The sequence below is a fragment of the Nocardioides humi genome, assembly GCF_006494775.1.
GTDB lineage: Bacteria > Actinomycetota > Actinomycetes > Propionibacteriales > Nocardioidaceae > Nocardioides > Nocardioides humi.
This window is the reverse complement of record NZ_CP041146.1, coordinates 2,750,622-3,195,226: the sequence shown is the minus strand read 5'-3', so window position 1 is coordinate 3,195,226 and position 444,605 is coordinate 2,750,622. Positions and strand designations below refer to the sequence as shown.

At 72.0% G+C, this 444,605-nt stretch carries 454 protein-coding genes, 3 tRNA genes and 19 pseudogenes (2 of these 476 cut by a window edge); 255 read left to right on the top strand and 221 right to left on the bottom strand.

The window, feature by feature from the left end; all coding sequences use genetic code 11:
- Positions 1-44, bottom strand: partial view of an MFS transporter gene (locus FIV44_RS33230; protein ID WP_181410606.1) — the 5' end (the start) only. The gene continues 643 nt to the left of window position 1, outside the view; the window shows 44 of its 687 coding nt (coding positions 1-44); its start codon is at positions 42-44; its stop codon lies beyond the left edge, outside the window.
- Entirely contained in the window at positions 20-670 is a 651-nt protein-coding gene (locus tag FIV44_RS15740; protein ID WP_141005253.1) for a UbiX family flavin prenyltransferase, read from the bottom strand. Before FIV44_RS15740 ends, FIV44_RS33230 begins: the two co-directional genes overlap by 25 nt.
- A 382-nt stretch (positions 671-1,052) precedes the next feature.
- On the opposite strand from FIV44_RS15740, the gene FIV44_RS15735 reads away from it, so the two are divergent.
- Positions 1,053-1,811: a hypothetical protein gene (locus FIV44_RS15735; protein WP_141005252.1), complete on the top strand. Its 759-nt coding sequence runs from the start codon at positions 1,053-1,055 to the stop codon at positions 1,809-1,811.
- Between the two features lie 113 nt (positions 1,812-1,924).
- Here FIV44_RS15735 and FIV44_RS15730 read toward each other — a convergent pair.
- A tRNA-Leu gene (locus FIV44_RS15730) sits at positions 1,925-2,008 on the bottom strand.
- Between the two features lie 194 nt (positions 2,009-2,202).
- Here FIV44_RS15730 and FIV44_RS30565 point away from each other — a divergent pair.
- The 8 genes from FIV44_RS30565 to pknB all read left to right on the top strand — a co-directional run bounded on the left by FIV44_RS30565 (position 2,203) and on the right by pknB (position 11,369).
- On the top strand, positions 2,203-2,967 hold the full coding sequence (locus FIV44_RS30565) for an FHA domain-containing protein (protein ID WP_181410605.1): 765 nt from the start codon (positions 2,203-2,205) through the stop codon (positions 2,965-2,967).
- Positions 2,960-3,424 carry an FHA domain-containing protein FhaB/FipA gene (locus FIV44_RS15720; RefSeq protein WP_141005251.1) on the top strand — a complete coding sequence of 155 codons (465 nt, stop codon included), beginning with the start codon at positions 2,960-2,962 and terminating at the stop codon, positions 3,422-3,424. The genes FIV44_RS30565 and FIV44_RS15720 overlap by 8 nt, the downstream gene beginning before the upstream one ends.
- 10 nt (positions 3,425-3,434) lie before the next feature.
- A complete protein-coding gene (locus tag FIV44_RS15715) occupies positions 3,435-4,940 on the top strand; it encodes a PP2C family protein-serine/threonine phosphatase (protein ID WP_141005250.1) in 1,506 nt (501 codons plus the stop codon).
- Positions 4,941-4,951: 11 nt separating this feature from the next.
- The gene (locus FIV44_RS33595) at positions 4,952-5,098 is read left to right on the top strand and encodes a hypothetical protein (protein WP_342778829.1); all 147 of its coding nucleotides are present in this window, start codon (positions 4,952-4,954) and stop codon (positions 5,096-5,098) included.
- Entirely contained in the window at positions 5,083-6,342 is a 1,260-nt protein-coding gene (locus FIV44_RS15710) for an FtsW/RodA/SpoVE family cell cycle protein (protein ID WP_342778828.1), read from the top strand. The genes FIV44_RS33595 and FIV44_RS15710 overlap by 16 nt, the downstream gene beginning before the upstream one ends.
- A 55-nt stretch (positions 6,343-6,397) precedes the next feature.
- On the top strand, positions 6,398-7,930 hold the full coding sequence (locus FIV44_RS15705; protein WP_141005249.1) for a peptidoglycan D,D-transpeptidase FtsI family protein: 1,533 nt from the start codon (positions 6,398-6,400) through the stop codon (positions 7,928-7,930).
- Positions 7,927-9,465 (top strand): serine/threonine-protein kinase, encoded by a 1,539-nt coding sequence (locus tag FIV44_RS15700; protein WP_141005248.1) that lies wholly within the window; start codon positions 7,927-7,929, stop codon positions 9,463-9,465. Before FIV44_RS15705 ends, FIV44_RS15700 begins: the two co-directional genes overlap by 4 nt.
- 83 nt (positions 9,466-9,548) lie before the next feature.
- A complete protein-coding gene (gene pknB / locus FIV44_RS15695) occupies positions 9,549-11,369 on the top strand; it encodes a Stk1 family PASTA domain-containing Ser/Thr kinase (protein ID WP_425465176.1) in 1,821 nt (606 codons plus the stop codon).
- A gap of 17 nt (positions 11,370-11,386) precedes the next feature.
- On the opposite strand, the gene FIV44_RS15690 is transcribed toward pknB, so the two are convergent.
- Positions 11,387-12,193, bottom strand: coding sequence for a DUF881 domain-containing protein (locus FIV44_RS15690; RefSeq protein ID WP_141005246.1), 807 nt, complete (start codon positions 12,191-12,193; stop codon positions 11,387-11,389).
- 44 nt (positions 12,194-12,237) lie between these two features.
- Between FIV44_RS15690 and FIV44_RS15685 the strand changes: the two genes are divergently transcribed.
- On the top strand, positions 12,238-12,744 hold the full coding sequence (locus FIV44_RS15685; RefSeq protein ID WP_246086461.1) for a cell division protein CrgA: 507 nt from the start codon (positions 12,238-12,240) through the stop codon (positions 12,742-12,744).
- 251 nt (positions 12,745-12,995) lie between these two features.
- Here FIV44_RS15685 and FIV44_RS15680 read toward each other — a convergent pair whose 3' ends face one another.
- Together FIV44_RS15680 and FIV44_RS15675 are read right to left on the bottom strand one after the other, a co-directional pair.
- Entirely contained in the window at positions 12,996-13,916 is a 921-nt protein-coding gene (locus FIV44_RS15680) for a rhomboid family intramembrane serine protease (protein ID WP_141005244.1), read from the bottom strand.
- Positions 13,917-13,926: 10 nt separating this feature from the next.
- Entirely contained in the window at positions 13,927-14,436 is a 510-nt protein-coding gene (locus FIV44_RS15675) for a peptidylprolyl isomerase (RefSeq protein WP_141005243.1), read from the bottom strand.
- A gap of 165 nt (positions 14,437-14,601) precedes the next feature.
- Here FIV44_RS15675 and FIV44_RS30560 point away from each other — a divergent pair, with 165 nt between their 5' ends.
- Positions 14,602-14,952: a hypothetical protein gene (locus tag FIV44_RS30560; protein ID WP_181410604.1), complete on the top strand. Its 351-nt coding sequence runs from the start codon at positions 14,602-14,604 to the stop codon at positions 14,950-14,952.
- Here FIV44_RS30560 and FIV44_RS15665 read toward each other — a convergent pair.
- Entirely contained in the window at positions 14,949-15,296 is a 348-nt protein-coding gene (locus FIV44_RS15665) for a DUF3817 domain-containing protein (protein WP_141005241.1), read from the bottom strand. The two genes, FIV44_RS30560 and FIV44_RS15665, sit on opposite strands and share 4 nt — an antisense overlap.
- On the bottom strand, positions 15,293-16,087 hold the full coding sequence (locus FIV44_RS15660) for an SURF1 family protein (RefSeq protein WP_141005240.1): 795 nt from the start codon (positions 16,085-16,087) through the stop codon (positions 15,293-15,295). Before FIV44_RS15660 ends, FIV44_RS15665 begins: the two co-directional genes overlap by 4 nt.
- 144 nt (positions 16,088-16,231) lie before the next feature.
- Between FIV44_RS15660 and FIV44_RS15655 the strand changes: the two genes are divergently transcribed.
- The 3 genes from FIV44_RS15655 to FIV44_RS15645 all read left to right on the top strand — a co-directional run bounded on the left by FIV44_RS15655 (position 16,232) and on the right by FIV44_RS15645 (position 18,527).
- Positions 16,232-16,954, top strand: coding sequence for a FadR/GntR family transcriptional regulator (locus FIV44_RS15655; protein WP_141005239.1), 723 nt, complete (start codon positions 16,232-16,234; stop codon positions 16,952-16,954).
- On the top strand, positions 16,951-17,649 hold the full coding sequence (locus FIV44_RS15650; protein WP_246086460.1) for a sterol desaturase family protein: 699 nt from the start codon (positions 16,951-16,953) through the stop codon (positions 17,647-17,649). Before FIV44_RS15655 ends, FIV44_RS15650 begins: the two co-directional genes overlap by 4 nt.
- Before the next feature lie 95 nt (positions 17,650-17,744).
- Entirely contained in the window at positions 17,745-18,527 is a 783-nt protein-coding gene (locus FIV44_RS15645) for an MBL fold metallo-hydrolase (protein ID WP_181410603.1), read from the top strand.
- 3 nt (positions 18,528-18,530) lie between these two features.
- Here FIV44_RS15645 and FIV44_RS15640 read toward each other — a convergent pair whose 3' ends face one another.
- From FIV44_RS15640 to FIV44_RS15595, 10 genes are read right to left on the bottom strand one after another with little or no spacing between them, the layout of a single operon-like run.
- Entirely contained in the window at positions 18,531-19,496 is a 966-nt protein-coding gene (locus FIV44_RS15640; RefSeq protein WP_141005238.1) for a hypothetical protein, read from the bottom strand.
- A gap of 27 nt (positions 19,497-19,523) precedes the next feature.
- Positions 19,524-20,261, bottom strand: coding sequence for an SDR family NAD(P)-dependent oxidoreductase (locus tag FIV44_RS15635; protein ID WP_219996028.1), 738 nt, complete (start codon positions 20,259-20,261; stop codon positions 19,524-19,526).
- Complete coding sequence (locus tag FIV44_RS15630; RefSeq protein WP_141005236.1) at positions 20,258-20,920, bottom strand: nitroreductase family protein; 663 nt, start codon at positions 20,918-20,920, stop codon at positions 20,258-20,260. The genes FIV44_RS15635 and FIV44_RS15630 overlap by 4 nt, the downstream gene beginning before the upstream one ends.
- Positions 20,917-21,333, bottom strand: a complete 417-nt coding sequence (locus FIV44_RS15625) for a nuclear transport factor 2 family protein (RefSeq protein WP_141005235.1) — start codon at positions 21,331-21,333, stop codon at positions 20,917-20,919. Before FIV44_RS15625 ends, FIV44_RS15630 begins: the two co-directional genes overlap by 4 nt.
- The gene (locus FIV44_RS15620) at positions 21,314-22,003 is read right to left on the bottom strand and encodes an ABC transporter ATP-binding protein (protein ID WP_141005234.1); all 690 of its coding nucleotides are present in this window, start codon (positions 22,001-22,003) and stop codon (positions 21,314-21,316) included. Before FIV44_RS15620 ends, FIV44_RS15625 begins: the two co-directional genes overlap by 20 nt.
- Entirely contained in the window at positions 22,000-23,868 is a 1,869-nt protein-coding gene (locus tag FIV44_RS15615) for a branched-chain amino acid ABC transporter ATP-binding protein/permease (protein WP_141005233.1), read from the bottom strand. Before FIV44_RS15615 ends, FIV44_RS15620 begins: the two co-directional genes overlap by 4 nt.
- Positions 23,861-24,745, bottom strand: a complete 885-nt coding sequence (locus FIV44_RS15610) for a branched-chain amino acid ABC transporter permease (RefSeq protein ID WP_141005232.1) — start codon at positions 24,743-24,745, stop codon at positions 23,861-23,863. The genes FIV44_RS15615 and FIV44_RS15610 overlap by 8 nt, the downstream gene beginning before the upstream one ends.
- Before the next feature lies 1 nt (position 24,746).
- Positions 24,747-25,979, bottom strand: a complete 1,233-nt coding sequence (locus FIV44_RS15605) for an ABC transporter substrate-binding protein (protein ID WP_181410602.1) — start codon at positions 25,977-25,979, stop codon at positions 24,747-24,749.
- Between the two features lie 47 nt (positions 25,980-26,026).
- Positions 26,027-26,656 (bottom strand): hypothetical protein, encoded by a 630-nt coding sequence (locus FIV44_RS15600; RefSeq protein WP_141005230.1) that lies wholly within the window; start codon positions 26,654-26,656, stop codon positions 26,027-26,029.
- Positions 26,653-26,862: a hypothetical protein gene (locus tag FIV44_RS15595; RefSeq protein ID WP_141005229.1), complete on the bottom strand. Its 210-nt coding sequence runs from the start codon at positions 26,860-26,862 to the stop codon at positions 26,653-26,655. Before FIV44_RS15595 ends, FIV44_RS15600 begins: the two co-directional genes overlap by 4 nt.
- A gap of 149 nt (positions 26,863-27,011) precedes the next feature.
- Between FIV44_RS15595 and FIV44_RS15590 the strand changes: the two genes are divergently transcribed.
- The 3 genes from FIV44_RS15590 to FIV44_RS15580 are packed head-to-tail and all read left to right on the top strand — an operon-like array spanning position 27,012 to position 30,003.
- Positions 27,012-28,511: a class I adenylate-forming enzyme family protein gene (locus tag FIV44_RS15590; RefSeq protein WP_141005228.1), complete on the top strand. Its 1,500-nt coding sequence runs from the start codon at positions 27,012-27,014 to the stop codon at positions 28,509-28,511.
- Positions 28,508-28,876 carry a Zn-ribbon domain-containing OB-fold protein gene (locus FIV44_RS15585; protein WP_141005227.1) on the top strand — a complete coding sequence of 123 codons (369 nt, stop codon included), beginning with the start codon at positions 28,508-28,510 and terminating at the stop codon, positions 28,874-28,876. Before FIV44_RS15590 ends, FIV44_RS15585 begins: the two co-directional genes overlap by 4 nt.
- Positions 28,873-30,003 (top strand): thiolase family protein, encoded by a 1,131-nt coding sequence (locus FIV44_RS15580; RefSeq protein WP_141005226.1) that lies wholly within the window; start codon positions 28,873-28,875, stop codon positions 30,001-30,003. The genes FIV44_RS15585 and FIV44_RS15580 overlap by 4 nt, the downstream gene beginning before the upstream one ends.
- 29 nt (positions 30,004-30,032) lie before the next feature.
- On the opposite strand, the pseudogene FIV44_RS15575 reads toward FIV44_RS15580, so the two are convergent.
- Both FIV44_RS15575 and FIV44_RS15570 read right to left on the bottom strand, forming a co-directional pair.
- Positions 30,033-30,392, bottom strand: a pseudogene (locus tag FIV44_RS15575) (substrate-binding domain-containing protein); the annotation flags it as partial.
- Positions 30,323-31,018: a LacI family DNA-binding transcriptional regulator gene (locus FIV44_RS15570; protein ID WP_246087036.1), complete on the bottom strand. Its 696-nt coding sequence runs from the start codon at positions 31,016-31,018 to the stop codon at positions 30,323-30,325. The gene FIV44_RS15570 and the pseudogene FIV44_RS15575, both read right to left, overlap by 70 nt.
- A 77-nt stretch (positions 31,019-31,095) precedes the next feature.
- Here FIV44_RS15570 and FIV44_RS15565 point away from each other — a divergent pair, with 77 nt between their 5' ends.
- Positions 31,096-31,860, top strand: coding sequence for an SDR family NAD(P)-dependent oxidoreductase (locus FIV44_RS15565; protein WP_141005223.1), 765 nt, complete (start codon positions 31,096-31,098; stop codon positions 31,858-31,860).
- Between the two features lie 26 nt (positions 31,861-31,886).
- Here FIV44_RS15565 and FIV44_RS15560 read toward each other — a convergent pair whose 3' ends face one another.
- Positions 31,887-32,666 (bottom strand): SDR family NAD(P)-dependent oxidoreductase, encoded by a 780-nt coding sequence (locus FIV44_RS15560; RefSeq protein WP_141005222.1) that lies wholly within the window; start codon positions 32,664-32,666, stop codon positions 31,887-31,889.
- Positions 32,663-34,195, bottom strand: a complete 1,533-nt coding sequence (locus FIV44_RS15555) for a class I adenylate-forming enzyme family protein (protein ID WP_141005221.1) — start codon at positions 34,193-34,195, stop codon at positions 32,663-32,665. The genes FIV44_RS15560 and FIV44_RS15555 overlap by 4 nt, the downstream gene beginning before the upstream one ends.
- 83 nt (positions 34,196-34,278) lie before the next feature.
- Between FIV44_RS15555 and FIV44_RS15550 the strand changes: the two genes are divergently transcribed.
- The gene (locus FIV44_RS15550; protein ID WP_141005220.1) at positions 34,279-34,683 is read left to right on the top strand and encodes a nuclear transport factor 2 family protein; all 405 of its coding nucleotides are present in this window, start codon (positions 34,279-34,281) and stop codon (positions 34,681-34,683) included.
- Between the two features lie 20 nt (positions 34,684-34,703).
- Here FIV44_RS15550 and FIV44_RS15545 read toward each other — a convergent pair whose 3' ends face one another.
- The 5 genes from FIV44_RS15545 to FIV44_RS15525 form a co-directional block, all read right to left on the bottom strand.
- Positions 34,704-35,843: an acyl-CoA dehydrogenase family protein gene (locus FIV44_RS15545; RefSeq protein WP_181410601.1), complete on the bottom strand. Its 1,140-nt coding sequence runs from the start codon at positions 35,841-35,843 to the stop codon at positions 34,704-34,706.
- Positions 35,840-36,676: an SDR family oxidoreductase gene (locus FIV44_RS15540; RefSeq protein ID WP_219996027.1), complete on the bottom strand. Its 837-nt coding sequence runs from the start codon at positions 36,674-36,676 to the stop codon at positions 35,840-35,842. The genes FIV44_RS15545 and FIV44_RS15540 overlap by 4 nt, the downstream gene beginning before the upstream one ends.
- On the bottom strand, positions 36,673-37,872 hold the full coding sequence (locus tag FIV44_RS15535; protein WP_181410600.1) for an acyl-CoA dehydrogenase family protein: 1,200 nt from the start codon (positions 37,870-37,872) through the stop codon (positions 36,673-36,675). The genes FIV44_RS15540 and FIV44_RS15535 overlap by 4 nt, the downstream gene beginning before the upstream one ends.
- A gap of 68 nt (positions 37,873-37,940) precedes the next feature.
- Positions 37,941-38,930, bottom strand: coding sequence for a phosphotransferase family protein (locus FIV44_RS15530; protein WP_141005218.1), 990 nt, complete (start codon positions 38,928-38,930; stop codon positions 37,941-37,943).
- Positions 38,927-40,162, bottom strand: a complete 1,236-nt coding sequence (locus FIV44_RS15525) for an acyl-CoA dehydrogenase family protein (RefSeq protein WP_246086459.1) — start codon at positions 40,160-40,162, stop codon at positions 38,927-38,929. The genes FIV44_RS15530 and FIV44_RS15525 overlap by 4 nt, the downstream gene beginning before the upstream one ends.
- A gap of 275 nt (positions 40,163-40,437) precedes the next feature.
- Here FIV44_RS15525 and FIV44_RS15515 point away from each other — a divergent pair, with 275 nt between their 5' ends.
- Positions 40,438-41,793, top strand: a complete 1,356-nt coding sequence (locus FIV44_RS15515) for an IS110 family RNA-guided transposase (RefSeq protein ID WP_219996026.1) — start codon at positions 40,438-40,440, stop codon at positions 41,791-41,793.
- 17 nt (positions 41,794-41,810) lie between these two features.
- Here the strand turns inward: FIV44_RS15515 and FIV44_RS15510 are convergent, their stop codons facing one another.
- The 6 genes and pseudogenes from FIV44_RS15510 to FIV44_RS34080 all read right to left on the bottom strand — a co-directional run bounded on the left by FIV44_RS15510 (position 41,811) and on the right by FIV44_RS34080 (position 45,735).
- Positions 41,811-42,965 carry a thiolase family protein gene (locus FIV44_RS15510; protein ID WP_141005217.1) on the bottom strand — a complete coding sequence of 385 codons (1,155 nt, stop codon included), beginning with the start codon at positions 42,963-42,965 and terminating at the stop codon, positions 41,811-41,813.
- Positions 42,962-43,357 carry a Zn-ribbon domain-containing OB-fold protein gene (locus FIV44_RS15505; protein ID WP_141005216.1) on the bottom strand — a complete coding sequence of 132 codons (396 nt, stop codon included), beginning with the start codon at positions 43,355-43,357 and terminating at the stop codon, positions 42,962-42,964. Before FIV44_RS15505 ends, FIV44_RS15510 begins: the two co-directional genes overlap by 4 nt.
- Complete coding sequence (locus FIV44_RS15500; protein WP_141005215.1) at positions 43,344-43,985, bottom strand: TetR/AcrR family transcriptional regulator; 642 nt, start codon at positions 43,983-43,985, stop codon at positions 43,344-43,346. The genes FIV44_RS15505 and FIV44_RS15500 overlap by 14 nt, the downstream gene beginning before the upstream one ends.
- A complete protein-coding gene (locus FIV44_RS15495) occupies positions 43,975-44,877 on the bottom strand; it encodes an LLM class flavin-dependent oxidoreductase (protein ID WP_141005214.1) in 903 nt (300 codons plus the stop codon). The genes FIV44_RS15500 and FIV44_RS15495 overlap by 11 nt, the downstream gene beginning before the upstream one ends.
- Positions 44,877-45,293 carry a Zn-ribbon domain-containing OB-fold protein gene (locus FIV44_RS15490; RefSeq protein ID WP_141005213.1) on the bottom strand — a complete coding sequence of 139 codons (417 nt, stop codon included), beginning with the start codon at positions 45,291-45,293 and terminating at the stop codon, positions 44,877-44,879. Before FIV44_RS15490 ends, FIV44_RS15495 begins: the two co-directional genes overlap by 1 nt.
- Positions 45,293-45,735 (bottom strand): annotated as a pseudogene (locus FIV44_RS34080) (thiolase C-terminal domain-containing protein). The gene FIV44_RS15490 and the pseudogene FIV44_RS34080 overlap by 1 nt, the downstream one beginning before the upstream one ends.
- On the opposite strand from FIV44_RS34080, the gene FIV44_RS15480 reads away from it, so the two are divergent.
- Positions 45,692-45,991 carry a hypothetical protein gene (locus FIV44_RS15480; RefSeq protein ID WP_141005211.1) on the top strand — a complete coding sequence of 100 codons (300 nt, stop codon included), beginning with the start codon at positions 45,692-45,694 and terminating at the stop codon, positions 45,989-45,991. The pseudogene FIV44_RS34080 and the gene FIV44_RS15480 sit on opposite strands and share 44 nt — an antisense overlap.
- A 480-nt stretch (positions 45,992-46,471) precedes the next feature.
- Here FIV44_RS15480 and FIV44_RS15475 read toward each other — a convergent pair whose 3' ends face one another.
- From FIV44_RS15475 to FIV44_RS15440, 8 genes are all read right to left on the bottom strand, one after another.
- Entirely contained in the window at positions 46,472-47,506 is a 1,035-nt protein-coding gene (locus FIV44_RS15475; protein WP_141005210.1) for an ABC transporter substrate-binding protein, read from the bottom strand.
- Positions 47,507-47,596: 90 nt separating this feature from the next.
- Positions 47,597-48,481, bottom strand: a complete 885-nt coding sequence (locus tag FIV44_RS15470; RefSeq protein ID WP_141005209.1) for an ABC transporter permease — start codon at positions 48,479-48,481, stop codon at positions 47,597-47,599.
- Positions 48,478-49,122 (bottom strand): ABC transporter ATP-binding protein, encoded by a 645-nt coding sequence (locus FIV44_RS15465; RefSeq protein WP_141005208.1) that lies wholly within the window; start codon positions 49,120-49,122, stop codon positions 48,478-48,480. Before FIV44_RS15465 ends, FIV44_RS15470 begins: the two co-directional genes overlap by 4 nt.
- Complete coding sequence (locus tag FIV44_RS15460) at positions 49,104-49,349, bottom strand: hypothetical protein (RefSeq protein WP_141005207.1); 246 nt, start codon at positions 49,347-49,349, stop codon at positions 49,104-49,106. Before FIV44_RS15460 ends, FIV44_RS15465 begins: the two co-directional genes overlap by 19 nt.
- A gap of 185 nt (positions 49,350-49,534) precedes the next feature.
- A complete protein-coding gene (locus FIV44_RS15455) occupies positions 49,535-51,160 on the bottom strand; it encodes an alpha/beta hydrolase (protein ID WP_219996025.1) in 1,626 nt (541 codons plus the stop codon).
- Positions 51,161-51,336: 176 nt separating this feature from the next.
- The gene (locus FIV44_RS15450) at positions 51,337-52,008 is read right to left on the bottom strand and encodes a response regulator (protein WP_141005206.1); all 672 of its coding nucleotides are present in this window, start codon (positions 52,006-52,008) and stop codon (positions 51,337-51,339) included.
- Positions 52,005-53,132, bottom strand: a complete 1,128-nt coding sequence (locus tag FIV44_RS15445) for a sensor histidine kinase (protein ID WP_141005205.1) — start codon at positions 53,130-53,132, stop codon at positions 52,005-52,007. The genes FIV44_RS15450 and FIV44_RS15445 overlap by 4 nt, the downstream gene beginning before the upstream one ends.
- A 7-nt stretch (positions 53,133-53,139) precedes the next feature.
- Complete coding sequence (locus tag FIV44_RS15440; protein ID WP_141007906.1) at positions 53,140-53,856, bottom strand: DUF2306 domain-containing protein; 717 nt, start codon at positions 53,854-53,856, stop codon at positions 53,140-53,142.
- 176 nt (positions 53,857-54,032) lie between these two features.
- Between FIV44_RS15440 and FIV44_RS15435 the strand changes: the two genes are divergently transcribed.
- Positions 54,033-54,695, top strand: coding sequence for an SRPBCC family protein (locus FIV44_RS15435; RefSeq protein WP_141005204.1), 663 nt, complete (start codon positions 54,033-54,035; stop codon positions 54,693-54,695).
- Here FIV44_RS15435 and FIV44_RS15430 read toward each other — a convergent pair.
- The 7 genes from FIV44_RS15430 to FIV44_RS15400 form a co-directional block, all read right to left on the bottom strand.
- Positions 54,649-54,870 carry a hypothetical protein gene (locus FIV44_RS15430; protein ID WP_141005203.1) on the bottom strand — a complete coding sequence of 74 codons (222 nt, stop codon included), beginning with the start codon at positions 54,868-54,870 and terminating at the stop codon, positions 54,649-54,651. The two genes, FIV44_RS15435 and FIV44_RS15430, sit on opposite strands and share 47 nt — an antisense overlap.
- A gap of 129 nt (positions 54,871-54,999) precedes the next feature.
- Positions 55,000-55,488 (bottom strand): hypothetical protein, encoded by a 489-nt coding sequence (locus tag FIV44_RS15425; protein WP_141005202.1) that lies wholly within the window; start codon positions 55,486-55,488, stop codon positions 55,000-55,002.
- A 46-nt stretch (positions 55,489-55,534) separates the two neighbouring features.
- Complete coding sequence (locus FIV44_RS15420) at positions 55,535-56,149, bottom strand: hypothetical protein (RefSeq protein WP_141005201.1); 615 nt, start codon at positions 56,147-56,149, stop codon at positions 55,535-55,537.
- A gap of 2 nt (positions 56,150-56,151) precedes the next feature.
- A complete protein-coding gene (locus FIV44_RS15415) occupies positions 56,152-57,051 on the bottom strand; it encodes a hypothetical protein (protein WP_141005200.1) in 900 nt (299 codons plus the stop codon).
- Positions 57,048-57,911 (bottom strand): ATP-binding cassette domain-containing protein, encoded by an 864-nt coding sequence (locus tag FIV44_RS15410; protein WP_141005199.1) that lies wholly within the window; start codon positions 57,909-57,911, stop codon positions 57,048-57,050. Before FIV44_RS15410 ends, FIV44_RS15415 begins: the two co-directional genes overlap by 4 nt.
- Positions 57,908-58,717, bottom strand: a complete 810-nt coding sequence (locus FIV44_RS15405) for a zf-HC2 domain-containing protein (protein ID WP_246087035.1) — start codon at positions 58,715-58,717, stop codon at positions 57,908-57,910. Before FIV44_RS15405 ends, FIV44_RS15410 begins: the two co-directional genes overlap by 4 nt.
- A gap of 2 nt (positions 58,718-58,719) precedes the next feature.
- Positions 58,720-59,271, bottom strand: a complete 552-nt coding sequence (locus FIV44_RS15400; protein ID WP_141005197.1) for an RNA polymerase sigma factor — start codon at positions 59,269-59,271, stop codon at positions 58,720-58,722.
- Between the two features lie 256 nt (positions 59,272-59,527).
- Here FIV44_RS15400 and FIV44_RS15395 point away from each other — a divergent pair, with 256 nt between their 5' ends.
- From FIV44_RS15395 to FIV44_RS32250, 4 genes are all read left to right on the top strand, one after another.
- Positions 59,528-60,445 (top strand): HNH endonuclease, encoded by a 918-nt coding sequence (locus tag FIV44_RS15395; protein WP_219996023.1) that lies wholly within the window; start codon positions 59,528-59,530, stop codon positions 60,443-60,445.
- A gap of 255 nt (positions 60,446-60,700) precedes the next feature.
- Positions 60,701-61,879, top strand: coding sequence for a tyrosine-type recombinase/integrase (locus FIV44_RS15390; RefSeq protein ID WP_181410599.1), 1,179 nt, complete (start codon positions 60,701-60,703; stop codon positions 61,877-61,879).
- A 168-nt stretch (positions 61,880-62,047) separates the two neighbouring features.
- Positions 62,048-62,800 carry a PDDEXK nuclease domain-containing protein gene (locus tag FIV44_RS15385; RefSeq protein WP_246086458.1) on the top strand — a complete coding sequence of 251 codons (753 nt, stop codon included), beginning with the start codon at positions 62,048-62,050 and terminating at the stop codon, positions 62,798-62,800.
- Between the two features lie 44 nt (positions 62,801-62,844).
- Entirely contained in the window at positions 62,845-63,000 is a 156-nt protein-coding gene (locus FIV44_RS32250) for a hypothetical protein (RefSeq protein WP_246086457.1), read from the top strand.
- Positions 63,001-63,116: 116 nt separating this feature from the next.
- Here the strand turns inward: FIV44_RS32250 and FIV44_RS15380 are convergent.
- Positions 63,117-64,309, bottom strand: a protein-coding gene (locus FIV44_RS15380; protein WP_141005195.1) for an IS3 family transposase whose coding sequence is annotated in 2 segments (ribosomal slippage) — positions 63,117-64,022 and positions 64,025-64,309 — 1,191 coding nt in all. Because the reading frame shifts where the segments join, the coding sequence is not laid out codon by codon here.
- Positions 64,310-64,790: 481 nt separating this feature from the next.
- Here FIV44_RS15380 and FIV44_RS15375 point away from each other — a divergent pair.
- From FIV44_RS15375 to FIV44_RS15360, 4 genes are read left to right on the top strand one after another with little or no spacing between them, the layout of a single operon-like run.
- Entirely contained in the window at positions 64,791-65,261 is a 471-nt protein-coding gene (locus tag FIV44_RS15375; protein ID WP_141005194.1) for a VOC family protein, read from the top strand.
- On the top strand, positions 65,258-67,258 hold the full coding sequence (locus tag FIV44_RS15370) for a 2-oxoacid:acceptor oxidoreductase subunit alpha (RefSeq protein ID WP_141005193.1): 2,001 nt from the start codon (positions 65,258-65,260) through the stop codon (positions 67,256-67,258). Before FIV44_RS15375 ends, FIV44_RS15370 begins: the two co-directional genes overlap by 4 nt.
- Positions 67,255-67,590 (top strand): ferredoxin, encoded by a 336-nt coding sequence (gene fdxA, locus FIV44_RS15365; RefSeq protein WP_141005192.1) that lies wholly within the window; start codon positions 67,255-67,257, stop codon positions 67,588-67,590. Before FIV44_RS15370 ends, fdxA begins: the two co-directional genes overlap by 4 nt.
- Entirely contained in the window at positions 67,587-68,663 is a 1,077-nt protein-coding gene (locus tag FIV44_RS15360; RefSeq protein ID WP_219996022.1) for a 2-oxoacid:ferredoxin oxidoreductase subunit beta, read from the top strand. The genes fdxA and FIV44_RS15360 overlap by 4 nt, the downstream gene beginning before the upstream one ends.
- Before the next feature lie 446 nt (positions 68,664-69,109).
- On the opposite strand, the gene FIV44_RS15355 is transcribed toward FIV44_RS15360, so the two are convergent.
- Entirely contained in the window at positions 69,110-69,454 is a 345-nt protein-coding gene (locus FIV44_RS15355) for a DoxX family protein (RefSeq protein ID WP_141005191.1), read from the bottom strand.
- An 89-nt stretch (positions 69,455-69,543) separates the two neighbouring features.
- Between FIV44_RS15355 and FIV44_RS15350 the strand changes: the two genes are divergently transcribed.
- Both FIV44_RS15350 and FIV44_RS30555 read left to right on the top strand, forming a co-directional pair.
- Entirely contained in the window at positions 69,544-70,242 is a 699-nt protein-coding gene (locus FIV44_RS15350; RefSeq protein WP_141005190.1) for a TetR/AcrR family transcriptional regulator, read from the top strand.
- 301 nt (positions 70,243-70,543) lie between these two features.
- Positions 70,544-70,720: a hypothetical protein gene (locus FIV44_RS30555; protein ID WP_181410598.1), complete on the top strand. Its 177-nt coding sequence runs from the start codon at positions 70,544-70,546 to the stop codon at positions 70,718-70,720.
- A 121-nt stretch (positions 70,721-70,841) separates the two neighbouring features.
- On the opposite strand, the gene FIV44_RS15345 is transcribed toward FIV44_RS30555, so the two are convergent.
- From FIV44_RS15345 to FIV44_RS15300, 10 genes are all read right to left on the bottom strand, one after another.
- Positions 70,842-71,870 (bottom strand): MBL fold metallo-hydrolase, encoded by a 1,029-nt coding sequence (locus tag FIV44_RS15345; RefSeq protein ID WP_141005189.1) that lies wholly within the window; start codon positions 71,868-71,870, stop codon positions 70,842-70,844.
- Position 71,871: 1 nt separating this feature from the next.
- Positions 71,872-72,228: a metal-sulfur cluster assembly factor gene (locus FIV44_RS15340; protein ID WP_181410597.1), complete on the bottom strand. Its 357-nt coding sequence runs from the start codon at positions 72,226-72,228 to the stop codon at positions 71,872-71,874.
- Complete coding sequence (locus FIV44_RS15335; protein WP_141005187.1) at positions 72,221-73,339, bottom strand: amidohydrolase family protein; 1,119 nt, start codon at positions 73,337-73,339, stop codon at positions 72,221-72,223. The genes FIV44_RS15340 and FIV44_RS15335 overlap by 8 nt, the downstream gene beginning before the upstream one ends.
- Before the next feature lie 41 nt (positions 73,340-73,380).
- A complete protein-coding gene (locus FIV44_RS15330) occupies positions 73,381-74,013 on the bottom strand; it encodes a cysteine hydrolase family protein (RefSeq protein WP_141005186.1) in 633 nt (210 codons plus the stop codon).
- Between the two features lie 7 nt (positions 74,014-74,020).
- Complete coding sequence (locus FIV44_RS15325) at positions 74,021-75,328, bottom strand: acetyl-CoA hydrolase/transferase C-terminal domain-containing protein (protein ID WP_141005185.1); 1,308 nt, start codon at positions 75,326-75,328, stop codon at positions 74,021-74,023.
- On the bottom strand, positions 75,325-76,851 hold the full coding sequence (locus tag FIV44_RS15320; RefSeq protein ID WP_141005184.1) for an aldehyde dehydrogenase family protein: 1,527 nt from the start codon (positions 76,849-76,851) through the stop codon (positions 75,325-75,327). The genes FIV44_RS15325 and FIV44_RS15320 overlap by 4 nt, the downstream gene beginning before the upstream one ends.
- The gene (locus FIV44_RS15315; protein WP_141005183.1) at positions 76,848-77,969 is read right to left on the bottom strand and encodes an FAS1-like dehydratase domain-containing protein; all 1,122 of its coding nucleotides are present in this window, start codon (positions 77,967-77,969) and stop codon (positions 76,848-76,850) included. Before FIV44_RS15315 ends, FIV44_RS15320 begins: the two co-directional genes overlap by 4 nt.
- On the bottom strand, positions 77,966-78,574 hold the full coding sequence (locus tag FIV44_RS33225; RefSeq protein ID WP_281285869.1) for a CoA transferase: 609 nt from the start codon (positions 78,572-78,574) through the stop codon (positions 77,966-77,968). Before FIV44_RS33225 ends, FIV44_RS15315 begins: the two co-directional genes overlap by 4 nt.
- A complete protein-coding gene (locus FIV44_RS33220) occupies positions 78,562-79,236 on the bottom strand; it encodes a CaiB/BaiF CoA transferase family protein (RefSeq protein WP_141005181.1) in 675 nt (224 codons plus the stop codon). The genes FIV44_RS33225 and FIV44_RS33220 overlap by 13 nt, the downstream gene beginning before the upstream one ends.
- A 79-nt stretch (positions 79,237-79,315) precedes the next feature.
- The gene (locus tag FIV44_RS15300; protein WP_141005180.1) at positions 79,316-80,953 is read right to left on the bottom strand and encodes a thiamine pyrophosphate-binding protein; all 1,638 of its coding nucleotides are present in this window, start codon (positions 80,951-80,953) and stop codon (positions 79,316-79,318) included.
- Positions 80,954-81,143: 190 nt separating this feature from the next.
- On the opposite strand from FIV44_RS15300, the gene FIV44_RS15295 reads away from it, so the two are divergent.
- The 6 genes and pseudogenes from FIV44_RS15295 to FIV44_RS15265 all read left to right on the top strand — a co-directional run bounded on the left by FIV44_RS15295 (position 81,144) and on the right by FIV44_RS15265 (position 87,391).
- Complete coding sequence (locus tag FIV44_RS15295) at positions 81,144-82,730, top strand: class I adenylate-forming enzyme family protein (RefSeq protein ID WP_141005179.1); 1,587 nt, start codon at positions 81,144-81,146, stop codon at positions 82,728-82,730.
- A gap of 75 nt (positions 82,731-82,805) precedes the next feature.
- A complete protein-coding gene (locus FIV44_RS15290) occupies positions 82,806-83,693 on the top strand; it encodes a branched-chain amino acid ABC transporter permease (protein WP_141005178.1) in 888 nt (295 codons plus the stop codon).
- Positions 83,694-83,799: 106 nt separating this feature from the next.
- Positions 83,800-84,732 (top strand): branched-chain amino acid ABC transporter permease, encoded by a 933-nt coding sequence (locus FIV44_RS15285; RefSeq protein WP_141005177.1) that lies wholly within the window; start codon positions 83,800-83,802, stop codon positions 84,730-84,732.
- On the top strand, positions 84,729-85,535 hold the full coding sequence (locus FIV44_RS15280) for an ABC transporter ATP-binding protein (RefSeq protein WP_141005176.1): 807 nt from the start codon (positions 84,729-84,731) through the stop codon (positions 85,533-85,535). The genes FIV44_RS15285 and FIV44_RS15280 overlap by 4 nt, the downstream gene beginning before the upstream one ends.
- Positions 85,519-86,241 (top strand): ABC transporter ATP-binding protein, encoded by a 723-nt coding sequence (locus tag FIV44_RS15275; RefSeq protein ID WP_141005175.1) that lies wholly within the window; start codon positions 85,519-85,521, stop codon positions 86,239-86,241. The genes FIV44_RS15280 and FIV44_RS15275 overlap by 17 nt, the downstream gene beginning before the upstream one ends.
- A gap of 2 nt (positions 86,242-86,243) precedes the next feature.
- Positions 86,244-87,391: pseudogene (locus tag FIV44_RS15265) on the top strand (NAD(P)/FAD-dependent oxidoreductase).
- An 85-nt stretch (positions 87,392-87,476) separates the two neighbouring features.
- Here the strand turns inward: FIV44_RS15265 and FIV44_RS15260 are convergent.
- Entirely contained in the window at positions 87,477-88,703 is a 1,227-nt protein-coding gene (locus FIV44_RS15260; protein ID WP_141005173.1) for a cytochrome P450, read from the bottom strand.
- Positions 88,704-88,886: 183 nt separating this feature from the next.
- Between FIV44_RS15260 and FIV44_RS15255 the strand changes: the two genes are divergently transcribed.
- The 3 genes from FIV44_RS15255 (at position 88,887) to fabG (ending at position 91,199) form a co-directional block, all read left to right on the top strand.
- Positions 88,887-90,137, top strand: coding sequence for a TetR-type transcription factor C-terminal domain-containing protein (locus tag FIV44_RS15255; RefSeq protein WP_141005172.1), 1,251 nt, complete (start codon positions 88,887-88,889; stop codon positions 90,135-90,137).
- An 83-nt stretch (positions 90,138-90,220) separates the two neighbouring features.
- Complete coding sequence (locus FIV44_RS15250; RefSeq protein ID WP_141005171.1) at positions 90,221-90,412, top strand: ferredoxin; 192 nt, start codon at positions 90,221-90,223, stop codon at positions 90,410-90,412.
- Position 90,413: 1 nt separating this feature from the next.
- Complete coding sequence (gene fabG / locus FIV44_RS15245; RefSeq protein ID WP_141005170.1) at positions 90,414-91,199, top strand: 3-oxoacyl-ACP reductase FabG; 786 nt, start codon at positions 90,414-90,416, stop codon at positions 91,197-91,199.
- Positions 91,200-91,208: 9 nt separating this feature from the next.
- Here the strand turns inward: fabG and FIV44_RS15240 are convergent, their stop codons facing one another.
- Positions 91,209-92,222 (bottom strand): LLM class flavin-dependent oxidoreductase, encoded by a 1,014-nt coding sequence (locus FIV44_RS15240; protein ID WP_141005169.1) that lies wholly within the window; start codon positions 92,220-92,222, stop codon positions 91,209-91,211.
- 285 nt (positions 92,223-92,507) lie between these two features.
- Here FIV44_RS15240 and FIV44_RS15235 point away from each other — a divergent pair, with 285 nt between their 5' ends.
- From FIV44_RS15235 to FIV44_RS15225, 3 genes are all read left to right on the top strand, one after another.
- Positions 92,508-93,551, top strand: a complete 1,044-nt coding sequence (locus tag FIV44_RS15235; RefSeq protein WP_181411195.1) for an ABC transporter substrate-binding protein — start codon at positions 92,508-92,510, stop codon at positions 93,549-93,551.
- A gap of 128 nt (positions 93,552-93,679) precedes the next feature.
- On the top strand, positions 93,680-94,192 hold the full coding sequence (locus FIV44_RS15230; RefSeq protein WP_141005167.1) for a MaoC family dehydratase: 513 nt from the start codon (positions 93,680-93,682) through the stop codon (positions 94,190-94,192).
- Entirely contained in the window at positions 94,189-94,980 is a 792-nt protein-coding gene (locus tag FIV44_RS15225; protein ID WP_141005166.1) for an HpcH/HpaI aldolase/citrate lyase family protein, read from the top strand. Before FIV44_RS15230 ends, FIV44_RS15225 begins: the two co-directional genes overlap by 4 nt.
- A 15-nt stretch (positions 94,981-94,995) precedes the next feature.
- On the opposite strand, the gene FIV44_RS30550 is transcribed toward FIV44_RS15225, so the two are convergent.
- The 3 genes from FIV44_RS30550 to FIV44_RS15210 form a co-directional block, all read right to left on the bottom strand.
- Complete coding sequence (locus tag FIV44_RS30550; protein WP_181411194.1) at positions 94,996-95,301, bottom strand: hypothetical protein; 306 nt, start codon at positions 95,299-95,301, stop codon at positions 94,996-94,998.
- A gap of 96 nt (positions 95,302-95,397) precedes the next feature.
- Positions 95,398-95,841 carry a hypothetical protein gene (locus FIV44_RS15215; protein ID WP_141005165.1) on the bottom strand — a complete coding sequence of 148 codons (444 nt, stop codon included), beginning with the start codon at positions 95,839-95,841 and terminating at the stop codon, positions 95,398-95,400.
- A 279-nt stretch (positions 95,842-96,120) separates the two neighbouring features.
- Entirely contained in the window at positions 96,121-96,876 is a 756-nt protein-coding gene (locus FIV44_RS15210) for a helix-turn-helix domain-containing protein (protein WP_141005164.1), read from the bottom strand.
- 502 nt (positions 96,877-97,378) lie between these two features.
- Between FIV44_RS15210 and FIV44_RS15205 the strand changes: the two genes are divergently transcribed.
- Entirely contained in the window at positions 97,379-97,813 is a 435-nt protein-coding gene (locus FIV44_RS15205) for a nuclease-related domain-containing protein (RefSeq protein WP_219996464.1), read from the top strand.
- A 169-nt stretch (positions 97,814-97,982) separates the two neighbouring features.
- On the opposite strand, the gene FIV44_RS15200 is transcribed toward FIV44_RS15205, so the two are convergent.
- The 7 genes and pseudogenes from FIV44_RS15200 to mobF form a co-directional block, all read right to left on the bottom strand.
- Positions 97,983-98,345: a hypothetical protein gene (locus FIV44_RS15200; RefSeq protein ID WP_181411280.1), complete on the bottom strand. Its 363-nt coding sequence runs from the start codon at positions 98,343-98,345 to the stop codon at positions 97,983-97,985.
- Positions 98,227-98,757, bottom strand: coding sequence for a metallophosphoesterase (locus FIV44_RS34075; protein ID WP_141005162.1), 531 nt, complete (start codon positions 98,755-98,757; stop codon positions 98,227-98,229). Before FIV44_RS34075 ends, FIV44_RS15200 begins: the two co-directional genes overlap by 119 nt.
- Before the next feature lie 79 nt (positions 98,758-98,836).
- Positions 98,837-99,046 carry a helix-turn-helix domain-containing protein gene (locus tag FIV44_RS15190; RefSeq protein WP_141005161.1) on the bottom strand — a complete coding sequence of 70 codons (210 nt, stop codon included), beginning with the start codon at positions 99,044-99,046 and terminating at the stop codon, positions 98,837-98,839.
- A gap of 1 nt (position 99,047) precedes the next feature.
- Positions 99,048-99,260, bottom strand: coding sequence for a DNA-binding protein (locus tag FIV44_RS15185; protein ID WP_141005160.1), 213 nt, complete (start codon positions 99,258-99,260; stop codon positions 99,048-99,050).
- A 145-nt stretch (positions 99,261-99,405) separates the two neighbouring features.
- The gene (locus FIV44_RS32240; protein WP_246087091.1) at positions 99,406-99,819 is read right to left on the bottom strand and encodes a hypothetical protein; all 414 of its coding nucleotides are present in this window, start codon (positions 99,817-99,819) and stop codon (positions 99,406-99,408) included.
- Between the two features lie 366 nt (positions 99,820-100,185).
- Positions 100,186-100,722: pseudogene (locus FIV44_RS32235) on the bottom strand (AAA family ATPase); the annotation flags it as partial.
- Positions 100,723-101,191: 469 nt separating this feature from the next.
- Positions 101,192-102,058 (bottom strand): annotated as a pseudogene (mobF, locus tag FIV44_RS32230) (MobF family relaxase); the annotation flags it as partial.
- 318 nt (positions 102,059-102,376) lie between these two features.
- Here mobF and FIV44_RS15170 point away from each other — a divergent pair.
- Positions 102,377-103,093: a uracil-DNA glycosylase gene (locus tag FIV44_RS15170; protein ID WP_141005158.1), complete on the top strand. Its 717-nt coding sequence runs from the start codon at positions 102,377-102,379 to the stop codon at positions 103,091-103,093.
- A gap of 141 nt (positions 103,094-103,234) precedes the next feature.
- Complete coding sequence (locus FIV44_RS15165; RefSeq protein ID WP_141005157.1) at positions 103,235-104,095, top strand: HNH endonuclease; 861 nt, start codon at positions 103,235-103,237, stop codon at positions 104,093-104,095.
- Positions 104,096-104,113: 18 nt separating this feature from the next.
- Here the strand turns inward: FIV44_RS15165 and FIV44_RS15160 are convergent, their stop codons facing one another.
- The 15 genes and pseudogenes from FIV44_RS15160 to recF form a co-directional block, all read right to left on the bottom strand.
- Positions 104,114-104,533, bottom strand: coding sequence for a very short patch repair endonuclease (locus FIV44_RS15160; protein WP_219996463.1), 420 nt, complete (start codon positions 104,531-104,533; stop codon positions 104,114-104,116).
- Positions 104,533-105,663 carry a DNA cytosine methyltransferase gene (locus tag FIV44_RS15155; RefSeq protein ID WP_181411193.1) on the bottom strand — a complete coding sequence of 377 codons (1,131 nt, stop codon included), beginning with the start codon at positions 105,661-105,663 and terminating at the stop codon, positions 104,533-104,535. Before FIV44_RS15155 ends, FIV44_RS15160 begins: the two co-directional genes overlap by 1 nt.
- Before the next feature lie 45 nt (positions 105,664-105,708).
- A complete protein-coding gene (gene drmC / locus FIV44_RS15150) occupies positions 105,709-106,413 on the bottom strand; it encodes a DISARM system phospholipase D-like protein DrmC (RefSeq protein ID WP_219996462.1) in 705 nt (234 codons plus the stop codon).
- 3 nt (positions 106,414-106,416) lie between these two features.
- On the bottom strand, positions 106,417-108,498 hold the full coding sequence (drmB, locus tag FIV44_RS15145; RefSeq protein WP_141005155.1) for a DUF1998 domain-containing protein: 2,082 nt from the start codon (positions 108,496-108,498) through the stop codon (positions 106,417-106,419).
- On the bottom strand, positions 108,495-112,148 hold the full coding sequence (gene drmA / locus FIV44_RS15140) for a DISARM system helicase DrmA (RefSeq protein WP_141005154.1): 3,654 nt from the start codon (positions 112,146-112,148) through the stop codon (positions 108,495-108,497). The genes drmB and drmA overlap by 4 nt, the downstream gene beginning before the upstream one ends.
- Positions 112,145-116,188: an Eco57I restriction-modification methylase domain-containing protein gene (locus tag FIV44_RS15135; protein ID WP_141005153.1), complete on the bottom strand. Its 4,044-nt coding sequence runs from the start codon at positions 116,186-116,188 to the stop codon at positions 112,145-112,147. Before FIV44_RS15135 ends, drmA begins: the two co-directional genes overlap by 4 nt.
- Positions 116,185-119,340 carry a DISARM system SNF2-like helicase DrmD gene (gene drmD, locus FIV44_RS30545; RefSeq protein WP_181411192.1) on the bottom strand — a complete coding sequence of 1,052 codons (3,156 nt, stop codon included), beginning with the start codon at positions 119,338-119,340 and terminating at the stop codon, positions 116,185-116,187. The genes FIV44_RS15135 and drmD overlap by 4 nt, the downstream gene beginning before the upstream one ends.
- A 344-nt stretch (positions 119,341-119,684) precedes the next feature.
- Positions 119,685-119,760 (bottom strand) — tRNA-Ala (locus FIV44_RS15115).
- A 27-nt stretch (positions 119,761-119,787) separates the two neighbouring features.
- Positions 119,788-119,913: a DLW-39 family protein gene (locus tag FIV44_RS31370; protein ID WP_219996461.1), complete on the bottom strand. Its 126-nt coding sequence runs from the start codon at positions 119,911-119,913 to the stop codon at positions 119,788-119,790.
- A 58-nt stretch (positions 119,914-119,971) separates the two neighbouring features.
- A tRNA-Ile gene (locus FIV44_RS15110) sits at positions 119,972-120,045 on the bottom strand.
- Between the two features lie 90 nt (positions 120,046-120,135).
- Complete coding sequence (locus tag FIV44_RS15105; protein WP_246086970.1) at positions 120,136-120,663, bottom strand: DUF3566 domain-containing protein; 528 nt, start codon at positions 120,661-120,663, stop codon at positions 120,136-120,138.
- Complete coding sequence (gene gyrA / locus FIV44_RS15100) at positions 120,653-123,364, bottom strand: DNA gyrase subunit A (protein WP_141005149.1); 2,712 nt, start codon at positions 123,362-123,364, stop codon at positions 120,653-120,655. Before gyrA ends, FIV44_RS15105 begins: the two co-directional genes overlap by 11 nt.
- Positions 123,365-123,415: 51 nt before the next feature.
- Positions 123,416-125,520, bottom strand: a pseudogene (gyrB, locus tag FIV44_RS15095) (DNA topoisomerase (ATP-hydrolyzing) subunit B).
- Between the two features lie 213 nt (positions 125,521-125,733).
- Positions 125,734-126,312: a DciA family protein gene (locus FIV44_RS15090; protein ID WP_246086969.1), complete on the bottom strand. Its 579-nt coding sequence runs from the start codon at positions 126,310-126,312 to the stop codon at positions 125,734-125,736.
- The gene (recF, locus tag FIV44_RS15085; RefSeq protein WP_141005148.1) at positions 126,305-127,426 is read right to left on the bottom strand and encodes a DNA replication/repair protein RecF; all 1,122 of its coding nucleotides are present in this window, start codon (positions 127,424-127,426) and stop codon (positions 126,305-126,307) included. The genes FIV44_RS15090 and recF overlap by 8 nt, the downstream gene beginning before the upstream one ends.
- A gap of 99 nt (positions 127,427-127,525) precedes the next feature.
- Between recF and FIV44_RS15080 the strand changes: the two genes are divergently transcribed.
- Positions 127,526-128,053, top strand: coding sequence for an NINE protein (locus tag FIV44_RS15080; protein ID WP_141005147.1), 528 nt, complete (start codon positions 127,526-127,528; stop codon positions 128,051-128,053).
- 16 nt (positions 128,054-128,069) lie between these two features.
- Positions 128,070-128,480, top strand: coding sequence for a DUF2752 domain-containing protein (locus tag FIV44_RS34070; protein WP_141007900.1), 411 nt, complete (start codon positions 128,070-128,072; stop codon positions 128,478-128,480).
- A 171-nt stretch (positions 128,481-128,651) separates the two neighbouring features.
- Here the strand turns inward: FIV44_RS34070 and FIV44_RS15070 are convergent.
- From FIV44_RS15070 to dnaA, 3 genes and pseudogenes are all read right to left on the bottom strand, one after another.
- A pseudogene (locus FIV44_RS15070) lies at positions 128,652-129,419 on the bottom strand (NADP(+)-dependent, decarboxylating phosphogluconate dehydrogenase); the annotation flags it as partial.
- Between the two features lie 88 nt (positions 129,420-129,507).
- A complete protein-coding gene (dnaN, locus tag FIV44_RS15065) occupies positions 129,508-130,656 on the bottom strand; it encodes a DNA polymerase III subunit beta (RefSeq protein WP_141005146.1) in 1,149 nt (382 codons plus the stop codon).
- Positions 130,657-131,065: 409 nt separating this feature from the next.
- Entirely contained in the window at positions 131,066-132,553 is a 1,488-nt protein-coding gene (dnaA, locus tag FIV44_RS15060; RefSeq protein ID WP_181411237.1) for a chromosomal replication initiator protein DnaA, read from the bottom strand.
- A gap of 638 nt (positions 132,554-133,191) precedes the next feature.
- On the opposite strand from dnaA, the gene rpmH reads away from it, so the two are divergent.
- The 8 genes from rpmH to FIV44_RS15020 all read left to right on the top strand — a co-directional run bounded on the left by rpmH (position 133,192) and on the right by FIV44_RS15020 (position 138,754).
- Entirely contained in the window at positions 133,192-133,329 is a 138-nt protein-coding gene (gene rpmH, locus FIV44_RS15055) for a 50S ribosomal protein L34 (RefSeq protein WP_141005144.1), read from the top strand.
- 44 nt (positions 133,330-133,373) lie between these two features.
- Positions 133,374-133,751, top strand: coding sequence for a ribonuclease P protein component (rnpA, locus tag FIV44_RS15050; protein ID WP_141005143.1), 378 nt, complete (start codon positions 133,374-133,376; stop codon positions 133,749-133,751).
- A complete protein-coding gene (gene yidD, locus FIV44_RS15045; RefSeq protein ID WP_141005142.1) occupies positions 133,748-134,062 on the top strand; it encodes a membrane protein insertion efficiency factor YidD in 315 nt (104 codons plus the stop codon). The genes rnpA and yidD overlap by 4 nt, the downstream gene beginning before the upstream one ends.
- 36 nt (positions 134,063-134,098) lie before the next feature.
- Positions 134,099-135,118: a membrane protein insertase YidC gene (gene yidC, locus FIV44_RS15040; RefSeq protein ID WP_246087033.1), complete on the top strand. Its 1,020-nt coding sequence runs from the start codon at positions 134,099-134,101 to the stop codon at positions 135,116-135,118.
- Positions 135,119-135,153: 35 nt separating this feature from the next.
- The gene (locus FIV44_RS15035) at positions 135,154-135,768 is read left to right on the top strand and encodes a Jag family protein (protein WP_141007899.1); all 615 of its coding nucleotides are present in this window, start codon (positions 135,154-135,156) and stop codon (positions 135,766-135,768) included.
- An 84-nt stretch (positions 135,769-135,852) separates the two neighbouring features.
- A complete protein-coding gene (gene rsmG / locus FIV44_RS15030) occupies positions 135,853-136,581 on the top strand; it encodes a 16S rRNA (guanine(527)-N(7))-methyltransferase RsmG (protein WP_141005140.1) in 729 nt (242 codons plus the stop codon).
- A gap of 125 nt (positions 136,582-136,706) precedes the next feature.
- Positions 136,707-137,717, top strand: a complete 1,011-nt coding sequence (locus tag FIV44_RS15025; RefSeq protein ID WP_342778898.1) for a ParA family protein — start codon at positions 136,707-136,709, stop codon at positions 137,715-137,717.
- Positions 137,714-138,754: a ParB/RepB/Spo0J family partition protein gene (locus tag FIV44_RS15020; protein ID WP_141005139.1), complete on the top strand. Its 1,041-nt coding sequence runs from the start codon at positions 137,714-137,716 to the stop codon at positions 138,752-138,754. Before FIV44_RS15025 ends, FIV44_RS15020 begins: the two co-directional genes overlap by 4 nt.
- A gap of 233 nt (positions 138,755-138,987) precedes the next feature.
- Here the strand turns inward: FIV44_RS15020 and FIV44_RS15015 are convergent, their stop codons facing one another.
- A complete protein-coding gene (locus tag FIV44_RS15015) occupies positions 138,988-139,770 on the bottom strand; it encodes a lysophospholipid acyltransferase family protein (RefSeq protein WP_141005138.1) in 783 nt (260 codons plus the stop codon).
- A gap of 86 nt (positions 139,771-139,856) precedes the next feature.
- Positions 139,857-141,071, bottom strand: a complete 1,215-nt coding sequence (locus tag FIV44_RS15010; protein WP_141005137.1) for a pyridoxal phosphate-dependent aminotransferase — start codon at positions 141,069-141,071, stop codon at positions 139,857-139,859.
- A gap of 67 nt (positions 141,072-141,138) precedes the next feature.
- Between FIV44_RS15010 and FIV44_RS15005 the strand changes: the two genes are divergently transcribed.
- Entirely contained in the window at positions 141,139-141,807 is a 669-nt protein-coding gene (locus tag FIV44_RS15005) for a GNAT family N-acetyltransferase (protein WP_141005136.1), read from the top strand.
- 34 nt (positions 141,808-141,841) lie between these two features.
- Here the strand turns inward: FIV44_RS15005 and trxA (FIV44_RS15000) are convergent, their stop codons facing one another.
- The 8 genes from trxA (FIV44_RS15000) to FIV44_RS14965 all read right to left on the bottom strand — a co-directional run bounded on the left by trxA (FIV44_RS15000) (position 141,842) and on the right by FIV44_RS14965 (position 150,774).
- On the bottom strand, positions 141,842-142,171 hold the full coding sequence (gene trxA / locus FIV44_RS15000; protein ID WP_141005135.1) for a thioredoxin: 330 nt from the start codon (positions 142,169-142,171) through the stop codon (positions 141,842-141,844).
- Positions 142,172-142,218: 47 nt separating this feature from the next.
- Entirely contained in the window at positions 142,219-143,202 is a 984-nt protein-coding gene (trxB, locus tag FIV44_RS14995) for a thioredoxin-disulfide reductase (RefSeq protein WP_141005134.1), read from the bottom strand.
- A gap of 76 nt (positions 143,203-143,278) precedes the next feature.
- Positions 143,279-144,082 (bottom strand): hypothetical protein, encoded by an 804-nt coding sequence (locus FIV44_RS14990; RefSeq protein ID WP_141005133.1) that lies wholly within the window; start codon positions 144,080-144,082, stop codon positions 143,279-143,281.
- The gene (sigM, locus tag FIV44_RS14985; protein WP_246086968.1) at positions 144,079-144,834 is read right to left on the bottom strand and encodes an RNA polymerase sigma factor SigM; all 756 of its coding nucleotides are present in this window, start codon (positions 144,832-144,834) and stop codon (positions 144,079-144,081) included. The genes FIV44_RS14990 and sigM overlap by 4 nt, the downstream gene beginning before the upstream one ends.
- Positions 144,827-145,393, bottom strand: coding sequence for a hypothetical protein (locus FIV44_RS14980; protein ID WP_141005131.1), 567 nt, complete (start codon positions 145,391-145,393; stop codon positions 144,827-144,829). The genes sigM and FIV44_RS14980 overlap by 8 nt, the downstream gene beginning before the upstream one ends.
- Positions 145,288-146,748 carry a protein kinase family protein gene (locus tag FIV44_RS14975; RefSeq protein ID WP_141005130.1) on the bottom strand — a complete coding sequence of 487 codons (1,461 nt, stop codon included), beginning with the start codon at positions 146,746-146,748 and terminating at the stop codon, positions 145,288-145,290. The genes FIV44_RS14980 and FIV44_RS14975 overlap by 106 nt, the downstream gene beginning before the upstream one ends.
- An 88-nt stretch (positions 146,749-146,836) precedes the next feature.
- Positions 146,837-148,534 (bottom strand): murein biosynthesis integral membrane protein MurJ, encoded by a 1,698-nt coding sequence (murJ, locus tag FIV44_RS14970; RefSeq protein WP_246086967.1) that lies wholly within the window; start codon positions 148,532-148,534, stop codon positions 146,837-146,839.
- Positions 148,531-150,774: a DUF6049 family protein gene (locus FIV44_RS14965; RefSeq protein ID WP_141005129.1), complete on the bottom strand. Its 2,244-nt coding sequence runs from the start codon at positions 150,772-150,774 to the stop codon at positions 148,531-148,533. The genes murJ and FIV44_RS14965 overlap by 4 nt, the downstream gene beginning before the upstream one ends.
- A gap of 91 nt (positions 150,775-150,865) precedes the next feature.
- Between FIV44_RS14965 and FIV44_RS14960 the strand changes: the two genes are divergently transcribed.
- Positions 150,866-152,299, top strand: coding sequence for a CCA tRNA nucleotidyltransferase (locus FIV44_RS14960; protein WP_425465175.1), 1,434 nt, complete (start codon positions 150,866-150,868; stop codon positions 152,297-152,299).
- 26 nt (positions 152,300-152,325) lie between these two features.
- On the opposite strand, the gene FIV44_RS14955 is transcribed toward FIV44_RS14960, so the two are convergent.
- Positions 152,326-153,081, bottom strand: a complete 756-nt coding sequence (locus tag FIV44_RS14955; RefSeq protein WP_141005128.1) for an SDR family oxidoreductase — start codon at positions 153,079-153,081, stop codon at positions 152,326-152,328.
- 165 nt (positions 153,082-153,246) lie between these two features.
- Here FIV44_RS14955 and FIV44_RS14950 point away from each other — a divergent pair, with 165 nt between their 5' ends.
- Together FIV44_RS14950 and FIV44_RS14945 are read left to right on the top strand one after the other, a co-directional pair.
- Positions 153,247-153,729, top strand: coding sequence for an SRPBCC family protein (locus FIV44_RS14950; RefSeq protein ID WP_141005127.1), 483 nt, complete (start codon positions 153,247-153,249; stop codon positions 153,727-153,729).
- Positions 153,730-153,805: 76 nt separating this feature from the next.
- Entirely contained in the window at positions 153,806-154,786 is a 981-nt protein-coding gene (locus tag FIV44_RS14945; RefSeq protein WP_141005126.1) for an endonuclease/exonuclease/phosphatase family protein, read from the top strand.
- Positions 154,787-154,878: 92 nt separating this feature from the next.
- Here the strand turns inward: FIV44_RS14945 and FIV44_RS14940 are convergent, their stop codons facing one another.
- Entirely contained in the window at positions 154,879-155,961 is a 1,083-nt protein-coding gene (locus FIV44_RS14940; protein ID WP_141005125.1) for an inositol-3-phosphate synthase, read from the bottom strand.
- Between the two features lie 75 nt (positions 155,962-156,036).
- Positions 156,037-156,630: a PadR family transcriptional regulator gene (locus FIV44_RS14935; protein WP_141005124.1), complete on the bottom strand. Its 594-nt coding sequence runs from the start codon at positions 156,628-156,630 to the stop codon at positions 156,037-156,039.
- A 237-nt stretch (positions 156,631-156,867) separates the two neighbouring features.
- Here FIV44_RS14935 and FIV44_RS14930 point away from each other — a divergent pair, with 237 nt between their 5' ends.
- Both FIV44_RS14930 and FIV44_RS14925 read left to right on the top strand, forming a co-directional pair.
- Positions 156,868-159,108, top strand: coding sequence for a transglycosylase domain-containing protein (locus tag FIV44_RS14930; RefSeq protein ID WP_246086966.1), 2,241 nt, complete (start codon positions 156,868-156,870; stop codon positions 159,106-159,108).
- 3 nt (positions 159,109-159,111) lie between these two features.
- Positions 159,112-160,647 (top strand): glycosyltransferase family 87 protein, encoded by a 1,536-nt coding sequence (locus FIV44_RS14925; RefSeq protein ID WP_246086965.1) that lies wholly within the window; start codon positions 159,112-159,114, stop codon positions 160,645-160,647.
- On the opposite strand, the gene FIV44_RS14920 is transcribed toward FIV44_RS14925, so the two are convergent.
- The 3 genes from FIV44_RS14920 to FIV44_RS14910 form a co-directional block, all read right to left on the bottom strand.
- On the bottom strand, positions 160,605-161,681 hold the full coding sequence (locus FIV44_RS14920; protein WP_141005123.1) for an alanine racemase: 1,077 nt from the start codon (positions 161,679-161,681) through the stop codon (positions 160,605-160,607). The genes FIV44_RS14925 and FIV44_RS14920 overlap by 43 nt on opposite strands.
- A complete protein-coding gene (locus tag FIV44_RS14915; protein ID WP_141005122.1) occupies positions 161,678-162,811 on the bottom strand; it encodes a lipid II:glycine glycyltransferase FemX in 1,134 nt (377 codons plus the stop codon). Before FIV44_RS14915 ends, FIV44_RS14920 begins: the two co-directional genes overlap by 4 nt.
- A 117-nt stretch (positions 162,812-162,928) precedes the next feature.
- Positions 162,929-163,780 (bottom strand): AraC family transcriptional regulator, encoded by an 852-nt coding sequence (locus tag FIV44_RS14910; protein ID WP_141005121.1) that lies wholly within the window; start codon positions 163,778-163,780, stop codon positions 162,929-162,931.
- Positions 163,781-163,911: 131 nt separating this feature from the next.
- Here FIV44_RS14910 and FIV44_RS14905 point away from each other — a divergent pair, with 131 nt between their 5' ends.
- Positions 163,912-164,448 (top strand): carboxymuconolactone decarboxylase family protein, encoded by a 537-nt coding sequence (locus FIV44_RS14905; RefSeq protein ID WP_141005120.1) that lies wholly within the window; start codon positions 163,912-163,914, stop codon positions 164,446-164,448.
- Position 164,449: 1 nt separating this feature from the next.
- Here the strand turns inward: FIV44_RS14905 and FIV44_RS14900 are convergent, their stop codons facing one another.
- Complete coding sequence (locus tag FIV44_RS14900; protein ID WP_141005119.1) at positions 164,450-165,265, bottom strand: deoxyribonuclease IV; 816 nt, start codon at positions 165,263-165,265, stop codon at positions 164,450-164,452.
- A 97-nt stretch (positions 165,266-165,362) separates the two neighbouring features.
- Between FIV44_RS14900 and FIV44_RS14895 the strand changes: the two genes are divergently transcribed.
- Positions 165,363-165,995, top strand: a complete 633-nt coding sequence (locus FIV44_RS14895) for an FHA domain-containing protein (RefSeq protein WP_181411191.1) — start codon at positions 165,363-165,365, stop codon at positions 165,993-165,995.
- Complete coding sequence (locus FIV44_RS14890) at positions 165,995-167,359, top strand: S1C family serine protease (RefSeq protein ID WP_141005117.1); 1,365 nt, start codon at positions 165,995-165,997, stop codon at positions 167,357-167,359. Before FIV44_RS14895 ends, FIV44_RS14890 begins: the two co-directional genes overlap by 1 nt.
- A 30-nt stretch (positions 167,360-167,389) precedes the next feature.
- Here the strand turns inward: FIV44_RS14890 and FIV44_RS14885 are convergent, their stop codons facing one another.
- Positions 167,390-168,016 (bottom strand): TetR/AcrR family transcriptional regulator, encoded by a 627-nt coding sequence (locus FIV44_RS14885; protein ID WP_141005116.1) that lies wholly within the window; start codon positions 168,014-168,016, stop codon positions 167,390-167,392.
- A 3-nt stretch (positions 168,017-168,019) separates the two neighbouring features.
- Between FIV44_RS14885 and FIV44_RS14880 the strand changes: the two genes are divergently transcribed.
- From FIV44_RS14880 to FIV44_RS14855, 6 genes are all read left to right on the top strand, one after another.
- A complete protein-coding gene (locus FIV44_RS14880; RefSeq protein ID WP_141005115.1) occupies positions 168,020-168,499 on the top strand; it encodes a hypothetical protein in 480 nt (159 codons plus the stop codon).
- Between the two features lie 120 nt (positions 168,500-168,619).
- Positions 168,620-168,907, top strand: coding sequence for a 30S ribosomal protein S6 (rpsF, locus tag FIV44_RS14875; protein WP_141005114.1), 288 nt, complete (start codon positions 168,620-168,622; stop codon positions 168,905-168,907).
- Between the two features lie 118 nt (positions 168,908-169,025).
- Positions 169,026-169,592, top strand: a complete 567-nt coding sequence (locus tag FIV44_RS14870) for a single-stranded DNA-binding protein (protein WP_141005113.1) — start codon at positions 169,026-169,028, stop codon at positions 169,590-169,592.
- Between the two features lie 79 nt (positions 169,593-169,671).
- A complete protein-coding gene (gene rpsR / locus FIV44_RS14865) occupies positions 169,672-169,908 on the top strand; it encodes a 30S ribosomal protein S18 (RefSeq protein ID WP_028656466.1) in 237 nt (78 codons plus the stop codon).
- A 27-nt stretch (positions 169,909-169,935) separates the two neighbouring features.
- A complete protein-coding gene (gene rplI, locus FIV44_RS14860; RefSeq protein WP_141005112.1) occupies positions 169,936-170,382 on the top strand; it encodes a 50S ribosomal protein L9 in 447 nt (148 codons plus the stop codon).
- A gap of 101 nt (positions 170,383-170,483) precedes the next feature.
- Positions 170,484-171,110, top strand: coding sequence for a hypothetical protein (locus FIV44_RS14855; RefSeq protein WP_141005111.1), 627 nt, complete (start codon positions 170,484-170,486; stop codon positions 171,108-171,110).
- Here FIV44_RS14855 and FIV44_RS14850 read toward each other — a convergent pair.
- Together FIV44_RS14850 and FIV44_RS14845 are read right to left on the bottom strand one after the other, a co-directional pair.
- Positions 171,100-171,648 carry a hypothetical protein gene (locus FIV44_RS14850; protein ID WP_141005110.1) on the bottom strand — a complete coding sequence of 183 codons (549 nt, stop codon included), beginning with the start codon at positions 171,646-171,648 and terminating at the stop codon, positions 171,100-171,102. The two genes, FIV44_RS14855 and FIV44_RS14850, sit on opposite strands and share 11 nt — an antisense overlap.
- Entirely contained in the window at positions 171,645-173,003 is a 1,359-nt protein-coding gene (locus tag FIV44_RS14845) for an MATE family efflux transporter (RefSeq protein ID WP_141005109.1), read from the bottom strand. The genes FIV44_RS14850 and FIV44_RS14845 overlap by 4 nt, the downstream gene beginning before the upstream one ends.
- Before the next feature lie 563 nt (positions 173,004-173,566).
- Here FIV44_RS14845 and FIV44_RS14840 point away from each other — a divergent pair.
- Positions 173,567-176,128 carry a replicative DNA helicase gene (locus tag FIV44_RS14840; RefSeq protein ID WP_219996512.1) on the top strand — a complete coding sequence of 854 codons (2,562 nt, stop codon included), beginning with the start codon at positions 173,567-173,569 and terminating at the stop codon, positions 176,126-176,128.
- A 36-nt stretch (positions 176,129-176,164) separates the two neighbouring features.
- Here the strand turns inward: FIV44_RS14840 and FIV44_RS14835 are convergent, their stop codons facing one another.
- Together FIV44_RS14835 and FIV44_RS14830 are read right to left on the bottom strand one after the other, a co-directional pair.
- The gene (locus tag FIV44_RS14835; protein ID WP_141005107.1) at positions 176,165-176,728 is read right to left on the bottom strand and encodes a dihydrofolate reductase family protein; all 564 of its coding nucleotides are present in this window, start codon (positions 176,726-176,728) and stop codon (positions 176,165-176,167) included.
- A 76-nt stretch (positions 176,729-176,804) separates the two neighbouring features.
- A complete protein-coding gene (locus tag FIV44_RS14830; RefSeq protein ID WP_141005106.1) occupies positions 176,805-177,449 on the bottom strand; it encodes a response regulator transcription factor in 645 nt (214 codons plus the stop codon).
- 96 nt (positions 177,450-177,545) lie between these two features.
- Here FIV44_RS14830 and FIV44_RS14825 point away from each other — a divergent pair, with 96 nt between their 5' ends.
- A complete protein-coding gene (locus tag FIV44_RS14825) occupies positions 177,546-178,505 on the top strand; it encodes an oxidoreductase (RefSeq protein WP_246086964.1) in 960 nt (319 codons plus the stop codon).
- Between the two features lie 140 nt (positions 178,506-178,645).
- Here FIV44_RS14825 and FIV44_RS14820 read toward each other — a convergent pair whose 3' ends face one another.
- Positions 178,646-179,362, bottom strand: coding sequence for a TetR/AcrR family transcriptional regulator (locus FIV44_RS14820; protein WP_141005105.1), 717 nt, complete (start codon positions 179,360-179,362; stop codon positions 178,646-178,648).
- A gap of 63 nt (positions 179,363-179,425) precedes the next feature.
- Here FIV44_RS14820 and FIV44_RS34065 point away from each other — a divergent pair.
- Positions 179,426-179,947, top strand: a pseudogene (locus tag FIV44_RS34065) (MFS transporter); the annotation flags it as partial.
- Positions 179,948-180,015: 68 nt separating this feature from the next.
- Positions 180,016-180,858, top strand: a complete 843-nt coding sequence (locus FIV44_RS32220; protein ID WP_246086962.1) for an MFS transporter — start codon at positions 180,016-180,018, stop codon at positions 180,856-180,858.
- 29 nt (positions 180,859-180,887) lie between these two features.
- Here FIV44_RS32220 and FIV44_RS14805 read toward each other — a convergent pair whose 3' ends face one another.
- On the bottom strand, positions 180,888-182,129 hold the full coding sequence (locus FIV44_RS14805) for an alpha/beta fold hydrolase (protein WP_219996458.1): 1,242 nt from the start codon (positions 182,127-182,129) through the stop codon (positions 180,888-180,890).
- Positions 182,130-182,211: 82 nt separating this feature from the next.
- The gene (locus tag FIV44_RS14800; protein ID WP_141005104.1) at positions 182,212-183,168 is read right to left on the bottom strand and encodes a helix-turn-helix transcriptional regulator; all 957 of its coding nucleotides are present in this window, start codon (positions 183,166-183,168) and stop codon (positions 182,212-182,214) included.
- Positions 183,169-183,227: 59 nt separating this feature from the next.
- Here FIV44_RS14800 and FIV44_RS14795 point away from each other — a divergent pair, with 59 nt between their 5' ends.
- From FIV44_RS14795 to FIV44_RS14785, 3 genes and pseudogenes are all read left to right on the top strand, one after another.
- Positions 183,228-183,839, top strand: coding sequence for a dienelactone hydrolase family protein (locus FIV44_RS14795; RefSeq protein ID WP_281285849.1), 612 nt, complete (start codon positions 183,228-183,230; stop codon positions 183,837-183,839).
- 51 nt (positions 183,840-183,890) lie between these two features.
- Positions 183,891-184,067, top strand: a pseudogene (locus tag FIV44_RS32215) (winged helix-turn-helix domain-containing protein); the annotation flags it as partial.
- Between the two features lie 397 nt (positions 184,068-184,464).
- Positions 184,465-185,271 carry an SRPBCC family protein gene (locus FIV44_RS14785; protein ID WP_141005102.1) on the top strand — a complete coding sequence of 269 codons (807 nt, stop codon included), beginning with the start codon at positions 184,465-184,467 and terminating at the stop codon, positions 185,269-185,271.
- Between the two features lie 3 nt (positions 185,272-185,274).
- Here FIV44_RS14785 and FIV44_RS31365 read toward each other — a convergent pair whose 3' ends face one another.
- Together FIV44_RS31365 and FIV44_RS31360 are read right to left on the bottom strand one after the other, a co-directional pair.
- Positions 185,275-185,553, bottom strand: a complete 279-nt coding sequence (locus FIV44_RS31365) for a hypothetical protein (RefSeq protein ID WP_219996457.1) — start codon at positions 185,551-185,553, stop codon at positions 185,275-185,277.
- Complete coding sequence (locus tag FIV44_RS31360; protein ID WP_219996456.1) at positions 185,553-185,861, bottom strand: TetR/AcrR family transcriptional regulator; 309 nt, start codon at positions 185,859-185,861, stop codon at positions 185,553-185,555. The genes FIV44_RS31365 and FIV44_RS31360 overlap by 1 nt, the downstream gene beginning before the upstream one ends.
- 136 nt (positions 185,862-185,997) lie before the next feature.
- Between FIV44_RS31360 and FIV44_RS14775 the strand changes: the two genes are divergently transcribed.
- Entirely contained in the window at positions 185,998-187,326 is a 1,329-nt protein-coding gene (locus FIV44_RS14775) for a flavin monoamine oxidase family protein (RefSeq protein WP_141005101.1), read from the top strand.
- Here the strand turns inward: FIV44_RS14775 and FIV44_RS14770 are convergent.
- Together FIV44_RS14770 and FIV44_RS14765 are read right to left on the bottom strand one after the other, a co-directional pair.
- Positions 187,301-187,660 (bottom strand): MmcQ/YjbR family DNA-binding protein, encoded by a 360-nt coding sequence (locus tag FIV44_RS14770; protein WP_141005100.1) that lies wholly within the window; start codon positions 187,658-187,660, stop codon positions 187,301-187,303. The genes FIV44_RS14775 and FIV44_RS14770 overlap by 26 nt on opposite strands.
- Before the next feature lie 2 nt (positions 187,661-187,662).
- Entirely contained in the window at positions 187,663-188,004 is a 342-nt protein-coding gene (locus FIV44_RS14765) for a YciI family protein (protein ID WP_141005099.1), read from the bottom strand.
- A gap of 119 nt (positions 188,005-188,123) precedes the next feature.
- Here FIV44_RS14765 and FIV44_RS14760 point away from each other — a divergent pair, with 119 nt between their 5' ends.
- Positions 188,124-189,164 carry a hypothetical protein gene (locus FIV44_RS14760; RefSeq protein WP_141005098.1) on the top strand — a complete coding sequence of 347 codons (1,041 nt, stop codon included), beginning with the start codon at positions 188,124-188,126 and terminating at the stop codon, positions 189,162-189,164.
- The gene (locus FIV44_RS14755; protein WP_141005097.1) at positions 189,164-189,838 is read left to right on the top strand and encodes a hypothetical protein; all 675 of its coding nucleotides are present in this window, start codon (positions 189,164-189,166) and stop codon (positions 189,836-189,838) included. Before FIV44_RS14760 ends, FIV44_RS14755 begins: the two co-directional genes overlap by 1 nt.
- Positions 189,839-189,848: 10 nt before the next feature.
- Here the strand turns inward: FIV44_RS14755 and FIV44_RS14750 are convergent, their stop codons facing one another.
- Positions 189,849-190,424, bottom strand: coding sequence for a TetR/AcrR family transcriptional regulator (locus tag FIV44_RS14750; protein WP_141005096.1), 576 nt, complete (start codon positions 190,422-190,424; stop codon positions 189,849-189,851).
- Positions 190,425-190,502: 78 nt separating this feature from the next.
- Here FIV44_RS14750 and FIV44_RS14745 point away from each other — a divergent pair, with 78 nt between their 5' ends.
- The 5 genes from FIV44_RS14745 to FIV44_RS14725 all read left to right on the top strand — a co-directional run bounded on the left by FIV44_RS14745 (position 190,503) and on the right by FIV44_RS14725 (position 193,193).
- The gene (locus FIV44_RS14745) at positions 190,503-191,396 is read left to right on the top strand and encodes an SDR family oxidoreductase (protein WP_141005095.1); all 894 of its coding nucleotides are present in this window, start codon (positions 190,503-190,505) and stop codon (positions 191,394-191,396) included.
- Between the two features lie 250 nt (positions 191,397-191,646).
- Entirely contained in the window at positions 191,647-191,982 is a 336-nt protein-coding gene (locus FIV44_RS14740) for a hypothetical protein (protein ID WP_141005094.1), read from the top strand.
- Positions 191,979-192,467 (top strand): MerR family transcriptional regulator, encoded by a 489-nt coding sequence (locus tag FIV44_RS14735; protein WP_141005093.1) that lies wholly within the window; start codon positions 191,979-191,981, stop codon positions 192,465-192,467. Before FIV44_RS14740 ends, FIV44_RS14735 begins: the two co-directional genes overlap by 4 nt.
- Before the next feature lie 4 nt (positions 192,468-192,471).
- The gene (locus FIV44_RS14730; RefSeq protein WP_141005092.1) at positions 192,472-192,747 is read left to right on the top strand and encodes a hypothetical protein; all 276 of its coding nucleotides are present in this window, start codon (positions 192,472-192,474) and stop codon (positions 192,745-192,747) included.
- 110 nt (positions 192,748-192,857) lie between these two features.
- Positions 192,858-193,193 carry a YnfA family protein gene (locus FIV44_RS14725; protein WP_141005091.1) on the top strand — a complete coding sequence of 112 codons (336 nt, stop codon included), beginning with the start codon at positions 192,858-192,860 and terminating at the stop codon, positions 193,191-193,193.
- A gap of 200 nt (positions 193,194-193,393) precedes the next feature.
- On the opposite strand, the gene FIV44_RS14720 is transcribed toward FIV44_RS14725, so the two are convergent.
- Complete coding sequence (locus tag FIV44_RS14720; protein WP_141005090.1) at positions 193,394-194,014, bottom strand: hypothetical protein; 621 nt, start codon at positions 194,012-194,014, stop codon at positions 193,394-193,396.
- A gap of 94 nt (positions 194,015-194,108) precedes the next feature.
- Between FIV44_RS14720 and FIV44_RS14715 the strand changes: the two genes are divergently transcribed.
- Positions 194,109-195,122, top strand: a complete 1,014-nt coding sequence (locus tag FIV44_RS14715) for an enoyl-CoA hydratase/isomerase family protein (protein WP_141005089.1) — start codon at positions 194,109-194,111, stop codon at positions 195,120-195,122.
- Between the two features lie 149 nt (positions 195,123-195,271).
- On the opposite strand, the gene FIV44_RS14710 is transcribed toward FIV44_RS14715, so the two are convergent.
- From FIV44_RS14710 to FIV44_RS14700, 3 genes are read right to left on the bottom strand one after another with little or no spacing between them, the layout of a single operon-like run.
- Positions 195,272-195,667 (bottom strand): arsenate reductase ArsC, encoded by a 396-nt coding sequence (locus FIV44_RS14710; RefSeq protein WP_141005088.1) that lies wholly within the window; start codon positions 195,665-195,667, stop codon positions 195,272-195,274.
- Complete coding sequence (locus FIV44_RS14705) at positions 195,664-196,353, bottom strand: aquaporin (protein ID WP_141005087.1); 690 nt, start codon at positions 196,351-196,353, stop codon at positions 195,664-195,666. Before FIV44_RS14705 ends, FIV44_RS14710 begins: the two co-directional genes overlap by 4 nt.
- Positions 196,354-196,360: 7 nt before the next feature.
- Positions 196,361-196,720: an ArsR/SmtB family transcription factor gene (locus tag FIV44_RS14700; protein ID WP_141005086.1), complete on the bottom strand. Its 360-nt coding sequence runs from the start codon at positions 196,718-196,720 to the stop codon at positions 196,361-196,363.
- A gap of 80 nt (positions 196,721-196,800) precedes the next feature.
- Here FIV44_RS14700 and FIV44_RS14695 point away from each other — a divergent pair, with 80 nt between their 5' ends.
- The 3 genes from FIV44_RS14695 to FIV44_RS14685 all read left to right on the top strand — a co-directional run bounded on the left by FIV44_RS14695 (position 196,801) and on the right by FIV44_RS14685 (position 198,546).
- Positions 196,801-197,199: an ArsI/CadI family heavy metal resistance metalloenzyme gene (locus FIV44_RS14695; RefSeq protein WP_141005085.1), complete on the top strand. Its 399-nt coding sequence runs from the start codon at positions 196,801-196,803 to the stop codon at positions 197,197-197,199.
- A gap of 251 nt (positions 197,200-197,450) precedes the next feature.
- Complete coding sequence (locus FIV44_RS14690; RefSeq protein WP_141005084.1) at positions 197,451-198,029, top strand: TMEM165/GDT1 family protein; 579 nt, start codon at positions 197,451-197,453, stop codon at positions 198,027-198,029.
- Between the two features lie 25 nt (positions 198,030-198,054).
- The gene (locus FIV44_RS14685; RefSeq protein WP_141005083.1) at positions 198,055-198,546 is read left to right on the top strand and encodes a GNAT family N-acetyltransferase; all 492 of its coding nucleotides are present in this window, start codon (positions 198,055-198,057) and stop codon (positions 198,544-198,546) included.
- A gap of 258 nt (positions 198,547-198,804) precedes the next feature.
- On the opposite strand, the gene FIV44_RS14680 is transcribed toward FIV44_RS14685, so the two are convergent.
- Entirely contained in the window at positions 198,805-199,182 is a 378-nt protein-coding gene (locus FIV44_RS14680) for a DoxX family protein (protein ID WP_141005082.1), read from the bottom strand.
- A gap of 83 nt (positions 199,183-199,265) precedes the next feature.
- On the opposite strand from FIV44_RS14680, the gene FIV44_RS14675 reads away from it, so the two are divergent.
- Both FIV44_RS14675 and FIV44_RS14670 read left to right on the top strand, forming a co-directional pair.
- Entirely contained in the window at positions 199,266-199,715 is a 450-nt protein-coding gene (locus FIV44_RS14675) for a MarR family winged helix-turn-helix transcriptional regulator (RefSeq protein WP_141005081.1), read from the top strand.
- Positions 199,712-200,398 carry a hypothetical protein gene (locus FIV44_RS14670; protein ID WP_141005080.1) on the top strand — a complete coding sequence of 229 codons (687 nt, stop codon included), beginning with the start codon at positions 199,712-199,714 and terminating at the stop codon, positions 200,396-200,398. Before FIV44_RS14675 ends, FIV44_RS14670 begins: the two co-directional genes overlap by 4 nt.
- Here the strand turns inward: FIV44_RS14670 and FIV44_RS14665 are convergent.
- On the bottom strand, positions 200,343-200,822 hold the full coding sequence (locus FIV44_RS14665) for a carboxymuconolactone decarboxylase family protein (protein WP_246086961.1): 480 nt from the start codon (positions 200,820-200,822) through the stop codon (positions 200,343-200,345). The two genes, FIV44_RS14670 and FIV44_RS14665, sit on opposite strands and share 56 nt — an antisense overlap.
- 154 nt (positions 200,823-200,976) lie before the next feature.
- Here FIV44_RS14665 and FIV44_RS14660 point away from each other — a divergent pair, with 154 nt between their 5' ends.
- The 3 genes from FIV44_RS14660 (at position 200,977) to FIV44_RS14650 (ending at position 204,412) form a co-directional block, all read left to right on the top strand.
- Positions 200,977-201,861 (top strand): sigma-70 family RNA polymerase sigma factor, encoded by an 885-nt coding sequence (locus tag FIV44_RS14660; RefSeq protein WP_141005079.1) that lies wholly within the window; start codon positions 200,977-200,979, stop codon positions 201,859-201,861.
- A 99-nt stretch (positions 201,862-201,960) separates the two neighbouring features.
- Positions 201,961-203,127, top strand: a complete 1,167-nt coding sequence (locus FIV44_RS14655; protein WP_246086960.1) for a DUF418 domain-containing protein — start codon at positions 201,961-201,963, stop codon at positions 203,125-203,127.
- A 49-nt stretch (positions 203,128-203,176) separates the two neighbouring features.
- On the top strand, positions 203,177-204,412 hold the full coding sequence (locus tag FIV44_RS14650; RefSeq protein ID WP_141005078.1) for a CynX/NimT family MFS transporter: 1,236 nt from the start codon (positions 203,177-203,179) through the stop codon (positions 204,410-204,412).
- Here FIV44_RS14650 and FIV44_RS14645 read toward each other — a convergent pair.
- Positions 204,397-204,843, bottom strand: a complete 447-nt coding sequence (locus FIV44_RS14645) for an SRPBCC family protein (RefSeq protein WP_181411190.1) — start codon at positions 204,841-204,843, stop codon at positions 204,397-204,399. The two genes, FIV44_RS14650 and FIV44_RS14645, sit on opposite strands and share 16 nt — an antisense overlap.
- Before the next feature lie 115 nt (positions 204,844-204,958).
- Here FIV44_RS14645 and FIV44_RS14640 point away from each other — a divergent pair, with 115 nt between their 5' ends.
- From FIV44_RS14640 to FIV44_RS14585, 12 genes are all read left to right on the top strand, one after another.
- Positions 204,959-205,681 carry a response regulator transcription factor gene (locus FIV44_RS14640; protein ID WP_141005076.1) on the top strand — a complete coding sequence of 241 codons (723 nt, stop codon included), beginning with the start codon at positions 204,959-204,961 and terminating at the stop codon, positions 205,679-205,681.
- A 4-nt stretch (positions 205,682-205,685) separates the two neighbouring features.
- Complete coding sequence (locus FIV44_RS14635; RefSeq protein WP_141005075.1) at positions 205,686-208,283, top strand: DUF4153 domain-containing protein; 2,598 nt, start codon at positions 205,686-205,688, stop codon at positions 208,281-208,283.
- A 10-nt stretch (positions 208,284-208,293) separates the two neighbouring features.
- Positions 208,294-208,857 carry an SWIM zinc finger family protein gene (locus FIV44_RS14630; RefSeq protein ID WP_181411189.1) on the top strand — a complete coding sequence of 188 codons (564 nt, stop codon included), beginning with the start codon at positions 208,294-208,296 and terminating at the stop codon, positions 208,855-208,857.
- 63 nt (positions 208,858-208,920) lie between these two features.
- Positions 208,921-209,706 (top strand): M15 family metallopeptidase, encoded by a 786-nt coding sequence (locus FIV44_RS14625; protein ID WP_246086959.1) that lies wholly within the window; start codon positions 208,921-208,923, stop codon positions 209,704-209,706.
- 80 nt (positions 209,707-209,786) lie between these two features.
- Positions 209,787-210,941, top strand: a complete 1,155-nt coding sequence (gene alr, locus FIV44_RS14620; RefSeq protein ID WP_141005073.1) for an alanine racemase — start codon at positions 209,787-209,789, stop codon at positions 210,939-210,941.
- Positions 210,938-211,876 (top strand): D-alanine--D-alanine ligase family protein, encoded by a 939-nt coding sequence (locus tag FIV44_RS14615; protein WP_141005072.1) that lies wholly within the window; start codon positions 210,938-210,940, stop codon positions 211,874-211,876. Before alr ends, FIV44_RS14615 begins: the two co-directional genes overlap by 4 nt.
- 20 nt (positions 211,877-211,896) lie before the next feature.
- Positions 211,897-212,868, top strand: coding sequence for an acyltransferase family protein (locus tag FIV44_RS14610; protein WP_219996455.1), 972 nt, complete (start codon positions 211,897-211,899; stop codon positions 212,866-212,868).
- Positions 212,865-214,115 (top strand): sensor histidine kinase, encoded by a 1,251-nt coding sequence (locus tag FIV44_RS14605; RefSeq protein WP_141005070.1) that lies wholly within the window; start codon positions 212,865-212,867, stop codon positions 214,113-214,115. The genes FIV44_RS14610 and FIV44_RS14605 overlap by 4 nt, the downstream gene beginning before the upstream one ends.
- An 8-nt stretch (positions 214,116-214,123) precedes the next feature.
- Positions 214,124-214,792, top strand: coding sequence for a response regulator (locus FIV44_RS14600; protein WP_141005069.1), 669 nt, complete (start codon positions 214,124-214,126; stop codon positions 214,790-214,792).
- Between the two features lie 9 nt (positions 214,793-214,801).
- A complete protein-coding gene (locus FIV44_RS14595; protein ID WP_219996454.1) occupies positions 214,802-215,413 on the top strand; it encodes a GrpB family protein in 612 nt (203 codons plus the stop codon).
- 49 nt (positions 215,414-215,462) lie between these two features.
- Entirely contained in the window at positions 215,463-215,678 is a 216-nt protein-coding gene (locus tag FIV44_RS34060; protein ID WP_141005068.1) for a DUF2784 family protein, read from the top strand.
- Entirely contained in the window at positions 215,600-215,803 is a 204-nt protein-coding gene (locus FIV44_RS14585; protein WP_141005067.1) for a DUF2784 family protein, read from the top strand. The genes FIV44_RS34060 and FIV44_RS14585 overlap by 79 nt, the downstream gene beginning before the upstream one ends.
- Here FIV44_RS14585 and FIV44_RS14580 read toward each other — a convergent pair.
- The 5 genes from FIV44_RS14580 to FIV44_RS14560 form a co-directional block, all read right to left on the bottom strand.
- On the bottom strand, positions 215,769-216,413 hold the full coding sequence (locus tag FIV44_RS14580) for a VOC family protein (RefSeq protein ID WP_141005066.1): 645 nt from the start codon (positions 216,411-216,413) through the stop codon (positions 215,769-215,771). The two genes, FIV44_RS14585 and FIV44_RS14580, sit on opposite strands and share 35 nt — an antisense overlap.
- Positions 216,414-216,546: 133 nt before the next feature.
- A complete protein-coding gene (locus FIV44_RS14575) occupies positions 216,547-218,754 on the bottom strand; it encodes a heavy metal translocating P-type ATPase (RefSeq protein WP_141007888.1) in 2,208 nt (735 codons plus the stop codon).
- Between the two features lie 43 nt (positions 218,755-218,797).
- Positions 218,798-219,721, bottom strand: coding sequence for a hypothetical protein (locus FIV44_RS14570; protein ID WP_141005065.1), 924 nt, complete (start codon positions 219,719-219,721; stop codon positions 218,798-218,800).
- Complete coding sequence (locus FIV44_RS14565) at positions 219,718-219,924, bottom strand: heavy-metal-associated domain-containing protein (protein ID WP_141005064.1); 207 nt, start codon at positions 219,922-219,924, stop codon at positions 219,718-219,720. Before FIV44_RS14565 ends, FIV44_RS14570 begins: the two co-directional genes overlap by 4 nt.
- A gap of 39 nt (positions 219,925-219,963) precedes the next feature.
- Positions 219,964-220,260 carry a metal-sensitive transcriptional regulator gene (locus FIV44_RS14560; protein ID WP_181411187.1) on the bottom strand — a complete coding sequence of 99 codons (297 nt, stop codon included), beginning with the start codon at positions 220,258-220,260 and terminating at the stop codon, positions 219,964-219,966.
- 97 nt (positions 220,261-220,357) lie between these two features.
- On the opposite strand from FIV44_RS14560, the gene FIV44_RS14555 reads away from it, so the two are divergent.
- Together FIV44_RS14555 and FIV44_RS14550 are read left to right on the top strand one after the other, a co-directional pair.
- Positions 220,358-220,900, top strand: coding sequence for a GNAT family N-acetyltransferase (locus FIV44_RS14555; RefSeq protein ID WP_181411186.1), 543 nt, complete (start codon positions 220,358-220,360; stop codon positions 220,898-220,900).
- Between the two features lie 278 nt (positions 220,901-221,178).
- On the top strand, positions 221,179-222,486 hold the full coding sequence (locus FIV44_RS14550) for a hemolysin family protein (RefSeq protein WP_141005061.1): 1,308 nt from the start codon (positions 221,179-221,181) through the stop codon (positions 222,484-222,486).
- On the opposite strand, the gene FIV44_RS14545 is transcribed toward FIV44_RS14550, so the two are convergent.
- A complete protein-coding gene (locus FIV44_RS14545; RefSeq protein WP_141005060.1) occupies positions 222,487-223,236 on the bottom strand; it encodes an IclR family transcriptional regulator in 750 nt (249 codons plus the stop codon).
- 102 nt (positions 223,237-223,338) lie between these two features.
- Here FIV44_RS14545 and FIV44_RS14540 point away from each other — a divergent pair, with 102 nt between their 5' ends.
- From FIV44_RS14540 to FIV44_RS14530, 3 genes are read left to right on the top strand one after another with little or no spacing between them, the layout of a single operon-like run.
- Positions 223,339-224,064 (top strand): CoA transferase subunit A, encoded by a 726-nt coding sequence (locus FIV44_RS14540; protein ID WP_141005059.1) that lies wholly within the window; start codon positions 223,339-223,341, stop codon positions 224,062-224,064.
- A gap of 1 nt (position 224,065) precedes the next feature.
- The gene (locus FIV44_RS14535) at positions 224,066-224,704 is read left to right on the top strand and encodes a CoA transferase subunit B (RefSeq protein ID WP_141005058.1); all 639 of its coding nucleotides are present in this window, start codon (positions 224,066-224,068) and stop codon (positions 224,702-224,704) included.
- The gene (locus tag FIV44_RS14530; RefSeq protein WP_141005057.1) at positions 224,701-225,447 is read left to right on the top strand and encodes an enoyl-CoA hydratase-related protein; all 747 of its coding nucleotides are present in this window, start codon (positions 224,701-224,703) and stop codon (positions 225,445-225,447) included. Before FIV44_RS14535 ends, FIV44_RS14530 begins: the two co-directional genes overlap by 4 nt.
- 15 nt (positions 225,448-225,462) lie before the next feature.
- On the opposite strand, the gene FIV44_RS14525 is transcribed toward FIV44_RS14530, so the two are convergent.
- Genes FIV44_RS14525 through FIV44_RS14515 form a run of 3 tightly spaced genes read right to left on the bottom strand, consistent with a single transcriptional unit; the run spans position 225,463 to position 228,951 of the window.
- Positions 225,463-226,998: an acyl-CoA synthetase gene (locus FIV44_RS14525; protein WP_141005056.1), complete on the bottom strand. Its 1,536-nt coding sequence runs from the start codon at positions 226,996-226,998 to the stop codon at positions 225,463-225,465.
- 13 nt (positions 226,999-227,011) lie between these two features.
- Positions 227,012-228,142, bottom strand: a complete 1,131-nt coding sequence (locus FIV44_RS14520; protein ID WP_141005055.1) for a DUF5938 domain-containing protein — start codon at positions 228,140-228,142, stop codon at positions 227,012-227,014.
- 5 nt (positions 228,143-228,147) lie between these two features.
- Complete coding sequence (locus FIV44_RS14515; RefSeq protein WP_141005054.1) at positions 228,148-228,951, bottom strand: SDR family NAD(P)-dependent oxidoreductase; 804 nt, start codon at positions 228,949-228,951, stop codon at positions 228,148-228,150.
- Between the two features lie 141 nt (positions 228,952-229,092).
- Here FIV44_RS14515 and FIV44_RS14510 point away from each other — a divergent pair, with 141 nt between their 5' ends.
- Entirely contained in the window at positions 229,093-229,710 is a 618-nt protein-coding gene (locus tag FIV44_RS14510) for a TetR/AcrR family transcriptional regulator (RefSeq protein ID WP_141005053.1), read from the top strand.
- Here FIV44_RS14510 and FIV44_RS30540 read toward each other — a convergent pair whose 3' ends face one another.
- The 4 genes from FIV44_RS30540 to FIV44_RS14495 are packed head-to-tail and all read right to left on the bottom strand — an operon-like array spanning position 229,711 to position 232,145.
- Positions 229,711-230,259: a DUF4241 domain-containing protein gene (locus tag FIV44_RS30540; RefSeq protein ID WP_181411185.1), complete on the bottom strand. Its 549-nt coding sequence runs from the start codon at positions 230,257-230,259 to the stop codon at positions 229,711-229,713.
- Positions 230,184-230,630, bottom strand: a complete 447-nt coding sequence (locus FIV44_RS30535) for a hypothetical protein (RefSeq protein ID WP_181411184.1) — start codon at positions 230,628-230,630, stop codon at positions 230,184-230,186. Before FIV44_RS30535 ends, FIV44_RS30540 begins: the two co-directional genes overlap by 76 nt.
- 22 nt (positions 230,631-230,652) lie before the next feature.
- Complete coding sequence (locus FIV44_RS14500) at positions 230,653-231,537, bottom strand: RNA polymerase sigma-70 factor (protein WP_141005051.1); 885 nt, start codon at positions 231,535-231,537, stop codon at positions 230,653-230,655.
- Positions 231,534-232,145, bottom strand: a complete 612-nt coding sequence (locus tag FIV44_RS14495; protein ID WP_141005050.1) for a carboxymuconolactone decarboxylase family protein — start codon at positions 232,143-232,145, stop codon at positions 231,534-231,536. Before FIV44_RS14495 ends, FIV44_RS14500 begins: the two co-directional genes overlap by 4 nt.
- Between FIV44_RS14495 and FIV44_RS14490 the strand changes: the two genes are divergently transcribed.
- Positions 232,123-233,574, top strand: a complete 1,452-nt coding sequence (locus FIV44_RS14490; RefSeq protein WP_181411183.1) for an HNH endonuclease signature motif containing protein — start codon at positions 232,123-232,125, stop codon at positions 233,572-233,574. The genes FIV44_RS14495 and FIV44_RS14490 overlap by 23 nt on opposite strands.
- A gap of 61 nt (positions 233,575-233,635) precedes the next feature.
- Here FIV44_RS14490 and FIV44_RS14485 read toward each other — a convergent pair whose 3' ends face one another.
- On the bottom strand, positions 233,636-234,433 hold the full coding sequence (locus FIV44_RS14485; protein ID WP_141005048.1) for a helix-hairpin-helix domain-containing protein: 798 nt from the start codon (positions 234,431-234,433) through the stop codon (positions 233,636-233,638).
- Between the two features lie 55 nt (positions 234,434-234,488).
- Between FIV44_RS14485 and FIV44_RS14480 the strand changes: the two genes are divergently transcribed.
- Genes FIV44_RS14480 through FIV44_RS14470 form a run of 3 tightly spaced genes read left to right on the top strand, consistent with a single transcriptional unit; the run spans position 234,489 to position 236,462 of the window.
- Complete coding sequence (locus FIV44_RS14480) at positions 234,489-234,872, top strand: ArsR/SmtB family transcription factor (RefSeq protein WP_425465164.1); 384 nt, start codon at positions 234,489-234,491, stop codon at positions 234,870-234,872.
- Entirely contained in the window at positions 234,872-235,498 is a 627-nt protein-coding gene (locus FIV44_RS14475; RefSeq protein ID WP_141005047.1) for a cation efflux transmembrane domain-containing protein, read from the top strand. The genes FIV44_RS14480 and FIV44_RS14475 overlap by 1 nt, the downstream gene beginning before the upstream one ends.
- Positions 235,499-235,520: 22 nt before the next feature.
- On the top strand, positions 235,521-236,462 hold the full coding sequence (locus FIV44_RS14470; RefSeq protein WP_141005046.1) for a cation diffusion facilitator family transporter: 942 nt from the start codon (positions 235,521-235,523) through the stop codon (positions 236,460-236,462).
- Here the strand turns inward: FIV44_RS14470 and leuE are convergent.
- On the bottom strand, positions 236,452-237,123 hold the full coding sequence (leuE, locus tag FIV44_RS14465) for a leucine efflux protein LeuE (protein ID WP_141005045.1): 672 nt from the start codon (positions 237,121-237,123) through the stop codon (positions 236,452-236,454). The genes FIV44_RS14470 and leuE overlap by 11 nt on opposite strands.
- 66 nt (positions 237,124-237,189) lie before the next feature.
- On the opposite strand from leuE, the gene FIV44_RS14460 reads away from it, so the two are divergent.
- Positions 237,190-237,789, top strand: coding sequence for a dihydrofolate reductase family protein (locus FIV44_RS14460; RefSeq protein WP_141005044.1), 600 nt, complete (start codon positions 237,190-237,192; stop codon positions 237,787-237,789).
- Between the two features lie 101 nt (positions 237,790-237,890).
- Here FIV44_RS14460 and FIV44_RS14455 read toward each other — a convergent pair whose 3' ends face one another.
- Complete coding sequence (locus tag FIV44_RS14455; protein WP_141005043.1) at positions 237,891-238,613, bottom strand: cache domain-containing protein; 723 nt, start codon at positions 238,611-238,613, stop codon at positions 237,891-237,893.
- Positions 238,610-239,356, bottom strand: coding sequence for a FadR/GntR family transcriptional regulator (locus FIV44_RS14450; RefSeq protein WP_219996453.1), 747 nt, complete (start codon positions 239,354-239,356; stop codon positions 238,610-238,612). Before FIV44_RS14450 ends, FIV44_RS14455 begins: the two co-directional genes overlap by 4 nt.
- Before the next feature lie 119 nt (positions 239,357-239,475).
- Between FIV44_RS14450 and FIV44_RS14445 the strand changes: the two genes are divergently transcribed.
- From FIV44_RS14445 to FIV44_RS14425, 5 genes are all read left to right on the top strand, one after another.
- A complete protein-coding gene (locus tag FIV44_RS14445) occupies positions 239,476-240,552 on the top strand; it encodes an ABC transporter ATP-binding protein (protein ID WP_141005042.1) in 1,077 nt (358 codons plus the stop codon).
- A 64-nt stretch (positions 240,553-240,616) separates the two neighbouring features.
- Entirely contained in the window at positions 240,617-241,798 is a 1,182-nt protein-coding gene (locus FIV44_RS14440) for an extracellular solute-binding protein (protein ID WP_141005041.1), read from the top strand.
- A gap of 2 nt (positions 241,799-241,800) precedes the next feature.
- The gene (locus FIV44_RS14435; protein ID WP_181411182.1) at positions 241,801-242,715 is read left to right on the top strand and encodes an ABC transporter permease; all 915 of its coding nucleotides are present in this window, start codon (positions 241,801-241,803) and stop codon (positions 242,713-242,715) included.
- A 13-nt stretch (positions 242,716-242,728) separates the two neighbouring features.
- A complete protein-coding gene (locus FIV44_RS14430) occupies positions 242,729-243,529 on the top strand; it encodes an ABC transporter permease (RefSeq protein WP_141005040.1) in 801 nt (266 codons plus the stop codon).
- 29 nt (positions 243,530-243,558) lie between these two features.
- Positions 243,559-244,902, top strand: a complete 1,344-nt coding sequence (locus FIV44_RS14425) for an NAD-dependent succinate-semialdehyde dehydrogenase (protein ID WP_141005039.1) — start codon at positions 243,559-243,561, stop codon at positions 244,900-244,902.
- Here the strand turns inward: FIV44_RS14425 and FIV44_RS14420 are convergent.
- Both FIV44_RS14420 and FIV44_RS14415 read right to left on the bottom strand, forming a co-directional pair.
- Complete coding sequence (locus FIV44_RS14420) at positions 244,883-245,134, bottom strand: hypothetical protein (RefSeq protein ID WP_141005038.1); 252 nt, start codon at positions 245,132-245,134, stop codon at positions 244,883-244,885. The genes FIV44_RS14425 and FIV44_RS14420 overlap by 20 nt on opposite strands.
- A 52-nt stretch (positions 245,135-245,186) precedes the next feature.
- A complete protein-coding gene (locus tag FIV44_RS14415) occupies positions 245,187-245,576 on the bottom strand; it encodes a VOC family protein (RefSeq protein WP_141005037.1) in 390 nt (129 codons plus the stop codon).
- A 50-nt stretch (positions 245,577-245,626) separates the two neighbouring features.
- Here FIV44_RS14415 and FIV44_RS14410 point away from each other — a divergent pair, with 50 nt between their 5' ends.
- Entirely contained in the window at positions 245,627-246,469 is an 843-nt protein-coding gene (locus tag FIV44_RS14410) for an AraC family transcriptional regulator (protein ID WP_141005036.1), read from the top strand.
- Here FIV44_RS14410 and FIV44_RS14405 read toward each other — a convergent pair.
- From FIV44_RS14405 to FIV44_RS14395, 3 genes are read right to left on the bottom strand one after another with little or no spacing between them, the layout of a single operon-like run.
- On the bottom strand, positions 246,441-246,917 hold the full coding sequence (locus tag FIV44_RS14405; RefSeq protein WP_141005035.1) for a GNAT family N-acetyltransferase: 477 nt from the start codon (positions 246,915-246,917) through the stop codon (positions 246,441-246,443). The two genes, FIV44_RS14410 and FIV44_RS14405, sit on opposite strands and share 29 nt — an antisense overlap.
- On the bottom strand, positions 246,914-247,396 hold the full coding sequence (locus FIV44_RS14400) for a GNAT family N-acetyltransferase (protein WP_141007884.1): 483 nt from the start codon (positions 247,394-247,396) through the stop codon (positions 246,914-246,916). The genes FIV44_RS14405 and FIV44_RS14400 overlap by 4 nt, the downstream gene beginning before the upstream one ends.
- Positions 247,393-248,004 carry a TetR/AcrR family transcriptional regulator gene (locus FIV44_RS14395; protein WP_181411181.1) on the bottom strand — a complete coding sequence of 204 codons (612 nt, stop codon included), beginning with the start codon at positions 248,002-248,004 and terminating at the stop codon, positions 247,393-247,395. The genes FIV44_RS14400 and FIV44_RS14395 overlap by 4 nt, the downstream gene beginning before the upstream one ends.
- Before the next feature lie 51 nt (positions 248,005-248,055).
- Here FIV44_RS14395 and FIV44_RS14390 point away from each other — a divergent pair, with 51 nt between their 5' ends.
- A complete protein-coding gene (locus FIV44_RS14390; protein WP_141005033.1) occupies positions 248,056-249,111 on the top strand; it encodes an oxygenase MpaB family protein in 1,056 nt (351 codons plus the stop codon).
- A gap of 75 nt (positions 249,112-249,186) precedes the next feature.
- Entirely contained in the window at positions 249,187-249,456 is a 270-nt protein-coding gene (locus FIV44_RS14385) for a hypothetical protein (RefSeq protein WP_141005032.1), read from the top strand.
- 54 nt (positions 249,457-249,510) lie between these two features.
- Here FIV44_RS14385 and FIV44_RS14380 read toward each other — a convergent pair whose 3' ends face one another.
- Positions 249,511-250,146, bottom strand: a complete 636-nt coding sequence (locus tag FIV44_RS14380; protein WP_141005031.1) for a pentapeptide repeat-containing protein — start codon at positions 250,144-250,146, stop codon at positions 249,511-249,513.
- Between the two features lie 101 nt (positions 250,147-250,247).
- Between FIV44_RS14380 and folE the strand changes: the two genes are divergently transcribed.
- From folE to FIV44_RS33210, 3 genes and pseudogenes are all read left to right on the top strand, one after another.
- Positions 250,248-250,817, top strand: coding sequence for a GTP cyclohydrolase I FolE (folE, locus tag FIV44_RS14375; RefSeq protein WP_246086958.1), 570 nt, complete (start codon positions 250,248-250,250; stop codon positions 250,815-250,817).
- Positions 250,814-250,927: pseudogene (locus tag FIV44_RS33215) on the top strand (NAD(P)/FAD-dependent oxidoreductase); the annotation flags it as partial. The gene folE and the pseudogene FIV44_RS33215, both read left to right, overlap by 4 nt.
- A 149-nt stretch (positions 250,928-251,076) precedes the next feature.
- Positions 251,077-252,006, top strand: a complete 930-nt coding sequence (locus FIV44_RS33210; protein WP_342778897.1) for an NAD(P)/FAD-dependent oxidoreductase — start codon at positions 251,077-251,079, stop codon at positions 252,004-252,006.
- A 101-nt stretch (positions 252,007-252,107) separates the two neighbouring features.
- Here the strand turns inward: FIV44_RS33210 and FIV44_RS14365 are convergent, their stop codons facing one another.
- Together FIV44_RS14365 and FIV44_RS14360 are read right to left on the bottom strand one after the other, a co-directional pair.
- Positions 252,108-252,734 (bottom strand): response regulator, encoded by a 627-nt coding sequence (locus FIV44_RS14365; RefSeq protein ID WP_141005029.1) that lies wholly within the window; start codon positions 252,732-252,734, stop codon positions 252,108-252,110.
- Complete coding sequence (locus tag FIV44_RS14360) at positions 252,731-253,900, bottom strand: sensor histidine kinase (RefSeq protein ID WP_141005028.1); 1,170 nt, start codon at positions 253,898-253,900, stop codon at positions 252,731-252,733. Before FIV44_RS14360 ends, FIV44_RS14365 begins: the two co-directional genes overlap by 4 nt.
- A gap of 111 nt (positions 253,901-254,011) precedes the next feature.
- Between FIV44_RS14360 and FIV44_RS14355 the strand changes: the two genes are divergently transcribed.
- From FIV44_RS14355 to FIV44_RS14330, 6 genes are all read left to right on the top strand, one after another.
- On the top strand, positions 254,012-255,049 hold the full coding sequence (locus FIV44_RS14355; protein WP_141005027.1) for an SMP-30/gluconolactonase/LRE family protein: 1,038 nt from the start codon (positions 254,012-254,014) through the stop codon (positions 255,047-255,049).
- Complete coding sequence (locus FIV44_RS14350; protein WP_141005026.1) at positions 255,046-256,299, top strand: ankyrin repeat domain-containing protein; 1,254 nt, start codon at positions 255,046-255,048, stop codon at positions 256,297-256,299. The genes FIV44_RS14355 and FIV44_RS14350 overlap by 4 nt, the downstream gene beginning before the upstream one ends.
- 56 nt (positions 256,300-256,355) lie before the next feature.
- Complete coding sequence (locus FIV44_RS14345) at positions 256,356-256,730, top strand: hypothetical protein (RefSeq protein ID WP_141005025.1); 375 nt, start codon at positions 256,356-256,358, stop codon at positions 256,728-256,730.
- Between the two features lie 67 nt (positions 256,731-256,797).
- Positions 256,798-257,604 carry an ArsR/SmtB family transcription factor gene (locus tag FIV44_RS14340; protein ID WP_141005024.1) on the top strand — a complete coding sequence of 269 codons (807 nt, stop codon included), beginning with the start codon at positions 256,798-256,800 and terminating at the stop codon, positions 257,602-257,604.
- A 28-nt stretch (positions 257,605-257,632) separates the two neighbouring features.
- Positions 257,633-257,932 carry a DUF1905 domain-containing protein gene (locus FIV44_RS14335; RefSeq protein WP_141005023.1) on the top strand — a complete coding sequence of 100 codons (300 nt, stop codon included), beginning with the start codon at positions 257,633-257,635 and terminating at the stop codon, positions 257,930-257,932.
- Position 257,933: 1 nt separating this feature from the next.
- Positions 257,934-258,713: a DUF4184 family protein gene (locus FIV44_RS14330; protein ID WP_141005022.1), complete on the top strand. Its 780-nt coding sequence runs from the start codon at positions 257,934-257,936 to the stop codon at positions 258,711-258,713.
- Here the strand turns inward: FIV44_RS14330 and FIV44_RS14325 are convergent.
- On the bottom strand, positions 258,691-259,161 hold the full coding sequence (locus tag FIV44_RS14325) for an acyl-CoA thioesterase (protein ID WP_181411180.1): 471 nt from the start codon (positions 259,159-259,161) through the stop codon (positions 258,691-258,693). The genes FIV44_RS14330 and FIV44_RS14325 overlap by 23 nt on opposite strands.
- Before the next feature lie 38 nt (positions 259,162-259,199).
- Between FIV44_RS14325 and FIV44_RS14320 the strand changes: the two genes are divergently transcribed.
- The gene (locus tag FIV44_RS14320; RefSeq protein WP_141005020.1) at positions 259,200-259,529 is read left to right on the top strand and encodes a 4a-hydroxytetrahydrobiopterin dehydratase; all 330 of its coding nucleotides are present in this window, start codon (positions 259,200-259,202) and stop codon (positions 259,527-259,529) included.
- Between the two features lie 3 nt (positions 259,530-259,532).
- Here the strand turns inward: FIV44_RS14320 and FIV44_RS14315 are convergent, their stop codons facing one another.
- Positions 259,533-261,899 carry an ATP-binding cassette domain-containing protein gene (locus FIV44_RS14315; protein WP_425465174.1) on the bottom strand — a complete coding sequence of 789 codons (2,367 nt, stop codon included), beginning with the start codon at positions 261,897-261,899 and terminating at the stop codon, positions 259,533-259,535.
- A gap of 106 nt (positions 261,900-262,005) precedes the next feature.
- Here FIV44_RS14315 and FIV44_RS14310 point away from each other — a divergent pair, with 106 nt between their 5' ends.
- Both FIV44_RS14310 and FIV44_RS14305 read left to right on the top strand, forming a co-directional pair.
- Complete coding sequence (locus FIV44_RS14310; protein WP_141005018.1) at positions 262,006-262,278, top strand: hypothetical protein; 273 nt, start codon at positions 262,006-262,008, stop codon at positions 262,276-262,278.
- A gap of 29 nt (positions 262,279-262,307) precedes the next feature.
- Positions 262,308-262,667: a hypothetical protein gene (locus FIV44_RS14305; protein WP_141005017.1), complete on the top strand. Its 360-nt coding sequence runs from the start codon at positions 262,308-262,310 to the stop codon at positions 262,665-262,667.
- On the opposite strand, the gene FIV44_RS14295 is transcribed toward FIV44_RS14305, so the two are convergent.
- Complete coding sequence (locus FIV44_RS14295; protein ID WP_219996451.1) at positions 262,577-263,872, bottom strand: oxygenase MpaB family protein; 1,296 nt, start codon at positions 263,870-263,872, stop codon at positions 262,577-262,579. The two genes, FIV44_RS14305 and FIV44_RS14295, sit on opposite strands and share 91 nt — an antisense overlap.
- A gap of 81 nt (positions 263,873-263,953) precedes the next feature.
- On the opposite strand from FIV44_RS14295, the gene FIV44_RS14290 reads away from it, so the two are divergent.
- On the top strand, positions 263,954-264,592 hold the full coding sequence (locus FIV44_RS14290) for a TetR/AcrR family transcriptional regulator (RefSeq protein WP_219996450.1): 639 nt from the start codon (positions 263,954-263,956) through the stop codon (positions 264,590-264,592).
- On the opposite strand, the gene FIV44_RS14285 is transcribed toward FIV44_RS14290, so the two are convergent.
- From FIV44_RS14285 to FIV44_RS14275, 3 genes are read right to left on the bottom strand one after another with little or no spacing between them, the layout of a single operon-like run.
- Positions 264,582-265,634: an LLM class flavin-dependent oxidoreductase gene (locus tag FIV44_RS14285; RefSeq protein ID WP_141005015.1), complete on the bottom strand. Its 1,053-nt coding sequence runs from the start codon at positions 265,632-265,634 to the stop codon at positions 264,582-264,584. The two genes, FIV44_RS14290 and FIV44_RS14285, sit on opposite strands and share 11 nt — an antisense overlap.
- Positions 265,631-265,981 (bottom strand): thioredoxin, encoded by a 351-nt coding sequence (trxA, locus tag FIV44_RS14280; RefSeq protein ID WP_141005014.1) that lies wholly within the window; start codon positions 265,979-265,981, stop codon positions 265,631-265,633. The genes FIV44_RS14285 and trxA (FIV44_RS14280) overlap by 4 nt, the downstream gene beginning before the upstream one ends.
- A gap of 6 nt (positions 265,982-265,987) precedes the next feature.
- Complete coding sequence (locus tag FIV44_RS14275; RefSeq protein WP_181411179.1) at positions 265,988-266,800, bottom strand: glycoside hydrolase family 25 protein; 813 nt, start codon at positions 266,798-266,800, stop codon at positions 265,988-265,990.
- A gap of 42 nt (positions 266,801-266,842) precedes the next feature.
- Here FIV44_RS14275 and FIV44_RS30530 point away from each other — a divergent pair, with 42 nt between their 5' ends.
- The 6 genes and pseudogenes from FIV44_RS30530 to FIV44_RS14255 all read left to right on the top strand — a co-directional run bounded on the left by FIV44_RS30530 (position 266,843) and on the right by FIV44_RS14255 (position 270,525).
- Positions 266,843-267,361 (top strand): hypothetical protein, encoded by a 519-nt coding sequence (locus FIV44_RS30530; RefSeq protein ID WP_181411178.1) that lies wholly within the window; start codon positions 266,843-266,845, stop codon positions 267,359-267,361.
- A 24-nt stretch (positions 267,362-267,385) separates the two neighbouring features.
- Positions 267,386-267,943 (top strand): NYN domain-containing protein, encoded by a 558-nt coding sequence (locus FIV44_RS14270; RefSeq protein WP_141005012.1) that lies wholly within the window; start codon positions 267,386-267,388, stop codon positions 267,941-267,943.
- 124 nt (positions 267,944-268,067) lie between these two features.
- A pseudogene (locus FIV44_RS33590) lies at positions 268,068-268,628 on the top strand (NAD-dependent epimerase/dehydratase family protein); the annotation flags it as partial.
- A gap of 236 nt (positions 268,629-268,864) precedes the next feature.
- Positions 268,865-269,038, top strand: coding sequence for a hypothetical protein (locus FIV44_RS32205; protein WP_246086957.1), 174 nt, complete (start codon positions 268,865-268,867; stop codon positions 269,036-269,038).
- Positions 269,020-269,634 (top strand): carboxymuconolactone decarboxylase family protein, encoded by a 615-nt coding sequence (locus FIV44_RS14260; protein WP_219996449.1) that lies wholly within the window; start codon positions 269,020-269,022, stop codon positions 269,632-269,634. The genes FIV44_RS32205 and FIV44_RS14260 overlap by 19 nt, the downstream gene beginning before the upstream one ends.
- Positions 269,635-269,646: 12 nt before the next feature.
- Entirely contained in the window at positions 269,647-270,525 is an 879-nt protein-coding gene (locus FIV44_RS14255; protein WP_219996510.1) for an exodeoxyribonuclease III, read from the top strand.
- On the opposite strand, the gene FIV44_RS14250 is transcribed toward FIV44_RS14255, so the two are convergent.
- Entirely contained in the window at positions 270,518-271,651 is a 1,134-nt protein-coding gene (locus tag FIV44_RS14250) for an MFS transporter (protein WP_246086956.1), read from the bottom strand. The genes FIV44_RS14255 and FIV44_RS14250 overlap by 8 nt on opposite strands.
- A gap of 159 nt (positions 271,652-271,810) precedes the next feature.
- Positions 271,811-272,635 (bottom strand): LPXTG cell wall anchor domain-containing protein, encoded by an 825-nt coding sequence (locus tag FIV44_RS14245; protein WP_181411177.1) that lies wholly within the window; start codon positions 272,633-272,635, stop codon positions 271,811-271,813.
- Between the two features lie 99 nt (positions 272,636-272,734).
- Between FIV44_RS14245 and FIV44_RS30525 the strand changes: the two genes are divergently transcribed.
- From FIV44_RS30525 to FIV44_RS14230, 4 genes are all read left to right on the top strand, one after another.
- Positions 272,735-273,007: a hypothetical protein gene (locus FIV44_RS30525; RefSeq protein ID WP_181411176.1), complete on the top strand. Its 273-nt coding sequence runs from the start codon at positions 272,735-272,737 to the stop codon at positions 273,005-273,007.
- Between the two features lie 573 nt (positions 273,008-273,580).
- Complete coding sequence (locus FIV44_RS14240) at positions 273,581-274,528, top strand: hypothetical protein (RefSeq protein ID WP_141005009.1); 948 nt, start codon at positions 273,581-273,583, stop codon at positions 274,526-274,528.
- Positions 274,529-274,606: 78 nt separating this feature from the next.
- On the top strand, positions 274,607-275,851 hold the full coding sequence (locus FIV44_RS14235; RefSeq protein WP_141005008.1) for a sensor histidine kinase: 1,245 nt from the start codon (positions 274,607-274,609) through the stop codon (positions 275,849-275,851).
- 81 nt (positions 275,852-275,932) lie between these two features.
- On the top strand, positions 275,933-276,580 hold the full coding sequence (locus tag FIV44_RS14230; RefSeq protein ID WP_246086955.1) for a helix-turn-helix transcriptional regulator: 648 nt from the start codon (positions 275,933-275,935) through the stop codon (positions 276,578-276,580).
- A gap of 102 nt (positions 276,581-276,682) precedes the next feature.
- Here FIV44_RS14230 and FIV44_RS14225 read toward each other — a convergent pair.
- A pseudogene (locus FIV44_RS14225) lies at positions 276,683-279,204 on the bottom strand (glycoside hydrolase family 65 protein).
- On the bottom strand, positions 279,201-279,971 hold the full coding sequence (locus tag FIV44_RS14220) for an HAD family hydrolase (protein WP_425465163.1): 771 nt from the start codon (positions 279,969-279,971) through the stop codon (positions 279,201-279,203). Before FIV44_RS14220 ends, FIV44_RS14225 begins: the two are co-directional and overlap by 4 nt.
- Positions 279,972-280,113: 142 nt before the next feature.
- On the opposite strand from FIV44_RS14220, the gene FIV44_RS14215 reads away from it, so the two are divergent.
- Entirely contained in the window at positions 280,114-281,451 is a 1,338-nt protein-coding gene (locus FIV44_RS14215) for a cytochrome P450 (RefSeq protein WP_246086954.1), read from the top strand.
- Positions 281,452-281,491: 40 nt separating this feature from the next.
- Here FIV44_RS14215 and FIV44_RS14210 read toward each other — a convergent pair whose 3' ends face one another.
- Together FIV44_RS14210 and FIV44_RS14205 are read right to left on the bottom strand one after the other, a co-directional pair.
- The gene (locus tag FIV44_RS14210) at positions 281,492-282,565 is read right to left on the bottom strand and encodes a mandelate racemase/muconate lactonizing enzyme family protein (RefSeq protein WP_181411175.1); all 1,074 of its coding nucleotides are present in this window, start codon (positions 282,563-282,565) and stop codon (positions 281,492-281,494) included.
- The gene (locus FIV44_RS14205; RefSeq protein ID WP_141005005.1) at positions 282,562-283,698 is read right to left on the bottom strand and encodes an alpha/beta fold hydrolase; all 1,137 of its coding nucleotides are present in this window, start codon (positions 283,696-283,698) and stop codon (positions 282,562-282,564) included. The genes FIV44_RS14210 and FIV44_RS14205 overlap by 4 nt, the downstream gene beginning before the upstream one ends.
- Before the next feature lie 220 nt (positions 283,699-283,918).
- Here FIV44_RS14205 and FIV44_RS14200 point away from each other — a divergent pair, with 220 nt between their 5' ends.
- The 6 genes from FIV44_RS14200 (at position 283,919) to purU (ending at position 290,555) form a co-directional block, all read left to right on the top strand.
- A complete protein-coding gene (locus tag FIV44_RS14200) occupies positions 283,919-285,019 on the top strand; it encodes a homogentisate 1,2-dioxygenase (protein WP_219996448.1) in 1,101 nt (366 codons plus the stop codon).
- 1 nt (position 285,020) lies between these two features.
- Positions 285,021-285,989: a thioredoxin-disulfide reductase gene (gene trxB, locus FIV44_RS14195; RefSeq protein WP_141005004.1), complete on the top strand. Its 969-nt coding sequence runs from the start codon at positions 285,021-285,023 to the stop codon at positions 285,987-285,989.
- 500 nt (positions 285,990-286,489) lie between these two features.
- Positions 286,490-287,329, top strand: coding sequence for a methylenetetrahydrofolate reductase (locus tag FIV44_RS14190; RefSeq protein WP_181411174.1), 840 nt, complete (start codon positions 286,490-286,492; stop codon positions 287,327-287,329).
- Positions 287,330-287,368: 39 nt separating this feature from the next.
- On the top strand, positions 287,369-288,766 hold the full coding sequence (locus tag FIV44_RS14185; protein ID WP_219996447.1) for a hypothetical protein: 1,398 nt from the start codon (positions 287,369-287,371) through the stop codon (positions 288,764-288,766).
- Positions 288,763-289,692 carry a bifunctional 5,10-methylenetetrahydrofolate dehydrogenase/5,10-methenyltetrahydrofolate cyclohydrolase gene (locus tag FIV44_RS14180; protein WP_141005002.1) on the top strand — a complete coding sequence of 310 codons (930 nt, stop codon included), beginning with the start codon at positions 288,763-288,765 and terminating at the stop codon, positions 289,690-289,692. Before FIV44_RS14185 ends, FIV44_RS14180 begins: the two co-directional genes overlap by 4 nt.
- Complete coding sequence (purU, locus tag FIV44_RS14175) at positions 289,689-290,555, top strand: formyltetrahydrofolate deformylase (RefSeq protein WP_141005001.1); 867 nt, start codon at positions 289,689-289,691, stop codon at positions 290,553-290,555. The genes FIV44_RS14180 and purU overlap by 4 nt, the downstream gene beginning before the upstream one ends.
- Positions 290,556-290,563: 8 nt before the next feature.
- Here purU and pabB read toward each other — a convergent pair whose 3' ends face one another.
- From pabB to FIV44_RS14155, 4 genes are read right to left on the bottom strand one after another with little or no spacing between them, the layout of a single operon-like run.
- Positions 290,564-291,844 carry an aminodeoxychorismate synthase component I gene (gene pabB / locus FIV44_RS14170; protein ID WP_141005000.1) on the bottom strand — a complete coding sequence of 427 codons (1,281 nt, stop codon included), beginning with the start codon at positions 291,842-291,844 and terminating at the stop codon, positions 290,564-290,566.
- 3 nt (positions 291,845-291,847) lie between these two features.
- Positions 291,848-292,672 carry a dihydropteroate synthase gene (folP, locus tag FIV44_RS14165; protein WP_141004999.1) on the bottom strand — a complete coding sequence of 275 codons (825 nt, stop codon included), beginning with the start codon at positions 292,670-292,672 and terminating at the stop codon, positions 291,848-291,850.
- Positions 292,672-293,286: a cyclodeaminase/cyclohydrolase family protein gene (locus tag FIV44_RS14160; RefSeq protein ID WP_181411173.1), complete on the bottom strand. Its 615-nt coding sequence runs from the start codon at positions 293,284-293,286 to the stop codon at positions 292,672-292,674. Before FIV44_RS14160 ends, folP begins: the two co-directional genes overlap by 1 nt.
- Positions 293,283-293,759 (bottom strand): OsmC family protein, encoded by a 477-nt coding sequence (locus tag FIV44_RS14155; protein WP_141004997.1) that lies wholly within the window; start codon positions 293,757-293,759, stop codon positions 293,283-293,285. Before FIV44_RS14155 ends, FIV44_RS14160 begins: the two co-directional genes overlap by 4 nt.
- A 151-nt stretch (positions 293,760-293,910) precedes the next feature.
- Here FIV44_RS14155 and FIV44_RS14150 point away from each other — a divergent pair, with 151 nt between their 5' ends.
- From FIV44_RS14150 to FIV44_RS14115, 9 genes and pseudogenes are all read left to right on the top strand, one after another.
- A complete protein-coding gene (locus FIV44_RS14150) occupies positions 293,911-294,603 on the top strand; it encodes an IclR family transcriptional regulator (RefSeq protein ID WP_141004996.1) in 693 nt (230 codons plus the stop codon).
- A gap of 251 nt (positions 294,604-294,854) precedes the next feature.
- Positions 294,855-295,520 carry a peroxiredoxin-like family protein gene (locus FIV44_RS14145; protein WP_181411172.1) on the top strand — a complete coding sequence of 222 codons (666 nt, stop codon included), beginning with the start codon at positions 294,855-294,857 and terminating at the stop codon, positions 295,518-295,520.
- 110 nt (positions 295,521-295,630) lie between these two features.
- Entirely contained in the window at positions 295,631-296,842 is a 1,212-nt protein-coding gene (locus tag FIV44_RS14140; RefSeq protein WP_141004994.1) for an ABC transporter substrate-binding protein, read from the top strand.
- Positions 296,839-297,624, top strand: a complete 786-nt coding sequence (locus FIV44_RS14135; protein ID WP_141004993.1) for an ABC transporter ATP-binding protein — start codon at positions 296,839-296,841, stop codon at positions 297,622-297,624. Before FIV44_RS14140 ends, FIV44_RS14135 begins: the two co-directional genes overlap by 4 nt.
- A pseudogene (locus tag FIV44_RS14130) lies at positions 297,605-298,162 on the top strand (ABC transporter ATP-binding protein); the annotation flags it as partial. The gene FIV44_RS14135 and the pseudogene FIV44_RS14130, both read left to right, overlap by 20 nt.
- Positions 298,139-298,411 (top strand): ABC transporter ATP-binding protein C-terminal domain-containing protein, encoded by a 273-nt coding sequence (locus FIV44_RS34055; RefSeq protein ID WP_425465173.1) that lies wholly within the window; start codon positions 298,139-298,141, stop codon positions 298,409-298,411. The pseudogene FIV44_RS14130 and the gene FIV44_RS34055, both read left to right, overlap by 24 nt.
- A complete protein-coding gene (locus tag FIV44_RS14125) occupies positions 298,408-299,307 on the top strand; it encodes a branched-chain amino acid ABC transporter permease (protein WP_141004991.1) in 900 nt (299 codons plus the stop codon). The genes FIV44_RS34055 and FIV44_RS14125 overlap by 4 nt, the downstream gene beginning before the upstream one ends.
- Complete coding sequence (locus FIV44_RS14120; RefSeq protein ID WP_141004990.1) at positions 299,300-300,481, top strand: branched-chain amino acid ABC transporter permease; 1,182 nt, start codon at positions 299,300-299,302, stop codon at positions 300,479-300,481. The genes FIV44_RS14125 and FIV44_RS14120 overlap by 8 nt, the downstream gene beginning before the upstream one ends.
- A 39-nt stretch (positions 300,482-300,520) precedes the next feature.
- The gene (locus FIV44_RS14115) at positions 300,521-301,954 is read left to right on the top strand and encodes an FAD-dependent oxidoreductase (protein ID WP_219996446.1); all 1,434 of its coding nucleotides are present in this window, start codon (positions 300,521-300,523) and stop codon (positions 301,952-301,954) included.
- A gap of 9 nt (positions 301,955-301,963) precedes the next feature.
- Here the strand turns inward: FIV44_RS14115 and FIV44_RS14110 are convergent, their stop codons facing one another.
- The 3 genes and pseudogenes from FIV44_RS14110 to FIV44_RS33580 all read right to left on the bottom strand — a co-directional run.
- Positions 301,964-302,764 (bottom strand): ABC transporter permease, encoded by an 801-nt coding sequence (locus FIV44_RS14110; RefSeq protein WP_141004989.1) that lies wholly within the window; start codon positions 302,762-302,764, stop codon positions 301,964-301,966.
- Positions 302,761-303,198: an ATP-binding protein DrrA1-3 family domain-containing protein gene (locus FIV44_RS33585; protein WP_246087030.1), complete on the bottom strand. Its 438-nt coding sequence runs from the start codon at positions 303,196-303,198 to the stop codon at positions 302,761-302,763. The genes FIV44_RS14110 and FIV44_RS33585 overlap by 4 nt, the downstream gene beginning before the upstream one ends.
- An 87-nt stretch (positions 303,199-303,285) precedes the next feature.
- A pseudogene (locus FIV44_RS33580) lies at positions 303,286-303,707 on the bottom strand (ABC transporter ATP-binding protein); the annotation flags it as partial.
- A 226-nt stretch (positions 303,708-303,933) separates the two neighbouring features.
- On the opposite strand from FIV44_RS33580, the gene FIV44_RS14100 reads away from it, so the two are divergent.
- The 5 genes from FIV44_RS14100 (at position 303,934) to FIV44_RS14080 (ending at position 308,833) form a co-directional block, all read left to right on the top strand.
- Positions 303,934-304,467, top strand: a complete 534-nt coding sequence (locus FIV44_RS14100; RefSeq protein WP_141004988.1) for a Dps family protein — start codon at positions 303,934-303,936, stop codon at positions 304,465-304,467.
- 40 nt (positions 304,468-304,507) lie between these two features.
- Positions 304,508-305,713, top strand: coding sequence for a cytochrome P450 (locus FIV44_RS14095; RefSeq protein WP_141004987.1), 1,206 nt, complete (start codon positions 304,508-304,510; stop codon positions 305,711-305,713).
- Complete coding sequence (locus tag FIV44_RS14090; protein ID WP_141004986.1) at positions 305,710-306,240, top strand: TetR/AcrR family transcriptional regulator; 531 nt, start codon at positions 305,710-305,712, stop codon at positions 306,238-306,240. Before FIV44_RS14095 ends, FIV44_RS14090 begins: the two co-directional genes overlap by 4 nt.
- A gap of 63 nt (positions 306,241-306,303) precedes the next feature.
- On the top strand, positions 306,304-308,265 hold the full coding sequence (locus tag FIV44_RS14085; protein ID WP_141004985.1) for an ABC1 kinase family protein: 1,962 nt from the start codon (positions 306,304-306,306) through the stop codon (positions 308,263-308,265).
- Between the two features lie 64 nt (positions 308,266-308,329).
- Positions 308,330-308,833 carry a mycothiol transferase gene (locus tag FIV44_RS14080; protein WP_141004984.1) on the top strand — a complete coding sequence of 168 codons (504 nt, stop codon included), beginning with the start codon at positions 308,330-308,332 and terminating at the stop codon, positions 308,831-308,833.
- Here FIV44_RS14080 and FIV44_RS14075 read toward each other — a convergent pair.
- Positions 308,826-309,245 carry a MarR family winged helix-turn-helix transcriptional regulator gene (locus tag FIV44_RS14075; RefSeq protein WP_141004983.1) on the bottom strand — a complete coding sequence of 140 codons (420 nt, stop codon included), beginning with the start codon at positions 309,243-309,245 and terminating at the stop codon, positions 308,826-308,828. The two genes, FIV44_RS14080 and FIV44_RS14075, sit on opposite strands and share 8 nt — an antisense overlap.
- A 76-nt stretch (positions 309,246-309,321) precedes the next feature.
- On the opposite strand from FIV44_RS14075, the gene FIV44_RS30520 reads away from it, so the two are divergent.
- The 12 genes from FIV44_RS30520 to FIV44_RS14015 all read left to right on the top strand — a co-directional run bounded on the left by FIV44_RS30520 (position 309,322) and on the right by FIV44_RS14015 (position 322,239).
- Complete coding sequence (locus FIV44_RS30520; protein WP_181411171.1) at positions 309,322-309,768, top strand: MarR family transcriptional regulator; 447 nt, start codon at positions 309,322-309,324, stop codon at positions 309,766-309,768.
- A 252-nt stretch (positions 309,769-310,020) separates the two neighbouring features.
- Positions 310,021-310,773, top strand: coding sequence for a GntR family transcriptional regulator (locus tag FIV44_RS14065; protein WP_141004982.1), 753 nt, complete (start codon positions 310,021-310,023; stop codon positions 310,771-310,773).
- A 2-nt stretch (positions 310,774-310,775) separates the two neighbouring features.
- Complete coding sequence (locus tag FIV44_RS14060) at positions 310,776-311,720, top strand: ABC transporter permease (RefSeq protein ID WP_141004981.1); 945 nt, start codon at positions 310,776-310,778, stop codon at positions 311,718-311,720.
- Positions 311,721-311,882: 162 nt separating this feature from the next.
- Positions 311,883-312,641 (top strand): ABC transporter permease, encoded by a 759-nt coding sequence (locus FIV44_RS14055; RefSeq protein ID WP_219996445.1) that lies wholly within the window; start codon positions 311,883-311,885, stop codon positions 312,639-312,641.
- A complete protein-coding gene (locus tag FIV44_RS14050) occupies positions 312,638-313,546 on the top strand; it encodes an ABC transporter ATP-binding protein (RefSeq protein WP_141004979.1) in 909 nt (302 codons plus the stop codon). The genes FIV44_RS14055 and FIV44_RS14050 overlap by 4 nt, the downstream gene beginning before the upstream one ends.
- Positions 313,543-314,358, top strand: a complete 816-nt coding sequence (locus FIV44_RS14045) for an ATP-binding cassette domain-containing protein (RefSeq protein ID WP_219996444.1) — start codon at positions 313,543-313,545, stop codon at positions 314,356-314,358. The genes FIV44_RS14050 and FIV44_RS14045 overlap by 4 nt, the downstream gene beginning before the upstream one ends.
- A 143-nt stretch (positions 314,359-314,501) precedes the next feature.
- A complete protein-coding gene (locus FIV44_RS14040; RefSeq protein WP_141004978.1) occupies positions 314,502-316,076 on the top strand; it encodes an ABC transporter substrate-binding protein in 1,575 nt (524 codons plus the stop codon).
- Between the two features lie 80 nt (positions 316,077-316,156).
- The gene (locus FIV44_RS14035) at positions 316,157-317,746 is read left to right on the top strand and encodes an amidase family protein (protein WP_141004977.1); all 1,590 of its coding nucleotides are present in this window, start codon (positions 316,157-316,159) and stop codon (positions 317,744-317,746) included.
- Complete coding sequence (locus tag FIV44_RS14030; protein WP_141004976.1) at positions 317,743-319,008, top strand: MFS transporter; 1,266 nt, start codon at positions 317,743-317,745, stop codon at positions 319,006-319,008. The genes FIV44_RS14035 and FIV44_RS14030 overlap by 4 nt, the downstream gene beginning before the upstream one ends.
- A 182-nt stretch (positions 319,009-319,190) precedes the next feature.
- On the top strand, positions 319,191-320,594 hold the full coding sequence (locus FIV44_RS14025; RefSeq protein ID WP_141004975.1) for an amidase: 1,404 nt from the start codon (positions 319,191-319,193) through the stop codon (positions 320,592-320,594).
- Between the two features lie 32 nt (positions 320,595-320,626).
- Positions 320,627-322,018, top strand: a complete 1,392-nt coding sequence (locus FIV44_RS14020; RefSeq protein WP_141004974.1) for an amidase — start codon at positions 320,627-320,629, stop codon at positions 322,016-322,018.
- Between the two features lie 29 nt (positions 322,019-322,047).
- Positions 322,048-322,239: a hypothetical protein gene (locus tag FIV44_RS14015; protein WP_141004973.1), complete on the top strand. Its 192-nt coding sequence runs from the start codon at positions 322,048-322,050 to the stop codon at positions 322,237-322,239.
- Between the two features lie 86 nt (positions 322,240-322,325).
- On the opposite strand, the gene FIV44_RS14010 is transcribed toward FIV44_RS14015, so the two are convergent.
- The gene (locus tag FIV44_RS14010) at positions 322,326-323,612 is read right to left on the bottom strand and encodes an MFS transporter (protein ID WP_246086953.1); all 1,287 of its coding nucleotides are present in this window, start codon (positions 323,610-323,612) and stop codon (positions 322,326-322,328) included.
- Between the two features lie 202 nt (positions 323,613-323,814).
- Here FIV44_RS14010 and FIV44_RS32190 point away from each other — a divergent pair, with 202 nt between their 5' ends.
- From FIV44_RS32190 to FIV44_RS13975, 8 genes and pseudogenes are all read left to right on the top strand, one after another.
- Positions 323,815-323,976: a DUF1905 domain-containing protein gene (locus FIV44_RS32190; protein WP_246086952.1), complete on the top strand. Its 162-nt coding sequence runs from the start codon at positions 323,815-323,817 to the stop codon at positions 323,974-323,976.
- A 119-nt stretch (positions 323,977-324,095) separates the two neighbouring features.
- Complete coding sequence (locus FIV44_RS14000; protein ID WP_141004972.1) at positions 324,096-324,470, top strand: YciI family protein; 375 nt, start codon at positions 324,096-324,098, stop codon at positions 324,468-324,470.
- Positions 324,467-325,685, top strand: a pseudogene (locus tag FIV44_RS13995) (RNA polymerase sigma factor). The gene FIV44_RS14000 and the pseudogene FIV44_RS13995 overlap by 4 nt, the downstream one beginning before the upstream one ends.
- Positions 325,686-325,708: 23 nt before the next feature.
- The gene (locus FIV44_RS13990) at positions 325,709-327,091 is read left to right on the top strand and encodes a phospholipase D family protein (RefSeq protein ID WP_219996443.1); all 1,383 of its coding nucleotides are present in this window, start codon (positions 325,709-325,711) and stop codon (positions 327,089-327,091) included.
- Positions 327,091-327,324, top strand: a complete 234-nt coding sequence (locus tag FIV44_RS31355) for a hypothetical protein (protein WP_219996442.1) — start codon at positions 327,091-327,093, stop codon at positions 327,322-327,324. Before FIV44_RS13990 ends, FIV44_RS31355 begins: the two co-directional genes overlap by 1 nt.
- A 42-nt stretch (positions 327,325-327,366) precedes the next feature.
- On the top strand, positions 327,367-328,527 hold the full coding sequence (locus FIV44_RS13985; RefSeq protein WP_141004971.1) for a hypothetical protein: 1,161 nt from the start codon (positions 327,367-327,369) through the stop codon (positions 328,525-328,527).
- A gap of 18 nt (positions 328,528-328,545) precedes the next feature.
- On the top strand, positions 328,546-330,504 hold the full coding sequence (locus FIV44_RS13980) for a M3 family metallopeptidase (protein ID WP_141004970.1): 1,959 nt from the start codon (positions 328,546-328,548) through the stop codon (positions 330,502-330,504).
- A gap of 135 nt (positions 330,505-330,639) precedes the next feature.
- A complete protein-coding gene (locus tag FIV44_RS13975) occupies positions 330,640-331,479 on the top strand; it encodes a PadR family transcriptional regulator (RefSeq protein WP_141004969.1) in 840 nt (279 codons plus the stop codon).
- Between the two features lie 214 nt (positions 331,480-331,693).
- On the opposite strand, the gene FIV44_RS33200 is transcribed toward FIV44_RS13975, so the two are convergent.
- From FIV44_RS33200 to FIV44_RS13965, 3 genes and pseudogenes are all read right to left on the bottom strand, one after another.
- Positions 331,694-332,578, bottom strand: a complete 885-nt coding sequence (locus tag FIV44_RS33200; protein WP_281285847.1) for an aminotransferase class III-fold pyridoxal phosphate-dependent enzyme — start codon at positions 332,576-332,578, stop codon at positions 331,694-331,696.
- Between the two features lie 38 nt (positions 332,579-332,616).
- Positions 332,617-333,063: pseudogene (locus FIV44_RS33195) on the bottom strand (aminotransferase class III-fold pyridoxal phosphate-dependent enzyme); the annotation flags it as partial.
- Between the two features lie 5 nt (positions 333,064-333,068).
- Positions 333,069-334,562 carry a CoA-acylating methylmalonate-semialdehyde dehydrogenase gene (locus FIV44_RS13965; protein ID WP_141004968.1) on the bottom strand — a complete coding sequence of 498 codons (1,494 nt, stop codon included), beginning with the start codon at positions 334,560-334,562 and terminating at the stop codon, positions 333,069-333,071.
- 93 nt (positions 334,563-334,655) lie between these two features.
- Here FIV44_RS13965 and FIV44_RS13960 point away from each other — a divergent pair, with 93 nt between their 5' ends.
- Entirely contained in the window at positions 334,656-336,275 is a 1,620-nt protein-coding gene (locus tag FIV44_RS13960) for a PucR family transcriptional regulator (protein ID WP_141004967.1), read from the top strand.
- Here FIV44_RS13960 and FIV44_RS30515 read toward each other — a convergent pair.
- The gene (locus FIV44_RS30515; RefSeq protein ID WP_181411170.1) at positions 336,257-337,834 is read right to left on the bottom strand and encodes a SigE family RNA polymerase sigma factor; all 1,578 of its coding nucleotides are present in this window, start codon (positions 337,832-337,834) and stop codon (positions 336,257-336,259) included. The genes FIV44_RS13960 and FIV44_RS30515 overlap by 19 nt on opposite strands.
- A 116-nt stretch (positions 337,835-337,950) precedes the next feature.
- Here FIV44_RS30515 and FIV44_RS30510 point away from each other — a divergent pair, with 116 nt between their 5' ends.
- The gene (locus tag FIV44_RS30510) at positions 337,951-339,276 is read left to right on the top strand and encodes a hypothetical protein (RefSeq protein ID WP_181411169.1); all 1,326 of its coding nucleotides are present in this window, start codon (positions 337,951-337,953) and stop codon (positions 339,274-339,276) included.
- Here FIV44_RS30510 and FIV44_RS13945 read toward each other — a convergent pair.
- The 5 genes and pseudogenes from FIV44_RS13945 to FIV44_RS30505 form a co-directional block, all read right to left on the bottom strand.
- Positions 339,185-340,357: a serine/threonine-protein kinase gene (locus tag FIV44_RS13945; RefSeq protein WP_141004966.1), complete on the bottom strand. Its 1,173-nt coding sequence runs from the start codon at positions 340,355-340,357 to the stop codon at positions 339,185-339,187. The two genes, FIV44_RS30510 and FIV44_RS13945, sit on opposite strands and share 92 nt — an antisense overlap.
- Positions 340,358-340,367: 10 nt before the next feature.
- The gene (locus FIV44_RS32185) at positions 340,368-340,646 is read right to left on the bottom strand and encodes a GNAT family N-acetyltransferase (RefSeq protein ID WP_246086951.1); all 279 of its coding nucleotides are present in this window, start codon (positions 340,644-340,646) and stop codon (positions 340,368-340,370) included.
- A gap of 374 nt (positions 340,647-341,020) precedes the next feature.
- Positions 341,021-341,299: pseudogene (locus FIV44_RS33575) on the bottom strand (GNAT family N-acetyltransferase); the annotation flags it as partial.
- A gap of 62 nt (positions 341,300-341,361) precedes the next feature.
- A complete protein-coding gene (locus FIV44_RS13935; protein WP_141004965.1) occupies positions 341,362-341,916 on the bottom strand; it encodes a YceI family protein in 555 nt (184 codons plus the stop codon).
- 175 nt (positions 341,917-342,091) lie between these two features.
- Entirely contained in the window at positions 342,092-342,229 is a 138-nt protein-coding gene (locus tag FIV44_RS30505; RefSeq protein ID WP_181411168.1) for a hypothetical protein, read from the bottom strand.
- Between the two features lie 232 nt (positions 342,230-342,461).
- On the opposite strand from FIV44_RS30505, the gene FIV44_RS13930 reads away from it, so the two are divergent.
- The gene (locus FIV44_RS13930; RefSeq protein WP_141004964.1) at positions 342,462-342,725 is read left to right on the top strand and encodes a hypothetical protein; all 264 of its coding nucleotides are present in this window, start codon (positions 342,462-342,464) and stop codon (positions 342,723-342,725) included.
- A gap of 66 nt (positions 342,726-342,791) precedes the next feature.
- Positions 342,792-344,630, top strand: coding sequence for a glutamine--fructose-6-phosphate transaminase (isomerizing) (gene glmS, locus FIV44_RS13925; protein ID WP_141004963.1), 1,839 nt, complete (start codon positions 342,792-342,794; stop codon positions 344,628-344,630).
- 66 nt (positions 344,631-344,696) lie between these two features.
- Here glmS and FIV44_RS13920 read toward each other — a convergent pair whose 3' ends face one another.
- The gene (locus tag FIV44_RS13920) at positions 344,697-346,094 is read right to left on the bottom strand and encodes a fibronectin type III domain-containing protein (protein ID WP_141004962.1); all 1,398 of its coding nucleotides are present in this window, start codon (positions 346,092-346,094) and stop codon (positions 344,697-344,699) included.
- Between the two features lie 328 nt (positions 346,095-346,422).
- Between FIV44_RS13920 and FIV44_RS13915 the strand changes: the two genes are divergently transcribed.
- The 3 genes from FIV44_RS13915 to FIV44_RS13910 are packed head-to-tail and all read left to right on the top strand — an operon-like array spanning position 346,423 to position 348,706.
- On the top strand, positions 346,423-347,595 hold the full coding sequence (locus tag FIV44_RS13915; RefSeq protein WP_246086950.1) for a DEAD/DEAH box helicase: 1,173 nt from the start codon (positions 346,423-346,425) through the stop codon (positions 347,593-347,595).
- The gene (locus FIV44_RS32175; protein WP_246086949.1) at positions 347,553-348,140 is read left to right on the top strand and encodes a DbpA RNA binding domain-containing protein; all 588 of its coding nucleotides are present in this window, start codon (positions 347,553-347,555) and stop codon (positions 348,138-348,140) included. The genes FIV44_RS13915 and FIV44_RS32175 overlap by 43 nt, the downstream gene beginning before the upstream one ends.
- On the top strand, positions 348,137-348,706 hold the full coding sequence (locus FIV44_RS13910) for an aggregation-promoting factor C-terminal-like domain-containing protein (RefSeq protein ID WP_141004961.1): 570 nt from the start codon (positions 348,137-348,139) through the stop codon (positions 348,704-348,706). Before FIV44_RS32175 ends, FIV44_RS13910 begins: the two co-directional genes overlap by 4 nt.
- Positions 348,707-348,877: 171 nt before the next feature.
- On the opposite strand, the gene FIV44_RS33190 is transcribed toward FIV44_RS13910, so the two are convergent.
- Positions 348,878-349,162: an FAD-dependent oxidoreductase gene (locus FIV44_RS33190; protein WP_281285865.1), complete on the bottom strand. Its 285-nt coding sequence runs from the start codon at positions 349,160-349,162 to the stop codon at positions 348,878-348,880.
- Positions 349,163-349,170: 8 nt separating this feature from the next.
- Complete coding sequence (locus tag FIV44_RS13900; RefSeq protein WP_181411167.1) at positions 349,171-349,812, bottom strand: NAD(P)/FAD-dependent oxidoreductase; 642 nt, start codon at positions 349,810-349,812, stop codon at positions 349,171-349,173.
- A gap of 27 nt (positions 349,813-349,839) precedes the next feature.
- On the opposite strand from FIV44_RS13900, the gene FIV44_RS13895 reads away from it, so the two are divergent.
- The 5 genes from FIV44_RS13895 to FIV44_RS13875 all read left to right on the top strand — a co-directional run bounded on the left by FIV44_RS13895 (position 349,840) and on the right by FIV44_RS13875 (position 356,309).
- Entirely contained in the window at positions 349,840-350,280 is a 441-nt protein-coding gene (locus tag FIV44_RS13895) for a helix-turn-helix domain-containing protein (RefSeq protein WP_141004958.1), read from the top strand.
- Between the two features lie 26 nt (positions 350,281-350,306).
- Positions 350,307-352,274, top strand: a complete 1,968-nt coding sequence (locus FIV44_RS13890; RefSeq protein ID WP_141004957.1) for a penicillin-binding transpeptidase domain-containing protein — start codon at positions 350,307-350,309, stop codon at positions 352,272-352,274.
- Positions 352,264-352,818, top strand: a complete 555-nt coding sequence (locus tag FIV44_RS13885) for a TIGR03086 family metal-binding protein (protein WP_141004956.1) — start codon at positions 352,264-352,266, stop codon at positions 352,816-352,818. The genes FIV44_RS13890 and FIV44_RS13885 overlap by 11 nt, the downstream gene beginning before the upstream one ends.
- 543 nt (positions 352,819-353,361) lie before the next feature.
- The gene (locus FIV44_RS13880) at positions 353,362-354,831 is read left to right on the top strand and encodes an NAD-dependent succinate-semialdehyde dehydrogenase (RefSeq protein WP_141004955.1); all 1,470 of its coding nucleotides are present in this window, start codon (positions 353,362-353,364) and stop codon (positions 354,829-354,831) included.
- A gap of 122 nt (positions 354,832-354,953) precedes the next feature.
- The gene (locus FIV44_RS13875; RefSeq protein ID WP_141004954.1) at positions 354,954-356,309 is read left to right on the top strand and encodes an MFS transporter; all 1,356 of its coding nucleotides are present in this window, start codon (positions 354,954-354,956) and stop codon (positions 356,307-356,309) included.
- On the opposite strand, the gene FIV44_RS13870 is transcribed toward FIV44_RS13875, so the two are convergent.
- Positions 356,310-356,981 (bottom strand): TetR/AcrR family transcriptional regulator, encoded by a 672-nt coding sequence (locus tag FIV44_RS13870; protein WP_141004953.1) that lies wholly within the window; start codon positions 356,979-356,981, stop codon positions 356,310-356,312.
- Positions 356,982-357,061: 80 nt separating this feature from the next.
- Here FIV44_RS13870 and FIV44_RS13865 point away from each other — a divergent pair, with 80 nt between their 5' ends.
- Positions 357,062-358,480 (top strand): MFS transporter, encoded by a 1,419-nt coding sequence (locus FIV44_RS13865; protein ID WP_141004952.1) that lies wholly within the window; start codon positions 357,062-357,064, stop codon positions 358,478-358,480.
- Here the strand turns inward: FIV44_RS13865 and FIV44_RS13860 are convergent.
- A complete protein-coding gene (locus tag FIV44_RS13860; RefSeq protein ID WP_219996440.1) occupies positions 358,384-359,673 on the bottom strand; it encodes a low temperature requirement protein A in 1,290 nt (429 codons plus the stop codon). The two genes, FIV44_RS13865 and FIV44_RS13860, sit on opposite strands and share 97 nt — an antisense overlap.
- Before the next feature lie 134 nt (positions 359,674-359,807).
- Between FIV44_RS13860 and FIV44_RS13855 the strand changes: the two genes are divergently transcribed.
- Positions 359,808-360,515 (top strand): hypothetical protein, encoded by a 708-nt coding sequence (locus FIV44_RS13855; RefSeq protein ID WP_141004951.1) that lies wholly within the window; start codon positions 359,808-359,810, stop codon positions 360,513-360,515.
- An 18-nt stretch (positions 360,516-360,533) separates the two neighbouring features.
- On the opposite strand, the gene FIV44_RS13850 is transcribed toward FIV44_RS13855, so the two are convergent.
- Both FIV44_RS13850 and FIV44_RS13845 read right to left on the bottom strand, forming a co-directional pair.
- Entirely contained in the window at positions 360,534-361,112 is a 579-nt protein-coding gene (locus FIV44_RS13850) for a TIGR03086 family metal-binding protein (protein WP_141004950.1), read from the bottom strand.
- Positions 361,109-362,137, bottom strand: coding sequence for an RNA polymerase subunit sigma-70 (locus FIV44_RS13845; RefSeq protein WP_246086948.1), 1,029 nt, complete (start codon positions 362,135-362,137; stop codon positions 361,109-361,111). Before FIV44_RS13845 ends, FIV44_RS13850 begins: the two co-directional genes overlap by 4 nt.
- 130 nt (positions 362,138-362,267) lie before the next feature.
- Between FIV44_RS13845 and FIV44_RS13840 the strand changes: the two genes are divergently transcribed.
- Positions 362,268-363,497, top strand: coding sequence for an NHL repeat-containing protein (locus FIV44_RS13840; RefSeq protein WP_181411166.1), 1,230 nt, complete (start codon positions 362,268-362,270; stop codon positions 363,495-363,497).
- Positions 363,498-363,517: 20 nt separating this feature from the next.
- Here the strand turns inward: FIV44_RS13840 and FIV44_RS30500 are convergent, their stop codons facing one another.
- The 4 genes from FIV44_RS30500 to FIV44_RS13825 form a co-directional block, all read right to left on the bottom strand.
- A complete protein-coding gene (locus FIV44_RS30500) occupies positions 363,518-364,360 on the bottom strand; it encodes a hypothetical protein (RefSeq protein WP_181411165.1) in 843 nt (280 codons plus the stop codon).
- Between the two features lie 255 nt (positions 364,361-364,615).
- Entirely contained in the window at positions 364,616-364,777 is a 162-nt protein-coding gene (locus FIV44_RS30495) for a hypothetical protein (protein WP_181411164.1), read from the bottom strand.
- Between the two features lie 198 nt (positions 364,778-364,975).
- The gene (locus FIV44_RS13830) at positions 364,976-366,541 is read right to left on the bottom strand and encodes a glycerol-3-phosphate dehydrogenase/oxidase (RefSeq protein ID WP_141004948.1); all 1,566 of its coding nucleotides are present in this window, start codon (positions 366,539-366,541) and stop codon (positions 364,976-364,978) included.
- Positions 366,538-367,134: a TetR/AcrR family transcriptional regulator gene (locus FIV44_RS13825; RefSeq protein ID WP_141004947.1), complete on the bottom strand. Its 597-nt coding sequence runs from the start codon at positions 367,132-367,134 to the stop codon at positions 366,538-366,540. Before FIV44_RS13825 ends, FIV44_RS13830 begins: the two co-directional genes overlap by 4 nt.
- Before the next feature lie 17 nt (positions 367,135-367,151).
- Between FIV44_RS13825 and FIV44_RS13820 the strand changes: the two genes are divergently transcribed.
- Positions 367,152-368,759, top strand: a complete 1,608-nt coding sequence (locus FIV44_RS13820) for an FAD-binding oxidoreductase (protein WP_246086947.1) — start codon at positions 367,152-367,154, stop codon at positions 368,757-368,759.
- Positions 368,756-369,679 (top strand): diacylglycerol/lipid kinase family protein, encoded by a 924-nt coding sequence (locus FIV44_RS13815; protein WP_141004946.1) that lies wholly within the window; start codon positions 368,756-368,758, stop codon positions 369,677-369,679. The genes FIV44_RS13820 and FIV44_RS13815 overlap by 4 nt, the downstream gene beginning before the upstream one ends.
- A 123-nt stretch (positions 369,680-369,802) precedes the next feature.
- Here the strand turns inward: FIV44_RS13815 and FIV44_RS13810 are convergent, their stop codons facing one another.
- Positions 369,803-370,957: an acyl-CoA dehydrogenase family protein gene (locus tag FIV44_RS13810; RefSeq protein ID WP_141004945.1), complete on the bottom strand. Its 1,155-nt coding sequence runs from the start codon at positions 370,955-370,957 to the stop codon at positions 369,803-369,805.
- 86 nt (positions 370,958-371,043) lie between these two features.
- Between FIV44_RS13810 and FIV44_RS13805 the strand changes: the two genes are divergently transcribed.
- Positions 371,044-371,727: a TetR/AcrR family transcriptional regulator gene (locus FIV44_RS13805; RefSeq protein WP_141004944.1), complete on the top strand. Its 684-nt coding sequence runs from the start codon at positions 371,044-371,046 to the stop codon at positions 371,725-371,727.
- Between the two features lie 248 nt (positions 371,728-371,975).
- Positions 371,976-372,518, top strand: a complete 543-nt coding sequence (locus tag FIV44_RS13800; RefSeq protein ID WP_219996439.1) for a dihydrofolate reductase family protein — start codon at positions 371,976-371,978, stop codon at positions 372,516-372,518.
- 49 nt (positions 372,519-372,567) lie between these two features.
- Here the strand turns inward: FIV44_RS13800 and FIV44_RS13795 are convergent, their stop codons facing one another.
- Positions 372,568-373,278 (bottom strand): pirin family protein, encoded by a 711-nt coding sequence (locus FIV44_RS13795; protein WP_181411163.1) that lies wholly within the window; start codon positions 373,276-373,278, stop codon positions 372,568-372,570.
- 126 nt (positions 373,279-373,404) lie between these two features.
- Between FIV44_RS13795 and FIV44_RS13790 the strand changes: the two genes are divergently transcribed.
- Together FIV44_RS13790 and FIV44_RS13785 are read left to right on the top strand one after the other, a co-directional pair.
- Positions 373,405-374,658 carry a glycoside hydrolase family 1 protein gene (locus FIV44_RS13790; protein WP_246087028.1) on the top strand — a complete coding sequence of 418 codons (1,254 nt, stop codon included), beginning with the start codon at positions 373,405-373,407 and terminating at the stop codon, positions 374,656-374,658.
- 40 nt (positions 374,659-374,698) lie between these two features.
- Positions 374,699-376,084 carry a GH1 family beta-glucosidase gene (locus tag FIV44_RS13785; RefSeq protein ID WP_246086946.1) on the top strand — a complete coding sequence of 462 codons (1,386 nt, stop codon included), beginning with the start codon at positions 374,699-374,701 and terminating at the stop codon, positions 376,082-376,084.
- Positions 376,085-376,144: 60 nt separating this feature from the next.
- On the opposite strand, the gene FIV44_RS13780 is transcribed toward FIV44_RS13785, so the two are convergent.
- Both FIV44_RS13780 and FIV44_RS13775 read right to left on the bottom strand, forming a co-directional pair.
- Positions 376,145-377,716, bottom strand: a complete 1,572-nt coding sequence (locus FIV44_RS13780; protein WP_141004941.1) for a hypothetical protein — start codon at positions 377,714-377,716, stop codon at positions 376,145-376,147.
- Between the two features lie 38 nt (positions 377,717-377,754).
- On the bottom strand, positions 377,755-378,234 hold the full coding sequence (locus FIV44_RS13775; protein WP_141004940.1) for a hypothetical protein: 480 nt from the start codon (positions 378,232-378,234) through the stop codon (positions 377,755-377,757).
- 55 nt (positions 378,235-378,289) lie between these two features.
- Here FIV44_RS13775 and FIV44_RS13770 point away from each other — a divergent pair, with 55 nt between their 5' ends.
- Positions 378,290-379,252 carry an NADPH:quinone oxidoreductase family protein gene (locus FIV44_RS13770; RefSeq protein WP_141004939.1) on the top strand — a complete coding sequence of 321 codons (963 nt, stop codon included), beginning with the start codon at positions 378,290-378,292 and terminating at the stop codon, positions 379,250-379,252.
- A gap of 76 nt (positions 379,253-379,328) precedes the next feature.
- Here the strand turns inward: FIV44_RS13770 and FIV44_RS13765 are convergent, their stop codons facing one another.
- Positions 379,329-379,850 (bottom strand): CAP domain-containing protein, encoded by a 522-nt coding sequence (locus tag FIV44_RS13765; RefSeq protein WP_181411162.1) that lies wholly within the window; start codon positions 379,848-379,850, stop codon positions 379,329-379,331.
- 27 nt (positions 379,851-379,877) lie between these two features.
- On the bottom strand, positions 379,878-380,408 hold the full coding sequence (locus FIV44_RS13760; protein WP_141004937.1) for a CAP domain-containing protein: 531 nt from the start codon (positions 380,406-380,408) through the stop codon (positions 379,878-379,880).
- A 105-nt stretch (positions 380,409-380,513) separates the two neighbouring features.
- Between FIV44_RS13760 and FIV44_RS13755 the strand changes: the two genes are divergently transcribed.
- From FIV44_RS13755 to FIV44_RS13745, 3 genes are read left to right on the top strand one after another with little or no spacing between them, the layout of a single operon-like run.
- Positions 380,514-382,466, top strand: a complete 1,953-nt coding sequence (locus FIV44_RS13755; protein WP_141004936.1) for a M13 family metallopeptidase — start codon at positions 380,514-380,516, stop codon at positions 382,464-382,466.
- Positions 382,463-383,155 (top strand): hypothetical protein, encoded by a 693-nt coding sequence (locus tag FIV44_RS13750; RefSeq protein WP_141004935.1) that lies wholly within the window; start codon positions 382,463-382,465, stop codon positions 383,153-383,155. The genes FIV44_RS13755 and FIV44_RS13750 overlap by 4 nt, the downstream gene beginning before the upstream one ends.
- Positions 383,148-383,483 (top strand): DUF2470 domain-containing protein, encoded by a 336-nt coding sequence (locus FIV44_RS13745; protein WP_246086945.1) that lies wholly within the window; start codon positions 383,148-383,150, stop codon positions 383,481-383,483. The genes FIV44_RS13750 and FIV44_RS13745 overlap by 8 nt, the downstream gene beginning before the upstream one ends.
- A gap of 228 nt (positions 383,484-383,711) precedes the next feature.
- On the opposite strand, the gene FIV44_RS13740 is transcribed toward FIV44_RS13745, so the two are convergent.
- Positions 383,712-384,317: a DUF3558 domain-containing protein gene (locus FIV44_RS13740; RefSeq protein ID WP_141004934.1), complete on the bottom strand. Its 606-nt coding sequence runs from the start codon at positions 384,315-384,317 to the stop codon at positions 383,712-383,714.
- Between the two features lie 120 nt (positions 384,318-384,437).
- Between FIV44_RS13740 and FIV44_RS13735 the strand changes: the two genes are divergently transcribed.
- Positions 384,438-386,090 (top strand): helix-turn-helix transcriptional regulator, encoded by a 1,653-nt coding sequence (locus FIV44_RS13735; RefSeq protein ID WP_141004933.1) that lies wholly within the window; start codon positions 384,438-384,440, stop codon positions 386,088-386,090.
- A gap of 24 nt (positions 386,091-386,114) precedes the next feature.
- On the opposite strand, the gene vapC is transcribed toward FIV44_RS13735, so the two are convergent.
- Together vapC and FIV44_RS13725 are read right to left on the bottom strand one after the other, a co-directional pair.
- The gene (gene vapC, locus FIV44_RS13730; protein WP_141004932.1) at positions 386,115-386,522 is read right to left on the bottom strand and encodes a type II toxin-antitoxin system VapC family toxin; all 408 of its coding nucleotides are present in this window, start codon (positions 386,520-386,522) and stop codon (positions 386,115-386,117) included.
- The gene (locus FIV44_RS13725) at positions 386,510-386,722 is read right to left on the bottom strand and encodes a type II toxin-antitoxin system VapB family antitoxin (protein ID WP_141004931.1); all 213 of its coding nucleotides are present in this window, start codon (positions 386,720-386,722) and stop codon (positions 386,510-386,512) included. Before FIV44_RS13725 ends, vapC begins: the two co-directional genes overlap by 13 nt.
- A 217-nt stretch (positions 386,723-386,939) precedes the next feature.
- Between FIV44_RS13725 and FIV44_RS13720 the strand changes: the two genes are divergently transcribed.
- The 6 genes and pseudogenes from FIV44_RS13720 (at position 386,940) to FIV44_RS13695 (ending at position 398,910) form a co-directional block, all read left to right on the top strand.
- Positions 386,940-389,552 (top strand): hypothetical protein, encoded by a 2,613-nt coding sequence (locus tag FIV44_RS13720; RefSeq protein ID WP_141004930.1) that lies wholly within the window; start codon positions 386,940-386,942, stop codon positions 389,550-389,552.
- 66 nt (positions 389,553-389,618) lie between these two features.
- Positions 389,619-391,220: a helix-turn-helix transcriptional regulator gene (locus tag FIV44_RS13715; RefSeq protein ID WP_141004929.1), complete on the top strand. Its 1,602-nt coding sequence runs from the start codon at positions 389,619-389,621 to the stop codon at positions 391,218-391,220.
- Between the two features lie 79 nt (positions 391,221-391,299).
- Positions 391,300-393,518, top strand: a pseudogene (locus tag FIV44_RS13710) (DEAD/DEAH box helicase).
- A 51-nt stretch (positions 393,519-393,569) separates the two neighbouring features.
- On the top strand, positions 393,570-394,628 hold the full coding sequence (locus FIV44_RS13705) for an NAD(P)H-dependent amine dehydrogenase family protein (RefSeq protein WP_141004928.1): 1,059 nt from the start codon (positions 393,570-393,572) through the stop codon (positions 394,626-394,628).
- A gap of 64 nt (positions 394,629-394,692) precedes the next feature.
- Positions 394,693-395,964, top strand: coding sequence for a hypothetical protein (locus FIV44_RS30490; protein ID WP_181411161.1), 1,272 nt, complete (start codon positions 394,693-394,695; stop codon positions 395,962-395,964).
- Positions 395,965-395,973: 9 nt separating this feature from the next.
- On the top strand, positions 395,974-398,910 hold the full coding sequence (locus FIV44_RS13695) for a DEAD/DEAH box helicase (protein ID WP_141004927.1): 2,937 nt from the start codon (positions 395,974-395,976) through the stop codon (positions 398,908-398,910).
- Here FIV44_RS13695 and FIV44_RS30485 read toward each other — a convergent pair.
- Positions 398,901-399,968 (bottom strand): class I SAM-dependent methyltransferase, encoded by a 1,068-nt coding sequence (locus FIV44_RS30485; RefSeq protein ID WP_181411160.1) that lies wholly within the window; start codon positions 399,966-399,968, stop codon positions 398,901-398,903. The genes FIV44_RS13695 and FIV44_RS30485 overlap by 10 nt on opposite strands.
- 44 nt (positions 399,969-400,012) lie before the next feature.
- On the opposite strand from FIV44_RS30485, the gene FIV44_RS13685 reads away from it, so the two are divergent.
- Positions 400,013-400,720, top strand: a complete 708-nt coding sequence (locus FIV44_RS13685; RefSeq protein ID WP_246086944.1) for an SWIM zinc finger family protein — start codon at positions 400,013-400,015, stop codon at positions 400,718-400,720.
- 175 nt (positions 400,721-400,895) lie between these two features.
- Here FIV44_RS13685 and FIV44_RS13680 read toward each other — a convergent pair whose 3' ends face one another.
- Positions 400,896-401,462, bottom strand: a complete 567-nt coding sequence (locus tag FIV44_RS13680) for a Uma2 family endonuclease (RefSeq protein WP_181411159.1) — start codon at positions 401,460-401,462, stop codon at positions 400,896-400,898.
- Positions 401,463-401,575: 113 nt separating this feature from the next.
- Positions 401,576-402,169, bottom strand: coding sequence for a TetR/AcrR family transcriptional regulator (locus FIV44_RS13675; RefSeq protein ID WP_141004924.1), 594 nt, complete (start codon positions 402,167-402,169; stop codon positions 401,576-401,578).
- A 70-nt stretch (positions 402,170-402,239) separates the two neighbouring features.
- Here FIV44_RS13675 and FIV44_RS13670 point away from each other — a divergent pair, with 70 nt between their 5' ends.
- Positions 402,240-402,818 carry a hypothetical protein gene (locus tag FIV44_RS13670; protein WP_141004923.1) on the top strand — a complete coding sequence of 193 codons (579 nt, stop codon included), beginning with the start codon at positions 402,240-402,242 and terminating at the stop codon, positions 402,816-402,818.
- Here the strand turns inward: FIV44_RS13670 and FIV44_RS13665 are convergent.
- Positions 402,776-403,498 (bottom strand): PaaX family transcriptional regulator C-terminal domain-containing protein, encoded by a 723-nt coding sequence (locus FIV44_RS13665; RefSeq protein ID WP_141004922.1) that lies wholly within the window; start codon positions 403,496-403,498, stop codon positions 402,776-402,778. The two genes, FIV44_RS13670 and FIV44_RS13665, sit on opposite strands and share 43 nt — an antisense overlap.
- 65 nt (positions 403,499-403,563) lie before the next feature.
- Between FIV44_RS13665 and FIV44_RS13660 the strand changes: the two genes are divergently transcribed.
- Together FIV44_RS13660 and FIV44_RS13655 are read left to right on the top strand one after the other, a co-directional pair.
- Entirely contained in the window at positions 403,564-404,580 is a 1,017-nt protein-coding gene (locus FIV44_RS13660) for a crotonase/enoyl-CoA hydratase family protein (protein ID WP_141004921.1), read from the top strand.
- 5 nt (positions 404,581-404,585) lie between these two features.
- Positions 404,586-406,223 carry an acyl-CoA dehydrogenase family protein gene (locus tag FIV44_RS13655; RefSeq protein WP_141004920.1) on the top strand — a complete coding sequence of 546 codons (1,638 nt, stop codon included), beginning with the start codon at positions 404,586-404,588 and terminating at the stop codon, positions 406,221-406,223.
- Between the two features lie 41 nt (positions 406,224-406,264).
- Here FIV44_RS13655 and FIV44_RS13650 read toward each other — a convergent pair whose 3' ends face one another.
- Positions 406,265-406,846: an SACE_7040 family transcriptional regulator gene (locus FIV44_RS13650; protein ID WP_141004919.1), complete on the bottom strand. Its 582-nt coding sequence runs from the start codon at positions 406,844-406,846 to the stop codon at positions 406,265-406,267.
- A 92-nt stretch (positions 406,847-406,938) separates the two neighbouring features.
- Here FIV44_RS13650 and FIV44_RS33185 point away from each other — a divergent pair, with 92 nt between their 5' ends.
- From FIV44_RS33185 to FIV44_RS13585, 13 genes are all read left to right on the top strand, one after another.
- Complete coding sequence (locus tag FIV44_RS33185; RefSeq protein ID WP_141004918.1) at positions 406,939-408,147, top strand: ScyD/ScyE family protein; 1,209 nt, start codon at positions 406,939-406,941, stop codon at positions 408,145-408,147.
- A gap of 55 nt (positions 408,148-408,202) precedes the next feature.
- Positions 408,203-409,795, top strand: a complete 1,593-nt coding sequence (locus tag FIV44_RS13640; RefSeq protein WP_141004917.1) for a carboxyl transferase domain-containing protein — start codon at positions 408,203-408,205, stop codon at positions 409,793-409,795.
- A 5-nt stretch (positions 409,796-409,800) separates the two neighbouring features.
- A complete protein-coding gene (locus tag FIV44_RS13635; RefSeq protein ID WP_141004916.1) occupies positions 409,801-411,594 on the top strand; it encodes an ATP-binding protein in 1,794 nt (597 codons plus the stop codon).
- Entirely contained in the window at positions 411,591-412,538 is a 948-nt protein-coding gene (locus FIV44_RS13630) for a hydroxymethylglutaryl-CoA lyase (RefSeq protein ID WP_141004915.1), read from the top strand. The genes FIV44_RS13635 and FIV44_RS13630 overlap by 4 nt, the downstream gene beginning before the upstream one ends.
- 20 nt (positions 412,539-412,558) lie before the next feature.
- Positions 412,559-413,722 carry a hypothetical protein gene (locus FIV44_RS13625; protein ID WP_141004914.1) on the top strand — a complete coding sequence of 388 codons (1,164 nt, stop codon included), beginning with the start codon at positions 412,559-412,561 and terminating at the stop codon, positions 413,720-413,722.
- Positions 413,719-414,951: a hypothetical protein gene (locus FIV44_RS13620; RefSeq protein ID WP_141004913.1), complete on the top strand. Its 1,233-nt coding sequence runs from the start codon at positions 413,719-413,721 to the stop codon at positions 414,949-414,951. The genes FIV44_RS13625 and FIV44_RS13620 overlap by 4 nt, the downstream gene beginning before the upstream one ends.
- A gap of 276 nt (positions 414,952-415,227) precedes the next feature.
- Positions 415,228-415,782, top strand: a complete 555-nt coding sequence (locus FIV44_RS13615) for an HD domain-containing protein (RefSeq protein ID WP_141004912.1) — start codon at positions 415,228-415,230, stop codon at positions 415,780-415,782.
- A gap of 20 nt (positions 415,783-415,802) precedes the next feature.
- A complete protein-coding gene (locus FIV44_RS13610) occupies positions 415,803-416,783 on the top strand; it encodes an ABC transporter substrate-binding protein (RefSeq protein ID WP_141004911.1) in 981 nt (326 codons plus the stop codon).
- Positions 416,780-417,724, top strand: coding sequence for an ABC transporter permease (locus FIV44_RS13605; protein WP_141004910.1), 945 nt, complete (start codon positions 416,780-416,782; stop codon positions 417,722-417,724). The genes FIV44_RS13610 and FIV44_RS13605 overlap by 4 nt, the downstream gene beginning before the upstream one ends.
- Positions 417,705-418,547 (top strand): ATP-binding cassette domain-containing protein, encoded by an 843-nt coding sequence (locus FIV44_RS13600; RefSeq protein ID WP_219996438.1) that lies wholly within the window; start codon positions 417,705-417,707, stop codon positions 418,545-418,547. Before FIV44_RS13605 ends, FIV44_RS13600 begins: the two co-directional genes overlap by 20 nt.
- Positions 418,547-420,172, top strand: coding sequence for a PucR family transcriptional regulator (locus tag FIV44_RS13595; RefSeq protein WP_141004909.1), 1,626 nt, complete (start codon positions 418,547-418,549; stop codon positions 420,170-420,172). The genes FIV44_RS13600 and FIV44_RS13595 overlap by 1 nt, the downstream gene beginning before the upstream one ends.
- Positions 420,162-421,403: an NAD(P)/FAD-dependent oxidoreductase gene (locus FIV44_RS13590; protein ID WP_246086942.1), complete on the top strand. Its 1,242-nt coding sequence runs from the start codon at positions 420,162-420,164 to the stop codon at positions 421,401-421,403. The genes FIV44_RS13595 and FIV44_RS13590 overlap by 11 nt, the downstream gene beginning before the upstream one ends.
- A 16-nt stretch (positions 421,404-421,419) precedes the next feature.
- Positions 421,420-421,791, top strand: coding sequence for a RidA family protein (locus tag FIV44_RS13585; protein WP_141004907.1), 372 nt, complete (start codon positions 421,420-421,422; stop codon positions 421,789-421,791).
- A gap of 25 nt (positions 421,792-421,816) precedes the next feature.
- Here FIV44_RS13585 and FIV44_RS13580 read toward each other — a convergent pair whose 3' ends face one another.
- Complete coding sequence (locus tag FIV44_RS13580) at positions 421,817-422,515, bottom strand: EcsC family protein (RefSeq protein ID WP_141004906.1); 699 nt, start codon at positions 422,513-422,515, stop codon at positions 421,817-421,819.
- A gap of 298 nt (positions 422,516-422,813) precedes the next feature.
- On the opposite strand from FIV44_RS13580, the gene aat reads away from it, so the two are divergent.
- The 3 genes from aat to FIV44_RS13565 all read left to right on the top strand — a co-directional run bounded on the left by aat (position 422,814) and on the right by FIV44_RS13565 (position 424,606).
- Positions 422,814-423,353 carry a leucyl/phenylalanyl-tRNA--protein transferase gene (aat, locus tag FIV44_RS13575; protein WP_219996437.1) on the top strand — a complete coding sequence of 180 codons (540 nt, stop codon included), beginning with the start codon at positions 422,814-422,816 and terminating at the stop codon, positions 423,351-423,353.
- 188 nt (positions 423,354-423,541) lie between these two features.
- Positions 423,542-423,976, top strand: coding sequence for a hypothetical protein (locus tag FIV44_RS13570; RefSeq protein ID WP_141004904.1), 435 nt, complete (start codon positions 423,542-423,544; stop codon positions 423,974-423,976).
- Positions 423,977-424,009: 33 nt separating this feature from the next.
- Positions 424,010-424,606: a hypothetical protein gene (locus FIV44_RS13565; RefSeq protein WP_141004903.1), complete on the top strand. Its 597-nt coding sequence runs from the start codon at positions 424,010-424,012 to the stop codon at positions 424,604-424,606.
- A 129-nt stretch (positions 424,607-424,735) separates the two neighbouring features.
- Here FIV44_RS13565 and FIV44_RS13560 read toward each other — a convergent pair whose 3' ends face one another.
- Entirely contained in the window at positions 424,736-425,074 is a 339-nt protein-coding gene (locus FIV44_RS13560; RefSeq protein ID WP_141004902.1) for a rhodanese-like domain-containing protein, read from the bottom strand.
- On the bottom strand, positions 425,071-425,979 hold the full coding sequence (locus FIV44_RS13555; protein WP_141004901.1) for a LysR family transcriptional regulator: 909 nt from the start codon (positions 425,977-425,979) through the stop codon (positions 425,071-425,073). Before FIV44_RS13555 ends, FIV44_RS13560 begins: the two co-directional genes overlap by 4 nt.
- Positions 425,980-426,056: 77 nt before the next feature.
- Here FIV44_RS13555 and FIV44_RS13550 point away from each other — a divergent pair.
- A pseudogene (locus FIV44_RS13550) lies at positions 426,057-426,881 on the top strand (DMT family transporter); the annotation flags it as partial.
- A 45-nt stretch (positions 426,882-426,926) separates the two neighbouring features.
- Here FIV44_RS13550 and FIV44_RS13545 read toward each other — a convergent pair.
- Together FIV44_RS13545 and FIV44_RS13540 are read right to left on the bottom strand one after the other, a co-directional pair.
- Positions 426,927-427,805, bottom strand: a complete 879-nt coding sequence (locus tag FIV44_RS13545) for an Fpg/Nei family DNA glycosylase (protein WP_141004900.1) — start codon at positions 427,803-427,805, stop codon at positions 426,927-426,929.
- Between the two features lie 32 nt (positions 427,806-427,837).
- Positions 427,838-428,044 carry a hypothetical protein gene (locus tag FIV44_RS13540; RefSeq protein WP_141004899.1) on the bottom strand — a complete coding sequence of 69 codons (207 nt, stop codon included), beginning with the start codon at positions 428,042-428,044 and terminating at the stop codon, positions 427,838-427,840.
- Positions 428,045-428,141: 97 nt separating this feature from the next.
- Between FIV44_RS13540 and FIV44_RS13535 the strand changes: the two genes are divergently transcribed.
- The 4 genes from FIV44_RS13535 to bfr all read left to right on the top strand — a co-directional run bounded on the left by FIV44_RS13535 (position 428,142) and on the right by bfr (position 431,015).
- Entirely contained in the window at positions 428,142-429,356 is a 1,215-nt protein-coding gene (locus tag FIV44_RS13535) for an ATP-binding protein (protein ID WP_141004898.1), read from the top strand.
- 38 nt (positions 429,357-429,394) lie between these two features.
- On the top strand, positions 429,395-430,201 hold the full coding sequence (locus tag FIV44_RS13530; RefSeq protein ID WP_141004897.1) for a siderophore-interacting protein: 807 nt from the start codon (positions 429,395-429,397) through the stop codon (positions 430,199-430,201).
- Positions 430,202-430,245: 44 nt separating this feature from the next.
- Complete coding sequence (locus FIV44_RS13525; protein ID WP_141004896.1) at positions 430,246-430,449, top strand: (2Fe-2S)-binding protein; 204 nt, start codon at positions 430,246-430,248, stop codon at positions 430,447-430,449.
- A 77-nt stretch (positions 430,450-430,526) separates the two neighbouring features.
- Complete coding sequence (gene bfr / locus FIV44_RS13520) at positions 430,527-431,015, top strand: bacterioferritin (protein ID WP_141004895.1); 489 nt, start codon at positions 430,527-430,529, stop codon at positions 431,013-431,015.
- A 21-nt stretch (positions 431,016-431,036) separates the two neighbouring features.
- On the opposite strand, the gene FIV44_RS13515 is transcribed toward bfr, so the two are convergent.
- On the bottom strand, positions 431,037-431,396 hold the full coding sequence (locus FIV44_RS13515; protein WP_141004894.1) for an ArsR/SmtB family transcription factor: 360 nt from the start codon (positions 431,394-431,396) through the stop codon (positions 431,037-431,039).
- 71 nt (positions 431,397-431,467) lie between these two features.
- Here FIV44_RS13515 and FIV44_RS13510 point away from each other — a divergent pair, with 71 nt between their 5' ends.
- The 5 genes from FIV44_RS13510 (at position 431,468) to FIV44_RS13490 (ending at position 436,250) form a co-directional block, all read left to right on the top strand.
- A complete protein-coding gene (locus FIV44_RS13510; RefSeq protein WP_141004893.1) occupies positions 431,468-432,565 on the top strand; it encodes a cation diffusion facilitator family transporter in 1,098 nt (365 codons plus the stop codon).
- 16 nt (positions 432,566-432,581) lie between these two features.
- A complete protein-coding gene (locus FIV44_RS13505) occupies positions 432,582-433,220 on the top strand; it encodes an SHOCT domain-containing protein (RefSeq protein ID WP_141004892.1) in 639 nt (212 codons plus the stop codon).
- Positions 433,221-433,362: 142 nt separating this feature from the next.
- The gene (locus FIV44_RS13500; RefSeq protein ID WP_141004891.1) at positions 433,363-434,985 is read left to right on the top strand and encodes an ATP-binding cassette domain-containing protein; all 1,623 of its coding nucleotides are present in this window, start codon (positions 433,363-433,365) and stop codon (positions 434,983-434,985) included.
- 33 nt (positions 434,986-435,018) lie between these two features.
- Positions 435,019-435,474 carry a MarR family winged helix-turn-helix transcriptional regulator gene (locus tag FIV44_RS13495; protein WP_141004890.1) on the top strand — a complete coding sequence of 152 codons (456 nt, stop codon included), beginning with the start codon at positions 435,019-435,021 and terminating at the stop codon, positions 435,472-435,474.
- Positions 435,471-436,250, top strand: a complete 780-nt coding sequence (locus tag FIV44_RS13490) for a phosphatase PAP2 family protein (protein WP_141004889.1) — start codon at positions 435,471-435,473, stop codon at positions 436,248-436,250. Before FIV44_RS13495 ends, FIV44_RS13490 begins: the two co-directional genes overlap by 4 nt.
- Here the strand turns inward: FIV44_RS13490 and FIV44_RS13485 are convergent.
- Together FIV44_RS13485 and FIV44_RS13480 are read right to left on the bottom strand one after the other, a co-directional pair.
- The gene (locus tag FIV44_RS13485; protein ID WP_141004888.1) at positions 436,175-436,969 is read right to left on the bottom strand and encodes a putative protein N(5)-glutamine methyltransferase; all 795 of its coding nucleotides are present in this window, start codon (positions 436,967-436,969) and stop codon (positions 436,175-436,177) included. The genes FIV44_RS13490 and FIV44_RS13485 overlap by 76 nt on opposite strands.
- 12 nt (positions 436,970-436,981) lie before the next feature.
- Positions 436,982-437,218, bottom strand: coding sequence for a PspC domain-containing protein (locus tag FIV44_RS13480; protein WP_141004887.1), 237 nt, complete (start codon positions 437,216-437,218; stop codon positions 436,982-436,984).
- Positions 437,219-437,338: 120 nt separating this feature from the next.
- Here FIV44_RS13480 and FIV44_RS13475 point away from each other — a divergent pair, with 120 nt between their 5' ends.
- Both FIV44_RS13475 and FIV44_RS13470 read left to right on the top strand, forming a co-directional pair.
- Positions 437,339-438,145, top strand: coding sequence for a glycerophosphodiester phosphodiesterase family protein (locus tag FIV44_RS13475; protein ID WP_141004886.1), 807 nt, complete (start codon positions 437,339-437,341; stop codon positions 438,143-438,145).
- Positions 438,146-438,155: 10 nt separating this feature from the next.
- Complete coding sequence (locus FIV44_RS13470; protein ID WP_141004885.1) at positions 438,156-439,094, top strand: DUF5926 family protein; 939 nt, start codon at positions 438,156-438,158, stop codon at positions 439,092-439,094.
- Between the two features lie 125 nt (positions 439,095-439,219).
- Here the strand turns inward: FIV44_RS13470 and tdh are convergent, their stop codons facing one another.
- The 6 genes from tdh to FIV44_RS13440 form a co-directional block, all read right to left on the bottom strand.
- Positions 439,220-440,275 carry an L-threonine 3-dehydrogenase gene (tdh, locus tag FIV44_RS13465; RefSeq protein WP_141004884.1) on the bottom strand — a complete coding sequence of 352 codons (1,056 nt, stop codon included), beginning with the start codon at positions 440,273-440,275 and terminating at the stop codon, positions 439,220-439,222.
- A 7-nt stretch (positions 440,276-440,282) separates the two neighbouring features.
- Positions 440,283-441,416, bottom strand: a complete 1,134-nt coding sequence (locus FIV44_RS13460) for an aminotransferase class I/II-fold pyridoxal phosphate-dependent enzyme (RefSeq protein ID WP_141004883.1) — start codon at positions 441,414-441,416, stop codon at positions 440,283-440,285.
- Between the two features lie 13 nt (positions 441,417-441,429).
- On the bottom strand, positions 441,430-442,737 hold the full coding sequence (locus FIV44_RS13455; RefSeq protein ID WP_141004882.1) for an NAD(P)/FAD-dependent oxidoreductase: 1,308 nt from the start codon (positions 442,735-442,737) through the stop codon (positions 441,430-441,432).
- Between the two features lie 75 nt (positions 442,738-442,812).
- The gene (locus FIV44_RS13450; RefSeq protein ID WP_141004881.1) at positions 442,813-443,661 is read right to left on the bottom strand and encodes a substrate-binding periplasmic protein; all 849 of its coding nucleotides are present in this window, start codon (positions 443,659-443,661) and stop codon (positions 442,813-442,815) included.
- 64 nt (positions 443,662-443,725) lie between these two features.
- A complete protein-coding gene (locus tag FIV44_RS13445) occupies positions 443,726-444,397 on the bottom strand; it encodes an amino acid ABC transporter permease (protein ID WP_141004880.1) in 672 nt (223 codons plus the stop codon).
- A 2-nt stretch (positions 444,398-444,399) separates the two neighbouring features.
- Positions 444,400-444,605, bottom strand: the 3' portion of a protein-coding gene (locus tag FIV44_RS13440) for an amino acid ABC transporter permease (RefSeq protein ID WP_141004879.1). It continues 442 nt past the right edge of the window; only the last 206 of its 648 coding nucleotides appear in the window; its start codon lies beyond the right edge, outside the window; it ends in the stop codon at positions 444,400-444,402.

Here is a 444,605-nt window from a genome sequence, read left to right as displayed (position 1 = left end):
AGGAGGAGCTGCCGTCGGCTCAGCCGACGGTCTTCGGTGGCCACAGCGACGCTGCCGGTTCGTCCACCCGGGCCGGCCGGTCCAGTCGGCCGTCCCATCGGTGCGCCTGATCGTCCTCGACCCCCAGCTGGTCGAGCGCACGGGACACCGTGTGGTCGACGATGTCCCGGATCGAGCCCGGCTGGCCGTAGAAGGCCGGCACCGGCGGGAAGATCGTGACGCCGGCGCGCGCGAGGAGCGTCAGGTTCTCGAGGTGGATGACGCTGAGCGGCGTCTCGCGCACCATCAGGACCAGCGGCTTGCGCTCCTTGATGGTCACATCGGCCGCCCGGAGCAGCAGGTTGTCGGCGACGCCGTGCGCGATCGAGGCCACCGACCGGACACTGCAGGGCGCCACGATCATCCCGTCGGTGCGGAACGAGCCGCTCGACAGGACCGAGGCCTGGTCCCCCGGCCGGTGGACCACGCTCGCCAGGCGTTCCACGCTCGCGACGGTGGCCCCGGTCTCGTGCTCGATCGTGCGGCGGGCCCACGTGCTGATGATCAGGTGGGACTCGACGCCCGCCTCGGCGAGCTTCTCGAGCACCCGGACCCCGTAGACCGCACCGGTCGCCGCCGAGATGCCCACGACGATGCGGCGCGGTCGGCGGTGCTCTTCGTAGGAGGCCATGGCCGCACCCTACTCTGATACATTACCGATCACCTAGCATTCTGGGTCGCCGGGATCAGCGGCCTCCCGGTGATCCTCGGTCGCTATCCCTCGCGGATGGTCATCGAGGCGACCAGGTCGCGGCGACGGTGACGGACTGGATGTCGAGGGTCCCCCGGCTGGGTGATGGGCCACCGTCTCGGCCGGGGTCCCCTCCTGGCGTGTGGGACCAGCGAAGCCAGGGCGGTGTGGTCTGTCAGCGTCAAGATCGACAGTGGTCCCGGCGTCTCGTGGTCGTCGGGACCTGTCGCGTGACGGACCTACCCGGTACCAACCCGGGGTCGCGTGCCGGAGCCATCATCGGCGTTGTGACGGATTGGCGACGGCTCGTAGGCTCCGGGCTGTGCGATCCGCGTTCGATATCTCCCGAGCACTGATCAACGGCGCCGCCGTCGCGTCATGGATCGCAGTTCCCGATGTCGCCTCAGGGAAGACGGCGCGCATCGCGTTGAAGACCGGCATCCTCGGCGTCGCTGTCGCGGGCTTCATCCCCACCGAGCGTGATCAGGACGCGCAGTCGCTCCCGCGGGCGGCGTCGGAAGACCTACGCGAGATCGCCGAGGACCCGAACGGACAGGTGGGTATGGAGCCGCGGGGCATCCGACGGCAGTGGTTGATCGTGGGCGGGGCCACGGCGCTCAGCGTCGTCAGCCACGTTGTCGTCGCTCGCGGCATCGACATAAGCGCGAACCGCCTACGACGACGCGGCATCCGATATCCCAGGGCGCTGATCGGCGCCGGTGCTCGGGACCGTGATGGCGATCGGCGACCTCTCCTCCGCCTCCCACTAGGTTCCTCGGCTCCGTCTCAGTACCCACTGCGCGGGCGGAGCGGGTTGCTTGCAGCGGAGGTGGACGGTCAGTCGGACAACGGGTGTGACGCAGCCCACGGCGCCCGCCCGGTCGTTTGCAGTGCAGGCGGGCGGCCGGTGCGGCCCCTTGGCGCGGCTGGAGAGCGCCGGCTGCTGAGGTTCAGTGCGGGCCGTCCGTTCGGGGTGGTCAGCGCGTCGCCTGTACCTGAACCGGACCCGGAAGCTGGGCCGGCCGGCGGCGTTCTTGACCTTCTCGGGGTGCGCATCGGTGCTCCTTCGCTGCTGCGTTGAGGGTGCAGCGCGGGTCCGGCACATCCCCGATGGGCACAAGTGCGTATATCCGGGGGAAATGGCCAGGGGCCCTGACCGGCGTCTTGGCTGGTCAGGGCCCCTGTTGCTCGACGTGCGCGAGGGGGGAGTTGAACCCCCACGTCCTTTCGGACACACGGACCTGAACCGTGCGCGTCTGCCTATTCCGCCACTCGCGCGTGAAGCCCGGCAAGGCTATCCCAGTCACGACCCGTCACCCAAAACGGGGCGCCGACCATTGCGCCGCCTCGCCGGGTGGCAGGCGGGGAGGCGGCGAAGGTCCCGGGGCGGGCGGGGGGCCACCGATACGATCGGGGGACCCGTCAGGTCGGGCGGGCGAACGAGCGAGCCGTGCGGAGAGGAGGGCAGCGACGTGGGAGGACTGCAGCGGTTCGAGCAGCGCCTGGAGCAGGCGATCTCCGGCGTCTTCGCGCGCACCTTCCGCAGTGCCGTCCAGCCGGTGGAGGTGGCGGCCGCGCTGCAGCGGGAGCTCGACAACAAGGCGCAGGTGCTGTCGCGGCAGCGGCGGCTGGTGCCGAACAGCTTCGTGGTGGAGCTGTCGGACGGGGACCTGGAGCGGCTCTCGCCGTACGACTCGGCGCTGGAGCGGGAGCTGACGACGCAGCTGACCGAGCACGCGGAGCTGCAGTCGTACGTCTTCCCGGGGCCGATCCGGATCGTGTTCGAGTCGGCGGAGGACCTGGGGACCGGGCGGTTCCGGGTGCGCAGCCAGGCCGAGGCGGCGGTGACCGACCAGAGCCGGCGGAGCAGCAGCCAGCGGACCCGCGCGGTGCTGGAGGTCAACGGCACCCAGCACCCGCTGCAGGCGCCCGGGCTGGTGGTCGGGCGGGGCAGCGAGGCCGACCTGCGGATCGACGACCCCGGCGTGAGCCGGCGGCACGCCGAGTTCCTGATCACCGCCGACCCGCCCACCTCCGGTACGACGCCCGGCGACCGCCCCGTCCAGGTCGAGGTGCACGACATGGGATCCACCAACGGCATCCGGGTCGACGGGCAGAAGGTCGCGCGGGCCCACCTGCGCGACGGCTCCCGCGTCCAGATCGGCCACACCTCGCTCGTCCTCCGACTGCTCCAGGAGACGAGCCACGAGACAGGTCAGGTGGTGGACGGTGTCTGAGCTGACCCTGTTCCTGGTCCGGATCGCCTACCTCGCGATCCTGTGGATCTTCGTGCTGTCGGCGATCTCGGTGATCCGCTCCGACATGTTCGGGGCCCGGGTGCCCGCGCCCGCGGCCCCCGGCAAGCAGCCGCGCGCGCCGAAGCCGGCGAGCCCCCGCCGCGGCCAGCCGACCAAGGTCGAGGTGGTCCAGGGCGTCAACACCGGCATCGTCGCCGACCTCTCCCAGGCCCCGGTCCTCATCGGCCGCGGCAACGACGCCGCCATCCGCCTCGACGACGACTATGTGTCCACCCGCCACGCCCGGATCGTGGAGTCCGGCGGCCAGTGGTACGTCGAGGACCTCGGCTCCACCAACGGCACCTATCTCGGCAGCCAGCGGCTCACCCAGCCCGTCCCGGTGGGGCTCGGCTCGCAGATCCGGATCGGAAAGACCATCGTGGAGCTGAGGAAGTAGGCATGGCCGCATGACCGACCCCGGCAACGACGCCTCGGCCGCCCCGGAGACGGAAGAGGTGCCCGTCCCCGACGCCCAGCCGGAGCTGCCGCACGACCCGCAGCCCGACACGATCGACGTACCCCTGCCGTCGACGCGGCCGCTGCTCCAGCTCGACGGGTACGCCGTCTCCGACGTCGGCCGGGTGCGCAAGGACAACCAGGACTCGGGGTACTCCGGGCCGTGGCTGCTGGCCGTCTGCGACGGCGTGGGCGGCGCGGCGCGCGGCGACATCGCCTCCGGTACGGCGATCGGCGAGCTGCGCCAGCTCGACGAGCCGCCCGGCTCGGTCGACGTGATCGACCGGGTCAACGACGGCCTCCACGAGGCGCACGTCTCGATCGGCGCGCAGGTCGACCAGGACCCCGCTCTCAACGGCACGAGCACGACGGCCACGGTCGCCCTCTTCGACGGGCAGCGGCTGGCGGTGGGCCACGTGGGCGACTCGCGGGCCTACCTGCTGCGCGACGGCGAGCTGTCGCAGCTGACCAACGACCACACCTTCGTGCAGAGCCTGATCGACGAGGGCCGGATCACCGAGGCCGAGGCGCGGGTCCACCCCCACCGCAACCTGATCCTCAAGGCGCTCGACGGCCTGCACGACGTGGAGCCCGACCTGTTCGCGCTCGAGCTGCTGCCCGGCGACCGGCTGTTCCTGTGCAGCGACGGCGCGTGCGGGGTGCTCGAGGACGACCGGATCACCACGCTGCTGACCGACGGCACCCCGGAGTTCACCTCGATCGAGCTGGTCCGCGCGAGCCTCGACGCCGGCAGCTCCGACAACGTGACCTGCGTGGTGGCCGACGTGGTCGACCCCTCCGAGCACGCGCCGGCCGATCCGATGGTGGTCGGCGCGGCGGCGGACCTCCGGCAGCGCCGCGGTCCCCGCGGCCTGTTCCGCGGCCACCGCTCGGGCGACACCGGCGAGCTCGAGCCGATCACCGCGGAGATCCCGGAGGGCGTCGAGTACGCCATCCCCGAGGACCCGCTGGTCGACCCCGAGGCGCTGCGCTACGCCCCGCAGGCTCCGCCGCGGTTCGCCTGGGCGCGCCGGCTGCTGGCGGCCGCGATCGTGCTCGGCATCGCCTGGATCGCCCTCGGCACGGCGTACTGGTGGAGCCAGCAGAAGTACTACGTGGGCGTGGACGACGGCTATGTCGTGATCTACCGCGGCGTCGACGTCCCCGGGCTCTCCCACGTCTACGAGGTCTCCGACCTGGAGGTCGCGGACCTCCAGGAGTCCACGCAGGAGGAGGTCCGCAACGGCGCGATGATCTACAGCAGCGTCGAGCGGGCCCGGGAGGCGATCACCCGGATCGGCGCCAACGGCCGGCAGTCCGGCAGCGGCACGACCACCCCGAGCCCGACGACGCCGGCCGCGCCCACCACGACCAACCCGGACGACGCGTCCCCGTTCTCGCCGCCGGCGGAGGGCGGCGCGGCCGACCTGACGACCCTCACCCCCGACGGTCGGTGAGGCGCGCAGCCATGGCCACCAACTCCGCGCTGATGGGATTCGTGCACCGCCGCCGGCGGGGCGCGGAGCTCTTCCTGCTCGTCCTCGCCCTGATCGTCGGCATCGGCGCCTACGCCGCCGTCGGCCTCGGCGTCGACGGGAGGTGCCCACCAACCTGATCGGGTACGGCGGCTGGCTGACCATCCTCGTCGTCGCGGCCCACGTGGTGGTGCGGATCGTCGCGCCGTACGCCGACCCGGTGCTGCTGCCCGTCGTGGCGGCCCTCAACGGCCTCGGCCTGGCGGTGATCCACCGGATCGACCTGGCCAAGGACACCGGCCTTGCCAGCCAGCAGCTGACCTGGATGACCCTCGGCGTCGCGCTCTTCGTCGGCACGCTCATCGCACTGCCGGACCACCGGCTGCTCGCCCGGTTCACCTACACCTCGGGCCTGGCGGCGATCGTGCTGCTGATCCTGCCCATGCTCCCGGGCCTCGGCACCCAGATCAACGGCGCCCGGATCTGGATCTCGCTCGGCCCGTTCAGCTTCCAGCCCGGCGAGATCGCGAAGATGCTGCTCGTCATCACCTTCGCGGGCTACCTCGTGGTCCACCGCGACGCGCTCGCCCTGGCCGGCCGCCGCGTGGTGTTCGTCGACCTGCCGCGCGGCCGCGACCTCGGCCCGGTCCTGATGATGTGGGTGGTCAGCCTCGGGATCCTCGTGCTGCAGCGCGACCTCGGCTCCAGCCTGCTGTTCTTCGGCCTGTTCCTCGTCATGCTCTACGTCGCCACCGAGCGGCCGGGCTGGCTGATCGTCGGCGGCCTGCTGTTCTTCGGCGGCGCGACCGCCGCGTTCCGGATCTTCGGGCACGTGCAGAGCCGCGTCGACATCTGGCTCGACCCGTTCGCCGACCCCGACGGCAGCGGCTACCAGCTGGTCCAGGCGCTCTACGGCTTCGCCTGGGGCGGCCTGGTCGGGCGCGGCCTCGGCGAGGGCATGCCCCAGCGGGTGCCGTACGTCGAGTCCGACTTCATCCTCGCCGCCATCGGCGAGGAGCTCGGCCTGACCGCCGTGATGGCCGTCCTGCTGCTCTACGGACTCGTCGTCGAGCGCGCCCTGCGCGCGGCGCTGATCTCCCGCGACGGCTTCGGCAAGCTGGTCGCCACCGGCCTGGCCGCGGTCTTCGCGCTCCAGGTCTTCGTCGTCATCGGCGGCGTCACCCGGCTGATCCCGCTGACCGGTCTCACCACGCCCTTCCTGTCGTACGGCGGCTCGTCCCTCGTCGCGAACTGGGTGATCATCGCGATCCTGCTGCGCATCTCCGACCAGGCCCGGCGGCCGCTGCCCGATCTCGCCGCCGAGGCCGAGACGGACCCCGACGAGCAGGCCACCCAGGTCGTCAAGGTCGTGTCAGAGCGATGACCTCCTCCCGCACGTCCTGCTACGCGACGCCCCGCGGAAGGAGGGCATCGCTGCGATGAACAAGCCGATCCGCGCCGTCTCCATCTTCTGCATGTTCCTGTTCCTCGCCCTGATGGCGAACGTGACCTACGTGCAGTTCTGGAAGTCCGACGACTACAACACCGACCCCCGCAACGCCCGCGTGGCCGAGGCGTCGTACAGCCGCGAGCGCGGCCAGATCCTGGTCGGCGACCAGCCGGTGGCGACGAGCAAGCCGTCCGACGACCGCTACAAGTACCTGCGGGTCTACCCCGAGGCGGGCGCCCGGATGTTCGCGCCGGTCACCGGCTATCTCCAGCTCGGCAGCCAGACCGGGATCGAGCGCAGCCAGAACGCCGTGCTCACCGGCGAGGACCCCCAGCTGTTCGTGACCCGGCTGGTCGACCTGCTCAAGGGCGAGACCGCCCAGGGCGGCAATGTCGTGCTCACGCTCGACGCCGACGCGCAGAAGGCCGCGTTCGAGGGGCTCCGCGACACCCTCGGCCCCAAGGGCGAGGGCTCGGTCGTGGCGATCCAGCCGAAGACCGGTCGCGTCCTCGCGATGGCCAGCTACCCGTCGTACGACCCCAACGAGCTGGCGACCCACGACTCCGCGAAGGCGTCGGAGACCTATCAGGCGCTCGACGGCGACGACCGCGAGCCGCTGCTGAACCGGGCGATCCGGACCCGGCTGTTCCCGGGCTCCACGTTCAAGCTGGTGACCGCGGCGGCGGCGATCGAGTCGGGGAAGTACCACGTCGGCGACGACGTCCCCGCGGGCGCGACCTACCAGCCGCCCGGCACGACCCACCGGATCGGCAACGACGGCCGCGGCCAGTGCAGCCCCGCCAAGATCGGCTTCGCGACGGCGATGGAGTTCTCCTGCAACACGACCTTCGCGCAGCTCGCGGTCGAGGTCGGCCCGGAGAAGATGCGGGAGCAGGCCGAGGCGTTCGGCTTCAACAACTCCTCCCTGCTCGACCTCCAGGGACAGGTGCAGTCGGTGTACCCCACCGGCGTCGACGTGCCGGAGTCCGAGGGCGGCGGGACCCGCGAGCTGAGCCTCGCCGAGACCGCGCAGACCGGCATCGGCCAGAACACCGTCCAGGCGACGCCGCTGCAGATGGCCATGGTCACCGCCGCGATCGCCAACCAGGGCACGCTGATGCGGCCCTACCTGGTCGAGCAGGTGCAGACCGCCGGGTTCGACGTGCTGCGCACGACCGAGCCCGAGGTCCTCAACGACCACGCCGTGTCGGCGCGGACCGCCGGCGAGCTCACCGACCTGCTCGTCGCCACCGTGGAGAGCGGCACCGCCTCCCCCGCGCGGATCGACGACGTGAAGGTCGCCGGCAAGACCGGCACCGCCCAGCGCGGCGACTCCCTGTGCAGTGCGGGCGGCAAGCCGCCGTACGCGTGGTTCGTCTCCTTCGCCCCCGCCGACAACGCGGAGGTGGCGGTGGCAGTCATGATCGAAGAGGCGCCCGACCGGGCGTGCGGTGAGATCGCGGGCGGCCAGCTCGGTGGTCCGATCGCGAAGGCAGTGATGGAAGCGGTGTTGAACAAGTGACCGACGCTGGGCAGAGCAGGTACGCCGACCGGGCCGGTCGCTATCGCCTGGACTCCATGATCGCCACGGGCGGGATGGGCGTGGTGTGGCGTGGGACCGACACCCGGCTGAGCCGGCCGGTGGCGGTCAAGGTGCTCAAGCCGGAGTACGCCGACGACGCGACCTTCCGCAGTCGCTTCGAGGGCGAGGCGCGCAGCGCCGCGGCGCTCCACCACCCGGGCATCGCGGGGGTCTACGACTACGGCGCCGGCGAGGACGGCGACGACCTGCCGCCGTACCTCGTCATGGAGCTGGTCGACGGGCAGCCGCTGTCCACGCTGCTCTCCAACGCCCGCGCGAGCGGCCGCACCCTCGACACCGGGGTCGTGCAGGATCTGATGGCGCAGGCCGCCGACGCGCTCGGCGTCGCCCACCGGGCCGGGATCGTGCACCGCGACGTGAAGCCCGCCAACCTGCTGGTCACCTCCGACCGTACGGTCAAGATCACCGACTTCGGCATCGCCCGCGCCCTCGACTCGGTCGCGCTGACCCGCACCGGCTCGGTGATGGGCACGCCGCAGTACCTCAGCCCCGAGCAGGCCCGCGGCAACCCCTCGACGCCCGCCTCCGACGTCTACTCCCTCGGCGTGGTCGCCTTCGAGTGCCTGGCCGGGCGCCGTCCGTTCGAGGCCGAGACGCCGGTCGCGACCGCGCTCGCGCACCTCCAGCAGCCCGTGCCGCAGCTGCCGCCCAGCGTGCCCGGTCCGCTGGCCGCGGTGGTCCGGCGGGCGCTGGCCAAGGACCCCGCCGAGCGGTACGCCGACGGCGCGGCCTTCGCCGCCGCCCTCCGCGCCCCCGAGGTGGCCGCCGCTGCCGCCACGGACGAGCCCGACGACGGCCACACCCGGGTGCTGACCGGCGTGGTGCCGCCGGTGCCCGCCCCCGTGCCGACGCCGACCTCGGCGACCTCGGCCGCGCACGGCTCCGAGCCGATGCAGCGCCTGGACAGCCCGTCGGCGTACGCCGGCGACGAGTCCGGCGACGACGAGCGGAAGTCCCCCTGGCCGATCGCGATCGCGGTGATCGTGGTGGTCGTCATCGCGGTGATCGCGGCGATCCTGCTGCTCGGCAACAAGGACGACGACACCCCGGTCGTCGACGACACGACCAGCTCCGCGCCCACGTCCGAGGCCACCACCGAGTCCTCCGAGCCCACCACCGAGCCGACGACGGAGCCGACCTCCGAGGCGCCCCGCACGGTCGACGTCGACGAGGACCAGTACACCTGCTTCAGCAACTACCGCGACGCCGTCAGCGACCTGCGGGGCAAGGGCCTCAAGGTCACCTGGGAGCAGGACTCGCAGGCCAACGACGGGGACTGCGACGAGGGCACCGTGTCCCGGTTCTCCCGCAACGGCACGCTCGAGGAGGGCGACGCGGTCGTCGTCTACTACTGGGGGCCGAAGCCGTCGACGCCGACCACGCAGCCGACCCAGCCCACCGAGCCGACCACCCCGACCACCGCTCCCACGACCCCGACGGGCGGTGCCCAGTGACCACACCTCCGCACGAGCCCGGGGCCGACCGGCCCGTCGTGGGCGGGCGGTACGAGCTCGGCGAGCTGCTCGGGCGCGGCGGCATGGCCGAGGTCCGCAAGGGCACCGACACCCGGCTCGGCCGCGTCGTCGCGGTCAAGCGGCTGCGCACCGACCTGGCCAGCGACGCGACCTTCCAGGCCCGGTTCCGGCGGGAGGCCCAGTCGTCCGCCTCGCTCAACCACCCGGCGATCGTCGCGGTCTACGACACCGGCGAGGAGCGGACCGGCCACGCCGACGGCAGCACCGAGGTCGTCCCCTACATCGTGATGGAGTACGTCGCCGGGCGGACCCTGCGCGACATCCTCCGCGAGGGCCGCAAGATCCTGCCCGAGCGCGCGCTGGAGATCACCAGCGGCGTGCTCTCGGCCCTCGACTACAGCCACCGCGCCGGCATCATCCACCGCGACATCAAGCCCGGCAACGTGATGCTCACCCCGTCCGGCGACGTCAAGGTGATGGACTTCGGCATCGCCCGCGCGATGAGCGACGCCCAGTCCTCGATGACCCAGACCGCGGCCGTGGTCGGCACCGCGCAGTATCTCTCGCCCGAGCAGGCCCGCGGCGAGACCGTCGACTCCCGCTCCGACGTCTACTCCGCCGGCTGCCTGCTCTACGAGCTGCTGACCGGACGGCCTCCGTTCGTCGGCGACTCCCCCGTGGCGGTCGCCTACCAGCACGTCCGGGAGCCCGCCGTACCCCCCTCACGGCACGAGGACGACCTCCCACCCGAGGTCGACGCCATCGTGATGAAGGCGCTCGCCAAGCGGGTCGAAGACCGCTACCAGTCGGCGGCGCAGATGCGGGCCGACATCGAGCGCTATCTCGCCGGCCGGCCGGTGCAGGCCGTGCTGCCGCCGGTGACCAACGAGACCTCGGTGGTCGCGCCGCGCGCCGAGGCGCCGGCGAGCCACACCGAGACCGCGATCCGGGCCCCGCTGCCCCCGAACCGCGACGACGAGCGCCGCAGCCGGGTCGGCCTGTGGGTCGTGCTCGGGCTGCTGATCGCGGCGATCATCGCCACGGCGTACCTCGTCTGGCCGCGGCTCTTCGACAACACGCCGCCGCCGGTGCGGGTGCCCAATGTGGTGCGGATGACCGAGGACGACGCCCGCAACGCCATCGGCGACGCCGGCTTCGAGGTCGGCACCGTCACCGTCCGCAACGACGACGTCATCGAGGCCGGCCTGGTGATCGAGCAGGATCCCGAGGGCGACGACTACGTGCCGGCGGACTCGAAGATCAACCTCGTCGTCTCGCTCGGTCCCGGGCAGTTCGCGCTGCCGTCGGTCATCGAGATGAAGCGCAAGGACGCCATCCAGACCCTCACCGGCGCCGGGATCACCCGTCGCAATATCACCGAGAAGGAGTGCGACACCGACGACGAGAAGGGCACCGTCGTCGAGCAGACCCCCGCGCCCAACACCATGGTCGACCGGGACGCGACCGTCGAGCTGTGCGTGTCCGACGGCCCGGAGACGGTGCCGAGCGTGGTCGGGATGAAGCAGGCCGCCGCGGAGAAGGCGATCAAGGACGCCGGGTTCGTCCCCGTCGTCCGCAACGCCTCGGCGGACGACTCCAGCCAGAAGAAGGGCCGGGTCACCGAGCAGATCCCCGCCAACGGCACCCGGCCCCAGGGCACGGAGATCATCATCTTCATCTCCACCTACGAGCCGCCGCCGGCCCCGCCCACCGACACCGACGGCGACGGCCTGCCCGACGACGACGAGGTCACCCGGGGCACCGACCCGACCAACCCGGACACCGACGGCGACGGCGTCAGCGACGGCGACGAGGTCGCCGCCGGGACGGACCCGCTCAACCCGCTGGGCCGGTCGTGGCCCGGCCGGCGGGGACGCGGCTGAGCGCCGGCCCGCACAGCTCAGCGCAGCGGCCGGGCGTACTGCAGGTCGACCACGCCGTCGTACGCCGGCGCCTCGACCCGGTCCTCGAAGTCCAGGTCCCAGCCGATCCTGATCAGCGGGTTGTCGGCGTCCTTGCGGTAGCCGCTGACGATGGGGTCGCCGGCGACCGAGGCGTACAGCTCGCTCGGGTCGCCGACCGCCTCGATGACGTAGGGCTGCGGGAACGGACGGCCCTGCAGCTGGACCACCGGGCCCTTGCAGCGGATGCCGGTGGTCGAGATGACCCGCTGCCCGGCGATGGTGACGGCGCTGGCGCCGCCCACCCACAGGGCGTTGACGACGGCCTGGATGTCCTGCTGGTGCACCACGAACCGGTTGAGGTTGAGGCGCTCCTCCGGGTCGAGGTGCTTGTTGCGCTCGACCGCCTCCTCGAGCTGGTCCTCCGGGGCGTCGGACAGGGTGATCCGCAGGCCCTCCCCGGTCCGGGGGGTCATCCCGGCCGGGTCGCGCAGGCTGGCGATCTCGCGCCGCGCCTGCTTGACGCCCTTGTCGCCGACCGCGGCGGTGAGCCGGTCGACCTGGTCGGACAGGTCCTGGTAGCGGTCCTCGACCTTGCGGTAGTCCGCCGCCTCGCCCTCGACCAGGCTCGCGAGGTCGGCGTAGCGTCCCGGCCGCAGGTCGGAGCCCTCGCTGTTGGTGGCGGACACGGCGAGCAGCGCACCACTCAGGAGGACGACGACCGGCGTGCCCACCCGCCACGCGCGTGAGCGCCGGCTCGCCTCGGGGCGGCGGCCCGTCGTACCTCCGGCGTGGGCACCCGTCATACTGACAGTGTCCACCACCCATGAACCTGATCGAGGAGCCACCCGTGGCGAAGTCGTCCCGCCTGTCGAAGCGCAAGGAGCGCGAGGTCTTCGGCGACCCGGATCGCGGCCCGCTGATCAGCGTGAGGTTCGCCATCGCGCTGCTGCTGATCCTCGGCGGCATCGCCCTGATCCTCTACTACTACTTCGGCATCCGCCCCACCGACGGCTTCGGCAGCATCGACGCCAAGGGCAAGGTGCGCCAGCCGGGCGGTCCCTCCTTCCTCGCCGACCTCGAGGGCAAGAACTACCTGATCGGGTTCATCGCGTTCTTCCTCGGCCTGATGGTCGCCGCGCACCCCAAGACCCCGCTCGGCCGCGGCCGCGGCGTCGTGGTCAGCATGCTCGCCTGCTTCGTCATCGGGCTGCTGTGGATCTGCGTCTTCTACATCTTCCTGACGGGCAACGACCCCAAGGACATCCCGATCTTCAACGACCTCGGGCAGAAGAACCTCTTCGTCGGCATCGCCTTCATGGCCGTCGGCTTCGCCTTCGCCACCCGCTGGGAATAGCCGGCCCCTGGCGTGCGCCGCGCCGGCGGACCCTCGCGGTCCGGCCGGCGCGGTCTGTTTTTCCACAGAGTTGTCCACCGATGTGGAGGAATCACATGCGTGTAGTTCTCCCCAGGTGTGGACAATCCTGGGGAGAACCGCTGACCCGGCTCATCCTTACCTCGGAATGACGCTGACCCGGCTCATCCTTACCTCGCACGGAGGTAAGGATGAGCCGGGTCAGCGCGTTTGGCGGGTCAGTTCGCGCCGGGTCAGGCGAGGGCGAGGGTGCGGAGGACCGCGGCGACGACGAGCGCGACGCCGATGGCGCCGAGACCGACCGCCTGGACCGTCGTACGCCGCTCCTTGGGGGCGAACACCAGGACCGCGGCGATCGCGGCGCCGCCGACCAGCCCGCCGAAGTGGCCCTGCCAGGACACATTGGCGAGGGTGAAGGTGAGCACGACGTTGATGCCGATCCACACCAGCAGGGTCTGCACGTTGCCGCCGACCTTGAGGCCGACGACCACCAGCGCGCCCATCAGGCCGAAGATCGCGCCCGAGGCGCCGACGGTGGTGGTCTGCTCGGCGGAGAGCCAGTACACGGTGACCGAGCCGACCAGGCCGGAGACGAGGTACAGCGCGAGATAGCGGCCGCGGCCGAGCAGGGACTCCAGCTGCGGGCCGAGCACCCACAGGGCGACCATGTTGAAGCCGAGGTGCCAGGGCTCGACGTGGGTGAACATCGAGGTGAGCAGCTGCCAGAAGGCGCCGTCGCTGACCCCGTCGACCCAGTGCGCGGTCGCGCCGGCCTGGCAGCTCGCCTGGTCGACGAACGGGTAGTAGCCGCCGTCGCTCTCCCGGCACGAGCCCGCGGGGGCGAGCGCGAACAGCTCGTAGAGCCGGCCGCCGTAGCGCCCGGTGGCCATCACGGCCACCCAGACGACGACGTTGATGCCGATCAGCACCATCGAGACGACGCCGGGGTTGGCGGAGATCTGGCCGCCGTACGCCGTCCGCGCCTGGCGCACCGAGCGCCGGCCCTCGGCGACGCAGTCGGGGCACTGGAAGCCGACGGCGGCCTCGCGCATGCAGTCCGGACAGATCGGACGATCACAGCGCTGGCAGCGGATCCAGGTCTCGCGATCGGAGTGCCGGTAGCAGGTCGGCACTCCGACCGGAGGGGTGCTCATGGGAGGTGGGTCAGCCGACGAGCTCGACGGACTCGATGACGACCGGCTCGACCGGGGCGTCGTTGCGACCGGTCTGGACGGCCGCGATGGCGTCCACGACGTCGCGCCCGGCCTGGTCGGCGACCTCACCGAAGATGGTGTGCTTGAAGTTCAGCCACGTGGTCGGGCCGACGGTGATGAAGAACTGCGAGCCGTTCGTGCCCGGGCCGGCGTTGGCCATCGCGAGCAGGTACGGCTTGTCGAAGACCAGCTCGGGGTGCGGCTCGTCCTTGAAGGTGTAGCCCGGGCCGCCGGTGCCGGTGCCGAGCGGGCAGCCGCCCTGGATCATGAAGCCCGGGATGACCCGGTGGAAGGTGAGCCCGTCGTAGAACTTGCCGCTGCGGCCGTTGCCGGCGTCGTACGCCTTCTCCCCCGAGGCGAGGCCGGTGAAGTTGGCCACCGTCTCCGGCGCGTGGTTCGGGAACAGGTTGAGCGTGATGTCGCCCTTGTTGGTCTTCAGGACGGCCTGCTGCTCTGCCATGAAAGTGCCTCGTCTCCGGCTGGTCGGGGATGTGATGCGGAACGACCTCGATCCTACTGACGGCCCACAGGCAGGTCGGGTGTACCTGCCGCGGGGGACGTGGTGGGATGGAGCCGTCGGCCCGACCCGGGGCTGAGATCACGGCACGGCGAAGGAGAGCTCGGGATGAAGACGCTGAAGAAGCTGGTGGTCCTCGGAGCGCTGGGGGCGCTCGTGGCGGCGGTGGCGAAGAGGCTGCAGGGCGGCGGCGCCGACGAGGCGTCGCTGTGGCAGTCGGCGCCGGACCCGGTCCCGCCCACGCCGCCGCTGCCCCCCGAGCCGCCGACCCCGCCCGCACCGCCCGCGCCGCCCGTCCCGGAGACCTCGGCGCCCGACGAGCTGCTCGTCGACAACGCCCCCGAGGCGGTCGACCCGGCGATCGACGCACCCGACGACGTACCGCAGGACCTGCCCGACCAGGTCCCGCCGCCGCCGGACCCGCTGACCGACCCGCTCCCGGAGGAGCCGCAGAGCTAGCGCGCGTCCTGGTCCTGGGCGAGCTCCGGGTGGTCCGCCCGCAACTGGTGGGCGACCCGGCGCTCGACCCAGAAGATCAGGCCCGGCACCAGCCCGGCCACCAGCATCAGCAGCAGCTGGGGGATCGTCCAGCGCGCCTTCTGCGTGAGCAGGAAGGCGACGACGACGTAGACGATGTAGATCCAGCCGTGGACCAGCCAGATCGGGGTGAGGTCGTCACCGAGCCGCTGCAGCGTGGTGCCGTCCTCGAGCAGGTACTTCAGCAGCGAGCCGACGGTGCCGACGAGCAGGAGCACGCCGACCACGAGCGCGAGCACGCGGTAGACGTTGAAGAGCTTGGTCACGGGTCCGAGGGTACGACGGCGCCCTCGGCCGCCGCCGCGTCGGCCTCCTCGGCGTCCCCGCCGGACGTGGCGTCGCGCACGTAGCGGAACCACAGAAACGCCGCGAAGGCCGCGAAGACCCACCACTCGACGGCGTACAGGATGTTGCGCAGCCCGGTGAACCGGCTGGCCTGCGGCAGCTGGTCGAGCGTCGCGCCGGCCACCCCGGCGGCCGCGTCGTCGGCCAGCGGCTCCTCGGCGACCACGTAGGCGCCGTACAGGTCCTGGTCGACGCGCTGTACGAGTTCCGCGATCCGCAGCTCCGGCAGGACGTCGTCGCTCCGGTCGTCGTCGACCTGGCCGCTGCCCTCCGGCGGTTGGAGCCAGCCGCGCAGCTCGACCTCGTCGGCCGGAGGGGCGGGCAGGGCGGTGAGGTCGGTGCCGGTGGGGACCCAGCCGCGGACGACGGGTACGGCGGGAGCGGCCGGGTCGCCGACGGTGAGCGGGGTGACCAGCCAGTCGCCGTCCGCGCCGGCCGCGTCGGCGCGGCCGGACACCAGGACGGTGCCCTCGGGCAGGAAGGTGCCGCGCACCTCGACGGGGCGGCCGAGCCCGGCGGTCGGGAACGGGTCGTCGGGCCCGATCACGTCGCCGATCGGGACCGGGGCGGCGTGGGTCAGGTCGACCCGCTCGGCGGCCCGGCGGGCCTGCCAGGCGTCGTACTGCCACCCGCCCATGCCGATCGCGATCCCGACGCAGAGGAGCCCGAGTAGGTGGGCGACCCACAACCGCATGCTCCACCAGCGCACCACGCCAGCAGCCTACGTGGCTGGTCTGACCATGTGCGGTTGGGGACCAAACCGCGCAATTCAGGGCCGCGGACCTGCAGTCTCCGCCCATTCGTGCACTGGTCAGACCACTTGACCACCGGACCACGACGGCCTACGGTGGCCGGCATGGCCCTCCGACCCGTGACCCGACGCTCGGTCTCCGACCAGGTCTTCGACCAGCTCCTCGACGATGTCGTCGACGGCGAGCTCGCGGCCGGCGAGCCGCTGCCCAGCGAGCGCCGGCTGGCCGAGGTGCTCGGCATCTCCCGGCCCGCCGTGCGCGAGGCGCTGCAGCGGATCGCGCAGACCGGGCTGGTGGAGGTACGCCACGGTGGCACCACCCTGGTCCGCGACTTCCGCCGCGCCGCCGGCCTCGACCTGCTGCCGTGGCTGCTGGTCCGCGGCGGCACGCTCGACACCTCGATCGGGCGCAGCATCATCGAGGCCCGGGCGGAGGTCGGTCCCGGGATCGCGGCGCTCGCTGCCGAGCGCGGCGGACCGGCGCTGGCGACGAGCCTGGACGCCGTCACCGAGGAGATGGCGAGCACGACCGACGCGGTCCGCTGGCAGGTGCTCGCGCTCGACTACTGGGACCTGCTCGTCGACGGGGCCGACTCGATGGTGTTCCGGATGATGTTCAACAGCCTGCGCGCCGCCTACGAGCCCGCGCTGCCCGCGCTCGCGACGATCCTCGCCGGCGAGGTCGGCCAGGCCGAGCCCTACCGGCTGCTCGCCGCGGCCGTCCGCGCGGGCGACGCCCCCACGGCCCGCGCCGCGGCGTCCCGGGTGCTCACGCCGACGGCCGACACGCTGCTCGGCGCGTTCGCCGCGATGGGGGACGACCGGTGAGCCCCCGCGAGGTCGAGGCGTACGCCGCCCGACAGGTCGAGACCGACGCCCGTCGTACCAGCCTCTCGATGGGCCGGGTGCTCCGCGAGTTCTGGCACCACCCGAGCCCGTACCTCCTCGGCACGTGCCTGGCCGCCGCCGTCACCGGCCGCGTGCTCGCCGGCCCCGGGTCGTGGTGGGAGCTGGCGATCCCGCTCGGGCTGGTGGCGATCCTGCCGGTCGTGGAGTGGGTGGTCCACGTCTTCATCCTGCACTGGAGGCCGCGCCGCCTCGGCCCGCTCACCCTCGACCCCCTGCTCGCGCGCAAGCACCGCGCGCACCACGCCGACCCGCGCGCGATCCCGCTCGTCTTCATCCCCTGGCAGGCTCAGCTCTGGCTCGCCCCGACCTGGACCCTGCTCGCCTGGCTGGTCACCCCCACGACCACCGCCATGCTCACCCTGCTCACCGCCGTCTACGCGATCAAGTCCGGCTACGAGTGGACCCACTACCTGCTGCACAGCGACTACCGCCCGAAGTCCGCGTGGTACCGCACGATCTGGCGCAACCACCGGCTCCACCACTACAAGAGCGAGCACTACTGGTTCACCGTCACCAGCGCGGGTACGGCGGACCGGCTGTTCGGCACCGCGCCCGACCCGAGCACGGTGCCCACCTCGCCGACGGTCCAGCGCCTCCACGACCTCCAGCTGTGACACGCGCCGGCAGCGCGGCGGGAGACGATCGCCAGAAGCTTGCTTCCTGCGCTGCGTCGCAGACGCGCTCGGCCAAACCATGACACGCTGACGCCGTGCGGATCTCCCACCTCAACTGCGCGACCATGAGGCCCGCCCTCGCTCCCACGATGGTCGCCCACGTGCTGCTCCTCGAGCGCCCCGACGGGCTCGCCCTGGTCGACACCGGCTTCGGCACCGGCGACCTCGCCGACCGCAGGCGGCTCGGCCGGCCGTTCCTCACCACCGTGCGGCCCGCCCTCGACCCGGGCGAGACCGCCCTGGCGCAGGTGCGGGCCCGCGGCCACGACCCGGCCGACGTCACCGACATCGTGCTCACCCACCTCGACCTCGACCACGCCGGCGGCATCGGCGACTTCCCGAACGCCCGGGTGCACGTCCACGCCACCGAGCACGCGGCCGCCACCCGGCCCTCGCTGCGCGAGAGGGCCCGCTACGTCGCCGGCCAGTGGGCGCACTCCCCGCAGTGGACGCTGCACGAGGAGGGCGGCGACGACTGGTACGGCTTCGCGTCGGTCACGGCGCTCGGCGACGACGTCGTCGTCATCCCGCTGCACGGTCACACGCGCGGCCACGCCGGCGTCGCCGTACGCCGCGACGACGGGCACTGGCTGCTCCACGCCGGGGACGCGCTCTTCCACGGCGGCCAGCTGCAGGACCCGCCGACCTGCCCGGTGTCGCTGGCCGCCTTCCAGCGGCTGATGGCCGTCGACAACCGGCAGCGCGTGGCCAACCTCGAGCGGCTCCAGGACCTGGCCCGCGGCACGGACGAGGTCACCGTGATCTGCGCCCACGACAAGGCGCAGTACGACGAGCTGGCGGCCCACGCCGCGGGCTGACGCTCAGCTCGGGCAGACGGTGAAGGGCAGGTGCCGTTCGCGGGTCAGGCGCGCCGCGGCGGGCGGATCGGCGAGCACGTAGCCCAGCCGCCCGGTCGACGGATCCGCGACGCCGCGGCTCATCACCAGCCCGAACTCCGGGTCCGTCGGCGGCATCACGTCGGCCAGCCGGACCCGGTCGAAGGCGTCGCTGCGGCCCTCGCCCAGCTGGACGGTCACCAGCTCGGTCCCGAGCGCCACCGACCAGGCGTCGAGCTCGTCGAGCCCGTGCAGCGCCGCGGCCGGCGCGGCGGCGAGCTGCTCCTCCATGCCGGCGCCGAAGACGGTGTCGAAGGGCGTGCACCCGCGCTCGACGTACGTCGACACGGCCTCGGCGCCGGTGAGCGCGACCAGCGCTGGGTCGGCGCCCCACGAGTCGGCCGCCGCCGGTGGCGCGGCCGAGGTCACCAGGTGCCGGTCGTCGTCGACGACCGCGCCCGCGAGCGGCCCGACCCCCGCCTCGACGGCGCGCCGGATCGCGGCCATCGGCACGTCGTCGTGGAAGGCGAGCACCCAGCCCCGGTCGGCGCCGTCGGCGGACCAGGCGGCCTCCCAGGCGACATCGTCCTGGCTGATCCCGAACTGGTTGCGCAGCCGCTGGTCGACCGGGCGCAGCAGCCCCTCGGAGAGGGCGGCCGTCCGCGGGACCCGCTGCCAGAACCGCTCACGCTCCGGCGGCGGCGTGGCCTCGCCGAGCGTCGAGAACCCCAGCACCAGGCGGAGCTGGTCGAAGTCGGTGACCTCGAGCGTCGTCGCGGCCGCGGGCACGAGCGCGAGCACCGCCGCGGAGGGCTCCTTCGAGGCGTCGTACTCGGTGACGGCGACCTCCGGCTTCGGCACCGCCTGGTGCACCGGCTCGGGGTCGCCGCTGCACGCCGTCAGGAGGAGGGCACCGGCCAGCGCTGCACCGAGACTCCCCACACGACTCACGCGCCGAATCTTGCCATGACGCCGACCTCAACGGGCTGTGAAGCCGCCGTCCACCGGCAGGAACGCGCCCGTGACGAACGAGGCGTCGTCCGAGCACAGGAACGCGACCGCGCCGGCGATCTCCTCGGGAGCGGCGAACCGGTCCAGGGCGTGGCGCTCGGCGATCTGCTCGCGGTGCGCGACGGAGTCGGCGGACAGGAGCGGGGTGTCGGTGAACCCGGGCCCGACCGCGTTGACGCGTACGCCGTGGTCGGCGTACTCCCACGCCACGGCCTTCGTCAGCCCCACGACGGCATGCTTCGAGGCCGTGTAGGCGGCCGATCCCGGATTGCCGACGACGCCCATGACCGAGGCGATGTTGACGATGCTGCCTCCGGGAGGCATGAGCGACAGCTCTGCCCGCAGGCACAGGAAGACCCCGTCGAGGTTGAGGGAGAGCACTCCACGCCACTCGTCGAGGCCGGTGTCGGCGAGCGCTCGGCGTGGACCACCGCGACCGGCACAGTTGACGGCGACGTGCAGCGTGCCCTCCGTCTCGGCGAGGTTCGCCGCCAGCGCGCTCACCTCCGCCTCGGAGGTGACGTCGACGCGGACGGCACGGTGCTCCTCGCCCGCCAGCATGCCGGCGGTACGGCGCGCGCCGTCCTCGTCGACGTCGGCGACCACGACCCGCGCGCCCTCCCCGGCCAGTCGGGTCGCGCAGGCGCGCCCGATCCCGGAAGCGCCGCCGGTGACCAGGGCGACGCGACCCGCCAGACGACTCACGTCCAGCTGTTCCATCGCAGGAAGTGCTCGGCCGGCTCCCGCTGCGCCGGGCGGAATCCGCCTCCGGTCGTGAAGGCGAGCGGCAGCAGGCAGACCTGGGTGTACTCGTCATGGGGGATCGCGAGCACGTCGGCGACCTCGCGCTCGAACTCCAGGTGCATGGTCGTCAGGGCCGTGCCGAGGCCGCGTTGGCGCGCGGCCAGCTGGAAGCTCCAGACGGCCGGGAACACCGACCCCCAGAAGCCGGCCTGCGCCCGTACGGTCTGCTTGTCCTGGGCGCGCCCGGCCATGCAGGGAATGACGAGGGCAGGGACCCGGTGCAGGTTGCGCGCGAGATGCTCGACGGAGTCGAAGACCCGCTCCTGCACGGCCGTGCGCTCCGCGTCGCCCTCGAACGCCTTCGTGGCGACGGTGGGTCCGGCCCGGTAGATCTCGAACGCCTTGCGGTAGACCGCGGCGACCCGCTCACGCTGCTCGGGATCGTCGACGACCACGAAGCGGTACGCGCGGCGGTTGCCGCCCGAGGGGGCCTGCAGCGCGATCTGCACGCACTCCTCGACCAGCTCACGCGGTACGGCGCGCTCCAGGTCCAGGCGCCGGCGAACGGCTCGGGTGGTGGTGAGCAGCTCGTGGGCGTCCAGGGATGCCGGCTCGGTCATGGTGTCGCTTCCTTCCACGCATAGGTCACCGAGCGGCGGGTGAGCACCACGGCCTGGTCGGTGGAGGTCATCTCGTCCTCGTAGGTCCCCAGCGCCGTGATCCGCCCGGTGCGGGTGTCGACGAGCTGGAAGTAGGAGCGGGTCCGCAGCCGGGAGCCCTCGACGCCGCACACGGCCGGCGGGAACGGGATGTGCAGGACGGCGGGGTCGGAGCGGGACGTCAGACGCTCCGCGATCGTCCTCCCGCCCTCGGCGGCCACCTGCTCACCGACGACCAGGACGGCGTCCGGCGCGAAGCAGGCCGCCAGTCCGGCGACGTCCTTGCGGTCGAGCGTGTCGGCGTAGCGGGCGTGCAGCTCCACGACGGCGTCGTAGGCGGGCACGGTCCGGCTCTCAGACGGGTTGGGCGACATGGGACTCCTCGTCGACGATCCGGCCACGGTCCATGTGCAGCGTGCGGTGGGCCAGACCCGTGACGACCTCGGCCCGGTGCTCGGTGAGCAGCACCGCGGTGCCCGCACCCGCGGCCTGCTCGAGGACGGCGCACACCTGGCTCGCCGCGTGCAGGTCGAGGCCCTGGAAGGGCTCGTCCAGCAGGATCACGGCGGGCTCGGCGAGCAGTCCGCGCACCACCGCCACCAGCTGCTGCTGTCCGCCGGAGAGCTCGCCCGCCTTGCGCTCGCCGTGCGAGCGGAGCAGCTCGTGACTCTCCCGAGCCTCCTCGAACCGCCGGCGCCAGGCGGCGCGTCGGACACGGGCGACGGTCGCCTCGCTGAGCCGCAGGTTGTCGAGCACCGTCATGAACGGCGCGAGACGCCGTCGCTCGAGGACGTGGACCAGGCCCTGCCGCGCGATGAGGTGGGCCGGCACCCGGCTCAGGTCACGGCCGCGGAACTCGACGCGCCCTCCGGTGACCGGCCGCAGCACACCGGACATCGCGGCCAGCAGGGTGCTCTTGCCGGCGCCGTTGCCCGCCGCGAGGGCGACGACCTCGCCCGCTTCGAGGCTGAAGCTGACGTCGAAGAGCACGGGCAGCCGGCCGTACCCGGCGGCCAGGTGCTCGACCCTGAGCAGCTCGCTCATGATGCTCCTCCCGAGGACTGCAGGACCAGCTCGGGCCAGTCGTCCGGTCCGAGGTCCTTCGTCGCCTCGTGGTTGACGACCCGCCCGCCGGCCAGGGTCAGCACGTGGGTGCTGAGAGCGAGCAGGAACTCCCGGTCGTGGTCGACGACGACCATCGTCGCCCCGGTCCCGTCCCTCAGCGCTCGCAGGGTCTCCGCCATCTGCGGCACGCCCGCGCGGTCGACGCCCGCCGTCGGCTCGTCCAGCAGGATCACCCGCGGCCGGTGTCCGACGAGGACCCGCGCCAGCTCGAGCTTCTTGCGCTGTCCGGTGCTGAGCTCGCCGGCCTTCTTGGTGATGGCCTGCGCCGGCAGGCCGACGGCCGCCACCGCCCGCTCGACCAGGCCGACGGCGCGCCGGTGGTCGGCCTGCACCAGCGGCCGGAGCCTCTTGGTCGTGTAGAGGGTGGTGAGCAGGTTGTCGAGGACCGTCTGCTCGTCGTAGTGGCGGGCCTGCTGCGAGGCGCGGACGATGCCGAGCCGCGCACGGCGGTGGGGCGGGAGCGTGGTGATGTCGTCCGTGCCGACCAGGATCTGGCCGGCGCTGGGGCGCAGCTGGCCTCCGAGCTGGTTCACCAGCGTCGACTTGCCGCTCCCGTTGTGGCCCCACACCGCCAGACAGCTGCCTTGCGGGATCTCGACGTCGATGTCGGCGTTGACCGTCTGTGCGCCGAACCGCTTGGTCAGGCCGCGCACCGTGAGGTGGCTGGACCGGTCGTCCCCCTGCGGGCGCCGCTCCAGCTCGCTCAGGTCGTCGAGCAGGTCCCGCACCGCCGACGCCGACAGGTCCGGATGACCTCCCGTGCTCGGCGGCTCCTCCTCTCGCAGCCGACGCAGGACCCGCTCGGGGACGCGGATGCTCGCCAGGCCTCGTGGCAGGAAGTACAGCACCAGGGCGAAGAGCACGGCGTAGGTGATCCGGTAGAGCTGCGGCTCCTCGGCGCCCACGCCGACCCGCAGCAGCTCCTCGAGGTTGACGAGGGCGAAGGCTCCGATCACCGGCCCGAACACCGAGCGCATGCCGCCGACGCCGGCGAAGATCAGGATGGAGATCGAGATCGCCGGACCGAGCAGGGCGTCGGAGGCGATGATCCGCGAGCTGTAGGCGAGGATCCCTCCGGCCAGTCCGGTCAGGAACGCCGAGATGACGTACGCGACGAGCTTGACCCGCGTGGTGTCGACGCCCGTGGTCGACGCGACGTCCGGGTCGTCGCGCAGCGCCTGCAGCTCGCGCCCGGTCCTGGTCCGCAGGAAGACCCAGCAGCCCGTGACGCTCAGCGTGAGGAGAACCGAGCCCCACACCAGGTACGACTGCTCGCTGGGCGCTGCCAGATGAAGCAGGCCGTCACCGGTGTCGGCGATCAGTCGACCGTCCTCGCCGCCGGTGTGGGCCCGCTCCAGGTTGACCAGGCGTCGGGTGAGCTCGGCCAGCGCCAAGGTGACCAGTGCGAAGTACGGGCCCCGCAGGCGGAGCGCGGGGAACACGACGAGGGCGGTCACGAGAGCCGTGAGAGCGGCCGCGCCGACCAGGGCCACGAGGGGCGGGATCCCGAGGTCCTCGCCGATGACGACAGCCAGGTAGCTCGGCAGCCCGAAGAGGGCCGCGTGGCCGAAGGAGAACTGGCCGCCGAAGCCCGCGAACAGGCCCCAGGCGGTCGCGGCGGTCCCGAACACCACCGTCAGGAGCAGGGTGTGCTGGAACGCGTAGACGAACCTCACGTTGGCGAGCACCAGGACGCACACGACGGCGACCGCCAGCCCGAAGGCCACGCCGTGGGAGGTGCGCACCCGACGGGCGAGCCGGGGTCGGCTGACGCGCTCAGGCATGGATCTCACCCGCGTCCGCCTTGTCTCCGAACAGTCCCTGTGGTCTCAGGGCCAGGACGAGGACCAGGATCACCAGGTAGCTGGGCACCTGGAGCGCCGGGTCCCAGTAGAAGCCGACCAGGCTCGTGGTCACGCCGATGACCAGTCCGGCGACCAGGGCGCCGGCGAAGCTGCTCAGACCGCCGAGGACGACGATCACGAAGGACACCAGGGACAGGGTGAGGCCGCCCTCGGCGGTCGCGGGCAGGAAGGTGACCAGCGCGGCTCCGGCCACCGCGGCCATCGCCGTGCCGACGCCGAAGACGACGGCCGCGACCCGGGTGGGGTCGATCCCCTGGGTGCGGGCCGACTCGGCGTCCTGGGCGACGGCGCGGGCGAACCTGCCCCAGCGCGTACGGCCCAGGACGAGGCCCAGCACGACCAGGGCGGCCAGGGCGACGACGGCCGCCACGAGGCGGGGTCCGCTGACGTCGATGCCGAGGAGCGAGAAGCCGGCCGTCGAGACCGCGACGCTGCGCGGCGCCGAGCCGAGCAGGGCGACGACGCCCTGCTCGACCACCACGGACAGCGCCAGCGTCACCAGGGCGATGACCAGTCCGGTCGAGCCCCGGCGCACGAACGGGTGGATGACCAGGCCGTGCACCAGCACGCCCAGGACGAACCCCGCCGGGACCAAGACGACGAGCGCCTCGTACGGGGTGATGCCCCACTGCCGCCACAGGACCGCGGCCACGAACATCGCGAGCATCACGAAGTAGCCGTGGGCGAAGTTGATGATCCGCATGACCCCGAACTCCAGGGCCAGCCCGACCGAGACGAGGGCGTAGACCGCGCCCATCAGCAGGCCCGCGATCACCGTGGACAGCAGCAGGGTCACCTCAGCCGACCTCGAGCTCGCAGGCCGCCGCCTCGGCGGGAAGGACCGTGCACACCTGGCCACCCTGCCACTGCACGGTGTCCGGTGCGGCGTTCTGGTTCTGCCCGCGCTCGTCGAACTTCGCGCCCCACCCGTTGGCGAAGCTGCCCGTCGGCTCGTCGATCTGCGCGATCGCCTCGCGGAAGCTCTCGGCGTCGGTGGCGCCGTCGGCCAGCTCGAGCACCGCGAACAGGATCCGGGCGCTCGAGTAGTAGGTGAGCGCGTACGACGAGTCCGGGTCCTCGCCGAACTCCTCCCGGTAGGCGGAGAGGAACTCGTCGATGCCCTGAGCGCCCTCCTCGTTGACGTCGAGCGAGGGGAAGGTCACGTGGACGACGCCCTCGAGGTAGTCCGCGCCGAGGGCCTCGGCCTGCTCGGTGGGCGAGGGCGCCCCGACGATCACGTGCACCTCGGGGTCGAGCTTGACCCGGGAGAGCTCGGTGTTGAGCGCGATCATGTCGGCGACGTAGCTGGTCTCCAGCACGATGTCGGCGTCGGCCTGCTTGACCCGCGCCGCCAGCGGCGCGAAGTCGGTGGAGTCGACCTCGTACTCGAACTGGTCGAGCACCTCGACCCCCATCTCGTCGAGGATCGACTTCTGCAGCTCGGCGGCGTTGTGGTTGGCCGCGCTGCTCTCGTTGACGACGACCGCGGTCTTGCCGGCGACGTCCTCCCCGAGCGCGTCGTACCAGGCCTCGAGCGCGGGCCGGACGCCGGCGTTGAGCTGCGTCTCGTCCATCGCGCCGCGGAAGATGTACTCGGCCTCGCCGTCGGGCAGCAGCGTGTTGACGAGCGAGGCGGTCTCGAAGTACGGCACCTCGGCGCGGGCGGCGGCCTCGGCGATCGCGAGCGCGAGCGCGCTGCCGGGCGTGCCCATCACGATGTCGACGCCCTTCTCGTTGATCACTCGCGTGGTGTCGGCGCCGCAGTTCGCCGGCGTGTCGCACTGGACCTCGACGTACTCCACCTTGTGGCCGGCGATCTCGGCGTCGATCGCCTCGAGTGCCAGGTCCCAGCCCTGCTGGGCGCGCTCGCCGAAGAAGGCGAGGCCGCCGGTGCGGTCGGCCACGACGGCGATGGTGATGACGTCGTCGTCTCCGCCGGCTTCGTCGGAGCTGTCGGCGCAGGCGGTGAGGCCGGAGGCCAGGGAGAGGGCGCAGGCGCCGATGGCGGCCCTGCGGACGATGTGCTTCACGGTGACTCCTCTTTGGTGGGCTGCTGCCCCCGGACGGCAGCGGTGGTTCAGTCCTCGAACTGAGGCAGGGTGATGACGACGAGCTCCGAGGCGCCGGCCACGCCGGCGCAGGTCAGGGATCCGTCGTCGGCGAGCAGCGCGCCGTACTTGCCGGCGGTTGCGCCGTCGGCCGAGATCTCGCCGTCGACCACGAGGGCGACGGTGGTGCGCCCGGTGGTGCCGAGGTCGAAGGTCGCGCCGCCGGGGACCAGGAGGCTCTCGATGCGCAAGCCGCGCTCACCGAAGGAGCCGAGGTGCTTCGACCGGACGCCCTCGGGTGCTCCCACCCAGGCGAAGGCGTCGAGGTGCATGTAGACGGCCTCGTCGTAGCGCGGCTCGGGGTACACCATGCTCCGCCCGGTGGCCAGCTCCCAGGACGCCTGGTAGCCGTCCACCGCCTTGCCTCCGTCGGAGGGATGGAAGTAGCCCTTGCGGAACTCGCCCCGCTCCTTGAGCTGCTCGGTCGCCTTGTCGAGGTGCACGTAGTTGACATAGCCGCCGCGGCCGGCGCCGTCGAACTGGAGGATCGCCTGGACCGACGGTCCGCCGTCCACGCTGAGCGGCCCGTAGTAGGTGCCCTCCGGGTAGTAGCCGACGGTCCGGGCGGGCAGCTTCTTGTGGGGGCCGTAGTGGGTCACGCCCTCGAGGCCGATCCGGATCTGGTCGAAGTTGTGGCGGTGGCGCGGGCTCCAGAAGTCCTCCCCCCGAAGCGCACGACGTTGAACTCGAAGCTGCGACCCTCGCCGTCGCGCTGGAGGAGCTGCTTGATGTCGATCCCGGGCGTGCGGTGGGTCGATGCCTCCTCCCAGGCACTGGTCTGCGGGTCTACTACGCGGGTGTTCACGGGCGCCTCCGAGGCGTGTCGGGTACCAGACGAATCCAGGCTGTGACGCAGGACACTAGGCCCTTCCGCGCCTTTAGTCAATCGATTGACTAAAGGCGACACGCGGTCCGACAATCGGGGGGTTCAGCCACGGCGCGAGGAGACGAACGATGAATCTGCCTGTCACGCTCTGGGAGGCCTTCCACCGCTCCCTCACCACCAACGCGGAGCGGCCGGCACTGGCGTACGGAGCCGAGGAGCTGACCTATGCGGAGCTGGCGTCGGCCGTCGCCGACGCCCGCGCACGCCTCGTCGCGACGGGCGTCCGCGGTGGCTCCCGAGTCGTCCTGCTGCAGTCCAGCGGCCTGGCGTTCCCGGTCTACGACCTCGCGGTGATGAGCATCGGAGCGGTCAAGGTGCCGCTCAACCCGATGTCCTCGGCCGGCGACGTGCGCCAGGTGCTCGACCGCACCGAGCCGGCTGCCGTGGTAGTCACCGACGACCTCGTCGACCTGCTCGCCGGCCAGGGGCGGACGCCCGTACTGCGCGCGGAGTACGACGTCCGCCCCGGCCGAGCCTCGGAGCTGCCCGACGGTGCGGTGGCCGAGCCCGGCGACGCCGCCGTCATCTACTTCACCGGCGGCACGACCGGCGCGCCGAAGGGCGTCGTGCACTCGCAGGAGGGCACCCTCTCCAACCTGCTCGCGCACCTGCTCGAAGGCGACATCCGTCGCGACGAACGACTCCTCCTCACCACACCGCTCGCCCACGCCGCCGGCCTGTTCACGCTGGCGGCCCTGCTCCGCGGCGCCCACGCGCGCATCGAGCCCGGCTTCGACGCGCGGCGGGCGCTGCGGCTGATGCGGGAGGACGCGACGACGTGGACCTTCGCCGTCCCCACGATGATCTACCGCCTGCTCGACGCCAGCGACGAGAGCGGCGTGGCGCCCACGTCGCTGCGCACCCTCCAGTACGGCGCCGCGCCGATCGCGCCGGAGCAGCTGGCTCGCGCCCTGGACACCTTCGGTCCAGTGCTGCAGCAGCTCTACGCCCAGACCGAGAACCCGAACTACGCGACGGTGCTGCGCAAGGAGGACCACGTGCGGGCACTGCGGGAGCCACACCTCCTCACGTCCTGCGGCCGGGCGTCGATCCTGTGCGACGTGGCCGTGCTCGACGGCGACGGGTCCGTCGTCCCTCCCGGCACGGAGGGCGAGATCGCCCTCCGCTCGCCGTACGTCATGACCGGCTACTGGCGCGACCTGGAGGGCCACCGCTCGCGGTTCGCCGGATCGTGGCTGCTGACCGGCGACATCGGCCGCATGGACGAGGAGCACTTCCTCTACGTCGTCGACCGTCGCAACGACATGATCATCAGCGGAGGGATGAACGTCTACTCGGTCGAGGTCGAGCAGGCGCTGACCCGGCACCCGGCGGTGCTCCAGGCGGCGGTCGTGGGCGTGCCGCATCCCGACTGGGGCGAGTCCGTCCATGCCGTCGTCGTCGCCGGCGAGGTGAGCATCGAGGAGCTCCTCGCCCACTGCCGGGAGCAGCTCGCGGCGTACAAGGTGCCCAAGAGCGTCGAGCTGCGCGCGGAGCTCCCCCTCACGGCGTACGGGAAGCTGGACAAGAAGGCGCTGCGCGCGGCGCTCGCGGAGGCCCGCGGATGACGCGCCGGGAGATCGATCCGACCGAGTACCAGCCGTCCCTCACGGCCACCGGCGTGGCCGGAGGCCGGTGCCTGTCCTGCGGCCGGGCGACGGCGCCCGCGACCCACCGCTGCCCCTGGTGCGGTGCTGTCGTCGAGTTCGCCGACTTCGCGCCCCGAGGCGTCGTCTGGGCCTCGACGGTCGTTCACCTCGACTCCGCGGGCCGCGCCGTACCCCGGGCGCTGGCCTACGTCGACCTGGACGACGGGCCCAGGGTGCTGGTGTCGCAGGCGGAGGCCGTCGTCTGGCCCGTCGGCACGCCGGTGACGCTCGGCGCGGCCACGGTCGCGGCGGACTGGGCCCTCGCCCACCGGGGCCGGCGATGAGGGCGGCGGTGCTGGGCGCGGCCACCAGCCCGTTCGTACGACAGGCGTCCGGCGGGCTCTACGCCCTGACGTCCCGGGCGATCCTGGACGCGATCACCGCGGCCGGTGTCGAGCCCGGCGAGATCGAGGCGGTGTACGTCGGCAACGTGTTCGGCCCCTCGGGCGTCGTGCCCCGCGTGCTGCGCGACGCGGGGATCACCGGTGTCCCCAGCCTGCGCCTGGAGGCGGCATGCGCGAGCGGGACGCTGGCGGCGCACCAGGCGGTCCGCGACGTGGTCGCCGGCCGGCACCGCACCGTGCTCGCCCTGGGCGTGGAGATGATGTCGGAGCTGTTCGACGGCCCGATCGTGCCGGAGCGCACCGACCCCGAGGGCTCGCTGGGGCTGCCCCTGCCGGGCCTGTACGCGCTGCAGGCACACCGCTATCTCTCGGTCCACGGGCTCGACGTCGCCGACATCGCCCGGGTCGCGGTCAAGAACCGCGCGCAGGGTGCGCTGAACCCCGCCGCCCAGAAGCGCACCCCCGTCACGCTCGAGCAGGTGCTCGGCAGCCGTCCGATCGCCGAGCCGCTGACCCTCGACCAGTGCTGCCCGGTCGGCGACGGTGCCGCGGCCGCCGTGATCGGCCTGTCACGCCGAGCCGACGACGTCCTCGTCACCGGCACGGGCTGGTCCAGCGGCTTGGCATGGCCCGGGGTCGACGACCTGCCCTGGGGCATGGCGTCGGTGACCCGAGCCGCCGAGGAGGCGTTCGCCGCGAGCCGACGATCGGCGCCGGAGGTGGATGTGCTCGAGGTCCACGACGCGTTCACGATCGGCGAGGTGCTGACGGTGGAGGCCCTCGGACTGTGCGCGCCCGGAACCGCGCCGCGGCTGCTGGCCGACGGCGAGCTCGGCCCCGGCGGACGCTGGCCCGTGAACACGTCCGGGGGTCTGCTCTCCCGTGGGCACGCCCTCGGCGCGACGGGCGTCGCCCAGATCGCGGAGGTCTATGAGCAGCTGACCGGGCGGTCCGGGGAGCGACAGGTCGCCGCGCCGCGGATCGGGCTGGTGGAGACGATGGGTGGCGGAGCGAGCGGCCTGGACGGCAATACCGCCGTCGTGATGGTGCTCGAGGCCCAGCAGTGACCGCGGTGAGTGCTGGCGTGGAACGGGCCTCAGGTGCGCGGCGGCGCCGTCGAGCCGCGGACCTCGAGCCGGGGCGCGACGTCGACCACCGTCGGCCCCGGGTGCCGCTGGTCGACCAGGGCCCGCAGGTGGTCGATCGCGAGCGCGCCGAGCTCCGCCATCGGCAGGGCGACGGTCGTCAGCGCCGGAGTGGTGAAGCTCGCGATCTCGGCATCGTGCATCGCGATCACCGAGAGCTCGTCGGGAACCCGCACCCCCGTGGCGTGCGCCGCCGCCAGGAAGCCGACCGCGAGCATCAGCGTCGGGCAGAAGACCGCGGTCACCTCGCCGAGCCCGTCGCCTCCCAGGATCCGGCGGCCGGTGTCGTAGCCGGCCTGCGCCGAGATCCCCCGGCGGTGGCGGTGCTGGTCGTCACGCGTCGCGACCGGGCACGAGACCGGAAGGCCTTGAGCCGCTCGGTGAAGTCGGCGTTGCGCGGGCTGGACAACACCATGACGTCACGGTGCCCGAGGTCGGCGAGGTGGTCGATCGCGAGTCGCGAGGCCGCGGCGTAGTCGACGCACGCGGTGCGGGTGAGGCCCGGCACGCGACGGTTCAGCAGCACCATCGGGATGCTGAGGTCCTCCAGGGAGACCACGTCGCGATCCGGCAGCGTGGCACCCGCGAGCAGGGCGCCGTCGATGCCGCGCGCGCGGTAGCGCCGGGCCGTTCGCGCGAGATCGGGGTCGAGCGCGTCCACCACGACGGCGTACCCGATCTCCTGCGCGCGCTGGTGCGCGCCGCTGATCACGTGGGCGTAGACGGAGCTCGTGAAGTCCGGGACGACGAAGGCGATCATCCCCCCGTGGTTGGTGCGCAGCGCACGTGCCGCGAGGTTCGGGCGGTAGTCGAGGTCCGTGATCGCCTGCAGCACGCGGTCCCTCGTGGCCGGCGAGATGCTCAGCCGCGGATCCTCGTTGAGGAGCCGGGACACGACGCTGACGTCGACGCCCGCCTGCTGGGCCACCTGGCGCATCGTCACCGGCTTCACGGATCCTCCTCGATCGTTGCCGGGGATTATGCAGCACCACCACACGACCCACAGGAGTGGAGATGACCGATCTGACCGGCCGAACGGCACTGGTGACCGGGGGCTCGAGCGGCAACGGACGGGCCATCGCGCTGGCTCTCGGCAGGGCCGGCGCGAGCGTCGTCGTCGCCGATCTGCGCCCGGAGCCCCGCGAGTCCGGGGTCCCGACCGCCGAGCAGCTCCAGGCCGAGGGACACCAGGCGCTGTTCGTACGCTGCGACGTCGCCGACGAGGCCGCGATGGTGAGCGCCGTCGAGGCGACCCGGTCCTTCGGCGACCTGGACGTCATGGTCAACAACGCCGGCGTGCTCCACCTGGCGCCGATCACCGAGCTGAGCTGCGAGGACTTCGACCGGATCCACGCCGTCAACGCCCGCGGCACGTTCCTCGGCTGCCGGGAGGCGGCCCGGGTCATGGTCGCCCGAGGCCACGGCACCATCGTCAACGTGGCCAGCGTGGCCGCACTGCGCGGCGCGCGCGGCTACGCGGCGTACGCCGCCTCCAAGGGGGCCGTCACGGCCATGACCCGCGCCCTCGCCGCCGAGCTGGGTCCCGCGGGCGTCCGGGTCAACTGCCTGGTTCCCGGCTACGTGGACACCGCCATGACCCGCGCCGACATCGCCACCGAGGACAAGGTCGCCTCCTCGGCCGAGCGGATCCCGATCCGCCGGGTGGGCCGGCCCGACGACATGGCCGCGGCCGTGCTGTTCCTGGCCGACCACCGCGCGAGCGGCTTCCTGCACGGATCATCGGTCGTGGTCGACGGCGGCATCTCCGCCGTCCTGTGAGCGATCACCCCGCTCGCTGCTCCCGCTCAGTCGCCGTGCAGCAGCTCGCCGCCGTCGACGGCCAGCTCCTGGCCGGTGATGAACCGGGCCGCGTCGCTGGCGAGGAAGGCCACGGCGCGTCCCATGTCCGCCGGGGTGGCGGCCCCCTCGAGCGGGACCTGCTTGATCGCCTCGGCGAAGGCCTCGGGGTTGCGGCGGGTCAGCGGCGTGTCGGTGATGCCGGGCAGCAGCGCGTTGACCCGGATCCCGAACGGCGCGAGCTCGCGGGCCATCACCCGCATCAGCTGGTTCATCGCCGCCTTGGTGGAGGCGTAGACCGCCCGGCCGGGCTTGGCGGTGTGGGCGCGGATGGACGAGACGAGCGTGATGCTGGCGTGCTCGCTGCCGCACTCACGCATCAGTCGCGCGCCCCGCTGGGAGACCAGGAACGGACCGAGGAGGTTCAGGTCGAACACCGAGGTCCAGTCCTCGCGGGTCAGGTCGAAGAACGGCTTGACCTGACCGCCGCCGATATTGGCGACCAGGATGTCGAGGCGCCCCACCTCGGCGCGCACCCGATCGAAGAAGTCGTCGATCTGCTCCTCCTGCGACAGGTCGGCGTTCAGGCCGAGGACCTGCTGGCCCGGACCGGCGAGGGCACGGAGCTCCTCGACGGCGGCGGCCAGGGTCTCGGGGGTCCGTCCGGAGAGGACGACGTCGGCGCCGGAGCGCACCAGGCTCTCCGCGATCCCGCGCCCGATCCCCGCGCTGCTGCCGGTCACCACCGCGCAGCGCCCGTCGAGCCGGTCGACCCGCTCCGCGCTCATCGCGCCGCCTCCGTCTCCCGCTCCGCCTGCACCTCGCGCCGGATGACCTCCTTGAGGACCTTGCCGTCGGGCGAGAGCGGGAAGGCGTCCCGGGTGGCGTAGACCTGCGGGAGCTTCTGCGTCGACAGGCCGCGGGCGCGCAGGTCGTCGACGATCTCGTCGAGGCCGGGCGCCGCTCCCGGCTGGGGGACGACGCACAGGCACACGATCTCGCCCAGGCGCTCGTCGGGCAGGCCGAACACCGACGCCTCGAGGACGTCGGCCCGCGCTCGCACCAGGTTCTCGATCTCGCTCGGGTCGATGTTGTAGCCGCCGCGGATGATCAGGTCCTTCTTGCGGCCCACCACCTTGACGTGCCCGTCGTCGGTCATCCGGATCCAGTCGCCGGTCAGGAAGTACCCGCCCGGCGCCATCCGGCTGTCGGGGTCGGTGTCGCCGAGGTAGCCCTGCATGAGGGAGGGCCCGCGAACGCCGGCCTCCCCGACCTCGCCGGGCGGCAGCATCCTGCGCTCGTCGTCGAAGGCGTGCACCTCGGTGCCGGCGTACGGGTAGCCGTCGAGCTCGGCGCGCAGCTCGAGCGGGTCGGCCGGGCTCATCGTCGCGAAGCCGAGGCACTCCGAGAGGCCGAACATCCGGATCGCATCGACCCCGAGCACGTCCTTCGCCTCGTGCACGAGGCTGGAGGCGATCGCCGACCCGCCGACGCACATGGCCCGCATCGCCGACAGGTCGGGGGGCTCGGGCCGCTTGCGTGCCGCGTCGACGAACATCCGCACCATCGAGACCACCGTCATCGACCACACCACACGGTGCCTCGCCATCAGGTCCAGCACGGCGTCGGCGTTCCAGCGCGAGGCCCGGACGATGGTCGCGCCGTGCGCGAGGCCCAGATAGGTGAAGAACGCGTAGCCCGGCGCCCCCGCGCTGGCACCGGGCGTGCAGATCGCCTCCCCGTCGCGGACCCGCACGACGGCGGCGGCGTGCGACGCGGCGTAGTGGAGGCTGGACCAGGTGTGCATCACCCCCTTGGGCAGTCCGGTGCTGCCGGAGGTCACGCCGATCACGGCGGTGTGGTCGGTCGGCACCGGCAGGCAGGGGACCTCGATCCCCCGCCCCTCGGTGACGTCGGTGACATCGGCGACGTCGACGACGGCCACGCCGGCGGGGACGGTCGTCCCGTGCGGCAGCTCCGCGCCGTGCGCGATCGCCACGACGGGCTCGGCGAGGCGCAGGATGTGCGAGAGCTCCAGGCCGCCGAGGCTGGTCGGCACCGGGATGAGCGTCGCGCCCAGCCCGGAGGCGGCGACGGCGACGGCGAGATCGCGGGCGTCGGTCGTGTACTGCGCGAGCACCCGGTCGCCGGGGCCCACGCCGCGCTCACGCAGGAAGGCCGCGGCGGACTCGGCCATCCGTCGTACGTCGGCGCGGGTCCACGACCGGTCGTCGACGACGAGGGCGACGGCATCCGGTCGCTGGGCCGCCTTCTCCAGGAAGACCCGGTCGATGCGCAGCGAGTCGACGGCGTTCATGAGATTCCTTTCGGGCACGGGTGCGTGGGGGATGGGAGGATGGCGGCCCGGGAGACCGGACCGACGACGAGGGAGAGATGCCGATGACGCGCCCGTCCGCCCGTGATGCGTACGCCGGCCTGCTGGCCGCCTACGGCAAGGGGACCGCCCCGGCGCTCGAGGCCGTCGTGGCTCCCGACGTGCACTACGTCATCCACGGCGAGGCCACGCTGAGCGGCAGCTACCGCGGCGTGGCGGGCATGCTGGAGTGGATCGACCTGGCCGGCCGGATCTCGGGGGGCACGGCGCGCTTCGCGCCCGAGGTGATCACCACCGACGAGAGCGGAGAGCGCAGTGACGTGGTCGCGATCGGCGTCGCGAGCGTCGAGCGCGAGGGCGGCGTCCTGCGCACCGGGCACATCTACCACCTGCGCTGGCAGGACGGCCTGCTCGTCGAGGGGCACACCTATCCGGCCGACCCGGCCACCTTCCGCCAGGTGTGGTCGTGACCGGCCCCCGGCCGACCCACTCACGCCGGCACCACGGCTCGCGTCGCTGAGACCACGCGCGCGCGGCAGCGGCGTACCCCGCCCTGCAGGGCCTCGTCGTCGAGCGCGCGGCGGTACCACAGGTGCGCGTCGTGCTCCCAGGTGAACCCGATGCCGCCGTGCAGCTGGACGGCCTCCTCCGTGGCGAGCAGAGCCGCCTCGGTCGCGGTCAGGCCCGCCACCGCCGCGGCGAGGTCCGCCTCCGGCGCGTCGGACCCGGCGTCCCAGGCGACCGCCGCCGCCCGCACCGCGGCCCGGGCCCGCTCGACCGCGACCAGGAGATCAGCGACCCGGTGCTTGATCGCCTGGAAGGAGCCGATCGGTCGGCCGAACTGCTCGCGGACGCCGACGTACTCCCGCACGGCGTCCAGCGCGCGGTCCGCGACACCGAGCTGGTCGGCCGCGACCGCGGCCACCGCCGCCGTCCGGAGCCGGGTGACCGCGCGGCGGGCCGGCTCGCCCCTCAGCAGGACCCGCGCCGGGACGGCGTCGAGGTGCAGGGTCCGGTAGTCGCGGGTCAGGTCCAGCGACCGGTGGCGCTGGTCCCGCAGACCGGCGGCGTCGAGCGCGACCAGGGCCAGCACCGGTACGTCCGGGGTCCCGGCGCGCACGACCAGACGGTCGACGCCGGCGAGGTCGAAGACGTGGTGCAGCGTCCCGGACACCCGCGCACCGGCGTCCTCGATCGCGAGCGACTGGTCGAGGCAGGTCGCCGGCAGCGTCCACCGCGACTCGGCCCACTGCTCGTCGCTCCCGGCGCCCAGCCGCTCGCTCTCCGCCAGCAGCAGGCCGGCGAGGAGGACACCGAGCGCGGGCGTCCCGGACAGCGCCCGGCCGGTCTCGACCAGGCAGGTGGTCGCACCGGCCAGGCCCAGGCCGAGCCCGTCGGCATCGGGGGGCGCGGCCACGCCGGCCAGGCCCAGCTCGTCGGCCAGCATCCGCCACGCCCGCTCGTCGAAGGCCGGCTCGTCGATCGCCGGGTCGTCGGCGCGCTCTCGGACCCGCTCGCCACCGGGGTACGCGGCGAGCGCGGCGCGCAGGGTCGCGCCCAGCGCGGCCAGGTCGTCGTCCTCGACGAGGGCGGCCGGGTCGACGTGCGGTGCCCACGCCCGGCCACTCACGAGGTCGCTCCGTCCTCCACCGCGATCGGCAGAGCCAGCGCCCCACCGTCGAGCACGATGGCCTGACCCGTCATCCAGCCGGACAGCTCGGTCGCCAGGAACAGCGCCGCGTGCCCGATGTCCTCCGGCGTGCCCAGCCGGCGCAGCGGCAGCTGGGCCTCGAGGACCTCGCGGCGCGCCCGGACCACCTCCGCGGCGAGCTCGGTGGCGACGACGCCGGGGGCGATCGCGTTGACCCTGATCCGCGGGCCGAGCTCCCACGCCAGCTGCCGGGTGAGCAGCAGCATGGCGGCCTTGGTGGCGTTGTACCAGCCGATCCCGGGGTCGACGATCCTGCCCCCGATCGAGGCGATGTTGACGACCGCGCCGACCGGCGCGTCCGGTGCGCCCAGCCCGCCGACCTCCACCGCACTGCGGGTCCAGGTGACCAGGCCGTACTGGTTGACCTGCACGGTCTTCAGCGCGCGCGCCTCGTCGAGGCCCAGCAACGGCCCGAAGTAGGGGTTGGTGGCTGCGTTGTTGACCAGCGTCGTGACCGCTCCCAGCTCGGCGCGGACCTCGGCGAAGCACGCGTCGGCCGCCGCCGAGTCGCCGGCGTGGGCCACCAACGGCAGCACCCGCCCCGGCCCCGCGACCTCGGCCGTCAGGCGCTCGGCCGCGTCGCGCAGCGCGTTCTCCTTGCGTGCTGTGATGACCACGTCCGCGCCGGCGGCGCGGAACCGGGCCGCGATGCCGTAGCCGATGCCGCGCGAGCCGCCGGTGACGACCGCCACCTGGCCCTCCATCGAACCGTACGACGGCGACGTGCCCGCCGCGCTCGTCTGCTCGCTCACGCCCGCTCCTCCTTCGTACCACGGCCCGCTCCGACCAGCGCCGCGTCGGCCTCACGCCGCCGGCTCAGCTCCAGGCGCCCGATCGTGCGCAGGTGGACCTCGTTGGGTCCGTCGGCGATCTGCAGCGCCCGGGTGATGGCGTAGAGCCGCGAGAGCACGGTGTCGTCGCTGATCCCGGCGGCGCCGTGCACCTGGATGGCCCGGTCCACGACGCGGTGCGCGGTCTCCATCGCGTCGACCTTGATCGCCGCGACCTCGCTGCGCGCGGCCGCGTTGCCCGCGGTGTCCATGAGCCAGGCCGCCTTGAGCACCAGCAGCCGCGACCGCTCGATCTCGATCCGGCTGCGGGCGATCCACTCCCGCACGACGCCGCGATCGGCCAGCGGCCCGCCGAACGCGACCCGGCTCTCCGCGCGGGCGCACATCAAGGAGAGCGCCCGCTCCGCGAAGCCGATGGCGCGCATGCCGTAGTGCATCCGCCCCGGACCGAGGCGGCCCTGGGCCAGCGCGAATCCCGACCCCTGCTCGCTGAGCATGTTGGCGACCGGGACCCGGACGTCCTCGAAGAGGACGTCGCCGTGGCCCAGCCGGTCGGTGTAGCCGAGCATCGGCAGGTCGCGCAGGACGGTGATGCCGGGGGTGTCGCGCGGCACCAGGATCATGCTCTGCTGGCGGTAGGTCTCCGCGTCGGGATCGCTCACGCCCATGAAGATGATCAGCCGGCAGTCGGGGTCGAGGACGCCGGAGGTGTACCACTTGCGTCCGTTGAGCACGTAGTGCTCGCCGTCGCGCGTGATGGTCGAGGCGATGTTGCGGGCGTCGGAGCTGGCGACGGCGGGCTCGGTCATCGCGAACGCCGACCGGATCCGCCCCGCGAGCAACGGCTCGAGCCACTGCGCCTTCTGCTCCTCGCTGCCGTACATGGCGAGGAGCTCCATGTTGCCGGTGTCGGGCGCCGAGCAGTTGGCCGTCTCCGGCCCGATGATCGAGGTGCCCAGCACCTCCATCATCGGGGCGTACTCGAGGTTGGTGAGTCCGGCCCCGTGCTCACCGTGGGTCATGAAGAGGTTCCACAGGCCGCGACGCCGGGCCTCGGCCTGGAGCTCGCGCATGACGGCGGGCTGCTCGTGCGGGTTCTCGTTGGCGGCCTGCTGGGCGTCGTACACCTGCTCTGCGGGGTAGACGCACTCGGCCATGAAGGTGCGCAGGTCGGCGATGATCCGCTGCGCTCGGGGGAGTAGGCGAAGTCCACGGGCTGCTCCGATCAGGGGCGTGACTCGAGATGGTGGCGCCCGACCTGGATCAGGTGGGCGATGGTGTCCGGCAGGAGCTCCTGGTCGGGGTCGTCGTGGCGTCCCTCGCGGTGCCGGACCAGATTGTGGGCCATGATCGTGGCCATCTTGAAGGCGCCCAGCGCCTCGAACCAGGACAGGTCCGCGCCGCGGCCGGTGCGCTCGGCGTAGTCGGCGACCAGCGCCGCCGGCGACGGCAGACCGGGGACGACGGTGCCGACGCCGGGGAAGTTCGCTCCGTCCCCGAAGAGGGCGAACCAGCCGATCTCGACGCGCGGGTCGCCGATGCTCCAGATCTCCCAGTCGATGAGGCCGGTCGGCTCCGGGCCCTGGCACAGCAGGTTGCCGAGGCGGAAGTCTCCGTGCACCAGCGTGGGGGCGATCCCGTCCGGGACCCGCCGCTCGAGCGACCTCAGCAGCACCGGACCGGACGGGACCAGCTCGGGCGGCACGACGGCGAAGGTGCGCGACCAGCGCTCCAGCTCCGCGCCGGGGCCCAGCGGCGCCTCGTCGAGGCCGAGGGCGCGCGGATCCAGGGCGTGCAGCCCGACGGCCAGGTCGAGGGCGCGGTGCATCCGCTCCACCGCGAGCGGCGCGGGCGGGGTCGGCCTGTCGAGGACCGGCTCGATCGCCTCGCCCGGGAGCAGCTCCATCGCGAACCACGGATCGGCGTCCGTGCCGAGCAGGACGACCTCGGGCACCGGGACTCCCGTGCCTGCCAGGGCGCGCAGGATCGTGGCCTGGCGCAGCATGTCGTGGCGCCCGACGGCGCGCCGGCCCGGCTGGGCCGCCTTCACCACCAGGTCGCGCTCCCCCACGGCGACGCGGAAGGTACGTCCGGAGTGGCCTCCGACCATCGTCTCCAGGTCGCCGACGGGGGCGTCGGGGAACGCCTCCGCGGCCGCCGACGTCAGGTGGGCGTGCAGCCGGGCGTCGGCCTCGGCGCGGGCGGTGACGCTCATCCGCGCACCTCCCTGGGCAGGCCCAGGACGCGCTCGGCGATGATGTTGTGCTGGATCTCGTCGGTGCCGCCGGCGATCCGGTAGCCCGGGGCGCCGAGCAGGTGCTCGTGCCAGCGCCAGGCCTCGGCATCGGCGTCCGAGCGCAGGCGCGAGCCGGCGGCGGCCCGCACCAGCCGGGTGGTACGGCGCATCGTGTCGGTCGCCAGCAGCTTGCCCAGCGACGCCTCCGGGCCGGGTGTCGCGCCGGACACCAGCGCGGCGGCGACCTGCATGCCCACCAGCCGCTGCACGTAGGCCTGCGCGATCAGGTCCGCCGCCTCGTCCTCGAAGCCGTCGGCGCCGTCGGCGCCGTCGGCCCCGTCGGCCCCGTCGGCCCCGTCGGCCCCGTCGGCGAGGAGGCGCAGGGCCAGGGCGATCGCGTGGTCCGCGTTGTCGAGGCCCAGGCTCCCGCTGTCGAGCCGCTCGGACGCCAGGACCGTCAACGCGACCTTCCATCCCGCGCCCACCGGGCCGAGCCGGGCGTCGTCGCCGAGACGGACGTCGTCGAGGAAGACCTCGTTGAAGGAGTGCCCGCCGGTCATCTGCCGGATCGGGCGGACCTCCAGGCCGGGCGCGTCCATCGGCACCACGAACATGGTCAGCCCCGCGTGCTTCGGCGCCTCGGGATCGGTGCGGCACAGCGCGACGCCGAGGTCGGCGACGCGGGCACCGGAGGTCCACACCTTCTGGCCGCGCAGCACCCATCCCGCGCCGTCGCGGACCGCGGCCGTGCGCACCGACGCCAGGTCCGACCCCGCTCCTGGCTCCGAGAAGAGCTGACAGGCCAGCAGGTCGGTGCGCAGCAGCGCCACGACCAGGTCGCGGCGCTGCTCGGGAGTGCCCCACTGCTCGACGGTAGGAGCGATGAGCTGCTGGGTGACCGCGAACAGCTCGGTACGTCGCGGCAGGTCGAACTCGGCCTCGAGCCCGCGGAACAGCAGCTCGTACGCGTAGGGCAGGGCGCTGCCGCCGTACTCCGACGGCCAGGTCAGCGCCCCCCATCCGGCGTCGTGCTTGCGAGCCTCGTAGGCGCGTCCGCGGGCCGTGATCTCGCGCTCCTCCGCCTCGGTCCACGACTCGAAGATCGCCTCGGGCCGGGACAGCATCGGGTCCAGCCCCGGTCGCGGTGGCGCGACGTCGGCCAGCCAGGCCCGGGCCCGGGCCAGGAACTCCTCGTGTCCGGGCTCGCTCACTGGACTACCTTCCTCGCGTCGGTGGTCCTGGATGGGCCGCTGATGCACCCCAGGTGCCGTCGGGTCACTGCCCTGCTCGCTCGACCCAGTGAGGTCCACGATGAGTTCTGCAGGGCCCGGCGGTCACTCGGGACGCCGTGATCGTCGACAGGGCTGAGCGCCAAGGCCGACCCCGTGGCTGGCTGGGAGCGCCGATCAGTGAGCTGACTGACAGATGCGTCCCGGCACCGAAAAGAGGGTGCCTCCCCACTGGGTCTAGCAGCGAGGAGGCTGACGTGAAGTCTGCCAGCACCACCCCGAACAACACCACAGGTAGGAAACTGCCCGACCAGCTGCCTGAGGAGCTGCCTGGGGAGCTGCCTGGGGAGCTGCCTGGGGAGCTGCCTGAGGAGCTGCCTGAGGAGCTGCCTGAGGAGCTGCCTGAGGAGCCCGTCAACAGTGTCACCGCCGGTGTGGACTGGGCCAGCGAGGACCACGCGGTCAGCATCGTCAACGACCGTGGCCTCGAGATCGCCCGCAAGAGCGTCGATCACACCAGCCCCGGACTCCGCGCCCTGGTGAAGTTCCTGGGCCAGCACGGCGTGGGCGAGGTCGCCATCGAGCGCGGCGACGGACCGGTCGTCGACGCCCTGCTCGAGGCGGACATGACCGTGGTCGTGATCAGCCCGAACCGGCTCAAGAACCTGCGCAGCCGCTACGGCTCGGCCGGGAACAAGGACGACCGGTTCGACGCCTACGTCCTGGCCGACACCCTGCGCACCGACCGGACCCGGCTCCGCCCGCTCACCCACAACAGCGAGGCCACCAAGACCCTGCGCGCCACCGTCCGCGCCCGCCGCGAACTGGTCAAGCACCGCGTCGCGCTGTGCAACCAGCTCCGCGCGCACCTGCAGGCCGCGTTCCCCGGCGCGGTCGGGCTCTTCAGTGACTTGGACTCCCAGATCAGCCTGAAGTTCCTGGCCCGCTTCGACTGCCAGGAGCGAGCCGACTGGCTCAGCGTGAAGCGACTGGCTGCCTGGCTTGGCAGTGTCGGCTACTGCGGCCGCAAGGACCCCGCCGACCTGTTCGCGCACCTGCAGAATGCGCCCCGCGGACCGGTCGGTCCCGACGGCGCGGCCCGCGCCCACGTCACCCGCGCCATGCTGAGCGTCCTGACCGAGATCGTCGAGCAGATCGCGACCCTCGAAGCCCAGATCGCCGAACAACTCGCCCTGCACGCCGACGCCCACATCTTCTGCTCCCTGCCCCGCAGCGGCACCGTTCGCGCCGCCCGACTGCTCGCCGAAATCGGCGACGTCCGCAGCCGATTCCCCGACGCCGCGTCCCTGGCCTGCCTGGCCGGCGTCGCGCCCTCGACCCGCCAGTCCGGCAAGCACAAGGCCGTCACCTACCGGTGGGCGGTCAACAAGGAACTCCGCGACGCGGTCTGCGACTTCGCCGGCGACTCCCGCAGAGCCAACCCCTGGGCCGCGAAGATCTACAACGACGCCATCGCACGCGGCAAGGACCATCCCCACGCCACCCGCATCCTGGCCCGCGCCTGGCTCGGCGTCATCTGGCGCTGCTGGCAAGACGGCACCACCTACCAGCCCGACCAACACAACGCGCTCCAAGCCGTTCTCGCGGCCTGACGTTGACACAGGGCTACTCATCGGACCGCCTCCAGCACGGTGCACGCGCTGACGCCCGGAGCGCCGTAGACGTGGGTGAAGCCCAGTCGCGGCTCGCCCGGCACCTGCCGGTCGCCGCACCGGCCGCGCAGCTGCTCGACCACCTCGATCACCTGGCGCAGACCCGATGCGCCGATCGGCTCGCCGTTCGCGAGGCAGCCACCGTCGGTGTTCACCGGCAGCCGGCCGGAGATCTCGGTGTCGCCGTCGGCCAACAGGCGCTCCTGCTCGCCGTCGTCGCAGAAGCCGCACTCCGCGAGGTGCATGATCTCGGCGCCGCTCTCGGTGTCCTGGACCTGGACGACGTCGATGTCGGCAGCCCCGACGCCGGCGGCCTCGAACGCCGCCCGCGACGCGTCGCGGGTCACCGACGTCAGCTCCCCACCGGGGACCCACGGCGCGAACACCTCGAAGGAGCCGAACGGGCGGGTGCGGACGGCGACCGAGCGGATCCGGACCGACGGGCCGCCCAGCCGAGCGGCGGTCGCCCGGTCGGCGACCACGACGGCCGCCCCGCCCTGGCCGGGCGTGCAGAACATCAGCTTGGTCAGCGGGTCGTTGACCATCGGCGCCGCGAGGATCTCCGCGGCCGTGCGCGGCTCCCGGCGCCACGCGCGCGGGTTGAGCGCACCGTTGCGGTACGCCTTCTCGGCCACCGCCGCGAGCGCGTCGCGGGAGATGTCGAAGTCGTGCAGGTAGCGCGCGATCTTCGCGCCGAAGAACTGGGTGGTCACCATCAGGCCCGCGGCGCCGTACGCCTCCGGCAGGCCCCACTCCTGGGGCTCCGGTGCGAACGCGCCCGGCGGGTGCTCGTCGAAGCCGACGGCCAGCGCGACGGAGGCGGCGCCCGAGCGCACGGCGAGCATCGCCGACGTCAGCGCGCTGCCGCCGGTCGCGCACCCGTTGCGCACGTTGGTGAAGGCCACGCCCGTCAGGCCCAGATCCGAGACGAGCGTGTCGGCGAGGCCGGCGGCGTCGCTGCCGCCGTAGGCCATGCCCACCTCGGCCCAGCCGACGCCGGCGTCGCCGAGGGCGTCGCCGATGGCGCTCAGCGCCCGCGCCCTGGCGCTGAACGCGGCGTTCCGGCTGAAGTCCGACAGGCCGACGCCGACGATGTAGACGTCCTCGCTCATCGCGATCGCTCCTCGGGCTCGAAGGTGGGCACCGGCCCGGTCGCGACCAGGCGCACCCGGTCGCCGATCGCGACCCGGCGCTCCCCGCCCGCCGACGGCGGGACGACGCCCTCGACGCGGAGGCCCTCGGGCAGCTCGACGTACACGACCGCGAAGGGCCGGAACCCGTCGGCCGGGGGGACGTAGGGCGGCGACTTCGGGGCGAAGCGCTGGACCGTGGTCGTCCAGACCACCCCCGCGAGGGACAGCTCCAGCACCTCGGCGTCGTCGGCCAGGCAGCGCGGGCAGGTCCCGGCGGCGCCGTAGGCGACGGTCGCGCACCGGCGACACCGGCGCCCGCGCCACGCGTCCGGGTCGATGCCCGGCTCGAGGTCGAGGTCAGGGGAGGTCATCGGGCTCCTTCTCGATGCCGAGGGAGCAGGCCCACAGCGTGGTCAGCGTCTCGACCGCGCGGTCCCGCTCGTAGGCGACGCCCTCGACGAACCAGGTGTAGGCGAAGTTGCTGACCATGCCGGTCAGCGCGTGGGCGGCGTACGTCGCGTCGAGCGCGCTCGATGCGAGCCCCTGCTCCTGGAGCCGCCGGATGCTGCGCTCGGTGCGGGCGAGGAACGGCCCGCGCATGTCGCGCAGCAGGCCGGCCATCTCGTCGTTGCGGGCGGCGGCCTCGCTCCACACGTGCATCAGCGTGGCGTGCTGCTCGTAGGCACGCAGGTAGGCGTCGGTGCTGGACCTGACCCGCTGCCAGGGCGTCTCGTCGGTGGTCTCCCGGGTGGCGAGCAGGGCGGGGAACGCCTCGAGGACCAGGTAGCGCAGCAGCTCCTCCTTGGACGCGAAGTAGTTGTAGAAGGTCGCGCGGGACACGCCCGCCCGCTCGGCGATGTCGCCCACCTGGGCGAGATGGAAGCCGGACTCCTCGAACACCTCCACGGCCGCCTCCGCGAGCTGCCGGACCGTGCGGAACGCGCGGGTCCCCGAGCCCAGGCGCGAGGTGACCGGGTTGCTGGGCAGTTCAGTGCTCATCGTTGTTCCCCTCCTGGTCCGGCGCGCGGCCGGGCTGGCGGATGGTGTCGAGGATCGAGGCGAGCAGCTCGATCTGCTCGGTCTTGCGGTCCGCGGGTGCGGTGACGTGCAGGATGAGATGCTCGGCGCCGACCTCGACGAACCGGCGCAGACCCGCCGCGACGTCGTCGAGGGTGCCGAGGACGGTGTGCCGGCGCAGCTGGTCGTCGTCCAGGCCGTAGGCCCGGTACGCCTCGGCGTCCCGCCAGGCCTGCTCGCCCGTCGTGCCGACGGACACCATGACGTCGAGGCCGCGGGTCCAGGGACGCTCGGCCCGGGGCCCCGCCGCGCGGGCGCTGCCGACCTGCTCGAGCAGGTCGGCGTAGTGCGCCGGCGTGACGAGATAGGGGATGAAGCCGTCCCCGATCGTGGCGGCGCGGGCCGCCGCGCGGGGTGTGCGGCCGCCGAACCAGAACGGCGGGCAGGTGGTCCCGGCCGCGTCGAACTCCTCGCCGAGGATGGTGCCGGCGAACGCCTCGCGGACATTCGCCAGCGTCTCCTCCATCCGGCGCCCACGGCCGGCGAGCGACCTGCCGGTGACCTCGAACTCGGCCGGTACGTCGCCGCCCGCGCCGGCGCCGAGGACGTAGCGGCCGGGCATCTCGGACTGGATCGAGACCAGCGCGCGAGCCAGCAGGGCAGGGTCGCGCAACGGCACCAGCAGGATCGCGTTGCCCACCGTGATCCGCTCGGTCCCCGAGCCCAGCGCCATCGCGGTCGTCAGGCCGTCCACGTAGAACAGCACGTGGTCGCCGACCCAGACCGAGTCGTAGCCGAGCTCCTCGACCCAGCGTCCGGCGGCGCTCGGCCGCATTCCAGCGATGCCCTGGTAGAGCACTCCGACCTGGACCATCAGCGGCTCCTCTCGCTCTCGAAGACAGGCAGCGTGTGGGGGTCGCGGCGCACCGGCCGCAGGACCAGCCGCATCCCGATCCGCGGGACGGTGACCGCCAGCGGGGCGACCAGGCGTACGCCGGGGGCGCCGTCGCACTCGACCAGGCCCACGACGACCGGGCCGTCGGCCGGCACGAAGGGACGGGGCAGCCGGGTCCAGGAGTACAGCGCGCCGGTCCCCGGCAGGTCGCGCCAGAGGGCCGACGCCTCGCTGCCGCACTGCTGGCACGTCGGCAGGAGGTACCACCGGGCCCGGCCGCAGTCGCGGCAGAACGGCAGCGTCAGTCGGCCGTCCGACAGCGACCTCCAGAACGGGTCGTGCTCGGCGTCGGGCGGAGCGCAGTCCGGCAGGCCGAAGGTCGGCTCGGCCGTCATCAGGCACCTCCCGTGAGGACCAGGGTCGCGTGGTACGGGACGCCGAGGCCGCCGACGACGGCGGTACGCGCGCCGGGCACCTGTCCGGCGCCGCGCTCGCCGCGCAGCTGGGCCACCGCCTCGGTGACGTGCCCGATGCCGAGGCAGAACCCGTAGGCCAGCAGGCCTCCGTGCGTGTTGAGCGGCTGACCTCCGTCGCGCCCGAAGCGGCCGTCGGCCACGGCCGCGGGCGCCTCGCCCGAGCGCAGAAGCCCATCTCCTCCAGCTGCAGCAGCGGCGTGATCGAGAAGCAGTCGTAGAGCTCGACGACGTCGGCGTCGGCCGCCGTGATGCCGGCCTGCCGGAAGGCCGCGCGACTGCTCGCCGCGGCCCCGGTCGACAGCAGGTCGGCTCGCTGCGTGAACCAGGTGCTCTGCGTCGCGGTCGCCGGCGAGACGCCCACGCCCGCGACCGCGACCGGCGGCTGGCGCAGGTCGCGGGCCCGCTCGAGGGTCGTGAGGACGTACGCCGTCGCTCCCTCCGAGATCAACGCGCAGTCCGGCACCCGCAGCGGCTCGGCCACCGTCCGCGCCGCGTCGTACCCGGCCCGGTCGAGGGCGTCGGGCCGCTGCGCGCCGGGCGTCAGCGCCGCGTGGGCCCGGGCCTGCAGCGCGATCGCGGCCAGACCGTCCTCGACCGGCCCGAGCTCGTGGGCGTAGCGCTGAGCCATCGCGGCGAAGTAGGCCGCCTGGCCGTACCACCCCATCGGCATCTCGTACGCCGCCTTCACCGGGTCCTCGGCGTGGTAGCGGTACGGGTCGTCGCTCGCCGTCGCGCTGGCCCGGCCCATCGCCTGCACGACCACCACGGTGCTCGCCTCCCCGGCGGCGATCGCCTGCGCGGCCAGTGCGGGGGCGGCGACCGTGCCGGCCGCCGCCACCAGCCACTGGACGCTCCACCGCGGCTCGATCCCGCAGGCGGCAGCCAGCAGGTCGGCCGGCAGGTGCCGCGGCATGACCGCGCCCTCGGTGACGAGGCCGTCGACGTCGCCCGGCCCCAGCCCGGCGTCGGCCAGCGCAGCACGGACGGCCCGGGCCGCGAGAGCGCCCTGGACGCCGTCCTGCTCGCGGCGGTACCCGGTCGTCCCGATGCCGGCGACGGCGAGCTGCGGTGGGGAGGTCATGGTGGAGTCAGCTCGCTCAGCGCTCGACCAGCATGTCGTCGGCGCTCAACGTGCCGTCGGCGACGACCCCGCCCTTGACCTGGGTGTCGATCTGCTGCTGCAGGATCTCCTCGTCGACCGGGAGTCCGTCGGGCGTCGCGGAGTACGCCGTGTCGACCAGGTAGTCGAGGAGCTGGCCGGCGAGGTCGCGGTCGTCGCTGGTGGTGTTCGACGCGATCACGTCGATGACCGCCTCACGGTTGGCCGGGTCCCGCATCCAGTCGATCGCGTCCTGCTGGGACTGCACCCACGCCTCGACGGAGTCGGGGTTCTCCTCGGCCCACTTCTGGTTGGCCAGCATCGCGATCAGCGCGCTCTGGAACTCCTCGGGTCCGTCGTTGGCGATGTCGAGGTAGAGACCGCCGGCGCCGGCGTTCTCGATCACGTTCGCCGCCGGAGGGATGTAGATGAAGGCGTCGATCGTGCCCTGCTCGAGCTGGGACACCGCCGCCGGGATGGTGGTGACCGAGACGATGGTGACGTCCTTCTCGGGGTCCAGGCCGGCTGACTCGAGCAGTCCGGTCATCGTCAGGCTGGCGCTGCCACCGATGCCGGGCACGGCGATCGTGCGGCCCTTGAGCGCGGTCATCTTCGCCTTCCAGTCGCCCTCGACCGAGAGGAGCTCCTTCGAGGCCGAGATCTGGAAGAGGTTCTTGTTGATGACGCTGCCGACGGCGACGATCGGCTGGCCCTTGCTGTGCGCGGCCAGGCCGCCGCTGATGTCGCCGATGACGCCGCTGGTGTCGCCGTTGGCGAGCAGCTGCATCGAGGTCGCGCCGTCGCCGGGGTTGACGAAGCTGACCTCCAGGCCGTTGTCCTCGTAGAAGCCCTGCTCCTGGGCGATGATGTCGCTGGTGTAGAGCAGCGCGCCCTCGTACTTCTGCAGCGTCAGCTTGGTCAGGCCGTCCTCGGTCTTCTGGCCGTCGGTCGACTCGGAACCGCACGCAGCGAGCCCGAGCGCCAAGGTGGCGGCCGCGAGGGCGGCAGCGACCTTGCGGATGGTGGTGGACATGACAGTTCCTCCTGTTCTCTGCCAGGTGGCAGACGTGCCAGCGGTCCCGAGTTCTGGCGTCGGGCTGGTGACCGGATGGTCGGGATGGGGTCAGTCGGCGGCGCGGACCTGCCACGAGAGGCGGCGCTCCACCTGCCCGATCACCCAGTCGAGGGCGTAGGCGAGCAGGGCCAGGACGAAGAGGATGGCGAAGGAGCCGGCGATGTCGAAGGAGTTCGCGGCCCGGACGAGGCGCAGGCCCAGGCCGTCGGTCGAGGCGACCATCTCGGCGACCACGGCGCCGAGCACCGAGTAGACGGCGCCGAGGCGCAGGCCGGCGATGATCGACGGGCCGGCCGTCGGCAGCTGCAGCAGGCGGAACCGCTGCAGGCGCGACATCCGCAGGGTCCGCGACAGCATCGCCCGGTCGCTGTCCACGCCGTCGACGCCGGCCAGCGTGTTGATGAGCAGCAGGAAGAACACGATGCTGACGGCCACGGCGACCTTGGAGCCGATGCCGAGGCCGAACCAGACCAGGAAGATCGGCGCCAGGGCCGGGCGGGGCAGCGCGTTGGCGAGCGTGACGATGGGCCGGACCGCCTCGCGGAAGGTCGGGAACTCGGCGAGCACCAGGCCGCCGATGATGCCGCCGCTGCCACCGATCAGCAGGCCGAGCATCGCGGCCTTGAGGGTCGCCCAGCCGTCGGCCCAGAGGTCGCCGGACCGGATCATGTCGACCAGGCTCTCGGCGACGCTGCGGGGATCGCTGATGAAGACGGGGTTCATCCACTCGAAGGCGTGGGCCGCCTCCCAGACGCCGAGCAGGAGCACCACGACCCCAACCCGCATCGCCCACATGGTGCCGATGGTCCGGATCCGACGGGCCCGGCGGGCTCGGATCAGCCGTTGGTGAACGGCCGAGCGGTCCTCGGTGCCGCCGGTGCGGGCGGGGCCGGGCACCGTCGGCGGCTCGGCGGTCGTGCGGGTGTCGCTCATGCCGTTGCCTCCTCGCGTTCGGCGCGCATCGCCGCGGTCTCCTCCTTGAGGGCGTCCTGCAGCTCCAGGTAGACGCGTTGCCACTCGGGGTCGGCCTGGATCTCGGTCATGTTCCGCGGGCGCGGCAGGTCGATGTCGACCTCCTTGGCGATCCGGCCGGGCCGGCTGCCCATGAGCACCACGCGATCGCTCAGCGCGACGGCCTCCTGGAGGTCGTGGGTGACGAAGACGACCGTGGCACCCGAGCGGGCCCACAGGCCGAGGAACTCCTGCTGGATCAGGAGCCGGGTCTGGGCGTCGAGGGCGGCGAACGGCTCGTCCATCAGGATGCAGCGCGGCGACCCGGCCAGCGTGCGCGCGATGGCGACGCGCTGTCGCATCCCCTGGGAGAGCTCGGTGACCCGGGCACGCTCGAAGCCACCGAGGTGCACCCGCTGCATCCACTCCTGGGCGACGGCCCGGCGCTCCGCGCGCGGCACGCCGCGGACCTCGAGGCCGAGCATGACGTTCTCGAGCGCGCTGCGCCACGGGAACAGCGCGTCTCGCGCCAGCATGTAGGCGGTGTCGCGGCTGGGCTCGGTGACGACCTTGCCACCGATCCTGACCTGTCCCTCGGTCGGCGTCACGAGGCCCGCCACCATGTTGAGCAGCGTGGTCTTGCCGCAGCCCGAGGGCCGACCAGCGAGACGAACTCCCCGGCGCCGATGGCGAGATCGATGTCGACCAACGCATCGACGACCCGGTCATCACTCACGAACGAGTGCGCCACAGCGGAGATTTCGACGCCGACACCGCCCGAAACCGTCTCATGGCTCGACGCCGACGTGTCGCGGGCCGCGCTGGCCCGAACGCCGCTGATGTGACTCATGGCACAGGATCTTGGCCCGAGTTAGACACGGTGTCAAGCATTACTGGCCAGGACGTCCAAATTGCGTGACGGGCATCACCCGTCACCCCCCGATGACCCACCAGCCCGCAACGACGGAGCGGGCGCCGGCGAGAACGCCGACGCCCGCTCCGGGGTGGGATCACCCCCGTGATCTCGCCACCGGGTCAGCGCCCCGTCGACTGCGCCTCGATCAGCGCCTTCCTCAGGTACGCCGGCATCCGGTCGTCGACCGTGAGCGGACCGGTGCCGCGCGCGGGGGCCGCCGCCGCGGGCTGCGGGACCGGGTCGCACTTGAGGTCGCTGCGCTTGTTCTTCTTGCGCTTCGGCAGCACACCGGTGTCGAGGTAGCTCGCGATCAGGTTGTCGGTGCACTCGACACCGGACAGCGAGCCGGAGTGCGTCGTACCGCCCTTGCCCTCGATGAGGAACGAGGTCGGGAACGCCTTGCGGGTGGCCACCGCGCCGGAGAACACCGTGGCGGCGTCCCTGGTCTCGGCGACCATCAGGATCCGCGACTTCACCTTCTTGCCGCTGACCTCGAACGCGTCGCGCGACGTGGCCGGCCAGTTCAGGCAGGGCGCGTTGTACCAGGTGTTGTTCCACGCCAGGAACGGGTGCTTCTTGTGCACGCGCCGGGTGTCGGCCTCGGTCTGCTTCCAGCCGGGCCACTTCGCGTCGGTGCACTGCACGCCGTTGTAGACGGCGAAGCCGTTGTCGTCGCCCGGCTCGTCGTACATGGCGATCAGGTCGGCGCCGTCACCGGTCGTGACCAGCTTGGCGTACGCCGCGCCGATCTCCGCCCAGTCGTAGACGTAGTAGGCGGCGCTGAGCAGGACGTCGTTGAGCTCGTCCGGCCCGAGCTTCCCCTCGGCGGCGGGCTGCTTGTCGAGCTGCTTGAGCAGCTTGTAGTAGCCCTTGCGGATCTTCTTGCCCTTGGTGCCGAGCCCGAAGGTCGCGTCGTTCTTGGCCAGCCACTTGAAGTAGACCTTGCTGTTCTTGTCGAACTGGATGTTCTGGTCGATATTGGCCTGGTAGAAGGCGTTCTTCGCGTTGAGGACGCCGTCCCAGACGAACCGGCCGACCTTCTTCGGGAACATCGTGGCGTAGACCTGACCGAGGTAGGTGCCGTAGGAGAAGCCGTAGTAGTTCAGCTTCGGCTGCCCCACGGCCTTGCGCAGGCTGTCGAGGTCCTGGGCGACGTCCGTGGTGTGCATGTGCTTGAGCAGCCGCTTGGCGTCGGACTTCGAGCACGCCTTGGCGTACTTCTTGGTGGTCCGCTGCCACCACTTGAGGTCCTTCTTCTTCTTGGGCACGTAGTTGGGCCGGTCGTAGCCCGCCCCCGGGTAGTTGGGGTTGCAGCTCAGCGACGGGGTGCTGCTGCCGACACCGCGCGGGTCGAAGCCGTACCAGTCGTACTTCGCGCCCACGCCGTTGGGGATGGCCGGGCCCAGGATGGAGTAGATCAGGCCGGAGCCGCCGGGGCCGCCCGGGTTGACCGCGATCATGCCCTTGTAGTCGGGGTCCGTGTGGAGCACCCGGCTGACCGCGATCTGGATCTTCTTGCCCTTGGGCTTGTCGTAGTCGAGCGGGACCTCGAGCATGGCGCACTCCGCCCCCGCGTCGACCAACCGCTGGTTGGTGCAGGCGCCCCAGACGGGCGCCGGCGGGGTGTACGAAGGGGCCTTCTCGCTGGCCTGCGGGGCCGATGGCGCCGCGCTTCCGCTCCCACTGGGCACCAGCAGCGCCGTTGCCGTCGCTACCGACGCCACGATCGTCAGTGCTCTCTTCACTTCACAACCTTCCGAGATGGGTACGTCCGGTGTTCTCCGGCGTACCCACGACCCTGCCTCCTCAGACGGTCGCACGTCCACCCCGACGCGCAGGAGGATCTCCCGTGGGCTCCGGGCGTCGCCGCAAGATTCGGTACGACGGCGCCCGCGCGCCCGAGGGAGCCGATCGGCTCAGCTCACCTCGGCGACCGGGGATCGACCAGCCCGCTGCGGAACGCGATCGCGACGGCCTGGGCGCGATCGCGGGCGCCGAGCTTGGCGAGGATCCGCTTGACGTGGGTCTGGACCGTCGACTCGGCGAGGGTCAGGGCGACCGCGATCTCCCGGTTCGACCGGCCCTCGCCGACCAGCGCGAAGACCTCGAGCTCGCGCTCGGTCAGCGCGGCCAGCGGGCCCCGCGCGGACGCGTCGGCGTGCGCCGGCTCGGCATGGATCGACCGCTCCACCACGGCGCGGGTGACCGCGGGGTCGAGCAGCGCCTCCCCCCGGGCGACGGTGTGGACGGCCTCGAGCAGCCGCTCGGGGGCCACCCGCTTGAGCAGGAACCCGGACGCGCCGGCCCGCAGCGCCGCGGCGACGTACTCGTCGTCGGGGAAGGTCGTCAGCACCAGGACCCGCGTCCCGCCGCCCAGCGCCAGGATCCGGCGGGTCGCCTCGATCCCGTCGACGCCGGGCATCCGCACATCCATCAGGACGACGTCGGGCGCCACCTCGCCCGCCGTCCGTACGGCGTCGAGGCCGTCGGCCGCCTCCCCGACGAGCTCGAGCCCCGGGTCGGTCCCCACCACCACCGCGAGCCCGGCCCGCAGCAGGGCGTCGTCGTCGGCCACCAGCACCCGGACCGTCATGCCGGCTGCCGATCGAGCGGCAGCCGGGCCTCCACCCGGAAGCCGGGAGCGCCGGCGCCGACCGGGCCGAGCCGCGCCGTACCGCCGACGCGGGTGGCGCGCTCCCGGATGCCCCCGAGCCCGCGGCCGGGGAGCCAGTGCTCCGGCGGCCCGGCGCCGTCGTCACGCACCGTGACCACGACGTGGTCGCCGCTCGTGCTGACCTCGACCTGCGCCCGGCAGGGCGCGGCGTGCTTGAGCGCGTTGGTCAGCGACTCCTGGACGATCCGGTAGGCCTCGCGGGCGACGGCGTACGACGGCGCGCCGTCCGGCGTGAGCAGCGCGGGGTCGACGACGAGCGAGGCCCGGACGCCCGAGGCGGCGAAGCGCTCCACCAGCGCGGGCAGGTCCGCGAGGCCCGCCGTCGTCGGCCGCAGCGGCCGGTCGGTGCCGGCCGCGGGATCGCGCAGCGTGGCGACCGCGTCGTCGAGGTCGGCCATCGCCTCGCGGCCGACGTGCTCGATCTGCAGCAGCAGGTCCCGGCTGACCGCGGGGGCGCCGTCGAGCGAGAGCCGGGCGGCCCCGGCGTGCACGACGACCACGTTGAGGGTGTGCCCGATGATGTCGTGCAGGTCGCGCGCCATCTGGGTCCGCAGCTCGGCCAGCAGCAGCGCGCGGTCGGCCCGGCGGGCCCGCTCGGCTTCCTCGTCGCGCCGGGCCCAGGCGTAGGCCAGCGCCCAGAACGCGGTGTAGGCGACGAGGGTCGACACCAGCTCGGCGGGCGAGCTCGGCGGGCTGAAGGCGTAGTAGGCCAGCACGCTGGCGATCGCCACCAGCAGGCCGGCCGCGGCTCGCCGCCGGTCGGCCAGCCGGCCGACCACGACGATGCTGACCAGGGTCGCGGCCGGCGAGATGGCGACGTCGGCATGGACCGCCGACTCGACCACCACCGCGCCGCCGGCGACCAGCAGCGCGGCGAGCGGAGCCCGCGGCGCGAGCACCATGCTGGCGCTCAGCACCAGCGTGCCCACCACCCCGACCGTCACCTCGGCGGCGGGACGACCCGTGCCGCCGAGCAGGTCGGTCAGCGCGATCGCCGCGTAGCCGGCCGCGAGCAGCGGCAGCAGGCGTCCTAGCACGCGCACGAGTGAATCACCTGCCGCGGCCGCGGCGCAGGTACCACTCGGCGACGAGCAGGTTCGGCACCCAGCTCGACAGCGTCACGACGTAGTACGCCCGGTCGAAGGCGAGGTCCGCGTCCCCGCCCAGCGCCACCTGGAGGGTGACGAGGAGGATGGTCTGCAGCCGCAGCGTCACGCCGGCGTAGGTCAGCGCGAACGTCCGGATCGCCCAGCGCCGATGGGCGGCGAGGTCGCGGCGCCGGGCGGTGCGGTACGCCGCGCCCGCGCACGCGAGCCAGGCGAGCGCCAGTCCCCCGAAGCCGACGACGCCGATCGGCCCGGCCTCGTTGACGAACGACAGCACCAGCCCCGCCAGCCCGGAGACCAGGATCGCCGCCAGCACCATCCGCCCGACCGCGCGGTGGATCCGGGGGCGCCGACGCCGCAACCGGGTCGCGAACTGCAGCGGCGAGAGCAGCAGCGCCACGCCGGCGAAGGACGCGTGGAGGTAGAGCGCGACCCGGAACGGCGCCGGCCGGTCGACGTAGTTGCTCGCGACGCCGTGGTCGTCGACGGAGAGCTCGGCCAGCGACGCCGTGAGGTACGGGCCGACGGCGAGCACCGTGATCGCGACCGAGGTCAGGGCGAACCACCACCACCAGCGCCGGCCGTGGGCCGGGCGGGTGGCAGCGCCGGAGGAGTCGGGACTGTCGGGGGAGGTCGGCGAGACGGGCTCGGTCGTCGGCATCACCGCACGACCATCGCGCGGGTCCGGGGTCCGGGTCGTCCCCGCGGTGGGGCTCTCGTCGTACCCCGGGGCGGGTACGGACCGCCGCAGTGCCCGTGCGCCGCGGGACCTTCGCCCCTCCACCCGGGCGCCGCGACTCGCGAGGATCGAGGCACCGACGAGAGGGAGGTGGCCCGATGTCCGCACGACGCACCGCCGTCGTACTCCTCGCCGCCGCGGCCACGGGAGCCGGCGCGGCCGCCCGGGCACGGCGGCGCCTGGGCGCCTCCGCCGCCGAGGCGCAGGCGACGCTGCCCGGCGACGAGCTGCTGCCGCAGGCGCAGGTCCAGAACGACCGTGCCTGCACGCTCCCCGCGCCCCCGGAGGCGGTGTGGCCGTGGATCGCCCAGCTGGGGCAGGACCGGGCCGGCTTCTACTCCTTCGAGACCCTCGAGAACCTCGCCGGCTGCCGGATCGTGGGCGCCACCCGAGTCCATCTCGAGTGGCAGGACGTCGCGGTCGGCGACCCCTTCCGGCTGCACCCCGACATCGCCCTGCGCGTCGCCGAGGTCGATCCCGGCCGCTGCCTGGTCGTGACCTCGCAGGGCGGTGACGCGCCCGGGGAGATGGACTTCGCCACCACCTGGACCTTCCACCTCGCGCCGGTCCACCAGGGGCGGGCCCGGGCGACCCGGCTGCACCTGCGTGAGCGCTACGAGACCCGCAGCCGCCCGACCCGGCTGATGATCGAGGCGACGAGCGTCGTCAGCGCGGTCATGACCTGGCGGATGATGTCGCGGCTGCGGACCCTGGTCACGCGGACGGCCGACGACGGGACCGACGACCGGACGGCGGGCTGAGCGTCCCGCGGGCGGCCGCGATGCCGGCCGCCCAGCCCGGCGCGGCACCGTCGCCGGGCGGCGCCAGGGCCGCCGCGTCGATCCCGGTGGTCTGCAGGAGCCAGGCGACCAGGGAGTTGGAGTTCCACATGTCGCCCACCCCCAGCGCGTCGCGGCCCCAGGTGTGGCGGGGCACCTCGGCGACGCGGTCCAGGAGCGCCCGCGCGTCGGCGGGTGCGAGCGGCAGCAGCGTCGGCGGCTCGGGAGCCGCGGCGCGGTCCGGGACGTCGCCGTCGGGCCAGCACCGGACCTCGTAGGCGAGGGCCTAACCCTCGTCGGCGATGCAGGCCGGGATGCCCAGCTCCTCGAGCAGCGGCTCGAGCTCGGCGTACGCCTCGCCCTCGTCGGCGAAGAACGCCTCGACTCCGGCGGCCTCGACCGCCGCGGTGATCCGGTCGTTGGCCTCGATGACCCGGGCCAGGACGTCCTGGCGCTCCGCGGGGGCACCGAGCTTCGCGAAGTCGTCGGAGATCTGGTACGACTCGGCGACCAGGTTGTCGAAGGCGGCCGCCATCTCGTCCTCGGTCGGCGGCTGGCTCAGGGCCATGAACCTCGAGGCGATGGCCTCGGCGTTGGCCTCGCAGAGCGCGCCGCCCCGGGTCTGGAACTCGTCCTCGGAGATGACCGGGAAGGCGGCGGACGGGGTCGCCTTCGCCGCGGCGTCGGCGGCGGGCTCGTCGCTGCCGCAGGCGGCGAGGACGGGGGTGAGGCCGGCGAGGGCGATCGCGAGGGCGGCGATGGTGGGACGGTTCATGACGGGCTCCTTGTGCAGGGTGGGATCTGTGCCCTCCCTGTCGTGTTCAGCGCGTCCTGCGGATCATCCACCAGCGGGCCTCGGCGAGGCTCAGCACGAGGAGTACGACGGCGACGAGACCCGCCGCCTGCCAGCCCGCGTGGCTGAGGTCCCAGTCGCCGAAGGCGTCGCTCGGGGAGTGCGGGAAGACGGGCACCCGCCGCTGCAGCCAGCCGGCGACCGGCCAGCACACGGCCAGGGGTACGACGGCGGGTGCGATGCGGGCGCCCGGGCTGGGTGTGCCGAGTCCGCGCAGCACGACCGACCAGGTGGCGCCGAGGAGGAGGGCGACGTACCCCTGGGTCGCGACCTCCCAGGGGCGGCCGAAGAGGCTGTCCCAGCCGCGCACGACGGCCCAGGTCCAGGCGGCGGCCAGGGGGACCAGGCCGCTGGTGCGGGCGAGGGTGCGCCAGGCGAGCGAGCGGGGCGCCGGGTCGACGACGGCGCCGGCGCGCTCGTCGAAGCAGCAGGCCGCCGCGGCGGCGAGCAGGCCGACCGAGGCGGGCTCGAGGATCCACATCGTGACCGGGTGCCGGGCCACCAGCTCCATCAGGCCCACGACGACCGCGGCCACCAGCGCGACCGTGCCCCACGGGACCGCGCTGCCGGCGTACCGCCGCATGGTCAGCCGGTGGCTTCGGGCGAGGGCAGCGGGTTGTAGACGATGTCGGGCTCGCCGCCGGTGACGGCCAGCACGCAGAGCAGGACCGCCGCCCCGAGCACGCCGAGGCCGGCGCGGGTGAGCCGGGTCCGATCCTGCTCGCGGTCGTGGAACACCGCGAACAGGACGCCGAGCGCGCAGAGCGCGAGCAGGTAGCCGACGTACCAGAAGACGGATCCGGTGAGCACACCCCAGCGCATCGGGTCGTCGCCCGGGGCGGATCCGACGGCGGTGCCGATCGGGCCGTGGAAGTGCGTCCACAGCCAGACCTCGCGCCACGAGGTGGTCCACGCCTGGTCGCCGTTCATGAACAGGCTCACGACGACGACCGCGACCGCCGCGATCGGCGGCGTCCAGCGCTGGGGCAGCCAGCGCGCCAGCACGAGGCCCAACAGCGGGCCGCCGACCGCCGCGACGACACCCTGGGCGAACAGCACGCCCAGCACCAGCGCGTCCGGGGTCGCCTCGAACGTGGAGTCCGCCGAGCGGTCGTAGGCGAGATAGCCGTAGGCCGCCGCCGCCCACCACCCGAGCGCGACGGTCAACGGCACCACCGTCGCGGCCGCCAGCGCCAGGGTGCGCGTCCGCTCGGGTACGGCGACCGCGCCCGCCGCCTCCGCGGCACGGTCGGAGCGGCGGACGAGCCCCGCCATCACGACGATGCCCAGCACGCCGAGGGTGAGCCCGGGAGCGAGCCCGTCGAGCGCCGTCCGGCCCCGCACGTCGGACCTCCCGAGGACGCCCAGCACGGCCACGACCGCGGTCAGCAGGGTCCCGAACCAGAACAGCTTGCTCCTGGCGTAGTTGGCGATCTCCTGCCGGGCGAGCTGGCCGAGGGCGGAGCGGGTGAGGGTGCCGGTCATGGGATGACTCCTTGCTCGCGGGGCCGCTCCGCGCGGAGCAGCAGGTAGGCGTCCTCGACCGAGGGGTCGGTGACGGAGGAGTCGGGAGCGGGGTGTCCCCCGACGGAGCGGATCAGCCCGGTCCCCGTCTTCCAGGTCTGGACCGCACCGGCGCTGCCGGTGGGGCCGAGGTGCACCCGGCCGGCCGCGGTGGCGAGCAGGTCCGGCACGGAGCCGTCGAAGCGGATCAGGCCGTCGTCGATGACCAGGACCCGGTCGCACAGGGCCGAGACGTCCTCGGTCTGGTGGGTCGACAGCAGCACGGTGCCGGGGAGGCCGCCGAGCAGGCCGCGCAGGGAGGCGCGCTGCTCCGGGTCGAGCCCGGTCGTGGGCTCGTCGAGGATGAGCAGCTCGGGGGAGCCGATGAGGGCCTGGGCGATCGCGAGCCGGCGGCGCTGGCCGCCCGAGAGCCGGGCCACCTTCCGCGTGCCGGAGTCGCCGAGGTGCACGAGCTCGAGGACCCGCCGGATCTCGGTGTGCCGGGCGGCGGCGTCCTTCCACTCCTTGAGCACGGCGATGTAGTCGAGGAAGCCGAGCGCCGTCATGCCGCGCGGGAACACGACCTCCTGGGGGAGGTAGCCGATCCGCCGTCGGGCCTCGATCCGCTCGGCGTGGCCGGCGGTCACCTCGTGCCCCGCCACGACGATCCGCCCGCTGCTCGGCGGGAGCGCGCTCGACAGCAGCCGCAGCATGGTGGTCTTGCCGGCGCCGTTGGGCCCGAGCAGGCCCACCACGCCGGGCTGGAGGGACACGGTCGTCGGCTGCAGGGCGACGGTCCGCCCGTACGTCTTCGACACGCCGTCGAGGCTGGCCGTGCTCATCGCTCGCTCCCCCTCGGCCGCAGCGTGGTCGCCCGTGTGGCGAACACGGCCGCCAGCAGCGCGGCGGCCACGACGTACGACGCCTGCGCCACCGGCCCGGTCAGCAGCTGCTCCCGGTCCGAGACGCCCAGCGACGCGGCCAGGGTGATCCATCCGAGGGCGAGCGCGCCGCCCACCGGCGCCGGGGCGAGCCAGGTCAGCAGCACCAGCGCCGCGGTCGTCAGCCCGAGCGCCGGCAGCAGCCACGCGAACGTCATCGAGCTGAGGCCGGGCACGACCAGGCCGATCATCAGGGTCACCGGCACCGCGACGGCCAGGGCCGCCGTCGTCCGCAGGAGTGCGAGCCGCAGCTTCGAGTACGGCGTCGGGATGCTCACCTCCCGCAGCGACTCCGTCGCGTCGAACGCGCTGACCACGGCCAGCGCCGGGATCAGCGGCGCCAGCGCCAGGAAGACCGCGTCCGGACGCCACGGCGCCAAGCCGGCCACCAGCGCACAGGTCACCGCCGAGGCCACCGCCACGATCCACGGCACCATGACGCCGTCGCCCGCACCGAGCAGGACCAGCTCGTCCTCGGGCACCCCGAGGCGCCGCAGGAGGCGCAGCGGCCGGGCCGGCTGCGGCCGGCCGATCGTCGCCTGCACCCCGGCCCAGACCGACGACGTGTCGACCATGCCGCGCGCCGTGGCCCGGCACTCGGCGCACCCGACGACATGCGCCTCCACGCTCGCCTCGGTCGCGGGCCCGAGCCGCCCGGCGACGTACGCCGTCCAGGTCTCGGGCTCGACATGCCACTCGGCCGTCATCCTCACCACCCCTCCTGGAGCACCAGCTGCTCCCGCAGCCGGGCCTTCGCGATCCGCGCCCGGCTCTTGACCGTGCCCTGCGGGATCCCGAGCAATTGCGCGGCCTCCTTGGTCGTGAGGCCGTCGATCACCGTCGCCTGCAGCACCCGCACCAGCTCGGGTGACAGCGCCTTGAGGGCATCGCCGACCCCGCCGTGCGCCACCGCGACGAGCAGCTCGTCCTCGGCACTGGCCACGAGCGGGCTCCGCGCCGCGATCACCTCGCTGCTCGCCGGCACCGGCGGCGCCTTCTTGCGCAGCCGGCTGATCAGCTGCCGGATCGCGATCCCCCACAGCCACGCCCCCAGGTCCCCCTCGCCCCGGAACGACCCCGGGTTCCGCCACACCGCCACGAACGTGTCGTGCAGCGCGTCATGGGCCAGCTCCTCATCCGGCGACCGCCGCCGGAGCCGCAACAGCAGCCACCCGGAATGCCGCTCCACCAGCTCCCGGAGCGCAGCCTCCTCCCCTCGCCCCACCAGGGCGAGAAGCTCGACGTCCGAGTAGTGCTGCATGACGTCTCTGTCGCGGTCGACGATGCGAACGGATCACATTCTCGCGGAGAGTCGTCGTGGCGCCTAGGGCTGCGTGCCGGGCTACGACCGCGCGGTGGTGATCTTCGAGCGGTATTCCTCGAGCAGCTTGATCACGTCTCGCGCCGCCTCCCTCTCCCCTTCGGAAGGGAACACGAAGCGGGACCGCAGTGCCGGGGATTCGATTGGAAACCTCCAAGAGCGGCCGCCACTCGAGAGGCCCTGAGATGATCCGGTCGTGACTCCCGAGGAGCGGCTGCGCGAGCTGGCGGTCAGACACGCCGCATTCGCGTGGCTCGACCGGCAACGTGCCGCCGGCAAGGAGACCTTCACCCAGGCCGACACCAGCGGCCTCGCCCTGGCCGGTGAGACCATCCGGCTGATGCCCACCCAGCAAGGGATCTGGAAGCCAGGACAGCTCACCGCTGCGTTGTCGTTCCGCACCGTCTACCGGCCCGAAGGCAGCGACCGACCGTACGACGACAACGTCGGCACCGACGGGTTCTACCGCTACAAGATGCGCGGCAGCGACCCGAACCACTTCGAGAACCGAGCCCTCCGCGAAGCCATGCTGGAGCGACTGCCGCTGATCTGGTGGCTGGGTGTCCAAGGTGGTGGATACAGCGCGCTCTACCCGATCTACCTCGTCGGCGAGGAGCAGGCCGACCTGCAGTTCGTGGTCGACATCGACGCAGTGCCGCAGCCCGACATCGTCTGGCCGTCCGTCGAGCTCGAGCTCGACCCGTCGTACCGACAGCAACTCACCAAGCTCCGCCTCCACCAACGCCCGTTCCGAGCCGCTGTCCTGCGGGCCTACCGAACCTCGTGCGCCGTCTGCTCCTTCCGGCACAGCGACCTGCTCGACGCCGCGCACATCCAAGAAGACGGAGCCGGAGGACGACCCGTCGTCACCAACGGCCTCACCCTCTGCAAGATGCACCACGCCGCCTACGACAAGCGGATCCTCGGCATCACCCCCGACTACGAGGTACGGATCAACGCCGAGGTCCTCCACGAGGTCGACGGGCCGATGCTGCGTCACGGCATCCAGGAGTTCCACGGCAAACAGCTGATGGTGCTGCCGGAACGCCGAACGCAACGCCCTGACAGGCTGCTGCTCGAAGCCCGCTACCAGACGTTCCTCGATGCCAGCTGAGCGCCTACGGCGCGCTGCATCTTCGTAGAGCCTAGGGGGCTCGAACCCCTAACCCCCTGCTTGCAAAGCTACCAAATTGTCGAACTGCTGTTCGAGATACAACGTAAAACCGCAGGTCAGAAGTGTCCTAGAATGGACCGAGATCACCATTCTTTCCCCCATAGGTCCCCCACCACCTACTTGGCGAGCATGGGGTTTCGTAGTAGGGGGTTAGGGGGACCAGTCCCCCAAGCGACGATTTCGGGAGGTTCCACCATGGCAGGAAGACGGGGTTTCGGGGAGGTCGAGCGCCGCACCGGCAGCAGCGGCGTCACCTACCGCGCGAGGTACGCGATGCCCGACGGCACCCGCTACTCACGCAGCTTCGGCGCCAAGATGGACGCCGAGGCCTGGCTCGTGGCCGAGCGGTCGTTGATAGACCGCGAGGAGTGGTCTCCCCCTGCGGCACGTCGGATGGCGGCCGAGCGCCGGGCCCGGGAGGCGGCGAGCAACACGGTGGCCGCCTACTCCCAGCGCTATGTCCGCGAACGCGATCTCCGGCCGACGACGGCGCGAAGCTACGAAGGACTCCTGCGCACCCGGATCCTCCCCTACTTCGGTGAGGTACCGCTGCGCGATGTCAGCCTCTCCGAGATCAAGCGCTGGCGGACGACGCTCGACCCTGAGACGGAGTCGACCAACGCGGCCGCCTACCGCCTACTGCGCTCGATCCTCCAGGCCGCCGAGGAGGAGGAACTGATCGACCGTGCTCCCCCGAAGATCCGCGGCGCGGGCACCGCACGGGTGAAGAACGTCGCTGTGCCCGCCACCTTCGACGAGATCGCGATCATCGTCGACAACATGCCCGGACACCTCAAGCTCTTCATCGTGCTCGCTGCCTTCGTCGGCCTGCGCGAAGGTGAACTGTTCGAGCTCCGCCGGTCCGATGTCGACGGCGTCACCGGACGGATCAGCGTGGCGCGCAAGGTCGACAAGGACGTGGACCGGTCAGTCCGAGGATCCTGCCCCGAATGCGGCCGTCACATCAGCACCCCGAAGACCAGGAGCGGCATCCGCGTCGTGCACGTCCCGCCGCCGTTCCTCCCGATGCTCCAGCACCACCTGCTCGAGTTCACTGCCGAGGGCAACAAAGGCCTGCTCTTCCCGGGTGATCGCACCGACCACATGAGCGCCCGCTACCTCATGGACCGCTACCGCCCCGCGCGCGAGAAGGCCGGCCGACCGGATCTGACCATCCACCACCTCCGCCATACAGCACTCACCATCGCCGGCCAGCACGGCGCCACCGGCGCCGAGCTCCAGGCCCGCGCCGGCCACGCCTCCCAGGCCGCGATGGCGATCTACCAGCACGCCACCCTCGACCGCGACCGGCTGCTTGCCGAGAAGATCGGCCAGTCATACGACGCCTGGCGCGACTCGCGGAGGTCGGAGTGACAACAGTGTCGGGGGCTCAAGGCAGATTGGTGCCCCGCTGTCGCACCAATCGCCCTACCGGAGGAGCGTCATGACCGACTCGTTCCGACAGACGACATACCGGACGACGAGGCCGGTCTGCTCGAGTATCTGGTCCAGGTCGTCGAGGAAGGGCGGCGTGCGGCGGCCATGCGGGTCAACGCCGCCCTCACCATGACCTACTGGCTCGTGGGGCGTGCGATCCTCGTCAACACTCTCCGCAACAGCCGCGCGGAGTACGGCCGGCAGATTGTCGCGACACTGTCGCACCAATTGAAGGCTCGGTTCGGACGAGGTTTCGACCGCACCAACGTCGTCCGCATGGTCGCGCTCGCGCGAGCGTTCCCAGACCATGACGAGGTCGCTGCCCTCGCCCAGCAATTGAGCTGGTCGCACCTCCGTGAGGTCCTCACGCTCAGCTCAGACGAGGCCCGGGCCTTCTACACCGACGAGGCCGCGTCCAAGCACCTCAGCGTTCGCGAGCTGAGGGCGGCGATCAGCCGCAAGGCGTTCGAGCGCCGCGAGATCGCCAACTCGCAGATCCCCGAAGGCTCGGCCGTCCCACGCGACACCTACCGCGACCCGCTCATCCTCGACACCCTCGGCCTCCACGACTCCTACCTGGAGAAGGATCTGGAGGCCGCGATTCTCCGCGACGTCCAAGCATTTCTGCTCGAGGTCGGCCAAGGTTTCGCTTTCATCGCCAGCCAGAAGCGGATGACCATCGACGGCGACGACTTCTACCTGGACCTCCTGTTCTTCAGCCGCCCCCTCCGCCGCCTGATGGCCGTCGAGCTGAAGATCGGGAGGTTCAAGCCGAGCTACAAGGGTCAGATGGACTTGTACCTCAATTGGCTCGATCGTTACGAACGAAAGCCGGCGAAGAGGCTCCGCTCGGGCTGATCCTGTGCACGGAGGTCAGCCGCGAGCAGGTCGAGCTCCTGGAGATGCACAAGGACGGCATTGCTGTCGCCGAGTACTGGACCGTTCTGCCGCCCAAGGCCGAGTTGGAGGCGAAGCTCACCGAGATCGTCCGCGACGCGCAGGAGCGCCTCGCGCGCCGGGGTCTGCCGGCATCGCTCGAACCGTCGGACGACGACTGATCACAGCAGGTCTGCGCCTGGACATGATCGATCGAGCCGCGACGCCAAGCCCGTCCGCTGACACCACCAGAGAGCTGCCGCGTCGGGACTGCTGCACGGATAGGTGACAGGTTGGGTCACGCAGCCTGAGTGGCTGGCGTGGTCATGATGGCTTCGTATTCGATGGGGGTCAATCGGCCGAGTCCGGCTTGCCTGCGGCGGCGGTGGTAGGTCCTCTCGATCCAGGTCACCATCGCGATCCGCAACTCGTCACGGGTCTCCCAGGTACGCCGGTCGAGGACGTTCTTCTGGAGCAGCGCGAAGAAGCTCTCCATCGCCGCGTTATCGCCCGCGGCACCGACGCGGCCCATCGATCCGACCATGCAGTGGCGGTTGAGCGCGTGGACGAATTTCCGGCTTCGAAATTGCGATCCTCTGTCCGTATGGACCACGCAGCCGGCGATGTCACCGCGCCTGGCGACGGCGTTGTTGAGCGCCGCGACCGCGAGCCGTGACTTCATCCGCGAGTCGATCGAGTAGCCGACGATCCGGTTGGAATAGACGTCCTTGACCGCGCACATGTAGAGCTTGCCTTCAGCGGTCCGGTGCTCGGTGATGTCGCTGAGCCACAGCTGGTTCGGAGCGTCGGCGGCGAAGACGTGACGGACTACGCCGTGTTTGTCGGTGACCGCACATAGGTCGTCGTGGACCGGCGGGCCCGGCCTCTTCGCCTTGACCCGCTTGGGCTTGCCGAATGCTGACCACCAGCCCAGGTCTGAGCAGATCCGCCACGCGGTCCGCGCAGCCATGTCCTGGCCGGCGTCCTTCGCTTCGTCGAGGAGGAACCGGTACCCGAACTCGGGATCGTCCTTGTGGGCGTCGAACAGGGCGTTGGCGCGGTACGCCTCGACCAGGTCAGCATCAGTGACCGGCGACTGGAGCCAGCGATAGTAGGGCTGGCGAGCGATCTTGAGGACCCGGCACGTCACCGTGACGGGGATCCCGTCGACGGCCAGCTCGCGGACGAGCGGGTACATCATTTTCCCGGCAGGTTCGCCTGCGACAGGTAGGCCGCCGCGCGGCGGAGGACCTCGTTCTCCTGCTCAAGCAGCCGGATCCGCTTCTTCAGCTCGCGGTTCTCGGTGTTCTCAGCTCCGGTCGACCCGGGCTTCACGCCGTCCTCGACGTCGGCGGTCTTCATCCAGTTCGTCAGGCACGACTCGCTGATGCCGAAGTCGGCAGCGATCTGCTTGAGGTGGACTCCCGGCTCACGGTTCCTCGCGACACGAACGACGTCGTCGCGGAACTCTTGGGGGTACGGCTTCGGCACAGTGCACATCCTTCCAGCGGCACCTCTCGGCACCACAGATCAGATGTCACCTATCCGTGCAGCAGTCCCGTCCTTTCGGCCCAGAAGGGGCGACGAGTCAAGAATCGAGGCAAGGTGTTGTTCCCCCGTCAACATCTCAAAAGGAGGGTGCAAGTTCAAGAGGCTCGCCGAGCTTCAACCCCGCCAACAAGCCAAGCCTAGGTTCTGCGGTCACCGAGCGGTGCAGCAGACCCGTTCTCATGCGGCGCCTCTTGTTGTGAGGTGAGTTGGACCCCGCTGCACTGTCTACCTCCTTGACTGTCTACCTCGTGAGTGGCTCGAGCGGAGATCTGGCCGGTGCCTAACGCAGTGGGCGGTCGACGCGCATTGTGCACGGTCATTGCAGTAAGGTATACTGGGCATTCAGGATAGGAGAAGATTTGAGCGCCTCGGAGCAAGCCATCAAGCTAGGTTCAGCCACCCCCGCGTGGGTCAGTGCGCAGTGACGTCCCTGTCCGCCTATCACGTCGGCATCGTCGTTCCGCGGCTGGAAACGGCTGCGGCGGAGCTGAGCGAGCAGCTAGGGCTCTCCTGGGCACCTGCTCACCGCGCGCCCCTGCGGGTCGAGCAAGACGGACACATCTCAGTGGTCGATCTGCTCTACACCTACTCTCGCTCTTCCCGCGACGGGCTCATGCTGGAGCTGATTCAGGAGATTCCGGGAACACCTTGGGTAGCCGGCCCCGAAGGCGCGCTCCATCACGTTGGGTTCTGGTCGGATCAGTTCAACCACTCGCTAGCTTCGCTGGACGCGGGCGGCCAGCGAGAGGTGAGCCACGTAAACGCGAGCGGCGAGACCCAGATGTTCAGCTATCATCACCTGCTCGACGGGAGACTGCGCGTAGAGCTAGTCGATGCCGAGCATCGCCGCGACGTCCTACCTTGGTCTGACGGGCAGTACAAGGGCCCATGACCGGCGACTCCCTTGCTGCCAGGCAGGTCAAGCGGTTGGACCGGGTGATCATCCGGTTCGCGGGTGACTCCGGTGATGGCATGCAGTTGACGGGTGATCGGTTCACGCAGGAGTCGGCGGTGTTCGGCAACGACCTGGTCACGCTGCCCAACTTCCCCGCCGAGATCCGGGCGCCGCAGGGCACGATCCCGGGGGTCTCGTCGTTCCAGATCCACTTCGCCGACCACGACATCCTCACCGCCGGGGACCGGCCCGACGTGCTGGTGGCGATGAACCCGGCCGCGTTGAAGGCCAACCTGGGCGACCTGCCGCGGGGAGCGACGATCATCGTCGACACCCACGACTTCACCAAGCGCAACCTCGACAAGGCCGGCTACACCTCCAACCCGTTGGACAAGTTGGGTGAGGTCGACGACATCCTGGCCGGGTTCTCGGTGCAGCCGGTCGACCTGACCGGCATCACCGTTGCCGCGGTCGCCGAGTTCGGGCTGTCCCGCAAGGACGCTGCGCGGGCGAAGAACATGTTCGCGTTGGGGTTGTTGTCGTGGATGTACGGCCGCCCGACCGAGCCGACTATCGGGTTCCTGGAGAAGAAGTTCGCCAAGGCGCCCGCGATCCTGGGTGCGAACATCGCGGCGTTCAAGGCCGGTTGGAACTACGGCGAGACCACCGAGACGTTCGTGGTCCAGTACGAGATCAAGCCGGCCCGGATGGCTGCGGGCACCTACAGGAACATCACCGGCAACCTCGCGTTGTCCTACGGCCTCATCGCCGCCGGGGTGCGCTCGCAGCTGCCGGTGTTCCTGGGCTCCTACCCGATCACCCCCGCCTCCGACATCCTCCATGAGCTGTCCAAGCACAAGGCCTTCGGCGTGACCACGCTGCAGGCCGAGGACGAGATCGCCGGCATCGGCGCCGCGATCGGCGCCTCCTTCGCGGGCCGGCTCGCCGTCACCACCACGTCGGGCCCGGGTATCGCGCTCAAGTCCGAGGCCATCGGCCTGGCGGTGATGACCGAACTCCCGCTCGTGGTCGTCAACGTCCAGCGCGGCGGGCCCTCGACCGGCCTGCCGACCAAGACCGAGCAGGCCGACCTGCTCCAGGCCATGTACGGCCGCAACGGCGAGGCACCGGTCCCGATCGTCGCGCCCCAGTCCCCCGGCGACTGCTTCGCCGCCGCCGTCGAGGCCGCCCGGATCGCGATCACCTACCGCACCCCCGTCTTCCTCTTGTCGGACGGCTACCTCGCCAACGGCTCCGAGCCCTGGGCGATCCCCTCGATCGACGACCTGCCGAAGATCGACGCGGGCTTCGCGACCGCCCCCAACCACGAGCCCAACCACGAGGGTGCCAAGGGAGCCGAGTTCTGGCCCTACGCCCGCGACAAGGACACCCTGGCCCGCCCCTGGGCGATCCCGGGTACCGCCGGCCTCGAGCACCGCATCGGCGGCCTCGAGAAGGCCGGCACCCCCGAGACCGGCCACGGCAACATCTCCTACGACCCCGCCAACCACGACGCGATGGTCCGCATCCGCGCCGAGAAGGTCCAGCGGATCGCCGACTCCCTCCCGCCGCTGCAGGTCGACGACCCGTCCGGACCACCAGGTGAGGGGGCCAAGGTCCTGGTGATCGGGTGGGGCTCGACGTACGGCCCGATCGGCGCCGCCTGCCGCCGGGTCCGCCGCGCCGGCTACGACGTCGCCCAGGTCCACCTGCGCCACCTCAACCCGTTCCCCAAGGACCTCGGCGAGATCCTGAAGCGCTACGACAAGGTGCTGGTGCCCGAGATGAACCTCGGCCAGCTCTCCAAGATGCTCCGTGCCGAGTTCTTGGTCGACGCCCAGGGCTACAACCACGTCTACGGTCTGCCGCTCAAGGCCGCCGAGCTCGCCGAGGCCATCGGCCAGCTCGTCGGCGACGCCGAGGACCGCGAGGTCGACCTCGGCGAGCACGGCCTCAACCTTCCCGCCGACCACGAAGAGGAGCCAGTCGCATGACGTACGTGATCGGTGCCGGGTGCGTCGACGTCAAGGACCGTGCCTGCATCGAAGAGTGCCCCGTCGACTGCATCTACGAAGGCAAGCGGATGCTCTACATCCAGCCCGACGAGTGCGTCGACTGCGGCGCCTGTGAGCCGGTATGCCCGGTCGAGGCGATCTTCTACGAGGACGACGTGCCGGGCGAGCAGAGTAACTTCACCCGCTACAACGCGGAGTTCTTCGACATCGCTGGCGTCGGCTCGCCCGGCGGCGCGTCTGGAACCGACGTGTTGGAGCACGATCACCCGGGCGTGGCGGGCCGGCCGGGGACGCTAGGAGGGAATACATGACCACCCCCACGAGCACCCGCAGCATCGACCTGCCCATGCCCACGCATCATTCAACGGGCACCGCCCTGGTGCCCGCCCTGGCCGAGGGCGAGACCCAGACCGCCAAGGACTTCTCCAGCGACCAGGAGGTCCGCTGGTGCCCCGGCTGCGGCGACTACGCCGTCCTCAAGGCCGTCCAGTCCTTCCTACCCGACCTCGGCCTCGCTCGCTCGAACATCGTCTTCGTCTCCGGCATCGGCTGCAGCTCACGGTTCCCGTACTACCTCGACACCTACGGCATGCACTCCATCCACGGCCGCGCACCCTCCATCGCCACCGGCATCGCCACCGCCCGCGAAGACCTCTCCGTGTGGGTCGTCACCGGCGACGGCGACGCCCTGTCCATCGGCGGCAACCACCTCATCCACGCCCTACGCCGCAACGTCAACATGACGATCCTGCTGTTCAACAACCGCATCTACGGCCTCACCAAGGGCCAATACTCCCCCACCAGCGAAGTCGGGAAGGTCACCAAGTCCACCCCCGTCGGCTCCCTCGACCACCCCTTCAACCCCATCTCCCTCGCCCTCGGCGCCGAAGCCACCTTCGTCGCCCGGACCATCGACTCCGACCGCAAGCACCTCACCGCCGTCCTCGCCGCCGCAGCCGCCCACCGCGGCACCAGCCTGGTCGAGATCTACCAGAACTGCCCCATCTTCAACGACGGCGCCTTCGACGCCCTCAAGGGATCTGGCAAGGGACCCGACGCCGCCGAGTCCCTGCTGCGCCTCGAACCCGGCGTCGAGGTCACCGTGAGCGGTCGTACCTGGGCCCACGACCCGAGCGCACCCGACCCCGCCGACCAGTTCGCCCTCTCCCGCCTCGGCGAGCACAACGCCCAACCCGGCACCGCCGGACCGGTGCCGATCGGGATCTTCCGCCAGATCGACCGCCCCACCTACGACGACCAGGCCCGCGCCCAGGTCGCCACCGCCACCCAGACCGCGGCCGCCCAGGGCAGCCCCACCGAACGACTCACCGCCCTCATCAACACCGGCGACACCTGGACCGTTGGTCAGGCGAGCGGACTGTAGTGGTCGACGCCCCGTCGACAGCCCGGATCTCCGCCGGCCGCTGGGCGCCAACAGGTCAAGACGTGCGGGCGGTCTCTGCTCACCGCGGGCGCCTGGTCAAGCAGGTCGAGCTCTGCTAGATCACACTCTTGCGGTCCAACCCAGGCCTCCGGCCATGTCAACGACCGAGAGCTCACCGACAGCCGGTCGGGCCATCGCCCCACAGCTGACACGCGTGACGGTCGTCGCTAGCCGCCTTCTTGGGAGGTCTCGCTCCCGACGCCGGTTCGGCACCAGGAACGTGGTATGCCAAGACTCTGACCACCGATATACGAACGTCGATATTCCGGCTGGCCGGCGGCTGTGATCTGTTGAAGGTAGCTAGAAGGCGTGGTGCCCAAGGTCGAGCACCACGCCTTCTGGACCGGCCACCTGAGCTCAGTGACTGTTGCAGGCGCTCGTATCACTCAGGAAGATGCCGACCGCAGTACGACGATCGCCACCGATGTCACGGCGAAGACCGCCGCCGGAGCAAAGGCCATGTCACGCACCCGCACGTGAGCGATGATCGCACCCAGGAAGTAGAGCGTGGTGCCGACCGCGGCCGCGACGCCGAGAGGCCACCAGAACAGGCCGATGATCAGGCCCACGGCAGCGGCGATCTCCAGCAGCGCCAAGACTGGCGCAATCCGCGCGGCACCGACCTTCTCCAGCGTCTTGGCCTGGCCGGGGTCATGGCTCAGCTTGCCGTACGCGGAGAGCAACAGCAAGAGTGCGAACAGGATGCTCAGGATGAGCGTGGCGATGAACATCAAAGGTCTCCTCAATGATCCGGACTACTATCTCCGGTATAGAAGAGAGGACATGTCTCCGGTATTCCCTGGTCTCGTAGGCTGGCCACGTGGATGGCTCGGAAGATAGTTCGCGGCGGCCGCGGCGGCCTGTCCGCGCCGAGCGGCGCGACAGCATCCGCAACCGCGCCCTGATCGTCGCCGCAGCTCAAGCGGTCTTCCAGCGCGACGGTATCCATGCGCCGCTTGACCGCATCGCAGCACAGGCGGGGCTCAGTTCCGGAACCCTCTACCGCCATTTCCCCGATCGAGTCGCCTTATGGGAGTCGGTGCTCACCGAGCCCCTGCAGGCCCATCTCGAGACCGCCCGAACGGCGCTGTCGACCGCCGACGCTTGGGACGGTCTCGCCGGCTACCTTTCCGCGAGCTGTGAACTCGAGGCTTCCTCTTCCGGCTACCTCAACTTGATGTCGACACACTTCCTCGGCGGTTCGGAGCTCGGCACGCTTCGCGAGGAGATCCAGCAGACCGTCGAGGCGGTCGTGCGCCGTGCAGTGGACACCGGGGCCGCCCGCTCAGACTTGACCCCAGAGGACCTGCTCTTCGTCGTCTTGTCCCACAGCAAGGTCAGCGAGGTGACCGGTGCATTCGCACCCGACGCGTGGCGTCGCAATCTGGCGTTCTACCTCGATGCGTTCCGGCCCGCTGCCGCTCATCAGATCGAGTTCCCTCCCCTGACACCACGTCAGGTTCTGCTCAGTCTGCTACGACCAGCCGTCGGCTCAAGCCGCAACGGCCAAGAGACCTGACAACACGACGTTGACCAGTTCTGCGACGTCACGACCCACACCCCGGCGTCATGGCATGGACTTCGATGCAGTCGTCGCCGACATTGCAGCAGAAACTGGAGCGCGATCAGCGCGATTCGCGGGACAACCGCGGAGGCGCGAGACTCAGCTCCTACCTGATGGTCCTGTAGCCAAGAGCAAGCCGACGACACTCGCCGCAACGATGTTATCGCGCGTCGGTACCCCACTCCCCACTCCTGTGCGGGCGCGAGTTGTCGCGAACCTGGCCGGAAACGTGCGCCTCCTTGAGCAGCTGGGCCCCGTGAGCCGCTGCCTCCTCGCCGACGCCGGGATCGCTGATGCGGACCTCGTCACCCGACAACTCGCGGTGCTGTACGACGGTGCGATGGCCAGTGCGCACGCGGAACCCGGAGAGGGCTGGGCGCACGCAGGCAAGGAGGCGGCGCGTGTGCTGGTCGAGGCGGCGCGAACGCCGTGACGACCTCACACACGTGACCAGTGGTGCGCGGACCGGCACCATGGGCTCGCCGACATCGCGGCACGCATCCAACCCGGGTTGTGGCTGATACGCGGGTGACCGAGCACTGCGTGAGCAGCGCTCAGGAGCGCGGGATAGCAGCCGGATCGCCGTATTGATCGACTCCGTCGACAGTCCGTTGGTCCAGCAGCCCGCGGGCCACCAGAAGATCCAGGTGTGCGGCCGTCTCGCTGACGGCCAGCGCCCGGTTGAGCAGGTCGAGGTCGCCAAAGTCCCGGTCGCTCTTCGTCCAGCCGAGTCGGCTGGCTACCTGAAGGACGGTGGACCGGCCATCGCCCATCGCCGCTAGCGTCTCCAGCAGGCGGTGCTCGTGGTGCGCGACGAGCTCCGCGGCACGGCGGTGGGAGCTGGCTGCTACGGGGCCGTGGGCAGGCAGCAGGCGGAGGTCAGGCAGGTCCAACACCTGCTGCAGCGACGCAAGGTAGGCCATGAGCGGCTGCCGTTGGCGGACCGGTTCGTATCCGATGGAGGGGGTGATCCGCGGGAGTACGTGATCACCCGCGAACAGCAGGCCTTCGGCGAGGTCGGCGAACACCACGTGGCCGTTGGTGTGTCCGGGGGTCGGCATCGCCAACAACCGGCGGCCAGCAACGGTGAGCGTCGCCGGTCCGTCGATCCAGAGGTCCGGAGGGTCGTACGACTCAGCCTCAGGCCCGCGCCCCAGACCGGGTTGCATCTCGGCGGCAAGCTCGGCAGCGCCCCACCTTCCAAGGAGTCGGAACGGTCCGTCATGCCTGCCGGCGCGGAGTTCCTCGAGAGAGGGCTGCTCACCGATCCCCAGCGCGATCTGCGCGCCGTACAAGCGACGCAGCGTGAGTGCGAGGGAGAGATGATCGCGATGGACGTGCGTCACCAGGATGCGGGTGACGTCGGACAGAGAGTGTCCGACGTCACCCAGCGACCTTTCCAGCGCGTCTTGAGCTTCACGGATCGCCCATCCCGCATCGATGAGCACGATGCCCTGTTCATCGATCAACGCGTACACGTTGACTGCTCGAAGCGAGTCGTGGGGCAGCGGAAGCGTGATCCTGAAGACACCTTCGGCGATCGGCTCGATTCCCGACTCGTGCCACTCCTTGACGTCGCGCAAGCTAGCGGCACCCAGCCATCGGCAGCAGCGGCAGTGCGCGATCCGCCCGGACGCTCTCAGCCATCATCCGCGGCGACCAGTCGAGGCCCTCATCGGGGTGCACCGCCACGCTCCGCACCCCTGGGACCTCCGCCACCGCTCGAACCGACTCCGACTCGAGGTAAGGCATGAGGTAGCACGCCGGTGAGGTGAGCTTCAGGTAGATGTCGACGGTTCCGTCATCGCCGATCGTGACGCGGTCGACCATGCCCATGTCGACCAGGTTGATCGGCCGGCCCGAGGCAACGCTGCACGGGTCGTGAACGGTTCGGAGCCGGCCCATGACCTCGGATGCCGACAGGCCAGTGACCTCAGACACGAGTCGCCCTCCAGTCGTCGACTGTCTTGGCGTGGGAGATCGTGGAGTACGGCTCGGGGATCTCGGCACCCGGCTCGCGCCAGAACTCGTCACCCACGATGGCAGCCTTGGCGGCGTCGAGATCGATGCCGTGAGACCGGGCATAGTTGCCGCCGAGGATGGCCCGCTTGTCGTCGTCGGTGAGCTGCTTGATAGGCGCGAAGAGGCCCGCGTCGGCGAGCAGGTCCTCGGGGAACTCGAAGGTGCGGAACGCCTCGAGCGCCGGACGAGGGTGATACAGCGTCGTGCCCGAGCCCCAGAACAGTCGGCGGAACACGCGATTGCCGCCGATCCGGACGAGGCCGAGGAGGATCTCGGCGAATGCCCGCGGCCGTCGCTCCAAGATGATGTTCTGGATCTCCATGTTCACGTAGATGTTGTCGAACCGTGAGAGCAGCCACGCCGTCTCGTCGAGGAACGCCATGCCGCCGTGGACGATCTCGAAGTTGAGGTCCGGGAACGCCGCGGCCGCGGCCTCGAGGTCACTCGGGTTGTACGAGTCCTTGACCGGCACCGAGCCGATCGGCACGGCCTTGTGGACCGCGATGTGGCGGATCCCAAGTTCGAGCGCCTTCTCGTACAGCGGGTACACGAGCTTCGGGTCGTCCATGCGCCACAGCTCGATGCTCCCGGTCGCCCAGCTGTTCGGGTAGAGCTTGAGCCCGTGCGGCTTGAGCAGCTCGACCTGACGCTCCAGGTCGCGCAAGGCCTCCGCGCCGAGCATCGGATCGACCGCCGCGTAGGCGCCGATGAATCGGTTGGGCCAGCGCTCGATCGCTTCGGCGGCCTTCTCGACCGAGACCAGGCCGTCGTGGAACGCAGAGATCGGCAGCGCGTGCATGACGGCCAGGTCCGTCGCGCTCTCTCTGAAGAGCAGGTTGCCGAGATCGGCCGACGACCAGTCGCTCAGGTAGACCTCGCCCGGAAGGGCAAAACGACGGTCCGGTGGGTTGCGGGCCATGAAGTACGACAGGTTCGCGACCAGCTGTGCATCCTTGGGCACCGCGTAGTTCGACGGGTCGAAGTTGTAGGCGTGGGTCACCGCATCGATGACCACGATGTCGTCCAGCACGACGAGCTCCTTCTACTAGATAAGTATACTGTGCAGTCAGACTACTTCGTGGGGCCGATCGGGTCAACCACCGTCGGATAGGCATCGCGGAGAGAGATGACTCGCGCGAAGGTCGGCAGGGTCCGTTCAATCGCGAAACGATGGAGGTCTTCGCTGTGCGCAGCACACAGGTCCTCGACGACGTCCACGGCGTAGCCGGAATCCCCGGCATGTCGGGCTGCGGACTCCACCACGAAGTTCGTTGCCACACCGCCCAGGAGTAGGCGCTCGACACGATGCGCGCGCAGGATGTCGTCCAGGCCGGTTCCGACGAACGGGCTGACACAGGTCTTGGTCACCACGAGCTCGCCTGCCTGCGGACGAGCCTCCGGACAGAACTCGACACCTGCAGAACCCTCCGACAACGCACCGCCGGCAGCGAACAGATCGAAGGCAGCCGACCTGTTCGTGCGGCGGACGCCATCGGTGTCGAAGCACACCCGAACGTGCACGACGAGGTCGTCACTGCTTCTCGCGTGCTCCAATGCGACGGCGACGTGGCCAAGTAGGCCCCGGGATGCGGCGTGCTCACTGGCTCCGGATCTCGCGCCGATCGCCCCTGTCGGTCCACAGACGCCTTCCTGAAGGTCCATGAGGACGAGCGCACGGCGGCTCACGACGACCACCTCATCCACGACCGTCTCATTCGCCACCGCCGAGCAACGCCGCTTCGGCTGCGAGCCGGGGGCGGTCGTCGGGATGTGCGATCGCGATGATCCGTTCGGCGCGCATCCGAGAGTCGAGCCCGCGCAGGTGCGCCACGCCGTACTCGGTGACCACGTGGGTCACCAGTGAGCCGTGGAGCTGCACGTGCGCGGCCTGCGGGACGATCCTGCTGCGGCCGTGCTTGCCCCGAGACTCGAGGGCGATGACCGATCCGCGGCTGTGAGCTCCGGCCGTCGCGAAGTCCGGTAGCCCGCCGCCGCCCAAGGAGCCGCCCCACGACAAGGCGCCGACGTTGCCCACAAGGTCGACCTGGGCCGCGGAGTTGATGGCAAGAAAGGCATCCAACTGAGCAAGGTGCGCAAGTTGGTGCGCACGCGATGAGTCGACGAAGGTCACCGCAGGGTTGCGGTCCAACCAGTGGTAGAACGCCTCCGTGCCGAGCGCGACGGTGGCCACGACGCTCGCCTCCGGATCCGATGGTGAGGGACCGTCGACGACTCCCCGTTCGACGAGAAGGCGGGTGTCGTCGGTGATCATGCCGGTGTGGATGGTCAACGAGAGCCCCGGCCCTCGCTCGGCCAGTGCCTGGGCGACGCCCGTGAGACCTCGACCGACCCCTAGTTCCAGCGCGGTGTGGGGTCTGACCAGGTCGGCGACCAGGCTCCCGATGCGCCGCTGGGCGTCGTTGACCGTGGAGGGCCGCGCGGCTGGTGGCGCCGTCTTGGTCGGAACAACCAGGTCACAGTCGGCCAGGCGAAGCCACTCCACGGAACGCACCCTCGGCATGGCATGGTTCAGTTCGAGGGCGCGGAACCGCGCGGCGGCACACGCCGAGCGGCCGAGGTCGAGCGACAGCCCAGGACCGACCGAACCTGGACCACCATCCACGGGATCGGTTCCTGCTACCAACGCCCCGTCGACGCGCAGGGCCCCGGAGCTGATCTGCTCCTCCAGCGTGCCCATCGAGGCCGGTACGCCAAGCGCTCTGCCCTCACGGAGCGCCTGGTTGCCGCGACCTCCCCCAGCGACAAGTCGCAACCGATGCCCCCGGCCGTCGGGGTACTCCACGACTTCCTCGCGACCGCCGATGGCGACCTGCAGCAGCTCGACCTCGCGTCGATGGGGGAGCACCTCGTCGACCAGCGTGCGAACCAACGCCCCTGGCTCCCCCGCACCGGTGCCGATGAAGATCCGGTCACCATCCCTGACGAGCTCTCGCAGCCGCGCGCCTGTCTCCGCCTGCACGTCTGCGGACGCGTCGCTCTTGTGCCGGGTGCGGGTCAACGCACGTCACGCAGTCGGTAGATGTCCAGACTGTCGTCCTCGTCGAGCTCGATGACGACGTTCTTCGTCTCGGTGTAGGCGTCGATCACCGCCGAACCGTTCTCGCGGCCCAGCCCGCTCTCCTTGAAGCCGCCCATCGGCGCCTCGACGAAGTTCCAGCCGTAGGTGTTCACCCACACAGTCCCGGCCCGGACGGCCCGCGTCACCCGCAGGGCCCGCTTGACGTCGCGAGTCCACACGCCGGCCGCAAGTCCGTACGGAGTCGCGTTGGCGATGGCGACGGCCTCCTCCTCGTCGGAGAACGGTAGGACCGCACCGACGGGGCCGAAGATCTCCTCCTGGTTGACCCGGAGATCGTTGCCAGCTCCAGTGATCAGCCCGGGCCTCATGTAGTAGCCGCCCGCCAGCCCGTCGCCGTCGAGCAGACCGCCACCGTGAACCTCCGCGCCTTCCTCGCGCGCGAGCTCGACATAACTCTGGACCCGGGCGAGCTGCTTGGCCGACACGATCGGGCCGAGCTGGCTGGACTCCGCGGTCGGCGGGCCGACCCGAAGCTGGTCGACAGCGGCAGTGAGGCGCTCGACGAACTCGTCGTACATTGAGGCCTGGACCAGCATTCGCGCCCCGGCGATGCAGGTCTGGCCGGTGTTTCGCATCAGGCCCGACAGCGCGCCGAGCACTGCATCGGAGACGTCACCATCTTCGAAGAAGATGTTCGGTGCCTTGCCGCCGAGCTCCAGCGTGACTCTCTTCACGTGCTCGGAGGCGACCTTCATGATCGCCTTTCCCGTCGCGGTGGAGCCGGTGAAGGCGATCTTGTTGACCAGCGGATGCGCGACGAGCTCGGCTCCCGTGGCCGGCCCTCCCGCGATCATGTTGACGACCCCGGGCGGGATCCCCGCCTCCTGACAGCACTCGGCGAGCACCAGCGCCGTCAACGGCGTGAGCTCGGATGGCTTCAGCACGACGGAGTTGCCCAGCACGATCGCCGGGCCGAGCTTCCAGAGCGCTGAGAGAAGAGGGCCGTTCCAGGGCACGATCAACGCGCACACGCCGATGGGCTCGCGCAAAGTGACGTCGAGATAGCGATTCGCGACCGGAACGCTCTGGCCGTAGGCACGCTGCGCGAACCCGGAGGCGTACTCCAGGCTGGACACGCATCGCTTGACCATCGCCTTCGCGTCGCGCAGCGGCATTCCGTTGCAGCGGGTCTCGATGGCGGCCAGCTCATCGGAACGACGCGCGATCTGCTGGGCAAGGCGCAGCAGCGCGGACGCGCGCGACTGCGGCGACTTCGACCGCCAGCGGCCGGCTTCGAACGACTGCCACGCTGCGGTGACCGCGGCGTCGACGTCCGCTGCGCCCCCGGACGTCACCGTCGCCACCAGACTTCCGTCCGCCGGGTCGTGGACCTCGAACCGGGAGCCGTCGGCGCAGTCGATCCACGCTCCATCCACGAAAAGCCGCCAGCTCCCGTCCGCGTTGCGGGCCTCAGGTGGCAGCCCGAGATCGACGACGGTCATCGCCCCGGCAGGCGGACCACGGCGAAGCCCTTCGCCGTCTTGTCGCCGCGCTGGTTCTCGATCCACACGTCGAGGCGGACCCGCCCCGACCCGCCCTCGTCGGGAGGCGACACCTCGGTGACCACGCCACGGCCGCGCGACAGGTCCCCGATGAGGTTGAAGCCACGGATCTCGCAGTAGAGCTCCTCGAGGAACCCGTGGTCCCCCGCCCAGTTCGTCACCAGGGTCGACAGCCACGAGATGCGCTCCGGGCCGTAGTCGTAGGCCTCCGGAACGCCCGCCATCCGGGCCAGCTGCGAGTCCCAGTGCACCGCCTCAGGCGGCTCCGGAATTCCGTAGGCGTTGGGGATGGCGATCGCAGGGTGCTCCCGGACATAGTCGAACCAGGCGCCGTGGGCACGCACGAACAGGCCGCCCCAGGCCTGCTCGAACGCCACCGCGATCGTCGCGGTGTACGGCCCACGCACGATGGTCGGGATCTCCTGGCCGACGGCCACGTCGTCCACGTGGAGCACCTGCGCGCCGGTGCGCTGCTCACGGCTGTACTCGTCGGCCAGCGCCGCGATGTCGTCCTCGGTGTAGCTGGCGAGGCGCGTGCCGCCGTACTTGTCCTTCTTGCGCGCCGTCTGCCTCTCGGTCCGCATGCCCCAGCCCTGCACCTCCGCGAACGGCTGCGTGTCGCCCACCCGGGTGAACTCGGTGGTACTCAGCTGCTTGAACATCCTGCCTGCGAAGCGGCCTTCGAACTCGATGAGATCGGTGAAGCGGGTCTGGGCCGTCACCTCGGAATCGATCGGGAGCGGCTTGAACCAACGCCAGTGGGAGCCGCCGAACATCGAATGCACCCCCGGCAAGCCGCCCCGGTAGCCGATCGAGAGCCTGCTGAAGGCGTACGGCAGACAGGGCGGCGCGACAACCGACCCGTGGGGGCTCTTGGCAGCGTATTCCTCGTCGAGGTAGAGCGGGTTGCGGTCGCCGGTCGCCATCGCCCAGCGTCGGATGGCGTCACGGTTGGCTTCGGTCAGGTAGGGAAGCTCGGAGACCTGGACGACCTCACCCAGTCGGGTTCGCAGGCGGTCGAGCTCGGCTTCGGTGATGCTTCCGTTCGTGCTGCTCACAGTGTGCTGCCTTCCAGATTCGTCGATACGGTGCCCTCGCCCTCTTCGGGCAGGCTGAGAGCCTTGGCGTCGACAAGGACGTCGATCGCGTCGTTGGTCATCCCCAGCAGCTCTTCGAGCAGTTCGCGTCCGTGCTGTCCGAGCAACGGCGGCGGGCGCAGTGGCGCCGTCGCTTCGCCGACGAACCGGACCACCGGTCCGACGACCTCGATACTGCCGGCCGATGGGTGCTCCAGGACCTGGAGGACGTCGCGGGCGTGGATCTGCTCCAGGTCGAGCGCCTCGGTGACATCGAGGAGCGGGGCGTGCGGCACGTCGGCCTCGCCGAGCAGCGTCTGCCACTCCGCACGTGTCTTGGTGCGCAGGATCCCCTGCACGATGGGAAGCAACTCGTCGCGGTTCTCCGTCCGGAGCCGAGTCGACCGGAAGCGAGGATCGTCGGCAAGATCCTCGCGGCCGATCGCCCGGCAGAACCCGCGCCAGAAGCTCCCGACGTGGAGCGCGATCACCAGGTAGCCGTCGGCGACCTCGAACCTGCCGTAGGGCACCACGCTGTGGTGGTCGCTCCCCATCCGCGCGGGACTTTCACCGGTCAGCATCGACAGCTGACCGAGGTACCCCAGCAGGCCGACCAGGCCCTCGAGCAGACTGAGGTCAATGTGCTGGGGGACGGGTCCCGGTGCCGCCGCTGCAGTGCCGCGAGGATCGCGATCGATCCCCACAGACCACCGGCGAGATCGCCCATCGGCAGACCCATCTTGGTCGGTGGACTGTCCGGCTCACCGGTGATGCTCATGACCCCGCTCAGAGCCTGGGAAACCAGGTCGAACGAGGGCATCGAGGCCATCGGCCCGGTGCGGCCGAACCCGCTGATCGAGCAGACGATGACGTCCGGACGACGTGCGACGAGCTCGTCGTAGCCGAGTCCGAGCCGCTCCATCACGCCCGGTCGGAAGTTCTCGATGACGACATCGCTCTGAGCCACCAGGTCCAGGACGAGGTCACGACCCGCATCGGTCTTCATGTCGATGGCGATGCTGCGCTTGTTGCGGTTGATCGCCATGAAGTAGTGGCTGGTTCCGTCGGAGTAGAAGGGGCCGATGTCGCGAACACCGTCGCCGTGGCCCGGTTCCTCGACTTTCACCACATCCGCGCCCAGGTCGCCCAGGATCATCGTCCCGAAGGGCCCGGCCAGGACCCGGGTCAGGTCCAACACACGCACACCCGCGAGCGGGGCGCCGCCACCTGCACCGGAGCTGTCGTCCATACTCGTCACTTCCCTCTCGCTGATACTGGGCAGTCAGTCTACCTAATGGCGCTCGTCTGTCAACGGTCCGACCCAGTCCTCAGTGCGCGACGTCGGGCATGGCGGCCGGATCGAGCTTGATGTCGACCAGCATCGGGCCGGTGCGAGCGCGGATCCGCTCGACGGCCGTACCCAGGTCCTCCGCGTCGTTGACCGTGATCGCCTCGAACCCCATGGCTCCGGCCAGCGCTTCGAAGGACGGCCACGAGAATTCCGTGAGTCCAGGCGAGAGATCGGCGCCGGCGAGCTGCACGTACTCGGCGCCGTAGGCGCTGTCGTTGCAGACCACGACCACCAGGTCGAGGCCGAGCCGGCTCACCGTGCTCAACTCGGCGAGGCCGCCCAGCATGAGCCCGCCATCCCCGCAAACGAGCAGGGCCGGATGATCTGGTCGGGCCAGCGCCGCACCGATCGCACTGCCGACACCGGTCCCGATTGCACCGAAGCTGACCGTGAACAGGAAGTGGTCGGGGTGATCGACGTGCACCTCGGGCCAGGCGACCGCCAGGTACCGGCCGGCGTCGGTCACGAAGGTGCGGTCGCGCTCGACGGCGGCGTCGATGGCGCGCAGCGCCGTGCGCACGTCGACCCGACCGCCCTCGGCCACCCGACCGCCCCCGGCCACCGGCATCGCGAGCAGCGACTCCTCGCGGTCACGAGAGCCTTCGGCGAAGATCGTGGCCCGGAACGACGACGACGGTATCTCCGCCTCGTTCAGCCAGGCGACGACCGTCTCCGCGACGTCACCGGCGTCGCCCACCACCGCAGCATCGATCTCGGCCAGCCGACCGAGTCGACCTACGTCGAGGTCGCAGTGGATCACAGTCTTGTCTGCGAGCAGCGATCCCTTCACTGTCGTGTAGCGATTCAGACTCGCGCCGAAGGCGAACACACAGTCAGCCTTGGTGATGGCATCCAGACCGGCCGGCGAAGCCAGGGTGCCGAAGATCCCCAGGTTGGCCTCATCGTCCCGGAACAGGTCCTTGGCGCCCAGCGTCGTCGCCACGGGCGCACCGATCCGGGCCGCGAGGGCCGACAGACTCGTCGCCGCGCCTCGCGCTCCCCGTCCTGCGAGAATCAGCGGTCGCTGCGCGGAGGCGAGCATGCCGACGGCGATGTCGAGCTGGCCGTCATCGAGCGCGAGGCGGGCTTCGGCCGGCAGTTCGACGCGCTGGTCCACGAAGTCGACCTCGGCGTGGACGAGCTCGGCCGGAAGGTTGAGGACCACGGGTCGCCGTTCGGTCCGTGCACGCCTCAGCGCCGTCGACAGGTCCTCCAGTGCCGTCTGCGCCGAGCGCACCTGCTCGACGCCCGCGCCGGTCGGCAGCACCAGATCCCGCTGACCGATCACCTGGGGGCCGTCCCGGTCCAGGGAATCGGTGTCACCGCACACCAGCACGAGCGGTACCGCCGCCTTCCGCGCCTCGACCAGCGCTGTCAGCGTGTTGGTCACACCGGGCCCGTGGGTGACGGTCGCGACGCCGATCCGGTCCGACAGCACCGCGTAGCCATGAGCCATGTGAACGGCGTTCGCCTCATGGGTCGCGCCGACATAGCGGCCGCCCGCATGTCGCACATAGCTGTCGACGACGAAGAGATTTCCGTCGCCCACCAGGCCGAACATCGTGTCCACGCCGTGGGCGACCAAGGCCCTGCCGACCGCCTCGTGAAGCAGCATCTGAACAACTCCCTGTCTGTGCCTGCGCGGGTGTGAACGATCGGGCAAGCCGATGCCGATCAAGATGGGTCACATATTGACGCGGTCTTCGAGATAAGTAAACTGTGCAGTCAGTACCCAGTGATACACGTCACTGCCTGCGAGTGCAGACACGTTGACGCCGTGCGGAGCATGACGAAAGAGGTTCACCATGGTCGGAGAGCGTCCGCGCTCACGCGAAGATCTCGGCTGGATGCTCGAGGTTCGTAGCAACGAGCATCCCGATCGGGTCGCTGTGATCGACGTCGAGCAGCAGACGAGGCGCACCTACCGAGAGCTCGAGGAGCGTGCGTCCCGAACGGCGAACATGCTGTGGGCTCTGGGCGTGCGTCCCGGGGACAACCTGGGCTTGCTGATGCACAACTGCGCCGAGTTCCTGGAGGTCGTCTTCGCGGTCGCGAAGATCGGGGCTACCGCAGTCCTCGTCAATCGTCGGTTGAGCATCAGCGAGATGGCCTATGAACTCAGCGACTCGAATTCCGTCGGCCTGATCTACTCCCCGAAGTTCGATGCGGCAGCCACTGAGCTGGCCGCGATCGCGGGGGACGTGGGGTGGTGGTGTCGGTCCGGAGGGGAGCTGCCCGGAACGGGTCCGTCCGGCTTGCTGTCGATGGAGTCGCTGCTGGCACAGGCGGACCCCTCGTTCGAGCCACCCGCAGGAGTCGAGCTCGCGGAGGCGGGCCTCGTCATCATCTACACCTCCGGGACGACGGGGAAGCCGAAGGGCGTGGTCCTCACCCAGGCCAACATCATGGCGGCCAACGACTGCACCAAGAGGTATCTCTGGGCGAGATACGGAGCGGCTCTGGCGCCTGTGGTGCGCGGCCTGGTCACTGCGGGAATGAACCACATCGGCGGACTCAACACCAGCTCGATGCCGGTTCTGTCCGACGGCGGCACTCTCGTCGTTCTCGATGAGTTCAACCCTCGCCGGATGCTGGAATCGATCGAGAAGTACCAGGTGAACCTTGCCTTCAGCATCGGAACGATGTGGAACGCGGTCGTGGAGGAGGACCTGTCCGCCTACGATCTCTCGTCGCTCGCGGTCGTCGGCACCTGCATTGCGCGCCATACCGACGAGCAGCTCCGGGCGCTGCATCAGGGCCTTGGTGCGGAGGTCTACTACATGTTCGGCCAGACCGAGACGACGACCGGGCTCATCACGACCGAGCACACTGTCGATCTCTGGCAACGCCCCGGGACACTCGGCAAGCGGATGGCTCTCATGGACGTACGCATCGTGAACCACGAAGGCAAGCCAGCACAGGTCGACGAGGTCGGCGAGCTCCAGTATCGCGGTCCGACCGTCTTCAAGGAGTACTACGGCCGACCTGACGAGACTGCTCAGGCCTTCGAGGACGGCTGGTTCCGCAGCGGCGACCTAGTCAAACGCGACGCCGATGGCTACTTCTACTTCGTCGACCGGATCAAGGACATGATCAAGTCCGGCGGCCTCAACGTCTTCACCGTCGAGGTCGAGCAAGTCCTCGTACAACATCCGGCGCTGCAGGACGTTGCCGTCGCAGGTGTGCCCGACCAGAAGTGGGGCGAGGCGGTCACAGCGTTCGTCGTGGCTTCCGACGGCGCCGCCCCCTCCGAGGACGAGGTCATCTCGTTCTGTCGCGAACGCATCGCTCACTACAAGGTGCCCAAGCGCGTCATCTTCGTCGAGGCGATCCCAGTGAACTCACTGGGCAAGAAGCTCAAGCGCGCCTTGGTCGACGCCCTCGCCCCCTGATCTCCGCAGCCGCGGGTGTTGGCCCGCCACAGACGACCGTCGGCCAGATCGCCGACGAACACCGGAAGGACCGCCTTGCAGGACCTAGTCAATGTCGCAACGCTCGCGTCGATCTACCTTCTCTTCGCGATCGGCATGAGCCTGGTTTGGGGATCCATCGGAATCCTCAACCTCGCCCACGCCTCGGTGTTCGCCTGTTCTGCGTTCGCCGGCTACCTCGTTCTCGAACGGGTCAGCCTGCCGATCATTCCGGTGGTCGCGATCTGCGTCGTCGTGGGAGCAGCCCTGTCCACCCTGGTGCAGATTGTCGCTTTCGAGCCGATCCTCAATCGTGCCCACGACATGCGCACAGCAGAGTTCCAGATCCTGGTGGGCGGCCTCGGCGTGGATGCTGCCCTCTTGGCCATCGTGCAGAAGGCCACAACGAGCGCGCCCTTCGGGTTCACCGAGGGGTCGTTCGCGATCAAGACCTTCACCTGGGGATCGATCCGGATCTCCAACATCCAACTCATCATCATCGTGGTCGGTGCCCTGGTGGCGACCGCGGCCGCATTATGGATGCGCCGATCGAGGACCGGACTGGCGCTGCGTGCCATCGGCATCGATGCCGAGACCGCCGCCCTGATGGGCATCAAGCGCACCCGGCTGGCCCGCCTCACCATGACAATGGCCGGCGGACTCGCCGGGTTGGCCGGCGCGCTGCTGACCTACAACCTTGGCTCAGTCGAGTCGACCAGTGCGAACGCCCTGCTGATCAAGGCGTTCGCCGCGATCATCCTCGGCGGTGTCGGCAGCGTCGCCGGTGTGGTCGTGGGCTGTGTGACACTCGCCTTCGCCGAGACGATGGTCCTGACGCATACAGCGGGAACCTGGGTGAGCGCGATCTCGTTCGGCCTCATCCTCCTCGTACTCCTTCTCCGCCCACAGGGGATCTTCGGTCGCGCCGAGGTCCGACGCACATGAGCCGAGCGAATCCGAACCCTGGCCCAGCTGCCCCGACCGTGGACACGGAAAGCGACTTGACGTGAGTCTTTGGTACAACGAGCATTTGGTGCTGATCCAGTCGACGATGGTGAGCGCGATCTTCGCACTCAGCATCCAGTTGCCCCTCAGGTTCGGCGTCTTCTCCTTCGCAGGCGTGGGATCCTACGGGATCGGCGGCTACACCACAGCGATCCTCGTGACGCGACACGACTGCCCGATCCTGGTCGCGATCGCCCTTGGAACACTGCTCGCGGCCGCGATCGGATACCCGATGGCGTGGCTCCTGCACCGACTCAGCGGTCTCTACCTGGCGATGGCGACCGTCGCGTTCGACCTTCTCGTGTCCGTGCTCGCCGTCAACGGCGGCGAGCTCACAGGTGGGGCTACGGGCCTGTTCGGCGTACTCGTCGACGTGACTACCCTGCACCTCGTCGTCATCACCGCCGTCGTGGTCGCTCTGGTCGCCGTGTCCGAACACGGCCGTCTCGGACGGAAGATCGACGTCGCTCGGGAGGACCCCGAACTATCGGCGGCACTCGGTATCAAGGTTCCTCGGATCCGTCGGATCGCCTTCGTCCTCAGCGGCGCTCTAGGGGGTCTTGCCGGCGGCCTCAACACGGCGATGACAACGACGATCGCACCGGAGAACATCAGCTTCGCTCTGATCATCCTCGCGGTCACGATGATCGTGGTGGGCGGCGTCGGCTCATGGAAGGGCGCCGTCATCGGAGCCGTCGTCTTCACCTGGCTTCCCACCGTGCTCGCCTTCATCGGCGAGTGGAAGGGCGTCGTGTACGGCTTGATCGTGGCGGCGGTGGCGATCTGGCTGCCCGGCGGCATCGTCGGGGTGAGCACCGACATCCTCCACAAGCTGCGGCGCGCACGGCGAGCAGGAGACATCGCGACCGCCGCCCCATCTGGCGTCGACCCATCGAGTGTCGACCCGGGGTCGGACGTCTCGCCGACCGATGACGGCGCCGACGACCTACCCGTCGTACAGACCAAGGAGCTGAGATGAGCAAGACCTCGGACCCGTCGGCCTTTCCGCCGGTCTTCGAAGCACGCGACGTTGCCGTCCACTTCGGCGGCATCCGCGCCGTGGACGGCATCTCCTTCGAGCTGACGTCGGGCAAGATCTTCGGGGTGCTCGGCCCCAACGGCTCGGGCAAGAGCACGCTGCTCGGTGCCATGACAGGGCTGGTGCACCTGACGAGCGGTTCGTTCGAGTTCCATGGCTCGGCGTACGCCGCACGGTCCGCCGTCAGCATCGCCCGTGGCGGGGTGGCCCGGACGTTCCAGACGGTCCGCCTGGTGCCGAGTCTGACCGTTCACGAGAACATCCAGCTGGCCGCTGACCAGATCTGGACCGTGGACGCCGGCGACGGTGCCCCCCTTCGCGGAAGCCGCCGACGACGAGCGGCCGCGAGACAGGTGGCCCACGCCATGGAACTGACAGGCACCGCGCAGATCGGCAGTCTGCGGCCGTCGGAGCTCTCCTACGGAACCCAGCGCAGAGTGGAGATCGCGAGGGCGATCGCGGCTCGCCCCAAACTCCTGCTTCTCGACGAGCCGACGGCCGGCATGAACAAGCACGAACGTCGCGAGATCGGCGACCTGCTCCGCAGCCTCCGCGCCGAAGGCCTGACCCAGCTGCTGGTCGAGCACGACGTGGACATGATGGTCGAGACCTGCGACCACCTGTTCGCCATGAACTCCGGGCGGCTGATTGCCGAGGGAACCCCTGCCGAGGTCGTGCGGGACCCCCTGGTCGAAGAGGCCTACCTGGGACGGAAGGCGGCGGGCGATGCTACGCGTCAGTGACCTCCACGTGTCCTACGGTCGCGTGACCGCGGTACGCGGGATCAACGTGTGCGTCCGGCCCGGTGCCGTCTCGCTCATGCTCGGCGCCAACGGCGCTGGGAAGACCACGACCCTTCGCGCCATCGCTGGACTGCATCCTCCCGAGAGCGGCGAGATCACGATGGAGGATCAGCACCTCGAGCGCCGCAGTGCCGACCGCGTGGTCACGGCCGGAGTCGTGCTCGTCCCCGAGGGACGACGTGTCTTCGGACCACTCACGGTCGAGGAGAACCTTCGACTGGGCGGCTACACAGCGCCCAGAGACTCGGTGGCGAGGGAGTTGGAGCGGATCTACGAGATCTTCCCCATTCTAGCCGAGCGCCGCCATGGCCCCGCAGGCCTGCTCAGTGGCGGCGAACAGCAGATGCTCGCCTTCGGCCGAGCGCTGATGTCCCAGCCGAAGGTCATGCTGATGGACGAGCCGTCCATGGGTCTCGCGCCCGCCATCGTCGACAAGGTCCTGACTCAGGTGCGTGCGATCGCCGACTCCGGCATCGGAGTGCTGATGGTCGAGCAGAACGCGAAGGCTGCGCTCGAGGTCGCCGACGACGCCGTCGTCGTCGCCCGGGGTGAGGTGGTCTTCAGCGGCACCGCCGAGGAAGCAAGATCGCATTCTTCGGTTGTTCTCGCATTCCTGGGCGAGACCGCGTTGGAGCAGGGCGCCTAGAGGTGCGGCTCCTCGTCCTCGGCGCCTCTCTCGGCGGCCTCCGGACCGCCCAGGCCGTCCGTCGCGCCGGTCTCGACGCTGAGGTAACTCTCGTCGGCGCAGAGGCGGTGCTTCCCTATGACCGGCCACCGCTGTCCAAGGACTTCCTTCGCGGTGCACGGCAGGCGAGCGACCTCGCCCTGGCATCGCAGGACGAGCTCGACGAGCTCGGCGTGAGCCTTCGACTCGGTCGAACGGCAACCGCGTTGGACTCCGTGCGTCAAGTCGTGGATCTCGATGACGGCTCCGCGCTCGAGTACGACGCACTGGTGATCGCAACCGGCTCCCGGCCACGAACGCTGCCGGGGGCCACGTCCCCACCGACCTGCACACCTTACGGACCATCGACGACGCCACGGCGTTGCGGGACCGTCTCGCCCGGAGCTCCTCGCTGGCTGTCATCGGGGGCGGCTTCATCGGCTCCGAGATCGCTTCGACCGCCCGCGGCCTCGACATCGACGTGACGATCGTCGAGCCCGCCGGAACGCTGATGCTCCGGGCGCTCGGCGAGACCATCGGCCAACACATGACCCACCTCCACCTACGCGAGAACGTCGACATCAAGGCGGGAGTCAGCGTCGAACGGGTCACCGACACCGGCGGGCGGCAGCTGATCGAGTTGAGCGACGGCGCAACGATCCTCGCCGACACGACGGTCGTCGGCATCGGGGCCATCCCCAACATCGACTGGCTCCAGGGCAGTGGCTTGACCCTGAGCGACGGCGTCCTGTGCGGTCCCGACCTCCGCGCCGTCGGGACGACGAATGTCTTCGGCATCGGCGATGTCGCCCGTTGGCTCCATCCCCGCTATGACCGCTACATCCGCGTCGAACACTGGACCAGTGTCGCCGAGCAGGCGAGGGTGGTGGCCGCCAACCTCGCCGGCCAGCCCACCGTTGCCGACGCGCTGCCCTACGTGTGGTCCGACCAGCTGGGCTCGCGGTTGCAGATCGCCGGCGTCGTTCCCGTCGACCCGATGGTCGAGTACGCGGTCGGACAGCCCGGCACCGACAGGTTCGTGGCTCTTCTCAGCGACGCGAGCGGCCCCCAGGCCGTCGTGGGCCGGGGCGCCGTCCGTGACTTCCTCGCCCACCGCGCCGAGCTCGGTTGAGCAATTCGGCAGCGCGCCCTCAAAGCTGGGAATCACCGAGGCCTCGCATCTCCTTCGGATGCGAGACCTCGGGTGATGCTCGGGCTCAAGCAGGCTTGACCACGACGGGCATCGTGCGGAAGCCGCGAAGGATGATGTTCGCTGTGCGATCCGGAGCCTGCGCGCCCGGCTCGATAGCAGCCGTACGAGAAAGCAACACCTCGGTGGCGATCTCCGTCTCCAGCCTCGCCAGCGCGGCTCCCAGACAATGGTGGATGCCGGTGCCGAAACCGAAGTGCGGCAACTGGGGACGGTCGACGTCGAAGCGCTCCGCGTCCGCCCATCGAGACTCGTCACGGTTGGCGGAACCGATCTGCAGGACCACGATCGAATCGGCTGGGATCGTCTCCTCACCGATCCGGATGTCACTGTTCGTCAGCCGCACGACGCCCTGAACCGTCGACTCCCAGCGCAGGATCTCTTCGACCACCGGCTTGAGGTCGTCGAGCTGACGTGCCCTGACGAGCTGGTCAGGATAGAGGAAGAAGGCGTTGAAGAGGTTCCCGAGCAGGTTGGTGGTCGTCTCGTTGCCCGCCGACAGGAGCAGTGCGCAGAAGTTGACCATGTCGAAATCCGTCAGCAGATCGCCGGCCTCCTCGTTCTCCGAGAGGATCAGACTGATCAGATCGTCGCCCCGCTCCGCCCGACGTTCGCGGAGGAGCTGGTCGAAATAGTCGATCATCTGCTTCAGGTCGGCGCGCTCTTCTGCTGAATCACCTTGGCCGCTGAGCCTATGGATCAGGATGTCTGACCACCGCCGGAAGTCACTACGACGGTCCTGGTCGATTCCGAGGATGTCTGCGATGACCCACACCGGCAGAGGATGGAGCACGTGCTCCACCAGATCTACCTCTCCACCATCGCGGCGTTCGAGCATCTCGTCGACGAGTCCCTCGGAGATCTGCCGGATCATCCTGGCGTACCCATCAACCGCGCGCTTGGTGAACATCTTCGCCGCCATCCGCCGCATCGGAATGTGCTCCGGCGGATCGAGAGCGATAAGAGACTTCGGCTGCTGCGCAGCAAACTCACGCACATTGGGCCTGGCACCCTCGCGCGCACTGATCACGCCACCAAAGAGCGCCCACAGAGCCTTTGAGGAGAACGTCGCCGGATTGCGGATCGCCTCACCGACCTCTTCGAAACGAGAGACCACCCACAAGTCATCGAGCTCGACATACCGCGCGGCCGGCCCGCGGCGGAGCTCCGCGTAGTACGGGTACGGGTCGGCGAGCACCCGCGGGTCGGTGGGGCTGAAATCGGTCAGGTCCATGCATAGCTCCCTTAAAGATACTGGGCACCCAGTGTACTTCTCGCCGGAGGTGCGTCAAGAGGGCGGCAGGTCGCCCCATCGGCGCCCGGCCCGCTCGGTATACTGACTCCTCAGATTCACCTACCCAGCCACCTGAGTCCGGCCAGTTCACCGCGCCCGGACACGTCCTTTCGGGAGCAGAGCATGGTCAGAGCGAGGTCTACCCATCGGGAAGCGATCCTCGACTCAGCAACCGATCTGTTCCACAGGCAGGGCTTCTCGCGGACCACGACCGACCAGATCGCCGCCGGCGCGCAGATCACCAAGCGCACCATGTACCGGTACTTCAGCTCCAAGGAGAGCTTGCTGCTGGCGATCCACGAGCAGTTCCTCGAGCGGCTTCTCCGTCCCATCGACCTCGACGGGACACCGCGCCATCGCCTCACCCAACTGATCGAGAACTACGTACACACGGTCGTCACGCACGGAGACCAGATCCGTGTGTTCTTCGAGGAGCGCAAGAACCTGTCGCCGGAGAACGCGGCGCGCGTGGTCAACCTTCGCGACGAGCACGAAAGGCTCTTCCGGGAGACGCTGACGGAAGGGGTCAAGACCGGCGAGTTCCGCCGGATCGACGTACCTCTGACCGCCGAAGGTGTGCTTGGCGCGATCGCCAGCCTCTACCAGTGGTACGACCCCGATGGATGGCTGCCTCCTGCCGACCTCGCATCCGTCATCTGCGGCCTCTTCCTGGACGGAATGAGCCACACGGCGACCACGTTCTCCCCGACGGTACGTCGCCGTCGCCCGGGATCCGGGGCACCGACACGGGAGAATCGGTCCAGGGACCCGCGCGCGGCGGTCGAGGCCGCCGAGCTGCTGTGGGCCGAGAACCCGGTTCTGACCAAGATCCTCGACACCGCGGCCGCGATGTTCTACGACCGCGGCTACGACAACACCAACACTCGCGAGCTCGCGGTGGGCGCAGGCCTGACCAAGAGCGCCCTGTACTACTACATCCCGAACAAGGAAGCGGTCCTCTATCAACTCAACCTCAGGCTCTCGGTCCAGGGCCTGGGCATCGAGCGGGACCTGATCGAGGCCAACCCCGACCCGGTTGACGCTCTCCGGGCAGTGATCGAGTGGCAGTGCAAGTCAGTCTCCGAGAATCTCGGCGCACTGCGTGCACTCAGTATCGAGATGCGGTTCCTCGACGAGGATCACTACGACCAGATCCAACTCGTCCGCTCCGAGTACTCCCGACTTTTCACCGGCGTCGTGCAGGAAGCCGGTGGCGCATGGGCCGTGCCCAAGCTCTCGCGGCCGGTCGCGCTCGTCGTCCTGGGCATGGTCAACTTCATGAACCACTGGTACACGCCTGACGGCCGACTTTCACCCGATCAGATCGGCAGTGCCTTCTTCGAGCTCGTCTGGCAAGGGATCTCACAGGACTGACTCCTCGCCGACGGGGCACGAAGGTTCGGCTCAACGTGGTATACTGACTGCCCCGTAGACCAAACAGCGCACAGGAGGCTCACATGCGAGTGCGTGTCGACCAGGCCAAGTGCATGGGGCACGGCGTTTGCTGTGTCAATGCCCCTGACATCTTCAAGATCGGCGACGACGACCACGCCTATGTGGAGAGCGAAGTCGTTCCGGCCGGCCGCGAGGAAGCCGCCCAGATGGGCGCACAGAACTGCCCGGAACAGGCGATCGATGTCGAGGAGTGACATGAGCACCACCACCGATCAGCAGCCCCGAGTTGCTGTTGTGACAGGAGCAGGCTCCGGGATCGGGGCAGCGTGCGCCCAGCGCCTCGCCCTCGACGGCCACGCCGTCGCGGTCGTCGACCGCGACCTCGACGCGGCTCGGCTCACCGCGGACCTGGTCACCCGCGATGGCGGAACGGCCGTGGCGTACGGCGCAGACGTCTGCGACTCCCCTGTCGTCACATCGACGGTCGAGAGCATCGTGACCGATCTCGGCCCCGTCGGCATCCTGGTCAACAATGCAGGCATCCTGCGCGACGCGATGCTCTTCAAACTGGCCGAGGAAGACTGGGACTCGGTGATCGACGTCCACCTCAAGGGCGCCTATCTGTTCAGCAGGGCCGCGCAACGCACGATGGTCGAACAGCGCTACGGCCGGATCGTGAACATGTCCTCGACCTCGGCCCTCGGCAATCGCGGCCAGGCGAACTACGCAGCGGCGAAGGCCGGGATCCAGGGGTTCACCCGCACGCTTGCTCTGGAACTCGGTCCGTTCGGCGTCACCGTCAACGCCGTCGGCCCGGGCTTCATCGAGACGGCGATGACCAGGTCGGTGGCCGAACGCACAGGTGCCGACTTCGAGGCGCTCAGGGGACGGATGGCCGAGTCGGTTGCGACCCGGCGCACGGGCCAGCCCTCCGATGTCGCCCGCGCCGTCAGCTTCCTGGCAGCCGAGGACGCGGGCTTCATCACGGGGCAGTGCCTGTACGTCGACGGCGGACTGACCCTGCCAAGCCTGCCCGCCTGACCTCGGGGATCACGCGCAGGGATCAGCAGGGGTCATGAGCATGCCGGCCTCGCGGAGGGCCGGAACGACCCGGTCGGCGAACAGATGCAAGCTGCGCCAGCCCAGCCCGGGGTCGAGCCCGCCGACCAGGGGATGGAGCTCGAGCTCACAGGCCGGGCCGACTTCGGTCGCGAGTGCAACACACTCCTCCGGTGTGACGATCCGATAGTTCCCCGACGCCCTCAAATCATCGATGTCACGCGCCTCACGAAACAGCGGCGTCGTCCCGGCGTCCGCAAGCCAGCGTCCGTAGGAGTTGGACTCGTGGAGGAGATGCCGGGCGAGTTCGCTCCAGGCGCGATCCACGTCCGCTGCGACATAGAGGAACTGGCAGCGCGGGCGAGGGGGCATCGGCGGTCCCGCCGACACACCCAACCGCGCGCATTCCTCGAGGTAGACCCGGTAGAGCGAGTACTGCGTGGGCTCGAAACCGTCGGCGATCCGTGCCGCACGACGTGCTGCGGCCGCCGACGAACCACCCAGCACAATGCGCGGGCGTGGCTGGGAGTAGGGCCTCGTCGCGACCCGCGCTCGCCGTCCCCGGTAGTCGAACTCCGCACCCACCCACGCCTGCTTGAGGACGTCGACGAACTCCTCGAGCAGCCGCGCTCGGTCGGCGATGTCGCGGTCGAACATGGCGAACTCATAGGGCACGTATCCTGCGGCGACAACGAGGTCGAACCTCCCCGCACTGACCAGATCAAGGACCGCGACGTCCTCCGCCACGCGCAGGGGGTCGTGCAAAGGGAGCACTAGCGCGCGCACAGCCACCCGCAGGCGCCGAGTACGGGCAGCGATGGCCGATGCAAGCAGCAGCGGCGACGGCAGGTAGCCGTCGGGACTACCGTGGTGCTCCAGCAGTCGAACCGTTCGGAATCCGACACCGTCAGCCCACTCGCACATGTCCAGGGTGGCGGCGTACAGATCAGCTGTCGACGCTCCCCACGTCGGAGCACGGAGGTCGAACTTCAGGCTCAGCTCCATGACGTTTGCCTCTCATGTCGGTGGCCTGCCCCAGGGCCCAGGAAAGGCCATTGCACTGCAGCAAGCCGTGAGTATACTGATCGCCCAGTAGCACTGGTGTATCACATCCCACCCAAGAGATTCACCGATCACCCATGGCAGAAGGGGCAACTCATGAACAGACGAGGACGCCAGGCGGTTCGCGGACTCGCGGCGGTTGCGGCATGCGCCGTACTTGCGGTGACGGCCGCGGCCTGTGGCTCAGACGGCGGTTCCACCGGGACGCAGGGCGACGGGCTGCCTGACGTGGTCAAGGTCGTCTCGATCAACGATCAGACGGGGCAGGTGTCGTTCGCAGGAATCCCGGCAACGCGCGGCGCACAGGTCGCGATCGACGAGATCAACGACACCAAGTTCCTCGGCGACACCACCATCGACGTCGAGTACTTGGATTCGGCCAGTGCCCCCCAGACCGCAGCAAGTCTCGCCACACAGGCGGTCGCCGGCAGGAAGTACTCCGCGATCTTGGGAGGGATCCTGACGACCGAGGCCTTCACTGTGGCCCCGATCGCGGAGAAGGCGAAGGTTCCCGTCATCTTCACCCAGTCCAATGGTGAGGGAGTCGTCATCGGGGACTACACCTTCCGGGCGACGGCTTCGTTCACCCGGTACTACGACGTGATGGGCAGCTACCTGAAGGACAAGGGAGTCAAGACGATCGCGCTCCTCTACAACTCCGACGTCGCCTCGTACAAGGAGCTCGCCGCTCTCATCGAGGATTGGGACTCGGAGTTCGGCATCTCCATCGTCGCCAGCAAGAGCGTGGTCTCCTCGACGCAGGACTTCACTGCTCCCATCGCCTCACTCGTCGATGCCAAGCCCGATGCTGTCGCCAAGTTCCTCCTAGGCACTGCCAATGCGACTGCCCTCCAGCAGCTGAGGCAGGCCGGCTTCGACGGACCGGTCGTCTCAACCAACAGCGACTCGGGAGGAATCATCGCTGGCGCCGGGCCGGACGGCGCGAACAACGCCTGGCCCACCGATTTCAGCTCCGCTCAAACTGACGATGCCGCGGTCAAGTTCGTCGCCGCGTACAAGGCGAAGTTCGATGGCGAGGTTCCCAACCTGTACGCCGCCGAAGGCTACGACGCAGTCTGGTGGCTGGCGAGAGCGATCAAGGAGGCGGGCAGCGCCGATCCGGAGGACATTCAGGAGGGCCTCGTGGCGGTGTCGAAGACCGGATTCTCCGGCGTGACTGGTGACATCACCTTCGACGGCAACGAGTTCGTCCTCGAGAACCCACGCGTCGTGGAGTGGAACGGCGAGGCCGAGACGCTCGTGGAGCCCTGAGGGCCACCACGATCCGGCAGCCCGGAGTGGGTTTCGATGGCAGCCGCCATCGGAACCTACTCCGCCTCGCTCCGAGGCGTCCCAAACCGAGAGCAGATGCTCGACACCAACTGGAGGCACAACTCACCATGAGCGATCGGGACATCAACCGCGACGACTGGCCGCGCACCGAACAACGTGGGTTCTGGTACGACGAACTGGAGAGCGGCGTCGTCTATGCGCATCGGCCGGGACGCACCGTCACGGAGTACGACAATCTCCTGTTCTCCAGCATGTCGATGAATCCGCAGGGCCTCCACATCGACTTCGCCGAGTCCGAAGCTCTACCGCCATTTCACCGACCACTAGTCAACAGCATGTTCACGCTGGCGACGCTGGTCGGCCTCTCCGTCAGTCACCTCACCCGCGGAACGATCGTCGCGAATCTCGGCTTCACCTCCGTTCGGTTTCCCCACCCCGTCTTCCACGGCGACACCCTCTACGGCGAGACCGTCGTCCTGGACAAGCGGCTCTCGTCCTCGCGGCCCGGCGCAGGCATCGTGAGCCTCGAACACGTCGCGCGCAACGAGCACGGCGATGTCGTCGCAACCGCCGTGCGCCAGGTCATGATGCGGCGTCGACCGGAGGAGTCCGAGCGATGAGCGGAACCACCTGGCTGTTCTGCCCGGCCGACCGCCCCGACCGCTACCAGAAGGCGGCCTCGGTCAGCGACGTCGTGATCCTCGACCTCGAGGACGGCGTGGCTCCCTCACAACGCGATGCTGCCCGACGGCACCTGCTCAAGAACCCCCTCGATGCGTCACGCACCGTGGTCCGTCTCAATCCCCTGGGCACGCGCGATCATGACGACGACCTCCGGATGCTCGCACAGACCGACTACCGACGTGTTCTCCTCGCCAAGACCGAATCGGCCGAGCAGGTTCAGGCCCTGGAGTCGTTCGAGGTGGTGGCTCTCATCGAGACGCCCCTCGGAGTGCGTCACGCCTGGGCGATCGCAGCGGCAACGCCCGTGGTCGCTCTGATGTGGGGCGCCGAGGACCTAGTCGCCGGGCTCGGCGGCCGCACGAGCCGGAAGCCGGACGGCACCTATCACGACGTCGCCCGTACAGCACGGTCCACCGCACTCCTCGCCGCACGAGCCGCCGACCGCATGGCGGTCGATGCCGTCTATCTGGACATCGCCGACCACGTAGGTCTGGCCGATGAGACGGCCGAGGCCGTGCAGGTCGGCTTCGGCGCAAAGGCATGCATCCATCCCTCACACGTGGAAGTCATTCGCGCCGCGTATCGGCCCACCGACGAGGAGGTCACCTGGGCGGAGAAGGTCTTGTCGTCCGCCTCCTCGACCCCCGGGGTATTCCAACTCGACGGCATGATGATCGACGGCCCCCTCATTCGACAGGCAGAGGCCATCCTCCGCCGACAGTGACCCTAACGGGCGGGACTACCTCGCCAGACGCCCTGGGCTCGCAACCCAGGGGACGGGGATTCCACCACGACTTGGCTGAGCTTCTCGGTTAAGCCCGGGTCCACCGATGGGCTTGGCGCCGTGCAGGTCGAGCCGGACCCGGAACCCACGTGGCCGCTCCGGCACCGGGAGGAGATCCGGCCGTTCGTCGCGCTCGAGGTTCTCGAAGATGCTGGTGACCTGGCCGCTCGTCAGCGCGTCGAGGAGCGCCTTGCCCTCCGCCGGGATGGCGCCTGCCATCAACTGCTTCACCAAGTGCTGGACGTCGGTCTGTTCAGCCACGGCGGACAGTCAAGCACTCGTGGCCTATCCCGTCGGCGGGTCGTCGGCCGAGTCGCCGAGTTTCACAATGCCGCGATGATTTCGAGCCCCGCGCGGTCACCGGTCGATCGCGCGCTGGAGGCGGCCGAGGTGTTCGTCTGCGTCCTCGACGAGCATGGCGGGCCCGTCCTTGCGGCATAGCGGGATCATCCTGCTCAGGCGCTGGCGGTCCTTCCTGTCGAGCGGCGACTCGCGCAGATCACGGGCGGTGAGCAGCGAGGCCAAGACGACGAAGTCGACACAGTGACGAGACGCCGCCCTGCCACCGCCGAGCTCGACGCGGGCGGCGGCCTTGCCGACGAGGGCGCCGACGAGGTTGGGCCGGAGGATGGTGCCGGCGCGGCCTTCGACGATGACCTCGATCGTTTCCGTGCGCGTGAGGGCCTGGGTCGTGCCGGGGATGAGACCGTTGGTGCTCCTCCGACGCCATGCAGCTTCGCGGCGCGCGCACCGATACCTTCGGGGAGGAGGACGTCCACCTGGGCGAGACCGTTGAGCCACCGATGCTGGTGGCCATCGCCGCTCGTTTCGGGGGTGAAGCCGAGTTCGGCGAGGGCCGCAGTGAAGCGGGTGAGCATCCGTTGGTCGGCGCGGATGTTCACCACAGCGTCAGCATCGGTGGTGGGGCGGGCGGTGTAGGAGCCGAGTTCAGCGCAGTGCAGGTGCACGAGTTGTCCACCAACGAGCGTCCAGTGCTCGGGACCTTCGTGTACAGATCCATCATCGCGTGCCAGGAGGCAGCGTGCGCCTCAGTCATGGCAGGTAGCACGACCGGGCCGCTCACTTGTTCCGCCCTTCGCTTCGGGCCTGACGCGCCTGCATTGCCTGAGCCTGTTGCGCCAGGTCGTCGAGCAGCTCCATGGCTCGGTGACGTTCGCGTGGTCCGTCGTGCTCGGAGAGGTCGGCTGCCATCAGCAGGTTGTTCCAGGCGTGGCCGAGGAGCGGCAGGCTCTCCTCGATGTCGGGCGAGACGACATGGAGGAAGATGTTGGCACGGTCGCGGTCCACGTCGCGCAGCAGGTAGTCCTGCATAACGTCGTCGAGGTCATCAACAGACAGGTAGCCCTCGCCGACGTCACCAGACGCGAGGCCGGACTCGGGGTGCGACAGCCCGGAGAGTTGGATGCGTGGGTCGTTGCGCAGGTCCTTGAGGTCGCGCTGGGCGACCAGATAGCAGCGTCGCGCCGCCCGGTTGCGCATGAACACCGACAGCAGGCGGAGGCTTTCGTGGGAGTCGTCGTGCGCGGCGGCCAGTTTGCGGAGGCGGGCGCGTGCCCGGGATCGGTCGGGGGCCGAGAGCGAGTGCAAGAGGACGGCGTTGTCCTCTGCCGCGGCGACCAGCGCCCATGCGGAGCGCTCGGACAGGGGGCGGCCGGGGGCGTTGTAGTCGGAGACCCGAGCCAAGTCCTTCTCATCGATGATCCATCGCCCGCCCACGCGCTCGGCAGGCAACGAGCCGTCCTGGATCCGCTGGCGTACGCGCTGCGCAACCACGCCGAGTCGTGCTGCAGCTTCGGGGACGCTGATGCGAGCCATTGCGTTATTCCTAGTTGTTAGCAAGGGATTGCAGTAATCCTAGTGGGAGAACTAGGTTTCCCGGAACCTGCAAGTGACGGAGTAGGTGCTCGAGCAACGTCGGTGTCGGCGATTCCGCTCCGCTCTCGCGCTCTTGGTAGCACTCTCCGTCATGAGCAGGGAGGCACTGGTGACCGACTGGATCGTGCGACGGTGGGCCAGATACGGCCACGAGCGGCTGTACGCCGTGACGCCGGGCGGGACGGCACTTGGGTACTACGACGTGAAGACGTGTCGCTACCACTCCGATGATCCGTCGAACCTGCCACTACCGCAGCAGGCAATCACTGAACACCAGGCGTCGCGAGCACCGACTGCGCCCCCGGAACCGGCGCCATCCGAGCCACCCACCACGCCGCCGAACCCTCCACACCCAGCCCCAACGATGCCCGCTGCCCCTTCGCCGCCCGCATGGCACGACCTCAGTGCGAACCGTGCAGGAGCCGCTGCACGGGAGCGCGCGATGGCGGAGCGCGAGGCACAAGGCACGTTCAAGCATGTGCTCTCACGGCTCGTCGGCGCCCGCACCGAGGAACGCGCGTGGCGGATCGGTGCCGACGGCGAGGAAGCCGTCGCCGCCCAGCTCCTGGCCCTCGGACCGGCGTGGCGGGTCCTGCACGCCGTACGCGTGGGCGAGCGCGGCTCTGACATCGACCATGTCGTGGTCGGCCCGCCCGGCGTCTTCACCGTCAACGCGAAGCACCATCCGAACGCATCGATCTGGGTGGGTGGTGACACGTTCATGGTCAACGGGCAGCGAGTGCCGTACATCCGCAACAGCCGGCACGAGGCGCGACGGGCCGCGCGACTCCTTACCGAACATGCCGGCTTCCCGGTGACCGCAGCCGGTGTGATCGCGGTGATGGGAGCCCGGAAGGGCTTCAAGATCCGCGCTTAACCCGAGGACGGCGCTGTCGTCGTCGTGACCCGCCGTCGGATCAGCCACCATCTGTTGTCCCAGCCGCATCGTTTGTCGCCGCGCGAGGTCGATGCTGTCTACGACATCGCCCGGCGATCGACGACCTGGCAGACCTGACTGGGTCGGATCGGGGACGTCCACGTGACGACTACCCTGACTCGCTGAGCGTGGTGAGGTCGAGGAATCGGACGTTGCCGCCGACCCCGTCGCAGTTGAGCGACCAAATCCGAGTGTCGTAGTCGCGCCCAGGCAGCTCGACCGTCGTCTCGCCGGAGACGTGGTAATGGCCGTGCGCGAAGAGTCGGGGCGCGACGCCGAGGAAGGCGTCGTGCATCCGCTCGGCTCCGACGCGCGCGTAGGCCAGTGCGCGATCGGGCCAGCCCCATTCGTTGTTAGTGCGGATGTAGGCAACGCGGTCGACCTCGTAGGGCGCGAGCGGGGCGTCGTGGGCGAGCATGACGTCGGCGTACCCGCCGGCGACGACAGCCTTGACGTCCTCCGGCGTGATCATCTCCTCGGGCCACCAGTCGACGCCGCGGCTCCGGTTTGGCCAGGTCGACCGAGGGCGCACCGCCGAGGGAGACGAAGGTGCGGCCCTCCAGCTCGAAGCGGTAGCCGCGCGGAAGCACGGCGATGTGCTTGGTGAGGTGGAGCGGCTGGCCGGCGTGAGCGGAGTCGGCCCACAGGCGAGTGAGACGTCCCCAGTCCTCGTGGTTTCCGGGCGTCACCCAGATGCCGACGCCGTGCTCGGTGCAGGCGTCTTCCAGCCGGTCGAGGTACGTCCGCCCCGAGGTGCCTGGCCAGATGCCGAAGTCGCCCAGGTGAAGGATCAGCGCGACACCGCGCTCGGCGACGTCGGCGATGCGCGCGAGTGCCCAGCGGGTGTTGCCGTGCCAGTCGCCCGCGAGCGCGACGGTGCTCATGTCCTTCCTCCAACCAGGTCGCGTGGAGGAATCAGGATCACAAACCCTCGGCGCGCGGGCGACCGGTTTCCGCCGACGCTCACCAGTCCTTCGCCGATGGCACCGGCCGCATCATCGCCTCCAGGTCGTCGGTCTTGATTCGGATGGTCTTGCCGCAGCGGTAGGCGCGCAGCTCGCCGGCGGCGATCTTGCGGCGAATGGTCTTGGCCGAGAGGCTCACCCAGAGAGCGGCGCCGGTGATGCTCAGCCACCGGGGTCGCTCGTCGGTGGGTCCGACGGTCGCGGCCATCTCACTCACCGGCCTTGAGGAAGCGGCGCAGCTCGGCGACGGTCGTGTAGAGGCGGCCGTTGCCGTTGAAGCGCCACCAGCGCGGGCCGCGCTTGAGGCGGCGCCACTCGCGGACGGTGCGTTGCGGCGTACGGATGAACGCGCAGAACTCCTCGAACATGAGGATGTGGTTGTCGTCCCATTCGTCGGGGACGCCCAGCGGTTTGATCGTCATCTCGATCTCCTTGGTGTCGTGAGCACCCGGTTGGCGCTCACGTCGGGAGAAGCAACCGCGACCGCCTTGGATCGGACATCTGCGGTCTCTTCCAGTCACCTATGTGCTGGACGAGGTCCGCAGCGATCACTGGCGGACGAATTGGTCAGCGGCGGACGCCGGGTCCGGGCGGGCGGCTCGTGTACGGCGGCTGGTGCTCCGTGCGGCGCTGACTCGCGGCCAGGGCCGCGGCTTGGTGAGCCGCGCTGCTCGGCGCTGCCTGGGAGCCGTAGCGGTCGATGGCCTCGTCGACGCGGGTCGCGGCGTGGCCGGGTCCGAGGTCGGCGCGGTCGCGGTTGAAGACGTCGATCCATTGCCGGCGCGCGTCCTCGACGGAGTCGGCGACCAGGTGCGCGACGTTGTGGTGGCGGCCTCGGGTCATGCCGACGTACGCCGATGCCGCGCCGGTGCTCTCGCCGACGATCAGGTGTGCGGAGTTGACGGTCTCGCCCTGGGCGCCGTATGCAGTGGATGCGAAGGCCAGCTCGATGTGGTCGCTGACGTAGTCCCTGGGCAGCACCCGTTGGCCGGCGCGGCCGGCGACGACCAGGCTGCCGTCGTCACCGGTACCGACGACGGTCCAGACGTCGCGATTGGCGACGCCGAGGTCGCGATCGTTGCGGCGGGTGGCTACGCGGTCGCCGAGGCCGATCCGCTCACCACGGCGAGTGATCGGCTCACCGCTGTGCTCACCAGTCCGCTCACCAGCGACCTGGCGGCGGTCCCTGATCATGGCGTTGATGGCTGCGACCTGTTCGCGGGTGTCCGCGATGATGAGGTCGTCGCCGAGTGCTGCAACTTCGGCTGTGCGTTCGAGCTCGGTGGAGTGGACGACGACTTCGCCGCGGGCGAGGAGGGCGTCGAAGACCTCACCGGACCGTTCCCCTGTGCGCATGAGGAGGCTGAGATCGGCGTACCTCTCGTCGGCGAAGCGATGCACCGACTCGAGTTCAAGGTGAGCTTCGGGTGGTGCCCACCGTGCGGCGAGGTCGAGCACGCCGCCGCGGCCGACGGCGGGCAGTTGGTGGCGGTCGCCGAGGAGCGCGACGGTCGCGTGCGCTCGGTCCGCGATCGCGAACAGGGCGCGGGCGGTGTCCTGGTCGAGCATCCCGGCTTCGTCGACGAGCAGTACGTCGCCGGGCAGCAGTCGCGCGCGGCGATCGGGGTCGGCGTCGACACGTGACCAATGACCGTCCTCGTCCCATCGAAAGCCATGTTGGTGGATGAGCCAGGCGGCGGAGAACGCATCGGCGCCGACCTGCTGCTGCGCGGCCTGCGCGGCCTTCAGGGTCGGCGTGACAACGACGAGTCGTCGGTCCTGCCCGTCGAGGGCACGGCGTGCGGCGGCGAGGGTGGTGGTCTTGCCGGTGCCGGCCGGGCCTTCGATAACGAGTACGCCTGCGTCGCCGGCCAGAGCAGCCACGACGTCCCGCTGCGCGGCGCCGAGATGGTCGGTTCCTCCGACGCGGGCTTCTCGTCGGACCGGCTGCTGCGCGCGCTGCCATGACGTCGATCAGCTTGGCCTCGACGTCGAGCACACGACCGGAAGTGAGATTCCGGATGTGCCCGGGGACGTCGGCGCGTTCACGTAGCGGTCGGCACGCAGCGACCGCTCGCACAGTGAGGCCCTCGGCAAGCTCCGTGCGCGCACCGCGGTCGGCAACGATGCCGACCGCGGCGATGAGCTTCTCGACCTCGCCCCGGATGTCAGCTGCATTCCATGAGGACCGCCGCGCTCCGAGTCTGGTGACGACGAGGTCGACGGCGGCGTCGCGTCGCAGCCGGCCGATGGCGGTCGCACTCATCTGGGCCGGTTCGACCGGGGGCCGGAAACCGAGGTCGTGCAGCTCCTCGTTCCATCGGTTGACCAGATCGGCGCCACTCGCCGGGACGACCTTGTCCGGCCGGGCGTCGGCCCACGCACGCCGATCCCAGGACCGTCGCAGCTTCGGACCCGGTTCCTCACCGCGACGTTCGGCTCGCCACTCGGCCTCGTAGCGGTCGACGTTGCGCGCGATCTGCGACGCGCGGTGGCTGAAGCGACCGACGTACGGCGCGAGCTCGTTGATCTCTCCGTCGTCGCCCAGCGTGTAACCGCGGGCGGCGAGTGCCGCGCGGAACTGCGGGTCGCACATGACAGCGGCGTGGCCGATGCCGTTGAGGGCCTCGATGGAGTCGACGACGCCGACGGAGTGGAGGCCCCGCCACGCGCCACGCGCGAAGACGCGGGCGTTGATCTGGAGGTGGAGGTGTCGGTGCGGGTCGCCGGCGCGGGAGGTGTAGTGCCGGACGAGCGCGGCCTCGATCTTTTTGACCGGCACCTGGACCTGTCGGCCGCGTGGTCCGACACGCGTCGTCGCGTGCTGCGCGACCCAGCTGATGACCTCGCCGGCCGCGCGCGTCTGCGCGTCCTCGTAGGCGTCGGCGATGTCGGGGTGGAGCGCGGCGGCGAGCGACCAGGTCTTGGGTCCGTTGACGACGACCTCGACGAAGCGGAGGGCGTGGTCGTCGTTGCGCAGTCGACCCTTCGCGTGGCCGGTGGCGACGTCGTACCCGGCGACCCAGCGTTCGTAGCTCGCACCGTCGAGGTCGGGACGTCGTTCGCTGTGCACGCCATCGGCGCCGACGGTGACGGCGTAGTGCTCGGCGACGCCGCTGCCTTCGGCGAGGTAGTAGTCGTCGGCGCGCGAGTGGTCGGCCTCGACGTAGGAGCGCGCGGCGGCTGCGGACCCGCGGTAGAACTTCACTCCACCGTGCATGCTGTGGCCGTCACCGCCCGTCACGTCTCGTCAAAGACCCCTGAAATGACGCTGGTCCGTCCCCGGGGGACGGACCTTCTACGGACCTTCGTAGCATGCGTGCCGCCGGGTTGGGAGACTTCGATCGCCTGATGGGGTACGGATTTTCAGGCTCGTCAACGGTCGTCACAGCAAAGGTGGCGCAAGATCGTTGGATGCTGTCGAAAGGAGTGGATGACCCGGCTGATACTCCCGCGGTTGAACCTGACGAGGTTGCCACGTGGAACCATTTCACGCCGTCGTTCGGCTCCGATTCCGGAGCTGCCATAGCCTGATCCGGTGAAGCAGCTGGACCAGCTCGCCCAGGACTATCGGATCGCCGACGACTGGATAGATGCGCTGCGCGCGGCCGATTCCAAGATCGACGACAAGGTCGACGCCTGCCTGACGAAGGTAGCGAATGCAAGTCCGACCCTGCCGGCCCCCGACCGAATCTGGCGGGCGTTCGAGATACCACTGGCCGACGTTCGTGTACTTCTCGTCGGCAAGGACCCTTACCCCAATACCCAGCACGCAGTCGGACTCTCCTTCTCCACGGGACCGGGTGGACCGATCCCCGGCTCACTCATCAACATCTACGCAGAGCTCGCAGCAGACGGGTTCACGGTCGGCGATGACGGTGACCTCACGCCGTGGACGGACGCAGGCGTGATGCTGCTGAATCGTGCGTTGACCTTGCCCGGGGGCACGGAAGCCCGGCCGCGAACCCACCTCGGATGGTGGCGGCCCCTGATCGTCGCGACGGCACGTGCGATCGCCGCCGACGCAGCGAGCCGACCCATCGCGAGCATCCTCTGGGGTGTCCCAGCTCAGCGCCTGGGCAAGCATCTCGGACCGAACGTGAAGATCCTCTCGTCAAGCCATCCGTCAATGCAATCGGTCTCTCGGCCAGCGGGCGGTTATCCGCCATTCGAGGGATCACGGCCGTTCAGCAGGGTCAACGCCTGGTTGTCTGCTAACGGAGAACAGCCCGTCGATTGGAACCTGGCGACATGACGGTGGCGCGTCCTTCCCTCGCCGGTCTCCTGGTCCGGCAAGGGCAATGCGCTCGTACCTCAGAGCCGAGTCCTTCAGCCGTGCTAGAAACCCACTGTGAGTGGTTCCTACGGCGAGGAGGCAGCCATCCGACTCGCTGCCATGGATTGGCTCGACAACCGGCCGACGCCGAGAGTCGACTTCGCCTGGCTGTCTGGCTTCGAGTTTGACGGCACCCGGATCCCCTTGATGGATCGCCAGCGAGGCATCCGCAAGCCAGCTGGCATGAACGCAGCTCTGGCGATCAGGACAACGTTCACCGCACCAAACCAAGTCCCGCCCTACAACGACGCGATCGGAGCAGACGGTCTACAGCGTTACAAGTACCGCGGGAGCGATCCCCAACACCCCGAGAACGTCGCCCTGCGCCGCGCCCGCGATCAAAATCTTCCTTTGATCTGGTTCGTCGGAGTTGCACCTGGCCTGTATGAGCCGATCTATCCGGTCTGGGTAGTCGGCGACGACCCGACCAATCTCGAGTTCGCCCTTGCTCTCGACGAGGGGCAGCGGTTCGTCACTCCGGGGCGAGTCGTCGACGAGGGCTCTCGCCGATACGTCGAGCGACTCACGAAGAGCCGGCTCCATCAGCGTGTCTTCCGCAGCCAGGTTCTCCTGGCCTACGAGGGTCGCTGCGCGATTTGCAAAATCCGCCACGCGGAACTTCTCGACGCCGCCCACATCATCGCGGATGGTCAACCTCACGGTGAGCCGGTTGTCCCCAACGGACTCAGCCTCTGCAAGATCCACCACGCAGCATTCGACAGCTCCATTCTCGGCATTCGTCCGGATCTCACCCTCCACGTTCGTCAGGACATCTTGGAGGAGGTCGACGGCTGGATGCTGAAGGGCGGCATCCAAGGGGTACACGACACTTCCCTCGCAGTCGTGCCTCGCACCCGAGCCGCCCGTCCCAGCAAGGACCGGCTCGAAGAGCGCTACGCATCGTTCCTGGCAACGGCGTGACGGCACTGCCGCGAGCCATCAGCCGCCTGTCGGAGCAGCTCCGAGGACATCGATGATCCGCGAGATGGCTGAGTCGGGATCCTCGTGTTCCCAGACGCGGATGACCGCCCAACCAAGTGCTTCCAATGCCCGACGGTTCCGCTCGTCCCGTGCGACATTGGCCGCGAGCTTCTCACGCCACCACTCTGCGTTGTTCCTCGGCGCTGTTGCGTGATCCGGACAGCCGTGCCAGAAGCACCCGTCGACGAACACGACGACCTTCCGCCGCGTGAAGACGATGTCACCGCGGCAACGCAGCGACGGCTCGAGTCGGAAGTCGACCCGATAGCGGTATCCGAACGCGTGAAGCCGTCGCCTGATCTCGAGCTCAACCGAGGTGTCGCGCCTCGCCTGACTTTCCATCCGGCGGCGTACGACATCGTCGAGCGGTTCGGGCATCAGGCCGTCGACATGTGCTCGATGTGTGCGCGGAGCTCCTCGACGAAGTCCGGGCGCCGGCGCAGGTTGCTCGCCACCAACCGGCTCGTGAAGCCCCGGGTCGCGTTGAGGCTGAGAGGTTCCGCCCCGTACTCGTCGAGGACGGCCCCGAGCGTCTGCCGGGGCCGGGCGGCAAACGGGCGTTCGGAGAGTGCCCACTCCTCCCGGACTCCGCCGGCTGAACTCGCGGCGCTTGGCCAGCGTCGCCCGACGTCCAACTGACGCCGAGGCAGGTCGACGAGCGGTCGAGGGTCGACGATCCCTCGCCCGATCCAGGCCGCAACCGGCACTGAGACAGCGTTGCCCACCATCTTCCATCGAACGCCGTCCCTGGCGCCGAGATCGGTCCAGCCGGCGCGGAAGCCCTGAAGGCGTTCACCTGAGCGAATGCTCGGACGTGCAATGGCTTGTCCGACCTCCCCCCCGACCCGCCACACAGCGGGGGGTGAGGCGATCCCGAGCTTTGATCCCCCCTTCAGGGTCGGCGTGACGCCGTCACCCCAGCCGAGCCCTCGATTGCCCTCGGTCCAGTAGAAGCCATAGGCCGAGTGGCCGGCACGTTGGAGTGGCGATCCGGCCTCGTCGGCGAACAGCACACCTCTGGGGTCTTCAGACTTCGACGCGACGAGGAAGACTCGTCGCCGTCGCTGCCGGAGGCCGAAGTGCTGCGAGTCGACTGTTCGGTACGCCCAGTTCCAGCCCCGCTCCTCGAACCAGTCGGCGATGAATGTCATCGCCGTCCCGCCCCACAGGTTCAACATGTTCGGGACGTTCTCGAGCACCACCCAGGTCGGCGGAGCACCCTCGATGAGCCGGAATGCCTCTCGCACGAGTCCGGACTCCGATCCGTCGATCCCTGCTGTTCGGCCCACCTGGCTCAGGTCAGTGCAGGGAAAGCCGGCTGTCACGACGTCGACCTTCGGAATCGATCGGAGCTCGCAGATGTCGCCTACGACCTCAGTGTCGAATCGCTTTTTCAGGACAGCCGATGCGGGTTCCCAGTACTCGCAGAGCATCTCGGTATCGATGCCAGCACGCTGCAGGCCGAGCTCGAAGCCGCCGATGCCGGCGAAGAGGCCCACTGAACGCACGCCTACATCCTCGAGCATGGGTCAAACCCGTCGACAGGCGGGTCGTCAGTAGTCAACGAGCGCACCGTGGTCATACAGCGTCTCCAGCTGTTGCACGAGGTTCTCAGCGACGTCCACGTCGTGGCTGAGCAGTCCGCACTCGAGGTTGAGTTTGGCTGCCGCATTGGAGAAGTTGGCGCTGGTGACGAGCGCGGCGGTTCGGTCCACCACGACGAGCTTCGCATGCTGAAGAGGTACGTACTCCCCCGCCGACTCGGGCGTGTACGCCCATACCCTCGCGCCGGCAAGCGCCTTGGGAACCACTCCGCCATTCTTCTCCTGCATACCGCGGTCGACGATGACGGTGACGGCGACCCCGCGATCGATGGCGTGCGCCAATGCCTGGACATAGTCCGATCCGGCACCGGCTGAATAAGTCGCCGCGTACACGGTCGCTGTCGCCCTGTTGATCAGGTCCGCGACGGCGAGCGTCGTTCGACCACCCAGTCCCGGCACAGTCGGGACGGTCCACACAGGCTCAGGACCTGGTCTCCGGGGAACCGCGGCGATCCCGTCGAGGACAGCGGCTGCTATTTCGGCAGCCCCGGCTTCCTTAACCAGTGCCACGAGCAGCGACTTGACCTCGCCTCGGTTGACCGCGAAGGCACGTTGAGCCGCGAGGTGCGGGAGGCCTTGTTGGCGGAGGGCGGCTGCGATGGCTCCCGCCTCGGCGGGCGCCAGCAACTCGCCCAGCCGGGCGACGGGCGACATGGCTCAGGCTCCGATGCTCGGCCGCAGCAGCGCGGGTGTCGCGATGTCTGGATCGACCAGGAGGTCGAGGAGCATGCGCCGGTCGAGGAAGCGGTTGGTCCGCTCGCAGCTGGTCTCACTGACGAACAGACAGAAGTGGCATGCCGCGCCGTGGAGGAAATCCTCCTTGCCTCGGGGGCGACGGTGGGAGCAGACCGGGTCACTGGAGCACCGCGCTCCCCGCCGGACGGCATCCTGAACGAGGGGGCCAAGCCGCTCGGGCCTCGACAAATCGACCAGTCCGCCCAGGGTTCCTTCACTGTCGGACGCGGTTGTGGTGATGAGCAGTCCCGCCGCAGGTGGCCGGTCGCCGTCCTCGCGCCATGCATAGATGCGCTCGGTGAGACTGGCCGAGCCGTAGCCACTCGACATAGCCGCCTCGCGGATGAGCAGGTGGGACAGAGTGTGGAGGGCCCAGTACCGTGGCGCGGGGAATCGGCTGTCGGGATCGATGCTGTCTGCCGTCTTGCTGGTCCGTCGCTTGAAGTTGAGCTCGTGGGCACGCCGGTAGGTCTCCCAGACGTCGAGCTCGAGGATCCTCGCCTCCCAGGCGGCGACTGCCTCCTCGTCGAACTGCAGGAAGAACCCCTCGCCACGGTCCTCGGTGGCTGGGACCCATGTCGGTCGGCCGTCGCGGCTCAGGGGCGCGACGCGGCTCTTGCTGTCGTCGATGCGGTCGAGGGCATCGATGCGAGTGAAGCCGAGGAACGCATTGACCTTCTTCAGCTTCTCGACCGCAACGACCTCCCGGACGATCGGCTTCAGGGTCGTAGGGGCATTCCTGCGGACTGCCCGGAAGTCCGCTGCACCCGAGTGCTTCGTGTACTTCTCCTCATCGGTGAGTACCAACCACTCGGGAATCAAGATGTCGGTCGGGTCAGTGCTCACGGCGGCCGTTGGAGGCGGGGCACCAGCGCCCTTGAGAGCCTGAATCGCTTCCCACAGGACGTCGTCGGTGGCGTTCCCGAACAGGTCGCTCTGCGTGAGGCTGCCAGCCCATCCGCGGAATCCAGCGAGCGCGTCCTTCGCGGTTGCCGCGGCGAGGACCTCGGGTGAAAGCGATTGGAGAACTGGGAGCAGATCGGCCACGGTCGCCACCTCCTCGCGCGGAAGCGCGAGAAGACCGACCGTGGACGCGAACCACTGGTTGGCCGCACCCAGCATCATCAGCTTGCCCGGCTGGTCGCACTGGTAGAACGCGTCGAGATGTGGATGCCGGCCGCGACACTGAGGCAACTTGTCGGCTGCCTTCGGTCCGGTGGCCTCCAGCATCCCGCGCCGAGCATCGCAAGACAGACAGATGATCTGAACATCCGGGCCGAGGTTGCTCTTCCACTCGCGCATCCGGAGTTGCGGGACCTTGGCGTTCGGGCAGGAGCCACCACGGTGGACCCAGGCGGCGTACGGGAACTCGTCGAGGTGCCCGTTGATGCAAGCGATCAGGTAGCGCGCGGGCACTGCGCCCTGCTCACGCCCCTTCCTTGTCTTCGCTTTGCCTGTACCGGGGCTCCAGCCCTTGCAGTCCTTGTGGACGAACGTCGCCTGGTCGGGTCGGTACTTGAGAACATTCTTGAACTCGAAGATCGGGTAGCTCACCGGCGCGAGCAGGTTGCACCCGGTGCAGCGAAGCCATTGCGGGAAGATGCGCGCCGGGATCCCGAGGTCGATCGCCTCGTCACCGAACCCGCCCGGCGCTTCGGGCGCCCAGGGTGCCTTGCGCAGCTGGGTGACCTGGTCGCCGAGGTATGCCTGGACCAGATCGAGGAGGCGAGGCTCGACGATGACGTCCGCGCCGCCGGCTCGGCGATCGTAATAGCGCTGCCAGGCGTCCAGGCCATGTGGCATCACGGACAGGTGGGGCAGATCGACAGTGGCTCCGACACCCGAGGTGTAGAGCAGGGCCGATGGCCGGACTGAACCGACCTTGCTTCGGTTCTTGGTGACCTTGGCCTCGACGTCGGCGATGGGATCAAGTTCGGCGAGACCGATCGTCACGGGCGCGAGACCCTGATCGGCGGCGCCGGCGTCAAGAGATGTCTCGCTCATGCGTCATCTCCCTTCGGGAAGTCCCATTCTGGAGCTGTGGCCGGCTCTTTGAACGCGAGATTGGCTGGGGCCGGGCTGACCAAGAGGTTGAACTCCGGCTGCACCTCCCGCATGGAGTTGGCGACGACGAACACCCGATCGGCCGGTGTCGGCACGGTCGTCTCTGGGCTGATCAGCAGCGGCCACTCGACATGGCCCTTCCGTGGACGCTCGTAGACGAGCGCGCCGCCGTACTCCTTGGCCTTGTCGTACCACCGGTCAACGCGTTGGAGCAGCTTCTGGCGCATCCGATCGAGCGTCTGGGAATCAGGTGCCGCGGGCGCTGCGCGTGCGATCAACCTCTCGATGAGCTTCTGGGCTGCAGGAAGCTTGCTGAGGACCTCACCGGCACCATCCGCCGGCGACAGCGACGCAGGCTGGCCTTCGTCCACAACCCGTATCGCGCTGACCAGCATGCCCATCAATCCCCGCTCCATGGCGGTGTCCGAGAACGGCGTGACGCTCAGAGCTTCGACCTGGGCGTAGAACGTCTCGTGGTAGTGCCGGAACGACTCGAAGTGGGACATGTCGCGAGGGCGCGACCAGTTCGCCAAGGACACCACGAGGCCAGGTTTGCGGGTGTCGCGGCCGACGCGAGAGGACGCCTGGATGTATTCGGCGGTGTTCTTCGGTTGGCCCACGACCAGCATCAGGCCAAGCCGTGGAACGTCGACTCCGACTTGCAGCATCGATGTCGCAAGTACGACGTCGTAGGGGCGCGGCGGAGACTTCGGTGGTGTCTGCTTGGCCTCGATCGCCGCTTGGTATGCCTTGCCGTAGGCCGCCTTGCCACGAGTGGACCAGCGGTCACCGAAGGGCACCGCGAGGTGGTCGAGCGTCTTGGCGATCTCCTCTGCCGAGATCCGGGCGGTGAGCTCACCGATCGACAGCCGGGTCCAGTCTGTTGTACGGCGGGGGAACGGCTCGGTGTTGCCGGCGACGCGGGTGGTGACGTCGTCGTCGAGGTAGCGCCGCATACCTGCTAGTTCGCGGGTCGCGGAGAAGTAGCCGACCGTCGTCATGTACGGGTCCGCCGCGTCGCCGTGTTCATCGAGAAGCTTCTGGCCAGCAAGGAGAAGCACCTCGGACATACGGATCTCGGCCAGCGTCAGCCGGATGCCGTGGGCGCAGACACCGAGATACTTGCGCCCCGGATCCTCCTCCGACACCTTCTTCTCCTTGGAGAAGAAGGTGTCGCGCACGTCGAGCACCTGGGGTGGGAAGACCGCGACTCCCCGTCCGTAGAGCGCGGTGACCTGGTTGAGGGCGTTCCGCACTGTCGCGGTGGACGCAACCACGAGGGGACGGACAGTCGTACCGTTGCGCTCGTAGGAGGAGAGCACGTCGACGGCGTTCTCGAAGACGCCGACGGCCGTGCCGAGCGCACCCGTGATCAGGTGCAACTCGTCCTGGATGATCAGGTCCGGCGGCCGCAGGCGGCCGACCTTCGCGACCTGGACAGGTGGGTACGTCCTGCCACCCTCGCTCTTCTGGTTGTGGGACTTGCCCGTGCAGCCTCCGCGCGAGTCCGGGTGCCGGTACCCGTGGCGGGGGCAGCGTTCAGAGACGTAGCCGAAGAGGCTGGCTGCTTCACCCTCACGGGCGAGTCGAGCGAACTTGTCCACGGTTGCGAGGAGGAATGTGGGCGGGTTTCGGTAGAGCTCGTCGTCGACTGTCGTGATCGGCAGAGGCCCGGCGTCACCGTCGAGCGAGAACGGGCAATGACCCTTGCGGTCCCCACAACGAACCTCGATCCGCTCGGTGGCTCCGACGGTGTGCAGGTCGCGCTTCGGGTCGATCTTGGATCCGCACCACGGGCAACGCTGAAGTTGGAGCACCGTCAGCCCGTGCGTCTTGCCGGTGTCCTGCCGAGCGGTCTCGACCTGTTGCTTCGCGTCGGTATAGCGCTTAGGGCTGACCGCTGAGCCGACCCACAGGCCGATGCTGAACGGGCGCTCCCCCCAGGTCGTCGGATCGGCCTGACGCATCAGCTCCGCTGCGCAGACGAGCGCAGAGGCACGCTGGAACTGCTGGGAGGTGAGCAGCCGCAGCGTGTACCGCATGAGGACCGCGACGCCGTCCCCACCGTCCAGTGGTCCGTCGTCGGTCTCGACGACACCTTGGAGGCGGCGGATCGCGAAGGTGAAGGCCGCGAGTCCAAGGTATGCCTCGGTCTTGCCACCACCGGTGGGGAAGAACAGCAACTCGACGTTCGCTGCCGGACCGCTGCGGAAGCCGTCGCCCGGATCGGTGAGCGCCGGCAACTGCAACAGGATGAAGGCCAGCTGGAACGGACGCCACGACGCGGCGGCGTCGCCGACCTTCTCCACCTCGGCGACAGCGTCCTCGATCGACAAGGTCGCTCGCTCCGAGCGCTTGGCGGCGACCTGGGAACGCATCCGCTGGTCGCGCATCGTCCGGTTCATGAACTTGAACGCATGGAACGCCTGCGGATTCGCCTTGAGGAGGTCGAGCCCGGCTTCGAGACGAGACACCACGAGTCCCGCCTCCGCGATCGCCTCGTCCGCGGTCTCCTGCAGATGGCTCGGCAGGCGAGCGGCCAGCTCGACCTGCTGGTCGAGCCACTCGCGGTAGCCGTCGACGAGCGGCATGAAGGCGTCGTCGACACCGTTCGGCTCGAGGTCCATGAGCACTCGCATCGCTGTCTCGGCCTCACCCGCACTGCCGGCGACAGTCTGAGCAACGTCAGCCGTCGGGAGCCAGGTCGTCTCGACCGAGGTAGCACGCCGCAGCGAGTCGCCCTCGGCGTCGAAGCCTTCGGCCCACGTCACCGACGCCGTACGCCCGATCGCGAACTCGAGCCGATGCCGGTATTGCAGATCCAGCCGTTGACGCTCCGGGTCGAGTTCGTCATAGCCATCCGCGAGCACGTCCCGGGTTGGCAGGAACACCGCTTCGCCGCTGTTCGCCTCGGCCTTCAGCTTCGTCTGGAAGAGCCAATCACCCGGTGGAGCATCCATGGCTGTCGTACGGTCGTTCGAGAGCGCCAGCTCGACGATCGTGCGGTCGTCGCGCGGGTAGAGCTCGACCCGAAGGGTCACGTCCGCGTCCAGCGTGATGGGCGGAAGAACAACGTGCTCCGTGCGGTCCCGGACGTCAATCTCGGCCGTGCGCTCAAACGGGATGCGACGGCAGAGCTGGACCTTGCGACCGTCCTCGTTCTCCTGACGAAAGGACTCGTATCGTCCCCACGAAGCGGTGACCCCGAGGACGCCGCAGTCGCGTGGAACCTGGAATCGCAGCCCCATGGAGGACGGATGCGTCAGCGCGCCCTTCGCTCCATCATCCCGCTCCTCGTCCTCTTCGGCGGGGTCCTCATCCGTGGGAACCGGGACGCCCGACTGCCCGTTGGTGATCGGATCAAGATCTGCAACAGCCAGCCCGGTCTCTGCCGGGTCGCCGCCGTCCTCGTCAGCGACCGTGACCTCGAGCGCGGGGTCGACTGTGACCGGCGCCAGGGCGCCCACCATGTACGCCGCGCGCGGCGTCCCCTTGATCTCCTCTTCGGGCCCGCTACGCGGACCAAACAACTCCTGCTCGATCAACGCCACCAGGTCGACGCGAACGGTGGTGGATGCGCTGACAGTCATGTGAAGAGTGTGTCCTGTCCAGCTGAGCCCGAGTTCGGGACATTCTGTCCCTCAGCTCTGGCGCGCTCGTGGTTCAGTTCGAGGAGGCGATCGAGAATCTCCACGCGGGCAGCCGGCGACACAGTCCACCGCTCCATCCCGCGGTAGGTGTGAAACCCATGATCGAGTGCGACATCGTCCCAGCCATACGCGATCATCGTTGCCCTGTCGATCTCGACGTGGATTTCCCGCAAGCGGTCCACGTCCTTATCGCCTTGGATGCCGCCGTCGTTCATTAGGTTGTACACGGCCGTTAGGCCAAGCTCCCGTCGCACCATGAGCTCGCGGCGCTCCTCGTCCAGCGTCAACCCGATCAGCTTCAGTTCATCAGTTAGCTGGGGCCGCGGGAAGGTCTCGAACACGTCGCTTGGGTTGTACGCCACACGCGCTTCGACGGAGCCTCCGTTGGCGATCGCCCAGTTCTGATGAACCGAAGAACTCAAGACTGCCCAAGTCGCACGGTCATCTGACGCGATGACGCACAAGTTGTGGTTGAAGACCTGTCGCGCGTCGACGAAGGACGCCATGACAACTTTGCTGACTACTACATAGACGGCGACACGCTCAAGATCCGCGATCGCTTCCTCAAGCCCGCCCGCATAATCGCCATATTGCCACCACCGTTCACGTCTGCTCGCGCGTGCATTTGACGCGCGTTCAGGCTTGACTCGCTCCTCGACCCACCGGTAGGGACCCGGGTATCGCTGCGCCTGCGCCAAAGACCATCGGCGAAAATTGATGGTGCGCTTAGTAGCTCTCTGCGTCGGCGATGTATTGAGATCGTTTCTTCCGTCCGGAAAAGGAAAAATAACCTCGACGGAGTTCTGGTCCGCATCCACCAACGCGTCGGCTTCATCCTCGGAAATGATGAAACCTTGACCATAAACGTTGTGGCCCTTGAATGCGATCGCACGGTTTTCTGCAAGCCGCAAGGGCTTCCCGTTCGTCCGGAGCGCGGGCTCGAGCGTGGAACCGATCTTGCGGACGGCAATCCCGTCCGAAACTCGAAGCACATCACGTTTGGGCTCCTGCGCGGACAACCAGACCAACGCACAGGACACATCAGCCGATCGGGTCGGCCACTGCATGCTGCGCACCGCACGAAAGACATCCCACCCTTGCTTGAGCAACTCATCGAATCCGACTTCGCGGGCGTCGCCTTGCGCTACCGAGTTGGTCAAGATGAGTGACACCATGCCGCTTCGACGAACTAGACCAGCTGCGCGTCTCATAAAGTAGACACAGACGTCGACGGAACCTGCCTGCCCGTCCGCAACGTCGTTGACTAAGAATGTTCGCAGTTCGACGCCCATCGCGTCGCTGATTCTTCCCGGGGCGAGAAATGGTGGATTTCCGATCACGGCATCAAACCCTCCGCGATCGATCATCACCTCCGGCGCTTCGATGACCCAGTGCAACGGCTGCCAGCGGTCGAAGTCGGTCTCAACGCTAGGCGTGAGGCCGCCTTCGAGACGCTCGTGAAGCCCCGTCAGGTCGCCATCCGACCCGTCTTTCGGGAAGGCTCGCTGGAGTTGCCAAGCGAGCGTCTTGTAGGCGTCGTCAAGTGGGCGCCCTCGCTTGCCACCAAGCGGCATTGCGGCAGCAATGACACCGTCAGCGACTAGGCGCAGGTCGTCCGTCACGGTCCTTTCCTGTGCCAGGAGACGCAGCTTTCCTCGCGTGGACCGCATCGGATCTTGTTCGTCGACTGGGTTGGCTATCTCGCGACGGAGTCGGGTGGCGGTTGCGATCTTGTCATCAAGATCCACGAAGATCTGCCGGTCCATATCTGCAGGGCTCGGGTACATGTGCAGATAGCGAAGTTGATCGAGGCGTGTGAGCCCGAGCAGAGCGTTGCCGCAGAAGACCTTGTCGTCCACAAACGAGAACGGCTTGGTCTTGTCCATTGAAACCAGCCACAGCGAGAGCTTGCACATCTCGACTGCCATCGGGTTGATGTCGGCACCGTAGAGACAACGGGCGATCACTTCCCGCAGTGCATCGTTGCGGAGCTCCTCGGCACCAGCGGACGAGCCTTGGTCGAGCATGCCCTCGGCGATCCACGCCTCGACGAGACGTTCCGACAGGTACCGGGCTGCGGCTACGAGGAACGCGCCGGAGCCGGCAGCGATGTCAGCCACCTTGAGGTCGAGGATCGCGGCGGCAGAGTTCAGACGCCATTCGTCCTCGTTGTTGGACTGAAGTGGGCCAGGCTCATACACGAGCGGTTCGAGCGAGTGTCGGACGACGTCCTCGGCGAGCGAGCGGGGCGTGTAATGGGCCCCAGCGTTCTTCCGCGAGGGTGTCTCGACCACAAGGAGACCACCCACGGGGAATACCAGCGGAATGTTTCTGAGGTCGCGTCGAATCAACGTCCCCCATCGGAGGAGCGCCGCCAACAAATCTGAATTGCCGGCTGCCGCAGGGGCGAGCAGGCGCACCAGTTCCGCACGCGCTTCACCTGTCGGAGCCTGGTCCACCAGCTTGGCAAACGCCAGCGGAGACTTCGTCTTTCCCTTCAAAGAAGGCTGATTGCTCTCGATCCATGCCTTCAAGCGATCGCCGAAGTGTCGAGCATCACCCCCGCATGCGTCGTACAGCTCGTCGAGGATCCCCAGGGGTACCTCGGGCTCTAAGCCGTCCTTGCCGACGAGGCCGAGGACGATGTCGTCGGTCACCTCGGCGCAGGAGTAGCCGAGGAGTCCTTCGTAGATATAGCCGATCTGCTCGACGTCGATCTCGCGGAACGAGATCCGGCGCCGCTCGCCCTCGGCGACCACTGTCTGCACCGACTCCAGCACGTGGAGCATGACGCGGTCGGAGACCTTGAGGCGGAGGCCCCGACTATCGGTGGCGTGGAGCCACGGGAAGCGCTCCGGGTCGAGCAACGATCCGCCGTACGCAGGCATCCGCATCTCGTCGTAGTTGACTCCGCCGTGGAGCGCCTGGCTGACGGCGAGCAGCCTGTGCCATGCGTCATAAGTCTCGTCGAGGTGCTCCTCTCCTCCCGCTGCCTGGGCGCGGAGGTCGTCGAGGAGGTCTCTGATGGCGTACGAGTCCCAATAGAGCTGCTCGGTCGGAAGCATGTCGCGTTCCTCGGCGAAGAGCAGGAACACGATCCGCATCATCACCGTGACGGCGGCTTGATAGATGTCGTCGGGCTTCTCGGTGAGCGGATCAGGATCACCGACCTTGGCCGCCTCGAGCCGAGACTCTGAGAAAGCCTGGACCAGCAGTTCTACGGAGCGGCGGACCTGGGTTCCCAGAGCCTCGGTGATCTCCTCCGCCTCGAGCTCGCTCCGCTCGAACAGTCGGGTCAGACGCTGTTCGGCGTCGGAGGCGCGGAAGCGCCGCTGGTTGATCAAAGTGAAGAAGGCGTCGCGCAGCAGGGGCTCCTCGGCCCACGTCAACGCGTTCACCATGCCCGAACCGGTCGGCTTGCCTTCCTTCGCCCAGACCAACGCCCACCACTGGCCATCGGTGACGATGCCGACCTCGACCTCTGCCTTTCGCAGCAACATCGCGAGTCGGTCGATGTCATTGGCCGCCCATCCGTCGAGGCCGGCGTCGCGCAGCCCGGACGTCGGCTCGCAGATCAGGAGTAGTGCCGCGGGGTCACCGTCCTGGCCCTGGAGCGCGCCAGTCGCTGTCACCGTGATCTGTTCGCCAGGCGATCGAACGGTCACATCCGAGTCGGTGCGCAACCCGTCCCACTCAGCGATGTCGTCGAGGACCACGTCGATCCAGGCCCGGCGTACCGAGTCATAGGTGCTCTTCGACTCCGGAGTCTTGGGTTGCTCGACGTACCGGTCGAAGGACCGCTGCCACTGGGCGTAGGCCTGCTTGAACATGACCAGGCGGTCGTCGGTGTCGCCAAGGCGATCCACCCCGCTCGGCCACATGTCCTTGACCACGGGGTACGCGAGGAACGGCCCGTCGACGTCGACCTGGGCGAGCCAGTCACTGTGGACGTCGGAGCTCTTGCTCGTGCGCTTCCTCATCGAATCGCCAATCCGTTCCCCAAGTCGCGCGGTGCGAGGGCGAAGATCACTGCTGCGGGGAACTCCCAGGTGCGGATGTCGTCGAAGCGGGCCTCGACGGCAGCGAGTTCGCGCTCCCGTTCCTCGTCCAGCGCGTCGATGCGGCGCCGGATCTCTCGAAGGTCGCGTTCACTCTGGCGACGCTCGTCGTCGAAGAGGCCGAGCTGGGGGTCGCCTTCCAGCGCTTCTGCCTCACTGAGCGCGTCGCGCAGGGTCTGCGCGAACCGGTCGAAGATCTCGTTCACTCGGGACCGGTCTGTTTCCTTGCGTTCGGCGAGGTGGCCTTCGACATCCCTCCGGCGCCGCTGGGCGCGGTCCTCAACCGCCTGCTGGACGCGGGCACGGAGTCCGTGGTCTCCAGCGGTGTTCCAGGCGGCCGCAATCTGCGCCGCGATCTGCGCCGGAACAGTCTTGAGAGCTGCGCGGTCGAGTGCCGACTCCAAGAGCAGCTCCGCACGCTGTTCGCCCACCGCTTGCCGGCGGGCGAGCCGCGTGCCTGCTAGGAACACCTCCTCATGGAGGCGCAGGCCGGCGCGACCGACCAGAACGAGTCGAGTCACCGCGACGGCGTACGACTCCTCGAGCCCGGGCACGACCGTGGCGGCAACCCGCTCCAATGAGCGGTCCCCGCCCCACAGCGCTGAGCGGAGCCTTCTCGTGGCCCGCTGGAGAAGCGGCGATCCCAGGTGCATGTAGACGACGTTCGGGTCCTCGGTCAGCACCTTGGGATCGAACGCGATCGGCCGCGGCTTGTTCTGATCGAGCCGTGTGTAGAGGCCTCGTGTGACCTGCTCCCAGGAGTTGTCGAGGTTCGGCAGCTGGAACACGGGCACGTCGCTGTCTTCGGAACCGACCAGCTCGAGAGGCGGGAGGTGGTTGAGCTCGAACGCCGTCTCGACAACGCGCTGAAGGTTCTCAGGGCGCAGGTGAAGCCGCTCACGACTCTCAGAGAGGTTCTGCTCCAGGCGGGCCAACTCGGCGTTGAGCACCTTCTCGCCGCTCATCATGCCGGCGATCGGGTCCTTCTCCGCCTGGGCTCGGCGGCTCTTGATCACGTCGCCGCCGAACTGGCGCTGCAGATCGGGGGCGATGATCTCGTTCGCCGAACCCAGGTCTCGCATGATCTGGTCGATCTTGAGTGCCACTCGCGCGAGCAGATCCACGTCCTTGCTGAGAGCCGATTCCCCTCCCATGACCGGCGCGAAGTGGCGAATGTCAGGGGCGTTGGTCTGCCCATACCTGTCTACGCGGCCGATCCGCTGCTCGAGGCGGTTTGGGTTGAACGGAATGTCGAAGTTGACGAGTCGGTGGCAGTGGTTCTGGAGGTCGATCCCCTCCCCTGCTGCGTCGGTCGCCAGCAGGATCCGGACGGGGGTCTTGGCCGGTCTCTCGTTGAATCGAGCGCGGATGAGTTCACGGGTCTCAGCATCTGTGCTGCCTTCGATGATCTCGATGCGCTCGTCTTCGAAGCCCTGTTGGCGGAGGATGTCACGGATCCAGCGGAGGGTGTCGACGTACTCCGTGAAGACCACCAGGCGCTCGTTGTTCCAGTCGCCATGCGAACGAAGGGTGCCCTCGATGTAGGAGAGCAATGCTTCGAGCCGGGAGTCGGGTCGGCCTTCAAAGCGGTGACCCCAGTCGCTGAGCCAGTCGAGGTCCTCGACGTCGGCGTCCGTGAGCGGCGGCAACGAGCTCTTTGCTTCGCGGAGGGCCTCTAGCTCAGGCTGGTCGGTCTTGCCCTCCTCTAGCTCGTCCGCGTCCGGGCCGAAGATCTCGTCGTAGTCGAGGTCGAAGTCGACATCCAGTCCTCTGGTCCGGGTGTCGCGGTAGACATCGACGGTGCGGGCGAACGCCACCGGTGACGAGAAGAAACGCTTCTTCAACAGCAGCGTCGCCATGTCACGGGCTGACCGGCTTCCGCCGTCCGCCGCGACCGCCTTGTCGCGACGCTGGGTGAAGGCGAGCAGTCGGTCGTAGGCCGTCGACTCATCGGCGGACGGGGTGTAGGGCAGCTGGCTGACCTTGCGGTCGACGAAGCCCTTCGCCTCCTTGAGGTCTAGTTTGAGGCGGCGTACTGCGACCTCTTCAAGGGCAGCCGGGTCGATCTTGTTGCCACGGACGAAACGCTGCGGATCGATCATCTCGAGCAGCGCCGTGAAGGACTCTGTATAACCGTTGTGCGGCGTAGCGCTGAGGAAGAGGCGGTGTTCGGAGCGCTCGGCGATCTCGCGAACGGCCCGAGTGCGCTGCGAGTCAACCGCGTAGCCACGACGCTCTTGTCCCACCTTGTCAGTGCGCACGGGACTGCTCGGCGCAATGTGGTGTGCCTCGTCGACGACGAGGATGTCGAAGGCGAATCGATGGATACTGCCGGCGAACGCGTCGCGCAGCTGACGCTGGGCACGCTGTCCCGGCAACCAGGCCATCGAGACGATGATCCGTGGGAAGAGAGTGAACGGGTTCGCGTGCACTCCGTGGGATCGGCGTACCTCCTTCATCGTGTCCGAGTTGACGACTGTGAAGTCGAGGCCGAACTTCTCCTGCATCTCGTCCTGCCACTTGAAGACCAAGCCGGCAGGACACACCACAATCACGGTGCGCGCGCGGTGCCGCAGGAGGAGCTCCTGGATCACCAGACCCGCCTCGATCGTTTTCCCGAGGCCGACATCGTCGGCGAGCAGCAGGTTGGCGCGGGGGCTGGCCAGGGCTCGCTTGAGTGGGGTGAGCTGGTAGGGCTCGACGTTGGCGCCACTGCGGAACGGGGCTTGGACGGTGCCATCGTCAGCGCTGGTGATCGCACCCCAACGCAGGGCATCGATGAATGCGGCGAGCCTGTTGGGGTCGTCGAACTTCTCAGGGTCGAGCTCATCGGGCAGGCCGCGATGTGCCGACGCGCTCCGCCCCTGCTCGAGCTCCCACACCACTCGAAGCTCGTGTCCAAGCCGGTCCTCTTGGACCGACTGAAGGGTGACAGCGTGCTGCAGCTGCGCGGAGGCGTCGTCCGCAGTGCTGCGCCCAAGGCCCTGCTGCTGCACGTCGACGACCGCCCAGTTGGCTCCACGCACGGTCACGATCTGTCCGACTTCGGGCAGGGCGGCGGCGCGCGGAATCACAACTTCTGTCACATCAGTAGACCTTAGTGACGACGCCCGACGATTTGGACGGGATCGAGCAAAGGGGAGCCCGCACCACACCCCAGCCCTGAAGCCATGCCCCAAAGTGCTCGTCGGGGGCGGAGTGCAATACACGCGGCGCTCGCGAGCAGTCCCCTTCGACGTGGCAGCTCGAGACGGGCTCCCAGCTGTTTCCTGGCCTCGTGCGCCCTGCTCCCTTCCGGGAGGCGATCCTCGGTGCCGCCTCCGCTTCCTTCCCCCTACAGTCCCCCTAGCGCCCGGACTCGAACCGAACCAGAGCACTCTTGAAATGAAAGAAACCGCAGGCTGACCTGCGGTTTCTCTGGTGGAGCCTACGAGACTCGAACTCGCAACCCCCTGCTTGCAAAGCAGGTGCGCTACCAATTGCGCCAAGGCCCCTCACTCGGGCGAGCCCGAGCGGTCGATTCAGTTCTTAGGGAGGGTGTCGGTGGCCTCGGCCCACAGGGCCTGTTCGGCCCTGCTCTCCTGGAGCTTCTTGCCGGCGATGACGATGCCGACCACGCCGAAGACGGCGAGAAGAACCTTCTTCATGATCTGCTCCTCCTTCGAAGAAGCCCCGGTCCGCGATGTACGCAGCCGGGGCTTTCCGTGGGCCTAAGAGGACTTGAACCTCTGACCCCCACATTATCAGTGTGGTGCTCTAACCGTCTGAGCTATAGGCCCGGGTGACTCGCTGCTCTGGGTGGAAGCCCCGCGGCAGCAAGCCGAGGACAGACCTTACCGGAGCGGGCGAGGCGCCGACAAAACGCCAGCTCAGTTGTCCTCGGCGAGGGTGATCTCGACGCCGCCGAGGAGGGCGGCGGACATGTTGTAGAGGAAGGCGACGAGGGTGGCCGCCGCCGTGATGAGTACGACGTCGATGGCGGCCACGAGCATGGTGAACCCGAGCACGCGGCTGGTGCCGACGTAGTCCTCGATCCGGAAGGACGCGACGTCCTCGCCGCCGATGCCCTCCTGGATCGTGGAGTTGATCGAGTCCCAGACGCCGGCGGCGCCGAGGACCTGCCACACCATCGCGACCGACACCACGGTGACGACGGCGAAGGCGATGGACAACAGGAACGACGTCTTCATGACCGACCAGGGGTCGATCCGGGTGAGCCGCAGGCGGGCGCGGCGCGGGGTACGGCCGCGAGCCGCGGCGCCGGGGGCGGCCGGGGCGGCGCCCGGGGCCGGGGCGGGGGGAACGGGCCGGGCGCCGAGGGTACGCCGGCAGGGCGGCCGGCGGCGGTCGCCGGCCGGACCACGGTGTCCTCGACGCGCTCGGTCATCAGCCCTCACTCTCCCCGTCGGCATCGTTCGTGCCCTCGGATCCCTCGATTGTGGCATCCGGAGCCTGAACGGGCGATTCCGCCGAACCCTCACCGGATCCGGCGGCGCCTTCGGAGGCGCCCTCGCCAGCACCCTCGCCAGCACCCTCGGCGACACCCTCGACAGCGCCCTCCTCGGCCAGCTCCTCCTCGGCCTCCTTCGCCTCGACCGAGCGCGCGACGACGGCGACGGCGTCGCCCTTCTTCGGGCTGACGAACTTCACGCCCTGGGTGGCGCGGCCGGTGGGCCGGAAGTCGTCGTTGATGGGGCTGCGGACGACCTGGCCGGAGGCGGTGATGGAGAGGACCTCGTCGCCGTCGACGACGATGAAGGCGCCGACGAGCGAGCCGCGCTCCTCGTTCTCGAGCTTCATCGCCTTCACGCCGAGGCCGCCGCGGCCCTGGATCTTGTACTCGGAGATCCGGGTGCGCTTGGCGTACCCGCCGTCGGTGATGGTGAAGACGTACTGGATGTTCTCGTCGCTCTCCTCGACCGCGGCGTCGGCGGCCCGGATCACGGTCATCGAGAGCACGGCGTCACCGTCGCGGAACTTCATGCCGGTCACACCGGACGTCGCCCGGCCCATCGGCCGCAGCTGCTCGTCGTCGGCGCCGAACCGGATCGACTGGCCCTTGCGCGAGACCAGCAGGATCGAGTCGTCGCTGCTGACCAGCTCGGCGCCGATCAGCTCGTCGTCGTCATCGCGGAAGTTGATCGCGATGACGCCGGCCTGGCGCGGGCTGTTGTAGTCGCCGAGGCGGGTCTTCTTGACCAGCCCCTTCTTCGTCGCGAGGACGAGGTACGGCGCCTGCTCGTAGTCGCGGATCGCCAGCACCTGGGCGATCGACTCGTCCGGCTGGAAGGACAGCAGGCCGGCGACGTGCCCGCCCTTGGCGTCGCGCGAGGCCTCGGGCAGGTTGTAGACCTTGGTCCGGTAGACCCGTCCGGCCGTGGTGAAGAACAGCAGCCAGTGGTGCGAGGTGGTCGCGATGAAGTGCTCGACCACGTCGTCGCCGCGCAGCGACGCGCCGCGCACGCCCTTCCCGCCGCGCTTCTGCGTGCGGTACTGGTCGGCGCGGGTCCGCTTCGCGTAGCCGCCGCGGGTGATGGAGACGACCTGGTCCTCGTCGGGGATCAGGTCCTCCATCGACATGTCACCGGCGGCCGCGATGATCTGGGTACGACGGTCGTCGCCGTACTTCTCGACGATCTCCCCCAGCTCGTCGATCACGATCTGCCGCTGGCGCGCGACATTGGCGAGGATGTCCTTGAGGTCGGCGATGACGAGCTCGAGCTCGGCCAGCCGGTCGACGATCTTCTGGCGCTCGAGGGCGGCCAGCCGGCGCAGCTGCATGTCGAGGATCGCGTTGGCCTGGATCTCGTCGATGTCGAGCAGCTCGATCAGGCCGCGGCGGGCGTCGTCGACCTCGGGCGAGCGCCGGATCAGCGCGATCACCTCGTCGAGCATGTCGAGCGCCTTGACCAGCCCGCGCCAGATGTGGGCGTCGGCCTCCGCCTTCCTGAGCCGGAACTCGGTACGGCGGCGGATCACGTCGACCTGGTGCTCGACCCAGTTGCTGATGAACTGGTCGATGCTCAGCGTCCGCGGTACGCCGTCGACGAGCGCCAGCATGTTGGCGCTGAAGTTGGTCTGCAGCTCGGTGTGCTTGAGCAGGTTGTTGAGCACCACGCGGGCCACGGCGTCGCGCTTGAGGACGATGACGATCCGCTGGCCCACCCGCGAGGAGGTCTCGTTGCGGACGTCGGCGATGCCCTGCACCTTGCCGGCGTCGGCGAGCTCGGCGATCTTCACGAGCAGGTTGTCGGGGTTGACCATGTAGGGCAGGTCGGTGATGACCAGGACGGTGCGGCCGGACTTGTCCTCGTCGACCTCGATGATCGCGCGCTGCGTGATCGAGCCGCGGCCGGTGCGGTAGGCCTGCTCGATGCCCTCGCGGCCGACGATCAGCGCGCCGTTGGGGAAGTCGGGGCCCTTGATCCGCTCGACGAGCGCGTCCTGCAGCTCCTCGCGGGTGGCGTCCGGGTGCTCGAGCGCCCAGACCGCGCCCTCGGCGACCTCGCGCAGGTTGTGGGGCGGGATGTTGGTCGCCATGCCGACCGCGATGCCGGCGCTGCCGTTGACCAGCAGGTTGGGGAACCGGGCCGGCAGGATCGTCGGCTCCTCGGTCTTGCCGTCGTAGTTCGGGGTCATGTCGACGGTGTCCTCGTCGATGTCCCGGACCATCTCCATGGCCAGCGGCGCCATCCGGCACTCGGTGTACCGCATGGCCGCGGCCGGGTCGTTGCCCGGCGAGCCGAAGTTGCCCTGGCCGTTGACCAGCGGGTTGCGCATCACCCACGGCTGGGCGAGCCGGACGAGGGTGTCGTAGATCGCGGAGTCGCCGTGGGGGTGGTAGTTGCCCATGACGTCGCCGACGACGCGCGCACACTTGTTGAAGCCGCGGTCGGGGCGGTACCCGCCGTCGTACATCGCGTAGAGGACCCGGCGGTGCACCGGCTTGAGACCGTCGCGTACGTCGGGCAGGGCGCGGCCGACGATGACGGCCATCGCGTAGTCGATGTAGGAGCGCTTCATCGACTCCTGCAGGTCGACGGGCTGGACGCGGCCGCTGCCGCTGCCGTCGCCGAGGTTGCTCTGGGTTTCAGTCACGATTGCTCTCTCTGGCTCGATCTATCGATATCTAGGGAATGCGTTAGAGACCTAGATATCGAGGAAGCGAACGTCCTTGGCATTGCGCTGGATGAAGGAGCGCCGCTGCTCGACGTCCTCCCCATCAGGATCGAGAAGATCTCGTCGGCCTGCGCCGCGTCCTCCAGGGTGACCTGCAGGAGCACCCGCTGGTCGGGGTCGAGCGTGGTCTCCCACAGCTCGTCGGCGTTCATCTCGCCGAGACCCTTGTAGCGCTGGATCGGCGCCTCCTTGGGCAGCTTCTTGCCCTGCTCGAGACCGTCGCGCATCACCGCGTCGCGCTCGGCGTCGGAGTAGACGTACTCGTGCTCGGCCGGCTTGTTCCACTTGATCCGGTACAGCGGCGGCTGGGCGAGGTAGACGTGGCCGGCCTCGATCAGCGGGCGCATGAACCGGAACAGCAGGGTCAGCAGCAGGGTGTTGATGTGGTGGCCGTCGACGTCGGCGTCGGCCATCAGCACGATCTTGTGGTAGCGCAGCTTGTCGACGTCGAACTCCTCGTGCACGCCGGTGCCGAGCGCCGAGATGATCGCCTGGACCTCCTGGTTGGCCAGGACCTTGTCGATGCGCGCCTTCTCGACGTTGAGGATCTTGCCGCGGATCGGGAGGATCGCCTGGATGTTGTTGTCGCGGCCCATGACCGCGGAGCCGCCGGCCGAGTCGCCCTCGACGATGAAGACCTCGCACTCCTCCGGGTCGCGCGAGCTGCAGTCGCGCAGCTTGCCGGGCAGGCCGCCGCCGCCGAGCAGGCCCTTGCGGTTGCGGGCCAGGTCGCGCGCCTTGCGCGCGGCGATCCGGGCGGTCGCCGCCGCCTGGGCCTTGCGGATGACCTCCTTGCCCTCGGCGGGGTTCTTCTCCATCCAGTCGCCGAGGTGGTCGTTGACCGCCGACTGCACGAAGCCCTTCGCCTCGGTGTTGCCGAGCTTGGCCTTCGTCTGGCCCTCGAACTGCGGCTCGGAGATCTTCAGGCTGATGATCGCGGTGAGGCCCTCGCGGATGTCGTCGCCGGTGAGCCGATCCTCCTTCTTCTTGATCAGGCCCCACTCCTCGCCCCACCGGTTGACCAGCGAGGTGAGCGCGGCGCGGAAGCCCTCCTCGTGGGTGCCGCCCTCCGGGGTGTTGATCGTGTTGGCGAAGGTGTGGACCGACTCGTTGTACGACGACGCCTGCCACTGCATGGCCAGCTCGAGGCTCATCGGGTTGGCCGCGTCGTCGCCGGTCTCGGCCTCGAACGCGATGATCGTACTGATCGGGGTCTTGTTGCGGTTGAGGAAGTCGACGTAGTCGGCGAGCCCGCGCTCGTACTGGAAGACCTGCTCGAGCGCCTTGTGCCCGTCGACCTCGACCGCGTGCACGGCAGAGGCGGCGGTGGCGATCCCCGCGGTCTCGTCCGCGGTGCCGTCCTCGACCGCGTCGGCGATCTCCTCGGCCTTGGGCCGGGCGTCGCGCAGCTCGATCCGCAGGCCCTTGTTGAGGAACGCCATCTCGCGGAACCGGGTCGAGATCGTCTCGAGGTTGTAGTCGGTGGTCTCGAAGATCTCCGACGACGCGGACCAGGTCACGGTCGTACCGGTGCGCTCCCCCTCCTCCAGGGGCCGGACCTGCCGCAGCTCGTGATCGGGTACGCCGAGCGAGAAGTCCTGCTCCCACAGGTAGCCGCGGTTCTTGATCTCCAGGCGCAGGCTGGTGGAGAGCGCGTTGACGACCGACGAGCCGACCCCGTGGAGACCACCGGAGACCTTGTAGCCGCCGCCGCCGAACTTGCCGCCGGCGTGCAGGACGGTGAGCGCCAGGGTCGCGGCCGGGAGCTCCTGCCCCGGGGCGGTGTCGGTCGGGATGCCGCGGCCGTTGTCGGCGACGCTGACCGAGCCGTCGGGGTTGAGCGTCACCTTGATCGTGTCGCAGTAGCCGGCGAGCGCCTCGTCCACGGCGTTGTCGACGATCTCCCAGATCAGGTGGTGCAGACCGCGCTCGCCGGTGGAGCCGATGTACATGCCGGGCCGCTTGCGGACCGCCTCGAGCCCTTCGAGGACCTGGATCGCGGAGGCGTCGTACTCCGTCAGAGTCTCGGGCACGACCTCGGGGGACTGGTCGTCAGTGGACACGCAGGACCTCATTCACTTGAAGGCATGGCGACGGCCGAGTCAGGCGTCCCGAGACGCGTTCCCGGCCGATAACCCATTCTAGCCGTCTGGGGGCCTCAGGACACGCGCCGCGGCCCCGTCTGGGGACATCTCCCGGCGAAAAGTGGGCCCAGGCGGCTCAGAATCGGCGATCGGAGCGCCGCGCAGGGGTGCGGACGGGTCCCCGTACGTCGCCGGGCGTCCCGATCAGCCGTAGGTGTCCCGCGGGCCGCGACTGCCGGGCGCCCTGCGGCGGCCGTGCTTCCAGCTCGGGGCGTGCGGCCCGAGCACCTCGACCACGGTGACCGTCCCGCGGCCCAGCTCCTCGTTGAGGCGCTTGACGACGGTGGCGGCCAGCAGCTTGAGCTGGGTCGCCCACGCGGTGGAGTCGGTGCGCACCACGAGGGTGCCGTCGGTCAGCGACTCCGGCGTGCTGTGGGCGCCGATCTCGGGGCCGACGATCTCGGTCCACCGCGCGAACACGCCCCGCACCTGCAGGTCGAGCGCCCAGCCGCGGTCGTCGATCAGCCTGCCGAGCTCCGAGGTGAGCGCCTGCGGGTCCCGGCCGTCGGGGTGGGCGCCGCTGAGCTGGGCGTCGCCCCGGCTGCCGCGGCGCCGGAAGCCGGTGCCGGGCCCGCCCTTGTCGGAGGTACGCCGCGAGCGGGGCCGCGCGGGCGTCGTACTCGATCCGGCGGTGCCGAGCATCTGCGCCCGGGCGAGGTCCAGTCCGTCGGGGCGGTGCTCCCCGGCCTCCTCGGGGACGTCGGGGACCTCCGGGTCAGGCACGGGTCACCTCCCCGCCGGCGACGTGGAAGGTCGCGCCGGACAGCTCGGCCGGCACGTCCTCGACGACCGCGGCGGTGACCAGGACCTGCTCGGCGCCGGCGACCAGTCCGGCCAGCTGGACCCGGCGGTCGGCGTCGAGCTCGGCGAAGACGTCGTCGAGGACCAGGATCGGGTCGTCGCCGTCGGCCCGCAGCAGGTCGTACGACGCCAGCCGCAGCGCGAGCGCGAAGGACCACGACTCCCCGTGGCTGGCGTAGCCGCGCACCGGCAGCCGCTGGTCGTCGCCGGGTCCGAGGCTGAGCAGCAGGTCGTCGCGGTGGGGTCCCACGAGCGTCACCCCGCGCCCGATCTCGTCGGACTGGCGGCGCTCCAGCTCGGCCCGGAAGGCCTCGGCGGTGGGCTCGGGCACGGTCGGCTGGTACTCGATCCGCGCGTCGTCCCGCGATGCGCCGCGGGCGACCGCCTCGTACGCCTTCCCGACGTACGGCGCCAGGTCGGCGGTCAGCGCGAGCCGGGCGGCGAGCAGCTCGGTGCCGGTCGCGACCAGGTGGTCGTCCCACACCGCGAGCGTGGCGAGGGCCGCGTCGCGACTGGACCCGCGGGCGGCGTACAGCGTCTTGAGCAGGGTGTTGCGTTGCTTGAGTACCCGCTCGTGGTCGGCGAGGACGCCGGCGTAACGCGGGGTGCGCAGCACCAGCAGGTCGTCGAGGAACCGGCGCCGGCCGCCCGGATCTCCCTTGACCAGGGCGAGGTCCTCGGGGCTGAACACGACGGTGCGGACGATGCCGGCGAGGTCGCGGGCGCGGGAGAGCGGCGAGCGGTTGATCCGGGCACGATTCGCGCGACCCGGGTTGAGCTCGACCTCGAGCACGGCGGTCCGGCCCTCGCGGACGACGGCCGCCCGGACGACCGCCTGCTCGGCGCCGGCCCGGATCAGCGGGGCGTCGGTGGCGACCCGGTGGGAGGACAGCCGGGAGAGGTAGTCGACGGCCTCGACCAGGTTGGTCTTGCCCTGGCCGTTGCGGCCGACGAAGGCGGTGACGCCGGGCTCCAGCTCGACGTCGACGTCGGCGTACGACCGGAAGTCGTGCAGGCTCAGCCGCGCGACGTGCACGTCCTCCACCTCCCTCGACCCGGCATCGTGACGATTCTCCCCCATGCGGCACGCGCGGGAGGGGTTTGGACCCCGCCCGAAAACCCTAGGCTGACCCGCATGACGCAACCACCCAACCCTCCCTACGGCGCGCCCGACCCCTACGGGCAGCAGCCGCAGCAGCCCCCGCCCCAGCAGCCTCCCGCGGGCTACGGCCAGCCGGCGTACGGCGCGTACCAGCCGACCGGCGCCCCCGGCGGCCAGCCCGGGTACGGCCCTCCGGTCACCGGACCGTTCTTCATCAACTACCTCGGCCAGGAGCAGGGCCCGATCGAGTTCGGCCAGCTCGCCCAGATGGCCGTGTCCGGGCAGATCAAGCCGGACACCGCCGTCCGCACGGCCGACAGCCAGCAGTACGGGCTCGCCAAGGACGTGCCCGGCCTCTACTCCGACAAGGAGTGGCTGACCACGGTGCTGCTGTCGTGGCTGCTCGGCAGCTTCGGCGTGGACCGCTTCTTCCTCGGCTACACCGGTCTCGGCGTCGCCAAGCTGCTCACCTGCGGTGGCCTCGGCGTGTGGTCGATCATCGACCTGGTGCTGGTGCTGCTCCGCAAGATCCCCGACGCGCAGGGCCGACCGCTGCGCTGACGTCCCGGCCCCACCCATGTCCAGCACCCACGCGCCGGCGACCCGGCGACCGACGACCACCGAGGTGGTCGCGGCCGTCGGGGTCGTCGCGCTGGGCGCGAGCGTCCTGTTCTCGCCGGACCACATCGAGGACGGGCCGGTCATCTGCCCGTTCCGCCGGCTCACCGGGCTGCCGTGCCCCGGCTGCGGCCTGACCCGGTCCTGGGTCTACCTCACGCACGGCTGGTGGCGCGACTCGTTCCTCGCCCACCCCTTCGGCCCGCTGCTCGCCCTGGTCGTGCTGGCGCTCGGCGTCGCCGTCGTCCGGGCCCGGCTGCGCGGCGGCGTACCGCCCTCGCTCGACCGGCTGGTCCGCAACCCGCTCGCGGTCGTCGTCCTCGTCGCCTGGCTCGGCTTCGCGCTGGTCCGGGCCATCCTCGCCCTCTGAAGCACCGCGCCCCATGCGTTTTCGTCGTCCTGTCGGCGATTCCGTGACGAAAACGCATGGGGCGCGGTGGTCAGGACGCGTCGGGGTTGGCCTCGCCGCCGGGGGCGGCTCGGTGTGCACGGCGTGCCCGCCGAACTGGTTGCGCATCGCCGCGATCGCCTTCATGGCGGGGCTGTCGTCCTGGCGCGAGGTGAACCGCGCGAACAGCGAGGACGCGATGACGTGCAGGGGTACGGCGTTGTCGATCGCCGCCTGGACGGTCCACCGGCCCTCACCGGAGTCGTCGGCGTACCCGCGCAGCTGCTCGAGATGCTCGTCGGCCTCGATCGCCTCGGTGAGCAGGTCGAGCAGCCAGGAGCGGATGACGGTGCCGTGGCGCCAGGAGTCGAAGATCGCCGGGACGTTCTCGACGATGTCGACCTTCTCGAGCAGCTCCCAGCCCTCGGCGTAGGCCTGCATCATGGCGTACTCGATGCCGTTGTGGACCATCTTCGCGAAGTGCCCGGCGCCGGGCGTCGGGCCGGCGTGCACGGCGCCGCCCTCCTCGGGCTTGAGCGCGTCGAACGCCGGCTGCACCTTCGCGATGTCGTCGGGCGCGCCGCCGTACATCAGGGCGTAGCCGTTCTCGAGGCCCCACACCCCGCCGGACACGCCGCAGTCGACGAAGCCGATGCCCTTCTCGGCCAGCGACGCGGCGTTGATCGCGTCGTCGGTGTACTTGGAGTTGCCGCCGTCGACGACCAGGTCGCCCTCGCCGAGCAGCTCCTTGAGCTCGGCGACCGTCGAGCGGGTCGGGTCGCCGGCGGGCACCATCACCCACACGACCTTCGGCGCCGGCAGCGCCTCGACCATCGCAGCCAGGCTGGGGACGTCGGCGAGGTCCGGGTTGCGGTCGTAGCCGACCACGGTGTGGCCGGCGTCGCGCAGCCGGGTGCGCATGTTGCCGCCCATCTTGCCGAGTCCGACGAGTCCGATGTGCATCACGCATCTCCCTCTGGGTCGCTGGCGGATGGTGGGCCGAGCGGCCTCAGCTCAGCAGGCGGCGCGGCATCAGCAGGTAGCGGAAGGAGCCGCTCTCGGCGTCCTCCGCGCTCTCGTCGCCGGTGCCGCTGATGACGACCGGCTTCGAGGGCTGGGTGAAGGCCAGCTCGACGACCGGCTCGTCGATCGCGCTGAGGCCGTCGAGCAGGAAGGTCGGGTTGAAGCCCGTGACGAGCTCGTCGCCCTGGATGTCGGCGGCGACCGACTCGGACGCCTGGGCGTCGTCGCCGGAGCCGGCGTCGAGCACCAGCGCGCCGTCGCGGAAGCTCAGCTGGACGGCGGTGTTGCGGTCGGCGACGAGGGAGACCCGCTTGACCGACTCGATCAGCTCGGCCCGGTCGATCTTCGCGATCGTGAGCTTCTCGTTGGGGAACAGGCTGCGCACCTTGGGGAACTCGCCGTCGAGCAGTCGGGTCGTCGTACGACGTACGCCGCCGGGGCCGGTGCCCTCGAAGCCGATGATGCCGTCGCCCGCACCGGAGGCGGAGAGGGCGATGGTGACCTCGGGGCCCGCGGTCAGCGACTTCGCGGTGTCGCCGAGCACCTTGGCGGGCACCAGCGCGGCGAGGCTGGCGTCGGGCGTGCCGGGATTCCAGGTGAGCTCGCGCTGGGACAGCCGGAACCGGTCGGTCGCGAGCAGCGCGATCGTCGAGCCCTCGATCTCGACGCGGACGCCGGTGAGGACCGGCAGCATGTCGTCGCGGCCGGCGGCGGTGACCGCCTGGGCCACGGCGTGCGCGAAGGCCTCGCTGGGGACGGTGCCGGTCGCGGCCGGCATCTCCGGGATCGTCGGGTAGTCCTCGACCGGCAGCGTCTGCAGGGAGAACCGGGACGAGCCGCAGGTCAGCGAGACCCGGGCGCCGTCGAGGGTGAGATCGACCGGCTTGTTCGGGAGGCTGCGGCAGATGTCGGCGAGCAGCCGGCCGCTGACCAGCGCCTTGCCCTCGTCGCTCACCTCGGCCGCGAGGGTGGCACGCGCGGAGGTCTCGTAGTCGAACGTCGACAGCACCAGGCCGTCGTCGCCGGCCTCGATGAGGAGTCCGGCGAGCACGGGCGCGCTGGGCCGGACGGGCAGGCTGCGCGCAGCCCAGGCGACGGCGTCGGCGAGGACGTCGCGGTCGACACGGAACTTCACGTCGTCGTACCTCTCACATGGTTGATGGGAGTTGCATCCTGCCACGTCGCCCCTCAGCGGGGCGACGGGTGTGCGCCCTGCTCGCGCCGAGCGGGACACGATCCACAGATCGGGGGTCCGGAGGAGTTCCGGCGAACCAGGTCTTCATGTCGTCAGGGAGTGGTCATAGCGGTGGTGGAAACTGTGGAGAGCCGACGTTTCCGCAGGTGAGAGCGGACATGACCGGTGGATGACGGCTGTGGACGAAATCGGGTGTCACGAGCAGCGGTGTGGACCACCGGCCCGGTGTGGAGCGCCGGGTAGGTGCCTCCACGGAATCCTCCCCGTGTAGTTCTCACAGTTCCGTGGGCTTTCTCCACAGGTTCGCGGGCAAGCGCGCGGCCGTCGATATGCGACGCGCTCGCGCCAGTCAAGATTGCCGGGCCTGCATCTTGACGCGGTTGGTGAGCTCGCTGACCTGGTTGAAGACGGCGCGCCGCTCGCCGAGGAGCTGGTTGATCTTCCGCTCGGCGTACATGACCGTCGTGTGGTCGCGGTTGCCGAACTGCGCGCCGATCTTGGGCAGGGAGAGGCCGGTGAGCTCGCGGCACAGGTACATCGCGATCTGGCGGGCCATGACCAGGTGGCGGCCGCGGCTGGGGCCGGTGAGCTCGTCGATGGAGAGGCCGAAGTACGCCGCGGTCTGGGCGATGATCAGCGTCGCGGTGATCTCGGGCTCGCCGCCCTCGGGGATGAGGTCCTTGAGCACGATCTCGGCGAGGGTCATGTCGACGTCCTGCCGGTTGAGGTTGGCGAAGGCGGTGACCCGGATCAGGGCGCCCTCGAGCTCGCGGATGTTGGTCTGGATCTTGCTCGCGATGAACTCCAGCACGTCGGAGGGCGCGGTGAGCCGGTCCATGGCGGCCTTCTTGCGCAGGATCGCGATCCGGGTCTCGAGGTCGGGCGGCTGGACGTCGGTGATCAGGCCCCACTCGAACCGGTTGCGCAGCCGGTCCTCCAGCGCCTCGAGCCGCTTGGGCGGGCGGTCGGAGGTGAGCACGATCTGCTTGTTGGCGTTGTGGAGCGTGTTGAAGGTGTGGAAGAACTCCTCCTGGGTCTGCGTCTTGCCCTCGAGGAACTGGATGTCGTCGATGAGGAGCACGTCCACGTCGCGGTACTTCCGCTTGAACCGGTCCTGCCGGTCGTCGCGGATCGCGTTGATGAACTCGTTGGTGAACTCCTCGCTGGAGACGTAGCGCACCTTGGAGCCGGCGTAGATCGTGCGGACGTAGTGGCCGATCGCGTGCAGCAGGTGGGTCTTGCCGAGGCCGGACTCGCCGTAGACGAGCAGCGGGTTGTAGCTGCGGCCCGGCGCCTCGCTGACCGCGACGGCGGCCGCGTGGGGGAACCGGTTGGAGGAGCCGATGACGAAGGTCTCGAAGGTGTACTTCGGGTTCAGCCGCGACTCGCCGCTGGGCGTGGCCGCGGGGCCGGCGGTCGCGGCCGTGAGGTCGAGCGCTCCGATCGACGAGTCGACAGGTTGATTTGTCGACATGGCGACTTGTCGATCCGGCTCATAGGGCGCCGCCGCATAGCCGCCCGGCGCTCCGGCGTCGACGGCGTCGGGCGGGGCGGCGGTCTCGTAGGCCGGGCCGTCGTCGTACGGCGTCTCCTGGCCGAGCTCGTGGCGCAGCGAGCTGTCGACGGTCACCGCGAGCTGGACGTCGTGACCGAAGCGGATGGTCAGCGCGTCCTCGAGCTCGCCGCGCAGCCGGCCTTCGAGGCGCTTGCGGGTGAAGTCGTCGGGGACGGCGACGATCGCGGTCGTGCCGTGGAGGGTGACCGGGCGGCTGGCCTGGAGCCAGGCGCGCTGGTGGGTCTGCAGGTCGCCGACGACGGTGGCCCACTCCTGGACCAGCCGGGCGGTGGCCGGATCGAGGGGCGGCGCGTCCGGGGCGGGGCCGCCCGAGGTGCTCGTCTCGTCCTGGGGCTGATCCGGGTTGCCGGTCACGCCACTCCCTCTCGCTCGCGCTGGTCCCGGGAGCGGGGACGCGTCGGCTCCGGCGCTGGCTCCACAGGTTTGTCCACAGGTTGTGAACTCTTGCATCATCACGGTGACGATGCCGAACCGAGGCCTGTCCGATCCTCCCGGGATCGACTGTTTACGCAGGTCAGAGGAGCGTTCCCGAGAAGGAACGGGCAACTGCGCGACGCACGTCGACCAGGGCGGTCGGCACCGGCGGGGAAACCCGGATTCGTCGAACCTAACCGCCCGGTGCCGGTGGATCAACCCGCTATCCACAGGTTTTGACATCCCGTGCACGGTGCCCCGGGAGAGGTGCCGCAGGAGGCGTCGGTTTGACCCCCGATCCGGCGTCCGCGTACCGTTGATTGGTCAACCGGTGTTCGACCGGTGCCGCATGTCCACGACGCCTCGGTCTCCACCGGTCCTCGTGGCTGCGCGGTGCCGGCCGACGTGCTGCGCGGCTCCCGACCGGAGCTCGCTCCCGGCTGCCGGAGACCCTTCCCGACATTGCATCATCTGAGAGGTCGATCGTGAGCAAGCGGACGTACCAGCCCAACAACCGTCGTCGCCACAAGGTGCACGGTTTCCGACTGCGGATGCGCACCCGCGCCGGTCGCGCCATCCTGGCGAACCGTCGCCGGAAGGGCCGTCAGAGCCTGTCCGTCTGAGGACGGATCTGCGTGTCCGCCCAGCGGTTCCCGTGGGGCTGACCGTGCTCGCAGCCGACCACCGGCTCACCGACCCGGACCTGTTCCGGGCCGCCGGCCGCCGTGGTCACCGCGCCGGGTCGCGCACCCTCGTCGCCCACCTGCTGCTCCCTGACGAGCAGCAGGCCGTCGGCATGTCCGAGGAGCGGCCCGCGCGGGTCGGCTTCGTCGTCAGCAAGGCGGTCGGCGGGGCCGTCGTCCGCAACCGGGTCAGGCGGCGGCTGCGGCACGCCGTGCGCCCCGCGGTCCCGGACCTGCCCCCGGGTGCCGTGCTGGTGGTGCGGGCGCAGGCGGCGGCGGCCGAGGCGTCGTACCCGGAACTGTGCGCGGACCTCGCCCGTTGTCTGGACCGCGTGGGCACGCACGGGCGGGAGGCGCGATGAAGTGGTTGCTCATCGGCCTGGTGCGCGGCTACCAGCTCCTCATCAGCCCGTTCCTCGGTCCGACCTGCCGCTACTACCCGTCGTGCTCGGCGTACGCCGTGGAGGCGCTGCGGGTGCACGGCGCGCTCCGCGGCAGCTGGCTGGCGGTACGCCGACTGCTGCGCTGCCACCCGTGGGCGCCCGGTGGCGTCGACCACGTGCCGCCGCGGCGCGGCCACGACCACGCGGACCACTCCCCCACCCGCGCTGAGCGCGACCCCGACCTGCTGCCGGCGATCGTCGGCGGTCCCGACTCCCAACAAGGAGCCTGATCAGTGGGCATTATCGGCGACATCGGCCACTTCATCATGGTGCCGCTGTACTACATCGTCTCGGCGGTGCTGATCGGCTGGCACGAGCTGCTGAGCCTGATCGGGCTCGACCCGGCCGGCGGCCTCTCGTGGGCGCTGTCGATCATCGGCCTCACGCTGGTGATCCGGGCGGCCCTGATCCCGCTGTTCGTCAAGCAGATCAAGTCCAGCCGCAACATGCAGCTGCTGCAGCCCAAGGTGAAGGAGCTGCAGAAGAAGTACGGCCACGACCGGCAGAAGCTGGCCGAAGAGACGATGAAGCTCTACAAGGACGCCGGGACGAACCCGTTCGCGTCGTGCCTGCCGATCCTGATGCAGATGCCGATCTTCTTCGCGTTGTTCCGGCTCCTCGACCAGGCGGCGCGCAGCGGCAAGGCGCACGGCTTCCTCGACGCCGACCGGGCCAAGCAGTTCGGCCAGTCCGAGATCTTCGGGGCGATCCCGCTCAAGGAGTCGTTCTGGAACTCGCGCACCTGGGGCGACGAGCCGCACGGCCTGGTCATGGTGGTCGCCCTGATCCTGGTGCTCGCGATGACCGCGACCACCTTCACCACGCAGCGCCAGCTGATGGCCAAGAACATGCCGGCCGAGGCGATGAGCGGCCCGTACGCCCAGCAGCAGAAGATGCTGCTCTACATCCTCCCGGTGGCCTTCGGCCTCGGTGGCGTGGCGTTCCCGATCGGCGTCCTCCTCTACTGGACCACCTCGAACCTGTGGACCATGTGCCAGCAGTTCTACGTCATCCGCAACAACCCCGCGCCCGGCACGCCCGCCTTCGCGGCCAAGGAGGAGCGCGACCGGGCCAAGGCCGCCCGGCACGGCCGGACCCCGACCGAGACCGTCGTCGAGGAGAAGGTCGAGGAGGGGCGCCGGCCCGCGACGCGGCAGCAGCCGAAGCGGCAGAGCCGCTCGCAGCGCAAGGGCGGCACCACCCAGAGCAAGCCCGGCGGGCAGGCGAGGAAGTCGCCGCCCGAGGGCAAGGACGAGACCACGAACCACGAGGGAGACAGCAAGTGAGCGCCGAGATCGAGACCGATGTGGTGGCCGAGAACATGACCGACGACGTGGCCGAGGCAGCGACGGCAGACGTCGCGGACGACGTGACGGGTGACGTCCTCGAGGACGCCGACGAGGACGCCACCGAGGACGGGACGAGCGCCGACGAGGCGGCGGACGCCGAGCAGGACGCGCCGGCTGGGGAGAGCGACCGGGTGGCCCGGCTCGAGCAGGAGGGCGACATCGCCGCCGACTACCTCGAGGAGCTGCTCGACATCGCCGACCTGGACGGCGACCTGGACATCGACGTGGAGGCCGACCGGGCCGCCGTGTCGATCGTCGGCGCCGACCTGAGCCAGCTGGTGGGCCGCGACGGCAAGGTGCTCGAGGCCCTGCAGGAGCTCACTCGGCTCGCCGTCTACCGCGAGACCGGCGAGCGGTCCCGGCTGATGCTCGACATCTCCGGCTACCGTGCCGACAAGCGGACCCGGCTCACCCAGCTCGGCGCCGACACGGCGGCGCAGGTCGCCGCCTCGGGCGAGCCGGTCTCGCTGGAGCCGATGTCTCCCTTCGAGCGCAAGATCGTCCACGACGCGGTCGCCGCTGCGGGCCTCCGCTCGGAGTCGGCCGGCGTCGAGCCGCGGCGGTACGTCGTCGTACTGCCGGCCTGACGCTCGCGGTCGACGTTTCACGTGAAACACGACGACTCCGCACCCCCGGTGTCCCCCGGTCCTCCGGACCGTGAGGGCCCGGGGGTGCTGTCTGCTCCCCCGGCGGTCCTGGCGGAGGTCTTCCCCGCCGACCGCATCGATCTCGTGCTGGCGTACGCCGAGCTGCTGGCGACCGACGGTGTCGTCCGCGGCCTCATCGGCCCCCGCGAGACCCCCCGGCTCTGGGAGCGCCACCTGATCAACTGCGGCCTGCTGGCCGCCGCCCTGCCCGCCGACGCGACGGTCGCCGACGTCGGGTCCGGAGCGGGCCTGCCCGGCCTGGTTCTCGCGATCGCCCGTCCCGATGTGCGGGTGACGCTGATCGAGCCCCTGCTGCGCCGGACCACCTTCCTCGAGGAGGCCGTCGCGCGCCTCCGCCTCGACAACGTGACCGTGGTCCGCGGGCGGGCCGACGCCGTGCACGGCCTCGCGTCGTACGACGTCGTGACCGCCCGGGCCGTCACCGCCCTCGACCAGCTCGCCACCTGGTGCATGCCCCTGGTGGCGCCGACCGGCGCGCTGCTGGCGATGAAGGGCAGCAGCGCGGCCGAGGAGGTCGCAGCGGCCGAGGAGACCTGTCGCCGGCTGGGGTGCGCCCCGGCCGTGATCGAGGAGCTGGGTACCGAGCTCGCCGCCGAGGGCGCGGTCGAGCCGATTCGCATCGTCCGTCTGTCGTGGGCCGATCCGACCCGCGTATCGTTGCCGCTTCGTGGCCAGCGCGTTCCTCGGGGTTCGCGTGGGGGGAAGCCGCGAAGGAAGAGGAGGAAGTCGTGAGTGACTCGTTAGGCCCCGGTCCCGGGTTTTCCACCGGTCCGGAGGCGAGTGCTGAGCGTGAGTCTCCACAGAACCTCCCTGGTTATCCACAGGGCGACCCCGAACGGGTCGGTCCCGGAGACCGGTTGGTTTCACGTGGAACCGACGCCGTCGGCCCGGTCGACGTTTCACGTGAAACGCCCGGGACCACCACCTCGCCGCCGCTCACCGCGGCCCAGCTCGCCGAGCGGACGGCCGGGTTCGAGGACGACCTCACTCCCCTCGCCCGGGCGGCCCAGGCGACGGTGATGGTCCGCGCCGGCATCCCCCAGGAGCAGCTCGACCGGCCCTCGGAGACCCGGGTGTTCGTCGTGGCGAACCAGAAGGGCGGTGTCGGCAAGACGACGTCCACGGTCAACCTCGCGGCCGCGCTCACCCAGCTCGGGCAGCGGGTGCTGGTCATCGACCTCGACCCGCAGGGCAATGCCTCCACGGCGCTCAACATCGAGCACCGGCAGGGCACCCTGTCGTCGTACGAGCTCCTCGTCGACGGCGTCGCGATCGCCGACATCGTGCAGCCGTGCCCCGACGCCTCCGGCCTGTGGGTCGTGCCCGCGACCATCGACCTGGCCGGCGCCGAGATCGAGCTGGTCAGCGTCGTCGCCCGGGAGCAGCGGCTGAAGAAGGCGCTGGACGCCCACCCCCGGATCGGCACCGCCGCCGCGATCGGCGAGGAGCGCTTCGACTACGTCTTCATCGACTGCCCGCCCTCGCTCGGGCTGCTCACCCTCAACGCGCTCGTGGCCGGGGCGGAGATGCTGATCCCGATCCAGGCGGAGTACTACGCTCTCGAGGGCCTCGGCCAGCTGCTCGCCACCGTCGACATGGTGCGCGCCCACCTCAACCCGGAGCTCGCGGTGTCGACCATCGTCCTCACCATGTACGACGCCCGCACCCGGCTCGCCGCCGGCGTCGCGCAGGAGGTGCGCGACCACTTCGGCGACCAGGTCCTCAAGACCGCCATCCCGCGATCGGTGCGCGTGTCCGAGGCGCCGTCGTACGGCCAGACCGTGATGACCTACGATCCCGGTTCGCCCGGCGCGCTGAGCTACCTCGAGGCAGCGCGCGAGATCGTCACCCGAGGGAGCCTCTCGTGAGTTCCAGCACCCCCCGCCGCGGCCTCGGCCGGGGCCTCGGCTCGCTCATCCCGACCGCGCCGCCCACGCCCGCTCCCGGCAGCGCCGAGGCGGCCGGTGTCAACTCCGGCGCCCAGGATCCGGACTTTGCCGCTGGAGCCACGTCCAGCACCTCGGCGGACCCCGGGTCCACCGGGGCCGCGAACGGCGCTCAGATCGCGGATTCGGGTCTGCGGCCCGTCGACGGCGCCTACTTCGCCGAGCTGCCCGTCGACCAGATCGCGCCCAACGCGGTGAACCCGCGGACCGTCTTCGACGAGGAGGCGATGGCCGAGCTGGTCCACTCGGTCAAGGAGATCGGCCTCCTGCAGCCGGTCGTCGTCCGTCGGACCGGCCCGGACGCCTACGAGCTGGTCATGGGCGAGCGTCGCTGGCGCGCCACCCAGCAGGCCGGTCTCGCCACGATCCCCGCGATCGTCCGCGAGACCGACGACACCGACATGCTCCGCGACGCGCTGCTGGAGAACCTGCACCGCAGCAACCTCAACCCGCTCGAGGAGGCGGCCGCCTACCAGCAGCTGCTCGAGGACTTCTCCTGCACGCACGACGAGCTGGCCCAGCGGATCGGCCGCTCCCGCCCCCAGATCAGCAACACGCTGCGCCTCCTCAAGCTCTCCCCCGCCGTCCAGCGCCGGGTCGCCGCCGGCGTGCTGTCCGCCGGACACGCCCGCGCCCTGCTGGGTGTCGGCGACGCCGAGCAGCAGGACCGCCTCGCCCAGCGCGTCGTCGCCGAGGGCATCTCGGTGCGCGGCCTGGAGGAGATCGTCGCGGTCGGCGACGGCACCGGCGGTACGACGTCCCGCCCCCGCCGCGCGAAGCCGCAGGCACCGGGCCTGGGCGAGCTCTCCGAGCGGCTCGGGGACCGGCTGGAGACCCGGGTCAAGATCGACCTCGGCAAGGCCAAGGGCCGGATCACCATCGAGTTCGCCAACACCGGCGACCTCCAGCGGATCGTCGACCTGATCGACCCAAGGAACCGGCGCGACCGCCCGATCTGAGGCAGCAGTGGCCGCCGGTGACCTCGAAAGCCCGGGTCAGCTAAGTGCAGGAATCACCGCTTCGGCGGTGATTCCTGCACTTAGTGGCCGTTGCAACGGTCAAGAAGTGCCAGTTTCGGTCAACAAGCAGGCCACTTTCATCGGAACGTGGCTTTGTCGACAAAGACCTAAAGCGACTTGTGGCTAGAAAGACAAAACCACAGTGGTCCCAGAGGTTTCACGGGAAACATGGGTCACGAGGCGTTGCGCTTCTCCGCCGCCTTCGCCCTGCGCCTCGCGGCGCGCTCCCGGAGCTCCTCCTTGTCGAGGCGGTCGGCCTCGTCGGGCGTGGGCGCGGAGCCGCCGAACCGGGCGGGGATCCACCAGCTGCCCGGCCTCTTCTCGTCCTCGGGGTACTCCGCGATCACCTCGTCCAGCATCCGCTGCATAGCGGCGCGCAGCTCGGCGGTCTCCGCGGTGACGTCCTCGCCCGTGGGGTACAGCGGCTCGCCGACCTTGACCACGATCGTCTTGGCCGAGCGGGAGAAGTCCTTGGGGTGGTCCTTGGTCATCAGGCGGTGGGCGCCCCACACGATCACCGGGATGAGGGGTACGCCGGCGTCGGCCGCGATCCGTGCGGCGCCGGACTTGAGCTCCTTGATCTCGAAGGAGCGGGAGATGGTGGCCTCGGGGTAGATGCCGACGACCTCGCCGGACTTCAGGTACGCCAGCGCGTCCTTCATCGACTGCACACCCGAGGACCGGTCGACGCGGATGTGGTGGAACGAGCGGAGGAGGTGCCCGACCCCCGGCTTGTCCATCATCTCCTTCTTGATCATGAACCGGACCAGGCGCCGCCGCGGCTCGGCGCCGGCGCCGGCGTAGATGAAGTCGATGTAGCCGGTGTGGTTGATGGCCAGGAGGGCGCCGCCCTTGCGCGGGATGGACTCCGAGCCGCTGACCACGACCCGCTGGCGCATCAGCTTGAAGAGCACCTTGGCGGTGACGATGACGGGCGGGTAGGTGATGTCGAGCACCGGTGCAGTCTGACAGGCCCACCCAGCACAGTGCGACTGCGTGTCACGCAGACCCGCGGGCGGGAACTGTTCCCGGCGAACAAAAATCAGCGGCGGGTGGCGAGGAAGTCGGCGATCCGCCCGATCGCCTCCTCGAGCACCTCCACATCGGGGAGGGTGACCAGCCGGAAGTGGTCGGGCTCGAACCAGTTGAAGCCGGTGCCGTGGGTGACGAGGATCTTCTTGGCCCGCAGCAGCTCGATCACGAAGCTCTCGTCGTCGTCGATCGGGTACATCTCCGGGTCCAGCCGCGGGAAGCAGTACAGGGCGCCGCGGGGACGGACCGAGGAGACGCCGGGGATCTCGTTGAGCAGCCGGTCGGCGAGCATGGACTGCTCGTAGAAGCGGCCGCCCGGCACGATCAGCTCGTTGATCGACTGGTAGCCGCCGAGCGCGGTCTGGATGGCGTGCTGGGCGGGCACATTGGCGCACATGCGCATGTTGGAGAGGGTGGTGAGGCCCTCGAGGAAGTCCTCGGCGAGCTCCTTCGGCCCCGAGATCATCACCCAGCCGGCGCGGTAGCCGCAGACCCGGTACGCCTTGGACAGACCGCTGAAGGTCAGGCAGAGGACGTCGTTGCCCGCTGCCTCGGCGGCGTGGTGGTGGACCGCGTCGTCGAACAGGATCTTCTCGTAGATCTCGTCGGAGAAGAGGACCAGGTCGTGGCGCCGGGCGATGTCGACCAGCTTCGCGACCATCTCCTTGCTGTAGACGGCACCCGTGGGGTTGTTGGGGTTGATGATCACCAGGCCGTGGGTGTTCTCGGTGATCTTCGACTCGATGTCGTCGAGGTCGGGCATCCAGCCGTTCTCCTCGTCGCACCGGTAGTGCACCGGCGTACCGCCGGACAGCGACACCGCGCCCGTCCACAGCGGGTAGTCCGGCGCCGGCACGAGGATCTCGTTGCCGTCGTCGAGGAAGGTCTGCAGGACCATCGAGATCATCTCGGAGACGCCGTTGCCGATGAAGATGTCGTCGACGGCCGTGTCCTTCAGGCCCCGGGACTGGTAGTACTGCGCCACCGCCGTGCGCGCGGAGTAGATGCCGCGGGAGTCGGAGTAGCCCTGGGCGTCGGGCAGGTTGTGCACCATGTCGGCCACGATCGCCTCGGGGGCCTCGAACCCGAAGGGCGCCGGGTTGCCGATGTTGAGCTTGAGGATCTTGTGGCCCTCGGCCTCCAGCCGCTGGGCCTCGACCAGGATCGGTCCCCGGACGTCGTAGCGGACGTTGCGAAGCTTCTGGCTCTGGCGGATCTTGCGCACGAGCATCATCCTCTCAGGTCCGCGCCACCCCTTTTTGGCGGCGTTCGCGCGCGTACCATTCTCGGGTGTGGCCCGGACCACGGTCCCCCTCACGCTCGACCTGCTCGACGCCCTCGATGCGCCGTGCCGAACCTGCCTGTTCTGGGAGCGGGAGCCGGTGCACCGCGAGCGCCTCGACGCCGACGAGCGCGCGGCCGAGAAGGAGGCCTGGGTCTCCGAGCTGCTGCGGGAGTGGGGGTCCTGCGGCCGGGTGGCGGTGGTCGACGGCCGGCCCGTCGGCTACCTCGTCTACGCCCCCGCGTCCTATGTCCCCGGGGCCGCGGCGTTCCCGACCGCGCCGGTGTCGCCGGACGCGGTGCTGATGACGACCGCCTGGGTGCGCCCGGAGTACGCCGGCAGCGGGATCGGCCGGCTGCTGGTGCAGGGGATGGCGCGCGATCTCGTCGGCCGCGACGGGATCCGGGCCGTGGAGGCCTTCGCCCGCGCCGGTCGCGCCGCGCGGGGTGGTCCGCTGCGCGCACCGGAGTGCGTCGTACCGGCGGACTTCCTGGCGCGCGTCGGCTTCAAGACCCAGCGCGCCCACCCCCGCACGCCGCGGATGCGGATGGAGATGCGCTCGCTGGTCACCTGGCGCGGCGAGGTGGAGGCCGCGTGGGAGCGGATCGTGGGCGCCGTACGGCGGCCGAAGCCCGCGCCGGCGCCCGTCCCCCGGGAAGCACGAAACCCCCGGCCCTGACGGGGCCGGGGGCTGTCGCCACGTGCTCGGGCAATCAGGACAGGAACTCGTCCAGCTCCTTGAGGATCGCGGCCTTCGGGCGGGCGCCGACGATGGTCTTCGCGACCTCGCCGTTCTGGTAGACGTTGATGGTCGGGATGCCCGTGACGCGGTACGACGCCGGGGTGACCGGGTTCTCGTCGACGTTCATCTTCAAGAAGGTGATCTTGTCACCGTGGGCGCCGGCGATCTCGTCGAGGATCGGGGCGACCTGGCGGCACGGGCCGCACCACTCGGCCCAGAAGTCCACGAGGACGGGCTTGTCGGACTTGAGGACCTGCGCGTCGAACTCGGCGTCGGTCACGGCGTTGATGTTGTCGGCCACGGTGGGCACCCTTCAGGAGAGGTGAACGAAACGTCTAGCAGAAGAACCTACGCGCCCGCCGTGACATTCCCGGCAGTGACCGCCGCGTGGTCGAGCTCGGCGATGTAGCGCTCGGCGTCGAGGGCGGCCGAGCAGCCGGTGCCGGCGGCGGTGATGGCCTGCCGGTAGACGTGGTCGACCAGGTCGCCGGCGGCGAAGACGCCGGGGATGTTGGTCGCGGTGCTGCCGGGCCGGACGAGGACGTAGCCGTTGTCGTCGAGGTCGACCTGGCCGACCAGCAGCTCGGAGCGGGGCTCGTGGCCGATCGCGATGAACAGGCCGGTCGCGGGCAGCGAGCTGGTCTCGCCGGTGACGGTGTCGCGCAGGGTCAGCGACTCCAGCGACTCCTCGCCGTTGATCGACTCCACGACGGAGTTCCACACGATCTCCAGCTTCGGGTCCGCGAAGGCCCGCTCCTGCATGATCTTGGAGGCGCGCAGCTCGTCGCGGCGCACGATGAGGGACACCTTGGTGCCGAACCGGGTCAGGAAGGTCGCCTCCTCGACGGCGGAGTCGCCGCCGCCGACCACGGCGATGTGCTGCTCGCGGAAGAAGAAGCCGTCGCAGGTCGCGCAGTAGGACACGCCGCGGCCCGAGAGCCGTTCCTCGTCGGGCAGCCCGAGCTTGCGGTAGCCCGAGCCGGTGGCGAGGATCACCGCGCGGGCGGTGTAGGTGTCGGTGGCGGTACGGACGGTCTTGATGTCGCCGGTGAGGTCGACCTCGACGATGTCGTCGGCGACCAGCTCGGCGCCGAACCGCTCGGCCTGGGCGCGCATCTCGTCCATCAGCGCGGGTCCCTGGATGCCGTCGCGGAAGCCGGGGAAGTTCTCGACCTCGGTGGTGTTCATCAGCGCGCCGCCGGCGGTGACGGAGCCCTCGAAGACCAGCGGGCTCAGCTGGGCCCGCGCGGCGTAGATCGCGGCGGTGTACCCGGACGGTCCGGACCCGACGACGATGACGTTGCGCGGCTCGGACGTGGCGATCTCGGACATGGGACTCCCCGGCTGGACTGACGGACACTTCGACAACCAGATCGTAGGCCGCCGGATTCCCGGACGCCCGCGGTGGTCAGCCGGTGGCGGCGAGCGTCGTGGAGTGCAGCACGTCGCCGGTCCCGCAGGCGAGCACCTCGGCCTCCTGGGTCGAGCCGACCGGAGCCCGGAACGCGACGACGGCCGACTTGCCGTCGTACCGGACGCCGACGAGGTGGCCACGGCCGAACGACGCCGGCTCGCACATGAAGTCGGTGGGGGCGCTCAGGGTCGCCCCGGTGTAGTCGGCGGTCGCCGGGTGCGGGAGGGCGACGTGCTGGAGGGCCACCAGGTCCTCGCGCAGGTGGTCGGCGCGCACCTCGCGGACGGCGGCGTCGCTGGGCACCCGCCGCGGCACGGCGTACTGCTCGGCCGGGTCGCCGGGCACGGCGCTGGGGGTCGGTGCGGCCTGGGGAGCCTCGGCGTCCGAGCCCGCCTCGTCGCTCGAAGCTCCGCCCGCGCCCTCGCGGGCCGAGTCGTCCTGCGCGAGCTCGTGGGCGGCGGTCAGGTCGTCGCCGGCTCGGTGGTCGGACACGATGCCCACGCCGATGGCGACCGCGGCGACCGCGGCCGCCGCCCCGAACAGCATCCGGACCCGGCGCCGGCGGCGCAGCGCCGCCGGGTCCAGGGGTACGACGACCGCCGGTGCCTCGGGGTGGTCCTCGTGGATGCCGCCGGACGAGCGGGCGCCGGCGGCGCGCTCGGCCGCGAGGCCCGCGATCACCCCGTCGATCCGGTCGGCGACGTCGGTGGGGATCGGCGCCGGTCCGCCGGCCTCGGCGAGGGCGCGCCGGACGGCGTCCTCCTCGCGGGGAGTCGGGGGCTCGGTGGCGTCGTTCATGGGGGGTCCTGGCGTGGGGGTCCCGGGCGGGACGGAGGCGGGTGATCAGTCGACGGCGGTCCCGGCGGGCGGTCCGCGGGGGTCACCGATCCGACGTCCGGGGCGCCGGTGGGGTTCCCGGCGTCGTGGGGCGGGGTGCGGCCGGCGTCGGCGTCGGCGTCGGCGGGCAGGTCGTCGAGGACGTCGGCCAGCAGGACGGCGAGCCGGGCCCGGCCCCGGGAGCAGCGGCTCTTGACCGTGCCTTCGGCGCAGTCGAGGATCTGCGCGACCTCGGCGACGGGGTAGCCCTCCATGTCGACGAGCACGATCGCCGCCCGCTGCTCGTCGGGCAGCGTCGCCAGGGCGGCGAGGACCCGCTCCCGGCGCTCGACGACGAGGCCGCGCTCGGCCGGGTCGACCGCGTCGCCGACGGTCTCGCGGGTACGCCGGTGGCCGGCCTCGACGGCGTCGAGGTCGTCGGGCAGCGGCTCGGCCCGGCGTACCTTCTCGGCGCGCAGCCGGTCCAGGCACGCGTTGACGACCACCCGGTGCAGCCAGGTGGTCACCGCTGCGTCGCCGCGGAAGGACCCGGCGCGGCGGAAGGCGGCGACCAGACCCTCCTGGAGCCCGTCGGCCGCGGTCTCGGGGTGGCCGCAGGTGCGCAGCGCGACGGCCCAGAGCCGGTCGCGGTGCCGGGTGACGAGCGTGCCGAAGGCCTCGGGGTCCCCGGCGACGTGGGCAGCGAGCAGCTCCTTGTCGCTGGGCTCACTCACCACGGACCACCACCTCGGAGACCTCGGCCCGGAAGTCACCGGCGACCTCGGGCAGGGCCGTCCACCACAGGACAAGGTAGCGAGCCTGGACCGGCTCCGCACCGGCGAGGGTCAGCCGCCCGCCGCCGGCCGCGGTCGCGACGGGCTCGCCGGTCGGTGCCTCGGTGGGTACGGCGGTGCCCGCGACGCGGTACAGCGCGAGCCGGTTGGGCGCCGGATCGGTGCCGTCGTCGACCATCCGCACCTCGACGCTGGTGACGGTCCGGGTCGCGCCGAGGTCGAGGATCAGCCCGACCCCGGTCTTCAGGCCCGGCGGCGGTCCGAGCTGGTCGAAGTAGGTCTGGGTCCGCCACGTCGTCCGGGCGTTGCCGTCGACCAGGTTGCCGAGGGAGCCGGGGTTCTCCTCCCCGTCGGTGCCGAGCGGGTCGAAGTCGTCGACCTGCACCCCGGCGATCACCGCCGCCGCCTGCCCGGTCGGGGTCTCCTGAGGTGTGTTGTCGGCGTCCGGGTCGCCGCCGAGCGCGGTGCGGCCGCGGCCGAGGTTGAACGCGACCGCCACCGCCACGAGCAGGAGGACGGCGAGCGCGACGGCCATCGCCAGCCGCAGCCAGCTCCGGCCCGGCACCGTCTCCGTCGTGTCGGCCGGGTCGGGCTGGCCCGGGCCGGTGTCGGTGTCCCACGGCCAGAAGCCGGCCGGCGGCGGGGCGCCCGGCTCCGCGGGCACGGGGGGCAGCCGGGGCCGTCGTACGCCGCCGGGCGGGTCGGGCGCGAACAGCGGCCGCTCGGGCAGGTCCTCGAACGGGGCGGGGGCGGTGGTGGGGTGCTCCGGGTGCGCAGCCAGGTGACGTCGTCGTCGCCGAAGACCGGGAGCCCGGCCTCTGTGGGGAGCTCGGTGACCAGCGGGATGGGCGGCTCGTCGTCGAGCTCCTCCGCGGGATCCTCGACAGGCTCCTCCGCCTGCTCCGGCGCGGGCGTCGGCGCGGGCGTCGGCTCCGGCTCGGCGGGCGGGACCACCGGGATGTCGTCGCGGGAGGGGTCGTGCGGCAGCGGGTCGGCGAGGGCGGGCAGCCAGACCGGGCGGAGCTCGTTGATGGGCGGCACGGCGCGGGCCAGCTGCTCGGGCATGCCGGCCGGGTCGCCGACGAACGCGACCAGCTCGGCGGCGATGGCGGCGGCCGAGGACACGTCGGGGTGGTCCCCGCCCCGGCGCCGCCAGCGGGGGGCGGCGCCGCGCTGGTCGAGCTCGCGCCACAGCGTGTCGAGCGGCTGCGGGACCCCGGCGACGACCTGCCGGGGGCTGAGGGTGAGGTCGTTCTCGCGGGGCGCGGCCGGGACGATCGAGCCGGACGGCCCCGGCCAGGTCGCGGTCAGCGCGCAGTGGAGCAGCCCACCGAGGTCCTCCAGGTCGCCCTGCACGTCCCCCGGGGAGAGCCCGTGCAGCGCGGCGTCGACGCACATCCCGATGATCCGCACCGAGCCGTACCGGTCGATGAGGACGTTCTCGGGGTTGAGCCGGCCGTGGGTCACGCCCGCCGCGTGGGCGCGGGCCAGCGCGTCCGCGACGTCGGCGACCAGCCAGGCGGCGTTGCGGGGCGCCAGCGGGCCGTCGTGGGTGACCAGGATGTCGAGGGAGATGCCGGTCCCCCACTCGTTGACGACGAAGCAGCGGCCGTCCTCCTCCTCGGCGTCGAGGACGCGGAGGATCCGCGGGTCCAGGACCCGGGCGGAGGTGCGGGCCGCCTCGACCAGCTCATGGGCGCGCGCGTCGTCCTGGGCGATGACGTGGAGGGCGACGAAGCGCTCGAGGATCCGGTCGTGGGCACGCCAGAACCGCCCGCCGCCGCTCTCGCTCAGCAGGTCGATCAGCTGGTAGCGGCCGGCGAGGACATCGCCCGACCGTGTCGACGTCGCCACCTCGATCCCCCTGCCGATCCCTGCCGATCCCCTGCTGATCCCTGTGCCCTCGTGTCCCTCCGGTCACCCTAGCCCGGTCGCGCCGGTTCTAGCCGCGGCGCAGGCGCCCGGCGACGGTGTCGGCGACGGACGTCACCTCGGTCAGCCGCAGCGGCCGCGCGACGCCCAGCAGGGCGGCGGCGGCGCCGGCGCTGACGAGGGCGACCTCGAGCGCGGCCAGGGTCCAGTGCGCGTCGCGGCCGACCAGCTCGGTCACGGTGTCGGTGACGACGATGTCCACGAACCGGGCGACGACGAACACCACCGCGCTGGCGCCCAGCAGACGCAGCACGAACCCGCCCCAGCGCCGGCTCGCCCCGCCGGGCGCGCCGCCGCGACGGAGGCGGCGTACCAGCACGACGGAGGAGACGGTCGCGCCGACGGTGTAGGCGCTGGCGTAGGCGAGGACCAGCATCGGGGACGTGTCCCACGGGTCGACCCGGCCCACGAAGAGGATCGCGAGCCCGATGTTGGTGGCCGCGATCGCGCACTGCACGAAGAACACCAGCCGGTTGAGCTCCAGCGCGTAGAACCCCCGCAGCACCAGGTAGTGCACGGTGAACGCCACCACCGCGAAGCCGAAGAGCACCATCGACGACTCGAACCGGTAGAAGAAGGGCGCCGTCGCGCCATGGCCCCAGACCACCTGGGCGAGCGGCAGCGCGATCGAGGGCAGCAGCGCCGCGAACGGTACGACGACGACGAGCGCCGTGCGCAGCGTGCTGCCGAGCGTGCCGGCGAGCCGGGCCAGGTCGCCGCTCGCCGCCGAGGCCGAGAGCCGGGGCAGGATTGCGGTGGCCAGGGACACGGTGATGATCGAGTGCGGCACCATCACGACCAGCATCACGTTGGAGTAGATCGTGATGCCGGTGCCGTCGTCCGCGGCGGCGGTGCCGCCGGACGCGAGGCGCACCACGACGACGTACGCGACCTGGTTGACGATGACGAAGAGCACCGTCCACACGCCGAGCTTGAGAGTGTGGCCGAGACCGACCCCCCGCCAGTCGAAGCGCGGCCGGAAGCGCACGCCGGCGGCGCGCAGGTAGGGCACCAGGATGAGCAGCTGGGCGGCGATGCCGGCGGTCGAGCCGATGCCGAGCAGCGCCTCCTGGCCGGGCGTGAACGCCGCGCGCTGCTCCTCGGGCGTGGCCGGTCCGAAGGACAGCAGGTAGGCGATCAGGACGGCGATCGAGATCAGGTTGTTGGCGATCGGCGCCCACATCATCGGCCCGAACCGGCCGCGGGCGTTGAGCACCTGGCCCAGCAGCACGAACATGCCGTAGAAGAAGACCTGCGGCAGGCAGTACCGGGCGAAGTCGATCGCGGACTGGCGCTGCTCGGCGAGGTGGGGCGCGTTGTAGCTGGGGACGAGCACCTGCATCACCAGCGGCGCGGCGACCACCAGGACGATCGTGACGATGCCGAGGAAGCAGGCTGCGAGGGTGATCACCCGGTTGACGTACGCCGCGCCGCCGTCGGCGTCGTTCTTCATCGACCGGACCAGCTGGGGCACCAGCACCGCGTTGAAGACGCCGCCGGCCAGCAGGATGTAGAGCATGTTGGGCACCGTGTTGGCCACGGTGAAGATGTCGGCGTGCAGCGAGATGCCGAGCGCCGCCGCCAGCAGCGTCGAGCGGATGAACCCGCTGAACCGGGACACCACCGTCCCGGCGGCCATCACGGCCGTGTTGGCGAGGATCCTCCGCTGCTCGCCGGCCGCCTCGCCGCCGGTCGCCTCGGTGCTCACGTGGCGGCCGCGCCGCGCGCGGCGCGGAACCGCCGGACCAGGCGGATCCCGATGGCGACGAACAGGATGCCGGCGCCGGTGCCGATGATCGCCCAGATCACCACGCCGACCTGCCCGGAGCGGATCGGGAGCTCGTCCTCGGCGCCGATGGGGGTGCCGGTGACGTCGGTCAGCCGCAGCCGCACGTTGTGGACGCCGGTGCCGTGCATGTCGGCGCTGATCGGCACCGACGAGCGGCTGTTGGCGGCCAGCACGATCGGGTTGGCGGCCTTGATGGTCGCGCCGTCGTCGGTGGCGACCTCGATCCGCACCGTCACCGCATGGTCGAGGGTGTTGCTGACCGCGACGTTGAAGCTGCCCGAGCTGCTCGACAGGGTGACCCCCTGGGGCGCGTCGAGGCTGACCTTGTCGAGCTGCTCGACCACCCAGGACCGCGACCGGCCCAGCCGCGGCGCGGCGTCGGCGTCGCCGCGCATGGCGTACGACGTCCCGGCGAGCGCCTCCCCGACCACGGTGTCCCCGATCGTGTAGCCCTCGCCGAGGATGCTCTGCAGCGACCGGGCGGAGCGGATCAGCGCGCCGGCCTCGCCGAAGACGCCGGTGCCGAGCTGCGCCTTCGCCTGGCCGTCGGGGTAGGCCAGGTCGTCGGGGTCGATCCGGGGGGCGCTCGCGCCGCTGCCGCCGCCGGTGATGTCGTCGGTGACGGCCGGCAGGTCGACCAGGTCGATCAGGTCGGTGTCGAGGCCCTCCCAGAAGGCGCGGGCCCCGGCGGCGTCGACGCTGGTCGGGATGACGACCACGAGCGGGTCGGGCCGGTCGTCGCCGGCCCGGAGGACCCGGACGACCGCCTCGCTGAGCAGGCGCTGGCGCAGCGCGACCGGCGCGAGGGCCGGGTCGGGGCCGGGACCGCCGCGGGCGGTGGCCGTGCTGGTGACGACCACCGGCCGGTCGCCCACGGCGCCGCCGGCCGGGGGGCCGTCGGGGTAGGCGGCGGCCGGGAACATCTGCTCCCCCAGGAGCACGGCGGCCGCGTCGTCGACCTTCTCGATCGCGCCGGCGTCCAGGTAGCCGTTCGGCGCCGCGACCACCGGCGTGCTCTCGACCCCCCACGCGGTCAGCGTCGGCGAGGCGTGCTTGCGGGCGGTGGCGTAGGCGCTGGGCAGCGCCCGCGCGGCGGCTGCGAGGTCCGGGTCGCCGTACGGCAGCGCGGCCACGGTGTCGTCGGTCAGCACCGTCTGGGCGCGCTGGAGCCAGGCCTGTGCGGCGCGGACGAGCGGGCTGCCGGGCTCGAGCGTCGCCGCGCCGACCTCGGCGCCCGCGTCACCGCCCTCGCCGGCGTCGTCGCCCTCGCTCTTCGAGCCGCTCGGCGACGGGTCCTCGTCCTCGGGGGGCGTGCCGTCGGGGGTGACCGGCGTGATCTCGCGGGTGGGGTTGCCGGCCGCGAGCTGGCTGACCGCGTCGGGCAGCGCCGGGTCGAGCAGCCAGGTCACCGGGGCGCCGCCGCCCGCCGAGCCGAACGCGAGCGGGCCGCCGAGGGTGCCCTGCGGCGAGAGCGCGTCCTCCCACCAGGTGGTGCGGCCGAGCTCGCCGGTGGCGGAGTGCGCGACCCGACCCCGCAGGGGTACGACGACCGCGGTGTCGACGCTCGCGTCGGTGTCCGGCGCGACGTACGGCAGGAAGGTCCGGGCCCGGCCGTCGGCCAGCAGGTCGCGGCCGTCGGGGTTCTCACCGAGCGCGTGCACCCCGAACCAGTAGACGCCCGTCGTCGGGTTCGCGAACACCTGCCGGAGGACCCGCTGCGGGATCCGGATCGTGTACGACATCGACTCCCCCGGTCCCAGCGTCTCGACCTGCGCCCGGACCGCCTCGTCGTCGGTGTAGCGGACCCCGACCTGCGCCTCCGGGTCGGTGGCGACCGCCGCGGTCAGCTCCGCCTCCGTGGTCATCGCCGGCGGGCAGCCGGTGCAGTCCGGTCCGGCGCCGAAGACCGGGTAGAGGTTGATCCGCTGCCACGTCTCGAGGTCGACATTGGTGACCTGGCCGCGCACGATCAGCGGGCCGGTGAGCGGCAGCACGCCGGGGGTGAGCTCGTCGATGGTGATCTCGAGCGGAGCGTCGTACTCCTCGTCCTCGGGGGCCGCGGCCCCGGCCGGCGCACCCGGCGCCACCAGGACGACCGCCAGCGCGACGAGAGCGGTCGCGAGCCCTAGGGCGAGCAGGCGTGTACGACGGCGGACCACGATCCCGAGGGTAGTGGGGCCTCCTGTGCGGTCTCTCCTAGACTCTCCGCCCGTGACCGAGACGCCCGACTCCCCCACTCCGCTGAGGCTGGTGGACGTCCAGAACGCGGTCGCCGCCGAGCTGGACCGGATCGCGCCGGTCATCGACGATCTCGGCGCCCGGTTCGCCGCGGCCGGCCACGAGCTCGCCCTCGTCGGCGGCCCGGTGCGCGACGCGATGCTCGGCCGCCGGTCCAACGACCTCGACTTCACCACGTCCGCCCGCCCCGAGCAGACCGACCGGATCCTCAAGGCGTGGGGCGACGCGTGGTGGGACATGGGCCGCGACTTCGGGACCATCGGCTGCCGCAAGGGCGACTGGGTGGTCGAGGTGACGACGTACCGCTCGGAGGCCTACGACCCCGACAGCCGCAAGCCCGACGTCGTCTACGGGGACTCGCTCGACGGCGACCTCGGCCGGCGCGACTTCACCGTCAACGCGATGGCGGTGCGGCTGCCGAGCCGCGCGATCGAGGACCCGTACGGCGGCGTGCTGGACCTCGCCCACCGCGTGCTCCGCACGCCGGGCACCCCCGAGCAGTCCTTCTCCGACGACCCGCTGCGGATGATGCGGGCCGCCCGGTTCGCGGCCCAGCTCGGCTTCACGGTGGACCCCGACGTCGTCCGGGCGATGACGGAGATGGCCGACCGGATCGCGATCATCTCCGCGGAGCGGGTGCGCGACGAGCTGGTGAAGCTGGTCTGCGCCCCCCACCCCCGGCTCGGGCTCGAGCTGCTGGTGGAGACCGGGCTCGCCGAGCGGGTGCTGCCGGAGCTGCCGGCGCTCAAGCTGGAGCGCGACGAGCACCACCGCCACAAGGACGTCTACGAGCACAGCCTCACCGTGCTGGAGCAGGCGATCGACCTCGAGCCGCGACTGGCCGCGCGGGCGGGGCTGCCGGAGGGGCCGGACTTCGTCTCCCGGTTCGCCGCGCTCATGCACGACGTCGGCAAGCCGCGGACCCGCCGGTTCCTCGCCGACGGCTCGGTCACCTTCCACCACCACGACGTGGTGGGCGCCAAGCTGACCCGCAAGCGGATGAAGGCGCTGAAGTTCAGCAACGAGCAGATCGACGCGGTCAGCGACCTGGTCGAGCTGCACCTGCGCTTCCACGGGTACGGCTCGGGCGAGTGGACCGACTCCGCCGTCCGCCGCTACGTCCGCGACGCCGGCGACCAGCTGGAGCGGCTGCACGTGCTCACCCGCGCCGACTGCACGACCCGCAACAAGCGCAAGGCCGACCGGCTGCGTCGTACCTATGACGACCTGGAGGCCCGGATCGACCGGCTCGCGGGCGAGGAGGAGCTCGCCGCCATCCGCCCCGACCTCGACGGCAACCAGATCATGGAGATCCTCGGCATCGGCCCGGGTCGCGACGTCGGCGCGGCGTACAAGTTCCTGCTCGAGCTGCGCCTCGACAACGGCCCGATGAGCGAGGCGGACGCCACCGCCGCGCTGAAGGAGTGGTGGGCCGCGCGCGGCTGAGCCCTCCCCCACCACGGCGACCGGGGCTACCAGGGCACCGAGCCGTCGGCGTCGAAGAAGCTGCCCGACGGCCCGTCGTCGTCCAGCAGCGCTGCCCGGGCCACGACGTCCGCGGCCTGGTGCGCCGGTGTCGGCGCCGCGGCGCGGTTGTCGGGGCCGCCGAGGTCGGTCTGCACCCAGCCGGGGCACACCGAGTTGACCTTGACCCGGGTGCCTGCCAGCTTCTTGGCCAGCGCCACCGTCAGCCCGTTGAGCGCCGCCTTCGAGGCCTGGTAGGCCGGCACCACCAGCCCGTGGTACGGCGACGCCGGGTCGAGCTGGTCGCTCAGCGAGCCCATCCGGCTCGAGACGTTGACGACCCGTCCCCCATCCGAGCGGACCAGCAGGGGGAGCACGGCCGCGGTCACGCCGACGGCGCCGAGCACGTTGGTGCGGAAGGTGCGCAGGAACAGCTCGGGATCGAGCGGGTCGGCGACCCGGGCAGCGGTCGCCTCCGGCAGGATGCCCGCGTTGTTGACGAGGATGTCCAGCCGGCCGTGCTCCCGGCGGATCTGCTCGGCCGCGGCCGTCGCGCTGGCCTCGTCGTCTACGTCCAGCGGCACCGCGCTGGCCCACACCCCGGCCTCCCGCAGGCCGCGTACGGCAGCGCGGCCGCGGTCCGCGTCCCGGGCACCGATCACCACCGTCACTCCCTCCCGGCCCAGCCGTCGTGCGGTCGCGAGGCCGAGGCCGCGGTTGCCGCCGGTGACGAGGGCGACCCTCGGATCCGTTGTCGTCGTCATGGGCCCAGCCTCGCGGGACCGGACGGGGCGGGTCTGGCGGCAATCGGACCTCGCGTCGAGGCGTCGGCGAGCCGGCGCGACCTGTGACCGGGGTCACGTACTGGCGGTACGCTACCTGCGGGTAGGTTGCCGGGAGCCCCCACTGTTCCCACGGAAGGCACCGCCATGGCCGACACCTACGAGAAGCTGCTCGAGGACTCCATCGAGATCGCCGCCCCCACCGACAAGGTGTGGTCGCTGGTCACCGACATCCCGGCGATGGCCAAGTGGAGCCCGCAGGTCGTGAAGTCGACCGTCAAGGGCGGCATCGTCAAGCAGGGCGCGACGTTCAGCAATCTCAACAAGCAGGGCATCAAGCGCTGGCCGACCGGCGGCAAGGTGATCCGGTTCCAGCCGCCCGCCGGCGCCACGCCCGGCGACTTCGCCTTCCGGATCCGCGAGAACCGGACCATCTGGTCCTTCCAGCTCGAGCCCACCGAGGACGGCGGCACCCGGCTGACCGAGCGCCGCGAGACCCCCGACGGCGTCTCCGGGCTGTCCCTGCTGCTCACCAAGGTGGTGCTCGGCGGGCAGCAGGGCTTCACCGACGAGCTGCGCCGCGGGATCCGGCAGACCCTGGAGCGGATCAAGGCCGAGGCCGAGGGCTGAGCACCGGACCTGAGCACCAGACCTGAGCACCGGGCCTGACCACCGGGCCTGACCAGGTGGCCGGTTCAATGGGCGCGTGAGTGAGGGCAGCCCCGCGACGAAGGTCGCGACCGTGGCGGTCGCGGTCGTCGTACTGATCGCGGTGGCGGCCGTGCTCCTGCTCCAGGACGCGAAGGAGCCGCCGGGCGGCCGACCGGGCGGGCCGACGACCGTTCCTCCGCCCCCGTCGTCCGACGTCACGCCGAGCCGGACCGAGCCGCCGCCCCCCACGCCCACCCCGACCGTCCCGCCGTCGCCGACCGCGCCGTCCTCGCCGTCCTGCCCGATGCCGGCGCCGGTCCAGCTCACGGTGCTCACGTTCAACATCCACTTCGGCACCGGGCACGACGGCAGCGTCCAGCTGGACCGGATCGCCGAGGAGATCCGGGCGTGGGAGCCGGACGTCGTCCTGCTCCAGGAGGTCGACAAGGGCCGCCCGGTCAGCGGCAACCTGCATCAGGCCGAGGTGCTGGGGACCCTGACCGGCCTCCACCACGTGTACGGCGGCAACTCGCGCAACACCGGCGCCGGACCCCGCGGCAACGCGATCCTGACCCGGTTCCCGATCCTCGACTCCGGCAACACGCACCTCCCCATGGCCGGCGGCCGCGAGCTGCGCGGTCTGCTGCACGCCCGGATCGACGTGGGCGGCGTACCGGTCAGCGTGTACGCCACGCACTTCGACCACCGCTCCCGCCAGGCCCGCAAGGTGGCGGCGAAGACCGTCGTCCGGCTGCTCGCTGCCGACCCGCTGCCCAAGGTCCTCGGCGGCGACCTCAACACCGGCCCCGACTCCCGCGCCGTCCGGATCCTGCGCCGCTCCGGCCTCGGCGACGCCTGGGCGGTCGGGAAGGGCAAGGGCGCCACGGTCCCCGCCCACCGCCCCGGCAGCCGGATCGACTTCATCCTGCACGACGGCTGGTTCACGCCCCTCCAGGCCGAGGTGCTCTTCTCCGCCGTCTCCGACCACCGCCCCGTGTGGACCCGGATGCAGCTGCAGCCCCCGCCCGCCTGCTGAGCCGATCCGGGGTCCGGCCCCAAAAACGGTCGTGTGCCTGAGACCCCGCCTCCACGGGTTCTCAGGCACACGACCCCACGGAGTGGGGAGGCTCAGACGCCCTTGATGAAGGCCTCGAGCTGGGCGCGGCCCTCGGTGTCCTCGATCTGCACCGGCGGGCTCTTCATGAGGTACGCCGAGGCGGGGATGATCGGGCCGCCGACGCCGCGGTCCTTGGCGATCTTCGCGGCCCGGACGGCGTCGATGATGATGCCGGCGGAGTTCGGGGAGTCCCAGACCTCGAGCTTGTACTCCAGGTTGAGCGGGACGTCGCCGAACGCGCGACCCTCGAGGCGGACGTAGGCCCATTTGCGGTCGTCGAGCCACGCGACATAGTCGGACGGGCCGATGTGGACGTTCTTGTCGTCGACCTTGCCGGCCAGCGAGCCGTTGAGGTTCGAGGTGACGGCCTGGGTCTTGGAGACCTTCTTGGACTCCAGGCGCTCGCGCTCGAGCATGTTCTTGAAGTCCATGTTGCCGCCGACGTTGAGCTGGTACGTGCGGTCCAGCGCGACGCCGCGGTCCTCGAAGAGCTTCGCCATCACCCGGTGGGTGATGGTGGCGCCGACCTGGGACTTGATGTCGTCGCCGACGATCGGGACGCCGGCGTCCTCGAACTTCTTGGCCCACACCGGGTCGGAGGCGATGAAGACGGGGAGGGCGTTGACGAAGGCCACGCCGGCGTCGATCGCGCACTGGGCGTAGAACTTGTCGGCCTCCTCGGAGCCCACCGGGAGGTAGGAGACGAGGACGTCGACCTCGGCGTCCTTGAGCGCCTGCACGACGTCGACCGGCTCGGCGGCGGACTCCTCGATGGTGGCGCGGTAGTACTTGCCGAGACCGTCGAGGGTCGGGCCACGCTGCACCTCGATGCCGAGCGTGGGGACGTCGGCGATCTTGATGGTGTTGTTCTCGGAGGCGTTGATGGCCTCGGAGAGGTCCTTGCCGACCTTCTTGTCGTCGACGTCGAACGCCGCGACGAACTGGACGTCGCCGACGTGGTAGTCGCCGAACTGGACGTGCATGAGCCCCGGGACGGTGCTCGCGGCATCGGCGTCCCGGTAGTACTGCACGCCCTGGATGAGGGACGTGGCGCAGTTGCCCACGCCGGCGATCGCTACTCGAACCGAACCCATGGGGTTTCCTTCCTTGCTACTCATGACATCTCGTGAAATGAACAGGCGCTGACCTGATCCGCTTGCTCGTGCCGGTCAGGACGGCGTCGACGGTGTCGCCGGCGTCGCCGTCTCCGGACCGGGTGGTGCCTGCTGCACGTTGCGCTCGGCGTTGATGAGCTCCGAGAGCCACCGGACCTCACGCTCGACGGACTCCACGCCGTGACGCTGCAGCTCGGCGGCGTACCGGTCGGCCTCGGCCTGCGTCATCGCCAGCTCGCGCTGGACGCGGTCGAGCCGCTCCTGGAGCCGGGAGCGACGCCCTTCGAGGACGCGCAGCCGGATCTCCATGTCGGTGGAGGAGAAGAACCGGAACCGGATGTCGAAGTTGTCGTCCTCCCATGCGGTCGGACCCACCTCCGACATCAGGCGCGAGAACTCCTGGGTGCCCAGGTCGGTCACCTGGTAGACGATCCGCTGCCGCCGGGTCTGGGGGCCCGAGGGCACGGTCTCCTCGATGAGGTTGCCGCGGAGCATCTTCTTCAGCGCGGGGTAGAGGGAGCCGTACGACAGCAGTCGGCCCCAGCCCAGCATCAGGTTGAGCCGCTTGCGCAGCTCGTAGCCGTGCATGGGTCCCTCGTGCAGCAGTCCGAGGACTGCGAGCTCGATGGTGTCCCCGCGCCGTGCCATGCGACCTATCGTAGCGATATATCCGCGGGACGTGAACTCCCGATGGATCGCGGGTGTCGGATCGGGGCGCGCGGCTGCTGCGGCCGGGCGCAGGAATCGCCGCTTCAGCGGTGCTTCCCTCACTTCTTGACCGTTGCAACGGTCAAGAAGTGACAGTTTCACCGCTTCAGCGGTGATTCCTGCAAGCGGATGCCCGGGAAATCGGGTCACTCAGCCCCGCGCCGTACCCTGTCCTGCGTGGTTCAGGGAAAACGGAAGTCCGGAGCGTCGGCCAAGCGGTCGAAGTCGCGCGGGAAGGACCGCGCGCCGCGGACCTGGAAGCAGCGGCTGAAGCTGCTCACGATCTGGGGTCTCGTCGGGTGCGTGGTGATGGCGCTGCTCGGCGCCGGCGGCTTCTTCGTGGCCTACCGGTCGATCGACATCCCCGACCCGAACGCCGAGTTCCTCACCGAGACGACGCAGGTCTTCTACTCCGACGGCAAGGCGCAGCTGGGCCAGTTCGCGGTCCAGAAGCGTGACTCGATCGACTACGACGAGATGCCGCAGTACATGAAGGACGCGACGGTCGCGGCGGAGAACCAGAGCTTCTGGACCGACAACGGCATCGACCCCAAGGGCATCCTGCGGGCGGCGTTCAGCAACGCCCAGGGCAACGCCACCCAGGGCGCGTCGACGATCACCCAGCAGTACGTCAAGATCCTCTACCTCAGCCAGGAGCGCACCTGGAAGCGGAAGGCGAAGGAAGCGATCCTCTCGCTCAAGATCAAGAACCAGCTGAGCAAGCAGGACATCCTCGAGGGCTACCTCAACACCATCTACTTCGGGCGCGGGGCCTACGGCATCCAGGCCGCGGCGCAGGCGTACTTCGGCAAGGACGCAGCGAAGCTCAACCTCAAGCAGTCCGCGACCCTGGCCGCGATCCTCAACAACCCCAACCGGCTCGACCCCGACAACGAGGGGGCGGCCGAGCGGCTGTTCGGGCGCTACAAGTACGTCCTCGCGTCCATGGAGGAGATGGGCACCGCCCCGGCCGACGAGGTCGCGAAGGCGAGCGAGGGCCTGCCGAAGTTCCCCGAGATCAAGCAGAACGCCCAGTACGGCGGCCAGCGCGGCCACGCGCTGACGATGGTCCGCAAGGAGCTGCTCCGGCTCGGGTTCAGCGAGCAGGAGATCAACGGCGGCGGCCTCCGGGTCACCACGACGTTCACCAAGAAGGCGATGAGCGCCGCGGCCCAGGGGGTCGCCGAGGAGCGGCCGGAGGGCTTCGGGCCCAAGCAGCTGCACGTCGGCGTCGCCTCGGTGGAGCCCGGCACCGGCGCGGTGCGTGGCTTCTACGGCGGCCAGGACTTCCTGCAGTCGCAGCTCAACTGGGCCGTCGAGGGCGGCCAGGCTGGCTCGACGTTCAAGCCGTTCGCGCTCGCGGCCGGCATCGAGTCCGGTTTCGAGCTCAAGGACACCTTCGACGGCAACTCCCCCTACGACCTGCCCGGCGGCGGCCGCCCGGTCGAGAACCAGGGCAACCGCAGCTACGGCCGGGTCGACCTGATCAAGGCCACCGCGGACTCGATCAACACCGCCTACATCGACCTCACCCTGGGGATGCCGGACGGGCCGACGCAGATCATCGAGACCGCCAACGCGATGGGCATCCCGCCGGACCAGCCGGCCACCAAGCCGTACGGCATCCCGACCTCGAGCCCGGGCCTGCAGGCCAACACCGGCGTCTCGCTGGGCTCGCAGACGGTCAGCCCGATCAACATGGCCAACGGCTACGCCACCATCGCCAACCGCGGCGTGGCGGCCGACGCCTACATCATCGAGAAGGTCGTCGACCGCGACGGCGTGGTCCGCTACAACCACAAGGTCACCACGCACGAGGCGATCCCCGAGGGCGTCGCCGACGACGTGGGCTACGCCCTCCAGCAGGTCGTGAAGTCCGGATCCGGTACGTCGGCCCTCGGCCTGCGCCGCCCGGCCGCCGCCAAGACCGGCACGGCCACCAACGGCAGGGGCGAGGTGTCCTCGGCCTGGTTCGTCGGCTACACGCCGCAGCTCGCGACCGCGGTGATGTACGTGCGCGGCAAGGGCAACGAGCAGCTCAAGGACTGGCTGCCGTCGTACTTCGGTGGCGCCTATCCCGCGAGCACGTGGACCGCGGTGATGACCAAGGCCCTCGACGGCGAGGAGGTCGAGAGCCTGCCGGGCGCCGCGTGGGTCAAGGGCGAGGCGCCCTCCGACGGCCACGAGAAGCTGCCGCCGCCCCCGCCGCCGGAGCCGAAGAAGACCAAGAAGCCGAAGAAGAGCCTGACCAGCGAGGCACCCCCGGAGGTGCCGGCGCCCCCGGTGACGACGGAGGTCCCGCCGCCGCCGACCACGGAGGTCCCGCCGCCGACCGATCCGGTGACCACCCCTCCGCCGACGACGCCGACCGCCCTCGGCCAGCCGCGGGTCCGGCACGGCCGCCGCCGTCCGCGCTGATCCGTGACCGGCGTCGACCAGCACGTCCACCCCACCCGCGACGACCCGGTCGTCACGGCGCTGAGCGAGGTCGTCGGCGGGCCGATGGGCGACCGGGCGCGCACGCACCGGTGGTGGACGTCGGCGCGGGTGCTGCTCCTGCTGACCGCTGTGGTGTTCGCGGCGGGACTGGTCCAGAAGGCGCCGTGCTCGCTGGCGAAGGGGCACGACCAGAACTGGGTCTACTCCCACATGTGCTACACCGACCTGCGGCCGCTGTACGTGCCACGCGGGCTGGCGGAGAATGCCTGGCCCTACTCCGACGACGAGCAGGTCCGGGCGCGCTACGAGGTCATGGAGTACCCCGCCGGCATCGCCTACTGGGCGTGGGGCACCGCCTGGGTCACCCACTGGCTGAACGGCTCGCCCGACCTCGAGGAGCGCTACCGCACCCCTGTCGACCAGCTGTACGGCGACCCGGAGGTCGACGACGAGCAGACCATCTTCCTGCTGGTCAACGCCGTCGGCTTCGGCGCGCTGGCGCTGCTGTCCACCTGGCTGCTGGCCGGCGTCCATCGCACCCGGCCCTGGGACGCGGCGGCCTTCGCCCTCTCACCGACCCTGCTGCTCACCGGCCTGATCAACTGGGACCTGCTGCCCGTCGTCCTCGTGGCGGGGGCGCTGTGGGCGTGGTCGCGCGACCGCCCGGTGCTGACCGGCGTCCTGATCGGGCTCGGCACCGCCGCCAAGCTGTACCCGCTGTTCCTGCTCGGCGGGCTGCTGGTCATCTGCCTGCGGCGGCGCCAGCCGGGACGGTTCGTGGTGGCCGCGGTGTGGGCGGTGGCCGCGTGGGTGATCGCCAACGCGCCGGCGTACCTCACCGGCCCGGACCAGTGGAAGGTGTTCTGGTCCTTCAACGCCGACCGCAAGGCCGACCTCGGCTCGCTGTGGATGCTGGTCGACCAGGCCGGGAACGTCGGCTTCTCCGCCCACACGATCAACCTGTGGTCCTGGATCCTCTTCGGCGGCTGGTGCCTCGGGGTGTTCGTGATCGGCCTGACGGCGGGGCGGGGGGTGCAGGAATCACCGCTTACGTGGCGTTTCCTGCGCTTCTTGCCCGTTGCAACGGGCAAGAAGCGCCAGTTTCACCGCCTCAGCGGTGATTCCTGCACCCCCGTACCCCGCCTCGCCCAGCTGGGCTACCTGATCGTCGTGGGCTTCCTGCTGGTCAACAAGGTCTACTCGCCGCAGTACGTCCTGTGGCTGCTCCCGCTCGCCGTCCTGGCGCGGCCGCGCTGGCGCGACCAGATCGTGTGGCAGGCCTGCGAGGTCTTCTACTTCTGCACGATCTGGTGGTACCTCGGCGGCTACCTCGCGCCCGCGGGCGGCGGCGACGCCGGGTTCTACTGGGTCGGGATCGTGGTGCGGGTGGCCGGCGAGCTGTACCTCGCCGCGGTGATCGTGCGGGACCTGTACCGGCCCGCGCACGATCCGGTCGCGGGCGAGCGGATCGCGCCTCAGTCGGTGACGACGACGCGGTCGAACCCGGTCGCCGTGTAGCGGACCCGGACGTCGACCTCCTCGCCGACCTCCGGCACCCGCGCGCCGTGCGGGAGGAACAGCATCGACGCCTGCATGTGCGGCGGCTCGGCGAAGAGCCGCTGCTTGCCGTCGATGGCGTACGGCGAGCGCACGAAGCCGACCGCGTCGAGGCCGCCCCGTGCCAGGGTCGCCGCGCGGGCGCGGATGCTCTGCTCACCGGTGGGCGCCTCGAGGCCGATGCCGTGGGCGGTGCCGCCGCTGACGACGAGGACGTGCCCGGACTTGGGGGCGGTGCGGCCGCGGTAGCCGAACGCCTCGCCGCGCTCGACGGGGTGGACGTCGAGGACGGTCGCGGTCACCCGGAGCGCGCCGCGGTCGCCGAGCCAGAGGGCGGTGCCGATCCGGGGCCGGACGGTGAAGTCGGCGTACTGGCGGCGCAGCGTGGCCAGCTCGTCGTCGGTCAGGTGGCTGACCCAGACCTCGGGCCGGCCGCGGGCGGGGATCTCGGCGGCGACGTAGTCGTTGACCAGCCGGGTCACCTCGCCGAGGTGGGTGCCCTGGCCGAGGGGCAGGTGCAGGGCGAGGCCCTCGACCCGGGCGCCGGGGTGCTTGCGGAGCAGGTCGCCGGCCTCCCAGAGCTCGCGGGCGGCCATGCCGTGGCGCAGCATCGAGGTCATCCGCTCGAGTACGACGCGCGCGGTGGGGTCGGCGTGGAGCAGGTCGCGCAGGTCGGCGAGCCGGCTGACGGTGTGGACCAGCCGCTTCGCCAGCGCGGGATCGGGGAGCGGGACCCAGGGGCGCCACGGGGTGAGCACGAGGAGGTCGCCGTGCCAGCGCTGCGCGACCTCCGGCAGCTCGTCGTACGTGCCGACGGCGAGGGTGCGGACGTCGTGGCCGCGGTCGGCCAGCCACTGCGTCCTGCGGGCCAGCCGGCCGAGCGTGAAGCCGTAGCCGTTGCCCTTGGCGACCGGGACGATGCCCGGCTGCGCGTCGGCGACCGCCTCCAGGTGGGCCCGCCAGCGCGGGCCGTCGACGGTGAGGGTGAGGCTCATCCGCCCCTCCTGGCCAGGTAGACCTCGAACGCCTTGTACAGCGGGCGGTTGAGCGGCAGGTCCCACTCGCCGGCGTGCTCGACGGCCTCGCCGCCGGTGCCGACCTTGAACTGGATCAGCCCCACGTGGGGGTCGTCGGCGTCGAGGGTCTCGGTGATGCCGCGCAGGTCGTAGACGGCCGCGCCGGCGTCGATCGCGTCGCGGATCATCGCCCACTGGACGGCGTTGGAGCCGCGGACCTCGCGTTTCTCGGTGGAGGAGGCGCCGTAGGAGTACCAGGCGTGCTCGCCGACCCGGATCGCGATGGTGGACGCGACCAGGTCGCCGTCGTGGCGGGCCAGCCAGAGGGTGAACCGCTCGGGCGCGTCGGCGCGCAGGGCGTCGTACATGGTCTCGAAGTAGCGCAGCGGCCGCGGCGTGAAGTGGTCGCGCTCGGCGGTGTGGACGTAGAGGTCGTGGAAGGCCTTGAGGTCCTCGCGGCCGCCACGGACCACCTCGACGCCCTCCTTGGCGGCCTTCTTGATGTTGCGGCGCCAGAGCTGGTTCATCCCCTTGAGGACCTCGTCCTCGGTGCGCTGGGCGCCGTCGGGGTGGCGCAGCGGGATCTGGAAGACGAACTGCGGCTGCCCGGCGGCGAACCCGCCCTCGACGCCCTGGTGGCGCCAGCCCAGCTCGTGCAGCTGAGCCACCACCCGCGCGCCCGCGGGAGTGCGCTCGGCGGGCGGGATCTGCCCGAGCAGCCGGACGTCGGGGTCCGCGATGCCCTCCTTGACCTGCGCCGTGCTCCAGCGCCGGGTGACGACGGGAGGCCCGATGCGTACGGCGAACGCGCCCTGCCGCTTGAGGTGCGCCACCATCGGGGTGAGCCAGGCGGCGAGGTCGTCGCTGCCCCAGTCGATCACCGGCCCCTCGGGGAGATAGGCGAGGTAGCGGTTGAGCCGCGGCAGCTTCCGGTAGAGCACCAGGGCGGCGCCGGCCCGGGCGCCGTCGTCGTCGAACCAGCCCAGCGACTCGCTGCGCCACTCGCTCTTCACCTGCGCCCAGCCGGGCGTCTGCAGGAAGCTGGCGGACGGGAGGGAGGCGAGGAATTCGCGGTGCTCGGTCGGGGAGATCGGGCGCACGCTCGGCATGAGGCGAGGCTATCTGCTGTGCGGGGCGGCTCCGTTGGCGGCGTACCGACCACCATGGTCGTCCACCGGGTGGATCCGCGGCGGATTCGGTGGGTACGCCGCGCGATCGGCCACGTCTCAGATCCGCTCGCGCAGCCAGGCACGGGGCGAGCATCCGATCCGCTGGGTGAAGGCGCGGGAGAAGGCGGCTGGATGGGCGTACCCGAGCTCCCGGGCGGTGACGGCGACCGACGCCCCGGCGCGCAACCGGCTCTGGGCCACGGTCATCCGCCAGCGGGTGACGTACTCCGCCGGCGTCTGACCGACCGTGGCCCGGAACCGGGCGGCGAAGGTGCTGCGCGCCATGGCTGCCGTCCGCGCCATCGTGGTCAGGCTCCAGTCGTGGCCCGGATCCTCGTGGACGGCGACGAGGCACGGCGCGAGCTGGGGATCCACGAGGCCGGGGATCAGGCCGGGAGGCAGGTCGAGCCGGTCGGAGTGGTCGAGGAGCCAGCGGTACAGCTGGATCAGCACGACCTCGAACAGCCGGTCGGCCAGCACCCGCCGCCCGCACCGGACGTTGTCGACCTCGGCGAAGAGCAGGTCGAGCGAGGACGTCAGGGTGTCGACCGACGCCAGGGGTACGACGAGCACCGGCGGCAGCGTGCGGACCAGCGGATGGTCGGCACCGCCCTCGAAGTCGACCGTCGCGCACGCGAAGTCGGACTCCTCGACGGGAGCGTTGTGGAAGGCGTGCTCGAGCGGCTGCGGGTAGAACAGCAGGCTGGGCTCGGCGACCTCCAGGCGCTCCAGCCGGCCGCCGGGGACCTGGTGGGTCACCGCCATCTCGCCCTGCCGGAGCACGTGCAGGAAACCCTGTCCCGGGCGCGCGGCGAAGGTGGTCACGCCGCACAGCGGCCCGGTGTGCAGGAGTCGGGTCCGTACGCGGAACAGCTCGAGCAGCGGGGAGATGCGATCCAACGCGGGCACCCACGCATGATCTCAGACGATCAGGTAGGAATTCCGGTCGATCTGCGTCAAATCATCTGGCGGAGGCGAGCAGGATCGGGTCCGTGCCCGCCGCATCCCGACAGAGCGGGCGAACCCGGAGGAGAAGCCCCATGTCCGTCGTCCCCCTCGTCGAGCGCGCATCCGCCTCCGGCAGTGTCAAGGAGCAGCTCGACCAGATCCATGCCGCCTTCGGCACGGTGCCCGCCATGTTCCGTGCGGTCGCCAACTCGCCGGCGGCGCTGACCAGCATGTGGTCGGCGTTCGGCGCGTACGGCGGCGGCGCGCTCGGCCCGGCCGTCGGCGAGCAGATCGCCGTCGCCGTCGCCAACCGCAACAGCTGCTCGTACTGCCTGGCCGCGCACACCGCCCTCGGCCGCAAGGCCGGCCTGAGTGGCGAGACCCTGACCGCCGCTCAGACCGGGGGGTCGGACGACCCGCGTACGGCGGCGCTGCTCGCCTTCGTGCTCCGGCTGGTCGAGAACCGCGGCCAGGTCACCGCGGACGAGGTCGCCGCCGTACGCGACCAGGGCTGGAACGACGAGGAGATCGTCGAGGCGATCGGTCAGGTCGCGCTCAACCTCTTCACCAACTACGTCAACGTCGCGCTCGGCGTGCCGGTCGACTTCCCGAGTGTGCCGCTGCGCTGAGTCATGCGCCGGAGACGCGCTCGACCCGCTCGACCAGCCAGGCGAAGTCGGCGACGTGCTCGTCGGCGCCGCCGGGCGTCTCGCACACGACGGGCGCACCGGCGTCGCGGACCACCTGGGCGAGCAGGTCCGGGTCGATCTGGCCGGCGCCGAAATTGGCATGCCGGTCGGCGCCGGAGTCGAACGCGTCGCGGCTGTCGTTGGCGTGGACCAGGTCGATCCGGCCGGTGATCGCGAGGACGTCGTCGACGATCGTCTCCAGCGCGTTGCCGCCGGCGTGGGCGTGGCAGGTGTCGAGGCAGAAGCCGACCCTCTCGAAGCCCTCCGCCTGCGAGATCGCCTCCCACACCCCCTTGATCCGGTCGAGATAGCGGGTCATCGCGTTGGTGCCGCCGGCGGTGTTCTCGATGAGCAGCGGCACCTTGATGTCCGTCGCCTCGATCGCCTTGCGCCAGTTGTCGTAGCCCTTCGCGGGATCGTCGTCGTCGGTGACGTGGCCGCCGTGGACGATCAGCCCCTTGGCGCCGAGCTCGGCCGCGGCGTCCATGTGCTGCTGCAGCAGCTTGCGGCTGGGGATCCGCTGGCGGTTGTTGGTGGTGGCGACGTTGATGAGGTATGGCGCGTGCACGTACAGGTCGATGCCCGCCGCCTCGGCCGCGGCGCGCAGGGCGGCCGGCCCGCCGTCGTAGGACAGGACGGGGCCCTTGTAGGACTGCGGATTGCCGAGGAAGAACTGGACCAGCGGGGCGTTGCGGGCCGCCGCCTCGGCGACCGGGTCGGTCTGGTCGACGTGGGCTCCGATGCGCAGCTGGCTCATGCGGTTCATCGTAGGGAGGGGCACCGACGACCGGAGATCGTGCCCGTCTTCGGCGCAAACGCTCGTGCATCGGCCGGGGTGGCACTACCGTCCTCGCGTGACCACCCTTCACGTCTCCGCGGGCGGCCGGACCTGGTCGTTCGAGGAGCCGCGCGTCGTCAGCATCGGGCGCGACACCGGCTCCGGGATCGTTCTCACCGCCCCCTCCGCGTCCCGGCGGCACGCCGAGCTGCGCTCCGACGGCTCGGGCTGGGTGCTCGTCGACGTCGGCTCCAGCGGCGGGACCTGGCTGAACGGCAACCGGGTGACCGAGGTCCGGCTCGGCGGCCCGACGTCGGTGCGCTTCGGCGGCGCCAACGGCGAGGAGGTCGTGCTGACCCCCGCCGGAGTCCCGCGTCCGGCCGCCCCGGACCCGGCCACGCTGCCGCCCGCCGGCCTCGCGCAGACCGTGCTCCCCGGCACCGGTCCCGCCGGCCCGGGCTACGTCAGCGGGCCCGGGCTGCTCGTCCGCGCCGGTGGTACGTCGAGGAGGTTCCCGCCCGGGACGGTCATCCGGATCGGCCGCGACCCGGCCAACGAGGTCGTCGTCGACGACCCCTCGGTCTCCCGGCTGCACGGCGTCGTCGAGGGCCGCCCGACGGCTGGTGGTACGTCGACCGGTCGACCGCCGGCACCTTCCTGGAGGAGGACCGGGTCGGCCAGCGCAAGCTCGAGGACCCGACCACGCTGATGCTCGGCCACCCCACGGCGGGCGCCGAGGTGGAGGTCGTGCCGATCGTGGCGGCCGGGGCCGCGCAGAAGTCGATCGCGAAGAGGAAGCGGCGGCGCACGGCCGCGCTCGTCGGCGGCATCGTGGCCGCGCTCGTCCTGGTCGGCGGCGGCGTCACCGCTGCGGCGCTGCTGCTCGGCGACGACGACGATCCCGGCCGGACCGGCGGCCCCACCGAGCCCGCGGGGCTGAGCACCGAGGAGCTCGACCGGGCCAAGCTGGCCAGCGTGCTGATCATCGCCGTCGACGACGACGGGCAGCCGATGTACACCGGCTCCGGCACGATCATCAGCGAGGACGGCCTGATCCTCACCAACGCCCACGTCGGGAAGCCCAGCGCGCCCGGCCAGCGTCCGCCCGGCGACGACCCGGCGGGCCTGTTGGTCGCGCTCACCTCGGCGGAGGACGACAAGCCCGCCGCGCCGTCGTACACGGCGGAGGCGATCGTCTCCGACGGCGTCCTCGACCTGGCGGTCCTCAAGATCGTCGCCGACGCCGACGGCAAGGAGATCGACGACGACGACCTCGACCTGCCCGCGCCGGTGCCGCTCGGCGACAGCGACGACCTGCGCACCGGCGACGAGCTCACCGCGCTCGGCTTCCCGGCCGTCGCGCACGTCGCCTCCGACGACGGCCTCGACCGCGCGCTCACCGTCACCCGCGGCGTCGTGTCCACCTTCCTCAAGGAGACCGCCGTCCCCGGCAACCGCGCCTGGATCGACAGCGACATCCGGATCGGCTCCGGCAACTCCGGCGGCGCCTCGATCAACGACGACGGCGAGCTGGTCGGCGTCAACAGCGCCGTCGTCACCGAGGCGACGGTCGGCGACAGCGGCGAGGGCGGCGCCTTCACCGGCGGCTCGGCCCGGATCCGGCCGGTCAACCTGACCGCCGACATCGTCGAGATCGCGAAGAAGGGCGGCGACCCGGACTACGTGTCGCCGTACCTCGACGACCTGCCGGACCCGCCCGCCGACCCGATGGGCCAGGCCACCGCCACGGCCGCCGGCTGGAGCCTCGACGGCAACAGCGACTGCACCACCACCAGCACCCTGTCGGACCCGCAGATCCTCACCGGCGTGACCCTCCCGGCCACCCTGTTCGCGCACTTCGCCGTGTCCGGACTGCCCGACGGGACGCCGTTCACGATCGAGCTCTACAACCCCGAGGGCGAGCTGCTCGGCTCGCTCGACGGCGCGTGGAACCTCGGCGACGGCGACGTCTGCGCCGCCGTCTCGCTCGACCTGCCCGAGGGCCTGGTGGGTGCGATCGCGGTGCTCGTCATCGACGGCACGTCGATCGAGGACCCGGTGCTGTTCGGGTAGGCCGCTCCGCTCCGCTCCGGGTGCCGGGTCTCAGCGGGTGGTCCGGCGCACGCGGCGCCGGACCGCCGCGCGCTCCAGGGGCCCGAGCTCCTCGACCACGGCCAGCACGGCGGCGAGCTGCCCCAGCGCGTCGAGGGCGTGCGCGGCGCCGGTCGCGTCGACGCCGTCGTAGAGCTCCAGGCCGACGAAGGCGCTGCCGATCGCCCGGGCCAGGCCGGGTACGTCGACGAGGCCGGCGAGCACGGTCCCCGCCGTCAGCCGTCGCAGCACTCCCTCCACCTCGACGATCCACAGGTCCAGGCCCTGCCGGGTGGCCTCGGCGAGCGCCGGGTGGGACGACGCACCGGCGAGCAGCTGCCCGAGCAGGGCGACATTGCCCGCGGCCCGCTCGCTCGCGTGGACGTGGCGCGCCACCGCGACCAGGTCGGCGAACCCGGTCACGCCCGCCAGCGCCGCCCGATGCGCGGCTACGCGCTGCTCCGCGCCGTGGACGCAGGCGGCCGCGAGCAGCTCGTCGACCGAGCCGAAGTGGTAGAAGACCAGCGCCTGGTTGACCTCCGCCTCCGCCGCGATCGCGCGTGCCGAGGCCTTCGCGATCCCCTGCTCGGCGACCACGCGCAGGGTCGCGTCCAGCAGCTTCTCGCGGGTGGCGCTCATGGCGTGATCCTGCCCGGTCTTGAGCGATCGCTCAATCCGTGGCAGGATTTGAGCGATCGCTCAATTGCTGGAGGGCGCATGCCGAACACACCGGGGATCGGGGGCTACCTGATGGCCTGGTTGGTGAGCATCCTCGCCCTGCCGCCGCTGCTGGCGGCGGCATTCAAGGAGCCGCTCGGTCCGGGGATGGCCGTCGTAGTCGGCATGTATGCCGCGGCGAATTCGGTGCCGTTCGCCTGTATCGGCATCCCGGTGGTCCATCTCGCCTGTCGTCGGGTCCGCTCGCAGAGCATCCACGTGGTAGCGGCGGGGGCGGTGGGATGGGTCTCGGCGGTGCTGCTGATGTGGCCCGATCCGGGCTACACCTCGTTCGCCATCGCGCTCGCCGGCTCGACTGCGTGCGGCCGACTGGTCGTCGTACCGTTGGTGTGGCGGCGGCGCCGCTGGGCCGGCGATTCGGCCCGGTCCGCCGCGCGCTGTTAGCCTGTCCCGTCCGGTGCCGCTGGCGCCGTACCGCCTGCTGGTCCGAACCAGCGGGCAAGCAGAGCCCTCCTGCCGTGGAGAGTCCACGGCCGCCTGAGTCCAGAGGAGGTGGAGACCGCTTTGCGCAACTACGAAGTCGTGGTCATCCTCGACCCGAGCCTCGACGAGCGGACGGTCCAGCCGTCGCTCGACAAGTACCTGAACGTCGTCCGCAACGACGGCGGCACGGTCGACAACGTCGACGTGTGGGGCAAGCGTCGCCTGGCGTACGAGATCAAGAAGCACGCCGAGGGCATCTACGCCATCGTCAAGCTGACCGCCGCGCCGGCGACCGTCGACGAGTTCGACCGCCAGCTGACCCTCAACGAGTCCGTCCTGCGGACCAAGGTCCTGCGACCCACCGTCTGAGGATCCCGTTCCTGTGGATGGCCACTGTTCATTGTCGGCACCACGGGACACCATGGGGGCCGTCGTCCGGGTCTGACCCGGATCGTCCGTCCGCACCCACCCTCACCAGGAGATCACCATGGCAGGCGAGACCGTCATCACCGTCGTCGGCAACCTCGTCGACGACCCGGAGCTGCGCTTCACCCCCAGCGGGGCTGCGGTCGCGAACTTCCGGATCGCCTCGACGCCGCGCACCTTCGACCGCCAGACCAACGAGTGGAAGGACGGCGAGGCGCTGTTCCTGTCCTGCGCGGTCTGGCGGCAGTACGCCGAGAACGTCGCCGAGTCCCTCACCAAGGGCATGCGCGTGATCGTGACCGGCCGGCTGAAGTCGCGGCAGTACGAGACTCGCGAGGGCGAGAAGCGCACCGCCATGGAGATCGACGTCGAGGAGGTCGGCCCCGCGCTGCGGTACGCCACGGCCAAGGTCAACCGCGCCTCGCGCGGTGGCGGCGGTGGCGGCTACGGCGGCGGCCAGCCGCAGGGCGGCGGCGGAGCTCCGGCGGGTGACCCGTGGGGTGCCCCGGCCGGCGGCGGCGCTCCGCAGCAGCAGGGCGGCGGTGGCGGGTACGCCGGCGGGGCTCCCGCCAACGACCCGTGGGCCGCACCGGGTGTCTCGTCGAGCGACGAGCCCCCTTCTGAGTAGCACCGCCTAGGCAACAACACATCAACCATTCCGGCCGCCGCTTGACTGGCGCGGCCGGGCTCTGAGGAGGAGCACCACAATGGCGAAGGCAGTCGTCCGCAAGCCGAAGAAGAAGGTTTGCCAGTTCTGCAAGGAGAAGGCCACCGGTGTCGACTACAAGGACACCGCCCTTCTGAAGAAGTTCATCTCCGACCGCGGCAAGATCCGCGCCCGTCGGGTGACCGGCAACTGCGTCCAGCACCAGCGGGACGTCGCGATCGCGGTGAAGAACGCCCGTGAGGTCGCGCTGCTGCCCTACACCTCCAGCGGCCGCTGAGCAGAGTCGAGAAGGAGAGCTGAACCCATGAAGATCATCCTGACCCAGGAGGTCGAGAACCTCGGCGCTGCTGGCGACGTGGTGGAGGTCAAGGACGGCTACGGCCGCAACTACCTCATCCCGCGCGGCTTCGCGATCCGCTGGACCAAGGGCGCCCAGGCGCAGGCCGACTCGATCAAGTCCGCCCGCGCCGCCCGCGCGGTCCGCGACGAGAACCACGCCGCCGAGCTGAAGGCGAAGCTCGAGGGCTCGCCGGTCGACGTCAAGGTGAAGGCCGGCCAGGGCGGCCGTCTGTTCGGCGCGGTCACCCCCGCCGACATCGCCGCCGCGCTCGGCGAGGCCGCCGGCGAGGCGATCGACAAGCGGACCATCGTGCTCGGCAACCCGATCAAGTCGCTGGGCAACCACGCGGTGTCGGTCAAGCTCCACGACGACGTGTCCGCCGCGGTGGCGCTCAACGTCATCCCGAGCTGACGCAACTGACGCATCCACGGCGTGGCCGGGCCCTCGGGGCCCGGCCACGCCGTTACTTTTGACCCACTCCTTCCTTCCCCGATACCCCAGGAGCTTCCCCGATGCGCGTACGACGGTTCTGGCCTGCTGCCCTCCTGCTGCTGACCCCGGTGCTGGCGGCCTGCGGCGACGACGACCAGCCCGTGGACGAGACGCCCACGCCCACCCCGTCCCCCACCGAGACGGCCTCGACGCCCGAGACCACCGCTCCGACCGAGCCGTCGACGACGGCCGCCGCCGGCCTGCCGGCCGCCTGCGACGTGGTGACCGCCGACGACCTCGCGGAGGCCTACGGCATGACCTTCGGCGCCCCCGAGGTCGGCGGCGACGACACCAGCGAGAACGGCCTGGCCTGGACCAGCGACGACTGCTCGTTCGAGGCCCCCGAGCTCGCCGAGGTCACCGTGAAGCTCACCGGCCCCGAGGACTTCACCCAGGGCTCCTTCGGCTGCCCGCAGCCCACCGACGACGACGGCATCGTCGAGCCGGCCAACGACATCGCGGGCGCCACCGGCGGCTGGTGGAAGGTCAGCAACCCGCCGGACTTCGAGGGCGAGCTGCGCGCCTGCGCCGATGCGGTGCTGCTGCAGATCGAGCTCGACTACGAGGACGGTGTGCAGTACGAGGGCGACCCGCTCAACCAGACGGTCGGCCTCGCCGAGAAGCTGCTCGTCGCCGTCAAGGGCTGACGTCGTCCGCCGCGGGCTCGGCCCCGGCCCACGGGGCCGAGCCCTGGAGCGCGCAGAGCAGGATCACGAGCAGGACGCCGGCCAGCCCGACGGTGCCGATCCCGTAGAGCCAGCGCCAGCCGGCGCCGTCGTACAGGACGTTGGCGACGACGGCGACGAGGATCGCGGCCTCGGCGAGGAACCACCACCAGCCGCTGCGGGCCCCGGCCGCGCGGGCGCGGGTGCCGAGCGCGTGGCACAGCGTGGCCTGGAAGCCGAGGGCCGGCAGCGACGACGCCCAGACGACCGCCGGGTCGGCGTCGTCCAGCCAGTCCCGCGCGGCCGGCGGGCTGAGGGCGATCGCGACGGCCAGGGCGAGCACCGCGAGGTAGCCCAGGGTGAGGCGCAGCCGGATGTCCGGCGCCGCCCTGGCCAGCCGGATCCAGCCGATGAGCACCAGCAGGCAGCCGAGCACCTCGGCCACGTCGACCTTGTCGTCGGGCGCGGCGGTGAAGACGACGACGGCCAGGCCGATCGCGATCCAGTAGAGCGGCTTCACGCCCCGGCCACCAGCCACGCGTCGCCCCGCGAGCGGTGCACCAGGGTGATCAGGCGGCCGCCCATGAACACCACGGAGAACATGACCCACAGCCAGGGCAGCCCCGCGCCCAGCCCACTCGTCAGCAGCACGACGGGAGCGTAGCCCGCGAGCACCGCCACCCCGGCCCAGGCCAGGTAGCGGCCGTCGCCGGCGCCGATGAGCACGCCGTCGAGCACGAACACCACCCCGGCCACCGGCTGGGCGGCCGCGGCCACCAGCAGCACCGGCACCAGCGCGTCGCGCACGCCGGCGTCGGGGGTGAACAGCGCGCCCAGCCACGGGCTCGCCGCCGCCAGCAGCAGCCCGGTCACCACGCCGCTGACCACGCCCCAGCCGACCATCCGGCCGGTGACGGCGCGGGTGCCGGCGACGTCGCCCGCGCCGAGGTAGCGGCCGGTGATCGCCTGCGCCGCGATGGCGATCGCGTCGAGCACGTAGGCGAGGAAGCCCCACAGGGTCATCGCGAGCTGGTGCGTCGCGACCGGGACCGCGGCGCTGCCGGCCCCGCCCGCGCGGTGGTCGGAGGTCGCGGTCAGCACGACGGCGTACGTCGTGACCAGTAGCGAGGCGCGCAGGGTGAGGGTCCGCACGATGAGGGGTACGCCGGCGCGGGCCGCCGCGCGCACGCCCGGCAGCTGCGGGCGCAGGGTGGCGCCCTCGCGGCGGGCGGCGCGCACCACGACCAGCACCAGCGCGACCGCCATCCCGGTCTGCGCGAGCACCGAGCCCAGCGCCGAGCCGGCGATCTCCAGGCGCGGGACCGGCCCGGCGCCGTACACGAGGGCGATGTTGAGGACCAGGTTGGCGATATTGCCGGCCACGGCCACCACGAGCGGCGTCCGGGTGTCCTGGAGGCCGCGGAGCACGCCGGTGCCGGCCAGGATGAGCAGGAGCGGGACGAGGCCGAGGGCGGCGACCCGGAGGTACGTCGTCGCGGGCTCCACGACGTCCGGGGACGCCCCGAACACGGCGACGAGGGGGTCGGCGCCGAGGGCCGTGAGCAGGGTCGCGGGGATGCCGATGAGGACCGCCAGCCACAGCCCGTCGAGCCCCTGGGCGAGGGCGTCGGCGCGGTGGCCCGCGCCGATCTGGCGGGCCACGCCGGCGGTGGTGCCGTAGGCGAGGAAGATGCACAGGCCGACAACGGTCGTGATGACGGTGCCGGCGATGCCGAGACCGGCGAGCTCCGGGGTGCCGAGGTGGCCGACGACGGCAGCGTCGCCGAGCAGGAACAGCGGCTCGGCGACGAGGGCGAGGAAGGCGGGGAACGCCAGCCGCGCGATCTCGCGGTCGAGGGCTCGGGACGTTTTCACCGCGCGTCTCCGAGAGCCGGTGGATAAGTGGGGTCGTCTTGTGGAAACAGGGGGCGGTGGTGTGGTACTGGGGGAGTCACCGTGGCGGACCCGGCTCGACCGCCCGGTGACCGGAAGGTGAACGGGATCACACCCACAGTTTTTGCCGTCCACAGGTGTGAGGGGACGTTTCCGCAGGTCAGCGGGCGTTTGACCGCCTCATCCTGCTTCATCTCCACAGCTTCCTCCCCACCCCGTGCACACCATGCCCGCGTGTCGTCCACGCCCTGCCCCGGGTTATCCCCAACCCTTGTGGATATCGGGCTTTCGGTGGGCCGCCCCCGGCCCGTAGGTTGCCGCACCGGTGCCCTTCACAGCTGACGTGCCCGCCGATTGTGTCGGACCCGGTCGGCACGCTGGTCACCGTACGGCCCGAGCAGACGAGACCAGGAGGTGGGAGGACCGTGAGCCTCACGGACGACCCGCCCGCCTGGACCGCCGAGCCGTCCGGCCAGTGGGGCGACGGCCCGGCGCCGTACGCCCCCGGCGAGGCGCCCAGCGGCGGCCGCACCCCGCCCCAGGACATGGCCGCCGAGCAGTCCGTGCTCGGCGCGATGATGATCTCCAAGGACGCCATCGCCGACGTCGTCGAGGTGCTCCGCGGCGCCGACTACTACCGTCCGGCCCACGAGGAGATCCACGAGGCGATCCTCGACCTCTACAGCCGCGGCGAGCCGGCCGACATGGTCACCGTCGCCGGCGAGCTGCAACGGCGTGGCCAGCTGCAGAAGATCGGCGGCGCGCCGTACCTCCACACCCTCGCCGCCAACGTCCCGATCGCCGCCAACGCCGGCTTCTACGCCGAGATCGTCTACGAGAAGGCGATCCTGCGGCGCCTGGTCAACGCCGGCACCAAGATCGTCCAGATCAGCTACGCCGGCGAGGGCGAGGTCGAGGGCATCGTCAACGAGGCCCAGTCCGAGATCTACAAGGTCACTGACCGCAACAAGTCCGAGGACTACGCCCCCCTGAGCGACATCATGGACGGCGTCCTCGACGAGATCGAGGCGATCGAGAACCGCGAGGCCGGCATCTACGGCGTCCCCACCGGTTTCGCCGACCTCGACGAGCTGACCAACGGCCTGCACGCCGGCCAGATGATCGTCGTCGCCGCCCGGCCCGCCATGGGCAAATCAACGCTGGCTCTCGATTTCTGCCGCGCCGCCTCCGTGGGACACAACCTGACCAGCGCCTTCTTCAGCCTGGAGATGACCCGCGCCGAGATCGTCATGCGCCTCCTCTCGGCCGAGGCCCGGATCCCGCTCAACCACATCCGCAACGGCAAGATGGGCACCGAGGAGTGGGACCGCCTGGCCCGCCACGTCGCGAAGGTCTCGGCGGCGCCGATGTTCGTCGACGACTCCCCCAACATGACGATGACCGAGATCCGCGCCAAGGCGCGCCGGCTCAAGCAGAAGCACGACCTCAAGCTGATGGTCATCGACTACCTCCAGCTGATGTCGTCGGGCAAGAAGGTCGAGTCCCGCCAGCTCGAGGTCTCGGAGTTCTCCCGCCAGATGAAGCTCCTCGCCAAGGAGCTCGAGATCCCGATCATCGCCCTCTCCCAGCTCAACCGCGGGCCCGAGCAGCGCGCCGACAAGCGCCCGGCCATGAGCGACCTGCGCGAGTCGGGCTGCTTGACCGCGGACACCCGCCTCATGCGCGCCGACACCAATGCCGAGATCACCCTGGGCGAGCTGATGGACGGCGACGTCCGCGACATCCCGGTCTGGGCCCTGGACGACCGCCTCAAGCTCGTCCCCCGCACGCTGACCCACGCCTTCCCGAGCGGCACGAAGCCGGTCTACGAGGTGACGCTCGCCTCCGGGCGCCGGGTCAAGGCGACGGGCAACCACCCGTTCCTGACGTACGACGGCTGGATGCCTCTGGCCGAGCTCGAGGTCGGCAGCCGGGTCGGTGCGATCCGGCACGTGCCGCCACCGCTGGAGATCGCGCCGCGGGATCCCAACGAGATCGTGCTGCTCGGGCACATGATCGGCGACGGGTCCTTCGTGAAGCGCCAGCCGATCCGGTACGCGTCGGTCGACGAGCACAACCTGCAGACCGTCGCCTGGGCAGCGCGGCAGCTGTTCGGCATCGAGGCGATTCGCGACGAGTACCCCGCTGCGCGCGTGACGACCCTCCGGTTGCCGGCGCCCTATCGACTGACGCACGGGAAACGGAATCCGATCGCCGAGTGGCTCGACGAGATGGGCCTTTTCGGCCTGCGTAGCCACGAGAAGTTCGTTCCCGACTGGGTCTTCTCCCTCCCCAAGGAGCAGGTCGCGCTGTTCCTGCGGAGCATCTGGGCGACTGATGGCTGCATCCACCTGTCGGAGGCGGACAGACGTGGTGCGATCTACTACGGATCGACCAGTCGGCGACTTGCCGACGACGTGGCCCGGCTCCTTGCCCGATTCAACGTGTTCGCGCAGGTGCGTGGATATCGGAAGGGCGAATACAGGATCTGCTATCAGGTTCATGTGAGCGGAGCCGAGAATCAACTGCGCTTCTTGGATGATATCGGCGCTTCCGGGTCGCGTGAGGATGCTGGCCTGGTGCTGGCGGAGTTCCTGCGGACCGTCAGGCCGCAGCCAGGCGCCGACCGCATTCCAGCCCGTGTGTGGGACGACGTTCGGCAGACGATGTCGGCGGATCCCGTCGCAGTGAGGGAACTGATGCGTGAGTTCGGCTCGGCCGCGACCATGACGAGAACCGCGCCGGGGCGGCAGAAGCTCTTCCGGATCGCGTCGATCCTCGGGGACAGCGACCTGGCGCTGATGGCGACCAACGATATTTACTGGGACGAGATTCGTTCCGTTGAATTAGTGGGCGAAATGCCCGTATTCGACGCCACCGTATTGGGCGTCCATAATTTTGTGGCAAATGGAATAGCACTCCATAACAGCATCGAACAAGATGCTGACATGGTTATTCTTTTGCACCGTGACGACGTCTACGAGAAGGAGTCGACCCGCCCCGGCGAGGCCGACCTGATCGTCGCCAAGCACCGCAACGGCGCGACCCGCGACATCGTCGTCGCCTTCCAGGGTCACTACAGCCGGTTCGTCGACATGGCGCACTGAGCGGCACGCACGGCGCCGATCCGACGGGGGAGGCGCTCAGCGCCTGGTCTCGTACCTCGTCAGCAGTACGCCGTCGGGAAAGGCCCGGGTCTCGACCAGGTCGAGGCTCACCCAGCTGTCCAGGGCCGTGAAGAACGGCGTGCCGCCGCCGACCAGGACCGGGTGGGTGACGATCGCGTACTCGTCGATCAGGCCGGCCCGCATGGCCGCGGCGGCGAGAGTGGCGCCGGCGATGTCCATGGGGCCGCCGTCCTCGGCCTTGAGGCGGGTGATCTCGGTGACCGCGTCGCCGGTGACCAGGCGGGCGTTCCCGTCGACGGCGCCGATCGTCGAGGAGAAGACGACCTTCGGCATGCCCCGCCAGCGGCGGGCGTACTCGATGTGCGCGGGGGTGGCGCCGGGCTGCTGGTCGGCGGTGGGCCAGTGGGAGCTCATCGTCTCCCACAGCCGGCGCCCGTACAGCGCCAGGCCCGTCGCTCCGACCCGGTCGGACCACCATTGGAACAGCTCGTCGCCCGGCGCGCTCCAGCCGAGGTCGTCGCCGGGCGCGGCGATGTAGCCGTCCAGGCTCATGTTCATCCCGAAGGTCAGTCTCCGCACGGCGTCAGCCTCCCGTGAGCTCGGTCCTCGGCAGGTGCAGACCCGCGCGGCGCAGAGGATTCATCGGTCGGGGCGTTCAGACCAGCCCGAGCTCCCGCGCCCGTACGCCGGCCTGGAAGCGCGACTCGGCGCCGAGTGCCTCCATCAGCTCCGCCACCCGGCGGCGGTAGGTGCGCACGCCGAGGCCGAGCATCCGGGCGGCGGTCTCGTCCTTGATCCCCTGCCCGAGCAGGTCGAGGAGCTGCGGCGCGACTCGGCGGGCCTCGGCGATCTGCGCGTCGTACACCGCCAGGTCGGTGGCGGTCCGCCAGGCGACCTCGAAGAGCGCGAGCACCCCCTGTACGACGTCGGGCTGGGTGAGCACGCTGTAGCTGCGCTGCCCCCGCCGGACGTCGCCGGCGATGATCGCCATCCGGCCGTCGAGGATGACGGTCTCGCTGAGCTCGTCGGGCGTGATCCGGACCTGGGCGCCGTGGCGCTCGCACGCCTCGTGCAGCTGACGCGCCGCGGCCGGGTCGAGGACGACGTGGGGCCGGTAGAGCTTCCGCAGCCGAACCTCCGCCGGCGGCTGGACGCCCACGGTCGTGCCCCGCAGCGCGCTCCAGCTCCGCAGGTCGGCGGCGGCGAAGACGACGTCCGAGGCGGTCGCCAGCAGATGGCCGGCCCGCGCGATCAGTTCCTCCTCGTTCCTGACCACGACGACGGCCGGAGCAGCACTCATGACTCGATTCTGCCCGCGCCGCCCCACCGGGGACACGGGTCGGCAGCAAGCTGCCATCGGCTCGTCGTCCGGCGTACGCCGCCGCAGGCTGGATGCATGACCACTGAGATGACCCCAGACCCGACCACGACCGCCGCCGGTGCTGCCGGCACCTGGCAGCTCGGCGACCGCACGGTCAACCGCCTCGGCTTCGGCGCGATGCGCCTGACCGGCATGCCGTGGGACCCCGCTCCCCGCGACCGCGAGACGGCGATCGCGGTCCTCCGCCGCGCGGTCGAGCTCGGCGTCGACCACATCGACACCGCCGCGTTCTACTTCCTGCCGACCCGATCGTCCAACGAGCTGATCAGCACCGCGCTGCAGCCGTACGCCGACGACCTGGTCATCGTCACCAAGGTCGGCCCGAGCCGCTCCCGGGCCGGCGGGTTCGAGGAGTACGCACGGCCGGGCCAGCTCCGCACGCAGGTCGAGGAGAACCTCCGCCAGCTCGGCCGCGACCAGCTCGACGTCGTCAACCTGCGCTGGGGCGCGGGGCTCGGCAAGGACGAGGGGTCCATCGCCGACCACCTGGGTGCCCTCGCGGAGCTCCGCGATGTGGGGCTGATCCGGCACCTCGGCGTCTCCAATGTCACCGCCGAGCAGCTCACCGAGGCGCTCGCGCTCACCCCGATCGTCTGCGTCCAGAACCGGTACGGACTCACCGAGCGGGCCGACGACACCATCCTCGACCTGTGCGCCCGCCACGGCGTTGCCTTCGTCCCCTTCTTCGCGATGGGTGCGGGCGTGCCGGGCGCGGTCCCCGGCGCCGAGGTCGACCGGACCGGGGAGAGCGTGATCGCCGAGATCGCCGACCAGGTCGGCGCCACCCCCGCCCAGGTACGCCTCGCCTGGACGCTCCACCGCGGACCGCACGTCCTCGCCATCCCCGGCACCGGCAGCCTCGACCATCTCGAGCAGAACGTCGCGGCCGCCGGGATCGAGCTCGGCCCCGATGCGCTCGCCCGGCTGGACGCGATCGGCGCCCATGACGGCCCGCCCATGACGGCCCGCCCATGACGGCCCGCCCATGACGGCCCGCCCATGACGGCCCGCCCATGACGGCCCGCCCATGACGGCCCGCCCATGACGGGTCGCCCATGACGGGTCGCCCGTGACCGACCGCCACTGACGATCGCGGTACGCCGCCGCGCCGTGAGTCAGCGCTGGCGCCGGCGCGCCGCCTGGGCGAGGAGCCCGTCGACGAGGGCCTCGAGCCCGTCGGCGAAGGTGTCGCGTGCGGAGACCTCCACCCACTGCTCGCTCACGGCGGCCAGGCCGGGCAGCCGGGCCGGGTCGTGCTTGCTGATCGACGGGTCGGGGCGGGCGAAGATGACGGCGGGGGCCGCGGCGTCGGTGTCGGCGCGCCGGGCGCGGGTGTTGGCGCGGACCAGGATCTCGCCGACCGTGTAGTACCAGATGTTGCGGAAGACGAGGATCGACTGCTCGGGGGTGCAGCCCGCCTGGGCGGCCCCGCTGACGACGGCCTCGACGAGCCAGATGGCCGCGTCGTCGAGTCGGCTGAGGAAGCCGTCGGTGGTGACGACCTCGGCGATCCAGGGGTGCGCGGCGAGGGCGTCGTGGCCGGCGATGCCGGCGGCGACGATCCGGTCCCGCGGGTCGTCGGGAAGGTCGGGGCGGGGGAGCTGGGTGAGGTGGTCGTTGACCAGCTGGACCAGCAGGTCGCCGCGGTCGTCGACGTGGTGGTAGATCGTCATCGCGCTCACGCCGATCTCGCCGGCGATGCGGCGTACGGTCAGCTTCTCCCAGCCGTCCCGCTCGATGATCAGCCGGGCCGCCGCGAGCACCTCGGCGCGGGAGGTTCGGGGCGGCCGGCCGGTCCGGCCCCGTGTCGGCGTCGGCTTCGCTGCGGGCACCGCCCCATCCTCCCAGTACGCCGCGCGCTCGACAGGCGTGGTCGCGTCAGCTACTTTATTTACATGTACGAAAACTCTCCCGTCCGAACCCTCGCGGCCGTGTGCGCGGCCCAGTTCCTGGTGTCGCTCGACCTCTCGGTCGTCAACGTGGCGCTGCCGCAGATCGACGCGGAGCTCGGGTTCAGCACGGTCGGCCTCACCTGGGTGATCCACGCCTACGCGCTGACGTTCGGGGGCTTGCTCCTCCTCGGCGGCAAGGCCGCCGACCGCCTCGGCCGCCGGCCCGTGCTCGTCGCGGGCCTGGTCCTCTTCGGCCTGGCCTCCCTCGCCGGCGGCTTCGCCGAGCAGCCGGCTCACCTCGTGGCGGCGCGGGCGGTCCAGGGCATCGGCGCCGCGGCGCTGGCACCCGCGGCGCTCTCGGTGCTGACCGAGGCCTTCCCGAGCGGGCGGCAACGCGTCCGCGCGTTCGGCATCTGGGGTGCGATGAACGCCGCCGGCGGCGCGCTCGGCGTGCTGGTCGGCGGCCTGCTCACCGAGTACGCCGACTGGCGCTGGGTCATGTTCGTCAACGTGCCGATGGTCCTGGTGACCCTGGCGCTGGTGGCCCGCGGCGTCGCGGCCTCCCCACCCCGGTCCGACACGGGCGACCCGACGTGCTGGGCGGCGTACTGGCCACCGCCGGCGTCGGCCTGCTGGTGCTCGGCATCGTGCGGTCCGACCAGATCGGCTGGGCCACGGCGACGACCTGGGCGACGATCCTCGCGGGCCTCGCCCTGCTCGCCGGGTTCGGGTACGTCGAGGCCCGCACCGCCGCGGAGCCGCTGCTCCGCCTCGGCCTCCTCCGGTCCCGCTCGATCGCCGGATCGAACGCGTTCAACCTGCTCGTCGGCGCGGCGATGGCGTCGGCGTTCTACTTCATGTCGCTCTACCTGCAGGTCGTGCTGGGGCATGGCCCGGCGCGCACCGGCCTCGAGTTCCTGCCGTTCGCCCTCGGCGTCGTGCTCGGGTCGATGCTCGCGATCCGGCTCGGCTACCGCGTCGGACCGCGGGCACTGCTCGTCACCGGAGCGCTGCTCACGGCGATCGGCTTCGGCTGGTTCGCCCGGGTCGACGCCGAGGGGACCTTCCTCGCCGACGTCCTCGTCCCCTCGCTCGTCGCCAGCGTCGGCTTCGGCATCAGCCTGGCCACCGTCGTACGCACGGCCACGGCGGAGGTCGCGCCGGCGGAGTCCGGTGTCGTCTCCGGGCTGCTCAACAGCTCCCGCCAGATCGGCGCCGCCCTCGGCCTGGCCGCCCTCGGCGCCGCGGCCGCCCACCGCACCGGCGGCCGCGCGGACCCGGGCTCGCTGGCCGACGGCTACGGATGGGGACTGCTGCTCAGCGCGCTGGTGCTGGTCGCGGCGGCCGCGATCGCCCACCTGGTCCTGCCCGAGACGTCCGCGGCCGGCGGTGACGTCGTCGAGGACGGAGTCCTGACCGCGAAGGAGAGCCGATGAACGAGAGCACCGTCGACCGGCGAGGTCCCCTAGCCCTGATGTACGCCGGCCTCGCGCTGACCGTCGCCGCGGCCGTCGCGCCCTTCCTGGCCCGGCCGGTGCTGGGCGATCACGTCCGGGCCGGCTACCCGGAGTACTCCGACGCGCGGGTCGACACCGCGGTGACGGCGTGGCTGGTCATCCTGGCCGTCCTCGGTGCGCTCGGCGCCGTCGGCTGGGGCCTCTCCATCTGGGCCGTCCACAGGCAGCGCTGGGCCAGGCCGACGGCGACCGTGATGCTGATCCTCGGCATCGCCGCCGCGCTCACGGTCGCGCTGGTCAGGGACACCTCCGGCGAGGTCGGCCTCGCGCCGCTGTTCGGCTGGATCGGGATCCTGCCCTGCCTGGCCGGTGCGGCTGCCGTCGTCCGGCTCTGGAGGGGGTCGGTCTAGGGCCTGCATCGCCGTCGCGACCTCCTCGGCGGCCGCGTCGGGGATCCTCGTCGAGGCCCCTTCGAGGACGAGTAGGCGCGCGCCGGGGATCTCGCGCGCGAGCGCCTCGCCGTTGCCGACGGGGAAGAACGGGTCGCGGCGACCGTGCACGACCAGCGTCGGCATGGCGAGCCCGGGCAGCCGCTCGCGCCAGCGCGGACCGCAGTCGAGACGGGAGAACACCATGCCCAGCTGGTTGGCCAGCTGCACCGCGGGGGCGGTGCCCGGCGTACGGTCCCAGATGCGGGCGGCGGCTGCGCGGGCGGCGGCGGGATCGTCGCCGAGGATCGCCGCGCCGTCGGCGGCGAAGTCCGTCACGGCCTCGCGGTCGGACCAGTCCGGCATCGGGCGCCCGAACAGCCGCTCCATCGTGGCCGCGTCATGGTCGGGCAGGTCGTCGTCGACCGGACCCGGGGCGACGGGCCGCGTCCCGGCGAGGGTGAGCGCGCAGAACGCGTCCGGGTGGTCGAGCGCGGCGACCTGGGCGACCATGCCGCCGACGCCGATGCCCGCCAGGTGTGCGGGACGGTCGTCGAGCTCGCGGGCGAGCGCCGCCGCGTCGGCGGCCAGGTCCCGCAGCGTGTACGACGGCGCGTCGGGATCGAGGGTGAGCGACGCGCCCGCGTCGCGCAGGTCGTACCGGACGACGCGGTGCGCGCCCCGCGCGAGGGCCGCGCAGAGCCGGTCGGGCCAGGAGAGCATGGTCGGGCCGCCCACGCACAGCACCAGTGGCGCCGCCGGGTCGCCGAGCTGCTCGATCCCGAGCGTGACGCCGTTCGCCTCGACCGTCGTGGGATACATCGTGGACCTCCGGGCGCCGTGGCGCTGTCGTCGTACGTGATTCAGGGCTGCTCCACGGGTGGACGGCCGGGCGGGCGAGAACTCATCGGGCCGTCCGCACCGCCGCCGCCATCCGGTCGGCGAGCGCGCCGACGGCGGCCCGGAGCTCGGGCCCGCCCTCGACCCGGAAGGAGAAGGGCAGCGCCGAGAGCCACTCGCCGGCGACCATCGCGGGGTTGCTCGTCGTGCCGAGAAGCAGGCAGTGATCCTCGTCCAGGGACTCGAGGCGGCCCATCGGCGGCGCGATGCGCGGGGCCACCTCGGCGTACGGCGCGGCGAAGACGACCCTGGTCTCGAACTCCCGTCCCGAGCCGAGGTGCTCCTCCAGCAGCGGCACCGGATCGAGCCCGGGTGGCGGCTCGAAGGCGGCGTCGCACGTCGTCACGGAGACGACCCGGTCGATCCGGTAGGTGCGCACCGCGTCGGCGCGGAGGGAGTGGCACAGGAGGTACCACAGGCCGTGGCGTACGACGACGGCCCACGGCTCCACCTCCTCCTCCCACGCGGCGTCGGCCCGGCTGCGGTAGCCGATCCGCACGCGCTGCCGGTCCGCGACGGCGGTGGCGAGCGCGATGGTGCGCGCGGGATCGGGTCGCGGGGCGCGGGACGGGGCCGCGGAGGCGTGCCGCAGCACGGTCGCCGCGGGAGCGCCGACGTGCTCGGGCAGCGCCCGGACCAGCTTGGCCAACGCGGCTCCGACCGGGTCCTCCTCGTCCCCGGGACGGCTGCCGTCGAGCACGGCCATCACCAGGCCGAGCGCCTCGGTGGCGCTGAAGACGAGGGGCGGCAGCCGGATCCCGCGGCCCAGCCGGTAGCCGCCGTACGGGCCCCGCACCGACTGCACCTCGATGTCGGCGTCGCGCAGCATCGCGACGTACCGCCGGGCCGCGCGCGGGGTGACGCCGAGCTCGGCGGCGAGGCGTGCGGCGGTGATGCCGGGGTGCTCCTGGAGCAGCTCCAGCACCCGGAGCGCCCGCGAGGCGGGACTGACGACGGCCACGCCACCACGCTAATGCGGAACGGATCCGTCCTGAACCGTCGCTAGCGTGCGGAGCTGCCGTGATCCGTTCGAACGACAGGAGTGAACCGATGGCCGAGCTCGTCCTCTTCCACCACGCCCGCGGACTCACCGACGGGGTCCGGGAGTTCGCCGGGAGCCTGCGCGCCGCGGGCCACGTCGTGCACACCCCCGACCTGCTCGACGGCGTGGTCCCCGACAGCATCGACGCGGGCCTCGCGCTGATCCGCGAGCTCGGCGACGAGTGGGACCGACGGGCGGACCGCGCCGTCGCCGACCTCCCCGAGGCCCTGGTGTACGCCGGCTTCTCGGCGGGCGAGGCGCTCGCCCAGCGCCTCGCCCAGACCCGGCCGGGAGCGCGGGGCGCGCTGCTCTACGAGTCCTGCATCCCGGTGACCGGGGAGTGGGCCCTCGGGCCGTGGCCCGACGGCGTGCCGGTGCAGGTGCACGGAGCCGAGGGCGACGAGTTCTTCGCCGAGGACCTGCCCGCGGCCCGCGAGCTGGTCGACCTCGCCGGCCCCGGGCTGGCCGAGCTCTTCGTCTACCCCGGGAGCGGTCACCTGTTCACCGACAGCTCGCTCCCCGCGTACGACGCCGACGGCGCCGCGCTCGTGCTGGAGCGCTCCACGGCCTTCCTCGACCGGCTCGGCTGAGCACGCACGGTGCCATTGACAAATATTCTTGTCAATGGCACCGTGACCGGCATGCGGGACGTCGAGGTCATCGAGAGCGTGGAGGCAGCCGCAGCCGCGCTGGATCCGGTCCGGGCCCGGCTGCTCGGCGAGCTGGCCGTCCCGGCCTCCGCCGCCGGGCTCGCCGCCCGGGTCGGCATCGCGCGCCAGAAGGTCAACTACCACCTCAAGGCGCTCGAGGCGCACGGCCTGGTGGAGCTGTCCGAGGAGCGGCGGCACGGCGGCATCACCGAGCGGGTGCTGCAGGCGTCCGCGGCGTCGTACGTCGTGTCGCCGGCCGCCGTCAGCGCGTCCGCTGCCGATCCGGGCGCCAGCGCCGACCACCTGTCCGCGGGCTACCTCGTCGCGCTGGCCGGCCGGCTGGTGCGGGAGGTGGGCGCCCTGGCGCGGCGGGCCGGCGCGTCCGGCAAGCGGCTGCCGACACTGACCATCGACACCCAGATCGGCTTCCGCTCGGCCGCCGACCGGGCCGCCTTCGCGGACGACCTGACCGCGGCGGTGCTCGACCTGGCCGCCCGCTACCACCACGACGACGGTCGCCCCCACCGGCTGGTCGTCGCCGCCCACCCCCTCCCGAGGAGAGCTGATGAGCACGACCCCGAACGTCCCGTACCGCCTGGAGTTCAGCGTCGAGGTCCCGGGCACCCCGGAGCAGGTGTGGCAGGCCGTCGCCACCGCCCAGGGGATGAGCGCCTGGTTCCTGCCGACCGAGCTGGAGGAGCGCGAGGGCGGCGCGCTGCACTTCACCATGGGCCCCACGATGGGCTCGGACGGCCGGGTCACCGGCTGGGACCCGCCGCGCCGCCTCGTCTACGAGGAGGACTGGGCCGCCCTCATGGGCGTGGACCCGGACGCGCTCAGCCCGCTGCGGTCGGAGTTCCTCGTGGAGGCCCGGTCCGGCGGCACCTGCGTCGTCCGCGTCACCAGCAGCGGCTTCGGCATCGGCGCCGACTGGGAGGCGGAGTTCTGGGACGAGCTGGGGCCCAACTGGATGCCGTTCTTCGACAACCTGCGCCTCTACCTGACCCACTTCCCCGGCCAGGAGGCCACGCAGCTCGAGGCCACCGCCTCCCACGCGGTCACCGCGGAGGCGCTCTGGTCGATCCTGTACGACGCGCTGGGGCTGGGCGCGGAGGGCACGACGGTCGAGGTGCGCGGCGCCACCGGCACGGTCGAGCGGCTCGGCGAGCGGCAGGCGCTGGTCCGGCTCACCGATCCGGTGCCCGGGATGCTCAGCGTCTTCACGTACCCCGAGGGCGAGGACAAGGCGATGGCGGGCGTGCGGGCCTACCTGTTCTCCGCCGACGCGGCGGACCACGTGCGGCGTGAGGAGCCGGCCTGGCGCGCCTGGCTGCAGGCGCTGGCCGCCGACGCGGATCAGGCCCGCGACTGAGGGTCAGCGGCCGGCCCAGGCCCGGTGCTCGGCCGCGAGCCCCTCGACGAGGAGGTCGAGCGCGTCCTCGACCCGCTCGTCGTCGCCGGTCGTGAGCAGGTCGAGGAGGAGGCCGCGCAACTGGGCGACCAGGAGCGTGGCGAAGGCGTCCACCCGCTCGGGCGGGCAGCCGGCGTCGAGCGCGAGCCGGCGGGTGTCCTCGATCCAGTGGGGGACGGTGCTCTGCAGGAACCCCTGGTACGCCGCCGGGCTCTGCAGCGCCAGGCCGTAGGCCTCGTACATCAGCCGGTAGTAGCGGAGGTTCTCCGGCTGCGTCCACCAGGCCCACAGCTTGCGGACGACGTCCGTGGGCGCGTCGTCGGGGGCAGGTCGAGGGGCACCGGCTCGCGGGTCCGGATCAGCTCCATGACCTCGAGCAGCAGCTCGTCCTTGGTGCCGAAGTGGTGGCGCATGGTCACGTGGGAGACGCCCACGGCGGTGCCCAGCTTGCGGAAGGACAGGCCGTGGACCCCGTTCTCCAGCAGGTAGTCGAGGACCGCCGCGAGGATCTCGGCCCGCCGGTGCCGATAGCGCAGGGCGCGACCGTCCACCCCTCGTCGCTCACTCCGGCACTCCTTCGATCGCGTCTGCGCGCCCCATCCTACGAGGCTCTACCGAGTGGTAGAGGAAACTCTGAGATTGCACTACCATCTGGTAGATCAATCTTCGGCCGAGGGGCGATGCACCATGGATCAGACACAGCCGACCGTCCTCGTCGTCGGCGCGGGCCTCTCCGGCCTGGTCGCGGCCCGGGAGCTGCAGCGGCGGGGCGCCGACGTCGTCGTCCTCGAGTCCGCCGAGCGGGTCGGCGGCCGGGCGATGGCGGTGACCACCGCGCTGGGATCCCGCGTCGACCTCGGCGGGCAGTGGATCGGCAGCGACCACCACCGGATCACCGCGCTGGCGGAGGAGCTGGGCCTCGACACGTACCCGATGCACAGCAAGGGCCTGCCGCGCCTCGTCTCCGGCGGCCGCGAGGTCCGGGCGGTGTCGCCGTCGGTGCTCCCGGCCGCCCTCGCCCTCGCGGGCCTGGAGGTGCTGACCCGCACCGGCGCGACCGGCCGCTGGAACGACGCGACGGTCGACGCGTGGCTGCGCCGGGTCCCCGGTCGTACGGCGCGCCGGCTGCTCGAGGTCATCGCGCTGATCTCCTGGACCGCCGACCTGGACCGCTTCTCGGTGCATGCGATGTCCGAGCTGGTACGACGCCAGGGCGGCCTGCGCACGATCCTGTCGACCACGAACGGCGCGCAGGACTCGCTCCTCGTCGAGGGCGCGGGCACGCTCGTCGAGCGACTCGCCGCCGAGCTGGGCTCCCGGGTGCTGACCGGGCAGCGGGTCATCGCGATCGCCCGCGACGACGACGGCGTCACTGTGCACACCGCCTCGCGGGAGCTCCGCGGCGCGCGGGCGATCGTCACCGTGCCGCCGCCGGTCGCCGGCCGGATCGAGCACCACCCGCCGCTGCCGCCGGAGCGGGCCGCGCTGGAGCGCGACACCTCCATGGGGTCGGTCTACAAGGCGATCGCGGTCTACGACCGGCCGTTCTGGCGGGAGCGGGGGAGCGGCGAGCTGCTCGTGCTCGACGACCCCGGCCGCGCGGTCTTCGACACCACGCCGCCGGGCGGGCCCGGCCACCTGTGCACCCTCGTGGGCGGCCCGGAGGCCCGCGCCCTCGACGACCTGGACCCGGCCGAGCGCCGGCGCACCCTGCTCGGCCCGCTCGTCGCCCACCTCGGGCCGGCGGTCCTCGAGCCGGCGGACTGGCAGGAGAAGGCGTGGCACCGCGACGAGCACGCCGGCGGTGGGTACGTCGCGCTGCCCGCGCCCGGCACCACCGCGGGCATCCCGCCCGTGTCGCACCTGCCCGCGGGCACCGTGCACTGGGCGGGCTCGGAGACGGCGGAGGACCACCCCGGGTACCTCGAGGGGGCGATCGACGCCGGCGAGCGCGCGGCCCGGGAGGTCGCCGCGGCGCTGGGGGACCGGATCAGCCCGGACCCTCCGGGTGGGTGAGGTCGTAGGCGCGGGACAGCTTCTGGGGGACGACCATGCGCCAGGCGTCGACGACGAGCTCACGGGCCTCGGCCGGCTCCAGCGCGGCGAGGTCGGCGTGGACCCAGTTGAAGCGCAGCTCGGACTCCGCCGGCAGGTGGAATTTCGCCGGCTCGCCGCCGACGAGCGCCGCGCGCTCCTCCTTGGGGAACGCGAAGCCCATCACGGTCTCGTCGAGCGAGAACGCGACGTACACGATCTGGCCGACGCGGAACTTCAGCCGGTTGCGCACGTGGACCTCGTACGAGCGCTCCAGCTCCGAGCCGAGGGACCGGACGTCGTCGACGGTCGCCATGCTCAGCCGGCGGTCGGGGTCTCGTCGAGCGGCCAGACCTCGATCACGCCGTGGGCGACGGCGCAGGGCGACCCGGCGACCAGGGCGACAGCCTCGTCGAGGCTCGCCGCCTCGACCACCGCGAACCCGGCCACGGGCAGGTCGGAGCGCAGGAACGGCCCCTCCGTGGTCCCGGTCCCGGCGCCGTCGTGGTTGCGGACCTGGACGGGCGTGCCGGCCACGCCCATCCGCGCGCCGCGGGCCAGGAGCGCGGCGTCGTTCGCATGCGCGGCGTCGCGCACGGCCGGGTCGGTGCGGTCGTAGTCGTCCGGGTCGCCGTAGCCGATCGTGATGAACGTGGGCATGTTCGCCTCCTCGCGATGGTCCTCTCCCAGGTGGACCCCGGCCGGCGGCAGGAATCATCGCTGTCCCGTGGCGGGCGGCGCCAGGGTTGCGGCAGGGGGCGAGTGGGCACGGTGCCGGCGTGACCCGGCGCCCGCTCCTCGTCGTCGCCACCGTGGCGGTGGCGGTGGCCGTCGGCATCACCGCCTGGGTCGTGCTGCCGAAGCGGGCGGCCGCGAGCGCGGCGCAGGACGTCGCCCGGAGGTACGCCGAGCTGGTGGCGTCCGGCGCCGGCGACGACCTGCGGGAGCTGTGGGCGATGGAGGCCACCGAGAGCCCCGGCGCCCTGCGGACCGCGGGTGCGCTGCTCGCCGGCGCCGAGGAGCGGATCGAGGTCGTGTCCGTCGGCACGCCGCAACAGGCGCCGCGGTCGGGCGCTCCCTCCCAGTCGGACTTCACCGAGGCGGTCGCCGTCGAGGTGCGGTACCGGCTCGCCGGGCAGGAGCACCGCTGGCCGATCGTCCTGGCCCGACGCGAGGGCACCCGCGGCACCGACCTCGGCGACTGGCGCGTGGTCGGCCCGCTCGTGGGCGCGGTCGCCTGGGAGCAGCCGGGGTTCGCCGACGTCGCGTCCGACGTCTACGTCAGCACCGTCCGTCAGGTACGACGACCGCTCGTCGTCGGCGGTGGCGACGAGGACGTCCAGCCGCTCTACCCGGCGGCCTACCGCGTGCAGCGCCGCCTGGACCCGTACTACGCCTCCGAGGAGGGGAGCGTCGTGGTGACCGCGGGGAAGGCGGTGGCGCCGCCGGAGCTCGCGGTGAACCCGACCGACCGGACCCGGGACCGGATCCGCCGCCTGGTGCTGGCCCGGATCCGTGCCTGCGGCAACCGCGACGGCGCCCGCGACAGCGACGACGCGTTCTACCGCTGCCCGCTGCGCGACCTCGCCGAGGCGCGGGGGGTCGACGTCTGGGGTGACGACGACTGGTGGCTCGGCCTGGTCCGCAAGCCGGTCGTCGAGGTCGACGGCCAGCGGATCACCGTCTCCGGCGGGCGGGCCCGGCTGCGCGGACCGCAGGGTGTGCTGGAGATCCGGTTCGGCGGGACCGGCCGGTACCTGCTGGACAACCAGGCGTGGCGTCCCGCGATCTGGGAGCTCGACCTCGAGGACGGCGGCTGATGCGCCGGCTCGTGGCCGCCGCCGCGGCGATGGCCGCCCTGGTCGTCGGTGGCTGCTCGGTCTCCGACGACGGCGCCACGGACGCGGAGGCGGGGGCGATCGCCGCCGCCCAGGCCTACGTCGACGCGATCGCCGCCCGCGACCTCGCCACCGTCGAGGAGATGACCGACCCGGAGGCGTTCCGCTACCACGTCGCGTCGGCCAAGGAGCAGGACATCCGCGCCGCGCTCCCCGACGCCGAGCCGATCGCCGACCCGTGGGTGTCGCTGGTCAGCGCGACGAGCGAGGCACGCTACGGCCCGGTGGAGTACCTGCTCGACGTGTCGTACGAGCTGCGCGGCCTGACCGGCGGCGGCACGGTCGTCGTCCGGCTCGGCGAGGACGCGGACCCGGACGACGTCGCGAGCTGGACCGTCACCGAGCCGCTGGTGGTCCGGGCCTCGACATGGGTCGACGGCAGCCACGTCCCCGCGGCCCGGATCGGCCGGGTCGCGCTGCCCCCGGACTCCTCGTCGTCGGCCCTCGTGAAGGTGTGGGGCTATCCCGGCGGCTACACGCTCGAGCCGGCGGAGCCGATCCCGGAGGTCGAGCCGCTGTGGGTCGCGGTCGGCCTCGCCGACGCCCCGCCGTGGGACGACAGCCTGCCGAAGCTGGGCGAGCGGCCCGACGACTGAGGACGCGCGGTCAGGCCGGGGTCGCGTCCTGGGCGGCTGCGCGGAGACGGTCGGCGGCCGCGCGCACGCAGTCGGCGAGCGGCGGCGTACCGGCGCCCGAGACCCAGTGCTCGAAGGCCACCCGGAACACGGCCACGCCGGCCTCGGCGACGACGCCGGCGACGTCGTCGGGCACGCCGCGGGCGGCCAGCGCCGCCGTGGCTGCGGCGCCGAGGGAGGCGAGCTTGAGCAGCTCGCGCTCCTGCAGGCCGGGGTGCGACGCGATCACGGCGGCCCGCTGGCGGGCGAAGTCGCGCCGCTCCTCGAGGGCGTCGCCCGCGGCGGTCATCGCGCCGACGACGGTGTCGTACGGCGCCGCGTCGGCGGGCGCCGCGGCGATCGCCGCGACCACGTGCTCCTCGAGCAGTGCGCCGCCGGCGAACAGCACCTCGCGCTTGTCGGCGTAGTAGCGGAAGAAGGTGCGCTCGGTGACCCCCGCACGCCGGGCGATGTCGGCGACGGTGGTCGGCTCGTAGCCGTGCTCGGCGAACAGCTCGAGTGCCGCCCGCAGCAGGCGGCCCGCGGCATCCGGCTCCCAGCGGCCCATGGCCGCCATCCTAGGTGATGACAGCTTCTGACATCACGACGTACTCTGATGTCAGGAACTGACATCAGAGGAGACATCATGCGCATCTTCATGACCGGGGCCTCGGGCTGGATCGGGTCGGCCGTCGTCCCCGAGCTGCACGCGGCCGGCCACCGGATCGTCGGCCTGGCCCGCTCCGCGGAGTCCGCGGCCGCCCTCACCGCCGCCGGGGTCGAGCCGCTGCCGGGCGGCATCGACGACCCGGACAGCCTCCGGGCGGGGGTGAGCGACGCCGACGGCGTCGTCCACCTCGCCTTCAAGCACGACTTCGCCGACTACGCGGGCGCCGGTCGCACCGAGCGCGCCGCCGTCGAGACACTCGGCGCCGCGCTGGCCGGCTCCGGCCGCCCGCTGCTGATCGCCTCCGGGGTCGCCGGCCTCGCCGCCGGCAAGGTCGCGACCGAGGAGGACGCCACCCGGCACATCGGACCCGAGGCGCCGCGCGGCGGCAGCGAGCAGCTCGCCCTGTCGTACGCCGACCGCGGGGTCCGCGCGGTCGCGGTCCGCTTCGCGCCCAGCGTGCATGGCCACGGCGACCACGGCTTCGTCGCCACGCTCGCCGGCATCGCGCGCGAGCGGGGCGTCGCGGGGTACATCGGCGACGGCACGAACCGCTGGCCGGCCGTGCACCGCGACGACGCCGCCCGCGTCGTACGCCTCGCTCTGGAGGGCGCCGGGCCCGGCTCGGTCGTCCACGCCGTCGGCGAGGAGGGCATCGCCACCCGCGACATCGCCGCGGCCCTCGGCCGCCGGCTCGACCTGCCCACCGCGTCGACCGCGCCGGACGACGCGGCCGAGCACTTCGGCTGGATCGCGATGTTCTTCGGCCTCGACGCGCCCACGTCGAGCCGGCTCACCCGCGAGCGGCTGGGCTGGGCGCCGGCCGGCCCCGGCCTGCTCGACGACATCGCCGCCGGCGCCTACGACCGCTAGTAGTGTGTCGCGGCTAAAACGTGGTGTTGGGAGGTGTCCAGGTGCGTGCATCGCAAGGCGGCGTAGCGACGGCATACCGGGTTGTCGGGCAGGAGCGGAGCGACTTCCCGACAACCCGGGGCTCCGCTGGCGTCTTCCGAGCTTCGCCAACGCGGCGAGGTGCGTGCCTGGGCGACTCCCAGCCCGCGTTTTAGCCGCGACGCGCTACTAGCTTGCATCCCGTACCCAGGTACGGGTCTACCGTCGGTGCATGACATCCGACTGGGTCCCCGAAGCCTGCACCCTGCCGACCGTCGAGCAGCCCCTGCGCCGGCGGGAGTTCGACGACCTCTTCCGGTACGACGTCCGCTCGGTCGTCCGCACCTCGCCGACCCGCACCCGGCTCGACCTCCGCCCCTCGCCCGAGGCGGCGGAGCGGGCCGCCGGGCTGGCCGTGCGCGAGACGGGCTGCTGCTCGTTCTTCTCCTTCGGCCTCGCGATCGCCGACGGGACGGTCGCGGTCGAGGTAGCGACGTCCGAGGGCCATGCGGACGTGCTCGCGGCGCTGACGGAGCGGGCCGAGGCGCTGGCGGGGAGCGGGTCGTGAGCGCCGTACTGCGGGCCGGGCAGGTCGCCGACGCCGTCGGCGTCAACGTCGAGACGCTGCGCTACTACGAGCGGCGCGGGATCCTCGCCGAGCCGGACCGCAGCCCGGGCGGGCACCGGCTCTACTCCGAGGCGGCGGTCACCACGCTGCGGGTCGTCAAGGCCGCGCAGGGGCTGGGCTTCACGCTCGACGAGGTCGCCGAGCTGCTGGAGGCGGGCCGCCACCGCCACGGCCGGGTCCAGGCGGGACTGCAGGCCCGCACCGAGGCGAAGCTCGCCGAGGTGGAGCGCAAGATCGCGGACCTGGAGGTGATCCGCGCCAGCCTGATCGCCGCTCGCGATGCCGGGTGCGACGACCTGGTCCGCTGCGCGGAGTCGGACTGCTGCCCGATCCCGTTCGTCCAGATCGCCCGGTGCGAGTCGACGGCGACCGCCGCGGCCACTGCAGGGGGCGTTCCGCGAACCGGACGACTCCGGCTACCGTGAGGCCATGACTCGGGCTCAGGGGTACGGCGGGACGCGCAACGGATCGGCGACGCAGGTGCAGGACCGCGACTCGTTCCGCACGTTCACGGTGCGGGAGCTGGTCGCCTACGGCCGGCTGATCGTCAACCGCGAGCGGGTCGATCCCGAGCGGGTGGTCCACGAGTTCATCCGGGCCAACCCCAATGTCGACCTCGACGCCCGCTCCACGATCACCGAGTGGCAGGACGGGATCCGGCCCGGCGACACCGCCGACACGGCCGAGCGCCCCCGCTACTTCTGACTCGATTTGGTCGAGCGCGTCTTGGGCGCTGCGAAAGGCAGCAAGCTGCCGGAGAGCGCCTCTCGCCGCGCTGCCGACCATGACCGACTCCGGTTTGGGAGGATCAGCGCATGGACGTGCTGCGCTCGATCACCCTCTTCGCGCTGGCGGCCGTCGCCGAGATCGGCGGCGCCTGGCTGGTCTGGCAGGGCGTCCGGGAGCACCGCGGCTGGCTGTGGATCGGCGCCGGCGTGATCGCGCTCGGTCTCTACGGCTTCGTGGCCACCCTCCAGCCGGACGCCCACTTCGGCCGGATCCTGGCGGCGTACGGCGGCGTGTTCGTCGCCGGCTCGCTGCTGTGGGGGATGGCGCTCGACGGCTTCAAGCCGGATCGGTACGACGTCGCCGGCGCGCTGGTGTGCCTGGTCGGCGTCGCGGTGATCATGTACGCGCCGCGGGACGCCTGAGTACGTGTTTAAGAAGGTCCTGACCTGCTGCGCGCCGCCCCGTCGGCGCCTCGCGGCGTTGCAGATGCTCGATGGTGCAACCAGACCGCCGTCGCATCTGCGCCTTGCGAGCCACTCGACGGATGCGACGCTCGCGACGATCAGGACTTCTTCAACACGTACTGAGCTCACCGGCCCGCCCTCCCCGTCGGCGTACCGCCTCAGCGCGGTGCGCGCTCGGCCAGCCGGACCGCGGCGTGGCGCACGATCGGCGCCTCGTCGTCGTCCCGGACCGCCTCGTGGGGCACCTGTCCGCCGAGCAGCCCGGCGGGCTGGGTGAGCCAGGTCCACACCTGCCACGGGTCCATCCGGGAGGCGAGCAGCGGCTCCAGCACGGCCGTGAGCTCGGGGCGCACCTCGCCGTCGCCGGTCAGCTGGAAGGCGGGGACCAGCACGCCCCCGTCATGGGGTACGACGAGCAGCGCGCCCCGCTCGGCCGCCTTGTGGACGGCGAACCGGGCGGCGTTCTCCGACACCCCGCGCACCTGCGCCAGCGTCGCGTAGGTGTGGGTGGGCGAGGCGAGCAGCGCCGCGCGGACCTGGGCCTGCCGGCGCAGCTGCACCAGCGCGAGGGGTACGGCGTGCGCCGGGTCGTCGCCGTCCTGGTGGAGCACGCGGTCCAGGTCGGCGAGCTGGTCGCCGGTGAGCGGCGCGCCCGTCCCGGGATCGCGCCAGCGGGCCACGCCGCCCAGGTCGCGCTCGAAGCCGGGCAGCCCGGCCGCCGCCAGGTGGTCGGCCAGGCCGAGGTCCTCGAGCCAGTCCGCCAGCTGGTCCCCGTTCACGGGGTCCAGCCTCGCACGGGCGGATCCGCCACATGGAAGGGTGGCGCCGCGGACCTGCCGGAGGACTGAGCCGAGCACTGGAAGACTGCCGCTCGTGCAGCAGGTGGCGAGCGGCGACGACGTACGGATCGAGCGCCTCGGCGCCGTGGGCCGGATCGTGCTCGACCGCCCGCGGGCGCTGAACGCGATCACCCTCGGCATGGTCGAGCGGATCCGCGCCGCGCTCGAGGAGTGGCGGACCGCGGACCTGCGGGCGGTGCTCGTCGAGAGCGCGTCGGAGCGGGCGTTCTCGGCCGGCGGCGACATCCGCCGGGTCCGCGAGAACTCGCTGGCCGGCCGCCACGACGAGAGCCTGCGGTTCTTCGAGACGGAGTACGCCGTCAACGCGCTGCTCGGCGGCTACCCGGTGCCGGTGGTGGCGCTCGTCGGCGGGATCTGTCTGGGCGGCGGGATGGGCCTCAGCGTGCACGGGACCTTCGTCGTCGTGTCGCCGGAGGCCTCCTTCGCCATGCCCGAGACCAGGATCGGGTTCTTCCCCGATGTCGGCGGCTCGCACTTCCTGCCCCGGCTCCCGGGCGCCACCGGCCGGTACCTCGGCCTCACCGGCGCCCGGATCGGCGCCGCCGACGCGCTCGCCCTCGGTCTCGCGACCCACGCCTGCTCGGCCGCCGACCTCGCGCGGCTGCCCGACCTGATCGCCGGGTACGACGGCCCGCTGGAGCAGCTCCTCCGCGAGCTCGCGCCCACCGAGCCGGGGGAGGCCGGCGCGCTCGCGGCCGTGCGGCCCGAGCTGGACTGGGTGTTCGGCGCGCCCGACCTCGCCGGCATCCGCGCCCGCCTGGACCGGCTCGCGCGCGGCCCGCGGGAGGCCGTCGCCGCCTGGGCGCGAGAGACCGGGAGCGCGCTCGACGCGGCGTCGCCGTCCAGCCTGGCGGTGACGGACCGGCTGCTCGTGGAGGGCCGTGGTCGCTCGCTCGAGGAGTGCCTGCGCGCCGAGCTGGACACCGCCCGCGAGGTGATCGCCGCCGCGGACTTCGCCGAGGGGGTCCGCGCCGTGCTGGTCGACAAGGACCACGCGCCGCGGTGGAGCACGCTAGGGAAGCGCTGATCAATCATGCACCGCCGCCCGAACGCCGGATCGGGCGATCTTCGGCCCCTACATCTTTCGATGGACGCCCGGTACACCCACAAGATGTAGGGGCCGAATCTCATCCCGCCCGACGTCCGCTCGACGGCGCAGCATTGATCAGCGATTCCCTAGACGAGTGACGCGATCAGCGTCTCGACCCGGCGGCGGATCTCGTCGCGGATGGGGCGGACCGCGTCGATGCCCTGGCCGGCCGGGTCGTCGAGGACCCAGTCCTCGTACCGCTTCCCCGGGAAGAACGGGCACTCGTCGCCGCAGCCCATGGTGACGACCACGTCGGCCTCCTGCACGGCCGCGCTCGTGAGCACCTTCGGCTGCTCGGCCGCGATGTCGATCCCCTCCTCGGCCATCGCGGCGACGGCGACGGGGTTGACCCGGTCCGCGGGCTGCGAGCCGGCGGAGAGGACCTCGATCCGGCCGCCGGCCAGATGCTGCAGGTAGCCCGCGGCCATCTGGGAGCGTCCGGCGTTGTGGACGCAGACGAAGAGGACGGCGGGCCTGCTCATGGCGCCTCCTGGGGCGTGGGTGCCGGGACGGGGAGGGGGTGGAGCAGCCGTACGGCGAGCGCGGCGGCCGCGCCGCCGGCCAGTTGGGCCAGGACGAAGGCGGCGACCGAGGCGGGTGCGATGCCGGCGAACGAGTCGGACAGGGTCCGCGCGAGGGTGACGGCCGGGTTGGCGAAGCTCGTGGAGCTGGTGAACCAGTACGCCGCGACGATGTAGCCGCCGACGGCGTACGCGACGGTCTCGGCGCGCGCCGAGCGCAGCGCGCCGAAGACGACGAGGACCAGGCCGAAGGTGGCCACCGCCTCCCCGAGCAGGACGCCGCCGCCGTCGCGGGTCCGGGCGGACAGCGCCACGGCGTCGAGGCCGAACATCAGGTTGGCGACCACCGCGCCGGCCGCGCCGCCGGCGACCTGCGCTGCGACCAGCACGGCGGCATCGGTGCCGCCGATCCGGCCGAGCGCCCGCTCGACGAGCGTCACCACCGGGTTGAACGACGCCGAGACCGGCTGGAACGCGATGATCAGCGCGACCAGGACCGCGCCGGTGGCGAGACTGCTCTCCAACAGCTGCAGGCCGGGCTCGCCGGGGGAGAGCCGGGTCGCGGCGATGCCCGAGCCGACCACGGCGGCGACCAGGAACGCCGTACCCAGCAGCTCGGCCAGGGCGTGCCGGGCGAGAGCGCTCACGGCGTGATCACCCCGTGACGCCGCCGAGCAGCCCGGCGAGGTCGCCGAGCGCCGCGGCCTCCACCCGGTAGTAGACCCACACCCCGCGCTTCTCCCGGCCCAACAGCCCGGCCTCGTGCAGCACCTTGAGGTGGTGGCTGATCGTGGGCTGCGACAGGTCGAACGCGTCGTTGAGGTCGCACACGCACGCCTCGCCGTCCGCATGGGAGGCGACGAGCGACAGCAGCCGGAGCCGGACCGGGTCGGCCAGCGCCTTGAGCAGCGGCGCGATCCGGTCGGCGGCCTCGGCCGAGAGCGGCTCGCGGGTCACCGGCGAGCAGCAGGCCACCGCCTCCACCGGCGTGAGGTCGAGCAGAGACTTCGACATGCGTCGATATTGACATATATCGATGTCTGGGTCCAGTCTGGCAACCCATCGAGCACCATCAATATCCCAAGGAGGACCCCGTGTCCCGTCTGCAACTGGCTCTGGACGTCGACGATCTCGACGCCTCGATCGCCTTCTACGCCGCCCTCTTCGGCACCGCTCCTGCCAAGGTCCGGCCCGGCTACGCCAACTTCGCCGTCACCGACCCGCCGCTCAAGCTGGTGCTCGTCGAGCGCCCCGGGCGAGGCGGCTCGATCAACCACCTCGGGGTGGAGGTCGCCGAGCCTGCCGTCGTCGACGCCGAGCAGACCCGGCTCGCCGCGGCCGGCCTCGCCGCGGTCGAGGAGCGCGGCACGACCTGCTGCTACGCGAGGCAGGACAAGTTCTGGGTGCAGGGTGCTCCCGACGGCGAGCGCTGGGAGATCTACACGGTGCTGGACGACGCCCCGGCCTCGCCCGCGCCGGCGGGGTGCTGCTGACCCGCCGGCCCGATTCGCCAGGGGGCGGCACGCCCCTCTAGACTCGGGATCACGAAGGGGAGTAGTCCTCAACGGCTGCGTCGACACACTGGACCGAGAAGTTCTTCGGGCCCGGCGCAGCAGGCCACCGGAGACGGTGGCGGACGAGACTTTCGGCCAGTTGCGCGACCTGTGATGAGCAGACGTGCCTGGTCGAGGGCAACGTCCATCTCAGGTGGGTTCCTCCGGCCGGGCGCCGGAGAGGAAACCCGATGTACGCCTTCTTGTTGAGCACCGCGGTCATCTTCGTGGCCGAGCTCGGCGACAAGAGCCAGCTGATGGCGATGACCTTCGCCACCCGCTACCGCGCCCGCGACGTCCTGATCGGCCTGACCGCCGCGACCGCGATCGTCCACCTCGCCTCGGTCGGCATCGGGTACGCGATCGGGGACGCGTTCGGCGACTACCAGGGAACGATCGAGGTCTGCGCCGGCATCGCGTTCCTCGGCTTCGCGCTGTGGACGCTGCGCGGCGACGAGCTGACCGAGGAGGACGAGCGCAAGGCCACCAGCGCGACCGGCCGGGCGATCCTCGTCGTCGGCCTGTTCTTCTTCCTCGCCGAGCTCGGCGACAAGACCATGCTCGCCACGATCACCCTCGCCACGCAGGAGGGCTGGTTCGGCACCTGGCTCGGCTCGACCGTCGGCATGGTCGCCGCCGACGCGCTCGCCATCGGCGTCGGCGCGGTGCTCGGCCGCCAGCTGCCCGAGAAGGTCATCAAGTACGGCGCCGCCGGGCTCTTCGCGCTGTTCGGGCTGCTGCTCATCGCCGGTGGGGCGGGTTGGCTTTGACGTGGGCGTCGGAGAGGATGCGGCCATGGAGATCGTGCTGCGTCCGGTCGTGGCCGACGACCTGCCGCTGCTGGCGGGCGGCGACGCGCCGTACGACGACTTCGGTCCCCGCCCGCCGCGCACCGAGCCGTACTCCCCGGTCCTGCGCGAGCCCGGCGGCCTGGCCGTCTGCGACGCCGCGGCCGGGTCGCTGCTGGGGAGCGTGAGCTGGATCTGGATGCAGTGGGGGCCGATGCCGGAGTCGCGGAACCCGATGATCGGGATCTGGCTGCGCCCGGAGGCGCGCGGCCGCGGCGCCGGGACCGCCGCCCAGCGGGCGCTCGTCGACCTGTTCTTCCGGCACACCACGGTCAACCGGGTCGAGGCGAGCACCGACGTCGAGAACGTCGCCGAGCAGCGGGCCCTGGAGAAGGCGGGCTTCACCCGCGAGGGCACGGTCCGGGGCGCGCAGTGGCGCCACGGCGCCTTCCACGACTGCTACTCCTACAGCATCCTCCGCGCGGACCGGACCGCCTGATGCGCCGCGGCCGCCCGACCTCCTGGTACGCGCGGCCGGCCGCCGGCGCCGCCCTGGTCGCCACCTCGACCGCTGGACGACCGGCACCGCGCGTGGACCTTCGAGCGGCTGCTCCGCGCCCCCTCCGCCCGCGACCGGCTCCGGGACGTGGCGCGGTCGGGCGCCGACCCGGACGGCTGCCTCGAGGCCGTGCCACCGAGTCGATGCGGGTCCGGTCCGTGGTGCCCTTGATCGGCCGACGGGTGCGGGCGACCTCCCTCAGAACGCCTGCGGGCCGATCCGCTCCACCGCCACGAACACGCTGAGCACCAGCAGCACGACGTTCATCCCGATATTGGGCAGCTCACCGCGGCGGGCGTGGGTGACGATGGCGCCGACCATGATGATCGCCAGGCCGATGGCCGCCGCGGGGACCAGCCAGGTGGCGATGTCCAGCGCCCCGGGCAGGACCAGGCCGAGCGCGCCGAGCACCTCGGCGGCGCCGATGAGCTTGATCAGGTTCGCGGGGAACGGCTCGGCCCAGCCCATCCTCGGGTCGGCGAGGAGCTGCTCCTTGGACTTGGCGAGCTTCATCGTGCCGGCCATGAGGAAGAGCGCGGCCAGCAGGGCGGTGACGATCCAGACGACGAGGTTCATAGGACTCCTTCGGTGTCCTCCGAGCGTAGGGGGTCACGATCCGAAATTGGTGAATCAACTACATCATGCAGTAGATTCACCACATGACACGACGGACACCGCGCGAGGCGATCGACCGGCTGATGCACGTGTCGATGCTGATCTCGACCGACCTGAGCAGGTACGAGCGCGCGTCCGGCCTCTCCGCCGCCCGCATCCACCTGCTGTGGCAGCTCGGCCTCGACGGTCCGACGACCCAGCAGCGGCTGGCCGCCGCCCTGGACGTGACGCCCCGCAATGTCACCGGCCTGGTCGACGGCCTCGTCGCCTCCGGCCACGTGACCCGCGAGCCGCACCCGGCCGACCGCCGGGCCATCCTGGTGACGCCGACGGCCGCCGGGCGGGCGGTCATCGAGGAGAACCGGGCGAGCTACGACGACCTCGCGCAGCAGCTGTTCGGCGACCTGCCCGCGGACCGCCTCGCCGACTTCACGGCCGTGCTCGACGAGACGATCGCGCGCTTCACCGCGCTCATGGCGGAGGTGGAGCCGTGAACCGCCTCCGACGCGTCCTCGAGGACGCCGTCCAGGTGGAGCTGGCGATCTGGCGCAATCTCGCCCGGTGGATCGTCCGCCGGCCCGACGCGCCCGCCGGTGCCATCCAGCTCGGGTACGGCCGGCTGACGGCTCCCGTCCTGTGGCTGTGGATCTTCGGCTCCTTCGCCGAGGTGGCCGCCCTCGAGCTGGTGCTGCGCAGCATCGACGCCACCTGGGCGCACGTCGCGCGGATCCCGCTGTTCGTCGTCGGGATGTGGGGCGCCCTCTGGATGCTCGGCATGGCCGCCTCCTTCTCCGTCCGCCGGCACCTGGTGCTCGCCGACCGGCTCCGGATCCGCAACGGCCCACGGTTCCGGGTCGACGTACCCCTCGACGCCGTCGTCGCCGTCCGTGGCGTCGAGCACGAGTTCGAGGGCCTGGTCAGGACGGTGTACGAGGACGACGGGCTGCTGCTGGTCGGCCCGGGCCACCGGACCAACGTCGAGCTCGCCCTCGTCGGGCCCACGGTCCTCGCCACCCACGACGGCGAGCGGCTCGTCGACCGGGTCGGGTTCTGGGTCGACGAGCCGCGCGAGGTCGTCCGGCTCCTGCAGACGAGGCTCGGCCCGGGGGTCGGCCCGAAGGTCAGCCGGCCCGCTTCCAGCTCGGTGCGTCCGCCCGCTCGCGAACCGCGACGTTGACCCGGTTGAACAGGTTGAGCGTCGCGATCTGGAGCAGCAGCGCGGCGGCCTGCCTCTCGTCGTAGTGCTTCGTGACCTCCTGCCACAGCTCGTCCGGGACCGGGTCGTGGCTGTCGGCGAGGCGGGTGAGGGCGTCGGTGAGGGCGAGGGCGGCGCGCTCGGCCTCGTCGAAGTACGGCGACTCGCCCCACGCCGCGACGCCGACGACGCGGTCCATCGACTCGCCGGCGGACTGCAGCGCCTCGAGGTGGCCCTGCACACAGGCGCTGCACCCGTTGATCTGGCTGGCGCGGAGGGCGACCAGCTCCAGGGTGGCGGTCGGTACGCCGCCCTTGGCGACGGCGGTCAGCAGGCTGCCGATGCCCTTGAAGGCGTCGGGGAGGATCTGGGCGGGGTTGGCCATGCGGGGCTCGACGGTGGTCATCGTGTTCTCCTCGGTTCGATCTCGGTCGGTCGCGTCCCTGACCCGCGGCGGCGCCGGAGTGTGACCGGATCGGGGGAGATCCGCGGAAGAATCCGCGGCCTGTCACATCGGCGGGCCGCGGCGGGTCAACAGGGCCCCGAGGAGAGGAACGCCCGTGAACGACGACGCCCTGGCCGCGGCCTTCGAGCAGCACCGCCGGCACCTGCACACCGTCGCCTACCGCGTGCTCGGCTCGGTCACCGAGGCCGAGGACGCGGTCCAGGAGGCCTGGCTGCGCCTGCACCGCACCGGCGCCGCCGAGATCGACAACCTCGGCGGCTGGCTCACCACGGTCGTCGGCCGGATCGCGCTCAACACCCTCCGCTCCCGCGCGACCCGCCGCGAGGACTCCCTGGAGGACCGGGTCGAGCGGCTGCCCGACCCCCTCGTCACGCCGTACGACGGCGCGCAGCCCGAGGAGCAGGCGCTGCTCGCCGACTCGGTGGGCCTGGCGCTGCTGGTCGTGCTCGACCAGCTGGGCCCGGCGGAGCGGATCGCGTTCGTGCTGCACGACCTGTTCGGGGTGCCGTTCGACGACATCGCGCCGATCGTGGAGCGCACGCCGGCCGCGACCCGTCAGCTCGCCAGCCGCGCCCGCCGCCGGGTCCGCGGCACGGACGTCGTCCGGCCCGACCGCCCGGCCCGGCAGCGCGAGGTCGTCGACGCGTTCTTCGCCGCCGCGCACGCCGGCGACCTCGAGCGGCTCGTGGGCGTGCTGGCCCCCGACGTCGTGCTCCGCTCCGACCTCGGCGCGCTGCGCGGCGGCGTGGTGGAGTACCGCGGCGCCGACACGATCGCCCGCAACGCGCTGATGTTCGCCCACCCCGACCGCGTGGTGCACCCGGTCCTCGTCGACGGCCGGGCCGGTGCGGTGATCACGCTGCACGACGCGGTGTTCAGCGTGATGGCGTTCACCGTCGTCGACGGCCGGGTGGTCGGCGTCGAGACGTGGACCGACCCGGACGTGCTCGCCCTGGTCCCGCCCGGCACCTGGTCCTAGGGAACCACTGAGGCGCCGGCACGGCGCCCGACCGAAGTAGGGGGCGGTCGCCGACCGGGGACCGATGTGCGAGCGCCGCGGCGCGGATTGACTGGCGGGGTGAGCATCACCAGCGAAGGTCCCGTCGCGCTCTCGGCGCGGGCGCTCGGGCCGGACCTCGCCCGCGGCTGCATGCTGCTGTTCATCGCGCTCGCCAACTCCCACTACTTCCTGACGGGCCCGTCGCCCGGTACGCCGATCCGCGGCGGCTTCCCGGTGGACGGCTCGGCCCTCGACGCGGCGGTGACCTGGGTGATAGCGACCTTCGTCGACGGGCGGGCGTTCCCGATGTTCGGCTTCCTCTTCGGGTACGGCGTCGCGCACATCGCGAGCCGCCGGGCCGCCGCGGGGGCCACGCCACGGCAGGTGCGGCGGCTGCTGTGGCGGCGCAGCGCGGTGCTGATCGCGGTGGGGGCGGTCGACGGGATCCTGTTCTTCGTGGGCGACATCCTCGCGATGTACGGCGTGCTGCTGCTCGTCGGCGCCTGGGCCGTGCGGTGGTCCGACCGGTGGCTGCTGGTGGTGGCCGGGTTCTTCTTCCTGCTCAACGCGCTGCCGTCGGCGGACTCCTCGACGGTGAGCACCGAGGGGCCGGATCCCTCGATGCTGCCGCCCGACCTGGCGACCCTGCTCGCGGAGCGGCCGGTGGTGGTGGCGTTCATCGCGCTGGTGGGTCCGCTCGGCTTCGCCTGTCCCTTCCTGCTCGGCCTGTGGGCGGGCCGGCGCCGGCTGCTCGAGCAGCCCGAGCGCTACCGCCGCCTGCTCACCGTCGTCGCGGTCGTGGGCCTCGCCGCCGCGGTGCTCGGCGCCCAGCCGGTGGCGCTCATGCTGGCCGGCGTCACCCCGGTCCCGGGAGACGGCGTGCTGGAGCTGATCGGCCCGCTGCACGACGCGACGGGTGTCGCCGGAGGCCTCGGGTCCGCCGCCCTGGTCACCCTCCTCGCCCGGCCGCTGGAGGGCCTGGTCGAGGGCCGCCGCGGTCGGGTGATCGACGCCCTCGCGGCGACCGGGCAGCGCTCGATGACCTGCTATCTCGCGCAGTCGGTGGTGTGGGCGGTGGTGTTCACGCCCTTCCTGCTCGGCCTCGCCGGCACCCTCACGGTCACCACGACGGCGCTGCTCGCCGTCGCGACCTGGGTCGCGACCGTCGTACTGGCGGACGGCCTGGCGCGGCACGGGCGCCGGGGGCCCTTCGAGGTGCTGGTGCGCCGGGTGACCTACCGGTGAGTCGCGCCCCAGCGGAATCCGCTCTGTTACGGGGGTGTTACATGACCTCGTGACCACCGCCACCGCCCCCGACGTCGCCCGCGACACCCGCCTCCAGCGGGTCCTGGTCGTCCTGGGGATCGTGGTCCTCGCCTTCAACCTGCGCCCGGCGGCGTCGAGCGTCGGGCCGCTGCTGGAGGAGATCCGCGCCGGCGTGCCCCTCGGCGACACCCAGGCCGGCCTGCTCACCACGCTGCCGGTGGTCTGCTTCGCGGTGGTCGGCGGCGCGGCGCCGCGGCTCGCGTCGTGGCTCGGGCTGCACCGGGTCACCCTGCTCGGCCTGGTGCTGCTCACCGGCTGCCTGTGGGGGCGCGGCGAGGTGCACCAGGGCTGGCTCTTCCTCGTGCTCTCCTTCGCCGCGCTCGCAGGAGCCGCGACCGCGAACGTGCTGATGCCGTCGCTGGTGAAGCTGCACTTCCCCGGGCACGTCGGCCTGCTCACCGCCGTCTACACGACGTCGATGGCGATCGGGCTGACCGCGTCCTCCGCGCTGAGCGTGCCGATCGCCGGCACCGCCGACGGGGGCGACGTCGACTACGTCCGCGGCCTCGGGGTGTGGGCGGCGACCGCGGCCATCGCGATCCTGCCGTGGATCGGGCTGATCGGGCACGACCTCCACGTGGGCCGCCGTACCCGGTCCCTCGGGGTCGCCGCGATCGCCCGCACCCGCCTGGGCTGGGCGATGGCCGGGGCGTTCGGGCTCCAGTCGCTGCAGGCGTACGCCATGTTCGGCTGGTTCGCGCAGATGTGCCGCGACGCGGGGTACTCCCCCGAGGCCGCCGGCGTCCTGCTCGGCATCGTCACCGGCGCCAGCATCCCGCTGTCGCTGCTGATCCCCATCCTCGCCGCCCGCCTCCGCGACCAGCGGATGCTGCTCACCGTCCTCATCGCCTGCTACCCGATCGGCTACCTCGGCTTCCTCGCCCAGCCGCGGCCGCTCGGCTGGCTGTGGGCGCTGGCGATCGGCGTCGGCGCGAGCACCTTCCCGCTCGTCCTCACCCTCATCGGCCTGCGCAGTCGCACCCCCGAGGGCACCGCCGCCCTCTCCGGCTTCACCCAGTCCACCGGCTACCTCCTCGCCGCCGCCGGCCCGTTCGGCGTCGGCGTCCTGCACGCGATGACCGGGACCTGGACCGTGTCGGTCCTCGTCCTCCTCGCGCTGTGCGTCCCGCTGTACCTGTGCGGCCGCTACGCCACCCGGGACCGGTTCATCGAGGACGAGATCGCGGCTCAGTCGCCGGCCTGACCGGCGAGCAGCGCGACCAAGCGGTCCAGGTCGGCCCGGTCGCCCCGCCGGTAGGCGGGCACGAGCAGTGGGGCGGCGAGCCGGATCGCGCCACTGAGCCGGAGCCGGGTGAGGACGGTGAGGGTGCAGCGATCCGGGCCGTCCGGCTCGACCTGCCGGTGGCCGCGCACCTCGACGGGCGGCTGGCCGCCGACGTACCCGGCGTGCAGGGCGTCGGCCGCGACGACCTCGGTGTGCGTCTCGAACCGCATCCCCCAGAAGGTGAGGCGCTCGACCTGCCGCTGTCCGACCTCGGCCCGTCCGGGCGGCGTACACATCAGCGAGGTCACCCGCGAGCGCCACCGCGGGTCGTTGCCCCAGTCGAGGACGTAGCCGGCGACCTCCGCGGCCGGGCGGGGCACCGGGACGGTGGTGGCGATGACGCGTTCCATACGCGGAGCATGCGCCGGCGGACTGGGAGCCGGCTGGGAGCCGGGGAGCCGATCTGCACAGAACCTCCACACGTCGTCCCCGTCTTCCGGCGCCGCACGCTCGTAGCCTCGGGGCATGCCCCTGGAGAGCGTGCGCCGTCGGGTCCTCGTGGTCGAGGACGACCCGGTCATCAACCAGGCGGTCGCGGACCGCCTCCAGGCCGAGGGGTACGACGTCGTGCGGGCCTTCGACGGGCCGGGCGCGGTGGCGGCGTACGGCGAGCACGCGCCGGACCTGGTGCTGCTCGACGTCATGCTCCCCGGGTACGACGGCCACGAGGTGTGCCGCCGGATCCAGGCCGACCGCCCGGTGCCGGTGCTCATGCTCACCGCCCGCACGGACGAGGCGGACGTGCTGGTCGGGCTGGGGGTGGGGGCGGACGACTACCTGACGAAGCCGTTCCGGATGCGGGAGTTGGTGGCCCGGGTGGCCGCGCTGCTGCGCCGGGTCGACCGGGCCGCGGAGCTCGCCGGGCGGCGCGCGCTGGAGCTCGGCGACCTGCGCGTGGACGGGCCGGCCCGGCGGGTGTGGCGGGGCGAGCAGGAGGTCCGGCTGACGCCGACCGAGTTCGACCTGCTGCTCTGCCTGGCCGCGACGCCGGGTGCGGTGGTGACCCGGGAGCGGCTGCTCGCCGAGGTCTGGGGCTGGGACGGCGCGACCGGGACCCGCACGGTCGACAGCCACGTGAAGGGGCTGCGCGCCAAGGTCGGCGCGGACCTGGTCCGGACCGCCCACGGCGTGGGCTACGCCCTCGAGGTCCCGGGGAACCGCGCCCCATGCGAATCTGTCGAGGAATAGGCAGATGGACGACAAGTTCGCATGGGGCGCGCCCGGCAGGGCGGTGCAGCCCCTGGTCGGCATCCGCTCGATCAAGGTCAAGCTCGGCGTCCTCGTCGCGGCGAGCGCCACGATCGCCGCCCTGGTCGCCGCGCTCGGCCGCTCCGGCGGCGTACCCGTCTGGCTGACCATCCCGGTCACGATCGGCCTCGCGCTCGCGCTGACCCAGCTGCTCGCCGTCGGGATGACCTCGCCGCTGCGGCAGATGACCGCCGCCGCGCGCCGGATGGCGACCGGGGACTACGCCGTCCGCGTCCCCGACGGCGCCCGCGACGAGGTGGGCGAGCTCGCGCGGGCGTTCAACACGATGGCCCACGATCTCGCCGGCGTCGACCGGCAGCGCCGGGAGCTGGTGGCCAACGTCAGTCACGAGCTGCGTACGCCGCTCGCCGGCCTGCGCGCGGTCCTCGAGAACGTCGTCGACGGTGTGGTCCCCGACGATCCCGCCGTGCTCGCGACCGCGCTCGCGCAGGCCGAGCGGATGAGCGGACTGGTCGAGGACCTGCTCGACCTGGCCCGCGTGGACGCCGGCCGGGCGCCGCTCTCCCCGCAGCCGGTGCGCCTCGACGAGCTGCTCGCCGGCGCGGTCGCCGAGGCCCGCACGCTGGGTCGCGACGTGGAGTACGACGTCCGGCTGGTCCCGGCCGACCTCGTCGTGACCGCCGACCCGGCCCGGCTCCACCAGCTGGTCGCGAACCTGCTCGACAACGCGTCGCGCCACAGCCCCTCCGGGGGCACCGTCGTGGTGACCGCGGAGCGGGACGACGGCCGCTACGTGCTGGAGGTCCGCGACGACGGCCCGGGCGTCCCGGTGGCCGCGCGGGAGCGGGTCTTCGAGCCGTTCGGGACGCTGGGTGCGAGCGCCGACGACACCGGGGGAACCGGCCTGGGCCTGGCCATCGCCCGGTGGGTGAGCGACCTGCACGGCGGCACCATCGGCTTCCTCGACCCGCCCGGCGGCGCGACCGGCGCCCGGGTCCGCGTCGAGCTGCCCCTCGAGCCCGCGGCCCGCCCGGCCGCCGTACCCGACCTGCCGATCCAGGAGGAGACCGTGACCGTCCCGACCGCACCCGCCCCCGTTCCACCGCCGCCGTCGGTCACCGACGACCTGCTCGGCGGGTTCTGGCCGGAGCGGGACGTCCCCACCCGCACCGGGCTCCTGCTCGGCGCCCTCGGCGCCGGTCTGCTCGGCGGCATCGTGCTGCCCGAGCGGGCGCTGGGCGTCGGCACCTTCCTGGTCCTGCTCGCCGCGGGCGCCGTCGTGCTCGCCGGGGCCCGGGACCGCCGTGACCCGTTCACACTCACCTGCGCGGGACTCTGCGTGCTGCTGGCGGGGACGGCCGTCGTACGGGATGCCGAGTGGGTGGTCGTGCTCTGCCTCCTCGCGGGCGCGGCGCTCTGCGTCTGCGGGGTCACCCACGGCCGCAGCCTTGGCGGGTTCGTGCTGGCCGGGCTGATGTGGCCGGTGGCCGGGGTGCGCGGGATGCCGTGGCTGGGCCGGACGATCGCCGCCCTGCCGGTCGTCGGGCACGGCGCGGCCATGCTGCGCACCGTCGTCTGGTCCGCCCTCGGGCTGGTCGTCTTCGGCGCCCTGTTCGTGTCGGCGGACGCGCTGGTCGCCGAGTGGGTCGACGCGCTGCTGCCCGACCTGACGATCGACACCTTCGTGCTGCGGGCGTTCGTGACGATCGCCGTCGGCGGGACCGCCCTCGCGGCGGCGTACCTCGCCCTCAACCCGCCCCGCGTCGACCGCGACGCCCCGGCGCCGCGCTCGGTGGCGCGCCGCTACGAGTGGCTGGCGCCCGTCCTGGTGGTGGTCGGCGTGTTCGCGGTGTTTCTCGTGGCCCAGGCGACCGTGGTGTTCGGCGGGCACGCCTACCTGCGCCGGACGACCGGCCTGACCTACGCCGAGTACGTCCACGAGGGCTTCGCCCAGCTCACCATCGCCACCGCCCTCACCCTGCTCGTCATCTGGGCGGCCGCCCGCAAGGCCCCGCGCGAGACCGCCTCCGACCGGCTCTGGCTCCGCGTCGCCCTCGGCGCGCTCTGCGTCGAGACACTCGTCGTCGTCGCGTCGGCGCTGTACCGGATGGACGTCTACCAGGAGGCCTACGGCTTCACCCGCCTCCGGCTGCTCGTCGACGTCTTCGAGGGCTGGCTCGGGGTCCTGGTGGTCGCCGTCGTCGTCAGCGGCATCGGCCTGAGGGGCGCCTGGCTGCCCCGCTTCGCCCTGCTCAGCGGCGTCGTCGGCCTCCTCGGCCTCGCCCTCGTCAACCCGGACGCCTGGATCGCCCGCCACAACCTCGCCCGGTACGACGACACCGGCCGCGTCGACTGGGCCTACCTCCGTGGCCTCTCCGACGACGCCGTCCCCGCCCTCGCCGAGCTGACCGGCCGGGACCGGGAGTGCGCCCTCGCCGGGCGCGAGGTCGGCGGCGACGACTGGCTGGAGTGGAACCTGGGCCGGTCCCGGGCTGGCGATGCGCTGGGGGACACGACAGTGCCGGAGTCGCCGGGAGCGTCGTGGGGACGAGAGGTGTGCGCCGGGGGCGCCGGCGGCTAGGTTCGCCGGTGTGGCCGCTGTACTGAGCGAGGAACGTCTTCTCGACATCGCCGGACCGACGGTCTTCGGGCGCGGCGAGGACTACGTCGGCTACGTCCGCGGGCTGCGGGTGGTGGGTGCCCGCGCTACGGCGACCATCCAGGCGCGCAACGTCTACCTCGTGGACCTCTCGTGGGCCGACGGCTCCCCCGACGGCTCGTGCACCTGCCCTCACTACGCCGAGGGGAACTTCTGCAAGCACCTGGTCGCCGTCGGGCTGGCGGTCGTCGCCGACCTGAGCTCGGAGGAGCTGCGGACGGTGGTGCGCGATGCGCTGGCCACGCGCGGTCTCGTGGACTACGGCCGGTCGTTCGAGGTCGCGCGCGATGCCGAGGAGATGCTGGACGAGCTGGAGGGGTACCTCGACCGCGGAGCCGCGGACGCCGTACGCCCGGTGCTGCTGAAGGCGACGGAGCGTCTGCCGGGTCACGGTGATCGCGGTCAGCGCCGTCGGGCCCGGCCCGGCGACGAGCGTGAAGGTCAAGGTCAAGCTCCCCAAGAAGCGGCACAAGTAGGGGCGGTCCGCAGTACCTGAGGACCGCGGACCGGCACCTCAGGCGGAGGCGGACGAGGGCCGCGCGTCCCTAGCGTCGTCGGCATGACGATCCTCCTGTCCGACCCGCGGGTCCGGGCCGTGCCCGTGGTCGAGTGCGGCGAGCCGCTGGTCCGCCTCCCGCACGACCTCTCGCCCGCGGGCGCCCTCGTGCGCGCGGGCCTCGCGGAGCGGCTCGTGGCCGCGGACCGCGCGCTGCCCGCCGGCATCCGGCTGCGCGTGGTCGAGGGCTTCCGCTCGCTGGAGGACCAGCGCGCCATCGTCAGCTCGTACGGCGCCGAGCTGGCCGCGCTGCACCCCGGCATCGATGCCGGGGAGCTGGAGCGGCTGACCAGTCGCTTCGTCGCACCCGTCGACGTGGCACCCCACGTGGCCGGGGCGGCCGTCGACCTCACCCTCATCGACATCAGAGCGCGTCCCAAGAGGTCCCGCCTGCTGCGCGCCGCGCTGCACGCACGCTGGCGGCGTTGCCGAAGCTCGACGGGCCATCCAGCCCGCCTTCGCTCCGGCGCCTTGCCATCGCACGCGCATCGCGACGCTCGCGACGGCGGGACCTCTTGGGACGCGCTCTACGGCGACGAGCTGGACCTCGGCACCCCGATCGACGCGACGCCGGAGCAGAGCGACGGCCGGTGCTGGTTCGCCGCCGGCGGGATCGGCGCCGATGCCCGGGCGCACCGCACCCTCCTCGCGGACGTGCTCGGTGCGCAGGGGCTGGTGAACTACCCGACCGAGTGGTGGCACTGGAGCCACGGCGACCGGTACTGGGCGTTGACGACCGGCGCGCCGCACGCCGTCTACGGGCCGCTGTCCGCGGCGGTGGCGGCGTGAAACCACCCCACGAAGTTCTGCGCCTCCCCCACTGCGCTCCTCCGACGCACAACTCCGCGGGGACCCCGGGTGGCTTCGCGGTGCAGTCCCACGCGGCCGTGCCGAGTACGCCGCGGCTGACCGTCGACCTGGCCGCCGTCGCTCGCAACACCCGCACCCTCGCCGACCGGGCAGCCGGCGAGCTGATGGCCGTGGTCAAGGCCGACGGCTTCGGGCACGGCGCGGTCGACGTCGCCCGGACCGCCCTCGCCCACGGCGCCACCCGGCTCGGCGTGACCAGCCTCGCGGAGGCGTGGGCGCTGCGGGACGCGGGCCTCGTCGTACCGGTCCTCAGCTGGCTCAACCCGGTCGACGCCGACTTCGCGACCGCCGCCGCGCGGGACGTGGACGTGGCGGTACCGAGCCTCGCCCACCTCGCCGCGGTGGCCGCGGCACCCGGCCGGAGCCGGATCCACCTGCATGTCGACGCCGGCATGGCCCGCGACGGCGCGGAGCCGGAGGAGTGGGCGGCGCTGTGCCGGGCCGCGCGGCGCGCCGAGGTCCGCGGGCAGGTCGAGGTCGTCGGCGTGATGGGCCATCTCGGCTGCGCCGACGACCCGGCCGACGAGTGCAACGCGCTCGGCCGGACCCGGTTCGCCTGGGCGGTCGAGGTCGCCCGCTCGGCTGGGCTGCGCCCCCGCGACCGGCACCTCGCCGCCACGGCCGCGACCCTCGCCGACCCGCGCACCCACCACACGATGAGCCGCGTCGGCGCGGGCCTGGTCGGCATCGACCCCTCCCGCACGACGGCGCTGGAGCCCGCGATGACGCTGACCGCCCCCCTGGTGCAGGTACGCCGCGTCCGCGCCGGCACCCCCGTCGGCTACGGCCACGCCCACCGCACGGCCCGCGCCACCCACCTCGGCCTGCTCCCGCTCGGGTACGCCGACGGCCTGCCCCGCGTCGCGTCCGGCTCCGCCGAGGTGCTGGTCCGCGGCGTCCGTCGCCCGGTCGTCGGCCGGATCTCGATGGACCAGGTCGTCGTCGACCTCGGAGCGGCCGGCGCCGAGGCGGGGGAGACCGTGACCGTCTTCGGCCCAGGAGGTCCCGGAGGTGCCGGTGAGCCCACGGTCGCCGAGTGGGCCACCTGGGCCGGCACCATCGAGCACGAGATCGTCACCGGCATCGGGGCCCGGGTCGCGCGCGAGGTCCGCGCGACGCCGCACCTCCGGGCGCTCTCGGGGAGCCCGGCGTGAGGACCCGGGTGGCCGTGATCGGCGGCGGGCAGAGCTGCGAGCACGACGTGTCCCTCGCCTCGGCGGCCTCCGTGGCCGCGGCGCTCGACGCCGCGACGTACGACGTCGTCCCGCTCACCATCGGCCGCGACGGCACCTGGCGCGACCGCGGGCAGCGCCCGATCGGGCTCAGCGGCGCCGCCCAGGTGCTGCGCGGCTGCGACGTGATGTTCCCGGTCGTGCACGGCCCGCGCGGCGAGGACGGCGCCCTGGCGGCGCTGGCCGAGCTCGCCGGCCTCCCGTACGTCGGCAGCGGGATCCGCCCCGGCGCGCTGGCCATGGACAAGTGGGCCACCAAGCTGGTCGCGCGGGCCGTCGGGATCGCGACGGCTCCGGGCGTGCTGGCGACAAGGGCGACCGCCGCGCACCTGCGCTGGACCCACCCGGTCGTGGTCAAGCCGGTCGCGGCCGGCTCCAGCCAGGGCGTGAGCCGGGTCGACGTACCGGAGGCGCTGGCGCCCGCGCTGGACGCGGCCTTCGCCCTCGACGACCGGGTGCTGGTGGAGGACCTGGTGGCCGGCCGTGAGGTGGATGTCGCGGTGCTGCGCCGCGCCGACGGGAGCCTGTTCGTCCCGCCGGCGCTGGAGATCGTGACCGACGGGATCTTCGACTACGACGCGAAGTACGGCGGCCATGCGGACTTCCGGGTCCCGGCCCCGCTCGACGAGACCGACGCCAAGGCCCTCCGCGAGGCGGCGACCGCGGTGTTCGAGGCGCTCGGCTGCGCGGGTGTCGCGCGGGTCGACTTCTTCCTCGCCGCGGACGGGCCGGTGCTCAACGAGGTCAACACCATGCCCGGCATGACCGAGCACTCCCAGGCGCCGCGGATGTTCGCCGCCGCCGGCATGGCCTACCCGGACCTGCTCGACGAGCTGGTCCGCGGCGCCCACCGGTGAGGCCGCCAGGTTCGGAGCGCGTGGACGGGCTCGACCTGCTCCGCGGGATCGCGGTCGGGCTGGTCGTCCTGCGCCACGCCCTGCCCGACCTCGCGTCCGGAGCGGGCGTCGTCGGCGTGGTCATGTTCTTCGCCCTGTCGGGCTACCTGATCACCGGCGTCCTGGAGAGGCGCCCGCGACTGCGCGACTTCTACGCCCGCCGCGCGCTGCGCCTGGTGCCGCCGCTCCTGGTCCTCGTCGCCGGCGTCGTCCTCGTGACACTCCTCCTCGACCCGCTCGGCGACCGCGACGAGCTCGGTTGGACCGTGCTGTGGGCGCTCACCTGGACCGGCAACCTGCCGTTCGGCCACGCCGGCGTCGCGACCTTCCACCTGTGGACCCTGGCGACCGAGGAGCAGTTCTACCTGGTCTGGCCGGCCGTGCTGCTCCTGCTCGGCCGCGGTCGCGCGCTCCTGCTCGCCGCCGTCGGCACCGCCCTCGCCTGTCTGGCCACGACCTGGTGGCTGGCCGAGGACCCGGACCTCGCCTACTCCCTGCCCACCAGCTGGGCCGGCTGCTTCGTCGTGGGCGCTGCCGTCCGGCTGTACGGCGACCGGCTCGACGCCCGGCTCCCTTCCTGGGCGGCGCCGGCCGCCCTCGCCGTCCTGGCCGTGCTGAGTGTGGTTCCCTTGCGAGGACACGTGCTCACCTACCTGGCAGGAGGTCCGGCCATCGCCGCGCTGACCGGTGTGCTGATCCTCGCCTGCCGGCGCCGGGTCACCGTGACCGGCCCGCTGCGCGCGCTGGTGGCGCTGGGGACCGTGTCGTACGCGGCGTACCTCTGGAACTATCCGCTCTCGCTCTGGCTGCCCCCGCTCCCCGCGGTGCTGCTGACCCTGGTGGCGGCCGCGCTGTCGTGGCGGTACGTCGAGGCGCCGCTCCAGCGCCGCTGGGCCCGCCGGCGCGCCTCGGGCGGACCGGCAGGCCCATCGGCGGTGGAGGTGCCGGCATGAGCCGCGCGACGCGGTGGCTGCCGGACCTCCTCGCCGGCATCGCGGCGTTCGTGCTCGGCCTGGTCGACGTCAACCGGTACTCCTCCGCGGAGATGTGGCCGCCCCTCGCCGTCATCACCGGTGTCGCGGTCGCGGTCGGGCTGTCCCGCGCGCTGCCCGGCGCGGCGCTCGCGGTCGCCTGGTTCACCGGCCTGCTCCAGGTGCTCACCGGTGTCGACCCGATGATCACCGAGGCGCTGCTCGCGGCCGTGGCGTTCGGCTGCGCGCGGTGGGGGCGGCTCCCGACGGTCTGGCTGAGCGGCCTGTCCATCCCCGTCGGCGCTGCCATCGCGGTGGTGTGGCTCTCGCCGTACGCCTTCTACGAGGGACTCGAGCGGATCGGCATCGGCGGCCTCGCGGAGGACGCGTACCGGGCCGGCGGCTACGACGTGCGCGCGACCGCCGGCCTGCTCGGCGTCGCGCTGCTCGCCACTCCCTGGCTGCTCGGGCTCGCGCTCCGCTTCGCGGCGCGGTCCCAGGCCTCGCGGCGCTCCCAGGTCGCCGCCGAGGCCGAGCGCGACCAGGCCGAGGAGATCGCCCGGCTGCGCGAGGAGCAGGCCCAGCTGGCCCGCGACGTCCACGACGTGGTCGGCCACTCGCTCGCGGTGATCCTCGCGCAGGCCGAGTCCGCGCAGTACCTCGAGGACGCCGACACCCAGGGCCTCAAGGTCACCATGGCCAATATCGCCACCTCGGCGCGCTCGTCGCTCGACGACGTCCGGCAGGTGCTCGCCTCGACCTCGGGGCAGCCGGCGTCCGCCCCGCCCGCCGCCCAGCACACCGACCTCGACAGCCTGGTCGAGGGCGTGCGGGCCAGCGGGCACGAGGTGATCACCAGCGACGTCGGTACGCCGCAGCCGATGCCGCCCGAGCTCGCCGTCGTGGCGTTCCGGGTGCTCCAGGAGATGCTCACCAACGCGATCAAGCACGGCCCGCGCGACCAGCCGGTCCACGTCGAGCGGCACTGGGCCTCCGGTCAGGGGGACGGCGACCTGCGGATCGAGGTGCGCAACGCGCTGATGGCGGAGGAGCCCGCGGCGACCCACCCGATCGCCGTCCCGCTCCCGCCACCGCCGATCGCCGGCGGCCAGGGGCTCGACGGCATGCGCCGCCGGCTCGAGGCGGTGGGCGGCCGGCTCGACGTACGCCGCCGGACCGACCCGCCGACGTTCACCGCGACCGCCTGGGTGCCGGTGCGGTCGCGATAATCGCGGGTGTGAGCGAGCCGATCAAGGTCCTTCTCGTCGACGACCAGGAGCTGTTCCGCGAGGGCGTCCGGGTGATCGTCGACGCCCAGGACGGGATGGAGGTCGTCGGCACCGCCGCCGACGGCGTCGAGGCGGTGCGGCTGGTCGACGAGCTCGCCCCGGACGTGGTGCTGATGGACATCCGGATGCCGGAGATGGACGGCGTCGAGGCGACCCGGCAGATCTTCCTGCCCGACCGCGCCGCCCGCCGCGAGACGCCGGTCCGGGTCGTCGTGCTCACCACCTTCAACCTCGACGACCGCGCCGCCACCGCGATCCGGTACGGCGCCAGCGGGTTCCTGCTCAAGGGCACCACCCCCGTGATGCTGCGCGATGCCATCCGCACCGTCCACGCCGGCAACGCCGTGCTCGCCCCGACCGACCTGTCCACCCTGCTCGACAGCCAGTTCAAGGCGGCCGCGGCCCCGCCGGCGACGTACCTCGCCCTCACCGACAAGGAGCGCGAGGTCTTCGCCGCCGTCGCCCGCGGCCTGTCGAACCAGGAGATCGCCGGCCTGGTGTTCCTCAGCGAGTCGACGGTGAAGACCCACGTCGGCGCGATCCTGCGCAAGCTCGGGCTGCGGGACCGGGTGCAGATCGTGGTGTTCGCGCACGAGCACGGACTGGTCGGGACGTAGGTTGGCCGGGTGCCGAGCCGTCTCGCCATCGTCACCTTCCACGACCCGCCCGTCCCGCCCGGCGCGACGCCGTGGGTGGACGGTACCGGGCCCAGTCCGGACGTGGCGGTCGTCCCGCCGGACCCCGGCTGGCCCGCGTCCTTCGACCTCGTGGCCCAGCGGGTACGACGCGCGCTCGGCTGGCGCGCCCTCGTCGTCGAGCACGTCGGCTCCACCGCCGTCCCCGGCCTCCCGGCCAAGCCGATCATCGACGTGGACCTGGTCGTCGCGGACCCGGCCGACGAGGCGGCGTACGTGCCGGCCCTGGAGGCGGCCGGGTTCGTGCTGCGGGTCCGCGAGCCGTGGTGGTTCGAGCACCGGCTGCTGCGCGGCGGCTCCCCGGTCAGTCACGTGCACGTGTTCGGCCCCGACAGCCCGGAGGTCGTGAGGCACCGCCTGTTCCGCGACTGGCTCCGCGGCAATCCCGACGAGCGAGACCGGTACGCCGCCGCCAAGCTCCAGGCGGCCGCGGCGGCGAGCGCCGCGGGCGAGCACATGATGCAGTACAACGCCCGCAAGCAGCGGGTGCTGCGGGAGATCTACGCCCGCGCGTTCGCGGCGATGGGACTGGTCGAGGGTTGAGTGAGGGATCCGCCTGCAGAGCGACCACGGGGAGCCCTACACTTCTCCCGTGCATCGGGTGGTCGCAGCAGGGGCGTTCGTCGTCCACATGCTGTTCGTGGGCTTCACGGTGATCGGCGGCTTCGTCGCCTGGCTCATGCCGTGGGTCTTCATCCCCCACATGGCTGCCGCCGCGTGGGGGGCCGGATGGCTGCGACCGACGCGGCGTGCCCGCTCTCCCGCCTCGAGGACTGGGGCCGCGAGGGGGCGGGGAAGCCGAAGCTGAACGAGCGCGGGTTCATCGCCCACTACTTCGAGGGCCGGGTCTACCCCACGCGCCTCTCCCGGCGGGTGGAGGTCGTCGTGGCGACGGTCATCATCGGTTCGTGGTTGGGGTTCGCGGTTCGCTGACCGCCGCCGGCTCCCACGCGAAGCCGTCCGGGTCCGTGGCCGCGGCGCTGCCCCCGACGAGCACGACGCGGTGCGAGCCGCTGCCGTCGGCGGGTACGCCGGCGTCCTTGGCCAGCCCCTTGCGGCTGAGCAGCCCGAGGGTCACCGTGCCGGAGCCGCGCTCGAACTCGACGTACTTCCTGCCGAAGCTGCGCGCCACCCCGAACCCGCGGTCGACGTAGAACTGCTTGCTGGCCGCCACGTCGTCCGCGCCGATGAGCAGCACGACGCTCTCGATCGCCCGGCCGGCGGGGCCCTTGTTCCTCTTCGACGAGCTGACGACCTTCCAGATCGAGCCGTCCGGCGTCCGCAGCACGCCGCCGTACCCCCACAGCGACCTCGCCACCGGCTTGATCTCGGTCGCCCCCGCCGCGAGCGCCGTCCCGACGAGCCCGTCCACGTCGGCGGGCTGGGCCATGGTGAGGGAGATGTGGAAGCCGCGGAACCCGTCGCTCGGGGCGTCGGAGGCGCGGAAGTCCAGCGGCAGGTCCGGGCCGAAGGCCCGGGCGTAGAAGTCGCGAGCGGCGGCCGGGTCGGCCACCTCCAGGATGATCGTGTCGAGGGAGTTCATGTCCCCGACGCTAGGCGGGCCCGGCCGCTGCTGCTTCTCGATTCCTGACCGGTTGCCCGGGTCCTCCGGGAGTCGTGTGCCTGAGACCCCGGAATTCCGAGGTCTCAGGCACACGACCCCACGGAGCGGGGGGTCAGCGGAACCGCCGCAGCCGCAGGCTGTTCGACACCACGAACACCGACGAGAACGCCATGGCGGCGCCGGCGAGCATCGGGTTGAGCAGGCCGGCGGCGGCGAGCGGCAGGGCGGCGACGTTGTAGGCGAACGCCCAGAACAGGTTGCCCTTGATCGTGGCGAGGGTGCGCCGGGAGAGCCGGATCGCGTCGACCGCGACCTGCAGGTCGCCGCGGACCAGGGTGAGGTCGCTGGCCTCGATCGCGACGTCGGTGCCGGTGCCCATGGCCAGGCCGAGGTCGGCCTGCGCGAGCGCGGCGGCGTCGTTGACGCCGTCCCCGACCATCGCCACCACACGCCCCTCGCCCTGCAGCCGCTTGACGACGTCGACCTTGTCGGAGGGGAGTACGTCGGCGATCACGTCCGCCTCGTCGATCCCGACCTCGGCCGCCACCGTCCGGGCGACCACGGCGTTGTCGCCGGTGAGCAGCACGGGCCGGAGCCCCAGCGAGCGCAGCTGGGCGATGGCGGTGGCCGAGGTCGGCTTGACCGCGTCCGCGACCACCACCACGCCGCGCGCCTGCCCGTCCCAGCCGACCGCGACCGCCGTACCGCCCGTCGCCTGCGCCTCCTCCAGCGCCTGCTGCTGGCCGAGCGGAAGATGCTGCGACCACTCCTCGAGCAGCCGCGGCCGCCCCACCAGGACGGCGTGGCTCGCGTCCCCGTCGACCAGCACGCCCTGCACGCCGAGCCCCTCGACGTTCGCGAAGTCCTCGACCGCCGGCAGCGGACCCCGCTCCCGCGCGGCGGAGGCGATCGCCCGGGCGATCGGGTGCTCGGAGGAGTCCTCGAGCGCGCCGGCGTACCGCAGCACGTCGTCTGCGGACTCGCCCTCGGCGGCGATCACGTCGCGCAGCGCCATGGTGCCGGTCGTGACGGTGCCGGTCTTGTCGAGGACGACGGTGTCGACGGCACGCGTCGACTCCAGCACCTCGGGCCCCTTGATCAGGATGCCGAGCTGCGCGCCCCGGCCGGTGCCGACCATGAGGGCGGTCGGCGTGGCCAGGCCGAGGGCGCAGGGGCACGCGATGATGAGGACGGCGACCGCGGCCGTGAACGCCGCGCCGGCGCCGTTGCCGGTGCCGAGCCAGAACCCGAGGGTCCCGGCCGCGAGCAGGATGACGATCGGCACGAAGACGCCGGAGATCCGGTCGGCCAGCCGCTGCACCTCGGCCTTGCCGTTCTGCGCGTCCTCGACCAGCCGCGCCATCTGCGCGAGCTGGGTGTCCGCGCCGACGCGGGTCGCCCGGACGACGAGCCGGCCGCCGGCGTTCACCGTGGCGCCGACCACGGTGTCGCCCTCGCCGACCTCGACCGGCACCGACTCGCCGGTCAGCATCGACGCGTCGACCGCGGAGCTGCCGCGCTCGACCACGCCGTCGGTGGCGATCTTCTCGCCCGGGCGTACGACGAACCGGTCGCCGCTCTTCAGGTCGCCGACCGGCACCCGTGTCTCGGTGTCGTCGGGCCCGAGGACCGCGACCTCCTTCGCGCCCAGCTCGAGCAGCGCCCGGAGCGCCGCCCCGGCCCGCCGCTTGGAGCGCTGCTCGAAGTAGCGCCCGGCGAGGATGAAGGTCGTCACGCCGGCGGCGGCCTCGAGGTAGATGTTGCCGCTGCCGTCGCTGCGCTCGATGGTCAGCTCGAACGGGTGCTTCATGCCCGGCTCGCCGGCGGTGCCCCAGAACAGCGCGTACAGCGACCAGCCCAGCGCGGCCAGCGTGCCGAGCGAGATCAGCGTGTCCATGGTGGACGTGCCGTGCCGCAGGTTGGCCCACGCCGCCCGGTGGAACGGCCAGGCGCCCCACACCACGACCGGCGCGGCCAGGGTCAGCGAGAGCCACTGCCAGTTGTCGAACTGCAGCGCCGGCACCATCGCCATCGCGACCACCGGCACCGACAGCACCGCCGAGACGAGCAGCCGCCGGCGCAGTGGCGCGACCGGGTCGTCCTCCACCGCGTCCTCGCCGCCCCCGCCCGAGGTGGACGGCGGCCGCGGCAGCGACGCGCCGTACCCCGCCGCCTCGACGGCGGCCACCAGGTCGTCGGTCGAGACGCCGTCGGCGTAGGTCACCTTCGCCTTCTCGGTTGCGTAGTTGACCGTGGCGGTGACGCCGTCGAGCTTGTTGAGCTTGCGCTCGATCCGGTTCGCGCAGGACGCGCAGGTCATCCCGGTCAGCGCGAGCTCGACCTGCTGCTCGGGCGTGGCGTGGTCAGTGTCCGTGCTCACTGCTCTCTCCGTGCTCGTCGCTCTCGGTCGTCCCGGTACCCCCGGCGGTGACGGTGAACGCCGCGGTGCGGACGACGCCGTCGTGCTGGAAGTCGAGATAGAGGTGGTAGGTCCCCGCGCTGGGGACCGCGGTGTGGAAGACGACGTCCGGCCCCGGCTGCGTCGTGCCGTCGCCGGGCTCGCCGTCCGGGTGGACATGGAGGTAGGCGAGGTCGCCGGCGCGCAGCGCGACCAGGTGGCCGTAGGCGCCGAGGTACGGCTGGAGGTCGGTGACCGGCGCGCCGTCCCGGCTGACGCTCAGCGTGAGCCGGGCGTCGGCGCCGGCCGACAGGTCGCCGTCGAGGGTGACCACGTAGCCGTCGACCGTCGCGGTCCGGCTCTCCCCGGCCGTGGTCGCCGGCCGGAAGTCGCCCTCGACCGCCAGGTCCGCGCCGAGCGTGAGGGCGCTGCCGCCGGTGGCCTTGAAGTCGGCGAACAGCCGCCAGGTCCCGGGCGTCAGGTCGAGCTCGGTCGACCAGACGCCGTCGTGCAGCGTCGGGTGGACGTGCTGGAACCCGCTGAAGTCCCGTCGTACGGCGATCAGGTGGAGCTGCTTCTCGTGCTGGACGTCGTACGCCGTCACGGGAGCGCCGTCCGGGCCGCTGATCGTGAAGCTCACCGGCGTGCCGTCGCCGGCGGACGCGCGGTCGTCGGCGAGGGCGAGGGTGTAGCCGTCCTGGGACGTCATCAGCCCTCCCGGGATCTCGGCGGTGGTCGCGGGCGCGAGGTGGACGCGGTCGTCGTGCGCGTCGTCGTGCCCGGCGGGCTCCGCGTCGACCGGACCGGTCAGCCGGCCGGCGAGCAGGGCGATGCCGAACACGGCGACCGCGATGGCCCCGAAGCCCGCCAGCCGCGTCGGCGTGTTCATGCGAGCTGGTAGCCGGCCTCCTCGACGGCGGCCTTGACGGCGGCCCCGTCGAGGGGAGCGGCGCTGGTGACGGTGACCGCACCGGTGGGCAGGTCGACCGCGACGGCCTCGACGCCGGCGATCTCCTGCACCTCCTCGGTGACGGAGGCGACGCAGTGGCCGCAGGTCATGCCGCTGACGGTGAAGGTCTGGGTGGTGCTCATGAGGGTCCTCTCGGATCTCGGGTGGGATGTCGGGGTCGGTCAGGAGCGGACCAGGCGCGCGATGGCGTCGGAGGCCTCCTTGAGCTTGATCTCGGCCTCCTCGCCTCCCTCGCGCACCGCTTCCACGACGCAGTGCGCCATGTGCTCGTCGAGCAGGCCCAGCGCGACCGACTGGAGGGCCTTCGTCATCGCGGAGACCTGGGTGAGGATGTCGATGCAGTACTTCTCCTCCTCGACCATCCGCTGCAGCCCGCGCGCCTGGCCCTCGATGCGCCGCAGCCGCTTGAGGTAGTCGTCCTTGGTGCGGTTCGCGATGTAGCTGTGCTCGTGCTCCATGATCGATACAGTACCCCCTAGGGTATCCATTTCAAGAAGGCGAGCCCCTCGGTACGGCGGCGGCCCCTCGGAAGGCGAGCCGTGCGACCATCACGGCGTGGAGCAGGTCTGGGTCCGGCGTCGTCGTACCGCCGACCTGCCGGTGCTGGCCGAGGTGCTGCTCGCCCAGCAGTCGTCGAGCCGCTACCCGTTCCGCGATCCGCTGCCCGTCCCCGTCGAGCAGTTCCTCCACGCCGACGACGCGCTGTCCGCGTGGACGGCCGAGCTCGCCGGCCGCCCGGTCGGCCACGTGTGCCGGACCGGCCCCGCCGGCGGCTTCCCCGGCGCCGCGGCCCTCAACGCCGCGTGCACGGCGGCCCACGGCTGTGAGGTCGGCGATCTCGGCTGGGTGAGCACCTTGTTCGTGGGCGTCGAGGCGCGGGGTCGCGGACTCGGCCGGCTGCTGCTCGACGTGGTGGTGGCCGACATCCGTGCGGCCGGCCGGCACCCGTGCCTCGAGGTGCTGCCGGTCCATCCCGCGGCGCTGACCCTCTACCGCCGGGAGGGCTGGTCGGAGGTGTTGAGACTGCGACCGGACTGGCTGCGCGACGCGGTCGGCGACGCCGGACCGGACGTCGTGGTGATGGTGCTCCCGTCCTGAGCCCGGATCCGTCCTGAGCATGCCTGGAGAGCAGGCACCACACTAGTAGCGCGTCGCAGCCAAAACGCGGGCCGGGAGTCGCCCAGGCACGCACCTCGCGGCGTTGGCGAAGCTCGGAAGACAACCCGGTATGCCGTCGCTACGCCGCCTTGCGATGCACGCACCTGGACACCTCCCACCACCACGTTTCAGCCGCGACACACTACTAGGATCCCGGTCATGGATGAGCCTCGATGTTGCTTCCGTTCACCTGTCGTGCCGAGGGCGGGTGAACGGCGATGATCGACGTCCAGACGTTCGTGAACCTCGGCCTCGTCGTGGCCTTCGTGCTCGTCGGCGGCGTCTTCGCGGCCACCGAGCTGGCGCTGGTGTCCCTGCGGGAGACCCAGGTCAACCAGCTCGCGCTGCGCGGCGGCCGCGGCCAGCGGGTCGCCGCGATCGCGCGGGACCCCAACCGGTTCCTGTCCGCGGTCCAGATCGGCGTGACGGTCGCGGGCTTCCTCTCGGCCGCGTACGGCGGCTCGACCCTGGCGCCCGACGTGGCGCCGTACCTCGTCGACCTGGGGCTCGGCCCGGACGCCGCGGACACGGTGGCGCTGGTCGTGATGACCCTGCTGATCGCCTATCTCTCGCTGGTGCTCGGCGAGCTGGTCCCCAAGCGGCTCGCGCTGCAGCGCGCGGCCGGGGTGGCGATGCTGACGGGTCCGGTGCTCGACCGGTTCGCCACCCTGATGCGTCCGGTGATCTGGCTGCTGTCGGTCTCCACGAACACCCTGGTCCGGCTCCTCGGCGGTGACCCGAACGCCACCTCGGAGGAGGTGAGCAAGGAGGAGCTCCGCGAGATCGTCGCCGGCCACGAGGGTCTCGCGGCGGAGGAGCGGCAGATCCTCGGCGACGTCTTCGCCGCGACCCGGAGCAACCTCAAGGAGGTGATGCGCCCGCGCGGCGACGTGGTGTTCGTCAAGGGCAGCACACCGCTGGCGGAGGCCGCCGCGTGGGTCGTCGACCAGCCCTACTCCCGCTACCCGGTGATCGGCGAGGACTTCGACGACATCACCGGCTTCGTCCACGTCCGCGACCTGCTCGGCGACCAGGTGCCGGGGCGGGTGGTGGCGGACGTCCAGCGCGAGGTGCTGCACCTGCCCGGCACCAACAAGGTGCTGCCGACCGTCGTCCTGCTCCGGGAGGAGGGCAGGCACCTGGCGGTCGTGGTCGACGAGTTCGGCGGGACGGACGGCATCGTCACCCTCGAGGACCTCGTGGAGGAGATCGTCGGCGACATCCGCGACGAGTACGACGAGCCCGACGCGCTTGCGCCCCGGGCGGCGGGCGGTCCGGCCGGGCCCGTCGTCGTCCCGGGCGGCCTGACCATCGAGGACGTTGCGGAGGAGACCGGGGTGGTGCTGCCGGACGGCGACTACGAGACCGTGGCGGGCTATCTGCTCGCCCGGCTCGGGCGGGTCGCCGAGGTGGGCGACCGGGTCGACGTCGGCGACGCCGTGCTGCGGGTCGCGGCGGTCGACGGGCGCCGGATCACCCAGGTGGAGGTCACCGGCGCCCCGGCGGCCGACGTCGAGGAGGCCTGATCACGCCAGCCGCGAGAGCCGGTGCGCCTCCTCCAGCAGCAGCCGGCCCAGCACCTGCTGCCGCTCGCCCCGGAACCGCTGCTCCACCCCGGTCAGCGTGAGCGCCCACTCGGGGCGGCCGCTCTTGTCGAAGACCGCCGCGGCCATGCCCCAGGAGCCCTCGACGACATGGCCCGGGTTGAGCGACCAGCCGGTACGACGGGTCGCGGCCAGGCGCTTGCGGACGGCCGCCTCGGCGTGCTGCGGCCCCCACTCGGCGGCGAGGTCGGTGCGGGCGAAGAAGGCGTCCACCTCCCGGTCCGGCAGGTGGGCGAGGATCGCGAGCCCGGCCGAGACCACGCCGAGGGGGAACCGGGCGCTCTCGTAGAGGACGTAGGAGCGGATCGGGAAGTCGCCGTCCTCGCGGAGCAGGACCACGGTCTCGTCGCCGCGCCGCACCGAGAAGAACGCGCTCTCGCCGGTCTCCTTCGCCAGCCGGTGCACGCTCGCGCGGGCCTCGTTGCTGAGGTCGTAGCGGGCGGCGGCGGCCATCCCGAGGACGTAGGTCTCGGGACCGAGGTACCACCGCCCGGTCGCCGGATCGCGGTCGGCGAGGCCCTCGGCGGCCAGCGACTCGAGCAGCCGGTGAGTGGTCGCGCGCGGCTGCGCGGTGGCGGCGGCGAGCTCGGTGGTCGTCGTACCGGACTCGGCGGCCGAGAGCGCGCGCAGCAGCGCGGCGACCTTCTCGACGACGCCCGGGGTGCGTTCCATGGTGGTGATGCTACGTCCACTGAGTGGACGCACGGCAGCCACGGCATCCGCCGAATGACCACTTCCTTGACCGCGCCACGGGGTGCGGCGGAGAACTGGAGCATGAGGAAGCTGGTGGACGACCCCCGGGCCGCGGTGGCCGAGCGGGTCCGGGACGGCATGACGATCGCGGTGGGCGGCTTCGGCCTCTGCGGCATCCCGCGCGACCTGATCGAGGCGGTGCGCGACAGCGGCGCGCGCGACCTGACGATCGTGTCCAACAACATGGGCGTCGACGGCAAGGGCCTCGGCCTGCTGCTGGAGAACAGCCAGGTGAGCAAGGTGATCGCGTCGTACGTCGGCGAGAACAGGCTGTTCGCGCAGCAGTACCTCGACGGGGCGCTCGAGGTGGAGTTCTGCCCGCAGGGCACGCTCGCCGAGCGGCTGCGCGCCGGCGGCTCCGGCATCGCGGGCTTCTTCACCCGCACCGGCGTCGGCACCGAGGTCGCGGAGGGCAAGCCGCACGAGGAGTTCGACGGCGAGACCTACGTCCTCGAGCGCGGCATCGTCGCCGACCTCGCGCTCGTCCACGCGCGCACCGCGGACGCGGAGGGCAACCTGCGCTACCGCGCCACGGCCCGCAACTTCAACCCGCTCGTCGCCATGAGCGGCCGGTTCTGCATCGCCGAGGCCGAGGAGGTCCTCGACGGCTTCCTCGACCCGGACGAGGTGATGACGCCGGGCATCTTCGTCGACGTCACCGTCCTCGCCAGCGACCGACCCAAGGACATCGAGCAGCGCGTCGTCCGGCCTCGCCCCGAGGCCGCCGCCGCGGGAGTGGGAGCCTGACATGGCCTGGAGCCGCGAGGAGATGGCGGCGATCGCCGCCCGGGAGCTGAACGACGGCGACTACGTCAACCTCGGCATCGGCATCCCGACGCTGGTGGCCGACCACCTGCCGCCCGGCGTCAACGTGATGCTGCAGAGCGAGAACGGCCTGCTCGGCATGGGGCCCTTCCCCTACGACGGCGACGAGGACGCCGACCTCATCAACGCCGGCAAGCAGACGGTCACGACCGCCCCCGGCGCGTCGTACTTCGACTCCGCCACCAGCTTCGCCATGATCCGCGGCGGCCACGTCGACATCGCGATCCTCGGCGCGCTGCAGGTCGCGAGCAACGGCGACCTCGCCAACTGGACCGTGCCCGGCAAGCTCGTCAAGGGCATGGGCGGCGCGATGGACCTGGTCGCCGGCACCCGCCGCGTCGTCGTGATCACCGACCACGTCGCCAAGGACGGCACCCCCAAGATCGTGGAGCAGTGCACCCTCCCGCTGACCGGCGCCGGCGTGGTCGACCGGATCATCACCGACCTCGCCGTCCTCGACGTCACGGACGACGGCCTGGTGCTCGTCGACACCGCGCCCGGCACCGACGCCGACAAGGTCCGTGAGCTCACCGGCGCACCGCTGCTGATCCCCGCGTCGTGACGGCGGTCGTCCGCTACGCGCGGACCGGGCCCGACGCGCGGCCGTACGCCGTCCTCACCCTCGACTCCGACCGCAACCGCAACGCGCTCTCGGCCCAGCTGCTCGAGGAGCTGCGCGCCGCCCTGCACCGCGCGGCCGAGGACGACGTCCTGGCGGTCGTGCTGCGGGCCGAGGGCCGCGCGTTCTGCGCGGGCGCGGACCTGGGGGAGGCGCACCGCGAGGGCATGGAGGTCTCGGCGCACCGGCTCGCCGGGCTGCTCCGGGCGATCCTGGCCCACCCGCTGCCGGTCGTCGCCCGGATCCACGGCCCGGTGCGGGCAGGTGGGCTCGGCATCGTCGCCGCCTGCGACCTGGCCGTCGCCGGCGACGACGTCACCTACGCCTTCACCGAGGCCCGTCTCGGCCTCACCCCGGCGGTGATCTCGCTCAGCGTGCTGCCGCGGATGAGCGCGCGGGTCGCCGGCACCGCCTTCCTCACCGCGGGGACCTTCGACGCCCGGACCGCCCTCGAGAGCGGCCTGATCACCCATGCCGTCCGCCCGGAGCTCCTCGACGAGGCCGTCGACGAGCTCGTGGCCGGACTGACCGCCTGCGAGCGGCAGGGGCTCGAGGCGACCAAGCGGCTGCTGAACGCCGACGCGCTGATGTACCTCGACGACCGGATGGACGACATGGTCGCGCTCTCGGCCGAGCTGTTCGCCTCCGACGTCGCGCGGCGGCACCTGAGCGGCTACGTGCGCTGAGCGGCGCCTCGCAGCTCAGGACCCCAGCCGCTCCTTGATCTCGGTCTTGAGCACCTTGCCGACCTTCGAGCGCGGCAGGTCCGTCCAGACCTCGACCTGCTTGGGCGTCTTCACGCTGCCGATCCGCTCCTTCACGAACGCCTGCACCTCGTCCGGCGCGACCGCCTGCCCCGGCCGCAGCTGCAGGACGGCGGTGAGCCGCTCGCCCCACTTCTCGTCGGGCAGGCCGATCACGGCGCAGTCGGCGACGGCGGGGTGCGCCATCAGCGCCTGCTCGACCTCGGTGGAGTACACGTTGAACCCGCCGGTGATCACCATGTCCTTGGCCCGGTCGACGATGTGCAGGAAGCCGTCCTCGTCGAGGTACCCGATGTCGCCCGTGTGGTGCCAGCCGTACGCCGACGCCTCGGCCGTCGCCTCCGGGTTCTTGTAGTAGCCCCGCATCACCAGCGAGCTGCGGACCACGATCTCGCCGCGCTCGCCCGCAGCGAGCAGCTCGCCGGAGGAGGACATGATGGAGACCGTCACCAGCGGGGCCGGCCGCCCCGCTGATGACAGCCGCTCGTGGGCGATGCTCCCGTCGGGGCGGAAGTGGTCGCGCGGCGCCATGGTCGAGATCATCATCGGCGCCTCGGTCTGGCCGAAGAGCTGCGCCATCACCGGCCCGATCCGGGTGAGCGCCTCCTCCAGCCGGAGCGACGACATCGGCGCGGCGCCGTACCAGAAGCACTGCAGGGACGAGAGATCCGTCGACGGGAGCGCGGGGTGGTCGAGCACCAGGTAGATCAGCGTCGGCGGCAGGAAGGTGTGCGTCACCCGCTCCGACGCGATCAGCCCCAGGAAGGCGCCGACGTCCGGCGTCCGCATGACCACGATCGATCCGCCGGAGGCGAGCACCGGGAAGCAGAGCACGCCGGCCGCGTGGGTGAGCGGCGCCAGCGCGAGGTACGCCGGCCGCGCGGGCGCCTCGGGCCATGGATAGCTCATCAGGGTGAGCGCGGTCATCGTCTCCAGGTTGGTGCCGGTGAGCATCACCCCCTTGGGCCGCCCGGTGGTGCCGCCCGTACCGACGATCATCGCGAGGTCGTCCAGAGCCGGCCGATCGACGGACTCCACGCCGCAGTCCAGGAAGGACTCCCACGACAGCGCCCACTCCGGCGCCGCGTCGAGGCACACCAGGGTGGTGATCGCCGGCAGGTCGCCGCGGATCTGGTCGACCAGCCCGGCGTACGACGCCTGGAAGATCAGCGTCGTGCAGTCGAACAGCGCCAGCAGGTCACGGTTCTCCGCTGCCTCGTTGCGCGGGTTGATCGGGCACCAGACCGCGCCGGCGCGGCTGATCCCGAACACGCAGGTGAACGCGACCGGGTCGTTGGCGGCGAGGATCGCCACCTTGTCCCCCGGTGCCACGCCCCGTCCTGCGAGGGCGGACGCGATCCGTCCGGCGAGGCCTCCCACCTCGTCGTACGTCCACGTCCGCCCGTCGCAGACCAGGCAGAGCGCGTCGCCCCCCAGCGACGCACCCTTGTCCAGGTAGTCGACCAGGCGCACCGAGCCGACCCCCTCAGCCCTCGGTCGTGAGGACCGGCTCGGCGACCAGGCCGAACGCCCGCAGCTGGCCGAGCAGCGCGCGGTGACCGAACGCCTTGCAGCCCGAGGCGAACCCGACCCGCAGCGGCGGCTGCTGGAGCAGGGAGTAGGCCGCGTAGGCCTGCAGCAGTCCGGTCTGCTTGTAGTTCTGGTTGCCGTGGATCACACAGTGCGCGCGGCCGAGCGGCCCGGAGGCGTGCACCGAGTCCAGCGACTTGTTGAGCCGCGGGTTCTCGCGCGGCGGCATCTGGTTCATGACCTGCGCGGCGGTCGCGGTCAGCGCCTCGTCCCGCTCCGCCTCGCTCATGTCCTTGGTCGCCTCGAGCGCGCCGGCGACGATCTGCGGGACGCCGTTCATCAGCGCCGCGTTGAAGACCCCGCCCTGCGCCTTGCAGTTCGCCACCCGCGGGTCGGTGCGGTACCAGACCGGGTGCGACGTGCCGCCCCACGGCAGCGACAGGGCGAGCTCGTGCTGACCCGGTACGACGAGCGGGACCAGGCCCTGCGTGGGGTCGAACTCGACGTACTGGTTCTGCTGGAGGTAGTGGGCCCTCGACGTCGCGGCGTTGACCAGGATGGTCTGCGTGGAGGCGATGGTGGGGGATCCTCCCCAGAACACCGCGATGTCGAGGGTGTCCAGGCCCGGCTTCTCGAGGCAGAGCTCGGCGGCGATCTCGCCGGTCGTGTACATCTGCGCGATGCCGGGGGAGAGCAGCAGGCCGGCGGCGGCGAAGTCCGCGCCGTACCGCTCCTCGCAGGTGATCAGCCAGTCCTGCTCGCCGGTGGTGTCGAGGTAGTGGGTGCCGGCGGCGAGCGCCGCCTCGACGACGGCCGGGCCGTGCTTGCTGAACGGGCCGACGGTGTTGCACACGACCGACGCGTCCTGGAGGAGCTCGGTGAGCGCGGCGACGTCGTGCCCGACCTCGACGATGTCGTAGTCGGCCGTCTCGATGCCGGGTACGTGGGCGTCCATCGAGTCCTTGAGTTTGTCGGCCGAGCGGCCGGCGGCGACGAAGGGGACGCCGAACTCGCGGAGGTACTCGCAGATCAGCCGGCCGGTGTAGCCGGACGCGCCGTAGACGACGACGGGCCTGGTGGTGCTCACGGCGCTCACATCCCCATCCCGCCGTCGACCGGCAGGCCGACGCCGTTGACGAATCTCGACCGGTCGGAGGCGAGGAAGACGACCGCGTCCGCGATCTCGTCCTCGGTGGCCAGCCGGCCTGACGGGGTCAGCGCGACCACGCCGGCGACCGCCTCCTCCGGCGACGGGAACAGGCCGAGCGCGGTCATCTCATTGGCCAGCCCGGCACCCATCTCGTTGGGGACCAGCCCGGGGTAGACGCAGTTGACCCGGACGCCGAGCCCGAGCTTGCCGCTCTCCATCGCGGCGATCCGGGTGATCCGGTCGACGGCCGACTTGGACGCGGAGTACGCCGACAGCGCGGGGAAGGCGATCGTCGCCGCGACCGAGGCGATGTTGATCACCACGCCGCCCTTCCCGGCCGCGCCGCCCGGGCCCATCGCGCGGAAGGAGTGCTTGATGCCCAGGGAGGTACCGACCACGTTGACGTCGAAGATGCGGCGTACGACGTCGGGATCGAGGTCGACGAAGAGGCCGGCGATCTCGATGCCGGCGTTGTTGACCAGGATGTCGAGCCCGCCGGTCTCCCGGACGGCCTGCGCCACGGCGGCCTCCCACGAGGCGTCGTCGGTGACGTCGAGGTGGACGAAGGTGCCGCCGATCGCGTCCGCGACGGTCTTCCCCTTGTCGTCCTGCAGGTCGGCGACCACGACGGTGGCGCCGGCGGCGGTGAGGTACTCGGCGAACTTCCTGCCCAGGCCCTGGGCGCCGCCGGTCACCAGCGCGGTGCGGCCGGTCAGCTCGGTGGTGCTCGTCTCGGGGACTGTCATGGGAGCGACTCCTTCGTCGGTGAGTGATGCAGGACACACAACTCCGGTCTCTTGACGACTGTCAAGACTTCTCTTGACAATTGCCCAGAAAAGTCTGGTCACCTGTCAAGGAGCGCCGGAGGTCCGGTAGTGTCGCCCGACATGACGACTGCCACGGCTCGTCGTACGCCTGCCGACAAGCACGACGAGCGCCGCCGTGCGCTGGCCGACTCCGCGCTGCGGACCCTCGGCGAGCTCGGCTACGCCCGCGCCAGCCTGCGCGAGATCGCCAACAACTCGGAGTTCTCCCACGGCGTCGTCCACTACTACTTCCACGACAAGCTCGAGCTGATCGTCTACTGCGTGCGGCAGTACAAGGCGACCTGCGTGCACCGGTACGACGGTGTGGTCGCCGACGCGACGACCGCCGACGGGCTGGTCGCGGCGTTCGCCGACAAGCTGGTCGAGACCATCGTCGAGGAAGCCCCGATGCACCGGCTCTGGTACGACCTGCGCTCGCAGAGCATGTTCGAGGTGAGCCTGCGCGAGGCGGTGCTCCAGATCGACCAGACCCTGGAGGACATGGTCTGGCGGGTGGTCAGCACGTACGCCGACCTCGCGGGCGCCGCGCCCGCGATGACCCCCCACGTCGCCTACGGCCTGCTCGACGGGCTCTTCCAGCAGGCGCTGCTGGGCTACCTGTGCGAGCGCGAGGGCGTGCTCGACGACCTGCGTGCGCAGGTCCACGACCTGATGCCGGTGCTGCTCCGGCCCGCCTGATCAGACGTGGCGCAGGACGCCGTCCTGCTCGGTGACCAGCACCAGGAAGTCGACGACCAGCTGCGCGATCGCGCCGGTCGCGTCCACGCCCCAGAACGCCGGGTAGGCGCCGTCGCCCCAGCCCGAGTCCGCGACCACCCCGACGGCGTGCTCGCCGCCGAAGGTCAGCGGCAGCACCGCCGGTCGATCGGTGGTGCGGGCGAGGACGTCCGTCACCCGCTCCTTCTCGCGTCGCGACACCGCGGCGTACGACGGGTAGTCGGCCACGCACAGGTTGCCGGCGTCGACCCCGAAGACGTGCCCGTGCACGGTGCCGGCGGGGTGCCAGGCCACCGGCTCGGCGGGCGAGAGGAGCACGCGCAGCGCGGTGTTGCGGCCGTAGGCAGTGCCGACCTGGACCGGATAGGTGCCGGGGGCGACCCGGCGCGCGAGCGGGAGCGCGTCGTCGTTGTCGTAGCCGAGGTCGACGACCGTCAGCACGCCGCTGTCCGAGACCAGCGAGCCGGCGCCGCGCACCTCGACCGTGCCCGGCCGGCCGTCGACGACCACCTCGCGGGGCCGGAACGACGCAGCCGGGTCCAGCCGATCAGCCAGTCGCCGCCGACCCGCACCAGCTCGTACTCCCGGACGCTCTCGAGCACGTCGTCCACGACCGTGCGGACCCTGCCGGCGTCGCCGTCCGTCTCGACCCGGGCGACCTCCTCGCCGCCGGGCCGGAAGGTGGCCGGCCGGGCGAAGCTGTTCTCGATCCGGAAGTCCGTCCCCGGCGCGAGGTGGCGCTGCTCCACCTCCGCCAGCGCCGGCAGCCACCGGTCGAAGCCGTCGACCGCCTGCTGCTCGAAGAGCGGCGCCACCACCTCCCACTGCGCGAAGTAGTCCGCCAGGAACGCCTCGATCCGAGCCTCGGGGGTGGCCGCCATGCGGCCACCTTAGAGTTCCCGCTCAGCGGTCGCGACTGAGCGCGGCCACCGCGTCGAGCGCGGTCAGCTTGGCCGGGTTCCGGATGGCCAGGATCCGGGTGATCCGGCCGCCCTCGACCACCAGGCTGACCGCGGTGAGCTCGCCGTCGGCGTCGATCCGGGCGCCGGGGGAGCCGTTGAGCCACACCGGCTCGATGACGCTGTTCGGCGCGAAGGCGGCGAACTGCGCCAGCAGCCGGGCCACCGGCTCGGCGCCGCGCAGCGGCTTGCGGATGGCCTGGGCCACGCCGCCGCCGTCGGCCAGCATCACGACGTCGGGGGCGAGGGCGTCGAGCAGGCCCTGGAGGTCGCCGGTCTGCACGGCGGCGAGGAAGCGCCCGACGACCGCCTGCTGCTCGCCCCGGTCGACGTCGACCCGCGGCCGCCGGGCGGCCACGTGGTTGCGGGCGCGGGTCGCGATCTGCCGCACCGCGGCCGGCGACTTGCCGACGGCGGCCGCGATCTCGTCGTACGGCGTCTCGAACACCTCGCGCAGCACGAACACCGCCCGCTCGGTCGGCCCCAGCGTCTCCAGCACCGTCAGCAGCGCCATCGACACGCTCTCGGCGAGCTCGACGTCCTCGGCCACGTCGGGCGCGGTCAGCAGCGGCTCGGGCAGCCACTCGCCGACGTAGTCCTCGCGGCGACGGGCCAGCGTGCGCAGCCGGTTGAGGGACTGGCGGGTGACGATGCGGACCAGGTAGGCGCGCGGGTCGTGCACCTGCGCCTGGTCCACGTCGGCCCACCGCAGCCAGGTCTCCTGCACCACGTCCTCGGCGTCGGCCGCGGAGCCGAGCATCTCGTAGGCGACGGTGAAGAGCAGGTTGCGGTGGGCGACGAACGGGTCGGCGTCGTCCCGAGAGGTCATGAACCCGAGGGTACGGCGGCCGACGGACCCGGCTGCGCCAACGGCTTCATCCCGCAGGCCGTCGCGAAGCCCTCCGACTCGATGCCCAGCGCCACGTTGCTGCGGGTGGTCAGGTTGGCGAAGCCGATCGTGCTGGTGAGCTCCAGCAGGCCGGCCGGGCCGAGCGCGGCGAGCAGCGGCTCGACCATCTCGTCGGTCACCGTCGGGGGCGTCTGGCTGGCCGCCTCGGCGTACTCCAGCACCTGCCGCTCGAGAGGGGAGAACACCTCCGAGTCGCGCCAGCGCGGGACCTCGCGGGCCTTGTCCTCGTCGAGGCCCTTGTCGCGGGACAGGAAGTAGTTGAAGTCCAGGCACCACGAGCAGCCGATGAGCGAGGCGACGGCCATGTGCGCGTAGGTCTTGAGGGTCTCGTCGCACTCGTCCCACTTCTGGACCTTCTGGCCGTAGGCCATGCTCGCCTTGAGCGCCGGCAGGTGGTGCCACATCACGCCGAGCGACTCCGGCACGCGGCCGAACATCCGGCCGGCGAACTTCTTGACCAGGGCGCCGTAGAGGCCCGTGATCGGCGCGGCGGGGATGCGGGCGGTGCTGGTCGGGCTGGTGGTCATGTCTCCTCCTCGGATCGGTCATCGTCGGCATGGAGACACCGGCGGTACGCCGTCTGTGACAGGCGGGCATCACGCGGGCATCCACGCGGGCATCCACAGGAAGGCACGTCGTTCGAACATTTGTTCGAGTCCCGTGGTAGGATTCGACGTACGTCGACCACTCGGGAAGGTCCGGATCATGAGCCTGGCTCCGCTTGTTCAGCAGCCGTTGCTGGCGGCGGTGGAGACATGTCGCGAGGCGCTGGCCGAGGTGGCTGACGCCCAGCCGTTGTACCTGTCGACGCCCGAGAAGGAGCAACTCCTGCTCCAGGCGACCGCGTTGGTGGCGCAGGTCGAAGAGTTGCGGTTGCGGACCCTGGCCGACGCCGGTGACATCGCCGTCGTGCACGGTGCCCGGGACGCGGCGGCGTGGCTCGCTCACGCTGCCCACCTCGACCCCGCGCCGGCCCGTGCGGACCTCCACCTGGCCCACGGGCTCGAGGCCCGGCCACGGGTGGCGCAGGCGATGCGAGCTGGGCAGGTGACCTCGACACAGGCCAGGGTGATCACCCAGGCCATCGACGACCTACCTGACCGGCTCGGACCCGAACTGTGTGCCAACGCCGAGGCGCGGCTCGTGGAGTACGCCGCCGAGTTCGCCCCCATCGAGCTGCGGCGTCTGGGACGGCGGATCCTCGACGTCCTGGCTCCCGAGATCGCCGAAGCCGAAGAAGCGAAACGTCTCGAAGCCGAAGAGGCAGCGGCACGCGAGAAGGCTTCGTTGAAGTTCCGCGACCTCGGCGACGGCTCCTCCCGCATCACCGGGATCCTGCCCACCACCTGCGTGGAGCGACTCAAGACCTACCTCGACGCCCACACCAACCCCCGGCGCCCACCCGAGATGGGTGAGAACCCGGATCTCGCACGTATCCCGTTCAACCGGCGTCGCGCCCGGGCGTTCATGGACCTGCTGGAGCTGATCGACCCCGAGCGCCTCCCTGTCCACGGGGGTGATGCCACCGCCGTCGTGGTCACCATCAGCATCGACCAGCTCCGCACCGACCTCGCCACCGCCGGGATCCTCGCCGGTGAAGGCGAGCAGTCGATCTCCGCGACCGAGGCCCGCCGGTTGGCCTGCCAGGCCCGGATCCTGCCCGCCGTCCTCGACCGACACGGCCGCGTGCTCGATCTGGGGCGGTCGGCCCGGTTGTTCCAGCCCGCTCAACGTGCTGCGATCCGACTGCGCGACCACACCTGTCGCGGTGAGGGTTGCACGATCCCCGCCCGCTGGTGCCACCTCCACCACGAAGACCCCTGGTCAAACGGAGGATCGACCGACCTCGACCACGCGGTCACCCTGTGCGCGCACCATCACCAACGGATCCACGACCACCACTACACCCACGACCGCCTCCCCAACGGAGACATCCGCTTCCACCGACGCACGTAGGTTGCGCGGCCTTCGCGAGCGCCGAGCCCACCTCATGTTCTCTCCTCCCCGCCTGGATGCGTCAGTCTTGGGGCCGGTAATCCAGCCCGAGCTCGGCCATCGCGCCCTCCAGCCGGTCGAGCGCGATCGGGCCGACCCCGTGCAGCGCCGCGAGGTCGGCCCGGCGCCAGCCGCTGACCGCCTCCACGGTGTGGACGTCGACCTCCCGCAGGGCCCGGGTGGCGGGGGCGCCGATGGTGCGCGGCAACGGGGTCCCGGCACGACGAGGGGCGCGCTCGCGCGGGCCGTCCTCGTGGTCCAGCACGGCCTCGCCGCGCGGGGAGAGCCGGTACCCGATCGCCAGCGACTCGGTCAGCCCACGCTCCTTGAGCTTGCGCACGTCCTTCTTGAAGTCGGGCGTCTCACGGCCGAGCTCGGCGGCCAGGTCGGGAGCCCGCACCTCCGGGTTGCGGTCGATGATCCGCAGCGTGGTGCGGGTCCACGGTCCGACGGGGGAGGCGGCGTCGAGCCGGTCGAGGCCCGCGAGGACCGTCGCGATCTCCTCCGCGTCGGGGATCGCCGCGCGCAGCGCCTCGCGGGGGTCGGCGCCGCCGTACCTCAGGCCGACGCGGAACACCGGCCGGTCCGGCCGCGCCGACAGCGCCTCCCGGAGCGCGGTCAGCGATGCGGCGCCCGCGCGGCGGGCGTCGTCGACGCGCAGCCGGGAGGGCGCGACCTCCTCGACGCTGACCACCTCGACCACCCCGACGGCCGTGCGCAGCCGGGTCCCGACCTTCACCCGCGGCCGGTCCCAGCGGCGGAACGCCAGGTCGACGGTGCCGGCGCGGACGCCGTCCAGCTCGGCCGGTCGCATCATCACAGGGGCGAGCATAGGACCCTTGACTTCCTTCGCCTGATCGTGATGACATCGCCACATGGCGATGAATGAGGTGCTGGAGGCGGACGCCCCCTCGGAGGTCGACGCGCTCGTCGCGGCGGCGTGCCTGCTGCACGGCCTGAGCGACCCCAACCGGCTGGCGATCCTGCAGCACCTCGCCCTCGGCGAGCACCGGGTCGTCGACCTCACCGCCCACCTCGGGCTCGCGCAGTCGACGGTCTCCAAGCACCTCGCCTGCCTGCGCGACTGCGGGCTCGTGGTGTCGCGGCCCAGCGGCCGCGCGTCGGTGATCTCCCTGGCCCATCCCGAGCTGACCCGCGACATCCTGCGCGCGGCCGAGCGGCTGCTGGAGGCGACCGGCGAGGCCGCCGTGCTGTGCGAGAACTTCGGCCCGGCCGCCCTGCACACCCTGGACGACTGATGTCCGTCGACCTGACCCTCGGGTCCGCGCCGCGCCCGCTCCTCGCCCGCCGAGCCCGGCTGCTGGCCGCGGCCTCAGTGGCCTACAACGTCGTCGAGGCGGTGATCGCGGTCAGCGCGGGGCTCGTCGCGGGCTCGGTCGCGCTGGTCGGGTTCGGCCTCGACTCGGTGGTCGAGGTGTCGAGCGGGCTGGTCGTGCTGTGGCAGTTCCGGCACCCGCTGCCGGAGTCCCGCGAGCGGACGGCGCTGCGGCTGATGGCCGTCTCCTTCCTCGCGCTGGCGGCGTACGTCGGCGTCGGGTCCGCCCGCGCGCTGCTCGGCGGGCACGAGCCGGACGCGTCCACGGTCGGCATCGTGCTCGCGGCGGTCTCGCTCGCGGTGATGCCGTTCCTGTCGTGGGCGCAGCGCCGGACCGGCCGCGCGCTCGGCTCCAACGCCGTCGTCGCCGACGGCACCCAGACCCTGCTCTGCACCTGGCTGTCCGCCGCGCTGCTGGCCGGGCTGCTGCTCAACGCGCTGCTCGGCTGGAGCTGGGCCGACCCGGTGGCCGGCCTGGTGATCGCGGCGGTCGCGGTGCGCGAGGGTGTCGAGGCGTGGCGCGGCAAGGGCTGCTGCGGCAGCTGCTGAACCGGATCGGAGAGGAGACGTCGTGGGCGTCGGACACGGGCACGGCCACGCGGGTGGTGGCACCGGCGGGGCGACCGGCCATGCGGGCGCACGCCACCGCTGGCGGCTGGCGGTCGCCTTCGGGCTGATCGCGTCGTTCTTCGTGGTCGAGCTGGTCGTCGGCCTGATCAGCGGCTCGCTCGCCCTGATCTCCGACGCCGGCCACATGGCGGCCGACGTCGTCACGCTCGGCGCCGCGCTCGTCGCGACCAAGATCGCGACCCGCGCGGACAGCACCGGGCGGCGTACCTACGGCTCCTACCGCGCCGAGGTGTTCGCCTCCGGCCTCGCGGTGCTGATGATGCTGGGCGTTGCGGCGTACGTCGTGGTCGAGGCCGTCGGACGGATCGGCCGGGGCGGCTCGGGACCCGACATCGAGACCGGCCCGATGCTCGTGGTGGGCTTCCTCGGCCTCGTCGTCAACGTGATCGCGCTGCTCCTGCTGCGCGCGGGCTCGCAGGACTCGCTCAACGTGAAGGGCGCCTACCTCGAGGTCGTCGCCGACACCGCCGGCAGCGTGGGCGTGATGGCGGCCGGGATCCTGATCGTGGTCACCGGCGACGGCGTCTGGGACACGGTCGTCGCGTTCCTCATCGGCGCCTTCGTCGCGGTTCGCGCCGTCATGCTGGGCCGCGAGGTGCTCGCCGTGCTCGGCCAGCACGTGCCTGCCGGCGTCGACATCGACACCGTCGCCGGTGCGCTCGGCGAGATCGAGGGCGTGTGCGACGTCCACGACCTGCACGCCTGGACGCTCACCTCCGGCATGCACGTCGCCACCGCCCACCTCGTGCTCGTCGAGGGCGCCGACGGGGCCGGTGTACTGCGGGACGGTCAGGTGCTGCTGCGCGAGCGGTTCCAGATCGAGCACGCCACGCTGCAGGTCGAGGGCCACCGCTCGGCGGCCTGCGACGCCGTCACGTGGTAGCGAACGACAGCTTCACCGCGAAGCCCAGGAACACCGCGCCGACCGCCGAGGTCGCGCCGGCCGAGAGCGCCCGGCGCCGCCGGAACGCCGCGGCCAGGCGGGTGCCGAAGAAGATCAGCGCGCTCAGGTAGGCGACGCTGGCGATCTGCGCGAGGGTGCCGAGCACGACGAACGACAGCGCCGGGTGGGCGTAGGCCGGGTCGACGAACTGCACGAAGAAGGCGACGAAGAACAGGATCGCCTTCGGGTTCAGCAGGCTGATCACCAGCGCCCGCCGGTAGGGCCGCTCGGCGGTCTGGGCCGGTGCCGGCGCCGCCGCGTCGGCCGCGTCCGCCGCCACCTCGGCGACGGTACGCCGCGAGCGCCACATCCCCACCGCCGCCCGCAGCATCGTGAAGGCCAGCCAGCCGAGATAGGTCGCGCCCGCGAACTTCACGATCCCGAACGCCACGTCGTTGGTCTTGAGCAGCGACGCGACCCCGGCGGCGGACAGCGTCATGAGCACCGCGTCGCCCGTCCACACGCCCGCCGCGGCGGCGTACCCGTCCCGGACCCCGCGCCGCGCCGCCGCCGAGAGGACGTACAGCGAGTTGGGGCCGGGCAGCAGGATGATGAGGACCAGGCCGACGAGGTACGTCGACAGGTCGGTGATGCCCAGCACGCCGCGATTCTCGCACGGCATCGCGGCCGGCGATGAGTTCGCGCGGCCCCGCCGGTCTGCCCGTCCATGGGCATCGTGACCGCTGACATCTCCACCACCCTCGACGGCTTCGGAGCCGGGACGGAGCAGAGCTTCGAGCGGCCGTTCGGCACGTTCGACAACGGACCCCTGCACACCTGGATGTTCGAGCACGGCGACGAGAACCGCGACGAGGTCGCCGCCATCGTCGCGGCCGGCGCGTTCGTGATGGGCCGCAACATGTTCGTGCCCGGCGAGGGCCCCTGGGACCCGGACTGGCGCGGGTGGTGGGGCGAGGACCCGCCGTACCACGCGCCGGTGTTCGTCCTCACCCACCACGGCCGCGAGCCGCTGGAGATGGACGGCGGCACCACCTTCCACTTCGTCACCGACGGCCTCGAGTCGGCCGTGGCCCAGGCCCGGGCCGCGGCCGGCGACGCGGACGTCGCCGTCGCCGGCGGCGCCACCACCATCAACGCCTGCCTCGCCGCCGGCCTGCTCGACGAGCTCCGCCTCCACGTCGTCCCGTTCGCCTCCGGGCTCACCGAGGGGTCCCGGATGTTCGCGGACGTGCCTGCGCTGGGGCTCGTGCCCGCCGGTGTGCGGCAGACGCCGCATGTCACCCACCTGACGTACCGGCGGCCCTAATGTCCTGACGGGACACTAGCGAGGCCTGGAGGTTGCGCCCTGGCTCGGGGCGCTGCTCCGTGAGCTGGGTGCTCGACGAGGAAGCCGGCTGACCCGGCCGATCAGGCCAGCGGCACCACCGCGAGCGGGAGGTCGCCGACCCGCTGGTCGTCCGGCAGGACGTCGAACGCGACACCGTCGAGCAGGTCGCCGCACAGGTGCCGGCCGCTGTTGCTCGACAGGATCCGGCCGAAGTTGTTGACGACCGCCACCCCGGAGCCGCAGGCGCGCAGCGACGGGAGCAGCGCCTGCTCGGCGTTCTTGACGGCGATGTCGGCGCCGGCGACGCCGCGGAAGTCGCCGCCGACGAGGACGGGCACGGTGAAGGTGAGGGTGTACTCCTCGGTGCACAGGTAGTCGACGTACGGCCCGGTGACGTGGCGGCCACCGGTCTCGCGGGGGACGACGAACCACGGCAGGTGCTCGTAGTCGTAGAACCCGATCGCCTGCGGCTCGGAGTGGGTGACCAGGCGCTGAGGGCGGCCGTCGGTGTCGCAGGCGAACCACTCCAGCCACCACTCGGCGTCCCGGAGGACGCCCGGCGCGGCGACGAAGCCGGCGCCCTGCACGGGCTGGCTCCGGTCGCCGAGCACGGGCACGACGAGCGGCTCCACCGGCCCGAGATCGGTACGACGAGGCGCGGCGCGGTCGGCGAGCGCCCGGGCCACGGCGCCGGCGATCCGGTCGGCGAGGCCGAAGGCGTGGTCGGCGAGCTCGGCCACGGCGGCATGGACGGCAGCGGTGTCGGCGGGGGAGAGGCGGACCGTGTGGTTCGAGGGCTTCATCGGTGGACCTCGCTGAGCTGGTAGTCGATGAGGCGGGCGGTGGAGTCGGCCACCCGCTGCTCGGCCGCCTCGCGGGCGGCGTGGGGATCGCGGTCGGCGATCGCGGCGACGACGGCCCGGCAGCTGCGGACCATCTGGGCGTGGCTGTCGTCGTCGCCGAAGGCGAGCCACAGCAGGGTCCCGAACTCGGCCTGGAGGCTGACCTCCTCGTGGTAGAGCCGGGGGGACTGGGCGGCGGCGGCCACCTCGATGTGGAACTGGGCGTCGGCCCGCCGCCGGGCGTCGGGGGTCTCGGCGTGCTCGAGCGCGTCGGCGACCCGCTGCAGCCGGTCGACGTCGTCGGGGCTGGAGCGGCGGGCGGCCAGCGCCGCGCTCGCGCCGCAGATGGCGGCGTACACGTCGCCGAGGTCGCGCAGCTCGCCCAGGCTGAACCCGTCGAGCCGGCGCCGGGCGAGGTGGCTGATGCCGTCCTCGGGGGTCCGCACGAAGCTGCCGCCGCCGCGCCCGCGCCGGGTCTCGATCAGCCCTTCGGAGCGCAGCACCGACAGTGCCTCGCGCACGGTGACCGTGGAGACGCCGAAGATCCCGGCCAGGTCGAGCTCGCCGGGGAGCTGCTCGGCGTCGGGGAGCAGGCCGAGCGCGATCGCGTCGGTGAGGCGTCGGACGACGAGCTCCGAGCGGCTCAGCGACTCGAGCGGCGAGAACACCGCCGCGGATGCGCGTCCGTAGAACGGCACGGCCACCGTCTTCTCCTCCTGTCACCGCCGCATGACGTGTGGCGGCAATCTTGCCGCATCCCTTGTGCTTTGAACTGTGAAGTCATATGTTAACGCCGATCTGACCGTGACGAAAGGCACATCCGATGTCCCTCTCGACCAGCGCTCCCGCCGACCCGGCCGCCGTCGACCGCACGCCCGCGATCTCCCTCCGCGGCCTGCGCAAGACCTTCGGCGACGTGGTCGCGGTCGACGACGTCGACCTCGACATCGCCGACGGCGAGTTCTTCTCGATGCTCGGCCCGTCGGGCTCGGGCAAGACGACGGTGCTGCGGCTGGTCGCCGGCTTCGAGCAGGCCACGGCCGGCACCGTCCGCCTCGGCGGGGTGGACGTCACCCGCACGGCGCCGTTCGAGCGGGACGTCCACACGGTCTTCCAGGACTACGCCCTGTTCCCGCACATGAGCGTGCTCGACAACGTCGCCTACGGCCTGCGGGTGCGCGGCCTGGGCAAGAAGGCGCGCCGCGACCGCGCACAGCAGGCGCTCGACACGGTCCGCCTCGGGCACCTCGGCGCCCGCCGGCCCACGCAGCTCTCCGGCGGCCAGCGGCAGCGGGTCGCGCTGGCCCGCGCGATCGTGCTCCAGCCTCGGGTGCTGCTCCTCGACGAGCCCCTCGGCGCCCTCGACCTCAAGCTCCGCGAGCAGATGCAGGTCGAGCTCAAGCAGCTCCAGCGCGAGCTCGGCATCACCTTCGTCTTCGTCACCCACGACCAGGAGGAGGCGCTGACCCTCAGCGACCGGATCGCCGTCTTCGACGCCGGCCGCATCCAGCAGCTCGGCACGCCGCGGGAGATCTACGAGAACCCCGCCTCGGCGTACGTCGCCGGGTTCGTCGGCACCACCAACCTCTTCGACGCCGCGACCTCCCAGCGGATCCTCGGCGTCGCCGGCGAGCACGCGGTCCGCCCCGAGCGGCTCCGGCTCGCGCCCGCCGGCGCGTCCACCGACCCCCGCGCCGACGAGATCCGGCTCGACGCGGTCGTCGTCGAGACGATCTACCTCGGCACCGGCAACCGCGTCCACCTGCGGACCTCCGACGGCGTCGAGCTGGTCGCGCTCGAGCAGTCGACGGGCTCGCTCGACGACCCCGAGCACCGCGGCGACGACGTCACCGTGCGGTTCGCGCGCGCGGACGTCGTCCCCCTCTCGACCGGCTCCTGACCCCCGACTCTCCCTGCGCCCCCACCCCACTGCTCCCGCACCAGCAACCAACGAGGAGACACCGATGAAAACCACCCTCCAGCGCGGCCGGGTCGCCCTGGCCTGTCTGTCCCTGCTCTCGGTCTCGGTACTGACCGCGTGCGGTGGCGGCAGCGACGACAAGAAGACCGAGGCCGTCGAGAAGCTCGGCGAGACCGAGGGCAAGGTCTCGATCCTCGCCTGGCCGGGGTACGTCGAGGACGGCAGCAACGACCCGAGCGTCGACTGGGTGTCGGCCTTCGAGAAGGACACCGGCTGCGAGGTGACCAGCAAGGTCTACGGCACCTCCGACGAGGCGCTCAACCTCGCCAAGTCCGGCGAGTACGACGTCATCGCGGCCTCCGGCGACCTCTCGCTGCGCCTCATCGCCTCCGACGAGGCCCAGGCGGTCAACACCGACCTGGTCCCCAACTACGAGCAGGTCTTCGACTTCCTCAAGAACACCGAGTGGAACACCGTCGACGGCGTCAACTACGGCGTCCCGCACGGCTACGGCGCCAACCTGCTGATGTTCAACAAGAAGAGCTTCGCCGAGGCGCCCACGTCGTGGGGCGCGGTCTTCGAGAAGGACCAGCTGGCGGCCAACAAGGGCAAGGTGACGGCGTACGACTCGCCGATCTACATCGCCGACGCCGCGCTGTACCTCATGAAGACCCAGCCCGAGCTGGGCATCGAGAACCCCTACGCGCTCGACGAGGACCAGCTCGCCGCATCGGTGGCGCTGCTCAAGGAGCAGCGCCAGTACGTCGGCGAGTACTGGTCGGACTACCTCAAGGAGGTCCAGGCGTTCGAGACCGGCGACTCGGTCGTCGGCACCACCTGGCAGGTGATCAAGAACAGCATCGAGAACAAGGACGTCGACGTCACCCTGCCCACCGAGGGCGCGACCGCGTGGAACGACACCTGGATGCTCTCCTCGCAGGCCAAGCACCCCAACTGCGCCTACCAGTGGATGGACTACATCCTCAGCCCCGAGGCGAACGCGCAGGCGACCGAGTACTTCGGCGAGGCGCCCAACAGCCCCGAGGCGTGCGCGAAGACGACCGACCCCGACCACTGCGACACCTTCCACGCCGGTGACGAGGCGTACGCCGAGCAGCTGTGGTTCTGGCGCACCCCGATCAAGAAGTGCCTGGACGGCCGGACCGACGTCGAGTGCACCGACTACGCCCAGTGGACCGAGGCGTGGACGGAGATCAAGGGCTGATCATGTCCGCCACGTCCACCCAGACCCGGCCCGGCCGGACCACCGACCCCGCACCGCGGGGCCCGGTGGCCCGGCCGGGGTCCCGGCTGCTGCACCGCATGGTGTGGCTGCGACTCTCGCTCCTGCTGTCCGCGCCGCTCGCCTGGATGCTGCTCGTGTACGTCGTCGCGCTGGCGGCGCTGCTGATCACCTCGCTGTGGTCGGTGGACAGCCTGAGCAGCGAGATCGACCGCTCGTGGACGCTGGACAACTTCCGCACGCTCCTCGAGAACGAGGTCTACCGCAAGGTCGCCCTCCGCACGGTCGGCGTCGCGGCCGCGGTGACCGTGATCGACGTGGCCATCGCGCTGCCGATCGCCTTCTACATGGCGAAGGTCGCCTCGCCGCGGGTCCGCCGGATGCTCGTGGTCGCGGTGCTCACCCCGCTGTGGGCCAGCTACCTGGTCAAGGTCTTCGCCTGGCGGATCGTGCTGTCCGAGGGTGGCCTGGCCGAGTGGACCGGCATCGGCTCGCCCGGGTACGGGCTGACCGCGGTCGTCATCACCCAGGCCTACATCTGGCTGCCCTACGTCATCCTGCCGATCTACGCCGCGCTCGAGCGGGTCCCCGACTCGCTGCTCGAGGCGGCCGGCGACCTCGGCGCGCCCACCGGCATGGTGCTGCGCTCGATCGTGCTGCCGTTGCTCGTACCCGGCATCGTGGCCGGCGCGATCTTCAGCTTCTCGCTCACCATGGGCGACTACATCACCGTCAACATCGTCGGGGGCGCCAGCCAGATGCTCGGCAACCTGATCTTCATCAACGCCGGCGCGGCCAACAACCTGCCGCTGGCGGCGGCGATCGCGATGATCCCGATCGTGGTGATGCTCGTGCTGCTGACCGCGATCCGACGTACCGGCGCCCTGGAGAACCTGTGATGGAGAGCCTGCGATGACCCTCAGTCCGCTCGCCCGCCGGGTCCTGGCCGGCCTCACCTTCGGCGTGCTGGCGCTGATCTACCTTCCGCTGCTGATCGTGGTGGCCAACTCGGTCAACCCGAGCCAGTCGATGACCTGGCCGCCGCGGGGCGTCACCTTCGAGTGGTGGGAGCGGGCCGCGCACAGCTCCGGCGTCCGCGAGGCCCTGGTGACCAGCTTGCAGGTGGCGGTCGTCGCCACCGCGCTGGCGCTCCTGCTCGGCACGCTGCTCGCGCTCGCCCTGCAGCGGTACTCGTTCTTCGGCAAGAGCTCGGTCAACCTGCTGGTGATCCTGCCGATCGCGCTGCCCGGCGTGGTGACCGGCATCGCGCTCAACAACGGGTTCAAGGGGATCCTCGGCGTCGACCTGTCGATCTGGACGATCGTGATCGCGCACGCGACGTTCTGCATCGTCACCGTGTTCAACAACGTGCAGGCCCGGCTGCGGCGGCTCGGCACCAGCCTCGAGGAGGCCTCGGCCGACCTCGGCGCGGGGGTGCTCACCACCTTCCGGCTGGTCACCCTCCCGCAGCTCCGCTCGGCCCTCCTCGCAGGTGGCATGCTGGCCTTCGCACTGAGCTTCGACGAGATCATCGTGACCACGTTCACCGCCGGCAACGGCGCGACCACCCTCCCGATCTGGATTCTCAACAACATGTTCCGCCCCAACCAGGCGCCGGTGGTCAACGTCGTCGCCGTCGTCCTGATCGTCTTCTCGATCCTCCCCGTCTGGCTCGCGCAGCGACTGTCCTCGGACGTCGAGGCCGCCCGCTGACCTGCTGTTTCCGACCCGAAGGAGCCCCCATGACCGAGTACGCCGTCCGCAACCCCGCGACCGGGGAGCTGGTCGAGACCTTCCCCACCGCCACCGACGCCGAGGTCGCGGCCGCGGTCGACGCTGCCGCATCGGCGTACGCCTCGTGGGGGCGGACCTCGACCGTCGCCGACCGGGCCGCCCTGCTGCGCCGGGTCGCCGAGCTGCACCGTGAGCGCAGCGCCGAGCTGTCCGCCGCGATGGTCGAGGAGATGGGCAAGCCGCTCGAGGACGCCGAGGGCGAGGTCGACTTCTCGGCCGCGATCTACGAGTTCTACGCCGACAACGCCGAGCGCTTCCTGGCCGACGAGCCGATCGAGCTCGGCGACGGCGAGGGCACGGCCGTCATCCGGCGCGCGCCCGTCGGCGCCCTGCTCGGGATCATGCCGTGGAACTTCCCGGCGTACCAGGTCGCCCGGTTCGCCGCCCCCAACCTGGCGCTCGGCAACACCATCGTGCTCAAGCACGCCCCGCAGTGCCCGCGGTCGGCCGCGCTGCTCCAGCAGGTCTTCCTCGACGCCGGCTACCCGGAGGGCGCGTACGTCAACGTCTACGCGACGAACGAGCAGATCGCGGACGTGATCGCCGACCCGCGGATCCAGGGGGTCTCGCTGACCGGCTCGGAGCGTGCCGGCGCGGCCGTCGCGGAGATCGCCGGCCGCAACCTGAAGAAGTGCGTGCTCGAGCTCGGCGGCTCCGACCCGTTCGTCGTGCTCGGCAGCGACGACCTCGACGCCACGGTCGCGGCCGCGGTGTCAGCCCGGATGGAGAACACCGGGCAGGCCTGCAACGCCGGCAAGAGGTTCGTCGTCGTCGACGACCTCTACGACGACTTCGTCTCCCGCTTCACCGACGCCCTCCTCGCCGCCTCCCCCGGCTCGCCGCTCTCCTCGCTGGCCGCTGCCGAGAACCTCGGCCGCCAGGTCGAGGAGGCCGTCGCCGGCGGCGCCACCCTCGCCACCGCGGGCGAGCGCGACGGCGCGTTCTACCCGACCGGCGTGCTCTCCGGCATCGGCACCGACAACCCGGCGTACCGTCAGGAGCTGTTCGGCCCGGTCGCCATGGTGTTCCGCGCGACGGACGAGGACGACGCCGTCCGGATCGCCAATGACACCCCCTACGGCCTCGGGTCGTACGTCTTCACGGCGGATTCGGCCCAGGCGCAGCGGGTCGCCGACCAGATCGAGGCCGGCATGGTGTTCGTCAACGGCGTCGGCCTCGACGCCGCCGAGCTGCCCTTCGGCGGCATCAAGCGCTCCGGCTTCGGCCGCGAGCTCGGCCGCTACGGCATGGAGGAGTTCGTCAACAAGAAGCTCATCCGCACCGTGGGCTGACCGCCGCCGACTCCGTGGTCTCGGCGGCGAACCGGGCCGAGAGCAGGTCGACCAGGCCCGGCACGTCCGCCACGTCGAGCTGGAAGGTGGCCGTGCAGACGTTGTCGCGCCACAGCGACAGCACCACGAGCTCCGCCTCGGAGTGCCAGCTGACGCGCAGCGCACGGCCGTCTCCGCGGGCGTCCAGGTAGGCCGCGCCCGCGCTCGGGAGAGGGGGGTGCACCCGGCGCATCGCCCCATGATGCTCCCGGGTGCGCCCGCCTGTCACCGGTTCTCGGGAACCTCTAAGCCTCTTGCGGCGGGCACAGGCAGAACGGGTGCCCGTCGGGGTCGATCATCACCCGCCAGGAGCCACCGGCCTCGGCCGCCGGCTGGGTGCCGGCGACGGTGGCGCCCAGGGCGCGGGCGTGCTCGGTCGCGCTCTCGAGGTCGGGGACCCGGAAGTCCAGGTGGAACTGCTGGGGGTGCTCCTGGCCCGGCCACTCGGGGCGGGCGTAGTCGGCGACGGTCTGGAAGTTGAACGTGGCGCCGAGGACGGACGCCGAGGCGTAGCCGTACTCCGGGTAGTCGCCGGTGACCTCGCCGCCGGTCAGGTCGGCGTAGAACCGTGCCGCCTTCGCGGCGTCGGCGCTGTCGATGGTGAACGCGATGAGCTCGGTCACGGGAGAGGTCATGTCTCCACCTTCCCTCGGCGCACCGACAGTGTCTTGAAAGAATCCGACACATGCGCTGGAGACCCGACGGACCGCTCGACGTCGACGAGCCCGCGCACCTGCGCGACGTGCGGGGGTTCAGCCCGTCACTGCGGCGGTACGCCGCGCCGCCGGAGCTCGCGGACGTCGTACGCCGGTTCTGGTTGCCGGTCTGGTCGCTGCTGCCGGGGGAGACGTCGGTGCAGCGGGTGCTGCAGTACCCCGTCTGCCAGGTCGTGGTCGGTCACGACGGCGGCCAGCTGGTCGGGCCGCACGGCGGGCTGAACACGGAGGAGCTGAGCGGTGCCGGCTGGGTCGTCGGGGCGATGATGCAGCCGGCCGCCGGGCTCGCGCTGGTCGGCGGGCCGGTGGTCGGCCTGGTCGACCAGCGACGCGACCTGCGCGAGGTGGAGGCGCTCGACGGGGCCGGGCTGATCGCCGCCGTGCAGGCCGCGCTGGGCGACGACCCCGCCGAGATCGCCCGCCAGCAGGAGGCCTGCGCGCTGGTGGCCGAGGCGCTCGCCGTCCTGGCTCCGGCGGACGAGGAGGGCCGGCTGGTGAACGCGATCGTCGAGTACGTCGAGGGCGACCGCGAGGTGCAGCGGGTGTCGCAGGTGTGCGCGAAGTTCGACCTCGGCGAGCGGGCGCTGCAGCGGCTGACCCGGCGCCGGATCGGGCTCTCGCCGAAGTGGCTGGTCCAGCGGCGCCGGCTCCACGACGCGGCCGACCTGCTGCGGGCCGGGGAGGACGTCGACCTGGCGCGGGTCGCTGCCGAGCTGGGCTACGCCGACCAGGCCCACCTCACCCGGGACTTCCGCGCGGTCACCGGGCTGACGCCGGGGGAGTTCAGCGCGGGGCCGTGGCAGGGAGCCTGAGCTCGAGCAGCGGGAGCACGCGGCCGGGGATCGAGCCGGAGGGGGTGGCGCCGACCCGGACCGCGCCGGCGGCGCGGTAGAACGCCTCGGCGTTCGGGTCGGCGTCGATGGTGAGCAGCGTGAACCCGGCCGCCCGGGCCTCCTCGACCAGGTGCGTGACCAGGGCTCGGCCGACGCCGTGGCCGATCAGGTCCGGGTCGACGAACATCATGCCGAGGACGCCGGTGGGCGGCTCGCCCTCCAGGGTCCGGAAGCCGGCGATCCGGCCGTCGGGCAGCTCCGCCACGACGGTACGGCGGGCGGCGAGCTCGTCGTCGCGCATCGTCAGCTCGTCGCGGCACGCCTCCAGGAACCCGTCGTCGTAGCCCCAGTGGCCCTTCGAGCGCAGCGCGAGCTCGGTCAGGGCGGCGGCCTCACCGGGCCGGGCGGGGCGGAGCGCGGTGGTCACGTGAGCTCGCGGAGGTAGCAGAGCATGCGGTAGTCCTCGCCGGGCTGGATGTTCGTGAACCCGTGCCGCTCGTAGAACCGCCGGGTGTCGGCGTCGATCTCGTCGACGTTGATGTGGACCTCGATCCCGCCGCGCTGCTCGACCTCCGCGACCGCCCGCGTCAGCAGGGCCGTGCCGATGCCCTCGTCGCGCAGGGTCGGGACGACGTACAGCTCCTCGAGCTGGGCGAGCGGCCCGTCGCCGTACGGCGTGGGGCGGAGTGTGAGGAGGCCGAACCCGGTCGCCTCGCCGGTCGCCGGGTCCTCGGCCAGCACGACGAGCACGTCGGAGCGCGCCAGCAGCGTCGTGAACCGGTCGCCGAAGTCGGCGGCGCTCGGCGTGGGCGACCCGAACTCGGTGTTGAAGTCGAAGAGCAGCCCGCCGACGACATAGGCGTCGGCGGGGGTCGCGAGCCGGACCGCGGTCGCCGCGCCGGTCACGGGAGCCACGCCTTCGCCATCGAGCCGACCACGGCGGTGAGCCGCTCGGCGGTGAACCGGCCGGGGTCGGCCAGCACCAGCCGGCCGAAGTGGTCGAGGAGCGCGAGGATGCCGTGGGCGAGCACCTCGGCGTCCGCCCGGTCGCCGAGCACGCCCGCCACGAGCTGCTCGATGACCGCCCGGACCTGCTCGCGGTCGCCCTCGATCCGCTCCCGCACCACGTCCGGGACGTTCGCCGGCGACGTGAGGATCGCCCGCCAGGTCACCGGGTCGGCCAGCACCATGGCGTGCAGGGCCGGCGTCGCGCGCTCGACCACCGCGACCGGGTCCTCCCCGGCCGCGTCGAGCGGGAGCGCGCCGAACAGCTGGGCCAGCGCCCGCTCCTGCTGCCGGTCGAGCAGGGTCATCAGCAGCGGGCCGAGGCCGTCGAAGGCGCCGTACACGACCGGGCGGGTGACGCCCGCCTCCCGCGCGATCGCGTCGATCGAGACGCCGTCGTACCCGTCGCGGTCGATGATCGCCAGCGCGGCGTCGAGCAGCTGCTCGCGGCGCTCGGCCATCGGCACGCGCGGGGCGTACGGGCGTCGCTTGCGGGCGGGCTCGGGCATGGCTCCCACTCTAGGGTTCCATTTACTACACATCTGTAGCATTCTGGTCGCATGGCTCTCCGCAAGCGTGACATCGCCCCCGCCGAGGACTACGGCTTCTTCGGGCCCGACTCGGTGGCGTGGAAGGTGTGGGGCTACCCCACGTCGCTGACGATCGGCTTCAGCCGCGCGGTCGTCGTGGAGGAGCTCGACCCCAACCTGGTCGCGTCGGTCGACCGCACCCAGGACATCTACCGCCGGCCCAAGACCCGCTACGACCGCACCATCCACTACTTCGCGCTGGTCGCGTTCGGCGACAGCCGGACCACCGCCCGCGCGGCCGACGTCCTGGTCAAGGTGCACAGCAAGGCGATCGGGACCGAGCCCTACGGCGGCGGCCGGTACGACGCCAACGACCCCGACTCCCAGCTGTGGATCCTCGTCACGGGCTGGCACTCGGTGCTCAAGGCGTACGAGATGTACGGACCCGGCAAGCTGTCCGCGGCCGAGGAGGCGCAGTACTGGGCGGAGTGCGCCCGAGCCGCCGAGCTGCAGACCTGCGACCCGGACGATGTGCCGCGCTCCCGCGCCGAGCTGCACGCCTACTACGAGCGGATGCGCCCGCAGATGTCCGGCTCGCCGATCGCGCAGCGCGCGATGAAGCACCTGATGGACGTCAGCCAGCTCGCCGACGACCTGCCGGCCGTGCTGCGCCCGGCCCGCTGGGTGATCGGCCGGCTCTTCCGCGCCGGCGTCATCGCCACCCTGCCGCACTGGATGCGGCAGATGGGCGACGTCACCCAGCCGCGGGCCATGGACCTGCTCGCGCGCCCGGTGCTGCGCACCACCTTCGCCCTCCTGTCGGTGAGCAAGCGGCTCCAGCTGCGCATCCTCGGCCTGCTCTCGCCCAGCACGGTCCCGGTCGTCGCGCCGGTGCTGCTCGGCGTACCGCCGGCGAGCCCGGAGCTGCTCACCCCCACGCAGGCGCAGGAGCGCTACGGGTACGACCGGCCGGCCGAGGCGCACCTCGCCTGGCGGGCGAAGCAGCACGACAAGGTGTTCGGTCGTGGCGAGGCCCCCAGCGACGACGGCCTGGTCGAGTCGGAGCCGGTGCTCGGGGCGCGCTGACCCGGCTCGGGTCGCGGTCCCCGGCCGCCGCGGCTGACAGAGTGGCCCCACATCCGCCGTACCGAAGGAGAACCCGTGGGCCTCAACCCCGTCGCCGACGTCCTCAAGCGCACCGACAAGGTGCTCAAGAGCGCCGAGGCCGCCCTCGCCAGCGTCGACACGACGCTGGTCGACGTCGACGGCAAGCTCACCACGGTGGACGCCACCCTCGCCGAGACCCGCGACGTGCTCGGCCAGGTGCAGACCCTGCTCGGCGACCTCAACGACAAGCTCGTCCTGCTCGACGAGGTCCCGGAGCTGAAGGCCAAGCTCGACGCGGTGCTCGACGCCGTCCAGAAGGGCTGAGCCCGCCCGGCGCCGCCCCGGCGTCCGACTGCCGTGTTCGGCCGTATTCGGTTGTCAGGACTCCATCGGCACCGCCTCCTCCACCCGCGCCCCGAGCGCCCGCACCAGCGCGACCGCCTGGTCGAGGTCGACCACCGCGCCGGTCAGCGGCGTGGCCACCGGGTCGACGGAGGAGAGGTCGGAGCCGCGGAGGTCCGCTCCGGTCAGGTCCGCCTCGTGCAGCGACGCGCCGCCGAGGTCGACGTGGTGGATCGTGGCCCCGGCCAGTCGGGCGCCGCCGAGGTCGGCCTCGCGGAGGTCGACCCGGCGCAGCACGACCTTGCGCAGGTCGGCGCCCGGCAGCCCGACGAAGCGCCAGTTGCCGCCGACGACCTCGAGTGCGCCGAACCGGCAGCGGTCGAAGGTCGAGCCGACCAGCTTGCACCCCTCGAAGCGGGCGCCGAAGAAGGCGGACCTCGTGAAGGCGCAGTTGAGGAAGCCGGTGTCGGTGAACCGGCCGCCGTTGAGGTCGCACTCGCGGAACGAGCACTCCTCGAAGGTCGCGCCGCGGGCCACCACGTCGGTCAGGTCGACGTCGACGAACGCCAGCCGCCGGAACGCGCGCCCGGAGAGGTCGTCGCCGTCCCAGCGCTCGGAGACCACCTCGGAGTCGGTCGGTGGCGGCGGGGTGCCATGTCGTCGGTCAGCCATGGGAGGAGTCTGCGCGGAGGGTCCGACGGTTGACAGCGGCCGTCCACAGGTTCTAAATGGAAACCGTGACAGTTTTAGAGGATCGGTGGCACCCCCGGGTCGTGACCGACGGTCCGTCGATCGACCGCGCACGGGCCCACGGCGCGGCCGTCGACCTGCTCACCGCACTCGGCCTCGACCTCACCGTCGAGCACCTCGCGGACACCCCGCGCCGGATGGTCGACGCGCTGGTCGAGCTGACGTCGCCGCCGGAGTTCGAGCTGACGACCTTCCCCAACGACGACGAGTACGACGAGCTGGTGCTCGTCGAGGACATCCCGGTGCAGTCGCTGTGCGAGCACCACCTGCTCCCGTTCGTGGGCGTCGCGCACGTCGGCTACCTGCCGGGCGGGCGGATCCTGGGGCTGTCGAAGTTCGCGCGGATGGTCGACCACCACGCGCGCCGGCCGCAGACCCAGGAGCGGCTGACCAAGCGGATCGCCGACCACCTGCAGCGGGCGCTCGAGCCGCGCGGCGTGGGCGTCGTCCTCGACGCCCAGCACACCTGCATGAGCCTGCGCGGCGCGCGGGCCACCGGCTCCCGCACGCTGACGTCCGCGTTGTTCGGACAGCTGCGTGACGACGCCCGGAGCCGATCCGAGTTCCTGGACCTGACGAGGGGGCGGCGATGAACGTCGTGATCATCGGAGCCGGACTGGCCGCGGCCAACGCGGTCGCCGAGCTGCGCGAGCAGGGCCACACGGGCGACATCGTCGTCGTGGGCGAGGAGCCGCACCTGCCGTACGAGCGCCCGCCCCTCTCCAAGGGCCTGCTGCTCGGCTCGGCCGAGCCGGACGCGGCGTTCGTCCACCCCGGGAGTGGTACGACGAGCAGCAGGTCGACGTCCGGGTCGGCACCGTCGTCACCGGGATCGACCTCGACCGCGGGCGGGTGCGGCTCGGCGCCGGCGGGCTGCCGTACGACCGGCTGCTCCTCGCGACCGGCGCGACCCCGCGGCACCTCGCGATGGCGGACACGTCGGGTGCCCCGGTCCTCCACCTGCGCACCCTCGACGACGCGCTGGCGTTGCGCGACCGGCTGACCGAAGGCGCGCGGATCGCGATCATCGGCGCCGGCTGGATCGGCCTCGAGGTGGCCTCCGCGGCACGCCAGCGCGGCGCCTCGGTGACCGTCCTCGAGTCCGCGTCGCTGCCCCTGCAGCGGGTGCTCGGCGACGAGATCGCGACCGTCTTCGCCGACCTGCACCGCGAGCACGGCGTCGACCTCCGCCTCGGCGCGAGCGTGACCGGGGTCGAGCACGACGACGGGAAGGCGGTCGTCCGGGTCGAGGACGGCGAGCCGGTCGTCGCCGACCTGCTCGTCGTCGCCGTGGGCGTCACCCCGAACGACCGGCTCGCCGCCGACGCGGGCCTCGCGGTGGACAACGGCGTCCTCGTCGACGCCCGGCTCCGCGCCTCCGACCCCCACGTGTTCGCCGCCGGCGACCTCGCCGACCAGAACCACCCCGTCCTCGGCAGGATCCGCGTCGAGCACTGGGACACCGCCATCCACCAGGGCCGCCACGCCGCGCGGGTCATGCTCGGCGGCGACGAGCCCTACACCCGGCTGCCGTACTTCTTCACCGACCAGTACGACCTCGGCATGGAGTACGTCGGCCACGGCGCCGGGTACGACGACCTCGTGGTCCGCGGCGACCTCGCCGCCCGGCAGGCGAGCGTGCTCTGGCTGCGCGGCGACCGGGTGGTCGCCGGCATGCACCTCAACGACTGGGACGCGATCGAGCCGCTGCGCGCGGTGGTCGGCGTTGGGGCCACCGACGCCGTCCGCGATCCTTCGGTGCCGCTGGCCGACCTGGCCTGACCCGCGGCGCGGTGGGGGTCGTGTGCCTGACACCGTGGACATCCGGGTTCTCAGGCACACGACCACCCGGCCCCGGCCGGGCGGCCCGCCAAGCCGCCCCCTCAGGCCCGGATGATGCGGCGCTCGATGGCGGCCGCGACGGCGCCGGCGCGGGTGTCGACGCCGAGCTTGGTGTAGATGTGCGAGAGGTGCGACTTCACGGTCGCCTCGGAGACGAACAGCTCGCGCGCCATCTCCTTGTTGCCGAGCCCGCGGGAGAGCAGCTCGAGCACCTCGACCTCGCGCTCGGTGATGGTGGTCGCGCCGGGCGTCGTACGACGCACCAGCGTCGCGGCGACCGACGGCGCCAGCACCGTCTCGCCGCGCGCCGTGGCGCGGATCCCGGCGAACAGCTCGTCGGGCGGGGCATCCTTGAGCAGGTACCCGCGCGCCCCCGCCTCCAGCGCGCGCAGGATGTCCGACTCGGTGTCGTAGGTCGTCAGCACCAGCACCTCGGGCGGCTCGGCCAGCGCCCGCAGCGTCGCGGTCACCTCGGCGCCGCCGGCCTCGCCGGGCCCGAGCGAGAGGTCCATCAGTACGACGTCGGGCCGGTCGGCCGTCACCACGGCGACGGCCGAGGCGAGCCCGTCGGCCTCGCCGACCACGGTCAGGTCCCCCTGTCCGTCGACGAGGGCGCGCAGCCCGGCCCGGACCACGGGGTGGTCGTCGACCAGCACGATCCGGATCATGGCCGCTCCTGTCGGAGGTGGAGGGGGAAGCGGACCGAGACGGTGGTGCCCTCGTCCGGCGCGCTCTCGACGTCGGCGCGGCCGCCGAGGGCCGCCGCCCGGTCGCGGATCCCGGCCAGGCCGCGGCCTCGCGTCCCGGAGGCCCGCACCTGCGTGGGATCGAACCCGCGGCCGTCGTCGCGCACGTCGAGCACCACCTCGTCCGGGTGGTAGGTCAGCGTCAGCGCCACCCGCCCGGCGCCCGCGTGCTCGCGGACGTTGGCGAGCGCGCCGCGCGCGGTGCGGACCAGTGCCGCCGCGACCTCGGCGGGTACGACGGCGGGCGAGCCGTCGACGCGGACCTCCACCTGCACGCCCACGAGCGACGCCCGCGCCGCCGCGGTGCGCAGCGCGTCCGGCAGGGCCGCGGCGGTGGCGGCGAGGTCGGCGGGGGCGAGGTCGCGCACCACGCGGCGTACCTCGTCGAGGCCGTCGCGCGCGGTGGAGGCGGCGGTCCGGACGTGCTCCCGCGAGGTCGCCGGCTGCGTGTCCCAGGAGCGCTCGGCCGCCTGGAGGAGCAGGTTGATGCTGGACAGGCCCTGCCCGACGGAGTCGTGGATCTCCCGCGACAGGCGGGTCCGCTCGGCCAGCGCGCCGACCTCGGCCTGCGCGTGCTGGCGGGCCAGGGACTCCAGGTCCAGCGCGCGATAGGCCAGCACGGTCACCAGCGCGACCCCGATCGGGCCCGCGACCTGCACCGGGTCGAAGCCGTCGGTGATCCGCTGCCAGGCGGCGGTGAGCAGCACCGTCATCGCGACCACGGTGCCCACCGCCCAGCCGAACGGCAGCACCTGGAGCACCGCGAACGCCACCGGCACCGCGCACCAGGCGAACGACGGCGCGACCGCGGTGAGCGCGCCCCAGAGCACGACCATCCCGGTCACCCACGCCGTCGGCCACCAGGCGCGGCCGGCCAGCAGCCCCCGGGTGGCGTACGCCAGCCCGAGCACCAGCGCGCCCGCCAGTACGGCTATCCCGGCGGCGTCGAGGCCGTGCCGGTCGACGTACCGCACCGCGCAGGTGACGAGCAGCACCACCAGCACCACGAGCAGCCACCGGTCGAGGCGGCCGGCGGGGGCGAGGATGCCGCGCTCGCCGGGGCGGCGGGCGGGCTCGGAGACAGTCATGGCTCGCCCAGCGTAGGGAGCAGGGCCGACGACGGCATCAACCATTCGGCTATCGAGGGGTAGCCGGCTGCCCGACGCCCCGGCCCCGGTCGCCGCCGCAGAGTGGAGCCCATGAAGCGAACCCACCTCATCGCCAGCTCCCTGCTCGTCGCGACGACCGCCGCCGCGGGCCTGACGGGTACGACGGCCGCGACCGCCGCGGACCGGGACCACGGCCGCGCCGCGACCTACCTGCTCGCCGGCGATCCGGTCGACGCCGCCAACCCGGCCGGCTCGAAGTTCGAGGGCATCGGCGCCGACGAGCGCCGCGGCCGGTTCTACGTCAGCGAGGTCACCGGAGGCGAGCTGCATCGTGGGATCGTGCCTCGGAAGCGCACCGAGAACGGGGTTGAGGTCGGCACCGCCCGGACCCGCGAGTGGCTCGCCGGCCACGGCACCGACGGCCGGTACACCGCCCGCGGCATCGCCGTCGACACGAAGGGCCGCGTCTACATCGCCGGCGGCCCCAACGGGATCGGCGACGGCGGCGTCGACAACGGCCGCCCGGACCTGTGGGTCTACAACAGGAAGGGCAGGCTGCTCGCCGCCCTGCAGACGCCCGGCAACGACGTCTTCCTCAACGACGTCGCGATCGGCCCCGACGGCGCGGCGTACTTCACCGACTCCAACGACGCCCAGCTCTTCCGCGTCGCCAAGGGCCGCAACGGCTGGAAGGTACGGCTGTGGGCCGACGCCACCGACCGGATCGCCCGGGAGACCGGCTTCAACCTCGGCGGCATCACGCTGACCCCGGACCGGAAGGCCTTCGTGGTCGCGCAGGGCAACACCGGCCGGCTGTGGCGGTTCGCGCTGAAGACGGGCAAGGCGACTCCGATCCGGACCGGTGGCGCGGACCTCGTCGACGCCGACGGCCTGGTGCTGCAGGGCAGCCGCCTGACCGTGGTCCGCAACTTCAGCAGGCAGGTCGCGACCCTGCGGCTCTCCGCCGACGGCCGCCGCGCGAAGCTGATCCGCCAGCGGGCCAGCTCGCCCGATCGCGTGCTGACCACCGCCGCGGAGCTGCGTGGCCAGATCCTGTACGTCGACAGCAAGTTCGACGAGGAGATCGCCTCCGGTCCCTACGAGGTGATCGCGGACCCGACCCGATGAACGCCCGGCGCGGCATCGCCGGTGCCGCCGTCCTCCCGCTCGCGCTCGTCCTGGGCGCGTGCGGGGGCGGCGGTCCCGCCGCGTCGCCGGGGCCCACCCCCGACGCGAGCCCCGAGGCGGGCCGTACGACAGGCACCGCCGCACCTGCCGTCCCGCAGGCCGAGCTGGACCAGCGGCTCCGCGACGCCGCCTGGCGCGACGACGTGAAGGCCGTGCGCCGGCTGGTCCGGCAGGGCGCCGACGTCAACGCCAAGGACGACACCGAGCAGTCGGCGTACCTCGTCGCGACCAGCGAGGGGTACCTCGACCTGCTCCGGCTCACCCTCCGCAACGGTGCGAGGGTGAACGACAAGGACGGCTGGAACGGCACCGGCCTGATCCGCGCCGCCGAGCGCGGGCACGCCCTCGTCGTCGGCGAGCTGCTGCGGGCCGGCATCGACCGCGACCACGTCAACCGGATCGGCTACCAGGCGATCCACGAGGCGGTGTGGCTGGGAGAGGACACGGCGGCGTACGCCGCCACCGTGCGGGTGCTCGCCGCCGGCGGCGTCGAGCTCGACCGCGTCTCGCCGTCGGCGGGGCTGACCCCGCTGCAGATGGCCCGCGAGCGCGGGTACGACGGACTGGAGAGGATCCTGGCCACGATGACCACCGCCGACCTGCCCGCCGACCCCGACGCGGCGCTGCTGCGGGCCGCCGAGCGCGGCGACGCCGACGCGGTGGCGCTCGCGCTGCGCGCCGGAGCCGACCTCGAGGCGCGCGACGCGCACCGTCGTACCGCCCTCCTCCTCGCCAGCACCTTCGACCGCGTGGCCGTCGCCCGGCTGCTCGTCGCGATGGGTGCCGACCCGGACGCGCTCGACGACCGCCACGACACCCCGTGGCTGGTCACCGGCGTGACCGGCAGCGTGGCCATGCTGGAGGCGCTGCTCCCGGCGAACCCGGACCTCACCATCCGCAACCGGTACGGCGGCCTCTCGCCGATCCCCGCCGGCGAGCGCGGCCACGTCGACTACATCCGTCGCGTCGTCGAGACCGAGGTCGACCTCGACCACGTCAACGACCTCGGCTGGACCGCCCTGCTGGAGGCGATCATCCTCGGCGACGGCGGCGAGCCCTACCGGGAGATCGTCCGGATCCTGCTCGACGCCGGCGTCGACCCCGCCGTCGCCGACCGCGACGGCGTCACGCCGCTCCAGCACGCCCAGCAGCGCGGGTACGACGAGATCGCGGCCCTGCTGCGCCGGTGAGCCTGGTCGCCGGGGACCGCGTTTGCCGCCCCGCGGGTGCGGGGAGGCTCCCGGGCATGTGGGAGCAGTACGAGAAGCCGGACGACGATCAGGGACGGCCCGCCGCGAGCTCGGGGGTGCCGGATCCCGGCCTGTCCACCGGGCGGTCGACCCGCACCGGGGGTGACGCGGGCGCCGGTGTCGCGCTGGGCATCGTCGGGGCCCTGGCGGCGGTCGTGATCGGGATCGTGGTGGCGTCCTCGGCGGGCTCGACGACCAACCGGGAGTCCGACGACTCCGACTGGTACGCCTGCATCGCCGAGCAGAAGGCCCAGGCCCGCGGCGGCCTGCTCTCGCCGGCCGATCTCTGCGAGATCGGGCACGAGCGGCCGTCGGGCTACGTCGACGACGACGAGTACGACCCACTCGGCCGCGACGGATCCCGTTACTGAGCCTGAAGCGGCGCCTCGCGTCCCATGCGCCTTGCAATAGGCAGGCAATTGCCTGCATGATGGCGCGGTGGATGCGGACGCGGTGTTCAAGGCCCTGGCCGACGCCGGCCGCCGGCGGCTGCTGGACATGCTGCACGAGCGGTCGGGCCGGACCCTGGGCGAGCTCTGCGAGGGACTCGCCATGCGGCGGCAGTCGGTCAGCCAGCACCTCGACCTGCTGGAGGCCGCGGGCCTGGTGACGTCGGTGCGCGACGGTCGGCGCAAGCTGCACTACCTCAACGCCGTACCGATCCACGAGATCCAGCGCCGCTGGATCTGGAAGTTCGAGGAGCCGCGGCTGGCGGCCCTGGACGCCATCAAGCAGCGAGCCGAGGAGTACGCCATGACCGTCCCGGACTACGTCTACACCACCTACATCCGCGCCACCCCGGAGCAGGTGTGGCGGGCGCTGACCGATCCCGAGCTGACCGGCCGGTTCTGGGGGCACGCGCAGGTGTCCGACTGGCAGGTGGGCAGCAGGGTCGACCACGTGCGGGTCGACGGGTCGGGCGTCGCGGACGCCGCCGGGCGGGTGATCGAGGTGGATCGCCCGCGCCGCCTGGTGTTCGGCTTCGACGATCCCGCGCGCGTCGCCGACCCGACGTTCGAGCCGAGCGTGGTCGCCTTCGAGATCGAGCCCGGCCGCGACATCGTAAGGCTCACCGTCACCCACACCCTCCTGGCGAGCGTGGACGATCTCCACGCCATCGGCCAGGGCTGGCCGGCCGTGCTCGCGAACCTCAAGACCCTGCTGGAGACCGGCGACGTGCTGCCGCAGGAGCCCTGGGCGTTCCACGCCGAGGAGCGTGCCGCCCAGATGGCGAAGAACGGCTGACCACGGGGCAGCGACTACGGTTGCTGAGGTGCCCTTCACCTGCACCGGACCCGTCATCGAGTGGCGGGGCCCCGCGCCGTTCTACTTCCTCGCCGTGCCGGAGGACGAGAGCGACGACATCAAGGAGGCGGCGCGCGGCCTGGAGTACTGGGGGCAGGTCGCGGTCGACGTACGCATCGGCGACACCGGCTTCCGCACCGCCCTGTTCCCGAAGGACGGGCGCTATCTGGTGCCGCTGCGCGTCGCCGTACGCCGGGCCGAGGGGATCGAGGTCGGCCAGGAGCTGACCGCGGACCTCGAGCTCGCCTCCCGGAGCCAGGACGCCTGACGTGCCCGTCACCCTGGCCCACCCGGCCGCCGTCCTGCCGTTGCGCGGCCTCGGGCTGCCGCTGTCGGCGATGGTGATCGGGTCGATGACGCCGGACCTGCCGGTGCTGGGACAGACCTGGTCGCTCTACGGCTTCACCCACAGCCCGGCCGGCATCGTGACCGTCGACCTCGTCCTCACCCTCGCGCTGCTGGCGTTCTGGGACCGCTGGGGTCGCGACGCCCTCGTCGACACCGCGCCCGCCGCCGTCCGCGACCGGCTCCCGGCCCGCGCCCGGATCGGCCGCACCGCCTGGCTGCTCGCTCCGCTCGCCGCGATCGTCGGGTCGGCGACCCACGTCGTCTGGGACGCCTTCACCCACCAGGGACGGTGGGGCGTGCGGCACGTGGCCTGGCTGCAGGAGACGCACGGTCCGCTGCCCGGCCAGCAGTGGGCGCAGTTCGCGTCCGGGATCCTCGGCCTGCTGGTGACCGGGCTGGCGATCGTGGTCCACGTACGCCGCTCCCCCCGCGATACGCCGCGCCCGCGGCGACTGCCCGCGGCCGCGCTGCCGGCCGGGTTCGGCGCCGCGACCGCGGTGTCCCTGGCCACCGGCGCGCTGCACCTCGGCGACGGGCTCCACCGCGCCGCCTTCCACGCCGCCGTCGCCGGCATCCTCGCGCTGGCGGCGCTGGTCGTGCTCCTCGCCGCCGCCTGGCGCCTCGCCCCGCGTGCCTCCGAGACCCCCGGGGCCCCGGAGACCCCCGAGGCCGAGGAGGTCAGCGGCCCGCCCGCTCCCTGAGCGGCACCGCCGGACCGGCGTACGACGCGAGCGTGGCCCGCACCGCGTCGGAGATCGGCCAGGCCGACCCGGCGGCGGTGTCCCAGAACACCGCGGACGTCTCGGCGACGACCGCCGGGGCGTGGCCGGGCGCGACGCGCAGCTCGGAGGAGATGGCGAACGACGTGCGGCCGACGTGGCTGACCCAGATCCGCACCAGGAACGGCTGGTAGGCCACGAACCGCATCTCGGCGTGGTAGTCGATCCGCTGGGACCCGATCAGGTGGGTGATGCCGGGCGGCAGGTCGCGGAGCAGCCCGGGGCGGCCGTCGCCGGGGAGCGGGGCGTGCCCGAAGAACAGCAGCCGTGCCTCGTCGAGCACCCGCAGCGTCTCGACGTTGTCGACGTGGCCGCCGAGGTTGATGTCGCGCAGCCGCGCCTGGATCTCGCAGTCGAAGGCCTCACCCACGAGCGGCATCCTCGCAGGGCGGGGCGTACCGTCGATCCATGGGCTACGAACAGATCAGCGCCGAGGAGTTCAGCCGGGCCGAGGGCGTCGCCGACTGGCGGGTCCTGGGGGTCCATGCCTTCGCCGTGTTCCGCACCGGCAGCTTCGCGACCGGCCTCCAGCTGGTGAACGCGATCGGCGAGCTCGCCGAGGCGGCCAACCACCACCCGGACCTGAAGCTCGGGTACCCGTCGCTCGCGGTCCACCTGTCGACCCACGACACCGGGTCGCTCACGACCGCCGACCTGGACCTCGCCCGGCGGATCTCGGCGGCCGCGCGCGACCTCGGGGTGGCCGGCGACCCGGAGGCCGTCGTCGCCTGGGAGTGAGGCTCACTCCCCGACGTACGCCGCCAGGTGCTCGCCGGTGAGCGTCGATCTCTTGGCGACCAGCTCGGCGGGGGTGCCCTCGAACACGATCGTGCCGCCGTCGTGGCCGGCGCCGGGGCCGAGGTCGATGATCCAGTCGGCGTGGGCCATCACGGCCTGGTGGTGCTCGATCACGATGACGGACTTGCCGGCGTCGACCAGGCGGTCCAGCAGTCCCAGCAGGTTCTCGACGTCGGCGAGGTGCAGGCCGGTGGTGGGCTCGTCGAGGACGTAGACGCCGCCCTTCTCCTTCATGTGCAGCGCGAGCTTGACCCGCTGCCGCTCGCCGCCGGAGAGCGTGTTGAGCGGCTGGCCGAGCTTGAGGTAGCCGAGGCCGACGTCCGCGAGCCGGGCCAGGATGTCGGCGGCGGCCGGCACCTTCGTCTCCGGCGCGGAGAAGAGCTCGAGCGCCTTCTCGACGGGGAGGTCGAGCACCTCGGCGATGTTGAGCCCGCCCAGTCGGTAGTCGAGCACCGCGGCCTGGAACCGCTTGCCGCCGCAGTCCTCGCACGGCGTGGAGACCGTGTCCATGAAGCCGAGCTCGGTGACGATGACGCCGGAGCCCTTGCAGGTCGGGCACGCGCCCTCGGAGTTGGCGCTGAACAGGGCCGGCTTCACGTCGTTGGCCTTCGCGAAGGCCTTGCGGATCGGCTCGAGCAGCCCGGTGTACGTCGCCGGGTTCGACCGCCGGGAGCCCTTGATGGCCGCCTGGTCGATCGCCACCACGCCCTCGCGGCCGACCACCGAGCCGTGGATCAGCGAGCTCTTGCCGGAGCCGGCGACGCCGGTGACCACCGTCAGCACGCCCAGCGGGATGTCGACGTCGACGTTCTGCAGATTGTGGGAGTCGGCGCCGCGGATCTCCAGCACGCCGCTGCGCTCCCGCACCGCGTCCTTGAGGGACGCCCGGTACGACAGGTGCTCGCCGGTGCGGGTGCCGGACCTCAGCAGCCCGTCGACGGTGCCCTGGAAGACCACCTGGCCGCCACCGCTGCCGGCGGCCGGGCCCATGTCGATCACGTGGTCGGCGATCGCGATCGTCTCCGGCTTGTGCTCGACGACCAGCACGGTGTTGCCCTTGTCGCGCAGCTCCAGCAGCAGCTTGTTCATCCGCTCGATGTCGTGCGGGTGCAGCCCGATGGTGGGCTCGTCGAAGACATAGGTGACGTCGGTCAGCGCCGAGCCGAGGTGGCGCACCATCTTGGTGCGCTGGGCCTCACCGCCCGAGAGGGTGCCGGACGGCCGGTCCAGCGAGAGGTAGCCGAGCCCGATGTCGACGAAGGAGTCGAGCAGGTCGAGGAGCTTGCCGACGAGCGGGGCCACGCCCGGGTCGTCGATCGTGCGCAGCCACTCGGCGAGGTCGGTGACCTGCAGCGCGGTCACCTCCGCGATGGTGCGGCCCTTGATCGTGACCGACCGCGCGGACTCGTTGAGCCGGGTGCCGTCGCAGGACGGGCAGGGGCCGAAGACCGCGGCCCGTTCGACGAACGCCCGGATGTGCGGCTGCAGCGACTCCGCGTCCTTGCTGAACATCGACTTGCGGATCTTCGGGATCAGGCCCTCGTAGGTGATGTTGATCTTGTCGACCTTGATCTTGCGCGGCTCGGCGTACAGGAAGTCCTCGCGCTCGGCCTTGGTGTACTTCGCGATCGGCTTCTCGGGCGGCAGCACGGCCTTGAACGCCGCGATCATCCACCCGTCGGCGGTGTAGCCGGGCACCAGCACCGCGCCCTCGACCAGCGACCTGGACTCGTCGACGATCTGGGTCAGGTCGAGGTCGGAGACGGTGCCGCGGCCCTCGCACTGGGGGCACATGCCCCCGAGGTAGACCTGCTGCTTGATGACGTTCTTCTTGCCCGACTCGGTCACCGAGGCGCCGCCGACGGTCGTGGTCGGGATGTTGAAGGAGAACGCCGTCGGGCCGCCGATGGTCGGCTCGCCGATCCGCGAGAACAGCGAGCGCAACATCGCGTGGGCGTCGGTCACCGTGCCCAGCGTCGAGCGGGGATTCGCCCCCATCCGCTCCTGGTCGACGAGGATGGCCGTGGTGAGCCCCTCCAGGACGTCGACCTCCGGTCGCGGCAGGTTGGGCATGAAGCCCTGCACGAAGGTGCTGTAGGTCTCGTCGATCAGTCGTCGTGACTCGGCGGCGATGGTGCCGAACACCAGCGAGCTCTTGCCCGACCCCGACACGCCCGTGAACACGCTCAGCCGGCGCTTGGGGATCTCGACGTCGACCCCCTGCAGGTTGTTGACGTGGGCGCCCTGCACCCGGATCTTCTCGTGGCTGTCGGCGGGGTGGGGCTCGGCAGGCTTCGGCATGCGCCCCATCATGGCGGATCGCTCCGACACCCGGGACCCGTCGGGCGCCCGGTCGTTGGGGTGTACGAGAATCGGCCGTCCCGGAGGGGGATTCCGGGCAGGACATGGGGAGAGCGTGGTCGAGGGAGTGGTCGAGGACGTCGGCGAGGACGCGGTCGGTGACGCGGCCGGGGCCGGGAGCGTGCCGACGTCGTACGAGCAGTTCGGCGTCAACTGGATCCACCGCGTGCTCCACAAGGAGCGGATCCTGCGCACCGTCGACGAGGTCCTGGGCGACCAGATCGCGCTCGGCCCGATCGGCGCCGGCCCGGGGCGGGCCTTCGCGAGCGTGAGCTTCGTGGGACCTACCGGCCCACCACGGGGGAGCTGGTCCCCGGGGAGCTGCTGACCTACGCGATCGACCTGCCGATCAGCGTGGTGTTCGACCTCGAGCTGCCGCTGGACAAGCTGACGTTCAACGCGGAGGTCGTCGTACCGCTCGTGCTCGTGGTGCACACCGAGGCGCCGCTCAAGCTGCGTCTGGAGCTGCGGACCCCGGCCGAGGACCAGATCGGGCTGGAGCTGAAGACCGACACCCGGCGCGGGGCGGTGCTGCGCAAGGTGGCCGGACTGGACGCCGAGCTGCGGCGATTCCTGCTCCGGGTGCTGGACACCGAGCTGGCGAAGGCCTACGTGCGGAAGGCGACCTATCTCGACATGGAGGAGCTGATCGACGAGGCCTGGCCGGCCTTCACCGCGCAGTTCCTGCCGCGGGGACCCGAGGACCGGCGGGGCTGACCGCCCGGTGCCCGGGCTGCGCCTGCCGGGTACGACGGGGCGCGCGGGCCCGCCGCGCCGGTGCGACGACCGCGTCGTGGAGGGCGCCGAACGCCATCGCGGCGAGCGGGATCCAGACGGGGATCAGCATGAAGGCGAAGATCGGCACCAGGGTCATCAGGTCGCGCATCTCGGGCTCCGTATCGGCTCGGTTCTCTCGACCCCACCGAGTCTGGGTCGGCGTCCCGGGCGCTCGCTCGTGCGCGGCTACAGAGTCCCCGGTGTCTTTTGTGCTCCGGCCACAGGTGCGGCGAACGAGGCGAGCTGCGGCCGCTCGTAGCGTGCGCGCAGCCGCTCGTACCGCAGCCGGTTGAGCGCCAGGGGGTCCAGCAGCAGCCAGCGCGGCAGCCACCGGCGCGCCGTACGGATGAGCAGCAGGTAGAGCCCGAATTCGGCCCGGCGACGCCGGGTCCAGCGGACGCCGAGCAGCTCGCGCATGCGGGGATGCGCCGCGCCCTCGGCGCAGACCTTCGCGGGCCGGCCGAGCGCGGGGTGAGGATCCGCCAGAACGGCGCGATCGCCCGCTGCAGCCAGCGCGGCCCGACCAGCGTCGGCACCGGCAGCCGGTCGAAGGTGGCGTTGGCCCACTGCAGGAACTCGTTGTCCTCGAGCACGGTGGCGGCGACCTCGTCGTAGTAGGCCTCCGCCTCGGCGGCCGTCGCGGGCATCCGGGCCTGCTCGCTGGGCAGGTCGAAGTCGACGAGGTGGCGGATCGTGCCGTAGACGACCTCGCGCTGCTCGGCGGTCAGCCGCCCGCGGTACGTCGTGACGTAGCCGGTGTGGAAGACCATCAGGCTGGTCGTGCCGACCCACTTCCACAGCGCGGGGTTGAGCGCGCTGTAGCGCTCGCCGGCGAAGTGCCCCTTCCCCTCGCCGCGGACCTGGCCGTGCAGGTCCTTGAGCCGCTGCGCCGAGGCCCGGCGGTCGGCGTCGTCGCCGAAGAGCAGCAGCGGTCCCCACAGGCCGCTGCGGATCCCGCGGTCGGTGAAGTTCTGCGCGAACCGGCCGGTCGCGTCGACCGCCGCGGCCACCTCGCGGTAGGCGACCTGGTCGAGCGCGAGCCGGCCGAAGAGGGCGAAGGCGGCCGGCGTGCCGAGCCAGGCGCGGACGTCGGCGGCGAGGGCGTGGTGCGGCTGCGAGGGGTGCCAGGGAGGCAGGTCGGTCATACGTGTGCTCCTCGCCCAACTGATAACGCGCGTTGACAGATCCATTCACCCATCGGTCAACGCGCGTGTCAAGATGTCCGGGTGACGGAGAGCGCACGGCGGTACGGCGGTCGCGCGGCCGCCGAGCGCGTCGCCGAGCGGCGCGCCCGGCTGCTCGCTGCCGGCCTGGAGCTGATGGGCACCCGCGGCGTCGCCGGCGCCACCGTGCGCGGTGTGGCCGAGGAGTCGGGGCTGGCGGCGCGGTACTTCTACGAGAGCTTTCCGAGCATCGAGGCGCTCCAGCTCGCGGTGTTCGAGCAGATCGCCGCCGAGGCGGCGGCGCGCTCGGTCGCCGCGCTGGCGACGGCGCCCGAGGGCGTCGAGGGCGTCGAGGAGCGGACTCGGGCGGTGCTGGCCGAGATGGCCGACCTCTTCCTCGAGGACCCGCGCAAGGGCCGGATCGCGCTGCTGGAATCGATCACCTCGCCGGTGCTGGGCCCGCGGGTGCTGGAGGAGAGCCGCCGGTTCGCCGGGATGCTCGCCGCGACCGCGTCCTCGGGCGACCCGGCGGGCTCGCCGGAGGGGCTGCCGGTCGAGCTGCTGCTCCGGGCGCGCTTCCTCATCGGCGGCGTGGCCCACGCGCTGGGGGCCGCCCTGCAGGGCGACCTCGACGTCGAGCGGGACCGGCTCGTCGACGTACTGGTGGAGCTGTTCCTGACGGTGGACGTCGTCAGGCCGTGACCGGCTCCGCGGCGAGCAGCTCGCGCACGCGCGGGGCCACCTGGGCGCCGTACAGCTCGATGCTGTGCATCAGCTGCTCGTGGGGCAGGGTGCCGTTGCTGTACTTCAGGTCGAAGCGCTGGATGCCGAGCACCCGGACGGCATCGGCGATCTTGCGGGCGACGGTCTCCGGCGAGCCGACGAAGAGGGCGCCGTGGTCGACCTCGGCGTCGTACTGCTCGCGGGTGGCGGGACCCCAGCCGCGCTCGGCGCCGATCCGGTCGCGGCTGGCCTTGAAGTGCGGGAACAGCAGCTCGCGCGCCTCCTCGTCGGTGTCGGCGACGAAGCCGGGGGAGTGCACGCCGATCGGACGATGGCCGATCTCGAGCTCGTCGAGGGCGCGGCGGTAGAGGTCGGCGAAGGGCGCGAACCGGGCCGGCTCGCCGCCGATGATCGCCAGCATGAGCGGGAAGCCGTAGCGGGCGGCGCGGACCACCGACTCCGGCGAGCCGCCGACGCCGATCCAGGTCGGGATCGAGCCGCGGGCGGTGGTGGGGAAGATCCGGGCGTCGCGCAGCGGGGCACGCAGCTCGCCGCGGTCCCAGGTGACCGGCTGCTCGCCCTGGAGCGCCGCCCACAGGTCGAGCTTCTCGGAGAACAGCCGGTCGTAGTCGCCGAGGTCGTAGCCGAACAGCGGGAACGACTCGGTGAAGGAGCCACGGCCGAGGGTGACCTCCGCGCGGCCGCCGGAGACCGCGTCGAGGGTCGCGAACCGCTGGTAGACGCGGACCGGGTCGTCGGAGCTGAGCACCGTGACCGCCGTACCGAGGCCGATCCGCTCGGTGCGCCCGGCGATCGCGGCCAGCACCATGTCGGGCGCGGAGACCGCGAAGTCGTCGCGGTGGTGCTCGCCGACGCTGAACACGTCGACGCCCACCCGGTCGGCGAGCACGCCCTGCTCGACGACGTTCCGGATCACCTCGGGGTGGCCGAGGCGCTCGCCGGTGCGTACGTCGACGGTGACGTCGCCGAAGGTGTCGAGCCCGAGCTGCAGCTCGCTCACTTCCCGGCGGCCTTCGCGGCGTCGACGTCGAAGTCGCGGACGGCCGCGATCACCTGCGCCAGCGCGGGCGCGGGCAGCGCGCCGGCCTGGGAGAAGACCAGGGCGCCCTTCTTGAACGCCATCAGGGTCGGGATCGAGGTGACCTTGGCGGCCGCGGCGAGCTGCTGCTCCTCCTCGGTGTTGACCGAGCCGAAGACGAGGTCGCCGTGCTCCTCGGCGGCCGCCTCGTAGATGGGCGCGAAGTTGCGGCACGGACCGCACCACGACGCCCAGAAGTCGACGAAGACGATCTCGTTGTCGAGCACCGTCTGCTCGAAGTTGCCGGCGGTGAGGTCGATGGTGGACATGACCTCTCAACGCATCCCGACGGGGATTGTTCCCCGGTTGCGGTCGACGCCTCCGCTGATGCCGGGGACGGCGCCGCGGTCGTCGTACTGCCACACGGACCAGTCCCGCGCCGGCGGACGGTCGCCGAGGCGTCGTACCCACTGCGGGTGGTCGGCCAGGTCGTCGGCGAACCCGAAGCGCTCCTCGAACTCGGGGTAGAGGTAGACCAGCGTGGTGGTGCCGAGGCGGTCGTCGACCGTGGCGAGGAACTCCCGGACCTCGGCGAGCAGGGTGCCGGCCGCCGGCGGGTCGGCGCAGCTGCCGGCGAGCTCGAGGTCGATCGCCGGCGGGAGCGTGGGATCGGGCTGGTCGCCGAGGACGGCCAGGCTGAGCACATCAAGAAAATGCTCGGCCTGAGCGGTGCCGTCGCTGCAGAGCTGGAAGTAGTGGTAGCCGCCCACCGCGACCCCCGCCCGTACGGCGGCCGCCCGGTGCGCCGCGAACCGCGGGTCGGTGAACCCGGTGCCCTCCGTCGCCTTGAGGTAGGCGAACACGATCCCCGCCCCCGCCACCCGGTCCCAGTCGATCGGGCCCTGGTGGTGGGAGGCGTCGATGCCCTCGACGACCTCGAGCTCCGGGTCGGGCTCCGGCGTGGGCGTGAGGGTGGGTGCGGGGGTGTTCGCCGGCGTGGCGCTGGAGGCGGGGGTGGAGGCGGGGGTGGAGGCGGGGGTGGACGCGGGCGGCGTCGTCGGCGGCACGCCCGACGTCGGCGTACCCCCGCCGCACGCCGCCAGCGCCAGCAGCGCCGCACAGGCCGTCGCGGTGACCAGGCTCCTCACGCGCCCAGCCAACCATGCGTGGCGGCGACGTATCGTCGAGGCATGCGCACCCTGCTGCTGACCTCGTTCGTGACGCTCCTCGCCGGGTTGCTGGCCCTGCCGGCGCCGGCGGGCGCGGCCGTGAAGGTGATCGACGACGGCGCCGAGCCGGCGCTGCCCGCCCGGATGGACATCCTGCGCGTCAAGATCGACAACCGGGCTGATCGCGTGGTGCTCAAGCTGACCTTCCGCGGCCTCGACAAGGCCCGCAAGGCCCAGACGAAGGTGTTCATCGGCACCCGGCCGGGGACCGACGAGGGCTTCATCGCCTACAGCGGCTACCGCCCCCGCACCGGCGCGGTGACCCAGCTGTGGGAGCCGACCGACCAGGAGTTCGGCGGCACGCCGATCGAGTGCTCCGGGATCCGCGGCAAGTGGCGGTTCGACCGCGACCGGGTCCGCATCGTCGTCCCGCAGGCCTGCCTGGACAGCACCGCGCCGCGCTACCGGTTCAAGGCGGTCGCCGGGTTCTACAAGACGAAGGGCGACTGGACCGACTTCGTCGGGGTCAAGCGCGGCTGAGCCCGTCACCCCTAGGCTCCTGCCATGGAGACCGCGCGGACCACCCACGTCCTGGTGGACGGGGAGAACATCGACGCCACCCTCGGGACGTCGATCCTGGGCCGGCGCCCGCGGCCCGAGGAGCGGCCGCGGTGGGAGCGGCTGCTGCAGTTCGTGGAGCGGCAGTGGGGTCAGCCGGCGAACGGACTGTTCTTCCTGGCGGCCAACAGCGAGCTGCCGATGTCGTTCGTGCAGGCGCTGCTGGCGATCGGGTACCGGCCGATCCCGCTGTCCGGCGGCGCCAACCAGAAGGTCGTCGACATCGCCATCCAGCGCACGCTGGACGAGCTGGCGAACCGCGAGGCGGACGTCGTCCTGGTCAGCAACGACGGCGACTTCGTCGAGCAGGTCGAGCACGTCCTCGACGGCCGGCGGGTGGGCCTGGTCGGGTTCACCGAGTTCCGCAACAGCGCGTTCTCGCAGCTGACGGCCCGCGGACTGCAGTTCTTCGACCTCGAGTACGACGTCAACGCGTTCAACGAGCGGCTGCCGCGGGTCCGGATCATCCCGATCGACGAGTTCGACCCGACGCAGTTCCTCTGAGGCTGCGGGCAGTCGTTCGGCGCCCCATGCGAATTCGTCCGCGATTCCGCCGAATGAGGACGAATTCGCATGGGGCGCGGTTCTCGCGCGGCTGGTTCCGCCGGGAGTTGGGCATAGTGGGGAGATGAGGCTCCTCGTTCTCGGCGGTACCCAGTTCCTGTCCCGTGCGGTCGCGGCGGAGGCGGTGCGGCGCGGCCACGACGTGGTCTGCGCCAACCGCGGGCAGTCCGGCACGGTGCCACCGGGCGTGACGACGGTGCGCTGGGACCGCGACCAGCCGGCCCCCGCGGAGCTCACCGACGGCGACCCGTACGACGCCGTGGTCGACGTGGCGCGCACGCCCTCGCACGTGCGGCGGGCGCTGGCCGCCGTACCCAATGCGCACTGGGTGTTCGTCTCCACCATCTCGGTCTACGCCGACCACGGCGACCCCGCAGGTCCGGGCGAGGGGCGGCTCCTGCCGGAGGTGACCGAGGACCTCGACCCGATGGCGAGCCTGGAGAACTACGGCGGCATGAAGGTCGCCTGCGAGCGGCTCGTGCTCGAGGCGGTGCCGTCGGCGGCGGTGGTCCGGCCCGGGCTGATCGTGGGTCCCGGCGACCCCAGCGGGCGGTTCGCCTACTGGGCGCGTCGCTCGACCGCGACCGGCGACGTGCTCGCGCCGGGCCGGCCCCAGGACCTGGTGCAGGTCGTCGACGTCCGCGACCTCGCCGCCTGGGTGGTGGGCCTGGCGGAGCACCGCGCTGGGGGGACGTACGACGGCATCGCCCCGAGCGCCCGTTCGCCGACCTGCTCGCCGCCTGCCTGCCCGACGCCCGCCTCGTCTGGGTCGACCAGGAGTTCCTCCAGGCCGAGGGGGTCGAGCCGTGGTCCGGCCCGGACAGCATCCCGCTCTGGCTGCCCCGTCCCGAGTACGACGGCATGCTGGCCCACGACGCCGGCCCCGCCCTCGAGGCCGGGCTCGAGCCGCGCCCGGTCGACGCGACCACCCGCGACACCCGCGCCTGGCTGGACGCCGACCCGGCAGCCCGGATTACCGGCATCACGACCGAGCGGGAGGCCGAGCTCCTGGCCAGGTGGCGGGCGCAGCCGTGACGAGCGGCCGGTTCCGCTCGCCCCGGCCCGACGAGCTCGGCCGGCTCGGCCCCGAGGCCCGGCGTCTCTACGACGCGCTCACGTCCGGTCCCCGCGCCACGGGCGAGCAGCCGTTCCCGCTGACCGACGCCGACGGCGCCCTGCACGGCCCGTTCGGGCTGATGCTGCTGCAGCCCGGCGTCGGCGGTCCCCTCCAGGAGCTCGGCGCCGCGATCCGCTACCAGGGCGAGCTGACCGCCCGTGAGCGGGAGATCGCGATCCTCGCCGTGGCCGCGGCGACGGGCTCCGGCTTCGAGGCCTGGGCGCACGCGCGGGTCGCCGCCGCGATCGGCATGGACGCCGCCGAGATCGCCGCCGTCGCGGACGGCACCTTCGCCGGAGCCGACGAGCGGGAGCGGCTGTGCCACGACCTCGCGCGCCGGCTCGTGCACGAGCGGACCCTCGACGACGCCGGGTTCGAGCAGGCCTCGGCCGCGCTGGGCCGGGCCGACCTCCTGGAGCTCGTGGTCCTGGTGGGCTACTACGCGACGCTGGCGCTGATGATGGACGTCTTCGACGTCGGGCTTCCCGATGAGTCGCCAGTCGCCGACGAGTAGCCTCGCCCGGTGCTGCGCATCGCGACCGTCAACATCAACGGCATCCGAGCCGCCCACCGCCGCGGCTTCGGCGACTGGCTGGCGACCCGCGGCTGCGATGTCGTCACGCTGCAGGAGGTGCGCTGCCCGGATGCGGCGCTGCCCGAGGACGCCTTCGGCGACTACGAGGTGGCGTACGACGCCGGCGAGATCGCCGGGCGCAACGGCGTCGCCGTGCTGACCCGCCGGCCGGCCGCTGCCGTGCGCACCTGGGCCGTCCCGGACCCCACCTGTCCGCTGCCGCGGGCGCTGCGCCGCCACGCGACGGAGGGGCGGTACGTGGAGGTCGACCTGGCCGACGTACCGCTGACGGTGGCGAGCCTCTACCTCCCCAAGGGCGGCCTCCCCGCGCACCTCCAGGACCCGCGGCGGATGCGGGAGGCGCCGGACGGCGGGGCGAAGCACGCGCGGAAGATGGCGTTCATGGCCGGCTTCGCGCGCCACCTGGCGGCCTCGCGGAGGGCGGCCGCGGCGGCGGGCCGGGAGTTCCTGCTGACCGGCGACCTCAACATCGCGCACACGCGGGCGGACGTCGCGAACTGGCGGCGCAGCAACCAGGTCGAGGGCTTCCTGCCCGAGGAGCGTGCCTGGCTCGACGCCCAGCTCACGCCGCGGACGCTGATCGACGTCGTCCGCCGGCTGCACCCGGACGTCGAGGGGCCGTACTCCTGGTGGAGCTGGCTGGGCCAGGCCTACGCCAAGGACGCGGGCTGGCGGATCGACTACCACCTCGCCACCCCGCGGCTGGCCCGCGCGGCGGTGTCGGCGGTCGTCGACCGCGAGCACGCCGGCGTCCGGCTCAGCGACCACGCGCCGGTCGTCGTCGACTACGACCTGGCCGCGCTCAGCTGACCGATCGCTCGCCGGCGACCGGGACCACCAGCACGGCGAGCAGGGGGAGCGCGGCGGCGAGGGCGTACGTCGCGCCGTACCCCCAGGCGGTGATGGTCAGGCCGGCGATCGGCGGGACCGCGACGGCGGCGAGGTGCTGGGCGGTGTTCTGCAGGCCGAGCGCGCGGCCGGACCAGAACGGGCCGGCGCGCTCGGCGACCGCGGTGAAGGCCAGTCCGTTGTCGGCGACGGTCACCGCGGACGCGACGACGAGGAGGACGACGGCGACGCCCGTGACCACCGCCGAGTCCTCCGCGCCGGCGGCGGCCAGGCCGAGCAGCGCCATGGTGGCGGCCGCGAGGACCGCGACCGCGCGCATCGGCCGCATCCGGCTGCCGACCAGGTCGGACGCCCAGCCCGCGCCGATCCGGGCGGCGGCACCGGCGACCTGGGTGCCGGCGACGACGAGGCCGGCGACGCCCGGCGACCAGCCGAGGTCGGCGACGAGCCAGGTCAGCCCGAAGGTCCACACCAGGAACTGGGGGACGACGAGCAGCACCGAGGCACCGTGGACCCGGGCGAGGTAGCGGTCGGCGCGGTAGGGGTTGACCGCCCGGTGGTCGCCCGCCGCGGCGGCCGGGCGCGGCGGGTCGAGGACGACGAGGGCGACGAAGGCCGTGATGGCGAGGGCCGCGCCGGTCGGCACCCACAGCGCCGGGCCGATGCCGTGGTGGTGGGCGATGACGGCGACCGTGCCGGCCGCGAGGCCGACCCCGAGCGGCTGTCCGGTCTGCCGGATGCCCATCGCGATCCCGCGCCGCTCCGGCGGGAACCAGCCGACGACCACCCGGCCCGAGGCGGAGTTGGTCGCCGCGGCGCCGATGCCCGCGAAGCACAGCGCCGCCGCCATCGGCCACGGCTCGGCGAGCGCGGCCGCCGCCGCGCCACCGGCGGCCGTCACCAGCAGCCCGGTCAGCAGCGCGAACCGCTCCCCGCGCCGGTCGACCACCAGCCCCCACAGCACCAGCGTGAACATCATCCCGGTCATCGACGCCGACGCCACCAGCCCGGCCTCGGCGAGGCTCATGCCGTAGCCGCCCGCGGCCACCGGCCGGTGCAGCTCCGGGATCAGGAAGCTCGGCGCCACGACCATCGCCGACGTCGCCGCCTGTGCCCCGTCCCCGCCGCCAGCATCGCCCAGCGGTGCGTGGCGGACACCGTGCGCGCCGCCTGCGGGTGCGGGGCGGCGGTGCGGGTCACCGCTCCAGTCAAGCACCGCTGTCCGCAAAGTGAGACTGGTATCTCACTATCCGAGAGCCTCGGGTCGCCCGCGCGCGCTTCGCACCAGCGCCAGGCCGCCGGCCAGCAGGAGGACGCCCGCCAGGGCGGCCAGCCCGGTCACGGCATCGGCGCCGGTCGCCGGCAGCGCGGTCGCGACCGGTGGTGCCGGGTGCGCTGGGGGAGGCGCGGCGGCGGGCGGTGCGGGGTGGTGGACCGCCGGCGTGACCGGCGTGACCGGCGTGACCGGCGTGACCGGCGTGACCGGCGTGACCGGCGTGGTGGGCGTGGTGGGCGTGACCGGGACGATGGGCGTCGTCGGCGTGCAGGAGGCGGCCGCGAGCGGGGGCGCGAGCTGGAAGCGCCACTCGGTCGTTCCGACGAGCTCGTAGCCGGGCAGCGCGGTCGCGGTCACCACGGTCGTCTCGTCCGAACCCGTGCTGGTGGCGTACCTGACGCCCTCGGTGCTCGGCAGCACGACCTGCGCCGCGGCATCGCAGGTCGGCTCCGTCACCGTCGGAACGGCCGGAGTCGCGCAACGGTCGGGGGTGCCCAGGTCGCCGGTGAAAACGGTCGGGGCGTACGCAGCGATCGTGTACCCGGGGTCCGCGGTGGCGACGACGGTCCAGGTCCCGGTCTTGCCGTCGCCCTCGGTGACCTCGTAGGTGATCCCTTCGGTCGTGGGCAGTACGAGGGAGCCCACGGTGTCGCAGCCGCGCACCGGGGTGACGGCGGGCGCGACCGGAGTCGCCGGCCGCCAGCACTGCTCCGCGTCGAGCTGCGGGTCGACCGTGAGCGTCCAGGTGGAGCGGCCCTGGAGCCGGTATCCGGGCTTCGCGGTCGCGGTGACCACGTAGCTGCCGGGGCCCGAGCCCTCGGGGTCTGCGTGTAGCCGACCTTGTCGGTGTCCCCGGGCACGTTCAATCGCCCGGCCGAATCGCAGGTGGCCGCAGTGACGCTCGGCCCTGCCGCGGTGACGTCCTCCTCGCAGGCGGGGAAGCCCGCAGCGCGACCGGTGTCGGTCGAGATGGTGCCGTTGCGCCACGTCATCGACACGGTGAGGCTCAGCGGCTCGGTGGCCGTCACCTTCTCCGTGAAGGTCTTGGTCTCGTCGTCCTCGAACGTGGTTCCGACCGGAACGACGCCGCGCGAGGAGCTGGTGACGCGCGCTTGGTTGGCGGCGGAGTTGCCGTTCCAGTTGTGGACTCGCCAGGTCACCAGGTAGTTGCCGGGCGTGCTGTCGCACGCCGCCGTTCCCTGGATATCGGAGTGGTGCGCCGAGGCGGGGCCGGCGAGCATGACCGTGCCGGTCAGGATCGCGGCGAGCGCCAGCAGCGCGATGGTCAGTCGTCTCATTCTTCGTTCCTCACTGGCTCGGGACGGATCGTGCGGTGCGGCCGGCGAGGGACGGTCACGACACAGAGCTCGGCGACACGGCTGGAGCCGTCTCGTCGGTGGATCCGGGATAGGCCCGAGGGGCGCGACACCTCCGCGAAGCGATCAGACAGATCGGCTCGCGGGTCCCCCGACCCCGCCCGTCTCCGAGCGAGGATGTCGCGCCACCCGAGGCACTACGAGCCTAGGACGCTCATGTGCCGACGAGAGTCCTGGTCATCGGCTATCCCCCACGTTGGTGAGACCGCTGCCGGCGCCCGCCGTGGAGCCGGATCGGCCGCGGACGCGGCATCCCGAAATCTGGGGAGAACGGCGCATCGCCGGTCCGCCGAGCCGCCGGATCGAGGACGCTGGCAGTCCCGCACCACACCCGTGCCCGCAGGCGAGCAGGAAGGCCAGGCCGATGACACGCACCACCGCCGGGTTCGTCGATCCCGAGTCCGGCCCCGGGCTCACCGCGGACGACGCCGTCGGCGTCATGGACGAGCTGGCGGCGCTGATCGGGGACGCGCTCGGCCGGCCGGTCCGGCTGGTGCTCGGCTCCGCGGCGCCGCCGGCCGACGGACCCGTCTTCCACGCGTACGACGGCAGCGGCGCCGTGGTCGCCGTCGCCCGGTGGGCGCTCGACCCGGTGAGCGCGCAACTGCTCCTCGCCGAGGCGGCGGTCCTGGCCGCGGTCGGGGAGGTCGCGGAGCTGGGCTCCCCGCTGGTCGCGCCCCGCCTGGTCGCGCTCACCACCTGGCACGGAGGGCCGCTGCTGGTGGAGGAGGCCGGCCCGCCGCCGTACGCGAGCCGTCCGCCGACCCGCGAGGAGCGCCGGGCGGCCGAGCTCGCGGTGGCCCGGCTGGTCACCCCCGCCGACCTCGACCGCTCCTACGCGGCGGAGCTGCGCACGGCCCTCGCGCGGCTGGAGCCCTCGTCGGTGACCGAGCGCCTGGCGGCCACCTTTGAGCTCCTCGCCGAGCGGCACGACCTCGACGCACTGCCCCGCGGCGCCTGGCACGGCAACTGGTCGCCGACGACCATCGCCGCGGCTGCCGCCGGCGGCGGCCGGGTGCTGGCGTGGGGCTGGGAGCGGTTCGCGGTGAACCGCCCGCTCGGCTTCGACACCCTCCACTTCCGGCTCGCGCAGCTGCGGCTCCGCGGCCGGTCCGCCGGGGTGGGCGCGGTCCTGGTGCGGGAGGCGGCGGAGCTGCTGACGGAGTGGCCGGTCCGCCCCGAGGACCGCGAGTGCGTGGCCCGCCTGCTCCTGCTGGAGCTGGCCGTCCGGGAGCTCCGGGAGGTGGGCGAGCGGCAGGCGCCGGTGTCCTGGGCCGCTGACTGGCTGGCGCCCACGCTGTTCAGCGTCTGACGAAACTCGGCCGGAAGGCCCACCACGCCGGCGTACCGCTGCCAGGATGGTTGCGACCATCGGGACAAGGGGTACGCCGTGGACGTGGACAAGGCGCTGGCGCGGACCCTGCAGCTGCTCGCCGAGGGCGTCCAGGAGTTCGTGGGCTTCGACCTGGCCGCGGTGAGCCTGGTGACCGACGGGGTGCTGCACACGGTCGCGGTCGTGGGCGACGACGATGCGATCGCCCGGCTGCTCGACCTGCGCGCGCCCGTGGAGCTGGTCGAGCGGGAGCTGGCGCCTGCGGAGGTGTGGGGCGACCTGCGGTTCCTGCCCGCCGAGCGGGCGGGCGGTCACCTCGCGGGACACGAGTGGGTGCCGGACATCGTCGCGCTCGACGGCCCCGACGCCTGGGATCCCGACGATCTCCTGTGCGGACTGCTGCGCGACGACGACGGGCAGCTGCGCGGGCTGCTGTCCGTCGACCTGCCGCGCAACGGCCGGCGCCCCGACGTCGCGCAGCGGGAGACCCTGCAGATGTACGTCCGGCTCGCCGAGCGCGCCCTCGTCACCGCTCTGGAGCGGGGCGACCTCGAGGAGCGGGTCGAGCGCGAGCACGCGGTCGCGGAGTACCGGCGCACGATCATCGACGTGCTGTCCCACGAGCTGCGGGGCACCGCCGCGGCGATCGCCAACACGGTCGAGGTGCTGCGCCGCCGTACCGCTCCGGACGACGCGACCCGGGCGGCGTTGGACGCGGTCGACGGCGGCGCCGACCGGATCACCTCGGTCGTCGACGACATGGCGGCTCTCGCCAAGCTCGGCCGGCCGGGCGTCGCCCTGCGGGTGGTGCCGACCGATCTGGGCGCCGTCGCCCGCGACGTCATCGGCTTCCACGCCGCCGCGGCCCGGCTCCGGGACGTCTCGGTGTCGTTGGAGGTCCGCGGCTCGCCGGTCGTGGCGGGCGACCCGGAGGACCTCGACCGAATGGTGTCCAACCTGCTCTCGAACGCGGTCAAGTACAGCGACCCCGGCGGCCGGGTCCGGGTGAGCGTGCGGCCCGCGGCCTCCTCCGGCGTCGTGCTCGAGGTGGCCGACACCGGGATCGGCATCGACGCCGCCGATCGCGCACGGGTCTTCGAGGAGTTCTTCCGCTCGCGCGCCGGTGCCGTACGACGCCGGGCGGGTGCCGGGCTCGGCCTCGCCATCGTGGAGCGGATCGTCGCCCTGCACGGTGGCTCGGTCCGGGTCGAGTCCGCGCCCGGCGAGGGCTCCACCTTCACCGTCGAGCTGCCGGCCGACGTTCCGCGTTCGCCGGGCGGGAACCGGAACGCCGGTTCATAATCGACGCGTGAGCAAGGGTTCTGCCGGCCCGCGGGGGCGCCGATGAACAGGGCTGCGCGCGGTCGCACGCGGATCGTCCTGGTGGAGGACCACGTCCTCTTCTCCGAGTCCCTCGAGCTCGCGCTGGACCTGGAGGGTCACGACGCGCTGAGCGTCTCACCGACCGCCTTCACCTCGACCCAGGCCCTGCTGAGCCGGGTGCTGCGGCTGCGGCCCGGCCTGGTGCTCCTCGACCTCGACCTCGGCGCCCTCGGCGACGGCCGACGGCTGATCCCCTCCCTGGTCGAGGCCGGCGCCCAGGTCATCGTCGTCACCGCCGCCACCGACCGGGCCAGGTGGGGCGAGTGCCTCGCCCTCGGCGCCCGCCGGGTCCTCCCCAAGTCCGGGTCGCTCAACGAGATCCTGGCGACGATCCGGCGCATCGACCAGGGGCTCCCCGTCCTCGACGCGGGCGAGCGGGAGACCCTGATCGGCCTGGCCCGTCAGCAGAGCCGTGAGCAGGCCGAGATCCGCGAGCGGCTGGAGCGACTCAGCCCCCGTGAGGGCGAGGTACTCGGCCGGTTGATGCTCGGCGAGACGGTCCGCGAGGTCGCCGCCCACTTCGTCGTCTCCGACGCCACCGTCCGTACCCAGGTCAAGGCGATCCTCGCCAAGCTCGCCGTGTCCTCCCAGATCGCCGCCGTCGGGCTCGCCAACCGGGTGGACTGGCGCCCGCCGGGGGTGGGGTGAGGGCGAGGGAATCACCGCTTCAGTGGCGATTCCCTCGCTTCTTGACCGTTGCAACGGGCAAGAAGTGCCAGTTTCACCGCTTCAGCGGCGATTCCGACAGCCTCAGTCCCCGCTCGGCACGATCGCCGAGATCACCGTGCCGTCGGCGCGCTGGATCCCGGCGGGGTACGGCGGCTCGCCGGCCAGCCGGGGCCCCTGGTGCTCGAGCGGGACGACCACGGGGTCGCCGGCGGAGACCTTGACCAGCTCGCCGCGTACGGAGAACGTGGCGGGGCCGGGCCCCTCCTCGACGTACAGCTCGAGCTCGGCCGCGCGGACGGTGACCCGGACCCGGGTGCCGTGCAGCGTCACCCGGAAGACCAGGGAGGACCACTCGTCGGGAAGGCGCGGGTCGAGCTGCCACTGCTGGTCGCCGGCGCCGGAGCCGACGTCGCGGAAGCCGCCGAAGCCGCCGACGAGGGCGCTCCACACGCCGCCGGTGGAGGCGACGTGGACGCCGTCGGCGGTGTTGTTGTGGCGGTCGTCGAGGTCGACGAAGAGCGCGGAGTGGAAGTACCGCAGGGCCAGCTCGTGGTAGCCGACCTCGGCGGCGACGATCGACTGGACGACGGCGGAGAGGGTGGAGTCGCCGGTGGTGATCGGGTCGTAGTACTCGAAGTCGGCCTGCTTCTGCTCGAAGGTGAACTCCTCGCCCTGCAGGTAGAGCGCGAGCACGACGTCGGCCTGCTTGAGCACCTGGAACCGGTAGATCACCAGCGGGTGGTAGTGCAGCAGCAGCGGCCGCTTGTCGAGGGGCGTGTTCTCCAGGTCCCACATCTCGCGCTCGAGGAAGTGCCGGTCCTGCGGGTGGATGCCGAGGAAGGAGTCGAACGGGATGTACATCCCTCGGCGCACTCGGCCCACTCCTCGGGCTCCTCCGCCGTGAGTCCGGTACGACGGACCAGCGCGTCGTACGCCGGCGGGTCGTCGCGTTGCAGCTCCCAGACCGCGCGGGCGGCGCGGCGCAGGTTGAAGCGCGCGAGCACGTTCGTGTACAGGTTGTCGTTGACGACGGTGGTGTACTCGTCGGGCCCGGTGACGCCGTGGATGTGGAAGGTGCGGCGGGTCTCGTCGCGCCAGAACCCGAGGTCGGCCCACATCCGCGCGGTCTCGACGAAGATGTCGACCGCCTCGCGGGCGAGGAACTCGTCGTCGCCGGTGGCGCCGATGTACTGGCTCAGCGCGTACGCCACGTCGGCGTCGATGTGGTACTGCGCGGTGCCGGCGGCGTAGTAGGCGGACGCCTCCTGCCCGCTGATGGTGCGCCACGGGAAGAGCGCGCCCTTCTGGGACAGCTCCCGTGCCCGCGCGCGGGCACTGTCGAGGAGGTTGTAGCGGAACCGCAGGGCGTTCCGGGCCGCCCACGGCATCGTGTACGTGAGGAACGGCATCACGTAGATCTCGGTGTCCCAGAAGTAGTGGCCGCCGTACCCGGACCCGCTCACGCCCTTGGCCGCGATGCCCTGCCCCTCGGCACGGGCGGAGGCCTGCAGGATCGAGAAGAGGTTCCACCGGACCGCCTGCTGGAGGGCCGGCTGGCCGGGGATCTCGACGTCGGCGCGCGCCCAGAACGCGTCCAGCCAGGCCCGCTGGGCGGCGTACTGGTGCTCCACGCCCTCCTCGTGGGTGCGGGCCAGGGTCCGCTCGCAGCGGTCGATCAGCTCCCGCGGCGGCACCGTGTCGGCGGTGTGGAAGGAGACCAGCTTGGTCAGCCGCACCGGCTTCCCCGGCTCGGCCGCGATCCGGTAGATCGCCTTGGCGAGGTCCTCCTCCGCGTGCACCTCCATGGAGTACGGCGACGCCGTCTCCAGCACGTGATCGGCGACCACGCCCAGGGTCATCCCGCTCTGCGCGGTGCGGTAGCCCAGCTTGAGCCGGCCGGTCTCGGGGTCGGCGCCGTGGATCCGCGGCTCGAGCACCCGGCGGTCGAACGCCTCCGCCCGGCGCGGGTCCGCCGTACCGCCGCCGCTGGCGTCGAGCGGGGCGACCTCGCGCTGCTCGTCCTGCCGGTTGACCAGCTGGGAGGAGATCGCCAGCGAGGCGTTCTGGTCGAGCAGGGTGACCTCGAAGCTGAGGATGGCGAGGTGGCGCTGCTCCAGCGGCACCATCCGGGTGCTGCGGACCCGGACCCGCTTGCCGCCGGGGGTGCGCCACAGCAGCTCGCGGCTGAGCACGCCGGTGCGGAAGTCGAGCGCCCGCTCGTACTCCAGCAGGTCCGCGGCCGAGATCTGCAGCGGCTCGTCGTCGACGTACAGCCGGATCACCTTGGGGTCCGGGACGTTGACGATCGTCTGCCCGATCCGCGCGAAACCGTAGGCCTCCTCGGCGTGGGAGATCGGCCAGGTCTCGTGGAAGCCGTTGATGAAGGTGCCGTCGAGGTGGGCGTCGCGGCTCTCGGAGTAGTTGCCGCGCAGGCCGAGGTAGCCGTTGCCGACCGTGAACAGCGACTCGGTCGTGCCGAGGTCCGTGCTGTCGAACCGGGTCTCCACCAGCCGCCACACGTCCACCGGGAACCGGGTCCGGTCCAGCGGATCCTCGACCGGCGGGGCGACGTGGGACGGGCCGTCGGGCGGCGGTGCGTTCATGCGCTCTCTCCTCCTGACCGGCCGTCGGGCAACAGGTCCGCGAGATCCGGTACGACGAGGTCGGCTCCCGCCGCGCGCAGGGCGTCCTCGCCCGCGCCGCGGTCGACGCCGATCACCAGGCCGAAGGCCCCGGCCCGGCCGGCCGCCACCCCGCTGACGGCGTCCTCGAGCACGACGGACCGCGCGTCGGACGCGCCGAGCACGCTCGCCGCGTGGCTGAACGTGTCGGGCGCGGGCTTGCCGGGCAGGCCGAGCTCGGCCGCCAGCCCGCCGTGCATCACGAACCCGAAGTAGTCGGTCAGCCCGGCCGCCACCAGTACCGCGGGTGCGTTGCGCGACGACGACACCACCGCCATCGGCGTGCCGCGGCGGAGCAGCTCCCGGAGCAGCGCCACCGAGCCCGGGTAGGGTGTCACGCCCTCGGAGGCGAGGATCTGGTTGAACGCCTCGTTCTTCCGGTTGCCCAGGCCGCACACCGTCTCCGCCGCCGGCGGGTCGTCCGGCGTCCCCTCGGGCAGCACGATCCCGCGCGAGGCGAGGAAGGAGCGGACGCCGTCGTACCGCGGCTTGCCGTCGACGTGGGCGAAGTAGTCCTGCTCGGTGTACGGCGGGTACGTCGTGCCGTCCGCCGCCGAGCGCGCGTCCAGGAAGGCCGTGAACATCGCCGCCCACGCGTGCATGTGCACCTCGGCCGTCGGGGTGACCACGCCGTCGAGGTCGAAGAGGACGGCGTCGTAGGAGTCCCAGTCCACTGCGGTGTCAGGCACGACGATCAGGCTATCCGGCCGACGGTGCCGAATCGGTGACCTCGCGATGACAGGCTGATGACCGCCGGATCAGGGACGCCTCAGGGTCGCGATCCGGGTCACACCGGATTCATCGAGGGTTCTCGTCTGATGGAATGTGCTCATGCGCGTCCCCCTCCTCGGCTCGATGCTCCGGCCGGTGCTCGACCCCGTGCTCGGCCCCGCCAAGCAGCGGATCGGCATCTGGCTGCTCAACCGCACCATGCGGGGCGGCATCGATCTGCGCAAGCTCCGCTTCCTCCCCGACTCGGTGACCCTGCCGCTCAAGCGCGCCGGGCTGGACCCGCTGCCGGAGATGGCGCAGGTCCGCGCCGAGGAGCCGGTGAAGAAGCTCGCCGAGCTGTTCGGCAAGGGCGTCTGGCTGGTCAGCGGGTACGACGAGGCGCGCGAGGTGCTCGCCGGCGGGGCCGAGGTGTGGTCCAACGACCTCGGCCAGTTCGTGTCGCAGGAGGGCCGCTCCGACGAGGAGCAGATCGGCGGCCTCGGCATGACCGACCCGCCGCTGCACACGGCGCTGCGCCGGTATCTCACGCCCGAGTTCACGATGCGCCGGCTCGCCCGGCTGCAGCCCGGCATCGAGGCGATCGTCAAGCAGCGGCTGGACGCGATGGAGGAGGCCGGCCGGGACGGGCGCCCGGTCGACATGGTGGAGGAGTTCGCCTTCGCCGTACCGTTCGACGTGATCTGCGACCTGCTCGGCCTGCCGGTCGCCGACCGTGCCCGGTTCCTCGAGCTCGGCGTGGCGCGCTTCGACCTCACCGAGGGAGGCACCGGCGTGTTCGGCGCCGCGGCCCACACCCGCGAGTTCCTCATCAACGCGGTCCGCGAGCAGCGCGCGAACCCCGGCGACGGCCTGATCGGCGCCCTGCTGAAGGAGCACGGCGACGAGCTCGACGACGTCACCCTCGGCGGCATCGCCGACGGCGTCTTCCTCGGCGGCTACGAGACCTCCGCGTCGATGCTGGCCCTGGGCGCCTACCTGATCGCCACCACCCCGAAGGCCGGCGAGATGCTCCGCTCCGACGACGCCGAGCAGGTCAACCGGGTGGTCGAGGAGCTGCTGCGCCACCTGTGCGTCGTCCAGCTCGCCTTCCTGCGCTTCGCCAAGCAGGACGTCGTCGTCGGCGGCGTGCAGATCAAGGAGGGCGACGCCGTCGGCGTCTCGCTGCTCGCCGCCAACCGCGACCCGCGCCTCGCGCCCGGCCTCGACGAGTTCGACCCGGACCGCGAGCCCACCCGCCACCTCGCGTTCGGCTGGGGCATGCACCGCTGCGTCGGCGCCGAGTTGGCGCGGATGGAGCTGCGCACCGCGCTGCGGATGCTCGCCGAGCGCTTCCCCGACCTGACCATGGCCGCGGACATCTCCGAGCTGGACTTCCGCAAGCTGTCCGCCGTGTACGGCGTCGAGGCGCTCCCCGTCCTCACCGGCACCGCCGCCTGACGCGTCGGGTGACGCGTCAGGCGGCGGTGCCGGGTCGGGCTCAGATACGGAACCGGCGGAGGGCCTCGTCGTCGAAGAGGATGCCGTGCCCCGGCCGGTCGGGAGGGAGAGCCCGCCCCTCGCGGATGGCGATCGTGTCGGCGAGCACGTCGTCGATGAGGGGGAAGTGCTCGACGAGCGGGCAGTTCGGGACGGCCAACGCGAGATGGACGTTGAGCTCGGGGAGGAAGTGCGGCGACAGCACGGCCGAGCCCGTCTCGGCGATGGCCGAGATCCGGCGCCACTCGGTCACGCCGCCGCAGAGCGGAGGGTCGGGCTGCAGGATCGAGGCCGCCTGGCGACCGAGGTACTCCCCGAACTCGAACCGGCCCTGCAGGTGCTCCCCCACCGCGATCGGCAGGCCGGTCGCAGCGAGCTGCCGGTGTCCCGCGACGTCCTCGGAGCGCAGCGGCTCCTCCAGCCAGAAGACACCCAGGTCCGCCATGCGCGCTGCGAACCAGAGCGCCTCGGGCAGGGTGAGCCGTTCGTTGCAGTCCACCATGATCCGCACCGAGTCGCCGACAGCCTCGCGAACCGCGGTCACGCGCTCGACGTCGCGGTCCAGGCCGAGGGCGCCCGCGCGGAGCTTGATCGCTCCGAAGCCGTCGGCGAGGTAGGCCTGCGCGCCCTCGACCAGCTCGGCGTCGCTCATCTGGTGGGTCGCCCGTCCGCTGCCGTAGATCTCGACCGCATCGGCGTACGCGCCGAGGAACCGGTAGAGCGGCAGTCCCTGGCGGCGGGCCTGGAGGTCGTGCACGGCGATGTCGAGGGCGCCGATCGCGGCGAGGGCGTGGCCGCGGCCGAGCCGGTGGGTGCGCGCCGACATGCGCTCCCAGGTCTGCGGCCAGTGGTCCAGCTCCGAGGCCAGCGCGACCGAGCGCAGGTCGTGGTCGATCAGGTGCCGCACCGCGCCCGCTCCGCCGGTCAGGCCGAAGGTGAAGCCGAGGCCACGGGCACCGTCGGAGTCCTCGACGGTCACGAGGACGAGGTCGACCTGGGTCGCCCCGGAGCCGCCGCGGCCCGCGCCGAGGGGTACGGCGTGCATGGTGGTCGTGATCCGCTCGATCGTGGTCACAGGACCTCCTCCGTCCATCCGACGAGGACGTCGGCCATCTCGTCGATCTGCTCCTGCTGACCGTTGAGGTAGTGCCGACCGCCGGCGACGGCCGTGAGCCGGCGCCCCCCGGCCGGTGCCGCGTCGTACAGCTGCTGGGCGTGCTCGGGGAAGCAGGCCTGGTCCGCGGTGCCGTAGATGACGTGGACCGGTACCTCGACCCCGCCGAGCCGGGCGGGCCCGTCGCCGTGCGATGTCTCGATGGACCACTGGGAGAGCCAGGACTGGAGCGTGGTGAGGTGGCCGAGAGTGGTCGGGATGAGGTTCGCGACGTAGGGATCTCCCCACAGGGTGCCCGGCTCCCGGTCCGACGGGTCGATCGTCAGGTCGATGTTGCGCGGGTCGGCGCAGGTCGCGTGCACGACCAGGGGAGCGTCCTGGACCCGTCCGCCCGTGTGTGCGCGGAGCCGCGCGATCTCCTCCCGGGCGAACGCGGTGATCCGGTCGTTCCGTGACCTCTGGGCCCGGCGGTAGCGATCCAGCCAGGCCCGGTCGTAGGGCGGTACCCGGTCGCCGGCGAACAGGTCCAGCGACGGATCGCGGCGGTGCACGTCCCTCTCGTCCAGGACGGCGGGGTCGAGCATCTCGACGAGCAGGTTCGCCCGGCCCGGGTGCGCCATGAGCATGACCAGACCGTCGGCCGGGGGCAGGACGGCCTGGGTGAGGTCGGGGCCCGCGCCTCCGGGGGCGGAGGTGATCGTGGGGCGCAGCGCCTGCTCCTGGTAGAGCGCCACGAGGCCGCCTCCGCCGGAGTTGCCCACGAGCACCACGCGCTCGTAGCCCTCGTGGCGCAGGTGCCCGAGGACGGCCGCGACGTCGAGGACGCAGTTCTCCAGGAGGAGGGCGGAGTCGTTGCCGATGTAGCGCGTGGTCATCGCGACGGCGTCCACCCCGCGCGCCGCCCATGCCTCGAGTGCGTAGTGCCCCAGGAAGTTGGACGACGGGTGCACCACCACGACCGCCGTCGCCGCGCGCCGCCCCGCGGTCGCGCGCACGCGCGTGCACCACAGCACCCCGGCCATCCGGGCGACGCCCGAGTACACCTCCGTCGCCCGGACCCCGGTCCCGAGCGGCACGGTGAGAAGTTCTCGCATCGATCCTCCGATTATCGGTCTAGCTCTTCGTTAATCGGAGAGTAGGGCGATCGAAAGCCATTGACAAGCGCGCCCCACCTCGGCACAGTACCGTTATTCGAACTTGACAACCGATTATCGGAGGAAAGCAGATGGTCTTCTACCGCTCACTCGGTGAGATCCCCGCCGCCGCCACACGCAGTTCCGCGATCCCGCGACCGGAGAGCTCTACTACGAGGAGATGCAGGGCGAGGAGGGCTTCTCCTGGACGCAGTCGTTCCTGTATCACCGCAAGCTGCCGACGGTCATCACGGCCGCCGACTCGGTGGAGCTGGAGTCGCGCGAGCTCGTCACCAACGACCCGCTGCTGCCGAGGCACGTGCTGACCCACAAGCTCGGCACGGTGAGCGACCCGGTGACGGGGCGGACCGTGATCGTGGGCAACGCCGACCTGACGGTGTCGTACGTCGCCGCCACCGAGTCCAGCGGCCTCTACCGCAACGCCATCGGCGACGAGCTCTGCTTCGTCGAGTCCGGCTCCGCGGTCCTGGAGTCCCCCTACGGCCGGCTCGCGGTCGGGGAGGGCGACTACGTCGTCATCCCGACCTCCACCACGCACCGGTGGGTGCTGACGTCCGACGAGCTCCGCCTGCTCGTGGTGGAGGGCACGGGATCGGGTCACATCCGTCCGCCCAAGCGCTTCATGTCGCCGGTCGGCCAGTTCCTCGACGGCTCACCCTTCAACGAGCGTGACCTGCGCGCCCCCGACGAGCTGATCCAGGAGGAGGGCGAGGTCGAGGTGGTGGTCCGGACCCGGACCGGCTGCACGCGCTACCAGTACGCCTTCCACCCCTTCGACGTCGTCGGCTGGGACGGCTACAACTATCCCTACGCGCTGAACATCTCCGACTACATGCCCTCGACGGGTGCGCTGCACCTGCCCCCGCCGACCTACGTGACCTTCGAGGGTCCGGGCTTCGTGGTCTGCTCCTTCGTACCGCGGCTGTTCGACTACCACCCCGATGCGGTGAAGGTCCCCTACGCGCACTCGAACGTCGACTCCGACGAGGTCCTCTTCTACACGGGGGACTTCATCAGCCGTGCCGGCACGGGCATCGAGCAGGGCTCGATGTCCCTGCATCCCGCGGGCTACATCCACGGGCCCCAGCCCGGAAGTCACGAGAAGACCCTCGAGGTGAAGAGCACCACCGAGACCGCGGTCATGATCGACACCTTCGCTCCGCTGCAGATCGGCGCCGCGGCGCTCGGTGTCGAGGATCCCGCCTATCCCTGGTCGTGGGCGCGCGGCACCGGCCAGGCCGTCGCCGCGGACGGACGCTGAGATGTCGGGCGCCGGCGCGGCCGACGGCCTCGCCGATGTCGTGATCGTCGGCTCGGGTCCTGCGGGCTACACGGCCGCGATCTACGCCGCGCGGGCCCAGCTCCGCCCGGTGGTGATCGAGGGCTCGGTCTCCGCCGGCGGTGCGCTGATGACCACGACGGAGGTCGAGAACTTCCCCGGCTTTCCCGAAGGCGTGCTCGGTCCGGACCTGATGGAGAGGATGCGTGCGCAGGCCGAGCAGTTCGGAGCGATGCTCGTCGCCGACGACGCCGTCGAGCTGGCGCTCGAGGGCGACGTGAAGACGGTCGCCACCGGCGACGGCGCGACCTATCGCGCCCGGTCGGTGATCCTGGCGATGGGGTCCGCCTATCGGCGCCTGGGCCTGGAGGCGGAGGACCGGCTGTCGGGGCACGGCGTCAGCTGGTGCGCCACCTGCGACGGCTTCTTCTTCCGGGGCCGGGATGTCGTGGTGGTCGGGGGAGGCGACACGGCGCTCGAGGAGGCGACGTTCCTGAGCAGGTTCGCGGCGCGCGTGCACGTGGTCCACCGGCGAGATGAGCTCCGGGCGTCACGGACCATGCAGGCGCGCGCCTTCGCGGACGACAAGATCACCTTCGTCTGGGACGCCGAGGTCACGGCGATCCGGGGAGACGACCAGGTGACCGGAGTGGAGCTGACCGACGTGCGCACCGGCGCGCGGCGGGACCTCCGGACGGACGGCGTGTTCATCGCCATCGGGCACGAGCCGCGCTCCGAGCTGGTGCGGGGACGGATCGAGTTGGACGCCGCCGGGTACGTCGTCGTGTCCGGAGGCACGGCGACCGGCCTGCCCGGTGTCTTCGCGTGCGGGGATCTCGTCGACAGCCGCTACCGGCAGGCGATCACGGCTGCCGGCAGTGGGTGCTCCGCGGCACTCGACGCGGAGCACTTCCTGGCCATGTCGGCTGATCGTGCCCTCGCCGTCGGCTGATGCGGTGCGCCGTCCGACGGCGCCGGACCTTCCGGTCCTGGCCGGTTTCGCCGGACCGCACGGCTACACGCTCGTGGTGTGGTTCAGCACGGCGCAGGCGGCGGCAGCGCACGGCCTGCCCGACCTGTCGCGGTCCCTGGCGTTCGTCGGAGGCTGCCTCGCCGCCGTCGCCGCCGTGAGCCTGCTGGTGGCCGCGCCCTCCGTCGGGCGCCGCTCCCCGCCGCGATCCCGCTCGGCGGCCGGGCCACCGCCGTGGAGCCTCCTCGCCCATGGCGGCGTCGTGGGCGGCTGCGCCCTGCTCGGGTGGGGCGCCGGGCGGCTGGGCGACGGCTCCGTGACCTGGTTCGGGATGGGGCGGTCGTCACCGGCGGCTACCTGGCCGGGCTCCTCCTGCGGACTCGATGCCGGACGCGACGCGCCCCTTGACAAGGCGGGCACCACTTCTAGAATACCGATTATCGACTACAACTACCGATTATCGAACGAAAGCGATCGAGCACATGACTCTCGTCGACGAACCGACCCGGGCCCTGATCCGGCGGGCCAATATCGAGGTGATCCCGCTGAAGGGCGCGGACCGGGCGCTCACCGTGCTGCCGCGCACGACGACGGTGACGGTCACCTGCTCGCCGAAGTTCGGGCTGGAGCGGACGTTCGCGCACGTCGCCAGCGCGCGCGAGGCCGGCTACCGCGTCGTGCCCCACGTCGCCGCCCGCCAGGTGCGTGACGCGGCCGAGCTCCGGTCGATCGTGAGCCGGATGGCCGAGATCGGGATCGACGACCTGTACGTCGTCGGCGGCGACGCCCCCGAGCCGGTGGGCGCGTTCGCCTCGGCCGGTGAGCTCCTGCAGGAGCTCGCCGGGATGTCGCATCCCTTCGAGCGGATCGGGGTCGCCTGCTATCCGGAGGGTCATCCGAAGATCGGCGACGACACGCTCGCGGAGGCACTGCTGTCGAAGCAGGGCACCGCGACGTACATGGTCAGCCAGCTCTGCTTCGATCCGTCGGCGCTGCGTGGCTGGCTGAGCCGGATGCGCGAGGCCGGGGTCACGCTCCCGCTCAGGGTCGGCCTGGCGGCTCCGCTGAACTCCCGCAAGCTCGTCGAGCTCTCGCTCCGGATCGGCGTGGGCTCGTCCGTGAAGTTCCTCAGCAAGCAGCACGGCCTGATGAACAACCTGGTGATCGGCCGCGACTACGAGCCGGAGACGCTGCTGGCCGAGCTGGGCCGGGAGGCGTCCTTCGCCGACCAGGGGATCGAGGGCGTCCACCTCTTCTCGTTCAACCAGATCGACCGCACGGCCGACTGGCAACGGCGCCAGGGCGAGCCCGTCCCCGCCTGATCACTCCTCCCACCTCCATCAACGACAGGAAGAAGAACCATGACCACCGAATCACTCCAGGACAAGCTGGCTCGCCACGGTGACGCCGTCGGGATGCTCCGGGCCAACAAGGGCGGCTCGTACCCCTTCCCCGTCCCGCGCGAGCACACGAACTGGCGCGACGAGCAGGAGGCGTGGCGGACCACCGCGACCCTCTTCGACCAGTCCCACCACATGACGGACATCTACTTCAAGGGACCCGACATCCACCGGCTGCTGGCCGACTTCGGGGTCAACAGCTTCGCCACGTTCGGTCGCAACAAGGGCAAGCAGTTCGTCGCGGTCAACGAGGAGGGCGACTTCATCGGCGACGCGATCCTCTTCGGCCTGGAGGACGACGAGTTCAGCCTGGTGGGCACGCCGACCCTCCCCAACTGGATCGCGTACAACGCCGAGACCGGCGGGTACGACGTCGAGGTGCGCCGCGACGAGCGGTCGGCGTCCGTGGAGCAGGAGGGCCGATCCACCTACCGGTACCAGATCCAGGGCCCCCTCGCTCTCAAGATCATCGAGAAGGCCAGCGGAGGCACGCTTCCCGACATCCGCTTCTTCAACATCGGCGAGTTCACGATCGCCGGCACCCCGGTGCGCGCGCTGAACCACACGATGACCGGTGTCCCCGGCGAGGAGTTCACCGGTCTGGAGATGTGGGGGCCGATCGAGCACGGGCAGCGGGTGCTCGCCGCGATCGTCGAGGCGGGCGAGGAGTTCGGCATGAGGCGGGGCGGCGCCCTGTCCTACGCCAGCACGACCCTGGAGTCCGGCTGGATCGGGTTGCCGGTGCCGGCGATCTACACCGCGCCGTCGCTGAAGGCCTACCGTGAGCACCTGCCGGCCACCGGCTACGAGGCGGCATCGACCCTCGGCGGGAGCTTCTTCTCCACCGACATCGAGGACTACTACCTCTCGCCGTGGGACCTCGGCTACGGGCGTCTGATCCACTGGGAGCACGACTTCCTCGGCCGCGACGCGCTCCTGCGCCGCAAGGACGAGTCGCACCGGGTGAAGGTGGGTCTCGCCTGGCAGCGGGAGGACGTCAGCGAGGCGTTCCTGTCCGCGCTGTTCGCCGACGACGACAACCGGACGCGCTATTTCGAGCTGCCGAGCATCCCCTTCTCGACGTTCCAGTACGACAGCGTGCGGGTCGGCGACCGCCTGGTCGGCGTCTCCACCCGTGCCGGCTACAACACCAACCTCAGGGACTTCGCCTCGCTCGCCATGCTGGACGAGAGCGTCGCCCGGGTGGGTGCCGAGGTCGTCGTGACGTGGGGGAGCACGACGGTGGCGCGACGAAGCCCTACCTGGAGAAGCACGTTCCCAAGCAGATCCGGGCAACGGTCGCCCGGATCTTCTGAGCGCGGAGGAGCAGCGGGTCGAGGGCGAAGGAGAGGACGATGACAGCGGCGGTGATCGACGGCCGGAAGGCGTCCACGGAGCTCGCGCGCGTCGTGCGGGCGGAGCTCGACGAGCTCGTCGCCGATGGTGGGCAGTGCGGACTGGCGACGGTCCGGGTCGGTGACGACTTCGGGTCGGCGATGTACGAGCGACGGCTCGAGCGGGTCGGATGCGGACTGGGCGTGCCCGTGCGGCAGGTGCGGCTGCCCGACACGGCCACGGAGGCCGACCTGCTCGACGTCGTGCGCGCCCTCAACGGCGACGGCGACGTCACCGGCATCCTCCTCCTGAGACCCCTGCCCGCCAGGATCTCGGAGGCTCGTGTGTTCGGCGCCCTCGACCCCGGCAAGGACGTGGAGGCGGTCCACCCCGAGAACGCAGGGCTCCTGGCCCTGGGGACGCCGCGCTTCGTCCCCTCGACGGCGGCGTCGGTCTTCTACCTCCTCGACGACTGGCTCGACCAGACCGGCGAGGACCGAGCGGAGTTCTACCGTCGGGCATTGATCACGGTCGTCGGCCGGTCGAACAATGTGGGCAAGCCGGCCGTCGCCCTGGCGTCCGCCCGGCAGGCCGCCGTGCAGTCCGTGGACGAATGGGCGAGCCGTTCGGGCATGCTCGGCTGGTACACCCGTCGCTCCGATGTGGTGATCGTGGCCGCTGGCCGCCCGGGCCTCATCAGGGCCGAGCACGTGAGCGCGGACGCGATCGTCATCGACGTCGGCATCAACCCGTCGACGGACGAGGACGGGACGGTCCGGGTGGTCGGTGACGTGGCGTACGACAGCGTGCTCGACCGGGCACGGGCACTGACCCCCGTGCCCGGCGGCGTCGGTCCGATCACGGACCTGTGGCTGCTCCGCAACACCGTCGCGGCGGGCCGCCGAAGGCGTCGCGGCGTGGCGCCGAGGCCGATCGGGGGAGCGGCATGACCGGGCACCCCGACGACGTCGTCCTGACGCTCTCGTGCCCGGACCGCCCGGGCATCGTGCATGCGGTGGCGCAGTTCCTGCTCGCCCACGACTACAACATCGTCGAGTCGCGCCAGTTCGACGACCGCGGCTCTGCGCGCTTCTTCATGAGGGTCCAGTGCGAGCCGATCGACTCCGCCTCCCGCGACCTGGAGTCGCTCCGGGCGGCGTTCGGGCAGATCGCGGACCGCTTCGGGATGTCCTGGCGCATGACCCGCGTCGCCGACCGTCCCCGGGTCCTGATCCTCGCCAGCAGGACGGCCCACTGTCTCAACGACCTGCTCTTCCGCGCGCACTCCGGCGAGCTCCCGATCGACGTCGTCGGAGTCGTCTCCAACCACCCCGACCTCGGGCGGTTCGCGGACCAGTTCGGCGTGCCGTTCCGGCAGATCCCGGTCACCCCCGACACCAAGTCCGAGGCCGAGGCCGAGCTCCTCGACGTCGTACGTGAGCAGCAGGTCGACCTCGTCGTGCTCGCTCGCTACATGCAGATCCTCAGTGCCGACCTCTGCAAGGCGCTCGAGGGCAGGGCGATCAACATCCATCACTCGATGCTGCCGAGCTTCAAGGGCGCCCGGCCCTATCACCAGGCGCACGAACGCGGCGTCAAGCTGATCGGTGCGACGGCGCACTACGTGACCTCCGACCTGGACGAGGGACCGATCATCGAGCAGGAGGTCACGCGCGTCGACCACGCGATGACCGCGGCCGAGGTGACCCGTCTGGGCAAGGACAACGAGTGCCGCGCACTGGTACGGGCGGTGCGCTACCACGCCGAGAACCGGGTGCTGCTCGACGGCCACCGCACCGTGGTGCTCGCCTGACCGCGGGCTCAGCAGGCGCCGAGCGCCGACCTCAGCCGATCGGCCTTCACCCGGGACTCGGCCCATTCGTCCTCGAGCTGTGACTGGACGGTGATGCCGCCGCCCGTGCCGGCCGCGTAGTGCCAGCGAGAGCCTCGCGGGTCGCGGGTCGCCGTCAGCGTGCGGATCACCACGGACAGGTCCGCGTCGCCGTCGGGTGCGATCCAGCCGAGCGTGCCGGCGTAGACGCCGCGCGGCGTGCTCTCGACGTCGGCGATGACGGACATCGTCCGCCTCTTGGGTGCGCCCGTCATCGAGCCGGGCGGGAACATCCGGCGGATGGCCTCGCAGGTGTCGACCCCGTCGGACAGGACGCCGGTCACCGTCGACACCAGCTGGTGCACGGTGGCGTAGGACTCGACCTCCATGAGCATCGGCGTCTCGACCGTGCCCGGCTCGCACATCATCGACAGGTCGTTGCGGAGCAGGTCGACGATCATCAGGTTCTCCGCCCGGTACTTCTCGGCGGAGCTCAGCAGACGGGCCGCGGCGGCGTCCTCGACCGGATCCGACGAGCGCGGTGTCGTGCCCTTGATCGGACGGGTCTCGATCCGCCGGCCGGTGACCCGCGCGAATCGCTCCGGGCTGCTGGACAGCACCGCGACGTCGTCGTGCCGCAGATACGCGGCGTACGGCGCCGGATTGATCTCTCGCAGGCGGCGATACACATCGACGGGGTCCGCCGCCGCCGTCTCCTCGATGCGGTAGGTGAGGTTGACCTCGTACGAGTCGCCGGCATGGAGGCGCTCCTGCACCTCCGCGAACGCGTCGCGATAGCTCTGCGGAGGCGGCGACGCGCCCACGTCGCAGGGGCGCTGCGCGGGCGCGGTCCGGGGATCGGAGTGCCGGACGACGACAGGGTCGACGGTTCGCATCCACACGGCGTCGGGCGGCATGACGTGCCTGTCCGGATCGCCCCCGGGCACCCCTGGCGACGAGCCCAGGACCGGCAGGTCCGTGCGGCAGCCGTAGCCGAGGTAGCCCACCCAGACCACGTCGGGGCGGTCGCGATCGCGCTCGATCGCGGCGGCCAGCGTCGAGAAGATGTCGGTGCCGATCCTGCGGCGGCGCCCGGCCCGGTGCTCCCAGACGATGCGGGCCGCGGCGTCGAAGGTGAGGGAGACGTCGTCATCCCCGAGGACGGCGAAGAGGGAGGATCGTCCGGACCACGACGTGAAGGCGCTCGCGTCGATCCAGGCGACGCGCTGCTCGGCGCGGTGTGCCTCGAGGAGCGCCGAGAGGTCGGGCATGGGTCAGGGCCGTTCGCCCGCGTCGAGGAGTCGGCCGACGACGGCGAGGGCGTCGACCGACGGGCGTACGGCGTGCACGCGAACGGCCCAGGCGCCGTGGAGCGCCGCCCACACCGTCGTGGCGACCGTGGCCGCGTCCCTCTCGCCCGGTGGGCGCACGGCTCCGGCGGCGTCGCCGGGCAGGCTCGCCAGGAAGCGCTTGCGGCTGGCGCCGACCATCGTGCGCAGCCCGAGCTCGCCGATCGTGGGCAGCGCGGCCAGCAGCGCCCAGTTGTGGTCGAGCTCCTTCGCGAAGCCGAGACCGGGGTCCACGACGATGCGCTCCTTGTCGATGCCGGCCGCGCAGGCGCGATCCACCTGGAGCCGCAGCTCGGTCGCGACCTCGTCGACGACATCGTCGTACCGGGCGTGCTGGTCCATCACCGCGGAAGGGGCCCGCCAGTGGCCCAGGACGTAGTCCACGCCGTCCGCGGCAGCCACGGTGCGGTGCATGGCCGGGTCCTGTCGTCCGCCGCTCACGTCGTTGACCATCACCGCACCGGCGTCGATCGCTGCGGCGGCGATGGCGGCACGGGTCGTGTCCACGCTGACTGCCATCCCGGCGGCGGCGAGCGCGTGGATCACCGGGAGCACCCGCGCGGCCTCGACCGCCTCCGGCACCCGAGCGGCGCCGGGCCGGGTGGACTCGCCGCCGACATCGACGATGTCGGCTCCGGCAGCATGGAGAGCGAGGCCCGCCGTCCGCGCCGACGCGTGGTCGAGGTGCCGCCCACCGTCGGAGAACGAGTCCGGCGTGACGTTGAGGACGCCCATCACCCGGCAGCGCATCACCGGTCTCCCGGCCCGCCGCTGGGCTGACCGGCCCGGGTGGCGGCAGCGGCGGATCGGCAGGTCGAGAGGGCGCGGTCGAGGCGTTCGCGGCGGGCGTCGACCCGGCCGGCGAGGTTCGAGAGCACCAGTGCGGCGGCTCCCTCGGCCGCCGCTGCCGCGAGCTGGGAGGCGATGACCGCGTCGGCGTGCAGCCGGGGGTTGCCCTCGGCCGCGAGGCGGGTGGCCGCCTCGGCGACCTCGGCCGCGAGCGCGCACACTGCCAGCGGGACGTCGATGGCCGCCTCGAGGGCGGCTCGCCGTGCTTCGGGGGTGCCGGCGCGGTGGGCTGCGCGATACGCGGCGTACGCCTCCGCGTCCCGGCGGGCGAGCGCCAGAGCCTCGCCGCCGGCGGCGCGGAGACGGACGAGTCGCGTCTCCCCGAGCGCCTCGCCGCCGGCCTCCGCGTCGCTGTAGGCGATCACCATCTGGACGAGCGATGCCGCCATGGACAGGGAGATCGCGGCCACCGCACCGCCGCCGGGCGTCGGGGTGCGGCGTCCGACGAGGTCGATGAGCTCGTCCAGGGGCAGGTGGGGGAGGTCGCCCGGCCGGTCGTGGGGCGGAGCGCTCACGACAGTCGAAGCTCGGTGGTGATGGTGACCGAGGTGCCGATCGATCGGGCGATCGGGCAGTGGTTCTGGTGCCGGTCGTGTGCCCGCTCCACGTCGCTCACCGAGACCGACTCGTCGACGCGCAGCGTGTAGGTCACGTGGACGGCGTCGATCCGGAGCACTCCGCGGTCCTTGACGATCCGGCCTCGCGCCCTCGCCGTCAACCGATCGTCCCGGGTGTCCTGGCCGAGCGCCTGCAGCATGCCGGCGAAGGTGCCGGTCAGGCAGCCGGCGGTGGCGCCGATCACGTAGTCGAGGGTGGTGGCGTGGGGCGTCAGATCCTCGCGGGGGACCCGGTAGTGGTCGGCGACCTCGTCCCGCATGCCCATGACCACCTCCCCGTCGACCGGCAGGTCGATGAGCTTGGTGCGTCCCGGTGCGGGGCGGACGGCGATGGTGACCTCTTGGACGAGCGCGCTCTCAGCGGGGGTCATCGTTGCTCCTATCTCCGATTATCGATACTAGAGACCGAATATAGGACAATCAAGCTCATTGGGCAGCCCGGGCGCGCGAGGCTTGGTCGGGTGCGGCAGGGGCTGATAGAAGAGACCGCGAGTCGCGTGCTGCGACCGGAGGAGGGTCGAGATGGCGGAGAGCCGGAAGGCGTCGAGCGAGATCGCGCAGACGCTGGACCGAGGTCTGCAGGTGCTCGAGTTCCTGGGCACGTCGGCCGAGGGCTTCACGGCGACGGAGGTGGCGCAGCACGTCGGCGTGCACCGGTCGATCGTCGCGCGCCTGCTGGGAACGCTCGCCCACCGGAACTTCGTCGCCCGCCTCTCCGACGGGCGCTACGTGATCGGCAGCGGCATCTTCACCCTGGCGCGGATGGTCTCCAAGGACCTGATCTCGCTGGCGACGCCCATGCTGCGCGATGCGACGCAACGTGTCGTCGCGACCTCGGTGCTCCATGTCGCGGACGGCGACGAGGCCGTCACGATGCTCTCCATCGAGCCGCCGGCCGCCAACTTCCGGGTCGGGATGCGCGTCGGTGCCCGGGTCCCGTTGTCGCTGGCCGCCAACGGGATCGCCATCCTCGCCGGGCGGGAGCCGGTGCCCGGCGAGCGTCCGGAGGTCGACGAGGCGCGTCGCCGCGGCTTCGCGATGACGACGGGCGAGATCGTCCCGGGCTACACCGGCATCGCCGCTCCCGTCTACACCGGCGATCGGGCGACCGCGAGCGTCGGTCTCGTCATCCCCGAGGCACGGATCGGGGAGGCCTCCGACCTTGCTGACGAGGTCATGACGTTGGCTCGCGCGCTCTCGCTCGCATCCGGCTGACGAGTCGCTCGCGCCGAATCGACCGCCGTCCCCCTCGAGTGACCGGCGCGGTCCCGGCTGCCCGTCTGCCCGCGCCCGCGTGCCGGCTCGGGCGTGAGCGCGTGCGCGGGGCGTGCGCTGGGGCGTGCGCGGACGCCGTCCGGCCGACCGTCCGTGTGAAACGACCGTTGCGTCCTTGACAGCATGTGACCTGCCTGACATCCTCCGTTTATCGAACGCAGTCGGCGTTAATCGGTGAAAGGTGGGAAAACGTGAACACGGAGTTGCGGACCCTGAACGAGCAGCTGGCTCAGTTCGCGGCGTCGGTCAACCGGCCGGAGGAGGCGAAGGCGGCGATCAACGCAGCCTTCGCCGAGGTCGAGGAGAAGGGCCTGGTCCCCGGCCTCGACGTCGGTGACGTCGCCCCCGACTTCGAGCTTCCCGACGCGAGGGGAGGTGTCGTCAGGCTCGCCGACCGGCTCGCCACGGGCCCGGTGGTGCTCACCTTCTACCGAGGCTCCTGGTGCCCCTACTGCAACCTCGAGCTGCGGGCCTACCAGGCCATGGTGGACGACTTCAGGGCCGAGGGCGCGTCCCTGATCGCGATCAGTCCCCAGGCGCCCGACGACGCCATGTCGATGACCGAGAAGCACGCGCTCGAGTACGACGTGCTGTCGGACGTCGAGCAGTCGGTGCTGGCGGCGTACCGGATCCGCTTCGACCTGCCGGTCGGCATCACCGAGCACATGCTCGACTCGACGCTCGCCGCTCTGGCGAGGCAGCAGCCGGACGGCAACTACAGCCTGCCGGTGCCGGCGACCTTCGTCATCGACCCGGACGGCGTCGTGCGCGCGCGTCACGTGTCCATGGCCTACCGCACCCGGATGGAGCCCTCCGAGGCCCTGGCCGTCGTGCGGGAGATCAACGCTTCTCGGTGAGCGCCCCATCCCTGACCGCGAACGACCGCGCGTCATCAGCCAAGGCAAAGGACGATCCAGTGAAACCAGCCAGCAAGTCTCTGTGGAAGAAGTCTGTCTCGGGCCGGGTCATGGTGAGCATCCTTGTCAGCGCCACGCTGCTCGGGACCACCGCGGCGTGCGCGACGAAGAGCGGCACCGATGACGCGGCCGTCGGGGTGACCGACGACGTGATCCGGTTGGGCCTGCTCAGCGACCTGACCGGTCCCTTCAAGGCGCCGGCCGAGCAGCAGAACCTGGGGATCCAGCTCTACTGGGACCAGAAGAACGCCGACGGCGGAGCCTGTGGCCGGCAGGTCGAGCTGGTCACCCGCGATCACGGGTACGACCCCCAGCGCGCGATCGCGCTCGCGGGTGAGCTGAACGACAGCGTGCTGGCCTACCAGATCAGTGTCGGGTCGCCCACCTCCATGGCCATCCGCGCCGAGCTGGAGGAGAACGAGATCATGGCCATCGCGATGAGCTGGTCGCCGGACCTCGGCGAGTCGCCGTCGCTCGTCGTGCCGGGGACCTACTTCGGTGCCGAGATGGTCGATGCGCTCGACTACCTCATCGAGGAGGGGAGGGTCGCGGCCGGGGACAAGGTCGGGCACATCTACTTCCAGGGCGACTTCGGAGAGCCCGCGCTCGAGGGCCTGACCTATGCGGGCGAGCAGAACGACATCGCTGTCGAGGCGGTCCAGATCGACCCGTCCATCACCGACCTCACCGCCCAGGTCGCCGAGCTGCGCAAGAAGGGCGTGTCGGCGATCTTCCTCAATGCCGCGCCGCCGCAGCTGGCCTCGGTCGCCGGCCTGAGTGAGGCCCAGGGCCTCGACGTGCCGATCGTGGCGTCGATGGGTGGCTACGCGCCCCAGCTGCTGGACACGAACATCGCGGCCACGCTCGAGGAGCGCGTCCTCGTGGTCGGGAGCGTCACGGCCTACGGCGCCGACGAGCCTGCCGCCGTCGCCGTGCGGGATCTCTACGCGAAGTCGGGGTCGAAGGTCCCGCCGAGTCAGATGGTCGTGCTCGGCTACGCCATCTCCGCGGTGATGGACGCGGCGATGGAGAAGGCCTGCGCGGACTCCGAGCTCAGCCGCGACTCGCTGTGGAAGGTCTTCCACGGCGATTTCCAGATCGACACCCAGGGCGCCACGGTCCCTCTCGACTACTCGACGCCGGGCGTCAGCCCGTCGAGCCAGGTGATCGTCCTGCGCCCTGACAAGTCCGTCCCCGGCGGCCTGGAGGTCGTGGAGAAGGACTACGCCGGACCCACCGTGGCGAAGTTCCTCGACCGATGACGGCAGAGACGGAGTCGGCGACTCCGCCGGCCGTCCTGGCCGCCGCGGGCCTGACGGTGCAGTACGGATCCTCGACCGTCGCGGTCCGCGACCTGGACCTGGAGGTGCGGCCGGGTGAGGTCGTGGCGATCCTCGGGAGCAACGGAGCCGGGAAGACCTCGCTGCTGCGCGCGTTCTCGGGTGCGGTCGGCACCCACGGCGGCCGGGTCGTCGGCGGCACGATCCGGCACCGCGGCTCGTCGATCACCGGCCGCTCGGCCGACGAGAGGGTACGGCGCGGCATCGTCCAGGTGCCTGAGGGCCGACAGGTCTTCGGGACGCTGTCCGTGGAGGAGAACCTGCGGATCGGGGCCTACTGCAAGCGCCTCGGGCGTCTCGAGATGCACACGCGTCTGGACCGGGCCTTCGACACCTTCCCGGTCCTCGGTGATCGACGGCGCCAGCTCGCCGGCCTGCTGTCGGGCGGCGAGCAGCAGATGCTGGCCATCGCCCGCGCGATGATGGCGGACCCCGACGTCCTCCTGCTCGACGAGCCGTCGCTCGGTCTGGCTCCCCGGATCGTCGACCAGGTCAGCCAGATCCTCGAGGCGATCAACGACGCGGGCACGTCGATGCTGATCGTCGAGCAGAACGCACATGTCGCACTGGAGCTCGCGGATCGTGCCTACGTCCTCGCCGTTGGCGAGTCGGTTCTCGACGGCTTTGCCGACGAGCTCAAGGCCAGCCCGGAGATCCAGGCCGCCTATCTGGGAGGGGAGATCGATGCCGATGTCCGCATCTGAGCGGTCCACGCACCCGGCCGAGCTGGACGTGCGGGACGTGACGCTGCGCTTCACCGGAGTGACCGCGCTGAGCGCCGTGACCTTCTCGGTGGCCGGCGGATCGGTCCATGCGCTGATCGGCCCGAACGGAGCGGGCAAGTCCTCGCTGCTCAACGTCCTCAGCGGTCTCTACGCGCCCCAGGAGGGGTCGGTCCGCCTCGACGGCCGGGAGCTGGTCGGGACCGCGCCGCACCGGATCGCAGATCGGGGTGTGGGTCGAGCGTTCCAGAACGCCTCGATGTTCGACGACCTCACGGTCGAGGAGCACCTGATGATCGGGCACCACCGACACGGGAGGTCGGGCGCGGTCGCCGCAGCGCTGGGTCTCCCGCGCGCCCGTCGCGACGACCGGGAGGCACGGCGTGCGGCCGCGGAGGTGGCGGAGTACCTGGGGCTGGAGTCCCATCTCCACGACGAGGCGGCCGCGCTTCCCTACGGCATCCAGAAGCGAGTGGACCTCGGCCGAGCCTTGGCGATGCGGCCGCGGTTGCTGCTGCTCGACGAGCCTGCTGCGGGCCTGCACACCCACGAGAAGGCGGAGCTGACGCTGCTCGTCTCCCGGCTCGCGGCGGAGCGCTCCCTGACGGTGGTCCTGGTCGAGCACGACATGCGACTGGTGATGGCGGTCGCCGACACCATCACGGTCCTCGACTTCGGGACGGTCATCGCAACCGGACCGCCCGAGCAGATCTCGGCGGACGAGCGCGTGATCGCGGCGTACCTGGGAACGGAGAAGGAGTCGGCATGAACCATCTGCTCACGGTCGTGGTGACCGGGGTGTCGGTCGGATCCCTCTACGCACTGGTGGCCCTCGGCATCGTCATCGTCTACAAGTCGTCGGCGGTCGTGAACCTCGCGCAGCCCTCGTTGCTCATGTTGGGCACGTTCGTCGTCGCGAGCGCCGCGACCGTCCACGACCTCCCGTTCTGGTTGGCGCTGCTGATCGGGTTGATCTTCACGGTCGCGCTGTCGGTGCTCATCGAGAAGTTCCTGGTACGCCGGTTCACCCGGCACAACGCAGTGGTGGCGGCGAGCGTGATGACCCTCGGCCTCGACTTCGCGCTCGTGACCGAGGTGGATCGCCGGATCGGCGCTCGGATCATCCCCGCCGGTGATCCCTGGGGGTCGGAGACCTTCTCCCTCCTCGGGGTCACGGTTCCGGCGATCAGGATCGCCGCTCTCGCGGTGAGTCTCCTGTTCCTCGTCGGATTCCATCTCTGGTTGCAGCGCAGCGACTTCGGGATCGCCATGCGCGCGACGGCGGAGCGCCCCGACACGGCCGCACTGATGGGTGTTCGCCTCGGTGTCGTGGCGGCGACGGCGTGGGGTGTCTCCGGCGCGCTCGCCGTGGTCGCAGGCGTCTTCCTGGTCGGATTCCCGAGTCCCGGGCTCGACACGAGCCTGGGGGACGTGGCGCTCCGAGCGCTTCCCGCCGCCATCATCGGCGGTCTCGACTCGACCACCGGCGCGGTGGTCGGTGGCCTGCTGGTCGGGCTGTCGGAGGCGCTGGTCCTGGGCTATCACGCCGACCTGGCGTTCCTCGGGCAGGGACTCGAGGTCGTCGCGCCGTACGTCGTCATGCTGGCCGTCCTCGTCTGGCGCCCGGCAGGTCTCTTCGGAACACAGGAGGTACGGCGTGTCTGAGGACAGCGGTCGCACGATGGCCCTGACGGCCACACCCCCCGAGTCGTCCGCCGCCGGCCCGGAGCCGGCTCCGGGCCGGTCCGTCGGCACAGGAGCGCCCGGCGCGCCTCGGCGACCTCGCCGAGGGGGCCGCGCCGTCCTGGTCGCCGCGATCGTGATCGCCCTGCTCGTGGCGCCCCTCTACGTCGACGCGTTCTGGCTCAACCTGGGTGGGTTCGCCTTCGCGGCGTCGATCGGGGCGATCGGCCTCACCATCCTCTACGGCCGTGTGGGTCAGCTGTCGCTCGCCCACTCGTTCTTCCTCGCGGTCGGCGCCTACGGCTACCTGTTCTTCGCCTCGCCCGCCGTCGAGGGGAGCTGGGGGATGGGACTGCCTCCGCTGCTGGCGGTCGGCGCCGCGGTGGTGCTCTCGGCGGTCGTGGGCCTCGCGTTCAGTCCGTTGTCCCGCCGCCTCAAGGGGATCAGCATCGGCGTGGCCACCCTGGCCCTGATCTTCATCGGCGAGCACGTCCTGTACGCCTTCCCGGAGCTCAGTGGTGGCTTCAACGGGCGCAGCGTGCCGGACCTGACCATCGGCGGGTTCGCGGTGATCGGCAACGAGCCGGCGATCACGCTGCTCGGCGTGCCCTTCGGCCGGCCGGAGCGGCTCTGGGTCGTCGCCGGACTGACCCTCCTGGCCACCGCGCTGCTCGCGTCGCGGATCCTGCGCGGTCGGGTGGGCCGCGCCTACATCGCCGTTCGTGACAGCGAGCAGCACGCGGCGGCGCTCGGCATCGACGTCAATCGCACCCGGTCGAGCGGCTTCATGGTGAGCGCCGTCCTCGCCGGCCTCTCCGGCGTGCTGCTGGCGCTGGCCTTCCGGCGGATCGTTCCCGAGTACTGGAGCCTGATGCTGTCGCTCCAGTACCTCGCCATGGTGATCATCGGCGGTCTGGGCTCGATCCGGGGAGCCGTGGGAGGTGCGGCCTTCGTGACCGCACTCCCGCTGCTGCTGCAGCGATACGGGGAGGCCGTACCGGGCCTGAGCTCCGACCCCGGCGCGCCGTTCCCCCCGTCCGTCGTCGCCCAACTCGTGTTCGGCCTGCTCATCGTCGTGGTGCTGATGCGCGACCCCAGGGGAATCGCTCACCAGCTGACCCAGCTCCGGGCGAGGTGGCGCGCTCGGAGCCGCTGACCGGGCCCGTACCCTGGGGCCCGTGCTCGGAACCACGGTGTGCTCGGACAGCTCGCGGCGCACGCCCGGTGGTCCCCGTTGACCCGGATCCTGGTGGTCGGCGCGGACGCGGCCGGCATGAGCGCCGCGCACACCGCGCTGCGCGCCGCGGACGCGGCGGGTCGCGACGTCGAGATCACCGTCCTGGAGGCGACCGGGCACACGTCGTACTCCGCCTGCGGGATCCCGTACTGGATCGCCGGGGACGTCCCCAGCGGCGACGACCTGGTGGCCCGCACGGCCGCGGAGCACCGGAGCGCGGGCATCGACCTGCGGCTCGGTGCGCGGGCGGTCGCGGTGGACACCGAGCGGCGGCGGGTGCGGTTCGAGCAGGACGGGACCGCCGGCGAGGCGGAGTACGACGAGCTGGTGCTCGCGACCGGAGCCGCGCCGATCATCCCGGACTGGGCGCGGGCGGCGGACGGCGGGCTGGTCGACGGCGTCCATCCGGTGAAGAGCCTCGACGACGGCGAGCTCTGGACGGGCCTCCTCGAGCGGGCCGGCGAGGTGGGCGGTCCGTCGCGGGCGGTCGTCGTGGGCGGCGGGTACATCGGCGTGGAGATGGCCGAGGCGCTGATCCGGCGCGGCCTCTCGGCGACGCTGGTCACCCGGGGCCGGGTGATGAGCAGCCTCGATGAGGACCTGGGCGCCGAGATCGAGGACGCGCTGGTCGCCGCCGGCGTGGACCTGCGCACCGGCCGCACGATCGACGGGCTGGAGACGACCGGCGGACCGGGGGACCGGGTGAGCGGTGTCGTCACCGACACCGGTGAGCGCCTCGGTGCGGACGTCGTCGTCCTCGCGATCGGGGTCGAGCCCGCCACCCGCCTCGGCGGCGAGGCCGGGCTGCCGCTCGGCGAGGCGGGCGGATACCTGCCCGATCCCGCTGGCCGGATCGCCCCGGGGATCTGGGCCGCCGGCGACTGCTGCGAGGTGGAGCACCGGCTCACCGGCCGGCGTGCCTTCCTCCCGCTCGGCACCCACGCCAACAAGCTCGGCCGCGTCGTCGGCGACAACCTGCTCGGCGGGGACCGTCGGTTCGGGGGTGCCCTGGGCACCGCCATCACCCGTTTCGTCGCGGGCGGCGTGCACCTGGAGATCGCGCGGACCGGGCTCTCGAGCGACCAGGCGGCCGAGGCGGGGTACGACGTCGCCGCGCTCGTCACCACCGGCACCACGATCAGCGGCTACATGCCGGAGGCCGAGGTGATCCACACCAAGGTGCTCGGGGACCGGGCCACCCGCCGCCTGCTCGGCGTACAGATCGTCGGCGGGCCGGGCTCGGCGAAGCGCGTCGACGCCGCGGCCGCCGCGCTGTGGGGCGGCCTCACCGTCGACGACCTGGCCGGCATGGACCTGGCCTACGCGCCGCCGTTCGCCACGGTGTGGGACGCGCTGCAGATCGCGGCCCGGAGGCTGGCCGACCGGCTCTGACCCGCCGGGCTACCTGCTCGTCGTCAGCCGGTACTGCCGCACCGACAGCGGCGCGAAGACCGCGATGATCAGCACCACCCAGATCAGGGTGTAGGCGACCGGGTGCTGCATCGACCACGCGTCGGAGCCCGGCCCGACGCCGGTGTTGCCGAACAGGTCGCGGCTGGCCTGTGTGACGGCCGAGACCGGATTCCACTCCACCACCGGCTTGAGCACCTTGTTGAAGGACTCGGTCGGCACGAACGCGTTGGAGATGAAGGTGAGCGGCATGATCACCATGAACGACGCGTTGTTGATGACCTCGACACTCGGCACCATCAGGCCCACCCAGGCCATCACCCAGCTGATCGCGTAGCCGAACACCAGCAGCAGCGCGAACGCCGCCAGCGCGTCGAGGAGCCCCTCGCGGATCCGCCACCCGACGATCAGGCCGGTGAGCGCCATGATGATCAGCGACAGCACGTTGTAGACGACGTCGGACGCGGTCCGGCCCACCAGGACGGCTGAGTTGGACATCGGCAGGGACCGGAACCGGTCGATGATGCCCTTCTGCATGTCCTCGGCGAGGCCGGCGCCGGTGAACGTCGCGCCGAACACGATGGTCTGGCCGAAGATGCCCGCGATCAGCCACTCGCGGTAGTTGACGCCCGGCGTCTCGATCGCGCCGCCGAAGACATAGGCGAACAGAAGCACGAACATGATCGGGCTGAGCAGGACGAACACCAGGATCTCGGGGACCCGGATGATCTTGATCAGGTTGCGCTGGGCGACCACCCAGCCGTCGTTGAGGGCCTGGTTGACGGTGCTCATCGGTCGGTCTCCGCGCTCTCGTGTCCGGTCAGGGTGAGGAAGACGTCGTCGAGGGTGGGTCGGCGCAGCCCGACGTCGAGGACCTTCACGGCGTCCCGCTCGAAGCCCTGCAGCACCCGCAGCAGGTCGCTCGCGGCCTCGTCGCCGACCGCGGCCTCCAGCTCGCGGCCGCCGCCGGAGACCTTGACCTCGCCGACCGCGACCTCGTTGAGCACCCCGAACGCCGCCTCGGTGTCGACAGCACTGGCCAGCACCACCTCGATCCGCTGCCCGCCCGTCTGCGCCTTGAGCTCGTCGGCGGTGCCGTGCGCGATCTCGCGGCCGTGGTCGATCACCACGATGTCGTCGGCCAGCACGTCGGCCTCCTCGAGGTACTGCGTCGTCAGCAGCAGCGTCGCCCCCTCGCCCACCAGCTCGCGGATGACGTCCCACATCAGCTGCCGGCTGCGCGGGTCCAGGCCGGTCGTCGGCTCGTCGAGCACGATCACCGGCGGCGCCGCGACCAGCGCGCACGCCAGGTCGAGCCGCCGCCGCTGGCCGCCGGAGTAGGTCTTGGTCGGCCGGCTCGCGAACTCGGTGAGGTCGAACCGCTCGAGCAGCTCCTGCGCCCGCGTGCGCGCCCGCTGCCGGCCGAGGTGGTAGAGCCGGCCGATCATCACGAGGTTCTCGTGCGCCGTCAGGTGCTCGTCGACCGCGGCGTACTGCCCGACAGCCCGATCCTCGCCTTCGCCGCCGCGGGCTCCGCCAGCACGTCGATCCCGGCCACGCTCGCCGAGCCGCCGTCCGGCTCGAGGAGGGTCGTCAGGCAGCGTACGGCCGTCGTCTTGCCGGCGCCGTTGGGCCCGAGCAGCGCCAGCACCTTGCCCTCGGGCACGGCCAGGTCGAGCCCGGCCAGGGCCTCGACGTCCTTGTAGCGCTTGACCAGTCCGGTCGCGCGGATCATCGGTTCGCTCATCGCCGCCCCTGTGTCTCCTCGTGTCGGTGCGCCAGGTCTCGAACACTAGGGACCGGCACCGACACCCGGATTCATCGCGCACCGAGCGAGCCCAGGTTTCCCTCACGTAGGCAAGGCTTCCTTTTCTGGAATCATTCCAAAAAAGGTGGCACAGTGGTTGTCGTGGTCCTACCGGACCGAGAAGACCGAGCCCACAGCGAAGGGAGCATCACCCATGGCGACCACCGCGACCCGCCACCGCACGTCCCAGCACGTCTCGCACCCCGCCTTCCGCGCCGACGAGAAGCTCGCCGGCCACCTCCAGCAGATCCTCGTCGACCTCAACGACCTGGCCCTCCAGGGCAAGCAGGCGCACTGGAACGCGGTCGGCCCCAACTTCCGCGACCTCCACCTCCAGCTCGACGAGATCGTCGACGCCGCACGCGACTTCACCGACGACGTCGCGGAGCGGATGCGGGCGCTGTACGTCGTCCCCGACGGCACCTCCGCGCGTACCTCCGCCCAGTCGAGCCTGCCCGCCTTCCCCGGCGGCGAGGTCGAGACCGGCGAGGTCATCGACGCGATCGTCGCCTCGATCTACGCCGTGACCGGCACCGTCCGCCGGGTCCACGACGAGGTCGACGCCGCCGACCCGACGACCGCCGACCTGCTGCACTCGATCCTCGAGCGGCTCGAGCAGCTCGCCTGGCTGACCGACGCCGAGCGCCGTACGCCGGGCGCGTCGGTGCCCGAGGCGATCATCGCCTGACGTACTGGACAGATCGTCTGTTGTGTCTCATCTTTGAGGCATGACGGACGATCTGTTGCATTCCGGATATCGTCTCGGCGGCGGGGCCGCGTGGCGTGACCCGTGGCCCGGGTACGCCTGGCTGCGCGACCACCACCCGGTCCACCACGTGGTGCCGGCCGGGCGCCCGGACCGCGACCACTACGTCCTGTCCCGCCACGCCGACGTCCTCGCGGCCGCGGTCGACGTGGCGACGTACTCCAGCGCGCACGGCCTGACCGTCGAGTACGACGAGCTGGAGCGGATCGGCCTCGTCGACAACCCGCCGTTCGTGATGACCGACCCGCCGGTGCACACCACCTTCCGCCGGCTGGTGGCGCGCGGGTTCACGCCGCGTCAGGTGCGCGACCTCGCGCCGGTGGTGCGGGCGTTCGTCGTGGAGCGGGTCGAACGGCTCCGGGCCGCGGGCGGCGGGGACGTGGTGGCCGAGCTGTTCAAGCCGCTGCCGAGCCGGGTCGTCGGGCACTATCTCGGTGTGCCCGTCGAGGACCAGCCGCGCTTCGACGACTGGAGCAGCGCGATCGTCGCGGCCAATGTCGCCGGTGAGGGGGCGGCGGCAGCTGCGGGCGCGGCCGGCGCGACCGCCGAGCTGCTGACCTACTTCACCGAGCTCGTCGAGCGCCGCCGCAGCGCGCCGGGGGAGGACACCGTCTCCCAGCTGGTCCTGGCCGACATCGACCTGCTGGAGATCCTCGCCTTCGTCTTCACCATGGTCGCCGGCGGCAACGACACCTCCACCGGCGCGCTCGGCGGCGCCGTCCAGCTGCTCGCCGCGCACCCCGGCCAGCGCGCCCTCCTCGTCGCGTCCCCCGAGCTGGTCCCGGACGCGGTCGAGGAGATCCTGCGCCTCACCTCCCCGGTCCAGGGCCTGGCCCGCACCACGACCCGCGACGTCGTCCTGCACGGCACGACCATCCCCGCGGGGCGCAAGGTCCTCCTCCTGTACGCCGCCGGCAACCGCGACCCCCGGAGGTACGGGCCGGACGCCGACGTCCTCGACGTACGACGCCGACCGAGCCAGGTGCTCAGCTTCGGCCAGGGCCACCACCACTGCCTGGGCGCGGCCGCCGCGCGGCTGCAGATCACCGTCGCGCTGGAGGAGCTGCTCGCGCGCATCCCGTCATTCACGATCGACGAGGATGCGGTCACCTGGGCGCCCGGTCCGTACGTCCGGCGCCCGCTCTCCGTCCCGCTGGTGGTCTCGTGACCGCCTGGGTCGACCGGCGTACCCCTGCCGTGGAGCGGATCCTCGACGCCGCCGGCGCGCTCTTCGCCGAGCAGGGCGTCGACGCCGTGGCCATGGGCGAGATCGCCGCCGCGGCGGGCTGCTCGCGGGCCACGCTCTACCGCTACTTCCCGGACCGGCCGGCGCTGCAGCTGGCGTTCGTGCAGCGGGAGGCGGTCCGGGTCGGCGGTCTGGTCGCGGCCGACCTCGCCGGAGCGAAGGGCGATCCGGTCACCGAGGGGGTCCTGTCGGCGCTGCGCCACGTCCGCGCGGCGCCGGCCCTGGCCGCCTGGTTCAGCGCGACCGACGCCGGTCGTACGGCGGACCTGGCCCAGGGCTCGGAGGTGGTCGAGGCGCTCGGCCTCACCATGGCGCCGGACGCCGAGGCCGCCCGCTGGCTGGTGCGCGTCATCGTCTCGCTGCTGACCGTCCCCGGCGGCACCGCGGTGCAGGAACGGCGCCTGGTCGAGCGGTTCGTCGCGCCGGTGATCACCCTGACGTCCCCCTGACCGGCCCCTGGTCGCGCCCTGACCATCCCGAGAACAGGGCTCCACGCCCCTTACGGTGGGGCCGTGGGAGCGGTGGTCTGGGTCTACACGGCGTTGTCGAGCCTCGTGCTGGCCGCCGGCCTCGCGGCGGTGATCCGCCGCATCCTCGGCGCCCGCGTCGGCTGGCTGCGCACCCTCGTGGTGGCCTGGACCGCCCTCCTGGCGGGGATCCCGCTCAGCGGCAAGGTCGCGGTCTCCGCCGGCGTCGCGACCGAGCGGGGCGAGCTCACCACCTCCGACGGGACCGCCGCGGCCTTCCTCCTCGTCGCCTCGCTGTGGGTGTTCGCCGCCGCGCTCGCGGTGGTGATGCTGCTCGAGGTGCTCGTCCCGTCGGGCAGCGTGCCCGGCCCGCGCGAGGCGGTGGGGCGGCTCCGGGCGTGGCTGCGCCGTACCCGCCGCTATCTCCAGATCGCCCGGGCCGCCACCGGCTCGGGCCTGGGCGCGGTGCTCCGCGGCGGCCCGGGCTCGGCGTCCTTCGGGCCGGCGCTGGCGTCGGTGTTCAACCGGTCCGGCGTCACCTTCGTCAAGCTCGGCCAGATCCTCGCCACCCGCGACGACCTGCTGCCGGCCGAGACCACGCGCGCGCTGGCGACGCTCCAGTCCGACGCCGACCCGGAGCCGTACGACGCGGTGGCGGCCACGATCACGGCCGACCTCGGCGACCGGCCGGAGGCCCTCTTCCGCACGTTCGACGCCGAGCCGCTGGCGGCCGCGTCGGTGGCCCAGGTGCACACCGCGACCACCCGCGACGGCCGGGACGTCGTCGTGAAGGTGCAGCGCAGCAAGGCCCGCCGCCAGGTCGAGGTCGACACCGACATCCTGGTCCGGCTGGCGGCCACCGCCGAGCAGCGCTGGCCGTGGGCGCGGGACATGGCGGTGTCCCGGCTGGCCGCCGGCCTGGCCCAGTCGCTGCGCGAGGAGCTGGACTACCGGATCGAGGCCGGCAACACCGCCGCCGGCGCGGCCGCGCTGCGGGACCGGGCCGACATCGTGGTGCCCGCCGTCGACACCGGCCTGAGCACCCGCCGGGTGCTCGTGATGGACCGGCTGCACGGCGTACCCCTCTCCAACGGCGAGGCCGCCGTCGCCGGGCTCTCCGCCGAGCGGCGCGTCGAGCTCGCGGACACCCTGATCGGCGCGCTGCTCGACACCGTCTTCGTCGCCGGCGTCTTCCACGCCGACCTGCACCCCGGCAACATCCTGGTGCTGGACGACGGGCGGCTCGGGCTGCTCGACTTCGGCGCGGTCGGGATCCTCGACACCGAGACCCGGCAGCTGCTGGCGCTGCTGCTGTTCGCGATCCTCAGCGACGACGCGGTGTCCGCGGTGGACGCGCTGACACTGGCGTTCGACGTTCCCGACGACCTGGACGTGCCGCTGCTGCGACGCGAGCTGGGCCGTGAGATCGCCGCCCTCCAGCTGCGGACCACGGTCGGCGGCGACACCTTCGCCCGGATCTTCGCCGTGCTCCGCCGGCACGGCATCGCCGTCCCCGGCGACGTCGCCGCGGCGTTCCGCACGCTCACCTCCGTCGAGGCCGCGGTCACCCTCCTCGACCCCGGCAGCAGCCTGCTGCAGTCCGCCCGGTCCCAGCTGCCCTCGCTGCTGAAGCGGCTCGCCGAGCCGAAGCGGGTCGCCGCCCAGGCCGTCAGCCAGGCCGGCGTCGTCGCCGCGATCGCCCGCCGGCTGCCCGAGCGGGTCGAGCACCTCACCCGCGCCCTCGGCGACGGCACCTTCACCGTCCGCACCCGCGCGTTCGGCGACGCCGAGGACCGGGCCTGGCTGCGCGACCAGGTCAACAACGGACTGGCCGCGGCGTTCGGCATCACCGCGTGCATCCTCGCCGTCGTCCTGGCGCTCAGCGGCGGCGGTCCCCAGCTGACCGACGAGCTGTCGCTCTTCGGCCTGCTGGGGCTCGCGCTCGGGTTCTGCGGCGTGACGCTGGCGCTGCGGGTGGTCGTGCGGCTGTTCCAGCGGCGGGAGTAGGCGGCGGGCCCGCGCCCGGCCGCCCGGCCGCGGGGCCGCCCGGCTCCGGCGTAGCGTCGGTGGCATGACTCCCGCAGACCTGCTGACCGACGCCTTCGCCCGCGTGCTCGACGACCTCGAGGGGGTCCTCGACGGCCTCGCCGACGACGTCCTCGTCGCGCGGCCGGCGCCCGGCGCCAACACCATCGCCTGGCTGGTCTGGCACCTCACCCGGGTGCAGGACGACCACGTCGCCGACGTCGCGGGCAGCGGCCAGGTGTGGACCGACGACGGGTACGCCGAGCGCTTCGGCCTCCCGCTCGACCCCGCCGACACCGGCTACGGCCACACCGGCGAGCAGGTCGGCTCGGTCCGCGCCCCCGCCGCCCTGCTCCTGGACTACTACCGCGCCACCCACGCCCGCACCCTCGCCTTCGTCGCCACGGTCACCCCCGACGACCTCGACCGGGTCGTCGACACCCGCTGGGACCCGCCGGTCACCCTGGGCGTGCGCCTGGTCAGCGTCGTCAACGACTGCACGCAGCACGTCGGCCAGGCGGCGTACCTCCGGGGGCTGCTGGTCAGCTGAGCCGCGCCAGCAGGGCGAGCAGCGTCCTGCGCTCGGACCGGGTCAGCGGCTCGAGCACGGCCTCCTGCACGCCGTCCAGCACGCCGTCGAGCTCGACGAGCCGGCGCCCGCCGGCCCGGGTCAGGGTGACGACATTGCGCCGGCGATCGGCCGGGTCCGGGTCGCGCCGGGCCAGCCGCCAGCCGACGAGGTCGTCGAGCGTCGCGACCACGTCGCTGCGGTCGATGCCGGTCGCCCGGCCGAGGTCGGCCTGGCTGGACGGACCGTGCTCCTCGAGGGCCGCCAGCAGGCGGTAGTGGTAGCCGCGGACGCCGGCCGCGGCGAAGGCCTCGCCCAGCAGGCCCTGCGCGCGGGCGTTGGCGCGGCTGAGCAGCCAGGTCGGCCGGTCGGCGACGCGGTGCAGCGAGGTCATGGACCCCAGTCTAGAGATTGTTGGTGCGACCAACGATCCAGTATCGTTGGCTGCACCAACGAATTAGGAGACCGCCATGACCGCCCTCCCCCTCGGACCCCAGCTGATCGGCCAGACGGAGAAGTCGCTCTCCGCCCTGCTCGACCGCGCCCTCGACGGCCGGCTCACCGAGCCGCAGTGGGTCACCCTCCGTCTCGCCCACGTGCTCGAGGACGAGACCGGCGCCGACGCCGGCACCGACGCCGGCCTCGCCGCCGCGGTCGCCGACCGGGCCCGGTTCGCCGACGCCCCCGCCCTCGTCGACGGCCTCGTCGCCGCGGGGCTGCTCACCGCCGGACGGCCCACGCCCGCCGGGCGACAGCTGGTCGCCGCGATCCAGGCCCGGATCGCCCTCGCCGCCGACCCGATCTGGCAGGACCTCGACCCCGCGGACGTCGCCGCCGCGAGCCGGGTGCTGAACGAGGTGCTCGGCCGGGCGCGAGCCGTGCTCGCGGGTCCACGCGCCGCGTCCCATCCGCGGTGAATCCAAGCTGAGGCCCGCCGAGACCTCCGGTTCTGTGACCCGAGTCCATGACGTGCGCCACGCGGCACGAGGCCGGGGACGGCAGCCGAGTCATCGGCTCCCCGCGTGGGCGAGGAAGTTTCCGGCGCGGCGACTCGCGAGGATGCCGTTTGCGCAGGTCAAACGGCACCTCCGGAGGAAGGTTGGAGGCGTAACGACCGCGTTACCCCCAAGGATCTGGTCGGGTGACTTCCGTTCTGCACTGTTGTCCGCATGTCCGCCACCCGACTCGACCCGAGGACGACCCGTCGCCAGGCCGCAGCTCGACGCGTGCGCGACCTGATGCGCTCCGCCATCATCCACAAGGAGATCGAGGCCGGCGTCCTTCCCAGCGAGACCGAGCTGATGCTGTCGTTCTCGACCAGCCGCCAGGTCATCCGGGACGCGCTCCACCTGCTGCGCGCGGAGGGACTCGTGCAGCGCATCCCCGGCAACGGGACCTTCGTCTCGGCCTCCAAGGTCGACCATCCCGTGGACCACCTCCACGGTCCGGCGACCAGCCGGCGCGTGTCCCACCGGATCCTCGACGTCACCACGGACGTCGCCGCCCCGCGCGTGGCCGATCGGCTCGGTCTGGCCGCCGGCGACCGGTGCGCGATCGTCGACTACGTCGCGGCCATCGACGACGAGCCGTACTACGTCTGCACCGCCTACGTGCCGGTGCCGCTCACCGCGATCGTCGAGCAGGCACCGCTCGTCGACGAGTGGTACTCCGTCTACGAGCGTGCCGGCATCCAGATGGGCATCAGCGACATCCACATCGAGGCGACGCTCGCCGACGAGTTCGCGGCCAGCCACCTCGGCGTCGAGACCGGCGCGCCGATCCTGCTCTTCGAGCGCCTGCTGCGCGACCAGAACGGCAATCCGCTGGAGTACGCCTTCAACCGGGTCCGCGGCGACCGGATCACCCTGCAGATCAAGCAACCGCGTCGCCGGCGACGCCCCGAACCCGAGGGGAAGGCCTGACCATGCTCGGCTTCATCGGCAAGCGGCTCCTGATGGCGATCCCGACGCTGATCGGCGTCTCGCTCGTCATCTTCGCGACCATCAAGATCATCCCGGGCGACCCCGTCGCCGCGATGCTGGGACCGACCGGCACACCGGAGGCCAAGGCGGCGCTGACCGAACGACTCGGCCTCAACGACCCGTTGCCCCTCCAGTACTGGTCCTGGCTGACCAGCACGCTCACCGGCGACTTCGGCACCAGCCTGTCCAAACGCACGGCCGTGGCGCCGATCGTCATGGACGCCCTCGGCAACACCCTGGTGCTGACCCTCGCCGCGGCGATCCTGGCGCTGGTCCTCGGTCTGCTGATCGGCACGGTGACCGCGCTCCGCGAGAACGGCATCGTCGCCCGCCTCGGCAACGCGTTCGCCCTGTTCTCGATCTCCGTGCCGCAGTACTCCGTGGGTCTCCTGCTGATCATCTATCTCGCCGCCGGCGCGCAGCTGTTCCCGGTGAGCGGCATGTACGGCGCCAACGGCGGCGGTGGGTTCGGAGATCTCCTCAGCCACCTGGTCCTGCCGGCCTTCACCGCCGCGCTGGTGCCCGCGGGCATCATCGCCCGGATGTTCCGCAGCTCGGTGCGGGACGTCATGGGCATGGACTTCATCGAGGCGCTCCAGGCCCGCGGCTTCTCGCGCCGGAGGATCATGGTGCACGCCCTGCACAACACCACTCCGTCGCTGCTGACGGTCGCCGGCCTGCAGATCGGCTACCTCCTCGGCGGAGTGATCTTCGTCGAGGCGGTCTTCGCCTGGCCCGGTGTCGGGCAGCTGGTCTACCAGTCGATCGCCCAGCGCGACCTCCCGGTCATCCAGGCCGGCGTACTGGTCTCCGCCCTCGCCTTCGTCCTCCTCAACCTCGTGGTCGATGCCCTGCAGGCGGTCATCGATCCGCGGGTCCGAACCTGAGTCGCCGACGCCTCACCCCGTCCACTCGTCCCTCGCATCGGAGTCGTCATGACCGTCCTAGCATCGGCCCGTTCAGCCCCTCGCGTGCGTCGTCGGCGACGTAGCCGCAGGCGACTGCCTCTCAGTGCCCGAATCTCCGGCTGCGTCGTCCTGGTCTTCGCCGTGGTCGCCCTCGTCGGCCCACTCCTCGTGGGCAACCCGAACGCGGGCGAGACCGCCGACCGGCTGCTTGCGGCCGGCACGGACGGACACCTGCTCGGCACCGACGGCCAAGGGCGCGACGTCTTCACGCGGCTCGTCGTCGGCGCGCGGCTCTCACTGCTGGCGGGACTCGTGCCCGTGCTGTTCGCCGGCACTCTCGGCACGGCGCTCGGCGTGGCGGCCGGCCTGGGCAGACCGTGGCTGCACCGGGTGATCATGAGGACACTGGACGTCTTCTACGCCTTCCCCGCCGTGCTCCTGGCCATCGCGATCGCCGCCGCCCTCGGGTCCGGCATCTCGAACGCCATCATCGCGCTGGCCGTCATCCTGGTGCCGCCGGTGGCCCGCGTCGCCGAGACCGAGACCCGTCGCCTGGTGGAGCTGGACTACATGGAGGCGGCGCGCGCCTCCGGTGCGACCGGCGTCGCGGTCGCGGTGCGTCAGGTGCTGCCCAATGTCGCGCCGCCCGTCGTGGTCTACTGCACGGCGCTCATCGGCCTCTCGATCGTGTACGCCGCCGGCCTCAGCTTCCTCGGCCTGGGCGTCTCGCCGCCGACCGCCGAGTGGGGCCTCATGGTCAGCGACCACACGCAGTACATCTACACCAAGCCGATCCTGGCCGTGATCCCGGCCGTGGCGATCCTGATCCCCTCGGTCGCCTTCAACGTCCTCGGCGACGGCCTGCGGGACTACCTCGACGTGCGCGGAGGTGACCGATGACCGCCGTCGAGACCCACAGCCAGGCGGTCGGGCCGTTGGGCGACGGACCTGTCCCGCCGCTCGCGGTCGAAGGCCTCCGCACGGCCTTCCTCCGCCGCGGGGAGCGGACCGAGATCGTCAGGGACGTGTCCTTCACGCTCGAGCGCGGCAAGACGCTGATGCTCCTGGGCGAGAGTGGCTCGGGCAAGTCGGTGACGGCTCGCTCGGTGCTCCAGCTCTACGGCAGGAACGCCGACATCACCGGCTCGGTCAGGATGAACGGCAAGGAGCTCGTCGGCGTGCGCGACTCGGAGATGCGCACCATCCGCGGCGGCGTGATCGCGATGGTGCCGCAGGACCCGACCGGAGCCCTCGACCCGCTGCGCAGGATCGGCTCGCAGATCGCCGAGGTGATCCGGGTGCACCAGAGGACGCCGAAGCAGAGCGCTGTCCGACGGGCCGAGGAGCTGCTGGCCCAGGTCGGCATCCAGGACCCCAAGCGGGTCGCAGCCAGCTACCCCCACGAGCTCTCCGGCGGCATGCGGCAGCGCGCGGTCATCGCGATCGCCGTGAGCTGCGACCCGCAGATCCTGATCGCGGACGAGCCGACGACGGCTCTGGACGTGACGGTGCAGAAGCAGATCCTCGACCTGATCTCCACCTTGCGCGAGGAGACCGGGACGGCCGTGCTCATGGTGACCCACGACGTCGGCGTCGCGGCCGACTACGGCGACCGGGTCGCGGTGATGTACCGCGGTCGGCTCATCGAGCAGGGCGCCGCGAGGTCCGTGCTCGAGAATCCCCAGCACCCCTACACCCAGGGGCTCCTCGCCGCACAGCCGCGGCCGGGCGTCCCCCGCGGCACCCTGCCCACGATGATCGCCTGGTCGCCGGAGGCGACCGGGCCCGAGGCGGTGGCGTCGTGAACACCGAGACCCTCACCGCCCAGGAGGCCGGTCCCGTCCCGGACACCGCGCCCCTGATGAGGGCCGAGGGCCTGGTCAAGGCCTTCGGCAGCCTCCGGGCCGTCGACGACGTGAGCTTCGACGTCGCCCGCGGCGAGATCCTCGGCATCGTCGGCGAGTCCGGCTCCGGCAAGTCGACCACCGGCAAGATGTGCCTGGGCCTGATGAAGCCCGACGAGGGCAGGGTGGAGTTCGACGGGACCGACCTGGCCACCCAGTCCCGTGCCCAGATGCGCAGGCTGCGGGCCCGCCTCCAGGTGGTGCCGCAGAACCCCCAGACCTCCCTCAACCCCCGGCTCACGATCGCCGGGTCGATGGAGTTCAACATGCGTGCCCACGACATCGAGGCGCAACGACGCAAGAAGCTCACCGTCGAGCTGCTCGAGAGAGTGGGCCTCACGGCCGCGCACGCCCGGCGCTATCCGCACGAGATGTCCGGCGGACAGCTCCAGCGGGTGGCGATCGCACGCGCCCTGGCCACCTCGCCGGACCTCGTGGTCTGCGACGAGGCGGTGTCCGCGCTGGACAAGAGCGTCCAGGCCCAGGTGCTCAACCTGATCGCGGACCTGCAGAAGGACCTCGGGGTCGCCTTCGTGTTCATCTCGCATGACCTCGCGGTCATCGAGCACATCTGCGACAACGTCGTCGTCATGTATCACGGCAAGCTCGTCGAGCACGGGTCCGCAGAGCAGATCTGGTCGGCTCCCTCCCACGAGTACACCGCCTCGCTCCTCGCGGCGATCCCGGGGAAGTCGCTCTTCAAGACGGCCTAGCCACCACCTCTCCACCCTGCCGACGACCACCTGGGTCGCCGGGCGGTCGAGCGCTGCCTCGTGCGGCTTCGAGAAAGGAAAGAACCGACGTGAACAGCCCCCTCCTCCGAACGCGGCGCCGAGGCGCCGGCCGGGGACGACGAATGCGGGTCGCCGCCGTCGCCTCCGCGGGTGTGCTGCTGTCCGCGATGCTCGCCGCCTGTGGCGGCGGTGGCAGCTCGAGCGGCAGCGCCAACACCCTGATCATCGGCATGACGGCCTCCGACATCCCGGTCCTCGACACCGGCCTCGCCCAGGCTCAGGGCTACGAGGGCCTGCGGTTCGTCGCCAACCAGCTGTACGACGGTCTCACCAAGTTCGACCTGACGCAGGGGGATGAGATCCCGAAGATCGTCCCGGACCTCGCCGAGTCGTGGGAGCCGAACGAGGACCTGACCGTGTGGACCTTCAAGCTCCGCCCGGACGTCACGTTCCACGACGGCGAGCCCTGGAACGCCGACGCGGCGGTGTTCAACCTCGAGCGGTACGTCGACACCGGGTCCGACCACTACTACCCCGATCTCAACGGCCAGGGCGGTCTGTCGATCTCCGGCATCAAGTCCTTCCAGAAGATCGACGACCTCACCCTCGAGATCACGACGAACGGTCCTTGGTCCTACCTCCCTGTCGACCTCGCGACCGTCTACTTCGGCAGCCCCAAGGCGATCAAGGAGCTGGGCAACGAGAAGTTCGCCCTCGAGCCGGTCGGCACCGGTCCGTTCGAGTTCGAGTCCCTCGAGCGCGGTCAGCAGCTCACCATGGTGGCCAACCCGGACTACTGGAACGGTAAGCCGACCGTGGACACGGTGATCCTCCGGCCCATCCCCGATCCCACCGCCCGCACCGCCGCGCTGCGGTCCGGCGAGGTGAACTGGATCGAGGTCCCGCCGCCGGACGACGTGCCGAGCCTGGACGGCGAGGGCTACCAGGTGCTGACCAACTCCTACGACCACGCCTGGCCGTGGGTGCTCAACACGACCAAGCCGCCCTTCGACGACGTCAAGGTCCGGCAGGCCCTCAACTGGGCGATCGACCGCGACGCCATGGTCGAGAACATCCTCCACGACACCGCGGAGCCGGCCCTGGGCACGACGCCGCACGCCAATGCGGCGTACCGACCGGAGGACGACCTCTACGGCTACGACGTCGACAAGGCCAAGCAGCTGCTCGCGGAGGCGGGCTATCCCGACGGCTTCACGATGACGCTGTCGTACCCGACCAGCGGCTCCGGCAACATGATCCCGGGCCCGATGAACACCGCGCTCCAGGCCGACCTGGCCAAGGTGGGCATCAAGGTCGAGCTCAAGCCGATCGAGTGGGCGGCCATGCTGACCGACTACTTCGTCGGCCGGATCCCGGACGACGCCAACGCGATCAACATCTCCCTGTCCTTCCAGCAGGAGGGCTTCTGGAGCATGTGGTTCGCCAGCGACTCGACCATCAACGCCGGCAAGTACGCCAACCCCGAGGTCGACAAGCTGCTCGCCCAGGCGAAGACCGTCCTCGACGACGACGCCAGGTCCGGGATCTACGCCGAGGCGGCGCAGATCATCACCGAGGAGGCCGCCTGGCTCAACGTGGTCAACGACCGGAACCCACGCGTCCTTGCCGAGAACGTCAAGGGCTTCGTCCAGCCGCAGTCGTGGTTCGCCGACCTCACCTCCATCACCGTCGAATGACGGCGCCGGGGCCGGAGCGCTCGTACTCCGGCCCCGGACACCCCTTGGCCCGCCGGGCCCGAAACGAAAGGTGACCAGCGATGTCACTCCCACGCGGCCGCATCCGCGGCTTCATCCGGCGTCCCACGCCGGCACAGGTGGCGGAGATCGCCGCGAGCGAGTACCTCACCTTCACGCCCACGGAGGCGGAGCAGTACGCCGAGGTGCTGGACGGGGTCTTCGCCGCCATCGATCGCCTCGACGAGCTGCCGGTCGCCACTCCCCGCCTCAAGCACCTCGAGCGGGATCCCGGCTGGGTGCCGACCGACGCCGAGGACCCGTTCCACGTGTTCGTCCGGCGCTGTCTCGTCAAGGGCGCAGGCGGCGGCCCCCTCGCCGGCCTCACGGTCGGCGTGAAGGACAACCTCGCGGTCGCCGGCGTCCCGGTGACGAACGCCTCCCGCACCCTGAGCTACACGCCGACGACGGACGCCGTGGTGGTGGAGCGGTTGCTCGACGCGGGCGCCGACGTGGTGGGGAAGACCAACCTCGACGACTTCTCGACCTCGGGCATGGGAGAGTCCAGCTGGTTCGGACCGGCGCGCAACGCGGTCGACCCGCGGCGCTCCCCGGGCGGCTCCTCCGGGGGCTCCGGCGCCGCCGTACGCTCCGGTGCGGTCGACCTGGCGATCGGCGTCGACGAGGGCGGCTCCGCGCGGATCCCGGCCTCCTTCAACGGTGTCGTCAGCATCAAGCCCACGCAGGGACTGGTCCCCTCCCACGGGCTGACCTACATGGACCACACCATCGACGGCGTGTGCCCCATCGCAGGCACCGTGGACCTGACCGCCCGGATGCTCGACGTGATGAGCGGCCATTCCTCGCGCGACCCGCAATGGGTCCGCGGTGTCCCTGAGCCGACGAGTGCCGCCGCGACGGTCGGTGAAGGCGTCGCCGGACTGCGGATCGGCATCGTGGCCGAGGGCACGCACCCGGACCTGTGCGAGCCCGGGGTCCTCGGCGAGTTCGACGCCGCCTGCCGGGCGCTGGTCGCCGCCGGCGCGACCGTCGAGCGGACCACCATCCCGCTCTGGGCGGACGCGTGGGCGATCCAGCTCTCGCTGCTGCTCCACTTCGGGTGGCTCACCGTGCAGACCGACGGCACCGGCTACTCGCACCTGGGCGAGGTCGACGTCGAGCGCACCCACGCGTTCGGCCTCGTCCGGCGGTTGGAGGCCGACTCGTTCCCCCCGTTCTTCAAGACCTGGCTGGTCGGCGGCCGCTATCTCCACGACCAGTACTTCTCGACGTACTTCGCCAAGGCGGCCAACCTGCGACGCGAGCTGACCGCCCAGGTCGACCGGGCGCTGGGCGAGTACGACCTGCTCGTCACGCCGACGACGCCCCAGGTGGCGCCGCTGCTGCTCGACGGTGCCGCCGACGACGCGACCCTGCTCGCCCGCGGCACCACGATGGTCGCCAACACCTCGGTGCTCAATCTCAGCGGCCACCCCGCCCTGGCCGTGCCCAGCGGCGTCGACCCGGCGACCGGCATGCCGACGTCGATCCAGATCGTGGCCGCGGCCTGGCAGGACGCCCTGACGTTCCGGGCGGGCAAGGTCGTCGAGGACGCCGTCGGCGCCATGCCCGGTACCGGGGTTGCCGCGGAGAGCATGGTGGTGAGCGCGTGACCAACCTGGCGCGGCTGGAGCGGATGCCGTCCGGCCGGACCGCCGCGAGGCGGTCCGACCGGGCCTTCCTGGCCGTCGTGGTCGTGGCCGGCGTCGGCCTCGGCCTGACCGCTCCGTTCACCGCCGTGCTCGTCACCGCCCTCCACGGATCTCCCGCGGCCGCGGCGGTGGTGGTGTCCTCGATGGGGCTCTCCCTGCTCGTCTCCGACACGTTCTGCTCACGCCTCATCCCGCGCCTCGACTCGCGGCTGGCGATCTCCGCCGCGATGGTCGTGTTCGGCCTCGGATCCGCGGTCACGGCGGCGACCACCACCTGGCACGTGGTCGGCCTGGCGCGCATCGGCCAGGGCTTCGGTGCCGCGCTCTTCATGAGCGGAGGCATGCACCTGGCGTTGCACCTGGCCCGCCGCGGCGACGAGGCGGCGGCCATCGGCTCGTTCAACGCGGCCTGGTTCGCCGGCGTGGCGACCGGGCCGCTCGGCGGTGGCCTGATCGCCTCCCTCCTCCCCGGGGCCGACGGGCTGCGGCTGCTCTTCGGGGTCTGCGCCGCGGTCAACCTCGTCGGCGCGGTGCTCGCCTGGAATCTCATCCCGCGTCGGTCCTCCTCCGAGCACGTCCCGCTGCGACAGGCCGTGCGGACCATCGGCCTTCCCGGAGACCTGGGGATCCGTGGCGCCCGGGTCCGGGGCGCACTCGTTCTCGTCGGCCTCGGCCAGGGCGTGCGGTCCGCCATCGCGATGACGCTCATCCCGCTGGTCGCGGAGGGGGCCGGGATGGGCTGGGCGGCCATCGGCGTCGCCCTGGCCGCGCTGGCGCTGACCGACGTCACCTCGATGCAGACGTCGAGCACGTGGAGCGACCGCTGGGGCCGCCGCCCGGTCCTGGTCGCCGCGCTCGGCTTCGGCTGCGTGACCACCGGACTGCTGGGGATCGTCCCGACCAGCCTGCCCGTGGTCGTCGCCCTCGCCTTCCTCGCCGGCGTCACCGTCGGCACCACCTGGGTGGTGCCGGCCGCGATGATCGTCGATCTCCTGCCCGACCGCGAGCACGCGGTCGTCGCCTACCGGATCGCCAGTGACGTCGGGATGCTGGCCAGCGGCCTCCTCGTCGGCGCGGCACTGCTGGTGCTCCCGATCCACGCGACCCTCGGCGTCGCCGCGGGTCTGCTCCTGCTCTCCATCCTCCTGGCCCTCGTCGTCGGCGAGACCAGGTCGTCGCATCCCACCACCGCTGGAGGAACCCATGCCCTTCCCATCGATTGACGAGCTCCAGGTCCTGGCCACCAACCAGGACATCGCCCTGACCCCGAACGACTCGCCCAGGCGTACGCCACGCACGCGGCCACCCGGCCGGCGCTCGAGCAGTTGCGCCGGCTGCCGCTGTCCTTCCTGGAGCCGACCGAGCCCGCCGCCGCGCTGCTCTGGATCAGGAACGGAGGACGCTCGTGAGCCCCACCGACCTGACGGCGAGCGAGCTGCTCGCGGCCTACGAGTCCGGTACGACGACCCCCACCGACGTCGTACGGGCCTGCCTGGCGCGGATCGAGGAGACCGACGACGTCCACAACGCCGTACGGCTGGTGCTTCCCGAGGTCGCGCTGGCCCGGGCGGCGGAGTCGGACGCCCGCTGGAAGGCCGGCACCGCCCGCCCGCTGGAGGGCGTGCCCTACGCCCTGAAGGACATCGTCGCGACGGCCGGCATCACCACCACCGGCGGGTCGGCCCTCTTCGAGGACAGCGTGCCGACGACCGACGCCCTCCTGGAGAGCCGGCTCGCCGACGCGGGCGGGGTGCTCGTGGCGAAGCTCGAGACCTTCGAGTTCGCCTGCGGCGGTGCGGTCAACAAGACCTTCGGCCCGGTCCTCAACCCCTGGGACACCACGCGCACGACCGGCGGCTCGTCGAGCGGGTCGGGCGCCGCGGTCGCGCTGGGTCAGGTCCCGGTGGCCATCGGCACCGACACGGGCGGCTCGATCCGGATCCCGAGCGCCTTCTGCGGCATCACCGGCATCAAGGCGACCTACGGCCGGGTGCCGCGGCACGGCGTGATGGGCCTGTCCTGGACCCTGGACCACGCCGGCCCGATGACCCGCTCGGTCGAGGACTGCGCGCGGGTCCTCGACGTGATCCAGGGGGCGGACCCCGCCGACCCCACGACGCTCGAGGCGGACGCCGGCTTCGTCGAGGCCGTCCAGCGCGACGTGAGCGGGATGAAGGTGGCCCGCAACCCCGGCTGGCTCGAGGCCGAGATGCACCCCGACGTCCGCGCGTCGTACGAGGCATCCCTGGCCGAGCTCGCCGCCACCGGCGTGACGATCGTCGACGTCGACCTGCCGTCGTTCGAGCTGGTCGTGCAGGCGGCCTGGACGATCATGTTCGCGGAGATGCTCTCCTACCACGAGGCGCACCTGTTCGACATCGAGAGCCGCGACGAGATGGGCGCCTCGCTCCTCGCCGCGACCCCGTTCGTCAGTGCCGCCGACTACCTGCGCGCGCTGCGCCTGCGCAACTGGTTCCAGCGGGACCTCGAGAGGGCGATGGAGGGCTGCGACGCGCTGGTCTGCCCCGGGATGACCGCGCTGCCGCCGGTGATCGCGGACGCGATGATGTCCGACCTCGGCGACCGGGAGGTGCCGTGGCTGGACGCCGGCTGCCGTACCCACGTGCCGTTCAACCTCACCGGGAGCCCCGCGCTGGTGCTCCCGTCCGGGCTGGTCTCGGGCCTACCCGTCAGCCTCCAGCTCGTCGGGCGGCCGCGCGACGAGTCGACCCTCTTCGCGCTGGGCGCCGCCTACCAGCGCACGACGACGCACCACCTCAACCGCCCTCCGGCGCTGCTGCCCGCCTGAGCAGCGCCCCATCCCACGAAGGAGAAGCACCGATGTACCGGACGATCAAGGACGCAGCCGACGCGCTGCGGGCCGGCGAGACCACCTCGGTGGCCCTCACGACCGAGGCGATGGCCATCGCCGAGGCCCACGACGGCGAGCTCGGTGTCTACCTGGCGCGCTACGACGAGACGGCGCTGGAGGCCGCGGCCAAGGCCGACCAGGAGCTGGCGAACGGCGACGACAAGGGCCCGCTGCACGGCATCCCGCTCGGCGTCAAGGACATCATCACGACCGAGGAGGGCGAGACCACCGCGCAGAGCCTGGTGCTCGACCGCAGCTGGGGACAGGGCGACGCGCCGGTCGTGGCCCGGCTGCGAGCGGCCGGCGCCGTCATCACCGGCAAGAGCACCACGATGGAGTACGCCATCGGGATCCCCGACGACTCCAAGCCGTTCCCGATCCCCCGCAACCCCTGGAACACCGACCACTACCCGGGCGGCTCCAGCTCCGGCACCGGCAACGGCGTGGCCGCCGGGTTCTTCCTCGGCGGCCTCGGCACCGACACCGGCGGCAGCATCCGCTACCCCGCCACCAGCTGTGGCATCACCGGTCTCAAGCAGACCTTCGGCCGGGTCCCGAAGTACGGCTGCGTGCCTCTGGGCTACAGCTACGACCACATCGGCCCGATGGCCCGCAGCGCCGAGGACTGTGCGCTCATGCTGGCGGTGCTGGCGGGGCACGACGCTCGCGACGCCACGTCGGCGGACCGGCCGGTCGACGACTACGTCTCCGGCCTCACGGGCGACCTCTCGGGGCTGCGGATCGGGCTCGACCTGCTCGAGGGCAAGTCGACCCGGGTCGACCCGGAGTACGTCGACCTCGTCAACGCCGCCGTGGCCGAGCTGGAGGCCGCCGGCGCGACCGTCGTCCCGATCGAGCTCCCGTACTACGAGGAGATCACGTTCGCCACCATGATGGGCCTGCAGGCCGAGGCCTACGCCTACCACCGCCCGGACCTGCAGTCGCAGTGGGAGAGCTACTTCGCCGGCACGCGTGCCGCCGTCGTCGCCGGCGCCCTGGTGCCGGCCGGTGACTATGCCCAGTCGCAGCGGGCGAGGCGCGCCGTCCAGCGGCTGGTCGCGAAGATCTACGAGGACGTCGACCTCATCGTGACTCCGACCGCTACCGCCGGCGCCCCGGCGTACTCCGAGCTGAGCTTCGACGGCCTGCTGGACCCCCTGCACACGCCGTACTGGAACGCGCTCGGCAACCCGGCGATGTCGGTGCCGATGGGCTTCTCGAAGGCCGGCCTGCCGATCGGCCTGCAGATCATCGGCAAGCCGTTCGACGAGGCCGCCGTGCTGGCGGCCGGCCACGCGTACCAGCAGCGGACCGACTGGCACGTCCAGGTCCCGCCGATGGTGGCCGAGCACTACTCCTGACCCACGAACCCACTCCCGAGGAGCCCGATATGACCGCCGACCCGACCGTGCTCGTGCCCCAGTTGCTGCTCGCCGCCGGCATCACGCCCGCCGAGGAGGAGGTGAGCGCCATGATCGCCGCCTTCCCCGGACGCCAGGAGATGCTCGACCGGCTCTACGCCATCCCCGAAGCACGCTACGAGGAGCCCTGCCTGGTGTTCGACGCCACCTTCCCGTCCTGAGGATCCACCCCGGTAGCGCTGCCCGGCCGGAGCGGTCCGGCCGGGCAGACGCCCTCGCATCGCCGACGGCCCGGTCGGACCTCCCGCTACCGCCGAGCCGCCGCCGTGACCCGGTAGCGCACGAACGACGGCACGACGAGCGCCGCGACCACCACGAGCACGACGACCAGCACGCCGCCGCCCGCGGCCGCGGTCGCCGTACCCACCATGGCGGCGGAGGCGCCGTGCGCGACGTCGGCGATCCGCGGCCCGCCGGCGACCACGACGACGAAGATCCCCTGCAGCCGGCCGCGGACCTCGTCGGCGGCCGCGGTCTGCAGCATCGAGGTGCGGAAGGCGGCGGAGGCCATGTCGGCGGCGCCGCCGACGACGAGCATGAGGACGGCGACGACCAGCCAGAGCCGTGCGGAGCCCGGGAGCGCGTCGGCGCCGGCGACGGCGAGGCCGAAGCCGACCATCGCCAGTCCCCAGACGACGATGCACCACACGACCGCGCGGCCCTGCAGGGAGATGCGGGAGACCCAACCGGAGAACACGCCGCCCAGGACGGCGCCCAGGGGGATGCCGGCGAAGAGGAGCGCGAAGGCGAGGCCGCCCTCCTCGGGGCCGAGGAAGCTCTCGTGCGCGATCTCCGGGAAGAGGGCGCGGGGCATGCCGAACACCATCGCGATGATGTCGACGACGAAGGACATCATCAGCACGGGCTGTCCGCGCAGGTACGCGATGCCCTCGACCACCGAGCGCAGCCCCGGCGTCCCCGCCACCAGACCCTCGATCGGCAGCGGGGGCAGCCGGACCACGGCCCACAGCGTCGCCAGCAGGCACAGCGCGTCGGCCAGGTAGAGCCAGGCGAAGCCGGTGAACGGGATCAGGATGCCGGCGATGAGCGGGCCGCCGATCGCGCCGGCCTGCATGACCGTCATGTTGAGGGAGTTCGCGGCGGGCAGCACGTCGTCGTCGAGCAGCCGCGGCAGGACGGCGGAGCGGGTCGGCTGGTTGACCGCGAAGAACGCCTGTTGCACGGAGAACAGCCCCAGCAGCAGCCAGACGTTCCCCAGTCCCAGGGCGGCCTGCAGCCAGAACAGCGCGGCGGTGCCGATCAGGCCGCAGGTCGTGACGAGCAGCATCGTGCGCCGGTCGAAGTGGTCCGCCAGCGCGCCGCCCCACAGGCCGAACACGACCAGGGGCACCAGGCCGAAGACGCCGGTCAGGCCGACGTACGCCGACGAGCCGGTGTCGGCGTAGATCTGGGCCGGTACGGCGACCACCGTCAGCTGGGCGCCGACGACGGTGATGATGTTGGCCGTCCACAGCCGGCGGAAGTGCGGGTTCTGCAACGGCCGGGTGTCGGCCAGCATCCCGCGAAGACTCACCGGAGCAGGCTACGGAGCGCCGCGGCCCGGCGATGAATCGGGTCGGGTGCGACGGTCGACACGTCATGAGCGCACAGGAGCAGAGCGGCGTCGGACCGCTCGACATCACCTTCACCGAGACCCTCCGCCAGAGCGATGCCAAGGGGGCTGGACGTACATCATCTGGCCCGAATCCGTCGAGCGCTTCGGTACCCGCGGCCGGGTGAAGGTCCGCGGCACCGTCGACGGCGCGCCCTTCGAGACGTCCTTCATGGCCCTCGGCGACGGCACCCACAAGCTGCCCGTCGCCAACGCCCTGCGCGTCGACTCCGGCAAGCAGGCAGGCGACACCGTCGAGGTCCACCTGACCGCGCGCCTGGCCTGAGCCTGCGGCGCGAGAAAGTTGCTGGCAGGCTGTCGTATCGAGCGTCCCCCCTTCGTGGAGGGGGTGAGAGGCGGTCATCGGGGCCGCTTCGACAGCCACCTCAACCCAGGAGAAGAGCCATGACCCAGTACCTGCTGTCCGTGCACGGCAACGAGGAGGAGTACGCCAAGGTCCCCGAGGACCAGTGGCCCGAGATGTTCGCTGCGGTCGAGCGGTTCAACGAGCAGCTCCGCACCGACGGGGTGTGGGTCTTCGGCGGCGGCCTGGAGGGCGCCGAGACCGCGACCGTGGTCGACGGCCAGGGCGACACCCCGGTGTTCACCGACGGCCCCTATCTCGAGACCAAGGAGCACATCGGCGGCTTCTGGATCCTCGAGCTGCCCGACCTCGACGCCGCCCTGAAGTACGCCGCCGCGGCCTCGAAGGCCTGCCAGGGCAAGGTCGAGGTCCGGCCGTTCCAGGCCGAGCCCCCGGCGGACGCGGCCGAGGCGTGACGGACGACCCCAGGTCTGTCGTCGAGCGGATCTTCCGCGACGAGTACGGCCGGCTGATCGCCTCCCTGGTCCGCCGCTTCGGTGACATCGACATCGCCGAGGACGCGGCCGGGGAGGCGCTCGTCGCCGCCCTCGAGAAGTGGCCGCAGGACGGCGTACCGCCCAACCCGGGCGGGTGGCTCACGACCACCGCCGGGAACCGGGCCATCGACCGCCTGCGCCGCGAGAAGCTCCGGGACGCCAAGTACCAGGCCGCGCTCATGATCGAGGACGACACCCCCACGAGCCGACCGGCGTCATCGAGGACGACCGGCTCCGGCTGATCTTCACCTGCTGCCACCCGGCCCTCGCGCCGGAGGCCCGGATCGCGCTCACCCTGCGCCTGCTCGGCGGCCTCACCGTCGCCGAGATCGCCAGCGCCTTCCTCGTCCAGGAGACGACGATGGCGCAGCGGATCACCCGCGCCAAGGCCAAGATCAAGGGCGCCCACATCCCCTACCGGGTCCCCGAGGCGGGCGACCTGCCGGACCGGGTCGGCGCGGTGCTCGCCGTCCTCCTGCTGATCTTCAACGAGGGCTACCTCTCCTCCGGCGACGGCGATCCCATCCGCGCGGAGCTCACCGGCGAGGCGATCCGGCTCGCCCGCACCCTGCACGAGCTGCTCCCCGACGACCTCGAGGCGACCGGCCTGCTCGCGATGCTCCTGCTCACCGAGGCCCGGCGCGCGGTCCGGGTCCGGGCCGGCGAGCTGGTGCCGCTCGACGAGCAGGACCGCGGGGCTGGGACCGCACCCTCATCGCCGAGGGCCACGCCCTGGTGCGCGCGTGCCTGGCCGCCGACCGGCCCGGCCGCTACCAGATCCTCGCCGCGGTCAACGCCGTCCACACCGATGCTCCCACCGCCGCGAGCACGGACTGGTCCCAGGTCGTCGCGCTCTACGACCGGCTCGCCCGGCTCGACCCGTCCCCGATCGTCGCGCTCAACCGCGCCGTCGCCGTCGCCGAGCTCGACGGACCCGAGGTCGCCCTGGCGATCGTCGACCGGCTCCCCCTCGACGGCTACCACGCCTGGCACGCCACCCGCGCCGAGTTGCTCCGCCGGCTCGGCCGCAGCGCCGAGTCCCGGGAGCAGTACGACGCCGCGCTGGCCGTCTGCGACAACGTCGCCGAGCGCGCCTACCTCGCCCGCAAGCGCGGCCAGCTCGCGCCGGGCTGACCCGGCCATGGCACGATCGGCCCATGAGCGGGGCCGACGTCGACTGGTTCCTGACCGCGGCCGAGCGTGACAACCCGGCGACCCGGATCGACGCGGCCTACGACGGCGACCGGGCCTGGTCGTGCGGCAACCTCGCGGAGCCGCTGATCGACGGAGCGGCGTACTTCCGGGCCCTGTACGACGCGATCGAGGTCGCCGGCGCCGGCGACCTGATCCTGTTCACCGACTGGCAGGGCAACCCCGGCGAGCGGCTCACCGACGACCCGGGCAGCGAGGTCGTCGAGGTGCTCGGGCGGGCGCTGGCGCGCGGCGCGGACGTGCGCGGCCTGGTCTGGCGCTCGCACACCGGGCTGCTCGGCTACTCCGCCGAGGAGCACCAGGAGCTCGGGCAGCTGCTGCAGGAGCGCGGCGCCGACATCCAGCTCGACATGCGGGTGCGGCGCGGGGGAGCGCACCACCAGAAGCTCGCGGTGATCCGGTACGCCGGCGACCCGGGCCGCGACGTGGCGTTCGTCGGCGGCATCGACCTGTGCCACGGCCGGCGCGACGACGCCCGGCACCTCGGCGATCCCCAGGCCGAGCCGCTGTCGGAGGAGTACGGCGAGCGGCCGCCCTGGCACGACGTCCAGCTCCGGCTGCGCGGACCGGTCGTACGCGACGTGGAGACCGTCTTCCGGGAGCGCTGGGAGGACAGCACGCCGCTCACCCGCAGCCCGCTGCGGCGGCTGCGGGACCGTGCGAGCGACCTCGACGACGAGCGGCGCCCGCTCCCGCCGCAGGGACCGGCGCCCGATCCGGTGACCGGCCACGACCACGCCGTCCAGCTGCTGCGGACCTATCCGCGGCTCGGTCCCGGCTGGTCCTACGACTTCGCGCCCGACGGCGAGCGGTCGGTGGCCCGCGGGTACACGAAGGCCCTGCACCGGGCCCGCTCGCTGGTCTACCTGGAGGACCAGTTCCTCTGGGGCGAGCAGATGAGCGACGTCCTCGCCGGCGCCCTGGTCGAGCATCCGGGCCTCCACTTCGTCGCGGTGCTGCCGCTGTTCCCCGACCAGGACGGCTGGTTCCGCCGCGATCCGCAGGTGCTGGGCCGGATGCGCGCGCTGCGCCGGCTGGTCGCGACGGCGCCCGAGCGGGTCGCCGTCTACGGACTGGAGAACCGCGCCGGCACGCCGGTCTACGTGCACGCCAAGGTGTGCGTCCTCGACGACGCCTGGGCCACCGTCGGCTCCGACAACTTCTGCCGCCGCTCCTGGACCAACGACTCCGAGCTCTCCGCCGCCGTGGTCGACCTCGGTGACGGGTCGTACGCGCGCCGGCTCCGGCTGCGACTCGCCGCCGAGCACCTGGACCGGCTCGAGGGGAGCTGCCCGCCGACGCCGACCTGGCCGACCTCGAGGCGCTGATGGCCGACTGCCGCACCGCGGCCGACCTGTTCGCCCGGTACGCCGAGCACGCCGCCGCCCTCGACGCCTGGCATGCCGGCGGCCGCCGCGGGCCGCGACCGCCCGGCCGGCTGCGCCGGATCGCCCCGCCCGCGCTGCCGCTGCTCCGCCAGGCGGTCGCCGCGCCGTCGTACCGACTGCTGCACGACCCCGACGGCCGTCCCTGGCGGCTGCGGCTGCGCCGCCGGTTCTGACCGAAGGTTTAGGACGCGCGGACCTGCGACAGGTAGAGGGACATGCGCGCCCGGATCCTCACCTCGTTGCTGACCGTGGCCGGCCTGGCCCTCGCCGGATCGCTGGCCGCGGCTCCGCCGGCCCAGGCCGACGGCAAGGTGATCGCGGTGTCCGGCAGCCTGACCAACCGCCCGTCCGGTCTGCCGCCCGGCGGCACTCCGGCGGCCCGGCAGCTGGGCAGCGCGTCCGTGCGTGTCGTGCGCGACCAGGACCTGACCACCGCGACCGTCGCGCTCAAGGCCGCGCCGACGTCCGCGCAGAACGCGTACCTCCGGCTGACGATCGGTGAGTACGACAGCGCCGGCAAGTGCGAGGGCCTGATCGAGTACCACACCCAGACCTATCCCGCGCCGAGCGCGGGCTGGAGCAGGTCCGGCGCGACGTACACGCTCTCCAGCACCAGCGAGTGGCTGCTCGACGACTACGACTGCGCCTTCGCTGCGGTCGCCAGCGACCTCACCAGCAGCCCCACGACCTACGACCTGCTCGGCGGCACCCTCCACCCCGAGTACGCCCAGCCCGCGCTCCAGGTGACGTCGGTCGCCCTCCTCGGCAAGCCGAAGCTCAAGCTGGTCCCGGGCGTGTGGACGAAGGTCGACGTCGAGGTCAGGAACACCGGCGCCGGGATCGCGAAGAACCTCACGGTGAGCGGCTCGGGCAAGGGCGTCAAGGTGCGGCCCGGATCGCTTTCCTACGACCTCTATCCCAACTCCACCGGTACCGTGAAGGTCCAGGTCAAGCTCAAGAAGAGGGCCAAGGGCAAGCTGAACCTCGTCGTCTCCAGCGGCGCGGCCGCGGCGTCGACGACGGTGAAGGTGAAGCCGGCCAAGGCGCCGCCGGCGCTGCGCGCGGGCACGTACCGCAGCAAGGACAAGAGCGTCACCTTCCGGGTCAAGCGCGGCAAGGTGGTCGGCTTCCGGGTCCGGACCCAGACGACCTGCGGCGGGTACCCGGACTTCCCGACGTACACGATGAACTGGTACGACATGCCGACGTTCAAGCTGCCGAAGTCCGGCGTCATCGACGTCACCGACAAGGGCGACCTCTACACCGCCACCCTGGAGGGACGCGCCTCCGGCAAGAAGGTCAAGGCGACCTTCCGCTACAGCGGGCCGGACCGGTGCCGGGCGACCGAGGCGTTCGTGGCGAAGCGGGCCGGCTGAGTCCCTAGGCTTTGCGGCATGACGCCCGAGCCGCTGGCCCTGCCGACCTCGTACGACGACTGGCCGGCCTGGTTCCGGGCGCGGACCGAGGACGAGCTGGCGCGGGCGGCCGAGCTCGTCGACGCCCTGCGGGAGGCGCCGCCCTCCGATCCGCGCGAGGTGCTGCGCCAGTGGGACCGGGCCGCCGGCCACCTGGGCAACGCCGCCGCGGTGGGCTCCCTCTTCGGCAACGTGCACCCGTCGGCCGAGGTCCGCGACCTGGCCGACGCCGCCGAGCAGGAGGCGCAGCGGATCGGGACGGCGTGGGGGCTGGACCGCGCGCTGTACGACGTGTTCGCGGCCATCGACGACGCGCAGGTCGCCGACGATCCCGAGGCGGCGCGCCTGCTGGCCAAGGTGCGCGACGACTTCCGCCGCTCCGGCGTCGACAAGGACGAGGCGACCCGCGAGCGGATCGCGGCCGTCCGGGAGCGGATCACCGAGCTCGACCAGGAGTTCGGCCGGGTGATCCGCGACGACGTCCGCACCATCCGGGTCACGCCCGAACAGCTCGCCGGCATGCCCGAGGACTGGCTGGCCGCCCACCCGGCCGACGACGAGGGCATGGTCACCGTCACGACCGACTACCCCGACTCGATGCCGGTGCGGATGTTCGTCCGCGATCAGGAGGTCCGCCGCGCGATCACCGTCGCCTTCCTCGACCGGGGCTGGCCGGCGACCGAGCCGCTGCTCACCGAGCTGTTCGCGCTCCGGCACGAGCTGGCCACGACCGTCGGGTACGCCGACTGGCCGTCGTACGACGCCGACGTGAAGATGATCGGCGACGGGCCGGCCATCCCCGCGTTCATCGACAAGATCGTCGCGGCCGCCGAGGGGCCGATGCGCCGCGACCTCGCCCAGCTGCTCGAGCGCTATCGCCGCGACCACCCCGACGCCGTCGAGGTGCCGGGCTACGACTACAACCACTACGCCGAGCTGGTCCGTGCCGAGCGGTACGACGTCGACTCCCAGCGGGTGCGCACCTACTTCGACTTCGGCAAGGTCCGCGCCGGACTGCTCGAGGTGACCGGACGGCTGTTCGGCCTGCGCTACACGCCGGTCGACGTACCCGCGTGGCACGAGGACGTCACGACGTACGACGTCTTCCGCGACGGCGAGCCGGAGCGGATCGGGCGGATCCACCTCGACCTGCACCCGCGCGAGGGCAAGTACAAGCACGCCGCGCAGTTCACCCTCGCCGCCGGGGTTGCCGGCGAGCAGCTGCCGGAGGGCGTGCTGGTCTGCAACTTCTCCCGTGGCCTGATGGAGCACGACCACGTCGTCACGCTGTTCCACGAGTTCGGCCACCTGCTGCACCACGTGCTCGGCGGGCAGGGTGCGTGGCACCGCTTCGCGGGCGTCGCCACCGAGTGGGACTTCGTCGAGGCGCCGAGCCAGATGCTCGAGGAGTGGGCCTGGCACGCCGACGTGCTCCGCACCTTCGCCACCGACGCCGCCGGCGAGCCGATCCCGGCCGAGCTGGTCGCCGCGATGCGCGATGCAGCCGCTTCCGGCAAGGGCATCTACGCCCGGACCCAGATGTTCTACGCCGCGATGTCGTACTGGTTCCACGCCGACCGGGTCCACGGCGACGACGCCCCGGACCTCACCGACCGGATGGTCGAGCTGCAGGCGAGGTACGCCGCCCTGCCGTACCTGCCCGGCACCCACATGTTCGCGAGCTTCGGCCACCTCGGCGGCTACAGCTCGGGCTACTACACCTACATGTGGTCGCTGGTGATCGCGAAGGACATGTTCAGCGCCTTCGATCCGGACGACACCGGGGACCTGTTCGCCGCGGCCGCCGTCGACACGGCGCACCGCTACCGCGACGCCGTCCTCGTCCCCGGCGGCTCGCGCGACGCCGCCGACCTGGTCGCCGACTTCCTCGGCCGGCCGTTCTCCTTCGACGCGTACGCCGCCTGGCTGGCGCGCTGATCCGGCGCGGCCTTGCGCGGTGGCGAAGGTCGGCGTACAGTTGCGATATATCGCGATACGAACACGAACTGTTCCGCGATATCTCGAACTCAGACCGGGGCCCACGAGGCCCCCGACACCGAAGGAGGTCCCGACATGGGACGCCACAACGAGAACTTCCGTCAGTACGACGACCGCGACCCCTGGGGTCGCTCCGAGCCCCGCGGCTTCCAGCGCCGCAACCGCGGCTACGGCCCCGGACCCTGGGGCGCCTGGGGTGGCTGGGGCGAGTGGAATGAGCCCGGCCGCGGCCGGGGACGCCACGGCGGCGCCGGCTTCGGCCCCGGCGGCCCCGGTGGCCCGGGCATGCCGCCGCCGTGGCTGGCCGGCCTGTTCGGCATGGGCCGGCCCGAGCCGGGCCGCGGCCCGCGGGTCCGGCGCGGCGACGTCCGCTCCGCCATCCTCGACGTGCTCCGCGACGCCAACCAGCGCGAGGAGTCGCCGAACGGCTACCAGGTGATCCAGGCGATCACCGACCGCAGCGGCGGCGTGTGGAAGCCGAGCCCCGGCTCGGTCTACCCGACCGTCCAGCAGCTCCAGGACGAGGAGCTCGTCGAGATCGACGAGGCCCGCGGCCGCCGCGCCATGCGGCTCACCGCCAAGGGCGCGACCTGGTGCGAGGAGCACGCCGACGAGCTCGCTGCCGTCTGGGTGCCCTTCGACCGGAACCGGGAGCGGGCGCAGGGCGGCGCGGTCGACCAGGGCCACGCCGACATCAAGGCCGAGATCGGTCAGGTCATGAGCGCGGTGTGGCAGATCGTCACCGCCGGCTCCGACGCCCAGCGGCAGGCCGCCGTCGGCGTCCTCGTCGATGCCCGCCGCAGCCTGTACGGCATCCTCGCCGACGGCCCGCAGCAGGTGACCGACGACGCCGACGTGGACACGGACACGGACGACGCCGGCGCCGCCGACAACACCGGCGACGACGAAAGCTGATCCACCCGGATCGGTGGTTGGCTCGGCGCGGTCGGCCCTCAGGCGCTCCGGTGGGCCGGCGCCCGGCGTTGTAACACGTAGTTCGCTGCTCTAGCAGCCCCATGCCTGCGGTAGCAGCCCGTCCCAGGGGTGGTTTCGCGAGGTCGTGCGGCTGCTAGGCAAGCGGACTACGTGTTACAGCAGGCGCGCCCCCGGTAGGCAGGCGAACCACGTGTTACAGCGAGGCTCCCCCCGTGTAGTACTCGTCCGCCACGTCCAGCGCCGCGTCGAGGATCGCGAGCCCCTCGAGGAGCTCGTCCCGCGACGTGGTGCAGGGCGGGGCCACGTGGGTGCGGTTGAAGTGGACGAAGGGCCACAGGCCGCGCTCCTTGCAGGCGGCGGCGAAGCGGGTCATCGGCTCGGCGTCGGCGCCGGCGGCGTTGAAGGGCACGAGCGGCTCGCGGGTCGCCCGGTCCCGGACCAGCTCGACCGCCCAGAACACCCCGAGGCCGCGTACGTCGCCGACCGAGGGGTGCCTCTCCGCCAGCTCCGCGAGGCCCGGACCGATCACCTCGGCGCCCATCGTCCGCACGTGGTCGAGCACACCGTCCGCCATCACCCCGATCGAGGCGACCGCGGCCGCACAGGCCAGCGGGTGACCGGAGTAGGTGAGGCCGCCGGGGTAGGCCCGCTCGCGGAAGGTGTCGAAGACCGGCTCGGAGATCAGCACGCCACCCAACGGCACGTAACCGGAGTTGACGCCCTTCGCGAAAGTGATCAGGTCCGGCGTCACGCCCCAGCGGTCGACGGCGAACCACTCGCCGCACCGGCCGAAGCCCGCCATCACCTCGTCGGCGACGAGCAGGATGCCGTGCCGGTCGCACAATTCCCGTACGCCGGCCAGGTAGCCCGGCGGCGGCACCAGGACGCCGTTCGTCCCGACCACGGTCTCCAGCACGATCGCCGCGATCGTCGACGGTCCCTCGACCATGATCGTGTCGGCCAGGTGCTGCAGCGCCCGCGCGCCCTCCTCCGCCTCGGAGGTGGCGTGGAAGGCCGAGCGGTACGGGTAGGGCCCCAGAAGTGCACCGCGCCGGGGATCGACGGCTCCGACGCCCACCGCCGCGGGTCGCCGGTCAGCGCGATCGACCCCGCCGTCGCGCCGTGATAGCTGCGGTACGTCGACAGCACCTTGTGCCGCCCGGTGTGCAGCCGCGCCATCCGCACGGCGTTCTCGTTGGCCTCCGCGCCGCCGTTGGTGAAGAACACGTGGTCCAGCGAGCCCGGCGCGCGCTCGGCGATGAGCCGCGCGGCCTCTCCCCGCACGTCGTTGGCGAAGGCGGGCTGCACCATGCACAGCCGCTCCGCCTGCTCCTGGATCGCGGCGACCAGCGCCGGGTGCTGGTAGCCGAGGTTGAGGTTGACCAGCTGGGAGGAGAAGTCGAGATAGCGCTTGCCGTCGTAGTCCCAGAACCACGAGCCCTCGCCGCCGGCGATGGGCAGCGGGCTGATCCGGTCCTGCGCGGACCAGGAGTGGAAGACGTGCGCGCGGTCGTCGGCGATCACCGCCTCCACGCCGCGCGTCCCGGTGGTCTCCGTGCTCATCGCGCTCACCGGTTCCGAGGGAAGCCGAGGTCGACCTTCGAGGTCGCCGGATCGGGCCACCGGGAGGTGATCACCTTGGCCCGGGTGAAGAACTCGATCCCCTCGGCGCCGTACATGTGGTGCGAGCCGAACAGCGACGACTTCCACCCGCCGAACGAGTAGTGCGCCACCGGCACCGGGATCGGGACGTTGACGCCGACCATGCCGACCTCGATGTCGCGCTCGAACTGCCGCGCGGCGCCACCGTCGCGGGTGAACAGCGCGACGCCGTTGGCGAACGGGTTGCGGTTCACCAGCGCGATCGCCTCGTCGAAGGTCTCCACGCGCACGACCGACAGCACCGGGCCGAAGATCTCGTCGCGGTAGACCGACATCTCCTCGCCGACGTGGTCGAGCAGCGAGGGGCCGAGGAAGAAGCCCGACTCCGGCAGCGTCGTACGCCGCCCGTCCAGCACCACGGTCGCGCCCGCGGCGCCGCCGGCGTCGACGTACCCGGCGACCCGGTCGCGGTGCGCCGCGGTGATGAGCGGCCCCATGCCGGTGCCGGCGGCGGTCCCGTCGCCGACGACGATGTCGTGGGCGCGCGACTCGATCTCCTTGACCAGCCGGTCGCCGACGTCGCCGACCGCGACCAGCACGGAGACGGCCATGCAGCGCTCGCCGGCCGAGCCGTACGCCGCCGAGACCGCCGCGTCGGCGGCCATCCCGAGGTCGGCGTCGGGCAGCACGATCATGTGGTTCTTCGCGCCGCCGAGGGCCTGGACCCGCTTGCCGGCGCCCGTGCCGGCCTCGTACACCGCCTGCGCGACGGGCGTCGAGCCGACGAAGCTGATCGCCGCGACGCCGTCGTGGGCGAGCAGCTCCTGCACGGTGCCGGCGTCGCCCTGGAGCACGGTGAAGACGCCGTCGGGCAGGCCCGCGCGCTTCCACAGCTCGGCGAGCAGCAGCGAGGGGGAGGGGTCGCGGTCGCTCGGCTTGAGGATGAACGCGTTGCCGGTCGCGATCGCGTTGGCGCACATCCACAGCGGCACCATCACCGGGAAGTTGAACGGCGTGATGCCGGCGACGACGCCGAGCGGCTCGCGGATCGAGCGGACGTCGACGCCGGTGCCGACCTCGGAGGAGAACGAGCCGCGCAGGTGCTCGGCGATGCCGACGGCGTAGTCGATGTTGTCGAGGCCGCGGGCCACCTCGCCGGCCGCGTCGTCGAGGACCTTGCCGTGCTCGGCGGTGATCGCCGCGGCCAGCTCGTCGGCGTGGCTGCGCACGAGCTCCCGGAAGGCGAAGAGCACCTGGGTCCGGGTCGCCAGCGAGGTACGCCGCCAGGCGGCCGCCGCCGCGGTCGCGGACGCCACCGCGCGGTCGACGAGCGCGGCGTCGGCGAGTCGGACCTGCCCGGTGACCTCGCCGGTGGCGGGGTTGAAGACGTCGCCGGTGCGGGCGCCCTCGACGTCCGTGCGGGCGCCGTCGAGCCAGTGGGGGATGGGGGTCGCGGTCATGGTCGCGACCGTAGGCAGCGCACCCGCCGACGACCAGTGCCAGACTGTCTCTGATTCCCGGATGGGATGGACAGCCTGTAAAGGAGCCGAGTCGTGCTGCCGACCCTCGCCGACGTGCTCGCGCTGCCCGAGCTCCAGCGCGGCGACCCGGTCGTGGTCGCCGGCCGCGACCACCTCGCGCGGCCGGTGCGCTGGGTGCACGTCAGCGAGCTCAGCGACATCGCCGACCTGCTCAGCGGCGACGAGCTCCTGCTCAACACCGGCATCGCGCTGCCGTCGTCGCCCCGCGCCCTGCGCCGGTACGTCGACGGGCTGGTCGGCGTCGGCGACGCCGGGATCGCCGGCCTGGCGATCGAGCTCGGCCGCCGCTACACCGACGCGCTCCCACCCGCATTGGTCGCGGCGGCCGAGGAGCAGGGCCTGCCACTGGTCGCCCTCCGCCGGGAGACCTCGTTCGTCGCGGTCACCCAGGCGGTGCACCGGATCGTCGTCAACGCCCATCTCGCCGAGCTGGAGGCCTCCGAGGAGGCGCACCGCGCGTTCACCCGGCTCACGCTCGGCCGGGCCCGGCCGCAGCAGGTGGTCGACCTGGTGGCCGAGATGGCGGACCGGCCGGTGGTGTTCGAGAACCTGGTCCACCACGTCATCGCCTACAACACCGCCGGGCGCGACCACGACGCCGTGATCGGCGACTGGGAGCGGCGCTCCCGCAGCAGCCGGCGCGCCGGCGCGGACGGCTGGCAGGCCGTCGACGTCGGTCCCGAGCCGGGCCGGTTCGGGCGGCTGGTGCTGCTCGCCGACAGCGCCGACAGCGCCGGCGGTGCCGACGGCGTCGACGGCGTCGACGGGGGCGCCACGCCTCGCCAGCGGATGCTGCTCGAGCGCGGCGCGACCGCGCTGGCGATGGGCCGGCTGATCGACCGCGACGCCCAGAGCCTCGAGCTGCAGGCGCACCGCACCCTGCTGACCGAGCTCGCCGCCGGGGTCGACGTACCGCATCTCGCCTCCCGGCTCACCTCCCTCGGCCTGCGCTGGAAGGGCCGCCACGTCACCGGCCTGGTGGTCCGCCTGCCCGGGGGCGATGCCGGCGAGCTGCGCGGCGTGGCCTCGGACCTGCTCGACGAGCTGCGGATCCGTCGTGCCAGCGGATCGGTCGGCCCCGTCGACGACGAGCGCGTGGTCGCCCTGGTCGCCCACGCACCCGGTGCCGGCGACGCCCTCGTCGACCGGCTGGTCCAGCGGCTCGCGCGGACCGGCGCCCGGCTCGTCGTCGGCGCCGGCTCCCCGGTCGAGGACGTCGACGGCGCGGGCGGCAGCATCCGTGAGGCGCTCGTCGTGGCGGACTCGACGGTCCCCACCGACCCGCCGCGCGCGGTCCGGCTCTACGACCTGAGGCTGCGCGGCCTGCTCCACCTGCTGCGGCACGACCCGCGCGTCCAGCAGTACGTCGAGCGCGAGCTCGGCACCCTCCTGGCCCATGACGCGCAGACCGGCGAGCAGCTGACCCGCACGCTGGCGGCCTACTGCCGCGCCGGCGGCAGCAAGGTGCGCGCCGCCGAGACCTGTCACATCTCCCGGCCGGCGCTGTACGCCCGGCTGCACCGGATCGGCCAGATCCTCGACATCGACCTGGCCGACCCGGAGAACGTGCTCGCGCTGCACGTCGCGCTGCTCGCCCGCGACGTGATGCGGGATCAGCCGACCATCAGGTAGTCCGCGACCAGGAGCAGCGGGCTCTCGTCGTCGAGTCCCGGCACGTCGCGGTCCTCGCAGTCGCCGCCGATGGAGCACCGGCGAAGCGCCCGCTCGCCGTCGGGCTGGCCGATCACGTGGCCGTCGGTGGTCCAGGTGCTGATCGGGCCGATGCCGGGCAGCGCGGTCCGCTCGTCGCTGTCGTAGGGCTCGACGTGCGCCTCGGGTCCGTCGGCCCCGTCCTCGACGACGAGCAGGCTGCGACCGTCGGGCGAGACCGTGACGGACTCCAGGCGCCGGCCGAGCGTGCGGATGACGGTGCCGCTCGCGCTGTCGATCACCTGCCAGGTGCCGGTGTCGTCGGCGGTGACCGTGATGCCGGTGCGGCTGGAGGCGACGCGGTAGGGCAGGTCGACGGTGTCGCCGGTGGCCCATTCGACGCGATGGGTCGTCCCCTGGTCCGTGCGCACGTAGACGTAGGCGCGCTCCAGCACCACGGGCTGGAGCACCGTGCGCCCGCCTTCGGGTGTGGATCCCGGCAGCGGCACGGTCGCCGTCCCGACCTCGCGGTCGTCGACGACGTCCCACACGTGGACGGTGCCCAGATCGGTGCCCGTCTCCAGCCACGCGACCCGGGTCCCGTTCGGGTCCCCGTCGATCGTGGGCGCCGACGCGGGGATCGACAGCTTCCGCTCGATGCCCTCGGGCCCGATCAGCGAGAAGTGCACCGCGCCGGAGTCGTCGACCTGCCGGGCCACGACGCCCATCGAGGTCTGCACCAGCGGCTGGGGGGGCCCGTCCAGCGTGACGGTGGTGGCGCCGATCGTCAGCTCTCGGCCGGTGGCCCAGGCGCCCCAGCCGGCGTACTCCTGGTAGACGTCGGTGGCCTCGCGCCCCGTGACCTGGGACTCGCGGCTGTCGTCGCCGAGCCCGCGGACCACGATGCCGCCGGCGGCGAGCAGGACGACGGCGGTGACGGCGGCGGCGACCGCCGCGACCCGGCGCCGGGTACGACGCGCGCGGCCCTGCGCCGCGATCGCGGGTGCGTCCGGGTGGGGGACGGACACGTCGACGTCGGCGTCGAGGAGCCGGCGCAGCCCGGCCAGCGCCGCGGACGTCTGGCTCTTCACCGTGCCGGCGCTGATGCCGAGCAGCTCGGCGGTGTCGTCGACGGACAGGTCGTCGTAGAAGCGCAGCACCACGACCGCCCGCTGCCGCGGCGGGAGCTGGGCGAGCACCGCCAGGAGGTCGATCCGGTCGCCGGTGGCCCCACGCGGGTCGTGGTCGGTGACCGGCTCGGGCAGCTCCGCGGTCGGCCGCTCCCCGTGGAACGAGCGGCGGCGGAACCAGCTCGTCGCCGTCGTCACCAGCGCCCGTCGCGCGTACCCGCGGGCCGCGCCGACGTCCCGGATCCCCGACCAGTTGCTGTACGTCTTCGCCAGGGCGGTCTGCACCAGGTCCTCCGCGAGGGCGTGGTCGCGGACCAGCAGCACGGCGGTGCGGTACAGGCTCGGCCAGGAGGCGTGGACCAGCTCGGCGAACTGCTCGTCCGTCGGGCCCCGAGATGTCAGCAGCGGCATGGTGGCCATCCTCCTCGTGTGCGGTCGCCGGTAGATGTCTCCGGGTGGGTGCACAGGTGAGGACGCACGACGAGCCGGTCCGGTTGGGTCGCCGCGCGATCTCATAGGCTTCGGGCGTGAGTCCGCGACGCGCTCCCGTCCACCTGGTCTGGCTCGCCGGCGCCACCTGCCTGGCCTGGCTGGCCCTGACGACCGGGTACGGCGCGGCGGCGGCTGCGACCGGCGTCGACCTCGGCGGCGAGCCGCTGCCGGCGAAGGCGAGCACCGACGAGCCGAACCCGACCGACCTGGCGCCCGGCCTGTGGCGCTCGACCCTGTCGCCGTCGTACGCGCAGTACTTCAGCTACCAGCGCCGGATCAACGGCAGCCGGGTCCACATCGGCGTGCTCGGCGCGCCGCAGGGCGCCGGCGGCGACGGCATCCGGGTCCAGGCCGGCGTCGCCGTCGCGGATGCGAAGGACCTCCAGGGCTGCGGCGACGAGAACGACTCCGCCGAGAGCAGCGTGCCGCAGGCGGTGATCGGGACGCGGATCGTCGTCGGGAGCAAGGACGACGTCTGCCGGTCCGCCGCGACCGTGCAGATCAAGGTCGACCGCGGGTACGGCTCGGCCACGACCGACCTGCCCTATGTCATCAAGGTGGTCGAGGAGGCGCCGTCCTCCGGCGACGACGCCGCGGAGGCCGACGACGCGCCGTCGTACGACGTGCCGACGGCGGGCGAGCCGCGGGAGCTGGAGGGCGCGGCGTCCTTCGCCGACGCCCCCGAGCTCGACGCGCGGTCCGAGGCGGTGACGGTCGAGACGACGATCACCGAGGGCGCCGAACAGCTGTGGCGGCTCCCGCTGGCTTGGGGCGACCACCCGGTGGTCCGGGTCGACGTGCCCGCCGCGGAGGACGAGGAGACCTTCGCCTACAGCGGCCCGACCCTGACCCTGCACCTCGTCGACCCGCTGCGCGGCCGCCTGCGCTACACCGAGTCGGGCTCCGACGACTCCTCCACCGGCGACTACCGCGCGCCGAGCGAGGACCGCGACCCCACCGTGCTCGTCGCCTCCGGCTTCCCGGTCCGCCAGGTCAACGGCCGGCTCCCCGGCGACTACTGGGTCTCGCTCGCGGTCTCCCCGCTCCCGGAGAGCGCCGACCGCGACCCGGTCGACATCCCGGTGACGGTCACCGTCGCCGTCAGCACCGGCGCGGCCGCCGACGCGCCGTCGTACGACGGGGTGGTGGTCTCGCAGGACAAGAAGACCAGCCTGGAGGGCTACGCCCCGGAGCGGCCGTTCCTGGTCGGCGAGGGCACCTTCGCCGCGGTCGCGTCCGGCAGCCCCGTCGGCGGCGAGGACGGCTGGCTCACCGGCCGGCGGTGGGCCGGCCTCGGGCTCGGCGCCGCCAGCCTCGCGTGCCTGGGCGCCGGCCTGGTCCGGCTGCGCGCCCGCCGTTAGAGGAGCAGCAGGAGCAGCGCGACGACCAACCCGATCGTGCCGACGCCGAGGAGCGCGTAGGCGTCCTTGGGCGCGCGCCGCGCGGTCGGCGGACCGACCACCGTGACGGCGGCGGTCGGCGGTGGCGGCGGGGGAGGCGGCAGCACGGCGGTGCCGAGCTGCGCGGTCGGGGGCGGGTACGGCGCGGTCGGTCGGCTGGGCGTCGGCTCCCGCTCCGGGGCGGGGGCGGGGGCTCGGCGGGGTACTCGTCGACGACCTCGATCCCGTCGCCCAGCGCCGGGTCGTCCCAGCGGGCGACCAGCCCCTGGAGCGCCGGGTGGGCGCGCAGCTCCGCGGCGCTGGGGCGCCGGGCGGCGTCGTACGCCGTGGCGGCGGCGACCACGTCGAGGATCGCGTCGTGCTCGGCGACGCCGGTGCGCAGCGGCGCGACGTCGATCGGCGCCGGCTCGCCGTCGGCGGCCGGCCGGGTGCCGGTGAGCATCTCCAGCACGACGACGCCGAGCGCGTAGATGTCGGCGCTCGGGTCGGGGTCGGCGCCGCGGTACTGCTCGGGCGGGATGTAGCCCGGCGTGCCGATCACCATCGCGACATGGGTCAGCCGCGGCTCGTCGCTGGGGACGGCGATGCCGAAGTCGGTCAGTCGCAGGTGCGGCCGACCCCGGCCGGTCGGCTCGAGCAGCAGGTTGCCGGGCTTGATGTCGCGATGGACGATCCCGGCCGTGTGCACCGCCTCCAGCGCCTGCAGGGTCTGGTCGGTCAGCACGGCGATCCAGCGCGGCGGCAGCGTCCCGCCGTGGCGCCTCATCAGCCCCGACACCGAGCCGCCGCGGACGAGCGGCATGGTGAACAGCACGCGGTCGTCCACGCCCGCCCAGGACTGCGGCGTCACGACGTGGCTGTGGTCGATCCGCACCGACTGCTCCCGCACGAACCGCAGCAGCATCGCCGCGTCCGCCTGCCGGAGCATCTTGGCGGCCTTCAGCTCGCCCGCCGTGCGGTCGAGCACCCGCCACACGGTGCCCATGCCGCCCGCGGCGATCGGGTCGAGCAGCTCGTAGCGCCCCGCGAACACCTCGCCCATGCCCGCGACCCTATCCGTCAGTGGGGCCGGTCAGGGCGACGGCGCGGTGCAGCCAGGTGGAGTCGGGACGCATGCCGACCCTCTCGTAGAGCCCGAGGGCGCCGGTGCGGGAGTCCGTGGACAGGCTGGAGGACGTCGCGCCGCGCTCGCGGCCGGCGGCGAAGGCGGCGACGAGCAGCGCCTGCGCCAGCCCGCGGCCGCGCTGCTCCGGCACGACGGCCAGCCTCGACACGTAGGTCTCCGTGGCGTCGTTCGCGGTGCTGTTCCAGACGTGGGCGACGCCGACCACCCGGCCGTCGGGGCGGTGACGACCTGCAGGTGCCACGGCTCGAAGCCCGGCCGGCCCCACACCTGGGCGCCGAAGTCGGCGAGGGTGGCGCGCTCGCGCGCCGACCACTCCAGGAAGGCGTCCTCGGTGACCGTCCAGACCTGCTCGTGGTCCGCTGGCGTCGCCGGGCGCAGCACGTACGCCGGCGGCAGCGGCCGCTCCTCGATCCGCGCGCCCTCGGGCAGGCGCAGCACCCAGCTGGTCCAGCGCACGTGGTAGCCCAGCGCCGTCAGCAGCCGGTCGCCCGCCGAGCCCTCGACGACGGGCATCCCGAGCACCGCGATCCCGCGACGCCGGGCCAGGTCCTGGACCCAGTGCGCCAGCCAGGTGCCGATCCCGCGTCCGCGGTACGCCGGCAGCACCGCCGCGTCGTACCGCTCCTCCCCCAGGTGCTCGACGTACCCCACGATCCGGTCGCCGTCGAGGATCCCGACCGAGCTCGCCCCGAGGTCGTACGACGGCCGCTGCCAGTCCGCCAGCAGGTCGGCCTCCTCGATCTCGGCGCTCCCGGCGTCGTACCGCTCCTGCTCGGCGATGAGGTCGGCGACCGCCGCGGCGTCGGCGAGGGCGAGCGGGCGGGTGGCGAGGCCGGCAGGCAGGGAGAAGGCGGACACCCGGGTCAGTCTGGACGACTCACCCGGGTGCCGGCACGCGATGGACGCGGGAGCTGCGGGGATCAGGCGTTCTTGATCGCGGAGATGTCGAACTCGAGCTTGATCTTCTCGGAGACGAGGACGCCGCCGGTCTCGAGCGCGGCGTTCCAGGTCAGGCCCCAGTCCTTGCGGTTGACGGTGACGTCGCCCTCGAAGCCGACCCGGATGTTGCCGAACGGGTCCTTGGCCGAGCCGTTCTCCTCGAACTCGATGGTGACCGGCTTGGTCACGTCCTTGATGGTGAGGTCGCCGGTGATGGTCCAGTCGGTCCCGTCGCGGCTGACCTCGGTGGAGACGAACTTCCACTCCGGGAAGTTCGCGACGTCGAAGAAGTCGGCGGAGGTCAGGTGGCCGTCGCGGTCGGGGGCGCCGGTGCTCACGCTGGCCGGGTTGATGGTGAGGCTGACCGAGGAGGCCGCGGGGTCGGCGGTGTCGATGTGGGCCGTCGCGCTCCAGTCGGTGAACTGGCCGCGGACCTTGGTGACGACCGCGTGCCGAGCGACGAAGCCCAGGCGGCTGTGCGCGGTGTCGAGGGTGTAGTCGCCGCTGATGTCGGTGAGGGCTGCGCTTTCGGACATGTCTGCTCGCTCCTGGGAAGGTCGGTTTGGTTGAATCTTCAAAGACGACAACCAATGGTGACACGTCAACCATTCCGGGACAAGGCGTGACCTGGGTCACGGCGAACGAAAGTCCGGCGAACGACGGAAGCCGCCCCCCGGGATCGGGGGGCGGCTTCCGAAAGAGTCGCGTGCGTCAGGCAGCGTGCGAATGCGCGGCCGCGGGCTGGCCGACCTCGACCCAGACGGCCTCCATCCGGGTACGTCCGTCGGCGCCGGTCACGGGCAGCCAGCGCATCTCGAGATGCGTCGTGGTCATGTTCGTGTCGGTCATGGGTCACCTCCTGTTCACCTTGTGTTCACCAAGATAGCACGTCCCCCACTCGACGGGTCGGAATTGCGGGATTCTCCCGCTCTCCGCTCCACTCCGGCGTGGTGACAGGGCCCCACGGCGTACCTGCGCTCCACCTCCTGTGCGCGCCGCGTCCTACGGGACGAACGTCCCCGATCTGCCCGATTTCGGGCAGGAACTTGAGAAAGGCGCGCGATGGGTGCACGCTCACCCGGTGCACGTCGAACCGCGGCTCCTCCAGCACGTCCGGGACAGCACCGGCCTGGGCACCGCGGAGGCCGTCCGGCTGATCCAGGACGTCCTCGCCTTCCACGACGAGACGGTGGAGGCCTGGGTCCGGCGGCGGCATGGGGAGCTGAGGACGCAGGGCGCGCGGAACGACGCGATCTTCGCCCGGCTCCGCGTGGAGTTGCGGACCACCGTGGTCGCGGCGCCGGACCTGTCGGAGCGCCAACTCCGCCGGATCATCTACGGGTAGGTCGGCGCACTGGTACTAGTAGGCAGCGCCGGTAGGCAGCGAAGGCTGCGGAGAAGGAGACAGCACATGTGCGGCATCGTCGGCTACATCGGCACCCAGCAGGCGGCACCCCTGCTGGTGGAGGGGCTGACCCGCCTCGAGCACCGCGGCTACGACTCCGCCGGGCTCGCGGTCCTCGGGAGCAGCGGGCTCAGGGTGGCCAAGCAGGCCGGGCGGGTGCGGGACCTCGCCGACGGGCTGCCCAAGCGGTTCGGGGGGAAGATCGGGATCGGGCACACCCGCTGGGCGACCCACGGCCCCGCCAACGACGTCAACGCCCACCCGCACACCGACGCGGCCGCGCGGGTCGCCGTCGTCCACAACGGCATCATCGACAACGCCTCCGCGCTGCGCGCCGAGCTCGCCGACGACGGCGTCGTCCTCGTCTCCGACACCGACACCGAGGTGCTCGCCCACCTGGTCGCGCGCTCGTCCGCGAAGACCCTCGAGCAGCGCGTCGCCGAGGCGCTCGGCCGGGTGGAGGGCACGTACGGCATCGCGGTGGCCCACGCCGACTTCCCCGACCGGCTCGTGGTGGCCCGCAACGGCAGCCCGCTGATCGTCGGCGTCGGCGACCACGAGATGCACGTCGCCTCCGACCTGGCCGCGCTCGTGCGCTACACGACCACGGTCGCCCACCTCGACGACGGCGAGATGGCCACGGTCACGGCGGGCGGGTTCACGACGTACCGCTTGGACGCGACCGGTCTCTCGGCCACCGACCGCCGGGCCAGCCAGGTCGACGTCGACCCGGCGTCGTACGACGCCGGCGAGCACGACTCGTTCATGCACAAGGAGATCCTCGAGCAGCCCGCGCGCGCCGAGGCGGTGCTCCGCGGCCGGCTGGACGAGCGCTTCGGCACCGGCCACCTCGGCGGCCTCAACCTCGACGCCCGCGAACTGCGCGCGATCCGCCGGGTCAAGATCCTCGGCTGCGGATCGGCGTACTACGTGGGCCAGATGGGCGCCTCGCTGCTCGAGGAGCTGGCCCGGATCCCGGCCGACGCGGAGGCCGCGAGCGAGTTCCGCTACCGCAACCCGATCGTCGAGCCCGACACGCTGTACGTCGCGGTGAGCCAGTCCGGCGAGACCATCGACACCCTGCTGGCCGTGCAGGAGATCCAGCGCAAGGGCGGGCGGGTGATCGGCCTGGTCAACGTGGTCGGCTCCGCGATCGCGCGCCAGGTCGACGGCGGCATCTACCTCCACGCCGGGCCCGAGGTCGCGGTCGCCTCGACCAAGGCGCTGACCAATATGTACCTGGCGTTCGCGATGCTCGCGGTCCAGCTGGGCCGGGTCCGCGACCTGTCCATCGCCGACGGCAAGCGGCTCATCGCCGGCCTCACCCGGATCCCCGAGCAGATCGAGCAGGTGCTGGCCACCGAGGCCGAGCTCGCCGTCGTCGCGAAGCGGCTCGCCGAGGCCGAGAGCCTGTTCTTCATCGGCCGGGTCCGCGGCTTCCCGGTCGCCCGCGAGGGGGCGCAGAAGTTCAAGGAGGTCAGCTACCGGCACGCCGAGGCCTACCAGACCAGCGAGCTCAAGCACGGCCCGCTCGCGCTCATCTCCCCGGACGTGCCCACCGTCGCGATCGTCCCCGACGACGAGCTGGTCGAGCGCAATGTCGCCGCCCTCCACGAGATCGCCGCCCGCGGCGGCCCGCTCGTCGTCGTCACCCACGAGGGCGTCGCCCTCGGCGACCTCGACGGCACCCTGGCCGGCCGGATCGACGTACCCCGCAACGAGCGCGAGCTGGACCCGATCCTGATGACCGTCCCGCTCCAGGTGCTCGCCTACCACGCCGCCCAGGAGCTCGGCCACGACATCGACAAGCCCCGCAACCTCGCGAAGTCCGTCACCGTGGAGTGAGCGCGCCCCACGCGGATCTGTCGCGACACCGGGGGATTCGCGACGAATTCGCGTGGGGCACAGGGCTCACGGGATCTCGACGGTGACCCGGACGGGGGAGTGGTCGGAGAGCTGGCGGGTGCCGGGCCCGTTGGCGAACGGCTGCTCCATCCGCCAGCTCGTCACCCGCGCGCCCGGCGGGACGAAGACCCGGTCGACGTGCGCTCCCCAGCGCAGGGAGATCGGCCCGGGGTAGGTCCAGTTGTTGAACGAGTTGACGTACGGCAGGGAGGCGTACTGCTCGGCGACGTCGAAGGCGTCGTCGAAGCCGAAGAAGTTCAGGTGCTGTCGGGGGCCGTCGAGGGCCCGGTTGCGCTCGGAGTTGTAGTCGCCCGCCAGCACGATCGGGAGACCCGTCGTGCTCGGGTCGGCCTGGATCGCGCTCCAGAAGGCCGCCATCTGGTTGAGCCGGAGCTGGTCCGAGCCGGCGGCGGGCTGGATCAGGTGCACGCTGGCGAGGATCAGCTCCCGGTCGGTCGCGTTGTCCTTGACCCGGACCCAGCAGCCGCCGTGGGTGTCGGGCAGGAAGCGGTAGCCGTTCGCCGTCCCGGCGATCACGGTGAACTTGGCGTTGTTGATCAGCAGGCCCTGGTTCTTCGCGCCGGCGGGGAGGCCGGGCTGGTTGGGCGCTCCGTCGCCGACCTTGCACGCCATGTCGTAGTCGGGCATGGCGTCGAAGTCGTCGATCGCCTGGCCCGACTCCTGGGTGGCCACGGCGTCGGGAGCGATCTGGCCGATCCGCGCGATCGCGTCGGCCTTGCGCAGCGACCAGTCGTGGACGCCGGTGCAGACGGCGGTGCACATGTTCCAGGTCATCATGTTGACCTGCAGCGGTCCGCCGGCGGCGCGGGTCGTCGGGGTCGTGTACTTGCAGCCGGCCACGCCCCACGCGCCCGTGCCCTTCGGGCCGGACGGTCGTACCTGGAAGCAGTAGGTCTGGCTCGGATCGAGACCGCCGACCGGCACGCTCACCGTGCCGGTGCCGGTCGCGCCGACCGTGACGACCTTCTTCTTCTTGTGCTTCTGGATGTCCTTCTCGCCCGGAACGTAGGCCAGCTCGTACGACGTCGCGCCGGCGACCTCGTTCCAGCGGAAGTTGACCGCGACGGACGCGCCCTGGACCTGCTGCTGGTCGACCCACACCGGCTGCACCGGGTCGAGCCGCGGCGTCGTACGGCAGATCTGCTTGGACCACTTGCCCTTCCGCTTGCCGTTGAGCGCCCGCACCTTCACGCAGTAGTTCGCGCCCTGGGCCAGCCCGCCGATGACGTGGGAGGTCTTGCGGGTCTTGGTCTTCTTGGGCTTGCCGCCCGGGACCTTCCACTTCACCTTGTACGTCGTGGCGCGGGCCGCCCGCTTCCACTTGACCTTGAAGGAGGCGGTCGCGCCGGTGACGGTCGGCTTCTTGAGCTTGACGCCCTTCACCTTGGCCGGCTTGGGCGCGGCGCTCGCGGGCTCGGCGAGGCCGGCGACGAGGCCGGAGGTGCAGAGCAGGACGGCGATCGCCGCGACCAGCAGGTGCCGGAGCAGGAGCCGGGGCGGCGGGGGGTCGGGTCAGGCCTCATGAAGTTCTTTCTCGTCGTCCGGAGCTTGACGGGGTGCCGATGGTTGGAGCGGATGGCCACCCCGTGGCATTACGGACATCCCTATCAAAGTGCCAGCCCTACCAGACTGCGAGCGTCCGAACCTCCGTGACCCAGCGCACCGCGACGAGGATCACGCCCCGCACGCTTGACGGCACTACCCTTGACGGGTGAGCGACCAGGCAACCGACGCTGCGGACCAGCCCCCGACCTTCGCCGACCTCGGCCTCGGTGACCGCATTCTCAAGGCGCTCCGGGACATCGGCTACGAGTCGCCGTCCGCGATCCAGGCCGCGACCATCCCGCACCTGCTCGAGGGCCGCGACGTGATGGGCCTGGCCCAGACCGGCACCGGAAAGACCGCCGCCTTCGCGCTGCCCATCCTCGACCGGCTCGACCTGACCCAGAAGCCCCCCCAGGCGCTGGTCCTCGCGCCCACCCGCGAGCTCGCGCTCCAGGTGTGCGAGGCGTTCGAGAAGTACGCCGCCAACCTGCGCGGCGTCCACGTGCTCCCCGTCTACGGCGGCCAGGGGTACGGCGTCCAGCTCTCCGCGCTGCGCCGCGGCGTCCACATCGTCGTCGGCACCCCCGGCCGGATCATGGACCACCTGGAGAAGGGCACGCTCGACCTCACCGAGCTGCGCTTCCTGGTCCTCGACGAGGCCGACGAGATGCTCAACATGGGCTTCGCCGAGGACGTCGAGACGATCCTCGCCGACACCCCGGTCGACAAGCAGGTCGCGCTCTTCTCGGCCACCATGCCGAAGCAGATCCGCGCGCTGTCCCAGACCTACCTCAAGGACCCGGTCGAGATCTCGATCGAGCGCAAGACCCGCACCGCGGAGAACATCCGCCAGCGCTACCTCATGGTCAGCTACCCGCAGAAGGTGGACGCGCTGACCCGGATCCTCGAGGTCGAGAACTTCGAGGGCGCGATCGTCTTCGTGCGCACCAAGAACGAGACCGAGACCCTCGCCGAGAAGCTGCGCGCCCGCGGCTACAGCGCCGCCGCCATCAACGGCGACATCGTCCAGGCGCAGCGCGAGCGGACCGTCAACCAGCTCAAGGACGGCAAGCTCGACATCCTGGTCGCCACCGACGTCGCGGCCCGCGGGATCGACGTACCCCGGATCAGCCACGTCTTCAACTACGACATCCCCACCGACACCGAGGCCTACGTCCACCGGATCGGCCGCACCGGCCGTGCCGGCCGCAGCGGCGACGCGATCTCGTTCATCACCCCCGCGAGCGGTACCTGCTCAAGCACATCGAGAAGGCCACCCGCTCCACCCTCGAGCAGATGCAGCTCCCGAGTGTCGAGGCGATCAACGAGTCGCGGCTGAGCCGGTTCGACGACCAGATCACCGCGGCCCTGGAGTCGCCGGAGCTCGGGTTCTTCCGTGACGTCATCGGTCACTACATCCGTGAGTACGACGTGCCCGAGGCCGACGTGGCCGCCGCGCTCGCCATCGCGCTGCAGGGCGACACCCCGCTGCTGCTGGAGCCCGAGCCGGAGCCGGAGCGGCGTCCCCGCAAGGAGCGGTACGACGACCGGCCGGACCGCGGCGACCGGGGCGACCGGGGAGCCCGGGGCGCTCGGGACCGCGGGCCGCGGCAGGGCAACCTGACGGCGTACAAGATCCAGGTCGGCAAGCGGCACCGGGTCGAGCCGCGCCAGATCGTGGGCGCGCTGGCCAACGAGGGCGGCCTCGACCGCCGCGACTTCGGCAAGATCACCATCCGGTCCGACTACTCCATCGTCGAGCTGCCCGCCCGGCTCCCCGACGACGCGTGGGAGCGGCTCAAGCAGACCCGGATCAGCGGCAAGCTGATCGAGCTGCAGCGCGACTACGGCCCGCCCAAGAAGTCCCGCAAGCACGACGGATGACCGCCGTGCGGTGGGGGATCGCGGCCCTGGCCGCGCTGCTCTGCGCCGCGTGCGCCGAGTCCTCCGACCCGGTCGCCGAGCCGGCCGCGCCGCCGACGAGCGCCATCGCCGAGCCCACCGCGCCGGCCACGTCACCGGACGCGCCGCCGCCCTCCGGCGCACGCGCCGACGTACCGACCGTCGAGATCATGCGCCAGCTGGCACGGCGGGCCGAGCGGATCGCCAAGAAGCTCCCGCAGGTCCCGCTGCCGGCCGCCGTCGACCCCGGTTCGAACCGGGCGCTCGGCTACCGGGAGATGATCGAGTTCGGCTTCCCCGCCGACCAGTGGCCCTACCTCGACGCGCTGTGGCAGCGCGAGTCCGGCTGGAACCACCTCGCCGAGAACCCCCGCTCCGGCGCCTACGGCATCCCCCAGTCGCTGCCCGCCACCAAGATGGCCGTGGTCGGCGCCGACTGGCGGACCAACCCGGAGACCCAGATCCGGTGGGGGCTCGCCTACATCGCCGCGCGGTACGGCAACGCCCAGAAGGCCTGGGAGCACTCCGAGCGCACCGGCTGGTACTGAGCTCTTTGGGCCGAGCGTGTCGCCTGTCGAGGCGCACCGCGCGGGCGCTCGCTTCGCTCAGCCCGCGGGCACGCCTCGACGCGCTGCGCGCGGGCGACACGCTGCCGGCCGCGCGGTCGAGTTCGAGACACCCGAGGCCGCCTGGCGGCAAGACGACCGCTTGGCGGTGGCTCAGGCGATCCGGGCCAGCGCGGCGTCCTGCACGCACGCGGCGGCGGCGACCAGCCCGGCGGACGCGGCGACGAGGACCGCGGCCATCGGCATGGGGACGCCGGGGCCCTGGGCCATGTCACCGGCGGCGTAGACGCCGGGGACGTCGGTGCGGCCGAAGCCGTCGACGAGCACGGCGCCCAGCTCCGACATCTCCAGCCCGAGCTGCTCGGCGAACGGCGTCGCCTGCTGCCAGTCGGTCTTCACGATCATCCCGCCGAGCGCGAGCTCCTCGCCGCCGGCCAGGCGGACGATCAGCCGGTCCCCTCACGGCGTACGGCGGCGACCGGGGCGGTCACGACGGTGGCGCCGAGGCGGTCCAGGAGGGCGAGGGTCGCGTCGTCGAGGGTCTCGCCGTGGGTCAGCACGACACGGTCCGCGGAGAGCGGCTGGAGCATCGACGCCATGGCGCCCGCATGGGGGCCGGCGCCGAGGATGCCGATCGGGGTGCCGGCGTACTCGTGCCCGTGGCAGAACGGGCAGTGTGCGACCAGGTCGCCGAAGTTCTCGGCGATCCCGGGGATGCCAGGGAGCGTGTCGCGGACGCCGCTGGCGAGCAGCACCCGGCGGGCGCGCACGTCCACCTCGCCGGCGATCTCGAGGACGAACGCCCCCAGCTCGCCGGAGACCCGGGTGACCTCGGCCTCGAGGAACCGTACGTCGGCGTACGCCTCGGCGTCCTTGCGGGCGGCCACGCGCAGCTCGGCCGGCGGGGCGCCGTCGTGGCCGAGGAAGTTGTGCATGTGGCCGGTGGGGTCGTTGCGGTACCGGTCGGTGCCGAGGACGATCGTCGACTGGTGCATCCGGCCGAGGGTCTGGGCGGCCTGGAGGCCGGCGGATCCGGCGCCGATCACGGCGACGTCGTAGACGTGGTTCTCGCTGGTGGAGTTGATCATGGCTCCAGGGTGTGACTTCATGTTCACATGAAGTCAAGTACCCGGAGCATCCGGTGGTCCGTGGGCGAGCTCGCCGCACGGTTCGAGCTCGAGACCCACGTGCTGCGGCATTGGGAGGACAAGGGCCTGCTGCGCCCCGCGCGCGACTCGGCGGGGCGCCGGGTCTACGGCGAGGACGACGCGTACCGGGTCGCCGCGATCCTCGCCAGCAAGGCGTCGGGGATGAGCCTCGACCAGATCCGCACCCTCGTCGACGCCTCGGTCGACGGCCGCCGGGACGCGCTGCGCGCCCACCTCGACGAGCTCGACCGCCGGCAGGCCGAGCTCGAGCGGTCGCGCCACATGACCCAGCACGCCCTGGAGTGCCGGGCCCACGACATCACGACCTGCCCGGGCTTCCAGGCGCACGTCTCCGACATCGTCGACGGTACGACGCGCGGCATCCGGTTCCTCGCCGGACACGGGTGACGGGGGCGGCTGGTAGAACCTTCGTCATGCGGCGGATCTCGGCAGCGCTCGTCTCCCTCATCGTGCTCGGTGGCGCCCTGAGCGCCTGCTCCGGCGACGACGGGAGGGACGCCGCGCAGGCGACGCTCACGCAGCTCGAGGGCGCGCTGGTCGCCGCCGCCTCGACGGACGCGGAGGAGGACGGCCCCAACCCGTTCGACACCCTCGCCTTCGGCAGCATGTCCGCCGACGAGGTGCTGGAGAGCTATCGCGCGATCGTCGCCGGCATGGACGGGCTCGCGCCGACGGTCGAGATCGGCGAGGTCGAGGAGAGCGAGGGCTCCTCCACCGCGCGCGCCACGTGGTCGTGGGCGGTCGTCGACGGCGCGGATCCGTGGACCTACGAGACCGTCGTCGAGCTCCGTCCCGCGACGGACGACGACGAGGCGTGGCAGGTCGTCTGGCAGCCCGACCTCGTCGCCCCCGACCTGGCCGAGGGGGAGACCCTCGACGCCGTCACCCTGGCGACCGACCGCGGCGACATCACCGGTGCCGACGGGGCCGTCCTGGTGACCGAGCGCGCGGTGGTCCGGGTCGGGATCGACCGCTCCCGCGTCGACGTCGCCCAGGCGCCGGCGTCCGCCCGGGCCCTCGCGAGGCTCGTCGACGTCGACGTGAAGCCGTACGTCAAGGCGGTCACCGCCGCCGGTCCGCGCGCCTTCGTCGAGGCGATCACCTACCGCGCGGGGGAGGAGCCGGCGGGGCTGGCAGACGCGCTCGCGGGCATCGCGGGCGCCCACACCGTCGACGACGAGCTCGCCCTCGCCCCCAGCCGCGACTTCGCCGCGCCGATCCTGGGGCGGGTCGGACCGGTCACCGCCGAGATGGTCGAGAAGGACCCCGACAAGTACCGCAGCGGCGACATCGCCGGCCTCTCCGGCCTCCAGGCGCGCTACGACGACCAGCTCCGCGGCAGCGTCGGCCGGGTCGTCTACGCCCTTCCGTCCGACGATTCCGACGAGGCCGCGGAGGGCGGGGAGCGCCGTGAGCTCTACCGCCGCGACGCCGTCCCCGGACAGCCGCTCGCGCTGACCCTCGACGAGGGGCTGCAGGCGCTGGCCGAGAAGGTCCTCGCCGCGACCGGCCCGGCCGCCGCCCTCGTCGCGCTGCGTCCCAGCGACGGCGCGATCCTCGCCGCCGCCAACGACGCGGGCACGGGCGGCCAGAACTACGCCACCTTCGGCCAGTTCGCGCCCGGGTCGACGTTCAAGATCGTCACCTCGCTCGCCCTGCTGCGGGCCGGGCTCACCCCCGACACGCCCGTCGAGTGCACCCCGACGATCACGGTCACCGGCAAGCAGTTCAAGAACTACTCCGACTACCCGTCCTCCGCCCTCGGCACCATCCCGCTGCGCGAGGCGATCGCCCAGTCCTGCAACACCGCCCTCATCGGGCAGCGCGGCGCGCTCGACACCGGCGACCTCGCCGCGGCGGCCGCCACGCTGGGCCTCGGCATCGATCACGACCTCGGCTTCCCGGCGTACTTCGGCGAGGTGCCCGACCCCGCCAGCGACACCGAGGCCGCCGCCTCCCTCATCGGCCAGGGCAAGGTGCTCGCCTCGCCGATGGCCATGGCGACCGTCATCGCCAGCGTCCAGGCCGGCGCGACCGTCGTACCCCGCCTCGTCGAGCAGGTCGACGTCGCGGTCCCCGCGGAGGCGACCCCGCTCGCCGCCGCCGAGGCCGACCAGCTGCGCGCCATGCTGCGCCGGGTCGTCACCGGCGGCAGCGGTCGCGGCCTGGCCGACGTCCCCGGGCCCGACGTGATCGCCAAGACGGGCACGGCGGAGTACGCCGACGGCGGCACCGTCCGCACCCACGCCTGGATGGTCGCCGCCCAGGGGGACCTCGCCGTCGCCGTGTTCGTCCAGACCGGCGAGTCCGGCTCGCAGACCGCCGGCCCGATCCTGGAGGACTTCCTCCGCGGCGCGCTAGTGTCGGCTGATGGCCGCTGACGACGCCGCGCTGTCCGCTCTCGCTCGCGGGCTGGACCAGCTGGCCCGGCTGCTGGCCGAGATCGCGCCCGACCAGCTCGACCGGCCCACACCGTGCGAGGACTGGACCCTGACCGACCTGGTCGACCATGTCGTCGAGGGTCCGACCCGGGCCGCGAAGATGATGCGGGGCGAGGAGGTCGACTGGTCCGTCCCGGCCCCGGCCGCCGGGGCCGACCCGGCCCGTGCCTTCCGCGCGGGCGCCGACGACCTGCTCGCGGCGTGGCGGGACGCCGGCGAGGGCGGATCCCCGATGAGCCCGGACTGGCAGTCCGCCGAGATCGCCGTCCACACCTACGACCTGGCCACGACGATCGGGCACCCCACGGGCGACCTCGACGCCGAAGTCGCCGAGCGCGGCCTGGCGTTCATGCAGGCGAACCTCACCGCGGACAACCGCGGCGGCGCGTTCCTGCCCGAGCAGCCCGCTCCTGACGACGCCGACGCCTACCAGCGCCTCGCCGCCTTCGCGGGCAGGACCGTCCCGTCCGGCGGTGGGCGCTGAGGGGTGGGTGGACCGAGGTCCCGGCGGTCCGCGCACGAATGGGGGAATTTCCGGAAAGGGCCTTGTCCCTCGCCGGTGGCGCGCTAGAGTGGCCTCAGTCGTACTTCGGAGGGAGCACCGATACGACTGAGCCCCTCGTTGACCCCATGCAATGAGGGGCTCTCTCCGTTTTGGTTGGGCCGAGCGTGTCGCATACGGCGCTCGCCGCCCGGGACTCGCTGCGCTCGCCCCGCGGGCTTCGCGCCGTGCCGCTTCGCGGCCTTGCGACACGCTGCCGGCCGCGCGGTGGAGGTGGGCGTGACGCCAGGCCGACCGGCGGCCAGAGGCCTGACGCCCTCGCCGCCCGGGACTCGCTGCGCTCGCCCCGCGGGCTTCGCGCCGTGCTGCTTCGCGGCCTTGCGACACGCTGCCGGCCGCGCGGTGGAGGTGGGCGTGACGCCAGGCCGACCGGCGGCCAGAGGCCTGACGCCCTCGCCGCCCCGGGCTTCGCTGCGCTCGCGTCACGGGCTCCCGCGCCGACCGGGGGAGTGCCAGAGTGGGTCCATGACCTTCCGTGACCGCCTCGCCCACCTGCTCCCGGAGTCGCGTCGCCAGCTGTACGTCGGGGGCGAGTGGCGCCCGTCGGGCAGCGGCGCGCGGATCGACGTCCTCGATCCTGCGGACGGGTCGGTGCTGGCCGATGTCGCCGACGGGACGCTCGACGACGCCCGGTCCGCGCTGGACGCGGCGGCCGCGGCGCAGGCCGACTGGGCGGCGACGGCGCCGCGGGAGCGGGGGGAGATCCTGCGGCGGGCGTTCGGGCTGGTGACCGAGCACGCCGACGACCTGGCGCTCGTGATGAGCCTGGAGATGGGCAAGCCGATCGCCGAGGCGAAGGGCGAGGTGACCTACGGGGCGGAGTTCCTGCGCTGGTTCTCCGAGGAGGCGGTGCGGATCCACGGCCGCTGGATGCAGAACCCCGCGGGCGGCAGCCGGCTGCTGACGGTGCGCAAGCCGGTGGGGCCGTGCCTGTTCATCACGCCGTGGAACTTCCCGCTCGCGATGGGCACCCGCAAGATCGGGCCGGCCGTGGCCGCCGGCTGCACGATGGTGGTCAAGCCGGCGAAGCAGACCCCGCTGACCATGCTGCTGCTGACGGCGCTGCTGGCGGAGGCGGGCCTGCCCGCCGGCGTACTCAACGTGGTGACGACCTCGGACTCCGGCGGCCTGAGCAAGACCCTGCAGGCCGACCCGCGGCTGCGGAAGGTGAGCTTCACCGGCTCGACCGGCGTGGGCCGGTCGCTCGTCGAGCAGTCCGCCGGGCAGCTGCAGCGGGTGTCGATGGAGCTCGGCGGCAACGCGCCCTTCCTCGTCTTCGCCGACGCCGACCTCGACGCCGCGGTCGACGGCGCGATGATCGCCAAGATGCGCAACATGGGCGAGGCCTGTACGTCGGCCAACCGGTTCCTCGTCGAGGCCTCGGTCGCCGAGGAGTTCGGGACCAAGCTCGCCGACCGGATGGGCGACCTGCGGGTCGGGCGCGGCCAGGACGTCGGCGTCCAGGTGGGTCCGCTCATCGACGAGAACGCCGTCACCTCCGTCGCGGCCCTCGTCGACGACGCGGTCGACCGCGGCGCCCGGCTGCTCACCGGCGGTCGTACGCCGGCCGGCGCGGGCTTCTTCTACCCGCCGACCGTGCTGGCCGACGTCCCGGCCGACGCCGAGGCGGTCCGCAACGAGATCTTCGGCCCGGTCGCGCCGATCACGACGTTCACCGACGAGGACGAGGCGATCCGGCTGGCCAACGCGACCGAGTACGGCCTCGCCGCCTACGCCTACACCCGCGACCTCGCCCGCACCATCCGCCTCGCCGAGCGCCTCGAGACCGGCATGCTCGGCATCAACACCGGCCTGGTCTCCAACCCGGCCGCCCCGTTCGGAGGTGTGAAGGCCAGCGGGTTCGGGCGGGAGGGTGGCTTCGAGGGCATCGAGGAGTACCTCGACACGACGTACGTCGCCCTGCCGGCCGGCTGACCAGGGGGTCCGACACCTTGACCTCGACGGCGGTTGAGGTTGTCGGATCGTGACGTGACCCCGCGATCTCCGATGAAATCGATGGCCGATGTCGGTCCTCACCTCCACACTGGAGGACGACCATGACGGACCAGCTCACCCCCCTCACGCCCCCGCCCGACGGGCCGGGGCCCGGCGTGCCCGCGCCCTCCGCCCGGCGGCTGCCGCGCGCGCTGACCCCGTTCCGGCACGCCGCCTACCGCCGCCTCGGCTCGGCGCTGGTGCTCACCAGCTTCGGCGGCGGCGTGTGGGTGGTCGCCCTGGTCTGGGAGGTCATCCGGATCGGCGGCGGGGCGAGCGCGCTGTCGGTGGTCTCCACGGCCGGCGCGGTCGGCGTCGTGCTGCCGGCACTGCTCGGCGGCGTGGTCGCCGACCGGGTGCCGCAGAAGCTGATCCTGCTGGTGACCACCTCGGTCGAGCTGGCCGGGATGGCGCTGGTCGCGGTGCTGTCCTTCGCCGATCTCACCCAGCTGTGGCATCTCGCCGTGGTCGCCTTCGTGGCCGGCATGGCGATGGCGTTCTACTACCCCGCCTACTCCGCGTGGCTGCCGGCGCTGGTGCCCGAGGAGGACCTGCTCGCGGTCAACGGCTTCGAGGGCATGGTCCGCCCGACCATCGGCCAGGCGGCCGGCCCGGCGGTCGCGGGCGCGGTGGTCGGCGCCGCGTCCTCCTCGGCCGCGATCTCGGTGGCCGCGGCGGCGTACCTCGCCGGGCTCCTCGTGCTGGCGCTGGTCCCCCTGACCGCCGTACGACGGGAGCTCCCGGCGGCCGAGGAGGGAGCCGGCGGCGGCGCTCGCCAGGCGGTCGCCACCGCGCTGGCGGACATCCGCGAGGGCTTCGTCTACATGGTCCGGACCCCGTGGCTGCTGGCGACCCTGCTCTTCGCGTCGGTCATGATCCTGGTGATCATGGGGCCGCTCGAGGTCCTGGTGCCCTTCCTGATCAAGGACCAGCTCGGCGGCGGGCCCGGGGACCACGCCCTGGTGATGGCCGGCTTCGGGATCGGTGGCGCGGTCGGCTCGATGGTCACCGGGTCGCTGCCGATGCCGCGGCGCTATCTCACCTGGATGAACCTGATGTGGGGCGTCGGCTGCCTGCCCTTCCTGCTGATCGGCTTCGCGACCGCGGTGTGGCAGGTCGTCGCGGCGGCGTTCGTGGTCGGCGTGCTGTTCTCGGCGCCGATGGTCATCTGGGGCACGCTGCTGCAGCGCCGGGTGCCGCCCGAGCTGCTGGGCCGGGTGGCCTCGCTCGACTTCTTCGTCTCGATCAGCCTGATGCCGGTCTCGATGGCCCTCGCCGGCCCGATCTCCGACCTGATCGGGCTCAAGGCGACCTTCGCGATCGCGGCGCTGGTGCCGGGCGTGGTCGCGGCCGCCGCCATCGTGCTCGCGCGGCTGCCCGCCGACGAGCTCGCCCACCCGCTCCGCGACGCGGACTGATCAGGTCGAGCGCAGCCGCGCCTCGAGCCCGGCGATCACGCAGTCCACGGTGAAGTCGAACAGCTCGGTGAAGGTGCGCTCCCCGTCGGTGGCCCAGCCGCTCAGGAACCCGTGCATCGCCGCCCACGCGGGCCCGGCCTCCGGGCCGGGGGCGAACGCCCGGATCCGGTCCGCGACCTCGCTGCGCTCCTGTCCGGCCTCGCGCCGGTCGTCGGCGAGCGCGATCAGCAGCATCGCGCTGTTGAGCAGCAGCGAGTAGGCGCGCGGGGCGTCGTCGCCGAAGCCGCCGTCGATGAGCCGGGTCACGCCGCGCTCCATGATCGGCATCGCCGAGGGTACGGCGGGACCGTCGCGGCACAGCCGGCGGGCGACGCCGCCGTACTGCAGCAGCACGTCCCGCCCGTCGCGCAGGAACGCCCGGAACCAGTCCTGCCAGGACAGGTCCGCCGGCGGGTTGGTCATCTCGGCGACCACCCGCTCGACCACGGCCTGGCACACCTGCTCGCGGGTGCCGACGTGGTGGGTGACGGTGTTCGGCCAGGTGTCGAGGGCGGTGGCGAGGTCGCGGAGGCTCCAGCCGTCGATGCCGTGCTCGCGGGTGAGGTCGAGGGCGGCGGCCACGACGTGGTCGGGCGTGAGCTGCGTGCGGGAGGCGGACGGTCGGACGGCCACGGGACCACGGTGCCACACGGGGGTTGGCACCCCGGCAACTTAGGGTTACCTTATTGGACAGTGTCCAAGAAGGAGTCTCCATGAGTACGACGACCCCCGCCCCGCCTCGGACGACGGCCCGCCCGGGGCTGGTCCTCACCACGGTCTGCCTGTGCCAGCTCATGGTGGTCCTCGACATCACCGTCGTGAACGTCGCGCTGCCCTCCATCCGCGACGACCTCGGCTTCCGCCCCGCCGACCTGCAGTGGGTGGTGAACGCCTACACGCTGACCTTCGGCGGCCTGCTGCTGCTCGGCGGCCGGATCGCCGACCTGTTCGGCCAGCGCACCGCCGCGATCGTCGGCCTGAGCGTCTTCGGCCTGACCTCGCTGGCCGGCGGCCTGGCCACCGAGCCGGGCCAGCTGATCGCGGCGCGCGCCGTCCAGGGCGTCTCCGGCGCGCTGCTCCTCCCGGTCAGCCTGACCGTGATCACCACCTCCTTCGCGGAGGGGCCCGACCGGCGCCGCGCGCTCGGCATCTGGGCGGCGGTGATGGGCGTGGGCGGCGCCGCCGGCGTCCTGCTCGGCGGCGCCCTCACCGAGTGGCTCGACTGGCGCTGGGTGTTCTTCGTCAACGTGCCGATCGCCGCGGTCGCCGTACCCCTGGCGCTGGCGAGCATCCGCAACCTGCACCGCGGGCGCCCGCGTCTCGACGTCGCCGGCGCCGTCCTGGTCACCGCCGCGACGACCTCCCTGGTGTACGCCGTGGTGCGCACCGACCGCCACGCGTGGGACTCCGCCCACACCCTCGGCTTCCTCGGCCTCGCGCTCGTGCTCGGCGCCCTCTTCCTGGTGGTCGAGGCACGGTTCGCCCGGGAGCCGCTGGTCCGGCTCGGGCTGCTGCGGCAGCGGTCCCTGGCGGTCGCGAGCGTGCTGGTGTTCTTCATCGCCCTCGGCCAGTTCGGGGCGTTCTACCTCGCCTCGCTCTACCTGCAGAACGTGCTCGGCTACACGCCGTTGGAGGCGGGCCTGGCCTTCGTCCCCTTCAGCCTGGGCACGGTCGCCGGGACCATGATCGGCATGCGACTCGTGGCCGCGCGCGGCCCCTGGCTGCCGGTGAGCCTGGGCCTCGCGCTCACCGCGATCGGCATCGGCTGGTTCGGCGCCATCGGGACCGACGGCGGCTTCGTCGCCAACATGCTCGGGCCGTCGATCGTCGCCAGCCTCGGCCTCGGCGCCTGCCTGGTCGCCAACACCTCGATGGGTACGACAGGCGTCGACCCGGCCGAGGCGGGACTCGCCAGCGGCATGCTCAACGCGGCCCGCCAGATCGGCGGCAGCATCGGCCTCGCCGTCCTCGTCACCGTCGCCGGCTCGGTCACCCGCCACCACGACGGCCCGCCGCTGGAGGCCCTGAACGCCGGCTACGCCCGGGGATTCCTGGTCTCCGGCTGCCTGATCGCCGTGGCGACGGTGATCTGTCTGGTCGCCGCGCCGCGCGACCGGCCCACCGTCTCGTAGCCGACCACCGTCAGCCAAGGCGTCAGCGCCAGCACGAGCAGGCACCAGGTCAGGTCGACATCGGCGGCCGCCATCAGCACCGGCGCCACGAGGGTCACGGCCGAGCCCGCCAGCAGCGCCAGGCGGAAGGAGCCGAGGGTCCCGGTGAGGGCCGCGTAGCCGGCGTACAGGAGGAGGGTGAACGCCGCGACCGGGATCGCCAGCGCCAGCACCGACCCGACCAGCCCCAGGTCGGAGTGGTGCTCGAAGTGGTAGGCGACGACGTCGAGCCCCGCCCCGGCGGCGACGATGCTGCCGAAGACCGCCATGTGGCCGTAGCCGAAGACGAAGGAGCGCTCGCGGCGCGCGTGCAGGATGTCGGCGGCCGGGACGACGAAGTAGGCCCACCACATGCCGAAGACCAGCGCGGTGCCGGCCAGCGCGAGCAGCGCGACGTCCCAGGTCAGGCCGTCCTCGGCCAGCGCGGCGAGCGTGGCCATGGTGCCGATCATGCCCTCGCCGAGGGCGATGATGACCATCAGTCCGTACCGCTCGGCGACGTGGTGCGCGTGCCAGGGCGTCCCGCCGCGGCGGGTCTCGGCGTACGCCGGGCCGCCGATCTCGATCAGGAAGGGCACCACCATGAGGGCGAAGGTGGTCCCTACCGGGAGGTCGACGAGGGCGAGGACGCACCACAGCACCTGCGCGGCGAGGATCGAGACGATGTAGGCATGGCACGCCGCGCGGCGGGTGGTGTCGTGGCGGCTGGCGCGCCACCACTGGAGGACCATCGCGACCCGCATCACGACGTAGCCGGCGACCATGACGTCGTTGTCGAGCGTGTCGCCGTGGTCCACGACCGAGGCGAACATCGGCTTCAGGCCGAGCGCGAACACCAGCACGCCGACCATCTGCAGCATCGTGGTGAGCCGGTAGATCCAGTCGTCGGTGTCGTACGCCGAGGCGAACCAGGTGAAGTTGATCCACGCCCATGAGATGGCGAAGGTCGCGAAGCAGAAGGCGACGATGCCCGCCCCGACGTGGTCGGCCGACAGGGCGTGCGCGAGCTCGCTCGCCGCCGTACCGAAGGCGACGACGAAGGTCAGGTCGAACAGCAGTTCCAGCGGGGTCGCGACCCGGTGTCGCTCCTCCGGGTCGCGACCGGACATCCGGCGGGTGTGGTGGTGGACGTTCGGGACGGAGCTCTCCGACATGGGCAACACACTATGAGGCCCCGCCAGTAGGTGCCGCGGGTCGTGGGGCCGGGTTAGTCGCGGGTGCCCCGGGGTAGGAGGTGACGGGCCCGTCGACGGCGGCCACCAGGGAACATCGAAGGACAGGACCCATCATGCGCAAGACGATGACATCGCTCGTCGCGATCGCCACCATGGTTCTCGGCATGGGCACCCTCGCCACGCCGACGGCGTCGGCGAAGCCGGGATGGGCGACGGTCACCTCGTGGGAGGGCGGGAAGACCAAGGTCTGTGCCGTCGCCAACGGGAACGGAACGTCCACGGTCTACGCCCACTGGGACGGGCGCCGGTATCCGACCGTCGGCGGCCAGTTCCGGGAGTCGGGTGCGGGTGGTCTCGCGCACGTCGCTGACGACTTCACCATCTCCGGCTGGATCTATTCGCACAGCGACAAGGGCACGGTCGGCCCCACCATCTCGATCCAGCGGCCCAGCAACGGCTGGGTCTACGTGCTCTCCGGGTCGCAGATCGGCATCACGGTCGAGGTCGTGCTGCCCGTGAAGGCCCTCTCCACGTGTCCCGGCGCCGGTCGCGCCGTCGTTCCGGCCGACCGGCCGGCGACCGACGACATCGCCCCGCGTGCGGCCACGTGCGTGTCCAAGAAGGAGTTCCGCCGCATCGGCAAGGCGATGCGGCCGGGTGCCGTGAAGCGCACCGTCGGAGCCCGTGGCGCGGTCGTGACCAAGGCCGAGTTCAGCGTCGTCCGGCGCTATGCCAGGTGCGGCGGCGGCTCCGTCGTCGTCAACTTCAAGCGGGCCGGAGCGGGCAAGCCGCTGAAGGTCGCCAGCCGGTTCAAGGGCTGACGTCCTCCGGGCACGCTGTCAGGACCGGCGGCCGAGCAAGGCGAGCACGTGCACGCCGGCGGGCGCCTCGACGTCGACCGGGAGCGGTGGCGCGAACCGCTCGTCGCCCTCCAGTGCGATCCGCAGCGCGGTCGGCAGCAGCGCGGCGGCGAAGGCCTCGGGCAGCGGGCCGCCGCGGCCGGTGGCGGCGCCGACGTCCCAGCCGTGGACGGCGATCTCGAGCGCGGCCAGCCGGGCGATGGCGTCGACAGGGAGGGGGTGCCCGCCGACGTCGACCACCGGCGAGTCGGCGGCCATCCAGGCGCCGAGCAGGCCGCATGCCTTGGTCTGCAGGCTGCGTACCCGCACCTCGACCGGCGCGGGCGCCGTACTGTGCAGCCCGACCGCGCCGTCGGCGGCCTCGGCGAAGGCGTCGAGCGCGTCCTCCATGTGGGCCAGCAGGTCGGCGAGGGACCAGCCTGCGCACGGCGTGGGCCGGTCGACGTCGGCGGGGGTGATCGTCGCCAGCGCGCCACGGGTGTAGTCGAGGGCGCGCTGCAGGAGCTCCAGCCCGTCGTGTCCCGGGAGCGCGCCGGCCGGGGTGGGCTCGGCGGTCATGGCGTCAGGCCGGGACGTAGTCGGCCGGCAGCCGCTCCGGCAGGCCGAACCGCGCGAACAGCCGGGTGTCGAAGAACGCCGTCACGTGCTCGACCCGCAGGTCGTCGCCTGATCCGGTCATCTGCAGCACCTGCAGGTGGAACGGCTCGAAGTGCCCTCGGGCTGGCGCATGTAGAGGCCGAACGCCGGCTGCCCGTTGGCGACCGTCTCGACCATCGGCATGTCATGGGTGCCGCCGGGGCACTTGGTGCCGACGAGTCGGCCGATCGCCTCGGCCCCCGGTAGTGGTTGAGGAAGGGCGGCATGTCCCACGTGGCGTCGTACTTGAGGAGCTGGACGATCTGGTCGATGTCCTTGCGCCAGAACGCCTGCAGGTAGGCGTCGAGCAGGGTGCGCTGGGCGGCGTCGAGGTCGGGCTCGACGGTGTCGGGCGACAGGCCGCGCTCGGCGAGCTGGGCGTGGGCGCGCTGGAGCGCGGAGTTGACCGCCGCCGTCGTCGTGTCGAGCGCGGTCGCCGTCTCGGCGGCGGACCAGCGCAGCACGTCCCGCAGGATGAGTACGGCGCGCTGCCGGGCCGGCAGGTGCTGGAGGGCCGCGACGAACGCCAGCCGGATCGTGTCGCGCTCGGCGACCTCGACCGCCGCGTCCGGGATCGGCTCCAGCCACGGCACCTCGTGGTCCTCGAGCAGCTCGTCGGACGGCGCGGAGTCCGCCGTACCCAGCCCCGTCGGCAGCGGTCGCCGCGGCTTGGCCTCGAGGTTGGTCAGGCACACGTTGGTCGCGATCTTGTAGAGCCAGGTCCGCACCGACGACCGGCCCTGGAAGCTCGCCGACGCCTTCCACGCGCGCAGGAAGGTCTCCTGCACCAGGTCCTCGGCCTCGTGCACCGACCCGCTCATCCGGTAGCAGTGCGCCATCAGCTCGCGCTGGTAGCGCCCGGTGAGGGTGTCGAAGTCGGCGAGCTCGTCGCTCGCCAGCCCGGCCCGCTCGGTCTTCGCCGCCTGCTCCGTCACCATGCTCCCCATCGCCAGCCCCTTGTCCTCGCCAGTGTGCCTGATGGGACCGACCGGCGACGAGGGGAAACTCATCGGCGGTCCCGAACCGCCGTGGACGGACGGTTGCCGACAGCCCGTCCGGTGGGGTGGAATCCCGGGCATGCGGATTCGGACGTTCCCACGTGTGCTCCTCTCGGCGCTGGCGACGGCGGTGGTCGTCGCGCTCTCACCCGCGGCCGTCACGGCGCCGGCGCAGGCGGCCTCCGTCCTGACCTATCGGCTCGAGGTCGAGTGGGACGCGCCCGGAGGCGACGGCCTCGCCGTCGACCGGCGCAACGGTGAGGTCTACGTCGCCGACTACGCGGACGACACGGTCCGCCGCTACAGCCGCGCCGGCGCACTGATCGGGTCCTGGCCCGCCGAGGCGCCCCGGGGGCTGGCGGTGGACGCCGCCGGACGGGTCCTGGTGCTGGAGCACGTCGGCTCACTCGACACCCGGGTGCGGGTGCGTTCGGCGACCGGCGGCCTGCTGGACGAGTACGGCGCCGGCCACCTGAGCTTCGGGGCGGACATCGCGGTGGCGCCGTCGGGCGACGTCTATGTCGCCGACGGCATGTACGACCGTGTGGTCCGGTACTCCAGCTCGGGAGCCAAGCTCGGCCAGTGGGGCGGCGAGGGCACCGGGCCCGGCCAGTTCGACTACGCGGCCGCGATCGCCGTCGGGCCCCAGGGCGTGGTCTACGTCGCCGAGCGGTCCAACCACCGGGTGCAGCGTTTCGCCGCGGACGGGACCTATCTCGGGGCCTGGGGACAGGTCGGCAGCGCGCCGGGGCAGCTGCGATCGCCGTCGGGCCTGGCCACGGACGCGGCGGGCCAGGTGTACGTCGCCGACCCGGGCGAGTTCGGCCACGGCGTCAACCGCCGGGTGCAGATCTTCACCGCGACCGGTGGCTACGTCACCGCCGTCGGCTCACCCAGCACCGAGCAGTTCTCCGGCAACGGCCCGAAGAGCATCGACCTCGACGCGTCGGGGCGCCTGTACGCCGTCGACTACCGCGGTACGTCGAGGACGGTCAAGGTGTTCGGTCCCGCCGCGGCCAAGGTGGCGAAGGTGGCGTCGAAGAGGATCACCCTCCGCGGCCGGGTCACCACGATCGAGATCAAGTGCCCGAAGAAGCCGGCCGGTGCCTGCTCGGGCACGGCGGTGCTGACGCACAAGGGCACGACCCTCGCCACGAAGAAGTACACCGTCAAGGCCGGCAAGAGGAAGGCGGTCAAGGTCAAGCTCACGAAGAAGGGCGCCAAGATCCTCAAGCGGGCCAAGCCGCGCAAGATCACCGTCGTCCTCGACCCGGGCAAGGGCCCGAAGAAGGTCAAGATCCGGCGCTGACGGCTGCTCGGCTACCCGGCTCAGCTGAAGTCGACGGTCGGCGGCTTCCAGCCGTCGTTGTTCTCGCTGTCCTGCACGAACCGGGAGAAGGGGATGACGGGAAGGCTCGCGACGTCGCCCTCCCCGCCGGGGAACGTCGAGTCGTCGCGGAGCGCGTCCAGCACGCCCAGCAGCTGCTCCTGGGCCGAGGACAGCGCGGCGGAGAGCGCGTCGTGGATCTCGACGCTCGTCGGCAGCGCCACGGCCTTCGACTCCAGGACGGCCTTCGAGACATAGCTGAGGATGCCTGTCACCGCGCTCACCCCTCCGGTGAGCAGCGACTGGGGTCCCGGGGCGAGGGAGACCACGCCGGCCACGAGGCTGACCCCGTCGAGCACGTCGAGGACCCGGGAGTCGGCGTCGACCTCCGTGATCTCGAAGGGGTTCTCGAACTTCTGCCACTTCTGGAGCACCTCCCTGGCGAGGTCCCGGGTCTTCTCCGCGTTGGTCAGGATGTTCTGCTGGTACTGCGCGATCGCGTTGGTCACGCAGGCGCTCGTCGTGGCCAGACGCAGCGTCGCCGAGTAGTAGCGGTAGACGAGGTCGGTGAGGTCCTCGTAGAAGTCGTAGAACCCGGTCGCGCTCAGCCCCGCCCACGACTTCTGGAGGCTCTGCACGAACCCGGGCATGCTGGAGCCGTCACCGTCCGCGTCGAACTCCGCCGTGAAGGCGTAGAGATCGACGGCGGTCTTGCTCAGCGACTCGCAGCCGGCGGCCATGACGGCGACATCCGGGTGGATGACCAGGTCGCACTGGCTGACCAGCGAGGTGGTCGACGGCCGCCACGCGATCTCGAAGGCGATGCGGATCTGGTCCTCCGCCACGTAGTGGGTGACGTGGTCCCCACCCAGAACGAGTAGTTCAGCACCCAGGGCGGATTGAACGGGTAGTCGGTCGGGATCATCGCGCCGCTGTCCGACACCTGACCCTCGAGCTCGATCTCCGGACGCTCGACGGTGTCGGAGTAGGTGTTGGCGCTGGTCTCGAAGAGGTCGTAGGCCTTCTCGACGCAGGCCAACTGGTGGACGTAGTCGGTGACCTCGGCGCAGACGGCGCGGAAGTCCTCGGCGAACGACATCTCAGGCCTCGGGAGTCCGCGGGACGGGCGCCCGCTCGGGCTCGCCACCGTAGCCGTTGCGGTCCAGCCAGCTCCGGTGCTGGTCGAGCCAGCGGGCGGCCTCGGCGTCGGTCTCGGCGAAGTCGTCGGCGATCCTGTCCAACGCCAGCGCGGATCTGTTCATCGTCCGCACCACCTGACCGACGCGGAACACGATCTCGTCGGCCAGCGTCGCGATGTCCGCGGCGATCCGGTGACCGGTCCGGTCGGTCTCCGTGGCGATGTCCGCGCCGGCCGAGACGACGGTGGGCGTGCAGGAATCGCCTCTTCAGTGGTGGTTCCGTCACTTCTTGACCGTTGCAACGGTCAAGAAGTGAGAGTTTCACCGCCTCCGCGGCGATTCCTGCGCCGCCGCGACAGCTCGCTCGGCAGCGGCGCGGGCGAGCTCCCGGTCGGCGGGGACGAGCCCGATCCGGGTACGGCGGTCGAGCAGGTCGGCGACGTCGGCGGCGCCCTCGTGGGCGATGCCGAAGAAGAGCTCGGCCCACACGGTCGGGACGCCCTCGGCCACCGGGGCGAGCAGGTCGGCCTCCGGCCAGCCGGAGGCCGCGACAGCGGCGTCGAGCGCGAGGGCGGCGTCGGCGCCGTACCGCCGGACCAGGCGGGCCTCGCCCGGGGATGCCGCGGCGGCGATCCGGGCGGCGAGTTCGGGCCGCGCGGCCGCGCCGGCCAGGGGGAGGGTGGCGGTGACGCAGGGGCCGGCCGCGGCGGACAGCCCGGCGCGGGCGATCGCGGCGTCGACGGCGTCCTCGGCCATCCGGCGGTACGTCGTGAGCTTGCCGCCGACGATGGTGACGACGCCGGTCCGCGAGGTCAGCACGGCGTGCTTGCGGGAGAGGTCGGCCGTCGAGTCGTCGCCGCTGTCGAGCAGCGGACGGAGGCCGGCGAAGGCGCCGACCACGTGCTCGCGACGCAGGGGGCGTGCGAAGGACGCGGCCACGACGTCGAGCAGGAACCCGATCTCGACCTCGGTCGGCTCGGCCACGTCCGGCACCGGTCCGTCGACCGGCTCGTCGGTGAGGCCGACGTAGAGCCGGCCGTCGGCCTGCGGGAGCACGAGCACGAAGCGATGGGTCTCGCCGGGGATCGGGGCGAACACCGCGACGTCCAGCCCGGGCAGGGTCTCGGCCCGGAGCACCAGGTGGGTGCCGCGGGAGGGCCGGAGGCGTACGTCGTCGACGAGGTCGCCCGCCCACACGCCGGTCGCGTTGACGACGGCCCTGGCGCGGACGGTCGCGGAGCCGCCGGCCAGCTCGTCGCGCAGGACGACCTCGCGGCCGGTCGCGGAGACCACCCGGGCGTGGGTCCGGACGTGCGCGCCGTGCGCCGCCGCCGTACGGGCGATCGTGGCGACCAGGCGGGCGTCGTCCTCGAGCTGGCCGTCCCAGCCGAGGTAGGCGCCGCGCAGCCCGTCGGTGCGCAGCGGCGGCGCCAGCCGGCGGGTCTCGGCGGCGCTGAGCCGGCGCGGCCGGGGCAGGGTGTCGCCGCTCGTGCCGGCGGCGCGGCGGAGCAGGTCGCCGCCGAGGAAGCCGGCGCCGGCGAGGGTCCCCATCGGCCGGCTCACGCCGGCGGACAGCGGGACGATCGACGGCAGCGGGCGGGTGAGGTGCGGGGCGGTGGTCTCCATCAGGATGCCCCGCTCGACGGCGCTCTCGTGGGCGATGCCGACCTGGCCGGACGCGAGATAGCGCAGCCCGCCGTGCACGAGCTTGGAGGAGAACCGGGACGTGCCGAACGCCAGGTCGTGGGCATCGACCGCCAGCACGGACAGCCCGCGGGAGACCGCGTCCAGCGCGACGCCCGCGCCGGTCACGCCGAGGCCGATCACGACGACGTCGACGTCGGTGGGCGCGCCGGCGAGGCCGGGCGTGATGAGGGTGGGGGTCATGGGGTGAGGCTCCGGGCGATGAGGTGGTGCAGCTCGTCGTCGAGCGCGGGCTGGTCCACCGCGTCGTCGACCATGGTGTGGGCGGACAGCACGAAGCCGTGCGCGGCGAGGACCAGGCCGCGCGCGACGGTCGAGGGGTCGCCGTCGCCGATCGCCCCGGCGGCCTGGCCCGCCGCGATCGCGGCGGCGAGGACCTCCAGGATCAGCTCCTGCGACCGGCCGCGGCGGGAGAGCAGGTAGGGCAGGATCAGCTCGGGGTCGAGCTCGACGATCCGGGTGAACAGCTCGTTCTCGCGCAGGGCGCCGACCGTGGCGACCACGGCGTCCGCGATCCGCTCCGGCGTGGGCGTCGTCGCGAGGTCGACGCGGTCGGCGACGAGCGTCCCCCACTCCCGCGTCATCAGGTCGCCCAGCAGGGCCGGCATGTCCGACCACGCGCGGTAGATCGTCATCCGCGAGACGCCGGCGCGACGGGCCACCTCGGTGAGCGTCGTACGCCGCCAGCCGACGTCGAGGATGCACTCGCGCGCCGCGTCGAGATAGCCGTCCCGTGGGCTCGGCTCGGAGTCGTGGTTGTGACGATGTGACGTCATGTGTAACACTGTAACACATGACGACCGAGCGCCCCTCCGTTCTGCAGCCCGAGATGCCCCCCACGCGCTGGGGCGACCCGGCCCACGCCGCCGGTCTGCCGGACGGCGTCCGCGACCTGGTCGGGCTGGTCTTCCCGATCCAGGACGCCCCGGCCCTGACGGACGTCGCCGTCCCCGCGCCCCGCCTCGCCGACGACCAGGTCTCCGGTCTCCGCGCGATCGTCGGCGACGACCACGTGGTCACCGACGACGCCGTCCGCCGGCAGCGCACCCGCGGCAAGTCCACGCCGGACCTGCTCCGTCAGCGCTCGGGCGACCTGGGCGACGCTCCCGACGTCGTCGTCCGGCCGGCGAGCCACGACGAGGTCGTCGCCGTCCTGGCCTATGCGCAGGAGCAGCGGATCGCAGTGGTCCCGTTCGGCGGCGGTACGGCGGTCACCGGCGGGCTCGTCGCCGACCCGGCCGGGCTGACCGGCGTCCTCTCCCTCGACCTCGGCCGGATGCGCGGCCTGCTCGCCCTCGACCCGGTCTCCTCGACGGCGACCCTCGAGCCCGGGCTGCGCGGCCCCGAGGCCGAGGCGCTGCTCGCCGAGCACGGGATGATGCTCGGCCACTTCCCGCAGTCCTTCGAGTACGCCTCGATCGGTGGCTTCGCCGCGACCCGCTCGAGTGGCCAGTCCAGCGCCGGCTACGGCCGGTTCGACGCGATGGTGGTCGGCCTGCGGGTCGCCACACCGGTCGGCGAGGTCCGGCTCGGCAGCGCGCCGGCGAACGCCTGCGGGCCAGACCTGCGTGAGCTCTTCCTCGGCTCCGAGGGCGCCTTCGGCGTCATCACCGAGGTCACCGTGCGGGTGCGCCCGCTGCCCGAGGCAAAGGAGTACGAGGGCTGGCGCTGGTCGAGCTTCGCCGACGGCGCCGACGCGATGCGCGCACTCGCCCAGTCCGACCTGTTGCCGACGGTCATCCGGCTCTCCGACGAGAACGAGACCGCGATCAACCTCGCCGACCCGTCCGGCATCGGAGGGGAGGACCGTGCAGACAAGGAGGGGCCGGGCTGCCTGATGATCGTCGGCTACGAGGGCGCGCCCGCCGCGGTCGCCGCCAAGCGGGCCGCGGTGACCGAGGCGCTCACCGCCCTCGGTGGGACGGCCCTCGGGGCGGAGCCGGGTGAGGCGTGGGCGTCGGGGCGGTTCCACGCGCCGTACCTCCGCGACAGCCTGCTCGACGTCGGCGTCCTCGTCGAGACGCTCGAGACGGCGACCTTCTGGAGCAACCGGGACAGCCTCTACCAGCGCGTGAAGGCCGCGCTCACCGAGGCTCTCGGCGACGGCACGATGGTGCTCTGCCACATCTCGCACGTCTATCCGACCGGCTGCTCCCTCTACTTCACCGTCGCCGCGCCCGGCGGCGACGATCCCCTCGCCAGGTGGCTGCCGGCAAAGGCCGCGGCGTGCGAGGCGATCGTCGCGTCCGGTGCCGCGATCACCCATCACCACGCGGTCGGCACCGACCACCGGCCCTACCTCACCGCCGAGATCGGCGAGGTCGGCGCCGAGGTGCTGCGCGCCGTCAAGCGGGCCGTCGACCCGGCCGGGATCCTCAACCCCGGGGTGCTGATCCCGTGAGTACGACCGCCCGGTCGTTCGCCTTCCTCGTCAACCCCGCCTCGGGCGGAGGCGCTGCGCCCAAGGTCGTCGTCCCGCTGGCCCGGGCGCTGCGCGAGGCCGGTGCCGAGGTCGAGGTGACCTACACGACCTCGGCCGCCGAGACGCCGGCGCTGGTCGAGGACGCCGTCGCGCGCGGCGCCGTGGTGGTGTCGGTCGGCGGCGACGGGATGCTCTCCTCGGTCGCCGGCTCGGTCTCGGAGCGCGACGGAGTGCTGGCCGTTGTACCCGCCGGACGCGGCAACGACTTCGCGCGGATGCTCGCGATCCCGCACGACACCGCGGCCCAGGCGCGGCTGCTGCTGTCCGGCGTGGAGCGCCGGATCGACCTGCTCCGGGTGACGGCGGGCGACGGTACGACGGCGGTCGTCGCCGGCTCCGTCTACGCCGGCGTCGACGCGCGCGCCGCCGAGATCGTGGACCGGTCGCACTGGCTGCCGTCGCGACTGCAGTACCCCGTCGCCGCGGTCCGCGCGCTCGCGACGTACCGGCCCGTCGCGTGCACCCTCGAGGTCGACGGCGTCCGCAGCGAGCACCAGGCGGCCACGGTGGTGGTCGCGAACTCCCGGTTCTACGGCAAGGGCATGGCGATCGCGCCCGCCGCGACCCTCGACGACGGGCTGCTCGACGTGATCGTGATCGAGGCGGCCTCGCGCAGCGGCCTGATCCGCTCCCTCCCCAAGGTGTACGACGGCAGCCATGTCGACCTCGACCAGGTGACCGTGCTGACCGGCCGGCGGGTCGGCCTCTCCGGCACGCACCGCGGGGGCGGCGCGGTGCCGGTGGGCGCCGACGGCGAGGCGCTGGGCCCGCTCCCCGCCGACCCCGCCACCCCGCTGACCGTCGAGCTGGTCCCCGCCGCCCTCCGCATCCTCGCCTGATCCGCGACCCGGCTCATCCTGACCTCGAAATCGCGCTGACCCGGCGCATCCTTACCTCGCGCAAGGTAAGGATGCGCCGGGTCGGCGGCCCAGGCAGGTCAGGACGCGCCGGGTCGGCGGATCTCAGACCGGCGCGGGGAGGGAGCGGCTGATGATCTCCTTCATGATCTCGCTGGTGCCGGCGTAGATCTGGGAGACGCGGAGGTCGGCCCAGGCGCGGGCGATGGGGTACTCGTTCATGTAGCCGTAGCCGCCGTGCAGCTGCAGGCACATGTCGGCGACCTTCTGGGCGCGCTCGGAGCACCACAGCTTGGCCATGGCGACGGTGGGGATGTCGAGCGCCTTGTCGAGGTGCAGCTCGATGCACTCGTCGACGAAGGAGCGGGCGACCCGGGCCTCGGTGGCGATCTCGGCCATCTTGAACTTGGTGTTCTGGAAGCCCCAGATCGGCCGGTTGAAGGCGTGCCGGTCGTGGACGTAGCGCAGGGTCTCCTCGAAGCAGAGCTCCATCGCGGCGACGTTGGAGACCGCGACGATGAGCCGCTCCTGGGGGAGCTGCTCCATCAGCTGGACGAAGCCCTGGCCCTCCTCGGAGCCGAGCAGGTTGGCGACCGGGATCCGGACATCCGAGAAGTTGAGCTCGGAGGTGTCCTGGCCCTTCATGCCGATCTTGTCGAGCACCCGGCCGCGGGAGAAGCCGGGGGCATCGGTCGGCACGATGACCAGCGAGATGCCGGCCGCGGCCTCCTCGGGGTTCGTCTTCACGACGGTGATCACCACGTCGGCCTGGGCGCCGTTGGTGATGAACGTCTTGGCCCCGTTGACGACGTACTCGTCACCCTCCCGGATCGCCTTGGTCTTGACATTCTGCAGATCCGAGCCGGTGCCGGGCTCGGTCATCGCGATCGCGCCGACCGCCTCGCCGCTGGCCAGCTTCGGCAGCCACGCGCGCTTCTGCTCCTCGGTGCCGTAGTTGAGGAGGTAGTGCGCGACGATGCCGTTGTGGAGCGAGACGCCCCACGAGCTGTCGCCGGCCCGGGCCTGCTCCTCGATGAGGATCGCCTCGTGGGCGAAGGTGCCGCCCCCGCCGCCGTACTCCTCGGGGATGGACAGGCAGAGCAGGCCGACCTCGCCGGCCTTGTTCCACAGGTCGCGGTCGACCTGCCTGTTCTCGATGAACCGCTCGACGTTGGGCTTGATCTCCTTCTCGCAGAAGGTGCGGGCGAGATCGCGGAAGTCGTCGAGATCCTGGTTCATCCACGGCGAGCGTCGGGGCATGGCGGAGGTCCTGTTCGGGAGGGAGGTACGGCGCTGGATACAGGTTGTATCGGGTACAAGGTGTATCACGCTATACCCTGACCCCCGTGGTGGACGTGGTGAAGTGGGTCGACTCGACCGTGCGCCGGCGCAACGCCAAGGAGGCGCTGGAGAGTGACGCCCGCCGCGCGCAGGTCGTCCAGGCCGCCGTCGACGCCATCGAGGCCGGCGGCGGGCAGGTCGGGATGGGGCAGATCGCCGAGCGCGCCGGCATCCCGCGGCCCAATGTCTACCGGCACTTCGCGAGCAAGGAGCAGCTCGACGCCGAGGTGGCGCGGTTCGCGGCGACCGAGCTGCTGCGGCGGGTCCGCCCCCACCTCGACCGTGCGGGCACCCCGGCCGAGATCATCGGCGGCCTGATCGCCCCGTGCGTCGCCTGGGCCGCCGAGCACCCCCACCTGTTCCGCTTCCTCGCCGCCCAGCAGCAGACCAAGGCCCTCCACCGCGCGCGCCTGGGCCGGACCCGGCTGCTCAGCGAGATCGTCGACGCCGCCCGGTCCTACCTCAGCGAGACGCCGCTGTCCGCCGACCCGCCCGAGGGGGTCCTCGTCGGCGTGATGGGCATGGTCGACGCCAGCATCATCTGGTGGTTCGACCACCACGACGAGACCCAGGAGCAGCTCGTCGACCGGCTCACCCGGCAGGTCACCGCGGTCCTCGTCGACGCGCTCGCGCAGTACGGGCTGGAGGTGCCCGACGACATGGTGCTCCGCCCCGGCGGCGCCAGCTGAATGAGTCCAAGGCCTCGCTCTGCCGCCGACGGCATCTGGGACCGGGTGCTCGCCCAGCTGCTGGCCGAGGCCGATGCGGCCGGAGAGGTCGAGTGGACGGTGTCGGTCGCTCACGTGGTGCGATGCTCACCGAGGTCCTCGCCGACATCCACGTGCCTCGGCTGGGCCGTGGACGACCACGGACCAGGCCAGACGCAGCGATGGGTTCCGCCTCCGGCGCCGGTCTCACAGGTATGGATGCAAACCCGGTGGTTCTCCGGCACAGTCTGTCCCTCGACGGCTACGCCGCGGCAGCGCCCGGCGTACCGGAGGACGTCCTCCTCGAGTACGACGAGGACGAGGAGTTCATCGCCTACATGGGCGACCTGCTCGGCTGGGCCGGGGTACACGCGATGGGCTCGAAGACGTACGGGGACATGGCGGGCTACTGGCCGTACCAGACCGGGCCCGAGGCGGACGCGATGAACCGGATCCCGAAGGTCGTCTTCTCCGACCGGCCGATCGAGACCCCGTGGGACACCACGACCGTCTGCTCCGGTGACCTGGCCACCGAGATCGGCGATCTGAAGCAGCGGGGTGTCGGGCCGATCATGGTGCATGGCGGTGTCCGGTTCGCCCAGTCGGTGGTCGCGGCCGACCTCGTCGACGAGTATCACCTGATGGTCGGGCCGGTCGCGTACGGCGCCGGTGGTCCGCTGTTCACCACGTTCACCAGGCTGAAGCTGGTCGACGTGAAGTCCTTCCCGCGCGGCAATCTCGCGCTGATCTACGTCCGTCCCGACGCCGGGTGACCGCGCCGTTCGCTGGTCCGGCCTGGACCCGACTCTGAGGAGACGCGCCCTAACGGAACGACCAGACCAGGAGCTCGGTCGGCACCGCAGCCGTCACGTCGTACGACGACGGGCCGGTGCCACCGGCCTCCTCGTGGACCACGCACAGCGTGTCCCCGGCCGCGAGCGGCTCGGCCAGCGAGGAGCGCAGCAGCGCACCCGTCGTCAGGAACGCATGCACACGGGACGCGGCCGGCAGCGTCACCGTCTCGCCGGCGCCGAGACGGGCGACGTCGAGCGCCGCGCCCGCGACGCCGACGGCGAGCGGCCCGCCCTCGCCGACCACGCGGACCGGGCCGTCACCCGGCGCCGCGTCGACGGGCGCGTGCCGGTGTGCCGGCGCCGCCGACGGGTCGTCCGGCGTCAGCCAGACCTGGACGAAGCGGGCCGGCCCGTCGGGCCCGGCGATCTCGGAGTGCCGGACGCCGGAGCCGGCCGTCAGTACGCCGCACTCGCCCGCCCCGAGCACCGCGGAGCCACCGGAGCCGTCCTCGTGCACGACCGCGCCGGACACCACCCAGGTGACGATCTCGAGGCCCTCGTGCGGGTGCTCCTCGAAGCCGGTGCCCCGCCCGAGCAGGTGGTCGTCGTGGCACACCATCGGGCCGAACGACAGGCGGTCCGGGTCGAGGTGCGGGCCGAAGGAGAAGCCGTGGTGGCTCAGCCGGCCCGCGGCGCGCTCGGTGAACCTGCTCGAACCTCTGCGGATCTCGACACTCACGTGACAGATTGTGCCGGTGTCCGCCGATGACCTCGCCGCGCGGTTCCCCGAGGGGTTCCGCTTCGGCACGGTCACCTCCGCCCGCAGGTCGAGGGGGCGGTCGACCTCGACGGCCGCGGCCCCAGCATCTGGGACACCTGGGCCGCCGAGCCGGGGCGGATCATGGACGGCTCCACGCCGGCGCAGGCGTGCGACCACGTCCGCAGGTACGCCGAGGACGTCGCCCTGCTGCGCGAGCTCGGCGCGCCGTCGTACCGCTTCAGCGTCTCCTGGTCGCGGGTCCGGCCGACCGGCCGCGGCGCGGTCAGCGCGGCGGGCCTGGACTTCTACGACCGGCTCGTCGACGAGCTGCTGGCGGCCGGCATCGCGCCGCTGACCACGCTGCTGCACGCCGACCTGCCCCAGGGACTGGAGGACGACGGCGGCTGGCTCAACCGGGACACGGTCGAGCGGTTCGCCGAGTACGCCGCCCTGGTGGGCGCCCGGCTCGGCGACCGCGTGGCCGGCTGGGTGCCGATCAGCGAGCCGGCGGTGATGACGCTGCGCGGCTACGGCTGGGGCGACCATCCGCCCGGGCGACGGCTCATGTTCGACAGCGTCGGGGCGGTCCACCACGCGCTGCTGGCCCACGGCCGGGCGGCGATCGCGCTGCGCGCCGCGGGGGCGACGAGCGTCGGCTGCGCCAACAACCACGCGCCCATGTGGCCGGCCTCCGACGACCCCGCCGACGTCGGCGCCACCAAGCTGTTCGACGCGCTGTGGAACGGCGCCTTCCTCGAGCCGATGCTCCTCGGCCGCTATCCCCGCGACCTGGAGGCACTCGTCGAGGACGTCGCCGAGCCGGGCGACCTCGCGACGATCCGCCAGCCGCTCGACTTCTACGGCATCAACTACTACAGCCCGCTCCGGGTCGCCGCCACCGGCCCCGACGACGAGTCGCTGTTCCGGTTCGTGGAGGTGCTGGGCCGCCCCCGCACCGACAACGGCTGGGCGATCGTCCCCGAGGCGCTCCAGGAGTGGCTGATCATGACCCGCGCGCGCTACCGCGCGGCCCTGCCGCCCTTCGTGATCACCGAGGCCGGCGCGGCATTGGCCGGCACCGAGCTCGCCGACGGCACGATCGACGACAGCGAGCGCATCGCCTACCTCACCACCCACCTGGAGGCGGTCGCCAACGCGATGGCGGTCGGCGTCGACGTCCGCGGCTTCCACGTCTGGAGCCTGCTCGACTGCTGGGAGTGGAACGACGGCTTCCTCCCGCGCTACGGCCTGGTCCACGTCGACCACACGAGCCAGGACCGGCGCCCGAAGCGCTCCTTCGGCTGGTACGCCGACCTGGTGGCCGCGCACCGCGAGCGGCACCGCACGACCTCGGGCTGAACGGCTGACTGGAGAGCCCCCGGCGTGCGAGTGTTGCCCTGTGAGCGACGGGGAGGGCGCACAGGCCCGCGAGCACGCACCGCTGGCACACCGGTTCCCGGCCGGGTTCCGGTTCGGCACCAGCACGGCGTCGTACCAGATCGAGGGTGCGGTCGCCGAGGACGGCCGCGGACCGTCGATCTGGGACAGCTTCTGCGCGGAGCCAGGGCGGATCGTCGACGGCTCCAGCGGCGAGGTCGCCTGCGACCACTACCACCGCTGGCCCGAGGACGTCGCGCTGATGCGCACCCTCGGGGCGCCGGGCTACCGGTTCTCGATCGCGTGGCCGCGGATCCAGCCGACGGGCAGCGGGCCGGTCAACCCGGCCGGTCTGGACTTCTACGACCGCCTCGTCGACGGCCTGCTCGAGGCCGGCATCGAGCCGATGGCGACCCTCTACCACTGGGACCTGCCGCAGGCGCTCGAGGACGACGGCGGCTGGCTCAACCGCACGACCATCGACCGGTTCGCCGACTACGCCGCCCTCGTGGGGGAGCGCCTCGGCGACCGGGTGACCGACTGGGTGCCGGTCAACGAGCCCAATGTCGTGACCCTGATGGGCCATGCCGTCGCGATGCACGCTCCCGGCAAGGCGCTCATGTTCGACGCGCTGCCCGTCGGCCACCACCTGCTGGTCGCCCACGGCCGCGCCGCCATCGCGCTGCGGGCCGCCGGCGCCACCAGCGTCGGCTGCGCCAACAACCATGCCCCGATCTGGCCGGCCAGCGACGACCCCGCCGACATCGGCGCCGCCAAGCTCTTCGACATGCTCTGGAACGGCCACTACCTGGAGGGCATGCTCCTGGGCCGGTACGCCGACGACCTGATGATGCTGCTCGAGCCGCACGTGCAGGACGGCGACTTCGCGACCATGCGGCAGCCCCTCGACTTCTACGGCGTCAACTACTACAACCCGATGCGGATCGGCGCCGCCGGCGAGACCGCGGAGCTGCCGTTCGAGTTCCGCGAGGTGCTCGGGTACCCGATGACCGACTTCGGCTGGCCGGTCGTGCCGGACGCGTTGCGCGAGTGGCTGATCACCTTCCGCGCGCGGTTCCGCGCCGCCGTACCCCCGATCGTGATCACCGAGTCCGGCTGCTCCTACAGCGTCGGCCCCGACGAGCACGGCATCGTCGACGACCCCCAGCGCATCGACTACCACGCCCTCCACCTCGCCGCGGTTGCCGAGGCGATCGAGCGGGGCGTCGACGTCCGCGGCTACTACGCCTGGTCACTCATCGACAACTTCGAGTGGGCCGAGGGCTACACCCAGCGCTTCGGGCTGGTCCACGTCGACTACGACACGCAGGTGCGGACCCCCAAGCGCTCCTTCGGCTGGTACGCCGACCTGGTCGCCGAGCACGCCCGCTGGTCCGCGCGCGGCTGACTCCCCGGGGCCGGTCTGGACGGCGCACCATCCAGATCTGCCGTGAAATCGGGGGATCCCCTACGAATTCGGATGGTGCGCCGCGCCGACCGGCCCCGCAGCACCCAGCAGGTCGGACACCGACCGGTGCAGCTCGTACGCGCGGGTCGCGGCGGCCGTGCTCCGCTCGCCGTGATCCCGCACGCTCGCGGCCTGCTGCCCGATCTTCCGGTCTGTCGACTCGACCGTGGCCGCGCGGAGCCGAGTGAGCTCGCGCTGCTTGAGCATCGCGGCGCCGGCGAGCCCGCCGCCGGCGCACAGCAGCAGCACGCCGAGCAGCACGAAGCCGCCGGAGACGAGGCCGAGGACGCAGCTGACGGCGCCGAGGCCGAGCAGCGCCAGTCCCGCCGGCAGCATCCGGCGGTCGAGCGGGTTGCGGCGGTCGAACCCGGCCACGACCCGCTGCTGCCAGTCGCTGGCGGCGCCGTCGCGGCTCACGGTGAGGACCTCGCCGACGACCTCGACGGTCTGCGTCTCGGGCGGGGCCACGGCGGCCTGCTGGGCGAGCTCGTCGCCGAGGCCGCGGAGCACGGGCGCGAGGGCGCGGCGGGCCACGGCGTACCGGCCGCTCCCGACCGGCTCGGCCAGGTCGTGCAGCAGCAGGCTCAGGACGTCGCCGGCGGGGGTGTTCCAGCCGGGTGCTCCGCTCGCGAGGCGCTCGTCGAGGAAGCCCATGTCGGCGCGGACCGTCGCCATCCGGTCCAGGATGTCCGCCTCCCCGGGCGAGCCCTCGTCGACCAGCGAGCGCAGGCAGTCGGTCAGCGGGTCCTCGGGCTCGGTCGTCCCCTCGGCATCGCCCGCCGCGGTCGCCGTGGCTCCCGTGGCCGGCTCGGACGGCGCGGCCGCTCCCGCCGTGAGCACCTGGTGCAGCACCTCCAGCTGGGCGACGGCCCTCTCGGCGGCCAGGTCCCGGGGGCTGCCGCCGGCCCGCGCCTCGAGCCACGCCGCGACCTCGTCGGGACCGGCGCTGCCGGTGGCGGTGACCTGGCGGCCGAGGGCGTCGGCGAGCGCGTCGGCGAGGCCGGCCGGCAGCCGGTCGTCCGCCACCGCCAGCCAGACCTCCCGCTGCGCCTGGGTGACGGTCACGGCGTCCGGCAGTACGCCGGCGGTCTGCCCGGGCGTCCAGCGCGGGTCCCGGGTGAGCGCGCCGAGCAGGGTGAGGAAGAGCGCGGTCCGGCCGGGGTCGCGCTGTGCCGCCTCCTCGAGGAGCGTGCTGCCGTCGGTCTCGCCCCGCGCGCCGGCGGCGACGCCCCGCGCGGCGGGCACCAGCCAGTAGCCCGGGACGTCGGCGGGCTCCACCGATCCGCGCACCGTCGCGCCGCCGGTGGCGACCACGGTCGAGACGACCTCGTGGGCGTACCTGCGGCAGGCCGCCGCGTCGGCGTACTGGCCCAGCTCGGAGCGGATGTCCTCGTGCTCGACGAGCGCGACGAAGGCCCGGGTCAGCCGGTCGAGCTGGGCCTGGGTGTTGCCCTGGTGGGCGCGCATCTGCTCGGCGAGCCGGTTGCGCGCCCGGCGCTCGCTCGCGAGCTGGGCCTCCGCCTCCTCGATCCGCTTGTCCTGCCTGCGGTCGGTCCAGTAGTTGTCGCTCACCTGGATTCCCTGCCCCCAGCAGGCGCCGGGCAAACGGCTCAGGGGTGGGTCGCGGTGTGTGCCCCGGCCCGGGAGGCGTCCACGGCGTCGCCCACGGCAGGCACCAACACCAGGCTGACGAGGGGGAGCAGGACCGCGACGACGAGGGAGGTGCGTGGCGGGACGCGGACGCAGAGCACGGTCCCGGCCGCCGCGGCGAGCGGCGCGGTGGGCAGCGCCACGAGCAGGGCGAGGGCGGCGTCGTCCTGCGGCACGCCGGCCCGGGTGACGACGAACAGGATCGCCAGGGCGATGGGGAGGTACGTCGCGGCGGTCAGGCCGACGGTCACCGCGCCGTCGGCGACCAGGGCCTGCGCGAGAGCGGCGAGACCGGCGGCGAGCACGAGCCCGAGGAGCAGGGTGAGCCACAGCCCGCCGGCGCTGGTGACCCGGATGCCGGCGTACGTCGGCAGGAGCAGCGCGAAGCCCGCCATCAGCCCGAGGAGGAGGTGGGGCGCCGGGTCCGGGCGAGTGGTCACCGCGTCGGCCTGCCCGGACGTCGGCGCCGACAAACCTCGGCGTACCCTCCGAGCCATGCGCGCAGTCCAGGTCGTCACCACCACCGGTCCCGCCGACGTCGTCGTCCAGGAGGTGCCGGACCCGACGCCGGGCCCCGACGACGTGCTGGTCGAGGTGCACAGCGTCGGCGTCTCCTTCCCCGACCTGCTGCTGAGCCGCGGCCAGTACCAGCTCCGCCCGGAGCCGCCCTTCACCCTCGGCGTCGACTACGCCGGCGTCGTCGTCTCCGGGCCGGGGTTCGAGGCCGGGCAGCGGGTCGTCGGCGTCGGCGGGTACGGCGGCGCGGCCGAGCTGGTCGCCGGCCCCCGGCAGTCCACCTTCGCCCTGCCCGACGCGATCTCCTTCGACGAGGCCGTCGCGCTGCCGATGAACTACCTCACCGCCCTGTTCGCGCTCGACGAGCGGGCAGGGCTCCGCCCCGGCGAGACCGTGCTCGTCCACGGCGCCGCCGGCGGTGTCGGCACCGCCACGATCCAGGTCGCGAAGGGACTGGGCGCTCGCACGATCGCGGTGGCGAGCACGGAGGAGAAGGCGGCGTACGCGCGGGCGGCCGGCGCCGACGACGCGGTCCTCTTCGACGGGTTCAAGGACGCCGTCCTGGAGCTCACCGGCGGCAAGGGCGTCGACGTCGTCCTCGACGTGGTCGGCGGCGACGCCTTCACCGACTCGCTGCGCACCCTCGCCCCGCAGGGCCGGCTGCTCGTCGTCGGCTTCGCCGCCGGCGCGGGCATCCCCGAGGTCAAGGTCAACCGGCTGCTGCTCAACAACATCGACGTGCGCGGCGTCGGCTGGGGCGCCTACGCCTTCGCACGCCCGGACTACCTCCAGCAGCAGTGGACCCAGCTGGTGCCGATGATCGAGTCGGGCGTGGTCAGGCCGCCGGTCGGCAAGGTGTACCCGATGGCGGAGTTCGGGCAGGCCCTGGCGGACATGGACGCCCGCGCCGCCCTCGGCAAGCTGGTCGTCAGGGTTCGCTGACTGAGGACCGCGCCCCATGCGAATTCGTCCCGATTCGGGCGACATGACGACGAATTCGCACGGGGCGCGGGAAGGGTCAGCGGCGCCCGAAGTCCTGGGTCCACCACACGGTCCTGCCCTGGCGGACGGCGCCGATGCCGGTGTGGCGCATGCTGCAGTCGAGGATGTTCTGCCGGTGCCCCGCGCTGCCCATCCAGGCCCGGACCACGGCCTTCGGGGTGCGCTGTCCCACCGCGATGTTCTCGGCCAGGGCGCTCCACCGGTAGCCGGTGGCGCTGATCCGGGCGCCGAGGTCGGGCTCGCCGGGCAGCTGGTGGGACAGCGTCCCGGCCGCGGCCATCCGGGTCGAGTGCCGGCGGGCCGCCTTGCGCAGCTTCTTCTTCAGCACCAGGGGCCGGCATCCGGCGGCCGCCCGGTGCTTGTTGACCTTGGCCAGGACCGCCTTCTCGAGCTTCTTGGGGGCCGGCTTCGCCGCGACCCGTGACGCGGCCTGAGCGGGGTCGGCCGGAGCAGCGAGGTCGGTCGCGGACGCGGCCGGGCCGGCGAGGGGGAGGAGGAGTCCCAGGAGCAGCAGGACGACGAGGCGTGGGGGAGCCATGAGGCCCATGGTGCCAGTCACGGCGGATCAGCGCAGGCCGAAGTCCTGGGTCCACCAGAGCTGGTCGTCCTGGAGCGCCACGCCGACGCCCAGGTCGCGCAGCCGGCAGTTGAGGAGGTTGCGCCGGTGGCTGGGACTGTCCATCCACGCGTCCACCACGGCCTCCGGCGAGCCGAACCCGCGCGCGACGTTCTCGGCGACCAGCCGCCAGTCGCGGTAGCCCGCCCGGGTGATCCGGGTGGAGAACGCCGCCTCGCCGGGCAGCCGGTGCGACATCTCGCCCGCCACCGCCATCGACACGGTGTGCTTCCGGGCGGCCTTGCGCAGCTGCTTCGACGGCGCGAGCGCCCGGCAGCCGTGGAGGACCCGCTGCTCGTTGGTGAGCTCGAGGATCCGGTCCTCGAGGACCCGCTGCACCAGCTTGCGCGCGGGTACGACACCGGGCGAGGCCGGACGCAGCACGGCCGCGGCCGTCGTACCGGTGCCCGCCTCCGCCGGCGTCGACGGCGCGAGCAGCGCGACACCCAGCGCCAGGCACGGCACCAGGAGGCGGATCATGAGGTCCTGATCGTCCGGTCCCGCCCTCCGCCTGAGCACGCCGCCCGGAAACGGGACATTGGTCCCGGCAGACGCCCTCGCGCCCCACCTCGTAGGCTCGACTCCGTGAGCATCCTCGACGACGCCCGGCCGGGCATGGACCTCGGCATCCGCCCCCAGGACGACCTCTTCGGCCACGTCAACGGCACCTGGCTGACCGAGACGGAGATCCCCTCCGACCGCTCCAGCTGGGGACCCTTCGTCCAGCTCGCCGACCAGGCGGAGGAGGACGTGCGGGCCATCATCACCGAGCTGGCCGCGACCGACGCCGCGGACGGCGCGGACGCCCGCAAGATCGCGGACCTGTTCAACTCCTTCATGGACACCGACCGGGTCGAGGCCGCGGGCATCGCGCCGGCCCAGCCGCTGATCGACGCCGTCGCCGGGCTGCGCGACGTCCGCGACGTCGCGGCCTTCCTCGGCGAGTTCGAGCGGATCGGCGGCTACGGCCTGTTCGGGTCCTATGTCGACACCGACGACCGGCAGTCCGACCGCTACCTCTTCCACCTCGTGCAGGGCGGGCTCGGGCTGCCCGACGAGTCCTACTACCGCGACGAGAAGTTCGCCGAGATCCGGGACGCGTACGTCGCCTACCTGACCCGCCTGCTCACCCTCGGCGGCCACGCCGACCCCGAGGGCGCGGCGCAGCGGATCCTCGCCCTCGACACCGAGCTCGCCAAGGGGCACTGGGAGCGCGCCGAGACCCGCGACGTGCAGAAGACCTACAACCGGCTCACCGCCGAGGAGCTGAAGGCCCTGTGCCCGGCCTTCGACTGGGACGCCTATGTCACCAACCTCGGCGGCCAGCTGACCGGCCCGCACGCGACGATCAGCGAGGTCGTGGTCCGCCAGCCGTCGTACCTCGAGCACCTCTCCGGCGTCCTCGAGGCCGAGCCGATCGAGACCTGGCGCGACTGGTTCCTCTCCCGGGTGCTGCGCTCGGCGGCGCCGTACCTGTCGAGTGCGTTCGTGCAGACCAACTTCGACTTCTACGGCCGCACCCTGTCCGGTACGCCGGAGCTGCGGGCCCGCTGGAAGCGCGCGGTGTCCTTCGTCGAGGGCGCGATGGGCGAGGCCGTCGGCAAGGAGTACGTCGCGCGGCACTTCCCGCCCGCCAGCAAGGCGATGATGGACGAGCTGGTCGCCAACCTGCTCGCCGCCTACCGCCAGTCGATCAGCAGGCTGGACTGGATGACCGAGGAGACCAAGCAGCGGGCCTACGAGAAGCTCGCCACCTTCCGGCCCAAGATCGGCTACCCGGAGCGGTTCCGCGACTACGGCGCGCTGGTCGTCGTACCGGACGACCTGGTGGCCAACGCCCAGGCCGCCGCCGGCTTCGAGACCGACCGCCAGCTCGCCAAGATCGGCTCGCCGGTCGACCGCGACGAGTGGTTCATGCTGCCGCAGACCGTCAACGCCTACTACAACCCCGGCACCAACGAGATCTGCTTCCCCGCGGGCATCCTGCAGAAGCCGTTCTTCTCGCCCGACGCCCACCCGGCCGAGAACTACGGCGGCATCGGCGCCGTCATCGGCCACGAGATCGGGCACGGCTTCGACGACCAGGGCGCGCAGTACGACGGCGACGGCAACCTCAACGACTGGTGGACCGCCGACGACAAGGCCGCCTTCGAGGTGAAGTCCAAGGCGCTGATCAGCCAGTACGACGGCTTCTCGCCGCGGAACCTCCCCGGCGAGCACGTCAACGGCGCGCTCACCGTCGGCGAGAACATCGGCGACCTCGGCGGGCTCACCATCGCGCACACCGCCTTCCAGATCTCCCAGGACGGCGCGGCGTCGGTCGAGGACCGGGAGCGGCTGTTCCTCAACTGGGCCTACGTGTGGCGCACCAAGCGGCGGCTGGAGCAGGAGCAGCAGTACCTCACCATCGACCCGCACAGCCCGCCGGAGTTCCGGGCCAACATCGTGCGCAACCTCGACGAGTTCCACGAGGTCTTCGGCACCGCGCCGGGCGACGGGCTCTGGCTCGACCCGGGCGACCGGGTCCGGATCTGGTGAGCCGGGGCTGGCGGCGCTACGAGCGTCCGGGGACGGACGAGGTCGAGCGGGAGGACCGCGACACCGACGGGCGGCCGCTCCCCCAGGAGCCCGCGGCCGCGCCGGTCGCCGCGAGCGGGCGTCGTACCTGGCGCTGGGCGGGGCCCCTGGCCGCCGCGATCGTCGCGGGCGGGGTCGTCTTCGCCCTCACGCGCGGCGAGGACGCGCCGCCGCCGCTGCCCCGCGAGGCCCGCTACACCCCGATCATCACCGCCGAGGCGCTCGACGCGATCAGCGCCGCGCTGGTCCGGGAGACCGGTCGCGACGAGGTGCTCGACCTGTGGATCGAGGACCCCGCCGACATGCGGCTGACGACCCCGCCGGAGCGCGACGGCGACCTCGCCGACCTGTGGCGATGGGACGGGTCCGTCCTGGAGAAGTGGTCGGCCGAGCAGGCACGCGACCGGCTCCCCTTCAGCCTGGCCGAGATCGACCCCACCGCGGTGGTGGCGCTCGACGAGGAGGCCCGGGACCGCAGCGACGGCGACATCAGCAGCAGCCGCGCCCACATCGCGAAGCCGCTCACCGACCGCGACCACTGGATCTACCTGAAGGTCGCCGAGGTCGACCACGGCGGCGTCGTCCTGTGGGCCGACCTCGACGGCCGCGTCGAGAGCGACCTGATCAACGAGAGCTGGCGCGATGACTGACCCCGACCCGAGGAGGAACGCGATGGTCCACAGCTTCGATCCCGCCGTCGTCGACGCGGTGCTCGCCCACATGAACGGCGACCACCTCGACGACAACCTGCTCATCGTCCGCGCCCACGGCGTCCCCGAGGCGACCGCCGCCTCGATGAGCGACGTCGACGGCGAGGCCGGGACCTGGACCGTGATCGGCCCCGAGGGACCGGTCGGCGAGCGCCGGATCCGGTGGCCGGGCGGCCCGATCACCGAGCGGGCGGAGATCCGGCGCGAGGTCGTCGCGCTGTACGACGCCGCGTGCGCCGAGCTCGGCGTGGAGCCGCGTCCGCACTGAGCCGGCCCGTCGAAGCGCGTGGTTCCTCGGCGGTCCTCACGCTGTCGGCCTCGGGGTCGGGGTCCGTCGCGGGCCTGGCCGAGCCCGCTCTCGTCGTCAAGGCCAAGGCCGGCGCGACGTCGACCCGGGTCAAGAAGCTCAGGAAGCCGGGCGTCACCGCTGCCTGACCGACGACGAGCCGGTCCGCAGGAGCAGTGGCGTCGTCGGGTACGACGGACGGGCGGCTCGTCAGGCCGCGTCGACCATCAGGCGCAGCAGCTGCTCGCTGATGGCGGCGAGCTCGTCCTCCGCCATGCCGACGCCCTGGACCAGGACGACGGAGTAGACGACGTGGCCGATCAGCGCGCCGCCGGAGGCCTGGAGGTTCTCGCCGCCGGCGACGGTCCCGATGTCGACGAACGCGGCGTCGGCGATCCCGTCGAGATCGTGCCGCGCTGGGCTGTCCATCGCGGCCTTCGTGCCGTACTGGTAGGCCTCGTACCCGCCGTTCGCCTGGACGTCGACCGCGCTGAGCGAGCCGCTCAGCGCCCGCGGGTCCTCCTGGTCGAACTCGCACGCGTCGAACGGCCCGGTCTCGGTCGTGACCGCCGCCCCCACGGCCGCGGCGATCTGGTCGGCGGTGACGAGGTCGCAGAACTTCGGCAGGGTCGCGTCCGCCCCGGAGTCCGACGAGTCCGACGAGTCCGAGGAATCCGACGACGCCGACGGCGCTGACGACGCCGGCCCGGCGGCGGTCGGGTCGCCCTTGCCGCCCTGGGCCTCGCCGTCGTCATCGCACCCGGCAACGAGTACGGCGACGAGCAGCACGCTCGCGACAGTCCCTGAACGCCTCATCCGGTCCCCCTTCGGCTCGGCGGCAGACTCTTCCCGATCCGGTGCCCGCCTGACGGTAGGGATCGGTCGCAATTCGGGAACCGGCAGTGGCCGCGCCCGGACCGTGGGAATCTTCGGGTCATGGATCGCGACACCCTGCTCGACGAGGTGCTCGCGCATCTCGCCGAGGGGACCCCCGAGGCGGCCCGGGACGCCAGCCTCGCCGCGGCGTACGACGGCGGCGACCCCGCGGCGTACGGCCTCGCCGCCCTCGCCGACTTCTGGCTCGGCGACTTCGCCGACGCGACCCGGAACGCGACGGCCGGGCTGGCCGTGGCCGAGGACGACCGGGCCCGGGGCCTGTGCCTGGCCGCCGCGGCGCTCGCGGCGGGCGGCGACATCGCCGCGCCGGCCGTCGACCACGACGCGCTGGCCCGGCTGCTCGCGGCGGCCGACGAGCCGTCGTCGCGCTGGTGGTCGGCCGTGCGCTACGTGGCCGCCGAGGCCGCGCTGGTCGGCGCCCGGATCCGCGATGCTGCGCAGATCGACGGCGGCGGCCCGCCGCCCGGTGCGGCCTGGGCCGGACACCCGTTCGCGACCATCATGTGGGTCTGCCAGGCGCGGATCGCCGCGTTCTCCGGTCGGATCGGTCCGGCCGAGGAGATACTGCCGGCGGTCCGGGCGTCGGTCATCCCCGGTACCCGCCTCGAGCCGGTCGTCGAGTCCGTGGCGGTCCTGGTGCGGGGCAACGCCGGTGACGAGGAGACCACCCGGCTCGCCGCCGAGATCGCGGCGTACGTCCCCGCCGTACCTCGTGACTTCATCGACAGCGGCGCCCTGCTGCTGCTGTCGTACGGCGCGATCGCGCTCTACGACGTCCGCGGGGCCGCCGCCCTGGCCTTCCGCGCCGGCTCCGACGAGGCGCTGAGCCGCTGCACCCTGATCGACCGGGCCATCTGCTTCGAGATGTTCCTCCACGCCGCGCTGCTCGAGCAGGACGAGGGGGCGGTCGGGGCCTGGCTGGAGGCGCTCGCCGAGATCGACGGCCACCCGATCACCACGCCGACCGTCCAGCGCGCCCGCGCCCGGGTCGCCCTGGCCGCCGGCGAGGCGCAGGCGGCCATCGACCTGCTCGTCCCGAGCGTCGAGGCCTGCGTCGCCGACGAGCGCGGCGTCGAGGCGGCGGAGGGCAGGGTCATGCTCGGCCGGGCCCGGATCCTGTCGCAGGACCTCGGCGCCGCCTCCCGCGAGTTCCGCGCCCTCGTCACCGAGACCGACCGGTCCGGTCATGGCTCCGTACGACGGGCCGCCACCGCCGCCCTCGCCGCCTCCGGCCGCCGGCTGCCCCCGGTGGCCGGGGCCGGGTGGGAGGCGCTCTCGGCCCGGGAGGCCGAGGTCGCGCGGGCGATCCTCGCCGGCCAGGAGGTCGCGGAGATCGCCGCCTCGCTGTTCCTGTCCCCGCGCACCGTGCGCAGTCACGTGTCCCGGGTGCTGTGCGCCTTCGGCGTCGCGACCCGGGTGGGCCTGCTCGCCGTGGTCGGCGGGACGAGCGCCGCCTCCGGCGTCTCCGGCGTCTCCGGCGCCGCGCCGGCCGCCCCTGCCCGGGCGGCCACGCTGAGCCCGCGGCAGTCCGAGGTCGCCGCCCTCGTCGCCGCGGGCCGCACCAACCAGCAGATCGCCGGCGAGCTCGGCATCTCGGTCAAGGGCGTGGAGAAGCACGTCGGCGACGTGCTGCTGCGCTGGAACGCCGGCTCGCGGTTCGAGCTGGCCCGGATCTGGTGGTCGCTGGCCTGAGGCCGATCAGAGTCCCGCGGCCGATCAGAGCAGGGACCGGTGCTGCAGCTCGGTCACGCCGGCGATCGCCTCGAAGTCGGCGTCCCTGTGGAGCAGCGGCACTTCGTGGCGGATCGCGATGGCGGCGATCAGGCAGTCGACGCTGTTGCGCACGGTGCGTCCACTGCGACGTACCGCACGATAGATCGCGGCCGCGTCGTGGAAGTCGACGTCCGGCTGGACCGGAAGGGTGCCCACACCGACGATGGCCTTCTCCACACGGCGAAGAGACAACTCATCGGTCGGACCCAGGAGCAGCTCCATCTCGATCGGCGGGGTCGTCACTGCTTCCTCGTGCCGGAGCAGCTCGCGCAATGGCTCATTGCCGGGATGCCCGGGGCGCCGGAGGAAGTCGATCCAGACCGACGTGTCGACCAGTGTCACTCGTCCCATGGCGAGGGGTTGTTGCGGATCTGGCCGAGATCGCCGTCCCAGCCGGTGCCCTCCAACGCCAAGATCTCCTCCGGCGTGACCTTGGGACCGGCCGCCCGGCGCAACGCCAAGTCGACCGCCTCCCGCTTGGTCCGCAGGCCGTACTTCTTCATGACACGGGCGATCAGCTCGTCGTCGATGTCGATATTGGTGCGTGTCATACACATACGTTACACCTCCTGGTTCGGGTGCTGCCGACCGTAGACCACGGGCCCGACTCCGTGCCCGGTCGGCGCTGGGCCCTGTGGACGACGCGGTGCTCGCGCCGTCACCCCTCCTACGTCGGATGACGTATTTCGCGTGGTGGACGACTCGGATTGACTCGTCGGACGCGTCACGCCGGCAGCTCGGGACCGGTCGCGGGTCAGGACAGGGACGATGTCGCGAGGAGAGCACGGGCGGATGATGATGGGGACGGTACGACGGGGAAGCGCGCTGGTCGCTCTAGCCATGGTGGCTGCGCTGCTCGAGCTCACTGGCGCCGCGCCGCGGGCGCAGGCGACGCCGCTGCCGTTCGATGACCCGGAGCGGTTCTCCCTCGGGCCGAACCACACGCTGATCATCGGACTCGATGACATGCCGTACGGCGCCGGCGCCAACGGCTCGGGTCAGCTGACCCGGCCGGCGGGATCGCTGTCGAGCTCGGCAGAGCTGATCCCGCTGCAGGGCCTGCCTGACGGCGTCACGGCCACGGCCCTCGCCGCGGGCGAGTCCCACACGCTGGTTCTTGGCAGCGACGGCATCCCCTACGCCGCCGGCAGCAACTCGAACTACCAGCTCACCGGCGTCGGCGCCTCGGCCACGCTACGTCCGATGATCGGCCTTCCCGCGGGGGTCAAGGGGGTCGATGTCGCGGCTGGCTCGACGCACTCCTTGGTGCTCGGGGACGACGGCGTCGCGTACGGCGCCGGCGGCAATGCGGCGGGCCAGATCACCGGATCGGGCCAGCGTGGGTCGCTGGAGCCGCTGACCGGCCTGCCTTCCGGTACCCAGGTGACGGCGATCGCTGGTGGCCACCAGCACTCGCTGGTGCTGGTGAGTCAGCCCGGTCAGCCAGCCCGGGTGTACGGCACCGGCACGGACAACCTGGGCCAGCTCGCCGGCGCCGGCGACAGATCGACCTTGACCGTGCTGCCCGGACAGCCCGGGGATGGGATCTGGAAGATCACCGCGGGGCCCAACCGGACCGCGGTGGTGACCCTGATGGGCGAGGCGTTCCTGGCCGGCACCAGCGGCTTCACCCAGGTCACCGGTGGGCCTGCCGACCACTTCGCGGTGCAGGTCGGGCTGGGCACCGATCACACGGTCGTGCTCTACCAGATGATCAATGCGCCCCACCTGCGCACGCTGTGGGGCTACGGCAACAACAGCTGGCGTCAGCTCGGCAACGGCAGCGGCTCGCCGATCGCGGGGATGACCCAGCTCGACCTGGGCGGGGCCCCGGAGCCGCGGGCGATCGACGCCGGCCGCTGGGGCACGGTCATGGTGGATGCCGACGGCGTGCTCCGGGGGATGGGCCGCAACTCCGGTTTCCGGTTGACCGGTCCCACGACCGACGCCACCGGCCTCCGCGTCCTCGACCAGCAGCCGACCACGCCCGGCGACACGTCGCCCACCGCCAGCCCGAACCCCAAGGTCGGTCACATCTCGTCCCAGCTGGACTCCGGCACCTGGCTGCCCGCCGGGACGCCGGCGGTGAGCCGGCAGTGGCTGATCGACGGCCAGCCGATCCCTGGCGCCACGACCGGCTACTACACGCCGACCGTCGACGACCGCGGCAAGCTGCTCTCCGTGCGGGTCGCCGTCACCACCCGCTCCTTCTTCGCGCCGGCCACGGTGGAGACGACGCCGCAGGTCGTCGCCGGCGAGGGACAGATCGTCAACACCGCGCCGCCGGAGATCACCCCGGCGGGCAGTGTGCGGGTCGGTCGGGAGCTGAGAGCGCGGTACGACGCCTGGACCGGCTGTCCCAGCGCCAGCGCCACCAAGACCTACCAGTGGAAGCGCGATGGAGCGCCGATCCCCGGCGCGACCGCCGATAGCTACACGCCCCCGCCGGCCGATCTGGGCGTCAGCCTGACGGTCGAGGTCACCTGCAGCCGTCCCGGCTGGGACCCGGCCGCCGCGGCGTCGGTGCCGGCCGAGGTCCAGCTCGGCCAGTTCACGGTCCAGGCGGCCGTCCCGGAGCTCCCGGGGACCGTGAGCTCCGGCACGGTGCTCAGCCCGACCAACATCAGCACCTATCTGAACCCGGCCCCGGACAGCCGACAGTACGAGTGGCGGCTCGACGGCGTGCCGATCGCCACCGGCGCCACGCTGATGATCGACGAGGACACGATGCCCGTCGGCGCCACCATCGTGCTGCAGATCACCGCTTCGCGCGCCGCCTACGTCGACCACGTCCGGACGCTGCCCGCGGTCACCGTCGTCGAGCGCGCGCTGACCAACACCGGGCCGCCGGCGGTCACTGGTTCCGCTCAGGTCGGCAGCACCCTGGTCGGGTCGTCAGGCGCCTGGACTCCGGCGCCGGACTCACTCGCCTACGCGTGGTTGCGCGACGGCTCGGTGATCCCGGGAGCGAACGGAGCGTCTTACCGGTTGACGCCGCAGGACGCGCACCGCGGCATCGCGTTGCGGGTGACCGCCGGCGGAACCGGCACGACACCGGTCACCGCGACCAGTGCCGTCGTGACGGTCCGGCCGGGCCCTGCCCCGGTGTTCGCCAAGGCGAAGGTCAAGGTGAAGGGCAAGGCGCGGGTCGGTCGCAAGCTGTCGGCGAAGGCCGTGAGGATCGGCCTCTTCCAACCTGCGCCGACCGGCCTGACCTACCAGTGGCTGCGAGGTAAGAAGCCGATCAACGGCGCGACGGGCAAGAGGTACCGGCTCACGGCCGCCGACCGTGGCAAGCGGATCCGGGTGCGGGTCAGCACCGTGCTCGCCGGCTATGAGGTGGCGGTCGTGGTCACGAAGAAGTCGGCCAAGGTGAGGTAGAACATCGGCGGTCCCCGGGCCTACCAGTCCACTTCGCAATAGGCTCGCTCGGCAAGGAGGTCGCCGATGTCCACTGCCGAGGCCCGGGTACTGGACGCGCTCGCGCGTCTGGGTGCGGCTTCCACGGTGGAGGAGTTCCGGGCCGGGGCGTGCCACGAACTGGGGAAGGTCCTGTCGGCGGCCTGGGTCGCGATCGACACCGTGGCGTTGCGTCGCAGCGGTGTTCGCCACCACTCTTGGCCGGAGGACGCCTACGACGTCGACACGCGGTTGCGTCTGCATGTGCGGCACGGCCACGAGCACCCGCTCCTCGCCCGGCTGATGCCAGCGGCCCTGGCGGGGCAACCCGTCGGCGGGATACAGACTCTTCGCGACGTGGCCGCGCACGAGCGCAGGGCCTTCGAGGGGTCGGCGCTCTGGGCGCGGTTCTACCGACCGGCCGGCATCGAGGACCAGGCCGCGTTCGCGCTGGCGCCGCGGCCGGGTGAGCTGACCCTGTTGAGCGTTGCCTTGCACCGACCGTTGACTCCCGAACAACGTGCCGAGCTGGAATGCTGGCGACCGCACCTGGTGAATCTCGACCGCCTGATGCGCTGGCGCGAGGTCGCGGCAGCGGCGCCCGACGACGGTGAGACACGGCTCGTGGACGAGGCCCTGGCCCGGATCGCCGCCGCTCCGGACTTCGACGGCTTCGCGCAGGCCGTCTGCCGCGAAGTACTGAGCCTGGTACCCGGCCTGTGGGCCTCGTACAACCTCGGCCGGCTCGATCCCGCGGACAACTGGGCCCGCACCTGGCCGCCGGGAGTGCCGCGAACGGAGGGACGCGCACTCCTGGCCGCCGAGATCGGCGAGTCGCCCCTCGCGCGCCACATCGAGGCCACGGGTGGCCCGTGTGTGGCGACGCTGCGGGAGCTCGATCCCACCGGCAGGTTCTTCGGGAGCGAGCTCTATCGTTCGTACTACCGTCCTCACGGGATGATGAACCAGGCCGTCTTCGGCCTGCCGGGGCCGCACGGTGTCGTGGTGGCCGTGGTCGTCAATCGTGGCGATGAGGACTTCACGGCCGCAGAGCGACGGTTGCTGAATCTCCTGCGTGCACGGCTTCTCCCGCTGCAACGCGCGGTCACCGAGCAGGAGCGGGTCCGTGACCTCGAGCGCGCCCGCGCCCGCGATGGATGGGAGTGGGTGCGGATCGGCGCGGACGGCGTCGTCGTTGCGGCCGCCGACAAGGCTGTCGTGCTAGGACGCAGCGCCGGTCTCGAGCTCGCGGTGGGGGCGTCGGTCGCCGATGCCGACTGGTGGCCGAGTGAGGTGGCTGAGCTGAGCCTGCTGGATAGTTGGGCGCACACGGTGCCTGTGCCGGTCGCCGTTCCCGATTTTCGGGTGGCCCTCACCCTGCATGCCGCCGAGCCGGCGACGCTGTGGCTGCGCGGATCTGCCAGACCCACCGTGGAGGGCGCCATCCGGCTGGGACTGACCAGGCGTCAGGCGCAGGTGGCCGTCGAGATCACTGCAGGCGCCACCAACCAGCAGATCGCCTCCCTGTTGGGCATCTCAGCCGGCACCGTCCGCAAGCATGTGGAGTCCGTCCTGCGCGCGCTCGGCGTCGACTCGCGCACGGCGGTCGCGTCCGTGGTCATGCGCCAGGCCGCAGGCCGGGACGACTGAGGCAGCCCGAGCTGAGGCGGACGCGCGGTCCCTGTGGATGGCCGGACGCCGTGTCGGGCCGCGCTGGTAGACACGGGGCATGGACACCCAGGCCCCGACCGACGCCGCCGTCCGCGACCGCGCGGAGGCCCATCTCCGCGCCCTCGTGGGCAGCCCCGACGCCACGCTGTACGACGACCAGTGGGCCGCGATCGCCGCCCTGGTCGTCGACCGGCGCCGCGCCCTCGTCGTCCAGCGCACCGGGTGGGGCAAGTCGGCGGTCTACTTCGTCGCCACCCTCCTGCTGCGCGAGCAGGGGAGCGGCCCGACCGTCATCATCTCGCCGCTGCTGGCCCTGATGCGCAACCAGATCGCCGCCGCCGAGCGGGCCGGCATCCGCGCGGTGACGGTCAACTCCACCAACATGGAGCAGTGGGACGAGGTGCACCGGTCGATCGCGGCGGGCGAGGTCGACGTGCTGCTGGTGAGCCCGGAGCGGCTCAACAACCCGGGCTTCCGTGACGAGGTGCTGCCCCGCCTGGCCGCCACCTGCGGCCTGCTGGTCGTCGACGAGGCCCACTGCATCTCCGACTGGGGCCACGACTTCCGCCCGACTACCGGCGGATCCGGACCCTGCTGCGCGAGCTGCCCGACGGGATCCCCGTGCTCGCCACGACCGCCACGGCCAACCAGCGCGTCACCGACGATGTCGCCGAGCAATTGAGTTCGGCCGAGCGCGTCTCCGGCGACGCGAAAGCCAACAAGTTCCCGGAGGTCGCCTCCCGCCGCGCTGCCGGCCCGGGTGGAGAGACCCTCGTCCTGCGCGGCAGTCTCGACCGGGCCTCGCTGCGGCTGGGCGTGGTCCGGCTGAGGACCGCCGAGCAGCGGCTGGCCTGGCTGGCCGACCACCTCGCCGAGCAGCCCGGCAGCGGCATCGTCTACTGCCTCACCGTCGCGGCGACCCAGGAGGTCGCCGGCTACCTCCGCTCGCGGGGCCACCGGGTGGCGGCGTACTCCGGCCAGACCGAGCAGACCGAGCGCCTCGCCCTCGAGCAGGCGCTCGTCGACGGCGAGGTCAAAGCGCTGGTGGCGACCAGCGCGCTCGGGATGGGCTTCGACGCCGCGTTGGGCTTCGTGGTCAACCTCGGGGCGCCGGACAGCCCGGTCGCCTACTACCAGCAGGTCGGCCGCGCCGGCCGCGGCACGGTCGACGACGCCACCGTCGTCCTGCTGCCGGCGACGGAGGACCGCGACATCTGGGCCTACTTCGCCTCGCTCGCCTTCCCGCGCGAGGAGCTGGTCCGCGAGACGCTGGCGGTGCTGACCGAGGAGGGGCGCGCGCTGAGCACCGCCGCGCTCGAGCCGCGGGTCGACCTCTCGCGCAGTCGGCTGGAGACGATGCTCAAGGTGCTCGACGTCGACGGAGCCGTTCGCCGCGTCAAGGGCGGCTGGGAGGCCACCGGCCGGCCGTGGGAGTACGACGCGGAGCGCTACGCGCGGGTCGCCGCGGCCCGGAAGGCCGAGCAGCAGTCGATGCTCGACTACCTCGCCACCGACGAGTGCCGGATGCGCTACCTCCGCCGCCAGCTCGACGACCCCGCCATCGTCCCGAGCGTCGCCGCCGCGCAGGCCGACCCCGAGTGGCGGTGCGGGCGCTGCGACAACTGCGGAGGGCTGGACCTGTCCACCGAGGTGTCCCAGGCCGCGGTGGCGGAGGCGGCCGACCGCATCGCCCGCCCGGGCGTGCCGATCGAGCCGCGCAAGCTGTGGCCCACCGGGCTGGCTGCGATCGGGGTCAGCCGGTCCGGCCGGATCAAGCAGCCGGCCGAGGAGGGCCGGGCCATCGCCCGGCTCACCGACCTCGGCCACGGCGCGGCGCTGCGCGGGCTGTTCGCGGCCGACGCCGAGGACGGTCCGGTGCCCGACTCCCTGGCCCGGGCGATGGTCGCGATGCTCCAGGACTGGCAGCCGAAGGTCGACGCGATCGTGGTCGCCGAGTCCGAGCGCAAGCCGGCGCTGACTGCCGACCTCGCCGCCGGCCTGTCCCGCTTCCTCCGGATCCCGGTCGCCGGCCGGTGGGCCGTGGTCGACCTCGCCGTCGGCCCGGACCGCGGCGCGACCAACTCCGCCCAGCGGGTCGCCGCCGTGAGCCGGCGGTGCGCGCTCCAGCTCGACGATCCCGCGGCGGTGCGCGACGCCCGGGTGCTGCTCGTCGACGACCGGCTGGTCACCGGGTGGTCGCTCACCCTCGGGGCCGAGGCGCTCCACGAGGCCGGCGCCGCCGCCGTCCTGCCCCTGACCCTGGGGGTGAACGCCTAGCTTCGCCAGACGACCCTCGACAGAAAATAGAACAGGTTCTACCCTCGCCGCATGAGCGTACCCCGGTTCGACCGACCCCTCCGCGTCATCCAGTGGACGACGGGCAATATCGGCCGGCGCTCCGCCCACGCGATCCTCAGCCGGCCGGACCTGGAGCTGGTCGGGGTCTACGCCCACGGTGCGGAGAAGGTCGGCCGGGACGCCGCCGAGCTGTGCGGGTGGCCGGAGCCGACGGGTGTGGTCGCGACCGACGACGTCGCCGTGCTGCTGGCGCTGCAGCCGGACGCCTGCTGCTACAACCCGCTCTGGCCGGACGTCGACGAGCTGGTCGCCCTGCTCGAGGCCGGTGTCAACGTGTGCACGAGCGCCGCGTGGATCACCGGCGGCAAGCAGACGCCGGAGGACCGGGCGCGGATCGAGAAGGCGTGCCGGCAGGGCGGCTCGACGATCTTCGGCAGTGGTGCGCACCCGGGCATGACCAACCTGGTCGCCATGGCGCTGAGCGGGTCGTGCGAGCGGGTCGACGAGATCCGGATCACCGAGTCGGTGGACTGCTCGACGTACGAGTCCGCGGGCACCCAGATCGCGATGGGCTTCTCGCAGGACCCGGAGACGCCCGGCCTGGCGGAGTCGGTACGACGGGAGAGCGAGGTGTTCGCCGAGTCGGCCGCGATGATGGCCGATGCGCTCGGCGTGCGGCTGGACCGGCTGACCTTCGACGTCACCTTCACCCCCGCCACGGGCGACTCCGACCTCGGCTTCATGACGATCCCGGAGGGCACCGTCGCAGGAGTGATGGGGTACCACCGCGGCTGGGTGGGGGAGCGCAATGTGGTCAGCGTGGGCTTCAACTGGACCATGGGCAGCCACGTGGTCCCGCCCAAGCCGCTCGCCCACGGTCACGTCATCCAGGTCAACGGCCTGCCGAACATGCGGACCGTCGTGCAGTGCCTCCCGCCCGCGGACTGGGCCGAGCCCGGGTACATGGGCCTCGGCATGATCTACACCGCGATGCCGGTGACCAACGCCGTCCCGTACGTCGTGGCGGCGGCTCCCGGCATCGTCACCCTCGCCGACCTGCCGCCGATCACCGGTCGCGTGCTCGCCTGACCCGAGCCGCACGCGGCCACCAGCCTCCCGCGATCGGGGCGCGAACGAGCCTAGAGTCCGAAGCATGACCGACGACGCTCCCGCGAACGGCACCCCCGAGTCCCCGGCGGACCCGCCGGATCAGCCGGATCAGCCGGGCCAGCCCGGCCCGCCTGATCAGCCCGGTCCGCCGGCCCGGCCCGTTCCGCCCGTGCCGCCGGGCTCACCGGCGTCGCCGGAGCCACCGGTCACGGCGATCGTCGCCGACCCGGCCGACCCGGCAGGACCAGCCCCCGCAGGCCCCGCCGGCCCGGTGCTCCCGGCGACCGCCCCGGGCGACCACGGACCGATCGAGCCGGAGCTCCCGACCCGGGCGACCCGGGCGGGCAGCACTGCCGCGGTCGTCGCCATCGGTACCGGCCTGCTCGGCGCGGCGATCGTCATCGCCGCCGTCCGCAGTCGCAGCGATGGCGACGGCCTCGACTGGTCGAACTACGGCGTCGGCCTCGGCGCCACCGCCGTCCTGCTGGTCATCGCGGTGCTGGGCGCGCTCGCCGGTCGCCGGGTCGGCGGCCGGGCCCGTGAGGAGGTCGTCACCTGGCCGGGCACCGTCGGGATCCTCGGCACCGCCCTGATGATCGCGATCGGGATCGACCGCGACGACGACTGGGTCGCCTACCTGATCGGCGCCGCCGTCGCCGTCCTGGCCGCGATCGGGTACGTCGCCGCCCGCCGCGCCGCGTTCGTGGTCGTCGCCATCCTCGGCCTCGCGCTCATCTACGGCGTCGCGTTCGACGGGGTCGTCTCCGACAGCATCGGCGAGGGGCACCCCCAGGTCACCGGTGCGGTGCTGCTCTCCGTCTTCGTCGTGGTGGTCACCCTGGTCGGCTGGGCGCTCCCGAGCCGCGCGGTGTCGGGCGTGGTCGTCGGCGCGTTCGGGGTGGCCGGCCTGCTCGGCGTCCTGGCGTCCTTCGTGGTGATGCGGTACTTCTTCGGATTCTTCGGCGCGATGCCGGTGTTCGCCGACGATCCGTCGACCGCCGCGTCCGTCGACGTCGCCGGCGCGGGCTTCCCCGCGTCCGACGTGTGGTGGGTGGTGGTCCTCGGGGCGATCCTCACGGCGCTGTGGGCGCTCGCCGCGGCCGTGTCGAACCACTCCGGCTTCACCGTGCTCGCGATCGCGATGCCCGCCCTCGGCGTACCCCTCGCCTCCCTCGCGCTGGCGGCCGAGCACCCCACCTGGTGGGCGGCGATCACCGCGGCGGCCGGTGGCGTCCTGCTGCTGGGCGGCACCTTCCTGGCCCGCCTCCGCGGGCGGCGGACCGCCTCGGAGCTTCCTGTCGGCCCCACGGGCTAACGTCCCCATGTGAGCTTCGTTCCCGTCACCGGACCCGCGACCTTCCGGACCGGTGAGCCGGCGACGATCGAGTTCACCGACGCCGACGGGGTACGCCGCGTCGCGCTGCCCGTGCGCGCCGCGCTCCCGGTCCTGAGCCGGTCACGGTCCGTCGACGACGCCCACCCGAGCGTGCGGCTGCTCAGCGGAGCCGCGCTGCTCGGGCTGCGCCTGGTCGCGGCCGGCAAGGTCGCCCCCGACGACGCCGGCCGGGCGTGGCGGGTCGACCGGCTCGAGGCGCGCGACCACGAGGCGGTCGAGCGCCTGGCCCACGCCCGGGCGTACGACGACCTCCCGGCCGCGGACGCCGCCGACATCGTGCGCGGGATGCTCGACGCGGTGGCGGACACGCTGCCGCGCGCGGCGCCCGCCGGCCGCCGGGCGCCCGCGCCCGGCGACCCACAGCAGCCGGCGCAGCCAGGGCAGCCCGACCGGCCCAGCACGCCCGAGGAGTTCGCCGACCGGGTCCGCCGCCGGCTCGCCGAGCGCCGCCGAGAGCGTCCCGACCGGGGCGAGGGCGACACGGTGCTGCCCGAGCTGGTGCGGGTCTCGCTGCGGGTGGAGGCCGACGAGGAGGAGCTGGTCGCCGGCACGGTCCGGGTCGTGCTCCAGGTCCACGACGAGCGCGACCCGCTCCACGTCTGCGACGCCGCGCTGCTGTGGACCGCGGGGCCGGCCGAGCACGGCTTCGGCGGCCGGGCCCGGGTCCACGCGAGCATCGCGCTGCGGGCGGCCGGCGACGCGTGGCCCGTGCTCGACCGGCTCCTCGCGCTCGCCGTACCCGACCAGCTGACCCTCGACGGCGACGAGATCGCGAGCCTGCTCGACCATGTCGGCGCGCTGCGCGACGCCCGGGTCGACGTGCACTGGCCGCGCGCCCTCGGGCCGGAGCTGACCACCCGTGCCGTCCTCGACCAGCGCCGCGGCCCGGCAGAGCCCGGAGGGCGCAACCCCGAGCTGCCCCTGCAGGAGAGCCCGTTCTCGGCGGAGGGCCTGTTCTCCTTCTCCTGGCAGGTGTCGCTGCACGGCGAGGTCCTCAGCGACGCGGAGATGGCCGAGCTCGCCCGGGCGGCCGGCCCGGTCATCAAGCTGCGCGGCGCCTGGACCGTGGTCGACCCGACCACGGCGCAGCGCGCCCGCAGGCGGCTGATCCGCAAGGCCACCGGCGCCCAGGCGCTGGCCGCCGCGCTCACGGGCGTCACCGAGCTGCCCGCCACCGGCGAGGACCAGCCGGCCACGGCGGAGGTGGTCGTCGGCGCCAGCCTGCTGCGGGTCCGCGAGCAGCTGCTCGACGCCGCCACGCGCACCCCGCTCGCCGAGCCCGCCGGCCTCGACGCGCGGCTGCGCGACTACCAGCGCCACGGGCTGACCTGGCTCGCCGACCTCACCGGTCTCGGCCTCGGCGCCTGTCTCGCCGACGACATGGGCCTCGGCAAGACGATCACCCTGATCGCGCTCCACCTCCACCGCCTCGAGCGCGGCCTCTCCCGCGGCGGCCCGACCCTGGTCGTCTGCCCGGCCAGCCTGCTCGGCAACTGGGAGGCCGAGGTCGAGCGGTTCGCACCCGGCGTACCGGTCCGGCGCTTCCACGGATCCTCCCGCGACCTGGCCGGGCTCGCGCCCCATGCGAATTCGTCCCGATCTCCGGGGAAACACGACAAATCTGCATGGGGCGCGGGGATGGTGCTGACGACGTACGGCACCCTCCGCCGCGACGCCGACACCCTCGCGGCCGTCGACTGGGACCTCGTGGTCGCCGACGAGGCGCAGCACGTCAAGAACTCCCGTACGTCGACCGCCCGCGCCCTGCGCCGCCTGCCCAGCCGGGCGCGGGTCGCGCTGACCGGCACTCCCGTCGAGAACGACCTCACCGAGCTCTGGTCGATCCTCGACTGGTGCGTCCCCGGCCTGCTCGGCAGCCGCCAGGCGTTCCGCCGGGTCTGGGGTGCGCCGATCGAGTCGGGCGCCGAGCCCACGAAGGCCCGCCAGTTCGCCGACCTGATCGGCCCGTTCCTGCTGCGCCGCCGCAAGTCCGACCCGGGCATCGCGCCGGAGCTGCCGCCGAAGACCGAGACCGACCACCTGCTCGGCCTCACCCGCGAGCAGGTCGTCCTCTACGAGGCCTTCGTCAAGGACACCATGGAGCGGATCGAGCGCGCCGACGAGGAGACCCGCCGCGGTCTCGTCCTCGCGCTGCTCACCGGCCTCAAGCAGATCTGCAACCACCCGGCCCAGTTCCTGCGCCAGAACTTGGGGCCGAGCGCGTCTCCGGATTCAGGGGCGAGCAAGCTCGCGGCGGCCTCCTCCCGCCGCGCTGCCGGCGGGTCCGGCGCGGTCCGGCTCACCGGCCGCTCGGAGAAGCTGGAGCTCCTCGACGAGCTGGTCGGCACCGTGCTCGCCGAGGGCGGCGCGGTCCTCGTGTTCACGCAGTACGTCGCGCTGGCCCGCCTGGTCGAGCAGCACCTCACCGCGCTCGGCGTACCCCACCAGTTCCTGCACGGCGGCACGCCCGTGGCGCAGCGCGAGGCGATGGTCGATCGGTTCCAGGCGGGCGAGGTGCCGGTGTTCCTGCTCTCGCTCAAGGCCGGCGGCACCGGCCTCAACCTGACCCGCGCCGACCACGTCGTCCACTTCGACCGCTGGTGGAACCCGGCCGTCGAGGAGCAGGCCACCGACCGCGCCTACCGGATCGGGCAGACCCGCCCGGTCCAGGTGCACCGGATGGTCACCCGCGGCACGATCGAGGAGCGGGTCGCCCAGCTGCTCGACCGCAAGCGGCAGCTCGCCGACGCCGTCCTCGCCCGCGGCGACGCCGCGCTCACCGAGCTCAGCAACGAGGAGCTGCGTGACCTGGTGACCCTGCGCCGCCAGGCGCGCGAGCAGGCCCGGGACGAGGATCAGCGGTGACGGCGGATCCGCGCCCCGACCCGGCGCAGCAGCGCCCGCGGCCGGCGACGCTGCAGCCGGTCGACCTCGGCCTGGAGCCGGCCGGACCTCTCCTTGAGCCGGCGTACCCGGCCCTCGAGCTGGTCGATCCGGTCCTGCAGCGGGGCGAGGTCGTCGTACAGCCAGCCGGGCAGGTCGGTGCCGGGATCCGGCTCGACGAGGCCCTCGGGCGGCTGCCCGTCGACGGCCTTGCGGAGCACCACCAGGAACTCGCCGGCGGCGCGGCGCCGGGGCTTCACCGTCTCGACGTACCACGACACGGCGCCCAGTGCGCGCAGCTCCTGGATCTGGTGCAGGAAGTCGGTGGGCGTCCACAGCCAGACGTGGCAGTCGACGTACTCCCCGGCGTGGCTGCGCTCGACCTGGCGTCGTGCCTCGGCGAGGTTCGGGTGCACGCGCCGGTCGCGGCCGGGGAGGCCGTCCATCCGCGCGATCTCGTGGGAGTTGACCGCGAGGACGGATGCGGCGAAGTCGTGGAGGGCGCGGGTCCCGGGGCGGGAGTGGCCCAGCTCGTGGGCCTCGAGCGCCTGCCCGACCGTGGTCGGCGGCCGGTGCCGGTCGAAGGTGTAGCGCCGGTCCGGTACGGCGAGCAGCAGCGCGCCCCCGTCGGCGGTCAGGTCGGCGATCTGGTGGAGCCAGCCGACGAAGTCGGGGATGTGCTCGATGACGTGGGAGGCGATCACCCAGTCGTACGGCGCGCCGGGCTTCGCCGCGGTCGCGAGGTCGCGGTAGGTGCCGTCGACGTAGTGGGGGAAGTCGATCTCGGGGATCAGGTCGAGGTGCACGTTGGGGTCGTCGGCGTAGTGCTCGCGCAGTCCCGCGACGTCGAAGATGTCGACATAGCGGACGTCGTCGACGGCCTTGTCGCTGATCGCGGAGTCGAGCGGGCCGATCTCGAGGCCGCGACCGGACGTGAAGTCGTGGATCTCGAGGAACTTCCGGCGACGTATCGCCGTACGGCGCACGTGCTCGTCGCTGCTGCGATCCCGCTTGCTGAGGGTCTCCGAGTCCTTGCGCACGGACGTCACGGTAGCCGAGCGAGCAGCGCTGTGGGGTGGGCGGCGTGACGCGCACCACCTTCACCCGGCAGACGCAGCCGGCCCGGGGCGTTCGCACCTGGTGGGGCAAGGCCTGGCAGCGGGCGGTGGAGGAGGCGGCGTACTCCGACGCCGAGCTCCGCCCCGGCCGCTCCCACGCTCGCCGGGGGCACGTCGGCGCGATCAGCGTCGAGCCCGGCGGCCTGCTCGCCGCCTGCCGCGACGGCGACGACGCCTGGACCGTCGAGATCGGCATCCCGGTCCTCGACGACACCGCCCGCGTCGCGCTGGTCGAGGTCGTCGCCGCCGAGGCGGGCCGGATCGCCGAGCTGCTCGCCGGCAACCTCCCGCACGACCTCGTCGAGCATGCCGAGGAGGTCGGCGTCGAGCTGCTGCCGTACGGCGGCGAGCTGACCGCCACCTGCACCTGCCCCCACTACCTCGACCCGTGCCCCCACGCCGTCGCGGTCCTGATCCAGGCCGGCTGGCTGGTCGACACCGACCCGCTGGTGCTGTTCGCGCTGCGGGGCGTCGACCGCGACAGCCTGCTGGCCGACCTCCACGCCCGCACCGTCTCGGTCGCTGCACCGTCCGGGACGGCCGACGACACCGATCACGCCGACCACGCCGATCACGCCGACGACGTCGAGCTGGTCGTCGACGCGGCGATGCGCGCCCAGCGGCTGGTGGCGCTGTTCGAGGCCGGGGCGGAGCTGCCCGACGGGCTGGTCTGAGCTTGGATCCACCGATTTGCCGCTGCTGCGCGCCACCATCCGGGCGCGCTGGCGGCGTTAGCGACGCTCGATGGTGCAACCAGACCGCCGTCGCGCCGCTGCCTTGCCATCACACCCGCCTGGTGACGCTCGCGACGCGGCGAATCGGTGAATCCACGCTGAGCCGCAGTCAGGCTCAGTCGACCAAGGCGGCCGGCGTGATGGTCACCGGGAAGGGCAGCTCGGCGGTCCAGGACTCCTCACCCGTCACATCGGCGACCTCGACGTACTCGCCGTCGCGCAGCTCCCAGGCGATCAGCCGCAGCTTGATCGGGTCGATCGCCCAGTACGACGCGACGCCGGCCCGCTCGTAGCGCTTGAACTTGGTGTTGAGGTCGTAGAGCGCGGTGCTCGGCGAGAGCACCTCGACCGCGAGGAGCGGCGGGCCTTCGACGTAGCCGTGCGTGGCGATGGGCTTCGTGATCACCACGATGTCGGGTTGGACCGCGGTTTGATTGTCGATGATGTCGAACGGAGCTGGCAGCACCTTCAGGCCGGGCGGTCGGAGGCCGAAGAGAAGCGCCGAGAGATGCATGACGACGTCCTGGTGCTCTGGGGAGCAGCCGGCCATCTCGGTCAGCACGCCGTCGATGAGCTCATAGCGAGCGCCCTCGCCGGTCAGCTCTGCCACGTCCAGCGCCGTCAGCGAACGGCCGACGGGGATCCCGGTCAGCAGGTCCACATCCGGCGACAGGCTGATCATGACCCCCATGGTGCCTCACTTTCCCGTGATTCCCGAGTGTCTTCACGCCGTTCATCGTCAACGGCGAGGTCAGGTCGCGCCAGTGCCTTCACCGGACCTGTGGAGAACGCCTGTCACACCGGCGCGCCGGCCAGCGCGTCGAGATGCTCGTCGAGCGCATGCACGGCCGCCCGCCGGCGGCGCGGGTCCCGCATCGCGTGCAGCGCGAGCCCGTCGACCAGGGCGTGCAGCGCCGTCGTCTCCCGGCCGAGGTGACGGTCGGGCGCGACCAGGCCGGCGTCGCGGAGCTCGGTGAGGCAGCGCAGGCACAGCCCGCGGATGGCGTCGTGGGCGGCGTCGGCGAGCGCGGTCAGCTCCTCGTGCCGGGGGCCCTCCGCCATCAGCGCGAGGTGCACGCGCATCTCGACCGTGCGCTCGTCGTCGAGAGGGAGCAGCTCTCGCAGCGCGGCGACGACGCGACGCCGTGGGTCCTGCACGCCGGCGTGGCGGGCGACCCGGGCGGCCGCGCGCTCGTGGGCCAGGCGCATCGCGAAGGCGAGCAGCTCCGCCTTGGTGGGGAAGCTGTGCCGCAGGGAGCCGAGCACGAGGTCGGCCTCGGCGGCCACGGTCCGCAGTGACACCGCGCCCACGCCCTCGCGGAGCACCAGGCGCCACACGGCCTCGCCGATCTGCTGCCGGCGGGCGTCGTGGTCGATGGTGCGCGGCACGCGGCGATACTAGCACGACTGTGCTAGATTCCCCGGTGTTGGCACAGATGCGCTACGAAGGGAGCGGACCATGGTCGTCGCCGGGTTCATCGTCGCCTCCGAGATCGGCTTCTGGGTGCTGCTCGGCGCCGGCCTCGCGCTGCGCTACCTGGTCCGCAGGCGCCGGGCGAGCACCGTCGTCCTCGCCCTGATCCCGGTGCTCGACGTCGTCCTCGTCGGCGCCGTCGCGGTCGACCTGCACCGCGGCGCCGAGGCCGGTACGCCGCACGGCCTGGCCGGCGTCTACCTCGGCTTCTCCGTCGCCTTCGGCCCGGCGCTGGTGCGGTGGGCGGACATCCGGTTCGCTCACCGCTTCGCCGGCGGACCCGCGCCGGTCAAGCCCGCCAAGGGCAGCCCCGAGCGGATGGCCGCGACCTGGCGGGAGTGGGTCCGCGTCGTCGCCGCCGCTGCCATCGCATCCGTCGTGCTGCTCGGCCTGATCCTCCTCGTCGCCGACCACGACCAGGCGAGCGCCCTCACCGGCTGGGTGATCCGCGCCTGGGTCATCGTCGGCCTCTGGCTGGTGTTCGGGCCGCTCTGGGAGCTCCCGACCTCGCGCCGGCGCGATCAGCGCGAGGGCGCGAGGGCGAGCTCGCGCAGCTCGTCCTGATAGGCGGCGTACGCCGTCCGCATCGCCGCCGCCGGCCAGTCCTGCGGCAGCAGCGCGGCGGGCAGCAGCGGGTCGGTCGCGAGGTGGCGGACGACGTGCGCGGCGACCGCGAGCCGCGTGGCGGGCGCGCTCGTCCGCTCGAGCTGCCGCAGCAGCGTCCGGCCCTCCTTGGCCCAGGCGCTCAGGTCCCACAGCCGGACCGCGAGATCCCCGGGATCCTCGTCGGGCGTGGCGCTGAAGGTCGCCAGGACCGGCTCGTCGGCGTACCCCCGCGGCCGGCGGAGGTTCGCCGGCCGGGTCCAGACGCCCTCCCGCAGCTCCGCCAGCCGGTACGACGCCAGCCGCTCCCGCAGTGCCGCCCGCTCCGCGCCGGTGCGGCCCGCGACCACGACGACCGCCATCTCCCAGGTGCCGTCCCACGCGGTCTCGGCGTCGAGGACGGCCTCGTCCTGCCGGCGCTGGCGGGCGGCGAGCCGCTCGCCGAGGACGTAGTCGCCGCGGTCCCGCTGGAGGTCGCCCGCGGCGACGGCGCGGGTGAGCGCGACCCGGGTCGTCGCGGCGGGGATGCCGAAGTGCTCGCCCGCACGGACCAGCTCGGCCGCCGACATCCGGTCCGGGTGCGATCCCAGCAACAGGCTCAGCATCACCGAGCGCGCCGGGAGGGGGACGACGGCGGGCATGGCGCACAGTTTCCCATCGTTACAGATCTGGACACAAGTGTCGTGATAGACGTAATGTCGGGTGCATGGCCGACGAAGCACCGTGGCGCCGCGCCGCGACCGAGGGCGCGGACTCGCCGTACCGCGCCACGACGCCGCCGGCCGACGACGCGCCGTCGTACCGGACGCTGACCTACGAGGTCGACGGCCGGGTCGCGCGGCTGACCTTCAACCGGCCCGAGCAGGGGAACTCGATCACGCCGGACACCCCCGTCGAGCTGGCCGACGCCGTCGAGCGCGCCGACCTCGACCCTCGGGTGCACGTGATCCTGCTGAGCGGGCGCGGCAAGGGCTTCTGCGGCGGCTACGACCTCGCCGCCTCGGCCGAGGGCCTGATGGACGGTGCCATGGCGGGCGCGACGCCGCGGGAGGGCACCGTGCTCGACCTGACCGTGCAGATGCTCAACCACGACCCGGCCGGCACCTGGGACCCGATGGTCGACTACGCGATGATGAGCCGCTTCACCCGCGGCTTCGCGAGCCTGCTGCACGCCGACAAGCCCACGGTGGCGAGCATCCACGGCTTCTGCGTCGCCGGCGGCACCGATATCGCGCTGCACTGCGACCAGATCGTGATCGCGGCCGACGCCAAGATCGGGTACCCGCCCACCCGGGTCTGGGGCGTCCCCTCCGCCGGCCTGTGGGCGCACCGCCTCGGCGACCAGCGCGCCAAGCGACTCCTCTTCACCGGCGACACCCTCACCGGCGCCGAGGCCGCCGCGTGGGGGCTGGCGATCGAGGCGCCCGCGCCCGAGCGGCTCGAGGAGCGCACCGAGGCGCTGGTGCAGCGGATCGCCGCCATGCCGCTCAACCAGCTGATCATGACCAAGCTCGCGCTCAACTCCGCGCTGCTCGCCCAGGGTGTGCAGAACAGCCGGATGATCAGCACCGTCTTCGACGGCATCTCCCGCCACACCCGCGAGGGCCATGCGTTTCAACAGCGTGCCGCCGAGGTGGGCTTCCGGCAGGCCGTGCGCGAGCGCGACGGGGCGCCGTACGACGACCACGGACCGCAGACCAGCAACGTCACCGACAAGGAGTAGCGACGATGTCCAGCACCCACGAGGTCCTCAACCAGGTCCCGCCGCTCGTCGGCCACGACACCTCCGCCGACCCCGCGCTCCGCGAGGGCATCGAGCGCGAGGGCGCCGGCTGGGCGCTGCCCGAGATCGAGGAGGTCGGCCGCCTCGCCGGCACCGCCGAGGCGCAGGACTGGGGCCGGCTGGCCGAGCGCGTCCCGCCGCGGCTGCTGACCCACGACCGGTACGGCCGGCGCATCGACGAGGTGGAGTACGTCCCGGCGTACCACCAGCTCATGGAGACCGCCGTCTCCCACGGCATCCACGCCGCGCCGTGGGCCGACGACCGGCCCGGCGCGCACGTCGCCCGCGCCGCGAAGTTCTACGCCTGGAACGTCGATGCCGGGCACGGCTGCCCGATCTCGATGACCTACGCCGTGGTGCCGGCCCTGCGCGCCAACCCCGAGCTCGCGGCCCGGTTCGAGCCGCTGCTCACCAACCGCGCCTACGACTTCGGCCTGCGCGACCCCGAGACCAAGCGCGGCCTGATCGCCGGCATGTCGATGACCGAGAAGCAGGGCGGCTCCGACGTCCGCGCCAACACGACGACCGCGACCCCGCAGGCCGATGGCAGCTACCGGATCGTCGGGCACAAGTGGTTCACCTCGGCGCCGATGTCCGACCTGTTCCTCACCCTCGCGCAGGCGCCGGGCGGGCTGTCGTGCTTCCTGCTGCCGCGTGTGCTGCCCGGCGGCGACGCCAACCCGATCCGGTTCATGCGGCTCAAGGACAAGCTCGGCAACAAGTCCAACGCGTCGTCGGAGATCGAGTACGACGACGCGCTCGGCTGGCTCGTCGGCGAGGAGGGCAAGGGCGTCAAGACCATCGTGGAGATGGTCAACATGACCCGCCTCGACTGCGTGATCGGCTCCGCGTCGGGCATGCGGTCGGCGCTGGTCCAGGCCGCCCACCACGCTCGCCACCGCTCCGCCTTCGGCAAGCTGCTCATCGACCAGCCGCTGATGCGCAACGTGCTGGCCGACCTCGCCGTCGAGTCCGAGGCCGCCACCACCGCGATGATGCGCCTGGCCGGAGCCAACGACCGCGCCATCCAGGGTGACGCCGGCGAGGCCGCGCTGCGCCGGCTCGCGCTCGCCGCGACCAAGTACTACGTCTGCAAGCGCGGCCCGGTCCTCGCCAACGAGGCGCTCGAGTGCCTCGGCGGCAACGGCTACATCGAGGACTTCGACCTGGCCCGCATCTACCGCGAGCTGCCGCTGCTCTCGATCTGGGAGGGCTCGGGCAATGTCGCCGCCCTCGACGCGCTGCGCGCGATCGGTCGCGAGCCCGAGTCGCTCGACGCGTTCTTCGCCGAGGCCGAGCTGGCCGTCGGCGTGGATGCGCGGTACGACGACGCGCTCACCTCGCTCAAGAAGGAGCTGACGGACGCAAGTGACCTGGCCGACATCGAGCTGCGCGCCAGAAGAATCTGCGAGCAGATCGCGGTGATCTTCCAGGCCGGCCTGCTGATCCGCCACGCCCCTACCGCCGTCGCCGACGCCTTCTGCGCCACCCGGCTGGCCCGCGACTGGGGCAGCGCGTTCGGCACCCTGCCCGCCGGGCTCGACCTCGCTCCGATCCTGGAGCGGGCCGAGCCCGGCCGCTGAGCACCCGCGCCCCACGCGAGTTCGTCGCAGATCGGGCGGGATTACGACGAATTTGCATGGGGCGCGACGCCGAGGCCGGCCAGCGCCATCGAGGCGAGCAGCTCGCGCAGCGCGGTGTCGGGGATGCCGTGGCCGGTGCGGGGGGTGGAGTTGAGGAGCCCGAAGGTGGCCTGGGCGGCGGCGTGGGCCCGGGCCCGGTCGAGATCGCCGCGCAGGGCGCGGAGCTGGTCGGCCCAGAGGTCGACGTACGCGCGCTGGAGCCGGCGTACCTGCTCCCGGGCGTCCTCGGGCAGCGACTCCCAGTCCCGGTCCTGGACGATGATGAGCGGGCGGTGGCCGAGCGCGAACTCGACGTGCCAGTCGACCAGCCCGCGCAGCGCCGCGGCGGGATCGCCGCCGCCCGCCGCGACCCGCTCCCGGCCGACCTCGAGCAGCCGCTCGCTGATCGAGGTCAGCATCTCGGCGAGCATCGCCTGCTTCGACGCGAAGTGCTTGTAGAGCGCCGGACCGGAGATGCCGCAGGCGGCGCCGAGGTCGGCGACGGACACGCCGTGGAAGCCACGGGCGGCGAACAGCTCGGCGGCCGTGGCCAGGATCTGCTCGCGGCGGGTCGGCTCGGTCACCCCCGAAGGCTAGAGGAGCCGCCCTCCGACTCGTCCCCCGATGGGTCATGACGCGACCCCGCCGCCGCTGCTAGGCAGGAACACGGGCGCAAATGCCCCTACCGGACTCGGAGGGAGAAGGGCATGAGCAAGGCAGCGATGAGGTTGGGGACGGCGGTGATGGCTCTCGCGCTCGCGGCGGCGGCAGCCCCCGCGGTCGCCAAGGGAGGCGGTGGCGCAGGGGGAGGACTGCGCACCATCACCGCCCTCGACGGACCACGCGGCGTCGACGCCCTGGGGGGCGGCCGGACCCTGGTCACCGAGACGGGAGGCGACTTCAGCCTCGTCATCGAGCGCAAGCACAAGCCGCCGCGCGTCGTACCGCTCGGCAACCTGCCCTCCGACTTCCCGCCGGCGATCGCGCAGGGGCGTCACGGCACGATCTTCCTGCTGACCCGGGCGGACCGCCGCCCGAGGAGGCCGAAGGGGTCGAGGGATCCGAGCCGGCGCTGCGCAGCGCGGCCGAGCCGGAGGCCGGGCCGGCGGCGGGCGCGACGCTCTACAAGTGGCGGCCCGGCTGGCGCCAGCCGGTGGCGGTCGCCGACATCGCGGCGTACCAGGCCCAGGATCCCGACCCCGACGACCTGGAGGGCTTCCCGGAGGACAGCAACCCGTTCGGCCTGGCGGCCCTGCGGGACGGGACGGTGCTGGTGGCCGACGCCGCGGGCAACGACCTGCTCCGGGTCTGGCCCAACGGCCGGATCGTGACGGTGGCACGGCTCAAGCCGCGCGTGGTCGAGGTCCCCGCGGGCCTGCCCGACCTCCCGCCGGAGGAGGGCGGGCCGCTGCCGCCGGCGGGCACCCCGATCCCGTCCGAGGCGGTGGCGACGTCGGTCACCGTCGGCAAGGACGGCTACTGGTACGTCGGCGAGCTCCGCGGCTTCCCGGCCACCCCGGGCACGTCGCAGATCTGGCGGATCGCGCCCGGCTCCGTGAACGCCACCTGCGACCCGGAGCGCCCGCGGCAGGGACGGTGCCAGCGGTACGCCGACGGGCTGACCTCGGTCACCGACCTGGCGGCGGGCAAGCAGGGCATCTACGCGCTCGAGCTGTCGAAGGCGAGCTGGCTGTCCTTCGAGCTCGGCGTGCCCGGCGCCGAGGTCGGCGGCCTGTTCCTGGTGCGGAAGCAGGGCAAGCACCCGCGGATCGTCGAGCTCGCCCGCGACCAGCTGATCCTCCCCGGCGGGGTGGACGTCAGCGAGGACGGGGTGTACGTCGTCGGGCCGCTGTTCGGGCCGGGTGCGCTCTCGCGTCTCAGGTAGCGTCCGGGGGCGGGCGGGGATTGCACGCGAGGTTAATGATCGTTAACCTAATCGCGTGTCCGAGAACCCCGTGCCCGCCCTCCGGGACCTGGCCGCCGACCTGCGCGAGCGCCTGACCCGCGTGCGGCAGGGCGGCAGCGAGGCGGCCCGCACCAAGCACACCGATCGCGGCAAGCTCCTCGCCCGGGACCGGGTGGACCGGCTGCTCGATCCCGGCAGCCCGTTCCTGGAGCTGGCGCCGCTGGCGGCGTACGGCATGTACGGGAAGGCCGACGACGACTACGCCGTCCCGGCCGCCGGGGTCGTCGCGGGCATCGGCCGGATCGAGGGCCGCAGCTGCATGGTCGTCGCCAACGACGCGACCGTGAAGGGCGGCACCTACTACCCGATGACGGTCAAGAAGCACCTGCGGGCGCAGACCGTCGCCGCGGAGAACCGGCTGCCGTGCGTCTACCTCGTCGACTCCGGCGGGGCCTTCCTGCCCATGCAGGACGAGGTGTTCCCCGACAAGGAGCACTTCGGGCGGATCTTCTTCAACCAGGCCACCATGTCCGCGCGCGGCATCCCGCAGCTCGCCGCCGTGATGGGCTCCTGCACCGCCGGCGGTGCCTACGTCCCCGCGATGTCCGACGAGACCGTCATCGTGAAGAACCAGGGCACGATCTTCCTCGGCGGCCCGCCGCTGGTGAAGGCCGCGACCGGCGAGGTCGTCAGCGCCGAGGACCTCGGCGGCGGTGACGTGCACGCCCGGAGGTCCGGTGTCGTCGACCATCTCGCCGACGACGACGCGCATGCCCTGCGCATCCTGCGCGGCATCGTGGAAACGCTTCCAATTGGGCAGAGACTGCATGCTCAGGGCCCGGAATTGCACGGTTTGGTCCCAAACCGCAACAATTTTGACGCCGGCGTAGAAGAGCCGCTCGAGGCGCCGGAGACGATCTACGACGTCGTGCCGGCGAGCACCCGCACGCCGTACGACGTCCGTGAGGTGATCCGCCGCATCGTCGACGGCAGCCGGCTGCAGGAGTTCAAGCAGCTGTACGGCGAGACGCTGGTCTGCGGCTTCGCGCGGATCCACGGCCACCCGGTCGGCATCGTCGCCAACAACGGCATCCTCTTCTCCGAGAGCGCGCTCAAGGGCGCGCACTTCGTGGAGCTGTGCAACCAGCGCGGCATCCCGCTGCTGTTCCTGCAGAACATCTCCGGCTTCATGGTCGGCCGCGAGTACGAGAACCGTGGCATCGCCCGCGACGGCGCCAAGCTGGTCACCGCGGTCGCCTGCTCCGTCGTACCCAAGCTGACCGTCGTCATCGGCGGCTCCTTCGGTGCCGGCAACTACGGCATGTGCGGCCGCGCGTACGACCCGCGCTTCCTGTGGATGTGGCCCAACGCGCGGATCTCGGTGATGGGCGGCGACCAGGCCGCCAACGTGCTGGCCACCGTCGCCGGGCGCGAGGACGACGAGGAGTTCAAGCAGCCCATCCGGGAGCAGTACGAGACGCAGGGCTCGCCCTACTACGCGAGTGCGCGACTGTGGGACGACGGTGTGATCGACCCCGCCGACACCCGCCGAGTGCTCGGCATGGCGCTCGAGGTCGTCACCGCGGTGCCCACGCCGGACCCCTCCTACGGCATCTTCCGGATGTGATGGCGATGATCACGACCCTCCTGGTGGCCAACCGCGGCGAGATCGCCCGCCGCGTCTTCCGCACCTGCCGCGACCTCGGCATCCGCACCGTCGCCGTCCACACCGACCTCGACGCCGACGCGCTCCACGTGCGCGACGCCGACGCCGCCGTCCGGGTGCCGAGCTATCTCGACGCCGACGCGGTCCTCGCCGCCGCGAAGGAGGCCGGCGCCGACGCGATCCACCCCGGCTACGGCTTCCTGTCCGAGAACGCCGGCTTCGCCCGGGCGGTCACCGACGCCGGCATCGCCTGGGTCGGCCCGACGCCCGAGGTGATCGAGCAGATGGGCCGCAAGGACGCCGCCCGCGACCTCGCCGTCGCGGCCGGGGTTCCGGTCGTCCCCTCCTATGCGCTCGACGAGGACCCCGCGACCTTCGCCTACCCGGTGCTGGTCAAGGCCGCGGCCGGCGGCGGCGGCAAGGGCATGCGCGTGGTGCGCTCCGCGGCCGAGCTGCCCGACGGGATCGCCGCCGCGAAGCGGGAGGCCGCGAGCGCGTTCGGCGACGACACCATCCTGATCGAGAAGTACGTCGAGCGCGGCCGCCACATCGAGGTGCAGGTGCTCGGCGACAGCCACGGCCACGTCGTCCACCTCGGCACCCGCGAGTGCTCGGTGCAGCGCCGCCACCAGAAGGTCATCGAGGAGGCGCCCGCCCCGGCGCTCGACGACGACCTGCGCGAGCGGCTGCATCAGTCCGCTGTCGCGCTCGGAAGTTCGGTGGGCTACGTCAACGCGGGCACGATCGAGTACCTCCTCGACGCGACCACCGGCGACTTCTACTTCCTGGAGATGAACACCCGGCTCCAGGTCGAGCACCCGGTCAGCGAGCTCCACGCCGGGGTCGACCTCGTCGAGCTCCAGATCGCCGTCGCTGCAGGGGATCCGCTGCCGTTCGACCAGTCCGGGCTGCGGTTCTACGACCACGCGATCGAGGCCCGGATCTACGCCGAGGACGCCTTCGGCGGGTTCCTCCCGCAGGCCGGCGCCGCGAGCGTCGTGCACTGGCCCGAGGCCGCGCGCGTCGACCACGCGCTGGAGTCCGGACAGGTCGTGAGCACGTCGTACGACCCGATGCTCGGCAAGGTCATCGTCTCCGGCCGCGACCGCGAGACCGCCCGCCGGCGGCTCGTTGCGGCGCTCGACGACACCGCGATCCTCGGCCTGACCACGAACACCGGCTTCCTGCGGGCGCTCGCGGCAGGCGATGAGTTCACCGTGCCGGGGGGCATCGACACCGCCTGGCTCGACCGCCACGACATCCCGCCGCCCGACCCTGCGGAGGCACGGGAGATCGCCGCCCGGCTCTGGCTGGACGCGTTCGCCCCGCAGGCTGGTCCTTTCGCCGCCGACGGCTTCCGCATGAGCGCCTCCTCCGCGCCGGTCGTTGTTGGGTTCGATGAGCCAGCCACGCCAGCGGCCCGCGTGCCCGTCGACACGGTCGCCCGGGTCACCGTGCACCAGGTCGAGCTCGCCCACCACGGCCAGCGGTACGTCTTCGTCCGGCCCGATGCGGCCGCCGACCACGGAGCCGCCGCCGTGGACGACACGGTCACCTCCCCGATGCCCGGTACCGTCCTCGATGTCCGGGTCGCGGAGGGCGAGCAGGTCACGGAGGGCCAGGTGCTCGGGGTCGTGGAGGCGATGAAGATGGAGCTCGCCCTCAAGGCGCCGTACGACGGCGTCGTCGCCCGGGTCGGGGCGAGCACCGGCCAGCAGGTGGCGCTCGGAGCCGAGCTGTTCGTGGTGGAGGAGTCATGAGCGCCCTGCCGATGGTCGTCCCCGAGCCGGGCCTGCCGGAGCGCGTCACGATCTACGAGGTCGGCCCGCGCGACGGCCTGCAGAACGAGAAGGCCGTCGTCCCCACCGAGGTGAAGGCGGAGTTCGTCCGGCGGCTCCTGGCCGCCGGTCTGCCGATCGTCGAGGCCACCAGCTTCGTCCACCCGCGGTGGGTGCCCCAGCTCGCCGACGCCGCCGACCTGATGACCGGCCTCACCGCCGACCTCGGCGACGCCGCCCGGCAGCTGCCGGTGCTCGTGCCCAACCAGCGCGGCCTCGACCGCGCGGTCGAGCTCGGCCTGCGCCACGTCGCGGTGTTCGCCTCGGCCACCGAGACCTTCGCGAGCAAGAACCTCAACCGCACCCTCGACTCGCAGTTCGAGATGTTCGCGCCCACGATCGCCGCCGCGCGCGAGGCCGGCATGGACGTCCGCGGCTACCTCTCCATGTGCTTCGGCGACCCGTGGGAGGGCGCGGTCCCGGTCGACCAGGTGGTCGCGGCGGGACGACGCCTGCTCGACCTCGGCGTCGGCCAGCTCAGCCTCGGCGACACCATCGGCGTCGCGACCGCGGGCCACGTCCGCGCACTGGTGCGGGCCTTCGCCGACGCCGGTGTCCCCCCCGACCGCCTCGCCCTCCACTTCCACGACACCTACGGCCAGGCGCTCACCAACGTCCACGCGGGACTCCAGTCCGGTGTCACGACGTACGACGCGTCAGCGGGCGGCCTCGGCGGCTGCCCCTACGCGAAGAGCGCGACCGGCAACCTCGCCACCGAGGACCTCGTCTGGTTCCTCACCGGCCTCGGGATCGAGCACGGCGTCGACCTCGGCGCGGTCGTCGCGACCAGCACCTGGATGGCCGGCGAGCTCGGCCGCCCCAGCCCGTCCGCGGTCGTCCGGGCCCTCGCTACCGGCGACGACTGACACCCCTTTACCGTTGGCTCATGAGTGGTCGTCGGCGGGCGTGGGGCTGGGTGGCGGCATTGCGGGCCGGGGCGACGATGCCGTGGCTGGACTGGCCCGCCGACAGCACCGGTGAGGGCGAGGCGCTGGGGGCCGAGCTCCCCGGTGCCCAGCAGCTCGCCCTGCTGCGCCGGCTCAACCTGTACGCCGCGGCGGCCGGCCGGACCGTCCGCACCGCCACCGCCGACCGCGTCCTCGGCGCCGACGTCTCCGGGCGCGGTCGCAGCGAGCTGGCCCTGGTGGGGGTCGACGAGTCCGGCCAGTTCGGGCCGCGTCCCGTCGACCCCGACACCCTGACCGACGACGAGCTGCTGCGCGTCGCCGCCGCGCTGGTCGCCGACGACGTCGCGGCCACCGCCGCCGTGCCCGCGCCCGAGCCGACCCTGCTCGACCGGGTCCGGACCGTACGCCGGCCGTGGGTCCGCTCGTTCGTGGTGGTCGGCATGCCGTGGCGCGCCGACGCCGTCCGCGCCGATCTCGCGGCGCAGGGGCACCGTCCGGGCGGGCGCCGCCCGACGGCGTACCTCCTCGCCGACGACCTCGAGACCGTCCTCGTCCAGGCCTGGACCGCCCGCTGCTTCGACCAGGGCGGCGCCGGCTGGCGGGGCTTCGTGCGCGCCAACGCCGGCGCCGGGCACCTGCCGCCGCGGGCCGACCTCGCGCGGATGGCGCGCTCGGCCGCCTACAAGTACGGCGCCGAGCGGGTCCGCGTGGTCCTCGACGACCAGCTGCTGGCCGACGAGCTCGGCGTGGCGCGTCTCGGCGGTCCGCCGCGGCTGGGGGCCCATGCCGTCGACCTGGCCCGCCGGGTGGGCGAGCCGCTCGGCCTGCTCGTGCCCTCGGATCTGCGGCCGCGGCTGCTGCGCGCGACCCTCGGCGAGCGTCTCGACGGCCTCGGCGGACCGCCGCCGAGCCTTCCCCCGCGGTGGGACGGGTGGCTGCGCACGCAGGCCGAGCGCACCCGCCACGACCTCGCCGCGGCTCGCTACCCTGTGCTCGGCGAGCTCGATCGATTGCTGCCACGCCCGCTCCGGCACGACCCATCCGTGTCCGTGGCGCCGGTCGACGCCGAGGTGCTGGACCTCGCCCTGGGCCTGCTCCTCGACCCTGTGACCGTGGCCGGCAGTGTGAAGGAGGAAGCGTGAGCAGGCGGGTCCTCCTGCACGTCGGCACGCCGAAGACCGGGACGTCGTACCTCCAGGACGTGCTCTACAAGAACCGCAGCCGGCTGCTCAAGCAGGACGTGAGCTACCCGGCGGACCGCTTCGACGCCCACTTCCTCGCCGCGCTCGACCTGATGCGGCTGCGCTGGGGCGGGCTCGAGGCCGAGGCCGTCGGCGCGTGGGACAAGCTGGCCGCGGAGGTCCGCGAGCACGACGGCACCTCGATCATCAGCCACGAGATCCTCGCCTCCGCCTCGCGCAGCCAGGTCGCCCGCGCCCTCGCCTCGCTGGGCCACCGGCCCGGCGGCGACACCAGCGACGGCGGCACCGAGGTCCACGTGATCCTCTCCGTCCGCGACCTGGTCCGGCAGATCCCAGCGGAGTGGCAGGAGAACGTCAAGCACCGCGCCCGGTTCGGGTACACCCGCTTCCTGGAGCTGATCCAGGACCCGGAGCGGGCGCACCGCGTCGGCGCGTGGTTCTGGGGCGTCCAGGAGATCCCCGACATCCTCGACCGCTGGGGCTCCGACCTCCCGCCGGAGCGGGTCCACCTGGTCACCGTGCCGCCGACGGGCGGCTCGCCCGAGCTGCTGTGGGAGCGGTTCAGCGCCGCCTTCGGCCTCGACGACCTCGACCTCAAGCTCACCACCCGGCGGGCCAACCCGAGCCTCGGCGTACCCGAGTCCGCGCTGATCCGCCGGATCAACCGGGTCGCCGCCCGCGACCTCCCCCCGCAGCACTACCGGCCGCTCGTCCGCGAGCTGCTGGCGCACCGCACCCTCTCGAAACGCACCAAGTCGGCGCGCCTCGGCCTGCCGCCCGACCAGTACCCCTGGGTGCACGAGCTCACCGACAGCTGGATCGCCGAGCTGTCGCGGCGCGGGTACGACGTCGTGGGCGACCTGGCCGACCTGCGCGGCGCGCCCGCGCCCACCGGCAAGTGGGTCGATCCCGACCACCCGCCGGAGAAGCAGGTGTCCTCCGCCGCCGTGGACGCGATCAAGGCGCTGCTGCTCGACAACGCCGAGGCGCACGCCGAGAACGAGCGACTCCGCCGCAAGCTCGAGGCCGCCCGCCGCGAGCTGGTCCGCGCCCGGACGCCGCGGCTGATGCGGTCGATGGAGTGGACCGTGCAGAAGCTGGAGGGCAGCGGCAAGGGCCGCCAGGCGCTGGACGTCTACCGCAAGGCGCGCAACCGCGCGCCCAGGTGACGCCCGCCCCCTGGCGGTGATGCGCGCGCCGACGGCCCTGACGGCCCCGGCGCCGCGGGCAGGCGCCTGGCCGCGGCATGCCCGGACGACTGTGTTCGGACAGACGGGTCGAGCCCGGGTTGGCCGATCCGACAAGGTCCGTCCACTCGGCGACGGCGGATCCCGAGCTTGGCTGATCCCCCAGGCGGAGCGTGATCAGCTTGGCGATTCGGCCAACGACACCCACTGAGGGCCGTGACTAGCCTGACGCGCACCGAGTCCGACCGTCGGGAGGAAATGATGAACGAAGGACATCTCGGCAAGGCCAGCGTCGCGGAGATCCAGGGGGTTGTCCGGTTCGAGGAGGAGGTCTTCGACAACCTCACGAACCGTCTGCTCCGTGAGCTGCGCGGCGCGGCCCAGCGGCGCACCCTCAACGTGTCGCAGCTGGAGCACGCCCTCCAGACCGCGACCCGGGCGATGAACGCGGGCGCCGACGACAGGTACGTCGTCGCCGCCCTGCTCCACGACATCGGCGACTCGCTGGCGCCCACGAACCACGGCGACATCGCCGCGGCGATCCTCCGTCCCTTCGTCGACGACCGGACGTGGTGGGTGGTCAAACACCACCCGGTCTTCCAGGCGCAGTACTACTACCCCCTGCTCGGCCAGGTCTGGGCCCCGCCGGCAGCCATCCTCGAGCACGAGTTCGCCGCCGACACCCAGGAGTTCTGCGAGAGGTACGACGAGCCGGCCTTCAGCGAGACCTTCACGGCCAAGTCCCTGGAGTACTTCGAGCCCGTACTGAGGCGCGTCCTCGCGCACCCCATCAATGTGCCGCCCGGCATGTGACGACTGAGAGGTCACCCGGAATGAAGAAGTCAGTCCTGATCACCGTCTCGGCCACCCTCGTCGCCACCGCTCTCGCCGCCTGCGGCGGCTCGGGAGGAGGCGACGCCGCCGGCGTCAAGGTGTGCGTGAACGAGTACGTCACCCTGCCCATCTTCAAAGAGGGGCTCGCGGGCCTGAAGGAGGGGATGTCCGCCTCCGGCTACGGCGAGGACGAGGTCACCTACGACATCCGCAACCCGGAGGGTGACGCCGCGACCCAGCAGACGATCGTCAGCCAGTTCCTGCGCGACTCCGACTGCGATGTGCTGCTCGGTCTGGCGACGCCCGGGGCGCAGGCCTTCCTGCAGCCGGGCCGGAAGGCGCCGCTGGTGTTCTTCGCGTCCTCGGCGCCGGTCGAGGCCAAGCTGGTGTCCTCGCTGGAGGCGCCCGGGAACAACACGACCGGTGTCAGCGACCCGCTTCCGGTGGAGCTCGAGCTCGACGCGATGCTGGCGATCGCGCCGGACGTCACGCGGGTCGGGCTGATCTGGAAGAACGGCGACTCGTCGGGAGACGCCCTGGCGGCCCGCGCGGTCGCCGCAGCGAAGAAGGTCGGGATCGAGGTCGTCGAGTCGCCCATCGCCAACCCCTCCGAGACGACGCAGGCGGCCCGCCTCCTCGTGGGCAAGGTCGATGCGATCCAGGTCGCGGGCGACGGCCCGACGGTGAGCGGGGTCGCCGGCATCCTGAAGGTCGCCGAGGACGCGGGCCTGCCCGTGTTCGGCGGGACCACCGAGTCCGTGGAGCAGGGCGCCCTGGTAGCCGGGGTGTACGACTACGGCGCCCTCGGTGTCGAGGCCGGCAAGCTGGTGGCGAAGGTGCTCGACAGCGACGATGCAGGCAAGATCCCGGTCTACCTGCCGGAGGAGAGCGCCATGTCGGTCAACGAGGCCGTCCTCGAGCGTCTCGGCCTGCGGGTCCCCGACGGCCTCGAGGTCGAGTACGTCGGGACGTCCTCGTGACAGCGGCGTTCACCGCCTTGGAGATCGGGGCCCAGTACATTCCGCTGGCCCTGGGGATCTACCTGAGCCTCATCGTGCTGAGCCTGCCCGACCTCACGATCGAGGGCTCCTTCGGGCTGGGCGGTGCGACCTGCGCGGCCGTGCTCCAGTCGGGTGGCTCGCCGTGGCTCGCCGTCGCCGCCGCCATGGCGGCCGGCGCCGCGGCCGGTCTCACGACCGGGTCACTCCATGTCTTCCTGCGGATGAACACGCTGCTGGCGTCGATCCTGGTCACCGCCGCCTGCTGGTCCATCTGCCTGTTCGTGATGGGCGGCGCGAATGTCGCGCTCATCGGGGTGGAGACGCTGTTCACCAAGGCGCAGGGCCTCGATCTCGGGCTGACCGAGGCCAACATCCTGGTCGGGGGACTCGCCTCGCTCGCGTGCGTCGCCTTCCTGCTGTGGCTGTTGTCGACCAGCTTCGGCGCGTCCGTCCGGGCCACGGGACTGAACATCCAGACCAGCAGAGCCATCGGCATCCGCACCGAGATGCGGCAGATGGCCGGGCTCGGTGTCGCGAACGCACTGGTGGGGCTCTCGGGGGCACTCGTCGTCCAGCAGCAGGGCTTCATGGACGTCTCGATCCAGGTCGGCACGCTCGTCGTGGGCATCGCGGCCCTGGTCATGGGCCGGACCATCATCCGCAGCGACCGCCCGGTGCTTGCGCTGGCCGCCGTCGTCCTGGGCGTGCTGGTCTACCGCTTCATCGTCGCCTGGACGCTGGAGAACGGCGGCTCGGCGAACAGCCTGCGGATGGTCACCAGCATCGCGGTGATCGTCGTCCTCGTCGCCCGCAGCCACGGGTCGTCCTGGGCGCGCGGCATCTCGGCATCCGCGCGGGCCCAGCGTCGGCGGATCCAAACCGACTACCTGGAGGCCGATCGTGTCAGCCCCATCCTCTGACTCCCCGTCCAGCCTCGACGTCCGGGGCTGCAGCAAGTCGTTCAGCGGCTCGGGCCGCGACACGATCCGTGCGCTCCTGGGCGCGAATCTCACCGTCCGGCCCGGCGAGCTGGTCGCGATCCTCGGCTCGAACGGCGCCGGCAAGTCGACCCTGATGAACGTCGTGGCCGGCGGCCTCGTCCCCGACGAGGGCAGCGTCTGGGTGGCGGGACGCGACGTGACGCGCTGGCCGTCGTGGAGGCGGGCCCGGCATCTGTGGACCATCCGCCAGGATCCCGAGGTCAACGTCATGGGCCGGTTGACGCTCGAGGAGAACCTCGCACTGGCCCAGGCCTTCACCGGCCGCCGGCGGCCTCTGGGGCGGCTGCTCACCAGGGAGCGCCGGGAGCGGGGACGCGCCGCGCTCGCCGGGCTGGGCATGGGCCTGGAGGACCGCCTGTCGTCGCTCGGGGCCGAGCTGTCCGGCGGCCAGCGTCAGGCCGTGGCCGTGGCGATGGCGAGCGTGGCCGCGCCGACCGTGCTGCTCGTGGACGAGCACGCGGCCGCACTCGACCCCCGCAGCGGTCGCATCGTGATCGCGGCCACCGGCCGCCTGGTCGTCGAGAACCGGCTGGCCTGCCTGATGATCACCCACAACCTCGACCAGGCGGTGGAGCTGGCGGACCGGGTGGTGATCATGCACCAGGGCAGCATCGCCGCGGACTTGCGCAACCCCGGTCGGGCGCTGACCGCCGGAGATCTCCTCGCGCGCTTCGAGGAGGCGACGGGCGGCGACGTACCGGATGTCGTCAAGCTCGCCACCGACGGCGCCGGGCGCCGGTGATGCAACCGGGGGTCTCCGGCGTCCGCCTCGCCCAGCTGGTCCGTGACCTCGGTCCACTGGTCCGCGACGTCGTGTCCGGCGCGGAGGACCGCGATCCGCTGATCCGCTTCGCGGAGATCGTCGACGGCTCGCTCTGCGTGGTCGAGCCGTCGACGGTGCTGCTCGACGTCGGCGACGGCGCGGCGGACGATCCGTCGGTCGCTGAGGCCCTCGGCGTGCCGGCCATCATCGCGAAGCACAGCGCGGAGCTCCGACGCCGGCTGCTCGCCTCGCCCCGGCTCGGCCGGGCCCACGTCGTGCTCATCGAGCCGCAGGCGTCGTGGTTCCACGTCGCCGGCCTGGTCCGGGAACGGCTGGGCCTGGGCACCTTCGCCGGGACGACCGGTGGGGACAGCGAGGCCTTCGGCACCGACCTGTTCGAGGTCGCCAACGCCGTCAGCGAGCTCGTCGCCGGGCCGGTGACCATCGAGGATCGCGACTTCACGGTCATCGCGTTCTCCCAGCGCAATCAGGAGGTGGATCCGGCGCGGGCCGCCACCGTCCTGGGCCGCGCCGTACCTCAGGAGTACCGCGACCTGCTCGACGCCGCCGGCGTCCACGAGCGCCTCGCGGAGGCGGAGTCGCCGCTCTACCTCGAGCTCGACGGACTCCGGCCGCGCCTCGCGATGCCGGTGTGGTCAGGCGGCGTGCTCCTCGGGTCGATGTGGGCCGTCGTCGACGGTCCGGTCGGACCCGACCGCGAGGCGGCCTTCGCCGACGCGGCACGCGTGGTGGCGTTGGCCCTCCTGCGCCGCCGGGCCGAGGGGCGCGGCGGCCGCCGGCTGCGTGCGGAGCTCCTGGCCGACCTCCTCTCACGCACGCCCGACGCCGCCGAGGCCCGGACCCGGTTGGGCCTGGCCGATCGGGAGTCCCGCGTCCTCGCCGTCGACCTGACGGGCATCGACGAGGAGGGCCGCTATCGCATCGCCGACGCGGTCGCGCTCCAGCTGACCGCGGCGAGCCCCACGGCGGCCGTGACGACGATGGACGACCAGCTGTACGCCGTCGTGCTGACCGACCAGTCGGCCGTGCGCATCGACGCGCTGGCGTCCCGCATGCTGCGCAGCATCGCGATGCCGGCGGGCTACGTCGCCGTGGGCCGGAGCGCTCGCACCCTGGACGAGCTGATCTACTCCCGCAGGGACGTGGACCGTTCGATCCGGGTCCGGCGCAGGATGGGATCGGGCAGCGAGGTGATGTTCCCCGAGGAGAACACACTGGGTGCGGTCCTGATCGCCGCCGAGGACTACCTGCAGTCGGAGGGGGTGGATCCGGTCGACGGTGTCCTCGGGCGGCTGCTGGCCTACGACCGCGACAACGCGACCGATCTCCTGGTCTCGCTGGAGGCCTATCTCGCCGCGATCGGCGACGTCGCGACGGCGGCACGGCGACTGCACGTGCATCCCAACACCGTGCGCTACCGCCTGCGGCGGGCCGCCGAGGTCGGCGAGTTCGACCTACAGGATCCGGACACCGTCCTGCTGACGTGGCTGGGCATCCGGAGGCTGCAGATGACCGGTCCGCACTCACGAGCGCGACGTTCGGGCGGCACGGTCGACAGGAGGAGTGATGACGATGGGCAGTGAGCGTATCGAGCGGGTCGGCGTGATCGGCGCCGGGAGTACGGGCCTGGCGGTCGCGTGGTTCCTGCAGCGGTCCGGCGTCGAGGTCGACGTCCTGGACCGCTCCGGGGTCGCCGCGGGATCCTCCCGGGGCAATGCCGGTTGGCTGACCCCGGCCCTGGCCGGGCCGCTGCCGGAGCCGGGGATCCTGCGGTACGGCGCGCGGGCGGTCCTGGACCCACGGTCGCCGCTGCACGTGTCGCTCCGTCCGTCGCGCGACCTCTGGTCCTTCCTCGCCCGGTTCGCCCGGAGCTCCACCCGGGCCCGCTGGGCGGATGCGATGGAGCATCTGGCGTCGATCAACGCGGTCGCGCTCGACGCCTTCGACGAGCTCGCCGACGCGGGAGTGAGGGTCGGCGCCAGCGACGTCGACATCCTCGCCGTGGGCCGCACCACCGACGATCTGCGCCATCTCGCGGCGGAGGTCGCGGCCGCGGCCGAGGCGGGACTGGACGCGAAGGCGGACGTGCTCACCGGTGCGGCCGCTCGGGAGCTGGAGCCGCAGCTGACCGACGAGGTCGGCGCCGGGTTGCTGCTCCGGTCGCAACGCACCATCGATCCGGGCGACTTCTGCGAGCAGCTGGCGCAGGACGTCGTCCGGCGCGGTGGGAGGATCTTCCCTGGCGTCGACGTGGTGTCCGTCCACGACGACGGTCGCGAGGTCGAGGTGCTCGACCGGCTCGGGCCGCCCCGGCGCTTCGACGCGGTCGTCGTCGCGACCGGCGCCTGGCTCAACCGTCTGGTTCGGCCGTACGGGGTCCGGGTCCCGGTGCAGGCGGGTCGTGGCTACAGCTTCACGATGCCGGACCGTCCCGCCGTGAGCCGACCCGTCTATCTCCCCGCCCAGCGGGTGGTGTGCACGCCACTGGCGAACGGGACGAGGGTGGCGGGCACGATGGAGCTGCGCGCGCCCGACGCCCCCTTCCGGGAGGCCCGCATCCAGCAGATCGCCGCGGCGGTCGCGCCCTATCTCGAGGGCGAGCTGGGTGGACGGGCCGACGAATGGTGCGGGTCGCGCCCCTGCTCGGCCGACGGCCTGCCGCTGGTGGGGCCTACGAGGTCGCCGCGGGTCTTCGTCCACGGCGGCCACGGCATGTGGGGCATCACCCAGGGGCCCGCGACCGCGCGGTTGCTCTCGGACCAGATGCTGGGCCGGCGCTCCGAGGTGCTGCGTCCGCTCAGCCCGATGCGATGACGAACGGAGACGGGACGTGAGAGCCGTCGACCTGCCGGAGCTCAGGGTCGCCGGCGCGCCCCTGAGTCACGCGGTCGTCGTGGGCGGCCTGGCCTACTGCTCCGGACAGGTGCCACTGGCGCCCGACGGAACGCTGGTGACCGACGACGTGGCCGCGATGACCCGTCAGGCCCTGGCGAATCTCGGTGCGGTGCTCCGCGCCGCGGACAGCGGACTGGACCGGGTCGTGCGGACGACGGTGTACCTGACCGACTTCGCCGACTACCCGCAGATGAACCTCGCCTACGCGAAGCTCCTGGCGCACCGGCCGGCGCGTACCTGCGTCCAGGTCGCGGGGCTGCCGCTCGGTGCACGACTCGAGATCGACTGCGTCGCCGTGTGTGCCTGATCAGGCACACACGGGTGGGCCGAGGTCAGACCTTGGCTCGCAGGGGCCGGAACTCCCGCCCGGCGTAGCGCCCCACCCGGAACGTGCTCCAGCCGTCGGTCACCGCGCCGACGGCGCCACCGACGAGCGGCACCCGCTTGCCGACCGTGGTCGCCATCCGCTTGCCGATCACCCGCCCGACCAGCTCGCCGGCCAGCACCGTCGAGACGGTGCGGTCCAGGGTGGGGTCGTGCTGCGGCGCGGTCGCGATCGCCATCGGCGGCGCGGGCAGCTGCTTGCGCTTGACCATCGATCGCACGGTGTCCTCGCCGAGCACGCAGACCAGGATCGCGTTGCGCACCCGCGGGTCCTCGAGGTCGTAGCCGCGCAGGTGGGCGATGCCCGCCACCATCCGGCACTGGATGAGCGCCAGCCCGGTGATGCTCGCCGGCGCCACGATCGCGGCGGTGATGAGGCCGCCCAGGTTGGTCACCAGGCCCTCCGCGCCGGCGTACGCGACATGGTTCTCGATCAGTTCCCGCACGGCCTTGTCGACGTTGCCGTGCTGCTCCTCGAGCTGCACGCGCGCGGCCTCCGCCGCCGGCGGCAGCGGACCCACCCCGACCAGCGCCCGGTGCAGCGCCTCCCGCACGAACGACTGCGTCAGCCCCGGGGCCAGCTGGGTGACCTTCGGCGCGAGCTGCCGGGCGGTCTGCAGCGCCAGGCCCTTCTTCAGCGAAGCCATGCCCCGAGCCTAGCCAGCGCCTGCTCACCAACCAGATCTGTCGCTCCGGCAGGCGGACCACGACGGATTCGGGAGGTGCGCGGTCGACACCGGCCACCCCCTACGCTCAGCACGTGCCCGTCGAGCCGCCGCCCACGCAGTGGGACCTCCCGAGCCGTGCGGAGCTGGCGGCGCTGCCGGTGCTCGACGAGCCGGACGACGACGAGGACGGCACCCACGACGGCAGCGACCTGGTGGCGGTGGGGCGGACCTGGAGCCGGGGACGCTGCTGGCGGCGTACCGCAGCGGGCTGTTCCCGATGCCGGAGGGACGCTCGATCGGCTGGTGGTGCCCGGCGTACCGCGGCGTGCTGCAGCTCGACGGGCTGCGGGTCTCTCGCTCGCTGCGGCGCTCGGCGCGCGACTTCGAGATCCGCGTCGACACCGCCTTCGACGAGGTCGTCGCCGCCTGCGCCGACCCGCGCCGGCCGCACGGCTGGATCGACGGCCGGATCGCCCGTGCGTACGGCGATCTCCACCGTCTCGGCTGGGCGCACTCGGTCGAGGCGTGGCGGGACGGCCGCCTCGCTGGGGGCCTGTACGGCGTCGCGATCGGCGGCCTGTTCGCCGGCGAGTCGATGTTCCACCACGTCACCGACGCCTCCAAGGTCGCGCTGCTCGGTCTGGTCGAGGGGCTCCGGTCCGACCCCGCCGGCGCCGCCGGCAACCGGCTGATCGACGTCCAGTGGGCCACCCGGCACCTCACCGGCCTCGGTGTGCGGCAGATCACGCGGGCGTCGTACCTCGCCGCTCTGGAGGGCCTGCTGGCGGTGCCGACCGCGGCGCTCTGGGGCGAATAGCGGGACCCGCCCCGGGCACTGCGAGCCGTACGCGTGCGGCCCACGCCGGTCACGGGCCCGCAACCTGCTGTTCGCCGGGCCTGTGAATAGTCTGAGGCGGGTGGGGCAGGGTGACCGCGGGTCGCCTGCTCGGCCGTGCCCTGGCTCGTCGCACGCCGAGGCGCCCACCCCCTAGGAAAGGAAACGACATGACCCCGATCAAGCGCCCGCTGGCCGCCGCCGGCGTGGCCGCCCTGCTGGGCCTCACCCTGACCGCGTGCGGTGGCAGCTACCCGGCCGACGCCTCGACGAAGGACTTCTGCGGCGGCGTCCAGGACGTCCTGACCGCGACCACGTCGGTGGCGGGCGAAGAGCCGACCGAGGACGAGTGGGAGGACCTGCAGGACGCCTACGAGGACCTGGGCGAGATCGGTACGCCGAAGGAGATCGGCGACGACGAGCGCAACGGCTTCGAGGTCATCGTCGACACCATCACGGACCTCGACTACGACGAGGCGAAGAAGTCCTTCGGCGACAAGGACGGCTCGGACGCCATCCCCGGCGTCTCCAAGGACGACGAGAAGGACGCCGACGCGTTCTTCGAGTACGTCGAGAAGACCTGCGCCGACCAGCTCGGCAGCTGACCACCCCCGATATTCCCGATGAAAGGCAACACGATGACCCTCCTGAAGCGCCCGCTGGCCTCCGCCGGCGCCGCCGCCCTGCTCGCCCTCTCCCTCACCGCGTGCGGGGGAGGCGCTCCGACCGACGCCTCGGTCGAGGACTTCTGCAAGGCCTCGCAGAACACCGAGGCCGGCCAGGACTTCTTCCAGGCGATCCAGGACGAGGACTGGGACAAGGTCGAGGACCTCGTCAAGAAGCAGGCCGAGGAGCTCGAGAAGGTCGGCACGCCCGAGGACATCCCCGACGACGCGCGCGAGGGCTTCGAGATCCAGCTCGACGCCGCGAAGAAGGTCGACGCCGACGACATCGAGAAGGCGTTCAAGGACGACAAGGACCCCTTCGAGGCCGAGATCTCCAAGGACGACCAGAAGAAGGCCGAGGCGTTCAACACCTACCAGTCGGAGACCTGCTCCGACGCGGACGGCGGCTCGACGGAGCTTCCCAGCGACCTGCCGACGGACCTCCCGACCGACGACATCCCGACCGACATCCCGACCGACCTGTCGGACCTGCCGAGCGACCTGCCGACGAGCCCGGAGGAGCTGGAGAGCTTCCTCTCCGACCTCCCGTCCGAGATCCCCACGGAGTGACCTCGGAGTGACCTCGGAGTGACCTCGGAGTGACCTCGGAGTGACCTCGGTGTCACCCGACGGCCGGTGACGCGACGGCCCCGCCGACCTCGGTCGGCGGGGCCGTTCTCGTCGCGTGCGTCCGGTCGCTCAGACGACCGTCGGCGGCTGGTCGCCGTCGGCGACCATCGCCCGGCCCGCCCGCTCCCAGCCGAGCATGCCGTCGACGAGGTTGACGACGTCGTACCCCTGCTGGGCGAGATAGGCCACCGCCCGCGCCGAGCGCCCGCCGCCCTTGCAGACCACGAGCGTCTGCGGCGCCTCGAGCTCCACGAACTCCCCGAGCCGCGCGGGCAGCTCCATCAGCGGGATGTGCAGCGCGCCGTCGATGCGGCCGGCGGCCCACTCGTCGTCCTCGCGGACGTCGAGCACCACCAGGCCCTCGGGCAGCGGGTCCGGGACGGCGTCGATCTCGATCGAGGGGATCATGGCTCCACCCTAGGCGCCGCCGTGTGGAGCGCCGCCGCGACCGCCTCGACCGCGGGCGTGCGGGCCTGCCGGGTCAGCAGGAAGACCTCTCGGCCGAGCGGTCCATCCGCCAGCGGGCGTACGGCGACGCCGGCGTCGCGGCCGTCGAGGGCGAGGTCGGGGAGCAGGGCGCCGGCCCCTGCGGTGCGCGCCATCTCCAGCAGGATGAGGAAGTCGTCGGAGCTGTGGCGCACGTCGGGCTCGAAGCCGCCGTACTGCCGGCACACCCGCAGGTGCATCGCCCGCTGACCGGTCCCCGGCTGGCACGCAGCCCACACCAGCCCGGACAGCCGCGAGATCGGGACCCGCTTCGAGCGGGCCTCGGGGTGGTCGGCCGGGAGCACGATGTGCAGCCGCTCGCGCAGCAGCCGCTCGCGGTGGAGGTCGGCGTGCACGAGGCGCGGCTGGTCGTCGTACTCGTCGCCGATGACGAGGTCGTACTGGTGCAGCCGCAGCCCGGGCGCGGTCTGCTCGACCTCGGCCTCGGTCACCTCCACGCGTACGTCGGGGTGGCTGGCCGCCAGCGCGCGGACCGCCGGCGCCACGATCCGCAGCAGCGCGGACTGGAACGCGGAGATCCGCACCACGCCCGCCGCGCGGCCGGCCGCGACGGTGGCCAGCTCGGCCTCGGCCGCCTCCACCCCCTCGAGCAGCGTGATCGCGTGCCCGACGAGCACCAGGCCGGCCTCGGTGAGCCGGACGTTGCGCCCGGTCCGCTCCAGCAGCGGCGTGCCGGCCTCGCGCTCGAGGACGGCGAGCTGCTGGGAGACGGCGCTGGGGGAGTACCCCAGCGCGGCGGCGGCCGCATGGATCGTGCCGCGGCCGTGCACCTCCCGGAGCAGCCGGAGGCGGTGCAGGTCGAGCATCTGTTCAGCATATCTGCACGATCGGCCATAGGAATCCGTGATGGACGTGAACGGTTGCCGGGCTCGACCATGGCGGGGTGGGTGCCCTGTCCTGCTTGCTCTCCGCCGCCGGCTTCGGCTTGATGGCGGTCTTCGCCAAGTCCGCGTACGACGAGGGCGTCTCGGTCCCGGCGCTGCTCCTGGTGCGCTTCGGCCTGGCCGCCGCCGTCCTCCTCGTCATCGCGACCGGCACCGGGGCCCTGCGCGGCCTCACCCGCCGCGCCGTGCTGGTCGGGCTGGCGATGGGCGTCTTCGGGTACGCCGTCCAGGCGTCCTTCTACTTCTCGGCCCTGCAGCACCTCGACGCCTCGCTCGTCGCGCTCGTCTTCTACGTCTACCCGGTCACGGTGATGGTGGCCTCGATCGCGATCGGCCGCGAGCGGGCCTCCGCCCGCCGGGTCGCCGCCCTCGTGGTCGCCCTGAGCGGCATCGGGCTGGTGCTCGCCGGGGCCGCGACCGGGCAGTTCGACGCGCTCGGCGTGCTGCTGGCGCTCGGCGCCGCCGCGACGTACACCGGCTACATCGTGATCGGCGACCGCATCACCGCGGGCACCCCGCCGGTCGCTCTCGCCGCGCTGGTCTGCACCGGCGCGACCGGAGCACTGCTCGCCGTCGACACCGTGCGCGGCATGCCCGATCTCGGCTTCGGCGCCGCCGGCTGGGGGTGGCTGGCCGCGCTGGTGCTGATCAGCACGGTCGGTTCGGTGCTGCTCTTCTTCGCCGGCCTCGCGAAGGTCGGTCCGTCGACCGCGGCGATCCTGTCCATCCTCGAGCCGGTGGTGACCGTGCTCAGCGCGGCGGTCGTGTTCGGGGAGGTGCTGACCGCGCCGCAGTGGCTCGGCGGGCTGCTCGTGCTCGGTGCGGTGGTGCTGGTGCAGCTGCCGGGGCGCCGCGCCGCCCGGGAGAGGTCACTTCAGCAGCCTGCTCATCCGCCGGTCGGCGAGGGGCTTCCCGCCGGTCTGGCAGGTGGGGCAGTACTGCAGGCTCGAGTCGGCGAAGGACACCTCGCGCACGATGTCGCCGCAGACCGGGCACGGCTTGCCGGTCTGGCCGTGCACCGCGAGATGTGACTTCTTCTCCTTCTTCAGCTCGCTGGCCGCAAGGCCGCGGGAGCGCTCGACGGCGTCGCCGAGGGTGTCGCGGACGGCGGCGTACAGGATCGACAGCTCGTCGTCGGACAGGCTGTCGGCCGGCTTGAACGGCGACATCCGCGCGGCGTGCAGGATCTCGTCGGAGTAGGCGTTGCCGATGCCCGCGATCGTGCCCTGGTGGCGGAGCACGCCCTTGAGCTGCTTGCGGCCGGCGTCGGCGAGGATCCCGGCGAGCCGCTCCGGTGTGAAGTCGTCGGTGAGCGGGTCGGGGCCGAGGCTCGCGATGCCGGGTACGTCGAGCGGGTCGCGGACGAGGTAGAGCGCGAGCGACTTCTTGGTCCCGGCCTCGGTGATGTCGAGCCCCGGCGTGACGCCGTCCCGCTCGTCGAGGACCACCCGGACGGCCAGCGTCGACTTGGTGCTGGGGCGCGGCGGGAGCGCGGGCACCTCGTCCTTCCACCGCACCCACCCGGCGCGCGCGAGGTGGAGCACAAGGTGGAGCCCGCTGGCCTCGATGTCGAGGAACTTGCCGTGCCGTCGTACATCGTCGACCAAGGTGCCCTCGATCGCCGACAGCGGCGGGTCGTAGGTCTTGAGCGCGCTGAACGCCGCGATGTGGACGCGGGTGAGGGCGCGCCCCTCCAGCCGGCCCCGCAGGTCCAGGGCCAGGGCTTCCACCTCGGGCAGCTCGGGCACGAGCCCAGCGTAGTGGGGCCGGCGCGGCGCGGTCAGCGGGCGAGCAGCGCGACGCTGAGGCTCAGGAAGCACACGAGCCCGACCAGGCCGATGCCGAGGACGACGGCCGCGACCGTCCGCATCCCGGGGGTGTGGTCGACGGAGCCGGACCGGTAGGCGAGGGCGCGGATCATCCCCGGCGGGAGGGTCCCGGCCGTGACGATCAGCGCGACCGACCACGCGAAGACCACCGGATCCATGCCCTCCGCAGTGCCCGCCGGCGCCCGGGGCAGACCGGCGATCCGACACGCTAGGGATGTCTAGGGGAGTCGCTAGAGAGCCCGATAGCGTCGGATCATGGACCCGATCCGCAATCCGTACGCCCCCGGCGCCGGGCAGCGCCCGCCGGAGCTCGCCGGGCGCGACGAGCAGCTCGCGGCGTTCGACGTCGTGCTCGAGCGGGTCGCGCGCGGGCGCCCCGAGCGCTCGCTGGTGCTCACCGGGCTGCGCGGCGTCGGCAAGACCGTGCTGCTCAACGCCCTGCGCTCGGCGGCGGTGCGCAAGGGGTGGGGGACCGGCAAGCTCGAGGCCCGGCCGGACCAGTCGCTGCGCCGGCCGCTCTCGTCCGCGCTGCACCAGGCCGTGCGCGAGCTCGGGCCGGTCGCCCCGGAGCCCGGCGAGGCCGATCACGTGCTCGGCGTGATCCGCTCCTTCGCGCAGCGCGACGCGGGCGCGGACGCCAAGCTGCGCGACCGCTGGAGTCCCGGGATCGACGCGCCCGCCGTCCGTGGCCGGGCCGACTCGGGCGACGTGGAGATCGACCTGGTCGAGCTGCTCACCGACGTCGGCGGCCTCGCGGCGGACGTCGGCAAGGGCGTCGCGGTGTTCGTCGACGAGATGCAGGACCTCGGCGCCGACGACGTCTCCGCGCTGTGCGCCGCCTGCCACGAGCTCAGCCAGAACGGCCTGCCGGTGATCGTCGTCGGCGCCGGGCTGCCCCACCTGCCCGCCGTGCTCTCCGCCAGCAAGTCCTACTCCGAGCGGCTCTTCTCCTACCAGCGCATCGACCGCCTCTCCCGCGGCGCCGCCGACCGCGCCCTGGTCGCCCCGGCCGCCGAGGAGGACGCCGCGTTCACGCCCGACGCCCTGGCCGCCATGTACGACGCCACCCGCGGCTACCCCTACTTCATCCAGGCCTACGGCCGCTCCGTGTGGGACCTCGCCCCGCGCACCCCCATCACCGTCGACGACGTCGCCGTCGCGGGTCCCGAGGCCGAGGCCGAGCTGGCCGTCGGCTTCTTCGGCTCCCGCTACGAGCGCGCCACCCCGGCCGAGCGCGACTACCTGCGCGCGATGGCCGACGCCGCCGTCGCCGCGTCGGACGACGGCGTCGAGGACCCGGTCGGCTCGGTCGCCACCGCCGACGTGGCCGGCGTCCTCGGCAAGAGGCCGCAGTCGCTCTCGCCCGCGCGCGACTCGCTGCTGAAGAAGGGGCTGATCTACTCCGGCGAGCGCGGGCGGATCGCGTTCACCGTGCCCCACTTCGGACGGTACCTGCGCACCCAGGGCTGACCGCGGCCCGGCTGGGGCCGCTAGGTTAGCCTCGCCTCATGTCGTACGGAGAGGTCGTCAGGACCGAGCGTCTCAGCCCCCACCTGGTCCGGGTCGTCCTCGGCGGCCCGGGACTCGACGGGTTCGCGTCGACCGGCGACGCGGACGAGTACGTCAACTGCTTCTTCCTGCCCGACGCCGCGCCCTACACCGTGCCGTTCGACGACGAGGCGGTCCGCGACCTGCCGCGGCCGCAGCGGCCGTTCCCGCGCCGGATCACGGTCCGGTCCTGGGACGACGGGCGGGGCGAGCTGGTGGTCGACATCGCCACCCACGGCGAGGTGGGGTACGCCGGGCGGTGGGCGCTGCACGCCCGGCCCGGCGACCGGCTGCAGTTCCGCGGTCCCGCGGGCGGCTACCGGCCGCACGCCGACGCCGACAGCTACCTCCTCGTCGGCGACGAGAGCGCGCTGCCGGCGATCGCGGCCTGCGCCGAGGCGGTGCCGGCCGGCCGCCCGGTGGTCGCCGTGGTGGAGGTCGAGGACGAGGCCGACGAGATCCCGCTGTCGTCGCCCGGGAACCTCGACGTCCGGTGGGTCCACCGCCGGGGGTGCACGGACGCGCTCGAGGACCTGCTGGCCGACGCGGTCGCGGAGCTCCCGCGGCCGGCCGGCACGGTGAGCGCGTTCGTGCACGGCGAGGCGGGCGCGACCCGCGCCGTCCGCCGGGTGCTGCTCGGCGAGCGCATCGTCGACCCCGAGCGGCTCTCCTGCTCGCCGTACTGGCGGCGCGGCCAGGACGACGAGGAGTGGCGGGCCGTGAAGGCCGCGTGGGTGCGCGAGACGAACGCCGAGACCTTCGCGTGAGACGCCGATCGCGGGATCCGCTTAGGTTCGGCTAACCTATCTGCATGATCGTCTGCCAGTGCCGCGTCGTCACGGACCGTGACGTCGACGTCGCCCTGGCCGACGGCGCCCGCACGGTCGGCGCGGTCTGCCGTACGACGGGCGCGGCCCAGGACTGCGGCTCCTGCATCTTCTCGGTGAAGGCCCTGGTCCAGCAGCACCACGCGGAGGAGTGCGCGCACCTGCGGGCCGACGGCGCCGCAAGCTGATCGCGTTCTGAGTCTGGCCTCACCCCGGGAGGCGTGTGCCAGCATCGGCGACAGGTCCCCATCGCCGGAGGTGTGTCGTGCAGCCAGTCGATCCCCGTGTCGTCGATCTCCTCAACGAGGCGCTCACCTTCGAGCTCACCGTGACCAACACGTACTTCCTGCATGCCCGGATGCTCGACAACTGGGGTCTGCCGAAGCTCGGGAAGGTCTTCTACGACCTGTCCATCGACGAGATGCGGGACGCCGACGACCTGATCAACCGGATCCTGATGTTCGACGGCCACCCCAACGTCCAGCGGCTCAACGCCATCCAGGTCGGCGAGAACGCCGAGGAGATGCTCGACCTCGCCCTCGCGAGCGAGCGGGCCGCGGTCGCCCAGTTCAACGCCGCCGCCGAGGAGTGCCACCAGCTCGGCGACCACGGCACCGCCGCGGTCTTCGAGGAGATGGTCCGCGACGAGGAGAAGCACGCCGACTGGTTCGAGAGCCAGCTCGACGCGATCAGCCGGGTCGGCGCGCCGCAGTACCTCGCGCAGCACATCGGCGCGGGCGAGGGCCCGGAGTAGCCGGGCTCAGCCGGGCTCGGCTCAGCTCGGCTCGCGCTGGGCGGTGCCGGCCAGGCCGAGCCGGACGTGCTCGGCGTGGTCGAGCGCCTGGTCGAGCAGCTGTGCGACGTGGTCGTCGTACAGCTCGTAGACGATGGTGCGGCCCTCGCGGTTGCCGGTGACGAGGCCGAGGTTGCGCAGCACCCGGAGCTGCTGGGAGACGGCCGGCTGCTCCATGCCGATCGAGTCGACCAGGTCGCCGACGGTCCGCGGGCCGCGGCGCAGCCGGTCGAGGATGAGCAGGCGGCTGGGGGTGGCGAGAGCCTGCAGGGTCGCGGCGAGCGTCTTGGCCTGCTCCGGCGCGAGTCCTTGGGGCCGGTCGCCGCGGTCGCCATGTCCCATGGACCGCATCGTAGTGGCGGACCGCCGTTCCACAATTGGATGCACATATGTGCATGTGTTTGTATATCGGTATGCGCCGCCCGCACGACCACGACGGTCACCACGATCCCGGCCACGACCACGACCATGACCACGGCGGGGCCTGGTCGCGCCTGCGGCATGCGGTGGCGCCGCACTCCCATGACGCGGTCGCGATCATCCAGACGGCGGACGAGAGCAGCAGCGAGGGGATCCGGGCCGCGTGGATCGGGCTGGCCGGGATGACGGCGACCGCGCTCGCGCAGGTGCTCATCGTCGCCGTCTCCGGGTCGGTCGCGCTGCTCGCCGACACGGTCCACAACCTCGGGCACGCCGTGACGACCATCCCGCTGATCATCGCCTTCCGGCTCGGCCGGCGCCCGAGCACCGAGCGCTACAGCTACGGCTTCCGCCGCGCGGAGGATCTGGTGGGCCTCCTCATCGGCCTGGTCGTGGCGCTGTCGGCCGCGCTGATCCTGTGGGAGGCGGTCGCCGCGCTGGTCCATCCGCGGGAGCTGGCCAACCTCGGCTGGGTCCTCGCCGCCGGCCTGGTCGGGTTCGTCGGCAACGAGCTCGTCGCGGTCCACCGGATCCGCACCGGCCGCCGCATCGGCTCGGCGGCCCTGGTGGCCGAGGGCCAGCACGCCCGCGCCGACGGGCTCACCTCGATCGCCGTCGTGCTCGGCGTCCTCGGCGTGTGGGCGGGCTTCGACCGCGCCGACGCCGTCGTCGGCCTCCTCATCGGCTTCGCGGTCCTCGTCCTCCTGGTCAACACGCTGCGCACCGTCGTACGACGGCTGATGGACGGCGTCGAGGACGGGGTCATCGACGCGATGGCCGGCGCTGCCGCGGCCGTCGAGGGCGTCGCCGGGGTCGACCGGGTGCGGGCCCGCTGGACCGGGCACCGGATCGAGGGCGACCTGATCGTCCGGGTCGATCCCGAGCTGACGGTCACCGCGGCGCACGGCGTCGCCGAGCGCGTGGAGCACGAGCTGCTGCACGCCACCCCCAGCCTTGAGGCGGTCGTCGTCCACCTCCACCCGGTCGCCGACGCCGCCACCGAGGCACGACTGCACGAGCTGACCGCCCACCACGCGAGCGCCGCGGCGCGGGCGGCGTACCGCGCCGCGCGGCCCACGACCGGCGGTTGATCCCTACGCTGTGGCCATGACCGTCGCTCCGAAGGACGTGCCGCGGCCGCCGTCCCTGCTCCGCAGCGTCCTGCCGCCGACGCTGTTCATGCTGCTGTGCGGCATCGTCGGCCCGATCTTCGTGATCGTCGGCCTCAGCGTCGACGAGCCCGGGACGGGCTGGCTGCTCCCGCTCGGCATCGCGATCACGGTGCTCGACGTCGTCATCGGCCTGGTCATCGGCGGCCTCCGCCACCGCTCCGCCCTGCGCAGCCACCGGCTCCGGCAGCGCGGGCGGCCGGCCCGGGCGCAGGTGCTGTCCTTCGAGCACACGAGCGTGCGGATCAACGAGCAGCCGCTGCTCAAGCTGCGCCTGCGGATCGAGGGCGAGGACATCGCGCCCTTCGAGGTCGAGAGCCGCCAGGTCGTCCCCGACGTCCGGATGCCCCTGCTCTACGGCGGCGAGCTGCCCGCCCTGGTCGACCCCGAGACCCGGGAGTGGGAGGTCGACTGGTCCTCCGCGCGCCCGATCGCGCCCGGCGTCGTACCCGTCGCGGCCGCCGACGCCCGGACCCCCGCCGAGCGCCTGGCCGAGCTCGACGACCTGCTCAGGCGGGACCTCGTCAGCCGGGAGGAGTACGACGCCGCGCGGGCCCGGATCCTCGGCGAGCTCTGATCCGGGGCCGCCCCGCCGAGAAAATCATTCGCGCCCGCGACCACGCCCGCCGTAGGCTGGTCGCATCATGCTGATCGACGCCTGACCGACTCGCGCCCGCGGCCCCGCCCGGTGAGTCCATCCCTCCCGCGAAGGCCTCGTCATGTCAGCACCGATCATCGTCCACGATCTCACCGTCGCGTTCGGGCGCCGGACCGTCCTCGACGGCATCGAGCTGGTCGCCCAGCCGGGGCGGCGGATCGGCCTGATCGGGGAGAACGGCGCGGGCAAGTCGACGCTGCTGCGCGCCGTCGCCGGCGACCTGCCGGAGACCGCGCACGTGACCGGCACGATCGAGCGCCCCGCCGACCTGGCCCTCCTCACGCAGGAGCCGCCGTTCCACGACGCCGACACCGTCGCTGACGTGCTCGCCACGGCGCTGCGACCGCTGCGCGAGGCGGTGGCGAAGGTCGAGACGCTCGCCGACCGGCTGGACGATCCCACGGCCGCCGAGGAGTACGCCGCCGCGCTCGACCTGGCCCTCGCCCACGACGCCTGGGACGCCGACCGGCGGGGGCTGCTCGCCGCCGAGCAGCTGGGCCTCGACCACCTCGCGCAGGACCGCCGGGTCGGCAGCCTGTCCGGCGGCCAGCGCACCCGGCTCGCGCTCGCGACCCTGATGACCCGGCGTCCGCAGTGCCTGCTGCTCGACGAGCCGACCAACCACCTCGACGACGATGCGGTCGCGCTGTTGGTGGCGTTCCTGCGCGACCTGCCGGGCGTCGTCCTGCTCACCAGTCACGACCGCGTGCTCCTCGACGAGGCCTGCACCGACCTCGTCGACCTCGATCCGGTGGGGACCGGGACCGACGGCCGCGGCGGGCGGAGGTACGGCGGCGGGTGGACGGCGTACGCCGAGGCGCGGGCCGCCGCGCGGCGCCGGTGGGAGGAGACCTACGCCGCGCAGCAGGAGGAGCTGGGCCGGCTCCGCGAGGCCGCCCGGATCGACAAGGGCGCCATCGCGCCGGGCCGGGGGCCGCGCGACAACGACAAGTTCATCCACGCCTTCAAGGGCGCGAACGTCGACCGCGCGCTGGCCCGGCGCAAGCGGGACGCCGAGCGGCGGCTCGAGGAGGCCGAGCGCGACCAGGTCCGCAAGCCGCCCGTGCCGCTGCGGCTGACGACGGCGCTGACCGCCGCGGACGCCGCCGGGGGCCGGGTGGTCACCGTCCGCGACCTGGAGGTCGCCGGCCGGCTCCGGCTGCCCGCCCTCGACGTCGACGGCGGCGAGCACCTGCTCGTCACCGGCGCCAACGGCACCGGCAAGTCCACCCTGCTCGGCGTCCTCTCCGGCCGGATCGTCCCCACGGCCGGCCTGGTGCAGGTGAGCGCCCACCGCCGAGCCGAGCTCACCCAGGACCCGCTGTTCCCGGACCTCGCCGCCAGCGCGCAGGCGACCTACGCGGCCGCGGTCGGCCCGGAGCTCGCCGTACGCCGCCCGCTGCGCAGCCTCGGCCTGCTCCATCCGCGCGAGCACGCCAAGCCCGTCGTCCTGCTGTCGGTGGGCCAGCGCCGCCGGCTCGCGCTCGCGATCGCCGTCGCGACCGAGCCCGACCTGCTCCTGCTGGACGAGCCCACCAACCACCTCTCGCTCGCGCTCGTCGCCGAGCTCGAGGAGGCGATCGGCGCCAGTCCCGGGGCGGTGGTGGTCGCCTCCCACGACCGCTGGCTGCGCCGGCGGTGGGACGGCGCGACGCTCGAGCTCGCCCGTAATCAGTTGCGTTGACGAGATAGTTGCTTGGACGCAATAATCGGGCAGGTGGCGGAGCGCGACGATCTCGTCCGGCTGCTGGAGACCTTCTTCCGGCGGCTGTTCACCTCGGCGGAGACCGAGGCGCTGGACGCGCTGGCGAGCCTGGAGCTGTCGTTCACCCAGATCCGGATCGCGATGCTGCTCGGGTGCGCCGGCGCGCCGGTGCCGATCAGCGAGATCGCCTCGCGGGTCGCCCTCTCCGTGGCCGCGGCGGGGCGGGCGGTCGAGCGCATGGTCGAGCTCGGCCTGGTCGAGCGGCGCGAGGACCGCCACGACCGGCGGGTCCGGCTCGTCTCGCTGTCGGACCAGGGGCGCGCCCTCGTGGAGGAGCACTTCCGGGCCCGCCGCCAGGCGCTGCTGGCGTTCATCGACCGGCTGCCCGAGGACGACGTCCGGGCCTTCGCCGCCGCGCTCGAGCCGATCCTCGCCGGCGACTACCTCCGGCCGGCGTCCGTCCTGTGACCGGCGTCCGCTCACTCACCGACGGGCTCCGGGGGAGGTTCGGCCGATGGGTGGTGGAGCTCGGCGTCCTGGTCCTGCTGTTCGCCGCCTACAACCTGATCCGGGCCGGCTGGGGCGACGACCCGGTGACGGCGTTCGCCAACGCCCGGCGCGTGGTGGGAGGCGAGGGCTGGATCTTCCGGTCGGTCGAGCTACCGCTCAACGAGTGGATCCTCCGGGTCCCGGCGCTGGCCGTCGCGGCGTGCTACTTCTACGCGCTCATGCACTACGTCATGACCCCGGTCGTGCTGCTCGTCTCCCGGCGGCACGGCGGCTGGCACTACTGGCGCGGCTACTGGTCGATCGTGCTCGCCTCGGCGTTCGGCCTGGTCGGCTACGCGCTGCTGCCCACCGCCCCGCCCCGGCTGATGCCCGAGCTCGGGGTGGTCGACGTCATGCGGCGCTTCGCCGACTACGGCTGGTGGGGCGCCGCGGCGTCCGCGCCGCGCGGGCTGGGCGACGCCACCAACCAGTACGCCGCGATGCCGTCCCTGCACTTCGGCTGGTCCCTGTGGTGCGCCGTGCAGATGTGGGGCCTCGGTACGCCGCGCTGGCGGGTCGCTGCCGTCGCGTACCCGGCGCTCCAGGCCCTCGTCGTCCTCGCCACCGCCAACCACTTCCTGCTCGACGTCCTCGCCGGCGGCGCCTGCGTCGTGCTCGCCTACACCGTGGTCGAGCTCGTCGGACGCAGCGTCCGCCGACCGCTGACGATGGTCGCCTCGCGCTCCTCGTCGTGATGGACCGCGGCGGCCAGCCCGGCCGCCGCGAAGAGCTCGACGGCCGTGGGGGCTTGATCGACGGAGACCTCGGAGAGCACCGTGCCGCCCGGCCGCAGCCAGGCGGGGGCGAGGGCGGCGACCCGGCGCAGGACGTCGAGCCCGTCGGCGCCGCCGTCGACGGTGCCGCGTGGCTCGTGGTCGCGGGACTCGGGCGGCATCAGCGCCACGGCGTCGCTGGGCACGTAGGGCACGTTGGCGGCGAGGACGGCGACGGTGCCGCGCAGCTCGGGCGGCAGTGGGTCGGCCAGGTCGCCGACGACCGCGGTGCCCCCGACGGACGCGAGGTTGCGGGCCGCGCAGGCGACGGCCACGGGGTCGAGATCGGCGGCGTGCACGGTCAGGCCGGGCACCCGCCGGGCGAGGGCCAGGCCGAGGGCGCCAGTGCCACAGCACAGGTCGAGCACGGTGTCGCCGGCCGTCAGCAGCGGGGCGGCCAGCTCCACGAGGTACGCCGTGCGCTGCCGCGGGACGAACACGCCGGGCTCCACCGCGACTCGGCCGCCGTCGAAGGCGACCCAGCCGACGACGTACTCCAGGGGCTCGCCGGCCACCCGGCGGGCGACCAGCTCCTCGAGGTGCGCGGGCGAGGCCGCGGCCTCCTCCAGGAGTGCCGCCTCCTCCTCGGCGAAGACGCAGCCCGCGGCCCGGAGCCGGGCGACGAGTGAGGGGGCGGTCACGGGGCCAGCGTGTCAGCCGCGCGGCATCAGCCACCAGCCGGCGAGGTAGAGGAGGATCCCGGCGCCGCCGGTGAAGACGGTCGCGGCGACCATCAGCAGCCGGACGACGGTGACGTCGATGCCGAAGTGCGCGGCTGCACCGGAGCAGACGCCGGCGATCATCTTGTCCTGCTCGCGGCGGGTGAGCCGCCGCGGCGTGGAGGGGTTGTGGGGGTTGTGGGGGGCGGGGTAGCTCTCGTAGTTGCTCATGCCTCCACGGTGCCTGCTCCGCGCTCACGGCACATCGGGGAACGACCCCGGTCGGACCCCGATCCCGACCCTGAGCCTCGATCCGCGGATCGAGGCTATGAGACCTGCCACAATCGGGGTGTGCCCACCGTCCGACCGCAGGTGGTCGCCCACCGCGGCGCCAGTCACGAGCTCGCCGAGCACACCCTGGGTGCCTATCTCGCGGCGCTCGACGAGGGCGCGGACGGGCTGGAGTGCGACGTCCGGCTCACCGCCGACGGCCACCTCGTCTGCGTGCACGACCGCGACCTGCGTCGTACCGCCGCCAACCGGGGGCTGGTCTCGACCATGGAGCTCGCGGACCTCTCCGAGCTCGACTTCGCGGCGTGGAAGAACCCGTGGGCCGACCTCGACGACGAGGCTCCCGACGAGGACGAGACGCTGCGCGGCGTCCTGACCCTGCGCAAGCTGCTGGAGACCGTCGCCGACTACGACCGCCGGGTCGAGGTGGCGATCGAGACCAAGCACCCGACGCGGTACGGCGGGCTGGTGGAGAAGCGCCTGGTCGACATGCTCCGCGACTTCGGCTGGGACCAGGCCGGGGCGCCGGTGCGCGTGATGAGCTTCTCGTTCACGGCGCTGCAGCGGGTCGAGCGGCTCGCGCCCGAGGTGCGGCTGGTGCAGCTGCTCGACAAGCCCAACTACTGGCCGATGCTGCGCCGCGTGATCGGCCGCGACTGGATCGTCGGGCCGGGCATCAGGATGCTCCGCGAGCACCCGCGGGTCGGCGAGTCGATCGCCCGCGGCGGCCGCGAGATCCACGTCTGGACGGTCAACCAGGAGGAGGACCTCGAGCGCTGCCTCGACCTCGGCGTGACGGCGGTCATCAGCGACCGGCCGCGGCTGATGCTCGACCTGCTGGACCAGCGGTTCCCCGCCGACCAGTAGGTTTCCGCGCATGGCGAAGAAGAACCGCACCAAGAACTCCGGCTCGACGGCACCGGCGGGTGAGGTCGGTCCCCGGCAGCCCTGCCCGTGCGGCTCCGGCAAGCGCTACAAGGCGTGCCACGGCGCGCCCGGCGGCGGGCAGGTCTTCGTCAAGCGGCCCTTCGAGGGGCTGGCCTCGGAGTGCGACATCGTCGCGATGCGAGAGCTGGTGCCGGCCGCCACCGCCGTACTGCCGCTGACCGGCGAGTACGCCGACCGCGTGGTCCGGATCTGCACGCTGCTGCCGATGGCGGCCCCCGCCCTGGTCCGCGACAGCGGCGAGGTCTGGCTCGGCCTCCAGGTGCAGCACAACTTCGGCGACCCGGCCCGCGACCTGGGCGCGGTGCTGGTCGAGGCGCTGGCCGCCGAGCCCGGCGCCGGGATGGTCGGGCTCACCGCGCCGCCCGCCGACGGCCCGCGGCTGCAGGACCTGGTGGCCGACGGCCCGCTGGCCGTCGAGGTGCACGAGGGCTTCGACTACTGGGTCTCCGACATGGAGTCCAGCTCCGAGCTGGCCCAGGCCCTCGAGCAGGCCGAGGGCGCCGCGGCGCCGACGGCCCGGCTGACCGAGGTGGACGCGGCATACTGGACCCGGATGGGCGCCAAGGAGCACCTGCGCTGGGTGATGCCCGAGCCCGAGGACGCCCTCCTCGACGCTCTCGCCCGGCTGCACGTCTCCGGCGACGACGTGATCGTCCCCGACGCCCGGTTCGTCGGCATGTTCCGCGCCCACGGCCTCCTCACCCCCGTCTGGGACCTCCCCGTCGGCACCGGCCCCGAGCCGCTCGAGGCCGCCGCCACCGCCTTCAAGGCCGAGCTCGACGCCGCCCTCGCCGACACCTCCGACCTCACCACCGAGCAGCGCTCCGCTCGCAACGGGCTCGCCAACCGTCAGGTCACCATTCGCTGAGGGGTGCAGGAATCGCCACTTCAGTGGTGATTCCTGCACTTCTTGACCGTTGCAACGGCCAGTAAGCGCGGGAATCACCACTGAGGCGGTGATTCCTGCACCCGGACCCGGAGCCGCGAGGAGGATCAGACGCCACCGCTGCCGGCGTCGTCGACGACGAAGACGATCTTCATGGCCTCGTCGGAGGCCATGAGCGCGAAGGCCCGCTCGTACTCACGGATCGGGATGCGGTGGCTGACGATGGCGTCCAGCTGCAGGCGACCTGCCAGCAGCATGTTCTCGACCTGGTACCAGGTCGAGAACATGCGCCGGCCGAAGACGCCGCGGATCGTCAGTCCCTTGAAGACCACGTCGTTGAGCAGATCGACCTCGACGGGCTCGGTGGGGACACCGAGCAGCGCAGCGGTTCCGCCGCTGCCGACGGAGGACAGTCCCTGACGGATCGCGGTGGGGTTGCCGCTCATCTCGAGGAGCACGTCCGGGCCGGTGCCCCCGGTCAGGCGACGCGCCTGGTCCGGCCACTCGGGATCGTCGCCTGCGAGGACCCGGTCGGCGCCCATCTCGAGCGCGAGCTCCCGGCGGCGCGCGCTGATGTCGGTGGCGACGATCGTTCCCGCCCCGGCAGCGCGGGCGATCGCGATCGAGATCGCGCCGATCACGCCGGCGCCTGTCACCAGCACGCTCCTGCCGGCGACGTCGGCGCTCATGACGGTGTGCATGGCGTTGCCGATGGGATCGAGGATCGCCGCGATCTCGTCGGATATCGCCTCGTGCACCGGCCACACGTTGGCCGCCGGGAGGACGACGAAGTCGGCGAAGCATCCGTCGACGCTCGCCCCGAGGACCATGACGTTCTGACAGACGTGACTGGCGCCCGTGCGGCACGGCTTGCAACGTCCGCAGGTGAGGTGGCCTTCGCCGCTGACTCGCTGGCCGGTGCGCAGTCCCGTCACACCGTCGCCGAGCGCCGCGACCCGCCCGACGAACTCGTGGCCGACCGTGACCCCCGGGGACACGTGCCGCGCGGTCCAGGGCGCCGACTCGAAGATCCCCTTGTCGGTTCCGCAGACGCCGGCGTGGGAGACGGCGACCAGGACCTCGCCGGGGCCGGGGTGTGGCTCGGGGGCGCCGGCTGTGGCAGTGAATCCCGGCGTGGGCGCGGTCTTCTGCAGTGCGAACATGATCGAGTCAGCTCCTGGTCTGGTCGTCGAGCGTCGCCGCCCTGGCGAAGGCTTCGATCGCCGTGTCGATGTGGTCGTCGGTGTGTGCTGCCGAGATCTGGACTCGAATGCGCGCCGTTCCGCGGGGCACGACCGGGAAGCTGAAGGCAGCGGTGAAGATCCCGAGGTCGCGCAACGTGGCCGCGACGCGGAGCGCGCGGTCGTCGTCGTGGAGCATCACCGGGACGATCGGTCCCGGACTGTCGAGAAGGTCCCAGCCGGTGTCCTTCATGCCTCCGCGGAAGCGGGCGACATTGGCGGCGAGGCGCTCGAGCCGGCTGCCGTCGTCGCGGATGAGGCGGATCGCGGCGAGCGCCGCCCCGGCCGTCGCGGCGGGCATGGGGCTGGTGAAGATGAAGAACCGGCCGCGCGCGCCGACATCGTCCACCACGTCCTTCGGTCCGGCGAGGAACCCGCCCAGCCCCGCGCCGAGCGCCTTGGAGAACGTCCCGGTCCGGATCGTCGACGGGCGGGAGCGGTGGTGCTCCACCGACCCGCGCCCGGTCGGACCGATGACGCCGATCGCGTGTGACTCGTCCACCACCAGGTGGGCGCCGACACGGTCCGCCAGCGGCTGCAGCCGGTCGAGGCGTGCCACCGACCCCTCCATGCTGAACACGCCGTCGGTGACGAGCAGGGTCCGCGCGTCGTTCGCGAGCCCGTCGGTGAGGCCCTCCAGCGAGGCGAGGTCGTCGTGCCGGTAGACGCTCGTCCTGCCGCGGGCCAGTCGGCATCCGTCGACGATGCTGGCGTGGTTGTACTCGTCACTGACGATCGTCGACTGCGGGGTGTCGGCAAGGGTCTGGAGGGTGGCGCAGTTGGCGGATGCGCACGAGTTGAACAACAGCACGGCCTCGGTTCCCAGGTACGCCGCGAGCTCGTCCGCGAGCTCCCGGTGGACCCGCGTCAGCGCGATGCTGGGGTTCAGGCCGATGCCGGCGCCGTAGGTGTCCAGGGCGCGGTGGGCGCCGTCGATCACGCGCTGGTCGCCCGCCAGGCCGAGGTAGTCGTTGGACGACAGCATGATCATGTCGCGGCCGTCCAGGTTCACCTGGCCCGAGAGGCGGCCCTCGGCTGTCGGCCAGTGGAGAGGGGTGGTCATGATCGCTCCTCCGTCATCCCATGACGTTGAGCGGACTGCTCCGATCGACCGTCCGCCGTCGGCTGTAGTGGGACAGGTCGATCGTGTGCCCGGTGCATGGCAGCACCATCCGGACCGGGTCGGAGTCGTGGTCGACGCCGTTGTCGGCGGCGGTGATGATGGCGGCGAGGAGGTCGCCGATGAGGGGGGCGTTCTTGAACTGGTTCCCGCTGGTGCCGATCGCCACGTAGTAGCCGGCAAGCGACGTCTTGTCGTAGATCGGGATCCAGTCGTCGGATACGTCGTACACACCGGCGATGCCGCGAGGGACGTTCGGGGCCGTGAGGTCGGGCACCCGCCTCGCCGCGCGGAAGACCTGAGCGTCGAAGACCCGCTTGGTCGGGCGGTGGTCGTACTCGTCGGGGTCCTCGAGCCATTCCATCGGGTCGCAGGCGGGCTCGGTGCCGCCGATGAGCAGCTCACCGCTCGGCGTGCCCCGGAAGTACGTGCCGAGGTCGAGATCGCCGACGAGCGGGACCGGTCGGTCCCCGGAGAACCCGGGCGGGGACGGAACCTGGTGGACCTCCTGGCGCATCGGACGGGTGCCCACGTTGAAGTCGTCGAGCACTCCGGCGAGCGCGTTGACGGTCGCCGAGTGCGGTCCGGCCGCGTTGATCACCATCCGGACCGGCAGGTGCGGGCCGCCGGCGACCTCCAGCCCCGTGACGGCCCCTCCGGCACGGCGGATCGCCGTCACCGAGGTGTGGAAGCAGAAGTCGGCGCCGTGTCTCCGCGCCGCGCTCATCAGGTTGTGAGCGGCCAGTGCGGGGTCGTCGACGAAGCCCTGATCCGGAACCCAGTACCCGCCGACCTCGCCGTGGGGCTCCTCCCAGAAGGCGGGGTCGGTGATCTGCTTGGGCGGGTGGTGCCGGCTGGGATCGAGCATCGGCAGCCGCGAGCGGAGGGTGGAGGAGTCCCACCGCTCGTAGGGGATCCCGGCTCGCTCGAACAAGGCGAGGACGCGCTCGGTGTCCTGGTCGGGGGAGTCCAGGACCACGCCACCGGTCCTGATGAACCGGGCCATGCCGTCGTCGTCGGCTCCGCCGAGGTGTGCCTCCCAGTCCTCCCACATCGCGTGGGACTCCCACGACGTCGCGACGCCCTCCCACGTGGAGTAGTTGAAGCGGATGTTGGCCGAGGAGGCACTGGTGGATCCGCTTCCCGCGGTTCCCCCGCGGTCGAGGACACGGACGCGGTAGCCGTTGCGCGCGAGCGCATAGGCGATCGAGCAGCCGACGACCCCGGCCCCGATGATGGCGGCGTCGTACTCGGTGTGGTTCATGGAGAGGTCCCAGGGGTCGAGTCGGAGCCGGCAGAGAGACTGCCGACGAGCTGGTCGGGAAGTACGCGGCGGGAGCTACGGGGTGGCCGGACCTGCCAGGGCCGGATCCATCCCCTGCGCCTCCAGTGCGGCCGCGACCGTCCCGTCGCCGATCAGCACGGCGATGTCCTCGTTGAGTGCCTGGGTCAGGGCCGTCGCGCTCTTGGGCAGCGCGAGGACGACTCCGTTCTCACTCGTCGACGCGGCGATCTCGGGTGTCGGCTGGAAGCTCGTCGCTGTCAGCTTCGAGTCCTCCTTCGCACGGAAGCCCACTTCCGCGCTGGTGAGCACGGCCGCATCGAGGCGGCCGTTCTTCACGTCGGTGATCAAGCCCGCCGTGTCCTGGTAGAGCTTGACGTTGTCGGCGCCGAGGGCGGCCTGGAAGTCCTCGTTCCACAGGTAGCCCTGCACCACCCCGATCGTCTTGCCCTCCAGGCCGGCCAGGGTGCCGTCGACCGCACCGGTGGACACGAGTGCCATGCCGTCGCGGTACATCGGGTCGCTGAGGCTCAGGGTCTCCGTCCGCTCCTCGGTGTAGTAGATGCCCCCGATCGCGATGTCGGCGCGCTCGGCCTGGATGCTGGCGAGCCCGGCGGCGGCTGCCACGGACTGCGTCTTGAGATCCAGGCACTCGAGCTCGGCCAGCCTCTTCACGATCGTGGCGTCCACGCCGCCGAAGCCGTTCCCCTCCTGGGTGGTGTACGGCGGCGTGACGTACACCAGGACCGTCAGATCCCCCGTGGCCAGGGTCGGTACGTCGGGGTGGGACGGCGTGCAGTCCGACCGGGACGACGACCCGGAGTCGTCGGAGCCGCCGCAGCCGCTCAGTACTGCTGCCGTCAGGATGGTGCCGGCGACGCCGACGAGGCCACGGCTCAGATTCATCGTTCGATCCGTTCTGTGAGGGTCTGATCTGTGAGGGTCTGACGGGGAGAGAGGTCGGCGCTGTTCAGGCCGGCTCGGCGATCGCGGGCTTGGCCGCGCGTCGCGGCCACCGGGCGCGCATGAGCGCCACGGCAGCGAGCGAGATGGCGGCGTACACCAGTCCGGCAAGGGTCAGGGCGGCCGTGAACTGGTAGGTGATGGACGCCGCGTTGTAGGCACGACTGAGCAGCTCTGGAACCGAGACCGCGAACGCGAGTGACGTGCCCTGGTACAGCAGGATGCAGAATCCGATGAGCGGTGGGATCACGACGCGAACGGCCTGGGGCAGGATCACCAGCCGCAGCTCGCTCCCGTGGGACAGCCCCAGCGCCTGGCAGGCTTCCCGCTGTCCGGCCGGGATGGAGTCGATCCCGGCTCGGAAGATGTCTGCGGTGTAGGCGGCTGTCGTGAACCCGAGCGCGATCGTGGCGCAGGTGAAGCTGCTCCAGGTCAGGCTCAGCTGTGGCAGCCCGTAGTAGACGAAGTACAGGACCACGAGGGCCGGCGCCCCCCGCCCGAGCTCGACGAGCACCATGACGGGCCAGCGGAGGGCAGCCCGCGGCGTCGTCATGGCCAATGCCAGCATCAGTCCGAGGGGCAGGCCGACGAGCAGGCTGGCCCCGGTCAGCTGCAGGGTCACCCCGAGCCCGTCCAGGAAGTCGGGCAGGTACTCGCGCCACTCCTCGACCATCGACATCGTCACGCTCCCGCCAGTCGTCGGGACAGGACCCGGTCCGATCCCCTGGCCAGCAGGGCGAACGGCACGCCGAGAAGGATGTACAGCAGGCCTGCGACGGTGAAGTTGGCCAGCCCGTTCAGGTCCTGCTGGGTGAGCTGGACCGCGTGGAAGGTGATGTCGTTGGCGCCGATCACGGAGGCGATGGCGCTGTCCTTCAGCAGGGCGA

What these genes read in the sequence shown, in the direction of transcription:
- FIV44_RS14890 (WP_141005117.1), top strand. Translation starts at nt 165,995, where the DNA reads ATGCTCGGCCACCCCACGGCGGGCGCCGAGGTGGAGGTCGTGCCGATC.
- trxB (WP_141005004.1), top strand. Translation starts at nt 285,021, where the DNA reads ATGTCGGGCGCCGGCGCGGCCGACGGCCTCGCCGATGTCGTGATCGTC.
- FIV44_RS14730 (WP_141005092.1), top strand. Translation starts at nt 192,472, where the DNA reads ATGACTCGGGCTCAGGGGTACGGCGGGACGCGCAACGGATCGGCGACG.
- FIV44_RS30560 (WP_181410604.1), top strand. Translation starts at nt 14,602, where the DNA reads ATGAAGACGCTGAAGAAGCTGGTGGTCCTCGGAGCGCTGGGGGCGCTC.
- FIV44_RS13530 (WP_141004897.1), top strand. Translation starts at nt 429,395, where the DNA reads ATGTCGTACGGAGAGGTCGTCAGGACCGAGCGTCTCAGCCCCCACCTG.
- FIV44_RS14915 (WP_141005122.1), bottom strand. Translation starts at nt 162,811, where the DNA reads ATGCCGAGCGTGCGCCCGATCTCCCCGACCGAGCACCGCGAATTCCTC.
- FIV44_RS14750 (WP_141005096.1), bottom strand. Translation starts at nt 190,424, where the DNA reads ATGGGCCGCTGGGAGCCGGATGCCGCGGGCCGCCTGCTGCGGGCGGCA.
- yidC (WP_246087033.1), top strand. Translation starts at nt 134,099, where the DNA reads ATGGTGCCGCTGTACTACATCGTCTCGGCGGTGCTGATCGGCTGGCAC.
- folP (WP_141004999.1), bottom strand. Translation starts at nt 292,672, where the DNA reads ATGCGCTGCCGGGTGATGGGCGTCCTCAACGTCACGCCGGACTCGTTC.
- FIV44_RS14200 (WP_219996448.1), top strand. Translation starts at nt 283,919, where the DNA reads ATGCAGGGCGAGGAGGGCTTCTCCTGGACGCAGTCGTTCCTGTATCAC.
- FIV44_RS15410 (WP_141005199.1), bottom strand. Translation starts at nt 57,911, where the DNA reads ATGAGCACGGCCAGCCTCGACGGCGTGTCGAAGACGTACGGGCGGACC.
- FIV44_RS14885 (WP_141005116.1), bottom strand. Translation starts at nt 168,016, where the DNA reads ATGAGCGCCACCCGCGAGAAGCTGCTGGACGCGACCCTGCGCGTGGTC.
- FIV44_RS14990 (WP_141005133.1), bottom strand. Translation starts at nt 144,082, where the DNA reads ATGAACGACGCCACCGAGCCCCCGACTCCCCGCGAGGAGGACGCCGTC.
- FIV44_RS14645 (WP_181411190.1), bottom strand. Translation starts at nt 204,843, where the DNA reads ATGGAACGCGTCATCGCCACCACCGTCCCGGTGCCCCGCCCGGCCGCG.
- FIV44_RS13570 (WP_141004904.1), top strand. Translation starts at nt 423,542, where the DNA reads ATGACCCCGATCAAGCGCCCGCTGGCCGCCGCCGGCGTGGCCGCCCTG.
- FIV44_RS13510 (WP_141004893.1), top strand. Translation starts at nt 431,468, where the DNA reads ATGCGCCGCCCGCACGACCACGACGGTCACCACGATCCCGGCCACGAC.
- FIV44_RS14395 (WP_181411181.1), bottom strand. Translation starts at nt 248,004, where the DNA reads ATGCCCGAGCCCGCCCGCAAGCGACGCCCGTACGCCCCGCGCGTGCCG.
- FIV44_RS14725 (WP_141005091.1), top strand. Translation starts at nt 192,858, where the DNA reads ATGGACGTGCTGCGCTCGATCACCCTCTTCGCGCTGGCGGCCGTCGCC.
- FIV44_RS13460 (WP_141004883.1), bottom strand. Translation starts at nt 441,416, where the DNA reads ATGACCACCCCTCTCCACTGGCCGACAGCCGAGGGCCGCCTCTCGGGC.
- FIV44_RS13770 (WP_141004939.1), top strand. Translation starts at nt 378,290, where the DNA reads ATGCGCGCAGTCCAGGTCGTCACCACCACCGGTCCCGCCGACGTCGTC.
- FIV44_RS13480 (WP_141004887.1), bottom strand. Translation starts at nt 437,218, where the DNA reads ATGAGCAACTACGAGAGCTACCCCGCCCCCCACAACCCCCACAACCCC.
- FIV44_RS14110 (WP_141004989.1), bottom strand. Translation starts at nt 302,764, where the DNA reads ATGAGCACCGTCAACCAGGCCCTCAACGACGGCTGGGTGGTCGCCCAG.
- FIV44_RS14740 (WP_141005094.1), top strand. Translation starts at nt 191,647, where the DNA reads ATGACATCCGACTGGGTCCCCGAAGCCTGCACCCTGCCGACCGTCGAG.
- FIV44_RS13595 (WP_141004909.1), top strand. Translation starts at nt 418,547, where the DNA reads ATGCAACCGGGGGTCTCCGGCGTCCGCCTCGCCCAGCTGGTCCGTGAC.
- FIV44_RS15615 (WP_141005233.1), bottom strand. Translation starts at nt 23,868, where the DNA reads ATGCCTGAGCGCGTCAGCCGACCCCGGCTCGCCCGTCGGGTGCGCACC.
- FIV44_RS14180 (WP_141005002.1), top strand. Translation starts at nt 288,763, where the DNA reads ATGACAGCGGCGGTGATCGACGGCCGGAAGGCGTCCACGGAGCTCGCG.
- FIV44_RS13525 (WP_141004896.1), top strand. Translation starts at nt 430,246, where the DNA reads ATGATCGTCTGCCAGTGCCGCGTCGTCACGGACCGTGACGTCGACGTC.
- FIV44_RS14390 (WP_141005033.1), top strand. Translation starts at nt 248,056, where the DNA reads ATGGCTCTCCGCAAGCGTGACATCGCCCCCGCCGAGGACTACGGCTTC.
- FIV44_RS14270 (WP_141005012.1), top strand. Translation starts at nt 267,386, where the DNA reads ATGGAGACCGCGCGGACCACCCACGTCCTGGTGGACGGGGAGAACATC.
- FIV44_RS13560 (WP_141004902.1), bottom strand. Translation starts at nt 425,074, where the DNA reads ATGATCCCCTCGATCGAGATCGACGCCGTCCCGGACCCGCTGCCCGAG.
- FIV44_RS13565 (WP_141004903.1), top strand. Translation starts at nt 424,010, where the DNA reads ATGACCCTCCTGAAGCGCCCGCTGGCCTCCGCCGGCGCCGCCGCCCTG.
- FIV44_RS30520 (WP_181411171.1), top strand. Translation starts at nt 309,322, where the DNA reads ATGACCGCCCTCCCCCTCGGACCCCAGCTGATCGGCCAGACGGAGAAG.
- FIV44_RS14415 (WP_141005037.1), bottom strand. Translation starts at nt 245,576, where the DNA reads ATGACCTCTCCCGTGACCGAGCTCATCGCGTTCACCATCGACAGCGCC.
- FIV44_RS14035 (WP_141004977.1), top strand. Translation starts at nt 316,157, where the DNA reads ATGTCACTCCCACGCGGCCGCATCCGCGGCTTCATCCGGCGTCCCACG.
- FIV44_RS15405 (WP_246087035.1), bottom strand. Translation starts at nt 58,717, where the DNA reads ATGACGGCCGAGTGGCATGTCGAGCCCGAGACCTGGACGGCGTACGTC.
- FIV44_RS13990 (WP_219996443.1), top strand. Translation starts at nt 325,709, where the DNA reads ATGAGCGGGGCCGACGTCGACTGGTTCCTGACCGCGGCCGAGCGTGAC.
- FIV44_RS14215 (WP_246086954.1), top strand. Translation starts at nt 280,114, where the DNA reads ATGCGCGTCCCCCTCCTCGGCTCGATGCTCCGGCCGGTGCTCGACCCC.
- FIV44_RS15630 (WP_141005236.1), bottom strand. Translation starts at nt 20,920, where the DNA reads ATGACCGAGCCGGCATCCCTGGACGCCCACGAGCTGCTCACCACCACC.
- FIV44_RS14765 (WP_141005099.1), bottom strand. Translation starts at nt 188,004, where the DNA reads ATGCCCACGTTCATCACGATCGGCTACGGCGACCCGGACGACTACGAC.
- FIV44_RS13455 (WP_141004882.1), bottom strand. Translation starts at nt 442,737, where the DNA reads ATGAACCACACCGAGTACGACGCCGCCATCATCGGGGCCGGGGTCGTC.
- FIV44_RS13865 (WP_141004952.1), top strand. Translation starts at nt 357,062, where the DNA reads ATGAGTACGACGACCCCCGCCCCGCCTCGGACGACGGCCCGCCCGGGG.
- trxB (WP_141005134.1), bottom strand. Translation starts at nt 143,202, where the DNA reads ATGTCCGAGATCGCCACGTCCGAGCCGCGCAACGTCATCGTCGTCGGG.
- FIV44_RS14500 (WP_141005051.1), bottom strand. Translation starts at nt 231,537, where the DNA reads ATGACCTCTCGGGACGACGCCGACCCGTTCGTCGCCCACCGCAACCTG.
- FIV44_RS15535 (WP_181410600.1), bottom strand. Translation starts at nt 37,872, where the DNA reads ATGGCCGAGTGCGTCTACCCCGCAGAGCAGGTGTACGACGCCCAGCAG.
- FIV44_RS15530 (WP_141005218.1), bottom strand. Translation starts at nt 38,930, where the DNA reads ATGAGCGTCACCGCCCGCGCCGAGGCCGACGCCCGGCTGCACGCCCAC.
- FIV44_RS13860 (WP_219996440.1), bottom strand. Translation starts at nt 359,673, where the DNA reads ATGTCGGAGAGCTCCGTCCCGAACGTCCACCACCACACCCGCCGGATG.
- FIV44_RS15465 (WP_141005208.1), bottom strand. Translation starts at nt 49,122, where the DNA reads ATGGTGGCGGGCCTCGTGACGCCGACCGAGGGACAGGTCAGGATCGGT.
- FIV44_RS14150 (WP_141004996.1), top strand. Translation starts at nt 293,911, where the DNA reads ATGGCGGAGAGCCGGAAGGCGTCGAGCGAGATCGCGCAGACGCTGGAC.
- FIV44_RS14460 (WP_141005044.1), top strand. Translation starts at nt 237,190, where the DNA reads ATGGGCATCGTGACCGCTGACATCTCCACCACCCTCGACGGCTTCGGA.
- FIV44_RS13680 (WP_181411159.1), bottom strand. Translation starts at nt 401,462, where the DNA reads ATGATCAGCCTGTCGCCGGATGTGGACCTGCTGACCGGGATCCCCGTC.
- FIV44_RS15295 (WP_141005179.1), top strand. Translation starts at nt 81,144, where the DNA reads ATGGTCGGAGAGCGTCCGCGCTCACGCGAAGATCTCGGCTGGATGCTC.
- FIV44_RS13445 (WP_141004880.1), bottom strand. Translation starts at nt 444,397, where the DNA reads ATGTCGATGGTCGAGGAGTGGCGCGAGTACCTGCCCGACTTCCTGGAC.
- FIV44_RS14185 (WP_219996447.1), top strand. Translation starts at nt 287,369, where the DNA reads ATGACCACCGAATCACTCCAGGACAAGCTGGCTCGCCACGGTGACGCC.
- FIV44_RS14065 (WP_141004982.1), top strand. Translation starts at nt 310,021, where the DNA reads ATGTCCGCCACCCGACTCGACCCGAGGACGACCCGTCGCCAGGCCGCA.
- FIV44_RS15450 (WP_141005206.1), bottom strand. Translation starts at nt 52,008, where the DNA reads ATGACGGTCCGGGTGCTGGTGGCCGACGACGACGCCCTGCTGCGGGCC.
- FIV44_RS13535 (WP_141004898.1), top strand. Translation starts at nt 428,142, where the DNA reads ATGGACCCGATCCGCAATCCGTACGCCCCCGGCGCCGGGCAGCGCCCG.
- FIV44_RS14955 (WP_141005128.1), bottom strand. Translation starts at nt 153,081, where the DNA reads ATGACGACGACAACGGATCCGAGGGTCGCCCTCGTCACCGGCGGCAAC.
- FIV44_RS13830 (WP_141004948.1), bottom strand. Translation starts at nt 366,541, where the DNA reads ATGACCCCCACCCTCATCACGCCCGGCCTCGCCGGCGCGCCCACCGAC.
- FIV44_RS15205 (WP_219996464.1), top strand. Translation starts at nt 97,379, where the DNA reads ATGGCGGAGCGCGAGGCACAAGGCACGTTCAAGCATGTGCTCTCACGG.
- FIV44_RS14550 (WP_141005061.1), top strand. Translation starts at nt 221,179, where the DNA reads ATGATCGACGTCCAGACGTTCGTGAACCTCGGCCTCGTCGTGGCCTTC.
- FIV44_RS15580 (WP_141005226.1), top strand. Translation starts at nt 28,873, where the DNA reads ATGAGGGCGGCGGTGCTGGGCGCGGCCACCAGCCCGTTCGTACGACAG.
- FIV44_RS14905 (WP_141005120.1), top strand. Translation starts at nt 163,912, where the DNA reads ATGTCCGTCGTCCCCCTCGTCGAGCGCGCATCCGCCTCCGGCAGTGTC.
- rplI (WP_141005112.1), top strand. Translation starts at nt 169,936, where the DNA reads ATGAAGATCATCCTGACCCAGGAGGTCGAGAACCTCGGCGCTGCTGGC.
- FIV44_RS13615 (WP_141004912.1), top strand. Translation starts at nt 415,228, where the DNA reads ATGATGAACGAAGGACATCTCGGCAAGGCCAGCGTCGCGGAGATCCAG.
- FIV44_RS13895 (WP_141004958.1), top strand. Translation starts at nt 349,840, where the DNA reads ATGAAGTCAAGTACCCGGAGCATCCGGTGGTCCGTGGGCGAGCTCGCC.
- FIV44_RS15475 (WP_141005210.1), bottom strand. Translation starts at nt 47,506, where the DNA reads ATGTCCACCACCATCCGCAAGGTCGCTGCCGCCCTCGCGGCCGCCACC.
- FIV44_RS14430 (WP_141005040.1), top strand. Translation starts at nt 242,729, where the DNA reads ATGACCCTCAGTCCGCTCGCCCGCCGGGTCCTGGCCGGCCTCACCTTC.
- FIV44_RS30490 (WP_181411161.1), top strand. Translation starts at nt 394,693, where the DNA reads ATGACCGACGACGCTCCCGCGAACGGCACCCCCGAGTCCCCGGCGGAC.
- FIV44_RS15690 (WP_141005246.1), bottom strand. Translation starts at nt 12,193, where the DNA reads ATGACGGGTGCCCACGCCGGAGGTACGACGGGCCGCCGCCCCGAGGCG.
- FIV44_RS13820 (WP_246086947.1), top strand. Translation starts at nt 367,152, where the DNA reads ATGACGACCGAGCGCCCCTCCGTTCTGCAGCCCGAGATGCCCCCCACG.
- FIV44_RS15230 (WP_141005167.1), top strand. Translation starts at nt 93,680, where the DNA reads ATGAGCGATCGGGACATCAACCGCGACGACTGGCCGCGCACCGAACAA.
- FIV44_RS15680 (WP_141005244.1), bottom strand. Translation starts at nt 13,916, where the DNA reads ATGAGCACCCCTCCGGTCGGAGTGCCGACCTGCTACCGGCACTCCGAT.
- FIV44_RS13935 (WP_141004965.1), bottom strand. Translation starts at nt 341,916, where the DNA reads ATGTCCGAAAGCGCAGCCCTCACCGACATCAGCGGCGACTACACCCTC.
- FIV44_RS15415 (WP_141005200.1), bottom strand. Translation starts at nt 57,051, where the DNA reads ATGACCGGCACCCTCACCCGCTCCGCCCTCGGCCAGCTCGCCCGGCAG.
- FIV44_RS13845 (WP_246086948.1), bottom strand. Translation starts at nt 362,137, where the DNA reads ATGGGGAGCATGGTGACGGAGCAGGCGGCGAAGACCGAGCGGGCCGGG.
- FIV44_RS14940 (WP_141005125.1), bottom strand. Translation starts at nt 155,961, where the DNA reads ATGGGTTCGGTTCGAGTAGCGATCGCCGGCGTGGGCAACTGCGCCACG.
- FIV44_RS14675 (WP_141005081.1), top strand. Translation starts at nt 199,266, where the DNA reads ATGACACGACGGACACCGCGCGAGGCGATCGACCGGCTGATGCACGTG.
- FIV44_RS14040 (WP_141004978.1), top strand. Translation starts at nt 314,502, where the DNA reads ATGCGGGTCGCCGCCGTCGCCTCCGCGGGTGTGCTGCTGTCCGCGATG.
- FIV44_RS15255 (WP_141005172.1), top strand. Translation starts at nt 88,887, where the DNA reads ATGGTCAGAGCGAGGTCTACCCATCGGGAAGCGATCCTCGACTCAGCA.
- FIV44_RS13665 (WP_141004922.1), bottom strand. Translation starts at nt 403,498, where the DNA reads ATGCCCGCCGTCGTCCCCCTCCCGGCGCGCTCGGTGATGCTGAGCCTG.
- FIV44_RS14870 (WP_141005113.1), top strand. Translation starts at nt 169,026, where the DNA reads ATGGCAGGCGAGACCGTCATCACCGTCGTCGGCAACCTCGTCGACGAC.
- FIV44_RS15705 (WP_141005249.1), top strand. Translation starts at nt 6,398, where the DNA reads ATGAACAAGCCGATCCGCGCCGTCTCCATCTTCTGCATGTTCCTGTTC.
- FIV44_RS13980 (WP_141004970.1), top strand. Translation starts at nt 328,546, where the DNA reads ATGACGCCCGAGCCGCTGGCCCTGCCGACCTCGTACGACGACTGGCCG.
- FIV44_RS15740 (WP_141005253.1), bottom strand. Translation starts at nt 670, where the DNA reads ATGGCCTCCTACGAAGAGCACCGCCGACCGCGCCGCATCGTCGTGGGC.
- FIV44_RS15470 (WP_141005209.1), bottom strand. Translation starts at nt 48,481, where the DNA reads ATGAGCGACACCCGCACGACCGCCGAGCCGCCGACGGTGCCCGGCCCC.
- pknB (WP_425465176.1), top strand. Translation starts at nt 9,549, where the DNA reads ATGGCCGAGGTCCGCAAGGGCACCGACACCCGGCTCGGCCGCGTCGTC.
- FIV44_RS14190 (WP_181411174.1), top strand. Translation starts at nt 286,490, where the DNA reads ATGACTCTCGTCGACGAACCGACCCGGGCCCTGATCCGGCGGGCCAAT.
- FIV44_RS14745 (WP_141005095.1), top strand. Translation starts at nt 190,503, where the DNA reads ATGCGCATCTTCATGACCGGGGCCTCGGGCTGGATCGGGTCGGCCGTC.
- FIV44_RS13765 (WP_181411162.1), bottom strand. Translation starts at nt 379,850, where the DNA reads ATGGCTCCCCCACGCCTCGTCGTCCTGCTGCTCCTGGGACTCCTCCTC.
- FIV44_RS30495 (WP_181411164.1), bottom strand. Translation starts at nt 364,777, where the DNA reads ATGAACAGATCCGCGCTGGCGTTGGACAGGATCGCCGACGACTTCGCC.
- FIV44_RS14770 (WP_141005100.1), bottom strand. Translation starts at nt 187,660, where the DNA reads ATGGCGACCGTCGACGACGTCCGGTCCCTCGGCTCGGAGCTGGAGCGC.
- FIV44_RS13715 (WP_141004929.1), top strand. Translation starts at nt 389,619, where the DNA reads ATGTCCACTGCCGAGGCCCGGGTACTGGACGCGCTCGCGCGTCTGGGT.
- fabG (WP_141005170.1), top strand. Translation starts at nt 90,414, where the DNA reads ATGAGCACCACCACCGATCAGCAGCCCCGAGTTGCTGTTGTGACAGGA.
- FIV44_RS15620 (WP_141005234.1), bottom strand. Translation starts at nt 22,003, where the DNA reads ATGAGCGAGCTGCTCAGGGTCGAGCACCTGGCCGCCGGGTACGGCCGG.
- FIV44_RS30530 (WP_181411178.1), top strand. Translation starts at nt 266,843, where the DNA reads ATGCGCACCCTGCTGCTGACCTCGTTCGTGACGCTCCTCGCCGGGTTG.
- FIV44_RS15200 (WP_181411280.1), bottom strand. Translation starts at nt 98,345, where the DNA reads ATGATCACGCCGGAGGACGTCAAGGCTGTCGTCGCCGGCGGGTACGCC.
- FIV44_RS15280 (WP_141005176.1), top strand. Translation starts at nt 84,729, where the DNA reads ATGAGCAAGACCTCGGACCCGTCGGCCTTTCCGCCGGTCTTCGAAGCA.
- FIV44_RS14015 (WP_141004973.1), top strand. Translation starts at nt 322,048, where the DNA reads ATGACCGCCGACCCGACCGTGCTCGTGCCCCAGTTGCTGCTCGCCGCC.
- FIV44_RS14100 (WP_141004988.1), top strand. Translation starts at nt 303,934, where the DNA reads ATGGCGACCACCGCGACCCGCCACCGCACGTCCCAGCACGTCTCGCAC.
- pabB (WP_141005000.1), bottom strand. Translation starts at nt 291,844, where the DNA reads ATGCCCGACCTCTCGGCGCTCCTCGAGGCACACCGCGCCGAGCAGCGC.
- FIV44_RS15370 (WP_141005193.1), top strand. Translation starts at nt 65,258, where the DNA reads ATGACCGGCGACTCCCTTGCTGCCAGGCAGGTCAAGCGGTTGGACCGG.
- FIV44_RS13945 (WP_141004966.1), bottom strand. Translation starts at nt 340,357, where the DNA reads ATGGGCGAGGTGTTCGCGGGGCGCTACGAGCTGCTCGACCCGATCGCC.
- FIV44_RS13740 (WP_141004934.1), bottom strand. Translation starts at nt 384,317, where the DNA reads ATGAGGCGTTCAGGGACTGTCGCGAGCGTGCTGCTCGTCGCCGTACTC.
- FIV44_RS14380 (WP_141005031.1), bottom strand. Translation starts at nt 250,146, where the DNA reads ATGGCTGACCGACGACATGGCACCCCGCCGCCACCGACCGACTCCGAG.
- FIV44_RS14635 (WP_141005075.1), top strand. Translation starts at nt 205,686, where the DNA reads ATGGACGACAAGTTCGCATGGGGCGCGCCCGGCAGGGCGGTGCAGCCC.
- FIV44_RS15185 (WP_141005160.1), bottom strand. Translation starts at nt 99,260, where the DNA reads ATGACGATCAAACCGCTGGGCGTCCCCGACGAATGGGACGACAACCAC.
- drmC (WP_219996462.1), bottom strand. Translation starts at nt 106,413, where the DNA reads ATGTCGCCCGTCGCCCGGCTGGGCGAGTTGCTGGCGCCCGCCGAGGCG.
- FIV44_RS13555 (WP_141004901.1), bottom strand. Translation starts at nt 425,979, where the DNA reads ATGCTCGACCTGCACCGCCTCCGGCTGCTCCGGGAGGTGCACGGCCGC.
- FIV44_RS14830 (WP_141005106.1), bottom strand. Translation starts at nt 177,449, where the DNA reads ATGAGTGCTGCTCCGGCCGTCGTCGTGGTCAGGAACGAGGAGGAACTG.
- FIV44_RS15250 (WP_141005171.1), top strand. Translation starts at nt 90,221, where the DNA reads ATGCGAGTGCGTGTCGACCAGGCCAAGTGCATGGGGCACGGCGTTTGC.
- FIV44_RS14020 (WP_141004974.1), top strand. Translation starts at nt 320,627, where the DNA reads ATGTACCGGACGATCAAGGACGCAGCCGACGCGCTGCGGGCCGGCGAG.
- FIV44_RS14585 (WP_141005067.1), top strand. Translation starts at nt 215,600, where the DNA reads ATGGCTGCGACCGACGCGGCGTGCCCGCTCTCCCGCCTCGAGGACTGG.
- FIV44_RS14000 (WP_141004972.1), top strand. Translation starts at nt 324,096, where the DNA reads ATGACCCAGTACCTGCTGTCCGTGCACGGCAACGAGGAGGAGTACGCC.
- FIV44_RS15360 (WP_219996022.1), top strand. Translation starts at nt 67,587, where the DNA reads ATGACCACCCCCACGAGCACCCGCAGCATCGACCTGCCCATGCCCACG.
- FIV44_RS15675 (WP_141005243.1), bottom strand. Translation starts at nt 14,436, where the DNA reads ATGGCAGAGCAGCAGGCCGTCCTGAAGACCAACAAGGGCGACATCACG.
- FIV44_RS15590 (WP_141005228.1), top strand. Translation starts at nt 27,012, where the DNA reads ATGAATCTGCCTGTCACGCTCTGGGAGGCCTTCCACCGCTCCCTCACC.
- FIV44_RS14435 (WP_181411182.1), top strand. Translation starts at nt 241,801, where the DNA reads ATGTCCGCCACGTCCACCCAGACCCGGCCCGGCCGGACCACCGACCCC.
- FIV44_RS13610 (WP_141004911.1), top strand. Translation starts at nt 415,803, where the DNA reads ATGAAGAAGTCAGTCCTGATCACCGTCTCGGCCACCCTCGTCGCCACC.
- FIV44_RS14540 (WP_141005059.1), top strand. Translation starts at nt 223,339, where the DNA reads ATGAGGAAGCTGGTGGACGACCCCCGGGCCGCGGTGGCCGAGCGGGTC.
- FIV44_RS13855 (WP_141004951.1), top strand. Translation starts at nt 359,808, where the DNA reads ATGCGCAAGACGATGACATCGCTCGTCGCGATCGCCACCATGGTTCTC.
- FIV44_RS32205 (WP_246086957.1), top strand. Translation starts at nt 268,865, where the DNA reads ATGCTGGCCCACGACGCCGGCCCCGCCCTCGAGGCCGGGCTCGAGCCG.
- FIV44_RS15080 (WP_141005147.1), top strand. Translation starts at nt 127,526, where the DNA reads ATGACGCAACCACCCAACCCTCCCTACGGCGCGCCCGACCCCTACGGG.
- FIV44_RS14700 (WP_141005086.1), bottom strand. Translation starts at nt 196,720, where the DNA reads ATGTCGAAGTCTCTGCTCGACCTCACGCCGGTGGAGGCGGTGGCCTGC.
- FIV44_RS13630 (WP_141004915.1), top strand. Translation starts at nt 411,591, where the DNA reads ATGAGCGCCCTGCCGATGGTCGTCCCCGAGCCGGGCCTGCCGGAGCGC.
- drmB (WP_141005155.1), bottom strand. Translation starts at nt 108,498, where the DNA reads ATGAGCGAGACATCTCTTGACGCCGGCGCCGCCGATCAGGGTCTCGCG.
- FIV44_RS32175 (WP_246086949.1), top strand. Translation starts at nt 347,553, where the DNA reads ATGCAGCTCCCGAGTGTCGAGGCGATCAACGAGTCGCGGCTGAGCCGG.
- FIV44_RS33220 (WP_141005181.1), bottom strand. Translation starts at nt 79,236, where the DNA reads ATGGACGACAGCTCCGGTGCAGGTGGCGGCGCCCCGCTCGCGGGTGTG.
- FIV44_RS34055 (WP_425465173.1), top strand. Translation starts at nt 298,139, where the DNA reads ATGCGGCCGCGGTTGCTGCTGCTCGACGAGCCTGCTGCGGGCCTGCAC.
- FIV44_RS13745 (WP_246086945.1), top strand. Translation starts at nt 383,148, where the DNA reads ATGACTGACCCCGACCCGAGGAGGAACGCGATGGTCCACAGCTTCGAT.
- rpsR (WP_028656466.1), top strand. Translation starts at nt 169,672, where the DNA reads ATGGCGAAGGCAGTCGTCCGCAAGCCGAAGAAGAAGGTTTGCCAGTTC.
- FIV44_RS15585 (WP_141005227.1), top strand. Translation starts at nt 28,508, where the DNA reads ATGACGCGCCGGGAGATCGATCCGACCGAGTACCAGCCGTCCCTCACG.
- FIV44_RS13985 (WP_141004971.1), top strand. Translation starts at nt 327,367, where the DNA reads ATGCGCGCCCGGATCCTCACCTCGTTGCTGACCGTGGCCGGCCTGGCC.
- FIV44_RS13590 (WP_246086942.1), top strand. Translation starts at nt 420,162, where the DNA reads ATGGGCAGTGAGCGTATCGAGCGGGTCGGCGTGATCGGCGCCGGGAGT.
- FIV44_RS15240 (WP_141005169.1), bottom strand. Translation starts at nt 92,222, where the DNA reads ATGGAGCTGAGCCTGAAGTTCGACCTCCGTGCTCCGACGTGGGGAGCG.
- FIV44_RS14455 (WP_141005043.1), bottom strand. Translation starts at nt 238,613, where the DNA reads ATGAAGCCCTCGAACCACACGGTCCGCCTCTCCCCCGCCGACACCGCT.
- FIV44_RS33595 (WP_342778829.1), top strand. Translation starts at nt 4,952, where the DNA reads ATGGCCACCAACTCCGCGCTGATGGGATTCGTGCACCGCCGCCGGCGG.
- FIV44_RS13725 (WP_141004931.1), bottom strand. Translation starts at nt 386,722, where the DNA reads ATGACACGCACCAATATCGACATCGACGACGAGCTGATCGCCCGTGTC.
- FIV44_RS14900 (WP_141005119.1), bottom strand. Translation starts at nt 165,265, where the DNA reads ATGAGCCAGCTGCGCATCGGAGCCCACGTCGACCAGACCGACCCGGTC.
- FIV44_RS13760 (WP_141004937.1), bottom strand. Translation starts at nt 380,408, where the DNA reads ATGATCCGCCTCCTGGTGCCGTGCCTGGCGCTGGGTGTCGCGCTGCTC.
- FIV44_RS32250 (WP_246086457.1), top strand. Translation starts at nt 62,845, where the DNA reads ATGCACAAGGACGGCATTGCTGTCGCCGAGTACTGGACCGTTCTGCCG.
- FIV44_RS14640 (WP_141005076.1), top strand. Translation starts at nt 204,959, where the DNA reads ATGCCCCTGGAGAGCGTGCGCCGTCGGGTCCTCGTGGTCGAGGACGAC.
- FIV44_RS13965 (WP_141004968.1), bottom strand. Translation starts at nt 334,562, where the DNA reads ATGACCGCGACCCCCATCCCCCACTGGCTCGACGGCGCCCGCACGGAC.
- FIV44_RS14665 (WP_246086961.1), bottom strand. Translation starts at nt 200,822, where the DNA reads ATGACCACCGTCGAGCCCCGCATGGCCAACCCCGCCCAGATCCTCCCC.
- FIV44_RS15160 (WP_219996463.1), bottom strand. Translation starts at nt 104,533, where the DNA reads ATGCCCGAACCGCTCGACGATGTCGTACGCCGCCGGATGGAAAGTCAG.
- FIV44_RS14680 (WP_141005082.1), bottom strand. Translation starts at nt 199,182, where the DNA reads ATGAACCTCGTCGTCTGGATCGTCACCGCCCTGCTGGCCGCGCTCTTC.
- FIV44_RS13850 (WP_141004950.1), bottom strand. Translation starts at nt 361,112, where the DNA reads ATGACCGCCGAGCCCACCCCGGCCGGCGCGCTCCCGGGACACGACGGG.
- glmS (WP_141004963.1), top strand. Translation starts at nt 342,792, where the DNA reads ATGTGCGGCATCGTCGGCTACATCGGCACCCAGCAGGCGGCACCCCTG.
- FIV44_RS30505 (WP_181411168.1), bottom strand. Translation starts at nt 342,229, where the DNA reads ATGACCGACACGAACATGACCACGACGCATCTCGAGATGCGCTGGCTG.
- FIV44_RS15435 (WP_141005204.1), top strand. Translation starts at nt 54,033, where the DNA reads ATGTCCGCACGACGCACCGCCGTCGTACTCCTCGCCGCCGCGGCCACG.
- FIV44_RS13450 (WP_141004881.1), bottom strand. Translation starts at nt 443,661, where the DNA reads ATGAATCTGAGCCGTGGCCTCGTCGGCGTCGCCGGCACCATCCTGACG.
- FIV44_RS31355 (WP_219996442.1), top strand. Translation starts at nt 327,091, where the DNA reads ATGGCCGACTGCCGCACCGCGGCCGACCTGTTCGCCCGGTACGCCGAG.
- FIV44_RS14565 (WP_141005064.1), bottom strand. Translation starts at nt 219,924, where the DNA reads ATGAGCACCACCCAGACCTTCACCGTCAGCGGCATGACCTGCGGCCAC.
- purU (WP_141005001.1), top strand. Translation starts at nt 289,689, where the DNA reads ATGACCGGGCACCCCGACGACGTCGTCCTGACGCTCTCGTGCCCGGAC.
- FIV44_RS14445 (WP_141005042.1), top strand. Translation starts at nt 239,476, where the DNA reads ATGTCCCTCTCGACCAGCGCTCCCGCCGACCCGGCCGCCGTCGACCGC.
- FIV44_RS13515 (WP_141004894.1), bottom strand. Translation starts at nt 431,396, where the DNA reads ATGGGACATGGCGACCGCGGCGACCGGCCCCAAGGACTCGCGCCGGAG.
- tdh (WP_141004884.1), bottom strand. Translation starts at nt 440,275, where the DNA reads ATGTTCGCACTGCAGAAGACCGCGCCCACGCCGGGATTCACTGCCACA.
- FIV44_RS14690 (WP_141005084.1), top strand. Translation starts at nt 197,451, where the DNA reads ATGTACGCCTTCTTGTTGAGCACCGCGGTCATCTTCGTGGCCGAGCTC.
- FIV44_RS14315 (WP_425465174.1), bottom strand. Translation starts at nt 261,899, where the DNA reads ATGGGGCGCATGCCGAAGCCTGCCGAGCCCCACCCCGCCGACAGCCAC.
- yidD (WP_141005142.1), top strand. Translation starts at nt 133,748, where the DNA reads ATGAAGTGGTTGCTCATCGGCCTGGTGCGCGGCTACCAGCTCCTCATC.
- FIV44_RS15400 (WP_141005197.1), bottom strand. Translation starts at nt 59,271, where the DNA reads ATGCAGCACTACTCGGACGTCGAGCTTCTCGCCCTGGTGGGGCGAGGG.
- FIV44_RS14710 (WP_141005088.1), bottom strand. Translation starts at nt 195,667, where the DNA reads ATGAGCAGGCCCGCCGTCCTCTTCGTCTGCGTCCACAACGCCGGACGC.
- FIV44_RS14480 (WP_425465164.1), top strand. Translation starts at nt 234,489, where the DNA reads ATGGCGATGAATGAGGTGCTGGAGGCGGACGCCCCCTCGGAGGTCGAC.
- FIV44_RS13840 (WP_181411166.1), top strand. Translation starts at nt 362,268, where the DNA reads ATGCGGATTCGGACGTTCCCACGTGTGCTCCTCTCGGCGCTGGCGACG.
- FIV44_RS14345 (WP_141005025.1), top strand. Translation starts at nt 256,356, where the DNA reads ATGTGGGAGCAGTACGAGAAGCCGGACGACGATCAGGGACGGCCCGCC.
- FIV44_RS14365 (WP_141005029.1), bottom strand. Translation starts at nt 252,734, where the DNA reads ATGATCCGGATCGTGCTGGTCGACGACCACCCCGTGGTCCGGGCCGGG.
- FIV44_RS14825 (WP_246086964.1), top strand. Translation starts at nt 177,546, where the DNA reads ATGACCACTGAGATGACCCCAGACCCGACCACGACCGCCGCCGGTGCT.
- FIV44_RS30535 (WP_181411184.1), bottom strand. Translation starts at nt 230,630, where the DNA reads ATGGCGGCCACCCCCGAGGCTCGGATCGAGGCGTTCCTGGCGGACTAC.
- FIV44_RS14355 (WP_141005027.1), top strand. Translation starts at nt 254,012, where the DNA reads ATGAAGCGAACCCACCTCATCGCCAGCTCCCTGCTCGTCGCGACGACC.
- FIV44_RS33185 (WP_141004918.1), top strand. Translation starts at nt 406,939, where the DNA reads ATGCCCCTACCGGACTCGGAGGGAGAAGGGCATGAGCAAGGCAGCGAT.
- FIV44_RS13580 (WP_141004906.1), bottom strand. Translation starts at nt 422,515, where the DNA reads ATGGCTTCGCTGAAGAAGGGCCTGGCGCTGCAGACCGCCCGGCAGCTC.
- FIV44_RS13975 (WP_141004969.1), top strand. Translation starts at nt 330,640, where the DNA reads ATGGGACGCCACAACGAGAACTTCCGTCAGTACGACGACCGCGACCCC.
- FIV44_RS15190 (WP_141005161.1), bottom strand. Translation starts at nt 99,046, where the DNA reads ATGGCCGCGACCGTCGGACCCACCGACGAGCGACCCCGGTGGCTGAGC.
- FIV44_RS14545 (WP_141005060.1), bottom strand. Translation starts at nt 223,236, where the DNA reads ATGGAACGCACCCCGGGCGTCGTCGAGAAGGTCGCCGCGCTGCTGCGC.
- FIV44_RS15625 (WP_141005235.1), bottom strand. Translation starts at nt 21,333, where the DNA reads ATGTCGCCCAACCCGTCTGAGAGCCGGACCGTGCCCGCCTACGACGCC.
- FIV44_RS13910 (WP_141004961.1), top strand. Translation starts at nt 348,137, where the DNA reads ATGACCGCCGTGCGGTGGGGGATCGCGGCCCTGGCCGCGCTGCTCTGC.
- FIV44_RS14805 (WP_219996458.1), bottom strand. Translation starts at nt 182,129, where the DNA reads ATGTATCCCACGACGGTCGAGGCGAACGGCGTCACGCTCGGGATCGAG.
- FIV44_RS34070 (WP_141007900.1), top strand. Translation starts at nt 128,070, where the DNA reads ATGTCCAGCACCCACGCGCCGGCGACCCGGCGACCGACGACCACCGAG.
- FIV44_RS15460 (WP_141005207.1), bottom strand. Translation starts at nt 49,349, where the DNA reads ATGAGTCACATCAGCGGCGTTCGGGCCAGCGCGGCCCGCGACACGTCG.
- FIV44_RS15440 (WP_141007906.1), bottom strand. Translation starts at nt 53,856, where the DNA reads ATGCCGACGACCGAGCCCGTCTCGCCGACCTCCCCCGACAGTCCCGAC.
- FIV44_RS14935 (WP_141005124.1), bottom strand. Translation starts at nt 156,630, where the DNA reads ATGGCACGGCGCGGGGACACCATCGAGCTCGCAGTCCTCGGACTGCTG.
- FIV44_RS15420 (WP_141005201.1), bottom strand. Translation starts at nt 56,149, where the DNA reads ATGCGGCGGTACGCCGGCAGCGCGGTCCCGTGGGGCACGGTCGCGCTG.
- FIV44_RS15490 (WP_141005213.1), bottom strand. Translation starts at nt 45,293, where the DNA reads ATGACGGCCGAGCCGACCTTCGGCCTGCCGGACTGCGCTCCGCCCGAC.
- fdxA (WP_141005192.1), top strand. Translation starts at nt 67,255, where the DNA reads ATGACGTACGTGATCGGTGCCGGGTGCGTCGACGTCAAGGACCGTGCC.
- drmA (WP_141005154.1), bottom strand. Translation starts at nt 112,148, where the DNA reads ATGACTGTCAGCGCATCCACCACCGTTCGCGTCGACCTGGTGGCGTTG.
- FIV44_RS13890 (WP_141004957.1), top strand. Translation starts at nt 350,307, where the DNA reads ATGCGGCGGATCTCGGCAGCGCTCGTCTCCCTCATCGTGCTCGGTGGC.
- FIV44_RS13470 (WP_141004885.1), top strand. Translation starts at nt 438,156, where the DNA reads ATGGCGAAGAAGAACCGCACCAAGAACTCCGGCTCGACGGCACCGGCG.
- FIV44_RS13660 (WP_141004921.1), top strand. Translation starts at nt 403,564, where the DNA reads ATGGCCGACGAAGCACCGTGGCGCCGCGCCGCGACCGAGGGCGCGGAC.
- FIV44_RS14920 (WP_141005123.1), bottom strand. Translation starts at nt 161,681, where the DNA reads ATGAGCCTCACCCTCACCGTCGACGGCCCGCGCTGGCGGGCCCACCTG.
- FIV44_RS14535 (WP_141005058.1), top strand. Translation starts at nt 224,066, where the DNA reads ATGGCCTGGAGCCGCGAGGAGATGGCGGCGATCGCCGCCCGGGAGCTG.
- FIV44_RS14410 (WP_141005036.1), top strand. Translation starts at nt 245,627, where the DNA reads ATGCGCTGGAGACCCGACGGACCGCTCGACGTCGACGAGCCCGCGCAC.
- FIV44_RS14155 (WP_141004997.1), bottom strand. Translation starts at nt 293,759, where the DNA reads ATGACCCCCGCTGAGAGCGCGCTCGTCCAAGAGGTCACCATCGCCGTC.
- FIV44_RS13655 (WP_141004920.1), top strand. Translation starts at nt 404,586, where the DNA reads ATGTCCAGCACCCACGAGGTCCTCAACCAGGTCCCGCCGCTCGTCGGC.
- FIV44_RS14425 (WP_141005039.1), top strand. Translation starts at nt 243,559, where the DNA reads ATGACCGAGTACGCCGTCCGCAACCCCGCGACCGGGGAGCTGGTCGAG.
- FIV44_RS14570 (WP_141005065.1), bottom strand. Translation starts at nt 219,721, where the DNA reads ATGAACACGCCGACGCGGCTGGCGGGCTTCGGGGCCATCGCGGTCGCC.
- FIV44_RS31370 (WP_219996461.1), bottom strand. Translation starts at nt 119,913, where the DNA reads ATGAAGAAGGTTCTTCTCGCCGTCTTCGGCGTGGTCGGCATCGTCATC.
- FIV44_RS13810 (WP_141004945.1), bottom strand. Translation starts at nt 370,957, where the DNA reads ATGCCCCGACGCTCGCCGTGGATGAACCAGGATCTCGACGACTTCCGC.
- FIV44_RS15655 (WP_141005239.1), top strand. Translation starts at nt 16,232, where the DNA reads ATGGCCCTCCGACCCGTGACCCGACGCTCGGTCTCCGACCAGGTCTTC.
- trxA (WP_141005014.1), bottom strand. Translation starts at nt 265,981, where the DNA reads ATGTCCACCATCGACCTCACCGCCGGCAACTTCGAGCAGACGGTGCTC.
- FIV44_RS14440 (WP_141005041.1), top strand. Translation starts at nt 240,617, where the DNA reads ATGAAAACCACCCTCCAGCGCGGCCGGGTCGCCCTGGCCTGTCTGTCC.
- FIV44_RS14605 (WP_141005070.1), top strand. Translation starts at nt 212,865, where the DNA reads ATGAGCCGCGCGACGCGGTGGCTGCCGGACCTCCTCGCCGGCATCGCG.
- FIV44_RS13500 (WP_141004891.1), top strand. Translation starts at nt 433,363, where the DNA reads ATGTCAGCACCGATCATCGTCCACGATCTCACCGTCGCGTTCGGGCGC.
- FIV44_RS15285 (WP_141005177.1), top strand. Translation starts at nt 83,800, where the DNA reads ATGGTGAGCGCGATCTTCGCACTCAGCATCCAGTTGCCCCTCAGGTTC.
- FIV44_RS13900 (WP_181411167.1), bottom strand. Translation starts at nt 349,812, where the DNA reads ATGATCAACTCCACCAGCGAGAACCACGTCTACGACGTCGCCGTGATC.
- FIV44_RS14350 (WP_141005026.1), top strand. Translation starts at nt 255,046, where the DNA reads ATGAACGCCCGGCGCGGCATCGCCGGTGCCGCCGTCCTCCCGCTCGCG.
- FIV44_RS13670 (WP_141004923.1), top strand. Translation starts at nt 402,240, where the DNA reads ATGGTCGTCGCCGGGTTCATCGTCGCCTCCGAGATCGGCTTCTGGGTG.
- FIV44_RS14205 (WP_141005005.1), bottom strand. Translation starts at nt 283,698, where the DNA reads ATGCGAGAACTTCTCACCGTGCCGCTCGGGACCGGGGTCCGGGCGACG.
- FIV44_RS13720 (WP_141004930.1), top strand. Translation starts at nt 386,940, where the DNA reads ATGTCGCGAGGAGAGCACGGGCGGATGATGATGGGGACGGTACGACGG.
- FIV44_RS13885 (WP_141004956.1), top strand. Translation starts at nt 352,264, where the DNA reads ATGGCCGCTGACGACGCCGCGCTGTCCGCTCTCGCTCGCGGGCTGGAC.
- FIV44_RS33585 (WP_246087030.1), bottom strand. Translation starts at nt 303,198, where the DNA reads ATGTGGGACGTCATCCGCGAGCTGGTGGGCGAGGGGGCGACGCTGCTG.
- FIV44_RS15165 (WP_141005157.1), top strand. Translation starts at nt 103,235, where the DNA reads ATGGATTGGCTCGACAACCGGCCGACGCCGAGAGTCGACTTCGCCTGG.
- FIV44_RS15035 (WP_141007899.1), top strand. Translation starts at nt 135,154, where the DNA reads ATGACCGACGACGTGGCCGAGGCAGCGACGGCAGACGTCGCGGACGAC.
- FIV44_RS14755 (WP_141005097.1), top strand. Translation starts at nt 189,164, where the DNA reads ATGCGCCGGCTCGTGGCCGCCGCCGCGGCGATGGCCGCCCTGGTCGTC.
- FIV44_RS15385 (WP_246086458.1), top strand. Translation starts at nt 62,048, where the DNA reads ATGCGGGTCAACGCCGCCCTCACCATGACCTACTGGCTCGTGGGGCGT.
- FIV44_RS13875 (WP_141004954.1), top strand. Translation starts at nt 354,954, where the DNA reads ATGACGGACCAGCTCACCCCCCTCACGCCCCCGCCCGACGGGCCGGGG.
- FIV44_RS15390 (WP_181410599.1), top strand. Translation starts at nt 60,701, where the DNA reads ATGGCAGGAAGACGGGGTTTCGGGGAGGTCGAGCGCCGCACCGGCAGC.
- FIV44_RS15275 (WP_141005175.1), top strand. Translation starts at nt 85,519, where the DNA reads ATGCTACGCGTCAGTGACCTCCACGTGTCCTACGGTCGCGTGACCGCG.
- FIV44_RS13625 (WP_141004914.1), top strand. Translation starts at nt 412,559, where the DNA reads ATGAGTGGTCGTCGGCGGGCGTGGGGCTGGGTGGCGGCATTGCGGGCC.
- FIV44_RS14360 (WP_141005028.1), bottom strand. Translation starts at nt 253,900, where the DNA reads ATGACTGTCTCCGAGCCCGCCCGCCGCCCCGGCGAGCGCGGCATCCTC.
- FIV44_RS14840 (WP_219996512.1), top strand. Translation starts at nt 173,567, where the DNA reads ATGGCCGCCGAGCAGTCCGTGCTCGGCGCGATGATGATCTCCAAGGAC.
- FIV44_RS15715 (WP_141005250.1), top strand. Translation starts at nt 3,435, where the DNA reads ATGACCGACCCCGGCAACGACGCCTCGGCCGCCCCGGAGACGGAAGAG.
- FIV44_RS13505 (WP_141004892.1), top strand. Translation starts at nt 432,582, where the DNA reads ATGACCGTCGCTCCGAAGGACGTGCCGCGGCCGCCGTCCCTGCTCCGC.
- FIV44_RS15550 (WP_141005220.1), top strand. Translation starts at nt 34,279, where the DNA reads ATGACGCGCCCGTCCGCCCGTGATGCGTACGCCGGCCTGCTGGCCGCC.
- FIV44_RS14050 (WP_141004979.1), top strand. Translation starts at nt 312,638, where the DNA reads ATGACCGCCGTCGAGACCCACAGCCAGGCGGTCGGGCCGTTGGGCGAC.
- FIV44_RS15355 (WP_141005191.1), bottom strand. Translation starts at nt 69,454, where the DNA reads ATGTTCATCGCCACGCTCATCCTGAGCATCCTGTTCGCACTCTTGCTG.
- FIV44_RS14060 (WP_141004981.1), top strand. Translation starts at nt 310,776, where the DNA reads ATGCTCGGCTTCATCGGCAAGCGGCTCCTGATGGCGATCCCGACGCTG.
- FIV44_RS14080 (WP_141004984.1), top strand. Translation starts at nt 308,330, where the DNA reads ATGACTCCCGCAGACCTGCTGACCGACGCCTTCGCCCGCGTGCTCGAC.
- vapC (WP_141004932.1), bottom strand. Translation starts at nt 386,522, where the DNA reads ATGGGACGAGTGACACTGGTCGACACGTCGGTCTGGATCGACTTCCTC.
- FIV44_RS13880 (WP_141004955.1), top strand. Translation starts at nt 353,362, where the DNA reads ATGACCTTCCGTGACCGCCTCGCCCACCTGCTCCCGGAGTCGCGTCGC.
- FIV44_RS13635 (WP_141004916.1), top strand. Translation starts at nt 409,801, where the DNA reads ATGATCACGACCCTCCTGGTGGCCAACCGCGGCGAGATCGCCCGCCGC.
- FIV44_RS14515 (WP_141005054.1), bottom strand. Translation starts at nt 228,951, where the DNA reads ATGACAGTCCCCGAGACGAGCACCACCGAGCTGACCGGCCGCACCGCG.
- FIV44_RS14420 (WP_141005038.1), bottom strand. Translation starts at nt 245,134, where the DNA reads ATGCGCCGGGTGCACCCCCCTCTCCCGAGCGCGGGCGCGGCCTACCTG.
- FIV44_RS15135 (WP_141005153.1), bottom strand. Translation starts at nt 116,188, where the DNA reads ATGAGGAAGCGCACGAGCAAGAGCTCCGACGTCCACAGTGACTGGCTC.
- FIV44_RS14510 (WP_141005053.1), top strand. Translation starts at nt 229,093, where the DNA reads ATGACGACTGCCACGGCTCGTCGTACGCCTGCCGACAAGCACGACGAG.
- FIV44_RS13705 (WP_141004928.1), top strand. Translation starts at nt 393,570, where the DNA reads ATGAGCGTACCCCGGTTCGACCGACCCCTCCGCGTCATCCAGTGGACG.
- FIV44_RS13825 (WP_141004947.1), bottom strand. Translation starts at nt 367,134, where the DNA reads ATGACGTCACATCGTCACAACCACGACTCCGAGCCGAGCCCACGGGAC.
- FIV44_RS14475 (WP_141005047.1), top strand. Translation starts at nt 234,872, where the DNA reads ATGTCCGTCGACCTGACCCTCGGGTCCGCGCCGCGCCCGCTCCTCGCC.
- FIV44_RS15300 (WP_141005180.1), bottom strand. Translation starts at nt 80,953, where the DNA reads ATGCTGCTTCACGAGGCGGTCGGCAGGGCCTTGGTCGCCCACGGCGTG.
- FIV44_RS14785 (WP_141005102.1), top strand. Translation starts at nt 184,465, where the DNA reads ATGAGCACGACCCCGAACGTCCCGTACCGCCTGGAGTTCAGCGTCGAG.
- FIV44_RS13540 (WP_141004899.1), bottom strand. Translation starts at nt 428,044, where the DNA reads ATGGATCCGGTGGTCTTCGCGTGGTCGGTCGCGCTGATCGTCACGGCC.
- FIV44_RS14685 (WP_141005083.1), top strand. Translation starts at nt 198,055, where the DNA reads ATGGAGATCGTGCTGCGTCCGGTCGTGGCCGACGACCTGCCGCTGCTG.
- FIV44_RS15210 (WP_141005164.1), bottom strand. Translation starts at nt 96,876, where the DNA reads ATGGCTCGCATCAGCGTCCCCGAAGCTGCAGCACGACTCGGCGTGGTT.
- FIV44_RS14075 (WP_141004983.1), bottom strand. Translation starts at nt 309,245, where the DNA reads ATGACCTCGCTGCACCGCGTCGCCGACCGGCCGACCTGGCTGCTCAGC.
- aat (WP_219996437.1), top strand. Translation starts at nt 422,814, where the DNA reads ATGCCGGAGGGACGCTCGATCGGCTGGTGGTGCCCGGCGTACCGCGGC.
- FIV44_RS15260 (WP_141005173.1), bottom strand. Translation starts at nt 88,703, where the DNA reads ATGGACCTGACCGATTTCAGCCCCACCGACCCGCGGGTGCTCGCCGAC.
- FIV44_RS14095 (WP_141004987.1), top strand. Translation starts at nt 304,508, where the DNA reads ATGACGGACGATCTGTTGCATTCCGGATATCGTCTCGGCGGCGGGGCC.
- FIV44_RS14140 (WP_141004994.1), top strand. Translation starts at nt 295,631, where the DNA reads ATGGTGAGCATCCTTGTCAGCGCCACGCTGCTCGGGACCACCGCGGCG.
- FIV44_RS14855 (WP_141005111.1), top strand. Translation starts at nt 170,484, where the DNA reads ATGCGCGTACGACGGTTCTGGCCTGCTGCCCTCCTGCTGCTGACCCCG.
- FIV44_RS15560 (WP_141005222.1), bottom strand. Translation starts at nt 32,666, where the DNA reads ATGAGCGCGGAGCGGGTCGACCGGCTCGACGGGCGCTGCGCGGTGGTG.
- FIV44_RS14320 (WP_141005020.1), top strand. Translation starts at nt 259,200, where the DNA reads ATGGGCTACGAACAGATCAGCGCCGAGGAGTTCAGCCGGGCCGAGGGC.
- FIV44_RS15495 (WP_141005214.1), bottom strand. Translation starts at nt 44,877, where the DNA reads ATGGTCCAGGTCGGAGTGCTCTACCAGGGCATCGCTGGAATGCGGCCG.
- FIV44_RS15510 (WP_141005217.1), bottom strand. Translation starts at nt 42,965, where the DNA reads ATGAGCGAGGACGTCTACATCGTCGGCGTCGGCCTGTCGGACTTCAGC.
- FIV44_RS14495 (WP_141005050.1), bottom strand. Translation starts at nt 232,145, where the DNA reads ATGACCACCAGCCCGACCAGCACCGCCCGCATCCCCGCCGCGCCGATC.
- FIV44_RS14580 (WP_141005066.1), bottom strand. Translation starts at nt 216,413, where the DNA reads ATGAACTCCCTCGACACGATCATCCTGGAGGTGGCCGACCCGGCCGCC.
- FIV44_RS14625 (WP_246086959.1), top strand. Translation starts at nt 208,921, where the DNA reads ATGACGATCCTCCTGTCCGACCCGCGGGTCCGGGCCGTGCCCGTGGTC.
- FIV44_RS15225 (WP_141005166.1), top strand. Translation starts at nt 94,189, where the DNA reads ATGAGCGGAACCACCTGGCTGTTCTGCCCGGCCGACCGCCCCGACCGC.
- FIV44_RS14575 (WP_141007888.1), bottom strand. Translation starts at nt 218,754, where the DNA reads ATGACCTGCGCGTCCTGCGCGAACCGGATCGAGCGCAAGCTCAACAAG.
- FIV44_RS15425 (WP_141005202.1), bottom strand. Translation starts at nt 55,488, where the DNA reads ATGAACCGTCCCACCATCGCCGCCCTCGCGATCGCCCTCGCCGGCCTC.
- FIV44_RS15555 (WP_141005221.1), bottom strand. Translation starts at nt 34,195, where the DNA reads ATGAACGCCGTCGACTCGCTGCGCATCGACCGGGTCTTCCTGGAGAAG.
- FIV44_RS14125 (WP_141004991.1), top strand. Translation starts at nt 298,408, where the DNA reads ATGAACCATCTGCTCACGGTCGTGGTGACCGGGGTGTCGGTCGGATCC.
- FIV44_RS14240 (WP_141005009.1), top strand. Translation starts at nt 273,581, where the DNA reads ATGACACGCACCACCGCCGGGTTCGTCGATCCCGAGTCCGGCCCCGGG.
- FIV44_RS31365 (WP_219996457.1), bottom strand. Translation starts at nt 185,553, where the DNA reads ATGTACGAGGCCTACGGCCTGGCGCTGCAGAGCCCGGCGGCGTACCAG.
- FIV44_RS15505 (WP_141005216.1), bottom strand. Translation starts at nt 43,357, where the DNA reads ATGACCTCCCCTGACCTCGACCTCGAGCCGGGCATCGACCCGGACGCG.
- FIV44_RS15500 (WP_141005215.1), bottom strand. Translation starts at nt 43,985, where the DNA reads ATGAGCACTGAACTGCCCAGCAACCCGGTCACCTCGCGCCTGGGCTCG.
- FIV44_RS14775 (WP_141005101.1), top strand. Translation starts at nt 185,998, where the DNA reads ATGGATCAGACACAGCCGACCGTCCTCGTCGTCGGCGCGGGCCTCTCC.
- FIV44_RS15570 (WP_246087036.1), bottom strand. Translation starts at nt 31,018, where the DNA reads ATGCGCCAGGTGGCCCAGCAGGCGGGCGTCGACGTCAGCGTCGTGTCC.
- FIV44_RS34075 (WP_141005162.1), bottom strand. Translation starts at nt 98,757, where the DNA reads ATGAGCACCGTCGCGCTCGCGGGCGACTGGCACGGCAACACCCGCTGG.
- FIV44_RS14560 (WP_181411187.1), bottom strand. Translation starts at nt 220,260, where the DNA reads ATGGAGCACGAGCACAGCTACATCGCGAACCGCACCAAGGACGACTAC.
- FIV44_RS14135 (WP_141004993.1), top strand. Translation starts at nt 296,839, where the DNA reads ATGACGGCAGAGACGGAGTCGGCGACTCCGCCGGCCGTCCTGGCCGCC.
- FIV44_RS30515 (WP_181411170.1), bottom strand. Translation starts at nt 337,834, where the DNA reads ATGCCGCTGCTGACATCTCGGGGCCCGACGGACGAGCAGTTCGCCGAG.
- FIV44_RS14950 (WP_141005127.1), top strand. Translation starts at nt 153,247, where the DNA reads ATGGCCGACACCTACGAGAAGCTGCTCGAGGACTCCATCGAGATCGCC.
- FIV44_RS14295 (WP_219996451.1), bottom strand. Translation starts at nt 263,872, where the DNA reads ATGACCGACCTGCCTCCCTGGCACCCCTCGCAGCCGCACCACGCCCTC.
- FIV44_RS13735 (WP_141004933.1), top strand. Translation starts at nt 384,438, where the DNA reads ATGGATCGCGACACCCTGCTCGACGAGGTGCTCGCGCATCTCGCCGAG.
- FIV44_RS15565 (WP_141005223.1), top strand. Translation starts at nt 31,096, where the DNA reads ATGACCGATCTGACCGGCCGAACGGCACTGGTGACCGGGGGCTCGAGC.
- FIV44_RS15320 (WP_141005184.1), bottom strand. Translation starts at nt 76,851, where the DNA reads ATGACCGTCGTCGATCTCGGGCTGCCACCTGAGGCCCGCAACGCGGAC.